Genomic DNA, 450,208 nt, shown 5'->3' on the forward strand with positions numbered 1-450,208 from the left:
TCACCCTTGGTTGATTTGTGGAAGAACTCGCGAACCCCGAATAACGAGGTTGAAGAAATTTTGTCTTCAATTACTGGTGGCAAGCATTGCCTTAGTAATGGGCTAATTTGACGGGGGTTAAAATGAGGGTCGCCGCTTTTATGGCATCCATTTCGGGTGCCGTGTTTCTTACGTCTTGTGGAGGTGGTGATGGTTCAAGCCCCCCAGTTTCGGGACCGCCTCCTGTTCCGACGCTTTCGGTAACGCTTTCAGAGAATTCAGCTGACATATCCATCTCGGAAGGGGAAAGCGCTGAATTTGGCTTTGATGCATCCTATACAGGTTCGTCCTCGGATAGCGTCATCGCAGATGTGGCTGTTGGCGGTCAAAGATATATACTGAAAGGCGCGCCGGTAGCCTCAGGCAAGACCTTTTCGGTCAATTTTGAAACAATCCCATTTCCTACAGGTGGTCTCTCCAGCAGCGAGATCGTATTTCGCCTCTGCAAAACTGCAACTTGCGAAACGGTTTATCCAGGCTCCACCAAGCGGTTTACTGTCAATCTCGATGTGAGTGTAAACGACTGGGCGACGTTCCAAAGAGATAACGCGCATACGGGCTACGTGCCAGTACGCTTCGATCCCGCTCGCTTCACGAAGGCTTGGGAATGGACGGATACTTTTACTGCTGGAAGGATACGTCCTCCCGCGGCCTCTGAGGGAAAGGTGCTGATCGTTACAGCTCGTGACGGTGGTTCCGCTTACGCCGGCACCGCACGCCTCAAGGCTTTCGAGACATCCTCCGGCAAGGAGATCTGGTCATACGATATGGGTGACCAGTTTCACGCCAGCGGTCCGTCGATCTCTAATGAACTCGTTCATGTGACTTCGATGCGTTCGTCGAGTTCGTCGAATCCCCAATGGGTCTTCAATCTGGGCTCCGGAACATTCAAAAACCAGATGTCGTTTGCTGCACAATGGACTGACTTCAACCAGCCGGTGGCCGATGGCAACGAAGTGTATGTAGCAGCTGGATACTATGGCAGCGTGATCTATGGATACGATGCCGACGCCGGAACTCAGAAGTGGGTCACAGAACGGACGGGCGGCGCAGTCTGGGGCGGCCAGAGCATGGCACTGGATGATACCCATGCTTATTATTATTCCGGCACCGCTCTGGATCAGGTCGAACGTGCTACCGGAAAGATCGTGAAAAGTATCGCGGATCCGGAGTACGTTACATACACCTACGATTACGCGGCCGGACCAGTGCTCGATGGGAAAGGCAACGTTTTCCTGTTTTCCGGAGACAAGCGGTTCGAAGGAAGCAACAAGATCGTCGCCATGTCGCTCGCAACGGGCTCGATAAAATGGCGAAGCGCAGCCGAATATTCGACAGCCTTCGCGCTGGCCGATGGCACGATCTATGCGGTTCGCAGCGACGCTCGCGTATTATCCGCGATCAACTCGGAAAATGGCAAGGTTTTATGGTCGACGCCACTCCCCGGTAGTGATGTCCTGCTGGGAAATGTGATCGCAACCGAAAACCTGATTTTCGTGTCCTCGGCATCTCAAACCTGGGCAATAGATCGCAAGGACCAGGATCACTCCGTGATTTGGGAGGCCCCTACCGGTGGAAGATTGGCGATCACCCCAGATAGCTATCTGCTTACCACCGGCCAGCGAGGTAACAGCCGACTGACGGCATACAAGCTGTTTTAGGGTCAACTCTGAAAAATGTTCGCGACACAGCTTCGAGTCCCTCGAAGCTGTGTTTCGCGAGCGATCCTGTATGGAGCTTATGCTACAGCTGAGGCGCGCGATCGTGCCGGTGACGTGCTAGCTTTAGCGACAGCCTCCCACCTCAATCCCTGCTGTAAATCCGATTTTCCTACACAGGACCTTTCTGTCATTCCCAGACGGACGACCGAGCCTAAATCGAAAGGAGGCGGAATGAAGCGGATGCAGTTGATGGGCACGAGAACCCCAGCACTGCTTCGAGCGGAAGTTGACACCTGTCCGAGCCAAAATTTGCTAAAAACCCCAGAAGGATGGGCATGGCGAGGGAAAGGAGAGTTTTCTATTCACCCCCTGTCGGTGTCACCCGGCGTGGCCGGTTTGAGGAGCGTAAAAACTCACTCAGATTCCCATGATGGTTCTCAAAGGCCACGATAAATGGCACTTATACAGCTGATCGGTGCGTTGATGACTAGCTGCCCAGAGTAATTCTAGCGGAGCTCTGAGGATTGTTTCGTTGCAGCGAAGAGGCGGAACGAGTTCGCCCCTGCTATGATCGATATCGCATACGAAGGCCCGCCAGAACCTGACGGCCCTTGTCTCTAACGAAGCAAAGTGTGCTGGTTGCGCGAAGATTTACGAACCGAAGTATCGCGCCTTCAGTTCGGCGATGTCAGACCGCATGTCAGCGCGATCTTCCGGCGAGAGCGCGCCGCCGCTTTCCTCCTCGAGTGAAAGGTACTTCTGCAACAGTCGGGTTCGCTCGACGCGGTACTCCCGTGCTGTGTCGATGGAACCCTTCGGGACGCCTGCAGTGCCCTGAGGCGAAAGCGCACCGAACTCGGGCGCGGCGTATGTGAGCGGGGCAAGCGTCGGATCGGGAGCGCCAGGATTTGCGCTTACCCCGGCTGCGATCATCCCGGATAGCACACATGCTGCCAATACCATTCTATTCATCGCAAGATCCTTTCCATGCCTGGGATGATGAACAGATCAATCCGAACCTGTCGCTAAGTTGAACAAGCATTTGTTCGAAGGATCCTAGCTTGGACCGTACATTCGATTTTCCTACACTGAACATTTTTGAGAAAACATCCGGGTGACGGAGGTTGGTGAGAAGGGGCAATGGCGTGAGCGCTGATGGTGGGCCGGAGAACCCCGGCACTGCATCGAGCGGAAGTTGACAAGCGCCCACTCCAGAACTTGCTAAGAATCCGAGGAAAGCGGGCTTGGCGAGGGGGAGGGGAGTTTTCTAGTCACCTCCCTGTCGGTGTCACCCGGCGAGGAGTGTTCGAAGTGACCGGGGGTCTGCGAACGCAGTGAAAGTCATTTGTCGGATGTCGGAGCGAATCCTACCGGCCGCCTTCAAGCGCAAACTTGAGGGACCGGACACGCAGCCCGGTCCCCTGGAGCGGCCATGTAATTAACGCGCGTTGTAGGCGATCTGGCGGGCACGCCGCTTTTCGAGCTGGGCGTGTGCCTTTTCGGTGACGTCGGCGAGGCACTCCTTGTCGAGGATGCGTCCCGAGGTCGTGACCGAGGTCGGCACTTCGCACGCACGCTTGGCGGCGGCAGCTATCCGCAGCTGCATTTGTTCGAAATGGGCCGGGTTCGACAGGTCCAGATCCGCGTGGGAGATACGGACTTCGACCGGGTTTTGCTTGGCGGCCAAGGGTACGGCGGAAATGCACAGGACCGAACCTATGGCAGGGATAATCAGGCGGCGCATAATCGTTCTCCTGAAGAGTGATTGATGTGAGCGGCCTCCCAAGACTTACACCCGGATTGTGCAGCGCAGCATTTCCTTTCGCAAGTGCAAAAAATCCGGTGTGAGGTGCGTGAAACGCAACAGCGGAATTGTCATGCAACTCGCCTGCTGACGCACTACCGCACGCCATTCGGCGAAGGGTCTAGTCGTGTGCGGCTATCGGAATGATCCACCTGCCGTTCGCGCGGTCGATGCGCCCCCCGGCTTCCTCGGTCACGGCGCGGTCCACGATGGCGAGGCTGCGTTCGCCCATGGCGGCGAAATCGTCATAGCCGTCGTTCGGGAAGCCCTGGCGCGTGCGGTGGATGTGGAAGCTGCCCGACAGCGGCGTGCCGAAGGCTTCCTCGATCGCCGCGCGACCCATGATCGAGCCGATCAGCCCGCCCCAGGTGGCGGTGGGGTTGTCCGAATCCCAGCCGGCCAACGTGCCGATGCGGATCGTGTCGCGCAGGTCGCCCTCGCCGTAGAAATAGCTGACCAGTCCCGCCGCGAAGTTGATGCCGCCGGCAAAGCAGCCGTTGCAATAGAGCCCGCGCGAGGAGATGTCGTAGCCGTCCTGCATGTCGACCTGATAGCGCTGGTAGACTGCATCGCGCGCCTGCTCCCACGTGGCGCCGCTCTCGTATTCGGCGAGCACGAAGCGGTACATCGCCCGCGGATATTCGCCTTCGGGCAGAAGCGCGGCGGCCTCTTCGGCAATGGCGCGCAATTGCGGGCCGAGCGGGCGCTGCGGATCGACCTTGGCGGACAGGGCGTGCAGCGCGACATGGAAGCGGGCGATATCCGCCGCCTCTCCGCGCGCGGCGGTGCGGATGGGCAGGTCGGCCATGCGCAGCGCGACATCGGGGCGGCCGGGCGCGAACAGGCCGAAGATCTCGGTCGAAAGCTGGGCGTCGATCATGTCCCAATGCTCGTTGAGTTTGGGGTCGGATGTTTCGGGCGGCAGCGTACCGGCCAGCATCAGGTCGTGCGCGCGCTGGTTGGAGACCCACAGATAGTTCTGATAGCCGGTCTCGTCCGTGCCATAGGGCGTGGGCTTGGCCTCGTCATAGATGTGGTCGATCCACGCCTGCCGGATCTGCTCGGGCGTGAGGATGCTGGTCCGGTGCTTCAGCAGCGCGTCCTGATAGATGTATTCGATATCGGTATCGTCATCCGCGCCCCAGCTCTCGCCCGGCGTGCGCAGGACGAAATCGATGGTGGGCGAGATGGGGCTGGGCTTGCCCGGATCGAAGATGCTCGGCTGGTCGGGCTGGCCCCAGTCCTCGCGCGTGTAGAATTCGCCATGCGGCCCGTCGCCGCCGATCTTGTCCATTTCGGTGACGAGGCCGGTCCAGTTCGCGATGCTCTGCCCCAGCCAGAACCCTTCCATCCGGCGGGCATAGGCAGCGCGGTCGATTTCAAGGGGGGCGATTAGCGCCGTGGCTCCCGCCTGTGGGGCCGAGACCGGCTCGACAGTGGCACAGCCCGCCAACAACACTGGCAGCAGAACAGGCAGGGCGGGCAAAATCAGTCGACGCACAATCTCTCTCCTCCACAGGAACAATTGGCGGCGTTTCATGTCTACGCCGCTCGCCCTGTTCTTATTACGCGGCGGTGTAGCGAAGGGCGCACCTTACGCAAAGGGAGAGTTGTGATCGTTCACAATTGCGTGAACGCGGTATTTTGCTCAGCTCTGCTGCGCGCTTTCATCCGCGTCCGGATGCGATGCCTGCCCGCCGCCCCATTTTACCGGGATGCGCAGGTAGGTGACGCCGTTATCCTGCGCCTCCTCGAACCGGCCGGCGCGGATATTCACTTGGATCGAGGGGAGCAGCAGCTTTGGCACCGCGAGCCCTGCGTCGCGCGTTTCGCGCAGCGCTACGAACGTATCCTCGTCCTTGCCTTCGCCGACATGGACATTGGTGCGCAATTGTTCGCCCACCGTGGTTTCCCAGCGATATTCGTCGCGCCCCGGCGCCTTGTAATCGTGACACAGGAACAGCCGCGTATCTTCCGGCAGCGCGAGCAGGCGGCGGATCGAGCGGTAGAGAGTGCGCGCATCGCCGCCCGGGAAATCGGCGCGGGCGGTGCCGAAATCGGGCATGAACAGCGTATCGCCGACGAATGCGGCATCGCCGATCAGATAGGCGACATCGGCAGGGGTGTGGCCGGGCACATGGAGCACATTGACTTCAAGCTCGCCGATGGCGAACCGGTCCCCGTCTTCGAACAGGCGGTCGAAGTCGGAACCGTCGGTGGCCAGGTCGTCCATCGCGAAGACCGGGCGGAAGATCTTCTGCACATCCTTGATCCGCGCGCCGATGCCGATCCACGCGCCGGTGCGCGCCTTGATGAATGGGGCTGCAGAGAGGTGGTCCGCATGGGCATGCGTCTCCAGCACCATTGCGATGGTCCAGTCACCGTCTTGGGCAAAGGTGAGGATGCGCTCTGCCGAACGGGTGTCGGCTTCTCCGCTGGCCAGATCGAAATCGAGCACCGGGTCGATCACGGCGGCGATGCGCGTTGAGGGATCGCCGACCAGATAGCTGATCGTATTCGTCGGTTCGTCGAAGAAGGCTTCAATTACGGGGTTGGTCATCTTTTCGCTCCGTTAGGCCTTGCTAATATATAAGGGCATGCTAAATTAGCAAGTACTTAAGGAGGCGTGCCCATGTTGCACTCGATGGATCTCAGAACGTTCGAAGCCAAGGCCGGCAAGGTGGCCGATACGCTCAAGGCGATGGGCAATGGCCGGAGGCTGATGCTGCTGTGCAAGCTCGTCGAACATGGCGAAATGACGGCGAGCGATCTGGCCAAGGAAGTCGGCCTGTCGCAACCGGCCTGTTCGCAGCATCTGGCAAGGATGCGCGACGAGGGCCTCGTCTCCTACAGGCGCGAGAGCCAGATGCTGTGGTACACGATTGCCGATCCACGCGTCGAAACGCTGCTTGCGCTGCTGTACCAGCTTTATTGCAAGGACTGATCGAATGACCTGTGTTTCCCTTACCCCCGCCGAAGCCGCGCGCATGATCGATGCCGGGGCCAGGCTGGTGGATATTCGCGCGGCCGACGAACATGCCCGCGAACGTATTCCGGGCGCAACGAACCTGCCGCTCGACCTGATCGAGGACTTGCCGTGCGATCAGTCGCCGGTGATCTTCCACTGCAAATCCGGCATGCGCACCGATGCCAATGCTGCGCGGCTTTCCGCCGCCGCAGCGGGCGCACCGGCCTATCTCATCGGCGGCGGGATCGACGGCTGGCGCCGCGAAGGGCAGCCCGTGCTGGCCGACAAGAGCCAGCCGCTCGAAATCATGCGGCAGGTCCAGATCGTGGCGGGCATACTGATCCTGATGGGCGTGATCCTCGGCTTCCTGTGGAGCCCGGCATTTTACGGCCTGGCGGGTTTCGTCGGCGCGGGCCTGCTGATGGCCGGGTCGACTGGCTGGTGCGGCATGGCCCATTTGCTGGGCGCGATGCCGTGGAACCGCAGGGCGGCTGGCTGAAGCGGGTATGGACCCCGCCACGATCCTTGCCGGCCTGGCCGCAGGCGCAGCCATCGGGCTGATTCTCGGCCTGGTGGGCGGAGGCGGGTCGATCCTCGCCGTGCCGCTGCTGATCTATGTGGTCGGGGTCCAGTCCACCCACGCCGCCATCGGCACCGCGGCCGTGGCGGTGAGCATCAATGCCCTGACGAGCCTGGCGGGCCACGCGCGGGCGGGGCGGGTAAAATGGCGCTGTGCCACCGTCTTCGCGCTGGCGGGGATGGCGGGCGCGGCTGCGGGAGCAGAGCTGGGGAAGGCTGTCGATGGGGACAGGCTGCTGGTCCTGTTCGGCCTGCTGATGATCGGCGTGGGGCTGATGATGCTGCGCAAGCGCACTGCCGCCTGGGCGCCCGACGTGCGGCTGAACCGCCAGAGCGCGCGGACGCTGCTGCCCCGGCTCGTTCCGATCGGGCTGGGCACCGGGCTGGCGGCAGGCTTTTTCGGCATCGGCGGCGGCTTCCTGATCGTCCCCGGCCTGATCCTGGCGACTGCCATGCCGCTGGAATTCGCCATCGGGACCTCGCTCGTGGTCGTCAGCGCGCTCGGCCTGACCACCGCCACATCCTATGCGCTGTCGGGGCTGGTCGATTGGGGCATCACGGGGTTGCTGGTGGCAGGCGGGCTGGTCGGAGCAATGGCCGGCATCGCCCTCGGCAAGAAGCTGGGCGCGCGCGAAGGCATGCTTGAACGCGGCTTCGCAGCGCTGGTGATCGCTATCGGCGGCTATGTGGCGGTCTCGTAAAGCTGGTCGCAAGTCCCGCCATCTCCCCTTTATTAGCCGATCGTGTGCAAGGAGGCTTGTGCGGGTAACCACGCAAATGATGCTCGCGTGGCATGATCTACCGGAACCGCGCCTCCTCTCCCGCCACTCGCTGCTTGAGAAACGGAAACCTATGAGGATTTCACCGAGCTGGCGATGTGGCAGGAGGAGACGGGCTGCCAACGACCCTAATTGCGGTCGAAGCGACTGTTTTTGGGCCGGCATTGAGAGAGGCCATCTATCAAATTGGACGCACTGGTCCTTGCATGACAACCGTAGGGAGATTGACGGACGGACCCAAAGGAACGTCGATCAGCCGAATGCGCTCCATTCCTAAGCGATGGTAAAATGGCTCGGCGTTGAGCCCGGCAAACGCTTGGAACAGGGTGAATCCGCAACTCAATGCCTCGGTCGCACATTGATTGTAGATCGAGCGACCGATGCCTTCTCGTGCGCGATCCGGATCAGTTGCGAAGTGACGTAAGTGGGCGAGGCCCGGCTCCACCTCTCCGCTTCCCGGCATTTCAGCTGTCCAGCCCCCACAGCCGATCAGGTGTTCACCATCCTCCATTACGTAGTAAGTTCTCGAAGCTAATAAGGCAGGATTAGCCCGTGTCATTTCCGGTAGAGCCACTGCTAGCACGGCAGCGTCATACGACGCTTCCATGAGGGTCGGATAAGCCCGCCGCAATAAAGCCGTAACGCTTGACGCATCGTTGAGCTCGGCATTTCGCAGGCGCATAATTCTGCTCCACGTTCCAGAGATTATCGCTTGGTCATACAGCCATCACGCCAGCGACTCGACCGGAATATCTGCAATTACCCTCTGCGCACCAACCCAGTAGGTCGCAAGTATGACATCGATGATTTTCGCTACAGTTACCCAATTAAGCCTATAATGATGCGAATAATATTCTCGAATTAAGCATTTTTTCACCTGTTCCGAGTGATGAAATCAATATGTTCCAGGACAATTTCGATTTTAAGTACCGGGCAGGTTTCGGCATTTTGGGTGCCATTGGCTTTCTCTGGTCGATAGACAACGTAAACAGGATGGATGATGACGCCCTGACGCGTGATGTTACTCGCGTGGCAAAGGTGTTCAACGAGCGTCCGGCAGGCGATAGGCAAACGAAGTATGGGGTCTTCGGGGCCAGACCTGAAGGCACAACCCTGGTGTTCACGGTAGAAAAAATGCCCTCCAGTTTGGCCCTCGAAGCCGAGCGGTTCTTGCAGCCGATGGCAGAGGGTATAGCTTGTGAGGCGGGGCCGCTGAAAAAGATTATCGAATCCGGCGCTACGGTCCGTCTCGAAACGACCACTATTACCGGACGATCATTCGAGTCTGTCGAAGTGCACGAATGTAAGTAGAATCTCATTGCCACCATGCTGACAAGTCTCAGGTTCTAAAATCATGGGGTCAGATATGGCGCGAGGCTCTGTATCTTAACTTGGGAATGCGTTTGTCACGTTTGCAGGTAAGCTACTTTCGCTTGCCAATGTTTTGCGGCCAAAATAATAAAGACAAAATATCCCACCTGAGGTGGAAACAACTGTGAAAACCTCCACAATAGCGCGGGCCGTGGATCGATCCCGATCACCGCCCGAACCTCAAACCTCCGTCCCCTTGATCTTGCCCCATTGGCGGGCGGCGGTGTAGCCGAGGTAGCCGGTGCCGAAGAGGGCGTAGAGTTCTTGGGGCATGCCGGCGGAGGCGCGGCGTTCCGGATTGGTTTACTCGATGGTTCTTCACCCAGACATTCTGGATAGCGCGGCTTCTTATCGTAAAGCCGTCTGCGCGACCGAAGACGGGTCAAATACCCTGAAGAAGAGAGAGAGGATCACTCCTAAGGTGGTAGGATACTCGCACCTCGTATAAGCTGTGAAGGAATCTTCGGCCGAGATGGTTTCGTCACCCTCGATGACATCGATCCGTTTCACATCCAGCGTCTTGCCGGTATTTTCGTAAAAGAATCGATATTCCTTACCTTCTTCAGGAATAAGGTAAAAATACGGACCTGAAGCCGAATTTGAGAAACTCATGTCACTCTTTTCGATTTGACCTGACCTGATAACGGTCGCTTGCGCAGCTCCTAACTCATATACCTGTCCGCTGTCGAAGCAGCCGTTGTCCTCTTTGCGATACCAATACCCAGTAAGTTCTTCATTATCCTGCGGAAGATGTCTTGCTGCGTAATATCTTGAATCAAAGTAACTACCGTTGAACCCTGCAGCACCAAGCGCCGCCATCGCAACGACCAGCAAACTCCAAAAGACAAGTTTGCTCATTTGCATTCGGCCTCTCCCATTACCGTATTACGATTGAGTGATTGTCACCTTGCGGGTGGGCTCTGCGGGATCGAATACGCGGGAAACCAGCGAAAAAAGAACGCCCATGGTGGTGGGTTTGTCGCAAGTTGTGAAAAAGGGTTCTGCCAACTCTTCCTTGACTATTCCGCTGCCGCTTTTGTGTTCAACACGAGATGCCCAAAGCACCTGGCCGCGATCTTCTACGAAGAATTTCGAGACAACGCCCGGATCCGTACGAAATTCGATTACCAGATTCTGGCTTCTCTTTGCGCGTATCTCGGCATCAAGCTGAATACCCGTCAGTATTTGAGCGAAATTATCGTCTTTCACTTTGTAGACGATGAGGTCCTCGAAGCATCCGGGCACGTCGTCGATACTCATGTACCAATATCCATCCAGCGGATCGCCCGGCTGGCGCTCCTTGCTCCAGCCCATATCGCCCGCCAAAAGATAACTGTTGGATAGGAACGGGACCGAAATCGCCGCGAAAACCAAACAATTTAGGACGATAGTTCTGCGCATCTTGAGATTTTTACTCCGCCACCCATTCCGGGGACGGAATAGTTTTATTTTGTAAAGAGCGTGTAAAGCCGACGCACTTTTTAATGGGGGTCAATACTCATAAAGTGCTCACCCCTCCGTCCCCTTGACCTTGCCCCATTGGCGGGCGGCGGTGTAGCCGAGGTAGCCGGTGCCGAAGAGGGCGTAGAGTTCTTCGGGCAGGCCGCTCAGATAGCCGGTGATGCCCGCGCCCACGCCTTGCGCGGCGGCGGGGGAGAAGGCGCTGAGCACGCCCATGGGCAGGGCGAAGAGGATCATCGCATACATCACGTAAAGGAAGCTGGGGCGGGCGCGGCTGGTCCAGGGGTCGGGGCTGCGCGCCTCGGTGACGATGGCGGACAGGCGCGCCTCGATCTGGCGCAGTTCCTGGGTGCCCTCCAGCTTGAGCAGTTCGAGCTTGGCCTCGGCGCGGGCCTGCTTGTCGGGGATGATCTTGTCGATGATCGAGGCGAGGGGGCCGATGAGCGATTCGATAAGTGCCATGTGGTTTCTCCTTGCTGAAAGAAGTAACCAGATGGGTTCGTGTAGGAAAGGGGGTTTTGGTCACGAGGTGCCAGCAGCGGTGCGGCGACTCGCTGGAAGGGCGCAAATCGGGGCTGGATTCGCTCTTCGAAGGCGGGAAAAAACGGCTCGGCCGAGGGTTCGCGAAGGGGCGAATCCTATTTTGCGCGCCGCCGGCCTAGTGCAGGCCGTGCGTTCGGCGCGCGGGCCACCGATCAAGAGGGTGTTCGGGCCGTTTTCCGGAACAGTCAGGGAAGGGGGGTAAACCACTGGTCGGGATGACTGGATTCGAACCAGCGACCCCCACACCCCCAGTATGGTGCGCTACCAGGCTGCGCTACATCCCGAAACCAGTGGAGGCGGCCCTATAGGCCCGGCTATTCCACATGGCAAGCACCAGTCTCGTCCAATTCATTGCCAGTCTCAATCAATGCTGCTAACCGCCCGCCACCAATCGAAAGATGCGCGCTCCAGCCCGCTTGAACTGCGGGGGCAGGGCGCCCAACTGACGCAAAACTCTTGCTGCAACCAACAGGTCTTCTTTTCCCATGATCACCCTTCTTGCCGCCGCTGCCCAGCCGCCGGTCTGGCTCCAGGTCCTGCCCTGGGTCGCCATTTTCGCGGTTTTCTGGTTCCTCATGATCCGCCCGCAGCTGCGCCAGCAGAAGGCGCATCGCGAAAAGGTCGAAGGCCTCAAGCGCGGTGACGAAGTGATCACCGCCGGCGGTCTGGTCGGCAAGATCACCAAGGTGGAAGAGCATTACGTAGAGCTCGAACTGGCCAAGGGCATGAAGGTCCGCGCGGTCAAATCCACCATCGGCGAAGTGCTCAGCGGCAAGCCCGCAGCACCTGCCAACGACTGATCCGGCCACAAGGATAGAGACCCGTTCATGCTGGAATTCCCGACCTGGAAGAAGGTCATGCTCTGGGGTATCGCCCTGTTGGGCGTGCTCGCAGCGCTTCCCTCGCTTGCCTCGCTGTCGAACCAGGACTGGCCCGACAGCCTGCCCGATCCGACCGTCAATCTCGGTCTCGACCTTGCCGGGGGCAGCCACATCCTGCTCGAGGCGGAGCGCAGCCAGGTCGCGGCCAAGCGGCTGGAAGATATGGAAGAAGGCGTGCGCAACGCCTTGCGCGGTGCCGAGGGCGGGCGTATCCGCATCGGCGACGTCTCCACCGACGACAACCGTCTGAGCTTCCTGCTCGACGATGCCTCGCAGATCGACCGCGCCCGCGGTGAGATCGAAGGCCTGATGTCGGGCACCGGCCCGGTCCGCGAATGGGATCTGCAGGTGGTCGACGGGCAGCGCTTCGTGCTGACCCAGACCGAAGCCGGTCTCGACAATGCCGTCAGTGCCGCGATGGACGCCGCGCTGAGCGTCATCAACGACCGTATCGACAGCCTCGGCACACGCGAACCGACCGTTCTGCGCCAGGGCGACACGCGCATCGTGGTGCAGGTCCCCGGACTGCAGGATCCCGAGGCGCTGAAGGAACTGATCGGCAAGACCGCGCAGCTCGAATTCAAGCTGGTGCAGCGTGAAGCGACGCTGGAAGAAGTCGAGCGCGGTTTCGTCGCCGGCGGCGAAGTCGTCGCCTATGCCGACAAGCAGCGCTATGGCGGTGGCGGCGTGGTCGTGAACCGCCTCGGCGGGATCGACGGTTCGACGCTGACCAATGCGCAGCAGAGCGTGGACCAGCAGACCAACGAACCGGTCGTCAGCATTGCTTTCAACCCGCAGGGCGGCAAGCAATTCGCCACCCTGACGCGCCAGCATACCGGCGAACGCTTCGCGATCATCCTCGATGGCGAGGTGATTTCCGCACCGGTGATGCAGGAACCGATTCTCAACGGCCAGTCGCAGATCAGCGGCAGCTTCACCGTGCAGAGCGCCAATGAACTGGCGATCCAGCTCAGCTCGGGCGCGCTGCCGGTCGATTTGACGGTGGTCGAGGAACGCACCGTGGGCCCCGATCTGGGTGCCGATTCGATTAAGCAGGGCCTGCTCGCCATGGGCATCGGCACGCTGCTGGTCATGCTGCTGATGATCGTGACCTATGGCCGCTTCGGTATCTATGCGACCGTGGCGCTGGTCATCAACGTGCTCATGCTGCTCGGCATCATGGCCGCGCTGAACGCCACGCTGACGCTGCCCGGTATCGCCGGCTTCGTGCTGACCATCGGTGCCGCGGTCGACGCCAACGTGCTCATCAACGAGCGTATCCGCGAGGAGCGCAAGCGCGGGCGGCGCGTGGTGGCTGCGGTGGAAAATGGCTACAAGGAAGCCAGCCGCGCGATTTACGATGCCAACGTGACCAACTTCATTGCCGGCGTGCTGCTGTTCCAGTTCGGCTCGGGCCCCATCAAGGGCTTTGCCGTGGTGCTCGTCGTCGGTCTTTTCACCTCGGTCTTCACGGCCGTTCCGCTCACGCGGATGTGGGTGGCCCACTGGTTGCGCAAGGCGCGGCCCACAGATCTGAACCTGTAAGGAGGACGGACCATGAAATTGCTCAAGCTCGTCCCCGACGACACCAACATCAAGTTCCTCAAATGGCGTATCCCGTTCTTCGTGGTCAGCATCGTGCTGATCGCGGCGAGCTGGGGGCTCGTGATGACCAAGGGCCTCAATTACGGCGTCGATTTCGCCGGCGGCCTGGAAGTGCGCGCCACCTTCACGCAGAGCACAGAAGCCCCGGTGGGGCAGCTGCGCAGCGATATCGAGGAGCTGGGCTATGGATCGCCCGTGGTCCAGCGCTTCGGCGAGGACAACCAGGTCTCGATCCGCATCCGCCTGCCCGACGATGTGTCGTCGGACAAGGAAGCAGCGCAGGCGGCGGCCAATGCCGTGGTCGCGCAGTTGCAGGAAAACTATCCCGACTTCCGTCTGGACGGGAACGACAACGTATCGGGCAAGGTCTCGGGGGAGTTTCGCAGCGATGCGATCTTTGCGCTGGCGCTCGCCATGCTGGGCGTGGCGCTGTACATCTGGATCCGGTTCGAATGGCAATTCGGCGTGGGCGGCCTGTTCGCACTGTTTCACGACGTTTCGCTGACGCTGGGGATGTTCGCGTTATTCCAGCTGGAGTTCAGCCTCCAGATCATCGCGGCGATCCTGGCGATCATCGGCTATTCGCTGAACGATACGATCGTGGTTTACGACCGCATCCGCGAAAACCTGAAGAAATACCGCAAGATGCCGCTGCCCGAGCTGCTGGATCTTTCGGTCAACGAGACGCTGGCGCGTACCGTGATGACCTCGCTGACGCTGCTCGTGGCGCTGATCCCGCTGCTGCTGTTCGGCCCGGCCAGCCTGTTCGGCCTGACCGCGGCGATCACGCTGGGTATCTTCGTCGGCACCTATAGCTCGATCTACATGGCGGCGCCGCTGCTGGTGTGGATGGGCGTCAATTCCAACAGCTTCGTGCCGCAGGAATCGGTCGCCGACCGCCAGGAAAAGAAGCTGCGCGGCGAAGTCTGATAATGTGTCGTCCGCTGCCTCTCAGAGGCGGCGGACGAGCATTTCGGCCACCCCGATCCACGCCGGATTTTCCACCACCTGCTGCTTTTCCCCGTGGCCGGGCGGAAGCAGGCCGACGAGCTTGCCCTGCCGGTCGATCAGGCGGCCAAAGGCGAAGCGTCCATTCTTGCGCGGCACCAGCACATCGCGATTGACTGCGCGGCCGGCGTCGGCCGGATCGAGCTGCCGCAGCCAGAGCTGATCGCCGGGGCGGTATTCGCCATGCGGATAGTCGATTGTCATCACCACCAGCGCGCCGTCGCCGCCCATGTCCGTAGCGAGGATCGCATCGCGGGTCGTCTCCAGCGCTTCAGGGCCGCCTTGCTTCAGTGCAGCAACCACCTGCGGGTGTTCGGCAGTCTCCGACCGCACCAGCATTTCGGGTTCCACTCCCAGCGCCGCACCCAATCGCTCCATCCACTTCAGCGAGAGATTACGCATACCAGTTTCCAACCGCCCGACGGTTTGCGGCGTGGTAGGCGGGTTACAGGCTTCGGCCAAATCGGAGAGCGTCATGCCCTTCTGCTTGCGGATATCGCGGATGCGGTTGATCATGTGAAAATGCCTGAATAACCAGATTGGTTTTTCCGCTTTCCTACACGAACCGTTTCAAGGCAACCCTGCCGTTCAGGAAATGGAGGATTGCATGAAGCGCGAATTGATCGAACGCGAACTGACCGAAGTCGGGCCGAAGCGGCGGGGCGGGGTGGGCGGCAAACGCCGGACCGTCACGATGAACCTCGGGGAGTCGCCGCTGACATGGCTCCACGCGCGGGGCCATCTCGACGATCGGCAGTTCGACGCAGGCGAGCGGCTGCGCGCGGATTACGAGCGTGCGCAGCTATCGCCATCGGTGACCATGCGCTGGGATCCGGCGCGCGTCGACTGCGGCAATGGCGGCGCCATGACTCCATCGGAACGCCAACTGGCAGCCAAGGACCGGTTCGACGGGGCGATGGCCGAGGCAGGGGCGGGGCTGAAGGATATCCTGTGGCGCGTAGCCTGTGGGTGCGAGGCCCTGGCCGCAGCGGAGAAGGGGCTTTGCTGGCCGAGCCGCAGCGGCAAATTGGTGCTGAAACTCGCGCTTGACCGGGTAGCCGATTTCTACCGTATCGGGTGAGGTGGAGTTTCTCTCCAGGACAGTGTCAACCTGTCAACTTGGCGATCCGCTGGCGGACCTCCGGCAGGACTTCTGCTTCGAACCAAGGGTTGTCGCGCATGAACAGCGTGCTGCGCCAGGCTGGGTGGGGAAGCGGCAGGAATTGCGGCAGAAATTCGCGAAAGCGCAGGATGCGCTCCCTCATTGTCCAGCTCTTGGTATCCGGAAGATAAGCGCGCTGGGCATAGGTGCCGACCAGCAGCGTCAGCCGGTCTTCGGGCAGTTCCTCCATCACCCGATCATGCCAAGTGGGCGCGCATTCGGGGCGTGGTGGCTTGTCGCCGCCGCTGGCCTTGCCGGGATAGCAGAAGCCCATCGATACGATGGCGAACAGGGCGGGATCGTGGAGCGTCTCGAAACTCACGCCCAGCCATTCGGCGAGCCGGTATCCCGACTTGTCGTCGAAGGCGAGGCCGGTTTCATGGGTGATGCGCCCCGGCGCCTGGCCGACCACCACCACGCGGCTCGTGGCGCTGAACTGCACGATAGGTTTGGGGCCGAGCGGGAGATGCTCAGCGCACAGCGTGCAGGACCGGATATCTTGCTTGAGAGCCCGTGCGCTCAAAGCGCCTCGACCTGTTCGGCCAGCTCCAGCCAGCGTTCTTCTGCCGCATCCTTTTCTTCGCGCGCGTTCTCTATGCCCTTTGAAACTTTGGCGAAGCGTTGCGGATCGCTGGTGTAGAGATCGGGATCGGCCAGGATCTGTTCGCCGCGCGCGATGGCGGCTTCCAGTTCCTCGATCCGCGCCGGGAGCAGCTCGTAATCGCGCTGGTCCTTATAGGAAAGCTTGGTCGGTTTCGGCGGTGGCGGGGGAGGGGGCGCTGGCGTCTCGCCGGACTTCTCGCCCTTCGCCTTGCCGCCAATGGGAGCCTGCCGCTTGGCCTGCCAGCCCTCGTACCCGCCGGCCACGACATCGACCTTGCCGGTCCCGTCGAGACCCAGGGTCACGGTCACGGTGCGGTCGAGGAAATCGCGGTCATGGCTGACGATCAGCACGGTGCCTTCGTAATCCGCGATGACTTCCTGCAGGAGGTCCAGCGTTTCGAGATCGAGATCGTTGGTCGGTTCGTCCAGCACCAGAAGGTTCGATGCCTTGGCGAATTCGCGGGCCAGCAGCAGGCGCGACCGTTCCCCGCCCGACAGCACGGAAACCCGCATGTCCACGATCTTCGGGTCGAACAGGAACTCCTTCATATAGCCCTGCACATGCTTGCGCACGCCGCGCACATCGATCCAGTCGCCGCCTTCCGCCAGCACCTGACGGACCGTCTTGTCGGCAGTGAGCAGCTGGCGCTGCTGGTCGATCATCACGCCGGTCAGCGTCTTGGCGATGTCCACCGTGCCGCTGTCGGGCTCCAGTTCGCCGGTCAGCATCTTCAGCAGCGTCGTCTTGCCCGCGCCATTCGCGCCCACGATCCCGATCCGGTCGCCGCGCTGGATGCGCAGGGAGAACGGCTTGATGATCGTGCGGTCACCATAGGATTTGGTGATCTGCTCCGCGGTGATGACCGATTTGGACTTGAACTCGGCTTCGGTCGCCAGCTTCAGCTTGGCAGTGCCGCCCGCCGAAATCATCGAGGCCCGCTGCGCCCGCATCTGCCACAGCTTTTCGAGCCTGCCCTGGTTGCGCTTGCGCCGCGCGGTTACCCCGCGTTCGAGCCAGTGTGCTTCGAGCTTGAGCTTCGCGTCCATCTTTTCCGCCGCGCGCGCTTCTTCGGCATAGACCTGTTCTTCCCAGGCCTCGTAGCCGCCAAAGCCCACTTCCTTGCGGCGCAGGCTGCCGCGATCGAGCCAGATGGTCGCGCGGGTCAGGCGCTTGAGGAAGGTCCGGTCATGGCTGATGACGACGAAAGCGCCCTTGTACCGGTCGAGCCAGCTTTCCAGCCAGTCGATCGCGGCAAGGTCGAGATGGTTGGTCGGCTCGTCCATCAGCAGCAGGTCGGGGTCCTGCGCCAATGCCCGGGCGATGGCGGCGCGGCGTTTCTCGCCCCCGCTCGCGCCCGTGGTCTCGCGGGCCATGTCGATGCCGAGCTGGCTGGCGATGGCCTCCACCTCGAATTCCTGCGGCGCATTCTCGCCCGCCAGCGCCCAGTCCATCAGCGTGGCATGCGCGGCCACATCGGGGTCCTGTTCGAGCAGCACGACCTTGGTATGCGGCTTGATCTTGCGGATGCCGGCGTCGGTATCGATGCGGCCGTCGATCATGCGGAACAACGTGGTCTTGCCCACGCCATTGCGGCCGATCAGCGCCAGCCGGTCACGCGGCCCGATGTGGAGGTCGAGCGGGTCGTGATCGGGGCCGCCGAACAGCCATTTGCCGCCCTGCTGCAGGGCCATGCCTTCGAGGCTGAGAATTGGGGGCTGTGCCATAGGTGGCGCGAGGTAGGCGGGCGGAGGGCTGTCGGCAAGTGTCCTGCGTGATTGTCGGGAGGTGTGGGGCGGTCAGCTGGGCCCCTGGCGAGCGATTTGGGCCGTCGCATTTGGGTTCGTTGTTGCACGATGGATCGCCGCGCTTCGCTCGCGATGACGAACCTCGGCGTCATTGCGAGGAGCCGCAGGCGACGCGGCAATCCATGGTGCAGCATCCGAACCACAGGCCGACCCACGACGGACCGCCACGCTCCGCCTGTAACAACTGCGCCCTAAGGCCGCACCGCCTTCTGCTCCTCGACCATCCTTGCCACATCCTCCAGCAGGGCGGGCGCGTCGTAGACGATGCCGTCCTTGATGGTCCAGCGCACGCCGCCGACCTGTTCGATTGCGCCGGTCTCGTAATTTAGCTTCGTATGACCGGTGCCGTAGAGCAGCTTCAGATTGTCGAGCGGATTGCCCGGCACGATCACGAGATCGGCCAGCTTGCCGACCTGGATCGTCCCCATCGGCGGCTTTTCTCCACGCGGCTGGTAGATTTCCTGCGCGCCGGACAGCGTGGCCGCCCGGATCACCTCGAGCGGTTCGAGGCCCGCCTCGCGCAGCATTTCCAGCTCGCCGATATAGGCGAAGCCCCAGGTCTGGTAGATATAGCCCGGATCGCTGCCAGCGGTTACGCGGCCGCCGCGGCGGTGAAATTCCTTCATCAGGTCGAACCAGTAACGATAGAATTTGCGCCAGGCGACTTCGTCCTCGGTCGACCAGTCCTTGTAATAGCTGCCGTGATTGGTGGCGCTGGGGGCGTAGAATTCCATCAGGCTGGGCAGGGTGTAGCGTTCGTGCCAGTCGCGGTTTTTCGCGGCCATCACGTCGCGGCTGGCGGAATAGATGTTGAAGGTCGGGCTCAACGTCACGCCGCTGTCGACGAGGAAATCGACATATTCGTCCCACTTCTCGCTGCCGGGTTCCACCACCTGATCGGCCAGCCGTGCGACCCAGGCGAAGCGGGACTGTTCGTCGGCGTAATTATAACCCTGCGGATAGGTGGGGAGGGCGGCGTCATCCAGCAGGCTTTCGAAATGGCCGTAGAAATGGGTGACCCCGTCCATGCCGAGTTCCACCGCTTTGCGGGCATTGACGCGCTGCACGCCCGGCTGGGCAAGGTGGGCCACGGTGCCGATGCCCTGCTTTTCCGCCTCGTCCAGCGCCGCGCCGAGCAGGTCGGGTTCGAGCGAGTTGAAGAATTTGATGCCCCAGAACCCCTCCGCCTTCGCCCAGCGGACCCATTCGCGCGCTTTTGCCTCGCTGTCGATCGTGCCGCCGCTCCATTTGTCGCCAAAGGCGGCATAGGGAAACAGGCGCGGCGCGGTGATCGTGTTGGCGGCGCTGCGGCGCGTGTCTTCCAGATCGGGCTGACCGGGGCCCCAGTAGAAGGAAACGCCGCGTACGCTGGTCACGCCATGGGCGAGCCACAGCTTGTAGCCATAGGAGGACTGGCCTGCCTTGCCGGCATCGCCATTATGTCCATGCACGTCGACGAAGCCGGGCATCACAGTCATGCCACTGGCATCGACAATGCGGCCTGCGCGGGCACGCACGGCGTCGGGGGCGCTGCCGCCGTGAATGGCTGCGATCCGGTTGCCTTCGATCACGATATCGACCGGCCCGGTGGGCGGCGCGCCGGATCCTTCCACCATGGTCGCACCCGAAACGATCAGCGTGTCGTAGGGCCCTTCGCCTTCGGTGCGATCGGGTACGCGTTCCATCGGCTGAGCCGAGATTTGCGTGGAAACTACGGCGGCCAAAGCAATGGCAAAGAATTTCGGCAATCTGATCACTGGCGTCCCCTCTATCGAGCTTCTGGCTAGCCCGGTCTTTTCTTTGCGGCAAAGTATTTCGCGGAACGACTTCGTTCAGGCGCGCGTAAAGCGGCCAAGACCACAGATCGATTAAACAACAGGAGATTGTCCATGATCCGCTACGCCATTCCCGCCGTGGTACTTGCTGCGGGGCTGCCTATGACAGCGCAGGCTGCCGAAATCCAGATCGCGGCCACCGGCCCGGTGGTCGAACTGACCGTGATGGAAGAAGTCGATGCGGCGCCCGACATGGTGACTGTCAGCGCCGGGGTTAGCAGCGAAGCGCCCACTGCGGTCGAGGCCCTGCGCCAGAATTCGCGCGCGATGCGCTCGGTAATCGAGCGGATCAAATCGCTCGGCGTCGCAGAGCGCGACATCCAGACCAGCAGCATCAATCTCAATGCGCGCTACGACTATGACCAGCAGCGGCAGGAACAAATCTTCCGCGGCTATCAGGCCAGCAACCGTGTCACGATAAAGCTGCGCGAGATCGACGAGACCGGCGAAGTGCTCGATGCCCTGGTGGTGGCTGGCGCGACCGATCTCAACGGACCGCGGTTCGGCCTGGAAAACGATGAGTCCGCGAAGGCCGCTGCCCGCCGTGCCGCAATCACGCGTGCCGAAGCGCAGGCCCGCGAATATGCTTCGCTTGCCGGGTATTCTAATGTTCGCCTGCTCGAGATCAACGAGAGCATGCAGGGCCGCTCGGGCCCGCAGCCGATCGTCGTAACGGGAAGCAGGATGATGGCATCGGACGAATCCGCGCCCGTCGAACCGGGTACCATTTCGACCGGTGTCAGCATTACCGTCAAATACGAAATGACCCGCTGAATGCAGGCAGTTGCCCACATTCACACCTTGTTCAATGCCATCCGATTAGTCAGAACGGCATCATGAAACAGGTTATCGCATCGTTGCTCGCCTTCGGCCTGATCGCCGGACCGATTGCCGCTACTCCTGCGGAGGCGCAGCGTCGCTCCGATCAGGGCGAGGCGCGCAAGGAAATGCGTGCGGGAAATATCCTGCGCGCCCGGGAGATCGAAAACCGTATCCTGCCGCAGATGAAGGGTGCGGAATATCTGGGCTTCGATTACGATTCGACCGCCATGGCCTACCGCCTGAAGTTCATTCGCGATGGCCGCGTCATTTACGTGGACGTGGATGCGCGCACTGGCCGCGTCCTGCGTCGCAGCAACTGAATTCCACCATTCGAAACCTCGTTCATCTTGACGCGTTCATCTACATGAACAACACGCGCAAGATTATTAGCGAGGACGGAAATTCATGAGAATCCTGATCGTCGAGGACGAGCCGACGCTCGGCCTGCAGCTCAAGAGCACGCTCGAAGGGAATGGCTATGCAGTCGATCTTTCGACCGATGGCGAGGACGGCCATTTCCTTGGTTCGACCGAGGATTACGACGCTGTAATTCTCGACCTCGGTCTGCCGGAGATCGACGGACTGACCGTGCTCGGCATGTGGCGCAAGGAGGGGCGCAAGTTCCCCGTGCTGGTGCTGACCGCACGTGACAGCTGGTCTGACAAGGTCGCCGGCCTCGATGCGGGCGCCGACGATTACCTCGCCAAGCCATTCCAGACCGAAGAACTGATCGCCCGCTTGCGCGCGCTGATCCGCCGCGCTTCGGGCAACACTTCTAGCGAGCTGACCGCCGGGCAGGTCCGGCTGGATACGCGTTCTGGACGCGTCACTCTGTCGGGCGAGCCGGTCAAACTGACCGCGCAGGAATACAAGCTGCTGAGCTATCTAATGCACCACAAGGGCAAGGTGGTCAGCCGCACCGAATTGATCGAACATATTTACGACCAGGATTTTGATCGCGATTCGAACACGATCGAAGTTTTCGTCACGCGCATCCGCAAGAAACTGGGCGCAGACGTCATCACGACCATCCGTGGACTCGGGTATAGCCTCGACGACCCCGCCGACGCACCCCGCGCTTCCTGAGGAAGTGGCGGGCGAGACGCGTCCGGCGGCGGGTTCTCCTGCCGGTGACGCATCCGTGCCTGCGGACGACGCGTCACCGGTCGTCCTGAACTCCCAGCCGGGACCGCAGCGCAGCCTTGCTGCGCGCATGATGGCGATTGCGGCCATCTGGATCACGGTGCTGCTGCTTGGCGGCGGTTTCGCCCTCGAACGCACGCTTACCAGTCAGGTCCAGCGCAATTTCGACGACCAGCTGGAATATGTGCTGACCGCCCTGATCGCCTCTGCCGAGGTGGATGATTGGGGGGATGTCCGCTTCTACCGCTCGCTCGGCGACCAGCGTTTTCTCGAGGTCAACAGCGGTGTCTACTGGCAGATCAGCGGGCCGGGCCGCGATCCCTATCCAAGCCGCAGCCTGTGGGACCGCACGCTCCAGCTCGACGGCGAGCATGTCGACGACGATGCCCATTTCTATGACAGCAACCAGTTCCCTGACGAACCGCTGCGCATTGCCGAACGCAGCATCATCCTGCCCGATAGCGATACGCGCTGGACCTTTGCCGTGGCTTCCGCCCGCGAGGAAATGGACGCGCAGATAAGGCGCATTCGGTCGATCCTCGTATGGAGCTTCGCCGCGCTGGGTCTTGGCTTGCTGATCATGGCGGTGCTGCAGAGCTATTACGGCCTTTCGCCGCTCCGCCGCGTGCGGGCCGCGATCCAGTCCATGCGTTCCGAAGGCGCGAACCGGATCGACGAGCCTCTGCCGCTTGAGGTGGAGCCGCTGGTGGAGGAGATCAATTCGCTGCTGGCCCATAGTGAACGGCAGGCCGAAGAAGCGCGCATGCATGCGGGCAATCTCGCTCATGCGCTGAAAACCCCGCTCACCGTACTCACCAATGCTGCCACGGCGCACGATCCCAAGCTTTCCGACCTCGTGTGCCGCGAAACGCGCACCATGCAGCGCCATGTGGAACACCATCTGGCCCGCGCCCGCGCTGTCGGCCGCCGCGCTTCCGGCCACGCCCGGGCGGCCGTATGGCCGAGCGCGGAGAGCGTGCTGCGAGCCGTCACCCGCATCCACGAGGATGCGCGCCTGGACCTCGATGGCAATCGCGGGGCGATAGTTGCGATCGAGCGGCAGGATCTCGACGAGATCCTCGGCAATCTCATCGAGAATGCGGCCAAATATGGCGGCGGCAGCGTCTTCGTCACCGTGGATGCCGAACCCGATGCGGAGCTTTGCACGATCTGGGTAGAGGATGACGGGATGGGCATCCCCGAAGCCGACCGCACCCGCATCTTCGACCGCGGGGCGCGGCTGGATACGGGCAAGCCCGGCACCGGCCTCGGTCTCGCGATCGTACGCGATGTGGCGCAGATTTATTCGGGTGACGTGGAACTCGGCGAGAGCGAGGACTTGGGCGGTCTGCTTGTGATGCTACGCCTGCCACGCGCACAGTAAAGGGTTCACGACCCGTTCAATCCGGCGCCGATATACAACGGCTCATGGATATCACAGCACCCAAAAAGTCTTTCGCCCTGCGCATGGGTCTGGTTATGGCCGCTGGCCTTGGCCTTTCTGGTTGCGCGACCATGCTCGATCCATACGGGTCAAGCGTATCGGTCGGCGTTGGTTACGGTTCGGGATATGCCGATCCCTACTACGACCCTTATTACGGCTGGTATGACGACTACTATTATCCCGGTGCAGGTCAGTACGTCTACGATCGCCGCGGGGCACGGCACCAGTGGAACGACCGCCTTCGTGGTTACTGGCTCGCACGGCGCGGTGGAAACCGGCAGTATCACGAAAACTGGGATGGATATTCGCGCGGAAATGATGGCTATTACCGCGATCACCGCCGCCGCGGACATCGCAATGATCGCCAGCACCGCGGGGACCGCTACTACAGGGGCGACCGCCGTGACCGGGATGAGCGCCATGGTCGCCATGACCGGCGCGAGGAGCGCAGAGAGCGGGGCAGACAGGGCAACGGTTTTGCCGGCGGGCTGGTTCGCAAGGCGGCAGAAGCTGCTGCGCGGGGCAAGGCTCGTGAAGAGCGCCGCGAACGCGCGACCCCGCGCCGCGACCGGCAATCGGTGGCGCCGCGCCGCGAACCGCAGTCTGCCAAGCCAAGCCGGGCACCGCGTGCCCACGTCGCTCCGCGACAGGTGGAAAAGCGCCGCGTAGAGCCGCAGCGCCCGGCCGTCCGCAATCAGTCGATACGTCGCGATCCCGGAAGCCGGCGCAACACCCAGATCGAATGATCGGGTAGGGCGTTAGCCCCTGCGCGCCTGTTCGTGATGGCGGATGACCTCGTCGATGATGAAGCGGAGGAATTTCTCCGTGAATTCGGGATCGAGCTCGCTTTCCTCGGCCAGGCGGCGGAGGCGGGCGATCTGTTCCTTCTCCCGTCCCGGGTCGGCGGGGGGTAAGGTCGCCCTCGCTTTATAGGCCCCGACGGCCTGCGTGATTCGGAAACGCTCGGCCAGCATGTGGACCAGAGCGGCATCGATATTGTCGATGCTTTTGCGAAAGCCTGCCAGCGTGGCATCTTCGGCGGCGGAGTGTTGCGCTTCCTGCGTCATCGTTTGTCAGATTAGCGGGAAACCATCTCTTGCCAAGAAAGGTTAGGAAGGACATGGCCAAGCAGACATGACAGCAGACGTCGTTCCCCTTCCGCGCAAGGCTCCGCAACCCTCGATCGAGCCCATGCTGGCGCTCACCGCACAGGGTATGAATCAGGTCAATCAGGTCATCCTGGACCGGATGCAGAGCGAGGTGCCGCTCATCCCCGCGCTGGCGGGCCATCTCATTTCCGGTGGCGGCAAGCGCCTGCGGCCGATGCTCACGCTCGCCGGGGCGGAGCTGGTTGGATATAGCGGCACGCGCCATTACCGGCTCGCTGCGGCGGTCGAATTCATTCACACCGCCACGCTGCTGCACGATGATGTCGTCGACGGCAGCGATCTGCGGCGCGGCAAGGCAGCGGCCAATATCATTTTCGGCAATCCGGCCACCGTGCTGGTCGGCGATTTCCTGTTCAGCCGCAGCTTCGAGCTGATGACCGAGGATGGCAGCCTCAAGGTCCTCAAGATCCTCTCGGGCGCCAGCGCGATCATTGCCGAGGGCGAGGTCGACCAGCTGACCGCCCAGCGCAAGATCGACACCAGCGAAGAACGCTATCTCCACATCATCCGCGCCAAGACCGCCGCGCTTTTCGCCGCCGCCAGCCGCATCGCCGCTGTCGTCGCCGAATGCAGCGAGGAAGAGGAGCAGGCGCTGGACGAATACGGCCGCAATCTGGGTGTGGCCTTCCAGCTGGTCGACGATGCGCTAGATTACGATTCGAACGCCGCCGAAATGGGCAAGGATCGCGGCGACGATTTCCGTGAGGGCAAGATGACGCTACCCGTCATCCTCGCCTATGCCCGTGGGAGCGAGGAAGAACGCGAGTTCTGGAAAGCCGCCATTGCCGGTTTCCGCACCTCGGATGACGATCTCGACGAAGCGATCCGCCTGATCGAAAAGCACAATGCCGTGTCCGATACCAAGGCGCGTGCCCGTCATTTTGCCCAGCGTGCGATCGATGCCCTGTCGATCTTCCCCGATGGCAAGGCGCGCCAAGCCATGGTGCAGGCGGCGCTGTTCTCGGTATCGCGGGGATATTGATTCCGGCGGTTTGGGGCTAGGCGCTTCCGTGTCCGACCTCCCCATCTTTTCCGTCCTGCCCGATCTGCTCGGCGCCTTGCGTGATCGCAATGGCGCGGTGCTGGTCGCGCCGCCTGGTGCGGGCAAGACCACGGCAGTGGCTCCGGCTCTGCTGGGCGAGGACTGGTGCGATGGCACGGTGATCCTCACCTCTCCCCGCCGCGTGGCCGCACGCGCTGCGGCGGAGCGGATGGCGCAGATGCTGGGGGAAAAACCCGGCGAAACCGTGGGGTATCTGACCCGGCTCGACAGCAAGCGATCGGCGAGAACACGCGTCCTCGTGATGACCGAGGCGATCTTCGTGAACACCATCCTTGCCGATCCCGAACTCGCAAGCGTTTCCGCAGTGCTGTTCGATGAAGCGCATGAGCGGCATCTCGACAGCGATCTGGGGCTGGCTCTGGCGCTTGAAACGCAGGGCGTGCTGCGCGAGGATCTGCGGGTCCTCGTCATGTCGGCCACGATCGACGGATCGCGTTTCGCCGCGTTGATGGGCGAGGGCGCACAGGTCGTCGAGAGCGAGGGGCGCGCCTATCCGCTGGATATACGCTGGCTCGGATCATCGCCTCAGATGCGCGTGGAAGACGCCATGACTTCAGCCATCGCCACGGCCTGGCGCGACGAGGAGGGCGACATTCTGGCTTTCCTGCCCGGTGTCGGCGAAATCGAACGGACGCGTGAACGGCTGGAGGAGCGGCTGCCCAAGGCGCTCGTGCTGCCGCTTCACGGACAGGTCCAGCCCGCCGACCAGCGCGCGGCGATCCGGCGCGATGCCGAGGGGCGTCGGCGGATCGTGCTGGCGACGGCGATTGCCGAAACCTCGCTGACGCTGGACGGTGTTTCGGTGGTGGTGGACGCAGGTCTCGCGCGCCGGGCGGAGTTCGACCGGGCGGCGGGCACCACCCATCTCGTGACGCACCGCGCCAGCCAGGCGGCCGCCGCGCAACGGGCAGGGCGCGCCGCGCGGCAGGGGCCGGGTGTGGCTTATCGCTTGTGGGAAGAGGGCGGCCATGGCGGCAGGCCGCGCTTCGATCCACCGGAGATGGAGACGGCCGATCTCGCGCCGCTCGTGCTCGATCTGGCGAAATGGGGCACTACCGATCCCGCCAGCCTGCAATGGCTCGATGCGCCGCCGGATCCCTCGGTAAGTGCCGCGCGGGCGACTCTGAAGGGGTTGGCTGCGCTCGATGACGAGGGCCGGATTACCGCTCTGGGCGAGAAACTGGCTACCCTGCCGCTCGATCCGGCGGCGGCGGCCATGATGCTGTTCGCGGCTGAGCATGGCGAAGAACGGACTGCGGCGCGGCTGGCCTTGCTGCTGCAGGAGCGCGGGGTCGGCGGGCGCGGAGAGGATCTGGAGGCCCGGCTGTCGCGCTGGAACGGCGATCGCGGCACGCGGGCCGAGGCGAGCCGCAAGCTTGCCGAACGCTGGGCGAAACAGGCGCGTGATCTGGTCTCGCGCAAGGACGAGAGCAGGGCGGGGGCGATGCCTCCACCCGGTGTGCTTCTTGGAGCAGGTCGCCCCGATTTTATCGCCCGCAAGCGCGATGTGGCGGGCGAACACTGGATCGCCTCCGGGGGGCGCGGCTTCATGCTCGATCCCGCGTCGCCATTGGCGCGCGCGGATTTCCTCGTGATCGGGGATGCGCAGGGGCAGGCCAAGGGCGCGCGGATCACCTCGGCGATCAGGCTGGAAGAGGCCGATCTTGACCGCTGGCTTGGTGACCGGATGGAACGCCGAAAGGTCCTGCGCTGGAAGGGCGACCGGATCGAGGCGCTGGTCGAACGGCGGCTGGGCGCGATCACGCTGGCGAGCGGACCCGATCCAAAACCCGACCGGCAGGTCATTGTGGACAGCCTTGTGGAAAAGGCTCTGGAAAACCCGGCAAAACTCATTCCTGCAGAACTGGCCGCGCGCGCCCGCTTCATCGGGCTGGACGCCTTCGATGCGGGCAAGCTGGCTGATACGGCCGAACTGTGGCTGGCCCCGCTGCTGGAAGGCCGCCGCGATCTGGATGTGCCACGGGGCAAACTGGTCGACGCGCTGCTCAACATGCTCGACTGGAACGACCGCCAGCGGCTGGATAGCGAGGCGCCGCGCGAGTTCACCTCGCCTGCCGGGACCACGCACCGGATCGACTATACGGGCGACGATGCCCCCAGTGTCGAGGTGCGGGTGCAGGCCCTGTTCGGGCTGGAACGCCACCCGATGGTGGGACGCACGCCGCTCCTGCTCAAGCTTACCAGCCCGGCTGGCCGACCCATCCAGTCGACACGCGATCTGCCCAATTTCTGGCGCGGCAGCTGGGACGATGTGCGCAAGGACATGAAGGGCCGCTATCCCAAGCATCGCTGGCCCGAAGAGCCATGGGCGGAAAAGCCCAGCCTGAAGACCAAGAACGCCTTCCAAAATTCCGGCGGCTGAACTACAGGGCGATCCGACCGCGAAGCGGGCGGCAAGGGCGACCGCCCGCCCGAGCCAATGCGAGGAAGCCTAGGCGGACGGATGTCCGCCGCCCGGCGTTTGAGGGACTGAAAAGAATGGCTGCACGAATCTATCAAAGACCGCAGAGCGCGATGCAATCGGGCAAGGCCCGCACCGATGAATGGGTGCTGGAATTCGAACAGTCCGAGGCGCGCCGCGCTGACCCGCTGATGGGCTGGACCGGCAGCGGCGATACGCAGGCTCAGGTGCAGCTGAAGTTCCCCAGCAAGGACGAAGCCAAGGCCTATGCCGAGAAATACGGCATCGCCGCGCGCGTCCACGCCACGCCGCCGCATAATCTCAAGCTGCAGGCCTACGCCGACAATTTCCGGTGAGCATCGGGGTTGCGAGGAGCCGCAGGCGATGCGGCATCCAGTTTCCGACCTGTTAGGCTAGCGTAGCGGTAGAGCTGGATCGCCGCGCCTTCGGCTCGCGAAGACGTTTTGCTTGAAATGCGAGACTCATCCGGCCATATGCCCGACCGGGAGTCGGGTGGACGTTAGCGTTCGCTCACCGGGTCAGGTCCGGAAGGAAGCAGCCCAGGTGAATTGCGGCGGGTCGCTCGGCTCCTTAATCACCCAGCATCGGTACCAAGCCGCATCCGGCTGCGCGCCGCGTTGCGCGAGTTGGTCGCCGGGACCAAACCGGCCACCTTGCCCAGGCCGAAGGGCGGCATGTTGGCATAGATCGTCTCATGCGCGCCGCCGCCGACCGTGTAGGTTTCGTGGAAGATGCCCACGGTTCCGTCATTCCCGACATTCTTGTTGAACGCCACCCAGGCCGGCCAGTGCTTCTCGTCGCGCGAGCGGGCATAGCGTTCCAAGCTGTCGAAATCCTTCCAATATTGCAGTAACATCACCTGCCGCGGCCCCTGCAGGCAATATTCGGTGCCGAGAAAACCGCTGTCCGGATTGGCCGAAAGCTCTTTCAGCATCGGGCCCATGGCGCTCAATACGGGCCACCATTTCGCGATCCTGTGGAAATGGTTGATCCGCATTCCGATCACGAACACCACTAGCGGACCGGAGAAATCGGCGGTCATCCGCCCTGATACAACAGCCATGGGCAACTCCTTCGCCGATTAGATTTCAAATTGAAACCTAAATGTCAAGCTTCGCAAAACGCGGCTTAGCGCCTACCTAGACCCGTATGGGTGATTCACCGGACAATTCTGACGGTCTTCCTTGGGAAACCGATACCGACGACGATATGCCGAGCGCGGCCGATCTGGAAGCTGCGGGGCAGAATTCGATGTTCGGCGACGCGCCCGAAGCCATGCCCGATCCGGAACCGGAAGCAGAGCCCGCGCCGCCAGAGCCCGAATCTGCCGACGCCCCGGCTGAAGCTCCTCCGGCTCAGGCGCCGCAGGCCCCGGCCGATCCAGCACCGGCAGCGGCTGCCGCACCCGCCGAACCGCCGGTAGAGGCAGCGCAGCCCTATCGCGTGCTCGCGCGCAAATACCGGCCGCAGACCTTTGCCGAACTGATCGGGCAGGATGCCATGGTCCGCACGCTGGCCAATGCCATTGCGCGCGAACGGCTGGCCCATGCCTTTCTGATGACCGGCGTGCGCGGGGTCGGCAAGACCTCGACCGCGCGCCTGATCGCCAAAGCTCTGAACTGCATCGGCCCCGATGGCGAGGGCGGTCCCACGATCAGCCCCTGCGGCGTGTGCGAGCCGTGCCGGGCGATTGCCGAGGGCCGCCATATCGACGTGATCGAGATGGACGCCGCATCGCACACAGGCGTTGACGATGTTCGCGAGATCATCGAGGCGGTGCGCTATGCCGCCGTGTCGGCGCGCTACAAGATCTACATCATCGACGAAGTTCACATGCTTTCGCGCAACGCCTTCAACGCGCTGCTCAAGACGCTGGAAGAACCGCCCGCGCATGTGAAATTCCTCTTCGCCACGACCGAGGTCGACAAGCTGCCCGTCACTGTGTTGAGCCGCACGCAGCGGTTCGACCTGCGCCGCATCCCGGTCGAACTTCTCGAAGCGCATTTCGCCGAAATCTGCCGCAAGGAAGGTGTCGAGGCCGAGGACGAGGCGCTGCACATCGTCGCCAATGCCGCCGAAGGGTCGGTGCGTGACGGGCTTTCGATCCTCGACCAGGCGATCGCCCATGCCGATCTGGATACGGGCGGCATGGTCACGGCGGAACGCGTGCGCGACATGCTGGGCCTTGCCGATCGCGGGGCGCAGCGGCGGCTGTTCGCCCAGATACTCGATGGCGATGCCAAATCGGCGCTGGCCGGGGTGGACGATCAATATGCGCTGGGCGTCGAACCGCTGGCGCTGATGCGCAGCCTGATGGACCTCACCCACCGCATCGCGCTGACCCAGGTTTCGGGCGGTGAGGCGGACGCGACCACTGCCGAAGAACGCGAACAGCTGACCGAATGGGCAGGGCGGCTGGAAGTCGGACAGGTCCACCGGCTGTGGCAATTGCTGCTGAAGGGGCACGAAGAAGTGCGCCAGGCGCCCGATCCGCTGGTGTCGGCGCGCATGGCCCTGCTGCGCGTGCTGCACGCTTCCACCATGCCCGATCCGGGCAAACTCGCGAAGCAGCTGGAAGAACTCGCCGCACGCGGCCCGGCGCCCGCCAGCACTGCGGACGAGGGCGGGGCAAGCGCGCCCCCCGCCGCGCTCGACTGGGAAGAGCTGGTTGAGAAGGTATCCGCCGCGGGCAAGCTGCAGGCCGAAAGCATCATGCGCCTGCAGATCCGCCCGATCAGCGTGGAAACCGGCAAGCTCGTCTATGCACGCGATGCACGCTATTCCGACGCGATCGAGCCGGTGCTGAAAGACGCGCTCTATGCCGTCACCGAAACGCGCTGGCAGATCGAAACCGGCGATCCTTCGCTGGCAAAACCTTCGATGGAAGAAGCGCGACAGGCCAAGGCCGAAGCTGCAAAAGCGGCAATGCGAGAGCATCCCATGGTGAAAGCGGTTGAAGCTGCCTTTCCCGATGCCGAAATGATAGAAGACGGCGCCGAACTGCCCCCGATCCGGCGCGAGGTTCCCTGGAACCGCAGAGCATGAGGACAGATAAATGAAATCGATGGAAGAAATGATCGCTGCCGCCCAGAAGGCTGCCGAACAGATCCAGACCCAGATGAACGATGCGCAGGCCAAGCTCGACACGATCGAGGTCGAAGGCGCTTCGGGTGGCGGGCTGGTGAAGGTCCGCGCAACCGCTCGCGGCCGGATCATCGGCGTGCAGATCGACGAAAGCCTGATGAAACCCGAAGAAAAGCAGATGGTCGAAGATCTCGTCACGGCCGCGTTCAACGATGCGCGCGACAAGGCCGATCGCAAGTCTGCCGAAGAAATGGAATCGATCCAGGGCGGAATGGGCCTCCCGCCGGGCATGAATATTCCCGGTCTGGGCTGATCTTTCCTACAATGGTCTTTGCGTGATAAGCCCAGGCCATGGTTTCAGAACCGGACATTGGCAGGGGCCGCGCGATCAATCGCCGCGGCCCCTTGCATTTGGGACGGGTTTTTTATCTCCAGGGGTGTGCTCCATGTGCTCCACCCTTCAGATTGAGGCGCATGAAACTGAACGCGGCGCACTGTACACAGCTTAGCCCCCACCGGGCGTTGCACCTTGCAAAGTCGCTACCCATATCTGGTGCCGACACGACGGCCCCCGACCCGGGCCGCAGATGGACAGAATGCATATGACAGAGACGTTTCCCCTCCTTCCCCTGCGCGACATCGTGGTTTTCCCCGGCATGGTCGTTCCCCTGTTCGTGGGGCGCGACAAGTCGGTAGCGGCGCTGGAAGTCGCCATGGAAGGTTCGAAGGACATCTTCCTTCTCTCGCAGCTCGATCCGGGCTGTGATGATCCCGAAGGCCGCGACCTCTACGATACCGGCGTGATCGCACAGGTGCTGCAGCTGCTGAAGCTGCCCGATGGGACGGTGCGTGTGCTGGTCGAAGGACAGGCGCGCGCCAAGCTCAACGAATTGCGCACGGTGGGCGAGTATGTCGCCGCCGAAGTCACCGAGATCGAGGAACCGACCACGTCGGGCACCGAAATCAGCGCGATGATGCGCCAGGTGGTCGAACAGTTCGGCGAATACGCCAAGCTCAACAAGAAGATCGGCGAAGATGCGGCAGAGCAGCTTGGCGAGATCGACGATGCCGGCGATCTGGCCGATACCATCGCCGCCGCGATTCAGGCCAAGGTATCCGACAAGCAGTCCTTGCTGGTCGAACCCGATCCGCTGAAGCGGCTGGAAATGGTCATGTCCTTCATGGAAGGCGAGCTGTCGGTTCTTCAGGTCGAACGCCGCATTCGTGGCCGCGTGAAGCGCCAGATGGAAAAGACCCAGCGCGAATACTACCTCAACGAACAGCTGAAAGCGATCCAGAACGAACTGGGCGATGGCGACGAGGACGGCGGCAACGAGATCGCCGAACTGACCGAGAAGATCGGCAAGACCAAGCTTTCGAAGGAAGCGCGCGCCAAGGCGGAAAGCGAGCTGAAAAAGCTCAAGGCCATGCAGCCGATGAGCGCCGAAGCGACGGTCATCCGCAACTATCTCGACGTGCTGCTCGGCCTGCCGTGGGGCAAGAAGAGCAAGGTCAAGAAGGACATCGGCGAAGCGCAGGAGATCCTCGATGCGGATCACTATGCGCTGGAGAAGGTCAAGGACCGGATCATCGAATACCTCGCCGTGCAGGCGCGGACCAACAAGCTGAAGGGCCCGATCCTGTGCCTCGTCGGCCCTCCGGGCGTCGGCAAAACCAGTCTCGGCAAGTCGATCGCCAAGGCGACCGGGCGCGAATTCGTACGCCAGTCACTCGGCGGCGTTCGCGACGAGGCCGAGATCCGTGGCCACCGACGCACCTACATCGGCTCGCTGCCAGGCAAGATCGTCACCAATCTGAAGAAGGCCGGAAAGAGCAATCCGCTCTTCCTGCTCGACGAGATCGACAAGCTGGGGCAGGACTTTCGCGGCGATCCGGCTTCGGCCCTGCTCGAAGTGCTGGACCCCGAACAGAACAGCAAGTTCCAGGATCACTATCTGGAGCTCGATCTGGATCTGTCGGACATCATGTTCGTCACCACGGCCAACAGCCTCAACCTGCCGCAGCCGCTACTGGACCGGATGGAGATCATCCGGCTGGAAGGTTACACGGAAGACGAGAAGGTCGAGATTGCGACCCGCCATCTGCTGCAGAAGCAGATCAAGGATCATGGCCTGAAGGACGGCGAATTCGAGCTGACCGAAGACGGACTGCGCGACCTTATCCGCTATTACACGCGTGAAGCGGGCGTCCGTACGCTGGAGCGTGAGTTGGCGCGGCTGGCCCGCAAGAGCTTGCGCCGTATCCTAGAAGGTAAGGCGACCAGCGTGAAGATCACGCCGGAAAACCTCTCCGACTTCGCCGGTGTGCGCAAGTTCAAGCACGGCATGGGCGAAGAAGAAGCACAGGTCGGGGCCGTGACCGGTCTCGCTTGGACGGAGGTGGGCGGCGAATTGCTGACCATCGAAAGCGTGACCACGCCGGGCAAGGGCGAAATCAAGACCACCGGCAAGCTGGGCGAAGTGATGAACGAAAGCGTCGCCGCGGCCTTCAGTTTCGTGAAGGCGCGCGCCCCGCATTACGGCATCAAGCCCAGCATCTTCCAGCGCAAGAACATCCACATCCACCTTCCCGAAGGCGCCGTGCCCAAGGATGGCCCCAGCGCGGGTATCGGTATGGTGACCTCGATCGTCTCGACCCTGTCGGGCGTTCCGGTACGGCCCGATGTGGCGATGACCGGCGAAGTCACCTTGAGAGGCCGGGTGCTCCCCATCGGCGGCTTGAAGGAGAAACTCCTCGCGGCGCTTCGTGGCGGCATCAAGAAGGTGCTGATCCCGGAAGAGAACGTGAAGGATCTCGCCGAGATACCCGAGAATGTGAAGCAGGGTCTCGAGATCGTGGCGGTCAGCCATGTCGACGAGGTGCTGGAGCATGCGCTGACTTCGGTTCCCGCACCCATCGAGTGGACCGAGGCCGACGATCTCGCCAGCCAGCCTGGCCACCCACAGGTCGGTAGTTCGGCGCCGACTGCGCATTAACATATGACACGATGTGCCGCAGCGATTTGCTCGCTGCGGCACATCAAATGCCCGTTTTGCCGCATAAATAGGTTTTACATGGTTAAACCCGCCGTTTTCAGGGGAATTTGCCTTTGACACGGAGCGCAAAAGGCTCTCAATTCCCGGCCTCCCGGTCGAACTGATTCACCGGATAACAATTCAGAACTCGTATTGAGGGGGTTTCAAGAATAATGAACAAGAACGATCTGATCGCCGCAGTTGCAGAAACAAGCGGTCTCTCGAAGAGCGACGCTTCCAGCGCAGTAGAAGGCGTTTTCGATGCTATCACCAAGTCGCTTTCCGACGGTGACGAAGTACGTCTCGTCGGCTTCGGCACCTTCTCGGTTGCCAAGCGCAAGGCTTCTACCGGCCGCAATCCGCGCACCGGCGAACCGATGAACATTCCGGCTTCGAACCAGCCGAAGTTCAAGGCCGGCAAGGGCCTCAAGGACGCCGTCAACTAAGACGCCTCGTTCGACTACAGGAAACGCCGCAGCAGCCACCCGGCCGCTGCGGCGTTTTTCGTTGCGCCGGGCTGCGTTAGGCAGGGCGCTCAGTCGAAAGCAATCAGCGCCGTCGGAGCCTGCTCGGTCCGCGGCGTCACGTCCCACGTCAAAGCCTGCCCGCGGGCCACTGCCTGCGGCCCTTCATCGGTGTTGTTCGCCAGAATGCGGCCATCGGTGATGATGGTAAAAGTGCCGTCAGGAAGCGCGACCTCGGGCATCTCCCCGCCTTCGTCTTCCATCATCATCTGCATCATGCCGGCCACGCCACCCATCATGCCGTGCATCGGATTGGAGCCACCCGCGTTGGCAAAGCCGGGCGCATCCACCCGGACCTGATTGCCCTCGCGCATGACCACGGTCACAAAGCTGTTTGCAACCGGCAGTTTCTCGACGACCGGGAATACGAAATCATAGGTCATTTGGCCTGAAATCGAAAAGTCGACATCGAACAGGCCATCGCCCTTATAGATGACCTGATCCCAACCCCGCTGTCGTGACAGGCGGTCAGCAAGTTCTTGCGCAGCTTCGGGATCCGAAGGATCGATCCCGCCAAACATGGCCTTCGCCTGCTCGACCTCTCTGTGGTTTTTGGCTTCGCGCTCATCTGCCGAAGCGTCCCATTCCGCCCTTTGCTGCTCGATCTCTTCGGTTGTGCAATCACGCTGCTCGAAATCGTCGTCCCAGCATTCCGCTTCGAAAGTATTATCGCCCTTGTTCCCCATCGCCGCCAGTTGAGAAAGGGCCAGCATCTGAATCTCACCGTCATAGCTGTATGAGAAAGTACCGTCCTTCATCATGTGCAATTCGCTCGTAAACGAGCCAGGCGACAGGAGGCATCCAGACAGTGCTATCGAGCTTGCGGCGGCCAATGCAATGGCACGGAGTTTTATGGGAACAGTCATCAACTTCCTCTCGGTTCAACCTCAGCTTCGCGTGGCGACCGCATAAAGTGCGACCGCTGCAGCGTTCGACACGTTGAGGCTTTCGATTTCGTCAGAGATCGGCAATTTCGCCAGCGCATCGCAATGCGTTCCGATATTATGGCGCATGCCTTCGCCCTCTGCGCCCAGTACGATTGCTACCGGTCCAGCAGGAAGCGCCTCGGCGAAAGTCGTATCCGTGTGTCCAGTTAGACCGATCCGCCAGTAGCCCGCCTCGGCCATCTCCTCCATCGCTCGTGCCAAATTGACGACCCGGATCCAGGGCAGGGTTTCCAACGCGCCGGATGCTGACTTTCCGATCACTCCGCCCTCGGGCGGGGCGTGGCGGTCCTGCGTCACGAGCGCTGCGGCATTGAACGCGACGGCTGAACGCATGATAGCCCCGACATTATGCGGATCGGTGACCTGATCGAGAACGACGATCGGCCGGGCAGGGTCACCATCGAGCACCTCGTCCAGATACTTGTCTTCCAAAGCGGCACATTCGAGGACCAGGCCCTGATGCGGTGCGTCCTTCGCCACCAGACGTGCAAGATCCTGCACATCGGCATATTCCACAGGAAAATCCGCCGGCAATTCCCCATCTAGTGAGGCAACGCCTTCGCGCGTCGCCCATAGTTTGCGATGCTGGCGTTCCGGGTTCTTGAGTGCAGCTTCGACGGCGTGCCGGCCCCAAAGCCTGACATGGCCGGCACCGGCCCTGCCGCTACCGCGGCCACCCTTCATACGGCCGGCCCGGCCTCTCAATGCGCGTTTGCGTTCGCCTTTTGCCATGCTTTGTGTCCTGTAATTCGATTTGCGTGGCGCTAGTGCCAGTGAGGGCATTGACAGGCAAGCGCCGCTTCGCCAAAGGGGCGCCTCTCGGCAGGGGATACCAAGCGAATCCCTGCATATTTCTCTCTCCGGAGAGAATTGGCGAACTGGTGTGGACAGGTGGCCGAGTGGTTAAAGGCAGCAGACTGTAAATCTGCCCGCGCAAGCGTACGCTGGTTCGAATCCAGCCCTGTCCACCACCCGCCGTTAAGCGGTTGGTTTGCCAGAAAAATCGCAGAAATCAGTGGGTTTCTTCCTATGGGGTGCTACAATCGTAGCATGAAGGACGAGCCATTGTACCTCACGAAAAACAGCCACGGCGTGTACTATTATCGCCGCCCAATCAGCCTTGAGGACCAGTCCTTTTGGCGCGGCTCTAGCGGTACGCCCAAAAAAGAATGGAATAAATCGCTCGGCACGAAGGACCGCAGGGAAGCAATCGCCCGCCTGTCGGACGCTTCGGAGATGTATTACACGGAGCGTGAAGCGCAGTTTCTCCGCAATGGCACCGCTGCGGCTGCCGAGGGGCGCGAGGAAACCGAGGCCGAACGCGAGGAGCGGGAAGCTGCGGAGGCCGAGCTTGCAGCATCCATCGAGCGCAAGGCAGCGCGCCGAGAGCTGCGGGTAGAACGCCGCCGCCGCATGAGCCTGACCACCGCGCAACTATCTCCAGAGGAGGCAGCGTGGCATGACCTCGTGCGCGAGAAGGAGGCAAAGATTGCCGAGCTATTGGCGGCACGGGATGGGCAGCGGGAGCTTAACGAAGCGCTAGAGGCAGAGCATAAAGTAAATGCACCGGATAGCGTAGAGAGCCTCCTAGCGGCCTACGAAGCCGACAAGGCTCCCAAGTGGGCAACATCATCCGCCAAAGCTGTGAAGCCTGTTTTCCGGGCGCTCCGTGAGGTGTTCCCCGGTCGCAAGGCTGGAGGCATCACTAGGCAGGAGGCGCGAGACTTCGTTGCCTTGTTAGAGCGGTTGCCGACACAGATTGGCAAGCGCAAGGAGACTAAGCACCTCACGGTTCCGGAGGCGGTAAAGGCGGGGGCAAAGCTGGGACTGCCAACGCTGCTGCCCAAGACGGTAAACGATGGCTACATCATCCACGCTTCAGCAGTCTGGAACTGGGGCATTGTCGAAGGACTTGTCCCATCCAACCCTTTCACCGGGCTTTCAGTGCATGACCCCGTAGCAGATGGCGAAAGGCGCGATCCGTTTACCCCGGCGCAGCTTTCAAAACTGTTCTCGTCAGAGCCTTGGGAGAGTCCGTGGCGGGCAGGGGATACTAAGCACGGAGCATTTTGGGTACCGCTGCTGTGCCTGTTCCACGGCCTTCGCAATGGCGAGGCTTCGGGTCTGCGTGTCGAGGATGTGTACGAGAGTGATAGCCTCCCTGTGCTCCACATTCGGGAATATGAGGGGCGGACCATCAAGACCGCCGATGCCCGTGCTGTCCTGCCCATCCACCCGGAGCTATTGCAGCTTGGCTTTTTGCGGTTTGTAGAAGAGCGGCGGGCGACCGGGCAGGTCGCCTTATTCCCGGACGGAAAGGCAAACAATCGCGGGCAACATGGCGCAAAGCTGGCAGAGCGTTTCAGCGCCCATGTGAAGGCGTTAGGCTTCGAGGGACGGAAGCTGGGGATGCATTCTTTCCGCCATAACTTTGAGGACCGGCTTCGCGCTGCGGAGCTATCGGAGCGGACAGCTTTATCGCTGGCACGGAGGAAGGAGGCGGGGTCTAGCGGGGCCTACGGGCACGGCCTCTCCACCGGGCAGAAAGCACAAGCCCTAGCTAAGATTTCTTACCCGCAGTTGGACCTGTCGCATCTGGAGGTAGCGAAGGCGGGTCAGCGCTAGTTCTGACCCGCCTCCTGCGGCTCTAGGCTTTCGCTGCGGGGGCAACTTCATCGCGTGCTGCTTGCGTCCCCTGCGGCTTGAAGCCCGTAGGCCCGTGGCCGGGGCGATCCGGGACGCGCGCTGCACTGGTCGGCTCTGACACGTTCGGCTCGGCAGGCGGGTGGCCATCGGCGAAGCTAGCGTCCCCGGTCCTCACTGCCATCGCCCGCATATCCTCGGCCACAGTCGGCATGAGGCTTTGCAGCGCGGTGGGGTCCCCCGTGCTGATGTAGCTGTCGAGTGCCACGTTGTAGCTGGCAATAGTTCGGTCGTCGGTCGCGTCGATCAACTGCCCAAGGCGTTGCAATGGCGCGTGAAGGTGCGGATGGCTGGCGGTGAACTTTGTAAAGGCGGTGTCATACGCCTTGCGGGCGGGGGTGCCCATGCCGATGAGGCGCTCGGCAACCCCAGTCACTTCTCCCGTATCTATGTTAAGATCGTGAAGCTGCACGAGGGCTGCCTGTACCTTGGCGCGGTCGCGACGGGAGAGGGTCATGCGCTCACCGGTCCACGAGTGTAACCCGATTCTTGGCAGCGAAAAACTCTTGGATTGCACCGTCAGCGTCACCGGGCCGCAGCGCCATGATGTCGGCAGGGATAAGCTCCGGGTGCTTCTCGATGATGCACGCTAGAACGTCATGCGGCACCGCTTGGAAGCCGACGACAGAATGCTTTGCGGGGTCGCTGCGGTTGGTTCGCCAATCGAACTGCGGAGCCTTCCACGAGATACGAAACAGGCGATGCAATAGGCCATTGCCACTGTTGCTCGGTGCCTCGGTGATTGAGATTTCGGAGATGCGGGCGTAGCGCGTCTCCCGCTCTTCTCGGGCTGCGATAGCGTTCCGGTTGCTTTCTGCCTCGCGGGCCTCTGCACATTGGTTAGCAAGTGTCTCCATCCGCTCCTTTGCACCCTGTAGGCGCTGGAGAAGGGCGAAGTCTGCCTTGGCTTGGTCAAGTTCGGCAGATAGTCGGTTCAGGTCGGTATTCATGGAAAATCCTTGGTAGTTAGATGTGCGCACGGCTGCGCGTTAGAGGCTCAAAATCAGGTCGTGGGGTGCGAAGGTCACGTGGCGGCGGCCTTCGGAGCTGTGCGCACCTCGCGGCGGAAGGCGTTGTATTCGTCCCGGTAGGCGGCGATGAAGGCGCGATTGCTGCGCTTCGCTTTGGCGCTGTCCCTTGCCCATTCAGGCCAGCGGGAGGCTGTGGCAGAGAGCACGTTGCGGAATACATCGCGGCGGAAGGCGCTGCGGATGATGTAAAAGCGGGCGAGCGCCTCAACTTTCCCGGCTGTGCCGAGGCGGGCAACGATGTTGTCGAATACGGCGCGGCGGCGGGGATCAGAAGCTAGATAGGCGACAAGGCTTGCGCCCCCGAAGCCGGGGGTGCGGGGAAGGTAGGTCATCTGGGGTCCTGTGATTAGGGAAGTTTGAGCGGGTCCACCGCATCGGCACAGACGGGGGCGACGGGGCGCGGCTGGTTTAGGCGCTTGATTCGTTCGGCCAGCGTGGGCTGGGAAGCATCCGGGACCAGTTCTCCCGTAGGGAGATGGTCCGGGGCTGCAGCGGACCGGGGGCAGTTCTCCGGGAGACTGCTATCGGCAGCGGTAGCGAGGGGGCGCTTTTCAGGCTTCGGGGCCAGTTCTCCTATACCACTACGTGGTAGATGGTTGGAGATACTCCCCGCTCCCGATGATAAGCTAATCCCCGTTGCAGACATGAACTCCCCAAGGGCGTCTAACCGGATGCGAATGCGGCTGCCTCCTACAGGGATGCGAATGCAATCATTCCCATTATGCCGTTCGATTGCGAAGATGGCATTGCCGACAATGAGGCTGTCGCCATCGCGGCTTCCCCATGCCCCAAGCGGAACGGAAGCGGCGCTTCCCGCTGCCTTTGCGGCGCGGACTGCCTTACGGACATCCGACATGGTGCGGACGTTGCGCGGGCAGAGCGTGGCCCTCCGGTCTGCAAACACATCGGCGATGCGCTTGAGAGCCGAGGGTGAAAGCGGCTTGCTGAAATGGTTGCCTGTGTTGAAGGTCGTGCCAAGCTTGCCATTGAGGCGGGCGACATCAGCCTTGTTGCTTTGCGAAAGCGCGGCTTCGCTATCGAACCACTGGGTGACCGTCATCGCAAGCTCGGCTACATATCCGCTCGGCTTAGGTACGTAGGCGATGGGGGCGGCATGGATGCGGCAAGCGGCGGCATCGGGGTTCGCTGCCTTGTATGATTTCACTCCCTCCAAGCCTTGATGCAAGGCAATGCTGCGGAGTTTTCGAGTGTGGTCTGTCATGGTGACGGTTGGCGGGTGGGCTTGCCCGGTAGTTTGATGGCTGATGCCTTCGGGCACCAGCGGGGATGTGTTTGACATGTTCTCCTATTGTAGGCGGGAATATCGCCGGAAGTGTTATCGGGATTTGGGGGGCACGTAGCCGCGAGGCAAGGCTTGGTCAGGGTTGTCCTGGCGGAAGCGATTGAGTGCCTCCTTCGTGGCATTGGTGCGCCCACCTACGCCTCGCTCTGCCCAGTCGGGAAGGGGTAAGTCGAGCACCTCTACAAGGGCGCGGAAAGTGGCGATGCGGTGGGCGTTCCCGGCGAAATAGTCGGCAAGGCCGGGGTCAGAAAGGCGGTCGCTAATACGCATCATTGCGAAGCTATCTGCCTCGCGGTCGTGGGCAAGGTCCATGTGATTTCCTGTGAATGTGAAAATGAGTGTCATTGATTGAGATAGATGGGCCGCGCGTGCGGGTCGGCAGGGAGACCAAAGCTCACCCCTCCCGGCGCATTTGAGCACGCGGGAGGGGGAGCGCATACCCGCACCGCAAACTACTACGGACGCTCGACAAAGGACACGAATGTCGAGGCGGGAGATAAGTAGCCGTAAGGCTTTCCCCTGTTCCTGACGGTATCAAATCAATGGCAGAACTCTTGCCGCCCTACGCTGTAAGCCGCTCCAAGCGCGATACTGTGGCCGGAGAGGGGTTGCCTGCCCCGCCGTTGCTTTCGTCCTCTGTTTGCCCGCTGTGGGCCGCTGGGGCGACTGCGCGCGCGGCCTTGAGCCGCACATGTGAGCACACGAGCCGGGCGGGAGAGGGCGGATGTTACTGCTCTGCCAGTCGGTACACCGTAGAGCGGGCGCACCCTAGCTGCTTTGCCACATCTACCGGGCGAGTACCTCCGTCTAACAGGCGCTTCACCTCTGCTGGGTCCACGCTTGGCTTGCGTCCCTTGTAGACACCCTCCGCCTTCGCCTTAGCGATACCGTCGCGTTGGCGCTCTGCCCGTATATCGGCCTCGAACTCGGCTACCGCTGCAAGGATACCCAAGGTCAGCTTACCGGTGGAGGTGGTGGTGTCGATGCCGGATTGCTGGAGCACTCGGAACCCTACGCCTTCGGCAGTCAGGTCGGCTACAATCTTGTGCAAGTCAATGACAGAACGGGCCAAGCGGTCGAGCCGGGTCACCACCAGTGTGTCCCCCTCCCGCAGATAGTCGAGGGCAGCGATTAGCTGCTCCCTGTCCTGCGTCCTCCGTCCGCTTTTCTTCTCTGCGAATATCTTTGCGCATCCGGCTTCCTGTAATGCGGCCTCCTGCACATCTAACGATTGTCCGATGCTCGACACGCGAGCGTATCCTATATCCACCATGAGCCATCTCCTTTGTCCGATTTGGGTCTAGATGTTGATGCATCTACGTCCGATAACTGGCAAGTCAACCCTAATCGGACATTCTGCGGTGATGGCTGAGACGTCCTGCTAGAGTATACCCAAGTCGGACACGAAGATTTTGGCGGTGATCCGTTCCGTTTTCTATCTTGATGGGAGGGGGCGGGGGGTAATGCGTGTTTAGCTGGTCGGAGGTCCCTCTTTGCGTCGGCACTTATTTTTCAGGCCGGGGATAAATACCCCTTCGTTTTCACATTCCCGATTTGTTCTGATATTAAGCTAGCATTCGACAGTGAGGAAGGGCGAAGTATGACGAAAACTCAGACGATCCGATGCATCAATAAAGATGATCGATTAAGTCCTTTTGAGCGGATAAAGTTTGTGGGTGGGGTGAACCCTAACGGTTCGCGATGGCGCCGATCACAACAGCAGATCGTGGAGGATATAGATAGTGGAAGCTGGCAATATTATGTCGGCGAAGGCTCTAGCAGAGTAAAAGTAGTGACAGCAGAAAGCCCTTATAGAAACAGTTATATCAAAACCGAAGCTGATGGGCGGGAGCCCAATAATCTGCTCAGTCTTCCAGAATGCCCTTAGTCGGGCGTGCGAAGCACTTAACTTTCATTCCATCACGGCGCAGAACCAAGGTCGAGTTGAATGTCGATTTCAATAAAAACGGGGCCATGGGGAGCATCGCTTAATAGTGACGAGGACGCACTTGCTAGGCTCCAGTCCATTTTGCTTCAGAACGCTGAAGGTGCGCGGGGGGGTGAACTTGATATCGAATACCGACAACTTCGTAGAGCGCTTCTGGACAATCCTGAATACAGCGATGTCGTTCCGCGCCTGATCCGCATCCACCGCGACTTGGACAGCTTATGGCCGTATATGAAAAGCTTCGACAGGTCGTGGGAGCCGCGGCGAAAGCACGTCAGAGAAGAAATGGCACCCTTGCTCGATCGAGCGGAGGAGCTTGCACGGGGAGTTGATGCCCCTGCTTCGGGTCTCACTGAAAACATCGGGGGTCAAATCAACTCTGCGGAGTGGACCGGAATCGCATCCCCCGGGCAACGTTTGGCAGCAGCGCGAAGTCTCATACCGATTGCCCAAGGTTCGATAGAGCAGCTTATCGAGCATTTGAGCGTGCCAAATCACAACGGTGCGCCACCCTTGGATGAGACCTTGGAGGCCATTGAAAACCTGCGGGAGCTGCATAGGGCGTTGGGGGAGGTTCTGAACGCGGTTGAGGAGGGCCGCTGGAATGAGGAGTCTGCGTCGGGTCTAGTTGGTGAGGCTTCTAGATATGCTAAGCGCGCGGCCCGACTTCTGAGAAATGACCCGATGCCATACGCCGTATCAGCTTTATTGTTATCCGTTTTGACGACGCTCGGTTTCCCCAACATCGGTGGGTATTTGGCCGGCGTGGCTTTAGCTGTGCGGAAGCCATCCGAATAGCACTGCGTATCGGTTTGCCAAAGTGGAAAGGAAAGCCAAGTGCCCACAGAGTTAGATTATGGCAGCATTGCTGACTGGGTTGCAGGTGTGGGAACACTACTAGCTGTTGTTGCGGCACTTTGGATTGCGGGTGCGCAAAATCGAGCAGCCAAAGCGGATAGGCGCCGAGCCAATGATGAGGATAGGCAGCGCAGCTCTTACATCATTCGTGAAGCTATCCATCTTGGGGAAAAGATTTCTGCCGAATGCCAAAGCATTCTCGATCACGGAGAGGAGCTTGCGAAAGGTGCTGATCTGCCGACTACACCTGCGAAAAAGCAATCAGAGTTTATCAATACGACCGCCACGATTATCGCCAAACTCCATGAGATGCAGGGTTTGCGGCAACAGCTGCTCGCGCTCCAAACTTTCAAATCAGGCAGCGTATCTGCATTCGTAGAAATAAGCCGTCTCGTTTATGAAACCGATATTGGTTACACACGAAACATCGATCCCACTAAAGTGCCAAAGTGGGAGCTTCTGCGGGTAATGCATGACGTTCGCAATCGGATGGAGCGATTGGCGGAAATCAGAAGCGATTTGAATAAAGGTACTGCGCGAAGCTGGATTGAGACCTGACCGACGAGGTAAACCTGGGATGCACAGTTCGGCGGCAATCTATTCTGCATTCTGAGGTTTAGGACTTGAGGAGCTGCTACAATCCGGTATTACGAACCGTCCAGCACTCTGAAGCGAAACTCTTGTTTTTCTGTTGTTTTTTCTTAGTGGCTGAAAATCCAGCCCTGTCCACCACATTTTCCGAAAAGTATTTTTGTTACAATAACTTGAGAAGGTTGGGCAAACCTTTGGTTCTTCAACCAGGCATTTGAGCCTTGAGTTTTAACCTCGGAGCGGCCGATCTAGCCGCGTTTCAAGTATAAGCGGAATTCCGGTAAAGACCCTATTGTTGCCATTCTTAGACTGAGCCACAGTACTGTATGAAAAGAGATCAAGCAGTTCGCTGGGTGCCGATTGATGGTTTGCCAGAGCTTCCTCTGGGAGCTTTAGACCTTTCCTACGACGGGTCGGAAAATGTATTGACGGTTCGCGCATACTTTCGGGACTTGTCCGTAGTGGGCCTCCCCCAGTTTGAGCCGCCCGCTGGTGGAGTTATTATTGCATTCGATAATGTCGAAGCATTCAAAGCCTATGAGGAGTTCGCCGACCCCTTATACGCTGATGATCATGAGGTCCCTTTGCTCGCCGAGACCGTGCCTTATGGCGGGACATGGGGATTTATCCAGATGCTTGATTCTTCATGGCTTGAGCGGCTTGCTGAGCGAAACGGGGTTTGGTCAGCTGATACAGCGGGTCACTGGGTAGTGAAGTCGGGTGAGATGGTTTTGCATGTAGCAACTCAGCCCACGGTAATGCCCACTTTCAAGGGCTGGCTCGAGAAGACTGAGCCGACTTAACTGCCATGTCGTATTTCCACCCAATTCCTGCCCTTCCAGCTTTTCAATAGCCTCTCCCAAAGCGGTCGACTTGGGCGAGGTAAGTCCTACCCGCGAAACCATGGGTGCAAGGCTGGACATCGTTCTTCGGGATCTGGCAGGACTGCGCGGGCGGTTTGGGCTGGTTGGACAACAGCAAATTATTGAATTCGTGAACAAAGAGTGGACCAGCCCTGTCCCCCACCCGCCCTTTACGTCAGCAAGACATCAGCATAGCGTAACGGCTGCCCGTTCTCGGCGATCAAATATGCACTTTTTTGGGGGATGGTGCCGGCTAGAGGATTCGAACCCCTGGCCTGATGATTACAAATCAACTGCTCTACCAACTGAGCTAAGCCGGCCCGTGACTATGTGAGGGCGCGCCTGTGGCCGAAAATTTCCTCTACGTCCAGTCCGATTGCGCGGCTTCCTTCTCGCGCCTATCGCCGCCGCATGGATTTGAGCGCAATCGTCACCGAAACGTGGAACGAGCTGGCCGATGAGCGGGGAGGAGGAAATCCGGCCCGCTACATCCCGGCCCTCGCGATGGTCGACCCTAAGAAGTTCGGCATAGCGCTTGCGACTCCGGATGGCAGGGTCTTCTGCGCGGGTGATGCGGACGAGGCGTTCTCGATCCAGTCCATATCGAAAGTCTATGCGCTTGCGCTCGCCTTGGAGCGGGAAGGGGCAGCGCTGTGGGATGCTGTCGGGCGCGAGCCATCTGGCAACGCTTTCAATTCCATCGTCCAGTTGGAGCGGGAGAAAGGGGTGCCTCGCAACCCGTTCATCAATTCAGGAGCGATCGTCACTACCGATCGCTTCATCGGTACGCGGACACCGGACGAGGCGGTCTTGGACCTGTTGTCGCGATTACGCCGGATGGCGCGTGACGAGACAATAGCGTTTGATGCAGAGGTGGCGCGTAGCGAGAGCGAAACCGGATCGCGAAACCGCAGCCTGGCCTATTTCTTGGAAGACTTCGGCCGGCTGCGCAATCCCGTCGAAGATGTGCTTTCGGTCTACTTCCGCCAGTGCGCGCTCACGCTTTCTTGTCGGCAATTGGCTGAGGCGTCGCTGTTCCTGGCTTTCGATGGCGCAGACCCGGTTACGGGACAGCGGATGTGCAGTGCGAGCCGCGCGAGGCGGATCAACTCGCTGATGCTTCTCTGTGGCCATTATGACAATTCCGGTCAGTTCGCCTTCGAGGTCGGCTTCCCAGGAAAATCCGGTGTCGGCGGTGGTATCCTGGCGAGTGTTCCGGGACGGGCAGCCATCTCGGTGTGGTCACCAGGCCTGAATCGTGCAGGGACAAGCTTGTTGGGGGCGAAGGCTTTGTCGTCCATCGCGCTCAAGACCGGATGGTCGGTATTCAGCGGACAGCGGCCCGAAGCCTAAAGCGCGCCGAAGGTCCAGCCTTCGGTCCTCGCGATTTCGGGGGTCAGCGCGGCGGGAGACCATCGGCTGCCTTCTGCCGACACCTTGCGGAGCCATGCAGCGGTGAGGAGGGCATCGGTGGCGTGATCATCCAGTTCTTCGGGGCTCGTAATCGGCGGTGACCCCACGGAGACCAAAGCATTGTTCAACGCAGCCAGGTCTCTCATCTTCGCCCGCTCGGGTCTGCGTCCCGCCTCCATCGCAGCGAGGCTGGTGTAAATCTCGACTACGACCGATCCCACAGGTGGTAGGGGGTCGATTGGCCAGACCGGAAGATGTCCGCGCAGGGCATGCAGCATCCGCATTCCGGTAAGGCTAGATTTGCCCACCTGTGCGGCGCCGACGAGGTTGAAATTCGAGTAAGGCTTGCAGCCCATCTCGGCCTGCGCATGCTCGGTCACGCGGAAGCGGCCGCGACCGTGGTTGGCGCCGTCGCAGCCGAAATGCTTCCCAGTGTCGGTGCCGTCGCGAAAGAAGGGGCGCAGCTCTGGGTGGGAGACGAAGCTGTTCGCGCCGAGATTGGGTTCGTCGGCGGCGATCTTGTCTATCATCGCCCATAGCGAGGGCGCGTCGGAAGGGGAGAAGTCGAGGCCGGGGAAGTAGGCGCTGCAGTCGGCGTGGGGCAGGCTGACGCCGAGGTCCAAGCCTATGAGGGTATCCTCGGGCAGGTCATCGCGCAGGACTGCCAGTACCTCTTCGCGTGACCAGCGATGCTGAACCAGGACGGGAGGGCCGCCCGCGGCATCGGCTATCGCCACCGCGATCCCTTTCTGCTTCGGCCCCTTGGCGCCCGACCAGTCGATCGCGAGGAAATGCCGGAAGCGGTCAGTCACGCTCGCGCCTGAGCTTGTCCCAGTAATCGAGCCGTTTCTTGACCTCGCGCTCGAAGCCGCGCTCGACCGGTTCGTAATAGGTCTGCGGCTCCATTTCTTCGGGCCAGTAATTGTCCCCCGAGAAGCCCTCTTCGGCATTGTGATCGTAGGTGTAGCCCGAGCCGTAGCCGATATCCTTCATCAGCTTGGTCGGTGCGTTCAGGATGTTCTGCGGCGGCATCAGGCTGCCGGTTTCCTTCGCGTTCTTGAAGGATGATTTCTGCGCCTTGTAGACCGCGTTGGATTTGGGAGCGGTGGCGAGATAGGTGCAAGCCTGCACCAGCGCCAATTCGCCTTCCGGGCTGCCGAGGAATTCGTAGGCATCCTTGGCCGCCATGCACTGCACCAGCGCCTGCGGATCGGCCATGCCGATATCCTCGACCGCCATGCGGACCAGACGGCGCGAAAGGAAACGCGGCTCTTCACCCGCAGTCAGCATGCGGGCAAGGTAATAGAGGCTCGCCTGGACATCGCTGCCGCGCACAGCCTTGTGAAGCGCGGAGATGAGATTGTAGTGCCCTTCGCGGTCCTTGTCGTAGACCGCCACTCGTCGCTGCAAAAACTTGCCCAGGCCCGCAGGATCGAGTGGTTCGGCGATCTTGGCGTTGTAGAGCGTCTCGGCCTGATTCAGCAGGAACCGCCCGTCACCATCGGCGCTGGCAACCAGCGCGTCGCGGGCCGGAGGGGTGAGGGGCAGGGGGCCTTCCAGCTTCTCTGCCCGATCGAGCAGTTGCCCTAGAGCATCATGATCGAGCCGCTGAAGGATCAGTACCTGCGCCCGGCTCAAGAGTGCCGCGTTGAGCGCGAAACTGGGATTCTCGGTCGTTGCCCCTACCAAAGTGACGGTGCCGCGTTCGACGAAGGGCAGGAAGCCATCCTGCTGCGCGCGATTGAAGCGGTGAATTTCGTCCACGAACAGCAAGGTGCGCTGGCCAGCCTCGGCAGCTTTATCCGCAGCAGCGAAGGCTTTCTTGAGATCCGCGACGCCGCTGAACACGGCGCTGACGCTTTCGAAACGCATGCCCACGCTATCGGCAAGGAGGCGCGCAATCGTGGTTTTTCCGGTGCCAGGGGGGCCCCACAGGATCATGCTGGAGAGACGCCCCGCCGCCACCATTCTTCCGATCGCGCCTTCCGGTCCGGTCAGGTGATCCTGACCAATCACCTCGTCCAGAGTGCGGGGACGCAATCGGTCTGCCAGCGGCGCATCTTCGCGCACCACTTCGGTCGGGGTAGTCTGGGGCAATTCATCGGGAAACAGGTCAGCCATCGCGCCCTACCTAGTGCCTCGGCAGCGAATTGCCATTCCCCCGAGCACTGCTAGCATGGCCCAGGGTCGCCCCGCATACGGAGGGGGAAGTATGGTATACCGGAAAACGCCGTGGCACCTGTCGCTGATCGGCCTGCTGACGCTGCTATGGAATGGCTTCGGGGCTTACGATTACACGATGACCAATCTGCGCGATCAGGCCTATCTCGATACGATGGGCTATCCGCCCGCGGGGATCGCCTATCTCGATGGGTTTCCGATCTGGGCACACTCCGGATGGGCGCTTGGTGTCTGGGGCGCGGTGCTGGGTTCGGTGCTGCTGCTGTTCAGAAGCCGCTTTGCGCTATGGGCCTATGTCGCTTCGATGGTCGGGATCGCCATGACAACGGCGTATGAGGCAGGGGCCGAGATGCCCGCCGAACTGGCCGAAATTCAGCCCGACTGGTTCCCGATTCTGCTCTGGGGCGTCACAATATTCCAGCTCTGGTATGCCTGGCTCATGCGAAAGCGCGGCGTCCTGCGCTAGGCCCGATCACCCGCGCTGGTCGTGCAGCCTGAGATAGGTATCCACGACCGCCTGATTGATCGCGTCCCAGCTATAGGCGCGCGCGGCCTTCTCGCCTGCCGCACCATGGGCGAGGCGCAAAGCATCGTCGGTACAATAGGGCGCCAGCGCTTCGGCGCAGCTTTTGGAGAAAGCATCGGTCGTGCTGGGCGGCACGAGCTGGCCGGTTTCGCCATCGTTCACGAGGCTGGCGGCGCCCGTCGCCCCTGCTGCCACCACGGGCAGCCCGCAGGCCATCGCCTCCAGCGTCACATTGCCGAATGTCTCGGTAATAGAAGGGTTGAAGAAGATATCGCCGCTGGCCAGCGCGCGGCCCAGATCCTTGCCGGTCTGGAAGCCGACGAATGTGCCGCCGGGCAATGCCTTTTCAAACCATCCGCGCGCGGGACCATCACCGATCACCAGAACCTTGTGCGGGATTTGCCGCTTGCGCAGTTCCACGATGGTATCGGCGAAAACGTCGAGACCCTTTTCCATCACCAACCGGCCGAGGAAAACGATAGCGACATCGTCATCGGCGAGGCCATTGTCCCGGCGCCACTGCATGTCGCGCTTCGAAGGATCGAATACGTCGCGATCGACGCCGCGCGACCAGATGGAGATGTCGTCATGCATCCCCTGCGCTTTCAATTCGTCGATCTGGCTCTGGGACGGTGCCACCAATGCGTCGCAGCGGTGATAGAACCGGCGTAGCAAGGCTTCGACGGCGGGCTCCAGGAAGCCGAGGCCGTAATAGCGGGGATAGGTTTCGAACCTAGTGTGTACGCTTGCCAGAATCGGTACGTTGTTTTCGCGGGCCCATTTCACGGCGGCATGGCCGGTTGGATCGGGCGCGGAGACATGGACGAGGTTGGGCCGGAACGCTTCCAGATCCTTGCGCACATCGCTGCCGAGCCCAAGGGTGAGCCGGTATTCGCCGCGGTTCCTGATGGGCATGCGCATATTGGGCACGTTCACGAGATCGCCCGTCGGCGCAAAATCAGGGTTGTCTACCACAGGCGCATAGACGCGTAGCGCCGCGCCCTGCCGCAGGACATAATCGGCCAGCCGATTGAGGGCCTGATTGCAGCCATCGCGGGTATAATTATAGTTTCCGCTGAACAGCGCGATACGAAGGTCTTTGACGTCCATCGGGCGCGACATAGGAAAAGCTGTGTCATTTGGCGAGTGCTAGCGTGTCGCTGCCAAGTATCTATCGCCATGACCGCCCTATCGACTGGCTGGAACGACTACCGCTGTTCAGCGCTTGTGAGAGCGAACCGAAGCTTTCCGGGCGCATACCTATTTCAGATTGACTCCCTGACAAGCAACTTTATTGCCGCCGGTGGGCCACGCGGTCCCAACGCCGCGCGAGCTCTCTGGAAGGAGAGAATACATGACTGCCGAACCGACGCTCAAACCCGAGCGCCCCTTTTTCTCGTCGGGGCCGACCGCCAAACACAAGGGCTGGTCTGCCGCAAATCTCCAAACCGAATCGCTCGGACGCTCGCATCGCAGCGCCCTTGGCAAGTCGCGGCTGAAATATGCCATCGATCTGTCGAAGGAGATGCTCGGCGTGCCCGAGGATTACCTCGTCGGCATCATGCCGGCCTCGGACACCGGCGCGCTGGAATGCGCGATGTGGACGATGCTGCGGCCGGATCGCCCGGCCACTGTTGCCGCATGGGAAAGCTTTGGTAATGTCTGGATCCAGGATGCGGTGAAGCAGCTCAAGCTGCCTAAGCTCACCACGCTGGATGCCGATTATGGCGAAATTCCCGATCTCGCTTCGATCCCGCAGGAAAACGACGTCGTCTTCACCTGGAACGGTACGACCTCGGGCGCGAAGATCCCCAACACCGACTGGCTTGCCGAAGGCCGTGAAGGTGTGACGATCAACGATGCGACCAGTGCCGTCTTCGCGATGGAGATGGACTGGGCCAAGCTCGATGCCACGACCTATAGCTGGCAGAAGGTGATGGGCAGCGAAGCCCAGCACGGCATGCTAATCCTCAGCCCCAAGGCGGTGGAGCGGATCGAGGAATACGATCCCGAATGGCCGCTGCCAAAGCTCTTCCGCCTGAAGAAGGGCGGCAAGATCAACACCGGCATTTTCGAAGGCGCGACGATCAACACGCCTTCTATGCTGGCCACCGAAGATTACATCGAAGCGCTCGAATGGGCGCAGGCGATGGGCGGCCGCAAGGCGATGTTCGAACGCGCCGATGCTAACGCAAAGATCGTGAAAGACTGGATCGAGGCGACCCCGTGGCTGCGCAACATGGTCTCCGACCCTGCCAAGCAGACCAACACCGGCGTGTGTTTTGTCTTTCAGGGTTACTGGTATGATAGCCTGTCCGACGAGGACAAGGCCGGCGTGCCGAAGAAGATCGTCAAGCTGCTCGAAGAACGCGATGTCGGTTATGACTTCAACGGCTATCGCGATGCACCGCCGTCCCTGCGGATCTGGTGTGGCGGTACGGTCGAACAGGAAGACCTTAAGCGTCTCCTGCCCTGGATCGAGTGGGCCTACGAAACCGTCAAGAACGGCTGATCCGGCTGGCGGCCCGCGCATCGGGCCGCCGCTTTCCCCTTTTAGTGCCCGGCAACGCGCCGGGAAAACGACAGGAATATTCCGTCATGAGCAAACCAAAAGTCCTCATCAGCGACAAGATGGACCCCAACGCCGCGAAAGTTTTCGAAGAGCGCGGCTGCGACGTCGATGTCATCACCGGCGAAACGCCCGAAGAACTGAAAGCCCGCATCGGCGAATATGATGGCCTCGCCATCCGTTCCTCGACCAAGGTGACGTCTGAAATTCTTGATGCGGCGACCAATCTCAAGGTTATCGGCCGGGCGGGTATCGGCGTCGACAATGTCGATATTCCCTATGCCAGCGGCAAGGGCGTGGTGGTTATGAACACCCCCTTCGGCAACTCGATCACCACTGCCGAACATGCAATTGCCATGATCATGGCGCTTGCCCGCCAGATCCCGGCCGCCGACCGCCGGACGCAGGCCGGCGAATGGCCCAAGAACGACTTCATGGGTGTCGAAGTCACCGGCAAGACGCTTGGTCTTATCGGGGCAGGCAACATCGGTTCGATCGTGGCCAGCCGCGCCCAGGGGCTCAAGATGAAAGTCATCGCTTTCGATCCTTTCCTGACCGAAGATCGCGCGCTGGAGATCGGGGTGGAGAAGGTCGATCTCGACACGCTGCTGTCGCGTGCCGATTTCATTACGCTGCACACGCCGCTGACCGACGAAACGCGTAATATACTGAGCCGTGAAAATCTCGCCAAGACCAAGAAGGGCGTGCGCATCGTCAATTGTGCGCGCGGCGGACTGATCGATGAGGAAGCCTTGGGTGAAGCATTGGATAGCGGGCAGGTGGCAGGCGCCGCGCTCGACGTGTTCCAGAGCGAACCGGCCAAGGACAGCCCGCTGTTCGGAAAGCCGAACTTCATCTGCACCCCCCACTTGGGCGCAAGCACTACCGAGGCGCAGGTCAATGTGGCGCTGCAGGTGGCCGAACAGCTGGCGGATTACTTGGTCAATGGCGGCGTTACCAATGCGCTCAATATGCCTTCGCTGAGCGCGGAAGAAGCGCCCAAGCTGCGGCCCTACATGAAGCTTGCCGAAAATCTCGGCAGCCTGGTGGGTCAGCTGGCACATGGCAATCTCACCAAGATCAATATCGAGCGTGAAGGTGCCGCGGCAGAGCTTTCGGGCAAGCCGATCGAAGGCGCTGTACTGGCTGGTCTGATGCGCCAGTATTCCGACACGGTGAACATGGTCAACGCCCCCTTCCTCGCGAAGGAACGCGGGCTAGATATCCGGTCGATCCGGCATGAAAAAGAAGGTGCCTACAACACGCTTTTGCGGGTCACCGTAGGGACTGACAGCGGCGATCGTTCGGTTGCCGGTACGCTGTTCGGCTCCGACGCCCCGCGCCTGACCGAAATTTTCGGTGTGCGTATCGAAGCCGAACTCGACGGTCACATGCTCTATATCGTCAACGAAGACGCGCCGGGCTTCATCGGTCGCATCGGTTCGCTTCTGGGCGAAAACGGCATCAATATCGGTACCTTCAACCTCGGCCGCCGCGCTGCTGGCGGGGAAGCGGTGTTGCTGCTCAGCGTCGATCAGAAGATCCCGCAGGATGTCGTTGAGAAGGCCTGTGCGCTGCAGGGCGTGAAGACGGTAATGCCGCTGGAATTCTGATGCGCGATAGGGCAGGGGGCCCGGCAGTATGACACAGCCTGACGACCTCCTGCCTATCGGCCTTGAAGACGCGCTGCCCCCGAAGGCCGCCACGATTACCCGCGCCATGCGTGATGTCCTGCAGGCAATGGACGGTCATGGATACGACCGCGTCCGTCCGCCGCTCATCGAATTCGAACAGTCTCTCGCCGGGCGGATGGAAGGCGTCGCAACCCGTCGGATGGTGCGGTTCACCGACCCGGAAAGCCTGCGCACGCTCGCCTTGCGTGGCGACATGACCGTGCAAGTCGGGCGCATCGCTGCGACCAGCCTTGCTGACGCACCGCGCCCATTGCGGCTGTGCTATGCAGGCGATGTCGCGCTATTGAAGGCGGACCAGCTCGATCCCGTCCGCCAACGCCTGCAACTGGGCGCCGAACTCATCGGAAGCGACAGTGTGGCAGCGGCCATCGAAGCGGTTACCGTGGCGCTAGACGCGCTGGAGGCGGCCGGAGTGACAGGCCTCTCCGTCGATTTTACTATGCCCGATCTCGTCGATACGCTTGCAGAAGAGGCCTTGCCGCTCGCTCCTGAACAGCGCGAGGCTGTCCGCCGCGAACTCGACATGAAGGATGCCGGCGCGCTCAAGGCGGCTGGCGGTGATGCTTATCTGCCGCTCCTTTACGCCACCGGCCCATTCAACGAAGCAGTCGAAAAACTAGCCGTCATCGATGCAGGCGGAGCTCTCGCCACTCGCATCGCGGCCTTGCGTGAAGTAGCCGCCGCGCTTGGCGACCGCGCACGCCTGACGCTGGATCCGTCCGAGCGCCATGGCTTCGAATACCAGAGCTGGTTCGGCTTCACCCTCCACGCCAAAGAAGCGCGCGGCGCTTTGGGTCGCGGCGGTACCTATGCCATCAAGGGCAGCGAAGAGGCGGCCACTGGCTTCTCACTCTATATGGAGCCGCTGCTTGAGGTTCTTGGCAGCGTGCAGGACGAAAAGCGCGCCATGCTTTTTCTGCCGCTTGGCCATGATCGCGCTGCCGCTGCTAGCTTACGGCGAGAGGGCTGGCGAACCTTGGCAGCTATCGGCGAAAGCGACGATGCCAATGCGTTGGGTTGCACCCATATTTTGAGCGATGGTAAGCCTGCATTTATCTAGCCAGCCTGCCACTGGTCGTGCTTCACCATGATGCTGGCAAAAAGATCCGAAGTTACGAAACCCTCGAGCCACTTGGCCACATGGGGTAAATGCTGATCATCGAACCATTCGCGGTCTGCATTGGCGAACTGCCTTACGAACGGAAAGATGGCGATATCGGCAAAGCCGCGTTTGTCGCCTCGTAAATAGCGTGAATTTTCAAGCCGGTTATCGAGTACGCGAAGGTGTTCGACAGCCTCTTTGCCATGCTCTTCCGGGTCCACGTCATCATATCGGGTCGCGTACTTGTAGCGGTCGAGATGGTGCTTGAACGGTCCATCATTGGCCGCGAGCAGTTCGTCGTCCTGTCGATCGAGCCAGCCTTCCGGATCGTTCTGCCTTAGCGCCCAGCGCATGATATCGAGGCTTTCTTCCAGCACATTGCCGGTCTCGGAGACCAGGACCGGCACCGTCCCCTTGGGTGACACTTCGATCATCTCAGGAGGCTTGTCGCGCAACACGACCTCGCGATGTTCGAATTGCGCACCGCTAACCTTAAGCGCCATGCGCGCGCGCATAGCATAGGGGCAGCGCCTGAAGCTGTAGAGGACCGCCTCAGCCATCCTCTTCCCTACGTCCGATATGTTCTGCCCCGCGGGCCGCGGCGATCCTGGCCTGCCGCTGCCGTTCCTCATACCGCGCGCGTTGTTCATCGGTACGCTCGGGATAGCACTGGTGGCAGGACACGCCTTCCACAAAGTGTTCGTGATTCTTATCGGCTTCGCTCAGCGGGCGCCGACAGGCGCGACATAGGCTGTGCGTGCCGACATCGAGCCCGTGTTTGACGCTGACCCGCTCGTCGAAAACGAAGCACTCGCCTTTCCAACGGCTCTCGGCTTCCGGCACTTGCTCGAGATATTTGAGAATACCGCCTTTGAGGTGATACACCTCGTCCAGTCCTTCGTTCTTCACGAACGCGGTGGACTTTTCACAGCGGATGCCCCCGGTGCAGAACATGGCGATCTTTGGTGTACGTCCCTCAGCCTCGAATTCTGCGCGGCGGGCCCTGAACCAGTCCGGAAACTCGCGAAATGATTTGGTTTCGGGATCGATCGCACCTTCGAACGTTCCGATCTGGACCTCGTAATCGTTGCGCGTGTCGATCACGATGGTGTCCGGGTCTGAAATCAAGGCATTCCAGTCTTGGGGATCGACATAGGTGCCGACACCGTCGAGTGGATCCAGATTCGGCTGACCCATCGTGACGATTTCTTTTTTCAGGCGTACCTTCGTGCGATGGAAAGGCATCTCGGTGGCTCGCGATTCCTTCCATTCAAGATCGGCACAGCCTGGAAGGTCCCGAATATAGTCAAGTACCGCATGAATGCCCGCATCGCTGCCAGCCACCGTGCCGTTGATGCCTTCCGAAGCAAGCAACAAGGTACCGCGCACTTCGTTCTGCTCAACACAGGCCAACAGGCCCGGACGCAAGGAGGCAGGATCTTCGAAGCGCGTAAAATGATATAGCGCGGCGATACAGATGGGGGGCTGGTCGGTCACAAGCGCGCCTCTAGCAGGCTGACCCATAGGCGATCAATCGCTCACCACGTCGCCACACGCGACAGTCGAGAGGTTGGATGCGGCGAAACCGAGAGCAAAAACACGAAAGGCGGCTCCTTGCAGAGCCGCCTCAGCGCGAGAACCGTATAATACGGTAATATCAGTTAAGTTCGGCAGGGTGGGGCCCCATCCGGCCATCGGGATCGTCAAGCGCATCGATCTTAGACATCTGTGCATCGGTCAGCTTGAAAGACAGTGCCTTGAAATTCGCCTCGATATGATCGCGGCTGGTGGCCTTGGGGATGGGGCACAAACCATGCTGCAGGTGCCAACTCAGGATTACGGCGCTAGCCGGCTGGCCTGTTTCTTCAGCGATGGCTTCAATCGTGTCGTTCGAAAGGCCTTCGCCCTGGCCGAGCGGTGACCAGCTTTGAGTTACGATGCCAAGTTCTTCGTGGACCTTGCGCAGGTCACGTTGCTGGAATGTCGGGTGCAGCTCGATCTGGTTCAACGCGGGGGTTACACCGGTCTCGCCGATGATGCGGCGCAAATCTTCCTCGCGAAAGTTGGATACGCCGATCGACTTGGCTTTGCCTTCATCACGCAGTTCGATGAATGCTTTCCAGGTATCCACGAACTGGTCCTTGTCGGGGCATGGCCAGTGGATCAGCAACATGTCGACATGTTCGCGCCCCAAGCGTTCAAGGCATTTATCCGCGGCACGTTTCGCGCGATCATAGCCTTGGCTTTCGTTCCAGACCTTGGTCTGCAGAAAAATGTCCGACCAGTCTCCGACGCCTTTACCGACGCCCTTTTCGTTTTCATAAACTGCGGCTGTATCGACCAGCCAGTAACCGACATCGATTGCGGTCGAGACTGACTTTGGCGCCTCTTCTTCTGAGAGCTTGTAGGTGCCGAACCCAAGTTGCGGGATCTGGCGGCCGTCGTTCAGGTCGAGGGTGGGATAGTCTGTCATAATAACTCCTTTGCCCGATCAATGGAGAAGGGGCCTGAAGTTTCCGAAGACAGTTTCCGCTCGTGCCGGATTTGCGCCGACCGGTGCGCAGATCATCACGTAGTTTGCATAAACCCGAGATCAGGAGCGGCAAAACGGCCAATGTTGGGAGCGACCGATGGCATTTCGCTGGCGCTGACGCCGAACCATTTGGCCAGCGTGGCGGAATATTCGTCCACCGAGGTGCTGGGCAGGAGGCGACCCTGTTTCACCTGATCATCGCTGTTAACCGAGACGTGCGGAGCCGTTCCGTAAAACCGCCCGCCGTTGACTGCGCCGCCGATGATGAAATGGTGGCTGCCCCACCCATGGTCGGATCCGTCGCCATTCGAGGTCAGAGTACGCCCGAAATCGGATGCGGTGAAAGTCGTGACTTTGTCCGCCACGCCTAACTCTGCTGTGGCCTGATAGAACGAATTCAGCGCGCTATCGAGTGCGGCGAGCAGGCCGGGATGCTTCCCCGGGAGCCCGTCGTGTGTGTCGAAACCACCCATCGACACCATGAAGACCTGCCTTTTCACGCCCAGTGAGCCGCGCCCTCCAATCAGCCGGGCTACAAGTTCCAGTTGCCGGGCAAGCGAATTGCCTGAGTCGAATTGGGTAGTAAGGTCGACGCTGCCCAGAGCATTGTTGACGAATTCCCCGTATTGAAGCGATCGCGCGGTCATATGGGCATAGTCGTTTGCCAGCACGCTGCCATTGTGTTGCCCCAGGATCGTCTGCAACGCTGCTCCGGCTGCGCGCGAGCCTAGGAGGGAGCCACCATATCCGGATATCTTGATCGCACCTGATCCATTGACCTGATAAGGGGCGAAGTTCTCTCCCGACAGAAAAACGGTATTTCCCGATGCATTGATGCCGGTGAACATCGCGTTAGTGTTGTGCGATTGTGCAAGGTCGGCCATTCGGCCGCCCCAGCCGCTTCGTGCGCCCTCGGGAAGGCTGGATTGCCAGGTCGACTGCTGGTCGTTGTGAGAGAAAAGCTTCGCCGGACGTGGATAGCGCACGTGATTGCTGTTTTCATACTCCGCTCGGGTCAGTGGGGCAATCAGAGGGCCTACGTTGAGCAAGGGTGCAATATGCCCGGCATCGAAGCGCGCCTTGAGGTGTGGCATGGTCGGGGCAACAGCGTAGATCAGATCGTCGGTCAGTTGCTGATCGTCTGGCGGCGCAAGTACCGTCGCCGTCAGGTCGGACCGGGTCAGGCCTACTCCCGTGCCATCCGAAGCGAGGCCGCGGATTTCGCGATATCGAGCATAATTGGTCGGATCGAACGGGATAATGGTGTTGTTGTGGTCGTTGCCGCCAAGAAGGAAGACACACACCAGCGCCTTGTAGCCGTCACTCGCATCGAAGGCAGCCGCTTCGCCGATGCCCGCCAGCCCCAGCGCGTAACTGGATGCCGCACCCAGGGATGCTAGCTGGGCCGACCGACGCAAAAAGGCGCGACGCGAGACTTCGGGCAGATTTCCGATTAACATTCCCGTCTCCTCAGCGCTGGATCAGATAATCGTAGGACGCCATGACGAGCATCACGGCGATATAAATCAAATTGAGCTTGTCCTGCTTGGGGCTCGCCTCGGTCACGGCCATTCCCTCGATAACCGCCAGGATTTCGCTGCGCGTTGCCTCCATGAGTTGCTGGCCAGTCAGGAGCAGATCGAGCCGGTCGAGCAGGGCCGCCGGATCGTGCGCAATGGCGATTTCAGCAGAATAGACAGGTTTCACATCGTTCGATCGCGACCCTTTGCCGCGGATCACTTGCTGCATGAAGTTGAGATAGCTGGCGACCGTCGTCTCGTTCACGAGCTGGAATTCGGGGGCCACCATCCCGTTCGCCGAAGCTTGCGAATTGGTTGGAAAATATCCGGGGCGAAAGAAATTGAACACCGAGGGGGAGCGCAGCGGCGACTGGGCAAGACCGTTAGAACTGGAATCGGTATTGCCGATGTCCCAGTTGCCGCTGGCAGACTCCACTCCGACAGTTCGTGCCCACTGGATGTAACGCAGCATCGGTTCGCGCAACTTGCCGAAACGGGGATCGGACAGACCATTGTCCGACAAAGCCTCATCATCCAGCAGGATAGCCTTGAAGACGGCGCGAAGATTGCCGCGCTTGCCCGTCCCGTCGTCATTGAAAGTGCGCGCCACCCGCTCGACGTAAGCCGGACTGGGATTGCTCGTCACCAACCGCTGGATCATCTGTTTGCCGAAGAACGGCCCGACATTGGGGTGATTGAATAGCGCATCCAGAGCGATCGCCAAGCTCTCGGTTGCGCCCGTTCCAGCTGGAATGGTCGTCCCGAGAAAGGACTTCTCCTCCGGCGAATGGTAGCTTTCGCTGCGCGGATAGCGCCATTTGCTGGCGTCGGCAGTCATCCGCCGTGTGGCAACATCCGGCTCCGGTATTTGCCAATTTGCTCCCGTCGGATTGGGATGCAGCGTCGTTTCGGAAAAATCGAGATCGTATCCCGTGAAGACCTTGGCGATGCCTGTTACATCATCATTGTCGTAGGTTTCGATCGGTCTGCCAGAACTATCGAGTTGCTCTGTGCCGTCCTGGTTGAGGGCATAGAGGCCGATCGAGAACAACTGCATGACCTCGCGCCCGAAATTCTCATCCGGCACCCGGCCGGTCCGGGCGTCCGCCTTCTTGTTACCCCGCGTATTAAGGTAGACACCCATCGCAGGGTTGAGAGCGATATCCTCCAGCAAAACGCGGAAATTGCCGAATGCCCGTTCGTTCAGCGCATCCCAATAAGCGCCCATTCCCTGACTGCGCCAGATGAGACTGTCGACGGAATTGAGCGAGACAACGAAGAATTCCGATAGTGCGAGAGCGATGCGTTTGCGCACCCCGTTGCCACCATCCATCAGCTGTGCCCAAATCATCGAATTAGCGGGCTGGGTGCGCGAATAATGATTGTTTTCGTCGATGCGATTGAAGCCGCGAGAAGCGAAGAATTCCGCTGCCGTCTGGGAATTAGGCGCATTCATCTGGCTGGACAGCCATGCCTCGTAACCGTTCTGCCGGAGATTGGAGATGTCCTGCGGAGATACCGAAAGCGATGCGTGCAGGGCGAAGCGTGCTGCCTGGGCATCAGTCTGGGGCTTGAGGACTTCGATCGGCGGCACACCCGCATTGCCGCCTCCAGGCGATGAGCCTTCAGTTCCTCCGCCGCCGCAAGCAGCAAGCCCCGCAGCCAGTGTCCCAATGGCGGCTGATTTGCCTACGATCTCGCTAGTTCGGTTTGCACTTTCATGACGGGCGCCAACTTCCTCATCCGCGTCCAAGTCGGGCGCGCCCGTCATCGCCCAATCGCGCGTGATAGTGTCGACCATCGTTTTCCCGTCTATCTGCAGTGCCGATCCCTGGCACCGGATCCATTGCTGACTTAGAAATCAGCCAGTGGAATTTTTATAACGGAACCTATTTAACGCAAGAGTAACCAAACGTTTGTGTCAAACAGTTGTTGGTGATTGATTGTGATGGATAAGTGTAACTTAATTACTTTGCAGTCGCCATTGATTGTGTTGCTTTAAATATTTTCGAGCTGGTTATCATTCGTCCGGTACCGCCTGACGGATAGCCCAAGGCTTGCCCTCAAAGAAGCGCTCCCCTAATCGCCGCCCGCTGCGCGGAATCGGAGCGGGGCGCACTCAGCAGGAAGGAAATTTCGTGGCCAATGTAACGGTGATCGGTGCCCAATGGGGCGATGAGGGCAAAGGCAAGATCGTCGACTGGCTGGCGAGCCGCGCCGATGCTGTGGTCCGATTCCAAGGTGGCCACAACGCCGGACACACGCTGGTCATCGATGGAACGACATACAAACTGTCGCTTCTTCCGTCGGGCATCGTGTCGGGAACGCTGTCGATCATCGGTAACGGGGTGGTGCTCGACCCTTGGGCGCTCAAGGCGGAAGTCGAGAAACTCGAGGGTCAGGGTGTGAAGATCAACGCCGATAACCTTGCGCTGGCCGATAACTGCCCGCTCATCTTGCCGATCCACCGCGACTTGGACGGTTTGCGCGAAGCCGCTGCCGGTTCGGGAAAGATCGGTACTACCGGGCGCGGGATTGGTCCCGCCTATGAAGATAAGGTCGGTCGGCGTGCGATACGGGTATGCGACCTTGCACACCTCGACGATCTGGAGCCGCAGCTAGACCGACTTTGCGCCCACCACGATGCGCTGCGTGCGGGTTTCGACCAACCGCCTGTCGACCGCGAGGCTCTGCTGAAGGAACTACGCGAGATCGCTGATTTCGTACTTCAGTATGCTCAGCCGGTTTGGAAGCGTTTGAAGAAAGTGCGCAAGGCCGGTGCCAAGATCCTGTTCGAAGGTGCACAGGGCGTCCTGCTGGACATCGACCATGGCACCTATCCCTTCGTCACCAGCTCCAATACCGTCAGCGGAACGGCCGCTGCCGGTAGCGGGCTCGGTCCGAACTCCACCGGTTATGTGCTTGGCATTGTGAAGGCATATACGACCCGCGTCGGCTCCGGCCCCTTTCCAACCGAGTTGGAAGACGAGATCGGCCAACGTTTGGGCGAGCGTGGGCATGAATTCGGTACCGTAACCGGTCGTCAGCGCCGCGTAGGCTGGTTCGATGCAGTGATCGTGCGCCAGAGCTGCTCGATCAGCGGCGTGACGGGAATCGCGCTGACCAAGATCGATGTGCTGGATGGTTTGGATGAAGTGAAGATCTGCACGGGATATCGTCTGCGCGGGCAGGTTTACGACTATTTCCCCAGCCATGCCGCCGATCAGGCCGCCGTCGAACCGATCTACGAAACGATGGAAGGCTGGAAAGATTCGACTGCCGGTGCGCGCAGTTACGCAGACCTGCCAGCCAACGCTGTGAAATACATCCAGCGTATTCAGGAACTGATCGAAACGCCTGTCTCGCTGGTATCCACCAGTCCGGAGCGAGACGATACGATCCTGATGCGGGATCCCTTCATGGATTGATCTTGCCGCCCGCAAAGGCGGGGGTTAGGCACGCACCATGACTGATACCACAAAGATGTCGGGCCGCCCGGTAATCTCGGCTACCGGGCTGTTTACGCCGGAAGACAGCATCTCGAATGAAGAGCTGGTCGCCAGCTTCAACGAATATGTCCGCCGCCATAACGAGACGAATGCCGCCGCAATAGAATCTGGCCAGCTGGATGCGCTGACGGAAAGCTCCGTCGAATTCATCGAGAAGGCCAGCGGCATCAAGGCCCGGCACGTCATGGCGAAAGAGCCGGTACTTGATCCGGATGTCATGGCACCGCGGTGGCCGCAGCGTTCCAACGATGAATTGTCTTTGCTCGCGGAGATCGGGGTTAAGGCTGCACGTCAGGCGCTGGAAAACGCGGGTCGCAAGGTCGAAGATGTCGATGCGGTGCTGTGCGCTGCGTCGAACATGGAGCGCCCCTATCCAGCGATGGCAATCGAGATCCAGCAGGAACTGGGTATCGATGGCTTTGGCTTCGACATGAATGTGGCATGCTCTTCGGCCACCTTCGGTATTCAGACGGCGGCCGATTACATTCGGTCGGGTAACGCGAAAAGTGTCCTCGTCGTCAGCCCTGAAATAACCAGCGGCCATCTTAACTGGCGCGACCGCGACAGCCATTTCATCTTCGGCGACGTCGCTACCGCTGTGCTGGTTGAGGATGCCGCTCTCGCGCCGGCTCAGCACTGGGATATTGTGGGGACCAAGCTCAAGACTGTGTTCTCCAACAACATTCGTAACAATTTCGGTTTCTTGAACCGAGCTTATCCGGAGGATGCGGAAGGGCCGGATAAGCTTTTCGTCCAGGAAGGGCGCAAGGTTTTCAAGGAAGTCGTTCCCATGGTCGCCAAGATGATCGTGGATGAGGCTGAACGGCTGGATATCGATCCGCAAGGCCTTCGTCGGCTGTGGTTGCATCAGGCAAATGCCGGAATGAACCGCCTTATCGCTCAGCGTGTCCTTGGGCACGAAGCCAATGAGGACGAAAGCCCTACCGTCCTCGACACGTACGGCAATACATCAAGCGCCGGCTCGATAATCGCTTTCCATTTGCATAATGGTGACTTGGAGGCCGGAGATACGGGCCTGATCTGTAGCTTTGGTGCTGGCTATTCAGCCGGAACGGTATTCGTTCGCAAGGCGGGCTGACGCCACGGGGCAGGGATGCGGTCCCAGGCGCGGAAAACTATGGGCACGGTTCGCCAGATGCCGTAAATCGCCACCAGTGATACGAGACCGTCCAGCGCATAGTGGTAGGCGAGGTGGACCGAGCCAAGCCAGATCAGCACCATGAACCAGAAGAAGAATCGCCCCGCCTTTGGCGAAATTTCGCGGGCAGCGAGCCAGTAGAGAACCGAAACCGCGACATGCATGGAGGGCATCGCGGTAATGCCGCTACCAATGCTCCGCTCCTCGTCGTGAAAGCGTTCGATCAGCATGTCCTGAACGCCTATTGTCATCACGCGGACCTGCTCGTTGGCCGCGCGCAGATAATCCATTTGATCGGTAAACGTATCAATACCCAGCAGCGGTTCGGCGAAGGCAGGGCCTACCGATGCAAGGCACGTAGCCAGAAAACCACCGACCACCGACCATGCGAGAGCATAGCTGAGAAAAAAACGGCGACGCAGGTCGTTGGAGATCGAGGGGAGCAGCGCCATCACGATGACGCCCGGGTAAAGGAACACGACCCACACGTGGTAGGCGAAAGCCATCGCAGCCGTGATCGCCGGGTATCCGAGGACGGGCTGCAAGACCTGCCACGGGTCGGTGCCGAAGAAGATCGCCCTGTCCCAGGCGATAAATGTGGGGTCCCAGCTATAGTCGGTGAACATCGGGATCATCGACTTCATGCTCGAAAACAGCGGGATCATCGTGGCGCAAAGCGCGATTGCCGGGAGGCTGGCGACCAGTAGAAGCAGCGAAGTCTTCGAAAAATAGCGCTGGCGGGCCCATGACAGCGGTCTGGCAGGCCGATCGCGGAACAGACGCCAGCAGATGTCGACGAAGAAGTAGATTATGCCGCAGGTATAGAAAAGCGTGAAGCTGAACAGCGACTGATCGATATCGTAATCGACCCCATACGTTGACCATATCAACAAGCACACAAGGCTGCATACAAGGCCGAAGAGATAGACCGGGATTTCTCCCCACCACCGGCGGGCGATGTCGTTCAGCACGTTCATAACCGTGCGTTTACCATGTGCTGGTGAAGAAATTGCTAAGGGAACGGTGTTTCGCCGTGTCGCTTGTCGCACAGCCGTTTGCCGCCTAGGGGAGCGGATATGGCGACCGACCTTCAGGACAACAAAGGCCGTGGTGATCTTCACTCCGGCGTGCCGCGCATCCATCCCGAAGGACGCAAGTTCGGCCTCGCTACACTGGCCCTTTCTCTGCTGTGCGCCTGGTTTGCTTGGGAAACGATTGCCTGGCCGCTAGCCTTTCTGAGTATTGCGGTCTTTGCGTTCTTCCGCGACCCCGAGCGCGTCGTTCCGCAGGACGATCGGTTCATCGTTTCGCCGGCCGATGGGACGGTGGTTCAGATCGTGGAAGTAGAGCCACCGCATGAACTTATGGTCGAAGACGGCAGCGGAGAGACAGGCTTGGCTCCCGGGGCAGTAACGCGGGTGTCCATCTACCTCTCGCCATTCGATGTGCATATAAACCGGACACCCATCGGGGGGATCGTCAGGCGGCTGGTATATGTCCCCGGCAAATTTCTGAATGCTGATCTCGACAAGGCGAGCGAAGATAATGAGCGCCAGCATATCCTTATCGAGCGATCGGACGGGGTGAAGGTCGCTTTCACGCAGATCGCCGGCATCGTGGCGCGGCGGATCGTTTCTTTCGTGAAACCCGGCGACATGCTGGGCGTTGGCCAAAGGGTGGGGCTGATCCGTTTCGGTAGCCGTGTCGATGTCTATTTGCCGCAGGGCACTGGATCTTACGTAATGCTCGGCCAGAAGGTCGTGGCAGGCGAAACCGTTATCGCCGCCGTGGGCAGCCAGCCTCTGCTTGAAGGAGTTTCACAATGAGCCTGCTGTCCGACCCTACGCGTCGCAACGCGCCCGAAGAAAATGCGCGTCTCGGCCCCAAGGCGGCTGAAGACGAAGTGCCCGTCATGGGTCGGTCGCGCGGGCTTTCGCTTCGCGCGATGGCACCCAATGCGATTACCGCCGCGGCGCTATGCTCGGGCCTGACGGGAATACGCTTCGCGATTTCGGAACAATGGGCAGCGGCTGCCGTGGCGATCATAGTTGCCGGCATCCTAGATGGAATGGACGGGCGCATTGCACGTTTGTTGAAAGCTCAATCGCGGTTCGGCGCCGAACTGGACAGTCTGGCCGATTCGCTCAGCTTCGGTACGGCTCCTGCCATCATTATCTATCTGTGGTCGCTTTCGTCCGAGCCTCGCTGGGGTTGGTTTGCCGCACTGGCGCTAGCGATCTGCTGCGCCCTTCGCCTCGCACGCTTCAACGCCCAGATCGATGTCGAAGAACAGCCGCATAAATCGCTTGGCTTTCTTACAGGCGTCCCTGCGCCCATGGGCGCCGGACTTGCCTTCATGCCGTTTTATCTCTGGATGGCGACCGGGCTGGATGTTTTCCGTTCGCCGATCTTCGTCGGCCCCTGGCTGCTGGCAACTGCCCTGCTGATGATTTCCAGCATGGCGACGCCTAGCTGGACGTCCCTGCGCCCCAGGCGCGGCATACGCCTGTGGTTGCTGGCGTTTGTAGGACTGCTGTTTGCCGCATTGCTGGTTGAACCTTGGTGGACTCTCAGCGTCATCGGTATCGGCTATCTGGCACTGCTTCCCTTCACCCTGATGCGTTATTCGAAGATCAGGCGGCGCGCCGTGTCACCTGCCCAATAACGGGGTAGGGGCGGGCCTGCCGCCCGAAGCCGTTTGCACCGCCGGTCATCACAGCCGGGCGCTGCCCCATGCCCGCGCCTGCATATCCTTGCTTCATCCGGTGGCGCAGAAGTTTGAAAGCTGAGCACCAGCGTAGTCCGGTATCCGCGAGAACGAAAGCTGTCGCCACAGTAGCCAGGGCGAACAAGGTGATGAGAAGACCAGAAACCATATCAAATATCTCCTTCCCGCATGCCTGTGCACAAGGCTGTTGACAGGCGGGGTAACTTGTGGGGAAAACCCCCAAATCCAGCCGCTCGTTCCGGCGATAAGGGCAATGTTCTCTTTTTGTTCCCCTCTGTCAAGGGAATTCGACGCTGGCTGTTCCTTTTTTGCGTTCAAATGAGTCTGGATTTCTCGGCGATAGGTCGCTATGCGACGCGCCGTCCGTCAATGAATCGGCCGTTCGGGCTGTTCATATGGCAGGCAAATCCACATGGAAGGCGCTCATACCGGTGCCCGATCGCGGGATACTCCGCATCACGGGTTCCAGTCTTCCAGAGGTACAACCGGAAAGGAAATGACCATGGCGGCTCCTACCGTCACCATGCAGCAACTGATTGAGGCCGGCGCACACTTCGGCCACCAGACCCACCGTTGGAACCCGCGCATGAAGCCGTATATCTTCGGCGCGCGCAACGGCATCCACATCATCGACCTGTCGCAGTCCGTGCCGCTCTTCGGGCGCGCTCTCGACTTCATCAGCTCGACCGCACGTTCGGGCGGCAAGGTGCTGTTCGTCGGCACCAAGCGCCAGGCGCAGGACCCGATCCGCGAAGCAGCGCTCGCTTCGGGCCAGCACTTCGTCAACCACCGCTGGCTGGGCGGCATGCTCACCAACTGGAAGACCATCTCGCAGTCGATCAAGCGTCTCAAGACGCTCGACGAGCAGCTTTCGGGCGAAATGTCGGGCCTGACCAAGAAGGAAATCCTTCAGCTGACGCGTGAGCGTGACAAGCTGGAACTTTCGCTTGGCGGTATCCGCGACATGGGCGGCATTCCGGACATCATGTTCGTGATCGATGCCAACAAGGAAGACCTCGCCATCAAGGAAGCGAACGTGCTTGGTATTCCGGTGGTTGCAGTGCTCGACACCAATGTCGATCCGAACGGCATCGCTTTCCCGATCCCGGGCAATGACGACGCTGCCCGCGCCATCAAGCTGTATTGCGATGCGGTTGCCGAAGCAGCTCGCAGCGGCAAGGGCGAAGGCGTGACGGACAGTGGCCGTGATGTCGGCGCGATGGAAAATCCGCCGGAAGAAGCTGCGGCCTAAGGCCCATTCCCGGTCGGCGGGGGCGCAATGCTCCCGTCACATAAGCGAGATACGCGCCGGGCCGCTGATACCAGCAGGCCCGGTGCGATTGCATTGAAACACCCAAGAAGGAAATTACCATGGCTGCATTCACTGCTGCTGACGTAAAAGCCCTGCGCGAGAAGACCGGCGCGGGCATGATGGATGCCAAGAAGGCGCTCGAAGCCGCCAATGGCGATATCGAAGCCGCTGTCGACGCGCTGCGCGCCAAGGGCCTCGCCACCGCCCAGAAGAAGTCGAGCCGTACCGCGGCCGAAGGTCTCGTCGGTATTGCCGTGGAAGGCACCAAGGGCGTGGCCGTCGAGGTGAACTCGGAAACCGACTTCGTTGCAAAGAACGACAAGTTCCAGGATTTCGTCCGCAAGACTACGCAGGTTGCACTCACCACCGATGGTGACGATGTCGAAGCGCTCAAGTCGGCTGCTTACCCCGATGGTGGTACTGTAACCGAAAAGCTCACCGACAATGTCGCTACGATCGGTGAGAACCAGCAGATCCGCCGCATGAAGACCGTGTCGGTCAAGGACGGCGTGATCGTTCCTTACATGCACAATGCGGTTGCTCCCGATCTCGGAAAGATTGGCGTTCTCGTCGCTCTCGAAAGTGAAGGCGACAAAGCCAAGCTCGAAGAACTCGGCAAGAAGCTCGGCATGCACATCGCCGCCGCTTTCCCGCAGGCCCTGACTGCAGACGGCCTCGACGCCGAAGTTATCGAGCGTGAGCGCGCGATCGCCAAGGAAAAGGCTGCCGAAAGCGGCAAGCCCGAAAACGTCCAGGAAAAGATGGTCGAAGGCGCGGTCAACAAGTACGCCAAGGAAAATGCGCTGCTCAGCCAAGTCTACGTGATCGACAACAAGACGCCGATCGCTCAGGTTGTCGAGCAGGCCGGCAAGGACATCGGCGCCAAGGTCGAACTGGTAGACTACGTCCGCTTCCAGCTCGGCGAAGGCATCGAGAAGGAAGAAACCGACTTCGCGGCTGAAGTGGCTGCTGCTGTCAAAGGCTGATAGCTAACAGCTTAATTATTGAAGCCGCCGGACTTTCGGGACCGGCGGCTTTTTTCGTGTGTGGACATAGAGATTAATCCAGGCAGTGCAGCTACGTTTTGCGGCAGCGCTCGATGCGCCTTCGGATAACATTAAATGTATATCCCGTGATCATGCCAAGCGCGATGGCAACGCTGTTAGCGGCAATATCACGCCAGTCGGCTTGGCGCCCCAGATTCATAACCCACTGGGATAATTCGATCGCACCGCCGTATATGCTGAGCAAGGCAACAGCCACCAGCGGATTCGCTCGCGGCCAGGCAATGGTGGCGCCTACGCTCAGCACGAAGAACGCGAGCATGTGATTGAGCTTGTCATAGGAAAACACGGACGGCGCATCGTTGCCCGGCATGTTAGCCATGACGAAAATGACCGCCAGCAGGGCAAGAAAGCCGATTCGGATCAGGGTTTCGGATTTCATCGGCGTGTCCGTGCACTGTTCTGGTTGCGCTGCGCTGAATTGCGCAGCGTTTCTGTCATGAAATTTTGTCCAGTTGTGCAGGGTCGTCGGCATGGTCGCACATAATCCTGCACTCACGGTCCTGACATTCGGGCCTTTCCCTTTGCGCCTTTTACCTGTCATGGCTAAGGAGCCGCAAACCCTGAAAAGAGAATAGCCAGCATGACCCTTCCCAAGATGAACCGCGTCCTCCTGAAATTGTCGGGCGAGGTATTGATGGGAACGAACCAGTTCGGCATCGATCCGGCATTCGTGCTGGAATTGGCGAAGGAAGTGAAGGCCGCCAAGGAAACGGGCCTCGAAATCTGCCTGGTCATTGGCGGGGGCAATATTTTTCGCGGCATGGCAGGCGCTGCGCAGGGGATGGACCGGGCGCAGGCCGATTATATGGGCATGCTTGCCACGGTGATGAACGCACTTGCCATGCAAAGCGCGCTTGAACAGCTGGGTGTCGAAACGCGGGTGCAGAGTGCTGTCCAGATGGATCAGGTCTGCGAACCCGTGATCCGCCGCCGCGCAGAACGTCACCTTGAAAAGGGCCGCATCGTCATCTTCGCTGCTGGCGTTGGCGCCCCTTACTTCACCACCGATAGCGGCGCTGCCTTGCGTGCAGCCGAGATGAATTGCGATGCATTGCTGAAAGGCACCAGCGTCGACGGCGTGTATGACAGCGATCCGAAGAAAGATGCTGCGGCAACGCGATATGACACTGTAAGTTACAGCACCGTGCTGGCGGACGACCTCAAGGTCATGGATGCCAGTGCGGTAGCACTGTGCCGCGATAACGATATCCCTATCGTGGTCTTTTCTATTCGCGAAAAGGGAAATCTGGCACGTGTGCTTTCGGGCGGTGGCGTGCAGACCATCGTGACCGATCAGGCCGCATAAGACGAACGAACCGACAGAACGAGGAAGCCGACGATGGCAAAATACGACAAAGCCGATATCGAACGCCGCATGAAGGGCGCCGTGGAAAGCCTCAAGGGCGACCTTTCGGGCCTGCGCACCGGCCGCGCCAATACCAGCCTGCTCGATCCCGTTGTGGTCGAAGTCTATGGCGCGATGATGCCCCTCAGCCAGGTGGCGACGGTCTCTGCGCCCGAGCCACGCATGCTCAGCGTGCAGGTCTGGGACAAGGCCAATGTCAGCGCGGTCGAGAAGGGCATTGCCAAAGCCAACCTCGGCCTCAATCCCATGCAGGACGGCCAGACCATCCGCCTCCCTATGCCTGACCTTACAGAAGAACGTCGCCGCGATCTCGCCAAGCTCGCGGGCCAGTACGCAGAGCAGGGCAAGATCGCGATACGCAACGTTCGCCGCGACGGCATGGAAGCGCTGAAGGAAGACGAGAAGAAGAAAGAAATCTCCGAAGACGAGCGCAAGCGTTACGAGGATGACGTCCAGAAGCTGACCGACAAATATGTGGCGGAAGCCGACCAGGCGGCAGTGGCGAAGGAAAAGGAAATCATGACGCAGTGATCAAGCGCTGCCTTTTCTTTGCGGTTCGGTCTGTTCCTTACGCAGATCCTCCCCGTACAACTACACCGTGATGGGAGAAAAATTCGGTCGTCGATTTGTCGATCTGCTCATGCAGACGGTACACCGCAGGCGAACGGAATTTGGGTATGGAGCCTGACAATAAGATCGCTCGCCATGTTGCCATCATCATGGATGGTAACGGCCGGTGGGCGAAGCGCAAACATCTCCCACGAGTGATGGGGCATCGTAAGGGCGTTGAAGCAGTCCGCGACCTTGTGCGCAGCTTGAAAGACACGTCGATCGAATGCCTCACCCTTTATGCTTTCAGTTCGGAAAACTGGAAGCGGCCGGAGGACGAGGTTGATGATCTGATGAACCTCATGCGTAAGTTCATCAAATCGGACCTGCCCGAATTCATCGCTAATGATGTCCGGTTGCACATTATCGGTGACTGGCAATCGCTTGCACCCGACATCGTCGAGATGCTTGAGGACGCGCTGGCCAAGACGGCGCACGGTTCGCGAACGCTGGCAGTCGCGTTAAATTATGGCGCGCAGGCGGAAATCACACAGGCCGCCGCCAAAGCGGCAGCGAGTGGAGAAGTGACCGAGCAGACTATTGCGGCAAACCTTTATACCGCCGATCTGCTGCCTCTCGACTTGCTGATCCGCACCAGCGGTGAGGTCCGCCTGTCCAATTTTCTCTTGTGGCAGGCTGCTTATGCGGAAATGATCTTCACAGAGATATTGTGGCCGGATTTCACGCCGGCACATCTGATGGATGCGCTCGACCAGTTTTCGGGCAGGGAGAGGCGATTTGGGGGACGGTGAGGCCGGAGACACAGTGCGGAGAAGGGATGCGCTGAAGGAGCGGGCGCTTCGATACATGACCGTACCGCTATCGGTGCGCACTTCTGATCTACCTGTTCGGATTGCGTCTGCAGTTGTCATGCTAGCAGTAGCAATTGGTGCGGTGCTGGCTGGCGACCTTTGGCTCGATGCCTTTATCGTGCTTGTCACATTCGCGACTTGGGCCGAATTCTTGCGGCTCGTACCTCGTGCCACTTCCAAACTTTCGGCTCGCGTTATTTCGCTGATATCAGGTACGCTGTATATCTGTTCTGCGGGTTATATTCTCACCCAACTTCCGATCGCGATGATAATCGGTGTAGTCGGCGCAGTTATCTTCGTGGACAGCTTTGCATACGGGTTTGGTCGAACCCTCGGCGGACCGAAGATCGCGCCGCGGATCAGCCCGTCGAAAACCTGGGCCGGGCTGCTCGGAGGAGTGGTCGGAGCAAGCGTATGGCTTGGCCTTTTCAGCGCTCAGATTGCCCCTGCTATAGACGGCAGCGTCGCAGAACGCGTGGCGCCAACTTCGATAATATCCATCGTTCTCGTTGGGCTCGTTGTAGCGATCGCTGCGCAAAGCGGAGATTTTCTAGAAAGTTGGCTCAAACGCAAGGCAGCGGTGAAGGACAGTTCTAACCTCATTCCCGGGCACGGCGGGTTTTTTGACCGGACAGACGGCATCATTCCGGTTGTATTGCTGGCCGGGCTGTTCCTGAATAGCAGCCTATGACCCGCTCGATCAGCATTCTTGGAGCAACAGGTTCCGTCGGAGCGTCCACGCTAGACCTTGTTCGCCGTAATCCCGAGGGCTGGAGCGTAGAAGCCCTAACTGCCAACTCAAATGTTGATGAGCTTGCGGCACTGGCGCGTGAATTCAAGGCGAGCATTGCGGTCATCGCCGATGAGTCTCTCCACGATGATCTGAAAGCGGCACTCGCCGGATCCGACGTTGAAGCTGCAACCGGGCGAAGGGCTCTGGGCGAAGCCGCAGCGCGGCCTGCCGACATCGTCATGGCGGCGATTGTCGGCTGCGCTGGGCTTTCCCCGGTGATGGCTGCAATCCAAGAGGGCCGGACGGTCGCACTGGCCAACAAGGAAGCTTTGGTTTCGGCAGGCGAGGTAATGACCGCTGCGGTTGATAAGCACGGTGCTACACTTCTACCGGTAGACAGTGAACACAATGCGATCTTCCAGTGTCTTCAGGGGGGCAAGCTGGATGAAGTCCGATCGATCACTCTGACGGCCAGTGGCGGTCCCTTGAGGCTCGTCGATGACTTGGACGCGGTGACACCGGCAGAGGCTGTCGCGCATCCCAACTGGGACATGGGCGCCAAAATCAGCGTGGACAGCGCGACCATGTTCAACAAGGGCCTTGAACTCATCGAGGCGCACCATCTGTTCCCGGTCGGCTTGGATAAAATTCGGATTGTGGTGCATCCACAAAGCGTCATCCACTCCATGGTAGAATATCGCGACGGTTCGACATTGGCGCAACTCGGTCCATCGGATATGCGCGTACCGATCGCATCCTGTCTCGCCTACCCAGGGCGAATGGAGACGCCGATGAACCCGCTCGATCTTGCGTCGATAGGTGAGTTATCCTTTTTCCCGCCCGATGAGGATCGTTTCCCAGCGACGAGGCTGGCTCGACAGGCGGCAGAAGCTGGCGGAGCGGCTCCGGCAATTTTGAACGCTGCTAACGAGATCGCCGTGGCGGCTTTTCTGGCTGGTAAGATACGGTTCAGCCGCATTGCTCTATTGGTGGAGGCTGTTCTGAACGCCTCAAATCTGCCGCCCGACCCGCAATCGCTCGACGAGGTACTCGTTGTCGACGCTGCGGCGCGAGGGCTTACAGTAGAGCTTCTGGAGAAAGACTGACCTTGGAATCTTCGATACCCTTTTGGATGTATCTCATCGGCTTCCCGCTGTTGCTGGGGCCGCTCGTGACTCTCCATGAACTCGGCCACTATCTCGTGGGTCGTTTTTTCGGAGTGAAGGCGGAGGCTTTCTCGGTTGGTTTCGGTAAGGAGCTGGCCGGCTGGACCGACAAACGCGGCACGCGCTGGAAATTATCCGCCTTGCCCCTGGGAGGTTACGTCCAATTCAAGGGTGATATGGATCCGGCGAGCATTCCGGATAAGCAAGCAATCGCAAACGCATCGGCGGAAGAGCGAGACGGCAGTTTTCATCATGCTTCGCTGGGGAAGCGGGCGTTGATCGTCTTCGCCGGACCGGCAATGAACATCCTTATTACCCTGGCCATCTTTGCCAGTTTCTTCGCGCTGTATGGAAAACCGGTGCCGGCCGATCCTTCCGAAACCAATGTAATTCAGACTTTTGCGGAGCAATCCGCCGCGCGCCAGGCTGGTCTGGAAGAAGGTGATCGGATTACGGCGATCGATGGCGAGGCAGTACTCCAATTCCAGGACATTCAGGATCGAGTGCTGATGTTCCCTGGCAAGACCATCGAAATGTCGATTGAGCGGAATGGCAGAGACCTGACAATTCCAGTGACAATCGCTGATAGCGTTGAAACCGATCGATTCGGGAACAGTTCACGTGTCGGTCGGCTTGGCATTTATTCCGGTGGTCTCGATTTCCAGCCCGTCGGTATCGGTGAGGCCGCTAAACTCTCCGTGATCCAATCGGCCAATATGGTCGATATGATGATAACAGGGATCAAGCAGATCGTTGTCGGGGATCGCTCCGTGAAGGAGCTGGGAGGTCCAGTCACAATCGGCAAATATGCTGGCGAGCAGCTGAGTATGGGACCGCTCGCTTTTATCAACTTTGTCGCGCTGATTTCGCTTAACTTGGCATTCATCAACCTCCTGCCAATTCCGGCCCTCGACGGCGGGCACCTGGCGTTTTACGCGGCTGAAGCAATCCGCCGCAAACCGCTTGGCCCCCGGAGTACGGAGGTGGCCTACAGGGCCGGTGTCGCACTTGTGCTCGCACTGATGATATTCGTCACCTTCATCGATATCGCCAAGCTCCCGGTGTTCGGGAATTAGGCGGGCACAGGCCAAGTACGATCGGTTTCTAGCGGATCGACACGGCTTGATTGGACGGGCTGCTTCGGGCAGGGGGCCATCGGGCCTCCAGACGGGCAGGCCGATGGATTATTTGAGGACGGGAACTCCCTTGTCGATGACTGGATTTGCGACTGCCGCTGGCAAGACGAAACAGCGCGCTACGAAGTTGGTAGCTGGCCTGCTGGCAGGCACGATCATGGGCGGTACGCCCGGACTGCTGCTGGCCCAGGATTCGGCTCCTGAGACCGCTCAGCCAACCCTGGCATCTCAGCAGCAGGACGTAGTCCGCAGCATTGCAGTTTCAGGCGCGCAGCGCCTCGAACCGCAGACGATCTTATCGTACATCCGCCTTCGGCCAGGCGATGCCTATACGGCTGCAGCTGGTGACCAGGTCATCAAAGACCTTTCCGCGACTGAACTCTTTTCGCGCGTGAGTGTCACGAACGAAGGCGGTAATGTCGTAATTAATGTGGTCGAGAACCCGGTGATCAACCGGATCATTCTCGAAGGCAACGACCGGATCAAGAATGACAAGATTCTTCCGGAAATTCGTCTCGCACCGCGCCAGATATTTACTCGCTCCAAGGTCCGCGCAGATGTCGCCCGCATTATCGAGCTTTACAAGCGTCAGGGGCGCTTTGCCGCGACGGTCGAGCCACAGATGGTCGAGCTCAGCCAGAACCGGGTAGATATCGTTTTCGAGATCGACGAAGGGCCGAAATCGAAAGTCCGTCAGATCAACATCATCGGGAACGAGCAATTTTCTGATGGTGATCTGAAGGATGAGATGGTTACCAAGCAGACCGGTGGCCTGCTCTCCTTCCTGAGCTCGAACACAAGCTACGATCCCGATCGTCTTGCATTTGACCAGCAAAATCTGCGTAGCTTCTATCTGACTGAAGGATATGCCGATTTCCGAGTAGTATCCGCCGTCGCGGAGCTAACGCCGGACAAGGAAGACTTCATCATCACTTATGTGGTGGAAGAAGGTGAGCGGTATAAATTCGGCGATGTTGAAGTGCGCAGCGAATTGCGTGATTTCGACAGCACCGCAATGACCACCCGACTGCCGATGTCGAGCGGAGACTGGTACAACGCGAAGCAAGTCGAAGATACGGTCGAGCAGATGACCGATCTCGCCGGCACTTTCGGATACGCTTTCGCTGACGTTCGACCCGAATTTACGCGCAATCCCGAAGATCTCACGATGGACGTAACCTTCGTTCTTCGTGAAGCTCCTCGTGTTTATGTAGAGCGTATCGATGTTAACGGAAATACGCTTACGCAGGACAAGGTCGTGCGACGCGAATTCCGCGTGGCAGAAGGCGATGCCTTCAATAGTCTGGCCATCAAACGTTCGGAAGCGCGTATCGGTTCGCTTGGCTACTTCCAGGAAAACTTCGAAATAACGCAGGTCGAGGGCAGCGCTCCTGACCGCGTAATTTTGGAAGCCAACATTGAAGAGCAGCCGACAGGTGAGCTGCAGCTCTCGGCAGGCTTCTCGAGTCTTGAAAAGTTCGTTCTCGCGGGTTCGATCCGTCAGCGCAACTTCCGTGGGCGTGGACAAACCATCGGTCTCAGCCTGAATTACTCGCGCTTCTCCAAATCAGCGCAGGTAAGTTTCTCCGAACCCTATGTGTTCGACCGCAACATCTCGATGGGCGCGGATGTCTACCACCGCGAATACGACAATGATTTCTACGCGAGCGAGCTGAACCGTTACAAGCAGGCGACCACGGGCCTCCAGCTTCGTGCCGGTGTGCCGTTGACCGAGTATATGTCGGCCATTGGTAGTTATACGCTGAACTTCGAAGACGTTACCGTAGGGTCGGCTTACTTCGGCGATTTTGACGGTGATGGCGTCGATGAATGTACGCAATCGCGCTTTATTTGCGAGGCTGTCGGCAAGCGGACGAGTTCCATTCTTGGTTTCACGCTGAACTACGATTCGCTAAACAGTCGCCTACGTCCAACGCGCGGCGAATCGATTTCAACAACAGCCGAATTCGCCGGGCTGGGCGGGGATGTGAAGTACCTCAGAATGCGCTCCAAGATGGGCAAATGGATGCCGCTCGGCTCCGGGTTCATCTTCTCGCTTCAAGCTGAAGGTGGTTGGATCAAGGCGCTCGAAGATCGCGGAACCCCCGGCTTTGACGACGTTCGCCTGACAGATCGCTTCCAGCTTGGTGAACCACAATTCCGCGGTTTCGACATTCGCGGCGTTGGCCCGCGCGTTGTGCGGCTTCAGTATCAGGTCAATCCTGACGATCCGAGCGGTCCGCGCATCCTTCAAACGCTCGAGGACCTGCGCGAGAACAATAATCGGAATTTCGACGACTCGCTTGGTGGTCGCGCTTACTATCTGGGCCGCGCCGAGCTTGAAATTCCACTTGGATCCGGCGCTCAGGAAATGGGCTTGAGGCCTTCGATCTGGCTGGATGTCGGATCCCTGTTCGCGGTCGACCGTCCGACGCTTGTCGATAATCCGAATGGTGAACAGCTCCGCAATCTCTCTGGCGACCTGCTGTATTTGCAGCCGGTACTCAATTCCGACGGTGAGCCCACGGGTCAATTCCTACAGACCACCAATGCAACTGCGGAGGATGGAACGCCGTTCAATCCCGCGATCGGTAATTATTACAAGGAAGTCTTCCTTGGCGACAGCATCAGCCCGCGCATTACCGCAGGCATCGGGGTCAACTGGAATTCGCCCTTCGGTCCGTTCAGGATCGATGTATCTCAAGTGATCAAGAAACAGAGAGGCGACGACACCAAAGTCATCTCCTTCAACGTAGGAACGCAATTCTGATGAACATTTTCAGCAAAACCTTCGCCATCGCCGGTCTCGCAGGTGCAACCATCGCTGCTTCGCCCCTTGCAGCGCAGGTCAGCGGCAGCATCGGTATCGTCAATCCGCCGGCAACCATCGCCGCCAGTCAAGCGCTCAACACTGCCTACCAGCAGATCAACACCACTTATGCTTCGCAGATCCAGCAGATCCAACAGAAGCAGCAGCAAGCTCAGGGTTTGATCCAGCAGCTGGATACGAACAATGACGGCAATCTCGATCAAACTGAGCAGCAGGCTGCTCAGAATGCTCCGCAGGCTCAGCAGATCCAGACGCTCGAACGCGAGATCGGCCAGCTCAGTAACCAGATCGACATGGCCCGTGTCTATGCTGTCGAACAGATCCTCCAGCAATATTCGGCGGCGCTTCAGACGGTTACGTCGGCTAGCAACATTCAGGTCGTGCTTTCGCCCGACGCAGTTGCATGGTCGGCGCCTGGCGCCAACATCAGCGAGAAGGTCGTAGCTGCACTCAATACCCGCGTGCCCAGCGTTCAGACGGCCGCACCGCAAGGCTGGCAACCCAGCCAGCAATCGGTAGCTGTGTACCAGCAGGTCGAGCAGATCCGTATGGTCGCGGCTCGTCAGCAGCAGGCGGCTGCCGCGCAGCAGCAGCAACCGGCACAGACCACCGGTCGTTGATGCAGGACGGAGGACAGGGGAAATGAGCCATACCGGATTCGACGTCGTGGAGGTGCTTAAACGCCTTCCCCATCGCTATCCCCTGCTTCTCGTCGACCGGGTGAAGGAGCTCGTTGTCGACGAGCGAATTCACGCGGTCAAGGCTGTCAGTTTTAACGAGGATTTCTTCCAAGGACACTTCCCCGGCGCACCGATCATGCCCGGCGTCCTTCAGATCGAAGCACTGGCGCAGGCCGCGGGAGTTCTCGCTGTCGAGAGCCTCAATCTCGCCGGATCGGGCAAGCTCGTGTATTTCATGGCGATCGAGAATGCGAAGTTCCGCGCTCCGGTTACTCCTGGCGTCCTTCTCGATCTCAAGGCGGAATTCGTGCAGAAACGCGCGCGTGTCTGTAAGTTTGCAGGCGAGGCTTCTGTCGATGGGAAGGTCACCTGTGAGGTAGCCTTCACCGCCATGATCGCCGACGCGCCCGAATAACCTTGCGAATCCAGGTGCGCCCCGTTAAGGGCGCAACCTTTCCAAACACAGCTGGACCGGTCGGAACCGTTCCGAAGCTAGAAGGACGTATATCATGAAGGCCGAAGGTCACCCCGCTTACCACATGATCACGGTCAAGATGACCGATGGCACTGAATTCCAGACGCGCTCCACCTGGGGCAACGAAGGCGACACGTTGACGCTTGAAATCGATCCCACCAGCCATCCTGCATGGACTGGCGGCAAGCAGCAGCTTTCCGAAGGTGGTCGTGTTGCAGCATTCAACAAGCGCTTCGGCGGACTTACGCTCAAGAAGTAAGTCTTTCCGGAAACGACGAAGTTTCGAAGGGCGGTCCTTTGGGATCGCCCTTTTTTACGTCACCAGCCCCAAACTTTTTCGCGATACCATTTGGTAATAACGTATTTCACGCCCTTCCGGACTTTCATTCCGTGGTGGATCGTGTTCGGGTTTTCGCGCCCATCGGCTCGCTTGTTGTTCCAGCAGACCAGCTTCCCTGCTTCCGGCTGAAAAGTCTTTTTCACTGCCTTGAACCGTGTCGCACCGCCGGCATCGACATCGTTTAAATAGACCATGAAGGTCCAGGTGCGCTGCCCTGCTACAGAACAGTATTTCTCCCAATCGCGCCCGTCGCGATTGAAATAGTCGCAATGGGGTTTGAATTCCTGCCCGATGTCGTAGCGTTGGCCTTGCATGGGCTCGCCATAGGCGGGATCGATTCCATTAAGCGCGGCCAGCAGAGCCTCGATTTCGCGCACAGTATGATCTTCTTCTGGCAAATCGCAGGTCTCGCTGGTGCGAAAATAGCGATCATCTCCTTCGTCGGCGAGGGTTGATGGTCTTCGGTCCCTGTCGATCAGTTTGATCAAGCGTTCACATAAATCGGGTCCGACGAAGTCTCGTAGTTGGAATAGCTCGATCTTGTCCGATGGGAGCCGCTGGACGCCCGGCCTTGAGAGCAGGAGTTCGCTGGAAGATTCGCCGCGTGAAGTCATCGCTATTCCATTAGTCGACCAAACGGCTCTCGCAAGGCGTGAAAGAAAGTTGCGTGTTGGGTGCCTAATGCGTTTTTTGGCTTCCCATCGGGGCCATGTTGTGCAACAGGCGCACGCCGTTGCGGAAGGCGGGTTGACGGGCCCATCCTTGCGTATATGTGCCGCCTTCCCGGCAGCGTTCCGGGGGCGTGTGGCGATCGTAGCTCAGTTGGTTAGAGCGCCGGTTTGTGGTACCGGAGGTCGCGGGTTCGAACCCCGTCGATCGCCCCATTTTCTCCCCCTTATCGCTCCGGAATAGGAAATACCTTTTTGGGGGTGATTGATCGATGACGGCGTTCTGGACCGAAGCGGATTACGACGACCATGAACTGGTCGAGGTCGTACGCGACCCGAAAAGCGGCCTCACGGCAATTATTGCCCTTCATTCGACCCATCTCGGCCCAGGTGCCGGTGGCACACGGTTCTGGCACTACGCCGAGCCTGAAGCCGCCATGCGGGATGCACTTCGTCTTAGTCGTGGGATGAGCTATAAAAATGCCATGGCCGGCCTGCCTATGGGCGGTGGCAAGGCGGTGATCCTCGCGGACGAAAATAAGAACAAAACGCCCGAAATGCTCGCCGCTTTTGCGGATGCAGTCGATGCGCTTGCTGGCCAGTATGTGACTGCCGAAGACGTCGGTATTTCTGAAGCCGACATGGCAGCTGTAGCTCAGCGTACCCAATATGTTTCGGGCCTTCCGGTAGAAGGTGAAAACGCTGCTGGCGGAGATCCGGGACCGTTCACGGCGCTTGGTATCTTTCTCGGCATCAAGGCTGCGGTGAAGCACAAGCTTGGGAAGGACAGCATGGACAGCGTCCATGTCGCTATCCAGGGAACCGGCAGTGTTGGCGGCGGTGTTGCCCGCCTTCTGGCGAAGGAAGGTGCGAAGCTTACCCTTTCGGACATCAACATGGACCGCTGTCAGGATCTTGCGCGCGAACTTGATGCGCAATGCGTCGGCCCGGAAGCGATCATGTCGGTTCCGTGTGACGTCTTCAGTCCCAATGCCCTTGGTGCGATACTCGATGACGATGGGATCGGTCGCCTCGATTGCAAGATCGTGGCCGGTGGCGCCAACAATCAGCTTCAACGTCCCGAGCATGGCCCGATGCTTGCCGAGCGCGATATTCTTTACGCGCCCGATTACGTTATCAATGCGGGCGGGATAATCTCGGTAACTCTCGAATATCTGTGCCGTAAGGACGAAGCGCCCTGCGATATCAACGAAGTGCGTAAGCGTATCGCACTCATTCCTGGCCGACTGGAGCAAATTTGGCAGAAGAGTGACGAAACCGGCGTTTCGCCCGATCAGGTCGCCGACCGGATGGCGCAGGAACTGATTGGACGCTGATCGTTCTTGCCGCGGGAGGCTGCGGCTGCAATAGGCTTCGGCCACGGTTTAAACCATGCATGGCTTCGCTAATCCCAAACGCTTCCTCTCCCTGGCAGGCTGGCTGACCCCAGTCTTGCTGGTGGGAGGCGTCGTGTTGACTGCGGCGGCACTTGCCTGGGGCTTTACACAGGTTCCTCCGGATCGCTTGATGGGCGAGACTGTCCGTATTATATTCATTCATGTGCCGACTGCCTGGCTCGGTATGGGTGGCTGGACAGCGATAGCGATTTCCAGCCTCGTTTACCTTGTCTGGCGACACCCGCTTGCTGCTATTGCTGCGCGCGGAGCTGCGGTGCCGGGTCTGGCCTTCACGCTGATCTGTCTCGTTACGGGATCGATCTGGGGAAGGCCGACATGGGGGACCTGGTGGGTCTGGGACGGAAGATTGACCTCGATGCTTGTCCTGGCTTTCCTTTACATAGCCTATATCGCCCTGGGGCAGGCAGCCGAGCGGGAGGGAGTGTCGGCACGCATTCCCGCCATCTTTGGGCTCTTAGGCGCGATCAATATTCCAATTATCAATCGTAGTGTGGTGTGGTGGAATTCGCTTCACCAGCCGCCGAGTATCACGATGGGCAAAAGCGCGATAGACGGGGTCTTTCTCGCGCCCTTGCTGGCCGCTGTCGTCGGATTTTCGATGATCTTTGCAGGTGTCGTGCTGGCACGCATGCGTGCCATTCTGGCTGACATGCAAGCCGAAGCCCGCCTGCGCCGACGAGCGATGGAGGCCGATTGATGCGCGAGGCGTTGGATCAGTGGACCTTCGTGTACGCAGCCTATGCCATCGGCGTGGCTGGGACACTTGCGATGATATTGTGGAGCTGGTTCGCCATGAAACGCGCTGAAGCCAGGCGCGAAAAAGTCCGCTCGGGATCGAGGCGAGGCAAATGAAAGCAAAGCATCAGCGCCTTGTTCTGGTCGTGCTGGCTCTGGTCGCATTGATCGGCGCTGCGCTTCTGGCGGTCTACGCGCTTCGCAATCAGGCGAGCTATTTTTATCTGCCCGAACAGATGGTCGCCAATCCTCCACAGGCTGGGCAGGCTGTTCGGCTTGGCGGAATGGTCGAAGCCGGTTCATTGCAAAAACTCGCTGATGGAATCACCGTTACGTTTGCGGTGACGGGCCGCGAGAATTCTCGCATTCCGGTGCGGTATGCCGGTATTCTGCCGGACCTCTTCGTCGAAGGTTCGGGTGTCGTGGCAGAGGGACGGCTCGATGGGAGCGGTATCTTTGTTGCGGATAATCTTCTTGCAAAGCATGACGAGAATTATGTTCCGCGTGAACTGGAGGGGATGAGCGAGCATCAAGCCGCGGAGATGGCAGAAGATACTACGGTCGGCCTGAAATGATTGGCGAAATCGGCCTCGCGGCACTCTGGCTTGCAGCAGCACTAGCCGTTCTCCAGCTTTCTGCCGGCGCACTCTCTGTCTGGAGCGGGACCGATAGCGAAATCGCCGGGCTGACTCGTCCAGCTGCGATTTTGCAGGGCGGCCTAGTGGCTATAGCATTCGGCGCGCTGTTGTGGGTTTTCGCCATTACCGATCTTTCAGTGAAGTTGGTGGCGATGAACTCGCATACGATGAAGCCGCTTATTTTCAAGCTGTCGGGCGCGTGGGGTAACCATGAAGGCTCGATGCTATTGTGGGTTACCGTAATGGCGCTCGCTGGCGGTCTGATTGCTGCCGTAGAGAGACGCTTGCCCGAACGCACAATGCAAGCGACACTTGCAGCGCAAGGCTTCGTGGCGCTCGGCTTTTATGCATTTCTTCTGCTTAGCTCGAACCCCTTTGAACGGCTCGCTCAGCCTGCCTTGGAAGGGTTGGGGCTCAATCCCTTGCTGCAGGATATCGGTCTCGCGCTTCATCCGCCGACGCTGTATTTTGGCTATGTAGGCCTTTCGGTGGCGTTCAGTTTCGCCGTGGGGGCGCTCGTGACCAAGCAGGTTACGCCAGATTTTGCCCGTGCGATGAGGCCCTGGATTCTTGGCGCTTGGACCTTTTTGACGCTCGGTATCGCTGCTGGCAGTTACTGGGCCTATTATGAGCTTGGATGGGGTGGCTACTGGTTCTGGGATCCGGTCGAAAATGCCAGCCTGATGCCGTGGCTGGCGGCGACCGCACTGCTCCATTCTGCCAGTGTCCTTGCCAGCCGAGATGCATTGCGGGTTTGGACCATCATGCTGGGCGTGGTGGCCTTTTCCATGTCGATGCTCGGCACATTCCTGGTACGTTCGGGCATTCTCACCAGTGTGCACGCCTTCGCCGTCGATCCGGAGCGTGGAAGCTTCATTCTCTTCCTTCTGGCACTGTATATCGGCGGTGCGCTGTTGCTATTCGCCCTGCGGGCCGGTTCGATCAGCGAGGGCGAACGCTTCTCGGTCGCCAGCCGGGAAGGGGCGCTGGTGGTCAATAATGTCATGCTCAGCGCGATACTCGCTGTGGTCCTTCTTGGGACGCTTTACCCGCTCTTGACCGAAGCGTTCGACATCCGAGTTTCTGTCGGGCCGCCCTACTTCAATCCGGTCAGTGCCATTTTCCTCTTTCCCATGCTGGCGGTGATGGCCGTAGGGCCCTTATTACGGTGGCGCCGCGACCGGTGGGTGCGTGTGTCACGGGAGCTTGCCTTGACTGCAGCGCTGGCAGTTGCGGCAGTCATCCTGCTGGCGGGAGTTTTTGGGATGGCGCTCTTGCCCCTACTTGGGCTCTCCTTCGCACTGGCATTGGGCATTGCCAGTTTCCTGCCGTTGAAAGGTCGCAGATTAACCCGCGTCCCGTTGGCGACATGGGGTATGGTTATAGCGCATTTCGGTATCGCCGTATCACTGTTCGGAATGGCGAGCGAAAGTGCCTTCTCCGAAGAACGCCTGGCAGCGCTGGCCGAAGGGCAACAAACTTCTGTGGGCCCGTGGCAGATACGTCTCGACGCCGTCGAGCCGATCGCAGGACCGAACTGGACTGCGCTGTCGGGCCGCCTTCAGGCGTCTTATAAGGAAGGCTCCGCGGTCGAGATACAGCCTCAGTCCCGCAATTTCTGGGCGCCGCCGCAGCAGACAACGGAGAGCGTCCTAGTCACGCGGTGGAATGGCCAACTTTACGCAGTGATGGGGGGCGAGGGCCTCGACGGACGCTGGCAAGTGCGCTTGTGGTGGAAACCCTTCGTCACCTTCATCTGGTATGGCGGGCTTCTGATTGCGTTAGGCGGTGCTGTCGCGCTCGTGGGCCGGGTTCGTACCGATCTCAAGCGGCGGATCGCACAGCGAAAGATTGCTGCGCGTCGGCGCGAAGAGGAGGCGTTGCTATGAGCTGGCGCCTCTGGTTACCGTTTCTGGTCTTTTTCGCATTCCTGGGACTTGCGGCTTATCAACTGACCCAACCGCGCGATGATTTCGTCAAGAGCGCTATGATTGGCGAGGAATTGCCCTATTTCGATCTGCCTCCTGCGGTGGGCGATCGTCCCGGTGCTGCTAACACAAACTTCCAAGAGGGCAGTCCGAAATTGCTCAACATCTGGGCCAGTTGGTGCTTGCCCTGCATTGCGGAGGCCCCCCAGTTGGAACAACTGGAGAAGCAAGGAGCGGAGATCATTGGTGTCGCGATCCGTGACAAGCCGGAGGATGTGGCGCGTTTCCTGAGCCAGCATGGAAACCCCTACAGCCGCATCGGTCGCGACGACCTTTCCGAAGTGCAGCTCGGGATCGGATCCTCAGGGGTCCCGGAAACCTTCGTCGTCGATGGACAGGGCAGGATTACCTACCAGCATATGGGTGACATTCGTGCAGAACACGTGCCCTTATTGCTGGACGAACTGCGGAAAGCTGGGCGATGAGACTCGCGCTAAGTGTTTTCCTTGTCGTCCTCGCGATGCCGCTCGCCGCGCAAGAAGACGTGCCACCAGCTCCATACGCCTATCGTCAGCTAGACAATCCAGCACTGGAAGCATCAGCGCAGGAATTGATGGAGACGCTGCGCTGTCTGAAGTGCCAGTCTCAATCGATTGCCGACAGCGATGCTTCCATGGCAGGAGACATGCGTCATCAAGTCCGCATCCGCATTGCGGCAGGCGAGGAGCCCGAAGCCATCCGGCGCTGGCTCATGGATCGCTATGGCGACTATGTGAGCTATGAGCCGGTGATGAGCGCTACCACCTGGCCGTTGTTCGCGATCCCCGCCTTGCTGGTTGTGATCGCCTTGCTGTTGTTCAGTCGCAGGTTTCGGAGACGTTCGTGAGCTGGATTGCCGTAATTGTGCTGGCCGCCGGCTCCTTTTTGGTAGCCACACTCTTGTTGCGAGTGGGCAGGGGAGGTTGGACCGTCTTAGGCGCTACGCTTCTGTTTGGCTTGGCCGGCTACGCACTACAGGGCTCTCCAGATCAGCCTGCTTCACCGGGTCAGGCCCAGGCGGCGGATGACGTCGATGGCGAATTGCTCGTAGAGGCGCGTCGAGAGTTTTTTGACACCTCTCAATTCCCGTCTCGCTGGATTGTTACTGGGGACAGTTATGTCCGGCGCGGCGATTTCGAGGCTGCTTCGGGATTTTATCGCAATGCTGTCGAAGAGTCTCCGAAGGATCGCGAAGCGTGGTTGGCTTTAGGTATTTCCTTGGTTGAACATGCCGAAGGCCGACTGACTCCCGCCGCACTTGAAGCTTTCGAACGCGCACAGGTCCTGGACGAGGAGAACGGCGGCCCGCGCTATTTTTTGGGCCTCGCCTGGCTAAGGTCTGGGGAAATCGAACGGACACAGGACCTATGGCGCGAAGCCATTGAGCTAGCTCCTGCAGAGGCCCCGTGGCGCGAGTCGCTTGCCCTGCGCCTTCTAAGGCTTGAGGGTCTCTTGCAAACATCTAACCCTGAAACGCCAGAAAACTAGGCTTTGCGAGCAGCATGTTGCTCCGCATCATCCTTGCTGCTAATCGCCGCCACCTTGTGCGGGAGCGTGGCTTCCGTTCCTACAAGGTTGACGCAATGCGGCAGGTAAAACCCATTATATGACCGAGGCCCTCGCGCCGATTTCGCAGCCCGACCGTGGCGGCGACAATAGTCATGGCAATGGCCATGGAGCATCAAAGGCTGCACTTGCCTTTGGTGCGATCGGTATTGTTTTCGGTGATATCGGGACCAGTCCGCTCTATGCGTTTAGAGAGACTTTCGCCGGGGCAGCCAATATCGCCATTGACCGGATGCACGTCCTTGGTGTCGTCAGCCTAATCTTCTGGTCGATGCTAATTGTCGTCTCGATCCAGTACGTTACCATTCTCATGCGCGCCGATAACAAGGGGCAGGGCGGTAGTCTTGCTCTCGTCGCCTTGCTGAGCCGCCATATAGGCCGGTCTCAATATGGTTGGCTGGTCGTGCTGCTCGGAGTTTTCGCTACCTCGCTATTCTATGGCGATAGTATGATCACCCCGGCGATCTCCGTACTTTCGGCGGTCGAAGGCCTGACCGTCGTAAATCCGGGGCTGGGCTCGCTCGTCATTCCAATAGCTTTGGTTTTGCTGGTATTTCTTTTCGTTCTTCAAAGCCGAGGTACTGCCAAGGTGGGGGCGCTTTTCGCACCTGTCATGATCGTGTATTTCGCCACCATCGCTTTGCTGGGTGCGAACCAGATCTGGCAGAACCCGGATATCCTGTGGGCGTTGAACCCTTGGTATGCTGTACAATTCTTCATCTCCGACGGGGTTATAGCTTTTCTGGCTTTGGGCGCTGTGGTTCTGGCAGTAACCGGCTCGGAAGCTCTCTATTCAGACATGGGACATTTCGGCCGCGGCCCGATGCGGCTTTCGTGGTTCGGCTTCGTCATGCCCTGTCTCCTGCTGAATTACTTCGGTCAGGGCGCAATGATTGCCGGATTGCCCCCGGAACAGGCGGCGGAAGTGGTGCGCAATCCCTTCTTCCTCTTGGCGAGTGAAGAATACCGCCTTCCGCTTGTCATTCTTGCGACGTTGGCGACATTCATTGCCAGTCAGGCAGTGATATCGGGCGCATTCAGCATTACTCATCAGGCGATGCAGCTGGGTTTTATGCCCCGTATGACTATCCGCCATACCAGCGAGACCGAAAGCGGTCAGATTTACATCCCGGTCATAAACTGGGCGCTGATGGTAGCGGTCATTATCCTTGTTCTGACCTTCCAGAACTCCTCTAATCTCGCCAGTGCCTACGGGATCGCCGTTACTGGCGCCGTTACGATCGATACACTTCTCATGGGTGTGCTGTTCGTGGGCGTGTGGAAATGGAAATGGTGGGTCGCCGCTCCAGTAGTACTTTTCTTCTTGATCGTTGACGGGGCGTACTTTGCGGCGAATTTGGCCAAGATACCGGAAGGGGGCTGGTTCCCGCTCGTCGTCGGGCTGGTGGCCTTCACACTGCTGACGACGTGGGCGCGCGGACGCAAACTCATGCGGGAACGCATGCATGAAACCGCACTTCCCATCGAGATCTTCGCAAAAAGCGCCAAGAATTCGGCCGCCCGTGTCCCGGGTACGGCAATTTTCATGGCGAGCCAGACAGCAGGAGTACCGTCCGCGCTCCTTCACAATATCAAGCACAACAAAGTGCTGCATGAGCGTGTCATCATTCTCACAGTTCTTATCGCTGATGCACCCTACGTAGATGCGAACGAACGCTGCGAGATCCATGACATTGGTGATGGGTTCTATCGTGCGGTCCTGCATTATGGCTTTATGCAGGAAACCAATGTTCCTCAGGGTTTAAAGGAAATGGAGCGTTGTGGCGGCGAGTTCGACATGATGCACACCAGCTTTTTCCTCAGCCGTCAGACGCTGTTGCCTAGCAGCAACCCCGGTATGCCTATTTGGCGCGAGAAGATTTTCGCCTGGATGTTGCGAAACGCCGCGACCGCGATGGATTTCTTCCGGTTACCAACCAATCGTGTCGTGGAACTTGGAAGCCAAGTCGAGATCTAGAGTTAGAGCAATCTAACTACGGCATATTCGTTAGGTAAATCCTCGCAGCCATGCTAACGCAATATTGCTGACGTCGAAATTTGCGACGGACTTCGGTTATTTGACGACCGCCGCTTGCCCTTATCGGCCCCGGCGTAAACCAGACGCTGACTTCCTTTCATCGGACGATTTTACGCACGACCCTGCGGTATGTTGCCGCGGGGCAACTTCACGCGTTCTTGAAAGGAACCAAACATGAGCAAGACCGGAACAGTTAAGTTCTTCAACACCGACAAAGGTTACGGCTTCATTCAGCCGGACGATGGCTCTGCAGACAGCTTCGTTCACATTTCGGCAGTACAGGCTGCTGGAATGCAGACGCTGGATAAGGAACAGCGCCTCAACTACGAAGTTGAGCAGGGCCGTAATGGCAAGGAAAGCGCCGTAAACCTTTCGGCTGCCGATTGATCCTGACTAGTCGTCCGTCCGCGTCTAATCGACCGGGCGGACGACGCCCAATTCGTGGAGCCATGTAATGGCAAACACACAAAGCTATGCTTTTTGCATAGCCCGCGCAGATCAGGCAGCTGAAGAAGCCGCCGGCGCAATCCTGGATAACGTTCGCGATCGTGCTTTGCGTTCGGAAAAGACTTGGCGTGGCCTGGCAGAGCATGCTCGCGGTGTAGCCGAGGAGCGCGAGAAAGTTCGCGTAGAGAAATTAGAGGCCGCCGACAATCAGGCGTGATTTCACATTAAAGATTTCGTGAGATAATGCGAGGCATGGCCCTTGGGACGTCCTTCTAGAGTGCCCATCAAGACATAGCCGTTTTTCTCGTATAAGGGTTTTGGCTGTCTACCGGAGCCTTGTCCTCTAGCGGTCTCGGACAGCCAGAGTAGTTCGATGTGCAAGGTGTTCCAGTAACACGCAGCCCTAACCCCGCCAATTAGCTTTTCGTCATCATCAGTTGCGATGACATGGAAACGGACTTCGGCCTCGACAGGTTCGAGATCGGAAATCGTGCTACGATTGAAGTTGACGATCCCGGTGCTTAACGCTCGAAGCACTTCGGCTGCGGGATTCATTTCGATCGCTATTGGCATCGGAAACGTCAGCCTACTGGCGGCTCATCCTTCAAAACCTCGTCTGTATCGTCCAGCGCTAGTCCATGCCTCAGAAGCATGGGGATCTGCGAGAAGGTGAACAGAAAGGTAAGTGGCAGGAAGACCCAGATCTTGGCCCAGAGCCAGTTCTCAAAGCTCATGCTCCGCACCATGATTTCGTTCAACACGGCGAGGAAAAGAAAGAAGAACCCCCAGTTGCGGGACAGTTTCAGCCACCCTTTTTGCGTGACACCTTCGAAAGCGGCTTCGAGCAGAACCTGAAGCCAGGCGCGTCCTCTCAGCCAGCCTACGATCAGGACGCTGCCGAAGAGTAAGTAAATGGCCGTCGGCTTGAACTGTATGAACCGTTCGTCCCGCAGCCAAATGGTGAGCGCGCCGAAGCCTACAATGAGCGTGGTCGACAGAATTAGCATCGGGCTGACTTTCCCGAATTTCCATTTGCTGAATGCCAAGGCCAACACGGCAGCGACCATGAACGCAATCGTGCCGTAAATCACGGCCGCTATTTCTCCGAACGTGGAATCTGCCGGCGGCTGGGAAAACTTGTATACACCCAAAAAGACCAGAAGCGGGCCGTAATCGACTAAGGTGTGAAGCCATCCAGTGGGCTTTTTTTCCGTCGTGATTTCGGTCTCATTCTTCGTCATACTTTTTGATCCATTATTGGCGCAGGCCCAGCGTCGCAGCTTCTATGTATATTCGCGTTGAGCGATCCAGGTGATCTCTCAACCGCATCGCTGACGAACGGGCCGGAACTTATGCAATTCCAGCGATCACGCGAGCGACCAAATTGGGATCGAAGGGGCGAAGATCGTCGATTTTTTCTCCCACCCCAATGGCGTGGATCGGAAGACCGTATTTTTCCGCGGCCTGAACCAGCACACCGCCTCGAGCTGTGCCGTCCAGCTTGGTCATTACAAGCCCGGTGACCCCAGCAACTTCCTTGAAGACGTCGATCTGCGAGAGAGCGTTCTGGCCGTTGGTCGCATCGAGCACCAGAACAACATCATGCGGTGCCTCGGGATTGAGGCGACCGAGCACTTTTCGGATTTTCGCCAATTCGTCCATCAGTTCGCGCTTGTTCTGCAGACGCCCTGCAGTATCGACTATCAGGACATCGGTGCCGATTTCGGTCCCTTTCTTGACAGCATCGAATACGATGCTCGCCGGGTCGCCCCCTTCGGGTCCGCGTACAATCGGCACACCTACACGGTCTGCCCAAGTCTGGAGCTGCCCGATAGCGGCTGCCCGAAAGGTATCGCCTGCGGCGAGCATGACATTGTAATCGTCTTCGACGAAAAGATGTGCCAGCTTGGCAATCGTCGTCGTCTTGCCGCTGCCGTTGACACCGATCACCAGCAATACCTGTGGCCGCGGAAACGCAGTGATTTCTAGAGGCTTAGCAACAGGGCGCAGTATGGCCGCAATTTCGTCCGCCACCGCCTGTTTCAGCTCATCCGCGCTAATTTCCAGCCCGAACCGTTTTTCTTTCAGGCGCTCACGGATACGGGCCGCAGCGCTTGGTCCGAGATCCGACATGATCAGCGCATCTTCGACATCGTCGAGCGTTGAATCGTCGAGCTTTGCCTTGCTAACCGCTTCGGTGAGATTTTCACTTAGGCGGTCAGAGGTTTTCTTGAAGCCACCGAACAGGCGCTCGGTCCAGCTGGGTTTGCTCATGACAGGAGATTGTCCTCGAGTGTCTTGGGCGTCACGGTGACGATAGAGCCGCGTGATGTACCTTGAGGCAGCTTTACGCGGGCGAATTCGGGTGAATAGCCTGTCCCGTCAGCTTCTGCGAGGACTTCGAGTGGTTTTTCTACCAGCGTCGCCGCCCAGTCAGCACGCAACTTGGCGACTTGGACACGCAGATCAGCGGCGCGCCGTTTGATGATCGAGCGTTCGATTTGAGGCATTCGCGAAGCCGGAGTGCCGGGCCGAGGAGAGTAGGGGAAGATGTGACCGTGAACGATATCGAGGTCACGAACGATAGAGAGGTTGGCTTCGTGGTGTTCCTCTGTCTCGGTCGGAAAACCAGCGATGAGATCCGCGCCCACGGCAATGTTTGATCGACGCGCTTTCAGGCGGCAAACCAGATCGAGAGCATCGGCACGACTATGCCGACGCTTCATCCGTTTGAGAATGAGATCGTGGCCATGCTGCAGGGACAGGTGGATATGCGGCATGATCCGGCGCTCGCCCGAGAATAATTCGAAAAGCTCATCGTCGACCTCGATACCGTCGATGGAGGACATACGGAGCCGTGTAAGGGTAGGGAATGCGTGGAGTACCGAACTCACCAAAGAGCCCAGCTTTGGATTGGCGGGTAGATCCTGACCCCACGACGTGACATCCACACCCGTGAGCACGACCTCAGCGGCGCCTGCATCGAGATGAATCTCGATTTCACGCAACACCTCCGCAATGGTGAGGGAGCGACTTTTTCCCCGACCTTGTGGTATGACGCAGAAGGTACAGACATGGTCGCAGCCATTCTGGACGGCCACAAAAGCGCGGGTATGAAGCGTAGTAGAGGGTGCTTCTTTTGCGGGCACGTTCCATGCGCGCGGATCCATTTTCGCTTCATTGGCAATGAGGCCATCGACTTCAGGCATCGCACCAAGTTGCTCACGTTCGATATCGGCTGCGCAACCGGTCACAAGTAGCCGAGCGTCAGGGTTGGTCTTGCGTGCCTTGCGAATTGCCTGCCGAGTTTGACGCACCGCCTCGCTTGTTACGGCGCAACTGTTGATCACGACAAGGTTCTCTTCTCCGGTCAGCATGGCGCGAATGCGCTCGCTTTCCGAAAGGTTTAGACGGCAACCTAGCGTAACGACTTCCGGCGGCTTCTGGGGCGCATTCATGCGTAGTCTCCCCATTCGAAAGTGCCGCGGAAACTCTCGTTTGCGGGGCCGGTCATGCGGATCGTCTCCACTGTTTGCCATTCGATCTGCAAATCCCCACCCGGGAGAGCAACTGTAACTGAAGCATCGACGAGTTTACGACGTATTGCGTGAACCGCAGTCGCGCAGGCCCCGGTGCCGCAGGCGCGGGTCAGACCTGCGCCGCGTTCCCACACGCGCAAGCGGATGCGTGTGCGATTTTCAATCGTTGCGACATTGACGTTGACGCGTTCTGGAAAAAGCGGATCGGTTTCTATTTCGGGTCCGAGATCATCCAAATGAACGCTATCGCAATCATCGACGAACGCAATCACGTGCGGATTGCCCACGCTTACAGCTCCGGGCTCGGTTAGAGGCCCCCAGGCTACTGGCATGGAGAGGGTGTCCATGGGATAGGCGAGCGGGATTGCGTCCCATTCGAAACGTGGTTTGCCCATATCCACGCTCGCCCCGCCATCGATCGGCGAAGCGACTAGAATGCGGCCCTCTGTTTCAATGCGCGCTTCCTTGCCGTGCAGCAGGGTGACAGCACGCGTTGCATTCCCGCAGGCGCCCACCTCGCTGCCGTCGGCGTTGAAGATGCGCATGCGGAAATCGGCTTGGGTGCTATGTTCGAGTAAAACCAACTGGTCGCAGCCAATACCAGTATTTCGGTCGGCAAGCGCCGAAGCTGTCGTTTGCGTCAAATCCGGTAGGTTCTGCTCGCGCGTATCCAACACGACGAAGTCGTTGCCGAGACCGTGCATCTTGATGAAAGGGACGCGCATGATTGCGCGCATCTACGTGGTGATAAGGATCAGGTCCAGCCTCAGCCGGCGCGAATGCCGCTTTCGCGGACCTGTTCGCCCGCGCTGTCCAATTCGGCTCGAACCAGTTGATCCGATTGCTCGGGAGCTAAATCTGCGAGGCGCCCGCACGCCGCCAAGCGTTCCAATACCTTGCTTGCTGGTTCGGGGCGACCATAGTGATAGCCTTGGCCCTTCATGCTGCCCCATTGCTTGAGGGCGGCAAGCACTTCGGCATTTTCGATGCCTTCTGCGGTAATGGGCAACTTCAATCCGTTGCTCATCGAGACGATGGCATTAACGAGTTGATCGCCATGCTCTTCAGTTTTCAGTTCACCGATGAAGCTGCGATCGATCTTAAGGCGATCGAAGGGCAGGCTGCGAAGCTGCGAAATGCTGGCATATCCTGTGCCGAAATCATCGAGGCTGACCCGCACTCCCTGGTTGCGCAGCGAAGTGATCATTGAACGCACCATGCCGATATTCTCATGCAGGCAGGTTTCCGTGATCTCGATTTCGAGGCGATGAGCCGGGAAGCGATGCTCGAGCAACAATTTAAGGATTTTCTGGGCAAACCAGGGATCACGCATCTGCACCGGCGAAATGTTTACCGAAAGAGTGATCGATGGATGCCACTTCTTTGCATCTTCGAATGCAGCGACGATGAGCCCTTCCGACATTTGGGATATAACTCCGATTTCTTCGGCAATCGGAATGAAAATGTCAGGGCCGATCAAACCCATCTCAGGCGATTCCCACCTCGCCAGCATTTCGAAACCGACGATTTCGCCTGAATCCAGATCGACCTGCTGTTCGTAATAGGGGACAAACTCACCTTTCTGAATGCCCCGCCTGATCCCGGCTTCGAGTTCATTGCGGAACCGAAGGTCGTTTTCCATCGAACCTTCAAACCAGCAATAACGGTTCTTTCCGTGCTTCTTGGCGTGATACATGGCGATATCCGCCTTATGCATCATGCTCTGCGCGCGAAGGTCTACCTCGCTCTCCGTCGCTTGGAGCGATGTTGCAACGCCGATCGACACTGAGATTTCGATGGCAGCGTCCTTGTAAAGAACTGGACGGGCGACCGTCTCTACCATGCGACCCAATACAGGGTTGAGCCGATTATCGGCGGAGCCGATGAAAGGCACAGCGCAGATGAACTCGTCGCCTCCCAGTCTGGCGATATAAGAGCCTTCGGGAAGCAACGCCGAAATGCGCGCAGAAACTTCTCTCAGGACGCTGTCCCCAGCGGCGTGCCCATTGAGGTCGTTCACCTGCTTGAAATTGTCGATGTCGATGGCGATCGTTGCGAGTTCTTGCTTGGGGGATTCCTGCTGAAGCCAAGCCTCCATTTTACAGACGAAGCTGCGGCGATTGAGGCAGGCCGTCAAATCGTCCATGTCGGCCTGACGCCGAGCTTCCTCTTCCGACTGCCTGCGTAGTTCAAGCTCCGTGCTCAATGCCTTGTATCTGTCCCATCCAAGCAGGATCAGGGCGATGTTAAGCAGAAGAGCATTGGTGAGCAGAAATTCCGACCCCGTCGGCTGCAAGTGGCCCGAGCGCACGATTTCCGGCAATACGGAGCCTGCGGAGGCCACGAAAATCGCGATCGCGGAAAGGGCAATTATCAAAGAAACGAGATTGCCGCCGCTCTTGATGGCGGAGTTCTGATCCCTGTTCTTGCGGTCCGGATTGAAATATTTCGCCAAGTTGATCCCCGATGAGTCGGCACCGCACTGGTAGGATTGTTCTGCCTAAAAACCGGTTAATCCGGATGATCACGGGCGCGCACGGTGGAAAAGGGTGATTGGGCCCGCTACGTGCCGAACCAGATCGCAATCACGAGAGAAAATTCGCATGGCACGATATTGGCTGATGAAGTCGGAACCGTTCAAATACAGCTGGGATGACCTGGTCGCCGAAAAGGAGGGGACGTGGGACGGTGTGCGTAACCATCGTGCAAAGAACAATCTCGCGGCGATGGAGGTCGGCGATCAGGCTTTCTTCTATCACTCCCGCGAGGGACTGGAGATCGTCGGCATTTGCGAAGTGAGCGTAGCAGGGATCACCGATCCGACCGATCCAGAAGGCAAATGGGCGGCGGTAAAGATCGTGCCGAAGACAAAACTGCCCCATCCCGTCTCCCTCAAGCAGATCAAGGCAGAGCCTCAGCTTGCTGATTGCGAGCTGGTGAAACTATCTCGGCTCTCCGTTGCTGAAATAAAGCCTTCCGAGTGGTCAATAATACTCGAAATGGCAGGCATTTAATCTCGTCGCTTCAAACGTTCGGCTGGTCGCATAGCCAGGAACGTAAACACCGGGGCTACCGTTTCTTGATTATAGACGCGCCGATGATCGGCGTCTGAAATTAAGGAGACGAACCATGGGTGAACTGACCGAAAAGGCAAAAGGTAACGCCAACGAAGCCGCTGGCAACACCAAGCAGGCTGTAGCGGACGCCACCAACAATCCTAAGCTGGATCGTGAAGGCAAGCGCCAAGAAGCAAAGGGCGAAGCCCAGCAGTTCAAGGGCGAAGTCGAAGGCAAGCTCGGCAACGACGTCTAATCGAGCGCTCTTACTAAGCAGCGAGAAAAGGTCGTCTCCCAAACGGGAGGCGGCCTTTTTCGCTTTCTACTTCTTGCGCAACCCGCTGATAGTTGCGCCGCTGGCGGCCAGCTGCTCGATCTCGATTTTGCAGTGGACGAGACGAAGCCCGGATCTACCTTGCGCCGCAACCAGCGCATCCTTGAACTCCTCGGTTGTTGAAGCCGTGGCGGACCATCCACCATAGGCCGCCGCAAGTGTGGCAAAGTCAGGATTGGCAAGCTTTGTTCCGCTGATCCGATCTTCGCCAGGAAACTCTCGTTCCTGATGCATGCGGATAGTGCCGTAAGCCGAATTGTCGACGATTAGCACGATCAGATTGGCACCGTGCTGGACTGCGGTGGCCAGTTCCTGGCCATTCATCATGAAGTCGCCATCCCCTGCTACCGCAACGACCGTGCGCTGGGGATAGCGCAGGGCGGCAGCGACGGCCGCAGGCACTCCGTAGCCCATCGCGCCGCATGTCGGTGCGAGCTGGGTTGGAAAGCCGTCATAGCGCCAATAGCGGTGCCACCAGCCGGCGAAGTTTCCGGCTCCGTTGCAGACGATCGTGTCGGGCGGAAGAGTATCGCGCATGAACTGGACGCACTGGCCCATATCCAGCGCAAAGTCTGCCGGATGGGCGGTGGCCCAGTCCTCCCATTCCGCATGCGCCTCCGCCCCTGCATCGAAATCGATCGCATCTCCTTCGTCCCAGAGAGCTACGCTCTCGGCGAATTCGGCCATGTCGGCGCAAATCGCTAGATCGGCGGGATAGACGCTGTTGAGCTCCGTGGCGTCCGGATGCACATGGATTAGCTTCCGGTCGTCCGCCGTGAGGGGCGGTACCGTGTAACCGTCGGTGGTGGCTTCACCCAGCCTAGCGCCCACGGCAATGACGAGATCGGCGTCTTTGACGCGCTTGACCAGCTTGGGGTTGGGGCCGTAGCCAAGGTTGCCCGCATATACGCTGCTGGAGGGAGAAATCGCATCCTGTCGGCGGAAGGCTGTGGCAACGGGAATGCCCAACCGCTCCGCGAACAGCTGGAAATACTCGCGCGCCTTTGCATTCCAGCCTGCGCCGCCAATAATGGCGACGGGTGAAGCCGCGTCTCCGATCAGAGCCATCATCGCCTGCATCGCGTCTGGGCACGGCGCCTGGGCAGGCCGTTCGACGCGCGGCCGCGGCTTGGCGTCTGTATCCCTGCTAAGCATGTCTTCCGGCAAAGCCAGCACGACAGGACCGGGGCGGCCCGAAATTGCCGTGGCATAGGCCCGCGCGACATATTCGGGAATGCGATCGGCGCTGTCGATCCGCGCAGCCCATTTCGCGATCGGCCCGAAGAACGCGGCAAAGTCGACTTCCTGAAAGCCCTCACGGTCGCGCATCTCGCTATCCACATCGCCCACGAACAGGATCATCGGCTGCGAATCCTGCATGGCGACGTGGACACCGATGCTGGCATTGGTGGCGCCCGGCCCGCGGGTGACGAAAGCCACGCCTGGGCGCTGCGTCATCGCGCCATCGGCGCAGGCCATCATCGCGACGCCGCCTTCCTGTCGGCAGGTGACCAGATCGATGGTTTCCTGCTTTCCCAGCGCATCCAAGACCTGAAGGAAGCTTTCGCCCGGCACGGTGAAGATGCGTTCGCATCCCTGCTCGATCAGGCAGTCGACGAGGAGCTTTGCGGCGGCGGGGGTAGGGCGCTTGGTCATGCTGCTGCGGTTAGCCCCGCCGCGCCTGCCGCGCAATCGCCTGTGCCATGCCACCCACCCCTCAGATCGGTGGGCGAAAGCTGTCCCAGTTCGGGATGCTGCACATTTGTGCGGAAACCAATGGTTAAGAAAGCGTTAAAGCCCATGTTATGAGACGCTCCCTGGTCCTCTCGAGTGAAGGCTCCCGCCATTGGATGCGGACCCTGATCCCCCATCGCCGGCCATTGTTTGCCGATCTGGCCCAGCCGTCCAGTTTCGACTGGCGACTTACGGCGAGCGACGTTCGCGGTGTCGCGACGACGTATTTCGCTTCGCTCGCGGCCGTGCTCGCCTTCATCGTCTAGACGGCGACCGCCGCCGCCGCTTCCCTTTCGGCCAGCAGCAGCTTGCGGCCCAGCCATGCCGAGAACACGCACATGGCGGCGCTGATCAGCACCTGCTCCACGATCGGCACGCCCGCCGCGCTCATCCCCATCGCCAGCAAGGATCCGCCCACCATCGCCCCCGAATTGACGATGTTGTTCGCCGCGATCGTGCGCGATGCCTTTTCCGGCGAGGCGCGGGTGGTCAGAAACGCGTAGAGCGGCACCACGAACATCCCCCCCGCGATCGCCACGCCCAGTAGGCATAGCAGGATCAGGCTGGCCATCGGCCAGGCGAGGAAACCGGCGATGTTCAGCAATTCTGTAGGCTGGTCCGTTTCCCACACCTTGCACACTGCATAGAAGGCCACGACGAAAGCCCCCATGGCGAGCACCGATTGCGGCGCATAGCGGGCCGATACCTCGCCTTTGAGCAAGGCGCCCACGGCAACCGATCCGATGGCCACGCCGATCGAGAAGACTACCAGGAACAGGCTGGCCACTTCCTTGCTGGCCATGAGCACGTTCTTGGCCAGCGGGGGGAACTGGATGAACAGCACCGCGCCGATGGTCCAGAAGAAGCTGATGGCAAGGATGGCGAAGTAGATCTCGCGGTTGTGCATCGTTTCGCGGATCAACCGGTTCGACGCGCGCAGGATGTGCCAGTCCAGTTCCTCGACCTCTCCCTGTGCAGGGGCGGTGGGGACCTGGCGGCTGACGAGATAGCCGGCGATCGAAGTGATGATGATGCCCACCGCGGCGGCTTCAACCGGGATCCAGCCGGCCAGGATCGTGCCTGCAAGGATGGCGATATAGGTGCCCGCCTCGACCAGCCCGGTGCCGGCGAGCACTTCCTCGCGTTTCAGATGCTGCGGCAGGATCGCGTATTTGATCGGCCCAAGGAAGGTCGACTGGATGCCGGTCATGAACAGCGCCAGCAGCATCAGGATGATCGGGAAGGTGGTCTCGATGCCGAGGATGTTCACCGGCAGATCGTAGCCGCGCCAGGCCAGATAGAGGCCGCTTGCCCCGATCAGCATCAGCAGGATCTCGAAGGCTTTCACCCGCCGGATGATCACCGCCTTGTCGCGCATGTCCGCCAACTGCCCAGCCAATGCGGACAGGACGAAGAAGGGCAGGATGAACAGGCCCGAAGCGACGGCGGAGAACATGCCTTCCGCCTCTTCCGATTCGTAGATCTGGTAGACCACGAACAGGACCATCGCGGTCTTGTACAGATTGTCGTTGAAGGCATTGAACAGCTGGGTCACAAACAGCGGCAAGAACCGCCGGGACCGCAGCAAATGTGTGCTTGTGAACATGAACCCCCGGGAAGAACCCTTCCGTTTCGCCCCCTTCGTAGAGACATCGTCGCAGCGGACAAGCCTGCATTGTTTCTTTTGCGGTAAGACGTTTGCGGTTAGGGGAGGGGCCCGATGCTGAATTTGCCCAACATTCTCACCCTGTCGCGTATCGTTGCGATTCCCCTCCTTGCCTTCCTGCTGTGGTGGCCGGGCTGGGCCAGCGGCTATCTGATGGCCTTCGCGCTGTACTGCGCCATGGGCATTACCGACTATTTCGACGGCTATCTGGCGCGCACCAGCGGCACGGTTTCGAAGCTGGGCATCTTCCTCGATCCGATCGCGGACAAGATCATGGTCGCCGCGGTCATCCTGGTGCTGGCGGCACAGGGCGTGCTGCGCGGTCCCTATGTGGGCGATGCGCATGTCATTGCCGGGCTGATCATCCTGATGCGCGAGATCGCCGTGTCGGGCCTGCGCGAATTCCTCGGCGGCCTGCAGGTCTCCGTGCCCGTCAGCCGGCTGGCGAAATGGAAGACGACCTTCCAGTTGCTCGCGCTCGGCTCGCTGATCCTGGGGCAGGGCCTGCCCGGCTGGAACGTGATGATCGGCACGGTCGATGCGAATATACCGCACACCGTCGGCCTGATCACCCTGTGGGCGGCAGCGGTGATGACAGTGGTAACCGGCTGGGACTATCTGCGAGTCGGCCTCAAGCACATGGACTGACCGTGTGACACCGACAGGGGGTTTTGCAAAAAGTTCTCCTTTCCCGGCAAGCACGATGTTCTGCGGCTGGCGGCGAATTTCAGGCGCAACTGGTGTCAACTTCCGCTTGCGGTGAAATTCGGCCGGTCTGGTCCCGTCAGCAGCAGTGAAATTTTTTGTCGGGGCGAGCGCGGCCAGCATGGTCTGATGGCTGGCAGAAAACCGGCGTGTAGGAAAACGGGTTCTGCGGCGACGATGGGGCCGCCCAAGAACCGCGCATATTTCAATCCTTCATCGCGACGGCCTGAACTTTCACCTTCGCGCCAAAAGGCAGGCGGGCCGCCTCGTAAATCGTCCGGGCGGGGGGATGCGTAAACAGCTCTGCATAAAGCGCGTTGACCTCGGGCAGGTCGTCGAGGTCCGCAAAGGCGAGGTCTACGTAGACGATTTCATCGCTCGCAAAGCCGGCTTCGCGAGCGATCGCAAACACCAGTTCGAATGCGCGGGCCGCTTCTTCCCGCGCGCTGCCAGCCCGATAGCCATCGTCATAAACCGCCAATTGCCCGGAGATGTGGCAGGTCTTGCCGACGACCACGGCGTTCGAGATGGGCGAGGGTGATTTCGGCACCCCAGGTACGTCGATAATGTAGCGGCGTTCAGCCATTTCAGCAGTTCCTTGTCATTTTCGAAATTCGGGTCTGGAGAGGGCTACTTGGTTTAAAACTACCGCTTTTCATTGCGAATTTGCCTCGCCGAACAGATCTCCAAGGCGTTCGAGACGCGCTTCCCATTCCCGGCGGTGAAAGTTGATCCAATCCTGCAGGGCGACAAGGCCCGCGGGGTCGAGCTGGCAGGTACGGGTTCTACCGACCTTGCTGGAGCGTGCGAGGCTAGCCTTCTCGAGAACTGCAAGGTGCTGGCCGACCGCCGTCTTGCTGATGTCGAGAAAAGCGGAAAGTTCAGAGATGGTCGCAGGATGGTCCGAGAGCAGGCCCACCATCCGTCTGCGGTTCGCGTCACCCAAAGCGTGAAACAACGCGTCAGCCTTGGTTGGATCTATGATGCGCGGGCCAATGGAATTCATACCGTGCCCGTGCTGCTTGCCATCGCATCCAGCAGGTACTCCCACCCCATCCGGCGCATCGCCGGGCCATCGGCGCCTTCCATATAGACCGCCTGATGGGTCAGCACCACTTCCGTTTCACCTTCCTTGGGAGCGATCTTCACCGTCACGACTGCCGCCGACACCCGAGCCTGATCGACATCGAGCGTCTGGAAGAACACAATTCGTTCATTCTCGACAATCTCCGCATAGGTCGAGATCCAGCATAATTCCTGGCCGGCAATCGGCGTGCCTGGCAACATTCGGGCTGTCAGCCTTTCTTCGCCGCCCGGCCTGAAATCGAAGCTGTAGGACAATGGTTCATGCGAAGGGCTGGCGGCGTACCATCGGCTTTTGCGGTCCTGAAAGGCAAAGGCGCCGAAAATTGCGCTTGGTGAAGCGCTGTATGTCTTCCGAATCTCGAAGGTATCGTGGGTCAAGCTCATCGCCAGGCTCCTTGGTGAAGTTTCGGCTTCACTATCTGCTGGGCTGCGAATGGTCAAGTCTGGACTTCACTATCCCGATTGGATTGTCCTCACTGAGGAAGAGCCTTTGACTTTTGCAGAATGAAATGTCTATGGCACATAAACGTTTCATATATTCAGGAATCCCCCATGGGCCTCGTTAAAATCAATGAAGAGCTGCATGAGCAGGTGCGGGCTGCCAGTGCGGTTATGTGCCGGTCGATCAATGCACAGGCCGAATTCTGGATGAAGATCGGGCGGCTGGCGGAAGCCAATCCCACGCTGTCTTTCAACGAGATCGTATCGCAGCAGCTCGCGCTGGCCAGCGAGGATGAGAGCGCTGTCCGCGCGGCGGCCTGATATGGTCAAGACACCTGACGAAATCGCCCTGATGCGCGCCTCCGGGCGCTTGCTGGCGTCGGTCTTCGAGATGCTCGATGGGCTCGACCTGCAAGGCATGTCGACGATGGAAATCAACGATCTGGTAGAGCGGTTCATTCGCGAGGATCTGCAATCGCGGCCTGCCAGCAAGGGGCAATATGGCTTCGCCTATGTGCTGAACTGCTCGATTAACGAGGAGGTCTGCCACGGCGTCCCTTCAGCGAGCAGGGTGGTGCAGGACGGAGATATCATCAATCTGGACATCACGCTGGAGAAGGACGGTTTCATCGCCGATTCCAGCAAGACCTACATGATCGGCAATGCGTCTGCGCAGGCGCGGCGGATCGTCAGGATCGCGCAGGAGGCCATGTGGGCGGGCATCCGGCAGGTCCGACCGGGCGGGCACCTGGGCGACGTGGGCTTCGCGATCGAGAAACACGCCAAGAAGAACGGCTGTTCGGTGGTGCGCGAATATTGCGGCCACGGGATCGGGCGCGAGATGCACGAGGATCCGCAAGTGCTCAATCATGGAAAACCGGGGCGCGGCGTGCGGCTGCGCGAAGGCATGACGTTCACGATCGAACCGATGGTCAATCTGGGCAGCCGGCACACGCAAACGCTGGATGACGGGTGGACCGTGGTTACGAAGGACGGAAAGCTATCCGCGCAGTTCGAACATACCGTGGCAGTAACCGCCGATGGCGTGGAAGTGCTGACCTTGCGGCAGGACGAGCGGGTCTGATCGCAAGCCGCTCGCTCAGCCTGCGCGCAATTCCTCGGCAAGCAATTCGAAATCATCCCGCCGGGGGGAGTTCTTGCGCCAGATCAGCGCGATTTCTCGGCTGGCGAGGCTGGATTTCAGCGGGCGCGCGACGACTTCGGTGCCGTTGAGGATACCGGCGTCCACCGCCATTTCGGGCAGCATGGTGAGGCCGAGGCCGTTGTCGACCATTTGCACCAGCGTGTGCAGGCTGGTGCCGATCATGGTGGTCGAACCGCGCAGTTCCGGGCGGTTGCAGGCGGCCAGCGCGTGGTCTTTCAGGCAGTGCCCGTCTTCCAGCAGCAGCAGGCGGCCTTCGTCGATCATGTCGGCGGTGACCACTGCGGGCGGATCGCGCGGATCGTCCTTGGGGAAGGCGACATAGAGCGGATCGTCGGCGATATGCGCCTTTTCCACCTCGCCGGTGCTGAAGGGGAGGGCGAGCAGCACGCAATCCACCCGGCCGTGCTGCAGCGATTCCACCGCGTCATGGCTGGTTTCCTCGCGCAGGAAGAGTTCGAGATCGGGACGTTCCCGGCGCAGGCGCGGCAGGAAGCGCGGCAGCATGAAGGGCGCGATGGTGGGGATCACGCTCATACGCAACTGCCCCGCCAGCGGCTTGCCTGCGGCCTGGACCAGATCGGCCAGTTCTTCAGTCTCGCGCAGCACGCGGTGGGCCTTGTCGACCACCTGATTACCCAGTGCGGTGAACCTGACCACCCGGCGGCTGCGTTCGACCAGCGTCACGCCCAGCAGCGATTCAAGCTCGCGAATGCCTGCCGAAAGCGTCGATTGCGACACGAAGCTGGCATCGGCAGCGCGGCCGAAATGGCCATGCTCGTGCAGGGCGACGAGATATTGCAGCTGCTTGAGGGTGGGGAGGTAAGTTGACATTATGCTACGCCCTTAACCGTTCGCCCTGAGCTTGTCGAAGGGCTGCACTTCACTTTCGAGGTGCCTTTCAAAGAAAAAGACGGTGCTTCGACAGGCTCAGCACGAACGGGGTGGGGGATTACCCGGCTTCGACCTCGTCGCCGGTGATCACTTCGTCCTGAGCCGCGATCATGTCCGCGCGCACATCGTCAGTATGGGTCATCAGAAGGCGGCCATCCTTCACCGCGAAGGCCAGCCGGCCCTCGACCAGTTCGAGCGCGTCCTTGCCGAAGACTTCATAACGCCAGCCTTCGAGGATCGGCAGCTTGCGAACCCCGGCGGCGAGCGCTTCCATCTCGTCCGCCCGCGTGAGCAGGCGCGAGGCCACGTCGATCTCGCGTGCGCGGATCTTGAGCAGCAGCTTGAGCAGATCGGCCACCAGCGCGCCTTCCTTGCCCAGCGGCGCGCCGCGCTTGGGCTTGTCGGGCATTTCGTCCTTCGGCAGCGGTTCGGCCTTTTCGAGCACTTTCATCAGACGCTTGCCGATGTCATTGTCTTTCCACGCATTCGACAGCCCGCGCACTTTGGTAAGGTCGGCCTGTTTCTTGGGCGGATGGCTGGCGATATCGGCCAGCGTTTCATCGCGCATAATGCGGCCGCGCGGGATATTCTTGTGCTGCGCTTCCGTCTCGCGCCATGCGGCCAAGCCCTTCAGCCGCCCGAGCACGGTGGGATTGCGGCCCGGCGACCGGATGCGTTTCCAGGCGATTTCCAGATCGTTGGCGTAGTTCGCCGGATCGGCGAGCTTTTCCATTTCCGCATCGAGCCAACCGCCGCGCCCGGTCTTGATCAGCTTGGCGAGGATCTTGGGGAAGATATCGGACAGGTGGGTCACGTCGCCGATGGCATATTCGATCTGGCGATCGGTCAGCGGGCGGCGGCTCCAGTCGGTGAAGCGCGCGCCTTTGTCGACCGTGATGCCGAGCCAGCTTTCGACCAGATTGGCATAGCCGATCTGTTCGTTCTGGCTGATCGCCATCATCGCGATCTGGGTGTCGAAGATGGGGTGGGGCGTCTTGCCGGTGAAATTGTAGACGATTTCGACATCCTGCCCGCCGGCGTGGAAAACCTTGAGGACATCCTCGTTCTCGCACAAAAGGTCCCACAGCGGGGTAAGGTCGATATCCTCGGCCAGCGGATCGATCGCCGCGGCTTCTTCCTCATTGGCGATCTGCACCAGGCACAGTTCCGGCCAATAGGTGTTTTCGCGCATGAATTCGGTGTCGACGGTGACGAAATCGCTCTTCGCCAGGCGCTCGCACAGATCGGCAAGAGTGTCGGTGTCGGTAATTAGATCGTGTATTTTCATCGTATCATTTCTGTCTATCGAGCGGAGTACCGCTCCCGCACCGCGTGCGAACCTTGACAAAAGCCCGCTGGTGCCCTGTTAGCGCGCGCGATTCCGAGTTAAGGAGCCGCCACGCCCGCGCCCTTAGCGCCATACATCCTAAATTGGAAAGAATTCCAGATGCACGCCTATCGTACCCACACCTGCGCACAGCTGACCAAGGACAATGTCGGCGACACCGTTCGCCTGTCGGGCTGGGTGCATAACAAGCGCGACCATGGCGGCGTTCTGTTCGTCGACCTGCGCGATCATTACGGCATCACCCAGATCGTTGCCGATAGCGACAGCCCCGCGCTGCCGGTGCTGGAAAAGCTGAAGCTGGAATCGGTCGTCACCATCGACGGCACGGTAAAGGCGCGCGACGAGGTAGCGGTCAACAAGAACCTGCCCACCGGCGAGATCGAGGTTTTCGCCCGCGAAGTGGAAATCCAGAGCCGCGCCGAAGACCTGCCGCTGATCGTCAACCAGGCGGAAGACTATCCGGAAGAAACGCGCCTCAAATACCGGTTCGTCGACCTGCGGCGTGAGCGCGTGCATGCGAATATCATGCTGCGCAGCAAGGTCATTTCCTCGCTCCGCCAGCGCATGATCGCGCAGGGCTTCAACGAATTTCAGACCCCGATCCTCGGCGCATCCAGCCCCGAAGGCGCGCGCGACTATCTGGTGCCCAGCCGCCTGCACCCGGGCCGCTTCTACGCGCTGCCGCAGGCGCCGCAGATGTTCAAGCAGCTGCTGATGGTCGCCGGTTTCGACCGCTATTTCCAGATAGCGCCCTGCTTCCGCGATGAAGACCTGCGCGCTGACCGCAGCCCCGAATTCTACCAGCTCGACTTCGAGATGAGCTTCGTGACGCAGGAAGATGTCTTCCAGGCGATCGAACCCGTGCTGGCCGGCGTGTTCGAGGAATTTTCGGGCGGCAAGACCGTGACTCCCGCCGGTGAATTCCCGCGCATTCCCTATGCCGAAGCGATGCTGAAATACGGCAGCGACAAGCCCGATCTGCGCAACCCGCTGATCATTTCGGACGTCACCGACCACTTCGAGAAATCGGGCTTCGGCCTGTTCGAGAAGATCGTGGGCGGCGGTGGCCGCGTGCGCGTGGTCCCGGCTCCGAACACCCATGAAAAGAGCCGCAAGTTCTTCGACGAGATGAACGATTGGGCGCGCCGCGAAGGCTTCGCCGGCCTCGGCTATGTCACCCGCAAGGGCGGCGAATTCGGCGGCCCGATCGCCAAGAACCACGGCACCGAAGGCATGGAAAAGCTCTATGCCGAACTGGGCCTGGGCGAAAACGACGGCCTGTTCTTTGCCGCGGGCAAGGAAAAGGAAGCCGCCAAGCTGGCCGGTGCCGCACGTACCCGCGTGGCAGAGGAACTGGGCCTGATCGAGGAAGGCTGCTTCAAGTTCTGCTGGATCGTCGATTTCCCGATGTTCGAGTATGACGAAGACGCCAAGAAGGTCGATTTCAGCCATAACCCGTTCTCCATGCCGCAGGGCGAGATGGAAGCGCTGGAGACCAAAGATCCGCTCGATATCCTGGCATGGCAGTATGACATCGTCTGCAACGGGTACGAGCTGTCTTCGGGCGCCATTCGTAACCACCGCCCGGACATCATGTACAAGGCGTTCGAGATCGCCGGTTACAGCCAGGAAGATGTCGATGCGAACTTCAGCGGCATGATCGAGGCGTTCAAGCTGGGGGCACCGCCGCATGGCGGCTCGGCACCGGGCATCGACCGCATCGTGATGTTGCTGGCGGACGAGCCGAACATTCGCGAAGTCATCGCCTTCCCGCTCAACCAGAAGGCGCAGGACTTGATGATGGGCGCCCCCAGCCTCGTGTCCCCGAACCAGCTGCGCGATGTGCACGTGCGCCTGTCGCCCGGCGCGATCGAAGCGCAGAAGAACGCGAAGTCGGGAGAAGAAACCGACATGAACGGCACCGCCACCGATCGGGATACGCCCGAGCGTAGCGACGATAAATAACATGAAAAAGGGCGCGGAGCCGAAACTCCGCGCCCTCCTTCAGACGACTACTCGGTAATTAGTCGTATTGATTCTCGACGATGTCGCCGAAGCGTTCGCCTTCACAGATTTCTGCGTAGCACTGCTGTACCACGGCGCGTTCCTGCGCTTCGAGCTGGTCGCTGTTGAGCGCCTTTTCGAACTTGCCCTTGATGTAGTCTTCGCCTTCTTCGACACGTTCCGCAGCAGCTTCGTCATTGCTTTCGAATGCGGTGCTGATGCTCTGCCACATCTGGTGTGCTTCGCCGGTCATGGTGCCCTTGGTCACCAGCTCGTCGCCCTGGCGTTCAAGTTCCGCATTCATCTGACGCAGTGTCGCTTCGCGCTGACTTGCGCGCTGCTGCAGCGCCTGCTTGAGCTGGAGGCTATCGGCTTTTTCGCCTGCCTGGCGGTAGCCTTCGACCGAATCGAAGGTGGTGTCGGTGAGGCTTTTGAAAGTTGTGGTAGCCATTGAATTTACTTCCCTTTTGGATTTGGTTACTGTTCACTCAATGGCCGAAAGCGCTAATGGGTTCGCGTAAGGAGACGAGTTGCCCTTGCGCTGCGCTGCGGCGTTGACTAGGGCGATGGCCAACTATCAAACCCCTAAGATTGAGAGGGAAAAGAATGAGCGATACTGCCGACCGCGTGCAGAAGATTGTCGTCGAGCATCTCGGCGTCGAGGCCGACAAGGTCACCCAGGAAGCAAGCTTCATCGATGATCTGGGCGCTGACAGCCTCGACATCGTCGAGCTGGTCATGGCGTTCGAAGAAGAATTCGGCGTTGAAATTCCCGACGATGCGGCTGAGAAGATCACCACCGTCGGCGATGCGACCAAGTATATCGAAGAGCACAAAGGCTAAGCCAGCAGGCTTAGCTTTCAGCTTTTCATGACCTGCGCCCCGGGTGCAGGACCGGACAGGCCCGACCCCGACGATGGGCCGGGCCTGTTGTCTTTTTTGCGGAGAAATTCATGCGTCGTGTGGTCGTTACCGGACTTGGCCTCGTCACCCCCCTGGGCGGAGACGTCGAAACCAGCTGGGCCAACCTGATTGCGGGCAAGAGCGGGGCGGGGCAGATCACCCGTTTCGATGCCTCGAACCAGAAGGCGACGATCGCCTGCGAGGTGAAGGACAAGGACCATCCCTGGGGCTTCGACGCTGACAAGCGTGTCGATCCGAAGATCCAGCGCCAGGTCGATCCGTTCATCGTCTTCGGTCTCGATGCTGCCGGTCAGGCGCTCGAAGATGCCGGCCTCACCGAAATGGACGAAGCAACGCGCGAACGCGCCGGCGTGTCCATCGGCGCAGGCATCGGCGGCCTGCCGGGGATCGAAAAGGAATCGGTCAATCTGCACGAACGCGGCCCGGGCCGTGTCAGCCCGCACTTCGTCCACGGACGCATCATCAATCTGATCAGCGGCCAGGTTTCGATCCGCTATGGCCTGATGGGGCCGAACCACGCCGTGGTCACCGCCTGCTCGACCGGCGCCCACTCGATCGGCGATGCAGCGCGCATGATTCGCGATGACGATGCCGATATCATGCTGGCGGGCGGTTCGGAATCGACGGTCAATCCGCTCGGCATTGCAGGCTTCGCGCAGGCCCGTGCGCTCAACACCGACATGAACGACCAGCCTGAAAAGGCTAGCCGTCCCTACGACAAGAACCGCGCCGGTTTCGTCATGGGCGAGGGCGCCGGTGTGGTCGTGCTTGAAGAATACGAACACGCCAAGGCACGCGGCGCGAAGATCTATGCCGAAGTGACCGGCTATGGCCTGTCGGGCGATGCCTATCACGTTACCGCGCCGCATCCCGAAGGCCGGGGCGCGGAACTGGCCATGCGCATGGCGCTGAAGAAGGCGGGGCTGGAGCCTTGCGATATCGATTACGTCAACGCCCACGGCACATCGACCATGGCCGACACGATCGAACTGGCCGCGGTAAAGCGCGTGCTGGGTGACGATCTGTGCGGTGCATCGATGAGCTCGACCAAATCCGCTATCGGCCATTTGCTCGGCGGCGCAGGCGCGGTGGAAGCGGTGTTCTGCATCCTTGCCATCCGTGACCAGATCGTTCCGCCGACGCTCAACCTCGACGATCCCGACGAAGGTACCGAAGGCGTCGACCTGGTGCCGCATACGGCGAAGAAGCGCGAAGTGAATGCGGTCCTCAACAACAGCTTCGGCTTTGGCGGGACCAATGCATCGCTGATCATGCGGAAGGTCGACTGACATGAAGAAGCTCGGCCTCGCAGCGGGGGCCGTGGTCCTTCTGGGGCTGGCGGGCCTCATATGGTTCGCCAGCGGTTGGTACGGCTCGGCCGAGGTCGAGGAAGATACCAGCTTCATCGTGCCGCAGGGCTCGACCCTAACTGCCGTCGCCGGTTTGCTGGCGGATGAAGGGCTGATCGATTCGTCGGACAGCTTCCTGCTGCGCGCGAAGATCCTGGGATCAGGCGATCCGGTCCAGGCGGGTGAGTTCCTGATCCCGGCAGGCGCCAGTGCGTCGCAGATACTCGATACCTTCCAGAACGGGCAGGTGATCCGCCGGTTCGTAACCGTGCCGGAGGGTCTGCCTTCGATCATGGTGTGGGAACGCCTGATGGCGGAAGACCTGCTGACGGGTGAGGTTCCAGTGCCCGAAGAAGGCTCGGTCCTGCCCGATACCTATGATTTCGAACGCGGTGAAAGCCGGGCCTCCGTCGTGGCCCGGATGCAGGCTGCAATGGACAAGTATCTGGCGCAGGCATGGGCCGACCGGTCTACGAATGCCGTCGTGAAATCGCCCGAGGAAGCCATCATTCTCGCCTCCGTCGTGGAGAAGGAAACCGGCGTCCCGGAAGAGCGGCGCATGGTGGCAGGCGCGCTGTCGAACCGCGTCCGCATCGGCATGTCGCTGGGCGCAGATGCGACGACGATCTATCCCATCACAAAGGGCAAGCCGCTGGGCCGCCGCATCAAGATTTCGGAACTGCGCGACAAGAACCCCTACAACACGCGGGCCATCGCAGGCCTGCCGATCGGACCGATTACCAATCCGGGGCGCGAGGCAATCGCGGCGGTGCTCGATCCAGCCGAGACCAAGGCGCTCTATTACGTGGCGGATGGCAGCGGCGGGCATGTCTTCGCCGAAACGCTCGACCAGCATAACCGCAATGCGGCAGCGTGGCGCAAGCTGCGCCGCGAGCGCGGCGAAATGTGAGCGGGGCGGACGCGCCCCTGATCCTGACGGCGGAACTCCCGCCTGAACTGCATCGCCATTATACCGCCCTGCGTACCGAGCATTTCCCGCCAGAGCGCAATTATCTCGAAGCGCATGTGACGCTCTTTCACGCGATCCCTGCGCAATGTGCGGATGAATTGCGGCGCTATCTCGCGCGCCTGGTGGGCGATTTCGCTCCGATCCGGGGGCAGGTAGAAGGCCTGATGTCGCTGGGCGGCGGAACAGCAATCAAGCTTGCCAGCCCCGATCTGCTCGCCCTGCGCGACGAGATTGCAGAGCATTTCCGCGGAATGCTGACCCAGCAGGACCAGCACCGTCCCCGGCTGCATGTGACCATCCAGAACAAGGTGACGTCGAAGGAAGCAAAGACGCTGCAGGCCGCTCTTTCCGGGATGATCGAGCCGCAGGAAATCGCTTTTCCCGGCCTCGGCCTGCATGCCTATCGGGGCGGCCCATGGGAATTTATCCGCCGCTTTGCATTTCGGCGGAAATGAGTGTTGACCACACGGCCCGCTCGCCCTAATGCGCCGCCTGCCGAGCGGGCAACTGCCCGCCACGCGGCCCTGTTCGGGGCGGAGTAGCTCAGGTGGTTAGAGCAGCGGAATCATAATCCGCGTGTCGGGGGTTCGAGTCCCTCCTCCGCTACCATAGTCGAATCCGTTTGGGTTCGCATGCTTCCGCACAATTCAAGAAAACAAATTTAGATCAGTGGGCGCGTGTGATTCGCGTCCGCTCGCTACCGCATGGGTCTGCATGAAGCCGGGTTTGATGTGGGGGTATTTTTGAGGGTACTTTCGTAAAGAAGGAAATGGCGTGATACCCCGTTCACAATCAGAATGTGTACTTTGTCGAGACCTGAACCTTTTGTAGGTTGCCAGACTGGCCAGCCTCGGTAGTTCGTTCGGCGTACATGTACTCAATACCAACATCGACCGGGCTGACAGGCGAGTAGATGATGTTCGCCAGCACGTTCCAGCTTTCATCGGTCACTGCGCCGGACGTCAGCAACACGGGATTGTCGGCCTTGAAGTAGGATCCAGCAATGGTCGAGCGCAGTCGATCCGACCACTGATGCCGCAAGGCGCCGAAGCCCGAATAGGTAAAGATCGGATCGAGGTTCCCATTCGAATTGATGGCAGCATCATTTACGATGTTGATCCCGATGTAGCGGCCAAGCCCGTCACCCACCGTTCCCATGACCCTGAAATCGTCCCGTTCGCCCAGTTGGAACTTGCCGGCTAGGCTGATGCCATAGCCGAGCGCGCTATCCGAACCCGTCCCAAAGTCATCATCGGCGATGCGGAGGTTGCGCAGAATGCCCGCTGCCGAAACCGAACCCCATTCGCCACCGAAATTATAGCGCGCGACAATGTCGGGAATGGTATCGTCGCCGGGAAGAACGCGTGCACCATTGCGTGTGGTCACGGTGGTTTCAGGCTGCTCAAGTGCGAGCATCAGGCCGCCGTCCGTATAGCGGATCATCGGCTGACGGACGAACACCGTGCCCGGAGTCGTGCCGACGAAGTCAAGGCTTTCCGGCAGAGTACCGACGTTTTGGAACGTCGACCAAGCCTGTCCAAAGAGCCAGTTGTCGTAGGTGATATAGGCCTGCCGTAAGCGCGGGACGTAGCTGTTGGAAACCCGTTCGTCCCCTTCGGAGGTCACCATGAAGTCCAGTTCAAGCTGGGAGCCGAGTGAGTGACCCTCGCCCACGTCGGTTGCGGTTTTCAAAATGAACCGGGTCTGGCGGGCGTTGAAATCCGTGTCCCAGCCGGACGCGTCGCCGCCCACAGGAATTGCGCCCGGAATGAGGAAATCGCGCACGATGCTACCGCTGGCAACCTGCCCTGCGCTGGTGCGCTGGGTAATCGCATCGAGTTTTACATAGCCGCCATAGGAAACGAGCGTCTTGCCGACGCGGAATCCCCTGTCTTCTGGCTGTTCGGACGTTTCGAGCTGTGCGGCCAGTTCGGCCTGCTGCTGCTGGAGGGCGCGTGTTTCCGCCAGCGCCTGCTTCGTTTGCGCAATGGTCTGCGCCTGTTGGACATCCGTCTCGGCTTCGTTGGTATCAAGCCGCTCGACCAGTTGCATGACCAAGGCCTCAAGTCTGTCAAGGCGCGCTTCGACATCATCGTCCTGCGCGGCAACAGGCGCGGCTGCGAGACATGTTCCTGCCAGAAGTGCTGCCCGAACCACGACCCTCAATGCGCTGCCAGCCATGCTTACCTCCCTCCGATTTCATGAGAAAGAAGTATGCGCCTCTTTGCGGAACGCCGAATATCGGCAGATAGTCGTAAGACATTCGTCTGACAGCGCGGAAGGCCTAACGGCTGCTATTAGGTCTGCAGATTAGGGAGATTCCTGCATGCTCGATGCCATCCACCGTCTTGGCACCGCTAACGAAACCTATTGCACGCCGGAACAGTATGAGACGCTTTACCGACGGTCGTTGGAGGATAGCGACGGCTTCTGGCTGGAGCAGGCTGGGCGGCTCGACTGGATCGCGAGCCCGAGCAAGGGCGGCGAGTGGTCCTTCGACCCTGTCGACATTGCCTGGTTCTCCGATGGCACGCTCAACCTCTGCCATAATGCGGTCGATCGCCATCTGCCGAAGCTGTCCGATGTGCCCGCGCTTATATTCGAGCCCGACGATCCGCGTGGCGAACGGCGCATGCTGACCTATCGCCAGCTTCACTCCGAAACCGTATCAATGGCAAATGCACTCAAGGCGATGGGGGTAGGGAAGGGCGACAGGGTCACCATCTACATGCCGATGATCGTCGAGGGCGTGCTCGCCATGCTCGCCTGTGCGCGCCTGGGCGCAATCCATTCCGTGGTCTTCGGTGGCTTTTCTCCCGAAGCTTTGGCCGGGCGGATCGAAGGGTGCGCCAGCCGCTTCGTGATCACCGCGGACGAGGGTCGGCGCGGCGGCAAGTCTGTATCGCTGAAAGCCAATGTCGATGCCGCCTTGGCCGAACTCGCCGACGATACGCCGATAGATGGGGTGCTGGTGGTGCGCCATACCGGTGCGGACATAGCGATGAGCGCCGGACGCGATTACTGGTACCATGATGTCGCCAGCGATGCCGATTGTGCTTGCGAGCCCATGGCTACCGAAGATCCGCTGTTCATCCTGTATACGTCAGGCTCGACCGGCAAGCCCAAGGGCGTTGTCCACACGACTGGAGGCTACGGCGTGTGGACGGCGACGACTTTCGCTTATGTTTTCGACTACAAGCAGGGGGAAGTCTTCTGGTGTACAGCCGATATTGGCTGGATTACCGGCCATAGTTATATCGTTTACGGCCCACTGCTCAACGGCGCCACGCAGGTCATCTTCGAAGGTGTGCCGAATTATCCCGACCATGGCCGCATGTGGGATGTGGTCGCGAAGCATGCGGTAAACATTCTCTATACTGCCCCCACTGCGATCCGCGCATTGATGCGAGAGGGGGGTGGTTTCGTAACATCGCGCGACCGTTCCTCGCTCCGCTTGCTGGGTACGGTGGGTGAGCCGATCAACCCCGAGGCATGGCGCTGGTATTTCGATGTCGTGGGCGAACAGCGGTGCCCGATAGTCGACACTTGGTGGCAGACAGAGACGGGCGGCGTGATGATCACCACACTGCCAGCCGCGCATGACATGAAACCGGGCAGCGCAGGCAAGCCCTTCTTCGGAATCCGGCCGGAACTGGTCGATGGCGACGGCATGATTCTGGAAGGCGCGGGCGAGGGCCATCTGTGCATTGCCGCGAGCTGGCCCGGTCAGGCAAGAACGGTCTATGGAGACCATGCGCGGTTCGAGCAGACCTATTTCAGCACGTACCGCGGCAAATATTTTACCGGTGACGGCTGCCGACGTGACGAGGACGGCTACTACCGGATCACAGGGCGCGTAGATGATGTGATCAATGTTTCCGGCCACCGCCTGGGCACAGCCGAAGTCGAAAGTGCGCTGACGAGCCATGCCAAGGTCGCCGAAGCCGCGATTGTTGGCTACCCGCACGACATCAAGGGGCAGGGCATCTATTGCTACGTCACCCTCAACGCAGGCGAAGAGCCGTCGGATGAACTTTATGCAGAATTGCGCGGACATGTGCGCAAAGAGATCGGCCCCATCGCCTCGCCCGACCATCTGCAATTCACCGATGGTCTGCCCAAGACCCGGTCCGGCAAGATCATGCGACGCATCCTCCGCAAGATAGCCGAGAACGAACACCAATTTCTGGGCGACACATCGACGCTGGCCGATCCGGGCCTGGTTGATCGGCTGATCGAAGGAAGGCAGAACCGATAGGTATCATGGCCGACCGCATCATCATCGCCGACGATCATCCGCTGTTCCGGGCGGCGCTGAATCACGCGGTAACCAAGGTCTGGCCGGAGGCGGAGATTGTTGAGGCGGCGAGCGCGGCCCAGGCGCGGCGCGAAGTGGAACAGGGCGCGGAAGCCCTGCTGCTGGACATCCACATGGAAGATTCCAACGGGCTCAGCGTGCTGATGGACTTCCGCCAGGATTTCCCGGCGCTGCCCGTCGCGATCGTCTCGGCAAGTGAGGAGCCGCGGGTCTATGACGCGGCCAGCCAATTGGGCGCAGCGGCGTTCATTCCCAAATCGGCCAGCCTCGAACTCATGCGGCAGGCGCTGGCCTGTGTGCGCGAAGGAGATGGCTGGTTTCCCGAGAGCGCGGGCGAGACCGACGATGATCTTGCACGGATAGCCAGCCTGACACCGGCCCAGCGTCTGATCCTGCGCCAGCTAAGCGAGGGTCTGCTCAACAAACAGATCGCCTATGCGCTCAGCATAAGCGAGGCGACTGTGAAGGCCCATATCACGGCCATTTTCCGCAAGCTGGGCGTGGTAAACCGCACGCAGGCGGTGTTATTGGCTGGCAAGCTTCAGGTCGCTCAGGACATGGCCGATCCCACTTCAGCCTGATCGCCGTCAGACCGACGTGCCACACAATCTGAAATGAGCGCCCTCAAGGCTGCCGGAGAGGAGGGCTTCAAGAGCCGGTTGGCTCCCATGCGCGCTGCGGCTGCTTCGGTCTCCTCGCTCGCTTCAGCCGTGAGCAGGATCGCGGGTGGGCGGGTGCCCCAGGCAGCACACAGGACTTCGTATGCGCCGTCGCCGCGCTCTTCCTCGTCAAGGCGGAAGTCCATGATGACCGCTGCTGGGCAAGTGGGCGAAACCTTCAGTGCCTCGGCAGCACCGGCGGCCCCGCTGACTTTCAGACCCCATTTGCCAAGCAATGCAGCGGTCGCATTAAGAGCCGCGCGATCGTTGTCCACCACGAGGATGCGCGCGTCCGCGAGCGTCGGTGCTATGCGGCGCCGTTGTTCGGCCTCTGGTTGCGGGCCCCAGCGTAGCACCTCCAATCGGACAGAGAACTTGCTGCCCCGGTCCGGGTTCGACCGGGTCATGATCTCCACCCCGAGCAGCGCGGCAGTGCGTTTCACTATCGCGAGGCCAAGGCCCAATCCTTCGCGATCCGAAGTTCGCCCGCGCTTGAATTCCCCAAACAGGCGTTCGACGTCTTCCTCGGCGATGCCGGGGCCGGTATCGAAAACGCATAATTCGATATCTCTGCCGCGTCGTTTTACGCCCAACAACACGCCGCCGCTGCGGGTATAACGGATCGCGTTGCTCATCAGATTGCGGACTACGCTGGTCAGCAGAGCGCGGTCGGTGTGGATCCAAGCACGCGAATGGACGCGCCTCATCGTCAGGTTCTTCGCCTCTGCCTGCACCAGGAATTCGCGCATGATCTCATCGAAAATATCGTCCACCGCGACCGGCTCCGGCTTCGGTGAGATGCCACCTCCATCGAGCTTCGATATGTCAAGCAGAGCGCGGATCAGGCGATCGGCCGAAATTATCGATCCATCGAGATCCTTGAGCAGCGCTTCGAGCTGGTCGCGCCCCCGCACCTCCTCGGCCAGCGCGGATGCGAACAGCCTGGCAGCGTTGAGTGGCTGGATCAGGTCGTGGCTGGCAGCGGCAAGGAAACGGGTTTTGGACCGGGTGGCAGCCTCCAGCTTGGCATTTGCTTCGCTGAGCTGCTGCGTCCGTTCCGAGACTTTCTGCTCCAAAGCTTGCTCGGCCCGTCTGTCCGCTGTCACATCACTGTAGCTGGTCACATAGCCGCCCCCCGGGGCGGGGTTGCCGACGATGCGCATGATGCGTCCATCGTGCTGCTCGCGTTCCATCCGGTGTTTACGCCCGGCGCGCATATGCTCGAGCCGGCGGGCAATCTGGTCGTCGATCTCCTGCTGCGGTGCGCCACCTTGTTCCAGATTAAAGCGGATGAGATCGGCAATCGGAGTGCCAACGCTTGCCAGATCATCGGGTAGTTCGAACATCTCCTGATAGCGTGTATTCCATGCGACAAGGTTCATATCGGCATCGACCAGAGCCACGCCCTGATCGATATTCTCGATCGCAAGCTGCAGCAGATCGCCACTGAAGGACAGCCGGCGATTGGTTTCATCGAACATGGCAACGACCTGCTCCAGCGGCACGGGGTCGCCCTGTGACCAGCTGGAGATCAGCATGCGCGCCGAAGGTGTTCCGATCACGCCAGCGATGGTGCGTTCGGCCTTGGCCATGGTCTGCGCATCGGCCGGGTCACTGTCGCGATAGCCTGCGCCAAGAGTTTCTAACCCGCGGTTCTGACCCACGAACTGGGCGAGCAGCAGCCGGACATCGGCGATGCGTTTTGCAGTTGTGAAGGCAGACCGTGTTCCCGGTGCGGCCGTGCCCACGAATGCGGCGGCCTGAGCCGCGTCGACCAGTGTCTCCCGCCCCAGCGCGGACCCTGCCCAATAAGCCGCGCAATTCGCCCCCAGACTGATCAACACTCCGGAAACCAACGGGTCGGGGTGAATGAGGAAAACCGGCGACTGCCCACTTGCGGGCGGCAGGATCAGCAGGATCAGCCAGCAGGCGAATCCTGCCAGCAAACCGAATACCAAGCCGATCTTATTGCCCTGCCTCGAAATCATTCCGAGCACGAGACCGGGCGCAAACTGGGCCATTGCAGCAAAGGCCAGAGTGCCAAGTCCCGCAAGGTTCGCAGTGATACCGAAGCCGAGATAGAAGAGGTATGCGGCAAAAAGGAGCGCTGCGATGACGATCCTACGGACCAGCAACACGCGGGCTGCAAGGCGGGTGCGGTGGCCCGTGCCCAAAAGTTCGCGTCGGAAAACCAGGGGCGAGATCAGATCGTTGGTGATCATGGTGGAAAGTGCCACGCTGGCCACCACGATCATTCCGGTGGAGGCGGCAAAACCGCCGATGAAAACAAAAAGAGCGAGCCCTGCGAAACCCCGCTCCAGCGGCAGCGCAAGAACCATCATGTCGCCGGGTATGGATGCAGGCAGGACGTTGATACCCGCCAGGACGATAGGCACGATGACGAGTGAGGTGATCGCCAGATAGGCGGGAAAAATCCATTGCATCGGCGCGCTGGCATGATCGGTCTGCGCTTCGACGAAGCTCATGTGAAACTGGCGCGGGAGGCACAGTGCAGCGCATGCAGCGAGCAGGGTCAGAACTGCAAAACGCGCATCGAACTGGCTGGCGGAAAAGGGCGAAAGGGGAGGGGCCAGAACCTGTGGCCAGTCGGCGACAATGGCCATGGCAAAGCCGGCAACCGCAAGCAGTGCGAGCAGCTTGACCACCGATTCAACCGCAATGGAGAGCACCAGCCCGGCATTCTCGCCCGCCCGGTCTGCACGACGCGAACCAAACAGGATGGCGAAGAGGGCCATGCTGCCTGTGACCAGCAGCACCAGTTCTTCTGCGGTTACGCTCGCCTCGAGATCGGGGTCGAGCGCCAGCAGCGATGCGCCCACGGATTGCAATTGCAGCGCCATATAGGGCAGCGATCCGATGGTGGCGAAGATCGTGACCAGTGCGGCGACGATTCCGCTTTTCCCGTACCGAGCTGAAAGAAAATCGGCGATCGAGGTCGAATGCTGCGCTGCGGCCTGGGCAAGTATCCGCCGGACAAGTCCGAAGCCGAAGGTGAAGACGAGGATCGGCCCCAGATAGATCGGCAAATAATGCCACCCCGAGCTCGCTGCTGAACCGACACCGCCGAAGAAAGTCCAGCTCGTGCAATAGACTGCCAAGCTGAGCCCATAAATCCAGTCCCGCTTCTTCGTGGACATGGCCCGTCCCCAACCGGCAAGCCGGTCCTGCCGCGCGGCGATCCAGAACAGTAGTGCCAGATAAAGCGTCGCCGCGGCGATCGCAGCTCCGAACAGCATGGACCTCTCCTCCGCCTGTCAGACTATCGCAACCGGCGGCGCATGCAAGAACGGGCGGTACCTTGCGGCACCGCCCGTTCACTGTGTTAGCGCACGCAAGCGTTAATGGACGTGGGCTTCACCCGCCCCGCGTGGCACGCGGATGGAGTCCACCAGGGCGCGGATTTCGACGGGCGGCTTTGCTGTTACTCTCGACACCGCGATGGCGACGGCGAAGTTCAGCACCATGCCGATTACCCCGATGCCTTCGGGTGAAATGCCGAACAGCCAGTTCTCCGCTACATTCGCGGCCGGGTTCGCCAGCTTGAAGTAGAAGATATAGCCGAAGGTGAAGGCAAGGCCCGTCACCATTCCTGCTATGGCGCCCTCCTTGTTCATCCGCATGGAGAAGATGCCCATGAAGATGGCGGGGAAAAGGCTAGATGCGGCAAGGCCGAATGCGAAGGCCACCACTTGGGCGACCCAGCCCGGAGGGTAGATGCCCAGATAGCCTGCCACCACGATCGCTGCCGTTGCCGCGATCCGCGCCGCCATCAACTCCCCATTTTCGGAAATGTCGGGCTTGAAGGTCGATTTGAGCAGATCGTGGCTCACCGAGCTGGATATGACGAGTAACAGCCCCGCAGCCGTCGACAGAGCCGCCGCCAAGCCTCCTGCTGCCACCAGCGCGATTACCCAGCCGGGAAGGTTGCCGATTTCCGGATTGGCAAGGACCATGATGTCATTGTCGACATAGACCTCGTTTTCGCTATCCACACCCGGAGCATTGGTGACCACGCGCTCGCCCGATGGTCCGGTGCCTTCACCGTATGCAGGCGCTCCTTCGAACGCGGTTCCGCTGCGATATTGCATCACACCGTCGCCATTCTTGTCCTGAAAGGCGATGAGATCGTTGCGTTCCCAGTTCTTGAACCAGTCGGGCGCTTCGGAATAGCTCGTCTCGTTCACCGTATCGACGAAGTTGAGCCGGGCGAATGCTCCGACGGCGGGAGCCGTGGTGTAGAGCAGCGCAATGAAAACAAGCGCCCAGCCAGCCGACTTGCGTGCGTCGGAGGCCTTGGGAACGGTGAAGAAACGCACGATCACATGCGGCAATCCGGCTGTCCCGACCATCAGCGCCAGAGTGATGCAGAAGACGTCGATCATACTCTTCGATCCGTCCGTATATTCCGTGAAACCGAGATCCGTGAGCACCAGGTTGAGCTTCTGCAGCACGTATAGCCCTGAACCGTCGTTGACCTGGCTGCCAAGGCCGAACTGCGGAATGGGATTGCCGGTGATCATGAAGCTCAGGAAGAATGCTGGCACCATATAGGCGAAGATCAGCACGCAGTATTGTGCGACCTGGGTGTAGGTAATGCCCTTCATCCCGCCCAGAACTGCATAGATGAAGACAATGCCCATGCCGATGACAACGCCGGTGGTTATATCGACATCGAGGAACCTGGAAAACACGATACCCACCCCGCGCATCTGGCCGGCGATATAGGTGAAGCTAATAAAGATCAGGCATATGACCGCCACTACGCGGGCGGTCTTAGAATAGTATCGCGTGCCGATGAAGTCGGGGACGGTGAACTGGCCGAACTTGCGCAGGTAGGGGGCAAGCAACAGCGCCAGCATGACATATCCGCCGGTCCAGCCCATCAGATAGACCGAACCATCATAGCCGAGAAAGGCGATCAGACCGGCCATCGAGATGAAGCTGGCCGCACTCATCCAGTCGGCCGCGGTGGCCATGCCGTTGACGATCGGATTGACGCCGCCTCCGGCTACATAGAATTCCTTGGTCGAACCTGCCCTGCTCCATAGGGCGATGCCGATATAAAGCGCGAAGCTGGCACCGACGAACAGGTAGATCAGAGTTTGCGTGTCCATTGTCTGCTCCCTCAATCGTCCAGGTCGTACTTGCGTTCGATCCGCCTCATCTTGACGACATAGTAGAAGATCAGCGCGATGAAGATGTAGATCGAGCCTTGCTGGGCGAACCAGAAACCCAAGGGGTATCCGCCCAGAGAGAACTGATCGAGAAAGTCACGAAAGAGGATTCCCGCCCCGAAGGAGCAGGCGAACCAGATCGCCATCAATGTGAGCAGCAGACGGATATTCTCACGCCAATAGGCGCCTTCTGCTTCACTCGTCTGGTGAGTGTCGTTTTCTTCTGACATCGCTTTCCCCCTCTTCCTTTGATATGCAAAGCTCCCAAGGATATGAGCCTTACCGAACAAGGTATGATGCCGAGTGATGAGCGGCGAGCGCGACATAAGTCTAATGCCGTCGCGAGAGATCTCCTCCGATGAGATTTGCGCTTTGCCTTTAGTTTTCGGCAAGATGCAACGCTACACTCATCCGCTTGAGATTATTGCGTTCTCACCTAGCCCGGGCCTTATTTCTCGCCTCGCCTTAAAGCGACTAGTCGGTCACCGGTAGCAACATGCGCTCTCGAAAGTTCTGCCGGCCCGCCCAACGCCCGAAGATCGTGGGGCGCTCGTCCCTCTTCCGCTATTCTTTCCTCAAACTACTAGGCTAGTCTACCAACATGGGGACGGCCTTAGGCGCCGAATGCTTGGAAAGCAGAGTATGGTAAGCGATCAGCACTGGCCGCTGCATTCCGAATATGAGATTATGATCGTGGCAGGCTCCCGTCATTAAGGGATACACCGAAAGCATGCTCAGACCGACCGCAAATCAGCGTGATTGCAAGCAATGCCAATGGTCTAATGGAGTAAGCCAACGCACTATGGCGGACTGGGACATTCGTCTCAGAACGCGTCGTAATCATTGCGAGCCAAATGATGCGCTTCCGTGTTGGCAAAGGCAATCAACATGCCGCTTCGCAGGAATCAACAATACCAAATTTCAGCTCTGCCGAGGCTAATCAATTTGTCTAGTTGAAGTTACTTTAGCGGTTATTAGAACTTACTCCGCCTAGACCGGCCATTGCCGATTTTCGTATAGATATCTATTTTGGGCGTGCGACCATTGCATGGCTGATTGTCTTGCCCTGGAAATTATGATCTGCTGCCCATTGCTGAAGCGTTGGCCGCGAGAAAACCCGAACCAACCAGCAGGCAGGTAGCCCAATAGATAGCAACAAATGCGGCCTCGTTTCCAATAATGAGGCGGGCGCCAAGGGTTGTGACCAGGCCTGCCGGTACGCCGATTACCAAGCCCCACCAACCAGCACGCAGCTTCGTGGATGGTAGGCCGCGCCGTTCGCGCTTGTTCAGCCATATGAACGTCCCCGTCGCGACGACGATCGACAGCGCGAGACCGAATGCGATGTAGGCGATTTTAACGATTAGGCCGCCGAAATTCCCAAAGTGCAGATTATAGACCGAAGCGGCTAATTGCTGTCCGATCTCCCCGTCTGCGAGGCCTGCGGTTCCCTGGAAGCGACCCGCTGAATCAAAGGCGTAGTATTCTCCGAAGATCAGGCGCTGAGAATGAAGGCCGACGATCTGTAGGTGCTGCCCAACCGTCCCGGGATCGTGGAGGATAATATACGACGGGCGGACTTCCGGAAACTCGCGCTCCATGTATTCGAGCGCGGGGACCAACTTCGCGGGTGGTGCAGCGTCAGCGTTTTCTGCAGGCTCGTCTCCGAATATCGGCGCTATCGCGGCTTCGCTGTCTCCCTCATATGCAGCCGATGCCAGGCCGCCCGCAGTGACATAAAATAGACCGATGACCGAACCGGTCAGAGCAATCGCCAAGGCGAACGGCAGTGTCCAGACTGCTAGCCTGTTATGCCAGTCGACGGTCGACACATCATCATTGCGACGCGCTCGGAGCCGAAAAGCATCGCGGAAGATGCGAGGATGAGCCAGAACACCGGAGACACTGAGCGCTACGATCATTGCCCCGAACGCTCCGACCAAAGTCATGCCGATCGTAGCAGGAAGATTAAGCCGATAGTGCAGGGCAAGGAGAAATTCGGACCACGCGTTCTGCTCGGGCGTGACGATCGATCCGTTCCGATCGACATGGAAAGCCTGCGTGTCCGTGGTCACGGTAGTGCGGGGGAGAGACGGAACGGGTAGATGAACATAAAGGTGGGTCGTATGGGACGAACCTTTTTCCGTACGGAGTACGTTCTCTACTGCGCGCTGCACGCTTGCGTGTTCTATGGTGCCCATTTCCGGGGCATTAGTTTGTTCGAGCCTCTGCCACTCCTCGTACAAGACTACCGCCGTTCCACTGACGCAGATCAGGTATAGCAGGGCACAGCAAATGAGGCCGAGGGCCGAATGTGCTGAGAGGCTTCGCTGGACCAAGTCAGTGTCGGCAGCCGTTTTCATACCACCGCTTCCTGGACCAGAACGAGCGGGAGGCAGGCGAGCGCGGGCGCTGAAAGCCAGGCAAATTGTCTCATACGCGACCTCATAGTGAGGACGGCGAAGGAGAGGAGGGGCCAGGCGAGCGGGACGAGGGCGAGCACCGTGACATTCGCATTGGCTTCAGAGCTGCCGGTGGCCGCCATGACGTCGCGCAGGGCCAGCGCGATCGCGAGGCTGGCGAGGAGAGAGAGCGGTCCGGCGAGAAGGAAGGTGGTGATCGCCTTGCCGGTGGATCGTCTGGCCACGGGCAGGCTGCGGGCCTTTGGAATAGATTTCCTGCGCTTTGCCAAGGGCTTGGCGGCATCGAGCAGGAGGAAGACTCCCGCTGTCGCCATGGCGCACAGGCCGGTGTTGGCGATACCCCATGCGCCCGAATGCGCCCCCGCCGCGAGCACGGCTAGAAGGATGACGCCCCAGCCGAGGCCGTTGAGCACCGTGGACCTTCCGGTCCGCCCCCACGATACGCGCAGGATCACGATACCGGTCACGGAAAGCGCGAGAGCGAACCAGATAAGCCCTTGATCCATAATCAGAACTTATACGCCAGCGAGCCATTGATGCTGCGCTTTTCGCCCGGGTAACAATCGCCCCGCACGAGGCAGACCGAGAAATATTCCTCATTCGTCACGTTACGGGCGGTCAGCCGCAGTTCGAACGGTCCGAAATCGTATCCGGCCGAAAGATCGCCGACCGTGTGCCCATCGACCCGGTAGGTCAGCAGGCTGCCGTCGACGGCGGACAGCCCGTTGCTCTCGTTCCCGCCGACATAGCGAACCCCGCCGCCAAGCGAGAACCCGTGCAGCGCACCGGTGAAATTGTAGAGCGCGAAGAGCGAGGCCTGCCAGTCGGCAATCGACGTCAGGCGATATCCGTCGGGATCTTCGGTATCGAGATAGCTGACATTGCCGTCCAGCCGCAGCCCGCCGACCAGCGCATTGGCTTCAAGCTCCACGCCGCGCACCTTCGAGACACCTTCCTGCTGGCTATCCCCGCCCACGAGCGAATTGGGATTGGGCAGGTTGGACACTTCGATATCGAAAGCGCTTACCGTAACCAGCGCGTTGACGCCGCGCGGCTGGTATTTGATGCCGACTTCATATTGCCGCCCTTCCTGGGGAAGCAGCTGTTCGTCGGTCAGCGTGTCGATGCCGACAACCGGCTGGAAGCTTTCCGCATAGCTGGCGTAGGGCGAGATGCCTGCAGGCCCGCGCCAGAGCACGCCGACGCTGAAGCTGGTGGCATCGTCTTCCTGGCGGCTGCCGTTTTCTACACGGTTGGTCACATTGTCGAAGCGCACGCCCGCATTGGCCACCAGATTGCCGAGGCTCATCTGGTTGGAGATGTAATAGCCGGTCGATTTTACGTAATTTTTCGAACCGTTAAGTTTGAGGGCTTCGACTGCTTCAACGGCAGGGACATTCAGATACTGCGGATCGAAGGCGTTCAGAGTGCCCAAATCTGCAAGATAGGCCGTGTCGGAATCGGTGAGGACGTCCTGATACTGGACGCCGGCCAGCAATTCATGCTCGATCGGGCCGGTGGTGAAATCGGCACGGGTGCGGACGTCGAAGGCCATCTGTTCGCTGCGATTGTCGGCCAGATAGAAAGTCCAGCCGCCATTACCCTCGGCATCGATGCGGGGAACGCCATTGCCGCGGAAGGAAATCCAGGCCTGCCGGTAATCGGCATGGGTATCGAGATAACGGGCCACGCCCTCCACCGAGAAGATGCTGTTGATCTGCTGCTCTGCGATCAGCGTCAGCGCCAGGCTTTCGGTATCATAGGCATTGAAGCCGGGTGCGCCGTGATAGCTGTATGGATCGATTTTCTCGCCGCTGGCGCTTTCCAGTAGCGTGCCGGTGACCGGCAGGAACTGGTGTGCCGTATCCGAATTCTGGTCGGAATAATTGGCGAGAATTGTGATCTCCGTGCCCGGCGCGGGGCGGGCGGTAAAGGCCGGTGCGATGACCAGCTTGTCATCCGTGACCCCTTCGATCTGCGTGTCCGAATCGCGCAGCAGGCCCACGAAACGGAACTGCGCACTGTCTTCGGCACCCGGTATGGCGATGTTGAAATCGGTGGCGATCTGCTTGCGGTCGAAGCTGCCGTAATCGACGCGGACTTCACCTTCGCTGGTTCCGTGGGGACGTTTGGTAACAACATTGATGATGCCGCCGGGCGAACCTGCGCCATAGAGGACGGAAGCGGGGCCTTTCAGCACTTCGACCTGCTCCAGCGTGTAGATGTCCTGGCGTGTGTTGTTGTAATAGCCGAACAGATACTGGAGATTGTCGCGATATTCGGGGGCATCGAGCCCGCGTACCTGGGCAAAATCGCCCCTGGTGGAAAAGCCGTAAGGCTCGGCAGTCACGCCTGCGGAATAGGTGAGGACATCGTCGAGCGATTGGGCGCCCTTTTCCTGAAAATCGCGCGCGGTTTCGATCGAGATCGAACGTGCGGTTTCCATGATCGGCGTATCGGATTTCGTCGCACCGAATTCGCTTAATGCGCCTGTGACGATGATGGTGGTTTCTTCGCGCTGGCCATCCGCGTCGCCGGTCTGCTCCGATTGCGCGAAAGCCGGAGCTGCGCTCAACAAAGCGATTTGCGCGGTGGTCGCCAAAAGCGAAAGCCTCATTTCAAAAATTCCCTGTTCCTTGACCCTGGAATGATCCGTCGTCTGCGAATCGATTGAGGGCCTGCTATTGAGAACAATTATCAATTGCAAGTCTTGTGGGGAATTTCGGGAAATGTTCGAAAGGTTAGGAATTGCTAATAATCAGGCGGAGATAAACGCCGCAGGCACGCGCCTGCGTTGCAGCACGCCAGCCGCCTAAATTCCTATCTGTCGTATAGCTTTCGTGTGTGCCTGTTCAGGCGGCTTGTGAGTCTTGACGTGAACTAAGCAGTCCGCGGGCGATTACTTGTGCCTGTATTTCTCCGGCGCCTTCGAAGATATTCAGAATACGCGCATCGCATAATACGCGGCTTATTTCGTATTCGAGCGCATAGCCGTTACCGCCATGTATCTGCAGCGCGTTGTCTGCGCTTGCCCATGCAACGCGCGCGCCGAGCAGCTTTGCCATTCCGGCTTCGATATCGCAGCGCTGCCCCCGATCCTTGTGGCGGGCGGCGGTCCAGGTAAGTTCGCGGGCAATCACCAGTTCGCAGGCCATCAGGGCAAGCTTGTCCGACACGCGCGGAAACGCCAGCAGCGGTTTGCCGAATTGCCTGCGCTCGGTCGCATAGGACAGGCCCAGATCGAAGGCGTTCCAGCCCACGCCCAGCGCCCGTGCGGCGGTCTGGATTCGCGCGCCTTCGAATGTGCGCATCAATTGTTTGAATCCTTGGCCTTGTGCGCCGCCGAGCAGGCCGTCCTCCGCCACTTCGAAGCCATCGAAGCCGAGCGTGTATTCCTTCATGCCGCGATAGCCGAGCACCTCGATCTCGTCACCGGCGATGCCTTCGTCGGGGAAGGGCGCGCTATCGCTGCCACGGGTCTTTTCCGCCAGCAGCATGGAAAGGCCCGCATATCCCGGGGCAGCCGGATCGGTGCGGCACAATATGGTCATCAGATCGGCGCGCGCTGCGTGGGTGATCCATGTCTTGGCCCCGTCGATGCGCCATGTCCCGGTGTCGGTCTGCCGCGCTCGGGTGCGGACCGATGCAAGATCGGAACCGGTATCGGGTTCGGTGAACACGGCCGTGGGCAGGATCGATCCTTCGGCGATACGCGGCAGGAATTTCGCCTTCTGTGCATCGGTCCCGTTCTGGCCGATCAATTCGCCCGCGATTTCGGACCTTGTGCCAAGTGACCCGGCACAGATCCAGCCGCGCGACAATTCTTCGGAAACCAGACACATGGCCAGCTTGCCGAGGCCAAGACCGCCATGCTCTTCCGGGATGCAGACGCCGAAGACGCCCAGTTCGGCCATTTCGCCGACCACATCCAGCGGGATCAGCGCATCCGCCAGATGCCAGCCATGCGCATGAGGCGCGATGCGTTCGCTGGCGAAGGTGCGAAACTGGTCGCGGATCATGTCGAGCGTGTCGTCACCCGTTCCCTCGTACGGGCGTTCTCCATCGGCCAGCCTGCGCGCGAGTTCCGCCCGGTTTTCCGGCGTGTTTCCGGTGCCGATGAAATGGCTGGCCGCATCGCCAGCAGCAAAAGCAAAGGCTTCCTGCTGCAAACCGTAATCGGACGGGCGCACGATCTCGCTCTGGCTCATCGCCACCCCGCCGAAAATCTGGGCGCAATATTCCCCCATGCCGATATCGAGGACGAGCCGTTCGATGTCGCCAAAGGCATCCGCCTGGCGCGCGCGGCCCGCCCAGTTGCACAAGGCGCCAAGCGCTTCAGCCTGCGTGGCGATCCATGCATAGCCGTGAAGCCGGTGCTGCTCGCGCTCGGCAAGCGCGGGATCGACTTTGCCGCCGGGCGAGACGATCGCGGCGAGGGTGTCGCGCACGAGGTTGCTGAATTTCGCGGCCGCCTCGGCAGCCGACCGGGCGAGGGGGAGACTATCGGTCACTTCAAGCCTGCCTTTGCTTCCATCGCCACCACGCCATCGCAGCGGATTGCCTGATAACCCGTCTCGCTTTTGCGCAGCCGGACCGGCTGGCCCAGGAACAGCGGGGCCATGGCGCGGAAGGAAAAGCTGGTGAGGGCAGCACCGCGCTGCGCAAGTGCGGCGAGTTTCGCTGCCGTGAAGGGGCCGTGGATGACCAGCGCGGGATAGCCTTCCACCCCTGTGGCATAGGGCATGTCGTAGTGGATCCGGTGGGCGTTTGCCGTCGCGGCGGAGAAGCGGAAGAGGTTTACCTCGTCGGGCTGCCAGTTTTCGCCCTGAGGGAGGGCCGCATCCGGCACCGGCATGGATATCCGATCGCCTGCCGCGCGGTAGACATAGGTCTGCACCTCGCGCACCCGGATTGCGCCGTCCTGTTCGAGCCGTTTCTCCACCTTGGCGAAGATCAGGTCGCCCGAACTGCCCAGCTTGTGCGACAGCGCGATTATCTCACTGGTCTGCCGCGCCTTCTCACCCAGGATGAGCGGCGCTGGAAATTCCATCTCGGCGGCGGCGAACATTCGCCTTGGCAAGCTGACATCGGACAGGAATTTCCCGCGCTTCGGATGACCGTCGGGACTGATTTCGCCATCCGCAGGGGAGGGCAGGAAGAACGCCCAATGAGCAAGCGGTGGGAGCGAGGATCGGCCGTCATGGCCGATCGCCTGCGCGTAACGGCGCAGCGGTGCGGGATGGAGGATGTCTTCTTCCACCAGCTTGCGGCCAACCGCCGCCTGCCATTCGGCAAGCTGCGCCGGGGTGACGCCTGCCACCGCTCAGGCGCCCTTGAACTCTGCCTTGCGTTTCTGGAGGAAGGCCATCGCGCCTTCGACCGCGTCCTCGGTACTGCCGGCCCGGCGCTGAGCCCTGGCTTCGGCTGCCAGCGTGGTGGTGAGATTGGTTTCCAACCCGTCGCGCAGCACCTGTTTCATCGCGCCCAGAGCCACGGTCGGCCCCTGCGCCAGCCGCCGGACGAGAGCGTCTGCCTCACTTGCGAGAGCGTCATCCTCGACGCATTTGTAGATCAGCCCGATCCGTTCGGCTTCCTCGCCGGAGATCTTCTCGCCCAGCATGATCATCCGCGTGGCCTGAGCCATGCCGACGAGGCGGGGGAGCATCCAGCTCGATCCACCATCGGGCACAAGGCCGATATTCGCGAACGCCTGCAGGAAATAGCCGCTCTTGCCGGCGAGCACGAAATCGGCCGCCAGCGCAATCGAGCAGCCGATCCCGGCAGCAGGACCCTGGACCACGGAGACGACGGGCACGGGCAGGCTGGCCAGCGCCTGGATCATCGGATTGTAATGCCGGGACAGCGAGCCGAAAGCTCGGTCCCCGCCGCTGACCGACATTTTCGAATTGCTCGCAAGATCGGCGCCCGAGCAGAATGCGCGGCCTTCCCCCTTGAGCAACACCGCACGGGCGCCGCCGAGATCGGTGATGGCCGCGAAAATCTCGTCCGCCATCTGCGGAGGGCAAGCGTTGAGCCGCTCGGGCCGGTCCAGCGTGATCGTGAGGATATCGCCTTCACGCTCGCTACGGATCATTTCGAAATCGCTCATCGCTGTCTCCCGCACAAATTTGGTTTGCGCTTCCTTGGGCAAAAGGGTCTGCGAATGCAACCGACTGCGATGCGGCTCTCGTGACTGGATACTATGCGCCTTGCCTCGATTTATCGAAGCAACCGCGAATTTAAAAATGTCGAGAGTGGCTGGGGTGGCAGGGATCGAACCTGCGAATGGCGATACCAAAAACCGCTGCCTTACCACTTGGCTACACCCCAGCAGGCGGACGCCCCTATAGCGCGCCTATCGTGAATGTGAAGGGTCGAATTTAAACCTTTTTACCTTCGAAATCAGCTGCCGAGTGTCGTTCGCGGAGCTGGGTGTCGTCATCACCCCAGACCTTGGTCACGATCCGGCCACGCTTTACGGCAGGACGCTCCCCAATTTGCCGCACCCAGCGCCCGACGTTTTCGTATTCGTCGATAGAGAGGAAAGTTTTGGCCTCATCGTAGATCGTCCCTTCGACGAAGGGAGCCATCCATGGCCATGCCGCGATATCGGCCACGGTATAGCCGCCACCCACCAAAAATTCGCTATCCTTCAGGCGTTGATCGGCGACATCGAACAGTCTCTTGGTTTCCATCGCATAGCGGTTGATCGGATATTCGTACTTCTCTGGCGCATAGGCATAGAAGTGGCCAAAGCCGCCTCCGATGAAGGGAGCGCTGCCAATCTGCCAAAACAGCCAACTCAGAGCTTCGGCACGTCTATGATCGGTAGGCAGGAAGGCGCCAAATTTCTCTGCCAGATGCATCAGGATCGCGCCGCTTTCAAAAATGCGGATGGGGTCGGCACCACTGCGGTCGAGAAGGGCGGGAATCTTGCTGTTAGGATTGATTGCCACGAAGCCCGAACCGAATTGTTCGCCCTCTCCGATGTTGATCGTGAAAGCATCGTACTCCGCACCGGCATGCCCTGCTTCTAGCAATTCTTCGAGCATGATGGTGGCCTTCACCCCGTTGGGCGTGGCGAGAGAATAGAGCTGAAAGTCATGTTTGCCCGTCGGCAGGGCCTTTTCTTCCCGGGCGCCAGCCGTCGGACGGTTTATATTGGCAAACTTTCCTCCGCTCACGGTGTCGGCGCTCCAGATTGCGGGCGGGGTATAAGTGGGGTCAGCCATGAATGATCTCCTTTTGAGGTGGCGCTATTTAGCTCAACCGTTCGTCGCAAGATGGGGAACGCAAATTGTCTATCCATGGTTCTTTCCCTCGCTATGACGAAGCTCATCTATGTCGACGACCAGCTGCCAGGAATCACCCGCAAGGGTGCAGGAAAAGGCTGGGCTTATTACGATCCCAAGGGGGAGCTCATCACAGACAGAGCAGAAAAGAAGCGTCTGAACGCCGTAGCTCTGCCACCCGCCTATACGGACGAATGGTTCTGTCCGGCTCCCAATGGACATATTCTCGCGACAGGGATCGATGCCAAGGGACGCAAGCAATACCGTTATCATCCCGAATTCAGAGCTGAGAGGGAAAGCGAAAAGTTCGACAAGTGCCTGGCATTCGGCAATCTCCTGCCGCTCGTTCGCAAAAAGGTGGAAGAGGATTTGAAGGGTCGCAAGCTGACCAGGGAACGCGCCGTTGCGAGTGTGGTGCGGCTGCTCGATCTCGGTGCAATCAGAGTTGGAAACGAAGGATATGCCGAGCGGAACAAAAGCTATGGTGCGACCACGTTACGTCGGCGCCATGCCGAAGTAACGGGTAAGACGCTGAGGCTCCGCTACAAAGGCAAATCCGGAAAGATGCGGGAAGTAACGCTCACCGATGGGAGCCTGGCTCGCATGGTACGGAACATGCAGGACCTTCCCGGACAAAATGTATTTAAATACGTCGACGATGACGGCGAGGTCGAAACGGTGACTTCGAGCGATGTGAACGAGTATCTGGAAGCCTGTATGGGAGAGCGGTTCACTGCCAAAAATTTTCGGACCTGGCATGCGAGCGTACTTGGCTTTGAATCGCTACGCATCGGGGACGGAAAAATTCCGATGAAAACGTTGCTCGAATGTGTGGCCGATCATTTGGGCAATACTCCTGCCGTTACGCGGAAAAGCTACATTCACCCTGCCGTAATCGAACTGGTCGATCATCAGGAAGAATGGCGTGAGGGCGTTAAACTTCCGCGGGCAACCCGTTGGCATACGAGAGAAGAGCGGGCTTTGCTTGCAATGCTGCAAACCTGTCCCAGCGCGGCCGAACTGCTGGCGGCATAAGAAACGTAAAAATTGTAGTAGTTTAGACGTGGGGCATCTATAGGACCGATAGCTGGCCACGTGGGCCAGTTTCAGGGCGCTTCGGCGGCCACGTCCTGAGAAGTCAGTCCGCTCGAAGGCTACGCTTTGATGCACAGACTTGCCAATTTTGACGTTAGCCGACAGTTTGTAAGTGCGTGGAGCAAATTCGCGGCTCAAATGATCTTCGGCATCCTGTGCGGTGCCGCGATGATCGGCCTGCGCACGTTGTACGATCTCTGGGCACCGACATCGGGCCCATTCGCGATGATCTACCCCACCGTGCTACTCGCCACTCTCTACGGACATTGGCGGGCGGGGTTGGCAGCCTTTTGCGTCACGTTTGCATGGGCGTGGTATTTCGTGCTCCCAGCGCCTAAATCCTTTTTGTTCACGGATGCCACCGATCCTGCGCGGGTTTTGCTAAATGCTACCTGCGCCCTAATCGTAATTGTTTTTGCCGAAGCATTCCGGCGCGCAGCCCACAGCACGATGGATACAATCAGGGAAGCGGCGGATCGCCGGCTGACCTTGCTCGCCGACCTTGAACACCGCACGAAAAACAATTTCGCCTTGGTGGCGAGCATGCTGGAAATCCAAAAGCGCCGGATCCCGCATGCCGAATTACATGGTCCTCTGGATGATGCCGTAGGGCGGGTGCGGACTTTCGCCGATGCATATTCCGGCCTTGCCATGGAGCAGGGTAAGGAAAAGGATGTCGCAATGCAGCCCTATCTCGACATGATGCTGACCCGGCTGGAAAGCGCCGCTCTTCCGTCCAATGTCCGACTGTTTCGCGAGATCGACGATATCACTCTTTCGCGCGAAACCGCGGTTGCTATCGGTCTTTATCTCAACGAGGCGGTGTCGAACGCCGCCAAATACGCGTTCCCTGACAATCGCGCCGGCACATTGGCTGTTTTCTTTCATAGTCGCGATGGAAAGTGGCGCTTGACCATCGAAGATGATGGGGTTGGTGAAGAGGCGGTATCGCAATCACCAGGTGGTTTGGGCAGCAAACTGTTGATTGCTTTCGCGCAGCAGGCTGGCGCAACACATCATGCGGGCCCTGTTCTCAACGGCTTCCGTACCGAATTGCGAATGTCGGATGAGAGCCTTGCCTAGAGTATCCTAACTGGATACTGAAATGAGATGCATCTGGCAGGCGCGAAAATCAGGGCATGGCGCGACGCTCATAACCCGCCGCTGAGTGCCGAGGAATTCGGGCTGAAGTTCGGATCTCCGAAGCCTTGGCCAAGCCGGACTGTATACGGCTGGGAAGCCAAAGGCCGCATCGCCCGCTCGAGCGTTCAGAAGCGACTGGCTGAGCTTGGGATTTGCCAGCCAGCAGATTGGCATGAAACCACGGACGAAGGCACGCAATTCAGGAAAGCCCCATCTCAAATGCCGGACAACGACCTCCATCCCTTCTACGACATGCATACACATGGCTTCGTGAGAGTAGCGACTGCGACGCCTAAGGTTCGAACTGCCGATGTCTCCTACAACGCCGAGGGAATACTGGAGCAGGCCCGCAAAGCGGACGAACGCAATGTCGACCTTTTGCTTTATCCGGAACTATGCCTTTCCTCCTATGCCATCGATGATCTGCACCTTCAGACTGCCTTGCTCGATGCAGTCGAGCAGCATTTGGCCGACATCGCGAAGGAGTCTGCCAGTTTCGCCCCTGTAATCGTCATCGGTGCTCCACTGCGTCGCAATGGTCGGATCTACAACTGCGCGGTGGTGATCGCGAAAGGGGTGATTCTGGGTGTGGTGCCCAAGAGCTACCTGCCAAACTATCGCGAATTTTATGAAAAGCGCTGGTTCAGTCACGGACGAGACTGCGTGGGACTGGAAATCACCGTAAGCGGCGATAGTGTAGCCTTTGGCACGGACCTCATCTTCGAAGCGGCTGATCTTCAGGGCTTTATTTTCGGCATCGAAATTTGCGAAGACTTCTGGTCGCCCAATCCGCCGGGTACGCAGGCCGCTTTGGCGGGCGCAACGATACTCCTGAACCTCTCCGCCTCGAACATAACGATCGGTAAGTCCGACGAGCGCCATATGCTCACACGAGCGAGTTCCAGCCGTGCAGTCTGTGCCTATGCCTATTCGGCCAGCGGCTATGGTGAAAGCACGACCGATCTCGCCTGGGATGGGCAGGGCATGATCTACGAGATGGGAGATCTGTTGGCGGAGAGCGTGCGGTTCGATCACGCGCCGGAATTATCGGTTGCAGACGTCGATACCAAACGCATTCTTGCCGAAAGAATGCGGATGCAGACTTGGGGCGATGCTGCCGATGCGGCGGACAGACCTGAAGACCGGTTCCGTCGCATCAGTTTCAATCATGGCCTTATGCGCAGGGACATCGGCCTGGAGCGTCCTGTTCGTCGCTTTCCCTTCGTGCCCAACCGGCGTGAGAAACTGGATGAAGACTGCTACGAAGCCTTCAACATTCAGGTCGATGCGCTCATGCGCCGAATCGAAGCGACAAATCCGAAGTGCCTGACGATCGGAATTTCTGGCGGTCTTGACAGCACACATGCCTTGCTGGTTGCGGCCAAGGCATGCGATCGCCTGGGGCGGCCACGTACCGATATTCGTGGGTATACGATGCCGGGCTTTGCCACGTCGGACCATACCAAGGACAACGCCTGGAAGTTGATGTCGGCCTTCGGGATCACTGCCGAAGAAATCGACATCCGGCCTGCCGCAAAACAGATGCTGGCGGATATGGACCATCCGTTTGCCAGGGGCGAACCGGTTTACGATGTCACTTTCGAGAATGTTCAGGCAGGCCTGCGCACCGATTACCTTTTCCGCCTTGCCGGTCACCATGGTGGCTGGGTAATCGGTACGGGTGACCTGTCGGAACTGGCGCTCGGCTGGTGCACCTATGGTGTAGGCGATCAGATGAGCCACTACGGCGTCAATGCGGGCGTCCCGAAGACATTGATCCAGTATTTGATACGCTGGACCACCACGACCAACCAGTTCGACGAAGGGGTGGACGAGGTCCTAAGTGCAATTCTGGACACTGAGATAAGCCCCGAACTGGTGCCCGCTGGCGAGGATGGTGTGATACAGTCCACCCAGTCGATCATCGGTCCCTACGAACTCAATGATTTTTTCCTTCATCACGTGCTGCGATATGGGCAAAGCCCCAGCCATGTCGCGTTTCTCGCATGGCACGCCTGGAAGGACGCGGAAGTGGGTCTGTGGCCCATCGGTTTTCCGGCTGAAGCCCGCAACCAATACGATCTTGCCGAAATCGCAAAATGGCTGGAGAACTTCGTGAAGCGCTTTTTCGGCTTTAGCCAATTCAAGCGCAGCGCACTGCCGAATGGTCCGAAAGTCAGCTCTGGCGGCGCTCTTTCTCCGCGTGGAGATTGGCGGGCGCCGAGCGATGCCGTCGCCGATATCTGGCTCGACGACATCAAACGAAACGTGCCGGAAAGCTGAGACAGCTTCCCGGCACGTCGCTGGCCGCGGGGGGCAAGGGTCGGATTATGCGACCAGCTGTTCCACCTTCTCATGCGCTTCGGCGATCTTTTCTTCACCGCCTTCGCCCATGATGCCGTCGGCGGCGACGATCTCGACATCGTTCATTCCCAGGAAGCCGAGGAAGAACTTGAGCCACGGGCTCATGAAATCGACTTCACTGCCGATCGGGGTTCCTCCAGTTGCCGCGGTGAGATAGACCTTCTTGCCGGTCAGCAATCCTTCGGGGCCATTTTCAGTGTAGCGGAAAGTCGTTCCTGCACGGGCGACGAGATCCGCCCAAGCCTTGACCGTCGCAGGAACCGAGAAATTGTAGACGGGAACGCTGAACACGATGGTATCCGCCTGCTGCAGCTCCTCGATCAATTCATCGGCAATTTTAGCCAGCTCATGCTGTTCGGTCGACCGGTCGGCATAAGGGGCCAGATTGGCGGCGAAGCGATCGGCATCGATATAGGGAAGATCGTTCTTAGCGAGGTCACGGATGACGACCGTGGCATTCTGCCTCTTTGCCAGCTTGTCGACGAGCTTCTGGCCAAGGCTCCGAGAAACCGATTCATCGCCGCGGATGCTTGCCGTGATGTAAAGAATATTGCTCATTTGATCTGTCCTTTCAGGCCGCGTCGACGAGGACGAGTTCGCTGTCCTCGAGGGCGGTTATGGTAATGCTGGTTTCCTTGGTGATCGCGAGGCCATCGCGCGCCTTTGCTTCTATGTCGCCCACGCGGACTGAGCCGGTGGCGGGGACAAGATAAAGGTGTCGGTCAGCCTGGCTGGGCGTATAGGTCACGCTTTCCCCTGCCTTGACTGTCGCACCCAAAACTCGCGCATCGGTGCGTAACGGCAGTGCGTCGTTGTCGCTGGCCACTCCGCTGGCGAGAGCGACAAAGTTACCTGCACGATCACCCTTTGGAAATTCGCGAGCCCCCCAATCGGGTTCGCCGCCACGCTGTGAGGGGACGATCCAGATCTGGAAAAGAGTGGTTTCCTCATCTTCCAGGTTGAATTCCGAATGGGCCACGCCTCGGCCCGCGCTCATCACCTGCACATCGCCAGCTTCGGTCCGGCCTTCATTGCCCATGCTGTCGCGGTGAGTGATAGCACCGCTGCGGACATAGGTGATTATTTCCATGTCCTGATGCGGATGGGTCGGAAATCCCGATTTAGGTGCGATGGTATCGTCGTTCCAGACGCGCAAAGCCCCCCAGTTCACTCTTGCTGGATCGTGATAATCCGCAAACGAAAAGTGATGGTGTGCGTCGAGCCAACCATGGTTCGCCGCGCCAATGCTATCGAATGGTCTGTGTTCGATCATGACGATGTTCCTTTCGAAGAACTGCGTTGTTGATTGACCAGATAGAGATTGTCCGGTGTTCCGATAACTGCGATAAAACGAGGCAAGATGTTCAGGAAATTAGAACGATGAAAATAGGAGATCCAAGCCTCGACCAACTTCGCATCTTCCTTGCTGTTGCAGAGGAAGGGAGCTTTGGGGCGGCGGCGCGCCGGATGGGCCGCGCGGTATCTGCCATCAGTTACGGCATAGCTCAGCTTGAAGCTCAACTTGGCGTGACCCTGTTCGAACGCGAAGGTTCACGTCGCCCGGTCTTGACGGAAGACGGACGGGGTTTGTTGGTCGAGGCCAAATCAGTAGCCGATGGAATCGATCATTTGCTGGCCAAGACCCAGAGCCTCCATGCCGGCCTTGAAAGCGAAGTATCGCTGGTGGTCGACGTTATGCTCCCCGGTGAGGTCACGGCCAGCGTACTGCGCGATTTCCGGGAGATGTTCCCGACTGTCGCGCTGCGTCTGCAGGTTGAGGCACTGGGCGCGGTGGCGGGATGTGTCCTTGATGGTGGCGCGGGCCTGGCCATCGGCGGTCCCGTCCTGTCCGACCATGTTCAACTCGAAAGGCAGACGATCGGTGCAGTCGAACTGGTGCCTGTCGCGGCCCCCGGGCATCCGCTAGCGAGCGATGATGTGCAACCCGGGGAAAGCCGAAAGCACCTCCAACTGGTATTGTCCGATCGGTCGCCGCTGACCGAGGGGAGGGAGTTTTCCGTTCTTTCACCGCAAAGCTGGCGGCTGGCTGATCTTGGTGCGAAACACGCCCTGCTCAAGGAAGGTATCGGTTGGGGCAACATGCCGCGCCATACCGTATCGGATGATCTCGCCGCAGGGCGGCTTTGCGAACTCGACCTGCCCGAAAAGCCGGGTGCAAACTATACGTTGAGCGCGCTCTGGCGCCGTGATGCACGGCCAGGGCCCGCCACCAGCTGGTTGATCGATGCTATACGGGAGAGGCTGGCGAAATGTACCAACGTCGATCCCTCTGTGAAAGGCGCCTTCTAGAGCTTTGTGATCCAGCCCTGTGTGTCTTGGAATGCGCCCTTCTGAATGCCGACCAGTTTCTCGCGCACCTTGTGCGTCATCTGGCCTGTTCCTCCGCTTCCGATAGTGAATTCACCATCCGGGCCAATGACAGTCCCCACCGGGGTGACGACTGCCGCAGTCCCGCAGGCCATCGTCTCCAGCAACTTGCCGGTCGTGGCGTCGGCGCGCCACTGGTCGATGCTGTAAGGCTCTTCGCGCACCTGCAACCCTTCTTCCCGTAGCAGCTGGATCAGGCTGTCGCGCGTGATACCGGGCAGAATAGTGCCAGTCAGTGGGGGAGTGATGACCGTGCCATCGTCAAAGACGAAAAACAGGTTCATGCCGCCAAGTTCCTCGACCCATTTCTTTTCGACCGCGTCGAGAAAGACCACCTGGTCGCAGCCGTTTTCTATTCCCTCGGCCTGCGGAACCAGGCTCGCGGCGTAATTTCCGCCGGTCTTGGCCGCGCCGGTGCCGCCGGGGGCAGCACGGGTATAATTCCGGCTGACCCAGATCTTTACAGGCTTCGCGCCCCCCTTGAAATAGGGGCCGACGGGCGAGGCAATGAGGACGTATTTGTACTGCCGCGCCGGGCGCACGCCAAGAAACGCCTCCGAGGCGAACATAAAGGGCCGCAGGTAAAGCGAGCCGTCAGGATCAGAGGGCACCCAGTCACGGTCCTTGGCCACCAGTTGGCGGATGGATTCCAGGAAAAGCTCTTCTGGCAATTCAGGCATCGCCATGCGCCGAGCGCTTTCGTTGAAGCGGCGCGCATTCTGTTCTGGCCGAAACAGGGCAAGGCTATCATCACCCTGCTTATACGCCTTCATACCTTCGAAGATTTCCTGCGCGTAATGGAGCACTGCGGCTGCAGGATCGAGCGGGATCGGCTCGCGGGGACCGAGCGTAGCCTTGTGCCACCCACCTTTGTCGGCATCGTAATCGATCACGACCATGTGATCGGTGAACAGCTTGCCGAAACCGGGGTCCTTCAGCGCTTGATCGCGGGTCTCTCCGGGGACAGGGGCGGCGTGGGGAAGGTGCTCGAAATCCATGCTCCGCGGTTAATGGGAAGGAGGGCTGTGCGCAAGTATCGTAAGGCGGAACTTGGCGCCCGCAAATGAGAAGGCCAGCCTCTCGCCCGTGGAGAGACTGGCCTTCGCATGGTCAGCGGCCGGAAGTGCCGCTCACGTCGCCTTACTCGGCAGGAATATTACCGAATATGCTCCGTAGGGATCTTCACCGACCTCGCTACTGAACCATGAGACATCGGATCACCTCCTTTCAAGCTTGTGAGCTGCATCCCTCGTATCACCGGGGACGAAGACCGCGTGCGCCGCTGATCTTGTGATCAATTTGAGTCTTTCCGCGGCACAAAACAAGCCTTGCAAAAAAGTTTTCCCACGTCAGAATTGTCGTTTGTGGCTCGGAAGAATTGCCGGGCTTTTTTCGTAACGGTGTGGGCGCTCGTTCACAGGCGGTTGCCGCAGCGCGGGAATCGGCTAGCGGCAATCCTCGATTACCCGCGTCACTTCTCCCCATGCCGGAACATAAAGTGTCGGCAAACCTGAAGTTTCCACAGCGAATCGTCCTTTGGTCAATGCCATGGCGTCGAGCAAGGGATCGCTTGCCCTTATCGTTGTACTCACCTGTGGGCTTGGTCCGTTACCCCCCTGCGCAACCAGTGACCGTTCGGTGGTTTCCGTCATGATCCGCATGGAGGCATTCGCGTTGGCAATTCCTGAGCGGGAAAGAGTGATTTGCTTTCCTGAAGGATCGCACTGCATCGAAAATTTGGCTCCGGATTGGGACTCTCCGTAAAGCGCGACTGTGTTGCTTCCTTCGGAACGATAGCTCCAATCGCCCGGAGTTCGCGGTGCGTCCATCCAGTTCGAATAGGTCGGCGTTGGAGCTGGGGGAGGAGCGGTGGGAGGCGAAGGTTCGGTTTGTACCGGGGCCGGTGTGGGCGCGGGGGTTGAGTCAGGCGCCGGAACGCAAGCTGCCGCAAGCAGGGCGCTCGAGAGGACCAGGACACGGGCGATGGCATTTTCAGAGGCTTTCATGCCAGACCAATGCCCGCTAGGCGCTCTGGTTTCAGGCAATAGGGCAGGAATGGCAAAGAAACGTCGTCTCGATCAGATGCTTGTCGACCGCGGACTGGTCGAAAGCCGGACTCGTGCGCAGGCGCTAGTGATGGCTGGCCTGGTCTTTTCTGGCGAGCAAAAACTGGCAAAGCCGGGTCAGCAGCTGGCCGATGATGCGCCGCTGGATGTGCGCGGGCGGGACCATCCCTGGGTCAGCCGCGGCGGCATCAAGCTTGCCCATGCGATCGAACATTTCCAACTCGATCCCACTGGCGTCATTGCAATGGATGTAGGCAGTTCGACTGGTGGCTTCACCGACGTTCTGTTGCAGGGCGGGGCGGATCACGTCTTCGCTGTCGATAGCGGGACCAACCAGCTCGCTTGGAAGTTGCGGCAGGACGATCGCGTTACGGTTCTCGAACAAACGAGCGCCCGGATCCTGACGCGGGAAATGATCGACCGTTCCGTAACCTGGGTCGTATGCGACGCGAGCTTCATCGGGTTGGCCAAGGTGCTGGAACGTCCGCTTGAGCTGGCCGAAAGGCAGTGTCGGGTTATCGCGCTCATCAAACCACAATTCGAAGTGGGCCGCGAGGAAGTGGGTAAGAAGGGAGTGGTTAGCGATCCGGCACTTCATCAGCGTGTCTGCAATGAGGTCCGCGAATGGATCGAAGGGCTTGGGTTCACAGTGCAAGGTATCGTCCAAAGCCCGATCACCGGGCCTGAAGGCAATGTGGAATTTCTGATTTCCGCCGAGAGAACCTAGCCACGCAATTGACCTTGCAGCCTTCTGCGCTCTAGGCGCTTTCGCAAACGTATTCCCTGGAGAGAGCATGTCCGCCAATATCGCCGAAATGGAACGCCGCCGTGATGCTGCCAAGCTTGGTGGCGGCGAAAAACGCATCGCAGCGCAGCACGCCAAAGGCAAGCTGACCGCGCGCGAGCGTCTCGACATACTGCTGGATGAAGACAGCTTCGAAGAACTAGACACCTATGTCGAGCATGACTGCGTCGATTTCGGCATGCAGGACCAGAAGATTCCCGGTGACGGCGTGGTCACCGGCAGCGGCACAATCAATGGCCGACTCGTCTATGTTTTCTCGCAAGATTTCACTGTCTTCGGCGGCTCTCTTTCCAAGCGGCATGCAGAAAAAATCTGCAAGGTGATGGATACTGCGATGAAGGTTGGCGCGCCTGTTATCGGCCTCAACGACAGCGGCGGCGCGCGCATTCAGGAGGGCGTGGCTTCGCTCGGCGGCTATGCTGAAGTGTTCCAGCGCAACGTGCTGGCCAGTGGTGTGGTGCCGCAGATCAGCCTCATAATGGGCCCATGCGCGGGCGGCGCGGTCTACAGCCCTGCGATGACCGACTTCATCTTCATGGTGGAAGATTCGAGCTATATGTTCGTCACCGGCCCCGACGTGGTGAAAACGGTGACAAACGAAGTAGTGACGCAAGAGGAACTAGGCGGGGCAAAGACGCACACCACGAAGACGTCTGTCGCCGACAACAGCTTCGAAAACGATATCGAGACGCTGCTCGCGACCCGTAATTTCTTCGATTATCTGCCATTGTCGAACCGCGAGGATGTGCCCGAGCGCCCGACCAGCGACCCGTGGGACCGGCAGGAAGACAGCCTCGACACGCTGATCCCCGACAATGCCAACCAGCCCTATGACATGCATGAGGTCATTCGGAAGACCTTGGACGAGGGCGAGTTCTTCGAAATCCAGCCGAACCATGCGGGCAACATCCTGTGCGGCTTCGGCCGGGTCGAAGGGCGCACGGTTGGCGTGGTGGCGAACCAGCCGATGGTGCTCGCCGGCGTGCTCGATATCAACAGTTCCAAAAAGGCCGCGCGCTTCGTGCGCTTCTGCGACGCCTTCGAAATCCCGATCCTGACTTTCGTCGACGTGCCCGGCTTCCTACCCGGTACCAGCCAGGAGCATAACGGCATCATCAAGCACGGCGCAAAGCTGCTGTTCGCCTATGCCGAGGCGACCGTGCCCAAGATCACCGTGATAACCCGCAAGGCCTACGGCGGCGCTTATGATGTGATGGCCTCCAAGCACCTCCGCGGCGATCTCAACTACGCTTGGCCCACCGCCGAAATTGCAGTGATGGGCGCGAAGGGTGCGGTAGAGATCATCTTCCGTCAGGATCGCGATGACCCGGATAAGATTGCCGAGAAGACTAAGGAATACGAAGATCGCTTCGCCAACCCCTTTGTGGCGGCGAGCCGTGGCTATATCGACGAGGTGATCTACCCGCACTCTACACGGCGGCGGATCGCGTTGGGGCTACGCAAGCTGCGGACAAAGCAGCTCGAGAACCCATGGAAGAAGCACGACAATATACCACTGTGAGTCAGACGCCTCTGTGTTCGGTCTATGACCAGAGCAGGAATGGCGCTGATCGGATACGCTTATCGACCTCATCAAGCCTTTCCTGTATCATCTGGACAACACACCTGTTTCTGGATAGCCTCCTATTCACGTAGAGGAGGAGGTAATTCTATGAAGAAGAGCTTGATGGCGGCATCTGCGCTAGCCGCTTCGACGATGATGACTGGTGTCGGACACGCCGAACACCATGCTTTGTCAGAATATGATTTGATCGACCGGTCCGACCTCTTCGGCAATCCGGTTGCCTCTCAAGGACGCATCAGTCCCGATGGCGAGTGGGTCAGTTGGATCGCACCCGACGAAGGCGTAATGAACGTCTGGGTAGCACCGGCGTCCAATCCCTCGAGCGGAACTGTGGTTACCGATGACCGTCACCGCGGGATTTCAAACCACTTGTGGTCGGTCGACAGCAAGTACGTCCTGTTCGTCAAAGACAATGACGGGGATGAGAACTTTCACGTCTACGCTACTGATCCGCGAACGGGAGAGACCCGTGATCTTACGCCGCTGCCTGACGGCATCCGTGCGCAGTTGATGGGCGTTAGCCGTGATCGACCCGGCGTTATTCTGGTAGGAACGAACGAGCGCAATCCGCAGCTTACTGACCTTTACGAATACAGCCTGACAACCGGCGAACGTACGCTAATCGCCGAAAATCCGGGATATGCGTCCTTCATTACCGATAACACCTACAAGCCGCGCATGGCGATGGTGCCGCAACCCGATGGCGGTATGAAGGCCGTCTATCTCAATGACGACCTTACGCCCGGCGACGTCTTTGCTGACATACCGAGCGAAGACATGCTGAATACCAATATCGTTCAATTCTCTCGCGACAATGACACGGTATACATGATCGATAGCCGCGACAGGAATCTTGCGGCGGGTGTTGCGGTTGACCTCAGCACTGGTGAACGACGAGTGCTTGTCGAGCCTGAAAAGGCCGATCTCAGCAACATCATCGTCGACAATGAGACCTATGAGCCCATCGCCTATGCGACGAACTATTTGCAGGAAGAGTGGACTCCGCTGAATGAAGATGTCGCTTCCGAGTTTGAATTCCTGTCGAGCAAGATCGATGGCGAATATCAGATTTCCTCGCGCACGACGGACGATACGAAATGGATCGTTTATGGCGGCAGCGCCGAGGCTCCCGGTCAGTATTATGTTTATGACCGCGACGCCGATACGCTGACGCCTTGGTTCGAGACCCGCCCGGCGCTTGCTGATGCGCCGCTCCAGCCGATGCATCCCTTGGAGCTTAAGTCGGAAGACGGGCTTACGATGGTTTCCTACCTTACCCTGCCGCCGGGGAGCGATCCCGATGGCGACGGGCGTCCCGATAAGGCAGTGCCCATGCTGCTATGGGTCCACGGTGGCCCGTGGGCGCGTGACAGCTATGGTTACAACACCGTGCACCAATGGATGGCCAATCGGGGCTATGCCGTACTTAGCGTGAATTATCGCGGATCGACCGGTTTCGGGAAGGACTTCACCAATGCTGCAGTCGGTGAATTCGCCGGCAAGATGCACAGTGATCTTGTCGACGCGGTAGACTGGGCTGTGGCCGAAGGTATCGCGCAGGAAGACAAGGTTGCGATCGGGGGCGGAAGTTACGGCGGCTATGCTACTCTCACCGGGGTCGCATTCACGCCCGACCGTTTCGCTTGCGGCGTGGATATCGTCGGCCCGTCGAGCCTCGTTACCCTGATCGAAAGCTTCCCGGAATACTGGAAACCGTTCCTCGCGGGGACTTGGTTCCGATATGTCGGCGATCCTGCCGATCCCGAACAGCGCAAGGATCTGCTGGCACGGTCCGCCATCAGCCGGATCGATGACATCAAGGTGCCATTGCTTGTCGGACAAGGAGGTAACGACCCGCGCGTTACCAAGCAGGAAGCCGATAACCTAGTCGAGGCGATGCAGGCAAAGGGTCTGCCTGTGACCTACATCAATTATCCTGATGAAGGGCACGGTTTTCAGAAACCGGAAAACCGCATGAGCTTTTTTGCCGCGATGGAAGGTTTCCTGGGTACCTGTCTCGGCGGACGCGTGCAGCCAATCGGAGACAGCTTTGAAGGTAGCTCGGGTGAAATTCTCGCCGGTGCTGAATATGTAGACGGCCTCGAAGAGGTGTCGACAGACGGCTGATTTTCAAGCTTTGCGATTGCATTACATGGCGCGGTTCCTTTAGCGGGATCGCGCCACTTGCTTTTTCGGAGCTGCGACATGAAACTCGGCCGCCTCAATCATATCGGTGTAGCCACGCCATCGATTGAAGACAGTATCGCCTATTACCGCGAAACGATGGGGGCCGTGCACATTACCGAGCCGTTCGATCTGCCCGAGCAAGGGGTGAAGGTCTGCTTTGTCGACACACCTGACGCGCAGGGTGAGATGGGCAAAGGTACCCAGATCGAACTTATCGAACCTTTCGATGAAAACTCGCCGATAAACGGTTTCATCGCCAAGAACCCCGCTGGCGGTCAGCATCACGTTTGCTACGAGGTTGAGGATATCGCGGAAGCGCGCCTTTGGTTCGAAGGGAAGGGCAAGCGCATCCTCGGCCCCACGCGCATCGGCGCGCATGGTACGCCCATTTTCTTCCTTCACCCCAAAGACATGATGGGCCAGCTGACCGAGATTATGGAAACGCCGAAGGGTAAGACGCACCTGGTCGAACTGACCTGACGAGAATTGTGACGATATGACTGACAAGCCCACCTATGAAGACTGGAAAGCCCGCGCCGACAAGGAGGTGAAGGGCCGTGACCTGACGTGGCACACGCCAGAAGGCATTGCCGTCAAGCCGCTCTACACCAGCGAGGATGCCGCCGACCTCGCCCCCGGCGTTCCCGGCATCGCGCCCTTCACGCGCGGGCCTTACGCTTCGATGTACACCGGCCGTCCGTGGACCATCCGCCAGTATGCCGGTTTCTCGACCGCCGAGGAATCGAACGCGTTCTATCGTCGCAACCTCGCAGCAGGCCAGAAGGGGCTGTCGGTCGCTTTCGACCTCGCCACCCACCGCGGCTATGACAGCGACCATCCGCGCGTCGTTGGCGATGTCGGCAAGGCTGGCGTCGCGATCGACACCGTGCGCGATATGGAAATCCTGTTCGACCAGATTCCGCTCGATACCATGAGCGTTTCGATGACGATGAACGGCGCGGTGATCCCCGTGCTGGCCTTCTACATCGTCGCGGCCGAGCGGCAGGGGGTCAGCCAGGACAAGCTCGCCGGGACCATCCAGAACGACATCCTGAAGGAGTTCATGGTCCGCAATACGTACATCTATCCGCCCGAGCCGAGCATGCGGATCATCTCGGACATCATCGCATATACTTCGGCCAACATGCCGAAATTCAACAGCATTTCAATTTCCGGCTATCACATGCACGAGGCCGGGGCGACGGCGGTGCAGGAACTGGCCTTCACCATTGCCGACGGTAAGGAATACGCCAAGCGCGCGATGGATGCAGGCCTCGATATCGACGCCTTCGCGCCGCGCCTGTCCTTCTTCTGGGGCATCGGCATGAACTTCTTTATGGAGATCGCCAAGATGCGTGCCGCGCGGGCCTTGTGGCACGATGTGATGACCGATCTCGGCGCGCAGAACCCCAAGTCGAAGATGCTGCGCACGCATTGCCAGACCAGCGGTGTCAGTTTGCAGGAGCAGGATCCCTATAACAACGTCATCCGCACCACGATCGAGGCGATGGCAGCGGTCCTGGGCGGAACGCAGTCGCTTCACACCAATGCGCTGGACGAAGCGATCGCTCTGCCGACCGATTTCAGCGCCCGTATCGCGCGCAATACGCAGCTGGTGATCCAGGAAGAAACGGGCATTACCAATGTCGCCGATCCGCTGGGCGGCAGCTATTACATCGAAAGCCTCACCGCCGCGCTGGTCGAGAAGGCCAAGGCCATGCTCGATGAGGTCGAGGCGGCGGGCGGCATGACCGAATATGTCGCCAGTGGTGAACCCAAGGCGCAGATCGAGCGCGCGGCGGCGGTGAAGCAAGCCAGTGTCGACCGGGGCGAAACCGTGATTGTGGGCGTGAACAAATATCGCCGCGACAAGGAAGACGAAATCGACACGCTCGATATCGACAACCACCAGGTGCGGCAGAGCCAGATCGCGCGGCTCGAAGAAGTGCGCGCGAAGCGTGACGAATTCGCTTGCCGCGCCGCGCTCGATACGCTCGCACGCGGCGCCGCGCAGCGCGAAGGCAATTTGCTGGCGCTCGCTGTCGAAGCCGCTCGTCACGACGCGACTTTGGGTGAAATCAGCCAGGCGATGGAAGATGCCTACGGCCGGTATGACACCGTGCCGTCGCCGGTTCGCGGGGTTTACTCCGCAGCCTATGCGGATGACGACCGCTACGCACAGGTTGTCGAGGGCGTGAAAGCGGTCGAACGGCGCCTTGGTCGTGCACCCAAGTTGATGGTCGCCAAGATGGGCCAGGACGGCCACGACCGCGGAGCCAACGTCATTGCCAGCGCTTTTTCGGACATGGGTTTCGAAGTGGTGTCCGGTCCGCTGTTCCAGACCCCTGCCGAAGCGCGCGATATGGCGCTCGAAAACGATGTCGATGCCATCGGTGCGAGCAGTCTCGCGGCCGGCCACAAGACGCTGATTCCTGAGCTGATCGGCTTGCTGAAGGATGCGGGCCGCAGCGATATCAAGGTCATCGCCGGCGGCGTGATCCCGCAAAAGGATTACGATTTCCTGCGCGATGCCGGGGTGCAGGGCATCTACGGCCCGGGCAGCAACGTGATCGAATGCGCGGCGGACGTGCTGCGCCTGCTGGGTCACAACATGCCGCCCGCGGGTGAGGATTTGGACAAGGCGGCGGAGTGAGGCGGAGAAACTTTCAAACTATTGGCGGGGTATTGTTGCTCATTGGGCTTCTTACGTCCCCGGCCAAGACGTTCGCGTTGCGATGCTGGTCGAATCCTGCTGGCTGGCTAGAAACACATTGTCAGCAGTTCCAGGATCTCCATTGGCCATGGGGTTACGCATTCTTGATAACCGGAGCTTCGCTGATTTTGCTCAGCCTGCTTGCTCTCAAAAACAAATCGGAAAAACATGACTGACATCCGTACCGACTGGACCCGCGACGAAATCGCAGGCCTTTTCGACCTTCCCTTCACCGAGTTGCTGTTCCGCGCCGCCACCGTCCATCGCGAGAACCATCCCCCCGAGCAGATACAGCTCTGCACTCTGCTTTCAATCAAAACCGGCGGCTGTCCGGAGGATTGCGGCTATTGCTCGCAGTCGGTGAAGGCCGACAGCGGCGTCGAGGCGACCAAGCTGATGGAGGTGCAATCCGTCCTCCAGCGTGCGGCGCACGCCAAGGATCAAGGTAGCCAGCGCTTCTGCATGGGCGCGGCGTGGCGTAACCCGAAAGACCGTGACATGCCCGCGATCGTCGAAATCGTGAAGGGCGTGCGCGCCATGGGCCTCGAAACCTGCATGACCCTAGGCATGCTGACGCCGAAGCAGGCGGACATGCTCAAGGAAGCAGGCCTCGATTATTACAATCACAATGTCGACACCGGGCCGGAATATTACGAGCGCGTGATCTCCAGCCGCAAATATGACGACCGGCTCGACACGCTGAAGAACGTGCGTGATGCCGGTATCAATGTGTGCAGCGGCGGGATCGTCGGCATGGGTGAAACCCGTGAAGACCGCGTCGGCTTCGTCCACACGCTCGCCACGCTGGAGCGTCATCCCGAAAGCGTTCCCGTCAACGCGCTGGTCCCGGTCAAGGGCACGGTGCTGGGCGACATGCTGGCGGATACCCCGCTGGCCAAGATCGACGACATCGAATTCGTCCGCACCGTTGCCGTGGCGCGTATCTGCATGCCGATGAGCATGGTTCGTCTGTCCGCCGGGCGCGAAAGCATGTCCGAGGCGACACAGGCACTGTGTTTCCTCGCAGGCGCGAACTCGATCTTCACCGGCGACAAATTGCTGACGGCGCCGAACGCGGGCGATGACAGCGACGGCGCGCTGTTCGCCAAGCTCGGCCTGACAGCGATGCAGGGCGAAGAACCGATGCGCGCATGTCGCGTGGAACAGAGCATGGAGCCTGCCGAGTGATAGGCGCGCTCGCCGCGCTTCTGCTCGCGTCTGGACAGCCTGTGCCGGAGCCCGTGCCGATCGTGGTGGGCGAAAGCTATACTTACGTCGTGCTGGGGCAGGAGCGCGCGGTCAATGTGATCCTGCCGCCGGACTATGATGAAGATCCGGACAAGAGCTGGCCCATTATCGTCCAGCTCGATGGTGGCACGGATCAGGACCTTTTCCTCGGCAATGGGCTGGAAAAGTGGAACCGCCTGTGGGGCCGCAGCCAGCCAGCCATTCTGGTCGGCATCCAGACAGTTGATCGCCAGCGCGAGCTGTTGCCGCCGACGTCCATCGAGGGCGAGCGCGCCGAGTACCCGAGTGCCGGTGAGAGCGAAGCGTTTCGCACATGGCTCGTCGACACGGTGCTGCCGCTCGTGCGGGAGCGCTATCGTAATAATGATAGCGTCATCCTCGTCGGTGAAAGCGCGGCGGGGCATTTCGTGATCGAAACCTGGCTGGAGGCCCCAGAGATGTTCCAGGGCTATGCTGCGATTTCGCCTAGCCTCCAGTGGGACGGCCAGTCGCTTGCCCTGACGGCGAGCGGCCCTGTGTCAGATCGCCCACCATTATATCTCTCGCTGGCCGACGAGGGCGGTGAGACCGAGCAGGGGATGTTCGCGTTGCTCGGAAAGGTCGGAGAGGCGCAGCCTTACTGCTTCTCGGACCGGCGCGCGGACCTTCATCATGCCACCAGCCTGCACGGCCTGATGCCGGAAGCGCTGCAGTATCTACTGCCCACGGATGCGGACTGGCTGGAAGAATACGGGCTGGCCCTCCGCTGCGAGAGAGGCGGTCCGCAGCCTCCTGCGCAGTGACCCTCGGCTTTTCGGTCGACGAATTGCTGCCCCGCGCCCGCGGTGGGGGCGTGCTGAAGATGGGGCTCGCCAGGCTGACAGAGAGCGAGTGGCTGCAGCCGAATCCCGATCTTGCCGCCCGCGCGCAAGGCTTCTCGGTGTTCCCGGACGGCATCCAGTTAACTCCCGCGAGCGAGGCACCCGGCGCGGAATTGGCTGCGATCCTTGGCGTAACCGGCGGCTTGCCCGAAGCAGCTGCGTCTCATCATGAAGACATGTGCCTGCTGATCCGCTTTCCGGACGAAGAGCAGTATCGCCTCATCGGCGCAGCGGTCGCGTGGCCCTCCGACTGGATGCCTGCCGATAAGGTGGGCCTTCCGCTGCGCGCCGTGCATGAATCCATCGACGGATATGAAGACCAGCTGGCGAGCGGGGTGGATCATTTCATGGCCAGCCTCAAACCCGGCCTGATATTCGGACGCGCAAACTGGTTCATCGCACCAACCGATGCGAAGCACTGGGTCGCCGATCCGCCTGACGAGGCCTTCGCCCAGGTAACTGCCGACAATGCGGGTAATGCCCTGTTCGTCCGGTCAGAGCGCCAGACCTTGCGCCGCCTTCCGCACACCGGCGCCATCGTCTTCACCATCGGCATTTAGATCGCTCCGCTGGGCGAATTGTCTTGGGAAAACCAGCAGCGCCTGGCCACCACCATGACCGCCCTGATCGATGGCGAGGGGGACCGGCGCGGCGCAGGGGCTTACGCGCCCGCGTTAATCGGCTATGCGGACCGGCAGAGAGAGATTACCGAAGGCTGATATGTTCAAAAAAATCCTTATCGCCAACCGCGGCGAAATTGCTTGCCGCGTCATTAAGACCGCCCGCCGCATGGGTATCCAGACGGTCGCCGTCTATTCCGATGCCGATGCCCGCGCACCTTTCGTAAAAATGGCTGACGAGGCGGTCCACATCGGGCCGGCGCAGGCTTCGGAAAGTTACCTGATCGCCGAAAAGATCATCGAAGCCTGCAAACAGACAGGGGCCGAGGCAGTCCATCCCGGCTACGGGTTCCTTTCCGAACGCGCGAGCTTCGTCGAAGCGCTGTCGAAGGAAAACATCGCCTTCATCGGCCCGCCGGCGGATGCCATCGCGGCGATGGGCGACAAGATCGAATCCAAGAAGATCGCGCGCGAAGCAGGCGTCAATGTCGTGCCCGGCTTCGTCGGCGAGATTCGCGATACCGATCATGCGGTCGAGATTTCGAACGACATCGGTTATCCGGTAATGATGAAGGCCAGCGCCGGAGGCGGCGGCAAGGGTATGCGCCTCGCCTATAGCGAGACGGACGTGCGCGAAGGTTTCGAGGCGACCAAGCGCGAAGGCCTCAATTCGTTTGGTGACGATCGCGTTTTCATCGAGAAATTCATCGAGGATCCGCGTCACATCGAGATCCAGATCCTCGGCGACAAGCATGGCAATGTAATCTATCTGAACGAGCGCGAATGCTCGATCCAGCGCCGCCACCAGAAAGTGGTCGAAGAAGCGCCTTCGCCCTTCGTCACGCCGAAAATGCGCAAGGCCATGGGCGATCAATGCGTGTCGCTATCTAAAGCAGTCGGTTACTACAGCGCGGGAACGGTCGAACTGATCGTAAGCGGCGCGGACACCACCGGCGAGAGTTTCTACTTCCTCGAAATGAACACGCGCTTGCAGGTCGAGCATCCGGTGACCGAGGCCATTACCGGGGTCGATCTGGTCGAACAGATGATCCGGGTCGCGGCGGGCGAGAAGCTGGCCATGACGCAGGACGATGTGAAGATCGACGGCTGGGCGATCGAGAACCGCGTCTATGCCGAAGACCCCTATCGCGGGTTTTTGCCGTCAACGGGCAGGTTGGTGCGCTATCAACCCCCGGTCGAGCCATGGGCTGACGATGGCGAGGAAAACGGCCGTCGCGGTGTCGATGGCGTACGCGTGGATGACGGTGTTTTCGAAGGCGGCGAAGTGTCGATGTTCTACGACCCTATGATCGCCAAGCTGGTGACATGGGGCGAGACGCGCGATGAAGCTGCCGATCTGCAGGTCGCCGCGCTCGACGCTTTCCGTATCGATGGCCTTGGTCACAATGTCGATTTCCTGAGCGCGATCATGCAGCATCCACGCTTCCGTGCGGGCGAGCTGACGACCGGCTTCATCGCCGAAGAATATCCCGAAGGTTTCCAGGGTGCCCCGGCAGACGATCGCTTGCGCAATGTCCTCGCTGCCGTCGGCGGCGTGGTTGCGACGGCCAATGCCGATCGCGCGCGCCGCATTGCAGGCCAGCTGTCCGACGATCTCTATGCTCCGGGGGACTGGACCATTCGCATAGGCGAGCGTGAGGAAGGTTCGACGAGCCATGACGTGCGGCTGGAAGAGAATGCGCTTACGGTCGATGGCGAACAGGTCACGATCGAGATGCAGTACACGCCCGGCGAAAGCATGGTCGACGTCGCATTATACGACAATACTGGCGACGAAGATGCGGATCCGCTGGCCACCTATACGATCCAGCTTAAAGCGACGCGAACTGGGTATCGCATGACCACGCGCGGCGCCACGCATACACTGCGCATCCTGCAGACCCGCATTGCGGATCTGGCCTCGCATATGATCGAAAAGCAGCCGCCCGATCTTTCCAAAATGCTGATTTGCCCCATGCCGGGTCTGCTGGTGAAACTGCATGTCGCGGAAGGCGACGAAGTGCAGCCCGGTCAGCCGCTCGCCACAGTCGAGGCTATGAAGATGGAAAACATCCTCCGCGCCGAGAAGGAAGCCACAGTTGGCAAGATCAACGCCGAGGAAGGCGACTCGCTCGCCGTCGACGAGGTTATCCTCGAACTCGACTGAAGCGTGGATACGCCTGCGAGTATGTTAGAGGTCGAGATGATAGCATTGGTTGTGGGGGCCGTTCGCATAATCCGCGAAGGCCTCCCCGGCTTCGAAGCCGCGCCTCGTGTAGAAAGCGATGGCTGGTGCGAAAGCCTCGCTCGTGCCGGTTTCCAGGCTTAGCCGGGCAATACCTTCCTCGCGTGCGATCCTGACAAGCTCGGCCAGTATCGCTCCGGCAACACCTGTTCCCAAGTATGCCGGGAGGGTCCGCATGGATTTGAGCTCTGCCTGTGTGGTGCCCAATCGTTTGAGTGCACCGATGCCCACCAGAACTTCGCTGTACCATGCGCCCACAAGCGTAATCTCCGGGCCGGATAGGCCCGACAAATCCAGGGCGAAGCTGGTACCCGGCGGAGAAATTGCCTCCATGTCCTGTTGATGAAACGCGATCAGGTCACGGACTTGGGGATCGTCGAGGGCGGCTTCGCTAACCTTCATGCTGGCTGTTCCCGACGGTTTGCTAGTGTGCCTGCAACTGCTCGTCGAGAAAGGCCGCTATGTCGGCCATGTCGACATCAACGGCAAGGTAAGCGTTGCCGATACCGCGCAGCAGGATGAAGGGCAGGGTGCCTGCGTCCATCTTCTTGTCATGCAGCATATGGTCCGCCAGCACCTTGCCGTCACAATCGAGATCCAGCGCGGAAATTTCTGCGGGCAGGCCGGCCATGTCTACCGCCTGGCTCACCTGCTCGGCGTCGCTCAACGATAATTCTCCGCGCCGGGCGGAATAGCGCGCAGCCAGCACCATGCCTAATGCAACGGCCTCTCCGTGTAACAGTCTATCGGAAAAGCCGGTTTCTGCTTCCAACGCGTGGCCGAAGGTATGTCCGAGATTCAGAAGCGCGCGTGCCCCTGTGGTCTCTCGCTCGTCCTCGGCAACGATCCGGGCCTTGGCGGCAACGCTAGCTCCGACGGCCTCTTCGAGCGGGGAGGGCTGCAGACCCACCACATCAGGCCCATGTTGCGCCAGCCAGTCGAAAAAGGCTGCGTCACCCAGAACACCGTATTTGAGCACTTCGGCATAACCGGCACGGAGCTCGCGTTCAGGCAGGGTGGAGAGGGTATCGAGGTCGGCCAGAACCAGCGATGGCTGGTGGAACGCGCCGACCAGATTTTTGCCAGCCGACGTATTGATCGCGGTTTTCCCGCCGACCGAACTATCGACTTGGGCGAGTAGGGTTGTCGGCAATTGGATAAACCCGCAGCCGCGTTTGAGGATGGCGCAGGCGAAACCGGTCAGATCGCCCACAACGCCGCCGCCCAGCGCCAGCACATGGTCACCGCGTTCCACTCCCTGGGCAAGCAGCCAGTCGGTCAGCCGCGCAAGGCTTTCCCAGCTTTTCGAACTTTCTCCCGGCGAAACTTCGAACCACAGCGGCTCTTTTCCGTGCGCCTTGAGCGAGGCTTCGATGACTTGGCCCCAATGGGCCTTGGCATTGGCGTCGGCGACAATCGGAACGGCCTGCTTGCGAAGAAAGGGGGCGGCGTCATCCGCGATGTTTTTCAGAAGACCGCGCGCCACGCGGACCTCGTAGCTTCGCCCGGCCAGCTCGACAGGGATTACTGCCATTCGCTCAATTCCTTCAGCAGTTTTTCGACAGTCGCCTCATGCGGTCCATCGTCGGTCACGATATGGATCTGGGCCTGCGAATAGGCCGCGCTGCGTATTTCTTTCAGATTGCGCAGGATGGCGCGGGGATCACCGGTCTTGAGCAGTGGGCGCGTATCCTTCCGTGCGGTCCGTTCGACCAGAGTATCGATATCGCAATCCAGCCAGACGGCGATGCCATTCTTCAGCACGAGAGCGCGGGTTTCATCGTCGACGAAGGCGCCGCCGCCGGTCGCGATTACACCGTGGCCCTCTTCCATGAGGCGCGCGATCACGCGGCGTTCTCCATCGCGGAAATAGGCTTCGCCATGCGCTTCGAAGATTTCCGATATGCTGCGGTTCGCGGCGCGCTCTATTTCCTCGTCCGCATCAATGAAATCCAGTTCGAGCGCGTTTGCAAGCCGCCTTCCGACAGTTGTCTTGCCGACGCCCATCAAGCCGACCAGCACGATCGGCCTAGCCATCCGAAGCGGGGTATCGTCGCCCTTGGGATAAGAGTGCGCGTTGTTCATTGCCGCTCGGCCTATAGATGCGCTAGGGCGCGGGCAAGGCACATGGATATTTGCACGAGGATACGAAAAACTTGGCCGTGAAACGTTCAGCCCTTGGTTGGATCGCCCTGTTGGCGATCGTCGGCATTCTGGTTGCGGCCTGGATCGATGGAGGCGAGGAGCCGCTTCGACCGATCAGCCAGTCGGTCCAGGTACCGGAGGGTGCGCTGTGAGCCGCGGTCTTCTTCTTGCCGGTGCTGCCTTGGCGCTGACCTCGACTGTCGTTCTCGCACAGCGCGCGCCTGAAAGCATTCTGCCGCCCGCGACCCAGTCGCCTGCTCCAAGTCCTGCGCCAGCGCCCGCTCCGGCACCTGCTCCAGCGCCCGCACCAGCTCTTGCGCCGAGCGAAGGGGGCGAGGTGGTACAGCCAACCCCGCCGCGTCCGGCTCCGACCACTGTCGATACGTCCAATATCAGCGCATCGGAAATTCCTTCCGCCGCGAAGCTGAAAGCGATGACCACGGCCGAGCTGGACGAACTGTTCGGGCTGAAGCCGCGTTACGACATTCCGCCGGCAGCGCAGCGTTCGACCGAGGAAATCGGTGTCATCGGTCCGGGTGAAGGCGGTTTTCCCACCGGCTCGCTCGCGCGCCAGCCCGGTTCGATTGTCCAGGCCGCGCTCGCTGCCTCGCAGGGCCCGGTGATTTCTCGCTGGGGGCACATTCTTCTGCGGCGCGCGCTCGCCAGCCGTCTCAATGCGCCGGTCGGAATGAGCGAAGTCGATTTCGCGGCGCTTCGTGCCAGCACATTGAATTCCATGGGCGAACATGCGGCAGCGCGCGCCCTGGTCCAGGATGTCGACGCGGCGAACTACAACGGCGCGCTCGTCAATGCGGCGATGGGAGCATATCTCGGCACGGGCGATATCGTCGGAGCCTGCCCCGTGGTAAGGCTCGACGGTGTCAGCGGCGAAGGTATGCAGTGGTCCATGCTGGAGGCCATCTGCGCTTCATTTGCGGGCGAGGCGACGGGCGCGCAGAACGATCTGCGTCGCCTGCTAAACCGGACGGAAGACGACCGGATCGATGTGCTTCTCGCCCAGCGGTATGCCGGGTCGGCCGGCCAGGGTCGCCGCGCCGTCACCATCGAATGGGACGGGGTGGATGAGATGAACCCCTGGCGCTTCGCGCTGGCCAACGCTCTCAGTATCGATCTGCCCGAGCAGCTATCCGAAGATCTGGGACCGTATTATCTCAAGTCTTCGGCTCTCATACCAGCGCTCCCGACCGTGCAACGGCTGCGCGGTGCCGATACAGCGGCTGCGTCTGGAATCCTGTCCGCCGAAGCAATGGTTGACCTCTATTCCCAGCTCTATGCGATGCGCGCGAATGAGGAACAGAGCGCAGGCCTTACCACCGCGATCCGGCTGGGCGATGCTTATACCGACGCTTCTGCAACTGGGCGGCTTGCGGCCATCAAGGATGTGTGGGGCGGCGATGACACGGATTACGGCCGGCTCGTTCTCACTGCCTATGCCGCGGCGCGGCTGACGCCGACATCGGATTTCGAAAGCGATTCCGGCAAGCTGATCGCTTCCATGCTGACTGCCGGTCTCGATCGCGATGCCATGCGCTGGGCCGATGTCGTCGACACGGGCTCGATCGGCTGGGCCTTGCTGGCCCTTGCAAACCCGTCCGGCGGCGATGTCAGCGATGGCGATTTCGGCAGTTTCGAGGATAACGACGGCTCATCGAGCAAGCGCAAATCGCGCATGTTCCTTGCCGGACTGGCCGGGCTCGGCCGGTTCTCCTCCGGCAACATTGCCGAATATAGCGATACGCTCGGCGTCGATCTCGAAGCACCGACTGCCTGGACGCGAATGATCGACCGCGCTGCTGCAGCAGACAATGCTGCTCTGGTGAGTATTCTGGCCGGTCTCGGGATGCAGGGTACGGAGTGGAACCAGATGACGGCGCGTCATCTCTATCACATCGTCTCCGCACTCAACCGGGTCGGGCTGGAAGCAGAAGCGCGGATGATCGCAGCGGAGGCGGTCGCTCGCGCCTGAGGGCCCGGATGAGCGATATAGACGATTTTCTCGCCATGCTGGCGACCGAACGCGGAGCGGCACGCAACACGTTGCTCGCCTACGGGCGCGATCTTCGGCAGGCAGAGGAAATGGCAGGATCCGCCCTGGCCACGCTCAGTGCGGCACAGTTGGCCAAGCTTGGGCAAGGGTGGTCCTCGCTGGCGCCTTCGACGATGGCGCGCAAGATTTCGGCCTTACGGCAATTCTTCGGTTTCCTCGTGGATGAGGGCGACCGGGAAGATGATCCGACCCATGCCTTGCCGCGCCCGGCAACCCGCCGCCCGCTGCCGAAGATCCTCTCCCACGCTCAGGTGGAGGCGCTTTTCCAATGCGCCGAGGCAGAGGCCAGCAGTGAAAGGCCCGAAGCGGTCAGGCTGCTGACGATGCTCGAACTGCTTTACGGTTCGGGGCTGCGCGCCACCGAGCTTGTATCCTTGCCATTATCTGCGGTCCCCCGCGACGAGCCTTTTCTCACGGTCACCGGCAAGGGCGGGCAGGCCCGGCTGGTGCCGGTAAGCACGCGCGCAAAGAAGGCGTTGGCTCGCTGGCTGGCGGTCCGGCCCACCGAATCCCGGTGGTTGTTTCCCTCGCGTACCGGGCATCTGACCCGGATTCGCCTGTTCCAGATGCTGAAGGAATTGGCGGTGCGGGCTGACCTGCCGCCCGAAAAACTGAGCCCCCACGTCCTGCGCCATGCCTTCGCCACTCACCTTCTGGAGGGTGGGGCGGACTTGCGCGCGCTGCAGACGCTGCTGGGCCACGCCGATATCGCCACAACCCAGATCTACACCCATGTCGATGCCGCGCGGCTGGTTAAGCTCGTAAACGAGCGGCACCCGCTTGCACGCGCGCGCGCCAGCGACTAGCGGGTTGGCCATGATTTCCTATCTCGAATTTGAAAAACCTGTCGCGGAACTGGATCAGCGCATCGCGGAATTGCGCGCGGCGGCGGACGGCGACGATGTCGATATTTCCAACGAACTGCGTCGGCTCGAGGTGAAGAGCAGCACTCTGCTCGAAAGCACCTACGAATCACTGTCTCCGTGGCAGAAGACCCAGGTGGCACGTCACCCCGCAAGGCCACATTTTCGCGATTATGTCGAGCATGCGTTTGACGAGTTCGTGCCCTTGGGCGGGGACCGCAATTATGGCGAAGACGAGGCGATCATGGGCGGGCTTGCCCGGCTTGGCGGGCGCAAGGTCGTCCTGATCGGCCATGAAAAGGGCAATGATACCGCCAGCCGTATCCGGCACAATTTCGGCATGGGAAAGCCTGAAGGTTATCGCAAGGCCATCCGCCTGATGGAAATGGCCGGACGCTTTGGACTGCCCGTCGTCACACTCGTCGACACCTCGGGTGCTTTTCCGGGGGTGGAAGCGGAGGAACGCGGGCAGGCAGAGGCCATTGCCCGTTCAACCGAAGCGTGTCTGGCGCTGCCGGTCCCCATGGTCGCCAGCATCGTCGGCGAGGGTGGCTCCGGCGGAGCTGTAGCCCTGGCGAGTGCAGAACGGGTGCTGATGTTCGAACATGCGGTCTATTCGGTGATCTCGCCTGAAGGCTGTGCCTCGATCCTTTGGCGCACCGCGGAAAAGGCTCCCGATGCGGCTGAAGCGATGAAGGTGACGGCGCAGGATCTGGAGCGTCTTGGTGTGATCGATCGCATCGTTGGCGAACCTGTCGGAGGCGCACATCGCGATCCCGTCGCGGCGGCCAAATCGCTCGGCCAGGCAATCGGAGAAGAGCTCGACATGCTGTCGCGCAATTCGGCCGATGAACTCAAGCGGATGCGTGAAGAGCGCTTTCTTAAAATGGCGGGCTGACGCCCGGTCTCTGCTTGGCAGGCGGGAACCACCGTCTGCCGCTTAGGTTTCTTCTTGCATAGTTACAACTTACGGGCGTGGGGGTGTCCCTGCGCGCCTGTGCAAGGGGAGCCTTTCAATGCCCAGCTTCAAATCCATCGCCGCCGCGTCCACCGCAACCGTCTCGCTTGCCTTGGGTGGATGTGCAGCCTTGCCGGGCGGAGGCAACATTCCCAGCGCCTCCGAGCCGATTACGCAGAGCGAAGCGCAGATGGGGGCAGAAGCACACCCTGAATTGCTCGCCGAATTCGGCGGGGCGATGACGGGTCCGCAGGCACAATATGTCGAGCAGGTCGGCAAGACGATCGCTGTCCAGTCCGGACTGGGCAATGCCCGCGACAGTTTCACTGTCAGCCTCGTCAACAGCCCGGTAAACAACGCTTTCGCCATTCCGGGCGGCTATGTTTATACTACCCGGCAGCTTGTTACGCTGATGAACAATGAAGCCGAACTGGCAGGCGTTCTCGGCCACGAAGTGGCTCACGTTGCGCTGCGCCATTCGCAGCGTCGCCAAGCCGCCGCGCAACGAAATTCGCTGCTAGGTGCCGGTGCTGCGATCCTGTCCGGCATATTGCTCGGAAACAATCCTCTCGGCCAGCAGATCGGTCAGGCGGCTTTGCAGGGCTCGCAGATGCTGACGCTGAAGTTCTCTCGCAGCCAAGAGCTTGAAGCGGATCAGATGGGCATCCAGTATCTTAACAAGGCTGGCTATGATCCGCGCGCTATGGCGACCGTTCTGGCCAGCCTTGCAGCGCAGAACGCTCTTGATGCGAGGCTTCAGGGGCGCGATAATGCAAGCCTGCCGGAATGGGCATCGACCCACCCCGATCCGGCCAGCCGTGTCCAAGCTGCTGCAAGCCAGGCGCAAGGCCTCACCGGGGTAACCAATCGCGATACGTTCCTGACGCGAATCGATGGCCTGACCTATGGTGACGATCCGGCGCAGGGGATTGTCGAGGGGCGGCAATTCATTCACCCCGAGCTACAGCTTGCCTTCACCGCGCCGCAGGGCTTCTACATGGTCAACAGCACTAGCGCCGTTTCGATCAATGGACAAAGCGGCAAGGCACAATTCTCGCTGGCGCCCTATAACGGCAATCTTCAGAATTACGTGAATTCGGTATTTGCCGGGCTGAGCCAGCAGCAGCAAATCCGGCCCGGCAGCATCCAGACGACTACGGTAAATGGCTTGCCTGCGGCATATGGTACGGCACGTGTAAACAACGGCAACGGTCAGGTCGATGTCACGGTGTTTGCTTATGAATTCGGTAACAACCGCGCCTATCACTTCCTCGCAATCACACCGGCGGGCAGTGCAGGCACGTTCAATTCGATGTTCTCGTCAGTGCGCCGCGTTTCGGCACAGGAAGCTGCCAATGTGGTGCCACGCGTGCTCGACGTAGTAACGGTACAGCGCGGTGATACGGTAAGTTCGCTGGCACGTCGGATGGCCTACCCCAGCGCTCAGGAAGAGCGTTTCCGGGTGTTGAACGGTCTGTCTTCAGGCGAAGGCGTGACCGCCGGGCAGAAGGTGAAGATCGCGGTGCGCGGGAGCTGAGCTTAATGCTGAGTTCGATTTAAAGAGACAATTAAAATAAAAAGGGCGGCGAGGTTTCCCTCGCCACCCTCTTCAATGCGATGTCGCAGAACTTAGTCGGCGTTCGCGGTCGACATGGTCGAAGCGACCTTGTTGAAGGTCTCGCCCAGCTGGTTGCCGAGTGCGCCCATGGCGGTCATGGCAGCAACAGCGATCAGAGCAGCGATCAGACCGTATTCGATTGCGGTCGCGCCTTCTTCGTTCTTGCGAAGCTTGTTGATGAATTTCATGGTATGTCTCCTGGTTCAGTCTTCGGTACCCGACTCTCACCGCGTCCAACGGCTTGAGCTATCCTCGTTCTGACGCCGACTGATTGACAAATTGCTAATCAGGCGTGCTTTTTCTTCGCGCTTTATTTTTCGCGAGCTTCCTCCACCGTCGAGCTGACGTGATTCCACATCGAAGTCGTCGTCTTCCCGAAAGTCTCGAGAGCCCCCACCAGAGCGAGGAAAATCATCGCGAGAATCAGCCCGTATTCGACAGCGGTTGCGCCCCGTTCGTCGTGTCCCAATGCTTTTAGAAATCGGACCACTTGGTTTGTCCCTCTTGTCGTTTCGTAGCTGACCCCTTTCGATTAGGGGGTGAGGTCTTAAGAAAATCTTTTCAGGGATCACGAGATTGGAAAAAAAACCGACATGGATGCCGGTGGTCGCGATCAGACTGGTAGATGACCGGGGGCGCTGGCTCATGCACCGGCGGCCTCATAACAAGCATCATGGCGGGCTGTGGGAGTTCCCCGGTGGCAAGGTCGAAGAAGGCGAAACGCCCGCAAAAGCGCTGGTGCGCGAGGTGGGGGAAGAACTCGATCTTGAGATAAAACCGGACGATCTCGTTCCCGAAACCTTCGCACATGAGGGGCCTCTTGAGAGCCGGTTACCCATTGTCATACTTCTTTACAGCTGCAGCTCTTGGCGGGGCATTCCCCGCGCGCTGGAGGGCGGGACGCTGGACTGGTTCCTCCCTGCTGAAGCCGCGTCACTGGACAGGCCACCCCTCGACATCGCGCTGATGGATAAATTGCTTCAAAAAATTACCGATTAAGTGTTGCCAAGGTCTCAGCTTCTGCCTATTGGCCGCCCTCCAACGCGCCAGTAGCTCAGCTGGATAGAGTACCTGACTACGAATCAGGCGGCCGGAGGTTCGAATCCTTCCTGGCGCACCAAACAAGCCCATGACCCGCAAGGGTCGTGGGCTTCTTTGGTTTTTGGCTGGTAATTCTTTGAATTCGCAAAGGAAGCGGGCTGTCACGCACCGCCCGAACGAACTCTTATTCTGCCTTATCTTCCAGCGCGTGCATATCGTCATCGCTGAAGCCGAAATGGTGGCCTGCCTCGTGGATGACGACGTGCCGCACGAGATCGTCCATCCTCACGCCCGTTTCCCGCCATTCGGCAATCAGCGGTTCTCGAAACAGCCAGATGCGTGCGGGCATGCGGTGGCTTTGCCAGATCGAGCGGTCGGGCAAAGCCTCCCCCTGGTAGAGACCGCTCAACTCCCACTTGTTAGACAAGTCCACCGCGGCAAGCTGTTCGGGTGTGGCGAAATCTTCCACCTGCAGGACGATATCGCCCATCTGCGCGCGGAAATGGTCCGGTAGCGAAGCGACGACCGCTTCTGCCATCTGCTGCATATGGGCTTTGGTGGGCCCCGTGGGCTGGTTCGTCATGCCAGAGAATATGCGGAGCGCGCAGGGCCGTTTCAAGAATTGCGGAACCGCCGCAACATCCGCCTGTTCTGCAACCGAAGGAGTTTACCGAACATGGCCGACACTAAAGAGATATTCGACCGCCTGAAGCAAGATCACGACAAACATCGCGAACTGCTCGACAAGCTGATGCAGACGAGCGGCGACAGCGCCGAGCGCGAACAGCTGTTCGAGGAACTGACCAAGGAACTGAAGTCGCACGCCGCCGCGGAAGAGCAGGCGCTCTATTCCACCATGCTACGCAAGCCGCCGACCACGGGCGAAACGCGCCATTCGGTTGCCGAGCACCACGAAATCGAGGAAGCGCTCAACGATCTTGCCGCAACCGACATGTCGGAAGGTGGCTGGCTGACCAAGTTCAAGACCTTCGACCATGATTATCGCCATCACATCGACGAGGAAGAGGAAGACCACTTCCCCGACTTTGCCAAATATCTCGATGAAAAAGACCTTGAGCACATGCGTTCGGTCTTCGAGCGCCGTAAGAAGGAAGAGATGGACGACGCCGAAGTGACGCCCGAAAAGAAAGAGGACGCGAAAGAATAACCGTGCTTGATGAGGGGGTAATAGAAGAGGGCGAAGATACGCCCGATCCAAAATCTGTGTCGCGCATCGGGGATAGTGTCTCCCCGAGCGTCTGGCGCTTTGCCAAGGTGGATCGGGCGGCCGTCCTCATCGACGCCGCTGATTATTTCGCGGCGATGCAGGAAGCGATGCTGAAAGCACGGTATCGCATCTTTTTGATCGGCTGGGATTTCGATACCCGCATCCATCTGGCCGAAGGCCGCCGCTGGTGGCAGCGACCGACCAAGCGCGAGTATCCGGTCCGGCTGGGCAGCTTCATCAGCTGGCTGGTCCGGCATCGACCTACTCTGGAAATCCGCATGCTCAAATGGAGCTTCGGCATTTTCAAATTCGTCGTGCGCGGATCGATGTGGTGGGACCTTACCCGCTGGGCGCGGCATCACCGAATCGACTTCAAGTTCGACAGCGCGCACCCCACCGGGTGCAGCCATCACCAGAAAATCGCCGTGCTCGACAATTCGCTGGCCGTCTGCGGCGGTATCGACATGACGGTAAAGCGCTGGGACACGCGCGATCACAATGAGGACGAACCCCTGCGCAAGACGCCGCGTGGGGGAGGGTACGAACCCTGGCATGACGCGACGATGATGATGGAAGGCGAGATTGCCGATGCGCTCAGCGATCTAGGCCGCGATCGCTGGATCAGGGCAGGGGGTACGCCCTTGCTTCCCGTCCAGCGCACCGACCGGAGCCTGTGGCCCGACGGGCTGGAACCGACATTCGAGAATGTCGAAGTCGGCATCGCCCGGACTCGCGCGGCCCACCGCGAATGGGAAAAAGTCGACGAGATCGAGAACCTGTTCGTCGAACATATCAAGCGCGCCAAGAAGTTCATTTATGCAGAAAGCCAATATTTCGCCTCGCGCGCGATTTGCGAGGCCATGCTCGAACGGATGCAGGAAGACGATCCACCCGAAATCGTGATCGTCCACCCGCGCCACGCCGATGGCTGGCTTGAACAGCAGGCCATGGATCATGCCCGTGCGGAACTGGTTCGCTGCATAGAGGAGGCCGACGAGAAGGGCCGCTTCACTATCTGGACGCCCTATTCCGGCATCACCCCGATCTATGTCCATGCCAAGATCATGATCGTGGACGACCGGATATTCCGGATCGGATCGGCCAATATGAACAATCGTTCCATGGGCCTCGACAGCGAATGCGATGTCTTCGTGGATTGCGAACGGGAAGGAAACGGTCACGCCGAAGACCCCATCCGGCGTATCCGCTATTCGCTGCTGGCTGAACATTGCGGTCTGGAAGAAGACGAGATCGGCGAACTGCTCGAACGGCATGGCTCGATGGCGGCGATGATCGATCATTCGATCACCGAAAGCGGCCGGAACCTGATGCGCTATCATCCGCCCGAGCTGAACGAGGTCGAGGAGAAGGTGGCGGATAGCGGCCTGCTTGACCCCGAAGATCCCGAGGACCTGTTCGAGCCATTTGCCAAAGGCGGCCTTTTCCGCAAGGGAAGCCGTCTTGCGCGGATGCGCAACAAGATCAGAAGGAAACGCAAGAAGTGAGCAGCCTCGTTGGGCCCGATGAAGACAATCCGCTGGGCAAACCGCCGGTCCCCGATCACGTGCAGGATGCGATCCGCACGCTGATCGAATGGACCGGTGACGATCCGACGCGCGAAGGCCTGCTCGACACTCCGGCCCGCGTAGCGCGCGCATGGAAGGAATATTGCCAGGGGTACGAGGAAGATCCCGCCATTCACCTGCGCCGCGTGTTCGAGGAAGTGGGCGGATATAACGAGATCGTCCTGCTCAAGGATATTCCCTTCCAGTCGCATTGCGAACACCACATGGCCCCGATCATCGGCAAGGCGGCAATCGCCTATCTGCCGAATGACCGGGTAGTCGGCATCTCCAAGCTGGCCCGCGTCCTCCACGGTTTCGCGCGCCGCCTGCAGGTGCAGGAACGCCTGACCGCGGAAGTGGCGGATTGCATTTGGGAACACCTCAATCCGCAGGGCGTGGCCGTGGTGATCGATGCGCAGCATAGCTGCATGACGGCGCGCGGTGTCCGCACGCCCGGCGTCGGCATGGTCACCAGCCGCATGATGGGTACCTTCCTCGACGATCCGCGCAGCCGCGAGGAAGTATTGCGGCTGATGGGATACGGCTAAAAGCCGGACCGCCAGCCGTGGCTGCGAGAATCAGGAAAGGGATCGACGGTCCGGTTCGCTCCTGCGAAGCGATGCCAGAACATCGATCCCGCAACCTTCGGCCGAAGTACGGTTCCGTCCTTCGGCTTTCGCAGCATACAACCGACGGTCGGCCAGCTTGATGAATTCCCGCAAATCGCTTTCGGTTTCATCAAGCTCGGCAATCCCGGCGCTGAACTGCAGGGCATAGTCCGGCGCGAAGGCAAAAGTTTCGCGTTCTGCGGCAGAGCGGATGCGCTGAATCGCAGCGGCTGCCTCATCGGCGCGGGTCCGCGGAAAGATCACGAGAAACTCCTCGCCGCCCCATCGCCCCACAATGTCTTCAGTCCGCATTTCGTCATTTATGATGCGCGCGAATTCCCGCAGGACTTCATCACCCGCATCGTGGCCGTATTTATCGTTGCAGCGCTTGAAGTGATCGATATCCAGCAAGGCGATCGTCGCGGGCGGGGTGTTCGCGCCAGCATCGCGCAGAGCTGCCTTCGCCTGATTTAGCGTGGCCCGGCGATTCGATAGATTGGTAAGCGGATCGACCATCGCGAGTTTACGAAACTTGCGGCGGTGATCGAGCAAGGTCAGGACGAGAAGGCCGAGCAGCAAGAGAACCGTCACCGTACAGATCAGGATAAGGAGCGCGATCCGCTTTCTTGCCTCGCTTGCTTCCTGTTCCCGGGTTAAATCGTTCTGCAATTCCTCGGTCTGGAAGCGCGCCTGCGCGATCGCGTTTGCATTGCTCTGATTGCGCGCGTTCAGATCTTCGGAAATTCGGTCGGCCCTGACCATATCCCGATAGGCATCCGGGTAACGACCGAGCGCGGAAAGCGCCTCGGCGCGGCTCCGGTATGCTGCGGCCCGGTCCTCGGCTGTCGCTGCCTCGAACCTGCTCGAGATCACTGTGTCGAGCAGGGATAGCGCGGCCGCCGGCTCCCCCTGTTTCAGCAGAAGCGATGCTTTTGCTTCGCCCGCGACCAGAGCCACCTGTTCCCTAGGCCGATTGAGCGCGGAATAAGCCGCATCGCATGTCGCTTCGGCCCGTTCGAGCAGATTTCCGTCCAGACTCGCCTCGCAGATACCCAGCTGGGCATAGGCCACCGCATAATCGTTTCCGTAGCTTTGCGCCTGCTCCATCGATGCTTCGAAATCGGCAAGCGCGGCCTGCCAGTTCCCCATTTCAAGCTGGGTATCGCCGCGGATGACATGTTCGTTCGCGGCGAGATCGATCAGGCCATTTTTCTCGAAAAATGTCAGTGCTTCGGAATGAAGCTGCTTGGCATATTCATACTGATGGCCTTCGGACAGGATAGAGGCGAGGAAGGACGCGGCTTCAGCCCGCGCCCGGCTGTTCCGATCGCCATCGAGATTGCGATAAGCCTGGCTGGCGAACTGGAATGCCTTGCGCCAATCTTCCTCCAGCATGTTGTAATAGGCGATATCCACGCCGAGACAGCTTTTGGTTTTGCTGCCGGCGGGGAGTTCCTGCTGCGCGCGCGCGATGGCTGCGAAGCGGCGCTCGCGAGCAGCCTCGTCCTTTATCCTCGCCGCTTTGCTGACCGACAGAAACAGATTGATCGGATCATCTGCGGAGAAATTGGCGGCCAATCGCGTGGCGGCATCGATCGCAGGCGAAACGTCCTGCCCGTTCATCGAATAGGCGATCGACTGAACCATATACAGATTGGCGATCTTGCGGCGCTCGGCCGGATCGGTGAGAGCGATGGTGTTGGCGATCCAGCCCACGGCGTTTGCAGGGTCCCGTCCGGTTTCCAGTTCTGCCTGGGCGACAATTGGAATATCGGCACCAACGCAGCGGGCGGAAAGGACGGAGGGCGTGGCCAGAATAGTCAGGGCCGGTAAAGCCCTGCCAATCAAGCGTAGGCCAAAAATAGCTAGTATTTTGGCCATTTTTTCAGTGCTAGTCCCTGCTTTTTATACCGCCTTACGTGTAGGCGCTCCCCGTCACCTTTCCCTTATATAGAAGATCGGAAGATTTGGCAGGGCTGCAGGGTCAAGAAAATTCGACAAGGCGGATAGAGCAATCTCGCAGCAGCGCGGTGCTGAAGCGCTTTCCTACACGGTCCGCTTCTGCTGCATCATCGCGGATGCCGAAATGTCCCGCCCATCGCTGCCGCCGTCGTCCGCCCTATTTCCATCCAGCTGCTCTCAGAACGCGGAGCGATGGCTGGAACCTGGAGCGGCAGTGCGCATTTCTCGCCAGCCTCTATGCCACCGGCTCGGTAAGTGCGGCAGCGCGCAGCGTGGGCATGTCGCGTGCGAGCGCTTACGCGTTGCGCGAGCGGGCTGGCGGCGAGGGGTTCGCTTTTGCCTGGGACCACGTGCTGACCGGGCCTGGAGGCGGGCGTTTGCAGCGGTCCAGACCCGATTGGCGGAAGTTGACAACTGAGACGTTGTTTCGGTGGGTCGACGATGGTCTGGTGCAGCCGGTCGTCTATCGCGGAAAGATGGTCGGCATCCGGCAAAAACCCGACATTACCGCGCTTTTCCGGCTGTTGCGCCGCGGCGATGCCGCTGCCAGAAGAACAGGGGCGGGATCATGAACCCCGCCCCTGTCAAAGTTTTCGTAAATCCCCCGGTGGGTGTCACACCCGGCCGGAGAAGGCCCTTACATCTGGCCGAGCATGTGGTCCGCGCTGGAGACCGAGAAGTCGCCCGGCTCTTCCACGTTCAGCTGCTTCACCACACCGTCTTCGACGAGCATTGAAAAGCGCTGGCCGCGCTTGCCCAGACCGAAGCCCGAACCGTCCATGGTCAGGCCGACCGCTTCGGCAAATTCGGCATTGCCGTCTGCCAGCATGGTGATGTCGTCGCTGCCGGCGGCCTTGTTCCAGGCGCCCATCACGAAGGCATCGTTGACTGCGGTGCCGACGATCTCGTCGACGCCCTTGGCTTTCAGCTCGTCGGCCTTTTCCACATATCCGGGGAGATGGCGGGCCGAGCAGGTCGGGGTGAATGCACCCGGGACCGAGAAAAGAGCCACGGTCTTGCCGGAGAAATACTCGGCCGACTGCACCTTCTCGGGGCCTTCGGCTGTTGCCTTGACCAGCGTTACGTCGGGCAAGCGGTCGCCTACTGCGATTGTCATGTTGGAAACTCCTGTATGTCCCATCCTGCCACGCGACTTAATGCACCGCGCCGTTCATGCAAGCCGTGGGATGGTTAAGTTGGGTTTACCGCACGGGTTTAAATGTCGGTAAATTTTACAGTGCAGGAAACCCCGGGTGAGCACGGGACGCTCGCCCAGGGAGACCAGTATTATGCATTTCATGAAGACAATGGGGGCTGCCGCCGTGGCCGCCTCCCTCGTCCTTGCGCCGACAGCCGCCAGCGCGGCCAGCCAGGACGAGCAGATCCGCCGGCTCGACATCATGCTGATGGTAACATCGCTGCGCTGCCGGATGGGAGCCGACGATTTCCAGCCGCATTACCGCAAGTTTTCGGCCAGGCACATTACCGCGCTGAACTCGGCCGCCCGCGGGCTGGAGAATGGTCTGGTTGCGGCGCATGGCAGAAAGGGCGCGAAGCGGGCGCTCGATCGTATCAGCGTCGGCATGGCCAATGAGTACGGGCAGGGACACCCGTGGCTCGGCTGCGCGGAGCTCAAGGAAATCACCGAGGACCTGTCCGGCAACAGCGATCCGGCAGTCCTCGCGCAGGCTGCCGAGGAACTGCTCGGACCCGCGCCGCGCAGCGGGGGCCTCTGGGCGCGTCGCTGACGCATTCGTGTTCTTTACCGAGGGGGAGGGCGACTTGCTCTGTATCCCTCCACAGGCTAGGGGCGGCGCAATCACGGTGCCGCCTCATTTTTGCTTGCGGCACTTTTGTTATGGATATTGCTAAAGGACCGCCCGTGGCCGAATTCAACGATTACGTCATCAAGGACATCAGCCTCGCCAATTATGGTCGCGAGGAAATCCGGATCGCCGAAACCGAAATGCCGGGCCTGATGGCCACGCGCGAGGAATATGGCGACGCGCAACCGCTGAAGGGCGCGCGCATCGTGGGCTCGCTCCACATGACCATCCAGACTGCTGTGCTGATCGAAACCTTGGTCGCGCTGGGTGCCGAAGTACGCTGGGCAACCTGCAACATCTTCTCGACGCAGGATCACGCCGCTGCCGCCATCGCTGCGCAGGACATTCCGGTCTTTGCAGTGAAAGGCGAAAGCCTTGCAGATTACTGGGACTATGTCGGCAAGATCTTCGACTGGTCGACCGAGAGCGACGAAGACCTCACCGCCAACCTCATTCTGGATGACGGCGGCGACGCGACCGCGTTCGCCCTGTGGGGTGCGCGCATCGAAGCAGGCGAGGAAATGCCCGAGCCGCAGAATGCCGAAGAAATCGAGATGCAGCGCGCGCTCAAGGAATTCCTCAAGCGCAAGCCGGGTTACCTCACCAAGTCGGTGAAGGCCATCAAGGGCGTGTCGGAAGAAACCACCACGGGCGTCCATCGCCTTTATCACCTCGCCAAGGCCGGCAAGCTGCCGTTCCCGGCGATCAATGTGAACGACAGCGTGACGAAGTCGAAGTTCGACAACCTCTATGGCTGCCGCGAATCGCTGGTCGACGCGATCCGCCGCGCCACCGACGTGATGCTTTCGGGCAAGGTCGCCTGCGTCGCCGGTTATGGCGATGTCGGCAAAGGCTCGGCCCAGTCGCTGCGCAATGGCGGCGCGCGTGTTCTGGTGACGGAAATCGACCCCATCTGCGCCCTTCAGGCGGCAATGGAAGGTTTCGAGGTCGTGACCATGGAAGAAGCGGTGAAGCGCGCCGACATCTTCGTCACCACCACCGGCAATGAAGACGTGATCACTGCCGAGCACATGAAGGCGATGAAGCCGATGAGCATCGTGTGCAACATCGGTCACTTCGACAGCGAGATCCAGATCTCGGCGCTCGACAATTACGAGTGGACCGAACTCAAGCCCGGCACCGACCTCGTGAAGTTCCCGGACGGCAAGGAAATCATCGTGCTCGCAAAGGGCCGCCTGGTGAACCTCGCCTGCGCCACGGGCCATCCCAGCTTCGTGATGAGCTGTTCCTTCACCAACCAGGTGCTGGCGCAGATCGAACTGTGGAAGAACACCGATGCCTACAAGAACGACGTCTACGTTCTGCCGAAGAAGCTCGATGAAAAGGTGGCCGCTCTCCACCTCGACAAGCTCGGTGTTCAGCTGACAAAGCTCAGCCAGGGCCAGGCCGATTACATCGGCGTGCCGGTCGAAGGACCGTTCAAGCCTGAACATTACCGTTATTGATCGGTACATGCGGCGGCCCGGCAACCCGTCGGGCCGCCGCCATAGCGGTTGCATCTCCGGTTGCATCCGGCCCGCTGGCGGCATAGCTGGCAATTGATGGAAATTTCGCCCGTATTTCTGCCTCTCATAGGTCTGCTGCTCGCATTGTGGACCGGGGCAGCGATATTCCTGATGATCAAGGCCAGTCGGCAAATTCGGAGCGCACGCGCGCATCGCAATGCCGCGCGCCGTTTGGCCCGCATGGTCGAAGACGGTCCAGCCATCGCCTTGCTGGTACGGGCCGATGGCCGGATCGAGGCTCCTGATCGGTTTGCACGCTGGATCGGGCTCGATACCGTGCCCGAATATCTCACCGAGCTTTCGAGAGCCGATGGCACTGGCCTTTCCGAAGAGCAGGTCGAAGAACTTTCGACCCATGTACGCCGCACCCAGAAGACCGCCCGCCCTTTCAAGATGGCGCTGCGTCCGGTCGGTTCGCGCAAATCTCTGTCCCTCCGGGGCGCTCTTGCAGATCCCATGGTTTCGCCGAGTGGCGCTGCGCTGATCTGGGCTTTCGACTTTACCGAAACCGAAGAAGAGCTTGCCAGGCTGGGCGAAGAGGCCGCGCGGGCGCGCGATGATTTCGCGGCGCTGGTAGGCCTGATCGAGGCTGCACCCATGCCGATGTGGTTCCGCGGATCAGATATGCATCTGCGGCTCGTCAACCGGGCGTATGTCGAAGCTGTCGGGGCTGAAAGCGCGGATCAGGTCGTGGCTGACCAGATCGAACTGGTCGAACAGATCGGCGGGCGAAGTGCGGCACAGGTCGCGCAGCAGGCGGCTGACCGCCGACAGCCGATCGAGCGTATTCTGTCGGCAACGATCAACAATGCGCGTCGCACTGTGCGCGTTACCGACCTTCCGTTGGTGGGTGAGGGCATCGCCGGCTATGCGATCGATATCGAGGAAATGGAAGAACAGGCGCGCGAATTCCGCGCCTTCCGCGAAGCGCAGCGCTCCATGCTCGACCAGTTGTCCATCGGCGTGGCGCAATTCGATTCGCGGCAAAGGATGACTTTCGCCAATCAGCCTTTCCACCGCACGTTTTCGCTGCCTCCGGGAGTGGTCGCGGAGCGTATCCGTTTCGAACAGATGCTGACGGTCGCGCGTGAAAACGGGAAAATACCCGAAGTGCGTGACTTTCCCAGCTGGCGCAAGGAATTGGGTGAGTGGTTTCAGAAAGACGAGCCTGAAGAGTTCAACTGGCCCCTGCCTGACGGCACTCATCTGCGGTTAGTTGCCCAGCCTCTCCCTGATGGTGGCCTCGTGATGATCGCTGAAGATCACACGGAACAACTCGCTCTTTCCGCCACCAGGGACACATTGCTACGCACGCGAACTGCAACGTTCGACAGTCTGTCCGAAGCGCTGGCAGTGTTTGCCCCCGATGGTCATTTGGAATTGTGGAACCGCGGTTTTCCGACCGCATGGGGTCTTGATGGCGAAGTCCTCGACGGACACGCCCAGGCAGAGGAGTTGCTGGGGAGTATAGCCGGCCAGCTCGCCGATCCTCAGGAGGTCGGCAAGATAGGCCAGACTATCCGTGCAGCCACGCTTGATCGCAAGCACAACCAGCATACGGTTGAGCTGTCTGATGGACGTACGCTGACCTACAGCGGCGTTCCGCTCCCCGATGGCAATGGTCTGCTGACCGTCCTCGATATAACCGCATCGCAACAGGCGGAGCAGGCGCTGCGCGAACGCAATCGGGCGCTGGAAGAAGCCGATGCGGTAATGACGCGCTTTCTCGCCAATATGTCGTATGAATTCAGGACGCCGCTGACCACTATCGGAGGCTTTGCGGAATTACTGACGCAAGGAGTTGCTGGCGAACTCTCCGCGCAGGCCCGCGATTATGTCGAAGCCATCACGACCTCGGTCGAAAAATTGACCGAGCAGGTGGAGAACGTACTCGACCTTTCACAGTCAGAAGCGGGGCTCATGCCGTTGCGCAAGACGAGGGTCGACGTGCTGCCATTCATCGAACAGATCGTGCGAAAGCGTGAGGAAGCGATCATCGACGCCGGGCTATCGCTGGATCTCAACGGCAATCCCCAGAAGTCGATCGAGGTGGACCGACAGCAATTGGAGCGTGCCATCGGCCAATTGCTCGACAACGCCATCAGTCACACACCCAGTGGCGGTAAGATTTTGATCGATATATCCAAGCGGCGGGGCGTGAATCGTATCTCTATTTCAGACAATGGAGAGGGCATGAGCGAGCACGAACTTACCCGGGCGCTTGAAGGCATCCGGATGAGCCATGATGGCAAGGGCATCGAAAGAAGACATGGGCTGGGAATACCGCTCGCCCGACAACTTATTGAAGCACACGGCGGTACGCTGGATTTTCAAAGCCGAAAGAACAGCGGAACGACGGCGACGATTACCCTGCCATGATAGTTGAACTCTCCGACCTTGGTGCCATGGAAGCTTACGGCGCGCGTATTGCAGCCCGGCTGCTGCCTGGAGATGTCGTCGCTTTATCGGGCGGTCTGGGTGCGGGCAAGACTACGCTGGCCCGCGCAATAATCGCTGCGCTCGGCCATTTGGGCGAAGTGCCATCACCTACTTTTACGATCGTCGAAACATATGAGCATCTGCGCGTTCCACTGGTGCACGCCGATTTTTACCGTCTCGACCATCCATCTGAAGCGCAGGAAATAGGCCTCGACGATTATCGCGAAGGTGCGGCATTACTAGCCGAGTGGCCAGGCCATGCAGGGGGCTTTGAACATGAGCCCACTTGCTTTGCAATTACGCTGGAAACGGTGGGAGAGGGGAGACAGGCCATTGTGAAGCCCGGCCAGGCTTGGCAAAGCCGTATCCCATGAGCGACGCCATTTTTGAAGACATCCAGAACTTCCTCGGTGCGACCCGCTGGGAAGGCTCCGAAATCGCCCCGCTAGTGGGCGATGCCAGTTTCCGCCGCTATTTCCGTATCCGCCGGGGAGGGCAAAGTGCAATGCTGATGCACGCTCCTCCGCCACACGAAGATCCGCGGCCCTTTCTGCATGTCGCCGAGTGGCTCAATGCCAACGGCCTGCGTGGTCCCGAAATCCTGCGCGAAGAGGCGGAAAAAGGCTGGGTGCTAACCGAAGATTTCGGCGATACGCGGATGAAGGAGTGGATCGACGATCATCCGGATGACGAGCACGATATCTATTCCAAGGCCATCGAAACGCTCGTTCGGCTTCACCAATTGCCGCCGGGCCCTTTCGAGCCGTACGACATGGCGGTGTACCAGCGCGAGGCGGCGCTGTTCCTCGAATGGTATTGTCTCACCGCCGGGCTAAATGTCGATGAAGCGGGATGGACGGCCGCATGGGAAGAGGCGCTCACCCCGCTAATGCCTCGTCAGGAGCCAGGGGTTACGGTCCTGCGCGATTATCATGCGGAAAATATCATGCTGCTCGAAGAAGGTTCGCTGGGCGGCGAGCAGGGACTGATCGACTTTCAGGATGCTCTCGTTGGCCACCCTGCCTACGATCTTGTCAGCTTGCTTCAGGACGCGCGGCGCGATGTCTCCGCCCAGCTGGAACACGACATGCTGTGCCGTTACCGCGCAGCTGCCGATCCGGGAGACCACTTTGAAGCCGATTATGCGCGGTTGGGGGCTCAGCGAAATGCGAAGATAATCGGAATCTTCACTCGCCTTTACAAGCGGGACGGCAAACCGCGCTATCTCCGCATGATCCCCCGAGTGTGGCAAGCGATGGAGCGCGATCTGGCCCACGAAGCGATGGCCCCGGTCGCCACATGGTTCGATGCGAATATTCCGCAGGAACTGCGCGATGCCTATGGTGGAGAGATCTCGTGACCAAGCTCGTCTCCGATACCGCCATGCTGATGGCTGCCGGCCTGGGCAAGCGCATGCGCCCGCTCACCGCCACCACGCCGAAACCGCTGGTACGCGTGCTTGGCAAACCACTGATCGATCGCGCGCTCGATCGCGTGGAAGACGCCGGCATCGAAAAGGCGGTGGTCAATGTCCACTATCTAGCCGAATCCATCGAAGCGCATCTCGGTCCACGCAAATGCCCTGCGGTTCAATTTTCCGACGAGCGCGAAGAACTGCTTGAAACGGGCGGCGGCATGGTCAAGGCAAGGGCTGCAGATTTGCTGCCCGACCCGTTCTTCGCCTGCAATGCCGACAGCATCTGGCTCGACGGACCGCGGAACGCCTTCGAAGAACTTTCGGACGCTTGGGATCCGGAGCGTATGGATGCTTTGCTGCTGGTGGTGACCCATGCAAGGGCACGCAATTTCGATGGCTCAGGCGATTTCTACATGGATGGCTTGGGCAAACTCACCCGCAAGCTGCCCGGCCGTATAGCCCCATTCATATATACCGGCGTTCAACTGGTTTCGCATCGCCTGTTGCGTGATGCGCCGGCAGGCAAGTTCTCTACGAACATCCTGTGGGACCGGGCGATCGAGGAAGGGCGCCTGTTCGGAATCGCCTTTACCGGTACGTGGTACGAGGTCGGCACACCGCAGCATATACGCCCGACGGAAGAGGCGCTGACGGGTGGCTGACGCACGAGGCGGGCCGCAAGTCTATTCCATCGCCGCCCACAGAGGCTTCGCTGACGCGCTCGTTGCCGGACTGGTACCGCGCTACGGAGATGGCGAGCTTGGCCTGGCGCGCCTGACCTTGCTGCTGCCAAGTTCGCGGGCCCGCCGTACTGTTTCGGAAGCATTTATCCGCCATGCGGGGAGCGAGGGACGGGCTGGCCTGCTGATGCCCCGGATGGCGGTGGTGGGTGACCTCGATCTGGACGAGGCGCTTGGTCCGTTGCTCGATCCTCTCGGGGCGAGCGAGATCAAACCCTCCATCGATCCGCAGCGGCGAATGTTCGCACTTGCGCGATTGATAGCCGAGCAAATGGGCGGAGACGCTCCTAAAGGCGCCACGCTTCTCAGGCTGGCTCGCGAGACGGGCGCAACGATGGATCGCCTGCTAGTCGAGGATATCGGTCCGGAACAACTGCTCGACGAAAAGGTGGTCGACATTTTTCCTGACCTTTCGGCGCATTGGCAGGACACCATCCGTCTATTTGCCAATGTCCAGGTCAAATGGCTCGCCTGGTTGGGCGATAATGGAATGCTGGACGCTGCTGCACGCCGCAACCGCCTGTTCGACAAAGCGCGCGAGACGTGGCTGGCCATTCCACCTTCGACCCCAATTGTGGCAGCTGGGGTTACCAGTGCTGCCCCCGCGCTAGCCAAGTTGTTGCGCGTTGTCAGCGAATTCCCGCAAGGTGCTGTGATCCTTCCCGATTTCGATCTGACGATGGATAGCCAGGTGTGGAACGAGCTCGGCCGGGCAGGCGCTGCGCCCACGCCAGTTGATTCCGCTTTTGCGCGGAATGATGCGGTCACGCATCCGCAATATCACCTCAAACTTCTCCTCAACCGCATGGGCGTCGCCCGCGAAGAGGTCCAGCAATGGCACCGCAAAGGCATGACTGCTGCACCGCCTGAACGCAGCCATGCCATTTCCGCGCTGTTCCTGCCGCCAGAGGCCAGCAAGGTCTGGGTCGATCTGCCGCCTGAGAAGAGGCGCCTCTCCGGTGTTCGAATAATGGAAGCGTCGAATCCGGAAGAGGAAGCGCAGGCCATCGCACTGCTGGTACGCGAAGCCTTGGCGGAACCTGAAAAGCGGGTCGCTGTCATTACCCCGGACCGCCCGCTTGCGCGGCGGGTCGTCCACCATCTGGCGCGGTGGAACATTGTCGCGGACGATTCTGCTGGTCGCCCGCTTTCTCACACTGCCGCCGGGCGGGCCTTCCTCCTCGCTGCGGAAGTCATGGCCGAAGGGGCGAGGGCGGTGCCGCTGATGGCGCTCCTAGGCCACCCGCTCGTGAACGGCGGCATGGATCGCGGGCGCTGGTTGCGGCTCTTGCGCAAGCTCGAACGCGAATTGCGCGGGCCCCGCCTTTCACCAGGGCTAGAGCCTGCAAGGGCGGAGGTCGCACGGCTTGCTGAAAAACAGCCCGATATGGCCGAGTGGTGGACCACAGTCGAAATTCATGTTTCTCCCTTGGTCGATATCGATCGGGACGCTTCCGCCGGTCTTGCTGACCTTATCGATATTTTGGCAGCGAGCGCGGAAGCGCTATGTGGCGAAAAGCTGTGGTCCCAGGAAGACGGACGAACGCTCGCCGGTTTCGTAGAGGAATTTCGCCTGCATGCCCGTGAGTCGGATTTCCAGATAGCCCCCCGCGATGTTGCAGCCGTGCTTGGTGACGCCATGGAAGAGCGCGCTGTTCGGCCACCGTATGGGGGGCATGCGCGCGTGCAGGTGCTCGGCTTGCTTGAAGCGCGGATGAATAGAGCGGATCTCGTGATTTGTGCTGGCCTCAACGAAGGGACGTGGCCCGCGCGGGGAAGCGTAGATGCCCTGCTTGCGCCGCCGGTCCTTCGCGCCCTAGGTGTGCCGGGCGGGGATTTCCGTATCGGTCTGTCGGCGCACGATCTGGCAGGTGCGATGGGTGCGCCCGAAGTCGTTCTCAGCCGTAGCGAACGGGACGAGGGTGGACCGGCAATTCCAAGTCGCTTTCTCCTGCGCGTCCAGGCCCTGCTAAGCGACCTGCTTCCCAATTACGAAGATCATGAGGCCATCGCGCTTGCGAGTGCCATGACCCGCGCGGAACCAGCCCCAGACTATCCGCGACCTGCTCCCGTGCCGCGAGCCGAGCAGCGCGATGTCGATATTTCCGCTACCACGCTCGACCGTTTATTGGGCGATCCGTACCAGTTTTTCGCCCAGAAGATCATGGGCCTGTCCGATCTCGATGCGCTGGACGCAGACCCTGACGCACTGTGGCAAGGCAATGTCGCGCACGAGATACTCGAGCGCTGGCATATTGCGCGCAGGGCAGACCCCGCGGCACCTATCGCGCCGATTATGGAACAGGTTCTGGTTGAGCAAAATGCCGACCCGCTCATTCGGGGCTTGTGGCAGCCGCGCCTGCAGAAGGCGCTGGAATGGGTAGAGGACACTGTCTCTGCCTATGATGGGCGGGACATTATCGCAGTCGAAGCCAAGGGCGGGATGCAGTTTGACGGGGTGTTTGTTCACGGACGGGCCGATCGACTCGACCGGCTATCGGACGGCAGTCTGGCCATTGTGGACTACAAAACCGGCAAGCCTCCCAGCGCCGCAATGGTAGAAGAGGGCTTTGCGCTTCAGCTCGGTATCTTGGGCCTGATCGCTGAAGATGGAGGCTTTAAAGGTATTACCGGCGAACCCGGCGGGTATGAATACTGGTCCTTGGGCCGTGCCAAGGACGAGAACCCGCATGGCTTCGGCTATATCGACGTGCCGCTGAAAGTCGGTGCCAAGCGAAGCGGGATCGATCCAGAAGAATTCCTTCCGCTCACCCGCAGCAAACTGAGCGAGGCCATCGGGAAATATATCAAGGGCGACGCCCCGTTCACTGCGCGAGAAAACCCGAACTATCCCACCTACGATACGTATGACCAATTGATGCGCCTGGAGGAATGGCTACCGCGTCAGGGTGACGGGGAATCGCAGGCATGAGCGGCAAGGTCTATCCTCTCAAGGATACGCAGGCAGACAGCGTCAATCCCAAGGAGAGCGTGTGGCTTTCTGCCAGTGCCGGGACGGGCAAAACGCAGGTGCTCTCAGCCCGCGTGTTGAGGCTGTTGCTCGAGCCGAATGCTGATCCCTCTCAGATCCTTTGCCTGACCTTCACCAAAGCCGGCGCCGCCGAAATGGCGGTCCGCGTCAATTCGGTCCTTGCACGGTGGGTGCGGATGGATGCCGGACAGCTGGCGACCGAGTTGGCACATCTCGGCGCGCCGATCGATCCCGAAGCACAGTCGCGCGCCCGGTCGCTTTTCGCACGCGTCCTGGACTGTCCAGGAGGGGGCCTGCGCATCGACACCATTCATGCGTTTGCCCAGTATCTGCTTGCCGCCTTTCCCAGCGAGGCAGGGGTGCTCCCGGGCAGCCAGCCTATGGAAGATCGCGACCGCGACCTGCTGAGCCGGGATGTGCTTTCCAATTTGCTGGCCGATGGTGATCTAAGCATCCGCGATGCCGTTGAGGAGATGAGCCGGCGCAAGGGTCCCGATGCCGTACTCGGCTGGCTGATGCGGTGTGCACGTCACAAGGACCTGTGGGACCAACCTGGCTGGCAGCATTCATTGCGCGATCCGGTGCGTCGCCTGCTCGGCATTCCCGTGGATGCGGACGAGAAATGGGTGGCCGAAGGCTGCTCGGATGCGAACTTTCCGGTTCAAACGCTGCGCGCCATGCTGCCTGCCTTCGATGGATGGAATACCAAGTCGGCTGAAACCAGCAGAGGGTTTATCCAGCAATGGCTGGCGTTGGATCCGAAGGCGCGTCTCGCCGAACTCGATGGGTTCTGTCAGCGTAACTGCATCCTCAAGAAGGATGGCGACCCGACTTCGATGAAGGGGGCGGAGAAGAACGATCCCGATTTCCCTCGTAAACAGGAGGAAATTGCCGAGGCGGTCGCCGCGGTAAAGGAACGGCGTAAGCTTCTCGCCCTGGCTGGTTTCCTTGCTCCGCAGCTGGAGGCGGGTCGGGCCTTTGCATTGCGGTGGGAAGAAGCCAAGGCGCGCGAAGGTCTCGTTGATTTCGATGATCTCATACACCGAGCTGCGCGTTTGTTGTCATCGAGCCAGATGGCGGACTGGATACGCTACAAGCTCGATCGCAGTTTCGATCACATACTGGTCGACGAAGCGCAGGATACGAACAAGGCGCAGTGGGCCATCGTGAAAGCGCTAACCGACGATTATTTCGACGGGCTGGGAGCGCGGGGCGATGCGGTGCGCACCATTTTTACCGTCGGCGATTACAAGCAGGCGATCTTCGGTTTCCAGGGCACAAGCCCGGAGAACTTCCGCGAAGCCCGCGACTATTTTCGAGACAAGATGGATGCGGCAGCGTCGACAGCCGCGGAAAGCAGATCGATCGGCAAGGCAGGCCGGCTGGAAGAGTACGATCTCGGGCGCAGTTTCCGCACCAACCAGACTGTCCTTGGTTTTGTCGACCGCGCGATGGAAAGCATTGGTCATGAGGGCTTCGGTCTTGAAGAACCATCACCTCCGCATGTGGGCGCAGATGCGCCAGGGATTGTGACCCTCTGGAAGGAGGTCCGAATCGTCGAGGGGGGTCAAGACGAGGCGAGCGAAGAAAATGGCTGGTTAGCGCGTCACGACCGTCTGATGGCGGACAAGATCGCGCAGCAGGTTGCAGAATGGCTCGATCCGGCGGGTGAAGGCTTTACGCTGGTCAAGGGTGGCGCGCGCCGCGCGGAGGCCGGCGATGTCATGGTGCTGGTGCAAAAGCGGCGCGAGCTCGCTTCGCTGATCGTGGCGCGACTCTATGCGCATGGCGTTCCGGTCGCTGGCGTCGACAGGCTTCGGCTGGGTAACCCGCTGGCGGTCAAGGACCTCATGGCTGCGATCCGCTTCGCCGCGCAACCACTCGATGACCTGACGCTTGCGAGCCTGCTAGTCTCGCCATTGTTTGGCTGGAGCCAAGAGGAACTGCTCGAATTCGGATGGCGCGCGAAGGGCATCCGCCTATGGGAACATTTACGTGCTTCGGACCATCCGCGTGTCGCTGAAACGGTGAACGGCCTGCGCGAAATCCTCCGCCGGGCGGATTTCGACAGCCCGCAGCAACTGCTTCACTACATTCTCGTTGGACCGATGGATGGGCGCCGGAAACTCGTGGCGCGACTTGGGCGGGAGGCGAACGATCCGATCGACGAACTCCTCAACGCCGCCAACGCTTATGCCTCGACCCATGTGGCGAGCTTGCAGGGCTTTATCCGCTGGTTCGATGCGGGTGATGGCGAACTGAAGCGTGAGGCAGGTGAGGGCGGAGATCAGGTCCGTGTGATGACGGTTCACGGCTCTAAGGGGTTGCAAGCACCGATCGTGATCCTGGCGGATGCTGCGATCCGGCCCGACGCCTCCGGCGACCTGGCACTTGAAGAAACGCCGCTGGGGGCTCTGGAAAGCAACATCGTCCCGCTGCCACCGCTGACCAAGGAAGAAAAGGTCGGGCCGGTGAAGGTCGTCGAAGAGATGAGCAAATTACGCGCCATGCAGGAGCACTGGCGGCTGCTCTATGTCGCAATGACCCGCGCCGAGGAGGCACTTTTTATTGGTGGTTCGCTCGGCCCGCGTGACGCGAAGAACGGCCCGCATGAGGATAGCTGGTACGCAAGGCTGCTAGCCCTGTTCGACGAAGGGGAGGCGGTCGAGGACCCGATCTGGGGCGCGCGTTGGGAAACAGGTGAACGCGCGCCTTCGGTACCGGCATCGACCAAGGGAGCGCAGCCGCAGACGATCGAACTTCCTCTTTGGGCCAAGCAGGCTGTAGGTCCCGAACCGCGGCCTCCGCGTCCATTGGCGCCGTCGGGTTTGGGCGAAGTGGAGGGGAGCGATCCGCCGCTCCAACACGATGTTGCGGCTGGAGCCGCGCGGCGCGGCGTGCTGATCCATGCGTTGCTCGAACGATTGCCGGAGCTGGCGGATGACCGGCGCGAGGACGCGGCACGAATCTGGCTGGCGCAGCAAGCGGCTGACCTTTCCAGCGAAGAGCGCGAGGACATGCTGGCGCGTGCCTTGGCTGTGCTCGCCGAGCCCCGCTTTGCCGATATCTTCGCCCCGGGCGCGCTGGCGGAAATCCCGCTTGCCGCAACAGTAGAGGGACAGGTAGTCATGGGGACCGCCGACCGACTTCTCGTCACGCCGGAAAAGGTGACCGTCGTCGATTTCAAGACCGCGCGCCGCCCGCCGAGTTCGCTGGAAGAAGTTCCCGATACAACGCTGCGGCAGATGACGGCCTATGTCGCTGCACTGGAAGTAATCTACCCCGGTCGCTCGGTCGATGCCGCCGTGCTCTATACGCAGACGCCCCAGCTCATCGCCTTGCCTCAGTCAGCTCTCGCGCCATACAAGGCCGCATTTGCGGATCGGCAGGAAAGCTTTCCAGCGATGGCCGTTGAGTAATCACCACACGCGCCCATATGGGCTGCCAAGATATTTGATTTCAGGAGTATTCCCATGGCCACCATCACCGTCACCGACGAAGGATTCCAGAAAGACGTTCTGGATAGCGACAAGCCCGTTCTCGTGGATTTCTGGGCAGAATGGTGCGGACCCTGCAAGATGATCGCTCCCGCTCTGGAGGAATTGAGCGAGGAAATGGCCGATCAGGTGACCATCGCCAAGATGGACATTATGGAAAACACCGGCGTTCCGGGCCAGATGGGCGTCCAGTCCATTCCCTACCTCGTGCTTTTCAAGAATGGCGAACCCGCTGCACAGATGCGTGGTGCTGCGCCCAAGGGCCAGCTCAAGCAGTGGCTTGAAGGCGCACTTTAAGCCCTGAAGCCATATCCTCGCGCCGCGAACTTGTCTTGCGGCGCGACCTTGCTAAACGCGTGAGACCATGAAGCGCACGCACCTGCCCCTGAACGCCCTTCGCGTCTATGACGCTGCGGCCCGACACCTCAGTTTTACCCGCGCCGCGGATGAACTGGCGGTGACACCGGCTGCGGTCGGCCAGCAGATCCGCGCGCTTGAAGACCATCTCGGCACGGTCTTGTTCCGCCGAACCAGCAAGGGGCTGGAACTGACCCAGGAAGGGTCAGCCGGTTTGGATTCCCTTCGCGAAGGCTTCCTCAAGTTCGAGGAAAGCGTGTCTGCCATGCAGGCAGGCCAGGCAAGCGACAACTATACCATCGCCTGTCCACGCGAATTTTACGCGCAATGGCTCGCGCCCCGGCTGGCAGATTTCTCCAAAGAAAATCCCGACGTCAAATTCTCGTTCGTCGCTGATGAGAACGCGGATTTCACCGAAGCCAACCTCGACTGCGCCATCAGGCTGGTCGATGGCCCGGGTGATTTACAGGGTATAGAACTTGCCGCCGCGCGCCGGGTAACGGTTGCTGCGCCAAACGCACCCGATCGCTGGATCGATTGGGGGCTACCGTTGCAAGACGGCGTGCAGGCTCACGTCACTGTAAGCAATGCGGGGCAGGCTCTGTCGGGTGCGATGGCAGGGTTGGGCATGGCAATCCTGCCCGAACTGCTTGCCAAGGAGGCGATCGAGGCTGGCCGTCTCGAAGTGCTCGACGGTCCGGAAACGGGCACGCGGGCCTATTGGCTTGTCGCGCCGACGCCGCAATGGCGAACGAAGAAGGTGCGCACGCTCGTCGATTTCTTGTCGGGTGAATGACGTTCCGGTCCTGCGGACGGAGCGGTTTACGCTGCGTCCACTGGAACCAGCCGATGCGGCGGCCCTTTTCCCGACATTCGCCGAAGACGCGCAGTGCCGCTTCCTCACGCGACCCGCATTCGGTAGCGAGGAAGAACTGTGGGGCTGGCTTGCCGACCCGGATTGGAACGGACGTACCTGGATCGCCGAAGATGACCGCAAAACTGTGGCGGGCCGCTTCGTGGCCATCCCAGGGCATGAAGATGGCATAGAGGAAATCGGTTATGTTACCTGCGCTCATCGTCAGGGCGATGGTGTAGCCTACGAATGCACCTGCGCCCTGGTACGGCATCTGATCGATAACGAAGGCAGACGTAAGCTCACTGCCGAGGTCGACATGGAGAACATTCCATCGATCCGTCTACTTGAGCGCCTCGGCTTCACACGAGAGGCCGTATTCCGCGAGCATGAAACCACTCACAAGGGCCTGTGCGATGTCGCGATTTACGGGCTGCTTGCATCCGATCCGCAACCACATCCCATTCGAACCTGATCTTGACCCGGTGGGACGGGTGGCTCATGCGCCGCGTGTCGAAGGTTCTCCGGGGCGGCTTGCCGAACCGGAGCTAAGACGGGAAGCCGGTGTGAAACCGGCGCTGCCCCCGCAACTGTAAGCGGCGAGCGGCGGTCCACTCATGTCACTGCGGCCATGGCTGCGGGAAGACGGACCGATCGCACCGACCCGCGAGCCAGGAGACCTGCCTTTGGCGCGATAACGTCCACCGGCGGGGTGTCCGGTTCGGTTGCTTGCGGCAGATCACGGGCCGGACATTGGGTCCGCGAACCCGCAGCCATGACCAGCTGTACCCAGAGCTCCCCGCCTGCTTCTTCGGGGAAGATAATGATGATTACACATTCGAATGACGGTCCATCGACCTGTGATGACGGAGGCCCGGCGCTATGAGCGAAGAAACGATGCCCACTGGCGAGGCCGCGATCCGTGTTACAGCCGTTCCGGCGGACGCCAATGTTTACGGAGACATTTTCGGAGGCTGGCTGATGGCGCAGATGGATCTGGCCGCCTCCGCCATCGCATCGCGCCATTCGGGCGGGAGGGCAGTGACGATCGCCGTCGATGGCATGACCTTCCACCGCCCGGTGTTCGTGGGGGATGAGGTGTCGGTCTATGCTACACTCGAGGAAGTGGGGCGGACTTCAATGAAGGTCGCGGTTGCTACCTGGCGGCGGGACAGGCATTCCGAAGAGGCAAATCTGGTGACCAAGGCTCGCTTTACCTTCGTGGCTATTGGTCAGGACCGCCGGCCGCGTTCGGTAAAGCCGCTCGCTATAATTGCGTGAGATAGAAATGACGGAACCGGTCGCATCCCCCTGTATCAATATATGTCGGCTCGATCCGGCGGGAGAATGGTGCATGGGTTGCGGCCGGAGCCTTTCGGAGATTGCAGCTTGGGGAGCCGCGTCCGATGCAGAGCGACGTTTAGTCGTAGAGCGGGCACGACGGCGCTTGGATGTCTCAGAATCGTCCCAATACAGCTGAAAATAGCGCTTTCGGATAACCACGCGCACGTTGGGTTTGCCAGGGCTCGAAGTCTCGAGACACCCTCCGCGAAAACCCCACTTTAATCAGAAGTTGGCCGGACCCTCAGGTTTCCAAGGCAGGTTTGCAATGCTTGTGCTCATGAAAATGGCATGAGTTTGAAAAACACCTTGTAATAATGCTAATCATTCGCAATAGCGCGCTCCGACATCAATGGAGGGCAAGTTGCCAAATAACATGAACAAGAGCAGGGCAGGTACAACCGCGGCATCAACACTGCTGGCAGGTGCGTTCGGCGCGGCATTCCTGCCGACCGTCGCCGTTGCGGAGGAAGTCTCCGAGACGCAGCCGCAGGGTGAGATCGTTGTCACGGGCCAACGCCCGGACGTGAACGTGAATGCCGAAGAATCGCCGTACAAGATCGATCGTTCGACCGATCGCAAATTCACCGACGACGTTCTCGATACGCCGAAATCGCAGACGATCATTCCCAAGGAAGTGATCGAGGATATCGGCGCCAATAGCTTCCGCGAGATCGTCCGCAGCACGCCGGGCGTGACGCTTGGCACGGGCGAGGGCGGCAACGCGTTCGGCGACCGCATCTTCATCCGCGGCTTTGAAGCACGCAATGACGTCTACATCGACGGCCTGCGCGATCCGGGCGTAACCAGCCGCGAGATTTTCGCGGTGGAGCAGGTCGAGGTCGTAAAAGGCCCGAGCGCCATTTACGGCGGTCGCGGCACCACCGGCGGTCTCGTCAGCCTTCAGTCGAAAAAGCCGCAATTTGATAATGATTTCGCCGTCATCGAAGGCGGTATCGGCACCGAAAACTATTACCGCGGCACGATCGACGCGAACTATCAGCTCGGTGAAGCCGTGGCCCTGCGCGTAAACGGTCTTTACCACGATGCCGATACGCCCGGCCGCGATTACGTCGAAAGCGAGCGCTATGGCGGCACGGCTGCCATCACGCTGCGCCCCACCGATACGCTCGCTATTTCGACCGATTACTATTACTACCGCCTCGATGGCGTGCCCGATTATGGCCACCCCTTCGATGCTACGACGCAAGAGCCCTATCTCGTCGACAGGGATAATTTCTACGGTGTGGTCGGCCGCGATTTCATCAAGAACGGGGCCGACATCGGCACCGCGCAGATCGACTGGTCCCCGACGCCGGGGCTGAGCTTCCACTCGGTCACCCGCTATGGCGAAACCTACAATCGCTATGCCGTGAGCGAACCGTCGCTTTGCGTGTTCGAGCGCGATGCGCAGGGCAACTGCCCACGTGGCGGCGGGACACCTGTGCCCGAAAGCGAATATACCGTCAGCCCGGCGATGAAGAGCAGCTGGCGCGACAACAGCTACTGGGCCAACAGCACCTATGCCTTGGCTGAAACGCAGACCGGCGGGATCGGCCATGAAATCGTCCTTGGTGGCGATTTCAGCGAGGAGACGATCGATTCCTATCCGCTCGACGTGCCCACGACAGTGGAGGATGCTGAGGGCAACATCATCTCGGTGCCCGGCGGGCTGATCTACGACCTGTTCGATCCCGATCCGGTGCTTGGCTATGACGTGCCCATTGGCCCCAATCGCAGCAACGGCCCGACGACGACCACGGCGCGCAACTTTGCGGGCTATCTGCTCGACACGATCCGCTTCTCCGAGGCATTCCGCATCGTGCTGGGCGGCCGGATCGACACGTTCGACGTGGATTATGCCAGCCCGACCTCCACGCTCAACTATTCGAAGGACTTCTTCAACTGGCAGGCCTCCGCGGTCTACAAGCCGTCGCCCAAGGCCACGCTTTATGCCAGCTACGCCACCAGCTCCAATCCCAGCGGCGAACAGCTGGACGGCAATGGCGCCTCCTATGACGGCATTTCGGAGCAGACGATCGACTTTCAGCCCGAAGAGAACACTTCGATGGAAATCGGCGGCAAGCTGGAACTGTTCGGCGGCAATCTGCTGCTGACTTCGGCGCTGTTCCGCATCGAGAAGGACAATGCCCGCGAATCCGGTGGCCGGGGCCAGCCCTATACCAATGTCGGCACGCTGCGTTCGCAGGGGGTGGAGCTGGGCTTCAGCGGCACGGTGGCCGACCGGATCAAACTGTTCGGCGGCTATACCTACACCGATGCGGAGATCACCGCTTCGGCCAATCCGGACAACGTCGGGCGCCGCTTCGCCAACATCCCCGAGCATACCGCACAGCTCCTCGCCACGGTGCTGGTCACCAGTCGCTTGGAAGTGGGCGGCCAGGTGTATTATCAGGACGAGATGTTCGGCGGTTCGCAGCTGGCCGGCACGGCCCGCGTGCCCGGCTATGCCCGCTTCGACGCCGTTGCGCGCTACCGCGTCAACGACGTGTTCGAGGCGCGGGTCAATGTGCTCAATGTGACGGACGAGCGCTATTACGACGCGATCTACCGTTCGGGTTCGCCCTTCAGCTACATCGCGCCGGGCCGTTCGGCCTTCTTCACCCTGACGGCGACGCTGTAATCGGCTAACGGGAGCAGGACATGATACTTCAGCTAGACAATGTCCTGAGCCCGGAGGAGGCGGCGGCCCTGCGCTCCCGCCTCCTCGCTGCCGACTGGGTGGACGGCAACGTCACCAGCGGCGCGACTGCGGCGGGGGCCAAGCGCAACCGCCAGCTGCCCGAGGATGCGGCCGAAACCCGCGCGGCGCAGGCCGCTGTCAGCAAAGCGCTTTCGGCCAATCCCGCCTTTCTGTCCGCGGCCCTGCCGCACAGCATCTTCCCGCCGCTGTTCAACCGCTATGGCCCGGGCGAGACCTTCGGCCTGCATGTCGACAACGCCATCCGCGTCCACGCGGGCACCGGCGCGCGCATCCGCACCGATCTGTCGGCCACGCTCTTCCTCACCGATCCGGCGGACTATGACGGCGGCGCGCTGGAGATCGACGGGAACGAGGGGCGCAAGACCTTCAAGCTGCCCGCCGGATCCATGCTGCTCTATCCCTCCACCACGCTCCACCGGGTGACCGAGGTGACGCGGGGCGAGCGGGTGAGCTGCTTCATGTGGATGCAGTCGCTCGTCGCCGACCATGCGCAGCGCGAGATGCTGTTCGACCTCGACCGTACTGCCCAGACCCTCGCCGCCGATCGCGGCAGCCAGGATGCAGAGGTGCTGCGGCTCACCCAGCTTTACCACAATCTCGTGCGGATGTGGGCGGTGTCCTGAACCCGCCGGGGTCCAGAGCCTCCATCTCCGCCAACACTTCGGCGCGGATGCGTTCATAGACGGGATGGCCCGGCCTGATCTCGCGCTCGTCCACGCGGAAGGCGCTGCGCCGGTTGAGCAGGTAGATCAGCAGACCATTTCCGCGGCCGCCCCAGCCGCTGACCGGATCATCGTCGAACCCCCCCTTCAGCGCCCGTTCGAGCCCGCAATCCTCCAGCCGCTCCGCACCATAGCGCAGCGCGAGGTCCCACGCCTCGGCAAACCCCTCGGCCCCCGGCTGCGCCCGCAATTTGTAGAGCGCCTCGATACTCTTGGCGATGGAGAGCGCCGCCTGCTTGACGATCCCAGTCGCCGCGAGCGTGGCGACGAAGCGCCGCTGCAGATCGGGCGTGATCGAATTGCGGCGCGGATGCGTGTGAAGATAGGGGGTGAAGGCGAGCAGCGGATCGTCGTCCTCCGGCTCGTCCCCGATATGCGCCGCGGCGGAGGTGGCCTGGCGGGCGATCTTGCGGGTGGGTTTGGGGGCGGGGTGGGTCATCGGTTCTCCCGTCATTGCAAGGAGCCGCAGTCGACGCGGCGAAGTGCAGCTGTCCAAAGGACAATCCAGCTTCCGACCTGACCTATGGAGGCTACGTCAGGAGATGGATTGCGTCGCTATGCTCGCAATGACGTGTAGGAAAATGGTTTCTATCCGGCGAAATCACCGAGCAGCAGGCTTCGCGGCGAAGCGCTGCTGTCCGAAGGACAATCCACACTGGTCAGGCCACCGCACACATGCCCTCCACGTCATTGCGAGGAGCCGAAGGCTCCGCGGCAATCCATGGACGTCAGGTTACCGCCCGACGCACCGCCGCAATGGCCAAAGCCGCCATTCCATGGATTGCGTCGCTACGCTCGCAATGACGTGTAGGAAAATTGTTTTTAGATGTTTTCCGGCAATAAGGCCTGCGCAATCGCTAAAGTAATTTCGTCGATAAGAGGGCTGGTTATTCCTCTCTCCACTGCTTGCTCTGAAAAAGCTTGCTTTATAGGCCCGGGAATACCTCTTGCGAATAGCCAGTCAGGGGTCCCTCTATCGGCCGTCAAAAGGCGCTGATAGGGCCTCTGACCGATAGCACCAAAGTACTGACCGTTTACATTGTGAAGCCAGTCATCGATTTCCTCTTCACCCTCTCTGCCTGCAATTAATTCGCTGCATAGGTCGGCAGATTCCTCGGCATTGTAGAGAAATTCAGCGGTAAAAAATGCTTGGTTCCGCCTAATACCGTAGCGATCCAAAAAAAGAATGAACTCGTCGGTCATCGGAAGACATCGAGCAAACTTGCCTTCTCCGAATTCTTTTTGCTGGTGCGGGTGTTGATGATTAGAAAGTCTAGAAAATGCTGTCCGCCCAGGTTTGTCATTATCAAACAGGAAATAGGTGCGTTGATTTGGTTGTAGACCACCGCATTGCATCACAGCCGCGATAATACCGTCTACATTCTCCGGCGCGCCTCCAAGGTCTCTGATCTCGATATTATTATCATCAACTAATTCGGTGATCGCGTCTTCGAACATACTAATATCGTGCTTCCCTTCGACCAACAAAGCGGGCCGCTCAAGGTCAGCAACAAAATCTCGTAGCGTTTCCGCTTGATCTTTGAATTGGGCGAGTTGGTCTTGGAACTGCTTTGATCGTCGGATGAGGAAAGGCAGTTGCAGCAGCCCTGCATTTTCCATCTTTGCCTCTGCTTGCTCTATACTGCCAATTTCACTCGCAGCGTTATTCGGATCAGCATTTCCATCAGTTACAGTTTGTTTGGCAATGAAGTATCTTTGTACTTCGGCGTTTTCGTTTTCAGCTAGATAAAAGGCAGGAGAATGGCTCGTGATAAACACCTGCGTGTCATCTCTGCTTGAAAAGGAAGCGAAACGATCTGCCTCTATTTCTGCTGATTTGAGGTCCAATGAGTTTTCAGGTTCTTCGAAACCCCACAAATACAATTTCGGTCTGGCTTCGATGTCGTTAATGAAGCGCAGCATCTCAGGAATGTGACGAGCTTTGATTCCATCACCCTTTTGCCTCAAGAGAGAATGGTTGTCGTCTCCGTGCGAGAAATCTAAGTTTCTAAAAAGACTGGCCATATGAGCCGGCGCGGCGAGGCGAGCTGGACCCTCGAACATTTCACTGAGCTGTTCAGACAGGGGCCTAGTTCTCTTTCCAATTGCGTCTACAAAACGCTGAGTAGCGCCTTGTATGGCCACGCTTTCTGCAGCAGCTTCGTACATCCGCTCGATTAAATCAGCGAATACCTCCAGATCCTTAATTGCCGGAATATAAGTAAAATCAATGTCGTTTAAAAAACGGGTCAGACGAGCTCGCTGAGCGCTCGTTGCGAGATGTGGAAATACTGTTTCATTCATTTCTCCATCTCGGTTCCATTGGCGTTTTACCGTTACTTCCTCGCCTAAAACCGAGGAGTAATTTTCGGGAACCTTAAATGTAATTTTTATCCATATGAATTGGCGCCCCTTAGCCTGTCTCGCTGCAACCTTTCGTGCATCTGAGATATCGAGATTAAAATCGAGTTCTTGGTCTGGTTCAATCTCGTCATTAAAGAAAAGATTCAAAGCTCGGAGAAAGTTTGATTTGCCGCTGTCGTTCCTCCCAAATACGACGTTCAAATCTCCAACTCGATTGAAGTTCGCCGTGTATAGCGAACGAAAATAATTTATCTCAATTCGTTGAATAAGCCGCATGTTTCCCCCTGAAGAGGGATCAGCCATACTTTTGGTTCAAGTGTCAATATCGTAGCATTTTTTGGGACGTGAAAAGCCCGGCCATATCTTTTTCGTTCTGAACTCTACTCCACTCATTGAACTATGTAATTCATAGTAGGCAGCGTGATCTAGGTGGTCACTTTGGATCATTGGTCGGACCACCTGCGTCTGCAAATCCCGTCACCTTGCATTCCCCCCAATTCTCCCCATCTCGTAACCAGCTACCAGTCGCGATCGACGGTCTCGGAGGCCAGTTGCCTCCCCCTCTTTCTTTTTCGCCTTCTAGCCTCCGCGCACAAGCGGTCGCTGATGGGCGCCTGCGCGAAAGAGAAGGACCAGTCCCATGACGCGTATCGGCACCATCGACAGCTATGACAGCGAAACCGGCAGCGGCATGATCCAGCCCGAGCAGGGCGGGGCGGCGTTGCGGTTCCAGAAAACTGATCTCAAGCACCAGCAGCAGGCCGCCGAGCCGCAGCATGGCCAGCGCTTCAGCTATGACACGCGGCCTTCCGAAGGCGGCGGGCCGTGCGCCACCAATATGTGCCAGCAGGAACAGGACCTGTCGGAGCTGCAGGAAAGCGAGAAACGCAACCAGGCGCGCCAGCAGCCGGGCTGACTGACCGCGCGCGCCCGACACGCCTTTCCCATTTTCCACCACCCGCACGCTCCAGCAAAGGATCACCCATGGACCTCAACGAACTTCTCCACGCACATCAGGTCGCGGTGATGCGGGCCAGCGCCCGCGGTGGCAGCGATGCGGGCGAGGATGACGATCACTTCGCCAAGGTCGCCGAATATGCCGAGCGCGTGCGTAACCTGCGCGAAATGCGCATGGCGGACGAGGCGCGGGCCGGCGAGGGGCCGCAGACCATCATCTATGGCACCTACGCCGGCGATCATTCCGCGCCCGATGGCGAAGCGCTTGCTGGCAAACCCATGGCTGACGAAGCTCTTCCCGAAGAGACGGGGCAGCCGGGCGAGGGCGGGGCCACGCCTGCGGGCGAGACCAATGCCGATGGCGAATACACTGTCGGCGGGAAAACCTATAGCGATCTCGATCTTGCGGTAACCGAGCACTTGCGCCAGATGTCGGACCCCGGCGCGGACCCTGCTGCCTGAACTGGCCGCCTGAACGGGTTGTCTGGGCGGGGCGTTCGGAGCATGTTGCCCGGCGTTCCGGGCACGCTCCCTGTGGGCTCCGGCCGTGTTCCGGAGGTGTCCGGTACTTGACCGATCCCGATTCCGACAGTAAATGCGCGCCCATCCGGTGCAGGATTTATCCCGCATCGGGCAGATAGAGCTGAACATTGCCGGTCAGTCCCGGGGCCTTTCGCTTATGCGACAAGGCTCTTTTCTATTGAGGTTTCGCTTTGCCGGGTTCCCGCTTTCGCGGGAATGACGCTGGGGGAACTGCGGGGCAGCCGTCAAAGTAACCCGGTGGCCGTGTGGGCCGATGGGTGGAGCGTTTCAGGCTCGTGCGAACAGGCCGCCCCGGTGCTTCCAGTGCCGCGCGCGCCATGGCTGCACGAACCCGATCGCATCACCAGTCACCCGCTAGTCGTCACCTTCACACGGTGAAGAGAAAGAACTCATATGCCGACAATCAACCAGCTGGTCCGCAAGGGCCGCGTTCCGCAGAAGGCCAAGAGCAAGGTCCCTGCGATGGAGCAGAACCCGCAGAAGCGTGGCGTTTGCACCCGCGTCTACACGACGACTCCGAAGAAGCCGAACTCGGCTCTGCGTAAGGTTGCCAAGGTTCGCCTGACCAACCAGCGCGAAGTCATCTCCTACATCCCGGGCGAAGGCCACAACCTGCAGGAGCACAGCGTTGTGCTTATCCGCGGCGGCCGTGTTCGCGACCTTCCCGGCGTTCGCTACCACGTCCTTCGCGGCGTGCTCGATACGCAGGGCGTGAAGGATCGCAAGCAGTCGCGCTCGAAGTACGGCGCCAAGCGTCCGAAGTGATCTGTCCGGGGGGCAGGTCATCCTCGAAAAATTGCCTTGCGCGATTTTATCGGGGATCCGGTCCTCAAGGCTTTTAGGAATTTACCCGGTCCTCGCTGGCTTCCCGCTTTCGCGGGAATGACGAACAGCAAGGCCGCCGGGCAAAAGAAGGAATTCGTGCCATGTCACGTCGTCGTCGTCCCGAGAAGCGGGAAATCCTGCCTGATCCCAAGTTCAACGATCAGGTCCTGTCCAAGTTCATGAACAACCTGATGTATGACGGCAAGAAGGCCGTTGCCGAAGGTATCGTCTACACCGCGCTCGACACTGTCGAAGCAAAGGCCAAGGCGAACCCGGTCGAGCTGTTCCACGCAGCGCTCGAAAACATCAAGCCGCAGGTCGAAGTCCGCAGCCGCCGTGTCGGTGGTGCGACCTATCAGGTGCCTGTCGAAGTGCGTCCCGAGCGTGCCCAGGCGCTGGCTATCCGCTGGCTGATCACGGCTGCGCGCGGCCGTCCGGAAACCACCATGGCAGCACGCCTGTCGGGCGAGCTGATGGATGCCTCGAACAACCGCGGCAACGCCGTCAAGAAGCGCGAAGACACGCACCGCATGGCGGACGCGAACCGCGCCTTCTCGCACTATCGCTGGTAAAGCGGGGCAGGGATGGGGCCGGGGGTTACTCCCGGCCTCGAAACTGTCGCATTAATCCCTACATGGGGGTGGACCTGGCTCACCCCCGACTTACGAGGAACTCCCTATGGCTCGCGAATATCCGCTGGAGCGGTACCGCAACATCGGCATCATGGCGCACATCGATGCCGGCAAGACCACCACGACCGAACGCATCCTCTACTACACCGGCAAGTCCTACAAGATCGGCGAAGTCCACGACGGCGCCGCTACCATGGACTGGATGGAGCAGGAGCAGGAACGCGGCATCACCATCACGTCGGCTGCCACCACCACGTTCTGGACCGCGGAAGACGCGACCAAGGACCCGATGGGCGCTCCCGAAGACCTGCGTGAGGGCATGCCCAAGCACCGCATCAACATCATCGACACCCCCGGCCACGTCGACTTCACCATCGAAGTCGAACGCTCGCTACGCGTGCTTGACGGTGCGGTCGCCGTCTTCGACGGCGTCGCCGGCGTCGAACCCCAGTCCGAAACCGTATGGCGTCAAGCTGACAAGTACGGCGTTCCGCGGATGTGCTTCGTTAATAAGCTCGACCGTACCGGTGCAGACTTCTATTATTGCGTTCAGTCGATCATCGACCGCCTTGGTGCGAACCCGCTGGTTCTGTACCTTCCGATTGGCGCGGAAAGCGACCTTCAGGGTGTTGTCGACCTCGTCAATAACCGCGGCATCGTTTGGCAGAACGAAGATCTCGGCGCGAAGTACGAGTTCGTCGAAATCCCGGCCGACCTCGCTGACAAGGCGGCCGAATACCGCGAGAAGCTAATTGAAACCGTCGTCGAGCAAGACGACGATGTGATGGAGCAGTATCTCGAAGGTCACGAGCCTGACGCGGCGACGCTCAAGAAGCTGATCCGCAAAGGCACAATGGCGCGCGACTTCGTGCCCGTGCTTTGTGGCTCAGCCTTCAAGAACAAGGGTGTTCAGCCCCTGCTTGACGCGGTTGTCGACTACATGCCGTCGCCGCTCGACGTTCCGGCCATCAAAGGCGTCCTGCCTGACAGTGATGAAGAACAGACCCGTCCTTCTTCGGATGATGTTCCGTTCTCCGCTCTCGCCTTCAAGATCATGAATGATCCGTTCGTCGGTTCGCTCACATTCACCCGTATCTATTCGGGCCAGCTGTCCAAGGGCAGTGTCCTGAACTCGGTGAAGGACAAGAAGGAAAAGATCGGCCGTATGCTGCTGATGCACTCGAACAATCGCGAGGACATCGACGAGGCATTCGCTGGCGACATCGTCGCTATTGCAGGGCTTAAGGAAACCACCACCGGCGACACGCTGTGTGCGCCTAGCGCTCCGATCATTCTCGAGCGTATGGAGTTCCCCGAGCCGGTAATCGAACTTTCGGTTGAACCGAAGACCAAGGCCGACCAGGAAAAGATGGGCGTGGCGCTCAATCGCCTGGCCGCCGAAGATCCGAGCTTCCGCGTGACCACCGATCACGAATCCGGTCAGACGATCATCAAGGGTATGGGTGAGCTTCACCTCGACATCTTGGTTGATCGTATGAAGCGCGAGTTCAAGGTGGAAGCCAATGTCGGCGCACCGCAGGTTGCTTATCGCGAATACCTCGGCAAGCCGGTTGATGTGGATTATACCCACAAGAAACAGTCGGGTGGTTCAGGCCAGTTCGGTCGCGTGAAGGTTAAGGTCACGCCTGGTGAGCGTGGTCAGGGCTTCGTGTTCGAAGACAGCATCAAGGGCGGTAACATTCCGAAGGAATACATTCCTGCCATTGAGAAGGGCTTCCGCGAGCAGGCCGAGAGTGGCCATCTCGTAGGCTTCCCGATCATCGACTTCACCGTCGAGCTTTATGACGGTGCGTACCATGACGTCGACTCGAGCGCGATCGCGTTCGAAATCGCCGGCCGCGGTGCGATGCGCGAAGTGGCTGATCGTTCGGGTATCAAATTGCTCGAGCCGATCATGAAGGTCGAAGTCGTTACGCCGGAGGATTACCTCGGCGATGTGATCGGCGATCTCAACTCACGCCGTGGTCAGATCCAGGGCACGGACAGCCGCGGCAACGCACAGGCTGTTGAAGCCAACGTACCGCTGGCCAACATGTTCGGTTACGTGAATGAGCTCCGCTCGTTCACTCAGGGCCGTGCACAGTACAGCATGCAGTTCAGCCATTACGACGAAGTTCCGGCGAACGTGGCACAGGAAGTCAAGGAGAAGCTTGCGTAAGGCAGCTTCTCCGTCTAGGGGCGGCGCCTGATTCCGCGGGCGCCGTTTCCAACCCGCAGAAATTCACTTTCAGATTAGAGGTTATTGGAAAATGGCGAAGGAAAAATTCGAGCGTAATAAGCCGCACGTGAACGTCGGCACCATCGGTCACGTTGACCACGGTAAGACCACGCTGACCGCGGCTATCACCAAGGTTCAGGGTTCGGCCGTCGACTTCGCAAACATCGACAAGGCGCCCGAAGAGCGTGAGCGCGGCATCACCATCTCGACTGCCCACGTCGAGTATGAAACCGACGCACGTCACTACGCGCACGTCGACTGCCCGGGCCACGCCGACTATGTCAAGAACATGATCACCGGCGCGGCGCAGATGGACGGCGCAATCTTGGTTGTGAACGCAGCTGACGGCCCGATGCCGCAGACCCGCGAGCACATCCTGCTTGCTCGTCAGGTCGGCGTTCCAGCCCTGGTTGTTTACATGAACAAGGTCGACCAGGTCGACGACGAAGAAATCCTCGAACTCGTTGAACTCGAAATCCGCGAACTGCTGAGCTCGTACGACTTCCCGGGCGATGATATTCCGATCATCAAGGGTTCGGCTCTCGCCGCTCTCGAAGGTCGTGATGAAGCGATCGGTGAAAACTCCATCAAGGAACTGATGGACGCTGTCGACAGCTACATCCCAACTCCGGATCGTCCGGTCGACAAGGACTTCCTGATGCCGATCGAAGACGTGTTCTCGATCTCGGGTCGCGGTACGGTTGTCACCGGCCGTGTCGAAACCGGCGTTGTGAACGTTGGCGACGAAGTTGAAATCGTTGGTATCAAGGATACCAGCAAGACGACCGTCACCGGCGTTGAAATGTTCCGCAAGCTGCTTGATCGCGGTGAAGCTGGCGACAACATCGGTGCCCTGATCCGCGGCGTTGCACGTGAAGACGTCGAACGTGGCCAGGTTCTCGCGAAGCCGGGTTCGGTTACGCCGCACACTGAGTTCAGCGCTGAAGTCTACGTTCTTTCGAAGGACGAAGGCGGCCGTCACACGCCGTTCTTCGCGAACTATCGTCCGCAGTTCTACTTCCGTACCACGGACGTAACCGGCGAAGTGATCCTTCCTGAAGGCACCGAAATGGTTATGCCTGGCGACAACGTGACCATCGACGTTAAGTTGATTGCTCCTATCGCCATGGACGAAGGTCTTCGTTTCGCAATTCGCGAAGGCGGACGTACCGTTGGTTCGGGCGTGGTTGCTTCGATCTCGAAGTAAGCCAAGGCTAGATTAACTTGGGCCCGCGCCGCCGTCTGGTGGCGCGGGTCTTTGTTTTGCGCACGTAGTGGCTTTGAGTATCCGCCAATCTCCTTGAATTCGGGTTTGTTTCGATTGAACCTAATTCGGGGGTTGTCAGCTACCGGTGTTCTCCGTATATGCGCGCTCACAGCAGAAGATTCGTCGGGTTCGACATTCTTCAGCACCAGAATTCATGGAAGGTCGCCCGCAACCGGGGAACCGGGCTCGATGCGGGGCTGGCCTTTCTTTTTGTTTGCGGATCGTTGATCCGCTTGGCTCTTTCGCATCGGTGTAGGTAATGGAAGCACAGAATATCCGCATTCGCCTCAAGGCGTTCGATCATCGCGTTCTCGACCAGGCGACTGGTGAGATTGCAGACACCGCGCGTCGCACGGGTGCTCTTATTCGTGGCCCCATTCCCATGCCGACGCGTATCGAGAAGTTCACCGTGAACCGCGGCCCGCACATCGACAAGAAGTCGCGCGAGCAGTTCGAGGTGCGTACCTACAAGCGGTTGCTCGACATCGTGCAGCCCAACGCCCAGACGGTCGACGCGCTGATGAAGCTCGATCTTGCTGCTGGCGTGAACGTTGAAATCAAGCTGGCCTGATCGGTTTGATTTCGGTCTGCCTGCTGGACCCTAAATCGCAGGAAAGTTAAGGGGTGCTCGATACCCCGCTCGGCCTCAGGGTCGCGCAAGACAATCGGGATACCGCCGGAGTTCATCCGGGACTGCGTCCTCCGTCTGCTGCTCAAGCGAGTGGCAATCAGCCCGGACGGGGCACGCATCGCACAATCGGGTTGGCAAGCACCTATGGGATGGGCCCTGGGTGCCTCTGTTGAGGAGTTTGACGATGCGCACAGGCGTGATCGCAAAGAAAGTCGGGATGACCCGCCTCTTCCAAGAGGATGGACGGCACGTACCTGTGACCGTTCTTTCGCTGGAAGATTGCCAGGTTACCGCAAATCGCACGGAAGACCGTGACGGCTATTATGGCGTCCAGGTCGGCTCCGGCGAAGCGAAGCAAAAGAATGTAAGCAAGCCGCAGCGCGAAGCCTTTGCCAAGGCCGAGGTTCCGCTGAAGATGAAGGTCGCGGAATTCCGTGTCGACAGTGAAGAAGCTTTGCTTCCGGTCGGTGCCCGTATTTCCGCTGAACACTTCGTTGCCGGCCAGAAGGTCGATATCACCGGGCACACCCAGGGTAAGGGTTTTGCTGGCGCTATGAAGCGCTGGGGCTTCGGTGGTCTGCGTGCTACCCACGGCGTGTCGATCTCGCATCGTTCGCATGGTTCGACGGGTAACCGTCAGGATCCGGGTCGCGTGTTCAAGGGTAAGAAGATGGCTGGTCACATGGGTGACCGTCAGCGTACCCAGCAGAACCTCGAGATCGTTCGTACGGACGCTGATCGCGGCCTCCTTTTCGTTAAGGGCTCGGTCCCGGGTGCGAAGAATGGCTGGCTGATGGTTCGCGATGCCGTGAAGGTTCGCATGCCGGAAGATCTGCCTTTCCCTGGCGTAATGTATCGCAATCGCGAAGAGTTCGAGCATCAGGAAGCTGATGCCGGCCTGGTCGAAAGCGCAGCCGAGCATGAAGTCGGCACCGAGATCTCCGCTGAGCAGCAGGAAAAGCTGATGCAGCAGCAGGAAGCCGGTGCTGATGCCGAAACCACCACCGACGGTGATGCCGGCGGTGAAAGCAAGGAGTCCTGATCGTGAAGGTCAAGGTCCAGAAAATCGACGGCAAAGCGTCGGGCGATATCGAGCTGAACGATGATGTGTTCGGTCTCGAGCCGCGCGCCGACATTTTGCACCGCGTTGTCACATGGCAGCTCGAAAACCGTCGCGGTACCGCCCGTCCTACGCGTGAGCGTTCGGATGTAGCCCGCACAGGTGCCAAGTTTGGTCGCCAGAAGGGTTCGGGTGGCGCTCGTCACGGTGATCGTGGCGCTCCGATCTTCATCGGCGGTGGTAAGGCTCATGGTGCGCGCAAGCGTGACTTCGAGCAGTCGCTGAATAAGAAGATCCGCGCTCTCGGCCTTAAGATGGCGCTCTCGAGCAAGGCTAAGGACGGGCTTATCGTCGTCGACAGTCTTGAACTCGCGGATGCCAAGACAAAAGCGCTCAAGGGTGTTTTCGACAAGAATGGCTGGGCTGGTAAGGTCCTCGTCATCGACGGCGAAAGCGTGAACGACGGCTTCAAGAAGGCCGCCGGTAACCTCCCGGGCGTCAATGTTCTCCCCGCCATGGGCGCCAATGTCTACGACATCCTGAAGCACGACACGCTCGTCCTCACCAAGGACGCGGTCGAAAAGCTGGAGGGCCGTTTCAATGGCTAAAAAGCAGGAAATCGCAGCCCGTCACTACGACGTGATCCTTGCGCCGCACATCACCGAGAAGTCGACCATGGCTTCGGAGTACAACGCGGTGGTCTTCAAGGTTGCTGGTGATGCGACCAAGCCGCAGATCAAGGAAGCGGTTGAAGCGATCTACGCTGATCAGAAGGCCAAGGTGCTTTCGGTCAACACGATCAACGTTAAGGGCAAGACCAAGCGCTGGCGGGGTAAGCCCTACAAGCGCAACGACGTGAAAAAAGCGATCGTCACTCTCGCTGAGGGTTCGATGATCGACATCACGGAAGGTGTGAGCTGATGGCACTCAAGAATTACAAACCGACGAGCCCCGCGCGCCGCGGCCTCATCCTCGTCGACAAGTCGGGTCTGTATAAAGGCAAGCCCGTCAAGTCGCTCACGGAAGGCAAGCGCAAAACCGGTGGCCGTAATAACAAGGGTCATGTCACCTCGCGTGGCATCGGCGGCGGTCACAAGCAGAAGTACCGTTTCATCGACTTCAAGCGTCGCAAGTGGGATGTTGAAGGCACCGTGGAACGGATCGAATACGATCCCAACCGCACGGCATTCATCGCTCTCGTTAAGTACGCCGACGGTGAAATGGCTTACATCCTCGCACCGCAGCGCCTCGCTGTCGGCGACAAGGTGGTGGCTGGTGAGAAGACCGATACGAAGCCTGGCAATGCCATGCTGCTTGGCCAGATGCCGGTTGGTACGATCTGCCACAACGTCGAGATGAAGCCCGGCAAGGGCGGCCAGATCGCACGTTCGGCGGGTGCCTATGTACAGCTGGTCGGCCGTGACCGCGGCATGGTCATCGTTCGCCTCAACAGCGGCGAACAGCGTTACCTTCGTGCTGACTGCATGGGTACCGTCGGCGCTGTGTCGAACCCGGACAACCAGAACCAGAACCTGGGCAAGGCCGGTCGTCGTCGTTGGATGGGCATCAAGCCGCTGACCCGCGGTGTCGCCAAGAACCCGGTCGACCACCCGCATGGTGGTGGTGAAGGCCGGACTTCGGGCGGTCGTCATCCGGTCACTCCGTGGGGTAAGCCAACCAAGGGCGCCCGTACGCGTAACAACAAGCAGACGGACAAGATGATCATCCGTTCGCGCCACGCGAAGAAGAAGAGGTAATCCGACATGGCTCGTTCCGTATGGAAAGGTCCGTTCGTCGAACTCAGCCTTCTTAAGAAGGCAGAAGAGGCGCAGGACGCAAGCAGCACCAAGCCGATCAAGACCTGGTCGCGCCGCAGCACCATCCTGCCCCAGTTCGTCGGTCTCACGTTTAACGTGTACAACGGCCACAAGTTCATCCCCGTATCTGTTTCGGAAGAAATGGTCGGCCACAAGCTCGGTGAATTCGCGCCTACGCGCACTTTCCCCGGTCACGCTGCCGACAAGAAGGGCAAGCGCTGATGAGCAAGCAGAAAGCACCCCGTCGCGTCGCCGACAATGAGGCTCTGGCTGTAGGCACCACCATCCGTGGTTCCGCGCAGAAGCTGAACCTTGTTGCCGAGCTTATCCGCGGCAAGAAGGCCGAAGAGGCCCTCAACATCCTCGCCTTCTCCAAGAAGTCGATGGCGAAGGATGCCACGAAGGTTCTCGCTTCGGCGATCGCCAACGCGGAAAACAACCACAACCTCGATGTCGACGCATTGGTCGTTGCAGAGGCTTCGGTAGGCAAGTCGATCACAATGAAGCGTTTCCACACCCGTGGCCGCGGCAAGTCGACACGCATCCTGAAGCCGTTCAGCCGCCTTCGGATCGTCGTCCGCGAGCAGGAAGAGGCGTAAGATGGGCCATAAGAGCAATCCGATCGGTCTGCGCCTGCAGATCAACCGCACCTGGGACAGCCGCTGGTACGCCGAAGGGCGTGATTACGCCAAGCTGCTGGCCGAGGACATCGAGATCCGCAAGTACATCCTCAAGAACGCTGCCCAGGCAGCAATCTCGAAAGTGGTCATCGAACGTCCGGCAAAGCTTTGCCGTATCTCGATCTATGCTGCGCGTCCCGGTGTCATCATCGGGAAGAAAGGTGCGGACATCGAGAAGCTGCGCACGCAGCTTTCGAAGATGACCGAAAGCGAAGTGAAGCTAAACATCGTTGAAATCCGCAAGCCGGAAGTCGATGCCAAGCTCGTTGCTCAGGGCATTGCCGATCAGCTGATCCGCCGTGTTGCATTCCGTCGTGCTATGAAGCGCGCCATGCAGTCGGCCATGCGCCTTGGTGCCGAAGGCATCAAGATCATGTGTGGCGGCCGTCTCGGTGGCGCTGAAATCGCTCGTGTCGAACAGTATCGCGAAGGTCGCGTGCCTCTGCACACGCTGCGTGCGAACATTGATTACGCTGAAGCTGAAGCGCTTACCGCTTATGGCATCATCGGCATCAAGGTTTGGGTCTTCAAGGGCGAAATTCTCGGCCATGACCCGACCGCGCAGGACCGTCTGATGATGGAATCGCAGACCTCCGGCGTCCGTCCGGCTCGCTGATTGCAGGTATAGGAAAGAACCATGCTGCAACCGAAAAAAACCAAGTACCGCAAGGCGTTCAAGGGTAAGATCCATGGCAACGCCAAGGGCGGCACCACGCTCAACTTCGGCTCTTACGGGTTGAAGGCTCTCGAGCCCGAGCGTATCACCGCGCGCCAGATCGAAGCGGCTCGCCGTGCGATCACGCGTCACATCAAGCGCCAGGGCCGTCTCTGGATCCGCGTTTTTCCCGACGTGCCGGTTTCGAAGAAGCCTGCTGAAGTCCGTCAGGGTAAAGGTAAGGGTTCGGTCGAATACTGGGCTGCTCGTGTGAAGCCGGGCCGCATCCTGTTCGAACTCGACGGTGTTGCCGGCCCGCTGGCTGCCGAAGCGTTCAGCCGCGCAGCCATGAAGTTGCCGGTCAAGACCAAGGTCGTGGCCCGTCTGGGCGACACCTCGCACCTCGGAGGCGAATAATGAGCAAGATCGAAGATCTGCGCCAGAAGAGCGATGACCAGCTGGACGAAGAACTGACCAGCCTTAAGCGCGAGGCATTTAACCTGCGCTTCCAGGCCGCGACGAACCAGCTTGAAGCTCCGGCGCGTATCCGCGAAGTCCGTCGCACGATCGCCAAGATCAAGACGCTGCAGACCGAGCGTTCGCGCTCGGTTGAAGCTAAGGCTTGAAGGAGTAGACCATGCCCAAGCGTATTCTGATCGGGACCGTCACCTCCGACAAGACCGACAAGACCGTTACCGTGCTCGTCGAGCGTAAGGTGAAGCACCCCCTTTACGGGAAGATTATTCGCCGCTCGAAGAAGTACCATGCTCACGATGAGAAGAACGAGTATCAGCTCGGCGACATCGTGCGTATCGAAGAAACCAAGCCGATCTCGAAAACCAAGACCTGGATGGTCAAGGATCGGGTGACGGCAGGCGGAACCCAGGCTGTCGAGGCTGACCTCGAAGTCGAAGCCGCAGGCAACTGACGTTTTAGGAACTGCCGGGCATTTGTCCCGGCAAGCCAAGAGAAGGAACCGGATCGATGATCCAGATGCAATCCAATCTCGACGTCGCGGACAACAGCGGCGCCAAGCGCGTCCAGTGCATCAAGGTACTGGGTGGCTCGAAGCGTCGTACCGCGTCCGTCGGCGACGTGATCGTGGTTTCCGTTAAGGAAGCCCAGCCACGCACGAAGGTGAAAAAGGGCGATGTCCATCGCGCTGTCATCGTGCGTACGAAGAAGGACGTCCGCCGCCCCGATGGCAGCGTGATCCGCTTCGACAGCAATGCCGCCGTTCTCGTCAACAAGAACGAAGAACCGATCGGCACCCGTATCTTCGGCCCGGTGGTCCGCGAACTGCGCGGCCGTGGCTTCATGAAGATCATCTCGCTTGCTCCGGAGGTGCTGTAATGGCGTCCGCTAAGATCAAGAAGGGTGACAGCGTTGTCGTCCTGTCCGGCAAGGACAAGGGCAAGACCGGCACCGTAGCAAAGGTCATGCCCAAAGAAGGCAAGATCGTTGTCGAGGGTGTCAACGTCGCTGCCCGTCACCGTAAGCCGACCCAGCAGAACCCGCAGGGCGGTATCGATCGCTTCGAAGCGCCGATGCCGATCAGCAAGGTTGCTGTGGCCGATCCCAAGGATGGCAAGCCCACCCGCGTCCGTTTCGAAGAAAAGGACGGCAAGAAGGTGCGTGTAGCCGTGAAGAGTGGGGAGACCATCGATGGCTGATTACACCCCCCGTATGAAGCAGCGCTACGACGATGAGATCGTCAAGGCGATGACCGAAAAGTTCGGTTACAAGAACCGTCTGGAAGTGCCCAGGCTCGACAAGATCACGCTCAACATGGGTGTGGGCGAAGCCAGCCAGGACAAGAAGAAGGTTCAGACCGCTGCGGAAGAAATGGCCAAGATCGCCGGTCAGAAGCCGGTTATCACCAAGGCCAAGAAATCTATCGCACAGTTCAAGCTGCGCGAAGGCATGCCGATCGGTGCGAAGGTAACCCTTCGCCGCGAGCGCATGTACGAATTTCTCGACCGCCTCGTGACCATTGCAATGCCTCGCATCCGCGACTTCCGTGGCCTCAACGCCAAGTCGTTCGACGGTCGCGGCAACTATGCTATGGGCCTCAAAGAGCAGATCATCTTTCCCGAAATCTCCTACGATCAGATCGAGAAGGTTCGGGGCATGGATATCATCGTAACCACCACGGCAAAGACCGACGAGGAAGCTCGCGAGCTTCTCAAGCTCTTCGGTTTCCCGTTCCCGTCTGAAAAGTCGGAAGAGAAGGAGGCGGCGTGAGCCGCTTCCGGATCGCAGGATAAGGAAGGAACTTAAGTCCAATGGCGAAACTGAGTTCGATCAACAAGAACGAGCGCCGTAAGAAGCTCGTTAAGCAGTATGCGGACAAGTATGCGAAGCTGAAGGCTATCGCTGACGACGAGAGCCTCGATGAAGGCGAACGTCTGATGGCGCGCCTCAAGATGGCTGAGCTGCCCCGCAACGCGAACCCGACCCGCGTGCGCAATCGCTGCGCCACCACCGGCCGCCCCCGCGGCTACTACCGCAAGTTCGGCCTCAACCGTATCGAACTGCGTGACCTCGGCAACAAGGGCCTGATTCCAGGCCTGACCAAGTCGAGCTGGTGAGGTACTAACAGATGGCTATGACCGATCCCCTGGGTGATATGCTCACCCGTATCCGCAACGGCCAGCAGGCTAAGAAGGACAGCGTCCTTTCGCCCGCTTCCAAGCTGCGTGCCAACGTTCTCGAAGTGCTGACCCGCGAAGGCTACATCCGTGGCTACAGCGAAGATGCTTCGGGCAAGCACGCCGCACTGCGGATCGAACTGAAGTATTTCGAGGGCGAACCTGCGATCAAGCACGTTGCCCGCGTCTCCAAGCCTGGCCGCCGCGTATACGCGGGTTCGAAAGAACTCCCCGTTGTGCGTAACGGCCTCGGCATCACCATCGTCTCGACACCGAAGGGCGTGCTTTCCGACGCGGAAGCTCGCACCGAAAACGTCGGCGGCGAAGTGCTGGCGGAGGTATTCTAATGAGCCGCATCGGCAAGAGACCGGTAGCGATCCCCAGCGGGGTTACTGCCAATATCGACGGCGAGACGCTCAGCGTAAAGGGCCCCAAGGGTACCCTCACGATGGGTCTCTCGGATCTCGTCGAGTACAAGCTCGAGAATGACGAAATCTCCGTCACTCCGGCCAACGACACGCGTCAGGCCCGTAATCACTGGGGCATGCAGCGCACTCTCGTGTCGAACCTGGTCGAAGGCGTGACCGAAGGCTTCACCAAGGTTCTCGAAATCAATGGTGTCGGTTACCGTGCACAGGCGCAGGGCAAGAAGCTGAAGCTTCAGCTCGGCTATTCGCACGACGTCGACCTCGACGTTCCCGAAGGTATCGAGGTGAAAACCCCGGACCAGACGACGGTCGAGATCAGTGGCACCGACAAGCAGGCCGTGGGCCAGTTTGCGGCAAACATCCGCAGATGGCGCAAGCCCGAGCCTTACAAGGGCAAGGGCATCAAGTATCGCGGCGAGTATATCTTCCGCAAGGAAGGGAAGAAGAAGTAAGATGGCAAAGCTTTCTCTTTTCGAACGTCGCCGTCGCCGTGTCCGCACTGCTCTCAAGAGCCGTGCCGGTGGCAAGCCTCGCCTGTCGGTGCACCGCACCGGCAAGCATATCTACGCACAGATCATCGACGATGCCGCCGGCAAGACCGTGGCTTCGGCTTCGACGCTGGGCGGGAAGGCCTCGGGCGCCAATGTCGATGCGGCCAAGCAGGTTGGCAGCGACATCGCCGCTGCTGCCAAGAAGGCCGGCGTTACCACCGTCGTGTTCGACCGCGGTGGCTTCCTGTTCCATGGCCGCGTCAAGGCGCTGGCCGACGCCGCTCGTGAAGGCGGGCTGGAGTTCTGATGATGGCTGACGAAAACAAGACCGAAAACACCGAAGAAAAGGTCGTTACGGCCGAGACCGAGCACGCTGTGACCAAGGAACAGCCGGCTATCGCCGACACTCCTTCGGAAGCTGCTGCCAATCAGGACCCTGCCCAGGGCGCTGAAGGTCAGCCGCGCGAGCGTGGTGGCCGTGGCGGTCGCGGTGGCAACCGTGATGGTGGCCGTGGCCGTGGTGGCCGCGACAACCGTCGCAACAACCGCCGCGAAGAAGAAGATGACGGCATTATCGAGAAGCTCGTCCACATCAACCGCGTCAGCAAGACGGTGAAGGGCGGTAAGCGCTTCGGTTTCGCTGCACTGGTTGTCGTGGGTGACGGTTCGGGCCGTGTCGGATTCGGCAAGGGCAAGGCCCGCGAAGTGCCGGAAGCCATTCAGAAGGCTTCGGCTGCTGCGCGCAAGAAGATGATCCGCGTTCCTCTCAAGGAAGGCCGCACGCTTCACCATGACGGCAATGGCCGTTTCGGTGCGGGCAAGGTCACGCTTCGTACGGCACCTCCGGGTACCGGTATCATCGCCGGTGGTCCTATGCGTGCCGTGTTTGAAAGCCTCGGCGTCGCCGATGTGGTGACCAAGTCGGTCGGTACCTCGAACCCCTACAACATGATCCGTGCCACTTTCGATGCGCTGACCGAACAGACTTCGCCGAAGTCGGTTGCTCAGCGTCGCGGCAAGAAAGTCGCCGACCTGCTTGGTCGCGGTGGTGCGTCCGAGGCCGAGGCTGAAGCCGACGCCGCGGCTATCGCGGAGTAATCGAGATGGCGAAGAACAAGATCATCAAGCTGAAGCAGATCGGTTCGCCGATCCGCCGTCCCGAAAGCCAGAAGAAGATCCTCATCGGTCTTGGCTTGAACAAGATGCACAAGGTCGTCGAGCGCCAGGATACCCCAGAGGTTCGTGGTGCCGTTGCCAAGGTCCCGCATCTGGTGGCGATCGTCGAAGACTAAATCTTCGGTGATTACAATTTGACGGGGGCGGCCTGCTGCGATAGCGGGCCGCTTCCATTTTACAGCGCGAACAAAAGCGAAAGCGAGTGCAGACTATGAAACTTAATGACATCCGCGACAATCCCGGCGCCCGCAAGGAGCGCATCCGTGTCGGCCGTGGCATTGGCTCGGGCAAGGGCAAGACCGGTGGCCGTGGCCAGAAGGGCCAGAAGAGCCGTTCCGGCGTAGCCATCAAGGGCTTCGAAGGCGGCCAGATGCCGCTTCATATGCGCCTGCCGAAGCGCGGCTTCAACAATCCGTTCGGCAAGGATTATGCCGAAGTGAACCTGGGAATGGTCCAGAAGTTCATCGACGAGAAGAAGCTCGACGGCAGCAAGGACATCGACCACGCAGCGCTCAAGGCCGCTGGCCTCGCGCGTGGCGGCAAGGACGGCGTCCGTCTGCTCGGCAAGGGTGAACTGAAGGCCAAGGCCAAGTTCGTCGTTGCCGGCGCCTCCAAGGGCGCCATCGAAGCGGTCGAAAAGGCTGGTGGATCGGTTGAAGTTATCGCCAAGGGCGAGAGCGAAGCCGAGAAGAAAGCCAAGCGGACTGAAGCCAACAAGGCCAAGAAGTCCAAATAATACCGAGAATTTGGGGAGCGGGGTTCGACAAAGGTCGCCTCGCTCCCTATCTGTCCGGTCAACGCCGGGACGGGCCGGCGGCAAGCTAGGATCGAAGACGACCAATGGCATCACGCGCCGATAATTTTGCGAGCAACATCAGTCTCGCCAATTTCTCCAAGGCCACCGAGCTGAAGAACCGTATCTGGTTCACAGTGGGTGCGCTCATTGTCTTTCGCTTCCTGAGCTTCGTTCCCCTTCCGGGAATCAATGCCCGCGCGCTGAGCCAGCTTGCCGACCAGACCCAGGGCGGCATCATTGACATGTTCAACATGTTCACCGGCGGCAGCCTTGAACGCATGAGCCTTATCGCGCTCGGCGTGATGCCTTACATCACTGCTTCGATTGTGGTTCAGATGGCTTCTGCGCTGCACCCGACCCTTGCGGCGCTCAAGAAAGAGGGCGCTGCCGGCAGGCAGAAGCTTAACCAGTACACCCGTTACGGGACGGTGCTGCTCTGCACGGTCCAGGGCTGGTTCCTGGCTGCCGGACTTGAGAGCTTCGGTGCTTCGAGCGGTATCGCTGCAGTTGTGGATCCGGGCTACATGTTCCGCATCGGTGCGGTCATCAGCCTTGTCGGGGGAACGATGTTCCTCCTCTGGCTGGGTGAGCAGATCACCAGTCGCGGTATCGGCAACGGTGTGTCGCTCATCATCATGGCGGGCATTGTTGCGCAGTTCCCGACCTTCGTCACCAACATGACCTCGGGTTATAGCGAAGGGTCTATCTCGACCGGTATCCTTCTCGGCTTTATCGTGATGGTCGTCGGCCTGATCCTTCTGATCAGTTTCTTCGAGCGGGCACAGCGCCGGTTGCTCGTCCAGTATCCGAAGCGTGCCACGCAGCGTGGCATGATGCAGGCGGACCGTTCGCACCTTCCGCTCAAGCTTAACACGGCGGGCGTTATCCCTCCGATTTTCGCGAGCTCCTTGCTGCTCCTGCCCCTGACGATTACCCAGTTCGCCGGTAATTCGCTCGACACCGATAGTGGGCTGGGTGGTACCATCCAGACTGTGCTTCAGTACCTGCAGCACGGACAGCCGCTTTACATGACGCTCTATGCGATCGGCATCATCTTCTTCTGTTTCTTCTACACCGCAGTTGTCTTCAATCCCGAAGAAACCGCTGACAATCTGAAGAAGAATGGCGGCTTCATCCCCGGCATCCGTCCGGGCAAGCGGACTGAAGACTATCTCGATTACGTGTTGACGCGCATCACGGTCATCGGTGCAATCTATCTGACTTTTGTCTGCGTTGTTCCCGAATACATGATTGCTCAGACTGGCGTTCCGCTCTTCCTGGGTGGTACCAGCCTGCTGATCGTGGTGAACGTGACTGTGGATACCATAAGCCAAATTCAATCGCACCTGCTGGCGCACCAGTATGGCGACCTTATCAAAAAGGCCAAGCTCAAGGGCCGCCTGCGCTAAAGCAGGACACTCGGGGAAGGGGACCTCTCTCGATGGACATCATACTTCTGGGGCCTCCGGGCGCGGGCAAGGGTACGCAGGCGCAGCGCCTGGTCGAGCATCACGGGATGATGCAGCTGTCGACCGGCGACATGCTTCGCGAAACCCGCAAGGCGGATACCGAACTCGGTCGCAAGGTTGCCGACATCATGGACTCGGGTTCGCTCGTTTCGGACGATATCGTTTCCGCCATGATCGATGCGAAACTCGCGGACATGGGTCCGGAAGTGGGCGCAATCTTCGATGGCTATCCGCGCACGGCAGCGCAGGCCGATCAACTGGATGAGATTTTGGCCAAGCATGGCCGAAACCTTGATCATGTGATCGAGCTGGAAGTGAATGAAGACGCACTCGTAGAGCGTATTACGGGCCGCTTTTCGTGCGCCAACTGCGGGGCCGGCTATCACGAGGTTTTCAAGCAGCCGAAAGTCGAAGGCGTATGCGATGAATGCGGGTCGACCGAGTTCAAGCGCCGGCCTGATGATACGGAAGAAACCGTGCGTCATCGCATGCAGGTCTACCGCAATGAAACCGCTCCGATCCTCCCCGGATACGAAAAACGCGGCATTGTCGCCCGCGTCGACGGTATGGGCGCAATTGACGAAGTTACGCACGCCATCGATTCCATTCTCGCCTGAGCGCTCAGAGAGTATTTGCTCTCTGTAAAACCAGCGAGAAGATATTTTCCGGTTAGGTGAACAATCGGAATGCGCAGCCGTAAATGTCGAAAGACATGGAGGCCGCATTGCCAGACACAATCCCCGATCTAGACAGTTTCATCGCAGGCGTACGCGAACGTAATCCCGGCCAGGAAGAGTTCGTCCAGGCCGTGGAAGACGTGGCGCGAGACATCATCCCGTTCGTCCGGGAGCATTCCGAATATCATGAAGCCGAGATACTTCGGCGGATCGCCGAACCGGACCGGATAGTATCGTTCCGCGTCTGCTGGGAGGATGATGACCGCAACGTGCGGGTCGAACGCGGTTGGCGTGTTCAGAACAATAACGCGGTCGGGCCTTACAAAGGTGGGTTGCGCTTTTCCGAGGGCGTGACTGAAAGCGTGCTCAAGTTCCTCGCATTCGAACAGACGTTCAAGAATTCCCTGACAGGTCTCCCGATGGGTGGGGCGAAGGGCGGCTCTAATTTCAATCCCAAAGGAAAATCCGATCGCGAGGTGATGCGCTTCTGCCAGTCTTTCATGTCGGAGCTCTATCGTCACATCGGCCCTGACACTGACGTACCGGCGGGGGATATCGGTGTCGGGTCGAGAGAGATCGGGTATATGTTCGGCCAGTACAAGAGACTTACCGGCCGCTGGGAAGGTGTGCTAACTGGCAAGGCAAGCGAATATGGTGGTTCAGATCTCAGGACAGAGGCAACCGGGTATGGCGTGGTCTATTTCCTGCGCGAGATGCTGGAAACTCACGATGAAGAGCTGAAAGACAAAACTGCCGTGTTGTCCGGCTCAGGGAACGTAGCGCTTCATGCTGCCGAAAAGCTTATCGAAGAAGGAGCCAAAGTCCTTACGCTCTCCGATAGTGACGGGTTCATTCATGATCCTGACGGCATCAACGAAGAGAAGCTGGATTGGGTCAAGACACTCAAGTTAGAGCGGAGAGGACGCATTTCCGAATTTGCAGATCAATTCAGCAACGCGGAGTATCACAAGGGCAAGGCGCCATGGAGCGTTGAATGTGATATCGCAGTGCCCTGCGCCACACAGAATGAACTGGGGAAGGACGCTGCAAAGACGCTTCTGAAGAATGATGTGATGGCTGTCGTCGAGGGAGCGAACATGCCCAGCACGGCAAAGGCGTCCGACGCCTTTCGCAATGCCGGAATTCTGTTTGGTCCGGCCAAGGCTGCCAACGCAGGTGGAGTTGCGGTTTCCGGCTTGGAAATGAGCCAGAACTCAGGACGCGTAAGTTGGGAGCGTGGCAAGCTCGACCGCATGCTGACCGAACTCATGCAGGATATTCATCGAAAATGCGTGCAAGATGGCAAAGGCGAAGATGGGCAGGTCGACTACGTCCGCGGCGCTAATATCGCAGGCTTCCGGAAGGTCGCGGATGCCATGCTCGCATTCGGTGTAGTGTAGTTACTGCCGGATTTTGACTAGACTGGTCATACCTTATAAGGTTGCGGCATTGAAATCGCGAAGGCCGGATCTATATCCTTGGTCTCTCGTGATTGCGCGCGCAGATGGTTGACGGCTCCGCCGAATCCTATTATGCGCGCCGTTCATTCGATGGTTTCGGTGGATCCGGCAGGTGTCAGCTATTGCGCGCGCCATCCGGATTTTCTGCGCTTCAGGCGCCCGTGTCTATCGGTGAAAGAAGGCGTTGAGATGGGGTCGCGCTTCCAAACGACCCTGTGGAGCATGGAGAATTAAGTGGCTCGTATTGCCGGGGTAAATATCCCCACCAACAAGCGCGTTATTATCGCGCTCACCTATATTCACGGAATCGGTCGCACAACGGCTGTCCAGATCGCCGACAAGCTTGGCATCGATCACTCCCGCCGCGTGCAGGATCTTTCCGACGAGGAAGTTCTGCGCATTCGCGAAACGATCGATGAAGAGCACATGGTTGAAGGTGACCTTCGCCGTGACACTGCGATGAACATCAAGCGTCTGATGGACCTGCGTTCTTATCGCGGCCTGCGTCACCGTGCCGGTTTGCCCGTTCGCGGCCAGCGCACTCACACCAACGCCCGTACCCGCAAGGGTAAGGCCAAGCCGATCGCTGGCAAGAAGAAGTAAGCTGCGGGGCTTTGTCCCTCAGGCTTTTCCCTTCTTGATAGAATAGAGGAATATTGAACCATGGCACGCGAACCCGGCCGCGTTAGGCGCCGCGACAAAAAGAACATTTCGAGCGGTGTTGCTCACATCAACGCCAGCTTTAACAACACCATGATCACCATCACGGATGCGCAGGGCAATGCCATCAGCTGGTCCAGTGCCGGCATGATGGGCTTCAAGGGGAGCCGCAAGTCTACTCCCTATGCCGCCCAGGTTGCTGCCGACGACGCAGGCCGCAAGGCTGCCGAGCACGGCGTGCGTACCCTTGAGGTCGAAGTGAAGGGCCCGGGTTCGGGCCGTGAAAGTGCACTGCGCGGTCTTGCTGCAGTGGGCTTCACGATCACCTCGATCCGCGACGTGACGCCGATCCCGCACAACGGGGTCCGTCCTTCCAAGCGTCGCCGCGTCTGATCCGTACCTGCCTGGTGGCTCGGATCCGCTGAGCCACCGACACATTTTCACGGACCGGACGCTCGTTTGAGCTCCGGTCCTGCCCGCATCCACACCAGGGGAAATCCATGTCCGTCAACAACAAGAACTGGCAGGAACTCAAGAAACCCAACACCCTCGACATCAAGGATAGTGGCGATAAGGGCCGCAAGGCTACTTTCGTGGCTGAGCCGCTCGAGCGTGGCTTCGGCCTGACGCTCGGCAATGCTCTGCGTCGCGTTCTGCTGTCCTCGCTGCAGGGTGCAGCAATCACCTCGATCAAGATCGAGAATGTGCTGCATGAATTCTCCTCGCTTGCCGGCGTGCGCGAGGACGTGACCGACATCGTCCTGAACGTGAAGCAAATTGCGCTCAAGATGGAAGGTGAAGGCATGAAGCGCCTTCAGCTCTCCGCAACCGGTCCTGGCGAAGTGAAGGCCGGGGACATCGCTGTTTCGGGCGACATCGAAGTGATGAATAAGGATCTTGTGATCTGTCATCTCGACGAAGGCGCGACGCTGAACATGGAACTGACTGCCGACACCGGTAAGGGCTATCGTCCCGCCGTGATGAACCGCCCGGTCGATGCACCGATCGGCCTCATTCCGGTAGACAGCCTGTATTCGCCGGTTCGCCAGGTAAGCTACAAGGTCGAGAACGCCCGTGTCGGCCAGGAACTGGATTACGACAAACTCTCGCTGACCATCGAAACCGATGGCACCGTAACTCCAGAAGATGCCGTGGCCTATGCCGCGCGTATCCTTCAGGATCAGCTGACCCTGTTCGTTCACTTCGAAGACGGCATCCCGCAGCCGACTTCCGCGATGATCGGTCAGGCTGCTGAGCCGCAGGAAAGCGACACCAACCAGCTCAACCGCTATCTTCTCAAGAAGGTCGACGAGCTGGAACTGTCGGTCCGTTCGGCGAACTGCCTCAAGAACGACAACATCATCTACATCGGCGACCTGGTTCAGAAGACCGAGGCCGAGATGCTCCGTACGCCGAACTTCGGTCGCAAATCGCTTAACGAGATCAAGGAAGTCCTGAGCTCGATGGGGCTGCGCCTTGGCATGGACATCCCTGGCTGGCCGCCTGAGAACATTGAGGAAATGGCCAAGAAGCTCGAACAAGAACTTCTGGGCTAACACCTTGAACACGGGAGTGGGCCGGACCCGTCAAATCCGGCCCGTATCGGGCTACCTAAGACGGGCCCCCTACGAACGAAGGAAGTACAATGCGTCATAAGATTTCCGGCCGTAAGCTTCAGCGCAAGACCGGCCACCGCAAGGCTCTGTTCCGCAACATGAGCGCTGCGCTCATCAAGCACGAGCAGATCCTCACCACGCAGGCAAAAGCCAAAGAACTGCGCCCCTATATCGAAAAGCTGATTACGCTCGCTAAGCGTGGCGGCCTTTCCAACCGCCGTCTTGCGATGAGCAAGCTGCAGGACGAAACGCAGCTTAAGAAGCTCTTCGAAGTTCTTGCAGAGCGCTACTCCGATCGTGAAGGCGGTTATACTCGCGTGATCAAGGCCGGTTACCGTGGCAGTGACGCAGCAGCCATGGCTGTGATCGAGTTCGTCGATCGTGATGTTGACGCGAAGGGCCAGGACAGCGGTCCGGTCATGACCGAAGAAGAGATGGAAGACGCATAAGCTTTCCACTCGACAGAGTTAGAAAGAGGCCGGGGAGAAATTCTCCGGCCTTTTCTGTGTTGGCACGAAGTCAACTCCGGCGCCTATCGTTAATAAAAATGCCGCAAAGTCTGAATGAAAGCTGCACTCGCAATTCAGCGTTGTCTCACCCCGGCTCTCCTAGGCCACGATTCAACCGAGGCATTCCCGCCACGGTAGAACAAATGAGGAGAGCCTCACATGACATTCAATTTAAAGACGCTCGCGAAAGGTGGGATCGCGACTGCTTCAATCGGTGCACTGGCACTTGCCGGGGCAACTCCCGTGCAGGCGCGCGATCGGGACGATGGTATTTCAATTGGCGAGGTAATTGCTGGCGCAGTCATTATCGGCGGTATTGCTGCAATCGCAGGTTCCTCGACCAGAGACCGGGATTACTATCGCGGCGATCGATATTATCGGGACGGTGCCTATTATCGCGATGGTCGCGATTACCGACGTCAAGCATATCGCCAACGCGGCAACCCTCGTGCAGCAGTCGAACAGTGTGTCAACGCTGCGAACCGCGATGCACGCCGATACGGTGGCTATCGCTGGGCACAGGTAACGCAGATACGCGATGTGGACGATACCAGGTATGGATGGAGAGTGAAGGGCCGCATGGAAGTCGAGAATCGTGGCGGTCGGTACGATCGTTATGACCGGCGAGATCGCCGCTATAGCAGTCGCGGACGCGACGCGGGGAACTTCACCTGTTACATTGACCGCGGTCGCGTGAGCAAAGTGAATTACAGCGGTATCCGCGGGCTTCGCTGAGTGCCAAGACAAGATTGAGGGCCCGGATGGCTTCATCCGGGCCTTTTGCGTACATGGTTCAGCCATCTGAAAGGCGAACAGCTACAATGGAAGGCGGCTGCTTATTGAGATCGTGTCAGGTGGGGGCGCGTGACGACAGGGGGGCTCTAATGCCTAAAGTGAAAACCTATTTGACGATGTCCGCCGCTTTGGCCGCGCTCTCATTACCCTTAAGTTCGGTAACCGCAGCCGAAAATCCGACGAACTTGCCCGGTGCTATCTCCGATCATGTGCCAGCCACGGTTCAGATCGAGAAAGCCGGAAAGGCCCAGCATCGACGGTATCGCGATTATCGCTATCGCCGTGGGCCCAGTCTTGGTGATGTCGTTGCGGGGGTGCTAATCGTCGGAGCGATCGCACACATTGCGAAGGCTGCCAGTCGCGGTGATGGCCGCGATGGCGATCCCGACTATCGGCACGACAGCCGCCCCGATTATGATAGGGCGAGGGGCATCGACCGCGCCGTGGACATTTGTGTTGATGCCGTCGAGCGGGAACGTCGTGTGGAAACGGTCGACATGGTAGATCGCAACGCTGCCGGGTGGATTGTGGAAGGGACTGTTTCCTTGGGGGACAGCTTCACATGCCGGATCGACCAAGATGGACGCAATGTGGAGTTCGACTTCGGCAGTCAGCCTTCCGGGGGCTGGGATGGACAGCAAACTTATGGTCGCGGCGACGACCACCGTCAGCGTGTTCAGGATTATGAGGATCGCCAGTATGGAGACGATCGGTATGCTTCTGAATGGAGCAGGGTAGACAATTCGACCTCCGCCACTGAGCCCAGCGTTCAACCTGCCTATCCCGGCGGACCGATTAAAGGGGACGAAGAGATCGACGGCGATCTCGTGATCGGTACCGGCTATCCTGGCGCTGGCGCTTAGTCCGCTCTTGGCCCTCGCTCGTCATAGGAGGGCAAAGCCAAGTTCATCATGATTGCGGCAAGGCGCAGGGAGAAACCAGCCACTGCCGCTGCGGTCCATGTGCCCCAATTGCTCAATCCGGCGAGTTCTCCGATAACGGTAAGGCACGCCGATAGCGCGGCTGCTGTCACGTAAAGTTCAGGCCGCATGAGAATGGATGGACGCCCCGCCAGGACGTCGCGGATCATACCGCCAGCGGTACCCGTGATAATGCCCATGAGGACGGCGGGGACGGCAGGAACTCCGTATTCAAGTGCCTTTGCCGAACCGAGAACGGCATAGGCGGCGAGCCCAGCTCCATCCGCGATCGAGAGGAAACGTCCTTCCCACCAGCGGGTCGGGGTGAACCATGCAAAGATGGCGACCCCTAGGCAAATTGGTGCGACCAACGGGTCTTCGATCCAGAATACCTTGGCGCCGATCAGCAAGTCCCGGATCGTGCCCCCTCCAACGCCAGTCACCAGGGCGAAGAAGGACAGCGTAACCAGTGTCTGCCGCTCTTTGGCTGCGACCAAAGCGCCTGTAAGCGCAAAAATCATCACGCCGGCGAGATCGAGCCAGTCCAGGACGGGGGTAAGAACTTCCTCGTTCATGTGGATGCGACAGCTCGCTGCTTCCGGCGCCGAAACAGCAGAACACAACCCAGCAGGGCCCCAATGGCCGACATTAGGGCAAAGAGAATGAGGACGGGATGGCTGGTATCTTCGCGGTTTTCCAAATCCATGATGTGCAAGCCCCACATGAAATCGAAGGTGCGCCACCATCTCGTCCGCACCGCCTCGATGGCGGCGGTTTCTGTCCCGACATAGACGTTCGTTCCGTCGGCGAGGACTACCTGCCAAACCGGAATGGGACGCCGGAAATCGAGAGGGACTTCATCTGCTGCAAATCGTCTGGAACTTACGACCTTATCGCCGCCGACAATGTTCTCATCCACGATCATGCGTGCTTCGATCTCGGAGAGCGGCGACATTCTCACGCCGTTCGGCCGGAAACGCTCGCTCGTACCATCCATGTATGTGATCCGGGTGACGGCCTCGCCGCGCTCTACCTGGGTCGAGACCGACCGTACCGGTGCCGTGCTTTCCGCAGGACGCGAGACTGCTATATTCGTATCTTCGGGCAGTGGTGTCCTGGCTACATCCTTTCGTAGATGATTGCCGCGCACTTCCTCAATCGGTTTGACCATCACAAGACCGGTCACAGTCCACATCAGGAGCGGAAGCCCGACTAGCCAGCCAAGCCAAATGTGCAAGCTGACGAAGGGCCGCATGACGCGCTGTCTTATCATGGCTTTCCCTCCGTCCTACGCGGCGGAGCCTTTGGCCATTTGCACTCAGGAGTGCAAGTGTTTGCCGATCTCTTCCGCAATAGCGATCGTATCGAGATCGGACCAGAGCGGGCCCAGAATCTGCAAACCGCAAGGTAGACCATCGGTGTCCCCGATGGGTAGGACAGTCGCGGGTAAATTCGGGAAGGTCGCCAAACCTGCCCATGCTAGTGCATCGGCGCCACGAACTTGGCTTCCGTTAATCTCGATTGTGCCGTCGAAGACCGAGCCTTTGCGGTTCGGAACCGCGAGGACAGGAGCGGGAGGGGCGAGGACAAAATCGTAGACATCAAAGAGCTGATCCCAAGCTCGAGCATTGCGCGCCTGAATATCAAGCAGGTCGAACCAATCGGTCGCGCTCGCACGCTTGCCATCCTTGCCCGGTGCTCCTCGCGCCATTGCGATGCTGAGCATGCGAACATAATCCGAATTCTGCTTCGCTAGATCCGGTAGCCTGTCGGTAGACCGATCGATGCGTACTCCCGATTTTTCCAGTTCGGTTACCATGGCCTCCATCGGTTGGAGAACCCCCTCGTCGGTCGGACAGGAGGGATGGTCCGTCAACACGAGGAGGCGGCAATCAGCAAGCCGCTTGGTCCGCCGACGCAAAGGAATTTGCGTGGTCAGTTCTATCAATAGCGCAAGATCCTGGGCATTCCGAGCAAGCGGTCCGGCAATGCTCAGCACCCCGTCATGAGCGAATTGGCCTGCCATCAGTGGGTGATCGTGGCCTTCCTTGCTGATCAGGCCCCAACTCGTCTTATGACCCCATATACCGCAGAAGTGCGCGGGCACGCGAACAGAGCCTCCGATATCCGTACCGAATTCGCACGGGACCATCCCGCTGGCTACTGCGGCTGCCGAACCGCCGGAAGACCCGCCTGGCGACCTCTCATGATCATGAGGGTTGTGCGTGCGGCCATAAACCGGATTGGCCGATTGCCAATCTGCAAGGTCGGGAGGAACGTTGGTCTTGCCAAGGAAGACGACGCCAGCTTCCTTCAGCATGCGGACCACCGCGGAGTCATGCTTCGCGATGTTATTCGCATAGGCGGTGTGGCCCCAGCTGGTCGGCAAGCCTTCAATGTCGAAACTTTCCTTGATCGTCATCGGTACGCCAAGGAGCGGACGGTTTTGGGTGGAAGGCGATGTCGACAGCTCTTTCGCTGTGGCAAGGGCACGGTCGAAATCGCAAACTACTACCGCATTGATCCGGGCATCCAGACGTTCGATGCGGTTGATCGCTGAATCGACGGCTTCCAGAGGCGACAAATCACCCCGTGCGATCATGGCTGCAGTTTCCAGTGCGCCGGGCAATTGCGTTAGGGTGGGGTAGGCCAAACAAGTCTCCTCTCGAACCTGTGTTGCGTCATAGCGCGTCAGGGTCAATCGCTCCGGAAGACAATGCCGATATTCTCGTTTAGGGGCGTTGCTACTATTTCGAGACGAAGGAATTTCCAGATGCGCCACGCCATTCTTCCGCTCCTGCTTGCCACGGCCGCTTGCGCGCCGACAACGACTGACGCCGGGCTCGGGAGCGATGGCGCAGCGATGAGCGACGGTTACGACCTTCAAGCGCAGTACGCGAAGCTCGCCGTAATCGAGATGAACCCTGACACCAGCTATCTGACTGAAGAAGAACGGCAGGTGGTCAATCTGCTGATCGATGCAAGCAGCTATATGGATGAGATTTATCTTCGTCAGCGCTTCGCCGCCAACCCGGAGGTCCGTCAGGCAATCAGCCGGAGCAAGCGCGGGGATCGGGATCTACTGCTCACCATGTTCGACCGGTACTACGGGGCGTGGGATGACCTGGATGAATTTCATCCCTTCTGGGGAACCGAAGAATTACCTGAGGGCGCCGGCTTTTATCCCCTCGATCTCACACGCGGCGAGTTCGATGCGTATCTTGCCGCCAATCCCGACCAGCGCGCAGATCTCCTCGATCCCTATACCGTCGTAAAGCGCGACGGCGATCGGCTCGTCGCGGTGCCTTACAGCGAAGAATACGCCGAGTGGCTAATTCCCGCATCGCGGCTTCTTCAGCAGGCCGCTCAGATCACCACAAATCCGAGCCTCAAGAAATTCCTGTCGCTTCGGGCCCGGTCCTTCGTGACGGACGACTATTTCGAGAGCGAAATGGCATGGATGGATCTGAAAGACACTCCGATCGAGATCGCGATCGGGCCCTACGAGGTCTATACCGACCGACTCTATGGCACAAAGACTGCCTTCGAAAGCTTCGTCACTCTGCGCAATCCTGAGGAGAGCGCAGCCTTGGCGAAATACAAGAACTACCTGCGAGACATGGAAGCAAACCTTCCGATCGAAGACGAGCACAAGAATTTCCAGCGTGGCTTCGAAAGCCCAATCGCAGTAGCGGATCAGGTCCACGGCGGCGGCGATAATGTACCCGGTGTGCAAACCATCGCTTTCAATCTGCCGAACGACGAGCGTGTGCGTGAGGCTAAGGGGGCAAAGAAGGTCATTCTCGCCAATGTGCTGGGCGCCAAGTACGAGCGGATACTCGATCCTATCGGGGACGTCGTTCTCAAGCCTGATCAGGCGGGACTTGTGGCGAAGAAGTACATGGAACTTTTCACCCTGTTCCACGAACTTTCACATAGCCTCGGCCCTGGCACGATCATGGTCGACGGCCGTCAGACTACGGTGAACGAGGAACTGAAGGAGCAATATTCAGCGCTCGAGGAATCCAAGGCCGATGTCATGGGCATGTGGAACCTCATGTTCATGATGGAGAAAGGCGAATTGCCCATGTCGGAAAAGGAAAGCGCGCTTGCCAGCTATATGGCTGGGCTTTTCCGCTCGATGCGCTTTGGTATCGACGAGGCCCATGGTAAGGGCGCTGCACTCCAATACGGTTATCTTAAGGAGAAGGGCGCGTTCCGCTGGGATGCGTCAGCCCGTCGCTATGTTGTCGACTATGCGAAAATGGAAACCGGCATCCGTGATTTACTTCATGACCAACTGACGTTGCAGGCTCGCGGTGATTACGAAGGTACCAAAGCGTTCTTTGACCGCTACGCAAAGCTCGATGATTGGGCCCGCGGCAGGTTCGCCGCAATGTCTTCCATTCCAGTCGACATTCAGCCGATTTATCCTGACGAAGTTTGATTTAGTGCGCCCGCCTCTAGAGGGGGCGGGCGCCATCACCTTATTGTTTGGAGCCCTCCATGACAGCACCGTTCTGGTGCAACGTGACCGAGGTGACTTCACCTGCAGTGTCTCGATCGAAGACGAGCTTCGCGTCGACAACTTTGAGAAAGAATTGATCAGGCCCCTTTGCGAACACGGGAAAAGCTGACTGATTGGTCGCCTGCGTCATCAGTTGATCGCCCTCAACCCAGAATTTAAGAATAAAACCGGGAGCAAGCTCGTAACTGCCTTCGTATTCGTGAAGGCTAGCTGGATCGACTGCGACTTCCTTCCGCTCGGATGCCAACTCGATTTCGCCGCCGCGGGCGAGCGTAACCAGCGACTGGCCGAGCCGGTTGGCAGCTCCACCATTGATATTGGCGAGGACGGCCACGGTGATGTCACGTTCGGGGTCATGAGCCAGAAAGGCGTTGAAGCCCTCAATCCCACCGCCGTGCCAGATCAATTGCCCATCCTCGTCTTCGGTGACGAGCAGACCCATGGCGTAGGACGATCCGGGCATCGCTTCGACTGCAGGATCGGTCATCAACGCGACCGTTTCAGGCTTCAGTACCTTTCCACCGAATAGTCCACGCTGCCACTTCAAGAGGTCGCCCGTGGTCGAATAAAGCGCGCCAGCACCACTCGGAATGCCCATATCAACGTAATCAGCATTGAGCGGGCCGCTGTCCGACGGAGAGTAGCCGGATGCGCGCTTGGGTACGATCTGGGCGGTTAGGTCGATCGCGGTGGCGCTCATACCGAGAGGAGTGAAGAAATTCTTCTCGATGAAATCGCTGTAGGACTGGCCTGATATTTCTTCGACAATTGCGGTGAGCAGGAGGTAGCCCGAATTGGAGTAACTCCATTTCTCGCCCGGCGGAAAGTCCAGTTCTTTGTCAGCGAAGCGCGAGATCATCTCGTCGCTTGTTGTCGGGAGATACTTCCATCGCGAAAACTCGTCGAAATTCGTGACGTTAGATATACCTGACGTATGGTGCAGCAGGTGCCGGAGAGTGATCCCGTCCCAGCTTAGCGGAGCGTCCGGCCAATAGGTTTTCACCGGTTGATCGATATCGAGTTGGCCGCGCTCCTGCAGCAAAAGGATCGCGGCAGCTGTGAATTGCTTGGTCACGGAGCCGATCCGAAATTTCGTATCGGTGGTATTGGAAATATCCCATTCCAGATTTGCCGAACCGTAGCCCTTGTCGAGCAGGATTTCATCTCCGATGGCGACGAGTGCGGTGCCCATGAAGCTGTTGTCTTGCGAAGACGCGGAGACGGCCTCGTCCATCCGCTCCGCATCCTGGGCCAAGCCGGTGGTTGAGCCAAACACGATCATTGCGGGGGCTAAGGCCAAAGCGGCCCGGCGAAGCTGTTTCATAGTCCCTCCCTTGGTGAATTGCTGTAGTAATACACCTTAGTGAATTGAATACAAGTCAATCACCCGAGGGAACACTCAGTCATCTACAGAGCGAGACGGCTCGGACAGATGACCGAGAGCTATCATAAAGCCGAGTATCGACGAAGCTCCGTAGCTAGCGAGAGGCACGGGGTAAGGGCCGACGAAGGACGATCCGAGAAATGCGAGATAGACTACGATGAGCGCTTGCCTCTGCGGCGGCGAGCCGTGCTTGCTCCTCAGCAGGTAAAAGACTGGGGCGAGCAGGAGGACTCCAAGGCCGACAGCTTGGGTTGGCACCCCCATATCCTGCCAAAGCATTGGGATCAGATATTCGACGAATGGAACCGGCGATGGAGAAGGAAGCTGAAAGAGGAAGCTGCCGACAATCAGCCCGGCCGCTGCGAATAATAATCCCCACCATTGTCGCTGGGTCCACGCCCAGACGCCCAACGCCCCAGTTACCGCGCAAGCGGCGGCAGCGTCGGGCTGCAGGGATACAATAAGGAGCGCAGCAGCCAAAAATGCCCAGCCCAAGTTTTTGTCCCGCGAGGTTGTGAGAGCAAGCACTGGGACCGTTAGCATCCCGGAATTCAAGGCGAGTGGGCCCAGCGGCAACCACCGGGTCACACCATCCACTTCTGGCCCGGTAAGAAGGGGTAAAGCTAACGTAACTAGAACGGCACCACTCACCATCCGGAGGTTCGCGATGATGAGCCGGGCACGGCAAAAGTGTATTGCTAGCATACCAAGCAGGAAGGCAGCGCCATTCACCAGAGCATAATGTCTGGGGGCATCGTGCCACAGGAGCACTAACACTCCGCCAAGAATCGGAAAGGCGACCGTCCGGGAGAGCTCTAAAGTCCGCCGGATCGATCGCCTCTCGCTTATGACAGGATGTGTTGTCTAAACGTGGATGGGCTTGCCCTGAACGGCCATCGCCGCTTCCTTGATCGCTTCGGAATGCGTCGGATGGGCATGGCAGGTGTAAGCGATGTCTTCACTCGTCGCGCCAAATTCCATGGCCTGTGCGGCCTGGGCAATCATTGTACCGGCCACGCTGGCGATAGCCCACACGCCCAATACCCGGTCGGTATCAGCTTCGGCGATGATCTTCACGAAGCCATCGGGTTCGTGATTGGTCTTGGCACGGCTGTTCGCCATCATCGGGAACTTGCCGATCTTTACCTTGGTCTTGTCGCCGCCCATCTTGTCGATGGCTTCTTCGGTAGTAAGACCGACGCCGGCGAATTCTGGCCACGTATAGACCACGCCCGGAATGATATCGTGGTTAACGATACCAGTCTGTCCGGCAATGTTCTCGGCGCAAGCAATGCCTTCATCTTCCGCCTTGTGCGCGAGCATCGGGCCGGGGGCGACATCGCCAATAGCCCAGACGCCGTCGACAGCGGTGCGGAAATCATGATCGACTTCGATTTGACCACGCTTGTTCGTTTCCAAACCGATCGCTTCTAGGCCGAGGCCGTCGGTATTCGGACGACGGCCGATAGATACCAGGACGCAATCGGCTTCCAGCGTTTCTGTATCGCCGCCAGCAGCAGGTTCAAGCGTCAGTGTTGCTTTCTTACCGTCGACGCTGCAGCCTGTGACCTTGGTCGACAGACGCAATTCCATACCCTGCTTCTTGAAGATCTTGGCCGCTTCCTTGCGGACATCATCGTCCATGCCGGGCAGCAACTTGTCTAGATACTCGACCACGATCACTTCGGCCCCGAGGCGATTCCAGACAGAACCCAGTTCCAGGCCGATTACACCGCCGCCGATGACGACCATCTTTTTCGGTACCGAGGCAAGCTCGAGCGCACCGGTGGAGTCCACCACAACCTGTGCGTCGTTGTCGACTTCTACCCCGGGCAGCGGGGTAACAGAGGAACCGGTGGCAATGATGACGTTCTTCGCGGTTACGGTCTCGTCCCCCACCTTCACGGTGTGAGCATCCTGAAAAGTGGCATGGCCCTTTTTCCAGTCGACCTTATTCTTCTTGAACAGGAACTCGATCCCGCCGGTCAAACCCTTTACCGCATCACGGCGCTGGGCATGCATCTTGTCGAGATTGAGTTTCGGGGCAACTTCAATGCCCATATCTGCCATTGCGCCGTTTGCCGCGGCATCGAAGAACTCGGATGCGTGCAGCATCGCCTTGGAGGGTATGCAACCCACGTTCAGACAGGTGCCGCCCAAGGTTTCGCGGCTTTCGGCGCATGCGGTTTTGAGGCCCAGCTGTGCAGCACGGATCGCGGCAACATAGCCACCCGGGCCAGCGCCGATGACGAGAACGTCGTAGTCGTATTCAGCCATGTGTCTTTCCTCAGAGGTCGATCAGCATCCGGGTCGGATCTTCGATCGCTTCCTTGATGATTTTCAGGGCGGTGACAGCCTCGCGGCCGTCGATCAGTCGGTGGTCGTAGGACAGGGCGATGTACATCATCGGACGGATGACGATTTCGCCGTCTACGACGACCGGGCGATCCTCAATGCGGTGGAGGCCGAGCACGGCGCTCTGCGGCGGATTTATGATCGGGGTCGACATCAGCGATCCGAAAACGCCGCCGTTGGAAATGGTGAAGGTACCGCCCTTCATGTCTTCCATCGTCAGCGTGCCTTCCTTGGCGCGCTTGCCGAAATCCGCGATGTCCTTTTCGATACGCGCAAAGCCCTTGTCCTGCGCGTCGCGGATGACCGGGACGACAAGGCCATTGGGCGCGCTGACAGCGACCGAGATGTCCACGTAGTCGTGATAGACGATCTCATCGCCTTCGATATATGCATTGACCGCGGGCACGTCCTTCAGTGCAAGGCAGGCGGCCTTGGCGAAGAAACCCATAAAGCCGAGACGGATATCGTGCTTCTTGGCGAAGATGTCCTTGTATTTGGCGCGGGCCTCCATGACGGCAGACATGTCGACATCGTTGAAGGTCGTGAGCAGGGCTGCGTTGTCTTGCGCACCCTTCAAACGTTTGGCGATCGTCTGACGCATGCGCGTCATCTTTACGCGTTCCTCGCGGCGTTCGCCGGTTGCAGCGGGAGCCGGGGCAGGGGCAGGCGCCGATGGAGCAGGTGCCGGGCTGTCGCCCTTCGCCTTGGCAGCCGCGATCACGTCTTCCTTGGTCAGGCGGCCGTCCTTGCCGGAGCCCTTGATGGTGGAAGGATCGACACCGTGTTCCAGGACGGCGCGGCGCACTGCAGGCGAAAGCGTCTGCGATGCATCCGACGATGCTGCGGGAGCGGGTGTTTCCTCGCGTTCCTTCTGGCCTTCTTCGCGTTCTTCCTTGGCGCGGCCAGCTTCGCTGCCAGAAGCTGACGGCGCAGCGCCTTCCTCAACAACAGCTAGTACTGCGCCAACTTCGACAGTGTCGCCGACCGCGACCTTGAATTCCTTGATCACACCGGCAACTGGTGAAGGTGCCTCAACGGCGACCTTGTCGGTTTCCAGGCTGACGATCGGCTCGTCGACTGCAACCGCGTCGCCGACATTCTTCAGCAGTTCGCCGATGGAGGCTTCGGTTACGCTCTCGCCGAGCGTCGGGACTTTGACTTCTGTGGCCATGGCTTAATGTTCCTTTTCAGGCCTCAATCAATTGCACGTGCTGGTGGCGGCGGAATTGTCGCCGTCATTCAAGCCGAGCGCGATATTCACGAGTGCTTCCTGCTGGATCTGGTGGCGGCTGGCAAAGCCGGTAGCAGGTGATGCGGCGACTTCGCGGCCGGCATAGCAGGGACGCATACCATCCTTGCCGGCCTTGGTCGCGGCTTCTTCGATCAGGCGATCGACGAAGAACCATGCGCCGTTGTTCTTCGGCTCTTCCTGGCACCACACGATGGTTTCCAGATTGGTCATCCGTTCGAGACGCGCAGCCAGCGGTTCGCCCGGGAAAGGATAAAGCTGTTCGATACGCACGATCGAAACGTCATCCATTTCAGCTTCGTCGCGGCGCTGCATGAGATCGTAGGCGACCTTTCCGCTGCACAGGACGAGGCGTTTGACCTTGCTGTCCTCGATCTCGGTCAGATCCGACTTGATCCGCATGAAGTGATGATCGTCCATGAACTCCTTGGCGCTCGATTTCGCCAGCGGATGGCGAAGGAGCGATTTGGGGGTCATGATGACCAGCGGCTTGCGGAAAGACCGCAACATCTGGCGGCGAAGAACATGGAAGTAGTTCGCCGGAGTTGTGATGTTACAGACCTGGATGTTGTCGTTTGCACAGAGCTGCAGAAAACGTTCGAGACGTGCCGAGCTATGTTCTGGCCCCTGACCTTCGTAACCATGCGGCAGCAGCAGGACGAGGCCATTTGCACGCAGCCATTTTACTTCGCCGGCGGCAATGAACTGGTCGATGATGATCTGCGCGCCGTTGGCGAAATCGCCGAACTGCGCTTCCCACATCACCAAGCTCTTCGGATCCGCCATGGCAAAGCCATATTCGAAGCCGAGCACGCCGTATTCAGAAAGCGGGCTGTCGTAGACCTCGAACTTCCCGTGGGGCAGGGTGGAGAGCGGGATATATTTACCCTCATCCTGCTGGTCGATCCAGACTGCATGGCGCTGGCTGAAGGTACCGCGGCCCGAATCCTGGCCTGAAAGACGGACGCCGAAACCCTCGGTCACCAGACTGCCGAAGGCGAGTGCTTCGCCTGTCGCCCAATCGAAACCTTCGCCGCTGGCGAACATTTCGCGCTTGGCGTCGAGCACACGGCCGAGCGTCTTGTGAATTGTCACATCGTCCGGCACGCTTGTAAGCGTGCGGCCAAGGCTATCGAACAGCTTCTTGTCGATGCCCGAATCCACATTGCGGCGCGCCGTTTCGGGATCGGCCGGCTTGTTCATGCCTGCCCAGCGCCCACCGAACCAGTCGGCCTCGTTCGGCTTGTAGTCCTTCGATGCGGTGAATTCTTCCTCGAGATGTTCGTTGAATTCCGCGCAGAGGCCGTCGGCATAGCCTTTGTCGATCACGCCTTCGGCTTCGAGCCGCTTCGTATAGAGCTCGCTAACCTTGGGGTGTTTACGGATTTCATCGTACATCACCGGCTGGGTGAACTTGGGTTCGTCGCCCTCGTTATGGCCGAAGCGGCGATAGCACCACATGTCGATCACGATGTCGCGGCCGAAGGTCTGGCGATATTCGATTGCCAGCTTGCAGGCGAAGGTGACCGCTTCCGGATCGTCGCCATTAACGTGAAGGATCGGCGCCTGAACACCCTTGGCCACATCGCTGGGGTAGGGTGATGAACGCGCAAACTGCGGGCTGGTCGTGAAGCCGATCTGGTTGTTGATGACGAAATGCAGGCACCCGCCGGTATTGTACCCGCGCACGCCCGAGAAGCCGAGACACTCCCACACGATACCCTGGCCCGCGAAGGCCGCGTCGCCATGGAGAAGCACGGGTAGAACCTGCTCATGCTTCTTGAGATCGTCCCGGATCGCCTGCTGTGCCCGGCTCTTGCCGAGCACGACGGGATTAACCGCTTCGAGATGGCTGGGGTTGGGCACGAGACTCATGTGCACGTCGATGCCATCGAACGTACGGTCGGTGCTGGTTCCGAGGTGGTATTTCACATCGCCCGAGCCGCCGACATCGTCAGGGTTCGACGAACCGCCCGAAAATTCGTGGAAGATGACCTTGTAGGGCTTACCCATGACGTTGGCGAGCACGTTGAGGCGGCCGCGGTGGGCCATGCCGTAGATGATCTCGCGCACGCCCAGCTGGCCGCCGTATTTGATGACGGCTTCCAGCGCCGGGATCATGCTTTCGCCGCCATCGAGACCGAAACGCTTGGTGCCGACGTATTTCTTGCCGAGGAACTTTTCGTACTGCTCGCCGCGGATCACGGCTGCGAGAATGGCGCGCTTGCCTTCCTCGGTGAACTGGATCGTGTCTTCCGGCGTCTCGAACTTGTCCTGGAGGAAACGGCGTTCCTCCGTATCCGAGATATGCATGTATTCGAGACCGACCTTGCCGCAATATGTCTCGCGCAGGACGCGGTAAAGCTCACCCACGGTGACCCATTCGAAACCGAATACGCCGCCGACATAAACCTCGCGGTCTTCCTGACCCTGAAAGCCATGCCATTCGAGCGTGAGGTCTTCGGGAATGTCGCGATGCGACAGGCCCAGCGGGTCGAGATCGGCAGCAAGATGCCCGCGCACACGGTAGAGCCGCACCAGCAGCATCGCGCGGATGCTGTCGTCGGCTGCCTGTTCGATCGCCTTGGGATCGGCAGCCTTTCCAGCCTTTTCCGCCGCCTGCTTTACGGCAATCCGCATCTGCGTGGGATCGAGCGCTGCGGTCAGATCCGCATCGCTGTCGACCACTTGCTGCAGCCAGCTTGGGTTACCCCAGCTTGGACCCTGCTGCGGACCTTCCTGGTCGCCCATCTCGGGCAGAAAATTCTGGCTCTCGTTACCCATCGGGTCACCTTTCGCGCCGACCTGCGTGTCGGCTCATACTGCCAATGCCTCGGCGGCGCGGAAGGCTCCCGGGGAGGAGAAAACCTTTCCGCGCTGCGTGATCAGGCGAGTTCCTTCAGCATCGCGTCGAGCGTGGTGCCGAGTTCGCTGGGCGAAGGCGAGACGCGAATGCCCGCATCTTCCATCGCCGCAATCTTGTCGTCCGCGCCGCCCTGGCCGCCCGAAACGATGGCGCCGGCGTGGCCCATACGGCGGCCCGGAGGCGCCGTACGGCCTGCGATGAAGCCGACCATCGGCTTCTTGCGGCCCTTGGCAGCCTGTTCCTTGATGAAGGCTGCGGCTTCTTCTTCCGCGCTGCCGCCGATTTCGCCGATCATGATGATCGACTTGGTATCGTCGTCGTCGAGGAAGAGGTCGAGCACGTCGATGAAATTGGTGCCGTTGACCGGGTCGCCGCCGATGCCGACAGCCGTGGTCTGGCCAAGGCCGACCATGGTGGTCTGGTGGACGGCTTCATAGGTCAGCGTGCCCGAGCGCGAAACCACGCCGACGCTGCCCTTCTTGAATATCGAACCGGGCATGATGCCGATCTTGCATTCACCGGGCGTCAGAACGCCGGGGCAGTTCGGGCCGATGAGCCGCGATTTGGAGCCGGTGAGGGCGGCCTTCACCTTGACCATGTCGAGCACCGGAATGCCTTCGGTGATGGCAACGATGAGTTCCATCTCGGCGTCGATCGCCTCGAGGATTGCGTCGGCTGCGAATGGCGGCGGCACGTAGATGCACGATGCGGTCGCGCCGGTTTCGGCCTTGGCCTCCTTGACGGTGTTGAACTGTGGCAGGCCAATATGATCGGTGCCGCCTTTACCTGGCGTCACACCCGCAACCATCTGCGTGCCATAATCGAGCGCCTGCTGCGTGTGGAAGGTGCCGGTGTTTCCAGTCATACCCTGGGTGATGACCTTGGTGTCTTTGTTTACGAGGATACTCATACCGTTTCCTTAGTGCTTCACTGGCTCAGTTACGCGCCACTCAATAATGTAATCCGGATTTTCAATAGTCGCGCCATCGTTCAGTTCATAAAATCCGGGATTAGCGGGTTCAAATACGCTGGGGTCAAACGGGTATTTTCTGACCTCACCATCGTGGCATTCGAAAAGCATGACGTCAGTAGAACTTCCGTCTTCGAGGCTTTCATATTTATCGCTGGGTTGGAAAGCCGCTATCCGACCAGTGTATGTCTCGAAGCGTTCCTCTCCCGTTTCGCTGACAAATCGAAGACTGACGATTGCCGTTGCGTCGATGAGGTCTTCTTGGTCCATTTACGCCAGCGAGCTATCCAGACCTTTGCAGGCCGCCAGCAGTTCCTCGACCGCGTCGGTCGAGACCTTGAGGTTGCTCTTCTCTTCGTCCGAAAGCTCGATCTCGATGACTTCCTCGGTACCGTCCGCGCCGATCACGGTGGGGACGCCGACATAGAGACCGTCGAGGCCGTATTTGCCTTCGACATAGCTGGCGCAGGGCAGGATGCGCTTGCTGTCGTTGAGATAAGCTTCGGCCATCGCGATCGCGCTGGTGGCGGGGGCGTAATAAGCCGAGCCGTTGCCGAGCAGGCCGACGATTTCGCCGCCGCCCTTGCGCGTACGATCCACGATCTCATCGATGCGGCCCTGATCGACGCCCTTAATCTTGGCGAAATCGTTGACCGGGATGCCGTTGATCGTGGTGTAGCTGGTTACGGGAACCATGGTGTCGCCGTGGCCGCCGAGGACGAAGGCGTTCACGTCCTTCACCGAAACATCGAATTCCCATGCAAGGAAGGTCGCGAAGCGCGCGCTGTCGAGCACGCCGGCCATGCCGACGACCTTGTTGTGCGGCAGGCCGCTGAATTCGCGCAGCGCCCAGACCATCGCGTCGAGCGGGTTGGTGATGCAGATCACGAAAGCGTCGGGGCAGTTGTTCTTGATGCCTTCGCCGACCGACTTCATCACCTTCAGGTTGATGCCGAGAAGGTCGTCGCGGCTCATCCCGGGCTTGCGGGGCACACCTGCAGTTACGATCACGACGTCGGCACCGGCGATGTCGGCATAATCGTTAGAACCGGTAATCTTGGCGTCGAAGCCTTCGACCGGGCCGCACTGGCTCAGATCGAGCGCCTTGCCCTGCGGCATGCCTTCCGCAATGTCGAACAGGACGATGTCGCCCATTTCCTTCTTCGCGGCGAGATGGGCGAGCGTGCCGCCGATCATGCCGGAACCGATAAGCGCGATCTTCTTGCGTGCCATAGGGGAATGCGTCCTTTACGAGCCTCGCGGGACGGTGATGCCTGGACCGCTATGGCGCGACGCCTGTCCCGCGTGGGTGCGCGCGCCCGGTGTTCGGACTGCGACCTAGGCCCGCGAAATAGGGATTGCAACCACTAAGGGGCTGAGCTCGCAAACTATCTTTGCAAATGGTTTGCAATTGCAATAAGGCTTAGGTTTTGGAGCGATGCTTATCAGACGTCCAAGGGTAACTCCGGTTCCGGATTGCGCGAAAAATGAGGTTTCACGTTGCGCAGCGCAGGCACATGCGGCGATGTCCGCAAGCGATCAGCCCAGAAGGCGTGTTTCGGCGAGGACCCTGCCGGCTTCGAAGCGGGCGGCAGCGGGTGCGTCTAGCTCGCGGCAGATCCCCAGCCAGTAACGATAATCCTCGTCATGCGCCGCCGCAGCAGCAGCGGAGGCATTACCGAGAGCGACCTTGGCCGCACGCAGTCCGTGAACGGCGAAATGGCGCAGGGCGTCTTCTGTCGTGTTTCTCATCTCTGGGATTATCCTGTCATGATCATTGGCCGCGAGCTTAAGCGGGCCACGTTTCAGGATTCTTGCAAGCGGCGAAATTGCTGCATTGCGCGCGGGCGCAAATCGAATGGGCATAGATCCTTCATCTCCCTGATCTGCCGGTCCCCACCGGCGATCCCCATGCATTAGATTATAGGATGAAACGACCTAAAGAGGAGTTCCGCAGCTTGGTTTAGTGCCTGTTAACCACGCGCTGGCGGCGAGCGGCATTACCAGCGCTTGTCAGCCTTGAAGGGGCCACCTAAAGGCGCGCGACAATGGGCTGGGCCATGGGGCTTTCGCTCTCGGCAGTTTGCGCCTGATTGGAGCTTTTGTGAATAAATATCTGTTTCTTATTACTGTTTCGGCATTCTCGGTTTCAGCACAGGCACAGGAATCTACTGAAGAGGCGCTTGCCGAAATCGTTGACGCGCAGGACGAGGCACCCCCTGTCGCCACAGCTCCCGTAGTGTTCGCCGACCGGGTCGTTTCGCCGATCACGGTGACCGCAAATGGTCTCGGCACCGATATCCGCAACACCGGCCAGGCAGTGACCGTAATATCGGAAACCGAAATCGAAAGCGTGCAGGGTGCCGACCCCACCCGCGTCCTGCGCCGCGTTCCGGGTTTATCGCTTGCGCGCAATGGTGGAGTTGGCGGCGTAACCGGCGTCAACATTCGCGGCGCCAATGCTGAGCAGGTTCTGGTGCTCGTCGACGGCGTGCGCGTGTCCGATCCGGCATCGCCTGCAGGCGGTTTCGACTTCGGCAATTTACTGACCGGCACCATCGACAAGTTCGATATTCTGCGCGGGTCCAATAGCACGATCTGGGGATCGGACGCGGTTGGGGGCGTGATGGATATCTCCACCCGCACGGAAACGGGGGCGCGGGGCAGCTTGGAGTATGGTGCGCGCGACACTGTTTTTGCCAGTGCTTCGGCGGGCGTTGATGGCGATGGCGTTTATTACGGTCTGACCGGCTCGTGGTTTTCCACCGACGGTTTCTCCGCCGCTGCAGACGGAGCCGAGCAAGACGGATTTCGCCAGATGGCGCTCGGCATGGTCACTTTCGTCGATCTGACCGATAGCCTGGAAGCTTTCGCCCATGCCAATTTCAGCGAAGGCGACCTTGAGATCGACGGCTTTTCTTCCGCGCCGCCCTATGGACTGGTGGACAGCGCCGACACGCAGAAAACCACACGCCATTGGGGCGATGTCGGTCTTGCATACTACGGCAATGACCTGACCCTGCGCGGCAGTTACAGCCTAGCCGATACCGAACGGACAAACCGCAATGGCGAAGGGCTGGAAACCTTCGCCAGCGACGGACGCAGCCAGCGCCTGGCCTTGCGCGGGGAGTATCGTCTGCTTGGCGGTCTTGTCGCGGCTTTCGGTGGAGAGCACGAATGGAGTGAGTACCGCACCAGCACGGATGGCGCGGCAGAAGTCGAGACGACTGGCGTTTATGCGCAACTGGGCTGGGTTATGGGGCCGCTTGCTGCCCACGCAGGGGGCCGGGTCGACGATCATGAGAACTTCGGAACCGAAGCGACCTTCGGCGGCGATGTCAGCTACCGGATGAGCGGCGACTTGCGCCTTCGGGCCAGTGTGGGAGAAGGCTTCAAGGCCCCGACCCTCTACCAGCTCTATTCTGACTATGGGAATCAGGACCTTGCGCCAGAGCGCAGCACCAGCGTCGACTTGGGGGTAGAGAAAGGCCAGCCGGAAGCCGGGCTTTTTTTGGCGCTGACTGGTTTCCGGCGGGATAGCGAGGATCTTATCGGCTATGTCTCCTGCTTCGGCGCGGGCGCTCCGGCCATCTGCACTCCGGGCCAGTTCGGCGTATACCAGAACGTTGGCCGTGCACGGGCGCAAGGTCTTGAGGCGGAAGCGGGTATCGATCTGGTCGAAGGGTTGCGGCTGGCCGGTGTCTATAGCTTTGTCGATAGCGAGGACCGGGAGACCGGTCTCGATCTCGTACGCCGTCCGCGACACTTCGGGACGCTGTTTGCCGATTACCGGACTGGCTTCGGTCTTGATCTGGGAGCGGACCTGCGCATCAGCGGGCCGCGTTACGACGATCCGGCGAACCTAACTCGTTTGGACGGCTATGAGGTGCTGGACCTGCGCGCCGCCATAGCGGTGGACGAAAAACTGGAGATACTCGGGCGGGTCGAGAATGTCTTCGATGCCGAATACCAGACCGTTTCCGGTTATGGCACGGCGGGCAGGGGGGCTTTCGTCGGCATTCGCGCGAAAATGTAACCTGCAGCTGACGGCCGGTGTTGTCCGGCACTGGCCCGGACGCAGATCGTTGCTCCGGCATGGAACGAAACGCCTTGGTTGCGCAATGGTTTGCCCTCACTCGAGAGCGTATGCCCGCCTGCGCGGCAGAGCGCGGCTGGCCCGTGCGGTTGGATCACTGTTTTCAGCGCATCCTGCTGGACAATGCTGTGGGCGCGAAATGGAGCGACCACCTCGCTTCGCCCGCATACAAAAACGCACCCGAACGGGTGCTGGAGGACGCTATATCCCTTGGTGAGGATTGCGTCGCTGGAAGGGCGGATCTGGCGGTCCTCAACCGCTTATCGCTGGAATGGCGGGGCAAGCGCAAACGCCTGCCCCGCTGAATTCCCTTAATTGGTTGCCGAACCCGGCAACGCACCGTCGGAGACTTCGCTGTCCGCTGCTTCGTCGCCGGCGATCAGGCCGCGAGCTTCGAGCATCGGGGTCACGTCGGGCGCGCGACCGGCGAAGTTTTCGAACATCTTGAAGTAATCCATCGTACCGCCGCGGCTGAGCACGGTTTCACGATAGTGATCGCCATTGGCGCGCGTCAGGCCGCCGTTTTCCATGAACCACTTGCGGCTGTCGCGGTCGAGCATCTCGGTCCACAGATAGCTGTAGTAACCGGCCGAATAGCCTGTCGGACCGCTAAAGATGTGGTTGAAATAGGTGCTGCGATAGCGCGGCGGAACCAGATCGATTTCCAACCCGAGCTCCTTCAGCGAATTGCGCTCGAACGCATCGACCTTGGCCGGCGTATCGAGAGCAGCAGCCTCTTCCTTCGAAAGAGCGGCCCACTTCATGTCCAGCAGCGCAGCTTCGACGGTTTCGCCGAAATCGTACCCCTGGTTGAACTTCGAGGCGGCTTCGATCTTGTCGATCATCGCCTGCGGGATGGTCTCGCCGGTCTGGTAGTGCTTGGCATAGTTCGACAGCACTTCAGGATAGGTTGCCCACATCTCGTTGACCTGGCTCGGGTACTCCACGAAATCGCGTGCCGTGGCCGTGCCCGAGAGGCTTTCATAGCGCTGGTTGGCGAAGAAGCCGTGCAGCGCGTGGCCAAACTCGTGGAACATGGTGTTCACATTGTCGAAGCTGACCAGTTGCGGTTCGCCCGCCGGTGCCTTCGGGATGTTGAGCACGTTGTAGATCACCGGCTTGGTGTCCCACAGGAAGCTCTGGTCCACGAAATTGCTCATCCAGGCGCCGCCACGCTTCGACGGGCGCTGGAACGGGTCGAAGTAGAACAGGCCCAGCTCGCTGCCGTCGCGATCGAACACGGTGTAGGTCCACACATCGGGATGATAGACCGGCAGATCGGTACGGCGTTCGAAGCGCAGGCCGTAGAGCTTGCCCGCAGCGTAGAACACGCCGTCTTCCAGCACCTTGTCGAGCTGGAAATACTCGGTCATCGCATCTTCATCGAGGTCGAACTGTTCGGCCTTGATGCGGTTTGCATAGCGATACCAGTCCCACGGCTTCACTTCGTAATTGCCGCCATCTGCCTCGATCGCGGCGTTCAGCATCGCGGCTTCGCGGCGCTGCGTAGCGGCGAGGGCGGGCACCATCTGCTCCATAAAATCGAGCGCAGTCTTCGGCGTTTCGGCCATGCGGTCCCACATCGCGTAGGTTGCCCAGTCGGGCTGGCCGAAGAGAGAGGCCTTCTCGGCACGAAGCTCGGCGATTTCTGCGATCAGCTGACGCGTATCGAAATCGGTGGTGCCATCGGCGCGGTGGAAGCTTGCCATGAACAGTTTCTCACGCGCGGCACGGTTTTCCATGCTCGGCAGCGAGGGCTGCTGCGTGGTGTTCTGCAGGGCGAGGGCGTACCTTCCCGGGAACCCCTTCTCGGCGGCGAAATCGGCGGCTGCCTTGATGTCGCTCTCGGACAGGCCGGCAAGATCGCTGCGATTATCGAAGATGACCGGCTGGTCGGCCATGGCGGCTTTCGCTTCCTGACCGAATTCGGTGGTCAGCGTAGTCAGTTCGGTGTTGATCGCCTTTACCCGCTCGCGCTGGGCTTCGGTGAGAAGCGCGCCTGCGTGGACCATGCCCTCATAGGTGTTTTCGAGCAGCTTGGCGTCTTCGGGCGTCATGCTCATCGCGGCGCGATTATCGTAGACGGCCTTCACACGCTGGAACAGCACGGGATCGAGCGTAATGCTGTCGCCATGGGCGGTCAGCTTGGGGCTGATCTCGGTGTTAATCTCGTCGAGGCGGTCGGTGGTATTGGTGCCAGTGAGGGCAAAGAATACGCGGCTGACGCGGCCCAGCATGCGGCCTGATTTCTCGAGCGCGACAATGGTATTGGAGAATGTCGGCGGAGCGGGATTGGCCTTGATCGCCTCGATCTCGGCCTTGTGGATGCGCATCGCCTGTTCGAATGCCGGGATGTAATCATCTTCCGAGATCGCATCGAAGTTCGGAGCCTGGAACGGCAGATCGCTGTCGGAAGCGAAGTATCCAGTGCCCTTGGGGATGGAAATGCCCGCGTCTACGGCGGCGTCGGCGATGGGGTCCATTTCTCCTCCAGGAGCTGTGGTGCAGGCTGAAAGAAGGGCGGCTGCGGCAGTTGTGGCCAGAATGTGGGCCTTCATGGTCTCTCCGTATTTTTGCTGAATTCGATTTACGAATGCGCGGATGCGCGAATTGGTTGCCATTGTGATCAGCTTGCTTGAACGAGGACTGAAGCGCAAGGGCAAGTCTGTCGCGGCCAAGCGCAGATGGCACTCTGCGAACGACAGTCAGTCGATCCGTTCGCCCTGGCCACGCTCTGCCTGATCGCGTGCCGCCACGGCCGCTTCGTCTAGGGCCTGGCGATTGACGGTCATCACGCGGGGATGGCCGTCCTCGTCGACGACCAGCCAGAGAGATCCGAGTTCGAAAAAAGCACCCTGGTCCTTTTCGACCGTCATCTTCGACAGGTCGAGCCGCTGGAGCAAGTCGAGCATGCGCGCGTCGAACACGTCGTCGAACAATGCGTCGATCTGCTCGCGGCTGAGTTCCTGCCGCTCTCCATCTTGCGAGATGTAGAGCAAAGGAATGCCCAACTGGTCCAGAATGCGAGCCTTGTTCCCGCTTTTCGCGGCATCGCGCAGCGCGGAAATCGCCGCTTCGAACTGGCTGGGGGTGGCGCCAGTGGCGCAGGAAATAGCGCCGCCCTTTACGGTATCGTTCGCGCGATCGAATTCGATGTCCGTATCTTCTTGCTCCGACCACGCCATCAGCAGACAGCTTTCAGCCGGATCGGCGCTGGCATTTGCCTCCACCGTCGTCAGCAAATTCTGGCGCGCGGGGGTCTGCGCATTCGTGTCGCTCGACACAGGGGAGCAGGCGCCGGTCATGGCGGCGACGAAGAGAGACAGGGGCAGGCGGGAAAGTAGAATCATTTTATCCGTGCGGAATAAGTGCAAAGTGGTTCGTAGAGCGACCCCTGCTCGCGGAGATGGCTTTCGTACAATATGTAGTCGTCGACACGCCAGGGGCCAAGGTTTACCGCCCCATGCCTCGTCAAAAATGTACCGAGAGGGCCGCTGCCCTGATTGAGGCGTGCGAGCGTAATGTGGGGCACGAATTTTCGCCGTCCGGGCTCGATGCCGCATTTCACACAAATGCGATCGAGCTTTTTGTGCAGCGCCAATAGCCGGTCATCCGGCCGTACCCTGGCATATAGCTGTCTCGGAACGCCCTTCTTTTCGAAATAGGAACATCCTTCAATAGATATATCGAAGGGAGAGAAGGCTATGTGGCGCGCCGCATCGGCTATATCCTCGGCTGTTCGTTCATCTGTTTCGCCAAGGTAACGCAAGGTGAGGTGGAGTTGATCGTCATCCTGCCAACGCGCGCCGTTCACCTGCTCCATAAGCGAAAGCAAGCTCTCGCGAACTGGAGCGGGCGGCCGAAGGGCGAAGAACAGGCGGCAATTCATGCCGAACCCCTATCACGAGATGGTCGACGCAATTTCCCGCGGATCTTCGTAGGTTGCGTCCATGAAAATCTGGGCACGGCGTTCGGATCTGAACTCAAGTCCGCGGGCCACACGGCCGGCGGCATGGGTGTAATCAAGCTCCGCCGCGATCGCTTCGTAATCGGCATTCGCGATGGCTGCGTTCAGGCGAGGACTTTCCCGTTCCGAGACGTTGCCGAGGCCGACGTTATAGACCAGATCGAGCAGGGCGTCGAATTCGTGCTGATGCAACGGAAGGTTGCCAACAAGGATGCGTACGCCGCGTTCGGCAGTGATCAGGTCGCTCTCGAGAAAGTCGATTACCTGTTCGTCACTGATGCGGTCGCCAACGCGCAGATTATCTGCGGGACGGATAAGGTGGCCGACGCCGACTGTCGGATAACCGGCTACGTCGCGATACACGGTGTATCGCACGCCTTCTTCCTCGATCAGCGCCTGTTTGAACTCTTCACTCGCCTTCAGCAGCGCTGCGGGCTTGCGCACTTCGTCCTGCGGTGTGATCGCCATCGAGAATTCGCTGGCAGGAGCGCGCGACTTCTGCACGGGGCCGGTAAAGGCACCCAGGCTCATCGCGCCGACGCCCATCATCAGCGAAGCGCGCTTGCGCGTCGATAGCTTCGGCTTGACGCTGTAGACCTTCGACGCGGCGCGGCGGGCTCGCTTGAGCTCGTCACGATGGCGACGATGCCTGCGGATACGCCCGATCAGGCCGAGCGCATTCTTCTGCTCGCCTGCATGCGGGGTCGACGTCCATTTTTCGTTTTCCAGCGGCCGATCGAGTTCTTCCATCAATTTCTTCAGCCGCTCGCTCTGTAGCGAATTCTTGGCGGCGGGACGAAGGGAAGAGATATCGGTCGGCGCGGTGCTCTCTCGCTTGTTCTGTTCTGACATTTTGCGGTGCGCCTCGTATAACTGTAGTATGCTGCCGGTCAGACGCGATTTCGCCTCCCGGGTAGCTCATCCAATCGAGCGAAATAAAGTTGCATCGGGATGGCCATATGTGTCTTTAGAACGGTTCGCGGGACCGATTGGGTCCTCAGTTCACCGTATCTGGGCCACAGATGGGGGGCTGATCGTGTTCAATCGTCCGGCCAGACGAGTCCGGGAAACTTCGTGCGGCTCTCTGGTTGGAATTGGCGAAGCGCGTTCCATATTGTTTGCACGTCACGGCTCTCGCTTCGGGTCTTGAAGACCTTTCAACGCGGCGACGGCAACGTCTCTTGACAGTTTCGAACAGAACAGGAACACGCCTCCTTTATGGCACTAACGAAAATCTCCGTCCGCGGCGCGCGTGAACACAATCTCAAGGGCGTCGATATCGACCTGCCGCGCGATGCGCTGATCGTAATTACCGGGCTGTCCGGTTCGGGCAAAAGCTCGCTCGCCTTCGACACGATTTATGCCGAAGGGCAGCGGCGCTATGTCGAAAGCCTGAGCGCCTATGCGCGCCAGTTCCTCGAAATGATGCAGAAGCCCGATGTCGAGCATATCGACGGGCTCAGCCCCGCCATCTCGATCGAGCAGAAGACGACGAGCCGCAACCCCCGCTCGACTGTGGCGACGGTGACCGAGATTTACGACTACATGCGTCTGCTGTGGGCGCGGGTGGGGGTTCCCTATTCGCCCGCCACCGGCTTGCCGATCGAGGCGCAGACCGTGTCCAACATGGTCGACCGGGTCATGGCGCTGCCCGAAGGCACGCGGCTCTATCTGCTCGCGCCGGTCGTGCGCGGGCGCAAGGGTGAATACCGCAAGGAGCTGGCCGAATGGCAAAAGGCCGGCTTCACCCGCGTGCGCATCGATGGCGAGATGTACGGGATCGAGGAAGCGCCTGCGCTCGACAAGAAGTTCAAGCATGACATCGAGGTGGTGGTTGATCGCCTTGCCGTGAAAGAGGGCATCGAAACGCGCCTGGCCGACAGTTTCGAGCAGGCACTGAAGCTAGCCGATGGCCTGGCCTATGTCGATCTTGCCGATGGCGTGGTGCCGGGGCGCGAGGAAGAAGGCGAAGCTGGCGGCGCGATGAAGGGGGCGGGTCTGCCTGCTAACCGCATCGTCTTCTCCGAGAAATTCTCCTGCCCGGTCTCGGGCTTCACCATCGAGGAAGTTGAACCGCGCCTGTTCTCCTTCAACGCGCCGCAGGGGGCCTGCCCGACCTGTGACGGTATTGGCGAAAAGCAGCTGTTCGACCCGCAACTGGTCGTCCCGAACGAGGCGCTGAGCCTGAAGAAGGGCGCCGTGGTGCCTTGGGCGAAGAGCAATCCGCCAAGCCCCTATTACATGCAGGTGCTGGCCAGCCTGGCGAAGGAATATGAGTTCGATCTCACCACGCCGTGGGAGGATTTCGACAAGGAAATCCGCGACATCATCCTCTATGGCACCAAGGGCCGCGCCATCCCGCTAACCTTCAAGGACGGGCGCAAGCAATATACGGTGAAGAAGCCTTTCGAAGGCGTCATCGGCAATCTCAACCGCCGCCTGCTGCAGACCGAAAGCGCCTGGATGCGCGAGGAGCTGGCCAAGTTCCAGACCGCGCAGCCGTGCGAGACCTGCCATGGCAAGCGCCTCAATGAAAAGGCGCTCAGCGTGAAGGTCGGCGGGCCCGACAATGCGACAGATATCGCCACCCCCACCAAGATGAGCGTGGCCGATGCGAAGGACTGGTTCCTCGCGCTCCCCGAAAAGCTGGGCGACACGCAGAAGCAAATCGCCCACGCCATCCTCAAGGAAATCAACGAGCGGCTGGGCTTCCTCGACAATGTCGGGCTCGACTATCTCAACCTCGATCGCACCAGCGGTACGCTGAGCGGCGGGGAGAGCCAGCGCATCCGCCTCGCATCGCAGATCGGCTCTGGCCTATCGGGTGTGCTCTACGTGCTCGACGAGCCCAGCATCGGCCTGCACCAGCGCGATAACGACCGCCTGCTCGAAACCCTCAAGCGCCTACGCGATCTCGGCAATACGGTGATCGTGGTGGAGCATGACGAGGACGCGATCCGCACTGCCGATTACGTGGTCGATCTGGGCCCCGGCGCGGGCGTCCACGGGGGCGAGGTGGTGGCCGAAGGCACGCTGAAACAGGTGCTCAGGAACAAGAAATCGCTCACCGCCGCCTATCTCACCGGCCGCCGCGCGATCGAGGTCCCGGCCAAGCGCCGCAAGGGCAATGGCAAGAAGCTCACCGTGCATGGCGCGCGGGCGAACAATCTCAACAACGTCACCGCCAGCATCCCGCTCGGCACCTTTACCTGCATCACCGGCGTCTCGGGCTCGGGCAAGTCGTCCTTCACCATCGACACGCTCTATGCCTCGGCCGCGCGCACGCTCAACGGCGCGCGCGTGGTCGCGGGCGCGCATGACAAGGTCACCGGCCTCGACCATTGCGACAAGGTGATCGAGATCGACCAGTCGCCCATCGGCCGCACCCCGCGGTCCAACCCGGCCACCTACACCGGCGCCTTCACCCAGATCCGGGACTGGTTCGCCGGCCTCCCCGAAGCGCAGGCGCGCGGCTACAAGCCCGGCCGCTTCAGCTTCAACGTGAAGGGCGGCCGCTGCGAGGCGTGCCAGGGCGACGGCCTGATCAAGATCGAGATGCACTTCCTCCCCGACGTCTACGTCACCTGCGAGGAATGCGGCGGCAAGCGCTACAACCGCGAAACGCTGGAGGTGAAGTTCAAGGGCCACTCCATCGCTGACGTGCTCGACATGACGATCGAGGATGCGGAAGGCTTCTTCGAGAATGTCCCCCCGATCCGTGACAAGATGCACATGCTGAACGAGGTGGGGCTGGGCTACGTCAAGGTCGGCCAGCAGGCGACCACGCTGTCAGGCGGCGAGGCGCAGCGCGTGAAGCTGGCCAAGGAACTCAGCAAGCGCAGCACCGGCCAGACGCTCTACATTCTGGACGAGCCCACCACGGGCCTCCATTTCGAGGATGTCCGCAAGCTCCTCGAAGTGCTGCACCGTCTGGTGGACCAGGGCAATTCGGTGGTGGTGATCGAGCACAATCTCGACGTCATCAAGACCGCCGACCACATCCTCGACCTCGGCCCCGGCGGCGGCGTCCGCGGCGGCGAGATCGTGGCCGAAGGCACGCCGGAGCAGGTTGCCGAGGTGGAAGGGTCCTTCACCGGGCATTACCTCAAGCCGATGCTGGAACGCGCTCAGGCAGAGCCAGCAGAGGCGAAGACCAAAAAGCAGCGGGAGGCTGCGGGGTAGGGCCTAGCGCATTTCAGCAAGACCTCGTTTTACCAAATTGCGTTCGCACGAAACATGCTGCGGAGGATGTGGCGGGTCTTGCTTAAATCGCCGAAAGTAAAAGCACCTTTGGAGCAAGGTTTTCAAAGAGCCGGGCGTGATCTTTTCAGTTCAGGAAAGATGATGTAAGACGAGAGGGCAAGAAGGCCCCCGCCTTTGAGGTCTTGCCTATGCTTCGCACCTTTCGCCTCGTTCTCGTTTCAAGTATTTCGATGGTTGCGATGCCTCTATTCGCGCAACCCGACGATGGAGCGACTGCTGCTGGCGATATCGTTGTCGAAGGTACCACGGTAGACGGCGATCCGCCGATCAAGACCGAAGATGACGGTGTATTCGGAACGGTATCGCGTCAGCTGGCGTCCGAAGCCGACCGCTTTTCGCGCTGCGCGGATATGCCCCGCCCGAGCCTTCTGCGCCGCATTGTCGATGGTCATCCCGAGACCGGTGAGACACGCAAGGCGCTCGACCAGCATATGATGCGTAACCAGGGGTGTTACGGGGGAATGTTCCTCATGCCGCCTTATCCCGATCCGCCCTATTACGGGAAATGTAATCCCCACCCGCTGCCCGACGGTCGTTCGATCTGCCGGTCCCACTATGATCGGGGCGCGATTTACGAACAAGTGCTGCGGAAATATGCAGCCGATCTGACGTTCGACCGCAGCGCTACCTTCGATCCGGCGGTCCGCGCGGAATTCATGGCCCGCGAAGAAGAGCGCAACCAGTTTCGTCGGGAGTCCGCAGACTATTTCTGGTTCGCAGCCTGTGCCGTGCAGCTCAGTCCCGAATATGCGCTGCAGATGCTCGACGAGGAACCCGGGTCCGAGCGGGAGGTGCGCTACCAGTCGCTGATGATCTCCGAGGCGCTTCCCTGTTTTGAAGGGCGCAAGGTGACCGACGTGACCGTGGATCGCAGCCAGTTCCGCGCATTCGTGGCGGAAGCCGCCTACTCCTGGGCCGTGGCCGTCAGGCGGGTCGATAGCCTGCTCCCCGCCGACCTCGACTAGAAAATCCAACCAAGATCGCAGCACCGTTCGGGCCTCTCACCCCGCCGAAGCATCGAACGCGGCGCGAACTGGAACCTGTCGTTACCACCCGCCTGCGAATGCTTCCCGGCACCTGCAGTGATGCCGACCTCTGCCATCCCGTGCGCAAAGTAAATTCGCCTGTCATTTCGATAATGGCTTTTCAAAAACGCCATTTATGAGGATATATTACTGCGTCATTGGCAAGCTGATTGCTTGGGCAGCCACGACTGGAGGTTCCGGTTATGCTTCGTTTCATTCGCCTCGCGCTATTTCCCGTCGGCCTGATCGCCGCGCTGCCGGCCTCGGCGCAGGATGAGGGGGAAACCCCGGCAGACGATATCGTCGTCACCGGCGTCCCCCTGCGCGAGGGGGAGGAGACGCCGGTCACCCTCCAGGATGATGGGCTCTCGGCCGTGGTCTCGCGCCAGATCGCCTCGGAGGTCGATCGCTTCGCCCGCTGCGCCGATCTGCCCAGGCCCGATCTTTTGCGCCGCATTGTCGACGGCAAGCCGGAATCGGGCGAGGCGGAAAGGGCGCTGCATGAGCATATCCTGCGCAACAGCGGCTGCTACGGCACCATATTCCCGCCGATTCCCGACACCCCCTATTATGGCAAATGCAATCCCGTCATCGTCAATGACATCAGGGGCAACAACATTTGCCGGGCGGATTACGATCGCGGCGAGATTTACGAGCAGGTCCTGCGCAAATACGCACCCGATCTGGTCATCAACCGCAGCATAACCTTCAACCCCGAAATCCGCGCCGACTTCATGGCCCGCGAGGAACGGCGCAATCAGGATCGCGTCCTGTCCGACGATCTCTTCTGGTTCGCCAGCTGTGCCGTGCAGATCCGCCCCGAATATGCGCTCGCCATGATGAAGGAAGAGGCCGGCTCGGGCCGCGAAGCCCGCCTGCAGGAACTGATGATCAAGGACGGCCTGCCCTGCTTTGCGGGCGGCAAGGTCGAGGAAGTGACGGTCGACTCCCGCCAGTTCCGCGCCTTCGTGGCCGAAGCGCTCTATTCCTGGGCGGTCGCGGTAAAGAACGTGGACAGCCTCATCCCGCAGGACTTGGGCTGAGCAAAAGGGATGGGCGCAACACCGGCCAGACGCTCTACATTCTGGACGAGCCCACCACGGGCCTCCATTTCGAGGATGTCCGCAAGCTCCTCGAAGTGCTGCACCGGCTGGTGGACCAGGGCAATTCGGTGGTGGTGATCGAGCACAATCTCGACGTTATCAAGACCGCCGACCACATCCTCGACCTCGGCCCCGGCGGCGGCGTCCGCGGCGGCGAGATCGTGGCCGAAGGTACGCCGGAGCAGGTGGCCAAGGTGGATGGGTCCTTCACCGGGCATTACCTCAAGCCGATGCTGGAACGACAGAAAGAAGCCGCCGAATAATGAGCGGTTACAGCGGAGGGGGCGGGGGCGGCAAGGCGTTGGTGCTCTTCGCCGTAGTGCCGTTGGTGCTGGTAAATTTCGTCCTCTCCGCAATTTTCGGGGATTGGGTCTGGAAGGTCACGCCAATCCTGTTCGTTGCCATGGTGACTGGCATGAGAGTTCACCGAGCATACCGACGGCAGGTCGATAGTCCGGAGCCATTGGACCTTGGCGAGCACGGTCGCTTCTCTGGCGAGGAGAAGGCCCAAACCTTGCGCGGCGGAGCATGGCTGCTTTTCGCGCTTTCGGTGGTGACCATTCTGGCGATAATCTACCTGCCATCGCTCTTCGAATAAGCAGCGTCCGCAGCGGCGAGATCGTGGCCGAGGGTACTCCGGAGCAGGTGGCCAAGGTGGATGGGTCCTTCACCGGGCATTACCTCAAGCCGATGCTGGCCAAGAGTTTGGAGCGGCAGCTTGGGGCTGCAGAGTCCTAACGGAATTTCCGGAGTAGCTATCTTGCCCAGCATGGTATCTTCTGCTTATTACGGGAAAAATTGCGGGGTTAAATATCTCAGTGCCGAACCAATTTGATCTGTACACGAGCAGAACGATTTGCGGCGACGCTCTCTCGGTACTTAAAGATATTCCCGACGAATCTGTTCAACTTTGTGTTACTTCGCCGCCGTATCACATCGGAAAATCATATGAGCGCGGCTCGGGGAAGAATTTCGACGAATATGTCGATTGGATAACATCATCCCTTCTATTGGTTGAAGCCAAGCTTAAAGAAGGCGGCAGCCTTTGTTTGCAGGTCGGATCACATGTTCGCAACGGCAAACTGCTTCCCCTCGATTATGTGTTTTTTCCGATCTTGCATGGCTTAGGACTAACCTTCCGCAATCGGATTATCTGGCGATATAACTTCGGTTTCAACGCGGTGAAACGCCTTTCCGGGCGGTACGAAGTGCTTTTGTGGTTTACCAAAGGTGAAGACTACAAGTTCAATTTGGATCCGATCAGGGTGCCTCAACTTTATCCCGGCAAGAGGCACTCCGCCTCGAAAGGAAGCAAAGCCGGAAAGCCCAGTGGCAATCCGAAAGGCAAAAACCCTTCCGATTACTGGGAGTTTGATGGACACACTGCTTTTTTCGGAGAGCCAGTATGGAACATTCCTAATGTCAAGGCAAACCACCCGGAAAAAGAAGCCAACCATCCCTGCCAATTTCCGAACGAACTAGTGGAGCGTTGTGTTTTAGCTTTGACCGATAAAGGCGATGTTGTGATTGACCCTTTCGCCGGGACTGGCACCACGACCATTTGTGCTCATATGCACAAGCGGATCGGGATCGGTATCGAGATTGACCCTTCTTATGCAAGGAATGCAGCCAAGCGATTGCGAAGTGCTGAGAAGGGTGAGCTACCGATCAGAAGGTCAGGCCAAAAACCAAGAGTGCCTAAGGCAACTGACAAAGTCGCGACTGTTCCATCTGAATGGCTGAGCGAAAACGTGAGGCAGGTTAATGGCCGCGGCTAAAAATAAGTCTGGGAGCAAGAAAAAGAGCCCTCTTACTCCCGAACAGAAAAGATTGAGGCAGGAGAAGGCCCGGGAACGGGCGTTCTTGCGCTCCCACCGCAAGATATTTGATCGCGCAGGATTTGATAGACTGGTTCCCGTTGACGGAATTCACTTTCAGTATGAAGGTCAAAAGTGTGAACTCGATGATATATTCGTATTCGAGAATGTCGTGGTTCTTGCCGAATATACAGAAAGTAAGGGAGCCAATTTAGGTAAGCATGCTAAGGGCAAAGACGCAGTCCACAATAAGATTGCGGAAGATCCTGCAAAATTCTTGAATTTTTTCAGAGATTTATCGACCGGGGTAGATGCTTGGCTCGCGAACTCCGGGTATACAGATAATCAGTTAATCGTAAGGCTGATCTATACCTCGCGCGCCTCGTTAGAGGATCATCATAAAGCTCTGTTTAACGAAAATATTTTCATGTCAGATGCAGAGCGCGGATATTTTTCCGCCTTGACTAGGTCGCTGCGTAAGTCGGCGCGTTATGAGCTTCTAGAATATTTGCGAGTAGACCCGAACGAAGTTGGGGAATCTGGGGTAGCCCCTGCTAGTGTACTAAGCGATGATTATAACGCTTTGCTTCTGCCTAAAGAGCAGTCTCACTTTCCTAGTGGCTTTAAGATAGTCTCATTTTATGTCGATCCCGACGCTCTTCTTCGGAGAGTGTATGTGTTGAGAAGAAACGGGTGGCGAGACTCCTTAGGTCTGTATCAGCGCTTGATCATACCATCCAAAATTCGAGCAATTCGAGCTCATTTGAAAGACAAAAAGAGAGTCTTCGCCAATAATATCGTAGTGACCCTCCCGCATGACACCAAAATAGAAGCGCTCGATGGCGAAAATTTATCATCTGAAGCGGTACGACCCACACCCATCAATCTTCGATTGAAAAGGTCGGCTAATTCTATCGGGATTATTGATGGACAGCACCGCGTGTTTTCTTACTACGAAGACCGCGAGCCCGACTCTCAAATCGATAAATATCGACTTCAACAAAACCTATTGGCGACCGGTATCGTTTACCCGAAGGGCTATTCCCAGAAGCAACGAGAGAAATTCGAAGCTGGGCTGTTTATGGAAATCAATTCTACCCAGAACAAAGCTGGGTCGGATATTATCCAAGCGATCTGGGTGTTGCTTGATCCATTTAGGCCGGTAGCCGTCTCGAGGGTTGTGTTGAATGGCCTTTCAACAATCCAGCCGTTGAGTGGTTACCTCGCCAGAACTAGTCTTGACGCAGGGAAGATTCGAACATCGTCCGTCGTGTCATATGGCCTTATGCCACTCACGAAGCGCAGTGGCACGGACTCGCTGTTTGCAATCTGGAATAAAAAAGGTGCGAAAAGAAGGTTTACGGTGGGGGAGGCAACAGAGGCTGATCTCGACAAGTACGTCGCATTCTGCGTTGAGACGATCGGTTCGTTTCTCACCACATGTCGGGCCAGTATCGGGTCAGGTAGATGGCGCCTCGTAAAAGACGGCGGAGTCCTATCTGTAACAACCGTTAACGGTCTTATTATTTTGCTGCGTAAACTTATCGATGACGGCCTAATAAGCGATGCGCACAATTTTCCAGATCTTAGTAAGATTGGTGAGGTAGATTTTAATTCGTTCAAGTCCTCACAATATGCGGATTTGGCTGCGACGATGCGAAAGAAGGTAAAATAAAAAAGCCTGTCATACATTGTCTTTGACGCGAACTAGCGGGTGTCGGCAATCTCCACCTTCCCTCTCCCCATCGACCAGTTCTCCTGCATCCGTACCTTGGGGTTGGGTGCGCACCAGATCTCGCCATTGGCGTCGAGTGCTGTGACCCAGATGAGGTTGTGCTCCGGCCCGTAGTCGATCACCGCCAGCGCCAGCCCCTTTCCCCGGTCGATGACGGTCACGGGCAGCGGCGGATTCAATTGCGTGAACATGGATGGCGATCCTGATGGCGGGAGAGGAAGGTCGCCCGCGCTATGGGGTGAACGCTCCGCCGCGCGCCAGGTATCCCGCACTGATGTTTGGCAAGTATTCGCATAGGCATTTTGTGTGAAAAAGGTGCTGTCCTACACGGCTTCGCCTGTATATCTGGTCCGGTTCACTCACAAATCTTGAGGTGAACCATGAGTTTTTCTTTTTCCCGCAGACCCCTTCGAACGCCGGTCGCCGCGTGCTGCCCGCGTATCTCCCTTGCGAGCCTCGCCAGCGCGGGAGGTGCCGCATGAACGCGATCGTCACTATCGAGCCTGCACCCACGGCCGGTCCGCATGGGGCGGGGCATACCTCCTTCTCGCCGCGCAAGCAGGCCGAGTTCATCCAGAGCCTGCAGCTGTTCGGCAATGTGCGGCTTGCCTGCCGGGCGGCGCGGGTGTCCTCGCAGACGGCCTATCGCCAGCGGCGTGCCTCGCCTGCGCTGGCCAATCTGTGGGATGCGGCGCTGCTGGCGGCGCGCACTCATGCCGAGGCGACGCTGGCCGAGCGGGCGCTGAACGGGGTGGAGGAGCCGGTGTTCTATCACGGCGAGGAGGTGGCGCGCCGTCGCCGCTTTTCCGACCGGCTGCTGCTGGCGCATCTCGCGCGGCTCGACCGGCTCGAAAACCGCGCCGAGGTGGTGGAGACGCTGGCGATGATGGACGCCATGCTCGAAGGCCTGCGCCGGGGCGAGGCGCTGGACGACAGCGCGCGGGCCGGTGCGGATGGCGCGGGTGAGGGCGAGGGCGGGGGAAATTATCGCCAGGACCGTGCTCCATCTGCTCCATCCTGTAGGACTGGCGCAGGGGCAATCCAACATGGGCGGGATAGCGGGCGCAAGGGGCCCGATCCGCTCGACAAGCCGTGCGGCTGTGTGGGGGCGCGCTATGATGGCGGGGGCGGTCCGGCGCATTGGCGCATGGGGCCCGAGGGGCCGGAGCCGCGGCCCAATGAGGGCGAGGGCACGGGGCCGTGCTGTGACAAGCCGCGCTGGCCTGCTTGCCGCGACTGCGCGCACTATCCTGCCGGGGCGAAGCTGGAGCATATGATGGAGGATGCGCGGCCCTATGGCGCGCCCGAGCTGCGCCAGCTGGGCGACCCGCTGAGCGTGGAGGAATGCCAGACCGCCGCCTTCATCGCGGGCGACGAGGACTGGTGGCGCATTGGCGCGGGTTTCGCGCTGTTCGAGAAGACCGATTACGGCGCGTGGATCGAGGTGCGCGATCCGGAGGATGAGGATGGCGAGTGTGAGGAGGAGGCCGGGGAGGGCGCCTGCGAGGATGCGGAGCCGGTCAGGGACGCGATGGGCGCGGCGGACGAGCTGCCGGTTGCGGAGGAGGTGGAGCGGCTAAGCTAGGAGGCGCCGCGCTCCTGCCCCAGGATCACCGTGCTGTGAGGGGGCGTGCGAGGGCTGTGAGCCTCAGTCGACCAGCGCGAGTTCCACCGTGCCATGGCCGCGGGCGATGAGACCGAGGTCCTTTGCAGCTGCGCGGCTAAGGTCGATCGTGCGGTTGCGGCTGAAGGGGCCGCGATCGTTGATGCGGACCGTCACGCTCTTCCCGGTGGAGGGATTGGTGACCAGCACCTTGCTGCCGAAGGGCAGGGTGCGGTGCGCGGCGGTGTAGCCGTTCATGTCGAACCGCTCGCCACTGGCGGTGCGGCGGCCATGGAAGCGCTTGCCGTAATAGGAGGCGACCCCGCTGCCGAGCGTGGTGGCGGCAGGCGCGGCCTCGATCGGCGGATCGAAGCTGTCGAGATCGACGGCTTTCGGGCCCGGCTCGGGCTGATCCGGCAGCGCGCGATAGGGCGCGAAATGCCCCCCGAAGGTGGGTTGAACCATGGCCGTCTGCTCGCTCGTCTGCGAGTGGCCGGCAGTACTGGGCAGCGCCATGGCTGCAACAAAGAGTACGCTGCGAAGCGTTCGTTTGGTCATGTCTGGGACCTCCCGTGCGGTTTGGAAGGCTATAAAGCGAGCCATTGCGGGAGTCGTTAACCCGGGGGGAGGCTGCCCCGTTTCCGCCACGATTCATCGTGATCCCGGCTAAGATGGACGGTGCCTACAGCATATTGGGGGTGCAATGTCGCAAGGGTACAAGAGGGCGACTTCCGCCATCCCGCACCCGGTTAGGTCACCGGAGCCAGACGACAAATGGGGCCGGCATCGCTGCCGACCCCACTCTCACCGATGCGTGGCCGAGTTCCTTCAACACGAGTGTTCAAGGGACACAGACTTGGCACCCGATGTTTCCCCGTCCGGCCATTCGAAAATGGTCTTCAGGTTCCTTCACCGGCGCTCGCACCGGCATCCGGATCTACCCTCCGCTCGGCCCGGTTTCGGCCGCATTGCGATCCGAGGATCGCTCGCCTGCCTTGCCCAGCCGTGCTTCAACGGGCGGTTCCGCAGCCTGGCCTTCCACTGGTGGCCGGCGCCTCAAACGATCACATCGCGTTCCGGTCCGAGGACCTTTTCGCGACGCCATCTTCGGCAACCGACCGGGATGGCCCGGCCCGCAACGAGAAACCTTCGCCCTTCCGTCATCGACCCGCCTTGCGTCCGGCCAAAGGCCTTGGCACGAGGGTCTCGAAAAGCGCGTGGACAGAACCCGCTGCGTCTTCCCGGTTTCAGAAAGTTCTTACCTTTCAGATCGTTAGATCATCTTGGTGAGAAGCTTTCCTGGCCATTCCGATGAGTTGAAGCTGCGCCTGAAGCGGCGGATTGGCAAGCGGCCGAAGTGGGAGTTATCCACTTCGCCCAGAATCTCCTGTGGATCAGGGTGGATAAGTCCACCGCTTATCGCAATTTTATGGCGGCAGTGACGTGATGCATGAAATCACCGCGCCGCTGACACCAAATATGCGTAATAATATTACCGGCCGCGCTTGGCGAGCAGGCGCAAGCGCAGGGCGTTGAGCTTGATGAAGCCTTCCGCATCCTTCTGGTCGTAGGCGCCTGCGTCATCCTCGAACGTCACATGCGCTTCGGAATAAAGCGAGTTGTCCGACTTGCGGCCCACCACCATGGCGTTGCCCTTATAGAGCTTGAGCCGCACCACGCCGTTGACCTTCTCCTGGCTCAGGTCGACCGCCGCCTGCAGCATCTCGCGCTCGGGGCTGAACCACAGGCCGTTGTACACCAGCTCGGCATAGCGCGGCATCAGCTCGTCCTTGAGATGCGCTGCGCCGCGGTCGAGCGTGATCTGCTCGATCCCGCGATGGGCGCGGGCATAGATTTCGCCGCCCGGCGTTTCGTACATACCGCGGCTCTTCATGCCGACGAAGCGGTTCTCGACCAGATCGAGGCGCCCGATGCCGTGGGTGCGGCCCAGATCGTTCAGCGCGGCGAGCAGGGTGGCCGGGCTCATCGCCTCGCCATTGAGCGATACGCCGTCGCCCTTCTCGAAGCCGATCTCGATATATTCGGGCGTGTCGGGCGCATCTTCGGGATGGTCGGTGCGCGAATAGACATAGTCGGGCGTCTCTTCCCACGGATCCTCAAGCACCTTGCCCTCGGACGAGGTGTGCAGCAGGTTCGCATCGGTCGAGAACGGGCTTTCCCCGCGCTTGTCCTTGGGCACGGCGATCTGGTGTTCTTCGGCCCAGGCGATCAGCGCGGTGCGGCTTGTCAGGTCCCATTCGCGCCAAGGGGCGATCACCTTGATGTCCGGATCGAGCGCATAGGCCGACAGTTCGAAACGCACCTGGTCGTTGCCCTTGCCGGTGGCGCCATGGGCGATGGCATCGGCGCCGGTTTCATGCGCGATTTCGACGAGACGCTTGGAGATAAGCGGACGCGCGATGCTGGTGCCGAGCAGGTAATCGCCTTCGTAGCGGGCGTTGGCGCGCATCATCGGGAAGACGAAATCGCGCACGAATTCCTCGCGCAGGTCTTCGATGAAGATGTGCTGGTCGGGAATGCCCATATTGCGCGCCTTTTCACGCGCCGGTTCGATTTCCTCGCCCTGGCCGAGATCGGCGGTGAAGGTCACGACCTCCAGCCCGCGCTCCACTTCGAGCCATTTGGCGATGACGGAAGTATCGAGACCGCCGGAATAGGCGAGGACGACGCGCTTGATATCGGACATGGGCATACCTTCTGTGAATTCGCCGCGCCGCTAGCAGGACGGGGCCATGCGGGCAATAAAGACGCGCTTGGCCATGAACAAATACCGCCGGTTTCAATGCACGATGAGAAAGAACCACCAGGGCGCTATCCATCCGCGGCCGTGTAGGAAAACGATAAATCGCCTCCAGTAACAATTTCCGCAACTACTGGGTTGTTAAGTATTCGAGCCTAAATCTTCTGCCAGACGGATGGAGAAAAGGGGCAATACTTTCATGTGGAACAAGGCGAAGTCGCTGGCGAAGCAGGCGCCGCCGGAACGCAATCGCTATGTCGATTTCCTGCGCGCCCTGTCGATCCTTGCTGTGGTGGTCGGCCACTGGCTGGTCGCAGCCCCCTATATCGGCAGTGACGGCGAGGTGGTCGGTGGGCACCTGCTCGGCATCTTGCCGTGGACGCAGTGGCTCACTTGGGGCTTCCAGGTCATGCCGATCTTCTTCCTCGTCGGCGGCTATTCCAACGGGGTGAGCTGGTCCTCGACCCGCGCGAAGAACGGCCATTATTCGGACTGGTTCGCCAGCCGCATCCAGCGCCTGATCAATCCGGTCTTCCCCGTGCTGCTGGCATGGGGCCTGTTCGCCTTTCTCGCCACCCAGGCCGGGATGGACCGCGCCACCGTGCGCATGGCAGTGGAGCTGGCGCTGGTGCCGGTGTGGTTCCTTGCCGTCTATCTGCTGGTGACCGCGCTGGCGCCGTTCACCTGGCGACTGTGGGAGAAGCTGGGCTTTGCGAGCGTGGCCGTGTTCGCGGCAGCCGCCGTGGTAGTCGACGTGCTGACCTTTGCGCTGGACGTGCCCTATGTGAACTTCCTCAATTTCATCTTCGTCTGGGTGGGCATCCATCAGCTCGGCTATGCATGGCAGCAGGGCCGCATTGGGCAGGGCAGGGCGCTCGCACTGTTCCTCGGCGGGCTCGCGGTGCTGATCGGTCTTACCGTATACGGCCCCTATCCCATCGCCATGATCGGCGTGCCGGGGGCCGAGATCACCAACTCCATGCCGCCCACGCTGGCCTTGCTGGCGCTGGGAGTGACCCAGACAGGCCTCGTGCTCGCGCTGGAGCCTTGGGGCCGCAAGCTGCTCGACAATATCACGCTGTGGACGGCAACAGTGCTGATGAACGGCATGATCATGACCGTCTATCTGTGGCATCTTACTGCCTATGTGCTGGTAATGGTGGCCGCATGGATAGGCGGCGGGATCGGCTTGCGGATGGCTCCGGGAAGTACGGAATGGTGGTGGACACGGCCGGTCTGGTTCGCGCTCTATATCGCAGTGCTGCTGCCGCTGATCGCCCTCTTCGCGCGCTACGAGCGGGGAATGGGGGCTGCGAAGCGGGACACGCCCGTGCCGCACCTGCGCCTCGTGATCGGCATGATCGCGATCTGTATCGGCCTCGCGATGACCGCGGCGATCAGCATCGCCAGCCCCGAGGGGGTTACGGGTGTGCGCCTATGGGTGGTGGCGCTGCCGTTTGTCGGGGCCGCGCTGGTTGGGTTCGGGCCGGTTTATCGCTGGGCGCGAGGGTAGTCTGAGTTCGGGATTTGGGGAGGGTGCCTAGCAGTTGCATGGTCTCCACCAGAAACCCAGTCATTTCGAGGAGCGTAACGACGCGGCAATCCATTGGCCGAGGTTGAGAACTGTGAGCGAATTGAGCGAGGCGCCGCCGCTAGATGGATTGCTTCGCTACGCTCGCAATGACTCGGAAGAGGCCGAGAGGGCTGTCCTCGTCATTGCGAGGAGCGTAGCGACGTGGCAATCCATGGCACCAGCGTACGAATTGTGAGCGGGTTGAGTGACGCGCCGTCGCGTGATGGATTGCTTCGCTTCGCTCGCAATGACGACATAAGGCGTGGGTGCGCTCGCCAGACCCACTACCCCAGCAAGCGCTCTTCCTCCGCACCCATATACCCTCGCGTAATAGGCAGCGCGTGGCGGTTGCGGGCGAACTGGATCTGGTAATTGCACATGCCGCCGAACTCAAAGACCGTCGCCGCGCCTGCCAGATAGAACAGCCACATGCGATAGAACCGCTCGTCATAAAGGGCGAGAATCTGTTCGCGATTGGCGATGCAGTTGGCGTACCAGCAGCGCAGGGTCTTGCCGTAATGCAGGCGCAGCGTTTCCACATCAGTAGCGATCAGCCGGGATTTCTCGCTCGCCGCGACCGTTTCGGACAGGGCGGGGATGTAACCGCCGGGGAAGATGTATTTGCGCGTGAAGGCGTCGGTCGAACCGGGGGAACCCATCCGGCCGATCGTATGGACCAGCATGGTTCCGTCATCGGTGAGCAGGTTGGCGCAGCAGCGGAAGAATTCCTCGAACTGGGGCTGGCCCACATGTTCGAACATGCCCACGCTCACGATGCGGTCAAACTTGCGCCCTGCGGCGGCGAAGTCGCGGTAATCGACCAGTTCGATGCTGACCTTGTCGGCCACCCCGGCTTTTTCCACCCTTTCGCGGGCAAGCTGGTGCTGTTCTTCCGACAGGGTGATGCCGGTGACCTTCACATCGTAATTCTGCGCCAGATATATCGCCATGCCGCCCCAGCCGCAGCCGATATCGAGCACGCTGTCGCCATCTCGCAGCATCAGTTTTGCTGCAATATGGGCGAGCTTGGCGCGCTGCGCCTCGGCCAGCGTCATGTCGTCGGACGGCCAATAGGCGCAGCTGTATTGCCAGTGCTCGTCATCCAGCATCAAAGCGTAGAAATCATTCCCGATGTCGTAATGATGCGCGACATTGTTCTTCGAACGGACGGCGTCGTTGACCTTTTCCGCAGCGCCGGTGACCTTTCTGAAAAGGCGGCGGCTGAGGCGCGGCTTGGGCAGATCGCCGCCCCGCTCCCACGCATTGTTGGCGCGCAGCAGGGTGACGAGGCCCATGACATCGCCTTCCTCGATGACCAGCCGCCCGTCCATATATGCCTCCGCCGCGCCAAGCCGCGGATCGAGCACCACGTCGCGCGGCACGCGGTCGTCGGTCAGGCGCAGCACGATTTCGGGAAAGCCTTCTGCGGATTGCCCGAAGGTATCGGCGCTGCCGTCGGCATAGACGACGCCCAGCCGGCCCCGAGTTACGCCGCGCTGGAGAAACTTGCGGAAGAGGGTCTTGCTCATGGATAACCTGCCTGGAGAGTGATCTTCGACATTAGCTAATCACCGTGATGTAATTTTGCGAGACTGGAATTGGGGGCGGGTGGCGCGGGAGCGGAAGACGTTTAGTCCCGCGTGTGACGGCGACGTCTCACGATGGATTGCCGCGCTTCGCTCGCAATGACTGGGAGGGGCGTCGTGCCCTTAATGGGCTACGAAGGTCGGGCAGCAATGGCCGATATCCTGCGCAACCGAGCTTTGTGACCCGTCATGCGAAGAACCCCACTCACAAACCACGTCATTGCGAGCGGAGCGAAGCAATCCATCGTGCAACATCGCGTGAGCAGCGACCTCTGCGGAGTGCGGCGCCGTCACTCCATGGATTGCCGCGCTTCGCTCGCAATGACTGAAGGGGACGCTCAGCGCGTCTCGTCTTGGCAAATCCCACCCTCGCATGAAGAGGCCTCAAAGCCGTTTCCTACACGATGGTGAATCGATATGCCGGAAGCTCGCTCTTTCGCATCGTCAGCTTTTTTCGGCCCAGCCCGCTGGCCCAATCTGCGCCCCGAAGAAATAATCCCCAGGACCGTGCTCCATGTGCTCCATCCTGTAGGATTGCCCGAGGGCGGATCCTACATAGCGCCCAGCGCCGTCACTCCGCCGCCTGCGCCTGCGCGAACCGCCATTCGGGCACCTGATCGGCATCGGCGGCGCGCAGGCGGGCGCTCTCTTCCATGATCCATTCGCGGGTCATGGGGATGGCGCTGCGGTCCTTCACATAGATCAGCTGCCAGTTGACCATGTCGCCGTGGCGGAAGCTCTGTTCGGCCCCGGCGAGGTAATAGAGCCACATGCGGTAGAAGGTCTCGTCGTACATATCGACGATCTCGGCGCGGTGCTGGACGGTGCGATTGTACCATTCCTCCAGCGTGTGGCTGTAGTGGAAGCGCATGGCCTCCACATCCATCACCTGCCAGCCGAACTGCTCGGACTGGCTGACCAGTTCGGACAGGGCGGGGATGTAGCCGCCGGGGAAGATGTAGGTGCGCGTCCAGGCGTCGGTGAAGCCGGGAGGGCCCGCGCGGCCGCAGCAGTGGCTCATCATCACGCCATCGGGTTTGAGCAGGCGGTTGGTGTGCTCGTAGAACTGCGGGTAATGTGGCGTGCCCACGTGTTCGAGCAGGCCGACCGAGCTGATGCGGTCGAAAGTGCCGGTGACATCGCGGTAGTCGGTGAGGCTGAACTTGACCCGGTCGGCCAGCCCCGCTTCCTCGGCGCGTTCCTGGCAGAACTTGATCTGGTCGGGGGCGAGGGCGACGCCGTGGACCTCCACGTCGTAATGCCGCGCAAGGTAGAGCGCGAAGCCGCCCCAGCCGCAGCCGATGTCGAGGATGCGTTGGCCGGGCTGGATGTGCAGTTTGGCGGCGAGATGCGCCTTCTTGTCGAGCTGTGCCTTCTCGAGCGAGGTACTCTCGGGATCCTCGCGGTAATAGGCCATGGTGTACTGCCGGTCCTCGTCGAGGAAGCGCTCGTAAAGCTCGCGGGTGAGGTTGTAGGTATGCTCCGCGTTCTTCTTGGCCTTGCCGCGCAGGTTGATGCTGTCGGCCTTGGCGATCAGGCGCTGGGCGGCGGTGCGCAGCTTGCCCTTGGGCTTGAGGCTGCGATCGCCGGGTTTGCCCGCCTGCTCGGTCACGAAGAGGATGAGGTCGCGGATATCGTGCGGTTCCTCGACCTTGAGCCAGCCCCACATGAACGCCTCGCCCGCGCCCATCTGCGGGTAGCGGGCGATGTGGTTGGCGGCTTTCCCGTGGGTCAGCGTGATGCGCAGCGGAGCTTCGGCGCTGTCGCCGGTGCCGTAGTCATAGGTCTTGCCGTCATGGTCCGTGACGATCAGGCGTCCCTTGCGGACGGCGGATTTCAGGAACTTGTCGAGTAGCCACATTGCGGAACGATCCCATCGGTGATTGCGCCGGGGAGCATGACGATCATGCGGGCCGAGTCAATGCGTGGGCGCCGGCTATCCCGTTTGTTCTCGGGCGAGGTAGATCACGTCGCGTTCCTGCCGCAACAGGTGCTGGCCGCTGTCGACATAGAGCGTCTGCCCGCTGCCGAGATGCCCGGAGGCGAGGAACACGGCGGCGTCGGCAACCTCCTCCGCAGTGGTACGGCGGCCGAGGAGGTTCATGCGGTGCGACCGCTCTGCCTCTTCCGCGGACTGGTCGTGGCTGGCGAGAATGGCGCCGGGGGCGAGGCCGTAAATCCGGTCGTCCTCTCCGACAGCACCCATGGCGAGCATGGCGATGGTGGCATCGAGCGCGTGCTTGCTCATGGTATAGCTGAAGAAGTCGGGATTGGGGTTGGCGAGCTTCTGGTCGGTTACCTGGATCACATGACGCCTGGCTGTCGACCTTGCGTGCCGCAGATAGGCCTGCGCCAGGAGTGCGGGAGCCCTAGCGTTGATCTGCATCGCGCGCCGGTTGATCGCCGGGTCTAGCGCGGTCACATCGTCCGGCTCGAATACCGAGGCACAGTTGATCAGGGCCCGCCAGTCGGCGAAGCGCGGGGCGAGCTGCGCCACCATCTCCACCCCCGCGTCATCATCGCACAGGTCGGCGCGAACCGTTTCGGCGCTGCCCAGCTCGGCGGCCAGATCCTCGGCCGCGTCTGCCGACCGGTTGTAGTGGATCACCACATGCCATCCGGCCTTGGCAAAGGCGCGCGAAATGGCGCCGCCGATCCGTTTCGCCCCGCCGGTAACGAGCACTGCTGGTCTGTCCTGATCCATGCCGGCGACCATATCAGCGAGCGCCGCAAAGGGAAGGCGGCTGCGTCACGATGGCGCCGTCACCCGGGGGCGAGTGACGGCGCCATCTTCTGCGACCCATTAAGGGCTTGAATTAGCGGCAGCGCAGGCTTCCGCGGTCGATCTCGCGGCCGACGACGGCGCCCACGGCACCGCCGAGGATCGCGCCCAAAGTGCGGTCGCCACGGCCGGCGAGTTCATGGCCTGCCAGTGCTCCGACACCGGCGCCGATCACCAGACCGGTCGTGCCATTGTCGCGCTTGCAGTAATAGCGGCCATCATCCCCGCGCCACATGCGGCTGTCGCGCGTGATCCGGCGCGGCGAGGAGTAGTATCCGCGATCGTCATACATGCGGTGATGGGCGCGGTCCTTGGCGCGCTTGCCATGGGCCGGAGCCCAGGACGGTGGATCGGCGGCAGCCGGAGCCGCGGTGCCGATGCCGGTGAGGGCGAGAGTGGCTGCTCCAAGAGCGATGGCGACCTGTTTCATGTTACATCCTTGTTTTCTTCGTTACGCCGCCCAATCTGCCGCCGCATTTACAACGGCGGATGAACGAAACCGCGCTGGCGCCGATTAGCGATGAGCCGAGCAAACCCATGAGACGGGCCGTTGCCGGTCAGCGCAGCTTTGCCCGCAGTTTGTCCTGCCACTGCGGCCCGAGCTGCGGCACGGCGAGCAGATCGCGAATCTCGTCCTGCGAAGGCTTGCGTGCCTTGTCGAACAGCAGGGCGAAGGCATCCTCCACGCTCCAGCGGTCCTGGCTGCGGGCGATGAGGGTGAGACTGTCACCGGCGACCGCCTGGCCTTCCTCGATCACCCGGAAGTAGATGCCGCAGCGGCGGTTGGCGATGATGCGTTTGATCATGTCCTTCCGCTGGAAATGCCGTTCCAGCGTGCTGCACGGCTGGCGGCCCATGCTAAGTTCAAGGAGCGCCGTGCCCATCCGGAAGCGGTCGCCGATATAGGCATCGGCCTCTGTCAGTCCCTGCGTGTGGAGGTTCTCGCCGAATGCGCCGGGCGATGCGAGCCGCGCAATCTCGGGTATCTCCTCGCGCCAGTAGTCGTAATGGTCCGCAGCATAGAGATGCACGGCCATGTGCTCGCCGCCATGGAGCTTGCGGTTGGTCTGGGTATCTCCTTCGAGCCCCATGCGGGTGATGCGCACCGGGCCTTCCACGGCATGCTTGTCGATCGAACTGAGCTTCCCGTCGGCAAGCGGCGCTGGCTTGCCGGTGCACAGCGCGAGGACTTCGGCCGTCATGCCGCAGACCCCTTTCCTACAGGATGGAGCACATGGAGCACGGTCCAGAGGGAAAATAACTCACCCCCGGCAAGCTGGCGGAAACCGGGCGTCTGGAGGCTGTCGAATAGGTTCATGGGCGCTTTCCAGCACAGCGGGCAAATGTAGGAAAGCGATATTCTGCCTCAGCGCGGTGGGCGGCGCAGGGTGAGGGCATACCAGTCGCGCTGGACCCCGTCGGCTCCCTTGCCCGGATAACGCTCGCTCGCGGCGATTTCGAAGCCCGCGTCACGATACACCTGCTCCAGCCATGCCTCGTCGGACAGATTGGTCAGGCGGCCGAGCGGATCGCGTCCTTCGCCGTCGCCGAGCTTGTAATTGGCGAAGTGCCAGCCTCCCGGCCGCAGCGCGCCGCGGATCGCCGCGAGGATCTGCGGCAGATCGGCCCTGGCGACATGGAGCAGGCAGGCATGCGCCCATACCGCGTCATAAGCCTCGAAGGCGGCCAGTTCATCGAAGCGCATGAGCCGCGCCCCAACCGGAAAGCGTTCATTGGCCTTGCGCACCATGGCGGGCGTTCCGTCGGTGGCATCGAGATCGAAGCCGCGTTCCACGATCCGCGCAGAATCCCGCCCGGCACCGCATCCCAGTTCTAGGATGCGCGCCCCCGGTCCCAGCCGGTCAAGAAATGCATCGAGGTGGCGGCTGGGCGCCTGACCGGACGACAACCTGTAATGCGGCGCATTGGCCTCGTAATAGGCAATCGTGGCGGGATCGGCGCTCATTACCGTTTGAGATGGGTTGCGAAGAACTCCAGCGTGGCGGGCCAAATCTGCTGCTGAGCTTCCAGTGTCGGCTCGTCGTAACGAAATTCGCCTTCGGTTCGCTGCACACCGGTCCCTGACAAGGCATGGGTGGCACCCGGAAAGATCAGGGCGACGGTCTCCAGATTGCCCGCCTCGGCCCGGCGCTCGGCAATATTCTGCGCCATCGCACCCGAATTCCATGTATCGTCCTGATCGCCGCCCGCGACAAGAACCGGCTCGTCGATATTCTCGACCCTGATGCGCGCATCCACGACCCGGTCCGGATTGGCGCGGCGCCCCGCATCCTGCGGCGTGCGCAGCCTAACCTTGGCGCCGGGGATGGCGTATTTCGCGAACTCTTCTTCCATGCCTAGATAGGGGACGAAGGGCACGGCTTCGCCTTGCCAGGAGAAACTGCTCACCTCGCCCGGTTTGGCATTCGGGCCCCAGCCTTCCCACACGACATCGCTGGGGACGATGGCCGCCACGGCAGCGAAGCCGTCGATATGGCTGGCGCCCGCCAGGACGAATTCGGCGCCCTTGGAAACGCCGTAAAGTCCGATACCATCGGCTTTCACATCCTTGCGTTGCAGCAGCCAGTCGCGCGCCTTGGCAAGCTTTTCCAGCGGGATGGAATCGAACGCCGTGGGCAGGTCGGGCAATTGCCGTTCCTTTGGCAGGTAGGCTGGCGAATAATAAGGCAGGCCCAGGATGGCATAGCCTTCGGCCAGAAAATCGGGTGCGGACGCGCGCGATCCGAAGTCCCCGCCTTCGCTGCCGCCAAGGATGATGATGACCGGGAAGGGGCCTTGGCCTTCGGGCGTGGCGAAATAGGCATAGGGCAGGCCGTCGCCGACCATCACTTCCGTGGGCGCAACCGGTGGACCCGGTTCAGCAGCGAGCGGCGTGCCGAGAAAGATGGACATGGCGGCGGCTGCCGCGAGCGATTTGAACATGATTGCCCTCCTGGCGTGTGTTATACTTATAATACACAGCCGGAAAGTCGGATCAAGACCCTGCGATGAGGCAGGGCGGCTCAAGTTCCCACCTGCTCCGCCCGATAAGCCGGATACGCATCGCGCAGGATCTTGCCTTGGGAATAGCGGAAGACCAGCAGGATCAGGACCATTGAGACGGGGAAATCGGCGAAAGTGCTGTAGAAGAGCCAGACATCGGTCGAGGCGTAGAGCGCCACCAGCAGATTGAGCACCGCCAGAACCGCGCCGAATACGCCCATGCCAATGCCCAGCCGTGCGGCATCGATATCTCGGTAAGGCAGATAGGCCATCAGCCTTGCGGCCAGCCGGTTTCCCCCAGCCAGACCGTCAACGAAGAACAGCGCCGCGCTGACCAGCCCGACGATGGTCGAGCGGTATTTCACCGCTTCGTCCGATTGGAATACCAAAGCGAGCAGCGCGGAAAACAGAAGCAGTGCTATGCCGAACAAGGCAAGGCCGCCAAGCAGATCGACCTTGGTAAGCCGCTGCGCGACCAGCAGCGCAACGCCAAGTGCAGCGCCGACAAGCGCAGCGGTGGTCAAATCGGTCAGTTTGGCCACGATGAAGAAGACAAGGCCGAGCAGGATATCGACAGCCAAGGGGATACGGTTGCGCTTGAAAGCGGCAAGATCGACCGACCCCGCGGACGGATTGCCGGGTTCCCCGTCGCCAAAGCCCTGTGATATCGCATAGCCCATCGACCCATTCGAATGGGACTGGATCATCTCGCGATATTTATCCGGATATGCAATCGTGCGGCCAGGGTGGCTTTCGTGGATCAGTTCTCCGTCGCGGCGCACGGCAATGCCGATATTGGCCGAACTGATGTAGCCCGCTTCGACTTCAAGTGCGCAGCCGTCGGGCAAGATAGCGTGCAGGTGGTGATTGCGCACCGCATCGGGACCGACAGCCGGTGTTTCATCGGTGGCCAGAACTGTGCCGTCCACTTCCAATTCGGAGAGCAAGCGGTCGGTGCGTGCGCGCACGGTAACCAGCGCGGGCTTGCCGCCGACATCGAAACGGCGCCGATAGCGCCACAGCGTCAGGCCGCCCATCGGCTTACGCTTCGAGTGCCTCTGCCGCCTCGCGGTCCCGCTGCGCGCGGCTCTTCTTTTCGGCTGCCGTCTTCAGCTGGCCGCAGGCCGCGTCGATATCCCGGCCGCGCGGGGTGCGGATCGGGGCCGAGATGCCGCCTTCGAAGACGATGTTGGAAAAGCTGCGCACACGCTCCGGCGTGGAGGTGTCATACTGTGCGCCGGGCCAGGGGTTGAACGGGATAAGGTTGACCTTGGCGGGCAGATTATACTGCTTGAGCAGGCGCACGAGTTCGCGCGCATGTTCGTCGCTATCGTTCTTGTCCTTGAGCATCACATATTCGAAGGTGATGCGGCGTGCGTTGCTGGCGCCGGGATAGGCGGCGCAGGCGGCCAGCAGTTCCTCGATGCCGTATTTCTTGTTCAGCGGAACGATCTCGTCCCGGATTTCCTTGGTCACCGCGTGGAGCGAGACGGCCAGATTGACGCCGATTTCCTCGCCGCAGCGATCCATCATCGGGACGACGCCGCTGGTCGACAGGGTGATGCGGCGCTTGGACAGGGCCAGCCCTTCGCCATCCATTACCAGCTTCAGCGCGCCTTTGACATTGTCGAAATTATAGAGCGGCTCGCCCATGCCCATCATCACGATATTGGTGAGCAGGCGGCCATCCGACCGGTATTCGGTGCTTTCCTCGACCTCGTCGAGATCCGCCCCGTAATCGAATTTCATGTTGCCCTTGGGCCATTCGCCCAGCGCATCGCGTGCCAGCATGACCTGGCCGACGATCTCGCCCGGGGTAAGATTGCGCACCAGCTTCATCGTGCCGGTGTGGCAGAAGCGGCAGTTGAGCGTGCAGCCGACCTGGCTGGAGACGCACAGCGTGCCGCGATCCGCATCGGGGATGAAAACCATTTCAAACTCGTGCCCGTCGGCGGTCCGCAGCAGCCATTTGCGCGTGCCGTCGGTCGAATGCTGGGCCTCGACCACGTCGGGGCGGCCGATGACAAAGCGTTCGGTCAGCCAGGGGCGCATCGTCTTGGCGATATCGGTCATCGCCTCGAAATCGGTGACGCCGCGGTGGTAGAGCCAGTGGAACACCTGCTTGGCGCGCAGCTTGGCCTGTTTGGGTTCCAGACCCGCGTCTTCGAACAATTCGCGGATGCGGTCTTTGGGCAGCCCGATCAAATCCACGCGGCCATCTTCGCGCGGCGTTATGTCACGCGCGACGGGAACCGGGTCGATCTGCCCGGGAATGCTCATCAAAGTCGTATCTGTCATGGAGGCTGCGCATATAATAGGAGAAGGGCCGATTTACCAGCCACATCGTTTTGGGGCGGGGTGGTTCCGGCAAATTCGGCCCCGCAGCTCGCATTCCCACGCCGGTTCCCGATTTTCGATCAATCCGCCAAACGTTTCGTCGCATCAAATGGGCTGCTCGGCGTAAGATTGTGTCTTTCCGGCAACATTTCCAGGTTGTCTGAGGTTAATGAAACTGTTTTCGAAACGCTCCGTTTCATCAGTCCACGCGGCTCGAAAGCTGCGGGCAATATACGGAGTTAAGTAATGAAAAAGACAGTCGCACTCATGGTCGCAACCTCGGCAGCAGCGCTTGCAGTTCCTGCTGCAGCGCAGGACGCGACCGCCGGAACCTTCACCGGCCCGCGCGCCGAAGTTCTGCTCGGCTATGACATCAGCAAGGCTGGCAGCACCGTCGACGACGATGCAAACGCAGACAACGACCAGTCGATCGACGGCTTCGGTTACGGCGTCGGCGTCGGCTACGATTTCAATGCCGGCGGCGTTGTTCTGGGTGTCGAAGGCGAATGGACCGATTCCACCGCCAAGACCGAATTCACCGATGGCGATTTCGAAGGCTTCGGTCTCGGTAACGTCGAAACCGGCCGCGACCTTTATGTCGGCGCCCGCGTCGGTGTGCTCGCACAGCCCGACCTGCTGCTCTACGCGAAGGGTGGTTACACCAACGCACGCTACAACCTCGAAAGCTCGTTCGACGGTGAGCAGTACAACGCCAAGATCGACACCGATGGCTATCGTATCGGCGCCGGTGCAGAATATGCGCTGACCACCAACACCTTCGCCAAGCTCGAATACCGCTATTCGAACTACAGCGACGCTGAAGTCGATTTCGAGAATGAAAACATCGCCGATCAGGATCTCGGCGAGATCGACACTGATCGTCACCAGGTAATGGTTGGCTTCGGCTACCGCTTCTAATCGAAGCCGTGTGAACAACAGAAGGCCCGGAGCGTCACCGCTCCGGGCCTTTTCGTTTGCGTGTCGTATTGGGAAGGGGGCGGGAGGATCGCTAGCTGTAGCTGATCGCCATCACTTCCCAGTCGCGCAGGCCAGATGGCAAGCGCACGGACCTGACATCGCCCACCGAAGCTCCTTTGAGCGCGCGGGCGAGAGGGCTGGACCAGCCGATCTTGCCGCTGCTGGCATCCTGCTCGTCATCCCCGACAAGGGTGAGGGTCTTGCGGGCATCGTCCTCATCCGCGATTTCGACCGTGGCGCCGAAGAACACCCGCTCCTTGTCGGGCTGGTCCGCCGGTGAAATAACTCTGGCATTCTTCATCCGGCGCGCGAGATGCGCGAGCTCGCGGTCGATCTCGCGCATCCGTTTGCGGCCATAGAGATAGTCGCCATTCTCGCTGCGGTCGCCGTTTCCGGCAGCCCAGCTGACGATTTCGACTATCTCCGGCCGCTCCTTGCCCAGCAGGTGGTCGTACCGTGCCTGCAGCGCCTTGTAGCCTGCCGGAGTAATCGGATTGGTTCGTCCCGTCATGCGGTGCGCCTTAGGCGCAAACTGTCAGGGAAGGTAGTGCTTCACGTCCCGTTGCGCCGCATTGGACTTGTCCGGATGCATATTGGCATAGCTTACCGCATTGCCGATCACGCGCATGACGTAATAGCGGGTCTCGAAATTGGACGGGATTTGCTCGATCCAGGTTACCCAATCCACCGCGCCGGTGCGGGGATCGCCGTTGAGCGCCAGCCATTCGTTAACCCGGCCGGGCCCGGCATTATAAGCCGCGATCGCCAGCGGATAGGCGCCGTTATAGCGGCTCATCAGCCGGGCAAAATGCTGATCGCCCAAGCGGATGTTGTAGGAGGGATCGCCGGTAAGGCTGGCGGACATGTACTGGATGCCTGCCTTCTGCGCCTCTTCACGGGCAGTGCCCGGCATCAGCTGCATCATTCCGCGAGCACCCGCATGGCTGACGCGGGTCCGGTCGAATTCGCTTTCCTGCCGCGCGATGGCATGGACCATGGTCCAGTTCGCGGCTGAGTGAGTGGGAACGGTCGGGAAGCCCAATCGCTCGAAACCGTCGACCCCCGTCTCGCCCGCGACCATGCCGGCGACAACGGCCATCTCGTCGAGGCCCGTATCGCGCGCCAGTTCGGCGACAAGCGCCATCTGCTCGGGAGTTTTAGCGTTCTCCGCGATCGCTTCGAAAAACGCCCGCTCTGTCCGCCAGTCGCGCCGGTCGCGCGCCATTGCGCGCAGTGCCTTGGTCAGCGGCTGACCATTGAACTGCGAGCGCGCCTGCTCGCTGATGCCGGCCGTAAGAACCGGCGAGAAAGTGGGTACCGACCGTCCCAGCTCGCTCAAGGCAAGCTGGCCATAGTAATAATCGGGATATTCGGCCGCCATGTTCCAATAGCGTTGCGCTTCTTGCTGATTGCCCGCTCGAGCGGCTGCACGTCCGGCCCAGAAAAAACCCTTAGACCGTGTGAGCGGTGTCTTGGCAGCCGCGCCATAACGATAGAACAGCGGCGCGGCCTGCGCACCATCGCCAAGTGACCACAAGGCCTTCGTACCGCCGAGCCACATCAGATCGGTGTATTTGTCACGCAGGGTGAAGGAGCCGTCGGAAATATCGGTCCCCGGCGCGAACAGATCGTCGACCTTCGACGCAATGTTGACCGCGCTACGCGCATCGGCACCTTGTGCCACACGAAGGGATTCAACCACGAAATCTGTGCCGTCATGTGCCGGTGACGCGAAGTTTGCGCGAGTAGAGAGAAGATTGATTGCGCTCGGCAATTGTCCGCTACTGCGGTAATAGCGCGCGAGGTTATAGACATAGCCGCTGTCGTTCATGGCCGAACTGGGAACGTTAAGGCCGGCGCTGCTGGGCATGCTTCCCTGAAGGAGGGCAAGCCGCGCCTGTGCCATTTCGCGATAGGCAGGCGACACGCGCAGGATCTGCCGTGATGCGGCTTCGAGATTTTCCTGCCACAGCAGCGCGTCCATCCGCGCATCCTGATCTTCGGGCGTGAAGCTCTGGCCGAAAAGCCCCTGCATATAAGCTTCTGCCGGACCGCTCATCGTTCCGTTGCGCCATGCATCGCGTGCAAGTTCACGCGCCTCGCCGCGGTTCATCGCGGCAAGCGCCAGCGCATAACGCGCCTTGGCGGAATTGGTGAGGGGTGGGTTGGCGTCGAAGAACTGGACGAGCGCCTGCGGGGTAGCCGCATCGCGATCCAGAGCGTTTTCCGCCCGGCGTTGAAGCAATTCCTGCTTAGGGAAATTGGGATAGCTGGTGATGAAGCCGGCATAATCGGCGAAAGACAGATTGTCGGCCTTGGTCAGATATTCCCAGCGGCTGATTGCCGTTCCGGCCTGACTGGGCTGCTGCGCAACCATGGCATTGCTGCTGTCCGGCCAGCTGGTGGGTGTCTGCGCGTGAGCGGCGACAGGAATGGCCAGCGCGGAGCTTGCCATTAGAGCGTATGAAATATTTGTTTTTAGACCCATGCTGGACATAGTGCCCGGCCCCTCCTTATCAGGCGCTGAATGAATTGTGTTCGCGGATGCCTGAAAGGCCCGCTTTTCATACCTCTAACGCAGGACTGACGTAAATGTTCTCAGGCTCAATTCCGGCTCTGGCGACTCCCTTTCGCGATGGAGCGTTCGATGAGGCCGCTTTCCGCAAGCTGGTCGACTGGCAGATAGAGAACGGGAGCAAGGGCCTGGTGCCGTGCGGCACGACGGGCGAGGCCTCGACGCTGTCGAATGCAGAGCATCACCGCGTGATCGAAGTCTGCATCGAACAGGCCGCCGGACGCGTGCCGGTGATCGCAGGGTGCGGGTCGAACGACACGCGCAATGCCTTGCTGCACATGCAATTTTCGAAGAAGGCAGGGGCGGCGGCCGGCCTTTGCGTGGCGCCCTATTACAACCGGCCCAGCCAGGCGGGCCTGATCGCGCACTTCAGCTTCCTTGCCGAGAACAGCGATTTGCCCATCGTGCTGTATAACGTCCCCGGGCGTACCGTCACCGATATCGAGGACGAGACGGTGGTGGAACTGGTGCGCAAGCATCCCGACCGGATCATCGCGATCAAGGATGCGAGCGGCGATCTGTCGCGCGTGGCGGATCACCGGATGGGAATTGGCAGCGATTTCTGCCAGCTGTCCGGTAACGACGAACTCTGGTTGCCCCATTCTGCCGCGGGTGGGTCGGGCTGCATCTCGGTAACGGCCAATGTCGCGCCGGCCCTATGCTCGGAATTCCACGATGCCATCGCGGCCAACGATCTGGTGAAGGCGCGCGAAATCAATGACCGCCTGTTCCCGCTGCATTACGCCATGTTCTCGGACGCCAGCCCGGCACCGGTAAAATATGCGCTCAGTCGCGTCCACGACTGGATCAGCTGCGATGTGCGCCTGCCGCTTTGCAATGCGAGCGCGGCGAGCCGCAAGGCGGTGGACGAGGCACTGGAGCATGCCGGGCTAATCTGATTGAGAAGCCCGGCATGAGCACGTTTTAAATGGGGTTGTGCTCAGACACGAAGTCCATGGCAGCTTTGAGCATTTGCTGGCGCGTCGATCCTCGCGATAGCCAGTGATCTTCTCCGACGAGTTCTACGAATTCGTAGGGCTTCCCTGCGGATTCGAGTTCCCGAGCGAAAATCTCACTTTGTTCAAAGGGCACTACCGTATCGTCTCTGCCGTGAATTAGCAGAATTGGCGCATCTGCCCGTCCTGAAAAACTGCGCGGAGAGATTTCAGACATCTGCTCTCGTGGGCCCATGGTTTCTTCGCGAAAATCTCTCAGGCTTCTATCACCTGTCTCTCGCTGTTCCTGGCTCACCATTTTCTTTAAATCACTGACACCTGCGACCGAAACTGCGCAACGGTAAATGCCTTGCTGGAGAGTGATGCCCGCCATCGCTGCGTAACCACCGTAACTTGCGCCCATGATGCAAGCTCGTTCGGGATCAACAATACCCTTGTCCGCAAGAGCATACAGACCGTCAGAAATGTCCGTCTGCATCTTCTTGCCCCACTCCCCGTTACCAGCGTCAATGAACGCCTTGTCCCGGTTGGTCGAACCGCGAAAATTTGGTTGAAAAACCGCGTAACCTCTGGAGGCAAAAGCCTGGGCCCACCAATCGAAATTCTCGACATCATGAGAGCGAGGGCCCCCATGAGGAAGAAGTATTACTGGTAAGTTGGCATGTTCGGAGTGAGGAGGTAGCGTGAGTATGCCGTCAAGTTGGGTCCCATCTTGGGCGGTATATTCGAAGGTTGAAATCCGGCCCACGTCCTGCGGTTTGACTTGCGGAAAAGACCGAGCAAGAACCGATGCCGATTTCGCTACAGTATCGATCTGATACCAAGTTCCGCTATCATTGTTGCCGTTCGTGTGGACAAGGACCTTGGAAAATTCTGGCGTGTAGCTCAAAATTCTGCCGTTCACATGCGCAAATCCAGAATATATTTTTTCGGACTCTGCCTGGATTGCAGGATCGAAGAAGGTCCAGTCTTCAGGACTATCGTATCTCTCACCTTCTTCGCGATATCCAATAATCTTGCTGGTAGCTGGATCGGTGCGAATGGAATGGATCTTTTGACCTTTGAAGATAGGCTGTGGTTCTTGGCTTCCATCTATCGCGACTTCAAACCATTCAAGATCGTCCCCTTCGTTTTGGCTGGTATAATATACTACGGTTCCGGGTGAACGTCCGAAGGCGCTCAGGACTGCATAGCCTTTTTCGCCCACCGATCCTTGGGCAATGTTGCGGCCTTTAGAATTCCTCAGCGTCCAGTTTCTGCTTTCTGGATAGAAGACCAACTCTGCGGCAATTTCGCCCGCCTCATCGAGCAGCCAGTCAAAACTTTCGCTTTTACCGGGAGTCCTAGACAGTTGCTCATGTTTGTTATCGGAAAGTCTTACCCGAAATAATGACGCTGGCGTTCCGCTGTAAAAATAGTAGCCGCCGCGGTTTCGCTCCATCTTACGGCCCCCGAAGTAGCCATACCATTCGTCACCGATCTTGCGGTAACCATAAGTGCCAAATACGGCGCTCAGAACTTTTTGATCATCGGCAAAAACGGTGCGAACAGGTCTCTCAGTACTTGCCGGGATGATCATGGCGTTGGCGAACTCAGCAGAATCCGCCCAATACCTATCGCCGAGTTCTTGTGTATCTGTACGTATCAGAACGACATTGTCGTCTCCGACCCAATTTATGTCCCTGACTTTAATGTCGCCGACCGCGGTCGTGTTGAGAACCTGCAAATTTTCGTCGAGCATCAGCAGGATGCGCTTGTCGTTGACAGTCGTTATCATGGCTATCCGACCGCCTGGAGAAAGAGCTACATCCTCGGTTTGCGGCAGGTTGCCATAAGCCTCCAACGGAGGCGCGGGTTGTTGTGCAGATACCGTGAAAGGGAATAAAAGCGCAGCGGAAACCGCCGCTGCCGTAGTCATTATTTTCATCTTGCCCCCGAATTTCCATTGTCCCGAAATGTCTATTTCAGACTATTACCGTCGTGCCTGATAGGCTTTGATAAGTTAGACTGATTTTCAGAATTACATTTGCTTTTCAAGTACTATCCTTAGCGCAAAACATTCCTTTTCACCCCTTGGCTAGCTCCGCCGGACAGACTACATGCCCAACTTCTATGGCCCGTCCCAAACCCGCAACATTCGACAAGCAGAAGACTGTCGCCGATAATCGGCGGGTGCGGTTCGATTATCACGTAGAGGAAACCTTCGAGGCTGGCCTTGCCTTGCAGGGTACCGAAGTGAAGGCACTGCGGGCCGGTGAGGCCAGCATCAAGGAAAGCTACGCCGAGGTGCGTGACGGGCAGGTGTGGCTCATCAACGCCAATGTGCCGGAATATTCGCACGGCAACCGGCTCAACCATGAGCCGCGCCGCCCGCGCAAGCTCCTGCTGCACGAGCGCGAGATCGAGAAACTGTTCGGAGCGGTAGAGCGCAAGGGTATGACCCTGGTCCCCCTTTCGATCTATTTTAATTCGACCGGACGCGCCAAGGTTGAACTGGCGCTGGCCAAGGGCAAGCAGGCCCACGACAAGCGCCAGACTATCAAGGATCGCGATTGGAAGCGCGACAAGGCGAGGCTAATGCGCGAAAAGGGCTGACTTTGTCCCGTTCCCTCTTTCGAAACCTCTTCTCGCCTACCACATCGGAGCCCATGCCAGTTTCGTCGCACCGCCATTGCCAGATCTCATGCCAGCGCTCATGCCGCTCTCGCATGGCTTGGGCATTCCAATGAGTGGGTCGCGTTCGAAGACGTTCCTTGCGGATCTGATCCGCAAATACATGCCGACGCGTGAAGAAATGGCTGAAAACCGGTTTCTCAAGCCGATCGCGCATCGCTTCCTCTCGCCCGAGCTATGGCGTTTCACCAGGCGTAGCGTTCCGCGCGGGGTGGCGTTGGGGCTGTTCGCGGCGTTCATTGTTCCGATTGGGCAGATTTTCCTGGCTGCGTTTCTGGCTCTGCCCACTCGCGCCAACGTTCCGCTGGCGTCCCTCGTGACCTTCGTGACCAATCCTTTTACGCTGCCTTTCTGGCTTATATTCGCCAACCGGACGGGGCGTTTCGTGCTCAACCTCGATGCGGCTGTCGGCGCGGGGGCTGATCGGCTCGCCAGTGAAAGCGGAGTGCTCGCCGGCTGGCTCGAGGTGGGCGGGGTGACTGCCTTAGGGTTTCTTGTACTTGCGATCATTAGCGCAGGTGTCGGTTACCTTATCTCCAGCCTTTCTTGGAGATTCGTCGTGGCGCGGCGGCGGCAGAAGCTATTGAGGCAGCGTCGCGAGGCGAGGGCGGGGAAGATCGGCCGGTGAATTTGAGGCCCAGTCTGGAAACCGACAGTCTACCACCCGTGCCGCTGATGCTGGGTATTCTCCTGGCCTTTGCAGTCTCGATAGCGCTTGTGTGGTTGGCCGCGGGAACGGCACTCGCCGCAGCGGCCTATGCCGGGGCGCTGGTCGTCGTGGTGCTGACCTTGATGCTATCGCCGCGCCTGGCAGCAACAAATGCTAGCGAGGATTTAGCGCAGCCCGACTGGAGCTTGACCGCGTCGGCAATCGAGAACGATGAAGCGGCTATTGCCGTGGTTGATCGCGCCAACCGCATGACCTGCGCGAATTCGACCTATGAAAGGTGGTTCGGTGGGCCGCTTGCTCCGCACGAGCTCGCGTTCTCGGGCGCCGGGAAGGCAAGGGTTGCCGAGGCGGCCCGCCGTGCTTGGCGCGAAGGCACCGCAGAGGCGGATGGCCTGGTGCTCGAAGAAGGAGAAGACCAGGTTTTTCTTTCCGTCGAGCGGGCGGGGCGGGGCGAAGATTATCTGGTCTGGCGCTTTGGAAAGATCGTCCAGCAGGAAACGCATGAAGGTGTCGCTCAATGGCTCGACGGGCCGTTGAGCGAGATGCTGTCCAACTCGGGCATAGAAGTTGCCCTTGTCGCATCCGACGGTATCGTGAAGGCCACTACGCCGGGCCTGGCCGAGCGGACGACCGGCAGCAGGGCGATTTCGCTGGTAGGCGAAGAATTCGTTCAGTTGCTGCGGTCCGACGACCGTGACCGTATATTCTTCGCCCGCGAAGGCCAGCAGGGATCGCCACAAACACTGGTCCACGTGCCAATGGATAATCCTTCCCGGCCGGATACAGAAAAACCGCCCTCCCTGATGGTGCTGATCGACAATACCGTGGGTATCGGCGGTGGCGCTCATGGCAACGGCAAGACCGCCATCCCGCAGCTCGAAGCTCTCCTTTCGGCTCTTCCGCTCGGTCTCGCTCTCACTGATCGCGACGGACGTTTCCTGTTTGCGAACAAGGCCTTCCTTCGCGCGGTCGAACGAGAAGGGGAAGGGCTGCCGCAGTTTCCTTCCGACTTGGTGGTGCGGGAGGACAAGGCCGCGCTCGCCGATACAGTCAGGCGATTTGCGAAGGGCGCCACGGCCAGCGGCGATATGGCTGTCCGTCTGGGCAACAATAAGGAAGAGCCCGTCTCGATCGGCCTGGCCGGTGTGCGCGGGTTGGGAGACGCAGCGGTCCTGCTGTCCATTACCGATTCTTCGGAAGAGAAAAGGCTTCGCCGGCAGGTGGCTCAGGCGACGAAGATGCAGGCGGTCGGTCAGCTTGCGGGCGGTGTAGCGCATGATTTCAACAATGTGCTCACCGCGATTATCGGCTATTGCGATCTGATGTTGCTGCGGCACACGCCCGGCGACAGTGATTATGACGATATCCAGCAGATCAAGGCCAATTCCAATCGTGCCGCCTCGCTGACACGGCAATTGCTCGCCTTCAGCCGTCAGCAGACCTTGCGCCCGGTCGTGCTCCAGATGCCCGACGTGGTGAGCGAAGTCAGCCAGTTGCTGAAGCGATTGATGGGCGACAAGATCGAATTTTCCGTCCGCCACGACCGCGAGCTTGGCGCGGTCCGCGCCGATCCACAGCAGCTGGAACAGGTCATTATCAATCTGGCAGTCAACGCCCGCGATGCGATGCAAAGCCATGCGGAAAAGCAGGGTCGGCAGGACTGGAAGGGCCGCCTGATGCTCGCAACCCGTAGAGTGGCGGCGCGCGATGTGCGCAGGATGGGCGTGGATGTCATGCCTGCCGATGACTACACCGTCCTCATTGTTCAGGACACGGGCGGCGGCATTCCGACCGACAATTTCAACAAGATCTTCGAGCCGTTCTTCACGACCAAGGAACAGGGCAAGGGCACGGGGCTGGGCCTGTCGACAGTGTACGGCATCGTGAAGCAGTCGAACGGCTTCATTTTCGCCGACAACGTTCTTGATCCTCAAGGCAAACCCACAGGGGCCCGGTTCACCATTTATCTGCCGGTCCACAAGGGCAATGTTCTGGGGCCACGCCGCGCTGAGGAACCCGAAGAGGCGAAAGCGAGCGAATGGGCTGGGGGCGGCAGGCTCCTTCTCGTGGAGGACGAGGACATGGTCCGGGCGGTTGCTGAGCGGGCCCTCGCGCGGGCAGGCTATGCGGTGACATCCGCACGTGATGGTGAGGAAGGGCTGGCTATCGCCAAGGGCAAAGAAGACTTCGACCTGATTGTTTCCGATGTGGTCATGCCCGCCATGGACGGACCAGCAATGGCGCGCGCCATTCGTCGTATCAAACCGAATATCCCCATCCTGTTCATGTCCGGCTATGCCGAAGAGCACCTGCGCAACGATATCGACATCGACAATATGCACTTCATTCCTAAACCTTTCAGCGTACAGCAGATCAACGCCAAGGTATCCGAAGTGCTTTCGGAACATCGCAAAGCCAACGGCTGAGGGCTATTTTCGGCTGCTTGCCACTATCGTTACGGACTATTTGAGAAAAAATTCCGTTCCCCTCTTGTTCTATTGGAACATAATGGGTACATCACTTCGCAGTTGAAGAGTCGATACCGGCTCTGGAAAACCGAGAAGGGAATGTGTCATGGCGGCCAGTCTGAAGCTTGTAGAAGGAAAGAAAGTGGACGCAGACCGTCAGAAGGCATTGGATGCCGCCCTTTCGCAGATCGACCGTGCGTTCGGTAAAGGCTCTGCCATGAAGCTGGGCCAGAAAGAGGCCATGAATGTGGAGGCTATTTCCACCGGATCTCTGGGGCTGGATATCGCACTCGGCGTTGGTGGCCTTCCCAAGGGGCGCGTCATCGAGGTTTACGGGCCGGAGAGCTCGGGCAAGACCACCCTGGCCTTGCATTGCATTGCCGAAGCGCAGAAAGCCGGGGGCACGGCTGCCTTCGTGGATGCGGAACATGCGCTCGATCCAGTCTATGCGAAAAAGCTCGGTGTAGATATTGACGAACTGATCGTGTCGCAGCCCGATACGGGTGAGCAGGCGCTAGAAATCACCGATACGCTGGTTCGTTCGAATGCGATCGATATCCTCGTGGTCGATTCGGTTGCGGCGCTGGTTCCCCGTGCCGAGATCGAAGGCGAGATGGGTGATAGCCATGTCGGCCTCCAGGCCCGCCTCATGTCCCAGTCTCTGCGCAAGCTGACCGGGTCGATCAACCGCTCCAAGTGCATGGTCATCTTCATCAACCAGCTGCGGATGAAGATCGGTGTCATGTACGGTAATCCGGAAACGACGACCGGTGGTAACGCACTCAAGTTCTACGCATCTGTCCGTCTCGATATTCGCCGGACCGGTCAGATCAAGGATCGTGACGAAGTGATCGGCAATGCTACCCGCGTAAAGGTGGTGAAGAACAAGGTCGCTCCGCCGTTCAAGCAGGTCGAATTCGACATTATGTATGGCGAAGGTATTTCCAAGATCGGTGAAATCCTCGATCTTGGCGTAAAGGCTGGTGTGGTCGAAAAATCGGGAAGCTGGTTCAGTTATGACAGCGTCCGGATTGGACAGGGCCGCGAAAACGCCAAGAACTTCCTTCGCGAAAATCCAGAAATGTGCGCCAAGTTGGAAGCTGCGATCCGCGGCAAAACCGACGAGGTCGCCGAAGAGATGATGACAGGCCCGGACGCGGAAGACTGATCACATCCCTTCAAGCGGGAACGCTTGCGGTTCCTCGTTCCCAACCGCAGGTTATGCCGGACTGTCCCCCGGCGTTCCCGAATACACGGAAAGCCGGTGCGCGCGTCGCCTTCTTGGCCGCCGCCCCGGCTTTTCGCGTTTTCCTAAGGAACATTTTCTAGCTTCACCGAACAGCAAAACCGAACTGCGGACTTATCGGGCTACGTTCTTCGCCAAGCAATATACTAAGCTCTGCCGCAGCCAGGAGGTCCGGACAGTGCTGGCATGTCTTCTCACTCGGTTGGCCGAGAGCCATCTCCGCTCCTGGCAACTGGGAGAGTCTCGAGTGCGCAGCTCTCTACTACCGGCCATATCTACTCGGTCAGAAGAAAGTCCCAATCCTTGCGGATCGCTGCATCCGAGATGACCGGCGGGTACCCAATGGGTAGTAGGCTCTGCAATTGAGTGAATATGAGCCCCGCGAGACGCGTAGCGCCCTGCGTAGGTTATTCAGTAAGGGCGATAAGCCGCTGCGCCGCTATAGCGGGCAAGAATGTTGTCATGCACGATCGGCGACAGCAGTTCGTTGAACGCACAGCCGACCATGCAGTTTTCCCACCACACCACCTGGGCCTGAAGCGATTCGAGCCCGGGCAAGGTCAGCCAGCACATCTGGCCTTCATGCATGCGATTGATTGCCGCAGCGGAAAATCCTGACATCGAGAGGTCATGGATGACTGTCTGGAACGCGCGTCCACCACTGGCACGGAGCTGGCCGGGGATCGTGATCTTCGTTCGTGGCGCGCTGCGATCTTCCTGCGCAGCCAACGAATAGCTATCTCGCGTCTGGTAGGTCATGTGCAACGTTCCTTTGCCCTGGATGCAAATGAGGTATCACGCAAAGCAGGCGTGATGTAATTTCGGGCAATGTCGCAGAACCGATTTAAGAAATCGTTGCAGCACAGGGTTAATGCGTCAGTCGATCCGTTCGCGGTGCCGCGTGGCGAAATCGTTCACAACCAGACCCACGATGCGCTTGGCAACGTCTTCTGGCGGCTTGACCGTCGCCGGATATTCCCCCGGATAGGCCTTGGCGCGCATTGCCGTGCGGGTTGCGCCCGGATCGATGGTCGCCACGCGAACCTTGCTGATCTTCTCGACTTCCTGCCCATAGGCATCAAGCAGATTATCGAATGCGGCCTTGGTCGCGCCGTATGCCGACCAGTAGGCGCGCGGCGTTTCGCCCACGCTGCTGGTCAGGCCGATGACCCGTGCAGCATCGGCGCGCTTCAGCAGCGGATCGAAATTCGCCAGTAGCGATTGCGTTGCGAGAAGATTCGTCGTGACAGCTTGGCTGAACTGCTTGCCGTCGATCTGGGTAACGGGCGACAAAGTCGGCAGATAGGCAGCCGAGATTACCAGATAATCGAGTTTGTCCCAGCGCCCGGCGATGGCAGAAGCGAGGCGGGCAATGCCATCGCTTTCGCCAAGATCTATCGGCGCGATGGTGGATGCGCCGCCAACTTCGTGGATGCGGTCCTCGACCGTTTCCAGCGCCCGCACATCGCGCGCCGTGAGCACGACATGCGCACCGGCCTCTGCGAACGCCACCGCGGTGGCGGCGCCGATGCCTTTGCTGGCGCCCGTGACAAGCGCGAGTTTGCCTTCGAGAGCTTTCGTCATCTCAGGCGACCTTTTCCGCCGGGAAGGCGAGTTCGGCCTGCTTGTCTTCGCGCTTGGCAAGATCGGTCAGCGATGTGGGATAATCGCCGGTGAAGCAGGCATCGCAGAACTGCGGACATTCCTTGACCCGCGGCTTTTCGCCGACTGCGCGGTAAAGCCCATCGATCGAAACGAAGGCCAGGCTGTCAGCCTTGATGAATTCGCGCATCGGTTCGACATCCATGCGTGCGGCGAGCAGCTTGCTGCGTTCAGGGGTATCGACGCCGTAGAAGCAGCTATGCGCTGTCGGCGGGCTGGCGACGCGGAAATGCACTTCCTTCGCGCCTGCATCGCGCATCATTTCCACGATCTGCATCGAAGTGGTGCCGCGCACGATGGAATCGTCGATCAGCACGATCCGCTTGCCGGCCACCAGATTGCGGTTGGCGTTATGCTTGCGCTTCACCCCGGCATGCCGCGCGCCGTCCGAAGGCTGAATGAAGGTCCGTCCGACATAGTGCGAGCGGATGATGCCGAGTTCGAAGGGGATGCCCGCTTCCTGTGCATAGCCGATGGCGGCGGGCACGCCGCTATCAGGCACCGGAACGACCAGATCGGCTTCGACCGGGGTCTCTTTCGCCAGTTCGGCGCCGATCGCCTTGCGCGCTTCGTAAACGCTGCGGCCCGCGAAAAAGCTGTCCGGGCGGCTGAAATAGACGTGTTCGAAAATGCAGGGGCGCGGCGAGTGGTTGCCGAAGGGGTGCAGCGAATCGACATTGCCGTCGTAATCGACCTTGATCAATTCGCCAGGCTCGACTTCGCGAACCATTTCCGCACCGACCACGTCGAATGCGACGCTTTCGCTGGCGAACACGGTCGCATCGCCCATTTTGCCCATGACCAGCGGACGGATGCCGAGCGGATCGCGGCATGCGATCATGCCTTCGGGGGTCATCACGATCAGCGCATAGGCCCCTTCGAGCAGGCGCAGCGCATCGACCAGGCGATCGACGATGGTGGGGTAGCGGCTCGTCGCCACGAGATGGATGATGACTTCGGTGTCGGAGGTTGACTGGAAGATGGCCCCGCGCTGAACCAGTTCCTGCCGCAATGTGCCCGCGTTGGAGATATTGCCATTATGCGCGACGGCAAAGCCACCGCTCGCCAGATCGGCGTAAAGCGGCTGCACGTTGCGCAGGCCCGATCCGCCAGTGGTCGAATAGCGCACATGACCGGCCGCCATGTGGCCGGGCAGTTCCGCGATAGCTTCCTGCGAGGAAAAATTTTCGGCAACATGGCCAAGGCCGCGGCGGGTGCGGAATTCGACACCGTCCCAGGCCACGATACCGGCGGCTTCCTGCCCCCGGTGTTGCAGGGCGTGTAGGCCAAGCGCGGTCGCGGCGGCGGCATCTGCTGCGTTGATGGCGCCGAAAACGCCGCATTCTTCGCGCAGCTTATCGCCATCCGCATCGAGGAAGGGGTGGGTGCAATTCATGGTGCTGTCCGCGATGGTGACTGAGTGCGGCTCCAATGGCGATGTTACGGCGCGATTACAAGGTTTGTGCGGCGGTTTGCGGACAAGATTTTGCAGCCATTCATTGCGCCGCCAGAAATCTCTGCCTAAACGCCCATCCCATCGGATATCCTATCTGCGAACCATTTCATCGGGACCGCCTTGCTGCTCTCACCTTTCGAACGGACCATTGCCAAACGCTATCTGCTTCCGGGCAGGAGCGAGGCTTTCATTGCGCTCGTCGCCGGTATTTCGATTACCGTCGTCATGCTCTCGGTCGCCATGCTGGTGATCGTGATGAGCGTGATGAACGGTTTTCGGGCCGAATTGCTGGACAAAATCGTCGGCCTGAATGGCCACGCGATCGTGCAGGCCTATGGCGGACGGCTCGACGACTGGGAAAATGTTCTTCAGGAAGTGAAGGACACGCCCGGCGTCACCGAAGCGTCTCCTCTCATCGAACAACCCCTGCTGACAACTTTCAACGGTAGGGTCGAGGCGATTCTGGTGCGCGGCAACACGCCTGCCGACATCAACGAACTGGGCGAGAAAGTGGTCGCCGGCAATATCGACGCTCTGCAGCCGGGAGCCAGCAAAGTCGCGATCGGTGTTCGCCTTGCCGAGAATATCGGTGCGCGCGTGGGCGACACCATCACCATCATCAACCCGCAAGGCCGCTCCACGCCGTTCGGGACTGTCCCGCGCCAAGTCGGTTACGAGGTCGCGGCGATCTTCGAAGTCGGCGTCTATGACTATGACGGTGCCTTCGTCGTCATGCCGATGCAGGATGCGCAAACACTGCTGCTGATCGGCGACACGATCGGCATGATCGAAGTGAAGGTCACCGATCCCGACAAGGTGGAGGACATCCTTGCTCCGGTTCAGCAATCGCTGGCGGGCCGGGCAGTGGTGCGCGACTGGAAGACCATCAATTCGACGCTGTTCGAAGCGCTGCAGGTGGAGCGTGCGGCCATGGCATTTGCCCTGAGCTTCATGGTTCTGGTGGCCGCGTTTAACATCCTCTCCAGCCTTGTGATGCTGGTGCGAGCCAAGACCCGCGACATTGCTATCATGCGCACGATGGGGGCGACACGGCGCAGCCTGACCAAGATTTTCGTCACGACAGGTTTCACAGTGGGCGCGATCGGTACCATCGCCGGATTGATCCTCGGCGCATTGGTGCTCGGCTTCCGCGAACAGATCGTTACCGCCATCAGCTGGCTGACCGGGGCCGATTTGTGGGATCCGCAGGTTCGCTTCCTCAGCACCATTCCGTCAAAGCCCGATCCGGTGGAAATCGCCATGATCGTGGGCCTTGCGCTGATCATGAGTTTCCTTGCGACGCTCTATCCGGCGCTGAAGGCCGCCAGCACCGATCCGGTACAGGTCCTGCGTTATGAATAATCCTGTCGTCCAGCTTCGCGGGCTGACCCGCAGTTTCGAACAGGGCGGGGTGCGCATTGACGTGCTGCGTGGCGTGAACCTCGATATCATGCCCGGCGAGATCGTCGCGCTGTTGGGGCCTTCGGGTTCGGGTAAGTCGACTTTGCTGCAGGCCGTGGGCCTGCTGGAGGGCGGTTTTGGCGGCGAAATCCTGATCTCCGGCAATTCCGCAGAGAAGAGTGATGCCAATGCGCGCACGACACTGCGCCGCGATCATCTTGGCTTCGTGTATCAGTTCCACCACCTCCTGCCCGATTTCGATGCGCGGGAGAATGTGATCCTGCCGCAGCTCGTCGCGGGCAAGCCTCGTGCCGAGGCGGAGGTGCGCGCCGATGAATTATTGACGGCGCTTGGCCTTGGCCACAGGCTTGATCATCGGCCAAGCCAGCTTTCCGGCGGCGAGCAGCAACGCGTGGCCGTTGCGCGCGGTTTGGCTAATCGGCCCGATCTCGTTTTGGCGGACGAACCTACCGGCAATCTCGACGAGGCGACATCGGACAAGGTTCTCCAACAGTTCTTGTCGCTGGTCAGGGGCGAAGGTAGCGCTGCACTGATCGCGACGCATAACGAACGCCTGGCGGCGCGGATGGACCGTGTGGTCCGTCTGCACGAAGGCGTTCTTGGATAGTGGACCCGAAGCGCCCTTCGCACGTTAGGGCGAAAAAGGAGTTTTATTGAATGACCGACCACCCCAGTACCTACAAAGGCGACGAATGCCATCGCCGGGGGATTCAATGGGATGACCGCGCATCTTTGCATCGCAAGGATGACAATGACGGCGTGCTCGATGGTGCCAAGGGGCTGCGCTCTGGCTCCTTTGCCGAACTCGTTCGCCATATGATGCTTATGCCCGAAGACGAGCGTTCGGCCTATTACATCGAAAAGCTGGGTGACCGGGAATATCACGCTCCGGAAATCGCCGAACTGTCGCAGCGTAGCGATTTCCCGGCCGCCTGACGGCATAAGGATCCAGCCAGTGACCACCATTGCCGACTTCTCCGTTGAAACCAACAAGGGCGACACACTCGACCTTCAGGAGAAGCTCGGCAAGGTGCTGCTGGTAGTGAACACCGCCAGCAAGTGCGGTTTTACGCCGCAATATGACGGGCTAGAAAAGCTGTATCAGGATTATGCGGCGCAAGGCTTCGAAGTCTTAGCCTTCCCTTGCAACCAGTTCGGTGGTCAGGAACCGGGCAGCGCCGAGGATATCGAGCAATTCTGCAAGGTGAACTTCGGCCTGACCTTTCCCCTGATGCAGAAGATCGACGTGAACGGCGCCGATGCCAGTCCGCTGTTCGACTGGATAAAGCGCGAAGCTCCCGGTCTGATGGGGTCGAAAGCGATCAAGTGGAACTTCACCAAGTTCCTGATCGACCGCGAAGGCAATGTTGTGAAGCGTTACGGTCCGACCGATGCCCCGGCGGCCATCGCAGGCGATATCGAAAAGCTGCTCTGAACCATGCTGGCAGATCTCAACCAGTGGTTCCTCTCGCTCGGCGAGCAATATGGCGTGAACCCGTATATCTTTGGCGCAATCTATGTCGGCGCCATCCCTTTCTTCCTCGCCTCGATTGCCTGGCTCGTGAAGCGGGCGAGGGCGAGACGATCAACTGTTCTGCCGACAATGCTGGCCGGATTTTTCTTCGTATCGGCCTATCTCTATCTCGCGATTGCCGGGCGCAATATCCCCGTCTGGGTATGGATATTCCTGGCCGCCTTGGTGGCCTACGGTGCCTGGTCCACCATTCGCGACACCCGACGGAAAATCGCGGTCTCGGAAGAAGACTGAGTTTCTCCACGGCCTGTGGAGAATAACCTCGCCGCGCCCCTTTGAGATTGGCGCTCAGAAACCTATTTTGCCGGGATGCCCTACAAGCCTTTCGTCCCCCTTCGCGTGCTCTCGGCCTATTCGATGCTCGAAGGGGCGATCGACCCGAAGGCGATGGCGAAGCTCGCCAAGGAACGCGGCTTTCCGGCCATCGCCATGGCGGACCGCAATGGCCTCTATGGCGCGGTCATGTTCGCCAATGCCTGCAAGGCGGAAGGCATCCAGCCGATTACCGGCACCTTGCTGGGCATTGCACGCGACGATGAAGGCAAACAGGTCGATTATCTTCCGCTCTATGCCCAGAGCGAGGCAGGTTACGACAATCTCTGCCACCTCGTTTCCAAGGCCCATCTCGACCGTCCGCTCGAATACGAACCGCATATCGCGCTAAAGGATCTGGAAGGCCGCACCGATGGCCTGATCGCTCTGACAGGGGCCAGCGAGGGCGCAGTAACCCGCCTGCTGGCAGAAGGACAGGCAAGTCACGCGCTGGCCATGCTGGAAAAGCTGGAGACCTTTTTCCCCCGCCGGCTCTATATCGAACTGGCCCGCCGCGGCGATCCGGTCGAGGAAGGTGCCGAAGGGGCGCTGATCGACCTCGCCTATGCACGCGACCTTCCGCTGGTCGCGACCAATCCGGCCAATTTCGCCGAACCGCATATGTACAAGGCACATGACGCCATGCTGTGCATTGCCAATTCGACGCACATCGATGCCGAGGAACGGCCCAAGTCCAACCCGGAAAGCTACGTCAAGACCGCCCATATGATGGAAGAGGCCTTCGACGATCTTCCCGAAGCCGTGGCCAATACGCTCGTCATTGCGCAGCGCTGCGCCTATGCGCCGCCCTATCGCAAGCCGATCTTGCCCAGTCTCGCCGGCGACCTCGAGGGCGAGGCTCGAATGCTGGAGGAAGACGCGAGGCGCGGGCTGGAAAAACGGCTCGAACCTTATGGCGAAATGAGCGAGGAAGACCGCAAGGTCTATTTCGACCGGCTCGATTACGAGGTCGGCATCATCAACCAGATGGGCTTTCCCGGCTACTTCCTGATCGTTGCCGACTTCATCAAATGGGCCAAGGATCACGACATCCCTGTCGGGCCGGGCCGTGGTTCGGGTGCAGGCAGCCTAGTCGCCTGGGCACTGACGATTACCGATCTCGATCCGATCCAGCTCGGCTTGCTGTTCGAACGATTCCTAAATCCGGAACGCGTTTCCATGCCCGACTTCGATATCGATTTCTGCGAAACGCGCCGCGGCGAGGTGATCCGTTATGTGCAGGCCAAATATGGGCATGACCACGTGGCGCAGATTATCACCTTCGGTAAGCTGAAGGCGCGCGCCGTACTGCGCGATACGGGCCGGATCCTGCAGATGAGCTACGGCCATGTCGACCGTATCTGCAAGATGGTGCCCAACCATCCGACCGATCCGTGGACGCTGCCGCGTGCGCTGAACGGGGCTGCGGATTTCAAGGCGGAATACGATAACGATAACGAGGTCAAACGCCTGATCGACCTCGCCATGCAGCTCGAAGGCTTTCCGCGGAACAGCTCGACCCATGCTGCCGGTGTGGTCATCGGTGACCGGCCGCTCGCGAAGCTGGTCCCGCTCTATCGCGATCCGCGATCGGACATGCCGGTCACGCAATACGACATGAAGAATGTCGAGAGCAGCGGTCTGGTCAAGTTCGACTTTCTCGGCCTCAAGACGCTGTCCGTGCTCAAGAAGGCAACCGACCTGCTGGAAAAGCGCGGTGTCCAAATCGATCTGTCCAAGCTCGAACTCGACGATCCGGCGGTCTACGAACTGATGAAGGCGGGTAACACGGTCGGCGTGTTCCAGCTGGAATCGGAAGGCATGCGCCGCACGCTGACAGCCGTGAAGCCGACCAATTTCGGCGATATCATCGCGCTCGTCTCGCTCTATCGACCGGGCCCGATGGACAACATCCCGCTGTTCGGCAAACGCAAGGCGGGCGAGGTGCCCATCGAATATCCGCACGCGAAGCTCGAAGGCATTCTTGCCGAGACTTACGGCATCTTCGTCTATCAGGAACAGGTCATGCAGGCCGCGCAGATCCTGGCCGGCTATTCGCTTGGCGATGCCGACCTGCTGCGCCGCGCCATGGGTAAGAAGGTCCAGGCGGAAATGGACGCCCAGCGTGAACGTTTCGTGGCCGGATGCAAGGAAGTCAGCGGGATCGAGAAGGCGAAGGCCAACGAATTGTTCGACTTGATCGACAAGTTCGCCGGTTACGGTTTCAACAAGTCGCACGCCGCGGCCTACGCCTTGCTGGCCTATCAGACGGCGTGGATGAAGGCGCATTACCCGGAAGAGTTCTACGCCGCTTCCATGTGCTTCGACATGCACCAGTCGGAAAAGCTGACCATCTTCGTCGACGATGCGCGGCGGCAGGGCATTGCGGTCGAGCCTCCGTGCATCAACAAATCGGAAGCCGAATTCACCGTCGAGCAGACCGATACCGGTTACGCGGTGCGTTATGCGCTGGCGGGGATCCGCAATGTCGGCGAAAGGGCGATGGAGACCATCGTTGCCGAACGCGAGGTTTCCGGCCAGTTCGACAGCCTGCAGGATTTGTTCGAACGTATCCCCAAGGGCTCGATGAACTCGCGCCAGCTCGAAGCGCTGGCCTGTGCCGGAGGGTTGGATTCGCTCGAACCCAACCGGGCCAAGGTCTTCGCCAATGCCGACATGCTGCTGGCCGTGGCGGAAGCTGCGGCGCGCGAGCGGACCAGCGGGCAGGCGAGCATGTTCGGCGGCGATGATGCTCCCGGCGAAACGCTGCGCCTGCGTGAGGTCGAGGACTGGCCGCGTGCCGAGCGCATGTCCCGAGAACGCGAGAATTTCGGCTTTTATTTCTCCAATCACCCGGTCGCCGCGTGGAAGGACATCGCTTCTGCCAATGGATCGCGCACCTACGCCTCGCTGATCGCGGGCGGTGCACCTGTTGGCGGGCGATCGAATGCCGTGATGGCGGCCATGGTCGAAAAGGTGAACAAGGGGACCACCCGCCGCGGCAAGCCGTTCATCCGGGCCGATTTCTCCGATGCAACCGGCCAGTTCAGCGCCGCCTGCTTCGAGGAAAGCATGGTCGAGCGGTTCCTGAAATGGGCCGAGGACCAGACCTGCGTCCTGTTGCAGGTCGAACTCGATTCCCCCAGTCCCGACGAACCGCCCCGCATCACCGTGCGCGGAGGCACACCTCTGTCGGAGGTGAAAGGCGCCACGCCGATGATCCTGACGCTCGATATACTCGATACCAGTGCGGTCGAAACGCTGCAGCGCGAATTGTCCGAAGCCGGCAAGGGCCAGGACGAAGTGTTGGTGACGCTACGGCTCGGCAGCGATGCCGAACCCGCCATGCGCCTGGGCCGCAATTTCGCGCTCGACGGGGAGCTGGCAGAACGCTTGGCAAGCGTGCCCGGCCTTGCCAAGGTGCAGCTCGACAAGCGGCGCGGCGGCTCGCACCTTCGCCTCGTCGCCTGAAGCAAGCGCCCGTCAGGGGCGCTGCGATACGAGGAGAGAGATGCTGATGCTCGGAGCGATGCAGGACTGGACCATGCGCGTGACGCATGTGGTGGATCACGCAGCCCGCGAGGCGGGAAGCCGTGAAATCGTTACCCATTGGGCGGACGGCAGCGAAACCCGCACCAATTGGGTAGGTATCCGCCGCGATGCGCTGAAGATGGCGCAGGCGCTGGAGCGGCTCGGCATCAAACCCGGCGATAAGGTGGCCAGCATCGCGATGAACCATTCACGGCACCTGGTCAGCTGGTTCGGCGTGGCGGGCATGGGCGGGGTGCTGCACACGGTGAACCCGCGCCTGTTCGAGGACCAGCTCGAATATATCGTGAACCATGCCGAGGATCGCGTGGTGATCTACGATGCCATGTTCCAGCCGATCATCGACCTGATGAAGGACCGCTGGCCCAACGTAGAGCATTACATCTGCTTTGATAGCGGCGAACACGCGACCTCTTTCGAAGACTGGATCGGCGCGGAGGACGGCGATTATTGCTGGGTCGAAGGCGACGAGCGCGATCCCTGCATGATCTGTTATACCAGCGGGACCACCGGCAATCCCAAGGGTGTGCAGTACGAACATCGCAGCACCATGCTGCACGCCATGGCCGGCCTTCAACCCGCCGCCTTTGCCTTCAGCGCCGCCAGCGTGATGTTGCCCGTCGTGCCCATGTTCCATGCCGCGAGCTGGGGGCTGCCCTATGCCGGCGCGATGGCGGGGATCAAATTCGTCTTCTGCGCGGTGAACGATCCGGCCGTGCTCCATGAGATGATGATCAAGGAAGGCGTGACCGACAGCGCGGGCGTGCCCACCGTGTGGCTGGCGCATTTCCAATATTGCGACGCCGAAGGCATCGACCTGCCCCCATTGAAGGTCGCGACCATCGGCGGATCGGCTGCGCCCAAATCCATGATCGAGCGACTGATGAAGAGCGGCATCCGCGTGCAGCATGCCTGGGGCATGACCGAAACCTCGCCCATCGGCACGGTCGGCGGGCCCACGCATGACTGGGAGCAGATGAGCTTCGAGGAGAAGGTCGCCAAGATCCAGATGCAGGGCCGCCCGATCTTCGGCGTGGAACTGCGGACGGTCGATCTCGACGATTTCACCAAGGTCCTGCCGCGCGATGGGAAGACGTCGGGCGCGCTGCAGATCCGCGGGCCGTGGGTGGTGAAGCGCTATTTCAAGGCCGAGGAAGACGCGGTCACCGAAGATGGCTGGTTCGACACGGGCGATGTCGGCATCCTCCATCCCGACGGCACGCTGCAGCTGACCGACCGGACCAAGGACGTGATCAAGTCCGGCGGAGAATGGATCTCCTCGGTCGAGCTGGAGAATGCCGCCGTGGGTCATCCCGCCGTGGCAGAGGCGGCCTGCATCGGCATGGCGCACCCCAAGTGGGACGAGCGCCCCGTGTTGTTCGTCGTGCCGAAGCCCGGCGCGGAATGTGATGCCCAGAGCATTATCGCCTTCCTGTCCGACAAGGTCGCCAAATGGTGGCTGCCCGATGCGGTCGAATTCGTGGATGATATTCCCCACACCGCCACCGGCAAGATCAGCAAGAAGGACCTGCGCGCCCGCTTTGCCGATTACCGATTGCCCGAAGCGGAATAGCGCGTGAGCCGGCTGATCCTGCTCAACAAGCCGTTCGGTGTGCTCTCGCAATTCACCGGCGGGAAGGATGGCGCGGACGACACGCTGGCGCATCTGGTCGATGTGCCGGACGTCTATCCCGCTGGCCGCCTCGACAAGGATAGCGAGGGGCTGCTGCTGCTGACCGACGATGGCCGGTTGCAGGCACGGATTGCCGAACCTCGCCACAAGATGCCCAAGACCTACCTCGCGCAGGTCGAGGGGGAGGTCGTGGCTGAAGCGCTGGACCGGCTCGCCCGGGGCGTGGAGCTCAAGGACGGCAAGACCCGGCCCGCCCGTGCCCGCAAGATCGACCCGCCGCCCGTCTGGGACCGCGATCCTCCCGTCCGCTATCGCAAGAGCGTGCCCGACAGCTGGATCGCGCTGGAGATTACCGAGGGTAAGAACCGGCAGGTCCGCCGCATGACCGCCGCCGTTGGCCTGCCCACCCTGCGCCTCGTGCGCTGGCGCATCGGCGACTGGAGCGTGGATGGCCTCGCGCCCGGCGAATGGCGGGAGCTGGCGGTTTAGGCAATCAACCCGACGGGCGTAGCGCTTGCGGCCACGGATTGCCGCGCTACGCTCGCAATGACGGAGAGGAGCAAAACATGACCGATACCTACATCGACCCGAGCCCCGCCAACTTCCAGGCTTTCAAGGATCTGCCGCGCGACGAGCCGATCCACATGCTCAACCTCCTGCAATTTCGCGAGGAAGCCGCCTATCCCGACGGTCATGAGAACGCCGGCAAGGGCTGGAGCGGGCGCCGCGCCTACAAGGAATACGGCAAGACCAGCGGCCCGATCTTCCGCCGGGTAGGCGGCACCATCGTGTGGCGCGGGGCTTTCGAAGCGGTCCTGACTGGCCCCGAGGCGATGAAATGGCACAACGGCTTCGTCGCGCAATATCCCAACGCCGGGGCCTTCTTCGAGATGGTCAAGGATCCCGACTACCAGAAGGCGGTCGTCAATCGCACGGCGGCGCTGGTCGACAGCAGGTTGGTGCGGTTCAAGCCGGGTGCGATGGGTGAGGGGTTTTGATCAAGAAAATTGGACCGCTGATCGTTCTAATGATCTTGAGCGCGTGTGACGCTGCTAAAGACAAAGAAGAGATGCCGATCCCAGCCGATTTGGAGAGTCTACGCCAAAACGCGCTCAATTGTTCACGAGATGTCCAGTGGACCCACGCCGAGCGATCGGAGCACTGTGTCATGGTCGCGGAGAATATCTTCGCAAATGATCGAAATGAGTGCTGGGAAAGTAATTCGATCCCCTGCTTGAATTGGAGGCTGGTTCATTCTGATATCTCACTGAATTACCAAGGGGCGATTGCCGAAAGCCTGTTTGAGCATGGCAAGAGCGATGAAATGATCGCGATCTCCAAAAACGAATTTTGGAGAATGGTCTATCTCGACGGGAAGACAATGCGCAGTTTATTTGAGCACTGCGTCGACGTGGAAGAAAAGGCATTGGAGAAAGCTGGGCTGAAGAAAGTCACCTCCATTCCCTTAAGGCGCCTGGAAGAAGGGCAGCGCTGTTTCAGAGCAGGTTATCCGCAATTCGAAACTGTGGCTATGCAGCGGTCGTAAACAAGAAACGGCTCCGCCTCTGCGGCTGCACATACAGTTTTAAATCATCAAGAGTGTATTGGCCTCGTCAACTTCCGCACGGAGGCGCTGGTCGACAGCAGGTTGGTGCGGTTCAAGCCGGGTGCGATGGGTGAGGGGTTTTAGCCGTCCTGAAACGACGGGCGGGTCGCAGGCTCGGCCCCGCTGCTCCTAACATCTGTGTGGAGCGGGGCCGGGCGGCATGCCTGACCGTAGAGAAGGCATGAAACATTGGTTGTGGCCCGCCGGGGTCTTTGTCGCCGTCTGTCTTTTTGGTTTTGGAGCACGCAAAGCGATCGGGTCCGTTTATGGGACGGGCGAAGCATTGGCGCTGCTCGAGTCTCTGGCACGTTCGGGCCTGTATCTCGGGTCCGCCAGCGCGACCGCTTCGGCCACCACGCTGGCACTGATGCTGACCCTTATCGGCGTGGTGCGCCGATCCGATCATGACTTCAACGATCTGGTTTACGAGAATGTCGAGCGCATCGCCCGGCTGGCCACCATTTCGCTGCTGGCCAGCCTCGGCCTGCTGCTGGTGCTCGTTTTTCCGGTCGGAGAGTTCGATGGCATCCCCAACCAGTGGTATCCCATGATGTACGAAGTGCTGTTCGGCGCTACGGTCATGGTCGTGGCGTTGCTGGCGGCCACCGTGATGATGCTTTACCGGACTGTACGGCATGTCATTTCGCACATAACGCCCGGATCGCACGTTTGAACGTGCCGCGTTTGTCTTTACTTTTCAAAGAGCCTTATCGATCTTGATCCGCGTGGCGGAACGTCTTTCGTCGGGTAGGTGGCATCATCGTGTGGCGCGGTTTTCGAAGCGGTCCTGACGGGCCCTGAGGCGATGAAATGGCACAACGGCTTCGTCGCGCAATATCCCAACTCCGGGGCCTTCTTCGAAATGGTCAAGGATCCCGACTACCAGAAGGCGGTCGTCAATCGCACGGCGGCGCTGGTCGACAGCAGGCTGGTGCGGTTCAAGCCGGGTGCGATGGGTGAGGGGTTTTAGCCTTTTCGGAACCGCCTATCAGCTTTCTCCGTGGCCGTAAGGGAACTGAAATTCATTTCCGTACCGAACTGTTTTCGAAATTTCTTATTTAATTTAATCCTGTTTCCGGCAGTACTGAAATTGCATGCAAATCTTGACGAAATATTCAAGATTAGGTGAAAAAAACGCCTGATGAAAATCGATGTGAGCAGGGCGGCGCAGTGAAAATACTTAAGATTCTGGCTGTATCTGCTCTGGTTATCTTTCTGTCCATGAAAGCGTGCGGTTACAGGGAAGACGCGACCCGCTACAAAATGACGGTGGAGGTAGAAACGCCTTCGGGAATTCGCAGCGGAAGTACCGTGCGACAGATGACATTGGTTACACCTCCCAACTTTCCGTTCATGTTAGGAGAAAGCCGACCGGTTTGGCGGCTGAAAGGCGAGGCCGTGACGGTCGAGCTACCGGATGGACGCCTGTTGTTTGCCCTTAATCTTGGCGAACATGTCAACTCCATGCAGCCTACCGACGGGATGAGTAGATTGTTTAAAAGATACGGAAGGGGCGCGCCCAAGCCCATCTCTATCTGGTCGAATTCGCGGCGGCTCAAAGGATCAAGGGTAGATAACTTTATGCCAATGCTGGTGACATTCGACGACGTGAATGACCCCTCGACAGCGAAATTGGTCGAACCAGATGAGCTGGATGCCGAGTTCGGTCCCGGTTTCAAGCTTCATCGAATAACTGTCAATCAAACCAATGAGCGTGTGAGTGAGGGCATCGAAGAATATCTGCCTTGGATGCTTGAAGCTAAAACAGGAAACTTGGACGGAAGTCAGTTTACAAAGACGCAAACTGACAAACTATATGAGCAAATAGCCTACTCACATTTCAGCACTGAATTGAATGATAGAGGATTTTTTGAACGTATCTTTTAGCCGCGATATTTAGTGTGAATCCCTATCGCTATGCGCAGTTGGCACGAGTTGTTCAGGATGCGCAGCAACGCTATAAAAAAGCGGCTGAGAAACTGCGCGACCGTGGTGACCCGAATGACCCACGAACCCAGGCGTTCGAAAAGGCGCTGCATGATTTCGGAGGCGCTCTGTCGCGCGCCTACCCCGGCGATCTAGGGCGCTACGACCGTCCCGATCAGATGTCGGTTGGTGACATACTCGCATTTCTTGAAGGCGACCCGGTCTTCTTCCGTTCGGGTTATTTCAAGGAAAGTCTTCTCGAAAACCTCAAGAAGAGGCGCCTGACGGTAGAGCAAAAGAGGCGTCTGCGAGACCTGATCTTGAAGCAGGTTCGGCTTTGCCACCGCCGCGAATTCAGGCGCTTTTGCAAGCTTGCACCCTATGTCGTCGATGCAGAGTTGAGAGCGCGCTTGGAGGAGCTTACCCGAGAACCGGATCAGGCAGTCAGGCGCCGCGCACAATGGGTATTGGACGCACTCGAGGCGAATCCATATCCGGAGCGGAACTGATTTCGACCTGCCGCCGCCGGGCTCCACATCGGCCAAGTATCAGGGCCGCATTCGTCTTAACTTTTCAAAGAGCCTTATCGATCTTGATCCGCGTGGCGGAACGTTTTTCGTCGGGGGCGGTAGAACCGGAATGAAACGGTCTCTTTTATCCGCTCCGCTTTTGCTTCTCGTCGCTGCCTGCTCGCAGAATGATGCGAGTGCGCCCGTCGATGAGCAGACATCAACCTCTGCCGGCACATCCTCCTCGACAGTTGCGAGTGGTGAGGAGCAGCCAGCTCCCGATACCGGCAACCAGAAGAATGCCGATGACGAGATGGCCGATCGCGCGCCGCTTCAGGACAGCGTGCCGGAGCGGTTCCGCGGGACATATGCCGAGAGCGCGGCCAAGTGCGACGAGCCCAGTCACGGGCTGTTCACGGTTGAGGCGAAGGCGATCAAATTCTTCGAAAGCACCGGCGAAGTCCGCAATGTCCGCGCCGATGGCCCAGCCGCCGCGCTGACCGTGTTCGAGCAATATGGCGACAGCCCCGGTACCACCTATGCTTTCTACATGCGGCTGCTGCCCGACGATTCGCTCCGCTACCGCTATGGCGAAGACAAGCGCATGACCTGGGTGCGCTGCCCCTGATCGTTTGGAGTGGGCAGGGCCGTATGCCCGCCGCATCGGCCCGCCAACCGTCATAACAACCGCAACTGCCCACCCACCGCAGGCGGCCTGAACTGCGTGCAGTCCAGCTCGAACTTCGTCTTACGCAAGCCCGCACGCTTGCACGCCAAGCGGAAGCGGGCGCGGAAGAGGTCGGCCCATACGCCGGTGGGGCGCATGCGGCTGAAGAAGTCGGGATCGTTGTCCTTGCCGCCCCGGATCGATTGCACGATGCTCATCACCTTGTCGCCGCGATCGGGGTAGTGGACCGAGAGCCATTCGCGGAACAGCGGGGCGACTTCATGCGGCAGGCGCAGCGGGATCCAGCCCACGCTGTCCGCCCCGATGGCCGCCGCCCGCTGGACGATTTCCTCCATGAATTCATCGGTGATGGCCGGGATTACCGGCGCGACCGAGCAATGGCTGGGCACGCCTGCATCCACCAGTTTCTGCAACGCGATCAATCGCTTGGCGGGCGCAGCTGCGCGCGGTTCGAGCTTCCCCGAAAGCTTGGGATCGAGGCTCGTCACCGAAATTGCCACCGCCACCAGCCGCCGCTCCGCCAGTTCGGCGAGCAGGTCGAGATCGTCCAGCACGCGGTCCGACTTGGTCGTGATCGTGACCGGGTGCCGCGCATCGAGGCACACTTCCAGCACGTCGCGCGTGATCCGGTATGTGCGCTCGATCGGCTGATAGGGATCGGTATTCGTCCCCATGGCGATCGGCCGGGGCCGGTATTTGGACTTGGCCAGCGTGGCGCGCAGCAATTCGGCGGCATTGGGCTTGGCGAAGAGCTGCGTCTCGAAATCCAGCCCCGGCGACAGGTCGTGATAGGCATGGGTCGGCCGCGCAAAGCAATAGACGCAGCCATGCTCGCACCCGCGATAGGCGTTGATCGACCGGTCGAAGAAGATGTCTGGCGACTGGTTGAAGCTGAGGATGGTGCGCGGGTGTTCCTCGGTAACCCGGGTGCGCAATTTGGCCGGCGCTTCGCCGTCGGTTTCGGCCAGCGCCTCCATGTAATCGCGCCAGTCGCCATCGGTCTCGCGAGTCGCCAGACCGAAGCGCGTCGGCACCTCTGACCCCTGCGCCCCGCGGCCGGGAATGGCTGGTTCGAAACGGCGTTCCATAAGTGAGAACATATATGGAACATGCGCCGATTGCCAGAGCCTATCTGCCTATCCCCTCCGCCTCCCGGCCTGCAACGCGCGCGGCGCGCTGAAAGGGGAGCGGGCGGCGTTTGCGGCGAGGGCGGTTGCGAGGGTGGAGGTTGACACAGTTGACACTGTCCTGGGGAATGAAATGGCCGGGGCGGATGCGGGGCCATTTGCGCTGCGCTGGCCGCCTGTTTGTGCGGTGAACCCGTCGGCCAGCCGGGCGAGCGTTTCGGGCGCTGGCTTGGGCCATGCGAAGGCGGGGGAGCCGCATTGCTTGCGCAGGGCACCGGGGCGCGTGTCGCAGAGCCTGTCGATCGAGCCATAGACAGAGCGCAGGCTCTCCTCGCTCGTGGGGACGCTGGCCTGCGTGTCGGCCTGCGGTTCGGGCCGGGGCGGCGTTTCCGCTATGCGATCGCCCGGGATATGCTCCAGCCCTTCCTCTTCCAGCATGGCGTGGAAGGCCGCGTCTGCGGAATAGACGTCGGCTTCGGCGGGGGTCATGCCGAGTTCCTCGAGATAGCCGAGATAGTCTTCCAGCATGAGCTGTTCGAACGACGGCGTGGCGGGCCTTGCGGCCTTGTCCGGGCGCGGGGCGAGTTCGGTGCGCGGATCGGCGACGCTGGCTAGGATCTCGTCGAAGCGGCCTGCGTCAGAGCCGGCTCCATCCTCGTCCACCAGCCGGTCGAGCCGGGCAAGGTGGGCCAGCAGCAGGCGGCTGTCATAGCGGCGGCGCGTGCCGACCAGTTCGCCGCGATAGAAGATTTCCTCTTCCACGCCCTCGACCGCGCGTTCGCCCAGCACCTGTTCGCAATTCTGCCGCGCCAGCACCAGCGCCGCCGCCCAGCCGCGCGCGAACATTTCGTCACGGCGGCGCAGGCGATAGGCCGCTTCGGCGGACAGGCCGACGCAGCGGCAGGCCTCGCGCACGTTGCCGTGCACCGCCAGCCGGTCGAGAAAGCGCGCCTTGCGGCCGGGCGTCCAGCCGCGCACGGGAATGTCCTGGGGCATGTGGGTCATTGGTCCGTCTCCTTCGGGAATGGGAAGCGAACCGGATCCCTTATGCAGGGATTGGCGAGTAGGAAAATGGTATTTTCGGGTGGGGGGGCGGGTGGGCGCGGGTGCGCTTGAGGCGAGGTGTGGATTGCCGCGTCGCTACGCTCCTCGCAATGACTTCGTCTGTCATCGCGAGCGTAGCGCGGCGATCCATTGTCCTGCGCTGCCTTAGCCGGTGATCTCGCCGTAAAGGTCCTGCCAGCGAGGATTAATCTCCTCGACCAGCGCAACCTTCTTCGCACGCGATCCGGCCTTCAACTGCTTCTCGCGCAATATGGCGTTTTCCATCGTGCCGTGGAGTTCGAACCACACCAACCGTTTGCAGCCATAGCGGGCAGTGAACCCGCCGCCGATGCCTTCGCGGTGCTGCCAGATGCGTTGCACGAGGTTGGAGGTCACACCGACATAGATCGTGCCGTGATTCCTGTTCGCCATGATGTAGACGGCGGGCTGGAATGTCTCGCGGTGCGCCATGGGGTGGGTGGCTTCCGATCGTTGCGTGATGGATTGCTTCGCTACGCTCGCAATGACGTGAAAGGGGTGATTACGTCATTGCGAGGAGCGAAGCGACGCGGCAATCCACACCTACCCCTACTTCTCCCGCAGTCTCGGCATCAGTTCCACGAAATTGCACGGCCGGTGGCGGCTGTCGAGTTGGTAGGCGAGGATCTTGTCCCAGCCGTCTTTCACCGCGCCGTTGGAGCCGGGCAGGGCGAAGATGTAGGTGCCGCGCGACAGGACGGCGCAGGCGCGGCTCTGGATGGTGCTGGTGCCGATGCTGTCATAGCTGAGCATGCGGAACAGTTCGCCGAAGCCGGGGATATCCTTGTCCTTCACCCGGTCGAGCGCTTCGGGCGTCACGTCGCGGCCGGTGAGGCCGGTGCCGCCGGTGGTGAGGATCACGTCGATCTGCTCATCGTCGATCCAGCGGTGAAGATGGGCGGCGATCTCGTTCTTGTCGTCCTTGCTGATCTCGCGCGTGGCCAGCGTGTGGCCCGCCGAGGCGATCCGTTCGGCGAGAATATCGCCCGAAGTATCGTCCTTCAGCTCGCGGCTGTCGGAGATGGTCAGCAGGGCGATATTGACCGGCTTGAAGGTCCGGCTTTCGTCGATCGGCATCGGCGGTTCCTTTGAAAAACGAAAGGGTTAGCGGGTGCGGGGGAATTGCGGCCAGTCGTTTTCGGCCAGTTCCTTGCGGCTGGGGGCCGCGGCATTGGCCTGGCGCAGATACATCCAGTAATTGCGCATCACGATGGCGACATAGCTGCGGGTTTCCCAATAGGGGATGGATTCCATCCACAATAGCGGATCGCCCTGATCGTTCACCTCGCTGTTCCAGCGCGAGACCGGGGTGGGCCCGGCATTATAGGCGGCCATGATCTTGGGCAGATGCCCATTGGTGTAACTGGCCTGTGCCAGCGCCTCCAGCGTGCGTTGCCCGAAGGCGAGATTGGTGCGCGGGTCCTTAAGATCGGCATTCGCGCTCATATTGATCGACCCGGCATATTCGCGCGCTGCGATCGGGCGGATTTGCATCAGGCCGATGGCATTGGCGGGGCTCACCACGCGCTCGCGGAAATTCGATTCCTGCAGCGCATGGGCGAAGGCCAGCGCCGGATCGACACGCCACCCGCCATGCGGCGTGTGATAGGCGACCGGCCAGCGCAGATTGGGCGGCGAGGCGGTGCCGCGCGGCGCGTTATAGGCCATGTAGGTCTGCGTGCCCGCCAGCCCCAGCGCGCGGGCGAGGCGGGTGAGGGCGGCGAAATCGTCGGGATCGCCATAGCGGACCTGCCAGCGCAGCACATCGTCCGCCACATCGCGGCGGCCCACTTCGGCCAGCATCACCGCCTCGCGCACGGCGGGTTCGTCGGCCAGTCGCTGCCAGTCGGCGGCGGTAAGGTCGGGCGCAGTGTGATCGGCGGGCAGATCCTTGCCCAGCTGTTCGGCGGCGAGCATGCCGTAAAGCGTCTCGTCATATTGCGTGGCGGCGCGCAGATGCGCCTGCGCCGCCTGCGGTTCGCGGCAACGGATCAGCGCGCGCGCGGCCCAGTAATGTGCCGCCACGCGGAGTTCGGGATTGTCCGCTCCCTTGGCCGATGTGGCGAAGAATTCCCCGGCGCGATTGCAATCGCCGATGCGCCAGGCGGAAAGGCCGGCCACCCAGTCGCCCTCTGCCACCCACGGGCCCGACCCCTGCGAGACCAGCTGCGCCATGCCGTAAGCTTCGGCATCGCGGTTCTCGATATAATAGCTCCACGCGACCCGCTGGCGCCATTCGGCCCGGGCCTGCGGCGACAGCGAGGCGTCCACCCCGTCGAGCAGGAGGCGCGCGCCATCGGGATCGTCATTCTTGATCCGGTCGAGAATGGCCGAGCTGACATTGGCCGGCATGGTCCCGTCGCTGATCGGGCGGGGCAGCGCGCGGCGGGTAATCCCCGGCTGGCGCGAGAGAGACTGTTGGCGTGGCAGGCCCGGCTGCCATGTCAGGCCGCGGGTTTGGCCGAGCCGCACGATGCCTTCGACTTGCGGATTGCGGGGATAGCGCCGCAGCCAGTCCTCGATCCGCGGCAGTTCGATGCGCGGGCTGTTTGGATCGAGGAAATAGGTCGCCAGCGCCGCGCCGTGCAGCGGGCCGTCGGGGTGCTGCGAGAAAGCGAGTTCGACCCGCTCCCAGTTCTGCGCCTCGATCGCTTCGAACAGCGAGGCGTAATAGGCCCGGTCGTCGGTCGAGAGGATCTGCGGCAGGGCGGAAGAATGCGAGCGGGTGAAATAGGCCACGCTGTCCGACTGGGCGAGCGCGGGGGTAGCGGCGGCAAGCGTGCCGAGACTTGCAGTGGCAGCGAAGAGCAGGGGGCGTAGGGTCATGCGGTCCATTCCAGCCAGCGGTTCCAGAAATTGCGGCGGCGCGGGGCGGAACGGGCCAGTTCGGCCAGCTCCGGCGCGAGCAGCAGGGGAAGAGTGTTGTCGCCCGCCTTCACCACGGCAGGCTCGCGCGCCTGTTCGGGCGCAAGATCGAAAAGCGGAGCGAGCGACCGCCCGAAGGCAAGCACGCGGTGCGGCGCGGCCAGTGCGATGTGATGGCGGGTGACATCGGCCAGCCCGCGTTCGGCCAGCCCGTCCCAGTCGGGCAGCGACAGGCGCGCGGGCAGCGCGCTGGCGAGATAGGCTTCGTGCGGGGCGATCCCCATGGCGCCCAGAATGGCTTCGAGGAAGCGGCCCGGCGCGCCCGACAGCAGCGCCTCGCTCTCCCCATCGACCGGTTCGGGGACCAGCACCATGAGTTTGGCGCCCGCAACGCCGCGCGGCGGCAGGCGCTGTTCGGGCCCGGCATGGTGCAGCGATTTGTCGCTCATCCACCATTCGCGAAATTTTTCGAGACTGTCGGGAAGTGCCGCATCATCGCCCCCGATCGCCGCTTCGCCCGCCGTGCCTTCGAAAGCGCGTTCGAGCGGGGTCTGCTTGGGTTCTTCGGGCGGTTTCTTGGGCCTCTGCGACGCTACGGCCTGCTTTTCTTCCGGCTGTGCCAGCCAGCTGGTCGCTTCATCGTGATAATCGTCCTCCACACCGGCTTCGCGCCACCAGTCGAGGGCGGCTTCCAGCGCATCTGCGGGCGATAATTCGCGGGTTTCCGGTGTGTCTGCGAGCATAATCCGTCCGCGCAAGGTCTTGACCTCAAACCGCCCAGCAATCAAGGCAATGACAAAGTTTAAGCGACGAAAAGAGAGAGACATGAGCGAACGCGAATCGATGCCCTGCGACGTCGTCATCATCGGCGGCGGCCCGGCCGGCCTTTCGGCGGCGATCCGGCTGAAACAGATCAACGAGGATATCGAGGTCGTCGTGCTGGAAAAGGGCAGCGAAATCGGCGCGCACATCCTGTCGGGCGCGGTGGTCGATCCCAAGGCCATGGACGAGCTGTTCCCCGAATGGCGCACGATGGATTGCCCGCTGGCCGAAACCCCGGTGACCGAGAACCACCACTGGGTGATGTCGGAAACCGGCAAGTCGGACATGCCCGAATTCCTGCTGCCCCCCTTCATGAGCAATGAGGGCAATTACACCGCCTCGCTCGGCAATACCTGCCGCTGGCTGGCCGAACAGGCCGAAGGGCTGGGCGTGATGGTCTTCCCCGGCTTCCCCGCCGCCGAGATATTGTTTGACGACAAGGGTGCAGTGACCGGCGTGGTCACGCAGGACATGGGCATCGCCGAAGACGGCAGCCACAAGCCCGATTACCAGCCGGGCATGGAAATCCACGCGAAATACACGCTCTTCGCAGAAGGCGCGCGCGGCAATCTGACCAAGAAGATGAAGGCGCAGTTCGACCTGGAGGCCGATTGCGAACCGCAGGTCTATGGCCTTGGCGTCAAGGAACTGTGGGACATCGACCCGGCCAAGCACGAACAGGGCAAGGTCGTGCACACGCAGGGCTGGCCCCTGTCGGAAACCGGCACCTGGGGCGGCGGCTTCATCTACCACCAGGCAAACGGGCAGGTGGCTTTGGGCTTCGTGACCGCGCTCGATTACAAGAACCCCTACGTCTCGCCCTATCAGGAATTCCAGCGCTGGAAGCACCACCCCGAGATCGCCGCCCTGCTCGAAGGCGGCAAGCGCGTAGCCTACGGCGGGCGCGTGATCAACGAGGGCGGCTGGCAGTCCGTGCCGAAGCTGGCCTTCCCGGGCGGAGCGCTGATCGGCTGTGCCGCGGGCTTCGTGAACGTGCCGCGCATCAAGGGCACGCATACCGCGATGAAGAGCGGGATGCTCGCCGCCGAAAGCATCGCTGCCGCGATTGCCGCCGGTCACGAGCATACCGAGCTGATGGAATACGATAGCGCCGTGCGTGACAGCTGGATCGCCACCGAGCTGAAGAAGGTAAAGAACGCGCAGCCCGCCGTCGCCAAATATGGCGAGGATCTGGGCACCGTTCTGGCCGGCATCGACATGTGGATGCGCTCGCTCAAGATCGGCCTGCCGATCACGATGAAGCATCACCGCGACCACGAGATGCTCGAACGCGCGGATCTGTTCACGCCGATCAAATATCCCAAGCCCGATGGCACGCTGAGCTTCGACCGCCTGACCAATGTGGCCTTCAGCTACACCAACCATGCGGAAAACCAGCCGAACCACCTCAAGGTCTGCGACCGCGAATTGCAGCGGGAAAGCGAGCTGGAGGTCTATGGCGGCCCATCGACCCGCTATTGCCCGGCCGGCGTCTATGAATGGATCGAGGAAGAAGGGCAGGAGCCCAAGTTCCAGATCAACTCGCAAAACTGCATCCACTGCAAGACCTGCGACATCAAGGACCCGAACCAGAACATCGAGTGGACCACCCCCGAAGGCGGCGGCGGGCCGAACTATCCGAATATGTGATGGGTGACGAGGACGGGGGAACTTGTTCTTAATGAAGGTGAATGAGAGGTGCGCTCGGCACCTCTCTTTTCATTGCCCTTCTTGTCATTGCGAGGAGCGAAGCGGAGTCGAAGACGGCCAAAGGCCACCCGGCAATCCACAGGAAGGCAAGCGACGCGCCATGGATTGCTTCGCTTCGCTCGCAATGACGTGAAATGGTGGGTAGGCGGCGGTCAACCGGATATGTGTCAGCCTTTGTTCGTCATCCGACTGCCAATGATCGCTCCACCCGCAAAGACGATGGAATCTTCTGATGGCAGTCTCTGAAACCGCCTACGCCAAGATCAATCTCGCGCTGCATCTGCGGCGGCGGCGTGACGACGGCTATCACGAACTCGAAACGCTGTTCGCCTTCGTCGATGCCGGCGATACCCTCACGGCAAAACCTGCCGCGCAGGACCGGCTGGCGACGCTGGGCGAGTTCGGCGGGGCGCTGACCGATCCGTTTGGCAATATCGTGATGCAGGCGCTGACTGCGCTGCCCCCGCGCCAAGGGCTGGAGATCACGCTGGAGAAGAACCTGCCCGTGGCCGCGGGGCTGGGCGGGGGATCGGCCGATGCGGGCGCCATCTTCCGGATCGTGCGCGAATTGCACGGCCTGCCGGACGACTGGCGCGCACGTGCGGCCAAGCTGGGCGCGGATGTGCCCGCCTGTGTCGACAGCCGCACCTGCATCGGCCGCGGAACGGGGACAGAGCTGGAACCCGCCGACGAAAGCCTTACCGGAACGCCCGTCCTGCTGGTCAATCCGCGCATTCCGCTGGCAACCGGTCCGGTGTTCAAGGCGTGGGACGGTCAGGATCGCGGCGCCATGCCCGAAGGGGACAGCCGCACCATTGCCCTGGAGGGGCGCAACGACATGGAAGCGCCCGCCATCTCGCTGGTGCCCGAAATCGCGCAAGTGCTGGCCGCGCTGCGCGGAACTTCGCCGTTTCTCGCCCGTATGTCCGGTTCCGGCGCGACCTGCTTCGCGCTCTACGACAGCAATTCTGCGCGTGACGAAGCCGCCGCGCGCATCGCCGCCGAACATTCCGGCTGGTGGCAATTAAAGGGTAATCTTCGATGATGATCGACAATCTGCCGTATCGCCAGGTCGGTGCGGAAGCCGCGCGTCCCGGTGGCCTGTTATGCGTGGTCGATCACGCATCGAACCATGTTCCCGAAGGGATCGAGCTGGGTATCGATCCGCGCCTGCTGGAACAACACATCGCGATCGATATCGGGGTGGAAGGCATCGCCGACCGGCTGGCCCGCCGCCACGATATTCCCGCGCATATCGCCTGCGTCAGCCGGCTGGTCTGCGACTTTCATCGCACGGAAGACGATGCCGCCGTGGTCCCTTCGGAAAGCGACGGGCATCTGATCCCGGGCAATATCGGCGCGGATGTCGAAGCGCGGCTGAACCTGTTTCACCGCCCCTATCACTATGAACTGGGCAAGCTGATCGAGCGGGTGAAACCGCGCATGATCATCGCATTGCACAGCTTCACCCCCAGCCTTGCGACGAGCGACGAACAGCGCCCGTGGGAAGTGGGCCTGCTGTACAATCAGGACGATCGCGCCGCGCGTCATGCCATCCGCCTGTTCGGCGAACAGGGGCTGACCGTGGGCGATAACGAGCCTTATTCGGGCAAGCAGCTGAACGCCACGATGGACCGCCACGCCGAAGCCAACGGCATCCCCTATTGCACTGTCGAAATCCGGCAGGACCAGATCGCCACCGAGGCAGGGCAGGCGCGCTGGGCCGTGATGCTGGCAGACGTATTGGGCCGCGTGGCACTCGAAGTTTGATCGCCCCCAAGCAAAAGCTGTTTCGCTAAGGCCTATTGCTGGCCTAGGCTCGGCGTTCGATTTTAGAGACGTTCGATCCGATAGAGAGCAGCCATGCCGCATTACCGTTCCCGCACCACCACCCACGGCCGCAACATGGCGGGCGCGCGCGGTCTCTGGCGTGCCACGGGCATGAAGGACGAGGATTTCGGCAAGCCGATCATCGCCGTGGTCAACAGCTTCACGCAATTCGTGCCGGGCCATGTCCATCTCAAGGATCTGGGCCAGCTGGTCGCGCGCGAGATCGAGGCGGCGGGCGGCGTGGCCAAGGAATTCAATACCATCGCGGTGGATGACGGCATCGCCATGGGGCATGACGGCATGCTCTATTCGCTGCCCAGCCGCGATCTGATCGCCGACAGCGTCGAATATATGGTCAACGCCCACTGCGCCGATGCGATGGTGTGCATCTCCAATTGCGACAAGATCACGCCCGGCATGCTGATGGCGAGCATGCGGATCAACATCCCCACCGTCTTCGTGTCCGGCGGCCCGATGGAAGCGGGCAAGGTGGTGATGAAGGGCAAGGAAGTGGCGCTCGACCTCGTGGATGCGATGGTGGCCGCTGCCGACGAAAGCTATAGCGACGAGGAAGTGACCTCGATCGAACAGAACGCCTGCCCCACCTGCGGCAGCTGTTCGGGCATGTTCACCGCCAATTCGATGAACTGCCTGACCGAGGCGCTCGGTCTGTCGCTGCCGGGCAATGGCTCTACGCTCGCCACCCATGCCGACCGCAAGGGCCTGTTCGAACGGGCAGGGCGCCTCGCGGTGACGCTGGCGCGCCGCTATTACGAGGAAGAGGAAGAGGGCGTCTTGCCCCGCTCCATTGCGACATTCGAAGCATTCGAAAACGCGATGAGCCTCGATATCGCCATGGGCGGATCGACCAATACCGTGCTCCACCTGCTCGCCGCAGCGCATGAGGCCGGGGTCGATTTCACCATGGCCGATATCGACCGGCTGAGCCGCAAGGTACCGTGCCTGTCCAAGGTCGCCCCGGCGAAAAACGATGTGCACATGGAAGACGTGCACCGGGCAGGCGGCATCATGTCGATCCTGGGCGAGCTGGAGAAGGCAGGCCTGCTCCACACCGCGCTGCCCACCGTGCATAGCCCGACCATGGGCGATGCGCTGGACGATTGGGACATTGGCCGCACGCAGAACAATATGGTGCGCGAATTCTATGCCGCGGCCCCGGGCGGCGTGCCGACGCAGACGGCCTTCAGCCAGTCGGCGCGCTGGGAAAGCCTCGACATCGACCGCGAACACGGCGTCATCCGCAGCGCGGAACATGCCTTCAGCAAGGATGGCGGGCTAGCCGTCCTCTATGGCAATATCGCGCGCGATGGCTGCATCGTGAAGACCGCCGGGGTGGATGAAGGCATCCTCACCTTCTCCGGCCCGGCCAAGGTTTACGAAAGCCAGGACGATGCCGTGACCGCGATCCTCACCGGGCAGGTTGTGGAAGGCGATGTGGTGGTGATCCGTTACGAAGGGCCGCGCGGCGGACCGGGGATGCAGGAGATGCTCTATCCCACCAGCTATCTCAAATCGAAGGGGTTGGGCGCGGCCTGCGCGCTGCTGACCGACGGGCGCTTTTCCGGCGGCACGTCGGGCCTGTCGATCGGCCATGTCTCGCCCGAAGCGGCCGAGGGCGGCGAGATCGGGCTGGTCGAGAATGGCGACAGAATTGAGATCTCGATCCCGAACCGCACGATCAACCTCGCCGTGAGCGATGAGGAACTGGCACGGCGGCGGGCCGATATGGATGCGAAGGGTGATGCGGGCTGGGCCCCCACGGCGCCGCGGCCACGCAAGGTCAGCCCGGCATTGGAAGCCTATGCCGCGATGACCACCTCTGCCGCCAGGGGCGCAATCCGCGACGTTTCGCAGCTCAAACGCCGCTAGGCCTTGCCCAACGCCCCGCGGCGTGGCAGCCGCGCGGCATGCCTAGCGAAGCGATACTCACCGTCGACCAGATGCGCGCTGCCGAACAGGCGGCAATGGACAGCGGCACCAGCGAATGGGAATTGATGCTGCGCGCCGGACAGGGCGCAGGCCAATGGGTCGCGCGCATGGCGGCGGGCAGGGCGGTCTGCGTGTTGTGCGGCCCCGGCAACAATGGCGGTGACGGCTATGTGATCGCGGAATTCCTGCGCAGCCAGGGCAATCCGGTGCACGTCATCGCGCCCAAACCGCCCGGGAGCGAAACCGCCCGCACGGCGCGCGAGGCGTTCGGCGGCAAAGTGGCGGAAGAGGGCGAGTTAGACGCGCCGGTGATTGTCGACTGCCTGTTCGGTTATGGCCTGTCGCGCGAAGTGAAGGGCGCTTTTGCCGTCCTGCTCAAGGAACTGGACAGCGCCAATGCCTTCAAGATCGCAGTAGATGTGCCCAGCAGCATCGGCAGCAATACGGGCGAGGCGATGGGGCCGACGGTCGATTACGATCTGACTCTCGCGCTGGGCGCTTGGAAGCACGCGCATTTCATGATGCCGGCCATGGCTGCCATGGGGACCAAGCGGTTGATCGATATCGGCTTATCCCCGACCCGCGATGCGCCGAGCCTGTCGCAGGCACCGCGCCTGTCGGCTCCGGCTGCCGACGCGCATAAATACCGGCGCGGGCTGCTCGCCGTGATCGCGGGCGAGATGCCGGGCGCGCCCATCCTGGCGGCAGAGGCGGCCATGTGCTGCGGCGCGGGCTATGTGAAATTGTTCAGCGATCATTCGCACCCCGACGCGCCGGTCGATCTGGTCATCGAGGATGGACCTCTCGACGAAGGCCTTGCCGACGATCGCATCGCTGCCGTCCTAATCGGCCCGGGCCTCGGGCGCAGCGATGCCTCGCGGCAGCGCCTCGAACAGGCGCTCGCTATCCGCCATCCCGCCATTCTCGACGCCGATGCGCTGCATTTGCTCACGCCAGCATTGCTGGAGCGCGCCGCGACGCAGCAGCTGGTGGTCACGCCGCATGAGGGCGAACTGGCGGCGCTGTGCAAGGCATTCGATGTCGGCGGCAATACCAAGCTGGACAGGGCGAAGGGCCTGCATGAGGCGACGGGCATGACGGTGCTGGCCAAGGGGCCGGATACTGTGCTGGTCGGCAAGCACGGCGTCCGCTTCTTCCCGCGCGGTTCCAGCTGGCTCTCGGTTGCCGGATCGGGCGACGTGCTGGCGGGCATGGCGGCCTCGCGCCTTGCCTATGGCGGCGACGGATTTGCGGCCTGCGAGGAAGCGATCTGGATCCACCACGAGGCGGCACGGCTGAACAAACCTGCCTTCACCGCAAGCGAATTGGCCGACAAGGCCGCAGCGGCGCTGGAGACTTTCCTGTGAGCGAGATGGAAACCGTCCTGCGCATCGCCGCGAAGGGCGATGGCGTTACCGAAAGCGGGCGGCATATTGCCGGGGCCGTCACTGGCGACCGGATCGATGCGAGCGGCGCGATCGAGCCTGGACCGCATCACCAGACACCGCCCTGCCGCCATTTCGGCACTTGCGGCGGCTGCCAGCTTCAGCATGCCGATGACGAGGCGCTGCGCCAGTTCGTCACCGAAAGGGTCGCCTTCGCTGCGCAGTCGCAGGACATTGCGGTGGGCGAATTGCTGCCGACCCATCTTTCGCCCCCGCGGTCGCGCCGCCGGGCCAGCCTCCATGCCCTGTCCACCGCCAAGGGCGCGGTGCTGGGTTTCAGGGAAGGGCGCAGCAATCGCATCGTCGACATGCGCGAATGCCATATTCTCGACCCGCGCCTGTTCGCGCTGGTCGCGCCCTTGCGCAAGCTCATCGGCGCACATGCGGGCAAGGGGCCGGTCGATATCTCGCTGACGCTGGCCGATCGCGGCGTGGACTGCCTGCTGAAGGGATTCGTCGCCGAAGGGCTGGCGGCGACCGAGGCTCTGCTCGATTTCGCGCGCGAGCATGAGCTGGCGCGGCTTGCCGTCGATCAGGGCTATGGCGTGGAGACGGTGTGGGAGCCTGAACCGGCGACGATCACTCTGGGCAATGTCCCGGTCGGCCTGCCTGCCAACGCCTTCCTCCAGCCTACGGTTGAGGGGGAGCAGGTGCTGGTGGAAGATGCGAAGGCCTTTCTCGAAGGCGCGGCGACGATTGCCGATCTGTTCGCCGGGCTGGGCACCTTTGCCTTCTCGCTGGCGAACCCGGCCAAGGCGCTGGCGGTAGAGGCGGCGCGCGATGCCTTTATGGCGTGCAAGAGCGCGGCCAATGCGCGCGGCATTCCCGTGCACACGCTGCACCGCGACCTGTTCCGCAACCCGCTGACGGCAGAGGAAATCTCGCGCTTCGGCGCCATCCTGCTCGATCCGCCCCGCGCCGGTGCGCGCGAACAGGTGGCGCAGATCGCGCAGAGCAGCGCAAGCCGCGTGGCCTATATCAGCTGCAACCCGTCAAGCTGGGCGCGCGATGCGAAAACTCTGGTGGATGCGGGCTTCCGCCTCGAAAAACTGCGCCCGGTGGGCCAGTTCCGTTGGTCGACCCATGTCGAGCTGACCAGCTATTTCACCCGCTGACACCTAGGCTTCGACGGCCTTGGCTTCGGAAAAGGCCAGCAATCCGCCATAGGTTTCCAGCATTTCGCCATCGACGTCCTCGTCCTCGATCACGAAGCCGAGGCGGTCTTCCATTTCGGTGAAGAGCGTGGCGACAGCCATCGAATCCAGTTCGGGCAGATGGCCGAACAGGCCGGTATCGGCGTCGAAATCGGCAACGCGCGCTGCATCGAGCGCGAGCACATCGACCAGAATGGCACGCAACTGTGTGTCGATCTCGTTCCGGCTCGGGCCGGTCGGATCGGCTGTGGCAGTCTGAGAGGTCATATGTCTGGCGGGTTTCCCAAGCTCCTAGGCGGGCATGCCCTTAGCTGCGCGTGCAATCGTGTGCAAGGGAGCGCAGAAGGGCCACTTGCGCTCGGCCGGCGTAAGAGTGATAGCGGGCGCGCAATGTCCGATATCCCAGACCTAGACGACCGGCCCAAGCCGCTGGACCACTTGGCAGAGCGCGGGGCGCGCGATGCGCCTGCGCTGGTGCTGAAGGATCGCACGCTCAGCCATGCCGATCTGGCGGGGCGGGTGGCCCTGCTGGCGGGCTGGCTGGAGACGAAGCTGGCCAAGGGCGACCGGGTCGCGAGCTGGGCGGCCAAGGGCGAACTGACCTGCCTGCTGCCGCTTGCCGCCGCGCGCGCCGGGATGGTCCATGTGCCGGTCAATCCGCTGCTCAAGCGCGCGCAGGTCGCGCATATTGTTGGCGACAGCGGCGCCAAGCTGCTGATCGGCACGAAGGCGCGGATTGCCACTCTCGAGGACCAGGACCTTGCGGGCGGATGCGAGACCATGGACGAAGAGCGCGCCTGGTCGTCGGCCGAGGAGGCCGGGCTGGAGCTTGCGCCATCCTCCCATGATCCGGACGATCTTGCCGCCATTCTCTATACCAGCGGTTCGACCGGCAAGCCGAAGGGCGTCATGCTGAGCCATGCCAATATGTGGCTGGGCGCCGTTTCGGTGGCGCATTATCTGGGGCTGGCGGCTGACGATGTGACGCTGGCCGTACTGCCGCTGAGCTTCGATTACGGGCAGAGCCAGCTGCTATCCACCTGGTATGCAGGCGGATCTGTGGTGCCGCTCGACTATCTTTTCCCGCGCGATGTCCCGAAGGCCTGCGCCGGCCACGGCATTACGACACTGGCGGCAGTCCCGCCCCTGTGGGTGCAGCTGACCGAGGTGGATTGGCCGGAAGACGCTGTGGCGTCGCTGCGGCGCGTGACCAATAGCGGCGGTGCGCTGACTTCAGAGATAATCTCGGCTTTGCGGAATACCCTACCGGAAACAAAGATATTTCCCATGTATGGCCTGACCGAGGCATTTCGTTCGACCTATCTCGATCCGGCGCTGGTGGCGGATCATCCCACATCCATGGGCCGGGCCATTCCCTTCGCCGAAATCCTCGTCGTCAATGACGATGGGGACCTTTGCGGCGCGGGCGAGGAAGGCGAACTGGTCCATTGCGGCCCGCTGGTGGCGCAAGGCTACTGGCAGGATGCCGATCGGACGGCGGAGCGGTTCCGGCCAGCGCCCGCGGCATCGCGCTATGGTGGATTGGCCGTCTGGTCGGGTGACCGGGTCATGCGCGACGAGGACGGTCTGCTCTATTTCGTTGGCCGCCGCGATGCGATGATCAAGAGCAGCGGCAACCGCATCAGCCCGCAGGAAATCGAAAGCGCCGCGCTTGCCACGGGGCTGGTGGCGGAAGCGGTGGCGCTGGGCGTTGCCGACGAACGGTTGGGGCAGGCGATCCATCTGGTCGTCCGGGCCTCGCTCGATGCGCCCGGCGCCGAAGACCTGCTGCCAAGGGCACTTGCAAAGGAACTGCCCAATTTCATGCAACCGCACCGCATTCACTGGCGCGCGCACATGCCGCTGAACCCCAATGGCAAGATCGACCGTACCGCTCTGGCGCAGGAGATCGCCGCATGAAGCCGCTAGGTCCTATTCCCGCAGGCTTCGAGGCCATAGACGGAGAACTTGCAATTTCGGGCCGCAAGGCCAGCGATCTGGTGGCAGAAGCGGGCCGCACGCCCCTGTTCGTCTATTCGCGATCCATGATCGAGGAGCGCATCGCGCTGCTGCGATCGGCTATGCCCGACCGGCTGAAGATCAATTATGCGATAAAGGCCAACAGCCTTGCGCCCCTTCTGGACCATGTCGCGGGCTTGGTCGACGGGCTGGATATCGCATCGGGCGGTGAACTCGACATGGTGCAGGCGCTGGGGATTGACGGCAGCCGCGTCAGCTTTGCCGGGCCGGGCAAGCGTGACGAGGAACTGCAAGCTGCGGTGGAGGCCGGGGTTACGCTGAACCTGGAGAGCGAGAACGAGGCGCGCCGTGCGCTGACAATCGCCGAGCGGGTGGGCAAGACCCCGCGTCTCGCCATTCGCGTCAATTCGGATTTCGAGCTCAAGGGTTCCGGCATGAAGATGGGCGGCGGGGCGAAACCCTTCGGCGTCGATGCCGAGCGGGTGCCCGCGCTCGCGCGTGAGATCATCGCTGCGGGGTGCGAGTGGCGCGGCCTGCATATCTTCACCGGCAGCCAGGCGCTCGATGCCGATGCGCTGATCGAGACGCAGGCCAATGTGGTGGACCTTGCCGACCGTCTGGCCAGCGAGGCCGGGGTGGATCTACCGAAGCTCAACATGGGAGGCGGTTTCGGTATTTCCTATTTCAATGGCGATACGCCGCTGGACGTGCGCAAGGTCGGGCAGGCACTTGAGGGCAAGTTTCAAAAACTTCCGCAAACGCTTGTAAATGCGGAACTGTTCATCGAACTCGGCCGGTACATCGTCGGCGAGGCGGGAGTGTATCTCACCCGCATCGTCGACCGCAAGATCAGCCATGGCGAGACCTATCTCGTGACCGATGGCGGCCTTCACCACCAGCTCGCCGCCTCGGGCAATTTCGGAACGGTCGTGCGCCGTAATTATCCGCTGGCAATCGCCGGGCAATTCATGGCCGAGCCGAGCGAGGAGGCGAATGTTGTGGGTTGCCTGTGCACCCCGCTAGACCGCCTCGCGGACAAGGCGCATCTGCCCCATGCCGATGTAGGCGATCTGGTGGCGGTGTTCTGCGCCGGTGCCTATGGTGCCAGCGCTTCGCCATCGGCTTTCCTCGGACAGGGTCCGGCGGAAGAAATGCTGGTGTGAGGTTTCTATCAACCTTTTAGGCATATCTGGTCTCTAGAGCAGGGGTGCACCAAGAGGATTTGCAGGGCAAAAATGTACGAGGATTTCTACGGTTTCAGTGAGCGGCCATTCCAGCTTACGCCCGATCCGTCGTTCTATTTCGAAAGCGCGACGCACAAGAAGGCGCTGAGCTATCTGGGCTATGGCCTGAGCCAGGGCGAAGGCTTCATCGTGATCACCGGCGAGGTGGGCGCGGGCAAGTCGACGCTGGTGGGCCATCTGCGCAACCGGCTCGACTGGAACAGCGTGACCGTCGGCGAAGTGGTGACCAGCGCGCTGGGCAGCGACGAGATGATCGGCATGGCCGCGCACAGCTTCGGCCTTCAGGTCGATACTTCCGACAAGGCCAGCGCGCTCGCCGAGATCGAAAACTTCCTGCAGGACGAAGCCCGTGCCGGGCGCAAGGTGCTGTTGGTGGTGGACGAGGCGCAGAACCTGACCGTGGGCGCCCTCGAAGAATTGCGCATGCTGTCCAATTTCCATCTGGGCGCGCAGCCGCTGTTGCAGATGCTGCTGCTCGGCCAGCCGGAATTCCGCCAGCTGCTGACCGAATGGGACCAGCTCGAACAATTGCGCCAGCGCGTAATCGCGACGCATCATCTCGAAGCGATGCAGCCCGACGAGATCGAACCCTACGTCATGCATCGTCTCGAACATGTCGGTTACAAGCTGTGCCCGCGCTTTCAGGGCGATGTGTGGCGCCTGATCCATCGCGAGAGCCGGGGTATTCCGCGCCTGGTCAACCGCATCATGTCGCGCGTGCTGATGAAAGGCGCGATGGAACAGCGCGAAGTGATCGCCGAGGACACGCTGCGCGCGGTGCTCGATGAAATCAACGGCCGGGTCGCAGAGACACCGCCTACCAGCGCTATGAACCTCGTCTCCGAGGATACGCAAGCCTACCGCCGCGCCGAACCCGAACCCGAACAGGAAAGCGAAATGCAGCAAGACCAGCCGCAGCAGCACGAAGCGGCTGACAGCGGCGCGCTGCTCGACGCGCAGATTGAAGCGATCGAACGGGCCTTCTACGAGCGCGACAACGAAATTTCATCGCTGCGCGAGGAACTGGCGCAGGTGGCGAGGGGGATGCCCGCCGCCGCCACGGATTCGGACACGGTGCAGAGGCTGGCATCGCTCGAAGCGCGGCTCGACGATCAGGAACGCACACTGCGGCAGGTCCTGACGATGATGATCAACTATTTCGAGAACAACGCCGCGCGCGACCGCGACGCTGCCTAAGCGGAGACGCCGTGGCCACGGGCCATATAGTCTTCGCTCTGCATTTCCTTCAACCGGCTGACGGTGCGTTCGAATTCGAAGGCGCCGTCGCCCGAGGTGTAGAGATCTTCGGGCTCGGCCGCCGCGGTGGCGAACAGCTTCACGCTGTTTTCGTATAGCGCATCGACCAGCTTGGTGAAGCGGATCGCCTCATTGCGGTTTTCCGGCGAAAGGCGCGGAATGCCGACCACGATCACCGTGTGGAAAGCGTGGGCGAGGGCGAGATAATCCGCCGCGCCGCGATTTTCGCCGCATAGCCGCTTGAAGCTGAAAACGCCGACACCCTTGAGGCTCTTGGGGGCATGGAGGCTGCGCCCGCCGCCCAGATCGATTTCGCCGCTGGGCACATTGGCCGCATCTTCAGGTGCATAGTCGGTGAGGCGAAAGAAGGCCTCGCGAACCTGTGCGGTCGCCTCGTCGCCCAAGGGCGTATGCCAGCTGTCGATATCGCCCAACCGGTCGCGCCGGTAGTCGGTCGGCCCGTTCAGCGGCACGACGTCCAGTTCCGCCTGCACCAGATCGATGAAAGGCAGGAAAAGCGAGCGGTTCAGCCCGTCCTTGTACAGATCGGCGGGCGGGCGGTTGCTGGTGGTCACTACGGTGACGCCCTGATCGCAGATAAGCGCGGTGAACAGCCGGGCCATGATCGCCGCATCGGCAGTATTGTTCACCACCATCTCGTCAAAGGCGAGGCAGCGCACATCGGCAGCCAGCCGGGCCGCGACCGGTGCGATCGGATCGCCGGCTTCCTTCTTGCGCTCGTCACGGATCAGGCGATCCACTTCGAGCATGAATTCATGAAAATGGGCGCGCCGCTTTTCTGTGATGCCGAGCGTTTCGACGAACAGATCCATCAGCATGGATTTGCCGCGCCCCACGCCGCCCCACATGTACACGCCCTGTGGCCGCGTCTTCTTGGGCCGGAACAGCTGGCTGAGCAATCCGCCCGAGCTTTCGGCTTCCAGATCCTTTTGCAGGCGGTCCAGCCGCTCCGCCGCGCGCCGCTGGTCCGGATCGGAGCGCAATTCGCCCGCCGCCACCGGCTTTTCGTATCGTGCGAGCATGCCGGTCATCTGGCGCGCATCTTTTTCACGATGCCGGAAAAGGATGCCACTACATGTTCCTCTTGTTCGACGGTCCCGCGAACGAACACGAGACTCCCGGTTTCGCGGACGATTTCGGTGACTGCGTCGAGCGGCCTGTCCGGTTGGCCGGCGCCGGTGAATTGGGTCGCGAGTTCCAGCGTGACCGAAGGGCCGGCATTGCCACTGCCCAGCGTGTGCATGGTGGTGAAAAGCGAGATATCGATCAGCGACAGGGTCACGGCACCGTGAATGATGCCCTGCAAATTCTGATGGCGGCGCTCGGGAAACATCCGCAGGCGCGAATGCCGGCCGTCCTCATCGATGCGGGTGATGAGCTTGCCCATCACCGCGCTGTTGAACAGCGTGTCGTCCTTCAGGTTCCAGTGACGCCAGCCGGCATTGTCCGGATCGGGTCCGTGTTCGAAAACCTCGCTTGGCAGCACGTCAGATCGCGCGTTCGGCCATCATCTTCTTGGTTTCGGCAATCGCCTTGGCCGGGCTGAGGCCCTTGGGGCAGACGTTGGCGCAGTTCATGATCGTGTGGCAGCGATACAGGCGGAAGGGATCTTCCAGCTGATCGAGACGCTCACCGGTCATTTCGTCACGGCTGTCGGCCAGCCAGCGATAGGCCTGAAGCAGGATCGCGGGGCCGAGGAACTTGTCGCTGTTCCACCAATAGCTGGGGCAGGCGGTCGAGCAGCAGGCGCACAGGATGCATTCGTAAAGGCCGTCCAGCTTTTCGCGCTGTTCGGGGGACTGCAGGCGTTCTTTGCCGCTGGGCGTGGTGGATACGGTCTGCAGCCAGGGACGAATGCTGGCATATTGCGCGTAGAAATGCGTGAAATCGGGCACGAGATCCTTCACCACTTCCATATGCGGCAGCGGGGTGATGCGGATTTCGCCCTTGAGATCGTCGATCGCGGTCGTGCAGGCGAGGCCGTTCTTGCCGTTCATGTTCATCGAACACGAACCGCAGATGCCTTCGCGGCAGGACCGGCGGAAAGTCAAAGTGGGATCGATCTCGTTCTTGATCTTGAACAGAGCGTCCAGAACCATCGGGCCGCAGGCATCGAGATCGATCTCGAACGTATCGTAACGCGGGTTTTCGCCCAGATCGGGATCGTACCGGTAGATCTTGAATTTCTTCACGCGGCCCGCATTCTCCGCCTTGTGGGTGCGGGTCTTGCCGGTGATCTTGGAGTTCTTCGGAAGAGTGAAGGTCGCCATGGGGTATTTTCGATCCTGTCTGCGGTTGCGCCCTCTCTAGCCGTTGCGGCGCGCGGTGCAAGGGGTAGGGTATCGCGAAATATGCATCGCTTGATGCATGGCGGTGAAACTGCCACGCCGCGCAGCGATGAAAGTGGCGATCTACGATCTCGACAAGACACTGGTGCGAAAGGCGACATTCACGCCTTTCCTCGCCTTCGCTGCGCGGCGTCTGGCGCCGTGGCGGCTGCTGTTCCTGCCGGTTTGGATAGCGATGATGCTGGGTTACCGGGCCGGGCTGTATGACCGGACCACGCTGAAGACTGCGGGCATGCGGCTGATGCTGGGGCAGGCGACGCAAGGCCAGTTGAATACGGTCGGGCGCAATTTCGCGGGGCGCCATCTCGCTTCTGCAGGCTGGATCGCGAATGTCATCGCCATGGTCGAAGAAGACCGTGCGCAGGGTGCCCAGCTGATCGTCGCGACGGCAGCGTTCGAATTTTATGCCAAGGCCTTCGCCGAAAGCCTTGATATCCCTCACGTTATTGCAACGCAGTGGAATGATTGGTCGATACCGGGATGCAACTGCTACGGGGCGGAAAAGGCGCGCCGGGTCAGCGAATGGCTGGAACAGCACAGCATCGAGGGTGAGATGCGCTTCGTCAGCGACAGCTTCGCCGACGCGCCGCTGCTGGATCGGGCTGACGATGCGGTGTTCGTGACTTCAAGTCCGGCCAAGGCAAGGCGGGCTCAGGCTAGGGGCTGGCGGGTAATCGCGCCCTAGCGGAGAATATCGGCAAGCGCCTTTGCCCCGCGCGCGGAAGCCGACAGCTCTGGATCATGGTCGATCGTATATTGGAACAGCCGTTCCTGCGTCTGCCGATATTCCTGTTTCAGCGCCTGCCAGTCATCCAGCAGCGCCACGACCTCATCCGCGCGGCGGACTACCGGACCGTTCTCCCAGAATTGGTAGGCATCGCTGCCCTGCGCGGCTGCGTCGATGAAGATGCAGGGCTTGGGCTGGCGGAGGAATTCGTACACCTGGCTGGACACATCGCCAATGTAGATGTCCGTGGCTGTCGTATAGGTCATGTCGAACAGGGCGGGCGAAGCCGTATCGACCAGCACATTCTCCTGCTCTGCTAGTCCTGTTGGGACATCGGGCCGCATGCGGAAGGTGCGATATTCCGGCGAGATGTGCAGCCGCTTGCGCCACAGCATCACATGCGGCGCGAACACGGTGTTGAAGCGGTCGCCCATCGCCGACAGCAGTTCGAGAAGCCGCGGGCCTTCATCGTACCATGATGACAGGTGCGGATCGAAATGCGGATTATAGAGGATCGTCGGCAGGTCGTTGTCGAACAGGCGCGGCCTGTCCTTCCCAACTGCATCGAATTTCGCATAGCCGATGATCCGGCATTGACCCGGCCTGGCGATGCCATGCTTTTCCATTTCGTCGCAGACCTTCTGGCCGCTGACCAGGAAGTGGTCGAAGCCCGCCATGGACGGGTGGTAGGTGACCGAACGATCCCCTGCACCATGGGGCACGAAAACGAAGGGCGGAGCCTTGCCGCGTTTCGCCAGAAGCCGGTCCTTTACCCGCAAACATGTGCGTTCTGGGGACACGACCATATCGACCGAGGCGAACAGGTCTTCATGGGCCCGCAGGCGGGCAAGGCGCTGCGCGGGCAGGATCTGGTTGGGAATGGCAAGCAGCGACTGGGTTAGCGGCGAAAGGGTAAGATCGATCCAGGTGATGGCCGCTGCTGCCTCCACGCCGATCAGGCGGTGCAGCTGCTGTTCGACCGCCGGTGTGCCGGTGGCTGCAATGGTTTCGACATCGGGATTGGCGATGGCGAAGTCCGCCATGATCCCGGCGACATGCGCTGCCTGATGGGCCGCATCGTGATTGAACAGGAACAGGATGCGCCGGGGCTGGGTCATCCCGCTTTCCTTTCGCGCACGAAGCTGGCGATGATATCGGCCGATGCAATCACCGAAGCCTCGCCCGTTTCGCCCAGCGTCCGGTCGGCGATCTGCTGCTGTTTTTCGGCGAACCGTTCATGGAGGCGGGGCGCACGCTCGATCGCCGGCATGAGCTCTGCCGGATCGTCGACCACCTCGCCCAATTGCCAGAGCGCGTAATGCGGATTGTCCTGCCAGTCGGCACCATGCGCATTGAGGAACACGCAGGGGCGGGGCCGGGCCAGGAATTCCACGACCTGGCTGCTTACATCACCCACATAGATGTCTGCCGCTTCGGTATAGCTGTTGTCGAGCGAGCGTTCCGAGCCTGGGTCCACCAGAATGGTCTGGTCGGACAGCGCGCTCAGCCGGGCGCGTAAGCGGGCGGAACGGCGGCGGAACAGTTTCACGTGGGGAGCAACGATCAGGTTCCGGCTCCTGTCGGCGCGAAAGCCGCGGAGCAGTTCGGGGAAGAACAGCTCCCAGCTGCGTTCCTTGGGCTCCTTGTGCGGATTATACAGCACGGTGGGCTGGTCGATCTGGAAAATCGGTTCGCGGTTTTCGGCCAGCAGTCGTGCGGAAACCATCTTGGGATAGCCGCCCGCCACGATCTGATCCGGCCGGAAATCGATACGGTCCAGCCACTGCTCCCGGTCTCCCGGCCCCTTGGCGATGACGAGATCCATATCCCTCCGGCTCTGCGCCGAGGGAACCGCTCGCATGCCCGCACCGTGGGTCATGAGTATCCGGAGCGGGCGCTCGCCTTCCGGCTCCTCCGCAAAGAGACGGACAATCCCGTCTTCGGTGGACACCAGCGCATCATAGTCTTTGAAAAGCGCTTCATTGCGGGCCAGCACCTGAGGCTTGGCCAGGCCCAGCAATTTGACGCTCTGGATGGCGCCGCCCAATGCGCCGGGGCGAAGCTTGCGCGAAATGACGGGCGCCGCGCCGTGGGCCTTGGCGAGAAGGTTCAGATGGTCCGGCACCGTGTCCTCGATATGGAACACGTCCACCTCGATGTCCGGCCGGGCCATGAGTTCGAACATGACGGCGGCGGCGTGATAGGCCTGATATGCCTCGGCAATATAGAGAAAGGCGATCCGCACCATGGTTCCCGGCAGTTGACGTGGCGCCGACATAGCGTGCCTGCTGCTGCTGACAAGCGGCGGGACAGTGCTCGCTTGCCCGCTTGTGGAGAGCCGCGATTTCGTCCAAAGCGCGCCGCGATGTCTGGGAACCTATCAGGCGAGACCGCCGAAGACGGCACGCGCCGGATCCTGATGAATGTGGGTTGGTTGCTCGGAGGCAAAGGCTTCGGGGCTATCTGCTCTATCGCCTATCTCGCTATCCTTGCCCGTTCGCTGGGCGTGCGCGATTTCGGCCACTTTTCGCTGATATTCGGTACCGGGCTGGCGCTCGTCGAACTCTCCAAGTTCCAGACCTGGCAGATGGTCGTGCGCTACGGGACACCGTATGTGGCGCAGAAGAACTGGGATGCGTTCGGGCGGCTCGCCATGGGCGGAATGCTGATCGATTTTCTCAGCGCAATAGCCGGAAGTGCGGTCGCCTGGATTGCGATCATCTATTTCGGTCCTGCGCTCAAGCTCAATCCTGCCTATACCTCCATGGCCTTTGCCTTCGTCTGCGCCTTGTTGCTGGCGAGGGTATCTGCGCCGCAGGGGGTAATGCGGACTCTGGACCGGTTCGATCTGGCTGTATCGGCAGGTGCCATCACGCCAACCGCGCGCTTGCTCGCCGCCCTCTATATCTGGGCGAGCGGTGCGACCGTGGCCAAGTTCCTTCTGGCCTGGGCTGTGATCGAACTGTTTTCCGCCGTTCTCTACTGGATCCTGGCGTGGCGGCTGGCACCGCAGGCGGTCCGTTCCGCCAATCTGTTCAAACTGGGCCAGATGAGCGAGGAGAACCCCGGCGTCGTCCGGTTCCTGGGCATAACCTATGCCAGCACATCCTTGCTGGGGGCCATGCAACAGGGGCCGCTGCTGGCGGTCGGCTATTTCCTCGGGACAAGCGCGGCTGGTGTCTACCGCATTGCGGATCAGCTTTCCAAAGGCCTGGGTAAGCTCGCCACGCTATCTGCGCAGGCGCTTTATCCCGAAGTGAACCGGCAGCGCCACGCGTCCCCGGACGACCAGTTCCGCAAGCTGGTGAGGCAGGTCAACATCACCGTCCTTATAGCAGGAACGCTGTTGGTGGCCTTGACCATCGCCTTGGGTAGTAGCCTGCTCGAGCTGATAGGTGGCGAAGGTTTCCGGAAGGGCGGACCGATCCTTATCCCTCTCGTTCTGGCTGCATCGCTCGAACTGGCCAGCGTATCTTACGAATCCGTTCTGCACTCCATGGGCAAGGCTCATTACCAGCTCTACGCCCGCCTCTTCACCTTGCTAGCGATGGCGGGCTTCGTCATCTGGCTGGTCTCGGGTGGGCCCGTATGGGTCGGCTGGGCAGTGGCTTTCGGGACATTGGCCGGTTTCCTGCTCCACAGCTTCATCGTGTGGCGCGTGCTGCGATCTTCCAGCCAAGCGGTCGTGCAGGAATGACTCCTGCCGCCCTGGTTCTTGCCGGAACGCGGCCCGGTGGTGATCCTTTCGCCGAGGAGCTGGGCGTTCCGCACAAGGCTCTCCTCGCACTGGAAGGCGAGCCGCTGCTCGCGCGAGTTGTCAGGGCTTTACGTGGAGCGGGCATCCAACGCATCGCCGTGAGCTGCGACAAGGGGCCGGTGGCCGATCTCGCTGTACTCTTGGGAGCTGAGGTCCTCGCGCCGGGGAGGGGACCTAGCGCCAGCGTCGGAAGGGCGCTGGACGCGCTCGGCACGCCATTTCTTGTCACTACCAGCGATCACGCCTTGCTGGAGGCAAGCTGGGTGAAGGAACTGATCGAAGGCACTCGGCCCGATGCAGATGTGTCGGTGATGCTGGCCCGACGTGACGCTGTCGAGCGAGCGTTGGAGGGTAGCAAAAGGACCTATCTACGCTTTGCCGACGGACAATGGTCCGGCTGCAATCTCTTCTACCTACAAAGCCCAGATGCGGCGAAGGCCATCGAGACGTGGGCGATGGTTGAGGCCGATCGCAAGCGCCCGTGGAAGATCGCAGCTCGTCTCGGCCCGGTTACCCTTATTTCGATGCTGCTCGGACGTCTCAGCCTTCAGGAAGGGCTTGAGCGGTTGGGGCAAAGGATCGGAATCTCCGCGCAGCTGGTTGCTGCGAGCGACGGATTGGCTGCTGTCGATGTCGACAAGCAAGCGGATCTCGATGCGGTGCGGGAATTGCTCGTTCGTAAACGCTAGAGGCGCTTCTCAGGCGCACTGCTTACAGCGATGGTCGCTAGCTTGGAGCCATTCGACTAATATCTCGAATTTGAAATTCCCCGCCAGTCCGGCTTGTGCGGACCGGCGGGGAGGGTGGGGTGGTCAAATCACTCGCCGAACGTACGCTGCCACCAGCCGCGCTTCGGCTTGGCTTCGGCCTTCGACTTGTCTTCAGCAGGTGCCTTGGATTTGTCGCTCTCTGCCTCGGCAGTCTGCGCGGTCTCTTCCGGACCGGCCACGACGGGCATGTCCTGTTTGACCTGCTCGGCGACCTCGGTGTCCGCTTTCTTGCGGCGCGTGCGCTTGGGTTTCTCTGCAGGAGCTTCCGCCGTAGCTTCCGCAGCCGTATCAGCCGCAGGCTCCGCCTTTTTCCGGCGCGTGCGCTTGGGCTTCGGAGCCGCTTCGGTTTCGGCCGTCGCTTCTGCGTCGGCAGCTTCCGTATCGGCTTTCTTGCGCCTCGTACGCTTGGGCTTCGGCTTTTCCTCGGTCGTTTCTCCAGCCGTCTCCTGAGGTGCAGCTTCCACATTTGGAGCCTCGTCTACCTTCTTGCGGCGGCGAGGAGCGCGCTTCTTGGGTTTTTCCTCGGCGGCGGCCTCTTCGGCAGTTTCCGGAGCGCCCTCCGGCCCGGCTACGACGGCCATGTCATCCGCCACATGCTCGGAGACTTTCTCCAGCCTTTCGGCGTCTTCGGACGTTACTTCGTCGCCATTGGGTTTGCCGCGACCACGTCCGCCCCGGCGGCGGCCACCACGGCGACGGCGCTTCTTCGGCCGGTCTTCGCCATTGTCCTCGTCGGTTTCGTCTTGGCCGTTATCATCGGAATCGTCATCCGAATCGTCCTGATCGTCGTTCTGGTCGCGCCCCTTGTTCCGGCCGCGGCCACCGCGACGGCGCCGACGCTTCTTGTTCGAGCGACCATCGTCGTCGTCACGGTCGGAGTCATCGCCCGAGGTGTCGACATCATCGTCCTCGTCGTCATCCTCGTCTTCGACCAGAGCTTCGAACTTCGGCATATCCTTCGGCTTGGGCCCATAACTGGATGCCGCCATCTTGGCGCCTTCATCTTCGCCTTCGGGCACCACTTCCACGATAACGCCATAGCGCTGTTCGATCTCGACGAGCTCGCTGCGCTTTTCATTGAGCAGATAGACGGCTGCCTCGGTGCTGGCCGCAAGACGGATCTTGGTGCCTTTGCCCTTGGCAGCTTCCTCTTCGATGAGACGCAGTGCGGAGAGGCCTGCCGAGCTGGCAGTACGAACGAGACCGGTCCCGTCACAGTGCGGGCATTCCCGCGTCGTCGCTTCGAGCACGCCGGTCCGCAGACGCTGGCGGCTCATTTCCATCAGGCCGAAGCTGGAAATGCGGCCGACCTGAATACGCGCACGGTCGTTCTTGAGCGCATCCTTCATCGCGCGCTCGACCTTGCGGGTGTTCGAGTGGTGCTCCTGGTCGATGAAATCGATCACGACGAGGCCGGCCATGTCACGCAGGCGCAGCTGTCGGGCGATTTCCTTGGCGGCTTCCAGGTTCGTGTGGAGCGCCGTTTGCTCGATATTATGCTCCTTGGTGGAGCGGCCCGAGTTGATGTCGATCGAGACGAGCGCTTCGGTCGGGTTGATGACCAAATAACCGCCCGATTTGAGCTGGACTACCGGATCGTACATCGCCTTCAGCTGGTCTTCAGCGCCATAGCGCTGGAACAGTGGCACGGGATCGGCATACTGTTTCACCCGCCGTGCGTGGCTGGGCATGAGCATCTTCATGAAGGCCTTGGCCGACTTGTGGCCCTCAGCGCCTTCGACCACGACTTCCTCGATCTCGCGATTGTAGATGTCGCGGATGGCGCGCTTGATAAGGTCGCTGTCGGAATGGATCAGTGCGGGCGCAGCCGAAGCCAGGGTCTTTTCGCGAATTTCGTCCCACAGACGAGCAAGATAGTCGAAGTCGCGCTTGATTTCGGTCTTGGTGCGCGAAAGCCCGGCGGTCCGCACGATGAGACCCATGGTTTTCGGGAGGCTGAGATCGTTGACGACCTGCTTCAGGCGCTTGCGGTCGCTCGCCGAGTTGATCTTGCGGCTGATGCCGCCGCCATGGCTGCTGTTGGGCATGAGGACGGTGTAACGACCGGCAAGGCTCAGATAGGTGGTCAGGGCAGCGCCCTTATTGCCGCGCTCTTCCTTGACGACCTGGACCAGCAGAACCTGCCGGCGCTGAATGACGTCCTGGATCTTGTATTTGCGGCGCAGCGCCATGCGGCGTGCACGGGCATCGTCGACTTCCTTGGCGCGGCTGCGACCGCCACCCTTATTCTGTCGGCGTCCACGCCCCCGACGACCGCGACCTTTGGACCTTTCGTCCGTGTCGTCATCGTCATCGTCGTCTTCATCGCCGTCGACATGGCCTTCCTCGATAGTGGCGACATCATCCTTGTCGGATGTGTCGACTTCCTCGAGGCCGTCTTCGGCGAGGTCTTCCGCGAGCGCTTCGGAGCTTTCATCGTCGGCGTCGTATTCGTCGCCGGGCATTTCGCCGCGCTCTTCCTCTTCGGCGCGCAGGCGCTGCTCTTCCTCGGCTACTTCCGCTTCTGCGGCGAGCAGAGCTTCACGGTCTTCCTTGGGGATCTGGTAATAGTCGGGGTGGATTTCGCTGAAGGCGAGGAACCCGTGGCGGTTCCCGCCGAAGTCTACGAAGGCTGCCTGGAGCGAGGGTTCGACCCGAGTTACCTTGGCAAGATAGATATTTCCCTTGATCTGCCGTTTGTCGGCGGATTCAAAATCGAACTCCTCAATCCGGTTTCCCTTGAGGACTGCCACCCGGGTTTCTTCCTGGTGGCGCGCGTCGATGAGCATGCGCGTTGGCATTGATTATTCTCCATGCGCGAGTGCGCAGGCCATGCCCGCTGCAGCTTTCGCGCGTCAGTGTTGGAAATCCGCTGTCCCATGAGGGACCTGCGGGATTTGTGAACCGGCTCGCTCTCTCTGCAGAGGTCCGGGATTTCGTGTCTGCAAGGATTTCCGTCCGCAACTCTGGCGCGGTCCGTCCCGCCATTGCTGCAAGGTGCGAAGGCACCTGCATCATATGGGGCGGGAGGGAGAAGGAATTGTCCAGCATCAACCTGTTCATTCTGTGCTGCCACCGGAATAGTGGAAGCGTGTGCCGGATCGAGTGACCCTCTTCGTCGCGAATGAAGCGCGCCGATCGGAGGCACTTTGGGCTCGGCTTACAATTCGCTAGCACCGTGGGTATCCAACGGCAACTATATTGCGCTTCCCTGTGCTTACACCCTAACCATCGACTGGCATGTCTCCGCGTTTCAAGCTCATCTCGCTTCTCCTGCTTCCGGCGATGTTGATCGCCGGACTCGTGCTATTTGCGAATGGCGAAGGGCTCAGCGGGAAAGGCGCGGGGTTCATCCTGAGGACCGACTTGCCGGGCTATGAAGCCGGGGTGGCATTACCGGATATTTCGGGCGATGCCGAGCTGCCGCTGGTCGTCATCGACCCCGGACATGGCGGAGTGGATCCAGGGGCCACTTCCGGCGGGTATGCCGAGAAAGAATTGGTGCTGGCACTCGCCGAAGCTTTACGTGACGAGCTCGAAGGCCAGGATATCGCGCGTGTGGCGCTGACGCGCGACAGCGACAAATATCTCCTACATAACGAGCGGTACCGGATCGCGCAGCGCCTCGATGCAGATCTGTTCCTGTCGATCCATGCCGATAGTGCTGGCGAAATTACGGATGTCGCAGGTGCCAGCATCTATACGCTATCCAACGAAGCCTCGAGCCGGGCAGCGGCCCTATATGCCGCGCGCGAGAACGCTTCCGACACGATTGGGGGCGTCGATCTGTCAAAGGAAAGCGACAGCGTGACCAATATCTTGGTAGAGCTTTCGCAGCGGCGCACCCAAGAGCGGTCCGATCAGTTCGCTCGGCTGATCGAGCAGGAAGGACAGGGAGTAATCCAGTTTCATCCCCAGGCGCGGCGGTCGGCGTGGCTCGCCGTGCTGCGCGCGCCCGATATTCCCTCCGTTCTTTTCGAAAGCGGCTTCATCTCCAATTCGCAGGATGCCGAACGGCTTGCCTCGCCAGAAGGGCAGAAGCGCTTCGCCGAAACGATGGCGCGGGCAATCGGCATATTCTTCGTTCGTCAGTCGGAAAGCTGAGGCTGGGCGATTCTTGTTCTGGCAATGTCCAGATTACAAGTGCTAGAGGCTTCGCCCATATATGGTTGCCATTCCCGATCTCGCATATGTCCGCCAGCGCCTGACCGGCGATCCCGCGCGTCTGTTCGCCTGGATGAAGGACAATTGGCACGACAGCCGGCGGCTGCGTGTCCTTACCTATCTCGTCGGGATCGGACTCATTCTTCTGGTCCTGGCCTGGGCGTCGCTGGCGCGTAACTTGCCCGAAGCCGATTCCCTGCTGGAATATGAGACGCCGCTGCCCACCGTCGTACGCGGGGTGGATGGGGAAATCGTCCACTCCTACGCGCGTGAACGGCGCGTGCAGCTCCAATATGTCGATTTTCCGCAGCCGCTGGTCGAGGCCTTTCTGTCGGCGGAAGACAAGACTTTCTTCAGCCATAGCGGCGTCGACTTCACCGGCACGCTGAATGCCGTGTTCGACTATGCAACGAAGTATGGTTCGGGCGAGCGCGCGGTCGGCGGTTCGACAATCACTCAGCAGGTCGCCAAGAACCTGTTGCTGGGCGACGAATATTCGGTGACCCGCAAGCTCAAGGAGATGATCCTTGCGCAACGCATCGAACAGGTTCTCACGAAGCAGGAAATCCTCGAGCTTTATCTCAACGAAATTCCGCTCGGCCGCCGCAGCTTCGGCGTGCAGGCCGCCGCACGTGCCTATTTCGACAAGGACGTCGGCGATCTCGATCTGCACGAAACCGCTTTCCTCGCCATCTTGCCGAAGGCGCCGGAGCGCTATGGTCGCGCCCGCTACGAGGATCTCGCGGTTTCGCGCCGCAACTTCGTCCTCGATCAGATGGTCGCCAACGACTTCGTCAGCGCCGGAGAAGCTGCGGCAGCGAAAAGCCAGCCGCTCGGGCTGGTCCAGCAACGTTCGGAACGGTCGGCGGATGCCGGCTATTTCCTCGAGGAAGTGCGCCGCCAGTTGATCGACAAATTCGGTGAAACCGCGGAAGATGGTGGCAATAGCGTATATGCCGGTGGGCTCTGGGTAAGAACCTCGCTCGACACCGAATTGCAGGATGCCGCTCGCGATGCCCTGCGCGCGCAATTGCTGAGCTACCACGGTAACCGCGGATATACGGGGCCGATTGCAACGCTCAACCCCGAAAACGGCGATCTGCATGGCCAGCTCGCATCGTCGAACATCTCGATCAATTACAAGGACTGGCAAATCGGCGTAATAACCACTGGCGGGTCCGACGCCAGGATCGGTATGACCGATGGCGAGGATTACGATCTGTCCGGCGCTCCGTCGTCGGTTAAGGTCGGCGATGTCGTCGCCGTCGAGAAAAGCGGATCCGGCTATGCCATCCGCGGTGTGCCCGAAGTGTCCGGCGCATTCCTTGCTGAATCGCCGAAGACGGGCCGCGTGCTCGCCATGCAAGGCGGGTTCGACAGCCGGCTCGGAAGCTTCAATCGCGCCACGCAGGCGCTGCGCCAGCCGGGTTCTACGATCAAGCCCTTCGTTTACGCCTCCGCGCTCGATCACGGGATGACGCCGGCTACCATGGTGCCTGATCAGACCTTCTGCGTGTGGCAGGGCGCCAATCTCGGCGAAAAATGCTTCCGGAACTTTGGCGGGGGGGGTGGCGGCGAGCACACGATGCGCTGGGGTCTCGAGCAAAGCCGCAATCTGATGACGATCCACATTGCCGACGATACCGGCATGCAAAACGTCACGCAGACGATCAAGCGGCTCGGCGTAGGGGATTACGAACCCTATTATTCTTTCGCGCTTGGTGCTGGTGACACCACCGTGGCGAGAATGGTCAATGGGTATGCCGCGCTTGCGAACTGGGGGCGCCAGCACGAAGGGTCGGTCATCGACTATGTGCAGGATCGCCGGGGCAAGGTCATCTTCCGAAGCGACAATCGCGAATGCAGCAGTTGCAACATGGATGAATGGGACGGGCAGCCCATGCCGCGCTTCGAGCCGGGCGGCCGGCAGGTTCTCGACCCGCGCACAGCATTCCAGGTGGTTCACATGTTGCAGGGCGTCGTCACGCGCGGAACGGCTGTTCGACTGCGGAGCCTCGAATTACCGCTATTTGGCAAGACCGGCACTACAAATGGCCCGACCAATGCATGGTTCGTGGGCGGAACGCCCGACATTATCGCGGGCATGTATGTCGGCTTCGACCAGCCGCGCAATCTCGGCGGATGGGTGCAGGGTGGCAATACCGCCGCGCCGATCATGAAACGGTTCATCGAAAGCACGCGGCAGCGCTGGACTTCGGACGACTTCATTGCGCCTCCGGGCATCCGGATGGTCAAGATCGACCGCCGCACCGGCAAGCGCGTATTCGAAGGGACTCCGTCCAACGATCCCAAAGCTGCCGTAATTTGGGAAGCGTTTAAACCCGACACCGAACCGTCCCGTTCGACCCGTTCGGACGAACTGGCCGCGCGGCGCAGCGAGATCCTCGATCTCATCCGCAGGGCCCGAGAGGGCGTCAAAGCTCCGCGGCGGGCAGCGCGCGAAGAAGTTCAGGAAGATTTCGTCGAGGATCAGGGCGGCATCTATTAGACCGCGCGGGCGCTGCGGCGCCTTCGCTTTACAATCGTCGCCCGCGCGTTAGGTGGGCGGGCATATTGTTTTGAGGAATTGACCTATGCGTGCCGAAGGGCAGGCCAATATCGACCGCATCGAAGCCGCGCTGGCGCTGGTTCGCCAGTCGCTCGACTGGGAACGTGCGCTACGCCGCCTCGACGAGCTGGATGCGCGCGTACAGGACCCCACCTTGTGGGACGATCCAAAGCAGGCGCAAGCAATTACTCAGGAGCAGAAGCGCCTCGAAACCGCGATCAACACGGTTCGCGAAATCGAGAGCGAAATGAGCGATGCCATCGAGTTCGTCTCTATGGGCGACGCTGAGGGTGACGATGAGATCGTCCGTGAAGGTCTAACCAGCCTCGAAACGCTGGCCGACCGCGCCGATCGCGACAAGGTTCAGGCCCTGCTTTCTGGCGAGGCGGATGGCAACGACACCTACTTGGAAATCCACGCGGGTGCTGGCGGGACCGAAAGCCAGGACTGGGCGGAAATGCTTTTCCGTATGTACGCCCGCTGGGCCGAACGGCGCGGCTTCAAGGTCGAGACGGTCGAACATCAATCGGGCGATCAAGCCGGCATCAAGAGCGCCACGCTGCTGCTCAAGGGCGAAAATGCGTATGGCTATGCCAAGACCGAAAGCGGTGTACACCGTCTGGTCCGGATCAGCCCTTACGATAGTTCGGCTCGCCGCCATACCAGCTTCAGCTCGGTCTGGGTCTATCCGGTTATCGACGACGATATTGATATCGAAATCAATCCGTCGGACCTCAAGATCGACACCTATCGCGCATCCGGGGCCGGCGGTCAGCACGTCAATACGACCGATTCAGCAGTGCGTATCACCCACCAACCCAGCGGTATTGTGGTGGCCAGCCAGAACGATCGTAGCCAGCACAAGAACAAGGCAACCGCCATGAACATGCTGAAGGCACGGCTGTTCGAACGCGAGATGGCTGAACGCGAGGCCGCAGCATCCGGTGAATATCAGGAAAAAAGCGATATTGGGTGGGGGCACCAGATCCGCAGTTATGTTCTGCAGCCTTATCAAATGGTCAAGGATCTCCGCACCGGTGTCACTTCGCCCACTCCCGACGATGTTCTGGACGGGGCGCTCGACCCCTTCATTTCCGCCGCACTCGCTCAGCGTGTTACTGGCGAAACTGTCGAGGTAGAGGACGCCGATTGATGCGGTTCACGCCGTTCGCCCTGACGGTGGCCGTCCTGCTTTCAGCGTGTTCGGGGGAGGGCGTAAGCAACTCCACTTTTCCCGAACCGGACCGGCCGGTCTCGGAAGCCGGATCAAACCAGTTTTCGACAGAGACCCAGCGCGATAGTCGTGGCGAGGCACAGACGGTCATGGATCTGGCAGAAATTCGGCCCGGAATGACTGTGGCGGATATTGGCGCTGGGAATGGATATTACACCGTCCGCCTTGCCGAACGGGTGGGATCCGAGGGCCGTGTCCTGGCTCAGGATATCGATGAGCAGGCACTCGGTCGTCTTGCCCGGCGGGTGGAGCGCTATCGTCTAGACAACGTTTCGATACGAAGCGGCGAATTTTCAGATCCCAAGCTGCCCGACAACAGCTTCGACCGCATCTTCATGGTCCATATGTACCATGAAATAGAACAGCCTTACGAGTTCCTATGGCGGATGTGGCCAGCCTTGCGCGCCGAAGGCCAGGTCATCGTCGTAGATATCGATCGGCCGACCGATGCACATGGTATCGATCCTTTGCTGCTGTCCTGCGAGTTCAGCCGCGTCGGCTATGAACTTGTGGCTTTCAAGGACGCGCCCGAGCTGTCCGGGTACTATGCACAGTTCAAGGCAACGGCTAACAGGCCGGAGCCCGGAGAGATCAAGCCCTGCCGCAGCGATAGCATAGCGCAGGGCTGAAACCGCAGTTGCGGTTGAATGCTAAAAGAGAGAAATTACATGAGTTTCAAGGGTCTGACCCCGATTGTTTACGGCGGGCGTGAAGTCTGGCCGCTAATCGAAGGCGGGAAGGGTGTTTCGGCGACGAATCACCTTAGCTCGGGAGCCTGGGCCGCTGCAGGGGGCATCGGTACGGTCAGTGCTGTGAACGCCGATACATACGATGAAGATGGCAATCCCGTACCGCAGGTATATCCGCAGGCAACCCGCGTAGAGCGCTTCGAGCAGCTGGTTCGCTATGGCATCGACGGCGCCACCGAACAGGTAAAGCGCGCCTACGAAATTGCCGATGGGAAGGGTGCCATCAATATCAATGTGCTGTGGGAAATGGGCGGTGCACAGCGCGTGATGGAAGGCGTGCTGGAAAATTGCCCCGGCATGGTCACCGGCGTCACCTGCGGTGCAGGAATGCCCTACAAGCTCGCCGAAATCGCGGCTCATCACAAAGTATACTATCTACCGATCGTCAGTTCGGCCCGCGCTTTTCGTGCTTTGTGGAAGCGCAGCTATTCCAAGGTGCCCGAATGGCTGGCAGCAGTCGTTTACGAAGATCCCTGGCTCGCTGGCGGCCATAACGGGCTTTCGAACGCCGAGGACCCAACCAAGCCGGAAGATCCGTATCCACGCGTGAAAGCTTTGCGCGATACCATGCGCAAGGAAGGCGTTTCGGAAGATGTCGCGATCGTCATGGCAGGCGGCGTTTGGTTCCTGCGCGAATGGAATGACTGGATCGACAATCCCGAGCTTGGCAAGATCGCTTTCCAATTCGGAACGCGCCCATTGCTCACGCATGAAAGCCCGATCCCACAGGTCTGGAAGGATATGCTTCGCACGGTCGAGCCGGGCGACGTCCTGCTGCACAAGTTCAGCCCGACCGGCTTCTATTCCAGCGCCGTGAAGACGCCGTTTCTGTACGATCTCATGCATCGCAGCGAGCGGCAGATCCCGATCTTCAAACGTGACGAAGAGGAAGGCACCATTCCTCTGATGGATCATGGCAAAGCGAAATATTTCTTCGTTCACCCGGGTGACCAGAGAAAGGCCCAGGCCTGGATGCACGAGGGCTTCACCGAAGCGCTCAAGACTCCCGACGACACCGTGGTTTTCGTAACTCCTGAAAGTGCTGAACAAATTCGCGCCGATCAGCAAGCCTGCATGGGATGCCTGTCTCATTGTCAGTTCTCCAGCTGGAAGGATCACGACAATCACACGACCGGTCGCCTTGCCGACCCGCGCAGCTTCTGCATACAGAAGACCCTGCAGGACATCGCGCATGGCGGTGATCCGGACGAAAATCTCGCATTCGCGGGACATGCAGCTTATCGTTTCAAGCAGGATCCTTTCTACTCGAACAACTTTACGCCCACTGTGGCGCAGTTGGTCGAACGGATTTTGGAAGGCGATTAATCTTGATGCGGGTGGGGGACAATCCTCCACCCGGACAGAATAGGGTCAAGTTGGTATAAGAGATGGATATCACTGTGCGGGAACGGATTAAGCGTCACTGCACCACGTCTGTTTAGCGAATACCCTGAACAATATTAGGCGGGACAAAGGTTTAGGTTAGGAAATCCTAATCCTTCATTTACCAATGTGCTCCTAGGAGGCGCCCGTAACGAAGCATCCGCGGAGCCCCTCGAGTGAACGATTCCCTGAAATTCCGCTCCGCGTGGGACGCGGTGTGCCGTTCCCAAGCGGTTGCCGAGTTTACCCCCGAAGGGCACGTGCTCTGGGCGAATGATCTTTTCTGCTCATCGATGGGATACGAACTCGAAAATATCGTGGATCGGCATCATTCGCTCTTCTGCGAGTCGACACTTCGCAACTCTAGAGAATACCGAGAGTTCTGGGATAAGCTGGGTGCAGGGAACTACGACGAGGGTACTTACCGAAGAGTTCGGCGAGACGGCTCTCCGATCTATCTTCGTGCAACATACAATCCCGTATTCGACGAGGAAGGTAACTGCGATCGCATCCTGAAGATCGCGGCAGACGTAACCGGTGAGTTTGAAGCAGCAGCCGATACCGCGGGAAAAACCGAGGCCTTCAACAGATCCTATGCCGTCATCGAATTCGGCCTCGATGGAACGATCTTGTCGGCCAATTCAAATTTTCTCGATCTGATGGGCTATCGCCTGGATGATGTCGTAGGCAAGCACCATCGGATTTTCTGCGAGAATGCTTATGCGTCGAGCGCCGAATATGCTCGTTTCTGGGAGCAATTGGGGCAGGGACGCTTTGAGGCCGGTCTCTATTGCCGCAAGCGCCGCGATGGCGGCGATGTATGGTTACAGGCAACATACAATCCGGTGATGAACGCCGAAGGCAAACCAGTAAAGGTCGTGAAGTTGGCGACGGATGTAACTTATCAGATCGGTCTGGAGCGGGAAGCGAAGGATGCGCTCGAGGACAGTCGCACGCTGGAAGCGCGCATCGGACAGCAGAATCAACGCCTAGAAGAGACGATGAGAGAGGTCGCGAATATCGTCTCGACCATTGACGGTATCGCTAACCAGACGACCATGCTGGCTCTCAACGCAACGATCGAGGCAGCTCATGCCGGTGAGAACGGCCGCGGTTTTGCCGTGGTTGCCAGTGAAGTGAAGAAGCTTGCGCAGGACACCCGGGACGCGACGACTCAGGCCGCGCAGATGATCAAGGGAAGCAAGCGGGCAAGGCTGGTAGCTTAGCGCCAGAGCTGCATCGAACGGATCGCGTCGGGCATCTTCGGATCCGTATCGGGACGGGAAATCGTCCGTTCGACCATGCGCCATTTGCGGCGAACTTTGCTCTTCTGCCACAGGTCCATCAGCCAGGTTTCACCTGACCATTCATCATTGCCCATGGTGGCATCTAGGGTCATCCGGGTCGCGAACACCGCGACGGAACCGTGGCGTCGAACGTAAACCTCATCGAACCGATAGCCATTGCAACGGAATCGCGTCGTCGCCGCTTCGAGCCAGCTAGCCCGGTCGAGAATGGCGGGACTCTTCGAACCCAGGAGAAAGATGAAATCCCGCGCTGCGAGCGCTTTCATCTGGTTGCGGTCGCGCTGGACCCAGCTGCGCATCCATTGATGTTCGAGCGCTTCGATGCGGGTTGCAAATTCATCCATGGCTGCAGCCGATTACAGCATCACATGGGTTCGGCAAGGGAGGTCAGGAAAGACCGCTCAGCACTTGGTCGGATGGACGGTGGCCGTCGGCCCACATGCGGATATTGGCGATCACCTTCATCCCCGAATCCTTGCGCCCCTCACGCGTCGCGCTGCCGATGTGCGGAAGCGTCATCACATTCGGATGACGGATCAAGCGCTCGTCGACATTCGGTTCATCCGGATAGACGTCTAGGCCGGCACCGGCCAGTCGGCCGCTTTCCAGGGCCTCAATAAGCGCTTCCTGATCCACCAGATCGCCACGAGCAGTGTTGATCAGGCTCGCACCCTCCTTCATCAGGCCTATTCGCCGGGCATCGATCATGTGGTGATTGTCCGGTCCGGCAGGACAATGAAGTGTCACGATGTCGGCTTCGGCGACGAGTTCGTCCAGATTTCCAATATACTTCGCGCTGAAGATGCGCTCGACTGCTTCGGGAAGCTGCTTGCGGTTGTGGTAGGAGATATTCAATCCGAAGGCCCGGGCGCGGTGAGCAACCGCCTGACCGATCCGCCCCATGCCCACGATACCGAGAGTCTTTCCACCTAACTTGCGGCCCAGCATGGCTGTGGGGGCCCAACCGGTCCAATCGCCGCTGCGGACCAGTTCGACGCCTTCTCGGATCCGGCGTGGCACTCCGATAATTCCCGCCATGGTGAGATCGGCGGTATCGTCGGTAAATACGCCGGGTGTGTTGGTCACCATGATCTTGTGCGCGGCAGCAGCTTTCAGATCGATATGCTCAGTCCCCGCGCCGAAGTTAGCGATGAGGCCGAGGTCCTTGCCGGCGTGGGCCAACATCTCCGCGTCGATCAGGTCGGTCACGGTCGGGACCAGAACATCGCATTGCTGCATGGCCTCTACCAGTTGATCTCTGGTGAGCGGCATGTCGCTCGCATTGGTGCGCACTTCGAACAAGGAAGCCATCCGATCTTCCACTGCCGGCCCTAAACGCCGGGTCACGATTACGCGGGGCTTGCGCGAGAGCCGCTTTTCGGAAGCAGGGCCGGGCTGATCTAATGTGGTCATACGATCGGTACCGCTACGCTTATGCCGCCGGGACGGTCAAGCAGCGCTTGTCGCCAAGAGTGTCGGCGGGTAAGGCGGGCGTATCATGATCAGCAAATTAACCATTGTTCTGGCAGCTTTTGTGCTGCTGGTTACGCCGGCTCAGGCGCAGGATCGTGAAGTTCCTTACTGGGCTACTTTACGGGCAAGCGAGATAAACCTGCGGGTTGGCCCCAGCGCCGACTATCGCATCGAGTGGGTTTATCGAAGGCCGGGACTGCCGGTGAAGGTCATTCGGGTAATGGATGGATGGCGCCTGATCGAAGATCCTGACGGCACAAGGGGGTGGGTGGCCTCACGGCTTCTTAGCCCGGACCTTGGCGTGATCGTCATCGGTAAGGGAAATGCGGACATGCGGGAAGACGCCGATGCCGATTCCGGCCTTAAATGGCGGCTTCAGCCAGGCGTGGTAGGCGCCTTGCACGAATGCGGAAGCGGGTGGTGCGAAATCTCGGTAGGGAACCGGACGGGATGGGTAAGAGAAGATCGTCTCTGGGGCGATGGTGAACCCTGAGGCCCGGACGTAAGACGAAAGTTGATACGAAAAGGGGCAGCTTTCCTGCCGCCCCTTATCAATTCACCTTTATCTCTCTGAACTATGTCGCAGGGGCCATGTCCGTGTTTGCATTTTCGATGCGACGGATGGTTGCCGTTGTAGTTCCATCTCCGCTGGTCGCCTCGAATGTACCGTCGGCACCTGGCGTTCCGCCGGTCCAGCACTCTTCCGGCTCAGCGCCGTCGGGGTCGTAGCACAACTGGCTGCCTTCCTGACGCCAAGTGCCACGCTCCAGTTCTGAGCCCTGCAGATCGGTGTCGACATAAGTGCCATCTGCATTCACCTGCTGGCGCACGACCGTACCGCCTTCCATGGTCATTTCGTAGGTTCCGGCCATTTGGTTTGCCGAAGCCGTATCTGTCGTTCCGGCCTGATTAGTGGTCATCTCAGTCTCGGGAGAAACTTCGGCCTCGTTCGACCCGCATGCAGCGAGCGCTCCACAAGCCGCGATAACAAAAATCTTCTTCATGCTGTGTTCCCTTCTCCCGCACCAACGCCGTCGGTGCGGGGAGGGTCCCGACTGTGTCAGAGGATTTCCAGCGCGACTGCGGTCGCTTCACCGCCACCAATGCACAGGCTCGCAACGCCTCGCTTCTTACCTTGCTGCTTGAGAGCATTGAGGAGAGTGACGATAATCCGCGCGCCGCTTGCGCCAATTGGATGACCCAGCGCGGTGCCGCCGCCGTTCACGTTGATCTTTTCGTGGGGAATGCCGATGTCGCGCATTGCGAACATCGCAACGCAGGCAAAAGCCTCGTTGACTTCCCAAAGATCAACATCGTCGGCCGACCAACCCGCTTCGGAAAGAACTTTCTCGATGGCGCCGATCGGTGCGACCGTGAATTCGGAGGGTTCCTGCGCGTGTGCGGCCATGGCCACGATCTTGGCCACAGCTTCCTGCCCGTTTTCTTTCGCCACGCTTTCACGGCTGAGGACGAGCGCTGCAGCACCATCCGAGATCGAGGAAGAAGTCGCGGCGGTGATGGTTCCGTCTTTCGCGAAAGCCGGACGAAGCTGGGGAATCTTGTCAGGATTGCCACGGCCAGGCGCTTCATCGGTATCGACCGTCACCTCGCCCTTGCGGGTAGTGAAGGTCACCGCGGCGATTTCGTCGGCAAAGGCACCGCTATCGATTGCCGCATTCGCCCGGCGGAGAGACTCGATGGAATAATCATCCATCTGCTCGCGCGTGAGCTGGTACTCATCGGCGGTGTCCTGGGCGAAGGTACCCATCGCCCGACCTTCTTCGTAGGCATCTTCCAGCCCGTCGAGGAACATGTGATCGTAGGCTGTATCATGCCCGAAGCGCGCGCCGCTGCGGTGCTTCTTCAAAAGGTATGGCGCGTTTGTCATGCTTTCCATGCCGCCTGACACGACGTAGTCGATCGTGCCGCTGGCCAGCGCTTCCGCACCCATGATGACGGTCTGCATTCCGCTGCCGCAAACCTTGTTGACGGTCGTAGCTTGAACGGATTTTGGCAACCCAGCCTTGATCGAAGCCTGACGGGCGGGCGCTTGGCCGAGACCGGCAGGAAGCACACAGCCCATATAAGTGCGGTCGAATTTTTCGACTGGAACGCCAGAGCGCTCAACTGCAGCCTTGACCGCGGTCGCGCCAAGTTCGGTGGCAGAAACATCGGCGAGGGCGCCCTGCATGCTGCCCATCGGGGTCCGGGCGTATGAAAGAATGACGACGGGGTCGGCTGCGCTGAACTGGGGCATGCTTGTGCTGGTCCTTCTAGTCTGAAATATCTCGTGCGCAGATAGGATGTGCGTCGCAGCGGCGCAACACGAAGCGGGAGTGATGGATATGGCTGCAGACCAGCGTATGGCGATGGAAGACATGTTGCGTAAGCAGCGCGCGGTTGCGACGCGGTCTCGGCCTGAAGCCCTGTCAGCTCGGAAGGATCGCTTGGAGCGAGCGATCAAGCTGCTGAAGGATCACGCAGATGATCTTGCGAAAGTGATGAGCGCGGACTTTGGAAACCGATCACCAAAACAGTCGATGATTACCGATATTTCGAGCACTTTGAATTTCGGCAAATATTGCCTGAAGCATGTGGATGGGTGGACGAAACCTCAGAGGCGACATGTCCAGTTCCCGCTTGGCCTGCTCGGCGCAAAGGCGGAAGTCCGCTATCAGCCCAAGGGTGTTATCGGAATTCTCAGTCCGTGGAATTTTCCCGTTAACCTCACCTTCGGGCCATTGATGCAGGTTTTTGCAGCGGGTAATCGGGCTATGATAAAACCTAGCGAGTTCACTCCGAAGACCAGCCTCATGATGAAAGAGCTGGTGGAAGAATATTTCTCGCCAGACGAATGCGCTGTGTTCACCGGCGGAGCCGAGGTGGCCGCAGCGTTTTCTGAATTGCCTTTCGATCACCTGGTCTTCACTGGTTCGACCGCAACCGGCCGCAAGGTTATGGAATCGGCGGCCAAGAACCTCGTGCCGGTGACTTTGGAACTTGGCGGGAAGAGCCCGGTTTTGCTGGGCGAAAGCGCCGATTTCACCAGGGCGGGAGAGCGTATCGCGCTGGGAAAGATGATGAATGCCGGGCAGATATGTCTCGCGCCTGACTATCTTTATGTTCCTGAAGGACGCCAGGACGAAGTGATCCACGGGATTTGGCAAGCTACTGCGAATATGTATCCCAGCCTTCTCGAAAACGAAGACTATGCAAGCCTCGTTTCAGACCGGCATTACGACCGCCTGCAGGGGATGGTAGCCGACGCACGGGGTAAAGGCGCCGAGGTTATCGAAGTGAACCCTGCCAATGAAGATTTCTCATCCAGCAACGCACGCAAGATGCCGCTTACCATCCTGAAGGGCGTGTCGGACGACATGGATGCTATGAAAGAGGAAATCTTCGGGCCGGTTCTTCCGGTGAAGACCTACGGCCATATCGATGAAGCGATCGATTACGTGAATGCAAACGATCGTCCGCTGGGCCTCTATTATTTCGGCAATGACAGTGGCGAGCGGGAGCGTGTGCTGTCGCAAACGATTAGCGGCGGCGTGACCGTGAATGATGTCGTGTTCCACGTATCCATGGAGGATTTGCCGTTTGGCGGCATCGGCTCGAGCGGGATGGGCAGCTATCACGGTATCGAAGGGTTCCGTGAATTCAGCCACGCACGCAGCATCTACACCCAACCGAAGATCGATATCGCGAAGCTTGGTGGTCTCAAGCCGCCTTATGGTTCTGGGACCAACTAGGCGCTTCAGGCCTCTGCAACTGGCCCGACGGAGGAAATCACGCCAGGCCAGTTGCCCACCAATTTACTTTTCCCGATCGGCCAAGGCGAATTCCGCGAAGTTCACCATTATCGCTTCCCAATAGGCCAGATTGTCCATGAAAAGCGCTTCCGACATTCCGCCGGCTTCCAGATCGATGTCCATTTCGATTGCCGGGTCACCATCCTGGTCCAGATATACCCTGCCGAAGCGGTTTTCGCTGGCGTAATTGTTCATTTCTTCGAGAGTCGGGTCGGTGTCGGCAGCGAAGGCTGTATAAAACTGCACAGACTTGCAGTCGTCGCCGTTTTCATCGCAACTGAACGGCAGGATGATGAAGTTGTAGCCGGCCATTCCCGTTTTGATAGAACGATCCTTGCCTTCGCCCTGCAGCTTTGCCTGATACCCATTCTCGCGCAGGACATCTGCAATCTGATCGAGATCGGCAGTGACGTTGGCGGCGCATAGCGGATTCGCGGCAAAGAGCGATGCGATAACCGCGGTGCAGGAAAGGGTTTGTCTTAGCATTCGGTACTGTCCTTCAAGTTCATTTCGGGCTGCCAATCGCGTGGAGGTATTAACACCCGTTCAACGCAGCTTGTGAAAATCGCGGGAAACTCATGGGGTCAAGCCCTTGCGCCACGCGGGCGAGGGGCCTAGAGGCTGGCCCGAAACCTAGTCCAGACGGAATCATACGTGGTCGATCTCGAACAATATCTTCCGATCCTGATTTTCCTGTTTATCGCGGCGGGCCTTTCGGCCCTGTTCGTGTTCCTGCCGATGGGTGTGTCACGCCTTACGGGGGCACATCAGCCGACGGCAGAGAAATACAGCGAATATGAATGCGGCTTCCCCGCTTTCGAGGATCCGCGCAGCCAGTTTGACGTGCGCTTCTACCTTGTGGCGATCCTGTTCATCATTTTCGATCTCGAAGCTGCATTCCTTTTTCCCTGGGCTGTTAGTCTCGATCTTACCGGATGGCCGGGCTGGATCACCATGATGGTGTTTCTTACCGAACTGATCATCGGTTTCGCCTATGCGTGGAAAGTCGGCGCGCTGGAGTGGGAGTAATCGCATGAGCCAGCAAATGACATCTTCCCCTCACGGCCGCGATCCCCTGGTTCAGCCTACGGCGCAAGCCGGAGAGGTGCGTCAGCCGGACGCAGATTATTTCAACGCGCTTCAGACCGAGGTGAATGACAAGGGCTTTCTTGTCACTTCTACCGAAGATCTGTTCCAGTGGGCGCGAACCGGCTCGCTCTGGTGGATGACGTTCGGCCTCGCGTGCTGCGCGGTCGAGATGATTCACGTGAATATGCCGCGTTACGATATGGAGCGCTTTGGCGTTGCCCCGCGCGCTTCCCCGCGTCAGAGCGACGTGATGATTGTTGCCGGCACGCTGTGCAACAAGATGGCTCCGGCCCTGCGCAAGGTGTACGACCAGATGTCGGAGCCGAAGTATGTTATCTCCATGGGCAGCTGTGCCAATGGTGGTGGCTATTATCATTACAGTTATTCGGTGGTGCGCGGGTGTGACCGTATCGTGCCGGTCGACATCTATGTTCCCGGCTGCCCGCCGACCGCCGAAGCTCTGCTGTATGGCGTGATGCAATTGCAGCGGAAAATCCGCCGCGTGGGTACGATCGAACGTTAAGGGCTTAGGCAATGGCTACACTTCATTCCGCGCCCCGGTTCACACAGATCGATGGGCTGAAGGGTGCGCTCACTCAAGCACTCGGCGATCACCTTGTCGAAGCGCACGAGGAGCACGGTGAGCTCCTTCTGCGCGTAAATCGTACTGGCATCGCCGACGCCTTACGGCTTCTGCGCGACGAGCATGGCTATCAGCAGCTGATGGAAATTGCTGGGGCGGACTATCCATCACGTTCCGAGCGTTTCGAAATCGTCTACATGCTTCTGAGCCTGACCAAGAACAATCGCATCATGGTCAAGTGCACGGCCAGTGAGGACACGCCCGTACCGACGGTGACGGGTTTGTGGCCCAATGCTGGCTGGCTCGAACGTGAAGTGTTCGACATGTACGGTGTGCTGTTCGATGGAAATACCGACCTGCGCCGTATCCTAACCGACTACGGATTCGAAGGGCATCCCTTCCGCAAGGATTTCCCGCTTACGGGCTATGTCGAACTTCGGTATTCCGAAGACGAGAAGCGGGTAGTTTACGAACCGGTCGAGCTCGCGCAGGATTTGCGTCAATTCGATTTCATGAGTCCCTGGGAGGGTGCGGATTACGTCCTTCCTGGCGATGAAAAGGCGGATCAGCCGCCGGTGGATGAGCCGAAGACCACAGAGAAGCCTTCGGACACTGGCGCGGGCAAAGAGGCGGACGACAAGGCGTCCGACAAGGTAAGCGCCGGCGCACCGGCGGAAGAGGACAGCGGGGAAGATGCTCCGCCACCAAAGCCTACCGAGGATCAGCCCGCGCGAAAAGCTCGCAAGGGCAAGACAACGGATACAGCGAAAGCTACCCAGCCAAAGAAGGGCGCAGCAGCTAAAAAGAAGCCGACGGCCGCCAAGAAGGCGCCGGCAAAGAAGAAAAAGGGCGAATGATGCGTCATCTCTTTCTTCCAATTACCGTGCTAGCTCTCGCGGCATGTTCGTCGCAGCCCGCCAGTGAACAGGAAAATGCCGATGATTTTGCCAGCCGGATCGGTCAGAAGGATGGCAATCCTGTTGCAATCGACCCTGCGGAGCGAGCTGAACAGCCGAACACGGTAGAGGCCGCAGCTCCTCAAGGTGCGGACGTCACCCAACTCGATCAATTGGCCGATATCGGTGGGGTAGATTTCGGTCCGCGTGATGGGGGCTGCACCTTTATGGATGGCAACCGCGAGATTCTCATCGCATCCGGCCTCAACGAACCGACCTTGCCAGGCAAGGCAGTGATTCGCGTGGGCGGCCGCCTCGTCCTTCTCGACGGTAAACCTGGTGGTCTAGCGGCCATCCGGAGCGGCACGAGCTTCTCCGGCAATGGCGTTGCTGTTCAAGTAGCTCCGGCCGAAGGCAGCGCGCAGGCGCGCCCGGCCAACCTGTCGGTCACATCGGCTGACGGTAAGACTGCAACATATTCCGGCAATTGGATCTGCGCATGAGTAGTGCAATGCACATCGAGGAATCGCCGACCACCGGCGACGAGACGATCACCAATTACACGATCAACTTCGGCCCTCAGCATCCGGCGGCCCATGGTGTGCTTCGTATGGTGATGGAGCTCGACGGTGAGATTATCGAGCGGATCGACCCGCATGTCGGCCTCTTGCATCGCGGCACCGAGAAGCTGATCGAGCACAAGACGTATCTTCAAGCGCTGCCTTATTTCGACCGGCTCGACTATTGCAGCCCGCTGGCGCAGGAATACAGCTACGTTCTCGCAATCGAGAAGCTGCTCAATGTCCAGGTGCCCGAGCGCGCGCAGTATCTGCGTGTTCTGTTCGCGGAGCTTACCCGCATCTGCAACCACATGCTCAACATCGGCGCCCATGTAATGGATGTGGGCGCAATGACCCCGAACTTGTGGGTGTTCGAACTGCGTGAAGATTGCATGAATTTCTTCGAGCGGGCATCGGGCGCGCGGATGCACAGCGCTTATTTCCGCCCCGGTGGCGTTCACCAGGATGTACCGGAAAAACTTCTGGTCGATATTGGTGAGTGGATCGATACGCGCCTGCCCGAACTCTTTGGCGATGCTATGAGCCTTGTTATGGACAATCGCATCTTCAAGCAGCGTAATGTCGATATCGCAGTCGTCAGCAAAGACGATGCGGTGGCCTGGGGCTTCTCTGGTCCGATGATCCGTGCTGCAGGCATCCCCTGGGATCTGCGAAAGTCGCAGCCTTATGATGTCTACGACCGGATGGAGTTCGACATTCCTGTCGGCACCAATTCCGATTGTTACGACCGCTTCATTGTGCGCGTGAAGGAAGTTTACGAAAGCGCCAAAATTATGAAGCAGTGTCTGGCGCAAATGCCGGGCGGGCCGATCGCAAGTGATGACCGCAAGGTCGCACCGCCTAAGCGCGCGGAGATGAAGCAGTCGATGGAAGCGCTTATCCATCACTTCAAGCTCTACACCGAAGGCTTCCACGTACCGGCAGGTGAAGTTTACGTTGCTACCGAAAGCCCGAAAGGTGAATTCGGTGTCTACCTCGTTAGCGACGGGTCCAACAAGCCTTACCGCTGTAAGATCCGTCCGACGGCCTTCAGCCACCTGCAAGCAATGGATTTTATGTCGAAGGGCCACATGCTGCCTGATGCCACCGCCATTCTCGGCGCCATCGATGTCGTGTTCGGGGAGTGCGACCGCTAATGGCTGACCGTAGTCCCGCCCCCAATACTCCTGAACTGCGTGAGCGCTGGGGCGCTTTCGAGTTTACAGAGAGCTATCGTGCACGCGCCGACAAGGCGATTGCGCGTTATCCCGAAGGCCGCCAGAAATCTGCGGTGATGCCACTGCTGGATCTCGCGCAGCGTCAGGTCGGCGAAGAGACGAATACGCAGGGCTGGCTCCCGCTACCGGTCATCGAATATGTCGCCGACTATCTCGATATACCGGTTATCCGCGTACTGGAAGTCGCCACCTTCTACTTCATGTATAATATGAAGCCGGTTGGTAAGTACCACGTGCAAGTGTGCGGCACTACGCCGTGCATGCTTCGCGGATCTGACGGCTTGTTCGAAACTTGCAAGAAGCGCGGCATGGTAAAGGGCCATGTATCCGAGGATGGCCTTTGGACGCTCACCGAAGTCGAATGCATGGGCAATTGCGCAACCGCGCCTATGGTCCAGATCAATGACGACAATTACGAAGATCTCACGCCCGAGCGTCTCGACACAATTCTGGACGCACTAGCGAAGGGTGACCAGCCGAAGACCGGAACGCAGGAACCTGGCCGACATACCAGCGAGCCAGCTGGCGATCTGACGACGCTGACAGCAATGAGAGATGAAAACCACGATTACCGGAGCGAATGGTGATGGATAGCTCGATTATCACGATCATCCTTACAATCCTCGCGGTAATAATAGCGTGGAAAGTATTGAAGGGTGTCATCAAGACGGTCGCACTGGTCGCTATCCTGATCGTTGCTGGACTAGTCGTCTTCGGAGGAGGCTTCTGATGCTCGCCGATAAGGATCGCATCTTTACGAACCTTTATGGGTTCCAGGATTGGGGCCTGAAGGCGGCGCAACAGCGCGGTGACTGGGACGATACCAAATCGCTGATCGCACGCGGGCACGACAACATAATTGAAGAGATGAAAGCTTCGGGTCTGCGGGGACGCGGAGGCGCGGGCTTCCCGACGGGGCTAAAATGGTCTTTTATGCCGGAGGAATCCAAGGACGGTCGTCCCAGCTTCCTTGTTATCAATGCCGATGAATCCGAACCGGGCTCTTGCAAAGACCGCGAGATTATCCGGCATGATCCGCACAAACTTATCGAAGGCGCGCTGCTCGCCGGTTATGCGATGCGGGCGAGGGCAGCTTACATCTACATCCGCGGCGAATATATCCGGGAAGCCGAGACGCTGCAGGCTGCTATCGAAGAAGCCTATGATGCCGGTCTGATCGGCAAAAACGCTTCGAAGTCGGGCTATGATTTCGACGTGTTCCTGCATCGCGGTGCAGGCGCCTATATTTGCGGCGAAGAAACTGCGATGATCGAAAGCTTGGAAGGCAAGAAGGGACAGCCCCGCCTCAAGCCGCCGTTCCCTGCCGGTGCAGGTCTCTATGGTTGCCCGACCACGGTCAACAACGTTGAATCGATTGCCGTCGTTCCGACCATCCTTCGCCGTGGTGCGAGCTGGTTCAGCAGCTTCGGGCGCGAGAACAACAAGGGCACCAAGCTCTTTCAGATCTCGGGCCATGTGAACAAACCTTGCGTGGTCGAAGAGGCACTGAGTATCCCCTTCAGCGAGCTGATCGAAAAGCATTGCGGCGGAATTCGCGGCGGCAAGGACAATCTCCTCGCCGTGATCCCCGGCGGTTCGTCTGTTCCTCTGGTGCCTGCCGAGCAAATTTGGGATGCCCCCATGGATTTCGACGGGCTGAAGGAACTAGGTTCCGGCCTGGGAACCGCAGGCGTTATCGTGATGGACAAGTCGACTGACATCGTCCGGGCGATCAGCCGCATCAGCTTTTTCTACAAGCATGAAAGCTGCGGCCAGTGCACCCCCTGTCGCGAAGGCACGGGGTGGATGTGGCGCATGATGGAACGGCTGCGAACCGGCGATGCAGCGATCGAGGAAATCGACATGCTGCAGCAAGTCACTAAGCAGGTAGAAGGTCATACGATCTGTGCACTCGGCGATGCCGCAGCGTGGCCTATACAAGGCCTTATTCGCCATTTCCGGCCAGAGTTGGAGCGCCGGATCGAAGAACACAACGCCAATTTCGCAGAGGCAGCCGAATAGGGCATTTTATAGTTGTCACTAGCCAATTGGGCGGGACTAATAATTTGATTTTAAGAAAGCCTATAACGCAAAGAACTAAGAGATATTACAGAGCAAAGCCGGTTCGCAATTAATCGGAAAGTAATTCGTCAATCAGCTGAATGTGGAGATAAAAATGACCCAAGCTAAATTTCGAGTTTCCTCGTTTGCAGCTGGTATTGCACTGCTCGCTGGTGGACTAAGCCCATCTACAGCTATTGCTCAGACATCTCAGGCTCCCAACGAGAGCCGCGTTAGCTCTGGCCGCGAAGGACAGAACACAACTAGGTTGACGATCTCTAATGTTTTCCAAAAACAATTGGAGCTTGAGAGCCTAGACCGCGATAATCCGAAAAATCGTAACTACGCTGGTGCTAAGGCGATGGTGTCCTGCGTTGTCCGTCGCAGCAAAGGCAAGGCGAACGAGCTGTTCGGCGGACCGTTGACAAACGACCCTCAGTATCAAAACCTTAGCAATGTATTGACCAAGAAATATCGGAACTGCCTCGTCTCTGGAGCAGACGGTGTCCCAATGTATGTAGTTAATGCAGCTTTGGCAGAGCAGCTTCTGGGCGATGAAAAACTCAAGGTCGATAATCGAGCGGTGACTCCAGATTTCTACCTTGAAAATGGTAAGATAACTTCTCTAGAAGGCCTAAGTCGCTGTCTGTCGGCGCATTCCCCACAAATGACCCTGCGCTATCTGCAAACTAAGCCGGGATCTGAAAATGAAAAAGCGGAGCTCGCCAACCTTTACGGCTCTACTCCTCAGTGCGGAGTAAGTGAGCCTGTCGATCTCCCGGAGGTTGAACAGAGGGCGCTGCTCGCCACGAGTTTGTATCAATGGAAACATGGAATTTAGCCTCCATGGCTTACCTACGCTCGAATCTTTCTAGTAATTTTACGTCAATCGGAAGCTAAATCGTAACAATGCCTAAAGTCACCGTAGACGGTCAGGAAATCGAGGTTCCGGAGGGCGCTACCGTCCTTCAGGCTTGCGAGCTTGCGGGCAAGGAAATTCCGCGTTTCTGCTATCATGAGCGGCTCTCGATTGCCGGCAATTGCCGCATGTGCTTGGTCGAGGTGAAGCCTGGCCCCCCCAAGCCGCAGGCGAGTTGTGCGCTCCCGGCCACGGACGGGCAAGAAATTCGCACGGACAGCGATATGGTTAAGACCGCGCGCGAAGGGGTGATGGAGTTTCTCCTCATCAACCATCCGCTGGATTGTCCGATTTGCGATCAGGGCGGTGAATGCGATCTGCAGGACCAGTCGGTGGCCTATGGCCGCGGGGCGACCCGCTACGAAGAAAACAAGCGCGCAGTAACCGAAAAATACATGGGTCCGCTGATCAAAACGATCATGACGCGGTGTATCCACTGTACCCGATGCGTGCGCTTCAGCGAAGAAATTGCCGGCGTGGACGAAATCGGTGCTGTCGGTCGTGGCGAAGACATGCAGATCACAACATATCTAGAGCAGGCTGCCGAGCATGAGCTTTCGGCGAACGTGATAGATTTATGCCCGGTCGGTGCGCTGACTTCGCGCCCCTACGCCTTTGAGGCCCGTCCTTGGGAACTGAAGAAGACGCTCAGCATCGATGTTTCCGATGCTGTCGGCGCGAATATTCGTCTCGACAGTCGTGGTCGCGAAGTTATGCGCGCGCTTCCGCGAGTGAACGACGCAGTCAATGAAGAGTGGTTGTCCGACAAGGGCCGCTACATGGTCGATGGTCTTTCAAAGCGTCGCCTCGACAAGGTTTTCATGCGGAAGAAGGGAGGGCTAAAGCCAGCCACTTGGGACGAGGCTTTTAAAGCCATCGCTAAGGCCAAACCAGGTAAGGATATCGCCGCCATTGCTGGTGATATTGTCGATTGTGAGACGATGTTCGCCGCCAAGGCGCTGTTGAGAGCCTGTGGCTCGTCGCTAATCGAAGGCCGCCAGACCGGCATGGATTACGACGTGTCGAACCTCGCGGCGGTGAATTTCAACTCCACCTTCGAAGGGCTTGAGCACGCGAACGCAATTCTGATTGTCGGTAGTCATATTCGCTGGGAAGCACCGCTGGTTAACGTGCGCATCCGCAAGGCAGTGAAGCGCGGTGCCAAGGTTTTTGTCGTCGGTCCGCATTGGGACACGACCTATCCGGCGGAGTTCCTGGGCACCGATCTCGGCGTGCTAAACGATCTGCCCGGCAATGTCTCCGAAGCTTTTGGGGGTACGGATCGCTCCGCGGTCATCGTTGGCGGTGGCGCGCTCAAGGGCGCGCATGGCAAGGCGCTGGCCCTCGCGATTGATTTCGGCGCGGATTTCAACGTCCTGCATTTCTCGGCTGCGCGGATGGGTGGATTGATGCTCGGCTTCGCGCAGAAGGGCGGTATGGCAGATATCGTCAAGGCTAAGCCCAAGCTAGTGATCAGCCTTGGTGCCGATGAGATGAATTTCGAGCTCTTCGCCGATGCGTTGAAGGTCTATATTGGCCATCACGGTGACAAGGGCGCCCATGCTGCCGATATCATTCTGCCCGGCGCCAGCTATGCCGAGAAGGACGGGACCTACGTCAACACCGAAGGTCGGGTGCAATTTGCCGAGAAAGCCGTCTTCGCACCGGGAGACGCACGTGAAGATTGGACTATCCTCCGCGCGCTTGCCGACGCGCTTGGCGTCGAGGTCGGCTTCGACAGCTTTTCGCAACTGCAGGCTGCAATGATTAAGGAAGTTCCGTCGCTTGGCGAGGAGGGTCTCGTCGATTTCGGTGAGTTACCTAAGGCGGATGGTGCGGCAAAGGCCGAAGGCACGATGAGCGCCTATCCGATCCAGGACTTCTACCTTACGAACCCGATCGCCCGCGCCAGCGAAGTCATGCAGCGCTGCTCAGCAGAACTGCTTCACGGCGGCGAACTGGCGGAGGCAGCGGAATGACTGATTTCTTCCAATCGCTTGGTATGAACTACGAATGGGCGTGGGGCATTGCCACCATCGCTGGGATCCTGCTGATTGCGCTGCCGCTGATGCTGGCTGTGGCGATGATTATCTACGTGGACCGCAAGGTATGGGCTGCGATCAACTTGCGTCGTGGTCCGAACGTAGTCGGGCCTTTCGGTTTGCTGCAGAGCTTCGCCGATGGTCTGAAGGTTTTCCTCCAGGAAACCATCATTCCGAGTGCCGCTAACAAAGGCATCTTCATCCTGGCTCCGATTGTCACATTCACGGTGGCACTTGCGGCTTGGGCAGTAATTCCATTCAGCGCAACGGCCGTGCTCGCCAACATTAATGTGGGGCTGCTCTATATCCTCGCGATCAGTTCGCTTTCGGTTTACGGCGTGGTTATGGCGGGCTGGGCGTCGAATTCCAAATATCCTTTCTTCTCCGCCATGCGCGCAGCAGCCCAAATGATTAGCTACGAAGTCTCGATCGGCTTCATCTTGGTTTGCGTCATTCTGTACGCCGGGACATTTAATCTGAACGAGATAGTCCTTGCGCAAAAGGGCCACGGTTTCGGCATTGTGAATGGTTATTTCTTCAACCTGCTCTTGTTCCCGATGTGGGTGATGTTCTTCATCTCCAGCCTAGCAGAAACCCAGCGTGTCCCCTTCGACCTTACCGAAGCTGAAAGTGAGCTTGTTGCAGGGTATCAAACCGAATACAGCTCAATGAGCTTCGCGCTGTTCTGGCTCGGCGAATATGCCAACATCCTCCTGATGTGCATGCTGAATGCTCTGCTATTTTTCGGCGGATGGCTGCCTCCGATCGACTGGGCGCCGCTTTATTACGTGCCTGGTATCGTCTGGCTTCTGCTCAAGGCATTTTTCTTCTTCTTCATGTTCAGCTGGGTCATGGCCACAGTGCCGCGTTATCGTTATGACCAACTTATGCGGCTTGGCTGGAAAGTATTCCTGCCGATCAGCCTGCTGTTCGTCGTTCTTATTTCCGGTTGGCTCATGGCCACCGGCCACTACGGAGCCGCCGCATGAGCGTCGCGCAACTCGTAAAATCGTTCACTCTCTGGGAGTTCGTGAAGGCTCATGCCCTTACGTTGAAGTATTTCTTCAAGCCCAAGGTGACGATCAATTATCCATTCGAAAAGAACCCGCTCTCGCCTCGTTTTCGGGGTGAGCATGCGCTGCGCCGCTACCCTAACGGTGAAGAGCGCTGCATCGCCTGCAAACTTTGCGAAGCAGTGTGCCCCGCTCAGGCCATCACGATCGAGAGTGAGCCTCGCGAGGATGGGAGCCGCCGAACCACGCGGTACGATATCGACATGACGAAGTGCATCTACTGCGGCTTCTGTCAGGAAGCGTGTCCGGTGGATGCAATCGTCGAGGGACCGAATTTTGAATACGCGACCGAAACGCGCGAGGAATTGCTTTACGACAAAGCCAAACTGCTCGCGAATGGTGACAAGTGGGAGCGGGCCATAGCCGCGAACCTTGAAGCCGACGCACCCTACCGCTAACCGCGCCGCAAACGAATCCGGGGCATCATGATACAGACTATCGCCTTTTACTTGTTCGCGGTGCTTGTGATCGCATCGGCCGTGATGGTGATCACGGCCCGCAATCCCGTGCATTCCGTGCTCTGGCTCATCTTGGCTTTCTTCAACGCTGCCGGACTGATGGTCCTGGTAGGCGCTGAATTTATCGCGATGCTGCTAGTCATTGTCTACGTCGGCGCTGTCGCGGTCCTGTTCCTTTTCGTCGTTATGATGCTCGATATCGACGTCGCCGCCTTAAGGGCCGGGTTCGTAAAGAATTTCCCGCTTGGTATCGTAATTGCGCTTATCCTGCTCGCCGAACTCGTTTTGGGCCTGAGCGCGTATCGGGTTGGCGCGATTGAGCTTGGTACGTCAGTAGCAAGCGATGCCCCTGCTTTGATTGGTAGCAATACCGGCGCAATCGGCGCGTTGCTTTACTCTAGATATCTGTTCCTGTTTGAAGCCGCCGGCATCATTCTGCTCGTTGCCATGATTGGCGCAATCGTGCTGACCCATCGTCCGCCGAAGAGCAAACGCGGCCATCAGGACATTGGTAAGCAGGTTCGGCGTAACCCGGAAGAAGCTACTGTCATGAAGCAGCCCACAGTGGGCGAGGGGATCGAACTGTGATCGGCGTCGAACATTATGTCATCGTCAGCGCGATCCTGTTCGTGCTCGGCGTGCTTGGAATTTTTCTGAACCGGAAGAACATCATCGTCATCTTGATGGCAATCGAGCTCATCCTTTTGGCCGTGAACCTCAATCTCGTCGCTTTCAGCGCGTTTCTGGGTGATCTCGTGGGGCAGGTCTTCGCCATGTTCGTCCTCACCGTCGCAGCTGGCGAGGCGGCCATCGGCCTAGCCATTCTCGTGATTTACTTCCGAGGCCGCGGCACCATCGCGGTCGACGATGCCAACCGGATGAAGGGATAAGCATCCGTGCAGACCTCCATTCTTTTCATCGTCTTTCTCCCATTGCTCGCGGCAATCGTTGCCGGACTTGTCAACAAGGGGGCGCCCAGCGTTTTCGCCAAGGCAATCACGACTGGCGCTCTGTTCGTTGCATGTATTCTGAGCTGGCCCATATTCCTCGGCTTCGTAAGTGGCAGCGCAGAAGCAACCGTCGTACCGGTGCTGACCTGGATGCAATCCGGCGATCTCGCGTTCGATTGGGCGCTTCGTGTCGACACTCTGACTGCCATCATGCTTGTTGTGATCACGACGGTCTCCGCGCTCGTGCATCTCTACAGTTGGGGCTACATGGATGAGGACCCGGATCAGCCGCGGTTCTTCGCCTACCTCTCGCTGTTCACCTTCGCCATGCTCATGCTGGTTACGGCCGACAACCTCGTCCAGATGTTCTTCGGATGGGAAGGGGTCGGCCTTGCTAGCTATCTGTTGATCGGTTTCTGGTTCAAGAAGCCGAGTGCCAACGCTGCAGCCATGAAGGCGTTCGTAGTGAACAGGGTCGGGGACCTTGGGTTCATGCTTGGTATCTTCGGAACTTTCTGGGTGTTCGGAACGGTTTCGATCCCCGAAATTCTTGCTGCCGCGCCTGGTATGAGCGGCGCGACGATCGGCTTCCTCGGCCTGCGCGTTCACACTATGGACGTACTGTGTGTCCTTCTTTTCATCGGTGCCATGGGTAAGTCGGCTCAGCTCGGCCTGCACACCTGGCTGCCGGATGCGATGGAGGGACCGACGCCGGTTTCTGCCTTGATCCACGCTGCCACCATGGTGACAGCGGGCGTATTCATGGTTTGTCGTCTGTCACCGATGTTCGAGACGGCCCCGGTCGCGCTTGGGATGGTGACCTTCATTGGTGCAGCAACCTGCATCTTTGCCGCAACGGTCGGTACGACGCAGTGGGACATCAAGCGCGTCATCGCCTATTCCACCTGCTCGCAACTGGGTTATATGTTCTTTGCAGCAGGTGTGGGCGCATATGGCGCGGCCATGTTCCATTTGTTCACGCATGCTTTTTTCAAGGCGTTGCTGTTCCTTGGTGCAGGATCTGTCATTCACGCCATGCATCACGAACAGGACATGCGGTATTATGGTGCGCTGCGTAAGCATATCCCGCTGACGTTCTGGGCGATGCTGTTCGGGACACTCGCCATCACCGGGGTCGGCATCTATCATCTCGGGGCGGGTTTTGCCGGTTTCTGGTCGAAAGATGCGATTTTGGAGGGCGCCTATGGGCGCGGCACGGATCTTGGCAACTTTGCTTTCTGGATGGGAACGCTCGCTGCCCTGCTGACGAGTTTTTATAGCTGGCGCCTCATGTTCCTGACCTTCTGGGGCAAACCGCGGTGGGCTGATAGCGAGCATATCCAGCATGCGGTTCATCACGGACATGACGAACCGGAAGAGCATAACCCTCCGATCCAGGAAGATGCCGGTCACGATGCAAAGCATCACGTGCCCTCGGAACATTACGAAGCTGGTACAGCAGGCTATCATCCGCACGAAAGCCCGATCAGTATGCTGATCCCGCTGGGTGTCCTCTCGCTTGGTGCAATTCTAGCTGGCCAAATCTTTGCACCGACCTTCCTCGACAGCGAGGCTTTCTGGAACGGGGCAATCTTCTACAACGAGGACCTCATTCACCGAATGCACAATGTACCGTACCTCGTGAAGTACGCAGCATTCATCGTGATGCTTATCGGTCTGTTCGTAGCGTGGCTTGGCTACATCAAGGACACATCTGTTCCCGGCAAGGCTGCCGAACAGCTTGGTCCGGTTTATCGGTTCTTCTACAACAAGTGGTACTTTGACGAACTTTACCACTACCTGTTTGTGGTTCCCGCATTCTGGCTTGGACGTCAGTTCTGGAAGCTCGGCGATATGGGAACTATCGATCGCTTCGGTCCGAACGGTGTGGCCTGGGTTATCGAGAAGGGCTCAGTCGGAGCCAAGCGGTTCCAGACCGGATATCTTTATAGTTACGCGCTGGTGATGCTCCTCGGGCTTGTCGCCGCCATCACCTGGGTACTGTTCTGATGGAGTTTCCCATCCTCTCGATCATGCTCGCTGTGCCGCTCGTCGCGGCCGTCGCCTGCCTGTTTCTCAACGCCTCTACGGCGCGCATGGTTGCGCTTGTCGCAACTCTGATCGACCTTGCGCTCGGCATACTGCTTTGGCTCAATTACGATATTGGTGGAGCGCAGTGGCAGTTCACGGAGCGGGCCCAGCTCTTCGCAGGTTTTCAGTACGCCCTTGGCATCGATGGTATTGCACTGATGCTGATCATGCTCAGTGTTTTCCTGATGCCTATCTGCATTCTGGCGAGCTGGGACTCGATCCAAAAGCGCGTTGGCGAATATATGGCAGCGTTTCTGCTGATGGAGATGCTGATGATCGGCGTCTTCGCCGCTCAGGACATCTTCCTATTTTATATCTTCTTCGAGGCAGGCCTCATTCCGATGTATCTCATCATCGGTGTCTGGGGCGGTGATAATCGCATTTACGCTTCGTACAAGTTCTTCCTCTATACGCTGCTCGGCTCCGTTTTGATGCTGATCGCCATGCTCTGGATGGTCAACGATGCAGGGACGACCGAAATTCCTGCATTAATGCAATATGATTTCCCGGCGGATGCGCAGTTCTGGCTGTGGCTCGCCTTCTTTGCGAGCTTCGCGGTGAAGATGCCGATGTGGCCAGTCCATACGTGGCTTCCGGATGCCCATGTCCAAGCACCAACTGCCGGTTCTGTCATCCTCGCGGGCGTCTTGCTCAAACTCGGGGGCTACGGGTTTATCCGCTTCAGTCTGCCGATGTTCCCCGATGCAAGTGCAGACTTGGCCTGGTTGGTCTTCGCTCTTTCCATGATAGCGGTCGTCTACACGTCACTGGTTGCACTGGTGCAGGCGGACATGAAGAAGCTGATCGCTTATTCGTCTGTCGCTCATATGGCGATTGTGACTGTCGGCCTTTTCGCATTCAATGTTCAGGGACTTGAGGGCGCGATGATGGTCATGCTTGGCCATGGGCTCGTATCGGGTGCCTTATTCCTCTGTGTGGGCGTAATCTACGATCGGCTGCACACGCGGGAAATCGCGCGGTACGGCGGCTTAAGCATGAACATGCCGAAGTACGCATTGTTCTTCTTGCTCTTCACCATGGCGAGCGTTGGCTTGCCGGGCACAAGCAACTTTGTAGGCGAGTTTCTTGCACTGGCGGGTATCTACGAGGTTTCAACATTCGTGACGCTGGTCTGCACCACGGGCATTATACTTGGCGCCGCCTACATGCTTTACCTCTACCGACGTGTAGCATTTGGGGAGCAGAAGAACGCCGATGCCGCCGCAATGACCGATCTCAATGCCCGTGAATGGGCCATGCTAGCCCCGATCGCAGCCGCGGTGCTGTGGATGGGCATATATCCCGAAAGTTTCCTTGCCCCCATGCGTCAGGACATCGTCGCCCTCGAAACACGCCTCGCCAGCGTTGCACCCCGTTATGATAGCCCGCTGGTTGTGGGTGCCCCGCGTGAACAGGCGGCGAATTACGTAGCTCCTATCCATGCCGAAGAAGGCCATGAAGGGGAGGGCTCACACTGATGTCCTACTCCACCTCTCTTTACTTGACCGGAGCAGAGATCGGTCTTTCGCTGGCGGGCCTCATCCTCCTGCTGGTGACGGCTTGGACCGGCGAAAAAGCCGCACGTGCAATCACCGTAGCAGCAGTTGCCGCTCTCTTCGGTGCCCTGTTCTTCAACATTTCGTTGTTCGATCAAGGGGCACCGGGTCTAGCTTTTGGTGGGCTTTTCCTTGCTGATGGATTTGCAGTCTTCGCCAAGAGCCTTGTCTACATTGCAACTATTGCCTGCCTCATCGTAGCTCCACGTTACTTCGATGCTCGTGGCCAGTATCGCGGTGAATATCCTGTTCTGATGCTCTTCAACGCCGTCGGCATGGGCATGATGGTGTCAGCGACTGACTTGATGACGCTTTATATTGGCCTCGAGATGTCGAGCCTCTCCTCTTACGTCCTGGCGAGCTTTGCACGTAGCAACGAAAAATCGAGTGAAGCGGGTCTAAAATACTTCGTGTTGGGCGGTCTCGCTTCAGGTATCATCTTGTACGGAGTGAGCCTGGTATACGGCTTTTCCGGCACGACAAATTACGAGGGTATCAGAGCTGCCTTCGCTCTCGACTTTTCGACCGGCGCGATGTTTGGCGTAGTCTTCGTACTTGCTGGACTCGCCTTCAAAATCGCCGCGGTGCCGTTCCACATGTGGACTCCCGATGTGTATGAAGGCGCGCCTACTCCGGTTACAGCCTTCTTTGCAAGCGCACCCAAGGTGGCAGCTGTCGCGATGTTGGTTCGAATGGTTACGGGTCCTTTCGGAGGCCAGATCGAAGCGTGGCAACAGATTGTTATTTTCGCGGCTCTCGCATCGATCGTGGTCGGCGCTTTGGGAGCGATCGGACAAGCAAATCTGAAGCGCCTGCTCGCCTATTCTTCAATCAACAACGTGGGTTTCATACTCATCGGTCTTGCCGCTGCGACCCCTGAAGGTGTGTCTGGCGTGTTGGTCTACCTCTTCATTTATGTCTTCATGACAATCGGTAGCTTCACAGCGTTGCTCATGCTTCGGGATGCAGAGGGTAATGCTCTAACCACCTTCGACGATATCTCTGGCCTATCGACAACAAGCCCGGCACTTGCGTGGTGCTTGCTAGCTTTGATGTTCAGTTTAGCCGGCATCCCACCTCTGTTCGGGTTCTGGGGAAAATTCGTAGTTTTCCAGGCTGCCGTACAGGCCGACATGATCGCACTCGCGGCGATCGGTATTGCGGCCAGTGTTATCGGGGCGTTCTATTACATCAAGTTTGTGAAGGTGATGTTCTTCGACGAACCGAAGGGCGGAAAGCCCGCCTTTGCTCCGATGTCACACTGGGTCGTCATCGGACTGAGCGTGCTCGTAATTTCGCCCCTCGGGTATTTGCTCACCCCATGGCTCGGTAATTTGGCCAATACGGCGGCTCAGGCGCTGTTCTTTCAGATTTGATCCGGACAGTTCCAGAAACCGGGAGTACCAACGCCGATCTCGCTTCCGCTGTCCGGACTGGAGAGATCGTCCGCGAAGGCCACTGGCTCATTGCTGACCGGCAGACGTCGGGGCGAGGGCGGCAAGGGCGCGCATGGTTCGACGGTCTAGGGAACTTCATGGGTTCGACGATTGTGCGTGTGCACGATCGAGATCCGGCGCCAGCAACTTTAGCGCTGGTGTCGGCACTGGCTCTCTATGAAACGGTTCATCCTCTGATCTCTGGTCGCGCAGATCTAATATTGAAGTGGCCTAACGATCTCCTTCTGGGAGGCGCCAAACTGGCCGGCATACTCCTTGAGCGGGAGAGCGATACGATTGTTATCGGTATCGGAGTCAATCTCGGAGTCGCTCCGGACCTGCCCGACCGCAGAACGGTTGCCCTGTCGAAATTTGGCCCGGCTCCCGATCGGGATTTGTTTGCGCGATCACTTGCCAACAATTTCGCTCGCGAGGTCGATCGGTGGCGTAGCTATGGTTTGGAGCCACTCGTGCGTCGCTGGGAAAGTGTCGCGCATCCGCCAAGCGCCGAACTGACGATACATCCGCCGGGCGAAGCTGCTCTAAAGGGTGCATTCGCAGGGCTGACCGAAAGTGGAGCCTTACGCTTACGCTTGGCCGGTGGCGAAGAGCGTGTCATTCATGCAGGCGACGTTATGCTCGCTGATGAGGAGAGCTGAATCATGCTGCTGGCGGCCGATGTCGGGAATACCAATGTAGTCTTCGCGCTTTTCGACGGGCGCGATATCAAGGCGCGCTGGCGAATTGCGACTGACGCAAGACGGACTGGCGATGAATACGCTGTGTGGCTTCTTCAGCTCCTCAATCTGGAAGGTTATTCGCGCGAAGATATCAAACAAATCATCATCGGTTCGGTCGTGCCGCGATCAATTCACAATCTCACCGTACTCGCTCAGAAGTATTTCAGCGTCGAGCCTGTAATCGCCGGACAGGGGGAAGCCGAATGGGGTTTCGAACTCGACATCGAGCAGCCCAGTTCGTTGGGTGCGGACCGTGCCCTGAATGCCTTGGCCGCGCATGCAAAATACGATGGTGATCTGATCGTAATCGATTTCGGTACAGCGACGACATTCGATATGGTCGATTTTAACGGTGCCTATAAGGGCGGCATAATCTCGCCAGGCATCAATCTCTCTCTGGATGCTCTCGTCGGCAACACCGCCAAGCTTCCACGTATTGCTATCGAAAAACCGGCTAGCGAAAGCGTGATCGGCAGAAATACCGAGCAACAGATGTTGATCGGCGTGTTCTGGGGCTATGTCAGCTTGATTGAAGGTCTGATCGAGAGGATGAAGCGGGAGATTGGGCGGCCTGCGAAAGTGGTCGCCACTGGCGGATTAGCTCTTCTTTTTGACGAGCACACCAATCTATTCGACGCCGTTGATAGCGACCTTACGCTCGACGGCCTCGCCATTTTAGCGGAGCGCGCATCCCCTTGAAAAAGAATTACAGCCCAGAAGACGAACTCCTTTTCCTCGCGTTAGGAGGATCGGGTGAAATCGGCATGAACGTCAATTTGTACGGATGTCAGGGGCGCTGGCTCATGGTTGATCTGGGAATGACGTTTTCGGGCGGACAGTATCCGGGTGTCGATCTGGTATTCGCCGATCTCGAATTCATCGAAGACCGAGACGAAGATCTCGAGGCTATCGTACTGACCCATGCGCACGAAGATCACATCGGGGCAGTGCCTTACTTCGCGGCGGATCTCGAGGTCCCGATCTTTGCCACGCCCTTCACGGCGGAACTGGTGCGGAGAAAGCTGCAGGAAGCCAATCTCGAGCGTGAAGTCGAGTTGCATGTTATTGAGGAAGATCACGGTAGCTTTCATGTGGGACCTTTCGAGGTCACCTATATTCCACTCGCGCACTCGATTGCCGAGGGTAACGCGTTACTGATCAACACGCCCCACGGGAAGATATTCCATACCGGCGACTGGAAGCTCGACGAAGACCCTATAATCGGTGAACCTGCTACAGAGGAAGAACTTACCAAGATCGGTGACGAGGGAGTTCTTGCGCTAGTCTGCGACAGCACAAATGTCTTTAATCCGTCGCCAAGCGGATCAGAAGGGGCTGTATTCAAGGGCTTGCTTGAAGAGGTTCAGAAACATTCCGGCAAACGCGTGCTGGTGACAACCTTCGCAAGTAATGTCGCCAGACTGCATACACTTGGAGAGGTTGCTCGCGAGACGGGACGACAGATATGCGTTGCGGGCCGCTCGCTTGATCGCATCATCGAAGTTTCTCAAGCGAATGGCTATCTGACGGATTTTCCCGAACCAGTCGATTTCGATACGGCAATGGGACTACCGCGCGGCGAAGTGCTGATCCTGGCAACCGGGGGCCAGGGGGAGCCTCGAGCTGCACTTTCCCGGATTTCGGAGGACAATCATCCCCTGAAACTGGTTTCCGGAGATGTAGTTCTTTTCTCCAGCCGACAAATTCCAGGTAATGAATTGGCCATCGGCGCGGTTCAAAACCGTCTGGCATCCAAGGGTGTTACGATGGTTACCGATAGGCAGGGCATGATCCACGTATCCGGTCATCCCGGACGTCCGGAGTTGGAAGCTCTCTATGGCTGGTTGCGCCCCGACGTGCTGGTGCCAGTTCATGGCGAAATGCGGCATTTGCAGGAACAGGCGCGGCTTGGCCGGGCCAATGGCATTGCGGATGCTGTCGTGCAGCAGAACGGTGATATTGTTAGGCTTGCTCCAGGCGCACCGGGAAAAATTGCCGAGGTAAGGGCAGGGCGGCTCGTTCTTGATGGCGATATCATAACCCCGGCAGACGGAGATAGCATCGTCATGCGTCGTCGTATCATGCAGGAGGGTGTCGTAATGGTTGCTCTCGACGACCGCCTCAATCCCATCATCGATAGTCTGGGGCTGCCATTGGATGAAGATTATGACGACTTCGTTCGAGAAACTGTCGAGGATATCCGTGCCGCGATAGGAAAATTGAAGGGTGTGGATCGCAAGTCAAGCAGCAGGGTCCATGAAGCGGCTCGTCTGGCGGCGCGCCGTGCGGCTCAGCGATGGTCGGGAAAGCGCCCCCAAGTGCGTGTAATACTTCCTACCATTGGGCTGAGTTAATCCGATGAATTTGCCAATGGATTGGACTTCGATCCTTGCGATCTACGCATTGTTTTGGGTCGTAAGCGCATTCGTGCTGCTTCCATTCGGAGTGCAGACTCACGAAGAAGCCGGCCTTGAGAAAGTGCCGGGACAAGCTGATAGTGCCCCGGCAAATTTCAGACCTGGCCTCATAGCCAAGCGCGCCACTGTGCTCGCTGCCTTGCTGACCACATTATACGTACTCAATTATGGATTTGGATGGATCGAGGCTAGGGACCTCATTTTCTGGGGCCCCACCGCCAACTGACCCTTATTGCCTCAATCGTTCGAGCGCTTGCGCGAGGATCACATAGAGCTTGCCCATATCGCTCGACAGCAGCGTTACGCTGACCGCATTGCCATCCCGGGTAGAAAGAAGAGTCCTGAGCATCGCTTCGAAATCGTGTATGTACCGATTGACGTGGTCTCGGAAATCGCTGTCAGAATCGTAAATTGATGCGATTTCTCGTGCTTCGGAACTGTCGAGGAGCCGAACGGCGCGCCGCGTGAAGATACCGCGATCCCCTCGGAGATAGCTTGCCCAAGCCGTATCGGTGACTTCGCTCGACAAGGCCTTGGCGATATCGATCGAATTTGAATTCAGGCTTTCGGTGATCAGAGCGACACGCCTAGCAAAATCACTGTCGATTGTGTCGGTCGCCTTGTCACGTGCGTGCGCGACGCGCGCCTCCAAGTTATTTGTAAGGTCGTTGAGCCTGGCCAGCTGATCTCGAAGATTTTGGGCCATCTCACGCGTCGCCGTATTCGACCGGGCTCGCGCTGCATCAAGTTCTTCCAGCGCATTTTCGGTTTTCTCGGCGAGAGCGCGATAAATTGCATCGGCGCTACGGGAACCGATTTTTTCTGCCAATCGAGAAATCCGTTCCGCTTGCTCGTCCTCTATAGAAGCGAGCGCCGTCTTGGCCTTGTCTTCCAATGCGGCGATCGCGTCACGTAATTCAGCCTGTACCTGCTCCGCAAATGTGTCACTGTCCGATGCCAGAGAGGCAAGTGTTGCCCGAAGACGTTCGACTTCCTCGACCTGCCGCGCCGATGAACCGTCAAAATCGGTCTGGAAGGTACCTATGTCTTCGATCGCCTTGTTCAGTCGATTGGCAACAGTTTCCATCCCGCCATCGAGTGCTTCACCGGTGGCGCGCGCGTCTTCCAGTAATGCGTGCACTCTCTCTGAACGACGTTCGAGCTCTACAAGGCCGGCTTCAGACATTTCCATCGCCTTGGGAAGATCTTCACCGGTCTTTTTGGCACTTGCCTGGATGAGCTCCAACAAGCGGACGCTTGCATCGGTCAGACGTGCGATATCCTGATCCGTACCGTCGAGCGCTTCCCTGCTGTTGCGAAGCTGCTTGGAGAGCGCGTCGATGCCGCCGGAGAGGGCTTCTCTAGCTTCATGACCTTGGGCGGCAACTTTGCTGAAAGTCAGACCTAGGGCGTTCACGCGCTCACCGAGTTCGTCTCCCTCGACAATGAGAGCTGACAATTGATCGCGCTGTGCTTCTCGCCGAGCGGCGATCGCTTCGTCGAGTAAGGCCATATTCTCGTTCATCTGAGCGGCAAGGGCGTCCTGTGCATCCGCCAAGGCTTGAGTCCGTTCAGCAGTATCTTCGTCGAACTGTTGGTTACGTTCCGCAATTCGTGCATCCACTTGAGCGGCTTCTTCGGAAAGAGCGCGAAGTTTGGCATGGGCAGCGTCAAGCGCTGCATTGTCGATCGTTTTGATTTCCTCGACGGTTGCTTCGAGACTGCCTTTCATCACATCGATCTGACGCGTCCATGCGTCGATCGCCAAGTCCTCTCCTTCTCTCACAGACGACGCGATCTCTCCTGCTTCGCGACGCAAAGTTTCCATTCGCTCTCTCATTGCCGTGACGGAATTGTCTTCCTGAGCCGATACTTCGGCATGGGTATCTGCGAGCTCGTTTCGCAACGCAAGACTGCGTGCTCGTAGTGCCGAAAGCGCTTCGATTTCCTGTGCTTGCAAATCGCTCCGGATAGCATCGCTGCCTTCGACCAGGGTTGCGAACCGTTCGTTGGCTATTGTCTCGAGTTGGCCGGCCTGCGTGGAAAAAGCGGAGAGCGCTTCATCGACCCTTTGTCGCAGCGCGTGAACTTGCCGCTCGCTCGCTTCTCCAAATTCATTCAGTCTTTCGAAGGCCGAAACGAGAGCGCCAAGTTGATCCCTAGCGGTCCGGCCTGCTCCGACGATTTGATTTGAGACGTCTTTGGCCGAATTGGCGACAACCGGTAAATCCCCGCGCAACCTCTCCATGTTTTCCAATGCTGTCTCGCTGATGGCTGCGATCGAATTCAGTCGATCGTCATTTTCCGCGATCAAGCCTCGTAAGTTTTCAGCGTGTACGGTGATCCGTTCGGATGCGCTGCGGCCAAGATATTCCAGATCGCGCGATTGGTTGCCAAGAAATTCCCGCGCGAGACTGAGTTCACGATTCACGGTGACCAGACGTCGCTCGAGCAGCGCTGTTTCCTCTGACAAAGCACGTGCGGTATTGTTGTAACGCGCAGCCTCGCGAGTGGCCGTGCGCGAGAGGAGAACCCAGCACACCAGGATGACCATGACGGGCACCGACCAATTTGCTGCCAGCGATGCCCATTCTCGCGCCGAAAGATCTGTGAAAACCGAGGCGTTTGCCCAAATGTAGAAGGCGGTCCATCCCAGAATTGCCATTGTTGCAAATAATGGGATGGCCCAACTACTGGGCCGTGTTTCTGTCTCTTCTTCCACCCATTCGGTCTCGACCCATTCCTCATCGCTGGACGAGAATTCGGGGGCATTCTCAGCGACCGGTTCTGCGAGATTACCATCGGCGGTATCAGCGCCATCCACTACCGAGATATGTGAGCGTTTTTTCATAGTATGGTTCTATCACAAGAACCGCTGGCAGAAACCCTTGTTAACTATTGTAACCCGCAGAATGCTGCGCTTTACCCCGTTTCGCAACCGACCAAGTCAAGAACAATAACGAAATTCCCCTTCAGCGGCGATTTGCACCGGCGGATTTTGCGAGCTAGCGGGGCGGGGCAGCTTCGAACACCACAACTGAGGAGAAACCGTGCGTATCGCAGTGCTGTCCACGCTGGATACAGATGGCTCGCAAGGTGAAGTACGGGCAGCTTTCCGTCGGTTCGCTGGAGTAACGATCGCCGAACACCAGCTCGACCTTGCCCTGCGGATCGGGTGTGATCGCATCATTTGCTTGGCGGAATCCATCGGGGCCCAAGTTTTGGATCTTCAAAATCGTGCGGAAATGGCAGGAGTGAAGTTCAGGGCGGTGAAATCTGCGGGTCGCCTTCCGGGGATGATCGGGCGCGAAGATGAACTTGTCCTTCTTTCCAGCGGTCTATTAGCTGACGAAGAAGCAGCCATCGCCGCCATGCAATGCCAGTGTATTCCGGCTTTTCCTGCCGATATCGCGGTTCCTCTGGGTTATGAGAGGATTGATCGAGGGCTTGCTTGGAGCGGCATCTTGCGCGCGCCGGGCGAGTTGGCAGGCGAGCTCGAGCATTTGCCGGAGGATGTCGACGTCGTTTCGGCTTTATTGCGGATCGCATTGCAAAACGGAGTTATGCCTACATTGCTGGACAGAGGCCTGATTTCAAAAGGCGATTGGCAACTTGTTCCGGATGTTGACGCGCTAGCGGCGAGGGAAAAGCGCTGGATAGACGCGCAGCGCGAAAATATCTCGTTCCGTGCCCCCGGAATGGCGATCGCAGAGCGCGCTGGGGCCAGGCTTGCTCGTGACATAATCGGCAAGAAGACAGAGTTCCTCCCATCGATAATCGCGATGGCGTGCGCGGTTGGTGCCGTGTTGACTGCGTTTTTCAACCTTCCGAGCTATGGTCTCATTCTTGCTACCTTCGTAGCGCTCTTCAACCATCTTGCGACCGTTGTTGATCGAGTTGCCTTAAAAGGGAGGTCTACAGTATTTCCATACTATTCACGCCGCATCCTGAAATACATGCTTGATCCGCTTTTCGTTATACTGCTGGGCCTAATCGCGCCCGAAGGGCTGGGCTGGATGGGGTTTTTCGCTCCGCTCATCCTGTTCGGACTACTACAGCTTGGCGAAACTTACGCGAACAATCGATGGCGGCGTTCATACGCTGATCGAATAAGTGTAGGGATTTTGCTGAGCGCAGCAGCTTTCTTGCAAATTTCTGCGGAGATGACAGCGATCCTAGCTCTTCTTGTCTTGGTTTCGCGTTTTTTCAGGGGTGCTCGCGCGGTATAACCAGGTATTAACCGTGCAGCCTTAAAGCTATGGCAGGCGCATCGAATGGCCACATCGACGATCGACGTGGAATCGACAGGTATCGAGAAAAGCCAGTTTCGGCCGATCGATAGAAAGATCGACAACTATGGAAAGCCTCCAGTCCAGAGAACTCGGCTTTGCACAAACGGATTATGCGGACCGTCTCTTAAAGGCCGACGGACTACTCGGGCGCCTCAACGTCGAGTGTGGAGGGCGCATCGGTGCAACCTTGGCTATTCCGGAACTGCTCGACATCGTGGTCAAGGCAAGGGAATACGACCAGTGTCTGTCGCGCCAATTTACGGCGATCGACAAGGACCAGCGAGTTTCTGCTTGGGTTGAGGTTCAACCGAGAAGGCATGGCGAAGCAGGCTGTTCGATCAAAACTCTCGCTTGGCATGTCGAGGATCTGCTCTGTGAAAGGCATGTGCGAGCTGGGAGCCGCAGAGGCGAGATTTTGGCTCAGCTTTCCGATTTGACTATTCAGATTGATCAATTCCAGAGAATTATTGCCGTCGACAATGCGGGTTCAGAATTTGACGGGATCGCGAAGCGCTTGCGTGAAAACCTAGGCCAAATCTGGACTCGATTTATCTGCTTACCCGCAAGCCCCGAGGAGATGAACGAAGCCGCGAAGAAAGCAGTGTCCTTCAGTTGTAGATTTCCCGATACGACTGAAGAGTGGACGGTGTGGATTGAAGGTACGGATGATGAAGATCCGCTTGGAGAAACCACTACAATCCATTTCTTCGCCCGCCAATCGCGGGTGGCTCAGCCCGCCATTCCAGCGGGTACCCCCTCGCTTGGCAGAGACCTCACGCCCGTGCTGCGGCAGCCAATAAACCGTATAATTGCGAATGCCGAGACGATGCGTACCCAGCTAGCGGGGCCTTTAGCCGCCGAGTATAGCGACTATGCAGCGGACATTGCCAGTGCAGGGCAACATCTATTGGGTCTTATGGATGATCTGTCTGATCTTGCCGTTATTGAGTCAGATGGTTTTACGACGGCACCAGATCGCATAGATCTTGGGGATGTAGCTCGAAGAGCCTGCGGAATTTTGCGGGTCAGAGCAAGAGAAAGGGGAATCGAGCTAGAGCCGCCACCAGAAGGAGAAAGCCAACGCGCCATCGCCGAATTCCGACGCGTCCTCCAAGTGCTGCTCAACCTTATTGGTAATGCCATCCGTTATGCACCGGAAGACAGCAGGGTTTGGGTGCGGCTTGACGCGGCAGACGGACTAGCGCTGGTTACGGTCGCCGACCAAGGGTTCGGTTTGACTGCGGAAGAACAAGTCAGAATATTCGAAAAATACGAGAGGCTTGGCCATGATGGAGATGGCGGAACTGGACTTGGTCTTTATATTTCGCGGCGAATAGCGAGAGCAATGCACGGTGATCTCACCGTTGAAAGTGCACCGGGTCAGGGAGCGCGGTTCATTCTTGCCGTGCCCGGCGGAGATTAAACTGTCAGGGACTTAAAGCTAAGCCTTGCGGTTTCCTCTTAGGAAAAGCGCAAAGCCTACCGCAAACACGATAAAGCCTATCACAGCCCAACGGCTGTCCGCCAGCATGAAGCTGTCGGTGGGCCAAGATACCAGGTATAACCCTTGTAAAACCCAAAGGCCTCCGGAGAGCATGAATGCCACTCCGAAGACCTTGAGGAAAAATTGCATTTAGCGCTGACCGATTGGAACGTAGTCGCGTTCGGTGGGGCCGGTGTAAAGCTGACGCGGACGCCCGATGACCTGGCCAGGATCGGAGATCATCTCGTTCCACTGCGCTACCCAGCCGACCGTGCGGGCGAGGGCGAACAACGCCGTGAACATCGTGGTCGGGAAACCGATCGCATTCAGGATGATGCCCGAATAGAAGTCCACGTTCGGAAAAAGCTTCTTCTCGCGGAAATAATCGTCATTCAGCGCGAGTTCTTCAAGCTTGAGAGCGGTTTCGAATACCGGATCGTTGACGTTAAGTGCGTCGAACACCTCACGCAGAGTCTGCTGCATCACCGTGGCGCGCGGATCGTAATTCTTGTAAACGCGATGACCGAAGCCCATCAGACGGAACGGATCGTTCTTGTCCTTGGCCCGCTCGATATAGTGCGGAATACGATCAGGCGAACCGATTTCCTGCAGCATGTTCAGTGCAGCTTCGTTCGCACCACCGTGGGCGGGGCCCCAAAGGCAGGCGATACCGGCTGCGATACAGGCGAAGGGATTAGCACCCGACGAACCAGCCAAACGCACCGTCGAAGTCGACGCGTTCTGTTCGTGATCGGCATGGAGGATGAAGATCCGGTCCATCGCCTTCTCGATCGCGGGATGGATTTCGTATTCCTCAGCCGGAACCCCGAAAGTCATTCGAAGGAAATTGCCGGTATAGCTGAGGTCGTTTTTCGGCTGCATGAAAGGCTGGCCGATCGAGTATTTGTACGCCATCGCCGCAATTGTCGGCATCTTGGCAATCAGCCGGTGACTGCTGATGGTCCGATGTTCGGGGTCGGAGATGTCGGTGCTGTCATGATAGAACGCCGAAAGTGCTCCAACTACGCCGCACATGATTGCCATAGGGTGCGCGTCGCGGCGGAAGCCCTGGTAGAACTGGCGCAGCTGATCATGCACCATTGTGTGGCGCGTGATGGTATAATCGAAATCGTCCAACTCATCCTGGCTCGGCAGTTCGCCATTGAGCAGGAGATATGCGACTTCCATGAAGCTCGAATTCTCTGCCAGCTGACCGATCGGATAACCACGGTGAAGAAGTACGCCCTCTTCACCGTCAATGTAGGTCAGCGCGCTTTCGCAGCTCGCCGTGGACTTGTAGCCTGGGTCGTATGTGAATTTGCCGGTCGATCCATAGAGCTTGCGGATGTCTATCACATCCGGCCCGACGCTACCTTCGAGGACGGGAAAGTCCTGGCTCTGGTCGCCTAGGTTGAGAGTTGCCTGTTTATCGGCCACGCTAATCTCCTCAGTTCAATTCATTCGGTTCCGGCGGGCGCAGCTTGCGCATCTATGCGCGCGAGCGATTCTTCCTTGCCCAGCAGGACCAGTACATCGAAAATTCCGGGCGATGTGGTGGTGCCCGTTAACGCAGCCCGCATAGGCTGCGCCAGCTTGCCGAGACCCAATTCCAGCTCTTCGGCATACGCTTTCGTAGTGGCTTCGAGAGCCTCGATTGTCCAGTGATTTTCCTCGGCTAAGCGGGCCGACAGGACCCCCAGGCGGTGACGTGCTTCATCGTCGAGCAGCGAAGCTGCTTTCTCCGTCATCGGCAAAGGGCGTTCTACGAAAAGAAATGCCGCGCCTTCAGTTAATTCGTTAATACTTTTTGCACGTGGTTTCAAAACCGGCATTGCCTCGGCGAGCAATTTTTCATCCGCATTATCGCCAATGCGGGCGGCGACGAGGCGGGCAAGGCGTGCATCATCCGCTTCACGAATATAGTGACCGTTAAGATTTTGCAGCTTCTTGATGTCGAAGCGCGACGCGCTCTTGCCCACACCATCAAGATCAAACAACTCAATCGCCTCTTCGCGCGTGATTTCCTCGCGGTCGCCATGCCCCCAACCAAGGCGCAACAAGTAATTGAACAAGGCTTCGGGAAGGACGCCTTCTTCATCTCGATAGGCTTCAACACCTACTGCTCCATGTCGCTTCGACAGCTTCGCCCCGTCGCTCCCGTGAATGAGCGGCACGTGCGCGTAAACCGGATCCGGCCAGCCACCTTCGATGTTGTTCATTGCTCGCACTACTGGCAGTTGGCGGAATGCGTTGTTCAGGTGATCATCGCCACGTATGATATGCGTTACACCCATGTCGTGATCATCCACTACCACGGCGAGCATATAGGTCGGCGTCCCGTCGGCGCGTAATAAGATGTAGTCGTCGATTTCAGCGTTCTGGACAGTGACTTTACCTTGCACTTCGTCTTGAATAACCGTCTCGCCTTCGGTCGGCACTTTCAGGCGGATGACATAGGGTGCACCTTCCGGAGCCTCGCTTTCGTCGCGGTCCCGCCAACGGCGATCATATCGCATGGGAAGCTTTTGGGCGCGTTGCTCTGCACGCATAGCTTCAAGCTCTTCTGGTGTGGCGAAGCATTTATAGGCATGGCCAGCTTCCAGCAATTGCCTTGCGACCTCTGCGTGGCGTTCGGCACGATCAGACTGAAAAACCGGTGGCTCGTCGAAATCGAGACCCAGCCAGTCCAGGCCTTCGATGATCTTGTCGATGGCATCCTGGGTGCTGCGCTTACGATCTGTATCCTCGATACGCAGTAGGGTCTTTCCGCCATGGTGGCGAGCATATAGCCAGTTGAACAGCGCAGTGCGCGCCCCACCAATATGTAGGAAGCCGGTAGGCGAGGGCGCAAATCGTGTAACCACCTGCTTGCTGGTTTCGCTTGCCATTGCTTCGTCTTTCCTTTCAAGTCTTTGCATGGCGACACAGGGGACGCCGATCGTGCCGTTCGGCGAAGGGGATCGGCCCGCCGATGCTGCAGTGCAGCGCCCTTGGCGTATGCGTGCTCCAATGTCCAGAATGGCCACGGCTGCGGAAGCGTTTCTGGACCGCTCTTCCTTCGACCGAGGTCCTTGGCTTACGGTCTTTTTAGCGACCGGCATTGGCTTATGGTTTGTGCTGCATGAACCGTGGCAATGGATAATGGTTGCCGCAATTTGCGTGTCGTTCTTCGTGTCAGCCGGCCTGTGGAAAGGAACGGGCGATTACCCCAATCTGCGCCTGGCTGTAGCAGCAATAGGGTTGGCAATAGCACTGGGACTCGCGGTGATATCCGCAAGGTCCGCGCTGATTGGTGCCGAACCCATCGACTACCCGCGCATGATGACACTCGACGCACGCATTCTTGAACGAGAGTTGCAGCCAGCTGAAGGGCGGGCGCGACTGGTGGTGGCAGCTCGTGATGGCGCGAGCGGAGAGGCGTTCAAGGTAAGAGTCAACGTTCCCAGTGAGCGTTATTCTCCTGCGTATGGGCCGGGTGCGCGCGTGCACTTCAAAGCGCGTTTGATGCCGCCTGCCCCGCCATTGCTGCCCGGCGCTTATGATTTTGCGCGGAGGGCCTGGTTCGACGGATACGCGGCCACAGGTTCGCTATCCGGCACTATCAAACTGATCGAACCAGCACCGCAATCCTCCGGTACCATTGCACGAGTTCAGGAAGGACTATCTCACCACGTGCGGGAGAGGCTGGAGGGTTCTGCGGGGACAATCGCGGCGGCTTTTGCAAGCGGGGATCGCGGAGCGATTGCGAAAGCCGACGAAGCCGCCATGCGTGACGCAGGGCTGACCCATCTGTTATCCATCAGTGGGCTGCACGTTAGCGCCGTAATCGCGGCAGCTTATTTTCTTGTGATGAAGTCTCTCGGCCTTTGTCCATGGTTGGCGCTGCGCATTCGTTTGCCGCTGCTGGCTGCTGCGATCGCCGCAGGTGCAGGCATTGCCTACACCCTATTGACTGGCGCTGAGGTGCCCACCGTTCGAAGCTGCGTCGGCGCTCTGCTGGTTCTCATAGCCTTGGCGCTCGGACGAGAGCCGTTATCGATGCGGATGGTAGCGGCGGCGGCCGCCGTGGTTCTCTTTCTCTGGCCGGAATCGCTGGTGGGGCCCAGCTTTCAGATGAGCTTTGCAGCGGTGATTGCGATCGTGGCTCTTCATAACTGCAGTCCTGTTCGCGACTTTCTGGCACCCACGGAGGAAAGCTGGATGCGGCGTACTGCAAAGAGGGTCGTAATGCTGTTTGTTACGGGGCTGGTGATTGAGATCGCGCTTACTCCGATCGTCCTGTTCCATTTCCATCGCGCCGGGCTCTATGGCGCGTTCGCGAATGTGATCGCCATTCCCTTGGTCACATTCGCTTCGATGCCATTGATCGCCATCGCTTTGCTGCTCGACTTTTTCGGCGCAGGCGCGCCGTTCTGGTGGCTTGCAGGACAGTCGCTCGACCTGATGCTCTGGATCGCGCATGTAACCGCAGCGCAGCCGGGGGCGGTGAAGCTTGTTCCGTATATCGGCCTCTCGACTGTCCTCTTCTTTGTTGCTGGCGGTTTATGGCTCGCTTTGTGGCGGGGGAGGGCGCGCCTGGCTGGATTTGGTCCGGTTGCGATAGGGGCATCCATGCTCGCTACGGCTGCAGCGCCGGATATTCTCGTGGCCAGGGATGGGCGCGATGTCGGCCTGGTTGGCGATGATGGGCGGTTGTTCGTGCTTCGCGACAAACCGGGTAGCTATGCGCAGGGTAATCTTGTCGAACTCGCCGGAACGGAAGTCGCACCTTTGGCTCTCGACCGCTGGCCGGGCGCGCAATGTAGTCCGGATTTTTGCAGCCTGCCGATATCGCGGAACGGCGACACATGGTTTGTCCTTGTCTCGCGCAGTCGGGAGATGATCGACGAGCGTGCTCTTGCTGCCGCCTGCGAAAGGGCCGATATCGTGATCTCAGATCGCTGGCTGCCCCGAAGCTGCAGGCCGAAGTGGCTGAAGTCGGATCGCCGTTTCCTGGAAGAGAACGGGGGGCTGGCCATCTATCTCGACGATCACGTGATCGAAACCGTGGCAGAGCATCAAGGCAGCCATGGATGGTGGAAAGGGGCGACCGGCGATTAGGCCGCGCGTACCGCCCCTTTACCATCGGGATTAGTGATAGCGGCGCAACAGCCCAGCAAGTTTGCCCTGAACCTGAACGCGGCCAGCCTCATAGACCTGCGGTTCGTAGCTGCCGTTCGCAGGGTCGAGGCGAACCATGGCGCCTTCCTTGCGGAGGTATTTGAGCGTCGCCTCCTCGTTATCGACCAGAGCGACCACGATTTCCCCGTCGCGAGCGGTTTCGGTGCGCTTCACCAGTGCGAAATCGCCATCGAAGATACCAGCCTCGATCATGGAATCGCCGCTGACTTCGAGGGCGTAATGATCGCCGGGGCCGAGCAGGGCCGCAGGGACAGGCATTGAGGACTGACCTTCGATCGCCTCGATCGGGGCACCGGCCGCGATACGGCCATGCAAGGGAACCTCGATGATGTCGTTCGCCGGTTCGGGTGCGACCGGCTTGGCTGCATGCGCCGAAACGACAGCGTCGTTTGCTGCCGGGGGAGCAGACGCCGTGGCCGCGCGCACAGTCCCGGTGACCGAATCTTCGGGCAGCTTGATGACTTCCAGCGCGCGCGCCCGATTGGGCAGGCGGCGGATGAACCCGCGTTCTTCGAGCGCGGAGATCAGGCGGTGCACGCCGGACTTGCTCTTGAGGTCGAGCGCTTCCTTCATCTCTTCGAAAGAGGGGGAAATGCCGGTCTCCTCCAGCTTTTCCTGAATGAAGCGGATCAGCTCGTGCTGCTTGGCAGTCAGCATCGGAAAACTCCCATGTTCCTGTTCACAACCCTGTGAACGAATGTGGAACAATTAGGCAACCGATTTTCACAAGTCAAGCAATACAGCCATTTTCGAGCCAGTTGGGGAGAACAGCTGTTCCCCTTTCAGTCCTCCGCCTGCCAGTCGCCCGACTTGCCGCCGGTCTTGGACAGCAGGCGCACGCCGTCGATCACCATCGCGCGGTCGATCGCCTTGCCCATGTCGTAGACCGTGAGGAGAGCGATCCCGGCAGCGGTCATGGCCTCCATTTCCACCCCCGTCTTGCCGGTGAGCGAGGCGCTGGCCACCACGCGGATAGCACTGTCTTCCCGCTCGAACTCCACGGTCACGCTTTCGAGGCCAAGCGGATGGCACAGCGGGATCAGATCGCCCGTTCTCTTGGCGGCCATGATCCCGGCAATCCGCGCCGTGGCGAGCGCATCGCCCTTCGCCGTCGCCCCCGCCATGATCGCATCCAGCGCGTCGGCATTCATGCGGATGCGCCCTTCGGCAACCGCCCGCCGCGCGGTTTCCCGCTTGCCGCCGACATCGACCATATGCGCCGCGCCCTTGTCGTCGAGGTGGGTGAGTTTGTTCATGGTACGGACCTCGAAGCTGAAGGAAGGAGCGCCTGGAGCACATCCCTGGAGCTAAAAACCCCGGAATTCGGTAAGCGAGGGTCGGACATCTGCATTGCCGACCTATGACGCGGGCTGCCTGTGTAGGACAGCGTTAATTGCCCGTCAGGAGCCGGTGCGTTGCCGCTTCGACATCATCCTGCCGCATGAGACTTTCGCCCACGAGGAAGCTGCGCACACCGGCTTTGGACAGGCGCAGACAATCGTCATGGGTGAAGATCCCGCTTTCGCCGACCAGCAATGCATCCTCTGGCGCCAGAGTGACAAGTTCTTCCGTGGTGGCAAGATCGGTTTCGAAGGTCTTGAGATTGCGGTTGTTCACGCCCAGAAGCCGTGACTTCAAGCAGGCTGCCCGCGCCATCTCGGCGGCATCGTGGACTTCGACGAGGACGTCCATGCCACGCTCGAAGGCCGCAGCCTCGATCTCGGCCATTTGCGTATCCTCCAGCGCCGCCACGATGATGAGGATCGCATCCGCACCCAGCGCCCGTGCTTCGGCGACCTGCCACGGATCGACCACAAAATCCTTGCGCAGGACGGGGAGGTCGCAGGCTGCACGGGCAGCGACGAGATAGTCTTCATGGCCCTGGAAGTAAGGCGCATCGGTCAGCACCGACAGGCAGGCGGCACCGCCCGCGGCATAGGCCCGGGCATGTTCGGCGGGCTGGAAGTCGGGACGGATAAGCCCCTTGGACGGCGAGGCTTTCTTGATCTCCGCGATCAGGCCGAAACCGTCCTGTTGCTTCGTTTCGAGCGCGCGGTGAAATCCGCGGGGCGCGGTCTGGTCGCGCGCCGCCGCGTCGAGGTCGGTGAGGCTGCGCTGCGTTTTGCGCGCGGCCACTTCTTCGCGCTTGGTCGCGCAGATTTGTTCAAGCTTGTTCATTTGGCCAGTGCGATCCAGTCGATCAGCAATTGTCTTGCCCGTCCGCTGTCGAGAGCATCGGCTGCCATGTCGGCTCCTGCTGCCCAATCGTCCGTCTTCCCTGCGACAATCAGCGAGGCAGCCGCGTTGAAGAGGACCGCATCGCGATAGGGGCCCGGCGCGCCCATCAGCAGCGCTTCGAGCGCCTTGGCGTTATAGGCGGGATCTCCGCCCCTTATGGCCTCGACCGGAGAATGAGGGAGATTGGCCTGGACGGCGACCACTCGGCGCATTTCGAAATCATGGCCGGTCACATCGGCCAGTTCGTTGCCGCCAGCGAGGCTGAGTTCGTCCAGTCCTTCGTCACCGGAAGCGATGAATGTCCGTTCGGTCCCCAAGCGCGCCTTCGCCCGCGCGTAGATCGGCACATAGGCGGGGCGGGCGATACCGATCAGCTGGCGGGTTACCCCTGCGGGGTTGGAAAGCGGCCCCATCAGATTGAAGATGGTGCGCACACCCAGTTTCTGCCGGATGGGCTGGATGCGGCCCATGGCCGGGTGATGGTTCTTGGCGAAAAGGAAGCAAATTCCCAATTCGTTCAAGGTTTTCTCGGCAGTTCTTCCCGCGGCTTCCATGTCGAGGCCAAGACATTCCAGCGTGTCTGCAGCGCCCGATTTCGAGCTGGCGGCACGGTTGCCATGCTTCGCCACCGGAACACCGCACGCCGCCACGACAAGGCTGACTGCCGTCGAGACGTTGAGCGTGTGATGCCCGTCGCCGCCGGTGCCGCAGCAATCGATCGTGCCCTCCGGCGCGGGCACCGGTATCAGCCGGTCCCGCAGCGCGCGCGCGGCTCCGGCAATCTCTTCCGACGTCTCGCTGCGGGCGGACATGTCGACCAGGAAGCGGCCGATTTCCTCTTCGCCCACCTCACCGTCGAGGATCCAGCCGAAAATCTCATGCGCATCATCTTCGGTCAGATGCGTGTCGGCGGAGGGGAGTGCTCTGGTCATGCCGGCACCTTGGCATCCACGCCGCAGATCGCAAGGAAGTTGGCGAGCAGGGCATGGCCATGCTCGGTCGCGATGCTTTCGGGATGGAACTGGACGCCGTGGATCGGCAGGCTTTCGTGGCGGAAGCCCATCACGCTCGACCCGTCGAGACCGGGCGTTTCGCTGGTAGCGTTTACCACCAGGCAGCCGGGAATATCCTCTACCACCAGCGAGTGATAGCGGGTGGCGGTATAGGGCGAGGGCAGGTTTGCGAAAACGCCGCTGCCGTCATGGGTCAGATCGCTCGTCTTGCCGTGCATCAGCCCGCCGCGAACCACCTTGCCGCCGAAATGCTGCCCGATCGATTGATGGCCGAGGCAGACACCCAGAAGCGGCTTTCCGGCGGCAGCGCAGGCGGCGACGAGATCGAGGCTGACACCCGCTTCGTTCGGCGTGCAAGGGCCGGGCGATATGAGATAGCCCGCCGCATCCTTCGCGATGGCTTCATCGGCGGTGATGGCATCATTGCGCACGACATCCACCTCCGCACCCAGTTCCATCAGATAATGGACGAGGTTGAAGGTGAAGCTGTCGTAATTGTCGACGACGAGGATCGAGCGGTTGGCAGTCATGTTCTGCGCTGATTGGGCGTGAGCGGCGCAGCTTTCAAGCAAGGAAAGCTGCCGGGATCATCACCCCTCCTTGCCGGCCAGCTTGTCGGTCGCGCGGACGAGACCGTCGATGATGCCCGGTTCGCTGGCGGCATGGCCGGCGTCCTGCACGATCCACAGTTCGGCTTCGGGCCAGACCTTTTTCAGCTCCCACGCCGAAACCGGCGGAGTGCAGATGTCGTGGCGGCCCTGCACGATGATGCCGGGAATATGCTTGATGCGATCCGCATTCTTGAGCAGCTGCGCTTCCTCCAGGAAGAAGTCCTGCAGGAAGAATTTGGCGCAGATGCGGGCGAAGGGCACGGCCTTCGACGGATCGGCGAACGTGTCGAGCAGCTCTTCATCGGGCAGCAGCGTGGCGACATTGCCTTCCCACAGCGACCATTCGCGCGCTGCAGAGAGGCGGATCTGTTCGTTGTCGCTGGTCAGCCGCTCGTAATAGGCCTTTACCAGATCGCCGCGCTCTTCCTCCGGGATGAGGCCGGTGAAATCGTCCCATTGTTCGGCCATGATTTCGCTGGCGCCATATTTGTAGAGCCAGTCCTTCTCGGTCTGCCGCCCGAGGAAGACTCCGCGCAGGACGATCTCGGTCACCCGGTCGGGATGGGCCTGCGAATAGGCGAGCGCGAGGGTGGCGCCCCAGCTTCCGCCGAAGGCCTGCCATTTTTCATGGCCGCACATTTCGCGCAGTTTCTCGACATCTTCGACGATGCGCCAGGTGTCGTTATTCTCGATCTCGGCGAAGGGCAGCGATTTGCCGCAGCCGCGCTGGTCGAACAACAGGACGTCGTACAGTTCCGGGTCCCACTGGCGGCGATGCGCCGGCGACATGCCGCCGCCCGGGCCGCCGTGCATGAACACCGCAGGCTTCGCACCCGGCGTGCCGACCCGCTCATAATAGAGCGAATGGCCTTCGCCGACATCCAGCATTCCCGTCTCATAGGGCTCGATTTCGGGATAGAGAGTGCGTTCGTATTCAATCACTTTGCTGGTCCTTCTTTCCGACCACGATGATCGGCCCTATCGGCGCGCCGGTGTCGAGGCGGCCCGTGGCGGGATTCCACAGGGCCGAGACATTGCCGTCCAGATAGAGTGCGTTCTTCACATTGAGTTCGTCGCGATAGAACCGGGCGAGCTTGCCGAAGCTGACCGGGCCGTTGGAAATCACGAAATGGGCGCGGCCCTTGTCGTCGACACCGACCGCGTTGCGGATATAGCGGGATTCGCCGTCCTGCGAGATTTCGGGATGCAGCTTGCCGTCGATGACCAGCATCGGCCCGGACTGGGTGCCGAACTGTGGCCGCTCGCGGACATTGGCGAGGAAATCGTCCGTTGCGCGGACTTCCCATTTGCCGTCGGTGCCGAAGAAGACGCCGTTGGGACGCATGTGGAAATTGCCTTCGCCACCGGCCGTATTCAGCGTCTGCAGGCGATCGCCATTCTCGACATAATAGCCGATGGGCTTACCTTCATCGTCATACATGCCGCCGTTCATCGCGAAGGCTATGCTGTCCGGAGACTGCGTGCGCGAGAATGCGGTGAGGCTACGGTACGGCGCTTCCCCTGATGGGCCAAGATCCATCGACACGGTGTGGCGCGCGGGCGTGGCGAGGCAGTGGGTGAAGGGGCTGTCCTCGAAAATGATCGAACGGCAGGCGCTTTCGACCCGCGTCGTGCCCGATGCGGTATCGCTGGGTGTGGGCGCGTCGGAAGGGCTGCCCTGGCCATCGATGCGCGTACGGGTAACGGGTTCGCCCTCAGGCGCAGGCTCGCACGCGGCGAGCAGCATCAGGGGCAGGGCGAGGAGTGCGTATTTCATTGGCCGTAACCGGGTTCCTGCGCGAGGCGGACGGCTTCGCGCGCTGCTGCAAACAGTGCGCCCGCCTTGGCTTCGCATTCTCGTTGTTCATAGGCGGGATCGCTGTCGGCAACGATCCCTGCGCCAGCCTGCACATGCATGGTGCCGTCCTTTAGCACCGCGGTGCGCAGCACGATACAACTGTCGAGCGAGCCGTCGGGCGCGAAATAGCCGACGCCCCCAGCATAGGCGCCGCGGGTGGCAGGCTCCAGCTCGGCGATGATCTCGCAGGCGCGCAGTTTGGGCGCACCGCTGACCGTGCCGGCGGGAAAGCCTGCGAACATGGCCTCCAGCGCATCGCGCGCAGGATCGAGACGGCCGACGACATTGCTGACGATATGCATGACGTGGCTGTAGCGTTCGACGGTAAAGCTATCGGTAACGGTGACGGTGCCCGATTGCGCGACCCGGCCCACATCGTTGCGCCCGAGGTCCAGCAGCATGAGATGCTCGGCCCGTTCCTTCGGATCGGCGAGCAGGGACAGTTCGGCCTCGCGGTCTTCCGCCGCAGTCTTGCCGCGTGGCCGCGTTCCGGCGATCGGGCGGACCGTGACCTCGCCATTGCGCACGCGCACGAGGATTTCCGGGCTCGATCCCACCACCGCAAAGCCGGGCAAATCGAGGAAATAGAGGAACGGTGAGGGGTTCACCCGGCGCAGGGCCCGGTAAAGCGAAATCGGCGGCAGGGAGAATGGCGCCGTGAACCGCTGCGACAGGACGACCTGGAAGATGTCGCCTGCTGTAATGTAGTCCTTCGCCCGCGAAACCATGGCCGCAAAATCTTCCGGCGGCAGCGTCGCTTGCGGTGCAGGCTCGGGATGGTCGGCAGCATTGGCGCCGCCCATGTCGAGTGCGGAGCCGAGAGCAGATAACGCCGTATCGATCCGCTCCTGCGCCCGGTCGAGCACGAGGTCGGCCGCATCCTGCGAGGGCCAGACCGGAGCAACGCAATAGAGCGTGTCCTCAAGGCTATCGAAGACGATTATAAGTGTGGGGCGCACGAACAGCATGTCCGGCACTTCCAGCGCATTCTCCGGTGCGCGCGGCAGTTTTTCGACCAGGCCGATAGTCTCGTAACCGAAATAGCCGACCAGGCAGGCGAGGGCGGGGGGCAGCTCCTCGGGCACATCGATCCGGCACTGCGCCAGCAGTTCGCGTAGCGCGTCCAGCGTGCCGCTCTCGCATGTTTCGAAGCGCTCGCGATCGGTCTGCCATTCGCGATTGATCGCCGCCTCGTTACCGCTGGCGCGGAACACCAGGTCAGGGTCGAGGCCAAGCAGGCTGTAACGACCGCGGATTTCGCCGCCCTCTACCGATTCCAGCAGGAAATCGCCGCGCCCTTCCTCGAACAGGCGCAAGGCAGCGCCGACCGGCGTAACCGTATCGGCCACGATCCGGCGCCAGACGAGCGCCGGGTCGCCTTTCTCCAGCGCATCACGCGCCGCAGCGTAACCGTTCAATTTGCCGGTCAAGGCGCGGCCTCAGTTAGGCTCGCCGAGGAGCTGGCGACGGACCGCCGCGATTGCATCGGCATTGCGTTCGACACCCACATCGGCGCGCATGGCGGTCAGCAGCTGCTCGCCATATTCCGAACTCCATGCCTGACCGACCTGACTGCGGGCCTGTGCGATCAGCGGATCGTTTTCGGTAAGATCCTCGAGCTCGATTTTCTCGAGATCAACAACATACCATCCCTGGTCACCCTGGCCTTCGAGCTTCTTGACTGTTCCCTTGGCCATGCCGAACATGAGGGCGATCGGTGCCGGAACGCGGGTGTTCTGCAACCGGGCCAGTTCCTCGCGGCTGTAATTGACCTGCTCTGGCGCGCGAATGGTTTTTTCTTCCGCAGCGACGGCCGCAGCGAGGCTTTGCCCGCCTTCGACCCGCTTCACGATACGTTCGGCAGCGGCCTTGGCGGACTGCTCGCCGCGAACCTGCCGCCACTGTGCCACCGCTTCATCGCGAATCTGAGCGAGCGGGGCGACGGCCGACGGAGTGATATCGGTGACATCGTAGACCAGAAAAGTCTGGCCGTCAGGCAGGGCGCCGATTTCCGCTTCGTTCTCGTCGATCTGGAATGCGAAATTCAGCACCGGACGCAGTACCTCCGGCACCTGCTGTTGCGTTCCGTATACTGTGCCGGAAGCAGTGACCGGCTCGGTCGTCTGCAGGTCCAGACCCAGTTCTTCGGCGACGGAGGGAAGCGACGCACCATCGGAGAGACGATCTTCGATATCGACCGCCAGTTCGGCGATGCCCCGCTGGCGATTTTGTTCGCGCAACTGGTCGGCAATCTCACTACGGACGCTGGCGAGGGCGCGGGCAGGCTGGCTGTCCACTTCGGTGATGCGGGCGATGTGCCAGCCCAAGGGGCTGCGTGCAGGCTTCGTTACCGCACCTTGGGCAGCACCGAAATACGCATCTGCTACAGCTGGCGAAGCGGTGCTGCTGATTTCCGTTTTTTCCTGCGCATCGACCGTGGTCGTCCGCAGGCCAGCGCTGGCGGCGGCCTGTGCGAAGCTTTCTCCACCCTGGATTCGCTTGGCGATGGCTTCCGCTCCCTCGCGCGTCGGAACGATCAACTGCGTGAAGCTGCGCAGTTCGCGCGCGGCATATTCGTCGCCATTATCACGATAATAAGCCGCGATATCGGCATCGCTGGGTTCGATGCTGTCGCCCAATGCGCTGCTGTCGAACGTTGCATAGCGCAAAGTCCGGCGTTCGGGGCGGACGAAGCGTGTGCGGTTATCGGTGTAGAACTTGTTCAGCTGCGCGTCCGTCGGGTCGCCTTCCGGTGCGAAAAGGCTGGCCGGGATCGTAGCGATCGCGCCGAACCGGCGTTCCTTGAAGCTGCGCGCATAGGTGGTCGCGATGCTGTCAGGCAGCTTCGAGCCGTATACCGAAGGGAGGATGGACTGCTGGAAGAAGAGCGACGTGCGGATTTGCTGACGCAGCTCGGCATCCGTCAGCCCGTTCGAGCGCAGGAAAATGTTGTAGCTGTCGGTGCTGAAATCCCCGCTGGCACCGCGAGCGGCAGGAATCTGACGAATTTCGCTGTTCACCAGATTCGTGCCGGCGCGAAGTCCGTTTTGCTCGCCCCAGGCGATCAGGGCGTACCGGTTGATGAGATCGTCGAGGACATCATTGAGGCCGTTACCCGCAAGCAAGGTCTGCATGGTCGCTTCGGGATCCTGCTGGCGCGTACGCTGAAGTGCGCTGTTGGCCGCCGAGTTGAGGTCGGCCGTGCCGATCTTCTCGTCTCCTACGACCGCAACACTGTTTCCACCTGCCACACCGCCGAATGCACCCGAATTGGAGACATCCATGCTGGCGAAGGCGAACCCGATCAGGACCAGGAAGGCCAGGGCCAGTGCGAGACCGATCTTGGTCTTGAAGAAATTCCGGAAAAACGTGAGCATGGCTTGCGAAGATGCCTTTTCGTGTGCTTTTGGCCGCTGCCTGCCGGATGATCGGCGGCAACAAACCGGTTGTGGGGCGCGCTTTATCCGCCCTGCGACCAGGCCGCAACAGGTCCTGTCCGGTTTTGACCTATTAACGAACCACGTCTAGCGGTCCGGCGCTTACGACCTATATAGCCTCGCGCCCGAACAGCGATTCACTACAGGAAGACTTACCTATGGCCGAACGGCCCTACATCGTCGGCAACTGGAAAATGAACGGAACGCGCGCCATGCTGCCCGAAGCGCGCGCGATCGACCGTGCCGCCCAGCGCTATATGAAAGCGGAGGTTGCCGTGGCTCCTCCGTTTACGCTCATTCATGCCGTTCACCGTGAAGCGGAGCAGATCGGCGTGGGCGCGCAGGACTGTTTCCCGGGTGAAGACGGCGCGCATACCGGCGATATTTCTGCGACCATGCTTGCCGATGCCGGGGCCAAATTCGTAATTATCGGGCACAGTGAACGGCGCGGTGACCACAAGGAAACCAGCAAGCAGATCAATGCCAAGATCGAAAGCGCGATCGAAGCCGGTCTGCGGATCATTCTTTGCTGCGGGGAAACGCTGCCAATCCGCGAAAAGGGCGAAGCGGAAGATTTCGTTCTCAAGCAGTTGCGGGCCAGCCTGCCCAAGATCGAAGATCCTACCGAGCGGCTGACCGTTGCCTACGAACCCGTTTGGGCAATCGGCACCGGCAAGACCGCTACGCCGGCGGATATCGAAGCCATGCATAAGGCGATTCGGACCTTGCTCGATGAAACCTATGGCGAGGAGCAGTCTTCAGGTGTGCGAATTCTTTACGGCGGCTCGGTGAAGCCCGAAAATGCGCGCGAGATACTCTCGCTGCCTGAAGTGGGCGGGGCTCTGGTGGGCGGCGCAAGCCTTTCGGCAGAAAGTTTCCTTGGTATCGTCGTGGCTGCGTCGGAGACCGAAGAGGCCTGACGCTTGCCGTTTTGCCGCGCTGCCTCTAGATGCGGCGCAGAAATTCACAGCTTTCCCAGAGTATCTCATCCATGTTTCTCTTTCTCACCGTCGTTCAGGCCATCATCGGCGCGGCACTCATCACGGTAATCCTGATGCAACGCAGCGAAGGCGGCGGCCTCGGAATCGGCGGCAGCCCGAGCGGGATGTTGAGCGCACGTGGTGCGGCAGATTTTCTGACCCGGTCGACCAAGTGGCTGGCGGTAGCGTTCGTGGCGCTGTCGATCGCCCTGGCTGCCATGGCCGTCGAAGGTGTTGGCGCTGGTGAGATCGAATCTACGCTGGATCGCACCGTCGCACCGGTAGAAAACGATCCGCTTGGCGGACCGGCAGCCGCTCCTGCTGCCCCGGCGCAGGCTCCCGCTCCGTCCGACGATCCGCTGGCCGAATAAAGCCCGCATTTCCGGAATTCGCTTGCGCTATGGTGGATAGCGCGCCTCGTCGCGCGCCTTTTCCCTTGCGCCGACTCAACCCGCACGCTTAAGGCCCGACTCCCATGGCGCGGTACATTTTCATCACCGGCGGCGTGGTCTCCTCGCTTGGCAAAGGTCTCATGGCAGCATCGCTTGCTGCCCTTCTCCAGGCGCGTGGCTACAAGGTCCGCATTCGTAAGTTCGATCCCTACCTCAACGTCGATCCGGGCACGATGAGCCCGTATCAGCACGGCGAGGTCTATGTGACCGACGACGGCGCGGAGACCGACCTCGACCTCGGCCATTACGAGCGTTTCACCGGCGTTTCGGCCCATCAGGGCGATAATATCACCAGCGGGCGCGTCTATCAGCAGATCATCGCAAAGGAGCGGCGGGGGGATTACCTCGGCGCAACCGTGCAGGTGGTTCCGCATGTGACCGATGCGATCAAGGAATTCGCACTTGCCGGTCAGGACGATCACGATTTCATCCTGTGCGAAATCGGCGGCACGGTGGGCGACATCGAAAGCCTTCCGTTCATGGAAGCGATCCGGCAGCTTCGTAACGAGCTCGAGCCGATGCAGTCGCTCAGCGTCCATGTCACGCTGGTGCCGTATATCGCTGCTGCGGGCGAGCTGAAGACCAAGCCGACGCAGCACTCGGTCCGCGAACTCGCCAGCCTCGGCATCAAGCCCGATGTGCTGCTGTGCCGTGCGGAGCATCCCATTCCGGATGGAGAGCGGCAGAAGATCGCCAATTTCTGCAATGTGCGCAAGGAAGCGGTAATTCCCGCTCTGGATGCGCCGTCGATCTATTCGGTCCCGCTTCAATATCACGGCGAAGGCCTCGATACCGAGGTTCTGCGCGGCTTCGGAATCACCGACGCGCCCGAACCCGATCTTTCGCGCTGGTACGACGTGGTCGATCGCCACTCGAACCCCGAAGGCGAGGTAACGATCGGCGTCGTCGGCAAGTATGTCGGCCTTCAGGACGCTTATAAATCGCTCAACGAAGCCCTGATCCACGGCGGCATGGCGCATCGCGTCAAAGTCAATATCAAGTGGATCGATGCCGAGGTGTTCGAGCAGAACGACAGCGACATCGCCGCTCAGCTCGAACCAATGCATGGTATCCTCGTGCCCGGCGGATTCGGCGAACGCGGAAGCGAAGGCAAAATTGCTAGCGTCCGCTTCGCCCGCGAGCGCAAGGTGCCTTTCTTCGGCATCTGCCTCGGCATGCAGATGGCCTGCGTAGAAGGCGCACGCAATGCGGGTATCGACAAGGCAAGCTCCACCGAATTCGGTACCACCGAAGAACCCGTCGTCGGTATCATTACCGAGTGGATGACCGAAGAAGGTCTGCAGACCCGCGAAGCCGGCGGAGACCTCGGCGGCACCATGCGGCTCGGCGCCTATGATGCCAAGCTGGCCGCCAACAGCCATGTTTCTTCGATTTATGGCGGCGAAACCGATATCTCCGAACGCCATCGCCATCGTTACGAAGTGAACGGCAAGTATATCGAGCCGCTTGAAAAGCAGGGACTGATTTTCTCGGGCATGTCCCCCGACGGTTTGCTACCGGAAATCGTGGAGAGACCAGATCACCCATGGTTTGTGGGTGTCCAGTTCCATCCCGAACTGAAGTCCAAACCGTTCGATCCACACCCTCTGTTCGCCGGGTTTATCGGTGCGGCACTGGAACAGGCGCGACTCGTATAAATTTTTCTGAGGCTTCGGCCGTATACGTAAATTCCTGTAATCCCACCAAAGGTGCCCGGCGCGTGGTCAACGCACCCCTTTGGGGACATCGGAAATGCGCCTTCACGACTTTATCTTTTGTTATAGATGGGGCAGGTAACCCTCGACTCAGCTCTCCGGTTTGAGAGAGCGAAGAGATATTCGCTGCGTTGAGCAAGCGGTGGGGCTTGCCTCGAACTCGGTCGTCTTCTGCGACCCGGACAACCGTATCCGAGGCTCGGCGGCGCTTTGCGTCGCGGGGGTAGTGCTTTCGGGCGCTGCCCCCTATTTTTTAATCCCAACGAAAAAGGCGGCGCCTCCGAAAGAAGGCACCGCCCAAACTTCAACAGCAGAGATCAGGCTGCTTCGCTATCGTCCTCGTTCTTGACGACTTCGAGCGTCTTCTGACCGCCGATCGCGATCTTCTTGGGCTTCATCGCGTCAGGCACTTCGCGGACGAGATCGATGTACAGCATGCCATCGCGCAGGTCCGCACTCTCTACCCGAACGTAATCGGCAAGGTCGAAACGGCGTTCGAAACCGCGGTTGGCGATGCCGATGTGAAGCATTTCGCCTTCGGGCTGATCGTCACGTTTACGCCCCTGGATCACGAGCAGGTTCTGCTGGGCCGTGATCTCGAGATCTTCGGCACGGAAACCGGCAACGGCGAGGGTAATGCGATAGGCATCCTCGTCGCGTCGTTCGATATTGAAGGGCGGATAATTATCGCCGCCGGCGTTGCGAGCCTGGCGCTCCATCAGGTCGAACAGGCGATCGAAACCCACAGTAGAGCGGCGGTAAGGGGTAGTATCAAAACGGTTCATCGAAACAAATCCTCCAGTGAGCAATTTGGTTATGTAAGGAGCCCGCAACCGGCACTCCCGTGTCTCCACGATGTGTGTTGACGGAACCAAAATAGGTACCGCCAAAACGCTTTCAAGCATCGCCATCAAGGGCTAGCGATAGTCTTCATATTCAAAGGAAATGGAATGAGCCAACCGCAGATCGATATTTACACAAAGTTCGGTTGTGGCTTTTGCGTGCGCGCAAAACGCCTTCTCGATGAGAAGGGTGCAGACTATAACGAACACGACATCACGATGGGCGGCCCCAAACGGGACGAACTGCAGACCCGTGCTCCGCAAGCCCGCACGGTTCCACAGATTTTCATCGGCGACACCTATGTCGGCGGGTCTGACGAACTCGCTGCATTAGAGCGGTCCGGCAAGCTGGACGCGTTGCTCGAGGGCTGAATGACCAACATTGCCGTCCTCCAGATGACTTCGGGCATTAATCCTGAAGAAAATGCTGATTTCCTTGGCTCGATGATCCAGGCTGCAGCAGGGGAGGGGGCTGCGATGCTCTTCACCCCGGAAATGTCCGGGCTGCTTGATCGAGATAGGAAACGCGGCGCAGACGCAATCAGGATCGAAAGCGAGGATAGGGTCCTTGCCACCGTTCGTGACCGGTCCGCCAAGCACGGCATTTGGACATGCCTTGGTTCGCTGGCCATAGACACGGGCGAAGGAAAATGGGTCAATCGTTCGTTCGTGATTGATGCGAATGGCGAAATAGCTGCGCGATACGACAAGATCCATATGTTCGACGTCGATCTCGCTTCCGGGGAGACCTGGCGCGAATCAAGCGCTTACCAGGCAGGTGAGAAGGTCGCGACGGTGCAAACGCCGGCCGGCAAGCTTGGGCTGGCAATCTGTTATGACTTGCGATTTCCCGCGCTTTTTGAAGCATTGGGAAATGCTCGCTGCGATGTCATCGCCGTACCAGCGGCGTTTACAGTTCCAACGGGCGAAGCACATTGGCATGTCCTGCAGAGAGCCAGGGCGATCGAGGCCAGCTCATATGTCGTCGCAGCCGCCCAGACCGGCGCTCATGCGGACGGCCGAAATACCTATGGACACAGCTTGGTGGTCGATCCCTGGGGGCAAGTATTACTTGATATGGGCAATGCACCGGCGGGGTTGGGGTATGCTGAGGTAAAACCAGATCGAATTGAGGAAGTCCGAGCACAGGTGCCAAGTCTTGCCAATCGCCGCGAATTGGCCAAGTAGCCGATCATGATAGTTTATGATCTCCACTGCGATAATGGTCATCGCTTCGAAGGTTGGTTCGGGTCCTCAACCGACTATGAAACGCAGCGGGAAAACGGACTGGTCGACTGTCCCGAATGCGGCAGTAACCTAGTCGACAAGGCACCGATGGCGCCGGCCGTAGGGGCGAAAGCAAGTCGAAATTCGAATGCCTCGCCTTCGGAAGAAGCGCAGCTGTCCAATGCACCCATGCCCCCGGAGGTGGCGGACGCTTTAACAAGATTAGCCAAGGCCCAGGCAAAAGCGCTCGAAACCAGCAAGTGGGTCGGTGACAAGTTCGCCGAAGAGGCCCGATCGCAACATTACGGCGAAAAAGATGAGGCCCCTATCCATGGCAAGGCCACACGCGAGGAAGCCGAAGATCTCGCTTCCGAGGGGATAACGGTTGCTCCGCTACTGTTTCCGATCTCGGATCCGGAAAAACTGAACTGATTGCCTCGGACACTTCATGCGTTATAGAGCGCCCTTGGCGCGCCCGTAGCTCAGTCGGATAGAGCACCAGATTCCTAATCTGGGGGCCACAGGTTCGAATCCTGTCGGGCGCACCATCATTTCCCCAATCTAGTCCCGCGCCACGCAAGCATCGTCAGAACTGCGGACGATGCGATCAGCAATACGCAGACGCCTGCCCAACCCAGGTTTCCGTAAACCGATGTGGCGAAGATGCTGCCGATCCCCCCTCCGATAAACATCAGGACGATATACACAGTCGTCAGGCGCGTACGAAGATCCGGTTCGAGCGAAAGGAATGTCATCCGGCCCGTCACGTCGATGGGTGGGCCTACTAAATTTACGATGACGAGTGGTACGAGCAGTCCCCACAAGCTACCGCCTAGTGGCCAGAACAGGGCTATACCGAACAGCTGGGCGACCGCGAAAATCAGCCGTGCTTTGCGAGGACCGATGGCGTCGGCCCACCTGCCAAGGCGAGGCGTTGACAAAATGCTGACCGCAGCGATTGCCGCGAGATATCCGACTACATCGGTGCCGTAATTCAAGGGGCCGGTGAGATAGAGGGCAAGCGCGAGCCAGAGTGCGATAAATTGTGCGAAATTCAGAGCTTGTATAGCTCCGGAAAGTAGGACCTCACGGTGGCGACTGGCCACAGAAAGAACCGACGTCACGAGACGACCATAAGGCTCGCCGCCGCGATCTCGCTCGCCGCTTTGCATCAGACGGGGAAGGGCCAGTGTAACCCCCAGCATCAGGCTGGTTGCGATCCAATAGACCCACCTCCAACCATAGTGTTCTGCCACCCAGCCAGCACCAACCCTTGCAACCAGAATGCCGAGAATAACCCCGGCGGTGAGGAGTGCCGTTACCTGGCCCAGCCTTTCCGGGGCGACCCGTTTGGAAGCATAAGCCGGCAACAGGTAGGGAGCGATTGTGAAGAAACCGAGGAGAGTGGATCCCGCGGTGAAACCGACAAACCCTTTCGAAAAAGCCATCAAGGCCAAAGACAGCGTTTGGCCGACAGTGAAGATTATCGTGAGCCGCCGGTTGGAATACCGATCTCCCAATGGCAGCAAGAGAAGGATCCCGATGGCCAAAGCGATCTGATTGAGGGCGGGTACGATCCCGATGCGAGCTTCGGACACTCCAAAGTATTCGGCCACCTCGCCGATGATGGGATGGATGTAATAGGCATTGGCAGTCACGACCGCCGCAGCAAACGCGAGCGCGTATTCCTGTTTGCGCGAAAGCCGCGCCAGATCGCTCATCCTAAAATGCCCAATAGTTCCGCCCGTCTTTCTTCAGGGTGTCGGCTTCGAACTCTCACCCAGCTGACTGACTGGAACCGTCTCCTTGAAGGTATGGGTCACGTAAGGGAACGGGATTTCAATGTCGGCCTCATCGAGAGCGCCCTTTATAGCTCGAACTACTTTGTCCTTGCTTTCCCAGCCGGCGCGCGGAGCAGCGCCGGCCCACCAGCGGACGAGGAAATCGACCGAACTGGAATTGAACTCTTGCGCGAAAATATCCACGCCTTTGCTGGCAAGAACATCGTCTACTCCCTCAACCGCCCGGCGAATAACATCCGCTGCATGATCGAGATTGGTGTCGTAGGATACGCCGACCACCACATCGTGTCGCCGCTGTTCGACATCGGTGAGGATTTCTACCGGGTTCTTGAATAGAATGGAATTGGGGACGACGGTAAGTTCGCCCGACAGCTTACGTACATGGGTTTCTCGCAAGGTAATATGTTCGACCTTGCCGGTTATGCCTTCACATTCGATGACATCACCAATCTGCATTTTCTCCCGCAGCATGATGAGTATGCCGGCAAAGAAATTTTCGAAAATGTCCTGAAACGCGAAGCCGATTGCCACAGCTCCAATGCCGAGACCTGCAAGCAGGCTAGCAAACGTAAGGTCGGGCATCACCACGACGGCAGCTATGAAAAGGCCAATAACCCAGATCGTGAGCTTTACGACCGTATCTACCAGGTTCTTGAGGCTGGTACGGATTTCCGTCCGGCCAACAATCATATCGGAGATGCGAACAGCGAAACGAGCCACGATCCATGTCAGCAAGACGATGAATAGGGCGATTGCCAGACTGGGCAGGGTTTCCACGAAACCCTTACCCATCGATTGTAACTGATCCCGCAGCGTTCCGATATAATTCACTAAGCAAGCTCCATTGTCAGGGCAACGTCAGCCTGCTGGGTGAGTTCCTAATCGGAAGACCGGATCATCAGTTCGCGCTATTTCTTGGCGTGTTGCTGGCGCGCCAATTCGTGAAGCCAGTCGGCATGCCGAGGAGCGGTTTTCGTCTCGCTCCATTCTTCCAGCATCATGGGCGCAACCCGCTTCAATTCGGCATATTGCTCGTCCGTGCCGATATCGGTCGCGAGTTCGACACGATGTCCATTTGGATCGAAGAAATAAATCGACTTGAATATCCCGTGATGTGTGGGACCCAGGACGTCGATGCCGAGGCTCTCGACATGTTCTTTGGCTGCGTTGAGTTCCTCCTCGCTGCCCACCTTGAACGCGAGATGCTGCACCCATTGAGGGGTATTCTCATCGCGTCCCATGTCCTTCTGATTTGGCAGTTCGAAGAACGCGAGGATGTTGCCGTTACCTGCGTCAAGAAAGACATGCATGTAGGGATCGTAGTCGCCCGTCGACGGGACATGATCTTCGGCAAAGGCAGTGGTATATTCCATGCCCAAGACCTTCCCGTACCATTCGACGGTCTCTTTCGCGTCCTTGCAGCGGTATGCGGCGTGGTGAACGCCGCCCAGTTTAACGGGATGTGCGGCGGGATTGTTCATTCCGCAGGCTCCGCCTCAACCGTCTCGGCGTCTTCAACACTAAGGACGCCACGCTTGATCTGGTCACGTTCCATGCTTTCGAACAGAGCCTTGAAGTTTCCTTCACCGAACCCTTCGTCACCCTTGCGCTGAATGAATTCGAAGAAGACGGGACCAACCTGCGCTTCCGCAAAAATCTGGAGGAGAAGACGGGGGTGTCCGCCCTCGGTGGTTCCGTCGAGAAGAATGCCTCTCATCTTAAGTTCGTTTTCGTCTTCGCCATGACCCGGCAGACGTTCCGGGAGCATCTCGTAATATGTCTCGGGCGGTGCAGTCATGAAAGGAACACCCAGATCCTTCAGATTGTCCCAGGCAGTGACGAGATCATCGCAAATCAGCGCGATATGCTGAATTCCCTCACCATTGAATTCGCGGAGGAACTCTTCGATCTGTCCTTTGCCGCCTTCTCCCTCTTCGTTGAGTGGAATGCGGATTTTGCCGTCGGGAGCAGTAAGAGCCTTCGAGGTCAGGCCCGTATATTCGCCCTTGATGTCGAAGAAGCGGATTTCCCGGAAATTGAACAGGCTTTCGTAATAGTCCGCCCAGTATTTCATACGGCCATTGTAAACATTGTGGGTCAGGTGGTCGATGACATTGAAGCCTGCGCCCTTCGGCCATTTCTCGACGCCATCAAGATATTCGAAATCGATATCGTAAATCGACAGCATGCTTTCGCCTTGCTCTGCATAACGGTCGATCAGATAGATTATGGCCCCGCCAATTCCTCGGATTGCCGGGATGCGAAGTTCCATAGGGCCATTGTCGACCACGACCGGTTCGGCACCCCGTTCAAGCAACTCGTCATAGGCTTTCTTGGCATCGCGGACGCGGAACCCCATGCCGCAAGCAGACGGCCCATGTTCCCGCGCAAAATACCAAGCAGCGCTGCGCGGTTCGTAATTGATGATGAGGTTGATCCCGCCTTGGCGCCACAGGTGGACGTCCTTGGACCGATGGCTAGCTACATGGATAAAGCCCATCGCCTTGAAAACCGGTTCGATAACGCCCTTTTCAGGCGCGCAGAATTCTACGAACTCAAATCCGTCGAGGCCGATCGGGTTTTCAAAAAGGTCGGGCATTGGATATCCTCTGTCCATTAATTAGTTTCAATAGAAACCAAATACGCTTTGGGAGCGCTTATGTCAAGAATCCAACCCATAATGGTCGGATCATGTTCCTCGTCTGAAGTTCAGCTGATCTAGCCAACTTCTTGGCTCTGACCGGCAATTTCCAGCTTGCACGGCGATGGTAACTGTGATTCTGTAGCGGTGATGAGACGAAGAGGCAGACTCGATTTGGTTCGCAGGCAGAAGGCAACGCAAAGCGCGGCGTTTTTTGTGCTGCTTGTCATCGGCGGTCTCGCGATTGCGGGTCCGTCGGGCCTCTTGGCGTGGAGCGAAAATCTTCGTCTACTCGATCAGCGTAAGGCTCAACTTGCGGCGTTAGAGAAGGATAGGGCTGCTCTGGAGAACAAGGTCGCCCTACTTCACCCTGATCATGCCGATCCTGATATGGTTGGCGAATTGCTCCGCAGTCAGCTGAATGTCGTCCACCCGGACGAAGTCGTCATCAAGCTGGATGACTGACTTAGCGGAGGAATTGTCCGCAATTCCGTAAGGTTTTCGTATGCAAATGCACCGCAGCGTTGCGCTCCGCGCAGCGCTGTGGCTATAGGCGCTGCGAGAGAAATCCCCGACTGGAAAAGGGACGAGATATTTTGCCCAAGGCCCCGAAAAACAGCACCCCGCGCAGCCCCGCGGAGAACCCCGAATTCGCTCTTCACTCCCTTCAGGAGGATTTCGAGAAGAGCAAACGCTTCGATGCATCACCGGAGCAGATGCAAAAATTCTACGAGCAGATGCTCCTGATCCGACGCTTCGAAGAGCGTGCCGGGCAACTATACGGGCTCGGGCTGATCGGGGGATTCTGCCATCTGTATATCGGTCAGGAAGCCGTCGCTATTGGCCTTCAGTCCGCGCTCGATGGTGATAAGGACAGCGTGATCACCGGCTATCGCGATCATGGCCACATGCTTGCGTACGGGATCGACCCCAAGGTCATCATGGCCGAGTTGACTGGTCGCGAGGCTGGCATTTCCAAGGGCAAGGGCGGGTCGATGCACATGTTCTCGACCGAGCACAAGTTCTACGGCGGTCATGGCATCGTGGGCGCGCAGGTCGCTCTCGGAGGCGGTCTGGCGCTCGCACATCAGTATAATGAGGACGGCGGACTCTGCCTGGCGTATTTCGGTGACGGCGCTGCAAACCAGGGCCAGGTTTACGAAACCTTCAATATGGCGTCGCTCTGGAAGCTTCCGATCGTATTCGTGATCGAGAATAACCAGTACGCCATGGGTACGGCCGTCAGTCGTAGTTCTGCCGAAACGGAATTCTACCGCCGGGGTACGGCGTTTCGCATTCCCGGCATGAAGGTTAACGGCATGGACGTGCTCGAAGTGCGTCAAGCTGCCGAAATCGCGTTCAAGCACGTGCGCGAGGGCAAGGGCCCCGTTTTGATGGAATGTGAAACCTATCGTTACCGCGGTCACTCGATGTCGGATCCTGCCAAATATCGCTCGCGCGAAGAGGTGCAGGATATGAAAGATCATAAGGATCCGATCGAGAACCTGAAAAAGATCCTGATCGAACAGGGCAGCAAGGAAGAAGAGTTGAAAGGCATCGATAAGGACATTCGCAAACTCGTCAGCGAAGCTGCGGACTTTGCCGAGAACTCGCCGGAGCCGGAAGCATCCGACCTCTACACGGATGTTCTGGTGGAGGAGTATTGAGCGATGGCTATCGAACTCAAGATGCCTGCCCTCTCGCCCACCATGGAGGAAGGCACTCTCGCGAAATGGCTCAAGCAGGAGGGCGACGAGATCGTCGCTGGCGATATCATTGCCGAAATCGAAACCGATAAGGCAACGATGGAATTCGAAGCTGTCGACGAAGGCACTTTAGGTAAAATCCTGGTCGCCGAAGGAACGGAGAACGTTGCCGTCGGAACGGTGATCGCCATGCTCGCTGCTGAGGGCGAAGATGTCTCCGAAGTCGCGGCATCGGCCTCCGAAACCGATGACGTACCCGGCGAAGGCAAGGATGTGGGACGTGATCCGTCGGAAGCAGAGATTACGAAGCCAGCGAAGAAGGCCGGCGTGAAAGATCCCGACGTTCCGCACGGGACCAATATGGCAACCGTGACAGTGCGCGAAGCGCTGCGCGACGCGATGGCGGAAGAAATGCGCCGCGACGAACGCGTGTTGGTTATGGGTGAGGAAGTTGCTCAATATCAGGGGGCGTACAAGGTCACTCAGGGCTTGCTCGATGAATTCGGCCCCAAGCGCGTGATCGATACGCCAATCACCGAGTATGGCTTTGCCGGCATCGGGACAGGTGCCGCGATGGGAGGATTGCGCCCGGTCGTGGAATTCATGACTTTCAACTTCGCCATGCAGGCGATCGATCACATCATCAATTCGGCCGCCAAGACCAACTACATGTCGGGCGGCCAGATGCGCTGCCCGGTCGTGTTCCGCGGCCCTAACGCAGCTGCAAGTCGTGTGGGCGCCCAGCATAGCCAGAACTATGGCCCCTGGTACGCCAGCGTCCCGGGGCTGATCGTAATCGCTCCCTATGATGCCTCGGACGCGAAGGGATTGTTGAAAGCTGCAATCCGCTGCGAAGATCCCGTCGTCTTCCTGGAAAACGAACTGGTCTATGGTCGCAGCTTCGAACTGCCGGAACTGGATGACCACGTTCTCCCGATTGGTAAGGCGCGGATCGTGCGGGAAGGGGCGGACGTAACCATCGTTTCCTACTCCATTGCGGTTGGCTTGGCCCTCGATGCTGCGGAGCAATTGGCAGAAGAGGGTATCGACGCCGAGGTTATCGACCTGCGAACCCTGCGCCCACTCGACAAGGATACGGTGCTCGAAAGCCTCAAGAAGACCAACCGCCTGATCATCGCCGAGGAAGGCTGGCCGACTTGCTCGATCGCATCGGAAATCGTCGCGATCTGTATGGAAGAGGGCTTCGATCACCTCGATGCACCCGTTACGCGTGTCTGTGACGAAGACGTGCCTCTGCCCTATGCAGCGAACCTCGAAAAACTGGCCCTGATCGACACTCCTAAAATCGTGAAGGCGGCAAAGAAAGTCTGCTATCGCGACTGAATAAGGCGGGTGGTTTAACCATCCGCCTTAGCAAAAAATTAGCGAAACGAGCGCTACAGCCCCAACCAAATCTAGGTAATTTGGGGCGACAAGTATGGCGCGCGAACATAATGGGGTGCTTCAACAGCTGCGGCAAAGCGAGGCCGGCAACGTTTTCCCCCTAACGGCGGCTGCGATCTTTGTTCTTGCAGGCCTTGTCGGCGGTGGGGTCGACGCCTCGCGCGCATACCTTGTTGAAAACAAACTCCAGAATGCCTGTGACGCCGGTGTGCTTGCTGGTCGCAAGAATGTCAGAGGTGAAGGATTTAACGCCCAGGCCGTCGCAGCGGCCAAGTCCTATTTCAATGTCAATATGACGGGTATATCGGACATTGATATTCCCGCCTTTGTTCCGACCTCTTCCGACAACGGGAATACTATCGAAGCAGTCGTTTCGACCAAGGTAGATACGACTCTCATGCGCGTTTTTGGCATCGACAACATACCCATCAAAGTGAGCTGCACGGCGAGCATGTCCATGGGCAATGCGGACGTGATGATGGTCCTCGACACCACTGGCTCGATGGATCGAGACATAAATGGAAACAATACCTGGGATAATTCCAAGAGACGGATAACCCTCCTTCGTGAGGCGATGGAAAGTTTTTACGATACGGTAGCTAAATCAGCGGACGGCACCAATGCGCGGATTCGCTACGGCTTTGTACCGTATAGCTCTTCCGTCAATGTTGGGCATCTGTTGGAACCGGACTGGATTGTGGACAGGATGAATCTGCAATCTCGTGTTCCAGAATATAATACAAAGACTGAGACAATTGTGGTCGGTTACGAACCTCCGCGATACACGACTAATTCCGGCACCAATGATCTCACCAGCGAAAACTGGAGCTCGCATGGCAACTCCTGGTACAATAATGAGCAAGACTGCAACAAGGCGAAGCCGAGCGATGGGGCGTGGAAAAATAAAGGTAAGTCAAAATCCGAAGAGCGAACCTATATAAATTCAGCTAAACAAAGAATAACGACCAAGAGAACTTGGCAAGAACAAGATAGAACAGTTTACCGCTGTAGGGTCGTATATGGCTATTGGTATGTGGTCGACAAAAGAAATGAAAAGCGTGAAATATTTTCTGAAGAATTAACTATCGAAGATCCGATATTTGAAGAGGTGACGACAAAAACTTTCAAGAGGTGGCTCTATAAAGAACGGAAGCAGAGCGATGGCGACGATCTTGATGTCTCCAATTACAAGCTTTTCAATGTCACAGAGATTGAGAATGACGATCACGACGGCAGCAAAAAGCCCTATAGGTGGAAAGGTTGCATAGAAGAGCGAGCGACCGCGTCCGAAGCCACGTTCAGTTTCAGCAGCCTCTTGGGGATGTCCCCTTACACTTGGGACTTGGACATCGATAAAGCCCCCGATGGATCAGAAGAATCCAAATGGCGGCCTCTATGGCCAGAAATGGCGTTTCGTCGAGGCACCTCGTCTAGCATCTACCGTCAGGACAGAGGTTACGACGGACATCCCACAGGCTCTGGGTGTCCGTCGCAAGCCAAATTACTTGATGAGCTCAGCAAAGATGAATTCATGGCCGAGGCAAACAAGCTTTCGCCCGAGGGCAGCACCTATCTCGATCTGGGGATGATCTGGGGTGGTCGCTTATTGTCGCCCACCGGAATGTTTGCTTCTACGGTTATGGATCCACCGCAAAATGGAGCGGAAGTAGCCCGTCATATCATCTTCCTAACCGATGGCGAAATGGAACCCAGTTGGAGTGGATATTCTGCCTACGGAACAGAATATTACGACAAGAGGGTGACAGACGATGGCACCTCCCAACAAAAAAGCCGTCACACCAGCCGCTTTCGTGCCGTCTGCCAAGCGGTTAGAGCCAAGGGAATTCGCATATGGGTCATTGCGTTTGGGTCTGACCTGAGCGCCGATCTCCAAGCCTGCGCATCTCCACAAAGTTCTTTCGATGCCAAGAATTCGGAAGGCTTGAAGGAGGCTTTTCAGGATATCGCGAAGAACGTGGGCGAACTACGCATCACTATGTGATTTGGGAGATTAAACGATGAAAGCAGATGTTCAGCGACTTCCCGATTTACAGCACAACGAAAGTGGCAGCGCCCTTATGGAGTTCGGCTTGGTCGCCACGGTTTTCGTCACGATGATGTTGGGCGTAATGGATATTGGTCAGGCTGCATATACCCAAGCGGTCCTGAATGGCGCAGCTCAGGAGGTTGCCCGGGCAGCTTCTCTGGAAACCCGAGATGTCGCAGCTTCCGATGCAGAGTTGGAAAAACTCGTTCAAAAAGTTGCTCCGAACGCGAAGGTTACGCCAAAACGGCTTAGCTATTTTGACTTTGCAGACATCAACCGTGCTGAGAAATGGAATGATAAAAATGGCGACGGTCTCTGCAACAACGACGAAAATTTCGTTGACGAGAACGGCAATGGTCAATGGGATGAGGACATCGGTGTAGAGGAAAACGGCGGTGCTGGAGACGTAGTAGTCTACACAGTCTCGGTGGAATATGAGCCGCTGTTTGCAATTCCATTTTATGATGATGCCGATGCGAAGAGAACGCTTTCGACTACGTTCGTGAAGAAAAACCAGCCTTTCGAACGCCAGGAAGGATACGCAAGTGACGCAGGCGTTTGCAGCTGAATGGAGCAGTCAATGGCTTTACGAACAATCTCAAAAAAAATGCGCTTCTGTTTAGCACGTCTGAGAAGTAACACTTCCGGGGTCGCACTTACAGAATTCGCGGTTGTTGCTCCCGTTTTTCTGACGTTAGGCCTTGCGGGTTTCGAACTTGCGCAGATGGCGTCGACCAAGATGAAGGTCAGTCAACTTGCTCTTTCCGTGGCTGACAATGCGTCGCGATTGGGGCAGACCGACAACAATGCCGTAAGTCCCACGGTCAACGAAAGTGACGTTGCAGCAGTGCTTTTTGGCGCCGAAGAGCAGGGTAAGTCGATAGGTTTTAAAGAAAATGGTCGCGTTATTCTGAGCAGTCTAGAACGGGACCCTGACTCTGGCCGACAGTTTATACACTGGCAACGGTGTTTCGGAGATAAGGAAGCCGAAAGCGCCTACGGCAATGATACCGACAAGAATGGCCTCGATGGTGATGAATTGACGGGTATGGGACGAGAGTTCGAAGTGACTGCCCCTCCGGGTGAGGCAGTCATGTTCGTGGAAGTTTATTACGATTATCCAGCTGTTTTCTCGCAAGCCTATCTTCCGGAAGTCAAATTTCGTGAGGAGGCAGCTTTCATCATTCGCGACGACCGTGATCTCAACTCTCCAGCCGTTAAAGGCTTAAGTGGAGCGCTCGATAACGAATGCTGATGACGTAGGTTTCTAACTTCAGTTATGTAGCGTATAGCCCGGCGTCGAAAGTCGGTATTCGTATGGTCGAGCTTACAGAAGTTACTCGGGTAGCACTTGCAAGTGCCGCCAAACATCGTTCCTTATTTCGTGCAACCTTTGGCTTGGATACTCTTCTCGGAAGGGTGGTGCTCGGATCCAATGAACCTATCGTTTCTCAAATCCGCCTAGCTTGGTGGAGAGATAAGCTTCAGGCTTTATCAGCGGGAGCCCTAGATCGAGACCCACTGGCGGCCTTGATCCAATCTTCGTGGGGAAAGGATACAAGCTCTCTTATCAACTTAATCGATGGTTGGGAGAGCGTCCTTGTCGAGCCCAAACGAACGATGCTGTTCGTCAGAGCGAAAGCAGAACTTGCTCGGGCAATTGCGGAAAAGGTAGGCAGCCAATCCGACGTTGGCGGAGCAGTCTTAGACGGAAAACTTTGGGCTTATGCAGATTTGGCTAATCTTGCGGATGAAATGACTAAGGCATGGGCTCTACAAGAATGGACGAAATTGCCTCATGGCAATAAAACTAAGGCTAGGGAATTAAGACCGCTTAGAGTATTGGGTGGGTTGGCCCAAAGGTCGTTGGAAAATGGAGGGGCGCCGATGCTTGGAGATCGTGTGAGCCCTTTAGTCGCATTAAGACTTGGGCTCTGGGGAAAATGATTAGCTGAACGTAGCCGATCGCAGGGGGTGAGGGTGAAAGGCTTTATCACAGGAACGCTGCTGACGTTGATGCTGTTAGGCGTCGGCCTTTTCTGGTGGCAAAGCAAAGCTCAGGTTGAAGACGCTGCACCGCCGATCACGCCATTGCCGATAAACACAGAGTCTGCAGTCCTCCCTCTTTCTGATCCAGGCGATCTCAAAGGTCCCGCGCCTCCTGAGGCAACTGAGCTTTCAAAAGAACAGCGTCGCTTTTTCCGCTATGATCGTAATCGTGATTGGCGCATTACGCGGAGCGAAATGCTGTCCACCAGATCGGATGGGTTCCGCAAACTCGACAAGGACGGCAATAATTTGCTGACCTTTGAAGAATGGGCTGTTGCGACAGTCGACAAATTCGAGGGCGCCGATGCTGACGGCAATCGCGAACTGTCTCCAGCAGAATTCGCCACGACCAAACCGAAGCCGGTGAAAAAGCGTAGTTGCGCTTGCTGATCAGGCTGGAACAGCGTCGAGGCCCGCCAGCCACTCTCCAAATTCAGCCTTAGCCCTGGAAGTGTAAGCTTCCTTGCGCTGCTTTTTCTTTACCTCGTGAAGCGGTGGGAACAGTCCGAAATTGACGTTCATCGGCTGAAACGTATCCGCTTCCGCATCGCCAGTAATATGCGACAACAGTGCGCCGAATGCTGAGGTGCGGGGAGGGGGAGTCCAATCACAGCCTCTGAGCTCGAAAGCTGCCATCATTCCTGCCATCAATCCTACGGCTGAGCTTTCGACATACCCTTCGCATCCCGTGATCTGACCTGCGAACCGTATGTGTTCCCCGCTACGCAGTCTTAGCTGACGGTCTAGAACGAGGGGTGAATTGATAAACGTATTGCGATGCAATCCACCGAGCCGTGCAAATTCAGCGTTTTCCAAACCAGGTATGGTCCTGAACAGCTCTACCTGGGCACCATATTTTAACTTCGTCTGGAAACCGACCATGTTCCACAGTGTGCCGAGCTTGTTGTCCTGACGTAACTGTACGACAGCGTAGGGCCAGCGCCCCTGCGGATGCTCTTCACTGGTGTCGTAGGGATTGTCGAGACCAACGCCCTTCATGGGCCCATACCGCAGGGTTTCCACGCCGCGAGCCGCCATTACTTCGATCGGCATGCAGCCGTCGAAATAGGGAGTGTCGGCTTCCCATTCCCGGAATTCCGTTTTCTCGCCTTCCATCAATCCTTGGTGGAAGGCGAGGTATTGCTCCTGTGTCATGGGGCAATTGATATAGTCGCCTTCTTCGTTTGAAGCTTCGGTGCGCTTGTTCCAGCGGCTCTGAACCCAGCATTTCGACATGTCGATGCTGTCGCGATGGATTATAGGTGCGATGGCATCGAAAAACGCAAGCCGATCCTGTCCTGTCGCGCCTACAATACTTTCAGCTAGAGAATGGGCCGTCAATGGCCCCGTCGCAACGATAGTTGGGCCAGTTTCTGGCAGAGTATCGACCCTTTCGCGGACGACTGTAGCGTTCGGATGTTCTTCAAGGGTGCGCTGCACCTCGGCAGAAAAAACATCGCGATCGACGGCCATCGCACTTCCGGCGGGAACACGGGCAACTTCTCCGGCGCGCATAATGATGCTGTCCAAGCGACGCATCTCGTCATGTAGGAGGCCGACAGCATTTTTGTCGCTATCATCCGAGCGGAAACTGTTCGAGCATACGAGTTCGGCCAAACCATCAGTTTGGTGCGCGGGCGTCATCTCACCACTACCACGCATTTCCGAAAGACGCACCTTGAAGCCACGTCGCGCCAATTGCCAAGCCGCTTCGCTGCCCGCGAGGCCGCCGCCTATAATCTGGATGTCATGTGTCATTGCGGATCAGCACCTAGTGCTTGCACCCGCCCTGTATCAAGGGAATAGACGCGCTATGACAAAGCGCGCTTTGATTGACCACCGGCCATATTTGTTGCTTAGCCTACTATTCGCGATCAGCTACTATTTTGCGATGGACGGCAAAGTCGGCGGAACCTGGCTCGCGCTTTGGAAGGGGGCAGGGGTTGGCTTCCTCGCGGCTTACGCCGGTCATCGCGCGAAAGGGCAGGGTGGTACCCTGATAGCTTTGGTCATGGGGCTCGGGGCAATTGCCGATGTCGTGCTCGAGTTCAGCTTCCTCGCCGGTGGATCCGTTTTCGCGATCGGCCATTTGGTGGCATTTTGGCTTTACCTCACAAATCGACGCAATGCCGCCGGCGCCACGCAGAAAGCAGCGGGACTGGCGTTGCTCGTGCTCACCCCGGTTATCGCTGCTATGCTCACCTATCCCCTAGAGAATTGGATTCTCGCAACGATCTATGCCCTCGTTTTGGGGGCAATGGCAGGCGCGGCATGGGTCAGCCAGTTTCCCAGATATCGCGTAGGTCTCGGAGCCGCTCTGTTCGTCATGAGCGATCTTATTATCTTTGCGCGGGAGTCCGCCCACGTTTCCCCTGCGCTTGCCGAATGGCTGGTCTGGCCGCTCTATTACAGCGGCCAGTTCCTAATCGTGACAGGTGTGGTCCAGACACTCCGACGGCGCCATACTACACGCTTTGATTAGCCGCCCGGCTCGTCATCCATATTCCGATCGGAATGCGCGGTAGTATGCGGGGTTGTCGGGTTCAGCCCCCCACCACGCGCGGCGATCTCGTCATGGACCATTTCTTCTGCTTCGTTCTCAGGTTCTTCCGTCTCGTCGATTAGCGCTGCGCCCACTATCTGTTCGCCCTTGGCCACATTGAAAATGCGCACGCCGGACGATCCGCGACCTGAGATCGAGAAGCCTTCGTGGTTTTCGAACCCACCTTCGACTAGGTGCCGTAACTTAATCGGCATGCGAATAAGCTTCGCCTGGTCGGTTACGAGCATAAGCTGTGATCCATGCTTCACCGGGAAACTGGCGACAACCGGGCCGTTCCGGTCGGGATTGCTCGACGGTTCCCCGATGTTGGTCAGACCCATCCCGCCTCTTCCGATCGTACGGTATTCGTACGAGGAGGAAATTTTACCGTAACCGTTCGCAGTGAGCGTCAGGATGAATTCTTCTGTTTCGGCCAGCTCCGCTGCTTTTTCCGCGTCCAGTGTGGTCTGGTTGTCATTGTTCTTCCAATGGGCCGCACGCAGGTATGATTCGCGCACATCCGTATCGCGTTCTCCCGCATCGAGAACGGTCATGGATACGACCTTCTGACCGTCCTTCAGTTTCATGCCGCGCACGCCGATACCGGTCCGGCTCTTCGTTTCGCGAGCGTCCGTCGCCGAGAACCGGATTGCCTTCCCGGAGTCCGACGCCAGGAAGATTTCCTGATCTTCGGTGAGCAATTCGACACCGATAAGACGATCGCCGCTGTCTTCCACGAAGCCCATCGCATATTTGCCGTTGCTGGGTACATTCGTAAAGGAGTCCATCGAGTTGCGCCGGACCATGCCTTGCTCGGTCGCAAATACGATATTGAGCTTCGACCACTCGCCTTCATCTTCGGGTAGCGCAAGTACGTTGGTTACCCGCTCGTCATCGCCCAGAGGAAGCAGGTTGACCATCGGCCTCCCCTTCGTCTGCGGGCTGCCTTCGGGCAATTTCCATACCTTCTTACGATAAACACGACCGGTATTCGTAAAGAAAAGCACCGGGTTGTGCGTCGAGGTGACGAACATTTCGACGACCGCGTCTTCGTCCTTCGTGGCCATGCCACTACGCCCTTTGCCGCCACGCGCCTGAGCGCGGAAAGAGTCCAACGGTGTCCGTTTGATGTAGCCGCCATGCGTAACAGTGACGACCATCTCTTCGCGTTCGATCAGGTCTTCGTCGTCGATGCCATCCCAAGCTGGCGCGATCTCGGACACGCGGGGGGTCGCATAAGCCGCTTTGATCTCTTCTAGCTCGCCACGCATTACGCCATACAGTTTGACCCGATCAGCCAAGATCGAGAGATATTCCTCGATCGACAAAGCCAATTCCTTGAGCTCGTCACCAATTTCGTCACGTCCAAGCGCCGTGAGGCGATGGAGGCGTAGGTCCAGGATCGCTTTAACCTGGCGCTCGGACAGGCGGTACGTTCCGCCTTCTTGTTCGGCGTTCGGCTCGATAGCTTCGACCAGACGAATATACTGCGCGATGTCCCCTATCGGCCAATCCTTGGTCAGGAGGCGGGTACGAGCCTCGGCCGGAGTGGGGGCGCTGCGGATCATGGCCACGACTTCATCGAGGTTGGACACGGCAACGACCAAGCCCAGCAAGATGTGCGCCCGGTCACGCGCCTTGTTAAGCTCGAACTTGGTCCGGCGCGTGATGACCTCTTCGCGGAACGAGATGAAGGCCTGAATAAACTCGCGAAGAGTAAGAACCTCGGGGCGGCCGCCACTAATCGCGAGCATGTTGGCGGGGAAGCTCGCCTGGGCGGGTGTATAGCGCCATATCTGGTTGAGGACGACTTCAGGCGATGCATCGCGCTTGAGATCCACCACGACGCGGACCCCCTTACGGCTCGATTCATCGCGGATGTCGGAGATGCCTTCGATCCGCTTGTCTTTGGCAGCTTCGGCAATTTTCTCGACAAGCCCGCTCTTACCGACCTGGAACGGGATTGATGTCAGGACGATCGACTTGCGGTCCCCGCGTTTTTCCTCGATTTCATGCCGCGCGCGCTGCAGGATCGATCCGCGACCGGTCGTATAAGCCGCGCGGGCACCCGATTTGCCTAGAATAAGCGGTGCGGTCGGAAAATCGGGTCCGGGGATGATCTCGAACAATTCCTCGCTCGTGATCGCCGGATTGTCCATATAGGCGAAACAGCCGTCGATCACCTCACCGAGGTTATGCGGCGGAATGTTGGTTGCCATGCCGACCGCGATGCCGCCGGCGCCATTCACCAACAAATTGGGGAAGCGCGCCGGAAGGACAGTCGGCTCTCTGCGAGAACCATCGTAATTGTCTGCGAAGTCGACAGTGTCCTTGTCGAGATCGTCGAGCAAGGAATTGGTCACCCGGGCAAGACGCGCTTCGGTATAGCGCATCGAGGCTGGGGGGTCGGGGTCCATGGAACCGAAGTTGCCCTGGCCATCGATCAGCGGGACGCGAAGCGACCAATCCTGCGTCATGCGGGCAAGCGCATCGTAAATAGCGGCGTCACCATGAGGGTGATAATTACCCATCACGTCGCCGACGATTTTCGCGCTCTTGCGGAACGGCCGCCCGGCGACGAACCCACCTTCGTTACTGGCAAACAGGATGCGGCGGTGAACCGGTTTAAGGCCGTCACGAACGTCAGGAAGGGCACGGCTCACGATCACGCTCATCGCGTAATCGAGATAGCTCGTCTTCATTTCCTCGACGATGTCGATGCGGGTGTGTTCTTCGCCGCCCGGAACGGGGGAATCGATCGTGTCGATGTCGTCAGCCAAAGCTAAAACAATCCATATGCTGTGTAAGACAGGTCTTTAGATGAAAACCCTAGGCCAGATGACCGGGATGCGCCACCGAACCCGGGAACCGAAGCCCCATCTGCAGCGCTTTTTCCACATATGGGTGTTATCTGGCCTGAAGATAAGGATGAACTGCGCTCATGGCGCTATTCAAATCTCGTTCAGGGCGGAAACCTCACATTATTTGCAATGAAAGCGCGGACGCGGCAATGGCCTACCCGATGAACCCAATATCGGTGCAAGTGCCGTGCTTTACCTTATTATCCTTGGGAGTTTTTTTGAATGATTTTCACTCGCCTCAACAAGTCCTCGCGGCCCTCTACGGCCATTGCAATGGCACTTGTTATCGCTGGAACGGGCGCCCTGGGCGCGACTGCACTGGAAGCCCCGGCCTTCGCTCAGAAGAAAAAGAAAGAAGAAAAGGAAGAGAAGGGGAAGTACAGCAAGGAATTCCTTGCCGCTTACCAGCCGCTCGACGAGATCCAGAAATCCGAAGCACCGGACGCTGCGGCAGCAAAGGCTGCGGTTCCTGCATTGGTCGCAGCCACGTCGAGCCCCGACGAAAAGCGCGCGACTGGTGGAGCTCTCTTCAATATCGGCAATAAGATTGGTGACGAGGACATGCGCCTTCGTGGGCTCGAGCTCATGATGGAGAGCGGGACCCTCGAACCGGAGCTCGCTGGACAAATTGGCTTCGCAGCCTATCAGGCTTACAGCGCCAGAAATGACATCCCGGCAGCACGCCAGGCTCTCGAAAGCGCCATCGCAGCCAATTATTCAACGACCGCGACGATGTCCGATGGATCGCAAAAGACTATCGGAACGCCGGAAATGCAGCGGATGATTGCCGATCTTTACTTCAACGCCGATCAGACACAGGAAGGTCTGGCTTACGTTAGTGAGACGGTGAACAGCCTGAAAGCTGCTGGTGAGCCAGTTCCCGAGCAGCTCATCCGTGTTGGCCTCGCACAAGCATATGAGAACAACCTGCAGCCGCAATCGCGTGAATACGTCGCCATGCTTGCCGAGAATTATCCCAGCCCGGCTGTTTGGGGCGACGCGGTAATCATCACCTTGAACTCAGGCGGCTACGCCAATGCCGACGCGCTGGATCTGTTGCGCCTCTCGCGCCGTCTTAACAGCTATAACGATACGCGAGTTCTGGCTGAATACATCGAACTACTGGACTCGCGCCGTTACCCCGGCGAGGTCGTGGCGGCGATCGACGAAGGCTTTGCGCTTAGCAATGTCGATAAGAGCGACCCCTTCCTGATCGAATCCCGAAAGGAAGCTGCTGGCCGTGTGTCTGCTGACCGTCAGGGCCTGTCGTCACTGGCCGCCGATGCCCGCAAGTCGGGAGCAACTTTGAAGACACTGGTTGTGGCGGGTGACACCTTCCTCAGCTACGATCAGCCGGCCGAAGCAGAAGAGTTTTACACGAAGGCTCTAGGTATGAGCGGTGTGGAAACTCCGGTTGTCCTTACCCGCCTCGGGATCGCTCAGTTCGACCAGGGCAAGTATTCCGAAGCTGGCGAGACTTTCCGTAAGGTCGAAGGCGCTCGGAAGGATATCGCCAACCTCTGGGCTATTTATGCTGCTCAAAAGGGCGGCATGTAAGAACGCTTCGAGTTAAAGGCTCCTAATCTACGGCGTGGGTTCATCGAACCCGCGCCGTTTTCAATTAGCGTAGCCGCTTTACATAGAGGGTGTTGTCGCGGCGCTCGACCTTGAATTGGTCCATGGCTTCAAGCAAATCTGAAAGACGCTTGAAGCCGTAATTGCGCACATCGAAGCTGGATCTGTTTCCAGCCAGGCTGCCGACCTCTCCCATTTGCGCATATCCTTCATCATCGCGCTTCGCCGCCTTCCAGGCTGTGCCAAGAAGTTCGACCAGTTCTTCGTCGATCTGGCCACTGTCTTTGGTTTTCTTGCTCTTCTCCGATGCGGGCTCTTCATCTGCACCCGCAATAAGCGCGTCGATATCTATGAAACGTGTGCATGCGCTTTTGAAAGCGTCTGGCGTCTTGTTCTTACTGCCGAAGCCGTAAACAATCAGCCCGTCCTGACGAAGCCGCGTAGCCAGCGGAGTGAAATCGCTGTCGGAACTCATGATGCCGAAGCCGTCCACCTTGCCTTGATAAAGCAGGTCGATGGCGTCGATCGTCATCGCCATGTCTGTTGCGTTCTTGCCCGCAGTGAGATCGAATTGCTGCTGCGGACGGATACCAAACTTGTGCGTTATCGTACCCCATTTCGCGAGATTGTTCTTTGCGAAATTTCCATAAGCCCGCTTGATGTTGACCTGCCCAAGCTCAGCCATGACGGTAAGGACTGGATCGATACCGCGCGGCGAAGTGTTGTCCGCGTCGATGAGAAGGGCAATGTTCTTGAGTTCTTTATCCGACATGGCCGCTCACATGACGGGCAAGGTCAGATCGCGCAAGTCATTCGGCAGCGAAGAATTCATCCTTTTCATTATCGAGCAGGCGCAGAATTCCATCGGAAATTGCAAAATGGGCCCCGCGAAGGGATAATTCCGCATTCGACACCTTGTCAGCGACGTAGGGGAAAGTCTGTAAATTCCGAATGCTGACTTTCACCGCTTCGAGTTCCATCGCCAATTCGGCTTCCCGCCCTTCTGTCCCAAGTTTTTGCGCAATGGGGGCTCGCGCTTCATCGAGCATGTCGACCCAGTGCGCTACGTGCCCACCTTGGCCAAGCTCGTTCCCGTAAAGGTCCTGAGTAAGAGCAGCTTTGCACCCGCCACACAGTCCGTGGCCCATCACGACGATCTCTTTCACCTTCAGAAACTGTACCGCGAACTCGACCGCCGCCGAAACACCGTGACGACCGGGAGTGGTTTCGAATGGGGGGACCAAGGCGGCGACATTACGGACTACGAAGATTTCTCCCGGCGCAACGTCGAGGATTTGCGCGGGGTCTACGCGGCTGTCAGAGCAGGAAATGACCATCACCTGAGGTGACTGGCCCTCGGCAAGTTGCTGCCATCTTTCACGTTCATCCTGCCAGCCGGTAGAACGAAAGTGCCGATAGCCGTCAATCATCTGCTCGAAAGTCTTCATGGAAACGCTGCTGCCCCGAAAGATGTAACAAGGCAAGGGGGCGAATCGTCGCCCGAATTGCATACTTATGCGAGGTTGCGGGAAGGGGCCTTCGAGCCTAGATGGGGCGCGACATGAATGATCTCGCATCCACACCGAAGTCACCCAGTGAACCTCCGCGCAAGGCTCGCAAGCCGGACTGGATCCGGGTCAAGGCCCCTGTAAGCAAGGGCTATCACGAGACGCGCAAACTCATGCGCGACCTTTCGCTGAACACGGTCTGTGAAGAAGCTGCGTGTCCGAATATAGGTGAATGTTGGGACAAGAAGCACGCTACGGTCATGATCTTGGGTGATGTGTGCACGCGGGCATGTGCATTCTGCAACGTGAAGACCGGTATGCCTCGACTCGTGGATCCGATGGAGCCGGAGAACGTCGCCATCGCAGCCGGCCAGATGGGCCTCAATCACATCGTCATTACGAGCGTTGACCGCGACGACTTACCGGACGGAGGCGCTGATCAGTTCGTAAAGGTCATTAAGGCGCTTCGGCGGGAGACGCCTGACACAACCATCGAGATACTTACTCCTGATTTCCGCGGTAAAATGCGCGCCGCGGTTGAGAAGATCTGCGAGGCAGGCCCGGATGTATACAATCACAACTTGGAAACCGTACCGCGTCTGTACCCCACGATACGCCCAGGTGCCCGTTACTATGCGTCACTGCGTCTCTTGGAAGAAGTGAAAGCGCATGACCCGCTGATCTTTACCAAGTCGGGCATTATGCTGGGTCTGGGTGAACAGCGCCTGGAAGTTCATCAAGTGATGGACGACATGCGAAGCGCCGACGTCGATTTTATAACGATGGGACAATATCTGCAGCCAACGGCCAAACATGCTAAGGTTGAAGACTTTGTTACGCCCAAGGCATTCGCTGCTTATGGCTCGATCGCGAGGGCGAAAGGCTTTCTTCAGGTCGCTTCCAGTCCGTTGACACGGTCCAGCTATCATGCCGGCGATGATTTCGCGGTCATGAAAGCGGCCCGCGAAGAACGTTTGGCAAAGGAGAAGGCGAGGGCGCAAGCCTGATGCCGGGAATACGTGAAACGCGGCGACTTCCGTACAGCTGCGAACAAATGTTTGATCTGGTCGCGGACGTCAAAAACTATCCCAAATTTTTGCCCTGGGTCGTAGCAACCCGAATACGCAAAGATAGTGCGACCGAGATGGAAGCAGACATGCTCGTCGGCTTCAAAGCGATCCGCGAGAAGTTCACGTCGCGAGTTATCAAGCGGCGGCCCGACCAAATCGAAGTTTTCTATGTCGACGGACCATTGCGCGATCTAGACAACAGATGGAATTTTGTCTGTCTGCCTGATGGCGGGTGCGAAATCGAGTTTTCTGTCGACTTCACCTTTCGAAATGCTGTGTTCGAAGCGCTTGCAGGACAGTATTTCGACCGGGCGTTTCGCAAGATGGTCGAGGCCTTCGAGAAACGTGCCGATGAATTATATGGCCGCGAGAACGCCGCCGCTAACCTTTAGGGCAGAAGCAGTTCCAGCGCGCAAATCGTAGCTTCGCGCCGAATGTCCGCGCGCGAAGTTTGGCCAAATTGTTTGAGTTCGCCTTCTGGTTCCCCCTCCGCACCGCGAACAACACGAGCGAATACGACCGTTCCGACCGGTTTCAATGGGGTGCCACCGGTCGGTCCCGCTACACCGCTGATGGCTACTGCTACATCGGCATTACTATGGGCCAAAGCGCCTTTAGCCATAGCCCAGGCGCAGGCGATGGAAACCGCCCCGAAGGTTTCGATAATGTCCAAAGGGACATCGAGAACCTCCATCTTAGCTTCGTTCGAATAGGTGACGAAACCTCGATCTACTACGGCCGATGATCCGGCAATCTCTGTCAGGGCCGCAGATACGAGCCCACCCGTGCAGCTCTCGGCAAGAACAACCTTTCGGCCTTGGGCCTTGTTCTGGCTTACCACGCGCTCTGCTAGGGTTTCGATGTCGTCAGGCAGAAGTTTGGTGAGCGTCATTGGCGCATCCCTTCCGTCAATTGCGAACCACGGTTGCTACGGCCTGCGCCGCGATTCCTTCTCCACGACCGGCAAATCCGAGTTTTTCAGTTGTAGTCGCTTTGACCGATATGGTCTGTATTCCGACGCCAAGCAACTCGGCCAACCGAACCCGCATGGCTTCACGATGTGGACCAATCTTTGGAGCCTCGCAAATAATCGTAAGGTCGACATTTCCGATGCGAAATCCGGAATCATTTACCAGCAGGGCTGCGTGCTTCAGAAATCGATCACTGCTTGCACCTTTCCACTGGGGATCGGAGGGAGGAAAATGGCTGCCGATATCACCATTAGCAATTGCTCCAAGCAATGCATCTACAATGGCATGGATCGCAACGTCAGCATCACTATGGCCTGCCAGCCCGTAATCAGACTCTATTTTAATTCCACCCAGCCACAACTCCTCGCCAGCGGCCAGCCGGTGGACATCGAACCCTGTACCGATCCGAACGGGGGTATGCGGCTCGATAAAGTCCTCCGCAAAGGTCAGCTTCTTCAATCTTTCATCGCCCTCGACAAGCGCGATTTTGCCTCCAGCAGCTTGAAGCACTTGTGCATCATCTCCGGCGGTTGGCGCTTCAGGCCACGCTCGGTGCGCTTCGACGATGGCCTCATAATGGAATGCCTGCGGTGTTTGCACCCGTCGCAAGCTTTCCCGATCTGCCTGTCCAGCCATCACCCCCGATTGTTCGGCAATGATGCTGTCGACAATCGGTAAGACCGGAATGGCACCGGGATAAGTTTCTAAAGCGGACAGGAGCTTCTCGATGATTGGATAAGGCAAATCAGGGCGGGCGGCATCGTGAATAAGCACGTGTCCTCCGCCCTTGAGAGCTTCGAGTCCGTTGGCTACCGACTGCTGGCGTGTTTCGCCACCGGTAACTACGTGCCACCTATCAAGACCCTTCAGACAGTCCGCGGCGAGTTCGTCAGAACCACCCGAAATGACGATGACGACCGAATGGGCGCCAGCATCGAGCATTGCTTCGACGGAATGCCGCAGAACTGGTTTCCCGCGCCACAGCGTGAACTGCTTCGGTAAGGCCTGTTCCGCGCGCACGCCTTTCCCGGCTGCTACGATGATGGCTGAGAAGGAGGGGAGGGCGGTCGCATGTTCCATAGGGCTTCCGCCCGCTAGCGGCTTGAGGTTTGCGCCGCAACGGACTATGTGCGTGCCCAATATTTAGGCATTATCCATTATGACGTTACAAACCCTTAAACAGGCGCCTCCAAAACCGATCTTGATCGGAAAAGTTGCGATCGACACTCCGGTGATCCTTGCGCCGATGACGGGCGTGACGGACTTGCCATTCCGCAAGCTGGTCCGAAGGTATGGTTCAGGCCTCAATGTTACCGAGATGATCGCTAGCGAGGCCGCCATCCGGGAAACGAGACAGTCTGTTCAAAAGGCGGCGTGGGATCCGATCGAAGAACCGGTATCCATGCAATTGGTCGGCTGCGATCCATACAGCATGGCAGAAGCTGCCAAGCTGCAGCAAGACAATGGCGCCGATATTATCGACATCAATTTCGGATGCCCGGTACGAAAGGTCGTCGGCCAGTTGGCGGGCTCGGCGCTCATGCGCGAAGTCGGCCTTGCTGCGAGGTTGATGGAAGCGACGGTTAAAGCGGTTGATGTTCCCGTTACCGTGAAGATGCGGATGGGATGGGATCATGCCGATCTCAACGCACCCGAATTAGCACGCATTGCCGAGGATCTTGGCATTAAGATGGTCACGGTACATGGCCGCACGCGCAACCAAATGTACAAGGGTAGCGCGGATTGGAACTTCGTCCGTCGCGTTAAGGATACCGTTTCCATCCCCGTTATCGTCAATGGGGATATATGTACCGTAACTGATGCTGGACTGGCTCTCGAACAGTCAGGAGCGGACGGTTTGATGATTGGTCGGGGAGCTTACGGAAAACCGTGGCTTCTGGCACAGGTGATGCACTGGTGGCATACCGGCGAAACTATCGAGAGCCCGAGTTTCGATGAGCAATATGAAGTCGTGCTGGAACACTATCAGGATATGCTTGAGCTTTATGGAGAACAAGTCGGGGTCAAGATCGCCCGCAAACATCTCGGTTGGTACACGAAGGGAATGCACGGTTCGGCCGAGTTCAGGAACAGAGTGAATTTCATCGACCAATCCAATGATGTGATTGATGAAATCAAACGGTTTTACGACCCATTTCTCCGTCGGCGGGCGGCGTGACCCCATTCGAGGGTGCGCCTGATGCGACTACGCAAATATCAAACTTAATTTTCGCTGTCCTTCTTATCGATGGAGCCGGGCGCATAGTTCAGGCTAATCCCGCGGCGGAGGAACTGCTTGGCCGCAGTGCTACTCGGCTCCTCAACGCGAACCTCGCCGAAACCCTGAGAATAGATAGCGACAGGTTGCGGAATAGCCTGCAGGCGTCCGATGCGAAAGTGATCGCAAGAGGTGTGTCGACAAATGCAGGAGTCGAACCGCGAGTATTGAACATTACCAGCTCCCCCATTCCCAGCCACCCTGGGTGGCGTGTGATCACTCTTTCAGACGTTGGTCAGGAGGGAACGGAAGAAATCGATGCAGACCGGGTAGAACTTCGCGCTCCTGCAGTCCTGGCACACGAAATCAAAAACCCGTTATCTGCAATTCGTGGTGCAAGTCAGCTTCTTTCTCGCCGTGCGTCAGAGCGTGATCGGCCACTTGCTACAATGATAGAGGGCGAAGTCGACCGCATCGCCAAGCTTGTGGATCGAATGCAACAATTGGGCAGTCGGAACCTCGTCCAAACCGGGCCGTGCAACCTTCATGCGGCAATCCGCTCAGCGATGGAGACGGTTAGGGCAGGACGGGAAGACAATTGCGAATTGGTAGAAGAATTCGATCCATCCCTTCCCCCGGTGGAAGCGGATCGGGGTGCTCTCGAGCAGGTTTTGATCAACCTTCTGGCCAATGCCTGCGATGCCAGCGCGGATATTTATTCCCCTCAGATTGTGGTACGGACGCGTTTCGTCAGCGGCTTGGTTTTTTCAGCAATCCGGTTCGGCAAGGCAACTCGAATGCCTATCGAGATAACTGTCAGCGACAAAGGGCCGGGTTTGCCGCCTGAGTTGAGAGACCATGCTTTCGAGCCTTTCGTTTCTGGGAAGAAGAATGGTCAGGGGTTAGGTCTTGCTCTGGTACGTAAGCTCCTCCGCGACATGGGGGGGCGCATCGTATACGAGCGTGATGAGCGTGCCGGTCTCACACACTTCCGGATGAATTTGTCAGTCGCAAACAGGATAGATACATGAAACATACCGTCCTGTTGGTAGAAGACGATCGCGCGATCTCCACCGTAATATCGGAAGCTTTGCAAGACGAAGGTCTGGCGGTGACCGCTTGCAGCTCTATCGCGCATCGAGATGAATTGATTGCAAAGAAACAGTTCGACGTGATGCTGACCGACATCATGCTTGATGACGGCGACGGGCTCGAAACAATCAGCGACGTCCACAATGCCGCTCCCAACATGCCAATTATCGTACTCTCAGCGCAGAATACTTTGGATACTGCGATCAGAGCCAGCGATAGCAAGGCATTCGAGTATTTTCCCAAGCCATTTGACCTCGACCAACTGGTCGAAGCAGTACTCCAAGCGGTCGCGAAAAGTCCTCCAAGGGAAAATCAAACAGATAAGGAAGAAGCTGGTACTCTGCCTCTTATCGGGCGCAGTATGGCCATGCAGGATGTTTACCGCATGATTACCCGAGTCCTGCGAAACGACCTGACGGTCCTTGTTACCGGGGAAAGCGGGACGGGCAAGGAACTCGTTGCAGAGGCCGTACATCAGCTTGGCTCGCGGCGGACCGGCCCCTTCGTCGCCGTGAATATGGCGGCTATCCCGCACGATCTCTTGGAGAGCGAGCTATTCGGACATGAGCGGGGAGCGTTCACTGGTGCCCATTCGCAATCTATCGGCAAATTCGAGCAGGCTAATGGCGGGACGCTTTTCTTGGATGAAATCGGAGAGATGCCAGCTGACGCACAAACACGTCTGTTGCGAGCCCTTCAGGCCGGAAAGATAAGGCGGGTAGGGGGGCGCCAAGAAATCGGGGTCAATGTGCGGATTATCGCGGCCACGAACCGCAAACTGCCAAGTTTGATCTCTGAGGGCCGTTTCCGTGAGGACTTGTATTACCGTCTCAACGTAGTTCCGATACATCTTCCTCCGCTAAGAGATCGCCGCGAAGATGTCGGAGAGCTCGCGCGGCACTTTCTAGCGCAGGCCAAGGATGAAGGTCTACCCTCACACACATTCAGCGATGAAGCACTTGAAGCTCTTTCGTCTTACCAATGGCGTGGTAATGTCAGGGAGCTGCGCAACGTGATTTTCCGTCTCGCTCTCTTGGCGAGGGACGATGTGATCGGCGGCAGTCTGGTGAACGATGTGCTGTTCACCACGGGCACTAGGGAAGCCGTTAGAGAGGGAAACCCTTTCACTCTTGCTCTCGCAGAATGGATAGGATTGGAACATCCCGCGCCAGGCGCGTTGTACCAGCAGGCACTCGCCGCGTTTGAGAAACCCTTGCTCGAACACGTATTAAGAGAAACCGCTGGAAACCAGCTTCGCGCCTCCCGGCATCTGGGTATAAATCGCAACACTTTGCGAAAGAAACTCAGTGATTTAGGAATAAGCGCTGACCACTACATTCAGCGCGGATGAGGTGCTTCTCGTCTTTTTATGCTTGCAATATTGCAACACTAGCGATGTAAGCCGGTCACGATGGCGACACAGGCGGCTACTCGGACAAGACACACGCCGCGCTGGTGGCGTAGGTTCATTGTGGCCTCTCGAAGGGCGAATCTTTTCACCCTTATCGAAATAACAGCCATCATAGTTTTTGTGGTCATGGTGGGTACCACTTGGGCTGCTTTCACTACTGCGCCGCCAAATGGCCAGCTTCTTCCTAGCGGCCAAGTCGCAATGCTGTTGATCGGCACACTTCTGCCAGCGATGGCAATTCTGATTTTGGCCGGTCGCAGACTTGCCCTGAAGCGCGCGGCGGGCAGCACGGCGCGATTACACGTTCGATTAGTGTTCTTCTTCTCAATGGTTGCGGCTGTCCCGACTCTTTTGGTCGTCGCCTTTGCTGCGGTCTTATTTCAGTCCGGGGTTGATTTCTGGTTTTCCGATAATTCGCGCGGACTGATGAAGAATGCCAATGAACTGGCCGAGAGCTATTACGAAGATAACCAGCTGGATCTGGGGCAGGAAACCATATCGATGGCGATGGATATGCGGGCCAACCTGCAGCAAATCGCGGTGACGGATCCAGACTTCATGTTGGTTTACGAATATCAGGCGCAGCCTCGCGATGTTGTTGAAAGTGCAATCCTCCAAGCGATGCCAGATGGTAGCGTTCGAACCGCAGTGCTCTACAATATCAGCGAAGGTACCGACCCCGTCGCTTTCACCGAGCAAAGCCTTTCTGAATTGAGGGCAGGGCAAACAGTCGCAGTTCGCGGAAGTTCCGAGCGGATCGAAGCGATTGCGCCTATCGATCGGCAAGCGGGCATTTATCTTTACACTGCTCGCAATGCGGAAGCATCTGGCTTTCGAAGCTGGGAAAGTGCTCGTTCGATCTCGAGTGCGTACGATGACCTTACAGCACGCGCGAGAGCTCTACAATTGCGCTTCAACGTAGCCCTTTTCTTCGTTAGTTTATCGCTGGTGGGGCTGGCCGTTTGGTTCGCATTGAAATTTGCTGATCGCCAAGTCGAACCGCTCACTGATCTTGTTGCTGCGGCAAGAGAAGTGGGCGCCGGCAATTTCAGAATGCGAGTTGATGGAAGGACAGGAGCCGATGAAATTGGTCTTCTCAATCGCGCCTTCAATAGAATGACTGCGCAACTCGAAAAGCAAACGGACGCGTTGGTTTCAGCCAACGAGGAGCTTGAGGAACGCCGCAGTTTCATTGAGGCCGTATTGGAATCGGTCAGCGCGGGTGTGATTACAATCGATGGTGAGAGGCGCGTCCTGTTGATGAATGCTCCTGCTCAAAGCATCCTTCTTGACACAGATGAAGGTGACAGCGCGCCCGAAACTTTGGATCAGATGGCCCCTCAAATCGCAGCGATGGTTGTGGCCAATCTTGATAAAGGCGTGGTCAGCCACGCGCGCCATGGAGAGATGATGACCCTTGCGGTGAAACTCGTACGCGAGGGTACGGGGCACGTCATCACATTCGAGGACATTACTCGTCAATTGCTCGATCAACGGCAGGCTGCTTGGTCGGATGTGGCGAGGCGTATCGCTCATGAAATCAAGAATCCGCTGACCCCCATTCAACTCGCGACGGAGCGCCTCAAGCGTAGATACCGCAAGCAAATCGAGCAGGATGGCGAATTGTTCGACGAACTTACAAATACCATTGTTCGGCAGGTGGGGGATTTGCGGAAAATGGTCGATGAGTTCTCGAGCTTTGCGCGTTTACCGAAACCGGTTTTCCGATCTGAAGATGCGATTGATCTGGTGCGGCAATCCATCTTCCTCCAAGAGGTGGCAAATCCTGACATCAATTATAGTCTTTCAAATGCAGTCGAAGGGCTGCTGAAGGTCCAGGCCGATCGCCATCAATTGGGTCAGGCGGTAACCAATATTCTCAAAAACGGCGCTGAGGCGATTGAAGCACGGGCTGCACATGCCGAACCTGATTTCCGCGGCCGGATTGCGGTAGAAGTTGCACAAGATGATCGATACATCATGATCGAGGTCTCGGATAATGGCATAGGTTTGCCCCAAGATCGCGAACGTATTTTGGAACCATATGTCACGACACGTGCGAAAGGCACGGGCCTCGGGCTCGCAATCGTAAACAAGATAGTAGAGGAGCACGGTGGAGAACTGTCATTCTCCTCTGCCGAAGGTGGCGGGACAAAGGTTCTACTCAAGTTCGCCCGCGACCCACATGGTGTTGCAAGCGCCAACGAGAAAAATTCAGACGAAAATACTGGAATTAGATAATGGCTTTGGACATTCTTATTGTCGACGATGAACGCGACATCCGCGAACTCGTGGCGGGTGTTCTGAGCGATGAGGGCTACGAATGCCGTACCGCAGCGGACAGCACTTCAGCGTTGCAGGCCGTCGATGAAAAGCGCCCGAGCCTCGTTCTCCTCGATGTATGGCTACATGGAAGTCAATTGGATGGCCTCGAAGTGCTCGATGCTATCAAGGCACGCGAACCGGAATTGCCTGTCATTATTTTTTCGGGGCATGGGAATATCGATACGGCAGTGAGTGCCGTGAGCCGCGGCGCCATGGATTTCATAGAAAAGCCGTTCGAAGCCGAACGCCTCCTCCTTCTCGTGGAACGCGCAACCGAAACCGAAAAACTGCGGCGGGAAAATAGTCGTCTTCGAGCAAAAACGATAGAGACAGGTGAGTTTACGGGAAACTCTGTTGCTATCAATTCGGTACGAGCGACGCTCAAGCGCGTTGCGCAAACTGGCAGTCGCGTATTGATAACCGGTCCTGCAGGTGCGGGCAAAGAAGTTGCTGCGCGGCTGCTACACAGTTGGTCTACTCGAGCCGATAAGCCATTCGTCACTGTCAATTCGGCTCGAATTACACCGGAGCGTTTCGAGGAAGAGCTGTTCGGGGAAGAGAGCGAGGGCAAGCTCATCCGTCCCGGACTGCTTGAAAGCGCAGACGGAGGTACGCTTTATCTCGATGAGATAGCCGATATGCCGCTGTCCACACAGGCGCGAATTTTGCGTGTGCTAACAGAACAAAGTTTCGTACGGGTGGGGGGCAGTCGGCAAATCGGTGTTGATGTACGCGTCGTCTCATCTTCCGCGCGGGACCTTTCCAGAGAGATGGAAGAAAAGAATTTCCGCGAGGATCTCTTCTACCGCCTGAATGTCGTCCCCGTTGAAATTCCATCGCTTGCTGAAAGACGTGATGATATTCCGGCTCTAGCGGAGTATTTCTTCGCTCGATACGCGGCAGAACAAGGTATCAGGCCTCCGAAAATTAGCGAAGAGGCCATGGCCGCACTTCAGGCTTACGATTGGCCAGGTAATGTACGCCAATTGAGAAACGTTGTTGAAAGAACTATCATTCTCACCCCTAGAGACAAGATCGACATGATCGAGGCGGAAATGCTGTCGGAGGAAGTTACCGGTGGAGGCGACAGCGGGAGTTCCGGAGTCGCGGGTCTTATGGGGGCTCCTCTTCGAGAAGCACGCGAAAGTTTTGAACGAGAGTATCTTTCTGTGCAGATCCGTCGCTTCTCAGGAAACATTTCGAAAACGGCCAGTTTTATCGGCATGGAGCGGTCTGCATTGCATCGGAAATTGAAGCTACTTGGAATGGCAGAGCGGAAAGAAGCCGATCGAAAGTAGCTTGGCCAAGTATGCTGTCGGATAAGCCTATTTTTTATTCGTTGCTGTTTACGTCAGGCACAAGCAAAGAAGATTGATCAGGTTAACGAAGTCAGTGCCCGGATGCCGGTGGGAGCATCCAGATTGCGGTCGGAGCCGATCGCCAAGAAAAGGAGACACAAAGATGTCCGGCGAAAAAACGCTATCTGCTCGACCAAGATCGGATAAAGTGGCGAGCCACAAAGGCAAGGCGCCAAGCCTTCAAGATGCGTTTCTCAATCTACTAAGGAAAGAGAAAACACCCGTAACTGTCTTCCTAGTGAAGGGAGTGAAGTTGCAGGGAATAGTAACTTGGTTTGACAATTTTTCCATCCTGCTCCGCAGAGACGGCCAATCTCAACTTGTTTACAAGCATGCGGTTAGCACAATTATGCCTGGACAGCCTATCGATGCGGCGCAATTCGCCAGCCAAGGGTCCGGCGCAAAGCAGCGTCTTCTTCAAGATGTTTTTTTGAGCCGTGTTCGGGAAGCTCACGCGCAGGTTACGATGTTTCTAGTGAACGGTGTGATGCTGCAGGGCAAAATTGCAGCATATGATTTATTTTGCATGTTGCTGGAACGCGAAGGCTACGTGCAGCTTGCGTATAAGCACGCCGTATCCACCATCCAACCTGCCGAGGCGGTAGATTTGACTGAAGACTGGGAAGAGGACGAAAACTGAGCTTCGACGACGACCTTATGGGCGAAGTCTCCCGCGGTGCGCGGGCTCTCGTCGTATGCCCGGACATTCGCGGCCAACGATACGATCTTGAGGCGGAAAATCGGCTCCAAGAAGCGGAAGGTCTGGCGCTTGCTATCGGCATCAGGATTGAAGAAAGCTTCGTGCTTCCAATCCGCGAGGTGCGGCCGAACCTGTTGTTTGGTGCTGGCCAAGTCGAAAATATCCGCATCTCGTGCGAGCAGAACGCAGCGGAACTGGTGGTTGTCGATGGTGCTCTTAGCCCTATTCAGCAACGCAATTTGGAAGAGAAACTTTCTCGAAAAGTTATCGATCGCACTGGATTGATACTAGAAATTTTTGGTGAGCGAGCCGCCACTGCGGAAGGGCGACTGCAGGTCGAACTAGCCCATCTCGATTACCAGCAAAGCAGGCTCGTTCGCAGCTGGACCCACCTTGAACGCCAACGCGGGGGCTTCGGCTTCCTTGGCGGGCCGGGTGAGACCCAGATTGAAGCTGACCGGCGAATGATCCGGCAAAGAATGGGGAGGCTTCGCAAAGAACTCGAGCAAGTACGCAAGACCCGCGGCCTTCATCGAGAGAGGCGCGAGCGTGCGCCGTGGCCAGTGGTTGCTCTTGTGGGCTACACCAATGCCGGCAAGTCCACGCTCTTCAATAATTTGACTGGTGCCGAGGTCATGGCTGAAGATCTGCTCTTCGCTACTCTCGACCCAACAATGCGTGCTATTACACTTCCGGGCGTCGAAAAGGCAATCTTGTCCGACACGGTAGGATTTATTTCAGACCTACCAACTCAATTGGTGGCTGCCTTTCGGGCGACGCTTGAGGAAGTTACCGCTGCAGACGTCATATGCCATGTAAGGGATATTTCAAATCCTTCAGCCGAAGCCCAAAAAGCTCAGGTATTGAGAGTGCTGACTGATTTGGGCGTGATTGACGGGGAGGTGGGTAACTCCACCATTCCTATTCTTGAAGTATGGAATAAGTGGGATTTGCTGGATAGCGAACAGGCCACGCAATTACGAGAGATCGCCGAGAGTTCTGACGATGTGGTGACCCTATCGGCCATCTCAGGCGAGGGCGTAGAAAAGTTTCTTAGTAAACTTGGCGACATGCTTACGGAAAAGGCTTCGGTCAGGAAATTCGAATTGCCCGCCAGTGACGGTCGACGTATTGCTTGGCTTCACGCCCATGGAGAAGTGCTGGAGGAGGCAGATGCTGGTGAAGGAGAAGAGGGACCACTTCGCCGGTTCATAGTTCGCCTAAATCCCAAGGAACTGGGACAGTTCGAAACTTTATGAGCCGCTTTTCTCACGCTCTTTGACCACCCGCCATAATTTTTCCTGTTCATCGAGGGGGCGTTCTGAAAAGTCACCCCCAGCTAATGTCTCCATCGCCCGGAAGCGCCTCTCAAATTTCAAATTTGCTGATCGCAGCGCTTGCTCGGCATCTATCCCATATGCTCGAACCAGATTTACGGCTGCGAAGAGAAAATCGCCAGCTTCCTCATAAACTTCTTCACCTGTTGCTTCTTTGAGCTCTTCCATCTCTTCAATGACCTTGTTCCGAGGCCCCTCAATATCCGGCCAGTCGAAACCGTGTCTAGCTGCCCGCTTCTGTAACTTATGCGCACGCAGGAGTGCTGGCAGGGCGAGGGCGACACCATCAAGAGCACCTCGGGCTCCTTCCGCAGCACGCTCGGAAGCCTTGAGCTCTTCCCACCGTGTTTCTTCCATTACTCCATCTTCGCTACCGAAAATGTGTGGATGGCGGCGCTCCATCTTATCAGCGATGGTTTTCACAACGTCTTGAAACGCGAAATATCCTGCTTCCTCAGCCAAGCGAGCGTGAAAAACTACCTGTAGCAAAAGGTCGCCAAGCTCGCTTTTAAGATCACTGACGTCAGACCGTTCGATTGCATCGGCAACCTCGTAAGCTTCCTCGATGGTGTATGGTGCTATTGTCGCAAAGTCTTGAGCGAGATCCCATTCACAGCCTGCATCTGGGTCACGTAGTTGCGCCATGATACCGAGCAAACGATTTAATTGATCTGTCATCGTTTAAACCTAGCGGGGGCGATGCCATCTCGAAAGAACAATGGCGAAACCGCGATGTGATAATATATATTATGTTAAATTTAGAAAGGCTCCGACCTGATAGAACTTCAATTTATTCCAGTGACCAATCGGACAAGGAAATAAGCTGCGGTGATGATCGCCGCCCAGATCATTGCCATCTTCAGCATCTGCTTCTTGTGTAAGCCATCTGCACGGTTCATTCCGCCGAGATACGCAATCACCAGCGCGGCCATCATCGCGGCCCAGGCGATTTCACCGGCTCCTAAATTCACAACCTTATTTCCAAACCGTCATAGCCCACCGTTACATTCGAAGGAACTTTGCCACACAAAGTTCGATAATCGAGTGATTTGTCCATATGAGTCAGGACTATGGTCTTGGCTTTGCATTTCCTGGCCAGTTCAAGCGACATTTCCAGATGTGCATGCGTTGGATGCGGTCGCTCCCGCAAACAGTCTACGACCAGAACATCACAATCTTTAAAGCATCGGACCATTCCCGAGGTTATTTCGCTGAAGTCGGTTGCATAAACCAGGGATTTGCCGTCCGCCTCGAACCGGAATCCGGTACTTTGCACTGGCCCATGCGGCATCTCGACATCGTCGAAGGAAAATCCTGCAACCAACTGAGTTTCGGACGTTTCTTTCAGGTTGATCAGGGTCGGATATCCAAACTGGCCTTCGAATATATAGTCGAAGCGTCTCCGAAGCCGATCGCAGGTAAAGCTGCTCGCAAAGCCAGGTAACGGATTGCTGCGATCATAACGCATGACCCGAAGGTCATCGATACCATGACAATGATCGGCATGATCATGAGTCCAGAAAACTGCATCGACTTTGCCGATATCGTTGGTAAGCAACTGAGTGCGAAGATCGGTGGAGGTATCGACGAGGATGCGCTGACCAGCGTCATTTTCAACTATGATGGATACACGAGTGCGGCGATTTTTGGGTTCTGCCGGGTCACATTCGCCCCAATCATTGCCGATACGGGGAACGCCCGTAGATGTACCACAGCCGAGCATAAGCAATTTCATGCCGCAGCTTTCGAGAAGAGACGGTAAAAATTTCGCGTCGTATAGTCAGCAAGTTGATTCAGGGTTTCCCCCCGCAATTCTGCGAGGAAGCCGGCTGTATCTCTTACGAAGCCCGGCTCACAAGATTTACCCCTGTGGGGCGCCGGAGCGAGAAACGGACTATCGGTCTCCACGAGCAGACGATCTTTTGGGATAGTCTTTGCAACTTCCTGCAGGTCTCGCGCGCTCTTGAACGTGACGATACCCGAAAGGGAGATCGAAAGGCCGAGGTCGAGTACCTTTTCACCGAACTGTGCTGATGCCGTGAAGCAATGGATCAAAGCGGGAAAGGCGCCCTTCCCCATTTCGTCAGATAGAATTGCAAGAGTATCCTCGTCAGCGTCCCGCGTATGGATAATGACTGGAAGACCAGTCTGGCGGGCGACGTCGATGTGAATACGGAAAAGCCGCTGTTGCTGGGCACGATCCGAATGATCGTAGAAATAATCGAGCCCGGTTTCGCCAATCCCGATTACTCGAGAGTTCCGTGTTGCTTCCAAAAGCTGCTCGCGGGTCAAGCCAGCGTGGTCATCTGCATTGTGCGGATGAATGCCCACACTGGCCCAGACATCGGGTGTGGCGTTGGCAGTGCCGACTACCTGATCCCACTCCTCCTGCTTGGTCGAGATGTTCAGGAACGCACCTACACCTGCTGCGCGCGCCCTATCCAAGACTTCGGCTTGCTTGTCGACCAGCCCTTCGTATTCAAGGTGACAATGGCTATCGACAAGCATCAAACTGCCTCGGTGTCCGGAAGTTCAAGTCTGGGAAATGCCGGGACTGGCTTATCGATCACATGATCTGCAGCGACCAGAGCGTTGAACCAGGATTCATCCGACAGGTCGGCGTAAGTACGGCGTTCTTCCGTCACGCCCAATTGATCCAGAACCGCGGAAGATTTCGAAGGTACGACTGGCTGAATTGCGATCGCAAGATCTCTTATGGCCAGGAACAGCGTCTGCAGCACGGCCTTCATGCGCTCTGGATCGGTCTTCTTGAGACCCCAGGGGGCCTGCTCATCGACATAGGCATTACATGCGAAAACAGCCTTGAGCCAGGCTTCGATCCCCACGCTGAAATTCAATGCCTCGAATTCGCGCGGCAGGGTTACGTTGCAGGCCTCGCGAACGGTGGCGAGAAGCGTCTTATCCTCACCGTTTGGAGAGAAATCTTCGAGCTTTCCGTCCATGTTTTTGTGGATCATGGACAGCGTTCGTTGAGCAAGATTGCCGAAGCTATTTGCCAACTCTGAATTAACCTTGTTTACAAGCGCTTCAGCGGAATAGCTGCCGTCTTTTCCGAAGACCACCTCTGCCATCAGGAAGTACCGGAGAGAATCTACGCCAAAGAGATCGACCAACTGGTTCGGGTCAGTCACATTGCCCGCAGATTTCGATTCTTTGACACCCCGATTGAGCAAAAACCCGTGACCGAAAACCTTCTTCGGCATCGGTAGATCGGCGCTCATAAGAAAAGCCGGCCAATACACCGTGTGAAAACGGACGATGTCCTTGCCAATAAGGTGGAGGCTGGCGGGCCAGAACTTGTCCCACAGTTCACCACCGTCGGGGTAGCCCAAGCCGGTGATGTAATTGGTGAGCGCATCGACCCACACATACATGACGTGATTGTCATGTCCGGGTACTTTCACGCCCCAGTCGAAACTGGTGCGGCTGACAGAAAGATCTTTCAACCCGCCCTCGATGAAGGCGATCATCTCGTTTCTACGGCTCGCCGGTTCGAGAAATCCGGGCGTATTGAGAAGTTCGATCAGCGGTTCCGCATATTTCGAAAGACGGAAGAACCAGGTTTCTTCTTCGGTCCATTCCACCGGTGTGCCTTGGGGCGAGAGCTTTTCGCCCCCCTCCCCTTCGACGAGTTCCTTCTCGTCGTAATAGGCTTCGTCGCGGACCGAGTACCAACCTTCGTAACGGTCGAGATACAGATCGCCCTTGGCTTCCATTGCCTCCCAAATGGCTCGGCTCGCCTTATGATGATCTTCGTCCGTCGTGCGGATGAACCGGTCATATGTGATATCGAGCCGGTCAAAGAGATCCTTGAACGAACCCGACATCTCATCGGCCAACTCACGCGGGGTTATGCCGAGATCGCGAGCTTTCTGGGACATTTTCAAGCCATGCTCATCAGTGCCGGTTTGGAACCGTACCTCCCGACCCATCAGACGCTGGAAGCGCGCTATGACGTCGGCCGCGATAGTCTCATAGGCGTGGCCGATATGCGGCTTGCCGTTGGGATAGTGAATAGCGGTGGTTATGTAATAAGGGTCAGCCATTGCCGCGTTCGCTAGCCGCGCCCGCCTGCGCGAGCAAGGTCCCGATTTCCATACCCAGCAATCCTGGGTCGAAATTGTAGGTAGGCTGCTCGGCACTCAACCGGACGAGTTGGGCGTGCGTGTCGACCAGTTTACCGGGATTCCCTGCATGAGTGTCGATCTGCTCCGACAGTATGGCGCGTGCCAGACCGAGTACGGCCTGGAGCCGCGGAATATCCTGTTTTGAGCCGATTGCGCCCGCCAATTCGCCGCGAAGCCCGAAGTCGCGATCGCCTTTTTCCAGGATTGTCCGCATCAGTTGCGCTGGCTTGCCCAGATTGTATTTGAGAAACGTCAACGCAGAACCCGGAGAACCTGCCGAGGCTGCGATTGCCGCATCGCGCGAAGCTATGTCTGCCTCGGGTGCCAGATCGCGTAGAAGATTATCCATCGAGCGGCGGTCAATCGCTGAAAAGCGTAACGTCCGGCAACGCGAGCGGATCGTCGGAAGAAGGCGAGCCGGACTGTGGGCGACCAGAAGAAAATAGGTGCCTTGCGGTGGCTCTTCGAGGCTCTTCAACAGGGCGTTGGAGGCTGACACTTCCATGTCGTCGGCAGGGTCGATGATAACCGCACGCTTCGAGCCCAGGGTCGGCCGGGTGGTAAGGCGGCGCTGTATCTCGCGAACTTGATCGACCTTTATGCCACGGGCGAGTTCGAACGGCTTGCCGTCATCGCGCTTCTTTGCTTCGTCCCGGTTCTTCGGGCCGTATGTCAAAGTCAGAATGTCGGGGTGGTCCGCCTGCCCTTCCCCGCCCAGAAGTTCGCGCGCAGCTGCTTGTGCAAAGCTAGCCTTCCCCAGACCTTTCTTCCCCGCCAGCAGCCACGCATGATGCATCCGATCACCAGCCATCGCACGGCGCCACTGGCTCCAGGCGTCTTCATGGCCGACCAGATTCATGGGCGTAAGTCCTTCAGCATGGGGACCAGCGCCCGCATCAGCCGAGCATGAACCTCCTCAACCGTGCCATCGCCCGCGACCCGGAGGAAGCGTGCCGGTTCGGCAGTTACGAAACCGTCGAATGCCGAATTGACCTTGGAGTGATAAATGTGATCGCGGCCCCCGATCGCATCCGAACTATCGCCATCTCGGGCGCGCAGCCTACGACGGACTTCCTCGCTTTCCGCGCCGATAACGATCGTGATATCGGGCAGCAGATTGGCACTTCCGATTTCGTGGAGCTGCCGGACAGCGGCGTCGCCCAAAGCGCCAGCAGCGCCTTGGTATGCCCTGCTCGAATCGATAAACCGGTCACAGATCACCCATTTGCCCTGATCGAGAGCCGGCTTGATCAGGCGCTGGACATGATCCGCGCGCGCTGCGGCGAACAACAGCGCTTCTGCTTGCGGACCCCAGCCTTCGCCGGGTGGGGCGAGGAGGAGTTCGCGAATTGCTTCGGCACCAGGTGTGCCGCCGGGTTCGCGCGTCGCCACGACATCGATGCCGCGTTTTTCGAGAGCATCGCAAAGCAGTCGGGCCTGGGTGGACTTGCCCATCCCTTCCCCACCTTCAAATGCGATGAAAGTCCCTCGCTTCACGATACCCAGCCCATCATTCCATTCAGCAAGCGACGACCCAAGCCGGCCTCCTCAATTTCATTCCCCGCGAAGAGCGGAACGCTGAAGTCGGACAAGCCATCGATTGACACTGTGAGCTTCGCAATCTGCTCGCCCTTGCGCACGGGAGCGCGGATCGGCCCTTCGTAATTGACTGTCAGTTTCACATCGCGGTGGGCGCCGGTTGGGATATCGACATACACCCCACCGGGCGCGACCAGGGCCACCGCCGAACTGGAGCCGCCTTGCACCTCAGCCTCGGCCACGATTTCATCGGGTGCAAACAGGCGCTGCTGATCGAAGGCGGAAAAGCCCCATTCGATTAGGTCGCGCGCGGCCTGGTTGCGATCGCGCCCGCGGGGACTTGCCGCAACGACCATTACAAGGCGCCTGCCATTACGTTCGGCGGAGCCGAGAAAGCCATATCCTGCCTGATTGGTGAAGCCGGTCTTGATACCGTCAGCACCCGGAACCACGCCGCTGATCGGATCATGATTGGACTGCGTAATGCCGTTGTATGTAAATTCGTGATGTCCGACATAATGCCGATATTTAGACGGATGCTGACGAAGCATCTGGGTGGCGAGCGTCGTAAGATCGCGGGCGGTTACGAATGTGCGGCCATCGTCCATCCAGCCATTGGGCGTGCCGAAATGGCTGTCTTTCATGCCTATCTCTGCCGCCTTGGCATTCATCGCCGCGACCCATTCCTCGATTGATCCCGCCGCTCCGTCGGCTAGCGCTGCCGCACCGTCATTTGCGGAAACAGTCGTGATCCCGTGGACAAGATCGTCGACCGTCACTCGCGCATCATGTGGGAGGAACATGGTCGAGCCGACCTGATTCCATCGCTTCCAGACTTCCGGACGAAGAGAGAAGCTTTGCTGCGGCAGTATCTTCCCTTCCTCCATCCACTCAAATGCAAGGAAGGTCGTCATGACCTTCGTAATAGATGCGGGCATGAAGCGGCGATCCGCTTCCCGTTCGAACAGAATTTGCCCGCTGGTTACATCGAACAGATAGGCGATCGGAGCCTGGCTCGCGGAAGGAGGCGTAGGTCTTTCGACCTCCTGAGCGATAGTCGCGGCGGGAAGGATGGCTGCTACGGAAGCAGTCAGAACGAGGTTTCGAAAGACGTGTCGCAACGGGTTACGCATCGCCCAATGGCGACGCTCTCCTCTCGGATGAACTGGGCTACCTTCTATACCATGAAGAACGGCAATGACGAGGGCCGTCAGCCGCTTTCCACTACCCTGAATTAGCGAGCGATTTCGTCTGCCAGCAAGCCAACACTCATCGCGTAATAATTGGAGCAGTTATACTCGAGGATTACGCGGTAATTGCTGGTCAGGAGCCAAGCCGGTGTTCCGGGGCCATCGGGCTGGAAGAGCGAGACCAGCGTGTCACCGGGCAAGGCACGTTGCGGTTGCACGCCAAGCGAGCGCCATTCGGAAGCTGTCTTGTACTGGCTGTGACGTTCGTGAACGCGCGGACAGACGGGCGAGGTGAGTTCACTCCGATATCGATCGACATTGAAGCCCGAGGGTACGGAAGCGCGTACGCCCCATGGCTGGCCCGGTCTCCACCCAGCATCGCGGAAATAGTTCGCGATGGATGCCAGGGCATCGACTTCATTGTTCATGATGTCGGCTCTGCCATCGCCATCACCGTCGGTAGCCAGCCGGAGATAAACACTCGGGAGGAATTGGGGATTGCCGAACGCTCCGGCCCAGCTGCCCTGCAGCTCGCTGCGCGAATAGCCCTTGTCGGCCACCTTCATCAGATCGACCCACTCGCTGGAAAAGAGCTCCCGGCGCCGCCCTTCCCAGGCAAGAGTAGCCAGTGAGCGGGAAAGATCGAAGCCGCCCTTGACCCTGCCGTAAGCGGTTTCGTGGCCCCAGATGGCGACCATTATCTCTCCGGGAACTCCGAAGTCGCGCTCGAAAGCCGCAAGGCGGCTGCGGTAATTGGCATATTCGCGGCGGCCACCATTGATCCGGGCACTGTCGACATGGGTGGCGATGTAAGGTGCAAGCGGGGGATAGCCCGAACCGCTGGAGGAACCCGGCTGGCTCTGATCGAGTTCCATCACCCGCTGATTCGGGGTGAGGCCGGCAGTCATCCTGCGCAGTGTATTTTCACTCACCCCTTCGGCGCGAGCGCGGGCGATGAGGAGTTGCATATAGGCATCGAAGGACATGTCCTGAGCCATGGCGGGATTGGCGGGCAGTGCGAGAAGCAAGGCGCTGGCAGCGAGAAAGAGGTTTCGTAATTTCATGATTGGTATGTCGCAGGCTCAAGCTGAATGGCAAGTGTCATGAAGGGCTTACGCAAAAAGGCCTGTCACAGTTCCGATATAGGAGTGACAGGCCGGAAATGTTTGTCTAGCAAGCGCATCGCTCGCGGACAGGTGGCAGAGCGGTTGAATGCACCGGTCTTGAAAACCGGCAAGGGTGCAAGCCCTTCGTGGGTTCGAATCCCACCCTGTCCGCCAGCAGCTCAATAAAAACAAGCACTTAAAGGTCAATGTTGGGCCTTGCCATAACCTATGGCATACCTGAGAAAAGCGGGGAAAAATATCCCTCCCCTGCGATTCGCGCGTGCAAGAATGCTAAAGCGATGCCCATGCAATTCGACCCAGACCGCCCTAATAATCGAGAGCTGAAGGCACTTTCGCGCCTTTGTCTCGGCACCGTCGAAGACCCGGCGGCTTTCGTGAATGTCGGCAAGAACACCTTTGAGGCCATGCTTGCCAAGGGTTGGATTGTGGAGGCCCACGACGACACATATGGCACCGATGGCTACAAGATAACGCCAGAGGGTGAGCAAGTCTGGGAAGCGAATTACACCCGCCTTCGCAGATAAGGTGGACCGGCCCCACCGTTTCCAGTGTGCCGGTCCTGCACCGCGCCTCCCAAAGAACAAAAGAGACCGTGCCGCGTCGGGGTTTACGCACTCACCGACTAACCGGGTCTTTCGGGCCATGAATAAAAACCCCAGGCGACCAGCCTAATCTCGCGGCTCACTCCAATCGACAAGCTGCATGGCCTTGTCGGTGTCGATCCCGCTTTCTTTTGCCAGCGCCAAGGTCTGCACCACCGCCGCCAGAGCGCGTGCCCTTCCGCCAGTGTCAAAGGCTTGCAGCGGTCGCATCACATCGAGCTGCACATTGCCGCCCAGCTTTTCGGTCGCTTCCTGGGCAATCATCCGCGCGATAGGCTGCAACATCCATTGCGCTAGATGCCGCTGAGCCTCGCGCACCATCGGCCCTGTCGTCGCTGGATTGCTGAGACCGGGCAGGACGCCAAAAACCGTCTCGATGCTGGCCTTGGCACCTGCCAGGCTTTCTTTCGTCATCGCCTTGGAAAGGTCCGGCGTCACATCATGCGGCTTGAGGTCGGTCTGTGGTGCAGGCCCGCCCGCCGCCGTGACGTTTACGCTCTCGCGGACCAGCACCCGGCCCCGCATCCCGCGAAAGCCTCGCGCCAGAGCCGTCATGTCGGTGTCGGGCTGTTCCGGCATGGGGATGACCGCAGAGCCTAGCGGCGCATCCGCGTAGATTTCCGCCAGCGCCGTTTCGAGCGTTTCGAGCAACCCGCCTGTGAGCCGCGCCCGCCTGAGCGGCGCAACGCCGGTATATGGCGCGCTAACCTCAGAGCCGATGCGAAGATGCAAAACCTCACTCGCCAGCAGCGTCTCGGTGCGCCCGCCGCCAGTGTCGGGAATTCCGACCCGGTAAGCCGTTGGCACCGTAAACCGCGTGGTTAAGTCCCAATCGGAGCAAGGCACCAGCCCGGTCTCGCGGATTGCAAACACCGCCTCGCCTCTCAGCGCCAGAGCGCGCGCCGCTAAAGCTAGGTGGAACGGTGTGAGCATGTCGGTGCCATCGACATCGGCAAGGCTCAAACCGCCCTCCCAAAGGCTCACACAGCCCTGCACCGTGCCGGTTAATTCCGCCAAGCCATCGGTGCCGGTGATGTAGGCCGCGCGGGCCTGCATAATCTGGGCAGTATATCCGGTGCCGCTTGAGCGTTTCTCGATAGTCTCGGTTTTTTTCGTAAATGGCCACATGGTTCAAGCCCTCCGGTATGGGCGCAACAGGTCCGCTGCGCCGCTGTAGATGAGCGCTGTGGCGACCCATGCCGCGCTGCGCTGATAACGTTCCTCAATGGCCCCGCCCATATTGACAGAATAGCTAGATATTCCAGCGCGGTCGGTGCCATCGCTCAGATACTCTGCTAAGCGCTTGAACGCCTCCAGGATGGCCTCAGGAACCTCACCGCCGCCCACATCGGCCACAATACGATAAGGGCCAGCATCGGGCAGGCAGTAGCCATAAGGCCCCGCGTCGAGCGTGACCGCCTCCCACGCCTCGCCAGTCCAGCGCTCAGCGCCAGAGAGGGTCGCAGGCGCAAGTGGGAATTCCCAATGGCCATTGCCCTCGACCAGCCAAGTCACCTCGCGATCGGTAAAGCGTGGTTTCGTGTAAGCCTCGATGCGTTGCCAGATTGGCGCCGGGTCCAGTGCCGCCGCCGCCGCGCTCAGGCCGACAGGTGCCGCCGGATATTCGACCGGCAGGCCCTCGGTCTCTTTTATCGTCTCGGCCATCATGCGGGCCTCCATCTTTTGAGGGTGCGGTGCAGGCCGGCGTCGGGTCGTTCACAGTGCGGGATGCCCTCAGGCGTCCAGTTGCGAGCCTCGATCTGGGCCGATGGGTAAGCCCCGCGCGTTACCGCTGAGACCTCCACCAATTCCGCCGCCGTGATGCTGCGATGAACCACACCGTTCTCGCGGGTGACGAATTCGCCGCCCTTGATGACGCGAAAGCCGGGTGACAGGCCACGGATAAGGCCAGCACCATGAGCAGCGAGAAAGTCCCGCGCCCATGACGTATGTGCCGCCACCGTCGCCTCGAATGTAAGCGCGTCGGTTTCCTCGCGGACCTCAAGCGTTCCGGCTGTCCGACTGGCCAAAGGCTTTTCAAAGTTATGGCCGCTCAGAAAGTGCAGGTCGTCGTCGGAGTTTACGCGGGAGGCAAAAGCCCCCCGCGCGATGGTTTCAAAGTATCCGGGCGCAAGCTGCGTCCGGGTGTCGTAAGGGAAGCGGCCCGCCACGCGAACCGCATCGCCCTCCTGGCGAACCTCAAGCCCGCCTAGCGAACCGCCCCAGAGCATCAGACGCCTGCCGCCAGCTTGCGAAGCTGAGTAGTGCGCGGCACCTTGAGGTCGACCGTCAGAAGACCCGTAAGGCGAAGTCCGCCCGACTGCGCATCGCTGTAGGGGTCGCGGATAAGGTCCACACCGCCCCACATGCCGAGATAAGCCGGGGAGAGACCGCCAGCCGTTACCGCGAGCAATGCGGTGTCATCGGTCAGCTGCGTGGAGAGGATCGGATTCCCCATGCCAGCGGTGAGCCGCGTCCATTCGGTCTGGCCACTGCCAGCGTCATAGATTGCGTCGTCCAGGTCCGCCCACATCTCCGGTGTGATTGCCATGCGAACCGCCGAAGGATCGGAGATAGCGTTGGCAGTCATAAAGGCGATGATTTCGGTGCGAACCGCGGGCCACGTTGCTGCCCAGGTGCCAGTGCCGCTGGCCAGTTCGACAAGGCCCGTAGGCTCACCGTCGAGACCGTCACCGACCAAGATGGCCCGGTCGAGTTCGGCACCGATAGCAGCGGACATGTCTCGCCGGATGGCCTGTTCCAGTCCCGGCCCGGTCTGTTTCACCGCCTTGCGGCTCAGGCGCATGTGCGCGCCAAGGGTGTGGTCGGGCGAAAGCGTGGTCTCACTCGTCTGGAATGCGGTCGCGTTGGGCACATTGCCGCCCTCGGTTGCTGCCCATCCGGCCACCGCGCCTTGCGTGGCGACAGGATATTCCACCGTTCCAAACGGAATCGAGACCGAGTTAACACCCAGCCGCGATGCGACCGATGCCGGGAACAAGCGGTCGAAGATGCCGCGCGTGGTTTTCGGCTCGACCACACCGCTCGAAACAGTGTCGCGGGTTTCCAATGCCTCAAGCGGCATGGGAATACCCTGATACTGTCCAGCGCTGCGCATCTCCTGCACAACCTCAAGGGTCTGGCCGGTGAGTTGCTGGCCGTGGTCGAGCGCTGCCACAACCTGGCGGACCTCAAAGGCCGACATGATTTCGGCCCATTCGGTTTCCGACCGGGTTTCGAGTTCTTCGCCAGCTTCCCGGCGTTCCTCGTCCTCAGCGATCAGTGCCGCGCGATAGCGGGTTTCGTTCGTCCGATATTCCTTGTCGAGTTCACCCATCGCGCGGGTTTCATCCTCGGTCGGATTATCGTTGCCAGCGAGGGTCGCCAATTCCTGGCGAATTTCCGACTGGCGGCGCGTGATTTCCATAGACTTTAACATTTCCGATTCACCTTTTGTTCGGTAGTTGCCCCCCGCACACCGTGCAGAAGATTTCGCCATTCTTGGCGTTCGGCAGAAAGCGGCTCGTGGCCCAGTTCCTGCCGAGTTTTTTGCGCGTGACATCGCCCGCACAAAATCTGAAGATTGCTCAGGGTGAACGCGAGGTGCGGATGCGTCCGCACCGGCTCCACGTGGTCGCACTCAAGCCCTGTGTGCACACCGCAGCGAACACAGGCCCAGCCGTCACGTTCGAGCGCCTGCATCCGCAGCGCTTTCCAACGCGGGCCGCGCGTGATGTGCCGCGAATAGCGGGTGTGCTGTTTCCGCTCAGGTCGCATTGCGCACCTGCAATTCGTAAAAGATGACCTCGCCAGCGGGTGCCAGCGGGGAGACCCTGGCCACACTGAATTCCTCGCCGCCGATGAGCAGCCGGTCTGAGGTCTCAGGCTCGATGGCCAGACCATCGGCAGACAGGAAAATGCGCCGGTCGCCGATATTGATTAGGCCCGCCGCGATGAATTGGATTTCCACCGCATAGGTCGCCGAAAGGATAGTGACCTCATACGCCACGTCTGGGCCGGGGATCTCCTCGCCATATTCGTTTTGTGTGGGCGGCCCTGCCCTCAACAGCGTTGCAGCCTGCCCATGCTTCGCGATCAGCCGCGATGCTGTTTCCTTCATCCCCATGCGATGCGTCCTTTCGATAGTGAGGGGGCGCGCTTCATGCGCTGGCCTTGGGCGACCGCCACGACAGTCGCCGCAACCGGATCGACCCGGCCCGTTGACCGGCCCGCCGCCAGTTTGTGATTGCCCGCCGGATCGACCAGCGTGATTGCGTCGGCAAAAGCTGAGCGCAGGAGCAGCGAGGGCACTGTCTGCACCTCGCCCTCAAATACAGCGCGCCGGGTGCGCTCAATGTCCTCTGAGCCGTCTTTCCATCCGAAACCGCGCCAGATGAACGGCACCCGGTCTAAGCCCGCCTCGCGCAGCGCTTCCAAGAATTCGGCATGGCGGAATCTGTCACCGCAGATTGCAGCCGGTGCCTGCCCGTTCAGCCGCTCGACCACACTGGCCAGGAAGCGACCGACCGGCACCGTGGTCTCGCCCATCGTCACCAGTTCGCCGCGCTCAGCCATCTCGACATAGCGATGCGCCACACCATCGGCCTGCCCTCGGTCGGCAAGCCCAGGCTTACAGGGGAAAGCACCCACGCACTCCAGGCGTCCGGTCTCTGGCCAATACAGCGCCGCTGCACTCATCGACCGCGAGCCGCCAAGGTCCACGCCCATAACCACCGGCCCCTCGCGCAAGGGGAGGTCATCGGGCGAAACCTCACAGCCTAGCCACTCGTCCACCGTTAGCAGCACCGAGCGGTCATCCGATGCGACCCGCTCATTCCGGTTGAGATTGCGGAAGCTGGAGAGTGCAGAACCGCCGCGCGCTATGGCCCGCCGTGCCTGAGCGACCAGCCATTCGGGCGATGGGCCAATGCCTTCTTTCGCGCCGGGATTGGCAACCAGTAGGCTTTCCATGTCATCGGGAGGCAAGCCGGGTGTGGGCCGGTGTTCCTGCACATAGCAGCCGGGGGGAGGTTCATCGAGCCAGCGGGAGAATGTGTTGGCGTCATCCGGTGCCGATGTGGAGATTATTAGCGCGCGGCCATCGCGCTTGCCGAGACCGGATAGGATAGCGTTCTCTAGCGCGTCACCTTTCTCGCGCTCCCATGCGGCCCGCTCATCGAGAATTGCCAGCGTCGGTGCGCCGCCAAGAATGCTTTTACCGTCCGCCGCGATCACGCGCGCCAGACCGCCGCCGTTCTCATCGGTCTCGACCTCAAGCCGTGACCCGCGCCGGATAGTGAATTGCTCGCGCTGTTCCTCAGGCAGACCGTCAATGAAACCGACCAGGAACGCGAAGGCTGTTTTAGCCTGGTCACGATTGCGGGCCGCGAAAATGATTTCTCGTTTAGGCTGTGGTGCAATCTCGCCCATCAAGTGACCGAGTGCGATTCCGGCACTGAGCGCAGTTTTTGCCGCGCCGCGTCCGATGCTGAGACAAGCGGCCTCGATCCCCTTGGCGAAGGCACCGCGCACAAATTGCTTTTGATAGGTGGCCAGCTTTAGCGGCTTGCCTGCCAGTCTGCCCTCAGGGACCACCAGCGTGGGCAGGAATTCGAGTGCTGCCATTGCCTCTTTGGATGCGCGGGTCATCGGCAATCCTCCCCGGAATTTTGGGAGAGAGAAAGAAAGAGTTGGGCGGCGGTCACACGTTCCCACGCAATCGGGGGCATTGGGACCACATCAGCCAGCGTCACACCCGTCACAGCCTTTAGGCTGCTGTGACGTTTGTAACGGTAAGCTGGCCCGTCACTGTGCGTGACATGTGACGGTATGTGACGATTGTGACGGTGCGGCTCAGTCATCGTCCTGCACCTTCCAAAAGTAATCGTTAAACCCGCGCACCTCGTCCAGTTCGATGAGCCTATCCTTTGCCCGCTTGAAGGCAGTGCGGGCCGCGCTCTCGCTTGAGCCTGTAGTCAGTTCATGTGCTGCGCAGGCCTCTCGCCAATGGTCGATAGAGACCACCGCCACGCCCTGAGGGTAATCCGCACCCATGTCGGTGCGCCCATGCTCAGACAGGGCATTCGTCAGGGCAGTCATGGCCACCTGGTCTTTGCCCTTGAGCCGCTTACGGATCGGCACCGGCTTGTCGGCAGGGTCGACCACCGCACTCGTTACCGGGTCGCCATCTTCATCGGTGCCCAGTGTCACAGACCGCAGCACATAGTGCAGGTCCGAAGGCATAATGAGGTCGCGCTGTTTCTTGCACTTGATGGCCTGATTAGAGACCATGATTTCGGTATCCATCGCGGCCCGCTGAGCCGATGAACCGCGAGCGCCCTTTTCTTCATCCTTGCCGGTGTGGTGGATGAGCATGACATGCGCGCCGGTCGCCTCGCGGATCAGGTCGCAGTTCTTGACCAGTTGCGCGGTATCCTTGGCGGTGTTCTCATCGCCCTCGCCCATCGAGCGGGCCAGCGTGTCCACCACCACCAGCGCGGGCGAATACTCTTTGAGGATTGCCGCGAGGGCCTTGGCGTCAATGTTGCCGTGCAGGTCCACGCCGATGGGCAGGAGGATGAACGGTGCATCCGCCATGTGCGGATTCTCGCGCTTGAAGGCCGCGAGCCTATTCAGGACGCCAGAGCCGCCCTCAGCGGCGATGTAGAGCACCGGGCCACCGTTGACCTTGCACCCGCGCCATTCTTGGCCAGCGGCGATGTGCATCCCCATGTCGAGCGCCACAAAGGTCTTGCCCGCGTTCGATGGGCCGTAGAGCATCGAAAGCCCGTTGGCAGTCAGCCAGCCCTTGATGAGGTAATTGCAGGACAACACCGCCTCGATGGCGTCCAGGCTCACCATGCGGCTCTTGAGTTCGTCGAAGCGGCTCGCGCGGCTTTGCTTCTTTTCCTGGCCCATGTCTGAGCCGGGTCCGATTTGCTCCCATGTCTCGAAAGCTACGCGGTCGGCCTCAGCCTTGAGGTCATCGGGCAGACCATCGGTGAAGGCGTCATAACCATAGGTCATTGCAGCGCCTCCCATTCCAGTTCGAGAATGTCGGCGATGAAAGCGCACTGCACCAAGGCGCGGCAGTAGCGCACTGCCACCTCAAGACTGTGGATCGGCACATCGGCAAAGACAAAATAGTCCGCCACGGTGCGCGCCTGGATGGCATGGTCCATCGAGACCAGCTCGCGCCGGGTGGTGATGAGCGTGATGGCGTAATCGCGGGCGATGAGCAGCTTTTGCCGCGCATCCATCTCCGCACCATCGGTGCAGTCGGGCACGAATTGCCGGACGTGGAAAGCAAGGTCGCTCATACGTCCACCACCAGGAATTTGATGCCCAGGCTCGCGAGAAAAGCGTTTCGCTCGCGTTGGTAGATCGGGAGCAGCTTGCGACCGATTTCCTTAGGCGGCATGTCGGGAAGCCACCGGCAGTCAAAGCGCTCATTGGCCTTGAAAATGAATTCGACCTTGTAGCCATGCGGTAGCTGGCAGGTGCGGCGATGGGTCACGCTCATCACACACCGTCCTCAGGCTCGCGCCCGTCATGCTCGTGGTCTGGCTCGTCGACCTCGCGCGGGTCGTCATCCTCAAGGGGATCGTCGTCCTCAAGGTCACAATCGCCGTCGATCACATCGAGCAGGTCGACAAGCGCCTGCACTGCGCAGCCGATGGCCTCGCGGTCGACCATGCCCTGCACCTGAAAGCGGTCATTCCGGCCATCCGGCCCTTGAAAGAATGCGACATACGGCGCGGGGAGAGTGTTCTCAGCCATGCTGCACCGCCAATCCGCGCAGCCAGAGCAGCACTTGCAACCGCGCTTTCTGAGCCTCGGTAGCTTGAATTTTCGGTCGAGATTTAGTAGGGCCGGAGAGTTCGCTGCCGTGAACATTCCAGCCCTCGCACCTTGCCTCGGTGTGAGGGTTTTGGCTTTTCATGGTTAGGCCACCTCGCGTTCAGCGATGCGGGCCTCGACCCATGTGGCGACCTCATCGCGGCAGAAAGCGATGCGCTTTTCGCCGAGCGGCACAGCCATGGGAAAGCGACCTTGCGAGCGCAGGCGATTAATCATCGTGCGGCTCAGCGAAGTGATTTCGCAGGCCTGATTAAGGCTTATCAGCTTTGGAATTTGGGACATTGACCACTCCGTTTGTGTGGAAGCGGCTGTCCATTTGGAACATTTCAGTCGGTGATGCAGCAAGATAGCACTGCACCGTCAAACGTTAGACGTTGCAGTAACGCTCCTTGATGTATTTCCAATGGTCCCAACCTGGCCTGCATTCTGCACGCTCTAAATAAGACTTCACGTAAGAGTAGCTGCTGGCGACCGTGCGCGCGCTCACATCAAATTTAGCCATTGTTTCACTTGAAGCGCTTTCGTAACCGCCTCTCCCAATTTCCTCGACGCGCGCCTTCATAAAGACCCCGATTTCCATCTTACGGTCATGTGCATTGAGAGAATTAGACCAGCCCTGATAGCCCTTGCGCCGCGCAATCGCTTCCAGCCGATAAGGCGTGTAAGCCTCTTCCCCATCAATCATGTCTGCAAGTTCTTTGGCGAGGGCCGATTCTATCTCTGTAAAACCGGACCGAAAGTAATCGGCAAGCGGGGTCAGATCGCCCTCGACTAGGCCCGCAGCGACCCTGCCCATCGCCTTTTGTTGCGGATCGCTCCAATCGCTAAACTTACGCATTTAGGTAGGCCTCCCAAGCCTGCATGAGTTCGCGCCGCTTATCGAGCGCAGACCCGCGTCGATATGCCGCCTCGGTCTTGTCGCTCAGCGTATGCGCCAGCGCCGCCTCTGCAACCTCGCGCGGGAATTCGGTCTTGTCACCACACCAGTCGCGGAATGTGCTGCGCAGACCGTGCAGCGTCACTGTCTTGTCGGGACTAGCGCGCCTGAGCGCTTTGGTCATGCCGGTATCAGCGATGGGCCGGTCATCGACCGCGCCGCCGAATAGTAGCTGGCCTGTGGCCCGTTGGCGCATCGCCTCGACTATCTGCACCGCGCGGTCGCACAGCGGCACCACATGTTCTTTGTCCGCCTTCATGCGGTCGGCAGATAGCGTCCAAGTCTTAGCGGCCATGTCGAATTCATCGAAGGTCGCGAACCGCGCCTCGCCAGAGCGCGCAGCCGTGAGCATCACGAATTCCACCGCCCTAGCTGCCACACCAGTCGCCTCGCGCAGTTTCGCAGCGGTCTTAGGCGCATCGGCATAGGCAAGCGCCGCGTGGTGCGACTGCCCTTTCTTGCGCCGTGGCGGCATTACCTTGTCGAGCAGACCTTGCCAGCGCGCCGGATTGTGGTCTTTCCGCCAGCCATGCGCGATGGCGTAGTCAATCACAGCCTGAATTCGTGCCCTGAGCCGGTCGGCAGTGACAGGCCGTTCCTCCCAATGTGGTGTTAGGCAGGATTTCACATCGCCAATGGCAATGTCGGCGATGGGCATTTTGTGCAGCGGCTCCGCATATTCGTTGAGGGTCATGTGCCATTGCTGGCGGTGTTTATCGTTCGACCATCCGCCCTCTTTGGAAGCAAGCAGTTCATCCATGCAATGCTTGAACGTGATAACGCGGGCCGGTTTGTGGTCCGCTTTCGGGTCAATACCGCGCGCCAGCTTGTCGCGGATTTCGTCGGCCTTTTCTCGCGCCAGTGCCAGCGAGACAGGTGCAGTTCCTCGACCATATCCGCCAAGGCCCAATTCGGTGCGCTGGCCAGAGCGCTTGTAGATGAAAAGCCATTGGCGCGATCCACCTTTGCGGACCCTGAGAAAGAGGCCATCGCCATCGCTGTAGATGCCTGGCTTTTCGAGACGCTTGATTTCGGTCTCAGATAGCTTGTGCCGAGCCATCAGGCACCGGCCTTATGGGGTTGGAATCCCGCTTTGTCCGCCATCATTTTCGTTTCCCCTTGTCATAACCGCCAAGCTGTCTTTCTCGTTTTTATTGGCAATTACAAGGGGGTGGTTGACGGTAAAGTCAGTAAAAATGGCGGACAGTCGGGCACCCTGTCCGCCAGCTATTTCTGCTGGGTGCCGGTAAGGTCTGCGCCCTTGCGGTCAGCCTTCGGATAATCCTCCGGCTTGACGCTCGATTGGTTCTTGAGCGCGCGATGCTCTTCCGCGATGCCGCCATCGGCCGTGTTCTCATCGTCTTCATCGATACCCTGCGGTTCGTCTACGATTTCGAATTCCATTTTAACTCTCCTTTCGCAATCAACGCGCCCGCGCGTTTAAGTTGCCGGTCGATCCGCCGAAGGGCTTTGAAATTATGGTGAAACGCCGCTTTAACTCCCTTGGCGGCTATCAATGAGGCTTCCTGAGTATCTCGATCATCTGTTCGCGCAGGATGGGATCCCAATCGTCACGCAGCTGGCGGACGCGGGCGATGAGCGCTTCATTTTCGCCGTAAGCAATGTCGGGATCGTATAGCTCAGCGATGGCAGGCATGAATTTGCGGTCCATTTCCTCGAACGCATCGGCCGCAGCCTGCGCCTGTCCCGCATTCATGCCGAGCGCTTCGAACGCCGACCGGCCCATGCGGATGCTGCTGTCGTAGGTTTCCCGGATGATGTCGCGGCACCCGTAATACCACAGGTCGTAGACATGGCTGCGGTCGATCGCGCGGGCGATCACATGGACCTGCGGATGGTTCGCCACCACATATTTCACCAGCCGGTCGATCTGTTCGCGCTCGTCCAGTGCCACCACCAGCAGCTTCGCCTTGTCGATACCCGCCGATTGCAGCAGGTCGGGCCGGGTCGCATCGCCGAAATAGGTGCGCAGGCCGAACTTGCGCAGGATATCCAGCTGCTTGCTGTCGTAATCGATCACGGTGGTCGAATGCCCGGCGGCCTGGATCATCCGGTCGACGATTCCGCCGACCCGGCCCCTGCCCGCAATGATGACGGGGTTTTCTTCCTCGATGACGTCTGCCGCGCGCCCTTCTCCATCGCACAGGGCATGGGCGATGACCTTGTCATAAAGGATGAATAGGAGCGGCGTGGCGAGCATGGTCAGGGCGACGATCAGCAGCAGCGTATCGGCCATCGCTTCGGGGAAGACCGCATTGGCCGCCGCGAAAGCGATCAGGACGAAGGCGAACTCCCCTGCCTGGGGAAGGCTGAGGCAGAACAGCCACAGGGCCTGCCGCCGCAAGCCGTAGAACCAACCGACCACGAACAGCACTGCGAACTTGGCTGCGATGATGACCCCGGCCCCCAGCAGCACGGTCTGCCAGACCTGCTCCGCAAGCGCGAAATCGATGCTGGCCCCGACGGTGATGAAGAAGAGCCCGAGGAGCAGGCCCTTGAAGGGGTTGATATCGCTTTCAAGCTCGTGGCGATATTCGCTGGTCGCCAGCACGACGCCTGCGATGAAAGCGCCCAGCGCAGGCGACAGGCCCACTAGCGACATCAGCAGCGCGATCCCGATCACGACGACCAGCGCGGCGGCGGTGAACAGTTCGCGCAGCTGCGCGGCGGCGATGTAGCGGAACAGCGGACGGATGGCGTAGATACCGATGCCCACCACCGCGGCGACGGCAGCGATCCGCGTGACGGCGGCCAGCCACATCGGCATGGGACCGGTCAGGTCCAGCCCGCCATGCGCCGCCTCACCATGGCCGGACGTGGCTGGATAGAGTTCGGGCATCGCCAGCAGCGGAAGCAGGGCGAGGATGGGGATTACCGCCACATCTTGCACCAGCAGGACGGAGAAGGTGGCTTCGCCGCCCTCGCTGCCCATCAGCTTTTTCTCGGTCAGCGTCTGCACGATAATGGCCGTCGACGACAGCGCCAGCACCATGCCGATGGCCAGCGCCGTCTGCCACGGCTGCGCATCGATCAGCGCAAGGCCGGTGATCGCCAGCGTAGTCAGCAGCACCTGGCCCCCGCCTAGCCCCAGCAGCTTTCCCCGCATGGCCCACAGGCGCTTGGGTTCGGTTTCCAGCCCGATGATGAATAGCATCATCACCACGCCGAATTCGGCGAAGACCTGCAGAGCCTCGACATCGACGCGCAGTGCCACGAGCAGCGGGCTGATCGCCATGCCCGCCAACAGGTAGCCCAGCACCGAGCCGAGGCCGAAGCGGCTTGCCAGCGGCACGGCGATGACGCCTGCCACCAGAATGATGAAGGCGAGGATCAGGAAACCAGTCATCCTAAGTCACCTGCCCCCGCTCCTTTTTCATACATTCTGGCCTAGACGTGCAGCGCGCGCCCGTAGCTTGCCAGCACGCTTTCATGCATCGATTCCGAAATGGTCGGATGCGGGAAGACGGTCTGCATCAGCTCGGCCTCGGTCGTTTCCAGCGTCTTGCCGACAACGAAGCCCTGAATCATCTCGGTGACTTCGGCGCCGACCATGTGCGCGCCCAGCAATTCGCCGGTCTTGGCGTCGAACACGGTCTTCACGAAGCCTTCCGCCTCGCCCAGCGCGATGGCCTTGCCATTGCCGATGAAGGGGAATGTGCCCGCCTTCACCTCGTAACCCGCTTCCTTCGCCTTGGCTTCGGTCAGGCCGACGCTGGCGATCTGCGGGTGGCAATAGGTGCAGCCCGGGATATTGTTGCGGTCGAGCGGGTGCGGATGCAGATCCTTCTTGCCCAGTTCCTGCGCGATGGCTTCGGCGCAGGTGACGCCTTCATGGCTCGCCTTATGCGCCAGCCATGGGCCGGGGGTGCAGTCACCGATGGCCCACAGACCCTTCGACTTGGTGCGGCCGTAATCGTCGATCTGGATGAAGCCGCGATCCATTTCGACCAGCTTTTCCAGGCCCACATTCTCGGTGTTGGGCACGATGCCGATGGCGGTGATGCAGTGGGTGAACTCGGTTTCGGAAACCTTGCCCTTGCTGTCCTTGATCTTGGCCTTCACTCCGCTGCCCGTGACCTTGAGATCTTCGACGCCTGCGCCGGTCATGATGGTCATGCCCTGCTTGGTCAGGCTCTTCTCGAGGAAGGCGGAAACGTCCTTGTCTTCCACCGGCACGATCCGGTCGAGCATTTCCACCACGGTAACATCGACGCCCATGTCATTGTAGAAGCTGGCAAATTCGATGCCGATGGCGCCCGATCCAATGACCAGCAGCTTCTTCGGCATTTCCTTGGGCGTCATGGCATGGCGATAGGTCCACACCCGCTCGCCATCGGCCTTGGCGAAGGGCAGGTCGCGGGCGCGCGCACCAGTGGCGACGATCACATGCTTGGCAGTGAGCTTTTCTTCGCCCTTCTCGCCCTTCACCGTCAGGCTGGTGGGTCCGGTCAACGTGCCGGTGCCCATGTGCACGGTGATCTTGTTCTTCTTCATCAGATGCGTGACGCCCTGATTCAGCTGCTTGGCCACGCCGCGGCTGCGCTTCACCACCGCTTCCAGATCGGCTTCGATCTCACCGGCGATCTTGAGGCCATAGTCCTTGGCGTGCTGCGCATAATGCAGGATTTCAGCACTCCGCAGCAGCGCCTTGGTCGGGATACAGCCCCAGTTGAGGCAGATGCCGCCCAGCAGTTCGCGTTCGACGATGGCGGTCTTCAGGCCCAGCTGCGCGCAGCGGATCGCCGCGACATAGCCGCCGGGGCCCGAACCGAGAACGATGACGTCGTAATTTTCAGACATGATTCGCCAGATTTCCTTGTTCAGATTTTACGCTGAAACACAGCTCAAGTTGACACAGTTGACAGTGTCCTGATGATAAAACTCTCCGTCCCCAAAGCGCCGGAATTGCGCGCTTTTCGAGACGGGATGAAACGGATGACATTTTTGCAGGCTAGCATTAGCGGGGCCTTGTAGGACAGCGCTCATGCATCATTCTCGGGCACGGGGTTTGCCGCCTCTGCCGCCATGCGGACGGGGCGCGGCTTGTCCTCATCGTCGAGCAGGACGAATTTGAACGTGCCTTGCGCCACCTTGGTCTCTGCCGTGCCATTGCGGGTGCGGGCAATCGCTTCTGCCTCGACGGTAAGCGAGGTGTTGCCCGTGGCCGTGATCTCGCAATAGACCGACAGTTCGTCACCCACCTGCATCGCGCCGGGGAAAGCGAAATCACTGGCGGAGACGACTACGGCCTTGCCCTCGCCCTCGCGGCTTGCAAGCGATCCGGCGCCGAGCGCCATCTGGCTCATCAGCCACCCGCCGAACACCCCGCCATAGGGGTTGAGATCGGTCGGCATCGCCGTGACGCGGATGAGGGGTGAGCGGGTTTCCATCGGTCAGCCTGCAATCGCTTCGAGGAAGCGTTTTTCGACCCAGCCCGAGCGGCAGGGCCCGGTGTAATTCTCTTCGGTCGCCGCCGGGCTGGCGGTGCCGCAGTCGGCCGCAGTCTGATCTTCGCCAGGATAGACGATCCCGCTCATCCCGTTCTCGCTGGTGCAGATCTGCACGCCATGGCCGGCCGCAAGAATATCGCGCGACTTGGTCGATGTGCTGGGCGCGTCATGGACATAGGGCTTGTCGTCGCCTTCGGCATCATACTCGGCGACTTCGGCAAAGGTGCTGCAGGCGTCGAAATCGGGTCCGTCGCCGCCGATACGGATCGGCTTGGGGATCGGACCGTCATACGCCGCGGCCGGCGCAGCAGTTTCGGCGGGCGCGGCAATAGGGTCAGTGTCAGCCGAGGCATTGTCCTCTTGAGGCTGCGAACAGGCCGTGAGCACGCACAGAGCAATCGTCGGGAGGGCATATTTCACTGCATAAACTCCGAAAACGGCGAGCGGAATATGGCGTCTCGATGATCGGCAAGAGACGGAAGGCGGTTCGGCTCGCAAGGCCGCATCAACCCTCCTTGCGCAGGACCAAGGTTATCCCGTCGAACCAGTTTACCGTAACCCTACCATCCGGATCCTGCGCGAACGCTGGTGAGCCGGAGACAGCGGGGCCGAAGGTTTCTCCGTCAGCGCAGCGCAGCGAGAAACCGCCTTGCGCCTCGGGATTGCGGGTCGGGTCGGCGCAAGTGGCGTCAAAGCTGTAACCCTTCAGCGGTCCGGAAATCGCATCGCCCTGCCACCTGACGCTAGACGGGGTGACCGAAAGCGAAAGGCTGCGGGCTGCTTCCAGCTCGGCATCGCCGAGGGCAGTGACGCCGTTCGGCCGCGTGAGGCGTGTCTCGACCACCTTCCAGGTTCCGTCGGCAAGCGGGCCTTCGGGTATGGTGGGCTGCTCGGTATCGGCGGGAGGGCCGCGCTCACCCGCAGCAGTCTCCGTCACTTCGCCGGCGTTGGCGGTTTCGGTTTCTGCGGGCGCTTCGGCAGGCTCGGAACAGGCTGCCAGCGCCAAGACGGAAAGGCTGAGCGCAAGTGCGGTTTTCATCATCACCACATTCCCTTCGGTGTTTCAAACGATATGACGTGGGTGCGAAGGCGGAAATCAAGCATCGAGGCCGTCCTTCGGGTACGCCTGGAAAGTGCCGTAAGCGACTTTATTCCCGTCCGTGAGCTGACTGTTCAGAAGATCGAGTTCGTCTTTCGGTGTATCCGTATCGGCAAGATCGATGAACATGACGTCCTCGACATCGAGAAGCTGGTAACGGTCTTCTATCAGTGCTTCCGACGCTTCCTCTCGGAATTCGGCCTCCGATTCACAATCGACAACCACGTTGACGAATGCGCCATACATACCGGAAGCGTGGAGCTCCGAACCCGGCTCGGCTCTCACCTCATAGCAGCCAATCCAAGCCATTGACTTAAACCAGCAGCCCCATCGGATTCTCGCATAGCTGCTTGAACGCTTCCATCAGCTGCGCACCATCCGCGCCGTCGATGGCGCGGTGGTCGAAGCTGCCGGTGGCGCTCATCACGGTGGCGACGCCCAGCGCGCCGTCGATCACCCAGGGGCGCTGTTCGCCTGCGCCGACTGCCAGGATCATCGCCTGCGGCGGGTTGATCACGGCGTCGAACTGCTTGGTGCCGAACATGCCGAGGTTGGAGAGCGAGGCGGTTCCGCCCTGGAATTCATGCGGCTGCAGCTTGCCGTCCTTGGCCTTGCCGGCCAGCTCCTTCATCTCGGTGCTGATCTGGGCGAGGCCCTTCTTGCCCGCATCGCGGATGATCGGCGTGATCAGGCCCGAAGGCGCGGCCACGGCAACCGACACATCCTCGCGGGTGTACTGGAACAGCTCGTCGCCCTGGAAGCTGACATTGCAGGCAGGCACGCGCTGCAGCGCGCGGGCCAGCGCCTTGATCAGCAGATCGTTGACCGACAGCTTCACGCCGTCTGCCTCGAGGCTCTTGTTGAGTTTGCCGCGCAGCTTGAGCAGCGCATCAAGGCGCACGTCCACGGTGAGGTAAATGTGCGGGATGGTTTGCTTCGCCTCGGTAAGGCGCTTGGCGATGACCTTGCGGACATTGTTGAGCTTGGTCGCTTCGTAAGGCGCATCAAGATCGCCGCCCTGCGAGGCAGGCTTCTGCGCGCTGGGAGCGGGCGCGGCGCTTTCCTTGGCGGGTGCTGCCGCGCCGGCCTTGGCGTTTTCGACATCGGCCTTCACGATCCGGCCGTTGGGGCCAGAGCCGGTGATGCCCGAAAGGTCGACACCCTTATGCTCGGCAATGCGGCGCGCGAGCGGCGATGCCTTGATGCGCTTGCCATCGTCATCCTTGGATGCCGCAGGAGCGGAACCGGTGGACGCCGGAGCAGGCGCCGATTTTTCGGTCCGCTTTTCTTCCTGCTCGACCTTTTCCTCGCGCTGCTGCTTTTCGGTTTCGACCTTGCTGTCGCCGGAATCGGAAGAGGTCTTGTCGCTACCGCCTGAGGGCGCGGCCTTGGCGGCTTCCTCGACATCTTCGCCTTCTTCGGCGAGCATGGCGATGACCGTGCCGACCTTTACGCCTTCCGTGCCTTCTTCGACCTGGATCGAGGCGAGCGTGCCTTCGTCAACGGCTTCGAATTCCATCGTCGCCTTGTCGGTTTCGATTTCCGCCATGATATCGCCGGCGGAAATGGTGTCACCCGGCTTCACCAGCCATTTGGCGAGGGTTCCCTCCTCCATGGTGGGCGACAGGGCGGGCATCTTGATCGGCGTGGGCATTGGTGACGTTACGTCCTCGCTGGGTAATGTGTTGCGGTGGTCTCTGGCCAATTTGCGCCTCCCCCGCAAGGTCCTTGCGTAGAATACGAATTAGCTTGTAACCGGCATCCACAACAGGGAGCCGGACCCATGCGTATTTATCTCGTCGTCATGGACGAAACCGAAGAAGCCAAGCAGGCGCTGCGGTTTGCATCATTGCGGGCCATGAAGACCGGCGGATCGGTGCATATCCTTGCACTCGTACCGCAGCAGACTTTCAATGCCTTTGGCGGGGTGCAGGCCACGATCGAGCAGGAGGCGCGCGAACGCGCAGAGGTCATGGCGAACAACGCCGCTGGCAATATTTTCGGGGAAATGGGCAAGCGGCCCGTGATCGCAGTGAGGCCCGGGGCGCCTGCCGATGTGATCTCGAAATATCTCGAGGATAATGGCGAAGTTGCCGCACTGGTGCTGGGCACTGCCGCAGAAAGCGGCAACGATCCGCTGGTGGCGCATTTCGCCGCCCGCGCGGCCAACCTGCCCTGCCCGCTCTATCTGGTGCCGGGCAATCTTTCGAAGGAAAGGCTGGACGAGCTGGCGTAAGCGCTCAGGTCAAAGTGCCGCGTGTTGGGTAACCTTTGTCCATCGTGAATTCGAGACCTTCGAGCAGATCGTCGAGATTGGGCCGCGTGAACGGCGCGCTCTGCACCACGGCGAAATGCAGCGTACCGTCGGGTTTGACCACGAACAGTCCGGGTTCGCTAAACATGTCGGGCTCTTCGCTGCCCTCGCGCTTCTGCGAGATATAGAGACCCCATTCGCGCGCCTTTTCCTCGCTCATGGAATGGGCGAGCGGCAGATCGCCCGTGTCCCATTCCTCGTGGCTGACGGCGGCACGTTCGGCGCTGTCCATCGACACGGCGAACACGTTGATGCCCTTGTCGGTGAAATTGCTCAGCTTGCTGCCGAGTTCGGTCAGATATTTCTTGCAGATCGGGCAGTGCTTGCCGCGATAGAACACCAGCATGGTGAAGTTTTCGGGCGATTGCTCCGACAGTTCGAAACGCGCATCGATCGTCAGCGGCAGGTCGAGTGAGGGAACGGGCTTTCCGGGAATGAGGGTCATGGTATCTCCTTTGTGAGACCAATGACCGGCAGACCGTGCCCGTTCCGTCTACTTCTTCTTGCGGCCCTGGTGCCGGATGTTCTTCGGTCGGCCGCGCTGGCCCTGGCCGTGTTTCTGGCGCGGGGCGCCCTGCCCTTTTCGCAGCGGCTTTTTCTTGTGCTGCATGCGGTCGCCGCGCTTTTCGACCGGCGACCCGTCGCTATCGGGGATTTCGAACTTCAGCGCACCCGTCAGGGCGTTGGCTTCAGCCAGCTTCAGCTTCAGGCGGTCGCCCACGGCATAGGTCGTGCCGCTGTTCTCGCCGACGAGCTCGCGCGCCCCTTCGTCATAGCGGAAATATTCGCGGCCCAGCGTGGAGACAGGCACCAGTCCGTCACCGCCCAAGTTTTCGATGGTGGCGAAAAAGCCGAAGCCCTGCACGCCGGTGATGCGCGTATCGAACGTCTCGCCCACCCGGCCCGACAGCCACGCGGCGACATAGCGGTCGATCGTATCCCGTTCGGCCTCCATGGCGCGGCGTTCGGTCTGGCTGATCGCATCGGTGATCTGGTTCAGCGCGGTCTTGTCGCGATCGGACAGGCCCGAGGCCTCGGGGATATCGCCCTTGGGCTTGGGTTGCTCCAGCTTGTAGGCATCGACCAGCGCGCGGTGCACCAGAAGGTCGGCATAACGGCGGATCGGCGAAGTGAAATGGGCATAACTGCCGAGCGCCAAGCCGAAGTGTCCCGAGTTGGAAGGGCCATAATAGGCCTGCGTCTGACTGCGCAGCACCGCTTCCATTATCAGTGCCTTTTCAGCAGGATCGACGATATCCTTCAGCATCCGGTTGAAGAGACCGGGGGTGATGACCTGACCCATGGCGAAGCTCTTGCCCTGGCTGGCGAGATATTCCTTGAACGCCATCAGCTTTTCGCGGCTCGGTGTCTCGTGGACACGATAGACGACCGGCGCGGCTTTTTCTTCCAGTGCCTTGGCCGCGGCGACATTGGCAGCGATCATGAAGTCTTCCACGACGCGGTGCGCATCGAGGCGTTCGCGCACGGCGATTTCCTCGATCTTGCCCTCGTCATTGAGGCGGACTTGCCGTTCGGGCAGTTCGAGATCGAGCGGATCGCGCGCCTGCCGTGCCTTGAACAGCAGCTTCCACGCATCCCACAGGTTCTTCAGATTGTCGTCGGCGCTGCCATCGTCCATCGCCTTCTGCGCATCGTCATAGGCGATATTGGCCGCGAGCCGCACGATGGCGCGGGTGAAGCGCCACTTGGTGATCTTGCCTTCGGGCGAAATGCGCAGATGGCAGGCCATGGCTGCGCGGTCTTCGTTTTCGACCAGCGAGCACACGTTTGCCGAGAGAATTTCGGGCAGCATCGGCACGACGCGGTCCGGGAAATAGACCGAGTTGCCGCGCTTGCGCGCTTCCTTGTCGAGCTTGCCGCCGGGGCGGACATAGAAGGACACATCGGCAATCGCGACGATCGCCTTGTAGCCGCCCTCCCCATCGGGTTCGGCCCAGATCGCGTCATCGTGGTCCCGCGCATCGGCAGGATCGATCGCGACGATCGGCACATCGCGCAGATCCTCGCGCTTGTCCTCGCTCAGCGGGAGCTCAGCGACGCGCTGCGCTTCTTCCAGCGTTTCGTCCGGAAAAATATAGGGAATGCCATGCTTGGCGATGGCAATGAGGCTGAAGCTCTTGGGCGCCAGCGGATCGCCGATCACCTCGACCACCTTCACTGCGGAACGCGCCGACTTGCCGGCCTTTTCCGCCAGCACCAATTCGCCTTCCTCTGCGCCGCCGAGATCGGAAATGGGCGAGGAGTTGCGCACCCGCTTGTCCACCGGCGCAAGCCAGGGCTTGCCGCTGCCGTCGAACTCGACGACACCCATCAGGCCTTCGGTGCGCGCGGGCAGCTTCTTCATCGGATGGGCTACCCAGCCCTTGCCAGCTTCCTCGGTGCGGGCAAGGAAACGGTCGCCGCGCTTGAGCGCCGCAACCTTCTTGCTTTCCTTGACCACGAGCCGCGGCGGCTTGCCAGGCGCATCATCGTCCCAGCTTTCAGGAACCGCAATCGGATCGCCGTCTTCGATCTCCACGATCTTGAGCACGGTTACCTTCGGCAAGCCGCCCATCTTGTGGAAGGCGGTCTTCTTGCCGTCGATCAAGCCTTCTTCGGCCATGTCCTTAAGACGCTTTTTCAGCGCGATCTTTTCCTGACCCTTGATGCCGAAAGCCTTGGCGATTTCACGCTTGCCGGCAGGCTTGTCGGAGGTCTGGATGAATTCGAGTATGTCTGTCTTGGACGGAAGCCCCTGCTTCCTCCCGGTTCTGTTCTGTTTTGTCATGCGCGCCATATGGGGACGCAGCTACTCGCTGTCATCCTTTTGCGCAGCGAGCGGCTCGAATTGCCCCGCGGGGACAGCACTGGAGACTGGACTCATCACGCCGTCGGCTCCGGTCGCGCTGACGCCGAAGATCCAGTCATCGCCGCGAACGCCTTCAAGACGCGCATTGGTGGCCACGACATTCTCGATTACCGGCTCTGCGCGCCAATAGGGTTCATCCGTGCGGCGCTGCCAGACGGTGTAGCTCACCGCACCGGGCACCTTTTCCCAGCTGACATCGGTGAAAGTCTGCACAGCTGCCTTGGCTGCGGATGCTGGCGGAGCGGGAGAACGTGCGAGCTTGTCCAGCGCGCGAATGTTGAACTGCGTCACCTTGGCGAGATAGGCAAAATCCATCTCGTCGATAGTGTCACCATAGATCACCCCGTCTTCAGTGCGCAGATCCTGGTGCTGATGGTCGTAATCTTCCACCGCCACGGCGATGCGGATCGCGGGGAAGCCCTTTTCCATGAAGGGTATCTGGTCCCCGCCTCGGCCCATCCGGTCGACCCGCCAGATCTGGCGCACGTCGAGCCCGTCCGCGGTTTCATCTGCCAGATTGTCCAGCCAGCGCGAAAGGTTGCGGCTAGGGCTGTCGTTTTCCCCGCCCTCGCGGCGCTGGCCGGCGCGGACCGCATCGGTCAGATCGGCGCGCGGCCCTTCGGAGAAGACGCGAACATGTTCGGCGTCGCAGAACCCGTCGCTGCTACAGCTGTTACCCACGATGTCGTTGTTGAGCACGGCCTTGACGTCCCAGCCCTGCTCTTCCGCATAATCGGCCAGCAGGCGCCCGCCGTAGAGACCCTGCTCTTCGCCCGACAAAAGTGCGTAGACGATAGTGACGGGATAGCTGTTGCCGCTGAGGTTGCGCGCGGCTTCGAGGACCAGAACCGTGCCCGAGCCATCATCATTGGCCCCGGGAGCATCGCTCTCCCAGTCCATCACGTCACTGGCACGGCTGTCGATATGGCCCTGTACGATGACGACTTCATTGGGCCGTTCGGTGCCGCGCTGGATCGCAACGGCATTGCGCAGGCGCGTGGGCCGCGGCAGGCGTCCGCCCGCAGGCTCGATCCGTTCGGGTGCGACGACTTCGAGGCAGTTGCCGCAACCTGCTGAAATCCTGCCAAATTCGGCGAGACCCCAATCGACAGCAGCGCCGATGCCGCGCTTTGGGTTATCCTGTTCCGAAAGCGTATGCCGGGTGCCGAACCCGACCAGCGTATCGATATCGGCGCGCAGCCGTTCCTGCGAAACTTGCGCGGCAGGATCGGCCGGTGCGGATTCCTGCGCTGCGAGCGGGGCGGAGACGAGGGCGACCAGCGGGAGAAGTGTTCTCATGGCCCGCAGTCTTGCCGCGAAACGCAGGCAATACAAGAGCCTGTTTGCATCGGGCGGAGGAACCTCCTGTGGCGAAGCGCCAGATTGCGGAGGCCCCGAACCGGCTTCCTCTAGTAAGCCTTAGCCAGCAAGATCCGCTCGACCGCCGGTTCGCCGGTAAAGATGCAGGCCCCATCGACCGGCACATTGTTCATGGGCACGTTGCGGATGGTGAGCTTGTGTTCCTTCAACCGCTCGACAACCTTTTCCAGCGCCGCGCCGGTGGGCTTCGACCACTGGATCTCGACCCATCCGGGATAGCGCGAGGCACCGAAATGCTTCTCCACCTCGGCAAAGTCGGTCACGCCGCGCGTGATGTTGGCGTCGCGGTGTTCTTGCGCTTCGGTAAGCAGCGCATTCTGCATGTCGGCCAGAATATCGGGGATGGTCTGGCCGGCCACTTCACGCGTCGGGGTCTGGAACGCGGTCTTGCCGGTTTCCTGATCCCACAACCGGTCACGGCGCAGCAGCGATACGGCGCCGTTTTCCATGTCACGCCCGCCGACTTCCACGATGACCGGCGCACCCTTGCGGACATAATCCCAGCGCTTCTGCGCTGCCTTGCCCGGGCGGATGTCGAGCAGGACGCGCAGCGGTTCGCCGAGCACATGCTGGCTGGCGAGCGTGGCGCGCAGGGCCTCACAATATTCGATCAGCGCCTGATCTTCGGGCTTATCGCGCAGCATCGGGAGGATCACCACCTGCTGCGGAGCGATCTTGGGCGGCAGGCGCAGGCCATCGTCATCGCCATGCGTCATGATCACGCCGCCGACCATGCGCGTGGAGACACCCCAGCTGGTAGTATGAGCCAGGCTCTCCCCGCCCTCGCGGTTCTGGTATTTGATGCCGGAAGCCTGGGCAAAATTGGTGCCGAGATAATGGCTGGTTCCCGCCTGAAGCGCCTTGCCGTCCTGCATCATCGCCTCGATCGACCAGGTTTCCACAGCGCCGGGGAAACGCTCGTTCTCCGGCTTTTCTCCCGGAACCACGGCCAGGGCGAGATCCTCATCGGCAAAGGCGCGATAGACTTCGAGCATGCGGAGCGTATGCTCCTTCGCCTCGACCTCATCCGCATGGGCGGTATGGCCTTCTTGCCACAGGAATTCGCTGGTGCGCAGGAACATGCGGGTGCGCATTTCCCAGCGCACGACATTGGCCCACTGGTTGAGCTTGAGCGGTAAATCGCGCCAGCTCTGCACCCAGCGCGCCATGGCATCGCCAATGATGGTTTCCGAGGTCGGGCGAACGACCAGCGGCTCTTCCAGCTTCGCTTCGGGATCGGGTACCAGCCCGCCATCCTTGCCCGCGATCAGGCGATGATGCGTAACCACCGCCATTTCCTTGGCGAAGCCTTCGACATGCTCGGCCTCGCGCTCGAAGTTGGAGAGCGGGATGAACAGCGGGAAATAGGCGTTTTCATGCCCCGTCGCCTTGATCCGGTCATCCAGCAGGCGCTGCATGCGTTCCCAGATGCCGAAACCCCAGGGCCGGATGACCATGCAGCCACGGACACCCGATTCCTCTGCCATTTCGGCGGCAGAGATGACTTCCTGATACCATGCGGCGAAATCGTCTTCGCGGCGGGAATTGAGGGCGTGGCGGATCTTGGACATCGAATTTAGGACCTTTTGCTCGGAGCCGCTGGCAGGCCCGAGATACGCTCGCACTCGGCCTTTCGCTACCCCGTCCTTACTGCTGGTGACGCCCATAAAGAAAAGGGCGGCGCTTCGACAAGCGCAGCGCTCGATCGAAAGAAGATTTTCCGGGGATCAGCCCTGTTTGCCCAGTTCGTCGAGCTTCTTCTGCATGGCAGCCATCTGCTCGCGCATCTGGGCAAGATCGTCGCCATCGGTCTTTTGCGGCGCCTCTTCGGTCTTGCGGGCGCTGGGAATGAAGGCTTCGGCTGCATTCTGCATCATCTTGATGTTCGCCTCGGCCATCTTGGCAAATGGATTGGATTCCATACCCTTGGCGAAAGCCGACTGGAGCTCTTCCCGGTTCTTGCGGAAATGGGCCATGCTGGCTTCGAGATAGCTCGGCATCATCGACTGCATCGAATTGCCATACATGGAGATGAGATCGCGCAGAAAGCTGACGGGCAGCATGTGCTGCGTTCCGTGGCTTTCTTCCTCGACAATGATCTGGGTGAGGATCGTATGGGTGATATCGTCACCGGTCTTGGCGTCGAGGACCTGGAAATCGACGTTTTCGCGCACCATCAGTGCCAGATCGTCGAGCGTGATGTAGCTTGACGTATCGGTGTTATAGAGACGCCGGTTGGCGTACTTCTTGATGATGATCGGTTCGCCCTCGGCGGTCCGCTTGGCCATGATCTGCTCTCTCCCCAGGCTGACAGGTCTTGTGCAGCGCAAAGAGCTTAGCACTTGCACAATGTGCAACGCAACACGCGTCTTAACGGGCGAACCTGTTGCCCAGGACGGTCAGCAATTCATATTGCGAAAGAGAGGTTTGCAGCTGCGCCTCGGGAAGATGGTAGGGCAGCTCGATCCAGTCACCCTCGCCTACAGCGGGCGCATCGGAAAGATCGACCACGATCATGTCCATCGAAACCTTGCCGAGGATCGGGATGGATGTTTCACCGCTGCGGAATGCGCTTCCTCCCCAGCTTCGCAAAATGCCATCCGCATAGCCGAGCGAGACGACGCCCACTCGCATGTCGGCCGTTGCTGTATAGGTGGCGTTGTACCCTACGGTATCGCCGCTCGACAGACGTCGGATCTGCATGATCGCCGCCTTAGGATAGGCTACCTGCCGGATGTGTGGGGCGAGTTCCGGCCGTGGTACGCCGCCATAAAGAGCAAGCCCGGGTCGTGACAGATCGAAGTGATAGTCCGCGCCCAATGCGATGCCCGCGCTGTTCACAAGGCTGGCCTCCTTGTGCTTCACGCGCTGGACGGCATCGCGAAATATTGCGAGCTGCCGCGCATTCATCAGACTATCCTCGTCCGCACAGGCCAGATGGCTGAGCAGGACCTGGACCTCGAGTGCCTCGATCAAGGGATCGGAGATTTCGTGCGGCGAAATGCCCAGCCGGTTGATCCCGCTGTCCACCATCAGATGGCAGGGCCCGCCGCCTCCGTCGATCCACAGCTTTGCCTGCCGCAGGGAAACGATAACCGGACGTGCGCCCGTCTCGCGTGCGAAAGCGACATCGGCTTCGTCAAGCGGACCATGCAGAACGGCGATCTGACTTGCTGGTACATGCTCCAGCACCGGAGCGACTTCGGTCCAGTGCGCCACGAAGAAATCGCGGCAACCTGCGTCACGCAAGGTGGGCACGCAATGGTCCACGCCTAAGCCATAGCAATCGGCCTTTACCGCGGCCCCCGCCCTTGCGTTGCCGGAAAGACGATCGAGTGCACGCCAGTTATGGGCCAAAGCGGCGCGATCGATATCGAGGCGAAGAGTTGGAGAGGCAGTTTTCATCATGGTATGACAGGCGAGACCGGCGGCGCATCAGCCGCTTCCTCGAAATCGCGCGGCGGGCCATCAGGTAGCCCCCACCAGGCAACGATAAGTCCGAAGCCGACGACAGCCATCGTGTACCACAGTCCCGCGTAGACATCTCCGGTTCGCGCCACGATGATGCCTGCGATCAGCGGCAGAAAACCGCCAAGGTAACCGGCACCGATGTGGTAGGGAATGGACATTGAGCTGTACCTTATTCTTGCGGGGAACATCTCACACAGCAAGGCTGCAACCGATCCATAGGTAAGCGCGGACAGCATGCCACATACCAGCAATAGCGCACCGATGCCGAGAAGGTTCATCAGCGGCGGCGCCTGTCTTGCAAAGTCGAACCCTCTCGCACTCAGGGCATCCTGCAGCCCGTCTCGCCGTGCCGCGGCGTCTCCCGCCCAATTGGCGCCGAGGGCAATCTCCTCGCCACCAACCGTAAGCCTGAGCGTTTCAGCGTCTTCAACATCATACGCCACACCGCTCGCAGTCAGCGTTTCCAAGAGTTTACCGCACCCACTCTGATCGCGATCGAAGAGTTCGGCGAAGGGATCGGTGGTGCAGTTCTGCCCGCTCACAACCACCGGATTATCCCTCGCCGCCTGTGCCAGACCCGGATTGGCGAGACCTCCCATCCCCCAGAAGATCGGAAAGAGTAGCGCGAGAGCAGCGATTGCGCCGATAATGATCGGCTTCTTGCGCCCCACCCTGTCCGACCATTTGCCGATAACGACGTAGAAGCTCATCGAGATCAGGCCGGCGATCAGCAGGATCCATTCAACAGTGGTCTCGTCTACGCGCATGTCGCGTCGCAGGAAGCTCAGCGATGAAAAGAACGCGGTGTACCAGATGGTGGTGAGCACCCCTGTAATGCCGAACAGGGCGACGAAAATCCGCTTTGGGTTACCGGGATAAGTCAGGCTTTCCTTGAAGGGGTTTGCACTGGTTTCGCCCGCTTCTTTCATGGCCTGGAACACTGGGCTTTCAGACAGCTTGAGCCGCATCCAGAGCGATATGGCAAGCAGCGCGATCGATAAGAGGAACGGCACGCGCCAGCCCCATTCCGCAAAGTCTTCAGCCGGTATGATCGCCCGGCATGCGAGCACTACGATGATCGACAGGACAAATCCGCCGACCACGCTCGCCTGGATAAAGCTGGTATAGAAACCTCGCTTTTCCGGGGGCGCATGCTCGGCGACGTAAATCGCCGCGCCGCCATACTCGCCGCCTAGGGCGAGACCCTGAAGGATGCGTAACCCGATCACGATGATGGGGGCGGCGATACCGATGCTCGCCGCGCCAGGGATCATCCCGACGCCTGCGGTCGCAATTCCCATCAGAGTTACGGTAACGAGAAAGGTGTATTTGCGGCCCAATCGATCGCCGAGAAAGCCGAACAGGATGGCGCCCAGCGGTCGGAAGCCGAAGCCTACCGCGAAGCCAGCCCAGACCAACAGGATCTGCAGAGTTTCGTTTCCACTGGGGAAGAAGGCCGCACCGATCAGCCCGGCAAGAGTGCCGTAGATGAAGAAATCGTACCATTCGAAAATAGTACCCGCACTGCTAGCTGCGATGACGAGGCGAATTTCCTTGTCGGTCGGCTCCCTCTGGGCGGCAACTGCGCCTGTCATTCTTCACCCTCTCCCTGAGACTTGAAAGGGCGGTCTAGCGCTGGTCGTCGGACTTGGAAAGCGCGTCCAGGGCAGCGTGCCAGGGGAGGAGGATTGCCCCGTGGCGACCGGGAAATTCCCGCGCAACCTCGATTTTGTCGAGATCGGGCCATGACGGCAGCGGGCCATTTTCGCTTAGCCAGCTTTCGAGCGAAGCAAGCGTATCCGCAATTTCCGACTGCGATCGTCCCTCGGCATGCCGGAGGAAAATGGCCGCAGCACCCTGTCCAACCGCACAGGCCTGCGCTTGTAATCCCACCTTGGACATTCCCGGAAAACTGGACATCCGGATCACGCTTCCACAGCTACGTGAGCGCGCTTGCCCTTTGAGAGGCGCGGTTTCATCATATGGTTTGCCTGCGAGTTCGACTGCCAGAGCCAGCAGGTCAGGCGTATATAAAGCACCTTTTGGGCTTTCGCTCATCCTGATTAGGCTCCGGCATCTGAATTATCGCTGCTTTCTTCACGTAGTTTGGCGCGCCGCTGCGCGAGCACTTCCACCATCGAGCGCGATCCGGAATCGATCAGTTCATAGCTATGAGCGGTTGTCATCCATGTGGGCCGCCCGCGATAATCCCATACGGAATCGTAACCCAGGACAAGCACCGAGAAGGCGATGATCACGATGATGAGGCCCTTCAGGGCACCAAAACCGAAACCGAGAACGCGGTCAATCGGTCCGAGCAGCGAGCCGCGTGACGCCCTGCCGACATTGTTCGCGATGACCTTCATGGCCGCGTAGGGGATGAGTAGAAGAAAGGTGAAAGCCAGGACCGAGGTGGTGACGTTGGCGCCAATGAAATCCTGTAGCTGCACGGTCAACGGCGTATGCAGATAGCGAATAGCCAGGGCTGCAAGGATCCAGGCCCCCAAGGATAGAACTTCCTGCAGAAAGCCGCGCAGGAACCCACCAATGGCAGCTACGCCAACAATCAGCAGAACAAGAAGATCGAAACCCGTCATACCGGCCCTTTAACCCCAAGAACTGAGCGGTTTATTAACTGCTCATCACCCGGTCAACGAGGTTCGCCAATTGTCCCAAGCCTTCATAGCGCAGCTTTGAGGCGCTATTCTTCGGATCAGCGGGACCGTAACCACGATCGAAACCGAGCTTTGCCGCTTCTCGGAGCCGTACGCTGCCGTGGGCGACGGGGCGGACTTCGCCAGCAAGGCTTACTTCGCCCAGCCACACGCTGCGTTCCGGCAAAGGTTTGTCTGCCAGCGCGCTGACCAGAGCGGCAGCCACGGCAAGATCGGCTGCCGGGTCGGAAAGGCGATAACCGCCGGCGACATTGAGATAGACCTCGGCCGAACTGAAGGAGAGGCCGCAGCGCGATTCAAGAACCGCAAGCAGCATCGCCAACCGCCCATTGTCCCAGCCGACCACAGCCCGGCGGGGGGTCGCACCCGATTGCAATCGGACGATCAGAGCCTGAATTTCCACCAGTACCGGGCGTGTTCCTTCCATGGCGGGAAAGACCGAACTACCGGCCATAGGTTGCTCGCGCCCGGACAGGAACAGCATCGAAGGGTTCTCGACCTCTTCCAGCCCTTCCCCTTCCATCGAGAAGACACCGATTTCGTCGACCGCGCCGAAGCGGTTTTTAAGCGCTCGCAGGATACGGTATTGATGGCTGCGCTCCCCTTCGAAGCTCATAACCACGTCGACCATGTGCTCGAGCACGCGAGGACCAGCGATATTGCCATCCTTGGTCACGTGACCGACCAGCACCAGCGCAACACCATTTTCTTTGGCATAGCGGATTAGTTCGAATGCACAGCCGCGGACCTGGCTAACCGTCCCCGGCGCGCCCTCGATCGTGTCGGAATGCATCGTCTGGATGGAGTCGATGACCAGGAACTTCGGCGTTTCCATCTGACCCAGTGTCGTCAGAATATCGCGGACGCCGGTAGCCGCAGCCAGCTTCACTGGCGCATCGGAAAGACCCAGCCGCGCAGCGCGCATTCGAACCTGCCCTGAAGCCTCCTCGCCACTGACGTAAGCAACGCTATGTCCTTCGCGGGCGACCTTTGCCGCGGCCTGAAGCAGCAATGTCGACTTCCCGATGCCCGGATCGCCGCCCATGAGGATAGCGCTGCCGGGTACCAACCCGCCGCCCAGAGCACGGTCGAACTCTGCAAGGCCGGTCTTCTGGCGAACGGGCATTTCGCCGGGTTTGTCCAGATCTACGAACTCTACTGCCCTGCCGCCACTCGACAGATCGTGTTTGAGCGAGAAAACGGTCGCGGGCGCTTCTTCGACCAGCGTGTTCCATTCAGCGCAATCGGCGCATTGCCCCTGCCAGCGGTGGGACACCGATCCGCACGCCTGGCAGATATAGCGTTTCTTCGGCTTGGCCATGGCCGTTCAACTAACAGAACATTTCCGGAACGCAATTGCTTTCCCATGCGGTACTGTGCACAAGCAATAGCGATGCGGCAAAAGGAACTCAGGATCGCGCTCGTCTGCTATGGCGGCGTCAGTCTGGCCGTCTACATGCATGGTGTCACGCGCGAACTATGGCAGCTCGCGCGGGCAAGCCGCGACTTTCATGCCTCTTCCGGTGATCGAGGCGGCGTCCACCAGGTCTACCGTGATCTCCTGCGCCAGGTAGAAGAGGATGGCGCACTGCGTCTGCGCATCATTCCCGACATCATGAGTGGAGCAAGCGCTGGGGGCATTAATGCGATTTTCCTGGCGCAGGCGATTTATTCAGGGCAAAGTCTCGAGCCGCTAACCAATCTCTGGCTGGAGATGGCTGATGTCGACCGGCTGACCGATCCGGGCGCGAAACTGCGCTGGAGAGGCGGGAAAATCTGGGCTCAGCCGCTCGCTTCGTGGCTTCTCAATCGTCCCGGTAACGAAATATCGAGCGAGGTTGCACCCGAAACGCGCGACGAAGTGCGGCGCAAGGTATCGCATTTGATCAGGGGCCGCTGGTTTGAACCTCCCTTTTCCGGTCTCGGTTTCTCGCGCCTGCTCGAACAGGCGTTTACGGCCATGGCCGCTACGAAAATCGAAGCACCTTTGCTTCCGCCTAACCACCCCCTCGATCTTTTTGTCACGGTGACCGATTTCTACGGCTATCTGGAATTGCTGCGGCTGCACAGTCCGGAGGTGGTCGAAGATACCGAGCACAGGCTGCCGATCGCGATCAGGCGCAAAACCCCGTCTGCAGGCGGACAGAATCTTGCCGATACTCTGGAGCTGGTGATGTCGGCGCGGGCCACCGCCAGCTTTCCCGGAGCGTTCCCTCCCCTGCGGCTGGATGAAATTGATCGCCTCGCGGATGAGACCGGGCGGACATGGGAAGGACGCGATGCGTTTCTGGAGCGGATCATGCCCGTGCATGTGATGCATGGCGATACCGATAAGGTTTCACTGATCGACGGATCGGTACTGGTGAACAAGCCGTTCGGCGGCGCGATGGCGGCTCTTCGCGGGCGCCCTGCCCAGCGCGAAGTTGACCGGCGCTTTGTCTACGTAGATCCGCGACCCGATCGATATGCGCATCGGCGCGACATGGAAGCGGGGGAAGTGGGCTTCTTCTCGGCCATTTTCGGATCGCTCTCCACCATCCCGCGCGAACAACCTATCCGTGACAATCTTGAGCAGCTTGAAGAACAGAGCCGCGAGGCCGAGCGCCTTTCGCGCATCGTTGCGGCGCTGCGACCAGATGTCGAGAGCGCGGTCGACCGACTGTTCGGTCGCACACTGTTCCTCGACAGGCCTACGGTAAAGCGGCTGAAGAACTGGCGTCAGAAAGCCCAAGATGCTGCGGCGAACCAGGCTGGCTATGCGTTTCATGCCTATGCGCAGGCGAAGCTGAGCGGGATCGTGTCCCGAATCGCCCGTCTGGTCTGGGATGCCGCTCCTGCGCTGCACCTGCCGGATGCCGCGCCTATCGAAGCCGCCATCCGGCGCGAACTGGCTCAGCGTGGTTTATCGAGCCTTTCGGCCCCCTCGGGAGGCGCAACTGATGAAGCGATCACTTTTCTGCGGGAGCATGATATCGGTTTCCGCATCCGGCGCCTTCGATTGCTGGCGCGACGTCTGGCCAGGGATTGGGAAGCCGATCCCGAAATTTCAGACGAGGCGCTAGAGGTTGGCCGGGACGCGATATTCAAGATCATGGCGCTTTATTTCGAAAAGGAAGGCCCGGCCTCATTGGGAGACGAGTTTGCCGCCGTTGCTCAAGATGTTCTGGCCGAGCCGGGTGCCGTACTCGATTTCATCGAGCAGCGGCGCCTGCTGATAGAGACCGACAATCAAGCAGAAGAAATGCTGGCGGAGACGCTTGAGCCTATGCCGGCCAATCTCAAACGGCGGATGCTATTCGCTTATCTGGGGTTTCCATTTTACGATGTCGCAACGCTACCCTTGCTGCGCAACGAAGGGCTAACAGAGTTCGATCCGGTCAAGGTCGACCGGATAAGCCCCGACGATGCGAAAAGCATTCGCGACGGGGGCACCCGGGCAACTTTACGGGGTGTGGAGTTCTACAATTTCGGCGCGTTCTTCAGCCGGGCCTATCGTGAAAACGATTACTTGTGGGGCCGCCTACACGGGGCGGAAAGAATGATCGACCTGGTCCTGTCCACTGCGGGTCAGTTGGAAGATTTGCGGACCTCACGCACGTTCAAACGCCGCGCCTTCCTTGCCATACTTGACGAAGAAGACGCGGCGAAACGTTGCGGGGCGAGACTCCTCAACCAGATCAGAAGCGAGGTGAAGGAACGCCTCGCCGATTGATCAGGCGCCAAACGCCGTTTTGATCTTCTCAAAAAAGCCCTGGCTCTGCGGGCACTCATCGCCAGTTTCCAGTTCTTGGAACTGCTCCAGCAGAGCGCGCTGTTCCTTCGAGAGCCTGGTAGGCGTTTCGACCGCGATCTCGACGACCATATCGCCGCGCCCACGGCCCTGAAGGACAGGCATGCCGGCGCCGCGTTGGCGCAATTGCTTGCCCGACTGGATACCGGCGGGAATTTCGAGCGTCAGTTCCTCTCCATCCAGGCCGGGGATCTCGATGGATCCACCCAGCGCTGCTTTGGTGAAGCTGATCGGAACACGCGTTGCTAGCGTAGTTCCCTCTCGCTGGAATATTTCGTGAGGCTTCACGTGGACGAAGATGTAGAGGTCTCCCGAGGGAGCACCGCGAGGCCCTGCCTCACCCTTGCCGGAAAGCCGTATCCGCGTCCCGGTATCTACGCCGGGAGGAATGTCGACTTCGAGCTTCTGCGGTACGTCGATCCGCCCCTCGCCGCGGCAGTCGCGACAGGGTGAAGTAATGACTTCCCCAGCGCCGTGACAATTGGGACATGGGCGTTCGACCACGAAAAAGCCCTGTTTTGCGCGAACATTACCCTGCCCGCCGCACAGGTTGCACGTCCGCGCATGCGTCCCGGGCTGTGCGCCCGATCCGTGACAGGTGTCGCAGGACTTGCTGACCTCAATTTCGATTTCGGTGGATTTGCCATGAAAGGCCTCTTCCAGCCCGATCTGCATGTCATAGCGCAGATCGGCTCCGCGGCGCGGACGCGCACGGCCACCGGCACCGCCGCCGAAGGCAGACCCGAAAATCGTCTCGAATATATCGCCGATATCGCCGAAGTCGGCATTACCATGCGCGCCTCCGGGTCCACCGTTCTGAAAAGCGGCGTGGCCATACTGGTCATAGGCAGCGCGCTTCTGCGGATCTTTGAGACAGTCGTAAGCGACGCTGATCGCCTTGAACTTGTTCTCGCTTTCGGTGCACCCCGGATTGCGATCCGGATGATGCTTCATCGCAAGCTTGCGATAGGCGCTCTTGATGGTGGCGCCGTCTGCATCACGGCTGACGCCAAGCACTTCGTAAAAATCGATTTCGGTAGCTGACATAACTTTCCCCGCCCTAAAACTTACCCCCACCGGAGCTTGGCACCGGCGGGGGTATGGTTTTCATGAGGCGTCTCAGTTCTTCGCGTCTTCGTCGACTTCCGAGAATTCGGCATCGACGACTTCTTCTTCCGAACCGCCTTCGCTTCCGGCAGCTGCGCCATCGGTCGGAGCATCGGATGCTGCATTTGCCTGTTCCTGCTCGTAGATCGACTGGCCCATCTTCATCGCACTCTGCGACAGGTCCTGCGCCTTGGCATTGATGTCATCGGCATCGTCACCTTCAAGCGCGGTCTTGAGTGCTGCGACCTTCTCTTCAACTTCGCTCTTCAGCGAAGCGTCGATCTTGTCGCCATGCTCTTCGAGCTGCTTCTCGGTCGCATGAACGAGGCTATCGGCCTGATTGCGTGCCTCTGCACTTTCGCGGCGCTTCTTGTCTTCGTCCGCGAACTTCTCTGCATCCTGTACCATCTGGTCGATGTCGCTATCGGACAGACCGCCAGATGCCTGGATACGGATTTGCTGTTCTTTGCCGGTGCCCTTGTCCTTGGCCGAGACGTTCACGATGCCGTTGGCGTCGATGTCGAAGGTCACTTCGATCTGGGGAACGCCGCGCGGTGCGGGAGGAATGCCTACCAGGTCAAACTGGCCAAGCATCTTGTTGTCCTGCGCCATTTCGCGTTCGCCCTGGAACACGCGGATCGTAACCGCCTGCTGGTTGTCCTCGGCAGTCGAGTAGGTCTGGCTCTT

Annotated in this window: 440 protein-coding genes, 9 tRNA genes, 1 other RNA gene, 2 pseudogenes and 1 riboswitch (1 of these 453 running past the window's edge); of the genes and pseudogenes, 258 read left to right on the forward strand and 194 right to left on the reverse strand. The window is 59.6% G+C overall.

Annotated elements, in window-relative coordinates; all coding sequences use genetic code 11:
• Positions 1-122: 122 nt before the first annotated feature.
• Positions 123-1,700 (forward strand): outer membrane protein assembly factor BamB family protein, encoded by a 1,578-nt coding sequence (locus ACYQ0G_RS00580; protein WP_460098250.1) that lies wholly within the window; start codon positions 123-125, stop codon positions 1,698-1,700.
• A 651-nt stretch (positions 1,701-2,351) separates the two neighbouring features.
• Here ACYQ0G_RS00580 and ACYQ0G_RS00585 read toward each other — a convergent pair.
• The 4 genes from ACYQ0G_RS00585 to ACYQ0G_RS00600 form a co-directional block, all read right to left on the reverse strand.
• Positions 2,352-2,672, reverse strand: a complete 321-nt coding sequence (locus ACYQ0G_RS00585; RefSeq protein WP_460098252.1) for a hypothetical protein — start codon at positions 2,670-2,672, stop codon at positions 2,352-2,354.
• Between the two features lie 466 nt (positions 2,673-3,138).
• A complete protein-coding gene (locus tag ACYQ0G_RS00590; RefSeq protein WP_460098254.1) occupies positions 3,139-3,444 on the reverse strand; it encodes a UrcA family protein in 306 nt (101 codons plus the stop codon).
• 181 nt (positions 3,445-3,625) lie between these two features.
• Positions 3,626-5,005, reverse strand: coding sequence for an ADP-ribosylglycohydrolase family protein (locus ACYQ0G_RS00595; RefSeq protein WP_460098256.1), 1,380 nt, complete (start codon positions 5,003-5,005; stop codon positions 3,626-3,628).
• 147 nt (positions 5,006-5,152) lie between these two features.
• Complete coding sequence (locus tag ACYQ0G_RS00600; RefSeq protein ID WP_460098258.1) at positions 5,153-6,064, reverse strand: MBL fold metallo-hydrolase; 912 nt, start codon at positions 6,062-6,064, stop codon at positions 5,153-5,155.
• Positions 6,065-6,136: 72 nt separating this feature from the next.
• Here ACYQ0G_RS00600 and ACYQ0G_RS00605 point away from each other — a divergent pair, with 72 nt between their 5' ends.
• From ACYQ0G_RS00605 to ACYQ0G_RS00615, 3 genes are read left to right on the forward strand one after another with little or no spacing between them, the layout of a single operon-like run.
• Positions 6,137-6,448, forward strand: a complete 312-nt coding sequence (locus ACYQ0G_RS00605) for an ArsR/SmtB family transcription factor (protein ID WP_460098260.1) — start codon at positions 6,137-6,139, stop codon at positions 6,446-6,448.
• A gap of 4 nt (positions 6,449-6,452) precedes the next feature.
• The gene (locus ACYQ0G_RS00610; protein ID WP_460098262.1) at positions 6,453-6,971 is read left to right on the forward strand and encodes a rhodanese family protein; all 519 of its coding nucleotides are present in this window, start codon (positions 6,453-6,455) and stop codon (positions 6,969-6,971) included.
• A gap of 7 nt (positions 6,972-6,978) precedes the next feature.
• Positions 6,979-7,752 carry a sulfite exporter TauE/SafE family protein gene (locus tag ACYQ0G_RS00615; RefSeq protein WP_460098264.1) on the forward strand — a complete coding sequence of 258 codons (774 nt, stop codon included), beginning with the start codon at positions 6,979-6,981 and terminating at the stop codon, positions 7,750-7,752.
• A gap of 259 nt (positions 7,753-8,011) precedes the next feature.
• On the opposite strand, the gene ACYQ0G_RS00620 is transcribed toward ACYQ0G_RS00615, so the two are convergent.
• The gene (locus ACYQ0G_RS00620; RefSeq protein WP_460098266.1) at positions 8,012-8,512 is read right to left on the reverse strand and encodes a GNAT family N-acetyltransferase; all 501 of its coding nucleotides are present in this window, start codon (positions 8,510-8,512) and stop codon (positions 8,012-8,014) included.
• A gap of 218 nt (positions 8,513-8,730) precedes the next feature.
• Here ACYQ0G_RS00620 and ACYQ0G_RS00625 point away from each other — a divergent pair, with 218 nt between their 5' ends.
• Positions 8,731-9,141: a hypothetical protein gene (locus ACYQ0G_RS00625; protein ID WP_460098268.1), complete on the forward strand. Its 411-nt coding sequence runs from the start codon at positions 8,731-8,733 to the stop codon at positions 9,139-9,141.
• Between the two features lie 408 nt (positions 9,142-9,549).
• On the opposite strand, the gene ACYQ0G_RS00630 is transcribed toward ACYQ0G_RS00625, so the two are convergent.
• The 4 genes from ACYQ0G_RS00630 to ACYQ0G_RS00645 form a co-directional block, all read right to left on the reverse strand.
• Complete coding sequence (locus ACYQ0G_RS00630; protein ID WP_460098270.1) at positions 9,550-10,059, reverse strand: hypothetical protein; 510 nt, start codon at positions 10,057-10,059, stop codon at positions 9,550-9,552.
• A 27-nt stretch (positions 10,060-10,086) separates the two neighbouring features.
• Positions 10,087-10,515, reverse strand: coding sequence for a hypothetical protein (locus ACYQ0G_RS00635; RefSeq protein ID WP_460098272.1), 429 nt, complete (start codon positions 10,513-10,515; stop codon positions 10,087-10,089).
• A 195-nt stretch (positions 10,516-10,710) separates the two neighbouring features.
• The gene (locus ACYQ0G_RS00640; RefSeq protein WP_460098274.1) at positions 10,711-11,124 is read right to left on the reverse strand and encodes a holin family protein; all 414 of its coding nucleotides are present in this window, start codon (positions 11,122-11,124) and stop codon (positions 10,711-10,713) included.
• A gap of 288 nt (positions 11,125-11,412) precedes the next feature.
• Positions 11,413-11,489: transfer RNA gene (locus ACYQ0G_RS00645), tRNA-Pro, on the reverse strand.
• Between the two features lie 201 nt (positions 11,490-11,690).
• Here ACYQ0G_RS00645 and yajC point away from each other — a divergent pair.
• The 3 genes from yajC to secF are packed head-to-tail and all read left to right on the forward strand — an operon-like array spanning position 11,691 to position 14,621.
• On the forward strand, positions 11,691-12,005 hold the full coding sequence (gene yajC, locus ACYQ0G_RS00650) for a preprotein translocase subunit YajC (RefSeq protein WP_221541912.1): 315 nt from the start codon (positions 11,691-11,693) through the stop codon (positions 12,003-12,005).
• Positions 12,006-12,032: 27 nt separating this feature from the next.
• A complete protein-coding gene (gene secD / locus ACYQ0G_RS00655; protein WP_460098277.1) occupies positions 12,033-13,631 on the forward strand; it encodes a protein translocase subunit SecD in 1,599 nt (532 codons plus the stop codon).
• A gap of 12 nt (positions 13,632-13,643) precedes the next feature.
• A complete protein-coding gene (gene secF / locus ACYQ0G_RS00660) occupies positions 13,644-14,621 on the forward strand; it encodes a protein translocase subunit SecF (protein WP_460098279.1) in 978 nt (325 codons plus the stop codon).
• 21 nt (positions 14,622-14,642) lie between these two features.
• Here the strand turns inward: secF and ACYQ0G_RS00665 are convergent, their stop codons facing one another.
• Positions 14,643-15,215 (reverse strand): helix-turn-helix domain-containing protein, encoded by a 573-nt coding sequence (locus tag ACYQ0G_RS00665; RefSeq protein WP_460098281.1) that lies wholly within the window; start codon positions 15,213-15,215, stop codon positions 14,643-14,645.
• Between the two features lie 91 nt (positions 15,216-15,306).
• On the opposite strand from ACYQ0G_RS00665, the gene ACYQ0G_RS00670 reads away from it, so the two are divergent.
• Positions 15,307-15,780: a DUF6456 domain-containing protein gene (locus ACYQ0G_RS00670; protein ID WP_460098282.1), complete on the forward strand. Its 474-nt coding sequence runs from the start codon at positions 15,307-15,309 to the stop codon at positions 15,778-15,780.
• A gap of 25 nt (positions 15,781-15,805) precedes the next feature.
• Here ACYQ0G_RS00670 and ACYQ0G_RS00675 read toward each other — a convergent pair whose 3' ends face one another.
• The 3 genes from ACYQ0G_RS00675 to ACYQ0G_RS00685 form a co-directional block, all read right to left on the reverse strand.
• Complete coding sequence (locus tag ACYQ0G_RS00675) at positions 15,806-16,384, reverse strand: uracil-DNA glycosylase family protein (RefSeq protein ID WP_460098284.1); 579 nt, start codon at positions 16,382-16,384, stop codon at positions 15,806-15,808.
• Positions 16,381-18,189, reverse strand: a complete 1,809-nt coding sequence (locus tag ACYQ0G_RS00680) for an ABC-F family ATP-binding cassette domain-containing protein (protein ID WP_460098286.1) — start codon at positions 18,187-18,189, stop codon at positions 16,381-16,383. The genes ACYQ0G_RS00675 and ACYQ0G_RS00680 overlap by 4 nt, the downstream gene beginning before the upstream one ends.
• Positions 18,190-18,461: 272 nt before the next feature.
• The gene (locus ACYQ0G_RS00685; RefSeq protein ID WP_460098288.1) at positions 18,462-20,027 is read right to left on the reverse strand and encodes an amidohydrolase family protein; all 1,566 of its coding nucleotides are present in this window, start codon (positions 20,025-20,027) and stop codon (positions 18,462-18,464) included.
• Between the two features lie 132 nt (positions 20,028-20,159).
• On the opposite strand from ACYQ0G_RS00685, the gene ACYQ0G_RS00690 reads away from it, so the two are divergent.
• From ACYQ0G_RS00690 to ACYQ0G_RS00710, 5 genes are all read left to right on the forward strand, one after another.
• Positions 20,160-20,879: an SIMPL domain-containing protein gene (locus ACYQ0G_RS00690; RefSeq protein ID WP_460098290.1), complete on the forward strand. Its 720-nt coding sequence runs from the start codon at positions 20,160-20,162 to the stop codon at positions 20,877-20,879.
• A 62-nt stretch (positions 20,880-20,941) separates the two neighbouring features.
• Positions 20,942-21,247 (forward strand): PepSY domain-containing protein, encoded by a 306-nt coding sequence (locus ACYQ0G_RS00695; RefSeq protein ID WP_460098291.1) that lies wholly within the window; start codon positions 20,942-20,944, stop codon positions 21,245-21,247.
• Positions 21,248-21,332: 85 nt separating this feature from the next.
• Positions 21,333-22,013 (forward strand): response regulator transcription factor, encoded by a 681-nt coding sequence (locus tag ACYQ0G_RS00700; RefSeq protein WP_460098293.1) that lies wholly within the window; start codon positions 21,333-21,335, stop codon positions 22,011-22,013.
• Positions 21,961-23,454: a sensor histidine kinase gene (locus ACYQ0G_RS00705; RefSeq protein WP_460098295.1), complete on the forward strand. Its 1,494-nt coding sequence runs from the start codon at positions 21,961-21,963 to the stop codon at positions 23,452-23,454. Before ACYQ0G_RS00700 ends, ACYQ0G_RS00705 begins: the two co-directional genes overlap by 53 nt.
• A gap of 44 nt (positions 23,455-23,498) precedes the next feature.
• The gene (locus ACYQ0G_RS00710; RefSeq protein ID WP_460098297.1) at positions 23,499-24,260 is read left to right on the forward strand and encodes a hypothetical protein; all 762 of its coding nucleotides are present in this window, start codon (positions 23,499-23,501) and stop codon (positions 24,258-24,260) included.
• Positions 24,261-24,272: 12 nt separating this feature from the next.
• Here the strand turns inward: ACYQ0G_RS00710 and ACYQ0G_RS00715 are convergent, their stop codons facing one another.
• A complete protein-coding gene (locus ACYQ0G_RS00715) occupies positions 24,273-24,581 on the reverse strand; it encodes a chorismate mutase (RefSeq protein ID WP_460098298.1) in 309 nt (102 codons plus the stop codon).
• 67 nt (positions 24,582-24,648) lie between these two features.
• On the opposite strand from ACYQ0G_RS00715, the gene ACYQ0G_RS00720 reads away from it, so the two are divergent.
• The 4 genes from ACYQ0G_RS00720 (at position 24,649) to ffs (ending at position 28,765) form a co-directional block, all read left to right on the forward strand.
• Entirely contained in the window at positions 24,649-25,665 is a 1,017-nt protein-coding gene (locus tag ACYQ0G_RS00720) for a polyprenyl synthetase family protein (RefSeq protein ID WP_460098300.1), read from the forward strand.
• A 28-nt stretch (positions 25,666-25,693) separates the two neighbouring features.
• Complete coding sequence (gene hrpB, locus ACYQ0G_RS00725; protein ID WP_460098302.1) at positions 25,694-28,129, forward strand: ATP-dependent helicase HrpB; 2,436 nt, start codon at positions 25,694-25,696, stop codon at positions 28,127-28,129.
• A gap of 116 nt (positions 28,130-28,245) precedes the next feature.
• Complete coding sequence (locus tag ACYQ0G_RS00730) at positions 28,246-28,524, forward strand: ETC complex I subunit (protein WP_221541899.1); 279 nt, start codon at positions 28,246-28,248, stop codon at positions 28,522-28,524.
• Between the two features lie 146 nt (positions 28,525-28,670).
• Positions 28,671-28,765: signal recognition particle sRNA small type (ffs, locus tag ACYQ0G_RS00735), an RNA gene on the forward strand.
• Here ffs and ACYQ0G_RS00740 read toward each other — a convergent pair.
• Positions 28,764-29,252: a DUF4188 domain-containing protein gene (locus tag ACYQ0G_RS00740; protein ID WP_460098304.1), complete on the reverse strand. Its 489-nt coding sequence runs from the start codon at positions 29,250-29,252 to the stop codon at positions 28,764-28,766. The genes ffs and ACYQ0G_RS00740 overlap by 2 nt on opposite strands.
• A gap of 86 nt (positions 29,253-29,338) precedes the next feature.
• Here ACYQ0G_RS00740 and ACYQ0G_RS00745 point away from each other — a divergent pair, with 86 nt between their 5' ends.
• The 4 genes from ACYQ0G_RS00745 (at position 29,339) to ACYQ0G_RS00760 (ending at position 34,754) form a co-directional block, all read left to right on the forward strand.
• Entirely contained in the window at positions 29,339-31,234 is a 1,896-nt protein-coding gene (locus ACYQ0G_RS00745) for a DNA polymerase III subunit gamma/tau (protein ID WP_460098305.1), read from the forward strand.
• A 10-nt stretch (positions 31,235-31,244) separates the two neighbouring features.
• The gene (locus ACYQ0G_RS00750; RefSeq protein WP_460098306.1) at positions 31,245-31,586 is read left to right on the forward strand and encodes a YbaB/EbfC family nucleoid-associated protein; all 342 of its coding nucleotides are present in this window, start codon (positions 31,245-31,247) and stop codon (positions 31,584-31,586) included.
• Between the two features lie 289 nt (positions 31,587-31,875).
• Positions 31,876-34,269: an endopeptidase La gene (gene lon / locus ACYQ0G_RS00755; protein WP_460098308.1), complete on the forward strand. Its 2,394-nt coding sequence runs from the start codon at positions 31,876-31,878 to the stop codon at positions 34,267-34,269.
• Positions 34,270-34,481: 212 nt separating this feature from the next.
• Entirely contained in the window at positions 34,482-34,754 is a 273-nt protein-coding gene (locus ACYQ0G_RS00760) for an HU family DNA-binding protein (RefSeq protein ID WP_221541894.1), read from the forward strand.
• Positions 34,755-34,843: 89 nt separating this feature from the next.
• Here ACYQ0G_RS00760 and ACYQ0G_RS00765 read toward each other — a convergent pair whose 3' ends face one another.
• Both ACYQ0G_RS00765 and rlmB read right to left on the reverse strand, forming a co-directional pair.
• Positions 34,844-35,593 (reverse strand): hypothetical protein, encoded by a 750-nt coding sequence (locus tag ACYQ0G_RS00765; protein ID WP_460098310.1) that lies wholly within the window; start codon positions 35,591-35,593, stop codon positions 34,844-34,846.
• A gap of 126 nt (positions 35,594-35,719) precedes the next feature.
• On the reverse strand, positions 35,720-36,511 hold the full coding sequence (gene rlmB, locus ACYQ0G_RS00770; protein WP_460098311.1) for a 23S rRNA (guanosine(2251)-2'-O)-methyltransferase RlmB: 792 nt from the start codon (positions 36,509-36,511) through the stop codon (positions 35,720-35,722).
• Between the two features lie 153 nt (positions 36,512-36,664).
• Between rlmB and ACYQ0G_RS00775 the strand changes: the two genes are divergently transcribed.
• Positions 36,665-36,750 (forward strand) — tRNA-Tyr (locus ACYQ0G_RS00775).
• A gap of 94 nt (positions 36,751-36,844) precedes the next feature.
• Positions 36,845-38,404 (forward strand): hypothetical protein, encoded by a 1,560-nt coding sequence (locus tag ACYQ0G_RS00780; protein WP_460098313.1) that lies wholly within the window; start codon positions 36,845-36,847, stop codon positions 38,402-38,404.
• A 22-nt stretch (positions 38,405-38,426) separates the two neighbouring features.
• Here ACYQ0G_RS00780 and ACYQ0G_RS00785 read toward each other — a convergent pair whose 3' ends face one another.
• From ACYQ0G_RS00785 to ACYQ0G_RS00810, 6 genes are all read right to left on the reverse strand, one after another.
• Positions 38,427-38,939: a hypothetical protein gene (locus ACYQ0G_RS00785; RefSeq protein ID WP_460098314.1), complete on the reverse strand. Its 513-nt coding sequence runs from the start codon at positions 38,937-38,939 to the stop codon at positions 38,427-38,429.
• A 4-nt stretch (positions 38,940-38,943) separates the two neighbouring features.
• Complete coding sequence (locus ACYQ0G_RS00790; protein ID WP_460098316.1) at positions 38,944-39,432, reverse strand: hypothetical protein; 489 nt, start codon at positions 39,430-39,432, stop codon at positions 38,944-38,946.
• A gap of 74 nt (positions 39,433-39,506) precedes the next feature.
• Complete coding sequence (locus ACYQ0G_RS00795) at positions 39,507-39,845, reverse strand: hypothetical protein (RefSeq protein WP_460098318.1); 339 nt, start codon at positions 39,843-39,845, stop codon at positions 39,507-39,509.
• Between the two features lie 14 nt (positions 39,846-39,859).
• On the reverse strand, positions 39,860-40,678 hold the full coding sequence (locus ACYQ0G_RS00800; protein ID WP_460098319.1) for a hypothetical protein: 819 nt from the start codon (positions 40,676-40,678) through the stop codon (positions 39,860-39,862).
• A gap of 171 nt (positions 40,679-40,849) precedes the next feature.
• Entirely contained in the window at positions 40,850-41,128 is a 279-nt protein-coding gene (locus tag ACYQ0G_RS00805; RefSeq protein ID WP_460098321.1) for a hypothetical protein, read from the reverse strand.
• A gap of 415 nt (positions 41,129-41,543) precedes the next feature.
• Positions 41,544-42,089 (reverse strand): recombinase family protein, encoded by a 546-nt coding sequence (locus tag ACYQ0G_RS00810; protein WP_460098322.1) that lies wholly within the window; start codon positions 42,087-42,089, stop codon positions 41,544-41,546.
• A 327-nt stretch (positions 42,090-42,416) separates the two neighbouring features.
• Here ACYQ0G_RS00810 and ACYQ0G_RS00815 point away from each other — a divergent pair, with 327 nt between their 5' ends.
• The 4 genes from ACYQ0G_RS00815 (at position 42,417) to ACYQ0G_RS00830 (ending at position 45,016) form a co-directional block, all read left to right on the forward strand.
• Positions 42,417-42,704 (forward strand): DUF3892 domain-containing protein, encoded by a 288-nt coding sequence (locus ACYQ0G_RS00815; RefSeq protein WP_460098324.1) that lies wholly within the window; start codon positions 42,417-42,419, stop codon positions 42,702-42,704.
• 60 nt (positions 42,705-42,764) lie between these two features.
• Entirely contained in the window at positions 42,765-43,562 is a 798-nt protein-coding gene (locus ACYQ0G_RS00820) for a hypothetical protein (protein ID WP_460098325.1), read from the forward strand.
• Between the two features lie 39 nt (positions 43,563-43,601).
• Positions 43,602-44,180 (forward strand): hypothetical protein, encoded by a 579-nt coding sequence (locus ACYQ0G_RS00825; RefSeq protein WP_460098327.1) that lies wholly within the window; start codon positions 43,602-43,604, stop codon positions 44,178-44,180.
• Positions 44,181-44,539: 359 nt separating this feature from the next.
• Positions 44,540-45,016, forward strand: coding sequence for a hypothetical protein (locus ACYQ0G_RS00830; protein ID WP_460098328.1), 477 nt, complete (start codon positions 44,540-44,542; stop codon positions 45,014-45,016).
• A gap of 304 nt (positions 45,017-45,320) precedes the next feature.
• Here the strand turns inward: ACYQ0G_RS00830 and ACYQ0G_RS00835 are convergent.
• Positions 45,321-45,396 (reverse strand) — tRNA-Thr (locus ACYQ0G_RS00835).
• Positions 45,397-45,487: 91 nt separating this feature from the next.
• Here ACYQ0G_RS00835 and ACYQ0G_RS00840 point away from each other — a divergent pair.
• Positions 45,488-46,429, forward strand: coding sequence for a glutaminase (locus tag ACYQ0G_RS00840; protein ID WP_460098329.1), 942 nt, complete (start codon positions 45,488-45,490; stop codon positions 46,427-46,429).
• On the opposite strand, the gene ACYQ0G_RS00845 is transcribed toward ACYQ0G_RS00840, so the two are convergent.
• Positions 46,426-47,301, reverse strand: a complete 876-nt coding sequence (locus ACYQ0G_RS00845; RefSeq protein WP_460098331.1) for a hypothetical protein — start codon at positions 47,299-47,301, stop codon at positions 46,426-46,428. The two genes, ACYQ0G_RS00840 and ACYQ0G_RS00845, sit on opposite strands and share 4 nt — an antisense overlap.
• Positions 47,294-48,610, reverse strand: coding sequence for a replication-associated recombination protein A (locus ACYQ0G_RS00850; protein ID WP_460098332.1), 1,317 nt, complete (start codon positions 48,608-48,610; stop codon positions 47,294-47,296). The genes ACYQ0G_RS00845 and ACYQ0G_RS00850 overlap by 8 nt, the downstream gene beginning before the upstream one ends.
• Before the next feature lie 91 nt (positions 48,611-48,701).
• On the opposite strand from ACYQ0G_RS00850, the gene ACYQ0G_RS00855 reads away from it, so the two are divergent.
• The gene (locus tag ACYQ0G_RS00855) at positions 48,702-49,136 is read left to right on the forward strand and encodes a hypothetical protein (protein ID WP_460098334.1); all 435 of its coding nucleotides are present in this window, start codon (positions 48,702-48,704) and stop codon (positions 49,134-49,136) included.
• A gap of 6 nt (positions 49,137-49,142) precedes the next feature.
• Here the strand turns inward: ACYQ0G_RS00855 and ACYQ0G_RS00860 are convergent, their stop codons facing one another.
• Complete coding sequence (locus ACYQ0G_RS00860; RefSeq protein ID WP_460100569.1) at positions 49,143-50,306, reverse strand: glycosyltransferase family 4 protein; 1,164 nt, start codon at positions 50,304-50,306, stop codon at positions 49,143-49,145.
• A 244-nt stretch (positions 50,307-50,550) separates the two neighbouring features.
• Between ACYQ0G_RS00860 and ACYQ0G_RS00865 the strand changes: the two genes are divergently transcribed.
• From ACYQ0G_RS00865 to ACYQ0G_RS00875, 3 genes are all read left to right on the forward strand, one after another.
• On the forward strand, positions 50,551-51,708 hold the full coding sequence (locus ACYQ0G_RS00865; RefSeq protein WP_460098335.1) for a phosphoserine transaminase: 1,158 nt from the start codon (positions 50,551-50,553) through the stop codon (positions 51,706-51,708).
• Between the two features lie 86 nt (positions 51,709-51,794).
• Complete coding sequence (gene serA / locus ACYQ0G_RS00870; protein ID WP_460098337.1) at positions 51,795-53,378, forward strand: phosphoglycerate dehydrogenase; 1,584 nt, start codon at positions 51,795-51,797, stop codon at positions 53,376-53,378.
• A gap of 28 nt (positions 53,379-53,406) precedes the next feature.
• Positions 53,407-54,519, forward strand: a complete 1,113-nt coding sequence (locus ACYQ0G_RS00875; protein ID WP_460098338.1) for an ATP phosphoribosyltransferase regulatory subunit — start codon at positions 53,407-53,409, stop codon at positions 54,517-54,519.
• Here ACYQ0G_RS00875 and ACYQ0G_RS00880 read toward each other — a convergent pair.
• The 5 genes from ACYQ0G_RS00880 to ACYQ0G_RS00900 form a co-directional block, all read right to left on the reverse strand.
• Positions 54,516-55,121: a glutathione S-transferase gene (locus ACYQ0G_RS00880; protein WP_460098340.1), complete on the reverse strand. Its 606-nt coding sequence runs from the start codon at positions 55,119-55,121 to the stop codon at positions 54,516-54,518. The genes ACYQ0G_RS00875 and ACYQ0G_RS00880 overlap by 4 nt on opposite strands.
• The gene (gene trhO / locus ACYQ0G_RS00885; protein ID WP_460098341.1) at positions 55,114-56,058 is read right to left on the reverse strand and encodes an oxygen-dependent tRNA uridine(34) hydroxylase TrhO; all 945 of its coding nucleotides are present in this window, start codon (positions 56,056-56,058) and stop codon (positions 55,114-55,116) included. Before trhO ends, ACYQ0G_RS00880 begins: the two co-directional genes overlap by 8 nt.
• Before the next feature lie 160 nt (positions 56,059-56,218).
• Positions 56,219-57,034: an aldo/keto reductase gene (locus ACYQ0G_RS00890; RefSeq protein ID WP_460098343.1), complete on the reverse strand. Its 816-nt coding sequence runs from the start codon at positions 57,032-57,034 to the stop codon at positions 56,219-56,221.
• A gap of 95 nt (positions 57,035-57,129) precedes the next feature.
• Complete coding sequence (locus ACYQ0G_RS00895; protein ID WP_460098345.1) at positions 57,130-58,554, reverse strand: DUF1501 domain-containing protein; 1,425 nt, start codon at positions 58,552-58,554, stop codon at positions 57,130-57,132.
• Positions 58,555-58,564: 10 nt separating this feature from the next.
• Entirely contained in the window at positions 58,565-60,415 is a 1,851-nt protein-coding gene (locus ACYQ0G_RS00900; RefSeq protein ID WP_460098346.1) for a DUF1800 domain-containing protein, read from the reverse strand.
• Between the two features lie 337 nt (positions 60,416-60,752).
• On the opposite strand from ACYQ0G_RS00900, the gene ACYQ0G_RS00905 reads away from it, so the two are divergent.
• Both ACYQ0G_RS00905 and ACYQ0G_RS00910 read left to right on the forward strand, forming a co-directional pair.
• Entirely contained in the window at positions 60,753-62,042 is a 1,290-nt protein-coding gene (locus tag ACYQ0G_RS00905) for an adenylosuccinate synthase (protein WP_460098348.1), read from the forward strand.
• A 37-nt stretch (positions 62,043-62,079) separates the two neighbouring features.
• Positions 62,080-63,222: a beta-ketoacyl-ACP synthase III gene (locus ACYQ0G_RS00910; RefSeq protein ID WP_460098349.1), complete on the forward strand. Its 1,143-nt coding sequence runs from the start codon at positions 62,080-62,082 to the stop codon at positions 63,220-63,222.
• On the opposite strand, the gene ACYQ0G_RS00915 is transcribed toward ACYQ0G_RS00910, so the two are convergent.
• Entirely contained in the window at positions 63,183-64,259 is a 1,077-nt protein-coding gene (locus ACYQ0G_RS00915; protein ID WP_460098350.1) for a phosphatase PAP2 family protein, read from the reverse strand. The genes ACYQ0G_RS00910 and ACYQ0G_RS00915 overlap by 40 nt on opposite strands.
• Before the next feature lie 99 nt (positions 64,260-64,358).
• Here ACYQ0G_RS00915 and ACYQ0G_RS00920 point away from each other — a divergent pair, with 99 nt between their 5' ends.
• Both ACYQ0G_RS00920 and ACYQ0G_RS00925 read left to right on the forward strand, forming a co-directional pair.
• Positions 64,359-65,108 carry a phosphatidylserine decarboxylase gene (locus ACYQ0G_RS00920; protein ID WP_460098352.1) on the forward strand — a complete coding sequence of 250 codons (750 nt, stop codon included), beginning with the start codon at positions 64,359-64,361 and terminating at the stop codon, positions 65,106-65,108.
• A complete protein-coding gene (locus ACYQ0G_RS00925; protein ID WP_460098354.1) occupies positions 65,105-65,947 on the forward strand; it encodes a CDP-alcohol phosphatidyltransferase family protein in 843 nt (280 codons plus the stop codon). The genes ACYQ0G_RS00920 and ACYQ0G_RS00925 overlap by 4 nt, the downstream gene beginning before the upstream one ends.
• Here ACYQ0G_RS00925 and ACYQ0G_RS00930 read toward each other — a convergent pair.
• Positions 65,916-66,158: a hypothetical protein gene (locus tag ACYQ0G_RS00930; protein WP_460098355.1), complete on the reverse strand. Its 243-nt coding sequence runs from the start codon at positions 66,156-66,158 to the stop codon at positions 65,916-65,918. The genes ACYQ0G_RS00925 and ACYQ0G_RS00930 overlap by 32 nt on opposite strands.
• A gap of 354 nt (positions 66,159-66,512) precedes the next feature.
• On the opposite strand from ACYQ0G_RS00930, the gene rpsB reads away from it, so the two are divergent.
• Complete coding sequence (gene rpsB, locus ACYQ0G_RS00935) at positions 66,513-67,262, forward strand: 30S ribosomal protein S2 (protein WP_460098357.1); 750 nt, start codon at positions 66,513-66,515, stop codon at positions 67,260-67,262.
• 119 nt (positions 67,263-67,381) lie between these two features.
• Positions 67,382-68,308 (forward strand): translation elongation factor Ts, encoded by a 927-nt coding sequence (tsf, locus tag ACYQ0G_RS00940; protein ID WP_460098359.1) that lies wholly within the window; start codon positions 67,382-67,384, stop codon positions 68,306-68,308.
• Positions 68,309-68,399: 91 nt separating this feature from the next.
• On the opposite strand, the gene ACYQ0G_RS00945 is transcribed toward tsf, so the two are convergent.
• The gene (locus ACYQ0G_RS00945; protein WP_460098361.1) at positions 68,400-68,861 is read right to left on the reverse strand and encodes a VanZ family protein; all 462 of its coding nucleotides are present in this window, start codon (positions 68,859-68,861) and stop codon (positions 68,400-68,402) included.
• Between the two features lie 108 nt (positions 68,862-68,969).
• Between ACYQ0G_RS00945 and pyrH the strand changes: the two genes are divergently transcribed.
• The 10 genes from pyrH to rpmE all read left to right on the forward strand — a co-directional run bounded on the left by pyrH (position 68,970) and on the right by rpmE (position 78,455).
• A complete protein-coding gene (gene pyrH, locus ACYQ0G_RS00950; protein WP_460098362.1) occupies positions 68,970-69,695 on the forward strand; it encodes a UMP kinase in 726 nt (241 codons plus the stop codon).
• Between the two features lie 33 nt (positions 69,696-69,728).
• On the forward strand, positions 69,729-70,286 hold the full coding sequence (gene frr / locus ACYQ0G_RS00955; protein WP_460098363.1) for a ribosome recycling factor: 558 nt from the start codon (positions 69,729-69,731) through the stop codon (positions 70,284-70,286).
• Between the two features lie 146 nt (positions 70,287-70,432).
• Entirely contained in the window at positions 70,433-71,116 is a 684-nt protein-coding gene (uppS, locus tag ACYQ0G_RS00960; protein ID WP_460098365.1) for a polyprenyl diphosphate synthase, read from the forward strand.
• Between the two features lie 118 nt (positions 71,117-71,234).
• Positions 71,235-71,867, forward strand: a complete 633-nt coding sequence (locus tag ACYQ0G_RS00965; RefSeq protein ID WP_460098366.1) for a phosphatidate cytidylyltransferase — start codon at positions 71,235-71,237, stop codon at positions 71,865-71,867.
• The gene (dxr, locus tag ACYQ0G_RS00970) at positions 71,864-73,015 is read left to right on the forward strand and encodes a 1-deoxy-D-xylulose-5-phosphate reductoisomerase (RefSeq protein ID WP_460098368.1); all 1,152 of its coding nucleotides are present in this window, start codon (positions 71,864-71,866) and stop codon (positions 73,013-73,015) included. The genes ACYQ0G_RS00965 and dxr overlap by 4 nt, the downstream gene beginning before the upstream one ends.
• 26 nt (positions 73,016-73,041) lie before the next feature.
• Positions 73,042-74,151, forward strand: a complete 1,110-nt coding sequence (gene rseP, locus ACYQ0G_RS00975) for an RIP metalloprotease RseP (RefSeq protein ID WP_460098370.1) — start codon at positions 73,042-73,044, stop codon at positions 74,149-74,151.
• Between the two features lie 136 nt (positions 74,152-74,287).
• Positions 74,288-76,981 (forward strand): outer membrane protein assembly factor BamA, encoded by a 2,694-nt coding sequence (bamA, locus tag ACYQ0G_RS00980; RefSeq protein WP_460098372.1) that lies wholly within the window; start codon positions 74,288-74,290, stop codon positions 76,979-76,981.
• Positions 76,981-77,661 (forward strand): OmpH family outer membrane protein, encoded by a 681-nt coding sequence (locus ACYQ0G_RS00985; protein ID WP_460098374.1) that lies wholly within the window; start codon positions 76,981-76,983, stop codon positions 77,659-77,661. Before bamA ends, ACYQ0G_RS00985 begins: the two co-directional genes overlap by 1 nt.
• Before the next feature lie 22 nt (positions 77,662-77,683).
• Entirely contained in the window at positions 77,684-78,136 is a 453-nt protein-coding gene (gene fabZ, locus ACYQ0G_RS00990) for a 3-hydroxyacyl-ACP dehydratase FabZ (RefSeq protein WP_460098376.1), read from the forward strand.
• Positions 78,137-78,230: 94 nt separating this feature from the next.
• The gene (gene rpmE / locus ACYQ0G_RS00995) at positions 78,231-78,455 is read left to right on the forward strand and encodes a 50S ribosomal protein L31 (RefSeq protein ID WP_460098378.1); all 225 of its coding nucleotides are present in this window, start codon (positions 78,231-78,233) and stop codon (positions 78,453-78,455) included.
• A 59-nt stretch (positions 78,456-78,514) separates the two neighbouring features.
• On the opposite strand, the gene ACYQ0G_RS01000 is transcribed toward rpmE, so the two are convergent.
• Positions 78,515-79,150: a prolyl hydroxylase family protein gene (locus ACYQ0G_RS01000; protein ID WP_460098380.1), complete on the reverse strand. Its 636-nt coding sequence runs from the start codon at positions 79,148-79,150 to the stop codon at positions 78,515-78,517.
• A 193-nt stretch (positions 79,151-79,343) separates the two neighbouring features.
• On the opposite strand from ACYQ0G_RS01000, the gene ACYQ0G_RS01005 reads away from it, so the two are divergent.
• The 11 genes from ACYQ0G_RS01005 to ACYQ0G_RS01055 all read left to right on the forward strand — a co-directional run bounded on the left by ACYQ0G_RS01005 (position 79,344) and on the right by ACYQ0G_RS01055 (position 88,230).
• Positions 79,344-79,420 (forward strand) — tRNA-His (locus ACYQ0G_RS01005).
• 56 nt (positions 79,421-79,476) lie between these two features.
• A complete protein-coding gene (locus ACYQ0G_RS01010) occupies positions 79,477-80,541 on the forward strand; it encodes a Leu/Phe/Val dehydrogenase (protein ID WP_460098382.1) in 1,065 nt (354 codons plus the stop codon).
• Positions 80,542-80,596: 55 nt separating this feature from the next.
• Positions 80,597-81,319 carry a heme ABC transporter permease CcmC gene (gene ccmC / locus ACYQ0G_RS01015; RefSeq protein ID WP_460098384.1) on the forward strand — a complete coding sequence of 241 codons (723 nt, stop codon included), beginning with the start codon at positions 80,597-80,599 and terminating at the stop codon, positions 81,317-81,319.
• 151 nt (positions 81,320-81,470) lie between these two features.
• Positions 81,471-81,932: a cytochrome c maturation protein CcmE gene (gene ccmE / locus ACYQ0G_RS01020; RefSeq protein WP_460098385.1), complete on the forward strand. Its 462-nt coding sequence runs from the start codon at positions 81,471-81,473 to the stop codon at positions 81,930-81,932.
• Positions 81,929-83,884 carry a heme lyase CcmF/NrfE family subunit gene (locus tag ACYQ0G_RS01025; RefSeq protein ID WP_460098387.1) on the forward strand — a complete coding sequence of 652 codons (1,956 nt, stop codon included), beginning with the start codon at positions 81,929-81,931 and terminating at the stop codon, positions 83,882-83,884. The genes ccmE and ACYQ0G_RS01025 overlap by 4 nt, the downstream gene beginning before the upstream one ends.
• Positions 83,881-84,408: a DsbE family thiol:disulfide interchange protein gene (locus ACYQ0G_RS01030; RefSeq protein ID WP_460098389.1), complete on the forward strand. Its 528-nt coding sequence runs from the start codon at positions 83,881-83,883 to the stop codon at positions 84,406-84,408. Before ACYQ0G_RS01025 ends, ACYQ0G_RS01030 begins: the two co-directional genes overlap by 4 nt.
• A complete protein-coding gene (locus tag ACYQ0G_RS01035; protein ID WP_460098391.1) occupies positions 84,405-84,809 on the forward strand; it encodes a cytochrome c-type biogenesis protein in 405 nt (134 codons plus the stop codon). The genes ACYQ0G_RS01030 and ACYQ0G_RS01035 overlap by 4 nt, the downstream gene beginning before the upstream one ends.
• Positions 84,806-85,450, forward strand: coding sequence for a tetratricopeptide repeat protein (locus tag ACYQ0G_RS01040; protein ID WP_460098393.1), 645 nt, complete (start codon positions 84,806-84,808; stop codon positions 85,448-85,450). The genes ACYQ0G_RS01035 and ACYQ0G_RS01040 overlap by 4 nt, the downstream gene beginning before the upstream one ends.
• A 118-nt stretch (positions 85,451-85,568) precedes the next feature.
• Positions 85,569-87,506, forward strand: a complete 1,938-nt coding sequence (locus ACYQ0G_RS01045; protein WP_460098394.1) for a potassium transporter Kup — start codon at positions 85,569-85,571, stop codon at positions 87,504-87,506.
• A 234-nt stretch (positions 87,507-87,740) separates the two neighbouring features.
• The gene (locus tag ACYQ0G_RS01050) at positions 87,741-87,953 is read left to right on the forward strand and encodes a cold-shock protein (RefSeq protein ID WP_460098395.1); all 213 of its coding nucleotides are present in this window, start codon (positions 87,741-87,743) and stop codon (positions 87,951-87,953) included.
• 67 nt (positions 87,954-88,020) lie between these two features.
• Positions 88,021-88,230: a hypothetical protein gene (locus ACYQ0G_RS01055; RefSeq protein ID WP_460098397.1), complete on the forward strand. Its 210-nt coding sequence runs from the start codon at positions 88,021-88,023 to the stop codon at positions 88,228-88,230.
• Positions 88,231-88,232: 2 nt separating this feature from the next.
• Here the strand turns inward: ACYQ0G_RS01055 and ACYQ0G_RS01060 are convergent, their stop codons facing one another.
• The 6 genes from ACYQ0G_RS01060 to ACYQ0G_RS01085 form a co-directional block, all read right to left on the reverse strand.
• Positions 88,233-88,568, reverse strand: a complete 336-nt coding sequence (locus tag ACYQ0G_RS01060) for a GNAT family N-acetyltransferase (protein ID WP_460098399.1) — start codon at positions 88,566-88,568, stop codon at positions 88,233-88,235.
• Positions 88,569-88,594: 26 nt separating this feature from the next.
• Positions 88,595-89,254, reverse strand: coding sequence for an inner membrane-spanning protein YciB (locus ACYQ0G_RS01065; protein WP_460098401.1), 660 nt, complete (start codon positions 89,252-89,254; stop codon positions 88,595-88,597).
• A 109-nt stretch (positions 89,255-89,363) separates the two neighbouring features.
• Positions 89,364-90,287, reverse strand: a complete 924-nt coding sequence (ftsY, locus tag ACYQ0G_RS01070) for a signal recognition particle-docking protein FtsY (RefSeq protein WP_460098403.1) — start codon at positions 90,285-90,287, stop codon at positions 89,364-89,366.
• On the reverse strand, positions 90,284-91,471 hold the full coding sequence (locus ACYQ0G_RS01075; protein WP_460098405.1) for a MiaB/RimO family radical SAM methylthiotransferase: 1,188 nt from the start codon (positions 91,469-91,471) through the stop codon (positions 90,284-90,286). Before ACYQ0G_RS01075 ends, ftsY begins: the two co-directional genes overlap by 4 nt.
• Complete coding sequence (gene dapF, locus ACYQ0G_RS01080; RefSeq protein ID WP_460098407.1) at positions 91,468-92,277, reverse strand: diaminopimelate epimerase; 810 nt, start codon at positions 92,275-92,277, stop codon at positions 91,468-91,470. The genes ACYQ0G_RS01075 and dapF overlap by 4 nt, the downstream gene beginning before the upstream one ends.
• A gap of 41 nt (positions 92,278-92,318) precedes the next feature.
• Positions 92,319-94,007, reverse strand: coding sequence for a putative bifunctional diguanylate cyclase/phosphodiesterase (locus ACYQ0G_RS01085; protein WP_460098409.1), 1,689 nt, complete (start codon positions 94,005-94,007; stop codon positions 92,319-92,321).
• A gap of 148 nt (positions 94,008-94,155) precedes the next feature.
• On the opposite strand from ACYQ0G_RS01085, the gene ACYQ0G_RS01090 reads away from it, so the two are divergent.
• Entirely contained in the window at positions 94,156-94,566 is a 411-nt protein-coding gene (locus ACYQ0G_RS01090; RefSeq protein ID WP_460098411.1) for an EVE domain-containing protein, read from the forward strand.
• A gap of 115 nt (positions 94,567-94,681) precedes the next feature.
• Positions 94,682-94,864 carry a CsbD family protein gene (locus ACYQ0G_RS01095; protein WP_460098412.1) on the forward strand — a complete coding sequence of 61 codons (183 nt, stop codon included), beginning with the start codon at positions 94,682-94,684 and terminating at the stop codon, positions 94,862-94,864.
• 66 nt (positions 94,865-94,930) lie between these two features.
• On the opposite strand, the gene ACYQ0G_RS01100 is transcribed toward ACYQ0G_RS01095, so the two are convergent.
• Complete coding sequence (locus ACYQ0G_RS01100) at positions 94,931-96,598, reverse strand: thiamine pyrophosphate-binding protein (protein WP_460098413.1); 1,668 nt, start codon at positions 96,596-96,598, stop codon at positions 94,931-94,933.
• Positions 96,599-96,792: 194 nt separating this feature from the next.
• Here ACYQ0G_RS01100 and ACYQ0G_RS01105 point away from each other — a divergent pair, with 194 nt between their 5' ends.
• Complete coding sequence (locus tag ACYQ0G_RS01105) at positions 96,793-96,942, forward strand: hypothetical protein (protein WP_460098415.1); 150 nt, start codon at positions 96,793-96,795, stop codon at positions 96,940-96,942.
• On the opposite strand, the gene ACYQ0G_RS01110 is transcribed toward ACYQ0G_RS01105, so the two are convergent.
• On the reverse strand, positions 96,939-98,282 hold the full coding sequence (locus ACYQ0G_RS01110; RefSeq protein ID WP_460098416.1) for an MFS transporter: 1,344 nt from the start codon (positions 98,280-98,282) through the stop codon (positions 96,939-96,941). The two genes, ACYQ0G_RS01105 and ACYQ0G_RS01110, sit on opposite strands and share 4 nt — an antisense overlap.
• A gap of 114 nt (positions 98,283-98,396) precedes the next feature.
• Here ACYQ0G_RS01110 and pgsA point away from each other — a divergent pair, with 114 nt between their 5' ends.
• On the forward strand, positions 98,397-98,990 hold the full coding sequence (gene pgsA / locus ACYQ0G_RS01115) for a CDP-diacylglycerol--glycerol-3-phosphate 3-phosphatidyltransferase (RefSeq protein WP_460098418.1): 594 nt from the start codon (positions 98,397-98,399) through the stop codon (positions 98,988-98,990).
• Positions 98,991-99,252: 262 nt separating this feature from the next.
• Here the strand turns inward: pgsA and ACYQ0G_RS01120 are convergent, their stop codons facing one another.
• The 3 genes from ACYQ0G_RS01120 to ACYQ0G_RS01130 form a co-directional block, all read right to left on the reverse strand.
• Positions 99,253-99,633 carry a RidA family protein gene (locus ACYQ0G_RS01120; protein ID WP_460098419.1) on the reverse strand — a complete coding sequence of 127 codons (381 nt, stop codon included), beginning with the start codon at positions 99,631-99,633 and terminating at the stop codon, positions 99,253-99,255.
• A 69-nt stretch (positions 99,634-99,702) separates the two neighbouring features.
• A complete protein-coding gene (locus ACYQ0G_RS01125; RefSeq protein ID WP_460098421.1) occupies positions 99,703-100,053 on the reverse strand; it encodes an ArsR/SmtB family transcription factor in 351 nt (116 codons plus the stop codon).
• Entirely contained in the window at positions 100,050-100,517 is a 468-nt protein-coding gene (locus ACYQ0G_RS01130; protein WP_460098422.1) for an SRPBCC domain-containing protein, read from the reverse strand. The genes ACYQ0G_RS01125 and ACYQ0G_RS01130 overlap by 4 nt, the downstream gene beginning before the upstream one ends.
• Before the next feature lie 168 nt (positions 100,518-100,685).
• Between ACYQ0G_RS01130 and ACYQ0G_RS01135 the strand changes: the two genes are divergently transcribed.
• Together ACYQ0G_RS01135 and map are read left to right on the forward strand one after the other, a co-directional pair.
• Positions 100,686-100,895: a ParD-like family protein gene (locus ACYQ0G_RS01135; RefSeq protein WP_460098424.1), complete on the forward strand. Its 210-nt coding sequence runs from the start codon at positions 100,686-100,688 to the stop codon at positions 100,893-100,895.
• A 1-nt stretch (position 100,896) separates the two neighbouring features.
• A complete protein-coding gene (gene map, locus ACYQ0G_RS01140; RefSeq protein ID WP_460098426.1) occupies positions 100,897-101,658 on the forward strand; it encodes a type I methionyl aminopeptidase in 762 nt (253 codons plus the stop codon).
• A gap of 15 nt (positions 101,659-101,673) precedes the next feature.
• Here map and ACYQ0G_RS01145 read toward each other — a convergent pair whose 3' ends face one another.
• Positions 101,674-102,570 (reverse strand): hydrogen peroxide-inducible genes activator, encoded by an 897-nt coding sequence (locus tag ACYQ0G_RS01145; RefSeq protein ID WP_460098428.1) that lies wholly within the window; start codon positions 102,568-102,570, stop codon positions 101,674-101,676.
• Positions 102,571-102,688: 118 nt separating this feature from the next.
• Positions 102,689-103,918, reverse strand: a complete 1,230-nt coding sequence (gene rnd / locus ACYQ0G_RS01150) for a ribonuclease D (protein ID WP_460098430.1) — start codon at positions 103,916-103,918, stop codon at positions 102,689-102,691.
• 159 nt (positions 103,919-104,077) lie between these two features.
• On the opposite strand from rnd, the gene aspS reads away from it, so the two are divergent.
• On the forward strand, positions 104,078-105,943 hold the full coding sequence (gene aspS, locus ACYQ0G_RS01155) for an aspartate--tRNA ligase (protein ID WP_460098431.1): 1,866 nt from the start codon (positions 104,078-104,080) through the stop codon (positions 105,941-105,943).
• Between the two features lie 58 nt (positions 105,944-106,001).
• Here the strand turns inward: aspS and ACYQ0G_RS01160 are convergent, their stop codons facing one another.
• On the reverse strand, positions 106,002-106,433 hold the full coding sequence (locus ACYQ0G_RS01160; protein ID WP_460098432.1) for a ferritin-like domain-containing protein: 432 nt from the start codon (positions 106,431-106,433) through the stop codon (positions 106,002-106,004).
• 155 nt (positions 106,434-106,588) lie between these two features.
• On the opposite strand from ACYQ0G_RS01160, the gene ACYQ0G_RS01165 reads away from it, so the two are divergent.
• The 5 genes from ACYQ0G_RS01165 (at position 106,589) to ACYQ0G_RS01185 (ending at position 109,834) form a co-directional block, all read left to right on the forward strand.
• Positions 106,589-106,825: an acyl carrier protein gene (locus tag ACYQ0G_RS01165; protein WP_006834437.1), complete on the forward strand. Its 237-nt coding sequence runs from the start codon at positions 106,589-106,591 to the stop codon at positions 106,823-106,825.
• 110 nt (positions 106,826-106,935) lie between these two features.
• Entirely contained in the window at positions 106,936-108,195 is a 1,260-nt protein-coding gene (gene fabF / locus ACYQ0G_RS01170; protein ID WP_460098434.1) for a beta-ketoacyl-ACP synthase II, read from the forward strand.
• 1 nt (position 108,196) lies between these two features.
• Positions 108,197-109,165 carry an endolytic transglycosylase MltG gene (mltG, locus tag ACYQ0G_RS01175; RefSeq protein ID WP_460098436.1) on the forward strand — a complete coding sequence of 323 codons (969 nt, stop codon included), beginning with the start codon at positions 108,197-108,199 and terminating at the stop codon, positions 109,163-109,165.
• A complete protein-coding gene (locus tag ACYQ0G_RS01180) occupies positions 109,162-109,680 on the forward strand; it encodes a 2'-5' RNA ligase family protein (protein WP_460098437.1) in 519 nt (172 codons plus the stop codon). The genes mltG and ACYQ0G_RS01180 overlap by 4 nt, the downstream gene beginning before the upstream one ends.
• Before the next feature lie 77 nt (positions 109,681-109,757).
• Positions 109,758-109,834, forward strand: a tRNA-Met gene (locus ACYQ0G_RS01185).
• A gap of 183 nt (positions 109,835-110,017) precedes the next feature.
• On the opposite strand, the gene ACYQ0G_RS01190 is transcribed toward ACYQ0G_RS01185, so the two are convergent.
• Positions 110,018-111,406, reverse strand: a complete 1,389-nt coding sequence (locus ACYQ0G_RS01190; RefSeq protein ID WP_460098438.1) for a DcaP family trimeric outer membrane transporter — start codon at positions 111,404-111,406, stop codon at positions 110,018-110,020.
• A gap of 145 nt (positions 111,407-111,551) precedes the next feature.
• Here ACYQ0G_RS01190 and acs point away from each other — a divergent pair, with 145 nt between their 5' ends.
• Positions 111,552-113,483 carry an acetate--CoA ligase gene (gene acs, locus ACYQ0G_RS01195; RefSeq protein WP_460098440.1) on the forward strand — a complete coding sequence of 644 codons (1,932 nt, stop codon included), beginning with the start codon at positions 111,552-111,554 and terminating at the stop codon, positions 113,481-113,483.
• 5 nt (positions 113,484-113,488) lie between these two features.
• Complete coding sequence (locus tag ACYQ0G_RS01200) at positions 113,489-114,124, forward strand: response regulator transcription factor (RefSeq protein WP_460098442.1); 636 nt, start codon at positions 113,489-113,491, stop codon at positions 114,122-114,124.
• On the opposite strand, the gene ACYQ0G_RS01205 is transcribed toward ACYQ0G_RS01200, so the two are convergent.
• The 11 genes from ACYQ0G_RS01205 to yghU all read right to left on the reverse strand — a co-directional run bounded on the left by ACYQ0G_RS01205 (position 114,094) and on the right by yghU (position 129,052).
• Positions 114,094-117,459, reverse strand: coding sequence for a sensor histidine kinase (locus ACYQ0G_RS01205; protein ID WP_460098444.1), 3,366 nt, complete (start codon positions 117,457-117,459; stop codon positions 114,094-114,096). The genes ACYQ0G_RS01200 and ACYQ0G_RS01205 overlap by 31 nt on opposite strands.
• A 102-nt stretch (positions 117,460-117,561) precedes the next feature.
• Positions 117,562-119,337 carry a sodium:solute symporter family protein gene (locus tag ACYQ0G_RS01210; protein WP_460098446.1) on the reverse strand — a complete coding sequence of 592 codons (1,776 nt, stop codon included), beginning with the start codon at positions 119,335-119,337 and terminating at the stop codon, positions 117,562-117,564.
• A gap of 11 nt (positions 119,338-119,348) precedes the next feature.
• Entirely contained in the window at positions 119,349-119,627 is a 279-nt protein-coding gene (locus ACYQ0G_RS01215; RefSeq protein ID WP_460098447.1) for a DUF4212 domain-containing protein, read from the reverse strand.
• Positions 119,628-120,470: 843 nt separating this feature from the next.
• Positions 120,471-121,760: a PepSY-associated TM helix domain-containing protein gene (locus tag ACYQ0G_RS01220; RefSeq protein WP_460098448.1), complete on the reverse strand. Its 1,290-nt coding sequence runs from the start codon at positions 121,758-121,760 to the stop codon at positions 120,471-120,473.
• Complete coding sequence (locus ACYQ0G_RS01225; RefSeq protein WP_460098450.1) at positions 121,757-122,326, reverse strand: hypothetical protein; 570 nt, start codon at positions 122,324-122,326, stop codon at positions 121,757-121,759. The genes ACYQ0G_RS01220 and ACYQ0G_RS01225 overlap by 4 nt, the downstream gene beginning before the upstream one ends.
• A gap of 2 nt (positions 122,327-122,328) precedes the next feature.
• Positions 122,329-124,437, reverse strand: a complete 2,109-nt coding sequence (locus ACYQ0G_RS01230) for a TonB-dependent siderophore receptor (RefSeq protein WP_460098451.1) — start codon at positions 124,435-124,437, stop codon at positions 122,329-122,331.
• A gap of 235 nt (positions 124,438-124,672) precedes the next feature.
• On the reverse strand, positions 124,673-126,331 hold the full coding sequence (locus ACYQ0G_RS01235; protein ID WP_460098452.1) for an acyl-CoA dehydrogenase family protein: 1,659 nt from the start codon (positions 126,329-126,331) through the stop codon (positions 124,673-124,675).
• On the reverse strand, positions 126,328-127,140 hold the full coding sequence (locus ACYQ0G_RS01240) for an HTD2 family dehydratase (RefSeq protein ID WP_460098454.1): 813 nt from the start codon (positions 127,138-127,140) through the stop codon (positions 126,328-126,330). Before ACYQ0G_RS01240 ends, ACYQ0G_RS01235 begins: the two co-directional genes overlap by 4 nt.
• Positions 127,141-127,143: 3 nt before the next feature.
• Positions 127,144-127,929: an enoyl-CoA hydratase-related protein gene (locus ACYQ0G_RS01245; protein WP_460098455.1), complete on the reverse strand. Its 786-nt coding sequence runs from the start codon at positions 127,927-127,929 to the stop codon at positions 127,144-127,146.
• 146 nt (positions 127,930-128,075) lie between these two features.
• Positions 128,076-128,150, reverse strand: a tRNA-Gln gene (locus tag ACYQ0G_RS01250).
• A 50-nt stretch (positions 128,151-128,200) separates the two neighbouring features.
• The gene (gene yghU, locus ACYQ0G_RS01255) at positions 128,201-129,052 is read right to left on the reverse strand and encodes a glutathione-dependent disulfide-bond oxidoreductase (RefSeq protein WP_460098457.1); all 852 of its coding nucleotides are present in this window, start codon (positions 129,050-129,052) and stop codon (positions 128,201-128,203) included.
• A gap of 93 nt (positions 129,053-129,145) precedes the next feature.
• On the opposite strand from yghU, the gene ACYQ0G_RS01260 reads away from it, so the two are divergent.
• From ACYQ0G_RS01260 to ACYQ0G_RS01270, 3 genes are all read left to right on the forward strand, one after another.
• Positions 129,146-130,147, forward strand: coding sequence for a DNA topoisomerase IB (locus tag ACYQ0G_RS01260; protein ID WP_460098458.1), 1,002 nt, complete (start codon positions 129,146-129,148; stop codon positions 130,145-130,147).
• 198 nt (positions 130,148-130,345) lie between these two features.
• On the forward strand, positions 130,346-131,290 hold the full coding sequence (locus ACYQ0G_RS01265) for a sensor histidine kinase (RefSeq protein ID WP_460098460.1): 945 nt from the start codon (positions 130,346-130,348) through the stop codon (positions 131,288-131,290).
• A 279-nt stretch (positions 131,291-131,569) separates the two neighbouring features.
• Positions 131,570-133,633, forward strand: a complete 2,064-nt coding sequence (locus tag ACYQ0G_RS01270) for an NAD(+) synthase (protein WP_460098461.1) — start codon at positions 131,570-131,572, stop codon at positions 133,631-133,633.
• A 45-nt stretch (positions 133,634-133,678) separates the two neighbouring features.
• Here the strand turns inward: ACYQ0G_RS01270 and ACYQ0G_RS01275 are convergent, their stop codons facing one another.
• Complete coding sequence (locus ACYQ0G_RS01275) at positions 133,679-134,272, reverse strand: FMN-dependent NADH-azoreductase (RefSeq protein ID WP_460098462.1); 594 nt, start codon at positions 134,270-134,272, stop codon at positions 133,679-133,681.
• Positions 134,273-134,285: 13 nt separating this feature from the next.
• Positions 134,286-134,987 (reverse strand): pirin family protein, encoded by a 702-nt coding sequence (locus ACYQ0G_RS01280; RefSeq protein ID WP_460098464.1) that lies wholly within the window; start codon positions 134,985-134,987, stop codon positions 134,286-134,288.
• A gap of 107 nt (positions 134,988-135,094) precedes the next feature.
• Between ACYQ0G_RS01280 and ACYQ0G_RS01285 the strand changes: the two genes are divergently transcribed.
• Positions 135,095-136,024, forward strand: coding sequence for a LysR family transcriptional regulator (locus tag ACYQ0G_RS01285; protein ID WP_460098465.1), 930 nt, complete (start codon positions 135,095-135,097; stop codon positions 136,022-136,024).
• Here ACYQ0G_RS01285 and ACYQ0G_RS01290 read toward each other — a convergent pair.
• Both ACYQ0G_RS01290 and ACYQ0G_RS01295 read right to left on the reverse strand, forming a co-directional pair.
• On the reverse strand, positions 136,021-137,100 hold the full coding sequence (locus tag ACYQ0G_RS01290; RefSeq protein ID WP_460098466.1) for a branched-chain amino acid aminotransferase: 1,080 nt from the start codon (positions 137,098-137,100) through the stop codon (positions 136,021-136,023). The two genes, ACYQ0G_RS01285 and ACYQ0G_RS01290, sit on opposite strands and share 4 nt — an antisense overlap.
• A gap of 447 nt (positions 137,101-137,547) precedes the next feature.
• Positions 137,548-138,108: a hypothetical protein gene (locus ACYQ0G_RS01295; RefSeq protein ID WP_460098468.1), complete on the reverse strand. Its 561-nt coding sequence runs from the start codon at positions 138,106-138,108 to the stop codon at positions 137,548-137,550.
• 49 nt (positions 138,109-138,157) lie between these two features.
• On the opposite strand from ACYQ0G_RS01295, the gene ACYQ0G_RS01300 reads away from it, so the two are divergent.
• The 9 genes from ACYQ0G_RS01300 to ACYQ0G_RS01340 all read left to right on the forward strand — a co-directional run bounded on the left by ACYQ0G_RS01300 (position 138,158) and on the right by ACYQ0G_RS01340 (position 150,353).
• Positions 138,158-138,895, forward strand: a complete 738-nt coding sequence (locus ACYQ0G_RS01300) for a TlyA family RNA methyltransferase (protein ID WP_460098470.1) — start codon at positions 138,158-138,160, stop codon at positions 138,893-138,895.
• A gap of 67 nt (positions 138,896-138,962) precedes the next feature.
• Entirely contained in the window at positions 138,963-140,495 is a 1,533-nt protein-coding gene (locus tag ACYQ0G_RS01305) for an acyl-CoA carboxylase subunit beta (protein ID WP_460098472.1), read from the forward strand.
• A 150-nt stretch (positions 140,496-140,645) separates the two neighbouring features.
• Positions 140,646-142,685: a S9 family peptidase gene (locus ACYQ0G_RS01310; protein WP_460098474.1), complete on the forward strand. Its 2,040-nt coding sequence runs from the start codon at positions 140,646-140,648 to the stop codon at positions 142,683-142,685.
• Between the two features lie 78 nt (positions 142,686-142,763).
• Positions 142,764-143,225, forward strand: a complete 462-nt coding sequence (gene mce / locus ACYQ0G_RS01315) for a methylmalonyl-CoA epimerase (protein ID WP_460098475.1) — start codon at positions 142,764-142,766, stop codon at positions 143,223-143,225.
• A 16-nt stretch (positions 143,226-143,241) separates the two neighbouring features.
• Positions 143,242-145,398 (forward strand): methylmalonyl-CoA mutase, encoded by a 2,157-nt coding sequence (scpA, locus tag ACYQ0G_RS01320; RefSeq protein WP_460098477.1) that lies wholly within the window; start codon positions 143,242-143,244, stop codon positions 145,396-145,398.
• Positions 145,399-145,626: 228 nt separating this feature from the next.
• Positions 145,627-146,646, forward strand: a complete 1,020-nt coding sequence (gene bioB / locus ACYQ0G_RS01325) for a biotin synthase BioB (protein WP_460098478.1) — start codon at positions 145,627-145,629, stop codon at positions 146,644-146,646.
• The gene (locus tag ACYQ0G_RS01330; RefSeq protein ID WP_460098480.1) at positions 146,643-147,488 is read left to right on the forward strand and encodes an alpha/beta hydrolase; all 846 of its coding nucleotides are present in this window, start codon (positions 146,643-146,645) and stop codon (positions 147,486-147,488) included. The genes bioB and ACYQ0G_RS01330 overlap by 4 nt, the downstream gene beginning before the upstream one ends.
• Positions 147,485-148,126, forward strand: coding sequence for a heme-dependent oxidative N-demethylase subunit alpha family protein (locus tag ACYQ0G_RS01335; protein WP_460098481.1), 642 nt, complete (start codon positions 147,485-147,487; stop codon positions 148,124-148,126). The genes ACYQ0G_RS01330 and ACYQ0G_RS01335 overlap by 4 nt, the downstream gene beginning before the upstream one ends.
• Positions 148,127-148,286: 160 nt before the next feature.
• Positions 148,287-150,353, forward strand: a complete 2,067-nt coding sequence (locus ACYQ0G_RS01340) for an ATP-binding protein (RefSeq protein ID WP_460098483.1) — start codon at positions 148,287-148,289, stop codon at positions 150,351-150,353.
• 24 nt (positions 150,354-150,377) lie between these two features.
• On the opposite strand, the gene ACYQ0G_RS01345 is transcribed toward ACYQ0G_RS01340, so the two are convergent.
• The 3 genes from ACYQ0G_RS01345 to ACYQ0G_RS01355 are packed head-to-tail and all read right to left on the reverse strand — an operon-like array spanning position 150,378 to position 152,516.
• A complete protein-coding gene (locus tag ACYQ0G_RS01345; RefSeq protein ID WP_460098484.1) occupies positions 150,378-150,833 on the reverse strand; it encodes a GNAT family N-acetyltransferase in 456 nt (151 codons plus the stop codon).
• A gap of 22 nt (positions 150,834-150,855) precedes the next feature.
• The gene (aroB, locus tag ACYQ0G_RS01350) at positions 150,856-151,965 is read right to left on the reverse strand and encodes a 3-dehydroquinate synthase (protein WP_460098486.1); all 1,110 of its coding nucleotides are present in this window, start codon (positions 151,963-151,965) and stop codon (positions 150,856-150,858) included.
• Entirely contained in the window at positions 151,956-152,516 is a 561-nt protein-coding gene (locus ACYQ0G_RS01355; RefSeq protein WP_460098487.1) for a shikimate kinase, read from the reverse strand. The genes aroB and ACYQ0G_RS01355 overlap by 10 nt, the downstream gene beginning before the upstream one ends.
• A gap of 77 nt (positions 152,517-152,593) precedes the next feature.
• Between ACYQ0G_RS01355 and ACYQ0G_RS01360 the strand changes: the two genes are divergently transcribed.
• From ACYQ0G_RS01360 to ACYQ0G_RS01380, 5 genes are all read left to right on the forward strand, one after another.
• Complete coding sequence (locus ACYQ0G_RS01360; RefSeq protein ID WP_460098489.1) at positions 152,594-152,728, forward strand: hypothetical protein; 135 nt, start codon at positions 152,594-152,596, stop codon at positions 152,726-152,728.
• Entirely contained in the window at positions 152,725-154,563 is a 1,839-nt protein-coding gene (locus tag ACYQ0G_RS01365; RefSeq protein WP_460098491.1) for a hypothetical protein, read from the forward strand. Before ACYQ0G_RS01360 ends, ACYQ0G_RS01365 begins: the two co-directional genes overlap by 4 nt.
• An 8-nt stretch (positions 154,564-154,571) precedes the next feature.
• A complete protein-coding gene (locus ACYQ0G_RS01370) occupies positions 154,572-155,450 on the forward strand; it encodes a tyrosine recombinase (RefSeq protein WP_460098493.1) in 879 nt (292 codons plus the stop codon).
• A 10-nt stretch (positions 155,451-155,460) separates the two neighbouring features.
• Entirely contained in the window at positions 155,461-156,405 is a 945-nt protein-coding gene (locus ACYQ0G_RS01375; RefSeq protein ID WP_460098494.1) for an acetyl-CoA carboxylase carboxyltransferase subunit alpha, read from the forward strand.
• A 118-nt stretch (positions 156,406-156,523) separates the two neighbouring features.
• A complete protein-coding gene (locus tag ACYQ0G_RS01380) occupies positions 156,524-158,002 on the forward strand; it encodes a M48 family metalloprotease (protein ID WP_460098496.1) in 1,479 nt (492 codons plus the stop codon).
• A gap of 92 nt (positions 158,003-158,094) precedes the next feature.
• Here ACYQ0G_RS01380 and ACYQ0G_RS01385 read toward each other — a convergent pair whose 3' ends face one another.
• Complete coding sequence (locus ACYQ0G_RS01385; RefSeq protein WP_460098498.1) at positions 158,095-158,271, reverse strand: Flp family type IVb pilin; 177 nt, start codon at positions 158,269-158,271, stop codon at positions 158,095-158,097.
• A gap of 122 nt (positions 158,272-158,393) precedes the next feature.
• Positions 158,394-158,573, reverse strand: a complete 180-nt coding sequence (locus ACYQ0G_RS01390) for a Flp family type IVb pilin (protein ID WP_460098500.1) — start codon at positions 158,571-158,573, stop codon at positions 158,394-158,396.
• Between the two features lie 86 nt (positions 158,574-158,659).
• Here ACYQ0G_RS01390 and ACYQ0G_RS01395 point away from each other — a divergent pair, with 86 nt between their 5' ends.
• On the forward strand, positions 158,660-159,082 hold the full coding sequence (locus ACYQ0G_RS01395) for a (deoxy)nucleoside triphosphate pyrophosphohydrolase (RefSeq protein WP_460098502.1): 423 nt from the start codon (positions 158,660-158,662) through the stop codon (positions 159,080-159,082).
• Positions 159,083-159,126: 44 nt separating this feature from the next.
• Positions 159,127-159,203 (forward strand) — tRNA-Arg (locus tag ACYQ0G_RS01400).
• 105 nt (positions 159,204-159,308) lie between these two features.
• Here ACYQ0G_RS01400 and ACYQ0G_RS01405 read toward each other — a convergent pair.
• Positions 159,309-159,707 (reverse strand): metallopeptidase family protein, encoded by a 399-nt coding sequence (locus ACYQ0G_RS01405; RefSeq protein ID WP_460098504.1) that lies wholly within the window; start codon positions 159,705-159,707, stop codon positions 159,309-159,311.
• 93 nt (positions 159,708-159,800) lie between these two features.
• Between ACYQ0G_RS01405 and ACYQ0G_RS01410 the strand changes: the two genes are divergently transcribed.
• Genes ACYQ0G_RS01410 through folE form a run of 3 tightly spaced genes read left to right on the forward strand, consistent with a single transcriptional unit; the run spans position 159,801 to position 162,465 of the window.
• Positions 159,801-160,292 (forward strand): hemerythrin domain-containing protein, encoded by a 492-nt coding sequence (locus ACYQ0G_RS01410; RefSeq protein ID WP_460098506.1) that lies wholly within the window; start codon positions 159,801-159,803, stop codon positions 160,290-160,292.
• Positions 160,293-160,294: 2 nt separating this feature from the next.
• Positions 160,295-161,857, forward strand: a complete 1,563-nt coding sequence (locus ACYQ0G_RS01415) for a phospholipase D-like domain-containing protein (RefSeq protein WP_460098508.1) — start codon at positions 160,295-160,297, stop codon at positions 161,855-161,857.
• Complete coding sequence (folE, locus tag ACYQ0G_RS01420) at positions 161,854-162,465, forward strand: GTP cyclohydrolase I FolE (protein WP_460098510.1); 612 nt, start codon at positions 161,854-161,856, stop codon at positions 162,463-162,465. Before ACYQ0G_RS01415 ends, folE begins: the two co-directional genes overlap by 4 nt.
• Positions 162,466-162,495: 30 nt before the next feature.
• On the opposite strand, the gene ACYQ0G_RS01425 is transcribed toward folE, so the two are convergent.
• Positions 162,496-164,406, reverse strand: a complete 1,911-nt coding sequence (locus ACYQ0G_RS01425) for a GGDEF domain-containing protein (RefSeq protein ID WP_460098512.1) — start codon at positions 164,404-164,406, stop codon at positions 162,496-162,498.
• Between the two features lie 197 nt (positions 164,407-164,603).
• Here ACYQ0G_RS01425 and ACYQ0G_RS01430 point away from each other — a divergent pair, with 197 nt between their 5' ends.
• On the forward strand, positions 164,604-165,059 hold the full coding sequence (locus tag ACYQ0G_RS01430) for a hypothetical protein (RefSeq protein ID WP_460098514.1): 456 nt from the start codon (positions 164,604-164,606) through the stop codon (positions 165,057-165,059).
• Between the two features lie 65 nt (positions 165,060-165,124).
• Here ACYQ0G_RS01430 and ACYQ0G_RS01435 read toward each other — a convergent pair whose 3' ends face one another.
• Entirely contained in the window at positions 165,125-165,604 is a 480-nt protein-coding gene (locus ACYQ0G_RS01435) for a peroxiredoxin (RefSeq protein WP_460098516.1), read from the reverse strand.
• 172 nt (positions 165,605-165,776) lie between these two features.
• On the opposite strand from ACYQ0G_RS01435, the gene ACYQ0G_RS01440 reads away from it, so the two are divergent.
• The 15 genes from ACYQ0G_RS01440 (at position 165,777) to ACYQ0G_RS01510 (ending at position 184,823) form a co-directional block, all read left to right on the forward strand.
• On the forward strand, positions 165,777-166,235 hold the full coding sequence (locus ACYQ0G_RS01440; protein WP_460098518.1) for an S-adenosyl-L-homocysteine hydrolase: 459 nt from the start codon (positions 165,777-165,779) through the stop codon (positions 166,233-166,235).
• Positions 166,236-166,345: 110 nt separating this feature from the next.
• Positions 166,346-167,779, forward strand: coding sequence for an adenosylhomocysteinase (gene ahcY, locus ACYQ0G_RS01445; RefSeq protein WP_460098520.1), 1,434 nt, complete (start codon positions 166,346-166,348; stop codon positions 167,777-167,779).
• Between the two features lie 96 nt (positions 167,780-167,875).
• On the forward strand, positions 167,876-170,218 hold the full coding sequence (locus ACYQ0G_RS01450) for a sensor histidine kinase (RefSeq protein WP_460098522.1): 2,343 nt from the start codon (positions 167,876-167,878) through the stop codon (positions 170,216-170,218).
• Positions 170,215-170,652, forward strand: a complete 438-nt coding sequence (gene tsaE / locus ACYQ0G_RS01455; protein WP_460098524.1) for a tRNA (adenosine(37)-N6)-threonylcarbamoyltransferase complex ATPase subunit type 1 TsaE — start codon at positions 170,215-170,217, stop codon at positions 170,650-170,652. The genes ACYQ0G_RS01450 and tsaE overlap by 4 nt, the downstream gene beginning before the upstream one ends.
• Positions 170,649-171,638, forward strand: coding sequence for an aminoglycoside phosphotransferase family protein (locus ACYQ0G_RS01460; RefSeq protein WP_460098525.1), 990 nt, complete (start codon positions 170,649-170,651; stop codon positions 171,636-171,638). The genes tsaE and ACYQ0G_RS01460 overlap by 4 nt, the downstream gene beginning before the upstream one ends.
• The gene (locus ACYQ0G_RS01465) at positions 171,635-172,357 is read left to right on the forward strand and encodes a nucleotidyltransferase family protein (protein WP_460098526.1); all 723 of its coding nucleotides are present in this window, start codon (positions 171,635-171,637) and stop codon (positions 172,355-172,357) included. Before ACYQ0G_RS01460 ends, ACYQ0G_RS01465 begins: the two co-directional genes overlap by 4 nt.
• Positions 172,350-175,367, forward strand: coding sequence for a double-strand break repair protein AddB (addB, locus tag ACYQ0G_RS01470; RefSeq protein WP_460098527.1), 3,018 nt, complete (start codon positions 172,350-172,352; stop codon positions 175,365-175,367). Before ACYQ0G_RS01465 ends, addB begins: the two co-directional genes overlap by 8 nt.
• Positions 175,364-178,846 carry a double-strand break repair helicase AddA gene (gene addA, locus ACYQ0G_RS01475; protein WP_460098529.1) on the forward strand — a complete coding sequence of 1,161 codons (3,483 nt, stop codon included), beginning with the start codon at positions 175,364-175,366 and terminating at the stop codon, positions 178,844-178,846. The genes addB and addA overlap by 4 nt, the downstream gene beginning before the upstream one ends.
• Positions 178,847-178,900: 54 nt before the next feature.
• Positions 178,901-179,221, forward strand: coding sequence for a thioredoxin (gene trxA / locus ACYQ0G_RS01480; RefSeq protein WP_460098531.1), 321 nt, complete (start codon positions 178,901-178,903; stop codon positions 179,219-179,221).
• A gap of 67 nt (positions 179,222-179,288) precedes the next feature.
• Entirely contained in the window at positions 179,289-180,077 is a 789-nt protein-coding gene (locus ACYQ0G_RS01485; RefSeq protein ID WP_460098533.1) for a LysR substrate-binding domain-containing protein, read from the forward strand.
• Positions 180,070-180,609: a GNAT family N-acetyltransferase gene (locus ACYQ0G_RS01490; RefSeq protein ID WP_460098535.1), complete on the forward strand. Its 540-nt coding sequence runs from the start codon at positions 180,070-180,072 to the stop codon at positions 180,607-180,609. Before ACYQ0G_RS01485 ends, ACYQ0G_RS01490 begins: the two co-directional genes overlap by 8 nt.
• A gap of 25 nt (positions 180,610-180,634) precedes the next feature.
• A riboswitch (cobalamin riboswitch) is annotated at positions 180,635-180,836 on the forward strand.
• A 180-nt stretch (positions 180,837-181,016) separates the two neighbouring features.
• Positions 181,017-181,415, forward strand: coding sequence for an acyl-CoA thioesterase (locus tag ACYQ0G_RS01495; protein WP_460098536.1), 399 nt, complete (start codon positions 181,017-181,019; stop codon positions 181,413-181,415).
• Between the two features lie 7 nt (positions 181,416-181,422).
• The gene (locus ACYQ0G_RS01500; protein ID WP_460098538.1) at positions 181,423-181,614 is read left to right on the forward strand and encodes a DUF1289 domain-containing protein; all 192 of its coding nucleotides are present in this window, start codon (positions 181,423-181,425) and stop codon (positions 181,612-181,614) included.
• A gap of 237 nt (positions 181,615-181,851) precedes the next feature.
• Entirely contained in the window at positions 181,852-184,119 is a 2,268-nt protein-coding gene (locus ACYQ0G_RS01505) for a TonB-dependent receptor (protein WP_460098540.1), read from the forward strand.
• Between the two features lie 20 nt (positions 184,120-184,139).
• Entirely contained in the window at positions 184,140-184,823 is a 684-nt protein-coding gene (locus ACYQ0G_RS01510; RefSeq protein ID WP_460098542.1) for a Fe2+-dependent dioxygenase, read from the forward strand.
• Here the strand turns inward: ACYQ0G_RS01510 and ACYQ0G_RS01515 are convergent.
• The gene (locus ACYQ0G_RS01515) at positions 184,777-185,376 is read right to left on the reverse strand and encodes a hypothetical protein (RefSeq protein ID WP_460098544.1); all 600 of its coding nucleotides are present in this window, start codon (positions 185,374-185,376) and stop codon (positions 184,777-184,779) included. The two genes, ACYQ0G_RS01510 and ACYQ0G_RS01515, sit on opposite strands and share 47 nt — an antisense overlap.
• A gap of 368 nt (positions 185,377-185,744) precedes the next feature.
• Positions 185,745-187,589, reverse strand: a complete 1,845-nt coding sequence (locus tag ACYQ0G_RS01520; RefSeq protein ID WP_460098545.1) for an ATP-dependent nuclease — start codon at positions 187,587-187,589, stop codon at positions 185,745-185,747.
• A gap of 337 nt (positions 187,590-187,926) precedes the next feature.
• Between ACYQ0G_RS01520 and ACYQ0G_RS01525 the strand changes: the two genes are divergently transcribed.
• From ACYQ0G_RS01525 to ACYQ0G_RS01700, 36 genes are all read left to right on the forward strand, one after another.
• Complete coding sequence (locus ACYQ0G_RS01525; RefSeq protein WP_460098547.1) at positions 187,927-188,202, forward strand: cold-shock protein; 276 nt, start codon at positions 187,927-187,929, stop codon at positions 188,200-188,202.
• Between the two features lie 68 nt (positions 188,203-188,270).
• On the forward strand, positions 188,271-188,705 hold the full coding sequence (locus ACYQ0G_RS01530) for a hypothetical protein (protein ID WP_460098548.1): 435 nt from the start codon (positions 188,271-188,273) through the stop codon (positions 188,703-188,705).
• A gap of 474 nt (positions 188,706-189,179) precedes the next feature.
• Entirely contained in the window at positions 189,180-189,551 is a 372-nt protein-coding gene (gene rpsL, locus ACYQ0G_RS01535; RefSeq protein WP_006831873.1) for a 30S ribosomal protein S12, read from the forward strand.
• 161 nt (positions 189,552-189,712) lie between these two features.
• Entirely contained in the window at positions 189,713-190,183 is a 471-nt protein-coding gene (gene rpsG, locus ACYQ0G_RS01540) for a 30S ribosomal protein S7 (protein ID WP_460098551.1), read from the forward strand.
• 106 nt (positions 190,184-190,289) lie between these two features.
• Positions 190,290-192,422 (forward strand): elongation factor G, encoded by a 2,133-nt coding sequence (gene fusA, locus ACYQ0G_RS01545; protein WP_460098553.1) that lies wholly within the window; start codon positions 190,290-190,292, stop codon positions 192,420-192,422.
• A gap of 91 nt (positions 192,423-192,513) precedes the next feature.
• Complete coding sequence (gene tuf, locus ACYQ0G_RS01550; protein ID WP_460098555.1) at positions 192,514-193,689, forward strand: elongation factor Tu; 1,176 nt, start codon at positions 192,514-192,516, stop codon at positions 193,687-193,689.
• Between the two features lie 319 nt (positions 193,690-194,008).
• Entirely contained in the window at positions 194,009-194,320 is a 312-nt protein-coding gene (gene rpsJ, locus ACYQ0G_RS01555) for a 30S ribosomal protein S10 (RefSeq protein WP_006831877.1), read from the forward strand.
• A 244-nt stretch (positions 194,321-194,564) separates the two neighbouring features.
• A complete protein-coding gene (rplC, locus tag ACYQ0G_RS01560) occupies positions 194,565-195,422 on the forward strand; it encodes a 50S ribosomal protein L3 (protein ID WP_460098557.1) in 858 nt (285 codons plus the stop codon).
• A 2-nt stretch (positions 195,423-195,424) separates the two neighbouring features.
• The gene (gene rplD / locus ACYQ0G_RS01565) at positions 195,425-196,048 is read left to right on the forward strand and encodes a 50S ribosomal protein L4 (protein ID WP_460098559.1); all 624 of its coding nucleotides are present in this window, start codon (positions 195,425-195,427) and stop codon (positions 196,046-196,048) included.
• Entirely contained in the window at positions 196,041-196,361 is a 321-nt protein-coding gene (locus ACYQ0G_RS01570; RefSeq protein ID WP_460098561.1) for a 50S ribosomal protein L23, read from the forward strand. The genes rplD and ACYQ0G_RS01570 overlap by 8 nt, the downstream gene beginning before the upstream one ends.
• Positions 196,361-197,197 (forward strand): 50S ribosomal protein L2, encoded by an 837-nt coding sequence (gene rplB / locus ACYQ0G_RS01575; protein WP_460098563.1) that lies wholly within the window; start codon positions 196,361-196,363, stop codon positions 197,195-197,197. The genes ACYQ0G_RS01570 and rplB overlap by 1 nt, the downstream gene beginning before the upstream one ends.
• 6 nt (positions 197,198-197,203) lie before the next feature.
• The gene (rpsS, locus tag ACYQ0G_RS01580) at positions 197,204-197,479 is read left to right on the forward strand and encodes a 30S ribosomal protein S19 (RefSeq protein WP_221539097.1); all 276 of its coding nucleotides are present in this window, start codon (positions 197,204-197,206) and stop codon (positions 197,477-197,479) included.
• On the forward strand, positions 197,479-197,856 hold the full coding sequence (rplV, locus tag ACYQ0G_RS01585; RefSeq protein ID WP_160728630.1) for a 50S ribosomal protein L22: 378 nt from the start codon (positions 197,479-197,481) through the stop codon (positions 197,854-197,856). Before rpsS ends, rplV begins: the two co-directional genes overlap by 1 nt.
• 1 nt (position 197,857) lies before the next feature.
• On the forward strand, positions 197,858-198,553 hold the full coding sequence (gene rpsC / locus ACYQ0G_RS01590) for a 30S ribosomal protein S3 (protein WP_460098566.1): 696 nt from the start codon (positions 197,858-197,860) through the stop codon (positions 198,551-198,553).
• Positions 198,554-198,574: 21 nt separating this feature from the next.
• Positions 198,575-199,009, forward strand: coding sequence for a 50S ribosomal protein L16 (rplP, locus tag ACYQ0G_RS01595; RefSeq protein WP_040963569.1), 435 nt, complete (start codon positions 198,575-198,577; stop codon positions 199,007-199,009).
• Complete coding sequence (gene rpmC, locus ACYQ0G_RS01600) at positions 199,009-199,218, forward strand: 50S ribosomal protein L29 (RefSeq protein WP_460098568.1); 210 nt, start codon at positions 199,009-199,011, stop codon at positions 199,216-199,218. The genes rplP and rpmC overlap by 1 nt, the downstream gene beginning before the upstream one ends.
• A gap of 11 nt (positions 199,219-199,229) precedes the next feature.
• Positions 199,230-199,520, forward strand: a complete 291-nt coding sequence (rpsQ, locus tag ACYQ0G_RS01605) for a 30S ribosomal protein S17 (protein WP_460098570.1) — start codon at positions 199,230-199,232, stop codon at positions 199,518-199,520.
• A 56-nt stretch (positions 199,521-199,576) separates the two neighbouring features.
• Complete coding sequence (gene rplN / locus ACYQ0G_RS01610) at positions 199,577-199,945, forward strand: 50S ribosomal protein L14 (protein WP_006831888.1); 369 nt, start codon at positions 199,577-199,579, stop codon at positions 199,943-199,945.
• Entirely contained in the window at positions 199,945-200,265 is a 321-nt protein-coding gene (rplX, locus tag ACYQ0G_RS01615) for a 50S ribosomal protein L24 (protein WP_305932912.1), read from the forward strand. Before rplN ends, rplX begins: the two co-directional genes overlap by 1 nt.
• Positions 200,258-200,836, forward strand: a complete 579-nt coding sequence (gene rplE, locus ACYQ0G_RS01620; protein ID WP_460098572.1) for a 50S ribosomal protein L5 — start codon at positions 200,258-200,260, stop codon at positions 200,834-200,836. Before rplX ends, rplE begins: the two co-directional genes overlap by 8 nt.
• 41 nt (positions 200,837-200,877) lie before the next feature.
• Complete coding sequence (rpsN, locus tag ACYQ0G_RS01625) at positions 200,878-201,183, forward strand: 30S ribosomal protein S14 (protein WP_460098574.1); 306 nt, start codon at positions 200,878-200,880, stop codon at positions 201,181-201,183.
• Positions 201,184-201,194: 11 nt separating this feature from the next.
• Positions 201,195-201,590, forward strand: a complete 396-nt coding sequence (rpsH, locus tag ACYQ0G_RS01630; RefSeq protein ID WP_460098576.1) for a 30S ribosomal protein S8 — start codon at positions 201,195-201,197, stop codon at positions 201,588-201,590.
• Positions 201,590-202,123, forward strand: coding sequence for a 50S ribosomal protein L6 (rplF, locus tag ACYQ0G_RS01635; RefSeq protein WP_460098578.1), 534 nt, complete (start codon positions 201,590-201,592; stop codon positions 202,121-202,123). The genes rpsH and rplF overlap by 1 nt, the downstream gene beginning before the upstream one ends.
• A 1-nt stretch (position 202,124) precedes the next feature.
• Entirely contained in the window at positions 202,125-202,469 is a 345-nt protein-coding gene (gene rplR / locus ACYQ0G_RS01640; RefSeq protein WP_221541758.1) for a 50S ribosomal protein L18, read from the forward strand.
• Positions 202,469-203,260: a 30S ribosomal protein S5 gene (gene rpsE / locus ACYQ0G_RS01645; RefSeq protein WP_460098580.1), complete on the forward strand. Its 792-nt coding sequence runs from the start codon at positions 202,469-202,471 to the stop codon at positions 203,258-203,260. Before rplR ends, rpsE begins: the two co-directional genes overlap by 1 nt.
• A 5-nt stretch (positions 203,261-203,265) precedes the next feature.
• Entirely contained in the window at positions 203,266-203,454 is a 189-nt protein-coding gene (gene rpmD, locus ACYQ0G_RS01650) for a 50S ribosomal protein L30 (protein WP_460098582.1), read from the forward strand.
• 95 nt (positions 203,455-203,549) lie between these two features.
• Positions 203,550-204,074 carry a 50S ribosomal protein L15 gene (rplO, locus tag ACYQ0G_RS01655; RefSeq protein ID WP_460098583.1) on the forward strand — a complete coding sequence of 175 codons (525 nt, stop codon included), beginning with the start codon at positions 203,550-203,552 and terminating at the stop codon, positions 204,072-204,074.
• A gap of 104 nt (positions 204,075-204,178) precedes the next feature.
• Positions 204,179-205,543 carry a preprotein translocase subunit SecY gene (secY, locus tag ACYQ0G_RS01660; RefSeq protein WP_460098585.1) on the forward strand — a complete coding sequence of 455 codons (1,365 nt, stop codon included), beginning with the start codon at positions 204,179-204,181 and terminating at the stop codon, positions 205,541-205,543.
• A 32-nt stretch (positions 205,544-205,575) separates the two neighbouring features.
• A complete protein-coding gene (locus ACYQ0G_RS01665; protein ID WP_460098587.1) occupies positions 205,576-206,220 on the forward strand; it encodes an adenylate kinase in 645 nt (214 codons plus the stop codon).
• A 95-nt stretch (positions 206,221-206,315) separates the two neighbouring features.
• Entirely contained in the window at positions 206,316-207,680 is a 1,365-nt protein-coding gene (gene gdhA / locus ACYQ0G_RS01670) for an NADP-specific glutamate dehydrogenase (protein ID WP_460100572.1), read from the forward strand.
• Between the two features lie 294 nt (positions 207,681-207,974).
• On the forward strand, positions 207,975-208,343 hold the full coding sequence (gene rpsM, locus ACYQ0G_RS01675) for a 30S ribosomal protein S13 (RefSeq protein ID WP_460098589.1): 369 nt from the start codon (positions 207,975-207,977) through the stop codon (positions 208,341-208,343).
• 60 nt (positions 208,344-208,403) lie between these two features.
• The gene (gene rpsK / locus ACYQ0G_RS01680; protein ID WP_006831904.1) at positions 208,404-208,793 is read left to right on the forward strand and encodes a 30S ribosomal protein S11; all 390 of its coding nucleotides are present in this window, start codon (positions 208,404-208,406) and stop codon (positions 208,791-208,793) included.
• A gap of 107 nt (positions 208,794-208,900) precedes the next feature.
• The gene (locus tag ACYQ0G_RS01685) at positions 208,901-209,956 is read left to right on the forward strand and encodes a DNA-directed RNA polymerase subunit alpha (RefSeq protein WP_460098591.1); all 1,056 of its coding nucleotides are present in this window, start codon (positions 208,901-208,903) and stop codon (positions 209,954-209,956) included.
• Between the two features lie 89 nt (positions 209,957-210,045).
• Positions 210,046-210,465, forward strand: a complete 420-nt coding sequence (gene rplQ, locus ACYQ0G_RS01690; RefSeq protein WP_460098593.1) for a 50S ribosomal protein L17 — start codon at positions 210,046-210,048, stop codon at positions 210,463-210,465.
• A 219-nt stretch (positions 210,466-210,684) separates the two neighbouring features.
• Entirely contained in the window at positions 210,685-211,260 is a 576-nt protein-coding gene (locus ACYQ0G_RS01695; RefSeq protein WP_460098595.1) for a hypothetical protein, read from the forward strand.
• A gap of 149 nt (positions 211,261-211,409) precedes the next feature.
• A complete protein-coding gene (locus ACYQ0G_RS01700; protein ID WP_460098597.1) occupies positions 211,410-212,183 on the forward strand; it encodes a hypothetical protein in 774 nt (257 codons plus the stop codon).
• On the opposite strand, the gene ACYQ0G_RS01705 is transcribed toward ACYQ0G_RS01700, so the two are convergent.
• The 3 genes from ACYQ0G_RS01705 to ACYQ0G_RS01715 are packed head-to-tail and all read right to left on the reverse strand — an operon-like array spanning position 212,180 to position 214,893.
• Positions 212,180-212,815 carry a trimeric intracellular cation channel family protein gene (locus tag ACYQ0G_RS01705; protein WP_460098599.1) on the reverse strand — a complete coding sequence of 212 codons (636 nt, stop codon included), beginning with the start codon at positions 212,813-212,815 and terminating at the stop codon, positions 212,180-212,182. The two genes, ACYQ0G_RS01700 and ACYQ0G_RS01705, sit on opposite strands and share 4 nt — an antisense overlap.
• Positions 212,812-213,513: a PepSY domain-containing protein gene (locus ACYQ0G_RS01710; RefSeq protein WP_460098601.1), complete on the reverse strand. Its 702-nt coding sequence runs from the start codon at positions 213,511-213,513 to the stop codon at positions 212,812-212,814. Before ACYQ0G_RS01710 ends, ACYQ0G_RS01705 begins: the two co-directional genes overlap by 4 nt.
• Before the next feature lie 45 nt (positions 213,514-213,558).
• Positions 213,559-214,893, reverse strand: coding sequence for an amidase family protein (locus ACYQ0G_RS01715; RefSeq protein WP_460098603.1), 1,335 nt, complete (start codon positions 214,891-214,893; stop codon positions 213,559-213,561).
• Positions 214,894-215,013: 120 nt separating this feature from the next.
• Here ACYQ0G_RS01715 and ACYQ0G_RS01720 point away from each other — a divergent pair, with 120 nt between their 5' ends.
• Complete coding sequence (locus ACYQ0G_RS01720; RefSeq protein ID WP_460098605.1) at positions 215,014-216,687, forward strand: dipeptidyl-peptidase 3 family protein; 1,674 nt, start codon at positions 215,014-215,016, stop codon at positions 216,685-216,687.
• Between the two features lie 40 nt (positions 216,688-216,727).
• On the opposite strand, the gene ACYQ0G_RS01725 is transcribed toward ACYQ0G_RS01720, so the two are convergent.
• Positions 216,728-218,092: a serine hydrolase gene (locus ACYQ0G_RS01725; RefSeq protein WP_460098606.1), complete on the reverse strand. Its 1,365-nt coding sequence runs from the start codon at positions 218,090-218,092 to the stop codon at positions 216,728-216,730.
• 108 nt (positions 218,093-218,200) lie between these two features.
• Between ACYQ0G_RS01725 and ACYQ0G_RS01730 the strand changes: the two genes are divergently transcribed.
• A complete protein-coding gene (locus ACYQ0G_RS01730; RefSeq protein ID WP_460098608.1) occupies positions 218,201-218,521 on the forward strand; it encodes a hypothetical protein in 321 nt (106 codons plus the stop codon).
• 495 nt (positions 218,522-219,016) lie between these two features.
• On the opposite strand, the gene lpdA (ACYQ0G_RS01735) is transcribed toward ACYQ0G_RS01730, so the two are convergent.
• The 7 genes from lpdA (ACYQ0G_RS01735) to ACYQ0G_RS01765 all read right to left on the reverse strand — a co-directional run bounded on the left by lpdA (ACYQ0G_RS01735) (position 219,017) and on the right by ACYQ0G_RS01765 (position 227,344).
• Positions 219,017-220,429 carry a dihydrolipoyl dehydrogenase gene (gene lpdA, locus ACYQ0G_RS01735; RefSeq protein WP_460098610.1) on the reverse strand — a complete coding sequence of 471 codons (1,413 nt, stop codon included), beginning with the start codon at positions 220,427-220,429 and terminating at the stop codon, positions 219,017-219,019.
• A 10-nt stretch (positions 220,430-220,439) separates the two neighbouring features.
• Complete coding sequence (gene odhB, locus ACYQ0G_RS01740) at positions 220,440-221,678, reverse strand: 2-oxoglutarate dehydrogenase complex dihydrolipoyllysine-residue succinyltransferase (protein WP_460098612.1); 1,239 nt, start codon at positions 221,676-221,678, stop codon at positions 220,440-220,442.
• A gap of 27 nt (positions 221,679-221,705) precedes the next feature.
• Positions 221,706-224,540, reverse strand: coding sequence for a 2-oxoglutarate dehydrogenase E1 component (locus ACYQ0G_RS01745; protein ID WP_460098614.1), 2,835 nt, complete (start codon positions 224,538-224,540; stop codon positions 221,706-221,708).
• A 101-nt stretch (positions 224,541-224,641) separates the two neighbouring features.
• A complete protein-coding gene (gene sucD / locus ACYQ0G_RS01750) occupies positions 224,642-225,532 on the reverse strand; it encodes a succinate--CoA ligase subunit alpha (protein WP_404678925.1) in 891 nt (296 codons plus the stop codon).
• A gap of 9 nt (positions 225,533-225,541) precedes the next feature.
• Positions 225,542-225,862 (reverse strand): hypothetical protein, encoded by a 321-nt coding sequence (locus ACYQ0G_RS01755; RefSeq protein ID WP_460098616.1) that lies wholly within the window; start codon positions 225,860-225,862, stop codon positions 225,542-225,544.
• The gene (gene mdh / locus ACYQ0G_RS01760; RefSeq protein ID WP_460098617.1) at positions 225,863-226,825 is read right to left on the reverse strand and encodes a malate dehydrogenase; all 963 of its coding nucleotides are present in this window, start codon (positions 226,823-226,825) and stop codon (positions 225,863-225,865) included. It abuts the gene before it with no gap.
• Positions 226,826-227,131: 306 nt separating this feature from the next.
• Positions 227,132-227,344, reverse strand: a complete 213-nt coding sequence (locus ACYQ0G_RS01765) for a hypothetical protein (protein ID WP_460098619.1) — start codon at positions 227,342-227,344, stop codon at positions 227,132-227,134.
• Between the two features lie 352 nt (positions 227,345-227,696).
• On the opposite strand from ACYQ0G_RS01765, the gene ACYQ0G_RS01770 reads away from it, so the two are divergent.
• Positions 227,697-229,628, forward strand: coding sequence for a TonB-dependent receptor plug domain-containing protein (locus ACYQ0G_RS01770; RefSeq protein WP_460098621.1), 1,932 nt, complete (start codon positions 227,697-227,699; stop codon positions 229,626-229,628).
• Positions 229,629-229,702: 74 nt separating this feature from the next.
• Positions 229,703-229,993, forward strand: coding sequence for a GCN5-related N-acetyltransferase (locus ACYQ0G_RS01775; RefSeq protein WP_460098622.1), 291 nt, complete (start codon positions 229,703-229,705; stop codon positions 229,991-229,993).
• Between the two features lie 6 nt (positions 229,994-229,999).
• Here the strand turns inward: ACYQ0G_RS01775 and ACYQ0G_RS01780 are convergent, their stop codons facing one another.
• The 4 genes from ACYQ0G_RS01780 to ACYQ0G_RS01795 all read right to left on the reverse strand — a co-directional run bounded on the left by ACYQ0G_RS01780 (position 230,000) and on the right by ACYQ0G_RS01795 (position 234,507).
• On the reverse strand, positions 230,000-232,246 hold the full coding sequence (locus ACYQ0G_RS01780) for a M3 family metallopeptidase (protein ID WP_460098624.1): 2,247 nt from the start codon (positions 232,244-232,246) through the stop codon (positions 230,000-230,002).
• A gap of 147 nt (positions 232,247-232,393) precedes the next feature.
• The gene (locus tag ACYQ0G_RS01785; protein WP_460098626.1) at positions 232,394-233,038 is read right to left on the reverse strand and encodes a hypothetical protein; all 645 of its coding nucleotides are present in this window, start codon (positions 233,036-233,038) and stop codon (positions 232,394-232,396) included.
• Positions 233,035-233,577, reverse strand: coding sequence for an RNA 2',3'-cyclic phosphodiesterase (gene thpR / locus ACYQ0G_RS01790; protein WP_460098628.1), 543 nt, complete (start codon positions 233,575-233,577; stop codon positions 233,035-233,037). The genes ACYQ0G_RS01785 and thpR overlap by 4 nt, the downstream gene beginning before the upstream one ends.
• A 12-nt stretch (positions 233,578-233,589) precedes the next feature.
• Complete coding sequence (locus ACYQ0G_RS01795; protein WP_460098630.1) at positions 233,590-234,507, reverse strand: lysozyme; 918 nt, start codon at positions 234,505-234,507, stop codon at positions 233,590-233,592.
• 366 nt (positions 234,508-234,873) lie between these two features.
• On the opposite strand from ACYQ0G_RS01795, the gene uvrA reads away from it, so the two are divergent.
• From uvrA to ACYQ0G_RS01830, 7 genes and pseudogenes are all read left to right on the forward strand, one after another.
• Positions 234,874-237,837, forward strand: coding sequence for an excinuclease ABC subunit UvrA (uvrA, locus tag ACYQ0G_RS01800; RefSeq protein ID WP_460098631.1), 2,964 nt, complete (start codon positions 234,874-234,876; stop codon positions 237,835-237,837).
• A gap of 209 nt (positions 237,838-238,046) precedes the next feature.
• Positions 238,047-238,883, forward strand: coding sequence for a hypothetical protein (locus ACYQ0G_RS01805; protein ID WP_460098632.1), 837 nt, complete (start codon positions 238,047-238,049; stop codon positions 238,881-238,883).
• A gap of 263 nt (positions 238,884-239,146) precedes the next feature.
• Complete coding sequence (locus ACYQ0G_RS01810) at positions 239,147-239,986, forward strand: hypothetical protein (RefSeq protein WP_460098634.1); 840 nt, start codon at positions 239,147-239,149, stop codon at positions 239,984-239,986.
• Between the two features lie 14 nt (positions 239,987-240,000).
• Positions 240,001-240,309: pseudogene (locus tag ACYQ0G_RS01815) on the forward strand (excinuclease ABC subunit UvrA); the annotation flags it as partial.
• Positions 240,309-240,644: a hypothetical protein gene (locus ACYQ0G_RS01820; protein WP_460098636.1), complete on the forward strand. Its 336-nt coding sequence runs from the start codon at positions 240,309-240,311 to the stop codon at positions 240,642-240,644. The pseudogene ACYQ0G_RS01815 and the gene ACYQ0G_RS01820, both read left to right, overlap by 1 nt.
• 220 nt (positions 240,645-240,864) lie before the next feature.
• A complete protein-coding gene (locus ACYQ0G_RS01825) occupies positions 240,865-241,824 on the forward strand; it encodes a DNA-methyltransferase (protein WP_460098638.1) in 960 nt (319 codons plus the stop codon).
• Positions 241,811-243,538 carry a ParB N-terminal domain-containing protein gene (locus tag ACYQ0G_RS01830; protein ID WP_460098640.1) on the forward strand — a complete coding sequence of 576 codons (1,728 nt, stop codon included), beginning with the start codon at positions 241,811-241,813 and terminating at the stop codon, positions 243,536-243,538. Before ACYQ0G_RS01825 ends, ACYQ0G_RS01830 begins: the two co-directional genes overlap by 14 nt.
• 32 nt (positions 243,539-243,570) lie before the next feature.
• Here ACYQ0G_RS01830 and ACYQ0G_RS01835 read toward each other — a convergent pair whose 3' ends face one another.
• Positions 243,571-243,789 carry a hypothetical protein gene (locus ACYQ0G_RS01835; protein WP_460098641.1) on the reverse strand — a complete coding sequence of 73 codons (219 nt, stop codon included), beginning with the start codon at positions 243,787-243,789 and terminating at the stop codon, positions 243,571-243,573.
• Positions 243,790-243,971: 182 nt separating this feature from the next.
• On the opposite strand from ACYQ0G_RS01835, the gene ACYQ0G_RS01840 reads away from it, so the two are divergent.
• Positions 243,972-245,183 carry a hypothetical protein gene (locus ACYQ0G_RS01840; protein ID WP_460098643.1) on the forward strand — a complete coding sequence of 404 codons (1,212 nt, stop codon included), beginning with the start codon at positions 243,972-243,974 and terminating at the stop codon, positions 245,181-245,183.
• Between the two features lie 63 nt (positions 245,184-245,246).
• On the opposite strand, the gene ACYQ0G_RS01845 is transcribed toward ACYQ0G_RS01840, so the two are convergent.
• Positions 245,247-245,759, reverse strand: coding sequence for a septal ring lytic transglycosylase RlpA family protein (locus tag ACYQ0G_RS01845; protein WP_460098645.1), 513 nt, complete (start codon positions 245,757-245,759; stop codon positions 245,247-245,249).
• A gap of 934 nt (positions 245,760-246,693) precedes the next feature.
• A complete protein-coding gene (locus ACYQ0G_RS01850; protein WP_460098646.1) occupies positions 246,694-247,908 on the reverse strand; it encodes an argininosuccinate synthase in 1,215 nt (404 codons plus the stop codon).
• Positions 247,909-248,161: 253 nt separating this feature from the next.
• On the opposite strand from ACYQ0G_RS01850, the gene ACYQ0G_RS01855 reads away from it, so the two are divergent.
• Positions 248,162-249,475 (forward strand): acyltransferase family protein, encoded by a 1,314-nt coding sequence (locus ACYQ0G_RS01855; RefSeq protein ID WP_460098648.1) that lies wholly within the window; start codon positions 248,162-248,164, stop codon positions 249,473-249,475.
• A 344-nt stretch (positions 249,476-249,819) separates the two neighbouring features.
• Here the strand turns inward: ACYQ0G_RS01855 and ACYQ0G_RS01860 are convergent, their stop codons facing one another.
• From ACYQ0G_RS01860 to rlmN, 9 genes are all read right to left on the reverse strand, one after another.
• Positions 249,820-251,064, reverse strand: coding sequence for a class I SAM-dependent methyltransferase (locus ACYQ0G_RS01860; RefSeq protein WP_460098650.1), 1,245 nt, complete (start codon positions 251,062-251,064; stop codon positions 249,820-249,822).
• A gap of 628 nt (positions 251,065-251,692) precedes the next feature.
• On the reverse strand, positions 251,693-252,982 hold the full coding sequence (locus tag ACYQ0G_RS01865) for a class I SAM-dependent methyltransferase (RefSeq protein ID WP_460098652.1): 1,290 nt from the start codon (positions 252,980-252,982) through the stop codon (positions 251,693-251,695).
• 75 nt (positions 252,983-253,057) lie between these two features.
• Positions 253,058-253,825 carry an SDR family oxidoreductase gene (locus ACYQ0G_RS01870; RefSeq protein WP_460098654.1) on the reverse strand — a complete coding sequence of 256 codons (768 nt, stop codon included), beginning with the start codon at positions 253,823-253,825 and terminating at the stop codon, positions 253,058-253,060.
• Between the two features lie 112 nt (positions 253,826-253,937).
• Complete coding sequence (locus ACYQ0G_RS01875; protein ID WP_460098655.1) at positions 253,938-254,333, reverse strand: glycine zipper 2TM domain-containing protein; 396 nt, start codon at positions 254,331-254,333, stop codon at positions 253,938-253,940.
• Between the two features lie 127 nt (positions 254,334-254,460).
• The gene (locus ACYQ0G_RS01880; protein WP_460098656.1) at positions 254,461-255,105 is read right to left on the reverse strand and encodes an MOSC domain-containing protein; all 645 of its coding nucleotides are present in this window, start codon (positions 255,103-255,105) and stop codon (positions 254,461-254,463) included.
• A gap of 164 nt (positions 255,106-255,269) precedes the next feature.
• Complete coding sequence (locus tag ACYQ0G_RS01885) at positions 255,270-255,869, reverse strand: class I SAM-dependent DNA methyltransferase (protein ID WP_460098658.1); 600 nt, start codon at positions 255,867-255,869, stop codon at positions 255,270-255,272.
• The gene (locus ACYQ0G_RS01890; protein ID WP_460098660.1) at positions 255,869-256,846 is read right to left on the reverse strand and encodes an acyl-CoA thioester hydrolase/BAAT C-terminal domain-containing protein; all 978 of its coding nucleotides are present in this window, start codon (positions 256,844-256,846) and stop codon (positions 255,869-255,871) included. Before ACYQ0G_RS01890 ends, ACYQ0G_RS01885 begins: the two co-directional genes overlap by 1 nt.
• Positions 256,847-256,926: 80 nt before the next feature.
• The gene (locus ACYQ0G_RS01895) at positions 256,927-257,943 is read right to left on the reverse strand and encodes a septation protein IspZ (protein ID WP_460098661.1); all 1,017 of its coding nucleotides are present in this window, start codon (positions 257,941-257,943) and stop codon (positions 256,927-256,929) included.
• A gap of 4 nt (positions 257,944-257,947) precedes the next feature.
• Positions 257,948-259,204 (reverse strand): dual-specificity RNA methyltransferase RlmN, encoded by a 1,257-nt coding sequence (gene rlmN, locus ACYQ0G_RS01900; RefSeq protein WP_460098663.1) that lies wholly within the window; start codon positions 259,202-259,204, stop codon positions 257,948-257,950.
• A 285-nt stretch (positions 259,205-259,489) separates the two neighbouring features.
• Between rlmN and ACYQ0G_RS01905 the strand changes: the two genes are divergently transcribed.
• Positions 259,490-260,161, forward strand: a complete 672-nt coding sequence (locus ACYQ0G_RS01905) for an outer membrane protein (RefSeq protein WP_460098665.1) — start codon at positions 259,490-259,492, stop codon at positions 260,159-260,161.
• Positions 260,162-260,252: 91 nt separating this feature from the next.
• On the opposite strand, the gene greB is transcribed toward ACYQ0G_RS01905, so the two are convergent.
• Together greB and ACYQ0G_RS01915 are read right to left on the reverse strand one after the other, a co-directional pair.
• Entirely contained in the window at positions 260,253-260,732 is a 480-nt protein-coding gene (greB, locus tag ACYQ0G_RS01910; protein WP_460098667.1) for a transcription elongation factor GreB, read from the reverse strand.
• Between the two features lie 24 nt (positions 260,733-260,756).
• Positions 260,757-262,676, reverse strand: coding sequence for a lytic transglycosylase domain-containing protein (locus ACYQ0G_RS01915; protein WP_460098668.1), 1,920 nt, complete (start codon positions 262,674-262,676; stop codon positions 260,757-260,759).
• Between the two features lie 137 nt (positions 262,677-262,813).
• On the opposite strand from ACYQ0G_RS01915, the gene dapA reads away from it, so the two are divergent.
• Entirely contained in the window at positions 262,814-263,695 is an 882-nt protein-coding gene (dapA, locus tag ACYQ0G_RS01920; protein ID WP_460098670.1) for a 4-hydroxy-tetrahydrodipicolinate synthase, read from the forward strand.
• A 25-nt stretch (positions 263,696-263,720) separates the two neighbouring features.
• Here dapA and ACYQ0G_RS01925 read toward each other — a convergent pair whose 3' ends face one another.
• Positions 263,721-265,679 (reverse strand): alpha/beta hydrolase family protein, encoded by a 1,959-nt coding sequence (locus ACYQ0G_RS01925; RefSeq protein WP_460098672.1) that lies wholly within the window; start codon positions 265,677-265,679, stop codon positions 263,721-263,723.
• A 185-nt stretch (positions 265,680-265,864) separates the two neighbouring features.
• Here ACYQ0G_RS01925 and smpB point away from each other — a divergent pair, with 185 nt between their 5' ends.
• The 4 genes from smpB (at position 265,865) to recA (ending at position 270,731) form a co-directional block, all read left to right on the forward strand.
• A complete protein-coding gene (gene smpB / locus ACYQ0G_RS01930) occupies positions 265,865-266,347 on the forward strand; it encodes an SsrA-binding protein SmpB (protein ID WP_221541707.1) in 483 nt (160 codons plus the stop codon).
• Positions 266,348-266,477: 130 nt separating this feature from the next.
• The gene (locus ACYQ0G_RS01935; RefSeq protein WP_460098674.1) at positions 266,478-267,053 is read left to right on the forward strand and encodes a DUF2062 domain-containing protein; all 576 of its coding nucleotides are present in this window, start codon (positions 266,478-266,480) and stop codon (positions 267,051-267,053) included.
• 47 nt (positions 267,054-267,100) lie between these two features.
• The gene (locus ACYQ0G_RS01940) at positions 267,101-269,521 is read left to right on the forward strand and encodes a response regulator (RefSeq protein ID WP_460100575.1); all 2,421 of its coding nucleotides are present in this window, start codon (positions 267,101-267,103) and stop codon (positions 269,519-269,521) included.
• 148 nt (positions 269,522-269,669) lie between these two features.
• A complete protein-coding gene (gene recA / locus ACYQ0G_RS01945; RefSeq protein WP_460098676.1) occupies positions 269,670-270,731 on the forward strand; it encodes a recombinase RecA in 1,062 nt (353 codons plus the stop codon).
• Between the two features lie 489 nt (positions 270,732-271,220).
• On the opposite strand, the gene ACYQ0G_RS01950 is transcribed toward recA, so the two are convergent.
• The 3 genes from ACYQ0G_RS01950 to purF all read right to left on the reverse strand — a co-directional run bounded on the left by ACYQ0G_RS01950 (position 271,221) and on the right by purF (position 273,867).
• The gene (locus ACYQ0G_RS01950; protein WP_460098678.1) at positions 271,221-271,568 is read right to left on the reverse strand and encodes a PilZ domain-containing protein; all 348 of its coding nucleotides are present in this window, start codon (positions 271,566-271,568) and stop codon (positions 271,221-271,223) included.
• A gap of 117 nt (positions 271,569-271,685) precedes the next feature.
• Positions 271,686-272,393, reverse strand: coding sequence for an SDR family NAD(P)-dependent oxidoreductase (locus ACYQ0G_RS01955; RefSeq protein WP_460098680.1), 708 nt, complete (start codon positions 272,391-272,393; stop codon positions 271,686-271,688).
• Position 272,394: 1 nt separating this feature from the next.
• Positions 272,395-273,867 (reverse strand): amidophosphoribosyltransferase, encoded by a 1,473-nt coding sequence (gene purF / locus ACYQ0G_RS01960; RefSeq protein ID WP_460098682.1) that lies wholly within the window; start codon positions 273,865-273,867, stop codon positions 272,395-272,397.
• Between the two features lie 180 nt (positions 273,868-274,047).
• Here purF and ACYQ0G_RS01965 point away from each other — a divergent pair, with 180 nt between their 5' ends.
• The 15 genes from ACYQ0G_RS01965 (at position 274,048) to ACYQ0G_RS02035 (ending at position 287,046) form a co-directional block, all read left to right on the forward strand.
• On the forward strand, positions 274,048-275,289 hold the full coding sequence (locus ACYQ0G_RS01965; RefSeq protein ID WP_460098683.1) for a lipoprotein-releasing ABC transporter permease subunit: 1,242 nt from the start codon (positions 274,048-274,050) through the stop codon (positions 275,287-275,289).
• A complete protein-coding gene (locus ACYQ0G_RS01970; RefSeq protein ID WP_460098685.1) occupies positions 275,282-275,956 on the forward strand; it encodes an ABC transporter ATP-binding protein in 675 nt (224 codons plus the stop codon). Before ACYQ0G_RS01965 ends, ACYQ0G_RS01970 begins: the two co-directional genes overlap by 8 nt.
• Before the next feature lie 50 nt (positions 275,957-276,006).
• On the forward strand, positions 276,007-276,285 hold the full coding sequence (locus ACYQ0G_RS01975; protein WP_460098687.1) for a P-loop NTPase family protein: 279 nt from the start codon (positions 276,007-276,009) through the stop codon (positions 276,283-276,285).
• Positions 276,286-276,304: 19 nt separating this feature from the next.
• Entirely contained in the window at positions 276,305-276,784 is a 480-nt protein-coding gene (locus ACYQ0G_RS01980) for a glutathione peroxidase (RefSeq protein WP_460098689.1), read from the forward strand.
• Between the two features lie 3 nt (positions 276,785-276,787).
• Positions 276,788-277,117: a hypothetical protein gene (locus ACYQ0G_RS01985; RefSeq protein ID WP_460098691.1), complete on the forward strand. Its 330-nt coding sequence runs from the start codon at positions 276,788-276,790 to the stop codon at positions 277,115-277,117.
• Positions 277,118-277,192: 75 nt separating this feature from the next.
• The gene (gene dnaE / locus ACYQ0G_RS01990; protein ID WP_460098693.1) at positions 277,193-280,666 is read left to right on the forward strand and encodes a DNA polymerase III subunit alpha; all 3,474 of its coding nucleotides are present in this window, start codon (positions 277,193-277,195) and stop codon (positions 280,664-280,666) included.
• A gap of 46 nt (positions 280,667-280,712) precedes the next feature.
• Positions 280,713-282,317, forward strand: coding sequence for a long-chain fatty acid--CoA ligase (locus tag ACYQ0G_RS01995; RefSeq protein ID WP_460100577.1), 1,605 nt, complete (start codon positions 280,713-280,715; stop codon positions 282,315-282,317).
• A 3-nt stretch (positions 282,318-282,320) separates the two neighbouring features.
• Positions 282,321-282,866, forward strand: coding sequence for a pseudouridine synthase (locus tag ACYQ0G_RS02000; RefSeq protein WP_460098695.1), 546 nt, complete (start codon positions 282,321-282,323; stop codon positions 282,864-282,866).
• Positions 282,867-282,943: 77 nt separating this feature from the next.
• Positions 282,944-283,375 carry a DUF1330 domain-containing protein gene (locus ACYQ0G_RS02005; protein ID WP_460098697.1) on the forward strand — a complete coding sequence of 144 codons (432 nt, stop codon included), beginning with the start codon at positions 282,944-282,946 and terminating at the stop codon, positions 283,373-283,375.
• Positions 283,372-283,923 carry a hypothetical protein gene (locus tag ACYQ0G_RS02010; RefSeq protein ID WP_460098698.1) on the forward strand — a complete coding sequence of 184 codons (552 nt, stop codon included), beginning with the start codon at positions 283,372-283,374 and terminating at the stop codon, positions 283,921-283,923. Before ACYQ0G_RS02005 ends, ACYQ0G_RS02010 begins: the two co-directional genes overlap by 4 nt.
• 241 nt (positions 283,924-284,164) lie before the next feature.
• Complete coding sequence (locus tag ACYQ0G_RS02015; RefSeq protein ID WP_460098700.1) at positions 284,165-284,656, forward strand: hypothetical protein; 492 nt, start codon at positions 284,165-284,167, stop codon at positions 284,654-284,656.
• A 132-nt stretch (positions 284,657-284,788) separates the two neighbouring features.
• Positions 284,789-284,953: a hypothetical protein gene (locus ACYQ0G_RS02020; RefSeq protein WP_460098702.1), complete on the forward strand. Its 165-nt coding sequence runs from the start codon at positions 284,789-284,791 to the stop codon at positions 284,951-284,953.
• A gap of 155 nt (positions 284,954-285,108) precedes the next feature.
• Positions 285,109-285,870, forward strand: coding sequence for a hypothetical protein (locus tag ACYQ0G_RS02025; RefSeq protein WP_460098704.1), 762 nt, complete (start codon positions 285,109-285,111; stop codon positions 285,868-285,870).
• Positions 285,871-285,884: 14 nt separating this feature from the next.
• Positions 285,885-286,418: a hypothetical protein gene (locus ACYQ0G_RS02030; protein ID WP_460098705.1), complete on the forward strand. Its 534-nt coding sequence runs from the start codon at positions 285,885-285,887 to the stop codon at positions 286,416-286,418.
• Between the two features lie 130 nt (positions 286,419-286,548).
• The gene (locus tag ACYQ0G_RS02035; RefSeq protein WP_460098707.1) at positions 286,549-287,046 is read left to right on the forward strand and encodes a hypothetical protein; all 498 of its coding nucleotides are present in this window, start codon (positions 286,549-286,551) and stop codon (positions 287,044-287,046) included.
• A gap of 50 nt (positions 287,047-287,096) precedes the next feature.
• Here ACYQ0G_RS02035 and ACYQ0G_RS02040 read toward each other — a convergent pair whose 3' ends face one another.
• The 6 genes from ACYQ0G_RS02040 to ACYQ0G_RS02065 all read right to left on the reverse strand — a co-directional run bounded on the left by ACYQ0G_RS02040 (position 287,097) and on the right by ACYQ0G_RS02065 (position 292,924).
• On the reverse strand, positions 287,097-288,206 hold the full coding sequence (locus ACYQ0G_RS02040; protein WP_460098709.1) for a PA0069 family radical SAM protein: 1,110 nt from the start codon (positions 288,204-288,206) through the stop codon (positions 287,097-287,099).
• A 36-nt stretch (positions 288,207-288,242) separates the two neighbouring features.
• Positions 288,243-289,238, reverse strand: a complete 996-nt coding sequence (locus ACYQ0G_RS02045; protein WP_460098711.1) for a hypothetical protein — start codon at positions 289,236-289,238, stop codon at positions 288,243-288,245.
• A 204-nt stretch (positions 289,239-289,442) separates the two neighbouring features.
• Positions 289,443-289,748 (reverse strand): GIY-YIG nuclease family protein, encoded by a 306-nt coding sequence (locus ACYQ0G_RS02050; protein WP_460098713.1) that lies wholly within the window; start codon positions 289,746-289,748, stop codon positions 289,443-289,445.
• Between the two features lie 117 nt (positions 289,749-289,865).
• Entirely contained in the window at positions 289,866-290,393 is a 528-nt protein-coding gene (gene moaB, locus ACYQ0G_RS02055) for a molybdenum cofactor biosynthesis protein B (protein ID WP_460098715.1), read from the reverse strand.
• 27 nt (positions 290,394-290,420) lie between these two features.
• Positions 290,421-292,151, reverse strand: coding sequence for a lytic transglycosylase domain-containing protein (locus ACYQ0G_RS02060; protein WP_460098717.1), 1,731 nt, complete (start codon positions 292,149-292,151; stop codon positions 290,421-290,423).
• The gene (locus ACYQ0G_RS02065; RefSeq protein ID WP_460098719.1) at positions 292,139-292,924 is read right to left on the reverse strand and encodes a uracil-DNA glycosylase family protein; all 786 of its coding nucleotides are present in this window, start codon (positions 292,922-292,924) and stop codon (positions 292,139-292,141) included. The genes ACYQ0G_RS02060 and ACYQ0G_RS02065 overlap by 13 nt, the downstream gene beginning before the upstream one ends.
• An 82-nt stretch (positions 292,925-293,006) precedes the next feature.
• Here ACYQ0G_RS02065 and ACYQ0G_RS02070 point away from each other — a divergent pair, with 82 nt between their 5' ends.
• The 6 genes from ACYQ0G_RS02070 (at position 293,007) to ACYQ0G_RS02095 (ending at position 301,053) form a co-directional block, all read left to right on the forward strand.
• Positions 293,007-294,653, forward strand: coding sequence for an electron transfer flavoprotein-ubiquinone oxidoreductase (locus tag ACYQ0G_RS02070; RefSeq protein WP_460098721.1), 1,647 nt, complete (start codon positions 293,007-293,009; stop codon positions 294,651-294,653).
• A gap of 292 nt (positions 294,654-294,945) precedes the next feature.
• Positions 294,946-295,758, forward strand: a complete 813-nt coding sequence (locus ACYQ0G_RS02075; protein ID WP_460098723.1) for a 4-(cytidine 5'-diphospho)-2-C-methyl-D-erythritol kinase — start codon at positions 294,946-294,948, stop codon at positions 295,756-295,758.
• Complete coding sequence (locus ACYQ0G_RS02080; RefSeq protein WP_460100580.1) at positions 295,758-296,483, forward strand: N-formylglutamate amidohydrolase; 726 nt, start codon at positions 295,758-295,760, stop codon at positions 296,481-296,483. Before ACYQ0G_RS02075 ends, ACYQ0G_RS02080 begins: the two co-directional genes overlap by 1 nt.
• A 93-nt stretch (positions 296,484-296,576) precedes the next feature.
• Complete coding sequence (ilvD, locus tag ACYQ0G_RS02085) at positions 296,577-298,433, forward strand: dihydroxy-acid dehydratase (protein WP_460098725.1); 1,857 nt, start codon at positions 296,577-296,579, stop codon at positions 298,431-298,433.
• A gap of 38 nt (positions 298,434-298,471) precedes the next feature.
• Entirely contained in the window at positions 298,472-299,860 is a 1,389-nt protein-coding gene (locus ACYQ0G_RS02090; RefSeq protein WP_460098726.1) for an NAD(P)H-hydrate epimerase, read from the forward strand.
• Complete coding sequence (locus ACYQ0G_RS02095) at positions 299,857-301,053, forward strand: class I SAM-dependent RNA methyltransferase (protein WP_460098727.1); 1,197 nt, start codon at positions 299,857-299,859, stop codon at positions 301,051-301,053. Before ACYQ0G_RS02090 ends, ACYQ0G_RS02095 begins: the two co-directional genes overlap by 4 nt.
• Positions 301,054-301,056: 3 nt before the next feature.
• On the opposite strand, the gene ACYQ0G_RS02100 is transcribed toward ACYQ0G_RS02095, so the two are convergent.
• Positions 301,057-301,359: an acyl carrier protein gene (locus tag ACYQ0G_RS02100; RefSeq protein ID WP_460098729.1), complete on the reverse strand. Its 303-nt coding sequence runs from the start codon at positions 301,357-301,359 to the stop codon at positions 301,057-301,059.
• Between the two features lie 123 nt (positions 301,360-301,482).
• On the opposite strand from ACYQ0G_RS02100, the gene ACYQ0G_RS02105 reads away from it, so the two are divergent.
• From ACYQ0G_RS02105 to ACYQ0G_RS02115, 3 genes are all read left to right on the forward strand, one after another.
• Complete coding sequence (locus ACYQ0G_RS02105; RefSeq protein WP_460098731.1) at positions 301,483-303,012, forward strand: acyl-CoA ligase (AMP-forming), exosortase A system-associated; 1,530 nt, start codon at positions 301,483-301,485, stop codon at positions 303,010-303,012.
• Entirely contained in the window at positions 303,009-304,235 is a 1,227-nt protein-coding gene (locus tag ACYQ0G_RS02110) for a pyridoxal-dependent decarboxylase, exosortase A system-associated (RefSeq protein ID WP_460098733.1), read from the forward strand. The genes ACYQ0G_RS02105 and ACYQ0G_RS02110 overlap by 4 nt, the downstream gene beginning before the upstream one ends.
• 72 nt (positions 304,236-304,307) lie before the next feature.
• Complete coding sequence (locus ACYQ0G_RS02115; protein ID WP_460098734.1) at positions 304,308-305,513, forward strand: ExeA family protein; 1,206 nt, start codon at positions 304,308-304,310, stop codon at positions 305,511-305,513.
• On the opposite strand, the gene zapE is transcribed toward ACYQ0G_RS02115, so the two are convergent.
• The 3 genes from zapE to ACYQ0G_RS02130 are packed head-to-tail and all read right to left on the reverse strand — an operon-like array spanning position 305,510 to position 307,864.
• On the reverse strand, positions 305,510-306,625 hold the full coding sequence (zapE, locus tag ACYQ0G_RS02120; protein ID WP_460098735.1) for a cell division protein ZapE: 1,116 nt from the start codon (positions 306,623-306,625) through the stop codon (positions 305,510-305,512). The genes ACYQ0G_RS02115 and zapE overlap by 4 nt on opposite strands.
• Positions 306,622-307,080 (reverse strand): PaaI family thioesterase, encoded by a 459-nt coding sequence (locus ACYQ0G_RS02125; protein WP_460098737.1) that lies wholly within the window; start codon positions 307,078-307,080, stop codon positions 306,622-306,624. Before ACYQ0G_RS02125 ends, zapE begins: the two co-directional genes overlap by 4 nt.
• Before the next feature lies 1 nt (position 307,081).
• Positions 307,082-307,864 carry a succinate dehydrogenase iron-sulfur subunit gene (locus tag ACYQ0G_RS02130; RefSeq protein WP_460098740.1) on the reverse strand — a complete coding sequence of 261 codons (783 nt, stop codon included), beginning with the start codon at positions 307,862-307,864 and terminating at the stop codon, positions 307,082-307,084.
• Between the two features lie 97 nt (positions 307,865-307,961).
• On the opposite strand from ACYQ0G_RS02130, the gene ACYQ0G_RS02135 reads away from it, so the two are divergent.
• A complete protein-coding gene (locus ACYQ0G_RS02135; protein WP_460098742.1) occupies positions 307,962-308,627 on the forward strand; it encodes an HAD family hydrolase in 666 nt (221 codons plus the stop codon).
• Here the strand turns inward: ACYQ0G_RS02135 and ACYQ0G_RS02140 are convergent.
• Positions 308,624-309,787, reverse strand: a complete 1,164-nt coding sequence (locus ACYQ0G_RS02140; protein ID WP_460098744.1) for a hypothetical protein — start codon at positions 309,785-309,787, stop codon at positions 308,624-308,626. The genes ACYQ0G_RS02135 and ACYQ0G_RS02140 overlap by 4 nt on opposite strands.
• Positions 309,784-310,947, reverse strand: a complete 1,164-nt coding sequence (locus ACYQ0G_RS02145) for a hypothetical protein (RefSeq protein ID WP_460098746.1) — start codon at positions 310,945-310,947, stop codon at positions 309,784-309,786. The genes ACYQ0G_RS02140 and ACYQ0G_RS02145 overlap by 4 nt, the downstream gene beginning before the upstream one ends.
• Before the next feature lie 87 nt (positions 310,948-311,034).
• On the opposite strand from ACYQ0G_RS02145, the gene ACYQ0G_RS02150 reads away from it, so the two are divergent.
• On the forward strand, positions 311,035-312,366 hold the full coding sequence (locus ACYQ0G_RS02150; protein ID WP_460098748.1) for a lipopolysaccharide biosynthesis protein: 1,332 nt from the start codon (positions 311,035-311,037) through the stop codon (positions 312,364-312,366).
• Positions 312,363-313,115, forward strand: a complete 753-nt coding sequence (locus ACYQ0G_RS02155) for a nucleotidyltransferase family protein (RefSeq protein ID WP_460098750.1) — start codon at positions 312,363-312,365, stop codon at positions 313,113-313,115. The genes ACYQ0G_RS02150 and ACYQ0G_RS02155 overlap by 4 nt, the downstream gene beginning before the upstream one ends.
• 128 nt (positions 313,116-313,243) lie before the next feature.
• Here the strand turns inward: ACYQ0G_RS02155 and ACYQ0G_RS02160 are convergent, their stop codons facing one another.
• Positions 313,244-315,997, reverse strand: a complete 2,754-nt coding sequence (locus ACYQ0G_RS02160; protein ID WP_460098753.1) for an Rne/Rng family ribonuclease — start codon at positions 315,995-315,997, stop codon at positions 313,244-313,246.
• Between the two features lie 439 nt (positions 315,998-316,436).
• Between ACYQ0G_RS02160 and ACYQ0G_RS02165 the strand changes: the two genes are divergently transcribed.
• The 6 genes from ACYQ0G_RS02165 to ACYQ0G_RS02190 all read left to right on the forward strand — a co-directional run bounded on the left by ACYQ0G_RS02165 (position 316,437) and on the right by ACYQ0G_RS02190 (position 324,521).
• Positions 316,437-317,300, forward strand: a complete 864-nt coding sequence (locus ACYQ0G_RS02165) for an N-acetylmuramoyl-L-alanine amidase family protein (RefSeq protein ID WP_460098756.1) — start codon at positions 316,437-316,439, stop codon at positions 317,298-317,300.
• A 133-nt stretch (positions 317,301-317,433) separates the two neighbouring features.
• Positions 317,434-319,869, forward strand: a complete 2,436-nt coding sequence (locus ACYQ0G_RS02170; protein WP_460100583.1) for a penicillin-binding protein 1A — start codon at positions 317,434-317,436, stop codon at positions 319,867-319,869.
• A gap of 85 nt (positions 319,870-319,954) precedes the next feature.
• Positions 319,955-321,082 (forward strand): peptide chain release factor 2, encoded by a 1,128-nt coding sequence (gene prfB / locus ACYQ0G_RS02175; protein ID WP_460098759.1) that lies wholly within the window; start codon positions 319,955-319,957, stop codon positions 321,080-321,082.
• The gene (locus ACYQ0G_RS02180; protein WP_460098762.1) at positions 321,082-321,792 is read left to right on the forward strand and encodes a class I SAM-dependent methyltransferase; all 711 of its coding nucleotides are present in this window, start codon (positions 321,082-321,084) and stop codon (positions 321,790-321,792) included. The genes prfB and ACYQ0G_RS02180 overlap by 1 nt, the downstream gene beginning before the upstream one ends.
• Positions 321,793-321,831: 39 nt before the next feature.
• On the forward strand, positions 321,832-323,238 hold the full coding sequence (locus ACYQ0G_RS02185; protein WP_460098765.1) for an NAD(P)H-dependent flavin oxidoreductase: 1,407 nt from the start codon (positions 321,832-321,834) through the stop codon (positions 323,236-323,238).
• A gap of 233 nt (positions 323,239-323,471) precedes the next feature.
• Positions 323,472-324,521: a methyl-accepting chemotaxis protein gene (locus tag ACYQ0G_RS02190; protein WP_460098768.1), complete on the forward strand. Its 1,050-nt coding sequence runs from the start codon at positions 323,472-323,474 to the stop codon at positions 324,519-324,521.
• Here the strand turns inward: ACYQ0G_RS02190 and ACYQ0G_RS02195 are convergent.
• On the reverse strand, positions 324,518-324,946 hold the full coding sequence (locus ACYQ0G_RS02195) for a nuclear transport factor 2 family protein (protein WP_460098771.1): 429 nt from the start codon (positions 324,944-324,946) through the stop codon (positions 324,518-324,520). The two genes, ACYQ0G_RS02190 and ACYQ0G_RS02195, sit on opposite strands and share 4 nt — an antisense overlap.
• 43 nt (positions 324,947-324,989) lie before the next feature.
• Entirely contained in the window at positions 324,990-326,015 is a 1,026-nt protein-coding gene (locus tag ACYQ0G_RS02200; RefSeq protein ID WP_460098773.1) for a 2-hydroxyacid dehydrogenase, read from the reverse strand.
• Positions 326,016-326,100: 85 nt separating this feature from the next.
• On the opposite strand from ACYQ0G_RS02200, the gene ACYQ0G_RS02205 reads away from it, so the two are divergent.
• A complete protein-coding gene (locus ACYQ0G_RS02205) occupies positions 326,101-326,568 on the forward strand; it encodes an SH3 domain-containing protein (RefSeq protein WP_460098776.1) in 468 nt (155 codons plus the stop codon).
• A gap of 82 nt (positions 326,569-326,650) precedes the next feature.
• On the opposite strand, the gene ACYQ0G_RS02210 is transcribed toward ACYQ0G_RS02205, so the two are convergent.
• Both ACYQ0G_RS02210 and ACYQ0G_RS02215 read right to left on the reverse strand, forming a co-directional pair.
• On the reverse strand, positions 326,651-327,079 hold the full coding sequence (locus ACYQ0G_RS02210; protein WP_460098779.1) for a hypothetical protein: 429 nt from the start codon (positions 327,077-327,079) through the stop codon (positions 326,651-326,653).
• Positions 327,080-327,135: 56 nt separating this feature from the next.
• Positions 327,136-328,332, reverse strand: coding sequence for a thiolase family protein (locus ACYQ0G_RS02215; RefSeq protein WP_460098782.1), 1,197 nt, complete (start codon positions 328,330-328,332; stop codon positions 327,136-327,138).
• An 82-nt stretch (positions 328,333-328,414) separates the two neighbouring features.
• Between ACYQ0G_RS02215 and ACYQ0G_RS02220 the strand changes: the two genes are divergently transcribed.
• Positions 328,415-329,827: a coniferyl aldehyde dehydrogenase gene (locus tag ACYQ0G_RS02220; RefSeq protein ID WP_479685288.1), complete on the forward strand. Its 1,413-nt coding sequence runs from the start codon at positions 328,415-328,417 to the stop codon at positions 329,825-329,827.
• A gap of 63 nt (positions 329,828-329,890) precedes the next feature.
• Here ACYQ0G_RS02220 and ACYQ0G_RS02225 read toward each other — a convergent pair whose 3' ends face one another.
• Positions 329,891-330,373: a YbjN domain-containing protein gene (locus tag ACYQ0G_RS02225; protein WP_460098785.1), complete on the reverse strand. Its 483-nt coding sequence runs from the start codon at positions 330,371-330,373 to the stop codon at positions 329,891-329,893.
• 168 nt (positions 330,374-330,541) lie between these two features.
• On the opposite strand from ACYQ0G_RS02225, the gene ndhC reads away from it, so the two are divergent.
• From ndhC to ACYQ0G_RS02330, 21 genes are all read left to right on the forward strand, one after another.
• Positions 330,542-330,916 carry an NADH-quinone oxidoreductase subunit A gene (gene ndhC / locus ACYQ0G_RS02230; RefSeq protein WP_460098788.1) on the forward strand — a complete coding sequence of 125 codons (375 nt, stop codon included), beginning with the start codon at positions 330,542-330,544 and terminating at the stop codon, positions 330,914-330,916.
• Positions 330,917-330,932: 16 nt separating this feature from the next.
• Positions 330,933-331,499: a NuoB/complex I 20 kDa subunit family protein gene (locus ACYQ0G_RS02235; RefSeq protein WP_460100586.1), complete on the forward strand. Its 567-nt coding sequence runs from the start codon at positions 330,933-330,935 to the stop codon at positions 331,497-331,499.
• A gap of 11 nt (positions 331,500-331,510) precedes the next feature.
• Positions 331,511-332,416, forward strand: a complete 906-nt coding sequence (locus ACYQ0G_RS02240) for an NADH-quinone oxidoreductase subunit C (RefSeq protein ID WP_460098791.1) — start codon at positions 331,511-331,513, stop codon at positions 332,414-332,416.
• On the forward strand, positions 332,413-332,958 hold the full coding sequence (locus tag ACYQ0G_RS02245; RefSeq protein WP_460098794.1) for a hypothetical protein: 546 nt from the start codon (positions 332,413-332,415) through the stop codon (positions 332,956-332,958). Before ACYQ0G_RS02240 ends, ACYQ0G_RS02245 begins: the two co-directional genes overlap by 4 nt.
• The gene (locus tag ACYQ0G_RS02250; protein WP_460098796.1) at positions 332,955-334,172 is read left to right on the forward strand and encodes an NADH-quinone oxidoreductase subunit D; all 1,218 of its coding nucleotides are present in this window, start codon (positions 332,955-332,957) and stop codon (positions 334,170-334,172) included. The genes ACYQ0G_RS02245 and ACYQ0G_RS02250 overlap by 4 nt, the downstream gene beginning before the upstream one ends.
• Positions 334,172-334,840, forward strand: a complete 669-nt coding sequence (gene nuoE / locus ACYQ0G_RS02255; RefSeq protein WP_460098798.1) for an NADH-quinone oxidoreductase subunit NuoE — start codon at positions 334,172-334,174, stop codon at positions 334,838-334,840. The genes ACYQ0G_RS02250 and nuoE overlap by 1 nt, the downstream gene beginning before the upstream one ends.
• The gene (locus tag ACYQ0G_RS02260) at positions 334,840-334,983 is read left to right on the forward strand and encodes a hypothetical protein (protein ID WP_460098801.1); all 144 of its coding nucleotides are present in this window, start codon (positions 334,840-334,842) and stop codon (positions 334,981-334,983) included. The genes nuoE and ACYQ0G_RS02260 overlap by 1 nt, the downstream gene beginning before the upstream one ends.
• Positions 334,983-336,275, forward strand: a complete 1,293-nt coding sequence (gene nuoF, locus ACYQ0G_RS02265; RefSeq protein ID WP_460098803.1) for an NADH-quinone oxidoreductase subunit NuoF — start codon at positions 334,983-334,985, stop codon at positions 336,273-336,275. Before ACYQ0G_RS02260 ends, nuoF begins: the two co-directional genes overlap by 1 nt.
• A gap of 154 nt (positions 336,276-336,429) precedes the next feature.
• Positions 336,430-337,155: a hypothetical protein gene (locus ACYQ0G_RS02270; protein WP_460098806.1), complete on the forward strand. Its 726-nt coding sequence runs from the start codon at positions 336,430-336,432 to the stop codon at positions 337,153-337,155.
• Positions 337,156-337,223: 68 nt separating this feature from the next.
• A complete protein-coding gene (nuoG, locus tag ACYQ0G_RS02275; protein WP_460098809.1) occupies positions 337,224-339,212 on the forward strand; it encodes an NADH-quinone oxidoreductase subunit NuoG in 1,989 nt (662 codons plus the stop codon).
• Complete coding sequence (nuoH, locus tag ACYQ0G_RS02280; protein ID WP_460098812.1) at positions 339,209-340,264, forward strand: NADH-quinone oxidoreductase subunit NuoH; 1,056 nt, start codon at positions 339,209-339,211, stop codon at positions 340,262-340,264. Before nuoG ends, nuoH begins: the two co-directional genes overlap by 4 nt.
• Positions 340,261-340,746: an NADH-quinone oxidoreductase subunit NuoI gene (gene nuoI, locus ACYQ0G_RS02285; RefSeq protein ID WP_221541644.1), complete on the forward strand. Its 486-nt coding sequence runs from the start codon at positions 340,261-340,263 to the stop codon at positions 340,744-340,746. Before nuoH ends, nuoI begins: the two co-directional genes overlap by 4 nt.
• Before the next feature lie 27 nt (positions 340,747-340,773).
• Entirely contained in the window at positions 340,774-341,394 is a 621-nt protein-coding gene (locus ACYQ0G_RS02290; protein ID WP_460098814.1) for an NADH-quinone oxidoreductase subunit J, read from the forward strand.
• On the forward strand, positions 341,391-341,696 hold the full coding sequence (nuoK, locus tag ACYQ0G_RS02295) for an NADH-quinone oxidoreductase subunit NuoK (protein WP_460098817.1): 306 nt from the start codon (positions 341,391-341,393) through the stop codon (positions 341,694-341,696). The genes ACYQ0G_RS02290 and nuoK overlap by 4 nt, the downstream gene beginning before the upstream one ends.
• A 6-nt stretch (positions 341,697-341,702) precedes the next feature.
• Positions 341,703-343,766 carry an NADH-quinone oxidoreductase subunit L gene (gene nuoL / locus ACYQ0G_RS02300; RefSeq protein WP_460098820.1) on the forward strand — a complete coding sequence of 688 codons (2,064 nt, stop codon included), beginning with the start codon at positions 341,703-341,705 and terminating at the stop codon, positions 343,764-343,766.
• A complete protein-coding gene (locus ACYQ0G_RS02305) occupies positions 343,766-345,325 on the forward strand; it encodes an NADH-quinone oxidoreductase subunit M (RefSeq protein ID WP_460098823.1) in 1,560 nt (519 codons plus the stop codon). The genes nuoL and ACYQ0G_RS02305 overlap by 1 nt, the downstream gene beginning before the upstream one ends.
• Positions 345,325-346,779, forward strand: a complete 1,455-nt coding sequence (gene nuoN, locus ACYQ0G_RS02310; RefSeq protein WP_460098825.1) for an NADH-quinone oxidoreductase subunit NuoN — start codon at positions 345,325-345,327, stop codon at positions 346,777-346,779. The genes ACYQ0G_RS02305 and nuoN overlap by 1 nt, the downstream gene beginning before the upstream one ends.
• On the forward strand, positions 346,776-347,498 hold the full coding sequence (locus ACYQ0G_RS02315) for a biotin--[acetyl-CoA-carboxylase] ligase (RefSeq protein ID WP_460098827.1): 723 nt from the start codon (positions 346,776-346,778) through the stop codon (positions 347,496-347,498). Before nuoN ends, ACYQ0G_RS02315 begins: the two co-directional genes overlap by 4 nt.
• A gap of 3 nt (positions 347,499-347,501) precedes the next feature.
• Positions 347,502-348,278, forward strand: a complete 777-nt coding sequence (locus ACYQ0G_RS02320; RefSeq protein WP_460098829.1) for a type III pantothenate kinase — start codon at positions 347,502-347,504, stop codon at positions 348,276-348,278.
• Positions 348,275-349,933, forward strand: a complete 1,659-nt coding sequence (locus ACYQ0G_RS02325; protein WP_460098832.1) for a ribonuclease J — start codon at positions 348,275-348,277, stop codon at positions 349,931-349,933. The genes ACYQ0G_RS02320 and ACYQ0G_RS02325 overlap by 4 nt, the downstream gene beginning before the upstream one ends.
• 16 nt (positions 349,934-349,949) lie before the next feature.
• The gene (locus ACYQ0G_RS02330) at positions 349,950-350,222 is read left to right on the forward strand and encodes a DUF1467 family protein (protein WP_460098834.1); all 273 of its coding nucleotides are present in this window, start codon (positions 349,950-349,952) and stop codon (positions 350,220-350,222) included.
• 3 nt (positions 350,223-350,225) lie between these two features.
• Here ACYQ0G_RS02330 and ACYQ0G_RS02335 read toward each other — a convergent pair whose 3' ends face one another.
• Positions 350,226-352,847 carry a coiled-coil domain-containing protein gene (locus ACYQ0G_RS02335; protein WP_460098837.1) on the reverse strand — a complete coding sequence of 874 codons (2,622 nt, stop codon included), beginning with the start codon at positions 352,845-352,847 and terminating at the stop codon, positions 350,226-350,228.
• Between the two features lie 211 nt (positions 352,848-353,058).
• Between ACYQ0G_RS02335 and ACYQ0G_RS02340 the strand changes: the two genes are divergently transcribed.
• Positions 353,059-354,225: a hypothetical protein gene (locus ACYQ0G_RS02340; protein WP_460098840.1), complete on the forward strand. Its 1,167-nt coding sequence runs from the start codon at positions 353,059-353,061 to the stop codon at positions 354,223-354,225.
• A gap of 127 nt (positions 354,226-354,352) precedes the next feature.
• Positions 354,353-355,711 (forward strand): sensor histidine kinase, encoded by a 1,359-nt coding sequence (locus tag ACYQ0G_RS02345; RefSeq protein WP_460098842.1) that lies wholly within the window; start codon positions 354,353-354,355, stop codon positions 355,709-355,711.
• A gap of 210 nt (positions 355,712-355,921) precedes the next feature.
• Here ACYQ0G_RS02345 and ACYQ0G_RS02350 read toward each other — a convergent pair whose 3' ends face one another.
• Together ACYQ0G_RS02350 and gltX are read right to left on the reverse strand one after the other, a co-directional pair.
• A complete protein-coding gene (locus tag ACYQ0G_RS02350; protein WP_460098845.1) occupies positions 355,922-357,208 on the reverse strand; it encodes a citrate synthase in 1,287 nt (428 codons plus the stop codon).
• Between the two features lie 20 nt (positions 357,209-357,228).
• The gene (gltX, locus tag ACYQ0G_RS02355; protein ID WP_460098847.1) at positions 357,229-358,659 is read right to left on the reverse strand and encodes a glutamate--tRNA ligase; all 1,431 of its coding nucleotides are present in this window, start codon (positions 358,657-358,659) and stop codon (positions 357,229-357,231) included.
• A 130-nt stretch (positions 358,660-358,789) separates the two neighbouring features.
• On the opposite strand from gltX, the gene ACYQ0G_RS02360 reads away from it, so the two are divergent.
• Entirely contained in the window at positions 358,790-360,871 is a 2,082-nt protein-coding gene (locus ACYQ0G_RS02360; protein ID WP_460100589.1) for a ComEC/Rec2 family competence protein, read from the forward strand.
• Between the two features lie 30 nt (positions 360,872-360,901).
• Here ACYQ0G_RS02360 and lexA read toward each other — a convergent pair whose 3' ends face one another.
• The 9 genes from lexA to ACYQ0G_RS02405 all read right to left on the reverse strand — a co-directional run bounded on the left by lexA (position 360,902) and on the right by ACYQ0G_RS02405 (position 370,049).
• A complete protein-coding gene (gene lexA, locus ACYQ0G_RS02365; RefSeq protein WP_460098849.1) occupies positions 360,902-361,609 on the reverse strand; it encodes a transcriptional repressor LexA in 708 nt (235 codons plus the stop codon).
• A 125-nt stretch (positions 361,610-361,734) separates the two neighbouring features.
• Positions 361,735-362,208, reverse strand: a complete 474-nt coding sequence (gene moaC / locus ACYQ0G_RS02370; RefSeq protein WP_460098851.1) for a cyclic pyranopterin monophosphate synthase MoaC — start codon at positions 362,206-362,208, stop codon at positions 361,735-361,737.
• A 133-nt stretch (positions 362,209-362,341) separates the two neighbouring features.
• The gene (gene trpC / locus ACYQ0G_RS02375) at positions 362,342-363,130 is read right to left on the reverse strand and encodes an indole-3-glycerol phosphate synthase TrpC (RefSeq protein WP_460098854.1); all 789 of its coding nucleotides are present in this window, start codon (positions 363,128-363,130) and stop codon (positions 362,342-362,344) included.
• On the reverse strand, positions 363,127-364,122 hold the full coding sequence (trpD, locus tag ACYQ0G_RS02380; protein ID WP_460098856.1) for an anthranilate phosphoribosyltransferase: 996 nt from the start codon (positions 364,120-364,122) through the stop codon (positions 363,127-363,129). Before trpD ends, trpC begins: the two co-directional genes overlap by 4 nt.
• Positions 364,119-364,733, reverse strand: coding sequence for an anthranilate synthase component II (locus ACYQ0G_RS02385; protein ID WP_460098858.1), 615 nt, complete (start codon positions 364,731-364,733; stop codon positions 364,119-364,121). The genes trpD and ACYQ0G_RS02385 overlap by 4 nt, the downstream gene beginning before the upstream one ends.
• 60 nt (positions 364,734-364,793) lie before the next feature.
• Positions 364,794-365,756 (reverse strand): prolyl aminopeptidase, encoded by a 963-nt coding sequence (gene pip, locus ACYQ0G_RS02390; protein WP_460098860.1) that lies wholly within the window; start codon positions 365,754-365,756, stop codon positions 364,794-364,796.
• A complete protein-coding gene (locus ACYQ0G_RS02395; protein ID WP_460098862.1) occupies positions 365,749-366,591 on the reverse strand; it encodes a phosphodiester glycosidase family protein in 843 nt (280 codons plus the stop codon). Before ACYQ0G_RS02395 ends, pip begins: the two co-directional genes overlap by 8 nt.
• Positions 366,588-368,102 carry an anthranilate synthase component I gene (gene trpE, locus ACYQ0G_RS02400; RefSeq protein ID WP_460098865.1) on the reverse strand — a complete coding sequence of 505 codons (1,515 nt, stop codon included), beginning with the start codon at positions 368,100-368,102 and terminating at the stop codon, positions 366,588-366,590. The genes ACYQ0G_RS02395 and trpE overlap by 4 nt, the downstream gene beginning before the upstream one ends.
• 9 nt (positions 368,103-368,111) lie before the next feature.
• Positions 368,112-370,049, reverse strand: a complete 1,938-nt coding sequence (locus tag ACYQ0G_RS02405; protein ID WP_460098867.1) for a peptidyl-prolyl cis-trans isomerase — start codon at positions 370,047-370,049, stop codon at positions 368,112-368,114.
• Between the two features lie 218 nt (positions 370,050-370,267).
• Between ACYQ0G_RS02405 and tpiA the strand changes: the two genes are divergently transcribed.
• The 3 genes from tpiA to pyrG all read left to right on the forward strand — a co-directional run bounded on the left by tpiA (position 370,268) and on the right by pyrG (position 373,199).
• The gene (gene tpiA / locus ACYQ0G_RS02410) at positions 370,268-371,029 is read left to right on the forward strand and encodes a triose-phosphate isomerase (protein ID WP_460098870.1); all 762 of its coding nucleotides are present in this window, start codon (positions 370,268-370,270) and stop codon (positions 371,027-371,029) included.
• Between the two features lie 71 nt (positions 371,030-371,100).
• The gene (gene secG / locus ACYQ0G_RS02415; RefSeq protein WP_460098871.1) at positions 371,101-371,460 is read left to right on the forward strand and encodes a preprotein translocase subunit SecG; all 360 of its coding nucleotides are present in this window, start codon (positions 371,101-371,103) and stop codon (positions 371,458-371,460) included.
• A 104-nt stretch (positions 371,461-371,564) separates the two neighbouring features.
• Positions 371,565-373,199 carry a CTP synthase gene (gene pyrG, locus ACYQ0G_RS02420; protein ID WP_460098874.1) on the forward strand — a complete coding sequence of 545 codons (1,635 nt, stop codon included), beginning with the start codon at positions 371,565-371,567 and terminating at the stop codon, positions 373,197-373,199.
• A gap of 374 nt (positions 373,200-373,573) precedes the next feature.
• On the opposite strand, the gene ACYQ0G_RS02425 is transcribed toward pyrG, so the two are convergent.
• A complete protein-coding gene (locus ACYQ0G_RS02425) occupies positions 373,574-374,041 on the reverse strand; it encodes an Hsp20 family protein (RefSeq protein ID WP_460098876.1) in 468 nt (155 codons plus the stop codon).
• Positions 374,042-374,206: 165 nt separating this feature from the next.
• On the opposite strand from ACYQ0G_RS02425, the gene grxC reads away from it, so the two are divergent.
• The 4 genes from grxC (at position 374,207) to ACYQ0G_RS02445 (ending at position 375,873) form a co-directional block, all read left to right on the forward strand.
• Entirely contained in the window at positions 374,207-374,470 is a 264-nt protein-coding gene (gene grxC, locus ACYQ0G_RS02430) for a glutaredoxin 3 (RefSeq protein ID WP_460098879.1), read from the forward strand.
• Positions 374,471-375,286 (forward strand): carbon-nitrogen hydrolase family protein, encoded by an 816-nt coding sequence (locus ACYQ0G_RS02435; RefSeq protein ID WP_460098883.1) that lies wholly within the window; start codon positions 374,471-374,473, stop codon positions 375,284-375,286.
• 6 nt (positions 375,287-375,292) lie between these two features.
• Complete coding sequence (locus ACYQ0G_RS02440; protein ID WP_460098886.1) at positions 375,293-375,757, forward strand: DUF1178 family protein; 465 nt, start codon at positions 375,293-375,295, stop codon at positions 375,755-375,757.
• Positions 375,758-375,796: 39 nt separating this feature from the next.
• Positions 375,797-375,873, forward strand: a tRNA-Arg gene (locus tag ACYQ0G_RS02445).
• Here the strand turns inward: ACYQ0G_RS02445 and ACYQ0G_RS02450 are convergent.
• The 4 genes from ACYQ0G_RS02450 to hppD form a co-directional block, all read right to left on the reverse strand.
• Complete coding sequence (locus ACYQ0G_RS02450) at positions 375,874-377,046, reverse strand: MFS transporter (protein ID WP_460098887.1); 1,173 nt, start codon at positions 377,044-377,046, stop codon at positions 375,874-375,876.
• Between the two features lie 33 nt (positions 377,047-377,079).
• Positions 377,080-377,958 (reverse strand): mechanosensitive ion channel family protein, encoded by an 879-nt coding sequence (locus tag ACYQ0G_RS02455; RefSeq protein WP_460098890.1) that lies wholly within the window; start codon positions 377,956-377,958, stop codon positions 377,080-377,082.
• A 77-nt stretch (positions 377,959-378,035) separates the two neighbouring features.
• Complete coding sequence (locus ACYQ0G_RS02460) at positions 378,036-378,608, reverse strand: VOC family protein (protein ID WP_460098892.1); 573 nt, start codon at positions 378,606-378,608, stop codon at positions 378,036-378,038.
• Positions 378,605-379,726: a 4-hydroxyphenylpyruvate dioxygenase gene (gene hppD, locus ACYQ0G_RS02465; protein ID WP_460098894.1), complete on the reverse strand. Its 1,122-nt coding sequence runs from the start codon at positions 379,724-379,726 to the stop codon at positions 378,605-378,607. Before hppD ends, ACYQ0G_RS02460 begins: the two co-directional genes overlap by 4 nt.
• A 258-nt stretch (positions 379,727-379,984) precedes the next feature.
• Between hppD and ACYQ0G_RS02470 the strand changes: the two genes are divergently transcribed.
• The 8 genes from ACYQ0G_RS02470 (at position 379,985) to ACYQ0G_RS02505 (ending at position 387,364) form a co-directional block, all read left to right on the forward strand.
• On the forward strand, positions 379,985-380,233 hold the full coding sequence (locus ACYQ0G_RS02470) for an FtsB family cell division protein (RefSeq protein ID WP_460098897.1): 249 nt from the start codon (positions 379,985-379,987) through the stop codon (positions 380,231-380,233).
• Positions 380,234-380,364: 131 nt separating this feature from the next.
• Entirely contained in the window at positions 380,365-381,435 is a 1,071-nt protein-coding gene (gene pdhA / locus ACYQ0G_RS02475) for a pyruvate dehydrogenase (acetyl-transferring) E1 component subunit alpha (RefSeq protein WP_460098899.1), read from the forward strand.
• A 3-nt stretch (positions 381,436-381,438) separates the two neighbouring features.
• Positions 381,439-382,818, forward strand: a complete 1,380-nt coding sequence (locus ACYQ0G_RS02480; protein WP_460098900.1) for a pyruvate dehydrogenase complex E1 component subunit beta — start codon at positions 381,439-381,441, stop codon at positions 382,816-382,818.
• 94 nt (positions 382,819-382,912) lie between these two features.
• Positions 382,913-384,880, forward strand: coding sequence for a TadE/TadG family type IV pilus assembly protein (locus ACYQ0G_RS02485; RefSeq protein ID WP_460098903.1), 1,968 nt, complete (start codon positions 382,913-382,915; stop codon positions 384,878-384,880).
• A 16-nt stretch (positions 384,881-384,896) separates the two neighbouring features.
• Positions 384,897-385,493 carry a TadE/TadG family type IV pilus assembly protein gene (locus ACYQ0G_RS02490; RefSeq protein ID WP_460098905.1) on the forward strand — a complete coding sequence of 199 codons (597 nt, stop codon included), beginning with the start codon at positions 384,897-384,899 and terminating at the stop codon, positions 385,491-385,493.
• Positions 385,494-385,505: 12 nt separating this feature from the next.
• Positions 385,506-386,180, forward strand: a complete 675-nt coding sequence (locus ACYQ0G_RS02495; protein ID WP_460098907.1) for a TadE/TadG family type IV pilus assembly protein — start codon at positions 385,506-385,508, stop codon at positions 386,178-386,180.
• Between the two features lie 62 nt (positions 386,181-386,242).
• Entirely contained in the window at positions 386,243-386,872 is a 630-nt protein-coding gene (locus tag ACYQ0G_RS02500; RefSeq protein ID WP_460098910.1) for a hypothetical protein, read from the forward strand.
• Between the two features lie 33 nt (positions 386,873-386,905).
• Positions 386,906-387,364: an EF-hand domain-containing protein gene (locus tag ACYQ0G_RS02505; protein ID WP_460098912.1), complete on the forward strand. Its 459-nt coding sequence runs from the start codon at positions 386,906-386,908 to the stop codon at positions 387,362-387,364.
• On the opposite strand, the gene trmFO is transcribed toward ACYQ0G_RS02505, so the two are convergent.
• Positions 387,365-388,732, reverse strand: coding sequence for a methylenetetrahydrofolate--tRNA-(uracil(54)-C(5))-methyltransferase (FADH(2)-oxidizing) TrmFO (gene trmFO / locus ACYQ0G_RS02510; RefSeq protein ID WP_460098914.1), 1,368 nt, complete (start codon positions 388,730-388,732; stop codon positions 387,365-387,367). It abuts the gene before it with no gap.
• A gap of 55 nt (positions 388,733-388,787) precedes the next feature.
• On the opposite strand from trmFO, the gene ACYQ0G_RS02515 reads away from it, so the two are divergent.
• The gene (locus tag ACYQ0G_RS02515) at positions 388,788-389,456 is read left to right on the forward strand and encodes a lysoplasmalogenase family protein (protein WP_460098916.1); all 669 of its coding nucleotides are present in this window, start codon (positions 388,788-388,790) and stop codon (positions 389,454-389,456) included.
• Here the strand turns inward: ACYQ0G_RS02515 and gyrA are convergent.
• Entirely contained in the window at positions 389,453-392,296 is a 2,844-nt protein-coding gene (gene gyrA / locus ACYQ0G_RS02520) for a DNA gyrase subunit A (RefSeq protein WP_460098919.1), read from the reverse strand. The two genes, ACYQ0G_RS02515 and gyrA, sit on opposite strands and share 4 nt — an antisense overlap.
• Before the next feature lie 303 nt (positions 392,297-392,599).
• On the opposite strand from gyrA, the gene ACYQ0G_RS02525 reads away from it, so the two are divergent.
• Positions 392,600-393,934, forward strand: coding sequence for a hypothetical protein (locus tag ACYQ0G_RS02525; protein ID WP_460098921.1), 1,335 nt, complete (start codon positions 392,600-392,602; stop codon positions 393,932-393,934).
• A 64-nt stretch (positions 393,935-393,998) separates the two neighbouring features.
• Here the strand turns inward: ACYQ0G_RS02525 and ACYQ0G_RS02530 are convergent, their stop codons facing one another.
• Both ACYQ0G_RS02530 and ACYQ0G_RS02535 read right to left on the reverse strand, forming a co-directional pair.
• Positions 393,999-394,724 (reverse strand): NYN domain-containing protein, encoded by a 726-nt coding sequence (locus tag ACYQ0G_RS02530; RefSeq protein ID WP_460098924.1) that lies wholly within the window; start codon positions 394,722-394,724, stop codon positions 393,999-394,001.
• Positions 394,725-394,761: 37 nt separating this feature from the next.
• Complete coding sequence (locus ACYQ0G_RS02535; RefSeq protein WP_460098927.1) at positions 394,762-395,400, reverse strand: carbonic anhydrase; 639 nt, start codon at positions 395,398-395,400, stop codon at positions 394,762-394,764.
• Between the two features lie 113 nt (positions 395,401-395,513).
• Here ACYQ0G_RS02535 and lipA point away from each other — a divergent pair, with 113 nt between their 5' ends.
• The gene (lipA, locus tag ACYQ0G_RS02540; protein ID WP_460098930.1) at positions 395,514-396,467 is read left to right on the forward strand and encodes a lipoyl synthase; all 954 of its coding nucleotides are present in this window, start codon (positions 395,514-395,516) and stop codon (positions 396,465-396,467) included.
• Complete coding sequence (locus ACYQ0G_RS02545; RefSeq protein WP_460098932.1) at positions 396,467-396,922, forward strand: type II toxin-antitoxin system RatA family toxin; 456 nt, start codon at positions 396,467-396,469, stop codon at positions 396,920-396,922. Before lipA ends, ACYQ0G_RS02545 begins: the two co-directional genes overlap by 1 nt.
• On the opposite strand, the gene ACYQ0G_RS02550 is transcribed toward ACYQ0G_RS02545, so the two are convergent.
• Together ACYQ0G_RS02550 and ACYQ0G_RS02555 are read right to left on the reverse strand one after the other, a co-directional pair.
• A complete protein-coding gene (locus ACYQ0G_RS02550) occupies positions 396,919-397,422 on the reverse strand; it encodes a CinA family protein (RefSeq protein WP_460098934.1) in 504 nt (167 codons plus the stop codon). The genes ACYQ0G_RS02545 and ACYQ0G_RS02550 overlap by 4 nt on opposite strands.
• 16 nt (positions 397,423-397,438) lie before the next feature.
• The gene (locus tag ACYQ0G_RS02555; RefSeq protein WP_460098937.1) at positions 397,439-398,581 is read right to left on the reverse strand and encodes a bifunctional 2-C-methyl-D-erythritol 4-phosphate cytidylyltransferase/2-C-methyl-D-erythritol 2,4-cyclodiphosphate synthase; all 1,143 of its coding nucleotides are present in this window, start codon (positions 398,579-398,581) and stop codon (positions 397,439-397,441) included.
• Between the two features lie 79 nt (positions 398,582-398,660).
• Here ACYQ0G_RS02555 and dusB point away from each other — a divergent pair, with 79 nt between their 5' ends.
• Positions 398,661-399,680, forward strand: a complete 1,020-nt coding sequence (gene dusB, locus ACYQ0G_RS02560; RefSeq protein ID WP_460098939.1) for a tRNA dihydrouridine synthase DusB — start codon at positions 398,661-398,663, stop codon at positions 399,678-399,680.
• Positions 399,677-400,168 (forward strand): annotated as a pseudogene (locus ACYQ0G_RS02565) (PAS domain-containing protein); the annotation flags it as partial. The gene dusB and the pseudogene ACYQ0G_RS02565, both read left to right, overlap by 4 nt.
• Here ACYQ0G_RS02565 and ACYQ0G_RS02570 read toward each other — a convergent pair.
• Positions 400,142-400,267: a hypothetical protein gene (locus ACYQ0G_RS02570; RefSeq protein ID WP_460100677.1), complete on the reverse strand. Its 126-nt coding sequence runs from the start codon at positions 400,265-400,267 to the stop codon at positions 400,142-400,144. The pseudogene ACYQ0G_RS02565 and the gene ACYQ0G_RS02570 sit on opposite strands and share 27 nt — an antisense overlap.
• 57 nt (positions 400,268-400,324) lie before the next feature.
• Here ACYQ0G_RS02570 and ACYQ0G_RS02575 point away from each other — a divergent pair, with 57 nt between their 5' ends.
• The 6 genes from ACYQ0G_RS02575 to hflX all read left to right on the forward strand — a co-directional run bounded on the left by ACYQ0G_RS02575 (position 400,325) and on the right by hflX (position 407,864).
• Positions 400,325-400,750, forward strand: a complete 426-nt coding sequence (locus tag ACYQ0G_RS02575) for an ATP-binding protein (RefSeq protein ID WP_460100592.1) — start codon at positions 400,325-400,327, stop codon at positions 400,748-400,750.
• Complete coding sequence (locus tag ACYQ0G_RS02580; RefSeq protein WP_460098941.1) at positions 400,747-402,162, forward strand: sigma-54-dependent transcriptional regulator; 1,416 nt, start codon at positions 400,747-400,749, stop codon at positions 402,160-402,162. The genes ACYQ0G_RS02575 and ACYQ0G_RS02580 overlap by 4 nt, the downstream gene beginning before the upstream one ends.
• 60 nt (positions 402,163-402,222) lie before the next feature.
• Positions 402,223-404,463 (forward strand): sensor histidine kinase, encoded by a 2,241-nt coding sequence (locus ACYQ0G_RS02585; RefSeq protein WP_460098942.1) that lies wholly within the window; start codon positions 402,223-402,225, stop codon positions 404,461-404,463.
• Entirely contained in the window at positions 404,463-405,845 is a 1,383-nt protein-coding gene (gene ntrX, locus ACYQ0G_RS02590) for a nitrogen assimilation response regulator NtrX (protein ID WP_460098944.1), read from the forward strand. The genes ACYQ0G_RS02585 and ntrX overlap by 1 nt, the downstream gene beginning before the upstream one ends.
• 163 nt (positions 405,846-406,008) lie before the next feature.
• Positions 406,009-406,545, forward strand: a complete 537-nt coding sequence (gene hfq / locus ACYQ0G_RS02595) for an RNA chaperone Hfq (RefSeq protein WP_460098947.1) — start codon at positions 406,009-406,011, stop codon at positions 406,543-406,545.
• A 17-nt stretch (positions 406,546-406,562) separates the two neighbouring features.
• Positions 406,563-407,864, forward strand: a complete 1,302-nt coding sequence (gene hflX, locus ACYQ0G_RS02600) for a GTPase HflX (RefSeq protein WP_460098949.1) — start codon at positions 406,563-406,565, stop codon at positions 407,862-407,864.
• Here hflX and mazG read toward each other — a convergent pair.
• The 9 genes from mazG to ACYQ0G_RS02645 all read right to left on the reverse strand — a co-directional run bounded on the left by mazG (position 407,859) and on the right by ACYQ0G_RS02645 (position 415,883).
• Positions 407,859-408,620 (reverse strand): nucleoside triphosphate pyrophosphohydrolase, encoded by a 762-nt coding sequence (mazG, locus tag ACYQ0G_RS02605; protein ID WP_460098952.1) that lies wholly within the window; start codon positions 408,618-408,620, stop codon positions 407,859-407,861. The two genes, hflX and mazG, sit on opposite strands and share 6 nt — an antisense overlap.
• Positions 408,621-408,727: 107 nt before the next feature.
• Entirely contained in the window at positions 408,728-408,913 is a 186-nt protein-coding gene (locus tag ACYQ0G_RS02610) for a hypothetical protein (RefSeq protein ID WP_460098954.1), read from the reverse strand.
• Entirely contained in the window at positions 408,910-409,677 is a 768-nt protein-coding gene (locus tag ACYQ0G_RS02615; RefSeq protein WP_460098957.1) for an MBL fold metallo-hydrolase, read from the reverse strand. Before ACYQ0G_RS02615 ends, ACYQ0G_RS02610 begins: the two co-directional genes overlap by 4 nt.
• Positions 409,674-410,450, reverse strand: coding sequence for a TatD family hydrolase (locus ACYQ0G_RS02620; RefSeq protein ID WP_460098959.1), 777 nt, complete (start codon positions 410,448-410,450; stop codon positions 409,674-409,676). Before ACYQ0G_RS02620 ends, ACYQ0G_RS02615 begins: the two co-directional genes overlap by 4 nt.
• Complete coding sequence (metG, locus tag ACYQ0G_RS02625; RefSeq protein WP_460098962.1) at positions 410,450-412,009, reverse strand: methionine--tRNA ligase; 1,560 nt, start codon at positions 412,007-412,009, stop codon at positions 410,450-410,452. Before metG ends, ACYQ0G_RS02620 begins: the two co-directional genes overlap by 1 nt.
• Positions 412,002-412,949, reverse strand: a complete 948-nt coding sequence (locus tag ACYQ0G_RS02630; protein WP_460098965.1) for a DNA polymerase III subunit delta' — start codon at positions 412,947-412,949, stop codon at positions 412,002-412,004. The genes metG and ACYQ0G_RS02630 overlap by 8 nt, the downstream gene beginning before the upstream one ends.
• Positions 412,946-413,587 (reverse strand): dTMP kinase, encoded by a 642-nt coding sequence (tmk, locus tag ACYQ0G_RS02635; RefSeq protein ID WP_460098968.1) that lies wholly within the window; start codon positions 413,585-413,587, stop codon positions 412,946-412,948. The genes ACYQ0G_RS02630 and tmk overlap by 4 nt, the downstream gene beginning before the upstream one ends.
• On the reverse strand, positions 413,584-414,762 hold the full coding sequence (locus ACYQ0G_RS02640; RefSeq protein ID WP_460098970.1) for a D-alanyl-D-alanine carboxypeptidase family protein: 1,179 nt from the start codon (positions 414,760-414,762) through the stop codon (positions 413,584-413,586). The genes tmk and ACYQ0G_RS02640 overlap by 4 nt, the downstream gene beginning before the upstream one ends.
• 101 nt (positions 414,763-414,863) lie before the next feature.
• Positions 414,864-415,883, reverse strand: a complete 1,020-nt coding sequence (locus ACYQ0G_RS02645; protein ID WP_460098973.1) for a lytic murein transglycosylase — start codon at positions 415,881-415,883, stop codon at positions 414,864-414,866.
• A gap of 126 nt (positions 415,884-416,009) precedes the next feature.
• On the opposite strand from ACYQ0G_RS02645, the gene ACYQ0G_RS02650 reads away from it, so the two are divergent.
• Both ACYQ0G_RS02650 and ACYQ0G_RS02655 read left to right on the forward strand, forming a co-directional pair.
• Positions 416,010-416,099 (forward strand) — tRNA-Ser (locus ACYQ0G_RS02650).
• Between the two features lie 131 nt (positions 416,100-416,230).
• Positions 416,231-416,470, forward strand: coding sequence for a hypothetical protein (locus ACYQ0G_RS02655; RefSeq protein WP_460098976.1), 240 nt, complete (start codon positions 416,231-416,233; stop codon positions 416,468-416,470).
• A gap of 144 nt (positions 416,471-416,614) precedes the next feature.
• Here ACYQ0G_RS02655 and ACYQ0G_RS02660 read toward each other — a convergent pair whose 3' ends face one another.
• The 22 genes from ACYQ0G_RS02660 to ACYQ0G_RS02765 all read right to left on the reverse strand — a co-directional run bounded on the left by ACYQ0G_RS02660 (position 416,615) and on the right by ACYQ0G_RS02765 (position 433,569).
• Positions 416,615-417,676, reverse strand: a complete 1,062-nt coding sequence (locus ACYQ0G_RS02660; protein WP_460098978.1) for a phage portal protein — start codon at positions 417,674-417,676, stop codon at positions 416,615-416,617.
• Between the two features lie 3 nt (positions 417,677-417,679).
• Positions 417,680-418,216 carry a hypothetical protein gene (locus ACYQ0G_RS02665; RefSeq protein ID WP_460098981.1) on the reverse strand — a complete coding sequence of 179 codons (537 nt, stop codon included), beginning with the start codon at positions 418,214-418,216 and terminating at the stop codon, positions 417,680-417,682.
• Positions 418,213-418,779 carry an HK97 family phage prohead protease gene (locus ACYQ0G_RS02670; protein ID WP_460098983.1) on the reverse strand — a complete coding sequence of 189 codons (567 nt, stop codon included), beginning with the start codon at positions 418,777-418,779 and terminating at the stop codon, positions 418,213-418,215. The genes ACYQ0G_RS02665 and ACYQ0G_RS02670 overlap by 4 nt, the downstream gene beginning before the upstream one ends.
• The gene (locus ACYQ0G_RS02675) at positions 418,779-419,987 is read right to left on the reverse strand and encodes a phage major capsid protein (protein ID WP_460098986.1); all 1,209 of its coding nucleotides are present in this window, start codon (positions 419,985-419,987) and stop codon (positions 418,779-418,781) included. Before ACYQ0G_RS02675 ends, ACYQ0G_RS02670 begins: the two co-directional genes overlap by 1 nt.
• Complete coding sequence (locus tag ACYQ0G_RS02680; protein WP_460098989.1) at positions 419,981-420,325, reverse strand: HNH endonuclease; 345 nt, start codon at positions 420,323-420,325, stop codon at positions 419,981-419,983. Before ACYQ0G_RS02680 ends, ACYQ0G_RS02675 begins: the two co-directional genes overlap by 7 nt.
• Complete coding sequence (locus ACYQ0G_RS02685; RefSeq protein ID WP_460098991.1) at positions 420,315-420,674, reverse strand: hypothetical protein; 360 nt, start codon at positions 420,672-420,674, stop codon at positions 420,315-420,317. Before ACYQ0G_RS02685 ends, ACYQ0G_RS02680 begins: the two co-directional genes overlap by 11 nt.
• The gene (locus tag ACYQ0G_RS02690) at positions 420,665-422,197 is read right to left on the reverse strand and encodes a terminase large subunit domain-containing protein (RefSeq protein ID WP_460098994.1); all 1,533 of its coding nucleotides are present in this window, start codon (positions 422,195-422,197) and stop codon (positions 420,665-420,667) included. The genes ACYQ0G_RS02685 and ACYQ0G_RS02690 overlap by 10 nt, the downstream gene beginning before the upstream one ends.
• Positions 422,198-422,401: 204 nt before the next feature.
• On the reverse strand, positions 422,402-423,574 hold the full coding sequence (locus ACYQ0G_RS02695) for a helicase RepA family protein (RefSeq protein ID WP_460098997.1): 1,173 nt from the start codon (positions 423,572-423,574) through the stop codon (positions 422,402-422,404).
• Complete coding sequence (locus ACYQ0G_RS02700) at positions 423,571-423,867, reverse strand: hypothetical protein (RefSeq protein ID WP_460099000.1); 297 nt, start codon at positions 423,865-423,867, stop codon at positions 423,571-423,573. The genes ACYQ0G_RS02695 and ACYQ0G_RS02700 overlap by 4 nt, the downstream gene beginning before the upstream one ends.
• Positions 423,864-424,070 carry a hypothetical protein gene (locus tag ACYQ0G_RS02705; protein ID WP_460099003.1) on the reverse strand — a complete coding sequence of 69 codons (207 nt, stop codon included), beginning with the start codon at positions 424,068-424,070 and terminating at the stop codon, positions 423,864-423,866. Before ACYQ0G_RS02705 ends, ACYQ0G_RS02700 begins: the two co-directional genes overlap by 4 nt.
• On the reverse strand, positions 424,070-424,327 hold the full coding sequence (locus ACYQ0G_RS02710) for a hypothetical protein (RefSeq protein WP_460099005.1): 258 nt from the start codon (positions 424,325-424,327) through the stop codon (positions 424,070-424,072). Before ACYQ0G_RS02710 ends, ACYQ0G_RS02705 begins: the two co-directional genes overlap by 1 nt.
• A gap of 165 nt (positions 424,328-424,492) precedes the next feature.
• Entirely contained in the window at positions 424,493-424,690 is a 198-nt protein-coding gene (locus ACYQ0G_RS02715) for a helix-turn-helix transcriptional regulator (protein WP_460099008.1), read from the reverse strand.
• 85 nt (positions 424,691-424,775) lie between these two features.
• Complete coding sequence (locus ACYQ0G_RS02720; RefSeq protein ID WP_460099011.1) at positions 424,776-425,246, reverse strand: hypothetical protein; 471 nt, start codon at positions 425,244-425,246, stop codon at positions 424,776-424,778.
• Entirely contained in the window at positions 425,239-426,405 is a 1,167-nt protein-coding gene (locus ACYQ0G_RS02725) for a tyrosine-type recombinase/integrase (protein ID WP_460099014.1), read from the reverse strand. Before ACYQ0G_RS02725 ends, ACYQ0G_RS02720 begins: the two co-directional genes overlap by 8 nt.
• Positions 426,406-426,572: 167 nt before the next feature.
• Positions 426,573-426,749 (reverse strand): hypothetical protein, encoded by a 177-nt coding sequence (locus ACYQ0G_RS02730; protein WP_460099017.1) that lies wholly within the window; start codon positions 426,747-426,749, stop codon positions 426,573-426,575.
• Between the two features lie 109 nt (positions 426,750-426,858).
• Positions 426,859-428,712: a cation:proton antiporter domain-containing protein gene (locus ACYQ0G_RS02735; RefSeq protein WP_460099020.1), complete on the reverse strand. Its 1,854-nt coding sequence runs from the start codon at positions 428,710-428,712 to the stop codon at positions 426,859-426,861.
• Positions 428,713-428,753: 41 nt separating this feature from the next.
• Positions 428,754-430,166: a dihydrolipoyl dehydrogenase gene (gene lpdA / locus ACYQ0G_RS02740; RefSeq protein ID WP_460099022.1), complete on the reverse strand. Its 1,413-nt coding sequence runs from the start codon at positions 430,164-430,166 to the stop codon at positions 428,754-428,756.
• A 182-nt stretch (positions 430,167-430,348) separates the two neighbouring features.
• Entirely contained in the window at positions 430,349-430,756 is a 408-nt protein-coding gene (locus tag ACYQ0G_RS02745; RefSeq protein ID WP_460099025.1) for an acyl-CoA thioesterase, read from the reverse strand.
• A gap of 3 nt (positions 430,757-430,759) precedes the next feature.
• Positions 430,760-431,236 carry a hypothetical protein gene (locus tag ACYQ0G_RS02750; RefSeq protein ID WP_460099027.1) on the reverse strand — a complete coding sequence of 159 codons (477 nt, stop codon included), beginning with the start codon at positions 431,234-431,236 and terminating at the stop codon, positions 430,760-430,762.
• A gap of 85 nt (positions 431,237-431,321) precedes the next feature.
• Positions 431,322-431,858 carry a hypothetical protein gene (locus ACYQ0G_RS02755; protein WP_460099030.1) on the reverse strand — a complete coding sequence of 179 codons (537 nt, stop codon included), beginning with the start codon at positions 431,856-431,858 and terminating at the stop codon, positions 431,322-431,324.
• Between the two features lie 54 nt (positions 431,859-431,912).
• Positions 431,913-432,200, reverse strand: a complete 288-nt coding sequence (locus ACYQ0G_RS02760; RefSeq protein WP_460099032.1) for a hypothetical protein — start codon at positions 432,198-432,200, stop codon at positions 431,913-431,915.
• Between the two features lie 28 nt (positions 432,201-432,228).
• Positions 432,229-433,569: a pyruvate dehydrogenase complex dihydrolipoamide acetyltransferase gene (locus tag ACYQ0G_RS02765; RefSeq protein ID WP_460100595.1), complete on the reverse strand. Its 1,341-nt coding sequence runs from the start codon at positions 433,567-433,569 to the stop codon at positions 432,229-432,231.
• A 129-nt stretch (positions 433,570-433,698) separates the two neighbouring features.
• Here ACYQ0G_RS02765 and ACYQ0G_RS02770 point away from each other — a divergent pair, with 129 nt between their 5' ends.
• The gene (locus tag ACYQ0G_RS02770) at positions 433,699-434,151 is read left to right on the forward strand and encodes a universal stress protein (RefSeq protein WP_460099035.1); all 453 of its coding nucleotides are present in this window, start codon (positions 433,699-433,701) and stop codon (positions 434,149-434,151) included.
• A gap of 4 nt (positions 434,152-434,155) precedes the next feature.
• Here the strand turns inward: ACYQ0G_RS02770 and ACYQ0G_RS02775 are convergent, their stop codons facing one another.
• From ACYQ0G_RS02775 to radA, 10 genes are all read right to left on the reverse strand, one after another.
• The gene (locus ACYQ0G_RS02775; protein WP_460099038.1) at positions 434,156-434,674 is read right to left on the reverse strand and encodes a peroxiredoxin-like family protein; all 519 of its coding nucleotides are present in this window, start codon (positions 434,672-434,674) and stop codon (positions 434,156-434,158) included.
• A 48-nt stretch (positions 434,675-434,722) separates the two neighbouring features.
• Positions 434,723-437,026, reverse strand: coding sequence for a ribonuclease R (gene rnr, locus ACYQ0G_RS02780; RefSeq protein ID WP_460099040.1), 2,304 nt, complete (start codon positions 437,024-437,026; stop codon positions 434,723-434,725).
• Positions 437,027-437,038: 12 nt separating this feature from the next.
• The gene (locus ACYQ0G_RS02785) at positions 437,039-438,397 is read right to left on the reverse strand and encodes a M28 family peptidase (protein ID WP_460099042.1); all 1,359 of its coding nucleotides are present in this window, start codon (positions 438,395-438,397) and stop codon (positions 437,039-437,041) included.
• Between the two features lie 110 nt (positions 438,398-438,507).
• Positions 438,508-440,049, reverse strand: a complete 1,542-nt coding sequence (gene proS / locus ACYQ0G_RS02790) for a proline--tRNA ligase (RefSeq protein WP_460099044.1) — start codon at positions 440,047-440,049, stop codon at positions 438,508-438,510.
• 156 nt (positions 440,050-440,205) lie between these two features.
• On the reverse strand, positions 440,206-440,766 hold the full coding sequence (phaR, locus tag ACYQ0G_RS02795; protein WP_460099046.1) for a polyhydroxyalkanoate synthesis repressor PhaR: 561 nt from the start codon (positions 440,764-440,766) through the stop codon (positions 440,206-440,208).
• 82 nt (positions 440,767-440,848) lie between these two features.
• Positions 440,849-441,883 (reverse strand): alanine racemase, encoded by a 1,035-nt coding sequence (alr, locus tag ACYQ0G_RS02800; RefSeq protein WP_460100596.1) that lies wholly within the window; start codon positions 441,881-441,883, stop codon positions 440,849-440,851.
• Positions 441,883-443,544 (reverse strand): MFS transporter, encoded by a 1,662-nt coding sequence (locus tag ACYQ0G_RS02805; RefSeq protein WP_460099049.1) that lies wholly within the window; start codon positions 443,542-443,544, stop codon positions 441,883-441,885. Before ACYQ0G_RS02805 ends, alr begins: the two co-directional genes overlap by 1 nt.
• A gap of 34 nt (positions 443,545-443,578) precedes the next feature.
• Positions 443,579-444,007 carry an iron-sulfur cluster assembly scaffold protein gene (locus tag ACYQ0G_RS02810; RefSeq protein WP_460099052.1) on the reverse strand — a complete coding sequence of 143 codons (429 nt, stop codon included), beginning with the start codon at positions 444,005-444,007 and terminating at the stop codon, positions 443,579-443,581.
• A 5-nt stretch (positions 444,008-444,012) separates the two neighbouring features.
• Positions 444,013-444,546 carry a CvpA family protein gene (locus ACYQ0G_RS02815; protein ID WP_460099054.1) on the reverse strand — a complete coding sequence of 178 codons (534 nt, stop codon included), beginning with the start codon at positions 444,544-444,546 and terminating at the stop codon, positions 444,013-444,015.
• A 34-nt stretch (positions 444,547-444,580) separates the two neighbouring features.
• Positions 444,581-445,945 carry a DNA repair protein RadA gene (gene radA, locus ACYQ0G_RS02820; protein WP_460099057.1) on the reverse strand — a complete coding sequence of 455 codons (1,365 nt, stop codon included), beginning with the start codon at positions 445,943-445,945 and terminating at the stop codon, positions 444,581-444,583.
• A gap of 72 nt (positions 445,946-446,017) precedes the next feature.
• Between radA and ACYQ0G_RS02825 the strand changes: the two genes are divergently transcribed.
• On the forward strand, positions 446,018-448,336 hold the full coding sequence (locus tag ACYQ0G_RS02825) for a patatin-like protein (RefSeq protein ID WP_460099060.1): 2,319 nt from the start codon (positions 446,018-446,020) through the stop codon (positions 448,334-448,336).
• Here the strand turns inward: ACYQ0G_RS02825 and dnaJ are convergent, their stop codons facing one another.
• Together dnaJ and dnaK are read right to left on the reverse strand one after the other, a co-directional pair.
• Positions 448,337-449,461: a molecular chaperone DnaJ gene (dnaJ, locus tag ACYQ0G_RS02830; protein ID WP_460099062.1), complete on the reverse strand. Its 1,125-nt coding sequence runs from the start codon at positions 449,459-449,461 to the stop codon at positions 448,337-448,339. It abuts the gene before it with no gap.
• A gap of 72 nt (positions 449,462-449,533) precedes the next feature.
• Positions 449,534-450,208, reverse strand: the 3' end of a protein-coding gene (dnaK, locus tag ACYQ0G_RS02835; RefSeq protein WP_460099064.1) for a molecular chaperone DnaK. It continues 1,260 nt past the right edge of the window; the window shows 675 of its 1,935 coding nt (coding positions 1,261-1,935); the start codon falls outside the window, past its right edge; it ends in the stop codon at positions 449,534-449,536.

The sequence above is a fragment of the Qipengyuania triglochinis genome, from assembly GCF_054655615.1.

Excerpts from the sequence above, each read along its gene's own strand:
- ACYQ0G_RS00580 (WP_460098250.1), top strand. The coding sequence starts at position 123 with ATGAGGGTCGCCGCTTTTATGGCATCCATTTCGGGTGCCGTGTTTCTT.
- ACYQ0G_RS00585 (WP_460098252.1), bottom strand. The coding sequence starts at position 2,672 with ATGAATAGAATGGTATTGGCAGCATGTGTGCTATCCGGGATGATCGCA.
- ACYQ0G_RS00590 (WP_460098254.1), bottom strand. The coding sequence starts at position 3,444 with ATGCGCCGCCTGATTATCCCTGCCATAGGTTCGGTCCTGTGCATTTCC.
- ACYQ0G_RS00600 (WP_460098258.1), bottom strand. The coding sequence starts at position 6,064 with ATGACCAACCCCGTAATTGAAGCCTTCTTCGACGAACCGACGAATACG.
- ACYQ0G_RS00605 (WP_460098260.1), top strand. The coding sequence starts at position 6,137 with ATGTTGCACTCGATGGATCTCAGAACGTTCGAAGCCAAGGCCGGCAAG.
- ACYQ0G_RS00610 (WP_460098262.1), top strand. The coding sequence starts at position 6,453 with ATGACCTGTGTTTCCCTTACCCCCGCCGAAGCCGCGCGCATGATCGAT.
- ACYQ0G_RS00615 (WP_460098264.1), top strand. The coding sequence starts at position 6,979 with ATGGACCCCGCCACGATCCTTGCCGGCCTGGCCGCAGGCGCAGCCATC.
- ACYQ0G_RS00620 (WP_460098266.1), bottom strand. The coding sequence starts at position 8,512 with ATGCGCCTGCGAAATGCCGAGCTCAACGATGCGTCAAGCGTTACGGCT.
- ACYQ0G_RS00625 (WP_460098268.1), top strand. The coding sequence starts at position 8,731 with ATGTTCCAGGACAATTTCGATTTTAAGTACCGGGCAGGTTTCGGCATT.
- ACYQ0G_RS00630 (WP_460098270.1), bottom strand. The coding sequence starts at position 10,059 with ATGAGCAAACTTGTCTTTTGGAGTTTGCTGGTCGTTGCGATGGCGGCG.
- ACYQ0G_RS00635 (WP_460098272.1), bottom strand. The coding sequence starts at position 10,515 with ATGGGCTGGAGCAAGGAGCGCCAGCCGGGCGATCCGCTGGATGGATAT.
- ACYQ0G_RS00640 (WP_460098274.1), bottom strand. The coding sequence starts at position 11,124 with ATGGCACTTATCGAATCGCTCATCGGCCCCCTCGCCTCGATCATCGAC.
- yajC (WP_221541912.1), top strand. The coding sequence starts at position 11,691 with ATGATCACCCTTCTTGCCGCCGCTGCCCAGCCGCCGGTCTGGCTCCAG.
- secD (WP_460098277.1), top strand. The coding sequence starts at position 12,033 with ATGCTGGAATTCCCGACCTGGAAGAAGGTCATGCTCTGGGGTATCGCC.
- secF (WP_460098279.1), top strand. The coding sequence starts at position 13,644 with ATGAAATTGCTCAAGCTCGTCCCCGACGACACCAACATCAAGTTCCTC.
- ACYQ0G_RS00665 (WP_460098281.1), bottom strand. The coding sequence starts at position 15,215 with ATGATCAACCGCATCCGCGATATCCGCAAGCAGAAGGGCATGACGCTC.
- ACYQ0G_RS00670 (WP_460098282.1), top strand. The coding sequence starts at position 15,307 with ATGAAGCGCGAATTGATCGAACGCGAACTGACCGAAGTCGGGCCGAAG.
- ACYQ0G_RS00680 (WP_460098286.1), bottom strand. The coding sequence starts at position 18,189 with ATGGCACAGCCCCCAATTCTCAGCCTCGAAGGCATGGCCCTGCAGCAG.
- ACYQ0G_RS00690 (WP_460098290.1), top strand. The coding sequence starts at position 20,160 with ATGATCCGCTACGCCATTCCCGCCGTGGTACTTGCTGCGGGGCTGCCT.
- ACYQ0G_RS00695 (WP_460098291.1), top strand. The coding sequence starts at position 20,942 with ATGAAACAGGTTATCGCATCGTTGCTCGCCTTCGGCCTGATCGCCGGA.
- ACYQ0G_RS00700 (WP_460098293.1), top strand. The coding sequence starts at position 21,333 with ATGAGAATCCTGATCGTCGAGGACGAGCCGACGCTCGGCCTGCAGCTC.
- ACYQ0G_RS00710 (WP_460098297.1), top strand. The coding sequence starts at position 23,499 with ATGGATATCACAGCACCCAAAAAGTCTTTCGCCCTGCGCATGGGTCTG.
- ACYQ0G_RS00715 (WP_460098298.1), bottom strand. The coding sequence starts at position 24,581 with ATGACGCAGGAAGCGCAACACTCCGCCGCCGAAGATGCCACGCTGGCA.
- ACYQ0G_RS00720 (WP_460098300.1), top strand. The coding sequence starts at position 24,649 with ATGACAGCAGACGTCGTTCCCCTTCCGCGCAAGGCTCCGCAACCCTCG.
- ACYQ0G_RS00730 (WP_221541899.1), top strand. The coding sequence starts at position 28,246 with ATGGCTGCACGAATCTATCAAAGACCGCAGAGCGCGATGCAATCGGGC.
- ACYQ0G_RS00740 (WP_460098304.1), bottom strand. The coding sequence starts at position 29,252 with ATGGCTGTTGTATCAGGGCGGATGACCGCCGATTTCTCCGGTCCGCTA.
- ACYQ0G_RS00745 (WP_460098305.1), top strand. The coding sequence starts at position 29,339 with ATGGGTGATTCACCGGACAATTCTGACGGTCTTCCTTGGGAAACCGAT.
- ACYQ0G_RS00750 (WP_460098306.1), top strand. The coding sequence starts at position 31,245 with ATGAAATCGATGGAAGAAATGATCGCTGCCGCCCAGAAGGCTGCCGAA.
- lon (WP_460098308.1), top strand. The coding sequence starts at position 31,876 with ATGACAGAGACGTTTCCCCTCCTTCCCCTGCGCGACATCGTGGTTTTC.
- ACYQ0G_RS00760 (WP_221541894.1), top strand. The coding sequence starts at position 34,482 with ATGAACAAGAACGATCTGATCGCCGCAGTTGCAGAAACAAGCGGTCTC.
- ACYQ0G_RS00765 (WP_460098310.1), bottom strand. The coding sequence starts at position 35,593 with ATGATGAAGGACGGTACTTTCTCATACAGCTATGACGGTGAGATTCAG.
- rlmB (WP_460098311.1), bottom strand. The coding sequence starts at position 36,511 with ATGGCAAAAGGCGAACGCAAACGCGCATTGAGAGGCCGGGCCGGCCGT.
- ACYQ0G_RS00785 (WP_460098314.1), bottom strand. The coding sequence starts at position 38,939 with ATGACCCTCTCCCGTCGCGACCGCGCCAAGGTACAGGCAGCCCTCGTG.
- ACYQ0G_RS00790 (WP_460098316.1), bottom strand. The coding sequence starts at position 39,432 with ATGAATACCGACCTGAACCGACTATCTGCCGAACTTGACCAAGCCAAG.
- ACYQ0G_RS00795 (WP_460098318.1), bottom strand. The coding sequence starts at position 39,845 with ATGACCTACCTTCCCCGCACCCCCGGCTTCGGGGGCGCAAGCCTTGTC.
- ACYQ0G_RS00805 (WP_460098321.1), bottom strand. The coding sequence starts at position 41,128 with ATGGACCTTGCCCACGACCGCGAGGCAGATAGCTTCGCAATGATGCGT.
- ACYQ0G_RS00810 (WP_460098322.1), bottom strand. The coding sequence starts at position 42,089 with ATGGTGGATATAGGATACGCTCGCGTGTCGAGCATCGGACAATCGTTA.
- ACYQ0G_RS00815 (WP_460098324.1), top strand. The coding sequence starts at position 42,417 with ATGACGAAAACTCAGACGATCCGATGCATCAATAAAGATGATCGATTA.
- ACYQ0G_RS00820 (WP_460098325.1), top strand. The coding sequence starts at position 42,765 with ATGTCGATTTCAATAAAAACGGGGCCATGGGGAGCATCGCTTAATAGT.
- ACYQ0G_RS00830 (WP_460098328.1), top strand. The coding sequence starts at position 44,540 with ATGAAAAGAGATCAAGCAGTTCGCTGGGTGCCGATTGATGGTTTGCCA.
- ACYQ0G_RS00840 (WP_460098329.1), top strand. The coding sequence starts at position 45,488 with ATGGATTTGAGCGCAATCGTCACCGAAACGTGGAACGAGCTGGCCGAT.
- ACYQ0G_RS00850 (WP_460098332.1), bottom strand. The coding sequence starts at position 48,610 with ATGGCTGACCTGTTTCCCGATGAATTGCCCCAGACTACCCCGACCGAA.
- ACYQ0G_RS00855 (WP_460098334.1), top strand. The coding sequence starts at position 48,702 with ATGGTATACCGGAAAACGCCGTGGCACCTGTCGCTGATCGGCCTGCTG.
- ACYQ0G_RS00860 (WP_460100569.1), bottom strand. The coding sequence starts at position 50,306 with ATGGACGTCAAAGACCTTCGTATCGCGCTGTTCAGCGGAAACTATAAT.
- ACYQ0G_RS00865 (WP_460098335.1), top strand. The coding sequence starts at position 50,551 with ATGACTGCCGAACCGACGCTCAAACCCGAGCGCCCCTTTTTCTCGTCG.
- serA (WP_460098337.1), top strand. The coding sequence starts at position 51,795 with ATGAGCAAACCAAAAGTCCTCATCAGCGACAAGATGGACCCCAACGCC.
- ACYQ0G_RS00875 (WP_460098338.1), top strand. The coding sequence starts at position 53,407 with ATGACACAGCCTGACGACCTCCTGCCTATCGGCCTTGAAGACGCGCTG.
- ACYQ0G_RS00880 (WP_460098340.1), bottom strand. The coding sequence starts at position 55,121 with ATGGCTGAGGCGGTCCTCTACAGCTTCAGGCGCTGCCCCTATGCTATG.
- ACYQ0G_RS00890 (WP_460098343.1), bottom strand. The coding sequence starts at position 57,034 with ATGACAGACTATCCCACCCTCGACCTGAACGACGGCCGCCAGATCCCG.
- ACYQ0G_RS00895 (WP_460098345.1), bottom strand. The coding sequence starts at position 58,554 with ATGTTAATCGGAAATCTGCCCGAAGTCTCGCGTCGCGCCTTTTTGCGT.
- ACYQ0G_RS00900 (WP_460098346.1), bottom strand. The coding sequence starts at position 60,415 with ATGGTCGACACTATCACGCGCGATTGGGCGATGACGGGCGCGCCCGAC.
- ACYQ0G_RS00910 (WP_460098349.1), top strand. The coding sequence starts at position 62,080 with ATGACTGATACCACAAAGATGTCGGGCCGCCCGGTAATCTCGGCTACC.
- ACYQ0G_RS00915 (WP_460098350.1), bottom strand. The coding sequence starts at position 64,259 with ATGAACGTGCTGAACGACATCGCCCGCCGGTGGTGGGGAGAAATCCCG.
- ACYQ0G_RS00920 (WP_460098352.1), top strand. The coding sequence starts at position 64,359 with ATGGCGACCGACCTTCAGGACAACAAAGGCCGTGGTGATCTTCACTCC.
- ACYQ0G_RS00925 (WP_460098354.1), top strand. The coding sequence starts at position 65,105 with ATGAGCCTGCTGTCCGACCCTACGCGTCGCAACGCGCCCGAAGAAAAT.
- ACYQ0G_RS00930 (WP_460098355.1), bottom strand. The coding sequence starts at position 66,158 with ATGGTTTCTGGTCTTCTCATCACCTTGTTCGCCCTGGCTACTGTGGCG.
- rpsB (WP_460098357.1), top strand. The coding sequence starts at position 66,513 with ATGGCGGCTCCTACCGTCACCATGCAGCAACTGATTGAGGCCGGCGCA.
- tsf (WP_460098359.1), top strand. The coding sequence starts at position 67,382 with ATGGCTGCATTCACTGCTGCTGACGTAAAAGCCCTGCGCGAGAAGACC.
- ACYQ0G_RS00945 (WP_460098361.1), bottom strand. The coding sequence starts at position 68,861 with ATGCCGACGACCCTGCACAACTGGACAAAATTTCATGACAGAAACGCT.
- pyrH (WP_460098362.1), top strand. The coding sequence starts at position 68,970 with ATGACCCTTCCCAAGATGAACCGCGTCCTCCTGAAATTGTCGGGCGAG.
- frr (WP_460098363.1), top strand. The coding sequence starts at position 69,729 with ATGGCAAAATACGACAAAGCCGATATCGAACGCCGCATGAAGGGCGCC.
- uppS (WP_460098365.1), top strand. The coding sequence starts at position 70,433 with ATGGAGCCTGACAATAAGATCGCTCGCCATGTTGCCATCATCATGGAT.
- ACYQ0G_RS00965 (WP_460098366.1), top strand. The coding sequence starts at position 71,235 with ATGCTAGCAGTAGCAATTGGTGCGGTGCTGGCTGGCGACCTTTGGCTC.
- dxr (WP_460098368.1), top strand. The coding sequence starts at position 71,864 with ATGACCCGCTCGATCAGCATTCTTGGAGCAACAGGTTCCGTCGGAGCG.
- rseP (WP_460098370.1), top strand. The coding sequence starts at position 73,042 with ATGTATCTCATCGGCTTCCCGCTGTTGCTGGGGCCGCTCGTGACTCTC.
- bamA (WP_460098372.1), top strand. The coding sequence starts at position 74,288 with ATGACTGGATTTGCGACTGCCGCTGGCAAGACGAAACAGCGCGCTACG.
- ACYQ0G_RS00985 (WP_460098374.1), top strand. The coding sequence starts at position 76,981 with ATGAACATTTTCAGCAAAACCTTCGCCATCGCCGGTCTCGCAGGTGCA.
- fabZ (WP_460098376.1), top strand. The coding sequence starts at position 77,684 with ATGAGCCATACCGGATTCGACGTCGTGGAGGTGCTTAAACGCCTTCCC.
- rpmE (WP_460098378.1), top strand. The coding sequence starts at position 78,231 with ATGAAGGCCGAAGGTCACCCCGCTTACCACATGATCACGGTCAAGATG.
- ACYQ0G_RS01000 (WP_460098380.1), bottom strand. The coding sequence starts at position 79,150 with ATGACTTCACGCGGCGAATCTTCCAGCGAACTCCTGCTCTCAAGGCCG.
- ACYQ0G_RS01010 (WP_460098382.1), top strand. The coding sequence starts at position 79,477 with ATGACGGCGTTCTGGACCGAAGCGGATTACGACGACCATGAACTGGTC.
- ccmC (WP_460098384.1), top strand. The coding sequence starts at position 80,597 with ATGCATGGCTTCGCTAATCCCAAACGCTTCCTCTCCCTGGCAGGCTGG.
- ccmE (WP_460098385.1), top strand. The coding sequence starts at position 81,471 with ATGAAAGCAAAGCATCAGCGCCTTGTTCTGGTCGTGCTGGCTCTGGTC.
- ACYQ0G_RS01025 (WP_460098387.1), top strand. The coding sequence starts at position 81,929 with ATGATTGGCGAAATCGGCCTCGCGGCACTCTGGCTTGCAGCAGCACTA.
- ACYQ0G_RS01030 (WP_460098389.1), top strand. The coding sequence starts at position 83,881 with ATGAGCTGGCGCCTCTGGTTACCGTTTCTGGTCTTTTTCGCATTCCTG.
- ACYQ0G_RS01035 (WP_460098391.1), top strand. The coding sequence starts at position 84,405 with ATGAGACTCGCGCTAAGTGTTTTCCTTGTCGTCCTCGCGATGCCGCTC.
- ACYQ0G_RS01045 (WP_460098394.1), top strand. The coding sequence starts at position 85,569 with ATGACCGAGGCCCTCGCGCCGATTTCGCAGCCCGACCGTGGCGGCGAC.
- ACYQ0G_RS01050 (WP_460098395.1), top strand. The coding sequence starts at position 87,741 with ATGAGCAAGACCGGAACAGTTAAGTTCTTCAACACCGACAAAGGTTAC.
- ACYQ0G_RS01055 (WP_460098397.1), top strand. The coding sequence starts at position 88,021 with ATGGCAAACACACAAAGCTATGCTTTTTGCATAGCCCGCGCAGATCAG.
- ACYQ0G_RS01060 (WP_460098399.1), bottom strand. The coding sequence starts at position 88,568 with ATGAATCCCGCAGCCGAAGTGCTTCGAGCGTTAAGCACCGGGATCGTC.
- ACYQ0G_RS01065 (WP_460098401.1), bottom strand. The coding sequence starts at position 89,254 with ATGACGAAGAATGAGACCGAAATCACGACGGAAAAAAAGCCCACTGGA.
- ftsY (WP_460098403.1), bottom strand. The coding sequence starts at position 90,287 with ATGAGCAAACCCAGCTGGACCGAGCGCCTGTTCGGTGGCTTCAAGAAA.
- ACYQ0G_RS01075 (WP_460098405.1), bottom strand. The coding sequence starts at position 91,471 with ATGAATGCGCCCCAGAAGCCGCCGGAAGTCGTTACGCTAGGTTGCCGT.
- dapF (WP_460098407.1), bottom strand. The coding sequence starts at position 92,277 with ATGCGCGTCCCTTTCATCAAGATGCACGGTCTCGGCAACGACTTCGTC.
- ACYQ0G_RS01090 (WP_460098411.1), top strand. The coding sequence starts at position 94,156 with ATGGCACGATATTGGCTGATGAAGTCGGAACCGTTCAAATACAGCTGG.
- ACYQ0G_RS01095 (WP_460098412.1), top strand. The coding sequence starts at position 94,682 with ATGGGTGAACTGACCGAAAAGGCAAAAGGTAACGCCAACGAAGCCGCT.
- ACYQ0G_RS01100 (WP_460098413.1), bottom strand. The coding sequence starts at position 96,598 with ATGACCAAGCGCCCTACCCCCGCCGCCGCAAAGCTCCTCGTCGACTGC.
- ACYQ0G_RS01105 (WP_460098415.1), top strand. The coding sequence starts at position 96,793 with ATGCGGACCCTGATCCCCCATCGCCGGCCATTGTTTGCCGATCTGGCC.
- ACYQ0G_RS01110 (WP_460098416.1), bottom strand. The coding sequence starts at position 98,282 with ATGTTCACAAGCACACATTTGCTGCGGTCCCGGCGGTTCTTGCCGCTG.
- pgsA (WP_460098418.1), top strand. The coding sequence starts at position 98,397 with ATGCTGAATTTGCCCAACATTCTCACCCTGTCGCGTATCGTTGCGATT.
- ACYQ0G_RS01120 (WP_460098419.1), bottom strand. The coding sequence starts at position 99,633 with ATGGCTGAACGCCGCTACATTATCGACGTACCTGGGGTGCCGAAATCA.
- ACYQ0G_RS01125 (WP_460098421.1), bottom strand. The coding sequence starts at position 100,053 with ATGAATTCCATTGGCCCGCGCATCATAGATCCAACCAAGGCTGACGCG.
- ACYQ0G_RS01130 (WP_460098422.1), bottom strand. The coding sequence starts at position 100,517 with ATGAGCTTGACCCACGATACCTTCGAGATTCGGAAGACATACAGCGCT.
- ACYQ0G_RS01135 (WP_460098424.1), top strand. The coding sequence starts at position 100,686 with ATGGGCCTCGTTAAAATCAATGAAGAGCTGCATGAGCAGGTGCGGGCT.
- map (WP_460098426.1), top strand. The coding sequence starts at position 100,897 with ATGGTCAAGACACCTGACGAAATCGCCCTGATGCGCGCCTCCGGGCGC.
- ACYQ0G_RS01145 (WP_460098428.1), bottom strand. The coding sequence starts at position 102,570 with ATGTCAACTTACCTCCCCACCCTCAAGCAGCTGCAATATCTCGTCGCC.
- rnd (WP_460098430.1), bottom strand. The coding sequence starts at position 103,918 with ATGAAAATACACGATCTAATTACCGACACCGACACTCTTGCCGATCTG.
- aspS (WP_460098431.1), top strand. The coding sequence starts at position 104,078 with ATGCACGCCTATCGTACCCACACCTGCGCACAGCTGACCAAGGACAAT.
- ACYQ0G_RS01160 (WP_460098432.1), bottom strand. The coding sequence starts at position 106,433 with ATGGCTACCACAACTTTCAAAAGCCTCACCGACACCACCTTCGATTCG.
- ACYQ0G_RS01165 (WP_006834437.1), top strand. The coding sequence starts at position 106,589 with ATGAGCGATACTGCCGACCGCGTGCAGAAGATTGTCGTCGAGCATCTC.
- fabF (WP_460098434.1), top strand. The coding sequence starts at position 106,936 with ATGCGTCGTGTGGTCGTTACCGGACTTGGCCTCGTCACCCCCCTGGGC.
- mltG (WP_460098436.1), top strand. The coding sequence starts at position 108,197 with ATGAAGAAGCTCGGCCTCGCAGCGGGGGCCGTGGTCCTTCTGGGGCTG.
- ACYQ0G_RS01190 (WP_460098438.1), bottom strand. The coding sequence starts at position 111,406 with ATGGCTGGCAGCGCATTGAGGGTCGTGGTTCGGGCAGCACTTCTGGCA.
- acs (WP_460098440.1), top strand. The coding sequence starts at position 111,552 with ATGCTCGATGCCATCCACCGTCTTGGCACCGCTAACGAAACCTATTGC.
- ACYQ0G_RS01200 (WP_460098442.1), top strand. The coding sequence starts at position 113,489 with ATGGCCGACCGCATCATCATCGCCGACGATCATCCGCTGTTCCGGGCG.
- ACYQ0G_RS01205 (WP_460098444.1), bottom strand. The coding sequence starts at position 117,459 with ATGCTGTTCGGAGCTGCGATCGCCGCGGCGACGCTTTATCTGGCACTA.
- ACYQ0G_RS01210 (WP_460098446.1), bottom strand. The coding sequence starts at position 119,337 with ATGGACACGCAAACTCTGATCTACCTGTTCGTCGGTGCCAGCTTCGCG.
- ACYQ0G_RS01215 (WP_460098447.1), bottom strand. The coding sequence starts at position 119,627 with ATGTCAGAAGAAAACGACACTCACCAGACGAGTGAAGCAGAAGGCGCC.
- ACYQ0G_RS01220 (WP_460098448.1), bottom strand. The coding sequence starts at position 121,760 with ATGAAAACGGCTGCCGACACTGACTTGGTCCAGCGAAGCCTCTCAGCA.
- ACYQ0G_RS01225 (WP_460098450.1), bottom strand. The coding sequence starts at position 122,326 with ATGGATCAAGGGCTTATCTGGTTCGCTCTCGCGCTTTCCGTGACCGGT.
- ACYQ0G_RS01230 (WP_460098451.1), bottom strand. The coding sequence starts at position 124,437 with ATGAGGCTTTCGCTTTTGGCGACCACCGCGCAAATCGCTTTGTTGAGC.
- ACYQ0G_RS01245 (WP_460098455.1), bottom strand. The coding sequence starts at position 127,929 with ATGAGCGATTTCGAAATGATCCGTAGCGAGCGTGAAGGCGATATCCTC.
- yghU (WP_460098457.1), bottom strand. The coding sequence starts at position 129,052 with ATGGCTGACCCCACTTATACCCCGCCCGCAATCTGGAGCGCCGACACC.
- ACYQ0G_RS01260 (WP_460098458.1), top strand. The coding sequence starts at position 129,146 with ATGACGAAGCTCATCTATGTCGACGACCAGCTGCCAGGAATCACCCGC.
- ACYQ0G_RS01265 (WP_460098460.1), top strand. The coding sequence starts at position 130,346 with ATGATCTTCGGCATCCTGTGCGGTGCCGCGATGATCGGCCTGCGCACG.
- ACYQ0G_RS01270 (WP_460098461.1), top strand. The coding sequence starts at position 131,570 with ATGCCGGACAACGACCTCCATCCCTTCTACGACATGCATACACATGGC.
- ACYQ0G_RS01275 (WP_460098462.1), bottom strand. The coding sequence starts at position 134,272 with ATGAGCAATATTCTTTACATCACGGCAAGCATCCGCGGCGATGAATCG.
- ACYQ0G_RS01280 (WP_460098464.1), bottom strand. The coding sequence starts at position 134,987 with ATGATCGAACACAGACCATTCGATAGCATTGGCGCGGCGAACCATGGT.
- ACYQ0G_RS01285 (WP_460098465.1), top strand. The coding sequence starts at position 135,095 with ATGAAAATAGGAGATCCAAGCCTCGACCAACTTCGCATCTTCCTTGCT.
- ACYQ0G_RS01290 (WP_460098466.1), bottom strand. The coding sequence starts at position 137,100 with ATGGATTTCGAGCACCTTCCCCACGCCGCCCCTGTCCCCGGAGAGACC.
- ACYQ0G_RS01295 (WP_460098468.1), bottom strand. The coding sequence starts at position 138,108 with ATGAAAGCCTCTGAAAATGCCATCGCCCGTGTCCTGGTCCTCTCGAGC.
- ACYQ0G_RS01300 (WP_460098470.1), top strand. The coding sequence starts at position 138,158 with ATGGCAAAGAAACGTCGTCTCGATCAGATGCTTGTCGACCGCGGACTG.
- ACYQ0G_RS01305 (WP_460098472.1), top strand. The coding sequence starts at position 138,963 with ATGTCCGCCAATATCGCCGAAATGGAACGCCGCCGTGATGCTGCCAAG.
- ACYQ0G_RS01310 (WP_460098474.1), top strand. The coding sequence starts at position 140,646 with ATGAAGAAGAGCTTGATGGCGGCATCTGCGCTAGCCGCTTCGACGATG.
- mce (WP_460098475.1), top strand. The coding sequence starts at position 142,764 with ATGAAACTCGGCCGCCTCAATCATATCGGTGTAGCCACGCCATCGATT.
- scpA (WP_460098477.1), top strand. The coding sequence starts at position 143,242 with ATGACTGACAAGCCCACCTATGAAGACTGGAAAGCCCGCGCCGACAAG.
- bioB (WP_460098478.1), top strand. The coding sequence starts at position 145,627 with ATGACTGACATCCGTACCGACTGGACCCGCGACGAAATCGCAGGCCTT.
- ACYQ0G_RS01340 (WP_460098483.1), top strand. The coding sequence starts at position 148,287 with ATGTTCAAAAAAATCCTTATCGCCAACCGCGGCGAAATTGCTTGCCGC.
- ACYQ0G_RS01345 (WP_460098484.1), bottom strand. The coding sequence starts at position 150,833 with ATGAAGGTTAGCGAAGCCGCCCTCGACGATCCCCAAGTCCGTGACCTG.
- aroB (WP_460098486.1), bottom strand. The coding sequence starts at position 151,965 with ATGGCAGTAATCCCTGTCGAGCTGGCCGGGCGAAGCTACGAGGTCCGC.
- ACYQ0G_RS01355 (WP_460098487.1), bottom strand. The coding sequence starts at position 152,516 with ATGAACAACGCGCACTCTTATCCCAAGGGCGACGATACCCCGCTTCGG.
- ACYQ0G_RS01370 (WP_460098493.1), top strand. The coding sequence starts at position 154,572 with ATGAGCGATATAGACGATTTTCTCGCCATGCTGGCGACCGAACGCGGA.
- ACYQ0G_RS01375 (WP_460098494.1), top strand. The coding sequence starts at position 155,461 with ATGATTTCCTATCTCGAATTTGAAAAACCTGTCGCGGAACTGGATCAG.
- ACYQ0G_RS01380 (WP_460098496.1), top strand. The coding sequence starts at position 156,524 with ATGCCCAGCTTCAAATCCATCGCCGCCGCGTCCACCGCAACCGTCTCG.
- ACYQ0G_RS01385 (WP_460098498.1), bottom strand. The coding sequence starts at position 158,271 with ATGAAATTCATCAACAAGCTTCGCAAGAACGAAGAAGGCGCGACCGCA.
- ACYQ0G_RS01405 (WP_460098504.1), bottom strand. The coding sequence starts at position 159,707 with ATGACGAACCAGCCCACGGGGCCCACCAAAGCCCATATGCAGCAGATG.
- ACYQ0G_RS01410 (WP_460098506.1), top strand. The coding sequence starts at position 159,801 with ATGGCCGACACTAAAGAGATATTCGACCGCCTGAAGCAAGATCACGAC.
- ACYQ0G_RS01425 (WP_460098512.1), bottom strand. The coding sequence starts at position 164,406 with ATGGCCAAAATACTAGCTATTTTTGGCCTACGCTTGATTGGCAGGGCT.
- ACYQ0G_RS01430 (WP_460098514.1), top strand. The coding sequence starts at position 164,604 with ATGCCGAAATGTCCCGCCCATCGCTGCCGCCGTCGTCCGCCCTATTTC.
- ACYQ0G_RS01435 (WP_460098516.1), bottom strand. The coding sequence starts at position 165,604 with ATGACAATCGCAGTAGGCGACCGCTTGCCCGACGTAACGCTGGTCAAG.
- ACYQ0G_RS01440 (WP_460098518.1), top strand. The coding sequence starts at position 165,777 with ATGCATTTCATGAAGACAATGGGGGCTGCCGCCGTGGCCGCCTCCCTC.
- ahcY (WP_460098520.1), top strand. The coding sequence starts at position 166,346 with ATGGATATTGCTAAAGGACCGCCCGTGGCCGAATTCAACGATTACGTC.
- ACYQ0G_RS01450 (WP_460098522.1), top strand. The coding sequence starts at position 167,876 with ATGGAAATTTCGCCCGTATTTCTGCCTCTCATAGGTCTGCTGCTCGCA.
- tsaE (WP_460098524.1), top strand. The coding sequence starts at position 170,215 with ATGATAGTTGAACTCTCCGACCTTGGTGCCATGGAAGCTTACGGCGCG.
- ACYQ0G_RS01460 (WP_460098525.1), top strand. The coding sequence starts at position 170,649 with ATGAGCGACGCCATTTTTGAAGACATCCAGAACTTCCTCGGTGCGACC.
- addA (WP_460098529.1), top strand. The coding sequence starts at position 175,364 with ATGAGCGGCAAGGTCTATCCTCTCAAGGATACGCAGGCAGACAGCGTC.
- trxA (WP_460098531.1), top strand. The coding sequence starts at position 178,901 with ATGGCCACCATCACCGTCACCGACGAAGGATTCCAGAAAGACGTTCTG.
- ACYQ0G_RS01485 (WP_460098533.1), top strand. The coding sequence starts at position 179,289 with ATGAAGCGCACGCACCTGCCCCTGAACGCCCTTCGCGTCTATGACGCT.
- ACYQ0G_RS01495 (WP_460098536.1), top strand. The coding sequence starts at position 181,017 with ATGAGCGAAGAAACGATGCCCACTGGCGAGGCCGCGATCCGTGTTACA.
- ACYQ0G_RS01500 (WP_460098538.1), top strand. The coding sequence starts at position 181,423 with ATGACGGAACCGGTCGCATCCCCCTGTATCAATATATGTCGGCTCGAT.
- ACYQ0G_RS01505 (WP_460098540.1), top strand. The coding sequence starts at position 181,852 with ATGAACAAGAGCAGGGCAGGTACAACCGCGGCATCAACACTGCTGGCA.
- ACYQ0G_RS01510 (WP_460098542.1), top strand. The coding sequence starts at position 184,140 with ATGATACTTCAGCTAGACAATGTCCTGAGCCCGGAGGAGGCGGCGGCC.
- ACYQ0G_RS01515 (WP_460098544.1), bottom strand. The coding sequence starts at position 185,376 with ATGACGGGAGAACCGATGACCCACCCCGCCCCCAAACCCACCCGCAAG.
- ACYQ0G_RS01520 (WP_460098545.1), bottom strand. The coding sequence starts at position 187,589 with ATGGCTGATCCCTCTTCAGGGGGAAACATGCGGCTTATTCAACGAATT.
- ACYQ0G_RS01525 (WP_460098547.1), top strand. The coding sequence starts at position 187,927 with ATGACGCGTATCGGCACCATCGACAGCTATGACAGCGAAACCGGCAGC.
- ACYQ0G_RS01530 (WP_460098548.1), top strand. The coding sequence starts at position 188,271 with ATGGACCTCAACGAACTTCTCCACGCACATCAGGTCGCGGTGATGCGG.
- rpsL (WP_006831873.1), top strand. The coding sequence starts at position 189,180 with ATGCCGACAATCAACCAGCTGGTCCGCAAGGGCCGCGTTCCGCAGAAG.
- rpsG (WP_460098551.1), top strand. The coding sequence starts at position 189,713 with ATGTCACGTCGTCGTCGTCCCGAGAAGCGGGAAATCCTGCCTGATCCC.
- fusA (WP_460098553.1), top strand. The coding sequence starts at position 190,290 with ATGGCTCGCGAATATCCGCTGGAGCGGTACCGCAACATCGGCATCATG.
- tuf (WP_460098555.1), top strand. The coding sequence starts at position 192,514 with ATGGCGAAGGAAAAATTCGAGCGTAATAAGCCGCACGTGAACGTCGGC.
- rpsJ (WP_006831877.1), top strand. The coding sequence starts at position 194,009 with ATGGAAGCACAGAATATCCGCATTCGCCTCAAGGCGTTCGATCATCGC.
- rplC (WP_460098557.1), top strand. The coding sequence starts at position 194,565 with ATGCGCACAGGCGTGATCGCAAAGAAAGTCGGGATGACCCGCCTCTTC.
- ACYQ0G_RS01570 (WP_460098561.1), top strand. The coding sequence starts at position 196,041 with ATGGCTAAAAAGCAGGAAATCGCAGCCCGTCACTACGACGTGATCCTT.
- rplB (WP_460098563.1), top strand. The coding sequence starts at position 196,361 with ATGGCACTCAAGAATTACAAACCGACGAGCCCCGCGCGCCGCGGCCTC.
- rpsS (WP_221539097.1), top strand. The coding sequence starts at position 197,204 with ATGGCTCGTTCCGTATGGAAAGGTCCGTTCGTCGAACTCAGCCTTCTT.
- rplV (WP_160728630.1), top strand. The coding sequence starts at position 197,479 with ATGAGCAAGCAGAAAGCACCCCGTCGCGTCGCCGACAATGAGGCTCTG.
- rpsC (WP_460098566.1), top strand. The coding sequence starts at position 197,858 with ATGGGCCATAAGAGCAATCCGATCGGTCTGCGCCTGCAGATCAACCGC.
- rplP (WP_040963569.1), top strand. The coding sequence starts at position 198,575 with ATGCTGCAACCGAAAAAAACCAAGTACCGCAAGGCGTTCAAGGGTAAG.
- rpmC (WP_460098568.1), top strand. The coding sequence starts at position 199,009 with ATGAGCAAGATCGAAGATCTGCGCCAGAAGAGCGATGACCAGCTGGAC.
- rpsQ (WP_460098570.1), top strand. The coding sequence starts at position 199,230 with ATGCCCAAGCGTATTCTGATCGGGACCGTCACCTCCGACAAGACCGAC.
- rplN (WP_006831888.1), top strand. The coding sequence starts at position 199,577 with ATGATCCAGATGCAATCCAATCTCGACGTCGCGGACAACAGCGGCGCC.
- rplX (WP_305932912.1), top strand. The coding sequence starts at position 199,945 with ATGGCGTCCGCTAAGATCAAGAAGGGTGACAGCGTTGTCGTCCTGTCC.
- rplE (WP_460098572.1), top strand. The coding sequence starts at position 200,258 with ATGGCTGATTACACCCCCCGTATGAAGCAGCGCTACGACGATGAGATC.
- rpsN (WP_460098574.1), top strand. The coding sequence starts at position 200,878 with ATGGCGAAACTGAGTTCGATCAACAAGAACGAGCGCCGTAAGAAGCTC.
- rpsH (WP_460098576.1), top strand. The coding sequence starts at position 201,195 with ATGGCTATGACCGATCCCCTGGGTGATATGCTCACCCGTATCCGCAAC.
- rplF (WP_460098578.1), top strand. The coding sequence starts at position 201,590 with ATGAGCCGCATCGGCAAGAGACCGGTAGCGATCCCCAGCGGGGTTACT.
- rplR (WP_221541758.1), top strand. The coding sequence starts at position 202,125 with ATGGCAAAGCTTTCTCTTTTCGAACGTCGCCGTCGCCGTGTCCGCACT.
- rpsE (WP_460098580.1), top strand. The coding sequence starts at position 202,469 with ATGATGGCTGACGAAAACAAGACCGAAAACACCGAAGAAAAGGTCGTT.
- rpmD (WP_460098582.1), top strand. The coding sequence starts at position 203,266 with ATGGCGAAGAACAAGATCATCAAGCTGAAGCAGATCGGTTCGCCGATC.
- rplO (WP_460098583.1), top strand. The coding sequence starts at position 203,550 with ATGAAACTTAATGACATCCGCGACAATCCCGGCGCCCGCAAGGAGCGC.
- secY (WP_460098585.1), top strand. The coding sequence starts at position 204,179 with ATGGCATCACGCGCCGATAATTTTGCGAGCAACATCAGTCTCGCCAAT.
- ACYQ0G_RS01665 (WP_460098587.1), top strand. The coding sequence starts at position 205,576 with ATGGACATCATACTTCTGGGGCCTCCGGGCGCGGGCAAGGGTACGCAG.
- gdhA (WP_460100572.1), top strand. The coding sequence starts at position 206,316 with ATGGAGGCCGCATTGCCAGACACAATCCCCGATCTAGACAGTTTCATC.
- rpsK (WP_006831904.1), top strand. The coding sequence starts at position 208,404 with ATGGCACGCGAACCCGGCCGCGTTAGGCGCCGCGACAAAAAGAACATT.
- ACYQ0G_RS01685 (WP_460098591.1), top strand. The coding sequence starts at position 208,901 with ATGTCCGTCAACAACAAGAACTGGCAGGAACTCAAGAAACCCAACACC.
- rplQ (WP_460098593.1), top strand. The coding sequence starts at position 210,046 with ATGCGTCATAAGATTTCCGGCCGTAAGCTTCAGCGCAAGACCGGCCAC.
- ACYQ0G_RS01695 (WP_460098595.1), top strand. The coding sequence starts at position 210,685 with ATGACATTCAATTTAAAGACGCTCGCGAAAGGTGGGATCGCGACTGCT.
- ACYQ0G_RS01700 (WP_460098597.1), top strand. The coding sequence starts at position 211,410 with ATGCCTAAAGTGAAAACCTATTTGACGATGTCCGCCGCTTTGGCCGCG.
- ACYQ0G_RS01705 (WP_460098599.1), bottom strand. The coding sequence starts at position 212,815 with ATGAACGAGGAAGTTCTTACCCCCGTCCTGGACTGGCTCGATCTCGCC.
- ACYQ0G_RS01710 (WP_460098601.1), bottom strand. The coding sequence starts at position 213,513 with ATGATAAGACAGCGCGTCATGCGGCCCTTCGTCAGCTTGCACATTTGG.
- ACYQ0G_RS01720 (WP_460098605.1), top strand. The coding sequence starts at position 215,014 with ATGCGCCACGCCATTCTTCCGCTCCTGCTTGCCACGGCCGCTTGCGCG.
- ACYQ0G_RS01725 (WP_460098606.1), bottom strand. The coding sequence starts at position 218,092 with ATGAAACAGCTTCGCCGGGCCGCTTTGGCCTTAGCCCCCGCAATGATC.
- ACYQ0G_RS01730 (WP_460098608.1), top strand. The coding sequence starts at position 218,201 with ATGACCGAGAGCTATCATAAAGCCGAGTATCGACGAAGCTCCGTAGCT.
- lpdA (WP_460098610.1), bottom strand. The coding sequence starts at position 220,429 with ATGGCTGAATACGACTACGACGTTCTCGTCATCGGCGCTGGCCCGGGT.
- odhB (WP_460098612.1), bottom strand. The coding sequence starts at position 221,678 with ATGGCCACAGAAGTCAAAGTCCCGACGCTCGGCGAGAGCGTAACCGAA.
- ACYQ0G_RS01745 (WP_460098614.1), bottom strand. The coding sequence starts at position 224,540 with ATGGGTAACGAGAGCCAGAATTTTCTGCCCGAGATGGGCGACCAGGAA.
- sucD (WP_404678925.1), bottom strand. The coding sequence starts at position 225,532 with ATGAGTATCCTCGTAAACAAAGACACCAAGGTCATCACCCAGGGTATG.
- ACYQ0G_RS01755 (WP_460098616.1), bottom strand. The coding sequence starts at position 225,862 with ATGGACCAAGAAGACCTCATCGACGCAACGGCAATCGTCAGTCTTCGA.
- mdh (WP_460098617.1), bottom strand. The coding sequence starts at position 226,825 with ATGGCACGCAAGAAGATCGCGCTTATCGGTTCCGGCATGATCGGCGGC.
- ACYQ0G_RS01765 (WP_460098619.1), bottom strand. The coding sequence starts at position 227,344 with ATGAGAAACACGACAGAAGACGCCCTGCGCCATTTCGCCGTTCACGGA.
- ACYQ0G_RS01780 (WP_460098624.1), bottom strand. The coding sequence starts at position 232,246 with ATGAAGGCCCACATTCTGGCCACAACTGCCGCAGCCGCCCTTCTTTCA.
- ACYQ0G_RS01785 (WP_460098626.1), bottom strand. The coding sequence starts at position 233,038 with ATGATTCTACTTTCCCGCCTGCCCCTGTCTCTCTTCGTCGCCGCCATG.
- thpR (WP_460098628.1), bottom strand. The coding sequence starts at position 233,577 with ATGAATTGCCGCCTGTTCTTCGCCCTTCGGCCGCCCGCTCCAGTTCGC.
- ACYQ0G_RS01795 (WP_460098630.1), bottom strand. The coding sequence starts at position 234,507 with ATGTCAGAACAGAACAAGCGAGAGAGCACCGCGCCGACCGATATCTCT.
- uvrA (WP_460098631.1), top strand. The coding sequence starts at position 234,874 with ATGGCACTAACGAAAATCTCCGTCCGCGGCGCGCGTGAACACAATCTC.
- ACYQ0G_RS01805 (WP_460098632.1), top strand. The coding sequence starts at position 238,047 with ATGCTTCGCACCTTTCGCCTCGTTCTCGTTTCAAGTATTTCGATGGTT.
- ACYQ0G_RS01810 (WP_460098634.1), top strand. The coding sequence starts at position 239,147 with ATGCTTCGTTTCATTCGCCTCGCGCTATTTCCCGTCGGCCTGATCGCC.
- ACYQ0G_RS01820 (WP_460098636.1), top strand. The coding sequence starts at position 240,309 with ATGAGCGGTTACAGCGGAGGGGGCGGGGGCGGCAAGGCGTTGGTGCTC.
- ACYQ0G_RS01830 (WP_460098640.1), top strand. The coding sequence starts at position 241,811 with ATGGCCGCGGCTAAAAATAAGTCTGGGAGCAAGAAAAAGAGCCCTCTT.
- ACYQ0G_RS01835 (WP_460098641.1), bottom strand. The coding sequence starts at position 243,789 with ATGTTCACGCAATTGAATCCGCCGCTGCCCGTGACCGTCATCGACCGG.
- ACYQ0G_RS01845 (WP_460098645.1), bottom strand. The coding sequence starts at position 245,759 with ATGACCAAACGAACGCTTCGCAGCGTACTCTTTGTTGCAGCCATGGCG.
- ACYQ0G_RS01850 (WP_460098646.1), bottom strand. The coding sequence starts at position 247,908 with ATGTCCGATATCAAGCGCGTCGTCCTCGCCTATTCCGGCGGTCTCGAT.
- ACYQ0G_RS01855 (WP_460098648.1), top strand. The coding sequence starts at position 248,162 with ATGTGGAACAAGGCGAAGTCGCTGGCGAAGCAGGCGCCGCCGGAACGC.
- ACYQ0G_RS01860 (WP_460098650.1), bottom strand. The coding sequence starts at position 251,064 with ATGAGCAAGACCCTCTTCCGCAAGTTTCTCCAGCGCGGCGTAACTCGG.
- ACYQ0G_RS01865 (WP_460098652.1), bottom strand. The coding sequence starts at position 252,982 with ATGTGGCTACTCGACAAGTTCCTGAAATCCGCCGTCCGCAAGGGACGC.
- ACYQ0G_RS01870 (WP_460098654.1), bottom strand. The coding sequence starts at position 253,825 with ATGGATCAGGACAGACCAGCAGTGCTCGTTACCGGCGGGGCGAAACGG.
- ACYQ0G_RS01875 (WP_460098655.1), bottom strand. The coding sequence starts at position 254,333 with ATGAAACAGGTCGCCATCGCTCTTGGAGCAGCCACTCTCGCCCTCACC.
- ACYQ0G_RS01880 (WP_460098656.1), bottom strand. The coding sequence starts at position 255,105 with ATGACGGCCGAAGTCCTCGCGCTGTGCACCGGCAAGCCAGCGCCGCTT.
- ACYQ0G_RS01885 (WP_460098658.1), bottom strand. The coding sequence starts at position 255,869 with ATGAGCGCCGATCCCGCCACGATTGCCTATTACGAGGCCAATGCGCCG.
- ACYQ0G_RS01890 (WP_460098660.1), bottom strand. The coding sequence starts at position 256,846 with ATGTTCAAATCGCTCGCGGCAGCCGCCGCCATGTCCATCTTTCTCGGC.
- ACYQ0G_RS01895 (WP_460098661.1), bottom strand. The coding sequence starts at position 257,943 with ATGGGCGGCCTGACGCTGTGGCGCTATCGGCGCCGTTTCGATGTCGGC.
- rlmN (WP_460098663.1), bottom strand. The coding sequence starts at position 259,204 with ATGACAGATACGACTTTGATGAGCATTCCCGGGCAGATCGACCCGGTT.
- ACYQ0G_RS01905 (WP_460098665.1), top strand. The coding sequence starts at position 259,490 with ATGAAAAAGACAGTCGCACTCATGGTCGCAACCTCGGCAGCAGCGCTT.
- greB (WP_460098667.1), bottom strand. The coding sequence starts at position 260,732 with ATGACGGGACGAACCAATCCGATTACTCCGGCAGGCTACAAGGCGCTG.
- ACYQ0G_RS01915 (WP_460098668.1), bottom strand. The coding sequence starts at position 262,676 with ATGGCAAGCTCCGCGCTGGCCATTCCTGTCGCCGCTCACGCGCAGACA.
- dapA (WP_460098670.1), top strand. The coding sequence starts at position 262,814 with ATGTTCTCAGGCTCAATTCCGGCTCTGGCGACTCCCTTTCGCGATGGA.
- ACYQ0G_RS01925 (WP_460098672.1), bottom strand. The coding sequence starts at position 265,679 with ATGAAAATAATGACTACGGCAGCGGCGGTTTCCGCTGCGCTTTTATTC.
- smpB (WP_221541707.1), top strand. The coding sequence starts at position 265,865 with ATGGCCCGTCCCAAACCCGCAACATTCGACAAGCAGAAGACTGTCGCC.
- ACYQ0G_RS01935 (WP_460098674.1), top strand. The coding sequence starts at position 266,478 with ATGAGTGGGTCGCGTTCGAAGACGTTCCTTGCGGATCTGATCCGCAAA.
- ACYQ0G_RS01940 (WP_460100575.1), top strand. The coding sequence starts at position 267,101 with ATGCTGGGTATTCTCCTGGCCTTTGCAGTCTCGATAGCGCTTGTGTGG.
- recA (WP_460098676.1), top strand. The coding sequence starts at position 269,670 with ATGGCGGCCAGTCTGAAGCTTGTAGAAGGAAAGAAAGTGGACGCAGAC.
- ACYQ0G_RS01950 (WP_460098678.1), bottom strand. The coding sequence starts at position 271,568 with ATGACCTACCAGACGCGAGATAGCTATTCGTTGGCTGCGCAGGAAGAT.
- ACYQ0G_RS01955 (WP_460098680.1), bottom strand. The coding sequence starts at position 272,393 with ATGACGAAAGCTCTCGAAGGCAAACTCGCGCTTGTCACGGGCGCCAGC.
- purF (WP_460098682.1), bottom strand. The coding sequence starts at position 273,867 with ATGAATTGCACCCACCCCTTCCTCGATGCGGATGGCGATAAGCTGCGC.
- ACYQ0G_RS01970 (WP_460098685.1), top strand. The coding sequence starts at position 275,282 with ATGAATAATCCTGTCGTCCAGCTTCGCGGGCTGACCCGCAGTTTCGAA.
- ACYQ0G_RS01975 (WP_460098687.1), top strand. The coding sequence starts at position 276,007 with ATGACCGACCACCCCAGTACCTACAAAGGCGACGAATGCCATCGCCGG.
- ACYQ0G_RS01985 (WP_460098691.1), top strand. The coding sequence starts at position 276,788 with ATGCTGGCAGATCTCAACCAGTGGTTCCTCTCGCTCGGCGAGCAATAT.
- dnaE (WP_460098693.1), top strand. The coding sequence starts at position 277,193 with ATGCCCTACAAGCCTTTCGTCCCCCTTCGCGTGCTCTCGGCCTATTCG.
- ACYQ0G_RS01995 (WP_460100577.1), top strand. The coding sequence starts at position 280,713 with ATGCTCGGAGCGATGCAGGACTGGACCATGCGCGTGACGCATGTGGTG.
- ACYQ0G_RS02005 (WP_460098697.1), top strand. The coding sequence starts at position 282,944 with ATGACCGATACCTACATCGACCCGAGCCCCGCCAACTTCCAGGCTTTC.
- ACYQ0G_RS02015 (WP_460098700.1), top strand. The coding sequence starts at position 284,165 with ATGAAACATTGGTTGTGGCCCGCCGGGGTCTTTGTCGCCGTCTGTCTT.
- ACYQ0G_RS02020 (WP_460098702.1), top strand. The coding sequence starts at position 284,789 with ATGAAATGGCACAACGGCTTCGTCGCGCAATATCCCAACTCCGGGGCC.
- ACYQ0G_RS02035 (WP_460098707.1), top strand. The coding sequence starts at position 286,549 with ATGAAACGGTCTCTTTTATCCGCTCCGCTTTTGCTTCTCGTCGCTGCC.
- ACYQ0G_RS02040 (WP_460098709.1), bottom strand. The coding sequence starts at position 288,206 with ATGTTCTCACTTATGGAACGCCGTTTCGAACCAGCCATTCCCGGCCGC.
- ACYQ0G_RS02045 (WP_460098711.1), bottom strand. The coding sequence starts at position 289,238 with ATGACCCACATGCCCCAGGACATTCCCGTGCGCGGCTGGACGCCCGGC.
- ACYQ0G_RS02050 (WP_460098713.1), bottom strand. The coding sequence starts at position 289,748 with ATGGCGCACCGCGAGACATTCCAGCCCGCCGTCTACATCATGGCGAAC.
- moaB (WP_460098715.1), bottom strand. The coding sequence starts at position 290,393 with ATGCCGATCGACGAAAGCCGGACCTTCAAGCCGGTCAATATCGCCCTG.
- ACYQ0G_RS02060 (WP_460098717.1), bottom strand. The coding sequence starts at position 292,151 with ATGGACCGCATGACCCTACGCCCCCTGCTCTTCGCTGCCACTGCAAGT.
- ACYQ0G_RS02065 (WP_460098719.1), bottom strand. The coding sequence starts at position 292,924 with ATGCTCGCAGACACACCGGAAACCCGCGAATTATCGCCCGCAGATGCG.
- ACYQ0G_RS02070 (WP_460098721.1), top strand. The coding sequence starts at position 293,007 with ATGAGCGAACGCGAATCGATGCCCTGCGACGTCGTCATCATCGGCGGC.
- ACYQ0G_RS02075 (WP_460098723.1), top strand. The coding sequence starts at position 294,946 with ATGGCAGTCTCTGAAACCGCCTACGCCAAGATCAATCTCGCGCTGCAT.
- ACYQ0G_RS02080 (WP_460100580.1), top strand. The coding sequence starts at position 295,758 with ATGATCGACAATCTGCCGTATCGCCAGGTCGGTGCGGAAGCCGCGCGT.
- ilvD (WP_460098725.1), top strand. The coding sequence starts at position 296,577 with ATGCCGCATTACCGTTCCCGCACCACCACCCACGGCCGCAACATGGCG.
- ACYQ0G_RS02090 (WP_460098726.1), top strand. The coding sequence starts at position 298,472 with ATGCCTAGCGAAGCGATACTCACCGTCGACCAGATGCGCGCTGCCGAA.
- ACYQ0G_RS02100 (WP_460098729.1), bottom strand. The coding sequence starts at position 301,359 with ATGACCTCTCAGACTGCCACAGCCGATCCGACCGGCCCGAGCCGGAAC.
- ACYQ0G_RS02105 (WP_460098731.1), top strand. The coding sequence starts at position 301,483 with ATGTCCGATATCCCAGACCTAGACGACCGGCCCAAGCCGCTGGACCAC.
- ACYQ0G_RS02110 (WP_460098733.1), top strand. The coding sequence starts at position 303,009 with ATGAAGCCGCTAGGTCCTATTCCCGCAGGCTTCGAGGCCATAGACGGA.
- ACYQ0G_RS02115 (WP_460098734.1), top strand. The coding sequence starts at position 304,308 with ATGTACGAGGATTTCTACGGTTTCAGTGAGCGGCCATTCCAGCTTACG.
- zapE (WP_460098735.1), bottom strand. The coding sequence starts at position 306,625 with ATGACCGGCATGCTCGCACGATACGAAAAGCCGGTGGCGGCGGGCGAA.
- ACYQ0G_RS02130 (WP_460098740.1), bottom strand. The coding sequence starts at position 307,864 with ATGGCGACCTTCACTCTTCCGAAGAACTCCAAGATCACCGGCAAGACC.
- ACYQ0G_RS02135 (WP_460098742.1), top strand. The coding sequence starts at position 307,962 with ATGGCGGTGAAACTGCCACGCCGCGCAGCGATGAAAGTGGCGATCTAC.
- ACYQ0G_RS02140 (WP_460098744.1), bottom strand. The coding sequence starts at position 309,787 with ATGACCCAGCCCCGGCGCATCCTGTTCCTGTTCAATCACGATGCGGCC.
- ACYQ0G_RS02145 (WP_460098746.1), bottom strand. The coding sequence starts at position 310,947 with ATGTCGGCGCCACGTCAACTGCCGGGAACCATGGTGCGGATCGCCTTT.
- ACYQ0G_RS02150 (WP_460098748.1), top strand. The coding sequence starts at position 311,035 with ATGTCTGGGAACCTATCAGGCGAGACCGCCGAAGACGGCACGCGCCGG.
- ACYQ0G_RS02155 (WP_460098750.1), top strand. The coding sequence starts at position 312,363 with ATGACTCCTGCCGCCCTGGTTCTTGCCGGAACGCGGCCCGGTGGTGAT.
- ACYQ0G_RS02160 (WP_460098753.1), bottom strand. The coding sequence starts at position 315,997 with ATGCCAACGCGCATGCTCATCGACGCGCGCCACCAGGAAGAAACCCGG.
- ACYQ0G_RS02165 (WP_460098756.1), top strand. The coding sequence starts at position 316,437 with ATGTCTCCGCGTTTCAAGCTCATCTCGCTTCTCCTGCTTCCGGCGATG.
- ACYQ0G_RS02170 (WP_460100583.1), top strand. The coding sequence starts at position 317,434 with ATGAAGGACAATTGGCACGACAGCCGGCGGCTGCGTGTCCTTACCTAT.
- prfB (WP_460098759.1), top strand. The coding sequence starts at position 319,955 with ATGCGTGCCGAAGGGCAGGCCAATATCGACCGCATCGAAGCCGCGCTG.
- ACYQ0G_RS02180 (WP_460098762.1), top strand. The coding sequence starts at position 321,082 with ATGCGGTTCACGCCGTTCGCCCTGACGGTGGCCGTCCTGCTTTCAGCG.
- ACYQ0G_RS02185 (WP_460098765.1), top strand. The coding sequence starts at position 321,832 with ATGAGTTTCAAGGGTCTGACCCCGATTGTTTACGGCGGGCGTGAAGTC.
- ACYQ0G_RS02195 (WP_460098771.1), bottom strand. The coding sequence starts at position 324,946 with ATGGATGAATTTGCAACCCGCATCGAAGCGCTCGAACATCAATGGATG.
- ACYQ0G_RS02200 (WP_460098773.1), bottom strand. The coding sequence starts at position 326,015 with ATGACCACATTAGATCAGCCCGGCCCTGCTTCCGAAAAGCGGCTCTCG.
- ACYQ0G_RS02205 (WP_460098776.1), top strand. The coding sequence starts at position 326,101 with ATGATCAGCAAATTAACCATTGTTCTGGCAGCTTTTGTGCTGCTGGTT.
- ACYQ0G_RS02210 (WP_460098779.1), bottom strand. The coding sequence starts at position 327,079 with ATGAAGAAGATTTTTGTTATCGCGGCTTGTGGAGCGCTCGCTGCATGC.
- ACYQ0G_RS02215 (WP_460098782.1), bottom strand. The coding sequence starts at position 328,332 with ATGCCCCAGTTCAGCGCAGCCGACCCCGTCGTCATTCTTTCATACGCC.
- ACYQ0G_RS02220 (WP_479685288.1), top strand. The coding sequence starts at position 328,415 with ATGGATATGGCTGCAGACCAGCGTATGGCGATGGAAGACATGTTGCGT.
- ACYQ0G_RS02225 (WP_460098785.1), bottom strand. The coding sequence starts at position 330,373 with ATGCTAAGACAAACCCTTTCCTGCACCGCGGTTATCGCATCGCTCTTT.
- ACYQ0G_RS02235 (WP_460100586.1), top strand. The coding sequence starts at position 330,933 with ATGACATCTTCCCCTCACGGCCGCGATCCCCTGGTTCAGCCTACGGCG.
- ACYQ0G_RS02240 (WP_460098791.1), top strand. The coding sequence starts at position 331,511 with ATGGCTACACTTCATTCCGCGCCCCGGTTCACACAGATCGATGGGCTG.
- ACYQ0G_RS02245 (WP_460098794.1), top strand. The coding sequence starts at position 332,413 with ATGATGCGTCATCTCTTTCTTCCAATTACCGTGCTAGCTCTCGCGGCA.
- ACYQ0G_RS02250 (WP_460098796.1), top strand. The coding sequence starts at position 332,955 with ATGAGTAGTGCAATGCACATCGAGGAATCGCCGACCACCGGCGACGAG.
- nuoE (WP_460098798.1), top strand. The coding sequence starts at position 334,172 with ATGGCTGACCGTAGTCCCGCCCCCAATACTCCTGAACTGCGTGAGCGC.
- ACYQ0G_RS02260 (WP_460098801.1), top strand. The coding sequence starts at position 334,840 with ATGGATAGCTCGATTATCACGATCATCCTTACAATCCTCGCGGTAATA.
- nuoF (WP_460098803.1), top strand. The coding sequence starts at position 334,983 with ATGCTCGCCGATAAGGATCGCATCTTTACGAACCTTTATGGGTTCCAG.
- ACYQ0G_RS02270 (WP_460098806.1), top strand. The coding sequence starts at position 336,430 with ATGACCCAAGCTAAATTTCGAGTTTCCTCGTTTGCAGCTGGTATTGCA.
- nuoG (WP_460098809.1), top strand. The coding sequence starts at position 337,224 with ATGCCTAAAGTCACCGTAGACGGTCAGGAAATCGAGGTTCCGGAGGGC.
- nuoH (WP_460098812.1), top strand. The coding sequence starts at position 339,209 with ATGACTGATTTCTTCCAATCGCTTGGTATGAACTACGAATGGGCGTGG.
- nuoI (WP_221541644.1), top strand. The coding sequence starts at position 340,261 with ATGAGCGTCGCGCAACTCGTAAAATCGTTCACTCTCTGGGAGTTCGTG.
- ACYQ0G_RS02290 (WP_460098814.1), top strand. The coding sequence starts at position 340,774 with ATGATACAGACTATCGCCTTTTACTTGTTCGCGGTGCTTGTGATCGCA.
- ACYQ0G_RS02305 (WP_460098823.1), top strand. The coding sequence starts at position 343,766 with ATGGAGTTTCCCATCCTCTCGATCATGCTCGCTGTGCCGCTCGTCGCG.
- nuoN (WP_460098825.1), top strand. The coding sequence starts at position 345,325 with ATGTCCTACTCCACCTCTCTTTACTTGACCGGAGCAGAGATCGGTCTT.
- ACYQ0G_RS02320 (WP_460098829.1), top strand. The coding sequence starts at position 347,502 with ATGCTGCTGGCGGCCGATGTCGGGAATACCAATGTAGTCTTCGCGCTT.
- ACYQ0G_RS02330 (WP_460098834.1), top strand. The coding sequence starts at position 349,950 with ATGGATTGGACTTCGATCCTTGCGATCTACGCATTGTTTTGGGTCGTA.
- ACYQ0G_RS02335 (WP_460098837.1), bottom strand. The coding sequence starts at position 352,847 with ATGAAAAAACGCTCACATATCTCGGTAGTGGATGGCGCTGATACCGCC.
- ACYQ0G_RS02345 (WP_460098842.1), top strand. The coding sequence starts at position 354,353 with ATGGAAAGCCTCCAGTCCAGAGAACTCGGCTTTGCACAAACGGATTAT.
- gltX (WP_460098847.1), bottom strand. The coding sequence starts at position 358,659 with ATGGCAAGCGAAACCAGCAAGCAGGTGGTTACACGATTTGCGCCCTCG.
- ACYQ0G_RS02360 (WP_460100589.1), top strand. The coding sequence starts at position 358,790 with ATGGCCACGGCTGCGGAAGCGTTTCTGGACCGCTCTTCCTTCGACCGA.
- lexA (WP_460098849.1), bottom strand. The coding sequence starts at position 361,609 with ATGCTGACTGCCAAGCAGCACGAGCTGATCCGCTTCATTCAGGAAAAG.
- moaC (WP_460098851.1), bottom strand. The coding sequence starts at position 362,208 with ATGAACAAACTCACCCACCTCGACGACAAGGGCGCGGCGCATATGGTC.
- trpC (WP_460098854.1), bottom strand. The coding sequence starts at position 363,130 with ATGAACAAGCTTGAACAAATCTGCGCGACCAAGCGCGAAGAAGTGGCC.
- trpD (WP_460098856.1), bottom strand. The coding sequence starts at position 364,122 with ATGACCAGAGCACTCCCCTCCGCCGACACGCATCTGACCGAAGATGAT.
- ACYQ0G_RS02385 (WP_460098858.1), bottom strand. The coding sequence starts at position 364,733 with ATGACTGCCAACCGCTCGATCCTCGTCGTCGACAATTACGACAGCTTC.
- ACYQ0G_RS02395 (WP_460098862.1), bottom strand. The coding sequence starts at position 366,591 with ATGAAATACGCACTCCTCGCCCTGCCCCTGATGCTGCTCGCCGCGTGC.
- ACYQ0G_RS02405 (WP_460098867.1), bottom strand. The coding sequence starts at position 370,049 with ATGCTCACGTTTTTCCGGAATTTCTTCAAGACCAAGATCGGTCTCGCA.
- tpiA (WP_460098870.1), top strand. The coding sequence starts at position 370,268 with ATGGCCGAACGGCCCTACATCGTCGGCAACTGGAAAATGAACGGAACG.
- secG (WP_460098871.1), top strand. The coding sequence starts at position 371,101 with ATGTTTCTCTTTCTCACCGTCGTTCAGGCCATCATCGGCGCGGCACTC.
- pyrG (WP_460098874.1), top strand. The coding sequence starts at position 371,565 with ATGGCGCGGTACATTTTCATCACCGGCGGCGTGGTCTCCTCGCTTGGC.
- ACYQ0G_RS02425 (WP_460098876.1), bottom strand. The coding sequence starts at position 374,041 with ATGAACCGTTTTGATACTACCCCTTACCGCCGCTCTACTGTGGGTTTC.
- grxC (WP_460098879.1), top strand. The coding sequence starts at position 374,207 with ATGAGCCAACCGCAGATCGATATTTACACAAAGTTCGGTTGTGGCTTT.
- ACYQ0G_RS02435 (WP_460098883.1), top strand. The coding sequence starts at position 374,471 with ATGACCAACATTGCCGTCCTCCAGATGACTTCGGGCATTAATCCTGAA.
- ACYQ0G_RS02440 (WP_460098886.1), top strand. The coding sequence starts at position 375,293 with ATGATAGTTTATGATCTCCACTGCGATAATGGTCATCGCTTCGAAGGT.
- ACYQ0G_RS02450 (WP_460098887.1), bottom strand. The coding sequence starts at position 377,046 with ATGAGCGATCTGGCGCGGCTTTCGCGCAAACAGGAATACGCGCTCGCG.
- ACYQ0G_RS02460 (WP_460098892.1), bottom strand. The coding sequence starts at position 378,608 with ATGAACAATCCCGCCGCACATCCCGTTAAACTGGGCGGCGTTCACCAC.
- hppD (WP_460098894.1), bottom strand. The coding sequence starts at position 379,726 with ATGCCCGACCTTTTTGAAAACCCGATCGGCCTCGACGGATTTGAGTTC.
- ACYQ0G_RS02480 (WP_460098900.1), top strand. The coding sequence starts at position 381,439 with ATGGCTATCGAACTCAAGATGCCTGCCCTCTCGCCCACCATGGAGGAA.
- ACYQ0G_RS02485 (WP_460098903.1), top strand. The coding sequence starts at position 382,913 with ATGGCGCGCGAACATAATGGGGTGCTTCAACAGCTGCGGCAAAGCGAG.
- ACYQ0G_RS02490 (WP_460098905.1), top strand. The coding sequence starts at position 384,897 with ATGAAAGCAGATGTTCAGCGACTTCCCGATTTACAGCACAACGAAAGT.
- ACYQ0G_RS02495 (WP_460098907.1), top strand. The coding sequence starts at position 385,506 with ATGGCTTTACGAACAATCTCAAAAAAAATGCGCTTCTGTTTAGCACGT.
- ACYQ0G_RS02500 (WP_460098910.1), top strand. The coding sequence starts at position 386,243 with ATGGTCGAGCTTACAGAAGTTACTCGGGTAGCACTTGCAAGTGCCGCC.
- trmFO (WP_460098914.1), bottom strand. The coding sequence starts at position 388,732 with ATGACACATGACATCCAGATTATAGGCGGCGGCCTCGCGGGCAGCGAA.
- ACYQ0G_RS02515 (WP_460098916.1), top strand. The coding sequence starts at position 388,788 with ATGACAAAGCGCGCTTTGATTGACCACCGGCCATATTTGTTGCTTAGC.
- ACYQ0G_RS02525 (WP_460098921.1), top strand. The coding sequence starts at position 392,600 with ATGATTTTCACTCGCCTCAACAAGTCCTCGCGGCCCTCTACGGCCATT.
- ACYQ0G_RS02530 (WP_460098924.1), bottom strand. The coding sequence starts at position 394,724 with ATGTCGGATAAAGAACTCAAGAACATTGCCCTTCTCATCGACGCGGAC.
- ACYQ0G_RS02535 (WP_460098927.1), bottom strand. The coding sequence starts at position 395,400 with ATGAAGACTTTCGAGCAGATGATTGACGGCTATCGGCACTTTCGTTCT.
- lipA (WP_460098930.1), top strand. The coding sequence starts at position 395,514 with ATGAATGATCTCGCATCCACACCGAAGTCACCCAGTGAACCTCCGCGC.
- ACYQ0G_RS02545 (WP_460098932.1), top strand. The coding sequence starts at position 396,467 with ATGCCGGGAATACGTGAAACGCGGCGACTTCCGTACAGCTGCGAACAA.
- ACYQ0G_RS02550 (WP_460098934.1), bottom strand. The coding sequence starts at position 397,422 with ATGACGCTCACCAAACTTCTGCCTGACGACATCGAAACCCTAGCAGAG.
- ACYQ0G_RS02555 (WP_460098937.1), bottom strand. The coding sequence starts at position 398,581 with ATGGAACATGCGACCGCCCTCCCCTCCTTCTCAGCCATCATCGTAGCA.
- dusB (WP_460098939.1), top strand. The coding sequence starts at position 398,661 with ATGACGTTACAAACCCTTAAACAGGCGCCTCCAAAACCGATCTTGATC.
- ACYQ0G_RS02570 (WP_460100677.1), bottom strand. The coding sequence starts at position 400,267 with ATGAAGGTTGCACGGCCCGGTTTGGACGAGGTTCCGACTGCCCAATTG.
- ACYQ0G_RS02580 (WP_460098941.1), top strand. The coding sequence starts at position 400,747 with ATGAAACATACCGTCCTGTTGGTAGAAGACGATCGCGCGATCTCCACC.
- ACYQ0G_RS02585 (WP_460098942.1), top strand. The coding sequence starts at position 402,223 with ATGGCGACACAGGCGGCTACTCGGACAAGACACACGCCGCGCTGGTGG.
- ntrX (WP_460098944.1), top strand. The coding sequence starts at position 404,463 with ATGGCTTTGGACATTCTTATTGTCGACGATGAACGCGACATCCGCGAA.
- hfq (WP_460098947.1), top strand. The coding sequence starts at position 406,009 with ATGTCCGGCGAAAAAACGCTATCTGCTCGACCAAGATCGGATAAAGTG.
- hflX (WP_460098949.1), top strand. The coding sequence starts at position 406,563 with ATGGGCGAAGTCTCCCGCGGTGCGCGGGCTCTCGTCGTATGCCCGGAC.
- mazG (WP_460098952.1), bottom strand. The coding sequence starts at position 408,620 with ATGACAGATCAATTAAATCGTTTGCTCGGTATCATGGCGCAACTACGT.
- ACYQ0G_RS02615 (WP_460098957.1), bottom strand. The coding sequence starts at position 409,677 with ATGAAATTGCTTATGCTCGGCTGTGGTACATCTACGGGCGTTCCCCGT.
- ACYQ0G_RS02620 (WP_460098959.1), bottom strand. The coding sequence starts at position 410,450 with ATGCTTGTCGATAGCCATTGTCACCTTGAATACGAAGGGCTGGTCGAC.
- metG (WP_460098962.1), bottom strand. The coding sequence starts at position 412,009 with ATGGCTGACCCTTATTACATAACCACCGCTATTCACTATCCCAACGGC.
- ACYQ0G_RS02630 (WP_460098965.1), bottom strand. The coding sequence starts at position 412,949 with ATGAATCTGGTCGGCCATGAAGACGCCTGGAGCCAGTGGCGCCGTGCG.
- ACYQ0G_RS02640 (WP_460098970.1), bottom strand. The coding sequence starts at position 414,762 with ATGCGTAACCCGTTGCGACACGTCTTTCGAAACCTCGTTCTGACTGCT.
- ACYQ0G_RS02645 (WP_460098973.1), bottom strand. The coding sequence starts at position 415,883 with ATGAAATTACGAAACCTCTTTCTCGCTGCCAGCGCCTTGCTTCTCGCA.
- ACYQ0G_RS02655 (WP_460098976.1), top strand. The coding sequence starts at position 416,231 with ATGCAATTCGACCCAGACCGCCCTAATAATCGAGAGCTGAAGGCACTT.
- ACYQ0G_RS02660 (WP_460098978.1), bottom strand. The coding sequence starts at position 417,676 with ATGTGGCCATTTACGAAAAAAACCGAGACTATCGAGAAACGCTCAAGC.
- ACYQ0G_RS02665 (WP_460098981.1), bottom strand. The coding sequence starts at position 418,216 with ATGATGGCCGAGACGATAAAAGAGACCGAGGGCCTGCCGGTCGAATAT.
- ACYQ0G_RS02670 (WP_460098983.1), bottom strand. The coding sequence starts at position 418,779 with ATGCTCTGGGGCGGTTCGCTAGGCGGGCTTGAGGTTCGCCAGGAGGGC.
- ACYQ0G_RS02675 (WP_460098986.1), bottom strand. The coding sequence starts at position 419,987 with ATGTTAAAGTCTATGGAAATCACGCGCCGCCAGTCGGAAATTCGCCAG.
- ACYQ0G_RS02680 (WP_460098989.1), bottom strand. The coding sequence starts at position 420,325 with ATGCGACCTGAGCGGAAACAGCACACCCGCTATTCGCGGCACATCACG.
- ACYQ0G_RS02685 (WP_460098991.1), bottom strand. The coding sequence starts at position 420,674 with ATGGGGATGAAGGAAACAGCATCGCGGCTGATCGCGAAGCATGGGCAG.
- ACYQ0G_RS02690 (WP_460098994.1), bottom strand. The coding sequence starts at position 422,197 with ATGACCCGCGCATCCAAAGAGGCAATGGCAGCACTCGAATTCCTGCCC.
- ACYQ0G_RS02695 (WP_460098997.1), bottom strand. The coding sequence starts at position 423,574 with ATGACCTATGGTTATGACGCCTTCACCGATGGTCTGCCCGATGACCTC.
- ACYQ0G_RS02700 (WP_460099000.1), bottom strand. The coding sequence starts at position 423,867 with ATGAGCGACCTTGCTTTCCACGTCCGGCAATTCGTGCCCGACTGCACC.
- ACYQ0G_RS02705 (WP_460099003.1), bottom strand. The coding sequence starts at position 424,070 with ATGAGCGTGACCCATCGCCGCACCTGCCAGCTACCGCATGGCTACAAG.
- ACYQ0G_RS02710 (WP_460099005.1), bottom strand. The coding sequence starts at position 424,327 with ATGGCTGAGAACACTCTCCCCGCGCCGTATGTCGCATTCTTTCAAGGG.
- ACYQ0G_RS02715 (WP_460099008.1), bottom strand. The coding sequence starts at position 424,690 with ATGTCCCAAATTCCAAAGCTGATAAGCCTTAATCAGGCCTGCGAAATC.
- ACYQ0G_RS02720 (WP_460099011.1), bottom strand. The coding sequence starts at position 425,246 with ATGCGTAAGTTTAGCGATTGGAGCGATCCGCAACAAAAGGCGATGGGC.
- ACYQ0G_RS02725 (WP_460099014.1), bottom strand. The coding sequence starts at position 426,405 with ATGGCTCGGCACAAGCTATCTGAGACCGAAATCAAGCGTCTCGAAAAG.
- ACYQ0G_RS02730 (WP_460099017.1), bottom strand. The coding sequence starts at position 426,749 with ATGGAATTCGAAATCGTAGACGAACCGCAGGGTATCGATGAAGACGAT.
- ACYQ0G_RS02735 (WP_460099020.1), bottom strand. The coding sequence starts at position 428,712 with ATGACTGGTTTCCTGATCCTCGCCTTCATCATTCTGGTGGCAGGCGTC.
- lpdA (WP_460099022.1), bottom strand. The coding sequence starts at position 430,166 with ATGTCTGAAAATTACGACGTCATCGTTCTCGGTTCGGGCCCCGGCGGC.
- ACYQ0G_RS02745 (WP_460099025.1), bottom strand. The coding sequence starts at position 430,756 with ATGGAAACCCGCTCACCCCTCATCCGCGTCACGGCGATGCCGACCGAT.
- ACYQ0G_RS02755 (WP_460099030.1), bottom strand. The coding sequence starts at position 431,858 with ATGATGAAAACCGCACTTGCGCTCAGCCTTTCCGTCTTGGCGCTGGCA.
- ACYQ0G_RS02765 (WP_460100595.1), bottom strand. The coding sequence starts at position 433,569 with ATGCCCACGCCGATCAAGATGCCCGCCCTGTCGCCCACCATGGAGGAG.
- ACYQ0G_RS02770 (WP_460099035.1), top strand. The coding sequence starts at position 433,699 with ATGCGTATTTATCTCGTCGTCATGGACGAAACCGAAGAAGCCAAGCAG.
- ACYQ0G_RS02775 (WP_460099038.1), bottom strand. The coding sequence starts at position 434,674 with ATGACCCTCATTCCCGGAAAGCCCGTTCCCTCACTCGACCTGCCGCTG.
- rnr (WP_460099040.1), bottom strand. The coding sequence starts at position 437,026 with ATGGCGCGCATGACAAAACAGAACAGAACCGGGAGGAAGCAGGGGCTT.
- ACYQ0G_RS02785 (WP_460099042.1), bottom strand. The coding sequence starts at position 438,397 with ATGAGAACACTTCTCCCGCTGGTCGCCCTCGTCTCCGCCCCGCTCGCA.
- proS (WP_460099044.1), bottom strand. The coding sequence starts at position 440,049 with ATGTCCAAGATCCGCCACGCCCTCAATTCCCGCCGCGAAGACGATTTC.
- phaR (WP_460099046.1), bottom strand. The coding sequence starts at position 440,766 with ATGGCCAAGCGGACCGCCGAGGGCGAACCGATCATCATCAAGAAGTAC.
- alr (WP_460100596.1), bottom strand. The coding sequence starts at position 441,883 with ATGAAAACTGCCTCTCCAACTCTTCGCCTCGATATCGATCGCGCCGCT.
- ACYQ0G_RS02805 (WP_460099049.1), bottom strand. The coding sequence starts at position 443,544 with ATGACAGGCGCAGTTGCCGCCCAGAGGGAGCCGACCGACAAGGAAATT.
- ACYQ0G_RS02810 (WP_460099052.1), bottom strand. The coding sequence starts at position 444,007 with ATGAGCGAAAGCCCAAAAGGTGCTTTATATACGCCTGACCTGCTGGCT.
- ACYQ0G_RS02815 (WP_460099054.1), bottom strand. The coding sequence starts at position 444,546 with ATGACGGGTTTCGATCTTCTTGTTCTGCTGATTGTTGGCGTAGCTGCC.
- radA (WP_460099057.1), bottom strand. The coding sequence starts at position 445,945 with ATGGCCAAGCCGAAGAAACGCTATATCTGCCAGGCGTGCGGATCGGTG.
- ACYQ0G_RS02825 (WP_460099060.1), top strand. The coding sequence starts at position 446,018 with ATGCGGCAAAAGGAACTCAGGATCGCGCTCGTCTGCTATGGCGGCGTC.
- dnaJ (WP_460099062.1), bottom strand. The coding sequence starts at position 449,461 with ATGTCAGCTACCGAAATCGATTTTTACGAAGTGCTTGGCGTCAGCCGT.